Origin of the sequence: Pseudomonas sp. NFACC25, from assembly GCF_900100935.1 — a bacterium.
Taxonomy (GTDB): Bacteria; Pseudomonadota; Gammaproteobacteria; order Pseudomonadales; family Pseudomonadaceae; genus Aquipseudomonas; species Aquipseudomonas marginalis.
Genome location: NZ_FMUC01000007.1, coordinates 1 through 356,708, shown reverse-complemented (window position 1 = coordinate 356,708; position 356,708 = coordinate 1). Strand labels below are relative to the sequence as shown.

The 356,708-nt window shown below is 60.0% G+C and carries 300 protein-coding genes, 1 tRNA gene and 12 pseudogenes; 166 read left to right on the top strand and 147 right to left on the bottom strand.

All coding sequences use genetic code 11. The features are described from left to right. The first annotated feature begins 707 nt into the window (after positions 1-707). Positions 708-2,039 (top strand): ABC transporter substrate-binding protein, encoded by a 1,332-nt coding sequence (locus tag BLQ09_RS18345; protein ID WP_027605676.1) that lies wholly within the window; start codon positions 708-710, stop codon positions 2,037-2,039. Between the two features lie 3 nt (positions 2,040-2,042). On the opposite strand, the gene BLQ09_RS18340 is transcribed toward BLQ09_RS18345, so the two are convergent. From BLQ09_RS18340 to BLQ09_RS18320, 5 genes are read right to left on the bottom strand one after another with little or no spacing between them, the layout of a single operon-like run. Then, the gene (locus BLQ09_RS18340) at positions 2,043-3,674 is read right to left on the bottom strand and encodes a dipeptide ABC transporter ATP-binding protein (protein ID WP_027605677.1); all 1,632 of its coding nucleotides are present in this window, start codon (positions 3,672-3,674) and stop codon (positions 2,043-2,045) included. Then, entirely contained in the window at positions 3,671-4,555 is an 885-nt protein-coding gene (locus tag BLQ09_RS18335) for an ABC transporter permease (protein ID WP_092358156.1), read from the bottom strand. The genes BLQ09_RS18340 and BLQ09_RS18335 overlap by 4 nt, the downstream gene beginning before the upstream one ends. A 3-nt stretch (positions 4,556-4,558) precedes the next feature. Continuing rightward, positions 4,559-5,509, bottom strand: a complete 951-nt coding sequence (locus BLQ09_RS18330) for an ABC transporter permease (RefSeq protein ID WP_092358154.1) — start codon at positions 5,507-5,509, stop codon at positions 4,559-4,561. Continuing rightward, positions 5,506-7,119, bottom strand: a complete 1,614-nt coding sequence (locus BLQ09_RS18325; RefSeq protein ID WP_092358172.1) for an ABC transporter substrate-binding protein — start codon at positions 7,117-7,119, stop codon at positions 5,506-5,508. Before BLQ09_RS18325 ends, BLQ09_RS18330 begins: the two co-directional genes overlap by 4 nt. Positions 7,120-7,163: 44 nt before the next feature. Further along, positions 7,164-9,596: a TonB-dependent receptor plug domain-containing protein gene (locus BLQ09_RS18320; RefSeq protein ID WP_027605681.1), complete on the bottom strand. Its 2,433-nt coding sequence runs from the start codon at positions 9,594-9,596 to the stop codon at positions 7,164-7,166. Between the two features lie 505 nt (positions 9,597-10,101). Here BLQ09_RS18320 and BLQ09_RS18315 point away from each other — a divergent pair. The 13 genes and pseudogenes from BLQ09_RS18315 to BLQ09_RS18260 all read left to right on the top strand — a co-directional run bounded on the left by BLQ09_RS18315 (position 10,102) and on the right by BLQ09_RS18260 (position 23,812). Further along, a complete protein-coding gene (locus tag BLQ09_RS18315; RefSeq protein ID WP_092358152.1) occupies positions 10,102-12,975 on the top strand; it encodes a PAS domain-containing sensor histidine kinase in 2,874 nt (957 codons plus the stop codon). Then, positions 12,975-13,604 (top strand): response regulator, encoded by a 630-nt coding sequence (locus tag BLQ09_RS18310; RefSeq protein WP_065927714.1) that lies wholly within the window; start codon positions 12,975-12,977, stop codon positions 13,602-13,604. The genes BLQ09_RS18315 and BLQ09_RS18310 overlap by 1 nt, the downstream gene beginning before the upstream one ends. Positions 13,605-13,920: 316 nt before the next feature. After that, complete coding sequence (locus tag BLQ09_RS18305) at positions 13,921-14,949, top strand: methyl-accepting chemotaxis protein (protein ID WP_371914530.1); 1,029 nt, start codon at positions 13,921-13,923, stop codon at positions 14,947-14,949. Between the two features lie 13 nt (positions 14,950-14,962). Further along, the gene (locus BLQ09_RS18300) at positions 14,963-15,331 is read left to right on the top strand and encodes a response regulator (protein WP_027605685.1); all 369 of its coding nucleotides are present in this window, start codon (positions 14,963-14,965) and stop codon (positions 15,329-15,331) included. 33 nt (positions 15,332-15,364) lie between these two features. Continuing rightward, positions 15,365-15,682, top strand: a complete 318-nt coding sequence (locus BLQ09_RS18295) for an STAS domain-containing protein (protein ID WP_027605686.1) — start codon at positions 15,365-15,367, stop codon at positions 15,680-15,682. 4 nt (positions 15,683-15,686) lie between these two features. Next, positions 15,687-17,819 carry a chemotaxis protein CheA gene (locus tag BLQ09_RS18290; protein WP_092358150.1) on the top strand — a complete coding sequence of 711 codons (2,133 nt, stop codon included), beginning with the start codon at positions 15,687-15,689 and terminating at the stop codon, positions 17,817-17,819. 23 nt (positions 17,820-17,842) lie between these two features. Continuing rightward, positions 17,843-19,093, top strand: a pseudogene (locus tag BLQ09_RS31660) (MCP four helix bundle domain-containing protein); the annotation flags it as partial. 69 nt (positions 19,094-19,162) lie between these two features. Further along, positions 19,163-20,140: pseudogene (locus BLQ09_RS31655) on the top strand (methyl-accepting chemotaxis protein); the annotation flags it as partial. 123 nt (positions 20,141-20,263) lie between these two features. Continuing rightward, entirely contained in the window at positions 20,264-20,776 is a 513-nt protein-coding gene (locus BLQ09_RS18280; RefSeq protein WP_371263367.1) for a chemotaxis protein CheW, read from the top strand. Between the two features lie 105 nt (positions 20,777-20,881). After that, the gene (locus BLQ09_RS18275; protein ID WP_027605690.1) at positions 20,882-21,406 is read left to right on the top strand and encodes a chemotaxis protein CheW; all 525 of its coding nucleotides are present in this window, start codon (positions 20,882-20,884) and stop codon (positions 21,404-21,406) included. Positions 21,407-21,427: 21 nt separating this feature from the next. Further along, positions 21,428-22,231, top strand: a complete 804-nt coding sequence (locus BLQ09_RS18270; RefSeq protein WP_027605691.1) for a CheR family methyltransferase — start codon at positions 21,428-21,430, stop codon at positions 22,229-22,231. Then, positions 22,224-22,709 (top strand): chemotaxis protein CheD, encoded by a 486-nt coding sequence (locus tag BLQ09_RS18265; RefSeq protein ID WP_092358146.1) that lies wholly within the window; start codon positions 22,224-22,226, stop codon positions 22,707-22,709. Before BLQ09_RS18270 ends, BLQ09_RS18265 begins: the two co-directional genes overlap by 8 nt. Before the next feature lie 32 nt (positions 22,710-22,741). Then, entirely contained in the window at positions 22,742-23,812 is a 1,071-nt protein-coding gene (locus tag BLQ09_RS18260) for a protein-glutamate methylesterase/protein-glutamine glutaminase (RefSeq protein WP_092358144.1), read from the top strand. Between the two features lie 86 nt (positions 23,813-23,898). On the opposite strand, the gene BLQ09_RS18255 is transcribed toward BLQ09_RS18260, so the two are convergent. The 10 genes and pseudogenes from BLQ09_RS18255 to BLQ09_RS18220 form a co-directional block, all read right to left on the bottom strand. Next, a complete protein-coding gene (locus BLQ09_RS18255) occupies positions 23,899-24,465 on the bottom strand; it encodes a TetR/AcrR family transcriptional regulator (protein ID WP_027605694.1) in 567 nt (188 codons plus the stop codon). Positions 24,466-24,520: 55 nt separating this feature from the next. Then, positions 24,521-26,161 (bottom strand): AMP-binding protein, encoded by a 1,641-nt coding sequence (locus BLQ09_RS18250; protein WP_092358142.1) that lies wholly within the window; start codon positions 26,159-26,161, stop codon positions 24,521-24,523. Between the two features lie 96 nt (positions 26,162-26,257). Further along, positions 26,258-26,497, bottom strand: a pseudogene (locus tag BLQ09_RS31945) (methyl-accepting chemotaxis protein); the annotation flags it as partial. Positions 26,498-26,512: 15 nt separating this feature from the next. Further along, a pseudogene (locus tag BLQ09_RS31940) lies at positions 26,513-27,166 on the bottom strand (PAS domain-containing protein); the annotation flags it as partial. 379 nt (positions 27,167-27,545) lie between these two features. Then, complete coding sequence (locus tag BLQ09_RS18240; protein ID WP_092358138.1) at positions 27,546-28,805, bottom strand: GTP-binding protein; 1,260 nt, start codon at positions 28,803-28,805, stop codon at positions 27,546-27,548. Then, on the bottom strand, positions 28,802-29,464 hold the full coding sequence (gene nthB, locus BLQ09_RS18235) for a nitrile hydratase subunit beta (RefSeq protein ID WP_027605698.1): 663 nt from the start codon (positions 29,462-29,464) through the stop codon (positions 28,802-28,804). Before nthB ends, BLQ09_RS18240 begins: the two co-directional genes overlap by 4 nt. Positions 29,465-29,504: 40 nt before the next feature. Beyond that, positions 29,505-30,089 (bottom strand): nitrile hydratase subunit alpha, encoded by a 585-nt coding sequence (nthA, locus tag BLQ09_RS18230; RefSeq protein WP_065941365.1) that lies wholly within the window; start codon positions 30,087-30,089, stop codon positions 29,505-29,507. 85 nt (positions 30,090-30,174) lie between these two features. Continuing rightward, positions 30,175-31,689 carry an amidase gene (locus BLQ09_RS18225; protein ID WP_092358136.1) on the bottom strand — a complete coding sequence of 505 codons (1,515 nt, stop codon included), beginning with the start codon at positions 31,687-31,689 and terminating at the stop codon, positions 30,175-30,177. Continuing rightward, positions 31,664-31,876 carry a hypothetical protein gene (locus BLQ09_RS31105; RefSeq protein ID WP_139202126.1) on the bottom strand — a complete coding sequence of 71 codons (213 nt, stop codon included), beginning with the start codon at positions 31,874-31,876 and terminating at the stop codon, positions 31,664-31,666. Before BLQ09_RS31105 ends, BLQ09_RS18225 begins: the two co-directional genes overlap by 26 nt. Positions 31,877-31,966: 90 nt before the next feature. Then, the gene (locus BLQ09_RS18220; RefSeq protein ID WP_092358134.1) at positions 31,967-33,025 is read right to left on the bottom strand and encodes an aliphatic aldoxime dehydratase; all 1,059 of its coding nucleotides are present in this window, start codon (positions 33,023-33,025) and stop codon (positions 31,967-31,969) included. A gap of 241 nt (positions 33,026-33,266) precedes the next feature. On the opposite strand from BLQ09_RS18220, the gene BLQ09_RS18215 reads away from it, so the two are divergent. Next, positions 33,267-34,202, top strand: coding sequence for an AraC-like ligand-binding domain-containing protein (locus BLQ09_RS18215; protein WP_027605702.1), 936 nt, complete (start codon positions 33,267-33,269; stop codon positions 34,200-34,202). A 173-nt stretch (positions 34,203-34,375) separates the two neighbouring features. Here the strand turns inward: BLQ09_RS18215 and BLQ09_RS18210 are convergent, their stop codons facing one another. Then, positions 34,376-34,957, bottom strand: a complete 582-nt coding sequence (locus BLQ09_RS18210) for a helix-turn-helix domain-containing protein (protein ID WP_092358132.1) — start codon at positions 34,955-34,957, stop codon at positions 34,376-34,378. Positions 34,958-35,113: 156 nt separating this feature from the next. Between BLQ09_RS18210 and BLQ09_RS18205 the strand changes: the two genes are divergently transcribed. Both BLQ09_RS18205 and BLQ09_RS18200 read left to right on the top strand, forming a co-directional pair. After that, positions 35,114-36,007, top strand: a complete 894-nt coding sequence (locus BLQ09_RS18205; RefSeq protein WP_092358130.1) for a DMT family transporter — start codon at positions 35,114-35,116, stop codon at positions 36,005-36,007. Positions 36,008-36,230: 223 nt separating this feature from the next. After that, positions 36,231-38,039: an ABC transporter ATP-binding protein gene (locus BLQ09_RS18200; RefSeq protein WP_027605705.1), complete on the top strand. Its 1,809-nt coding sequence runs from the start codon at positions 36,231-36,233 to the stop codon at positions 38,037-38,039. A 52-nt stretch (positions 38,040-38,091) separates the two neighbouring features. Here BLQ09_RS18200 and BLQ09_RS18195 read toward each other — a convergent pair whose 3' ends face one another. Next, positions 38,092-38,835 (bottom strand): GntR family transcriptional regulator, encoded by a 744-nt coding sequence (locus BLQ09_RS18195; RefSeq protein ID WP_092358128.1) that lies wholly within the window; start codon positions 38,833-38,835, stop codon positions 38,092-38,094. Between the two features lie 136 nt (positions 38,836-38,971). On the opposite strand from BLQ09_RS18195, the gene BLQ09_RS18190 reads away from it, so the two are divergent. The 4 genes from BLQ09_RS18190 (at position 38,972) to BLQ09_RS18175 (ending at position 44,006) form a co-directional block, all read left to right on the top strand. Next, entirely contained in the window at positions 38,972-39,811 is an 840-nt protein-coding gene (locus tag BLQ09_RS18190) for an ABC transporter ATP-binding protein (protein ID WP_092358126.1), read from the top strand. Further along, positions 39,808-40,809, top strand: a complete 1,002-nt coding sequence (locus BLQ09_RS18185; RefSeq protein ID WP_092358124.1) for an ABC transporter substrate-binding protein — start codon at positions 39,808-39,810, stop codon at positions 40,807-40,809. Before BLQ09_RS18190 ends, BLQ09_RS18185 begins: the two co-directional genes overlap by 4 nt. A gap of 13 nt (positions 40,810-40,822) precedes the next feature. Then, positions 40,823-41,572 carry an ABC transporter permease gene (locus tag BLQ09_RS18180; protein ID WP_092358122.1) on the top strand — a complete coding sequence of 250 codons (750 nt, stop codon included), beginning with the start codon at positions 40,823-40,825 and terminating at the stop codon, positions 41,570-41,572. A 61-nt stretch (positions 41,573-41,633) separates the two neighbouring features. Further along, positions 41,634-44,006, top strand: a complete 2,373-nt coding sequence (locus BLQ09_RS18175) for a DUF4232 domain-containing protein (protein ID WP_092358120.1) — start codon at positions 41,634-41,636, stop codon at positions 44,004-44,006. A 230-nt stretch (positions 44,007-44,236) separates the two neighbouring features. Here BLQ09_RS18175 and glcF read toward each other — a convergent pair whose 3' ends face one another. The 4 genes from glcF to BLQ09_RS18155 all read right to left on the bottom strand — a co-directional run bounded on the left by glcF (position 44,237) and on the right by BLQ09_RS18155 (position 48,506). Then, positions 44,237-45,508, bottom strand: a complete 1,272-nt coding sequence (gene glcF, locus BLQ09_RS18170) for a glycolate oxidase subunit GlcF (protein WP_092358118.1) — start codon at positions 45,506-45,508, stop codon at positions 44,237-44,239. Between the two features lie 3 nt (positions 45,509-45,511). Beyond that, a complete protein-coding gene (gene glcE / locus BLQ09_RS18165; protein WP_092358116.1) occupies positions 45,512-46,576 on the bottom strand; it encodes a glycolate oxidase subunit GlcE in 1,065 nt (354 codons plus the stop codon). Then, positions 46,576-48,075, bottom strand: coding sequence for a glycolate oxidase subunit GlcD (gene glcD, locus BLQ09_RS18160; RefSeq protein WP_092358114.1), 1,500 nt, complete (start codon positions 48,073-48,075; stop codon positions 46,576-46,578). Before glcD ends, glcE begins: the two co-directional genes overlap by 1 nt. 236 nt (positions 48,076-48,311) lie before the next feature. After that, on the bottom strand, positions 48,312-48,506 hold the full coding sequence (locus BLQ09_RS18155; protein ID WP_027605713.1) for a hypothetical protein: 195 nt from the start codon (positions 48,504-48,506) through the stop codon (positions 48,312-48,314). A 109-nt stretch (positions 48,507-48,615) separates the two neighbouring features. Here BLQ09_RS18155 and BLQ09_RS18150 point away from each other — a divergent pair, with 109 nt between their 5' ends. From BLQ09_RS18150 to BLQ09_RS18120, 7 genes are read left to right on the top strand one after another with little or no spacing between them, the layout of a single operon-like run. Continuing rightward, positions 48,616-49,560, top strand: coding sequence for a fatty acid desaturase (locus BLQ09_RS18150; RefSeq protein ID WP_092358112.1), 945 nt, complete (start codon positions 48,616-48,618; stop codon positions 49,558-49,560). Positions 49,561-49,590: 30 nt separating this feature from the next. Further along, positions 49,591-50,622: an ABC transporter ATP-binding protein gene (locus BLQ09_RS18145; RefSeq protein ID WP_092358110.1), complete on the top strand. Its 1,032-nt coding sequence runs from the start codon at positions 49,591-49,593 to the stop codon at positions 50,620-50,622. After that, positions 50,619-51,248 carry an ABC transporter permease gene (locus BLQ09_RS18140; RefSeq protein WP_027605716.1) on the top strand — a complete coding sequence of 210 codons (630 nt, stop codon included), beginning with the start codon at positions 50,619-50,621 and terminating at the stop codon, positions 51,246-51,248. Before BLQ09_RS18145 ends, BLQ09_RS18140 begins: the two co-directional genes overlap by 4 nt. Further along, positions 51,248-51,931: an ABC transporter permease gene (locus BLQ09_RS18135; RefSeq protein WP_043293549.1), complete on the top strand. Its 684-nt coding sequence runs from the start codon at positions 51,248-51,250 to the stop codon at positions 51,929-51,931. The genes BLQ09_RS18140 and BLQ09_RS18135 overlap by 1 nt, the downstream gene beginning before the upstream one ends. Positions 51,932-51,980: 49 nt before the next feature. After that, complete coding sequence (locus BLQ09_RS18130; RefSeq protein WP_092358108.1) at positions 51,981-52,886, top strand: ABC transporter substrate-binding protein; 906 nt, start codon at positions 51,981-51,983, stop codon at positions 52,884-52,886. Between the two features lie 36 nt (positions 52,887-52,922). Then, complete coding sequence (locus BLQ09_RS18125; RefSeq protein ID WP_092358106.1) at positions 52,923-54,251, top strand: LLM class flavin-dependent oxidoreductase; 1,329 nt, start codon at positions 52,923-52,925, stop codon at positions 54,249-54,251. Positions 54,252-54,285: 34 nt separating this feature from the next. Next, positions 54,286-55,059: a phosphate/phosphite/phosphonate ABC transporter substrate-binding protein gene (locus BLQ09_RS18120; protein ID WP_092358104.1), complete on the top strand. Its 774-nt coding sequence runs from the start codon at positions 54,286-54,288 to the stop codon at positions 55,057-55,059. A 65-nt stretch (positions 55,060-55,124) separates the two neighbouring features. Here BLQ09_RS18120 and BLQ09_RS18115 read toward each other — a convergent pair whose 3' ends face one another. The 4 genes from BLQ09_RS18115 to BLQ09_RS18100 all read right to left on the bottom strand — a co-directional run bounded on the left by BLQ09_RS18115 (position 55,125) and on the right by BLQ09_RS18100 (position 59,157). After that, positions 55,125-56,147 (bottom strand): transketolase family protein, encoded by a 1,023-nt coding sequence (locus BLQ09_RS18115; RefSeq protein ID WP_027605720.1) that lies wholly within the window; start codon positions 56,145-56,147, stop codon positions 55,125-55,127. Next, positions 56,144-56,992 carry a transketolase gene (locus tag BLQ09_RS18110; protein WP_027605721.1) on the bottom strand — a complete coding sequence of 283 codons (849 nt, stop codon included), beginning with the start codon at positions 56,990-56,992 and terminating at the stop codon, positions 56,144-56,146. The genes BLQ09_RS18115 and BLQ09_RS18110 overlap by 4 nt, the downstream gene beginning before the upstream one ends. Positions 56,993-57,009: 17 nt before the next feature. Beyond that, on the bottom strand, positions 57,010-58,311 hold the full coding sequence (locus tag BLQ09_RS18105; RefSeq protein WP_092358102.1) for an MFS transporter: 1,302 nt from the start codon (positions 58,309-58,311) through the stop codon (positions 57,010-57,012). A 96-nt stretch (positions 58,312-58,407) separates the two neighbouring features. Continuing rightward, the gene (locus BLQ09_RS18100; RefSeq protein WP_027605723.1) at positions 58,408-59,157 is read right to left on the bottom strand and encodes an SDR family NAD(P)-dependent oxidoreductase; all 750 of its coding nucleotides are present in this window, start codon (positions 59,155-59,157) and stop codon (positions 58,408-58,410) included. 191 nt (positions 59,158-59,348) lie between these two features. Between BLQ09_RS18100 and BLQ09_RS18095 the strand changes: the two genes are divergently transcribed. Continuing rightward, positions 59,349-60,266 carry a LysR substrate-binding domain-containing protein gene (locus tag BLQ09_RS18095; protein ID WP_027605724.1) on the top strand — a complete coding sequence of 306 codons (918 nt, stop codon included), beginning with the start codon at positions 59,349-59,351 and terminating at the stop codon, positions 60,264-60,266. Positions 60,267-60,328: 62 nt separating this feature from the next. Here BLQ09_RS18095 and BLQ09_RS18090 read toward each other — a convergent pair whose 3' ends face one another. From BLQ09_RS18090 to BLQ09_RS18075, 4 genes are all read right to left on the bottom strand, one after another. After that, positions 60,329-60,961 (bottom strand): LysE family translocator, encoded by a 633-nt coding sequence (locus BLQ09_RS18090; RefSeq protein WP_027605725.1) that lies wholly within the window; start codon positions 60,959-60,961, stop codon positions 60,329-60,331. 183 nt (positions 60,962-61,144) lie between these two features. Then, the gene (locus BLQ09_RS18085) at positions 61,145-61,453 is read right to left on the bottom strand and encodes a YciI family protein (protein ID WP_027605726.1); all 309 of its coding nucleotides are present in this window, start codon (positions 61,451-61,453) and stop codon (positions 61,145-61,147) included. A 27-nt stretch (positions 61,454-61,480) separates the two neighbouring features. Next, positions 61,481-62,110 (bottom strand): FMN-dependent NADH-azoreductase, encoded by a 630-nt coding sequence (locus BLQ09_RS18080; RefSeq protein WP_027605727.1) that lies wholly within the window; start codon positions 62,108-62,110, stop codon positions 61,481-61,483. A gap of 58 nt (positions 62,111-62,168) precedes the next feature. Further along, positions 62,169-62,873, bottom strand: a complete 705-nt coding sequence (locus tag BLQ09_RS18075; protein WP_092358100.1) for an alpha/beta fold hydrolase — start codon at positions 62,871-62,873, stop codon at positions 62,169-62,171. Between the two features lie 243 nt (positions 62,874-63,116). Here BLQ09_RS18075 and BLQ09_RS18070 point away from each other — a divergent pair, with 243 nt between their 5' ends. Continuing rightward, complete coding sequence (locus BLQ09_RS18070) at positions 63,117-64,157, top strand: GlxA family transcriptional regulator (RefSeq protein WP_027605729.1); 1,041 nt, start codon at positions 63,117-63,119, stop codon at positions 64,155-64,157. Positions 64,158-64,264: 107 nt separating this feature from the next. On the opposite strand, the gene BLQ09_RS18065 is transcribed toward BLQ09_RS18070, so the two are convergent. Continuing rightward, a complete protein-coding gene (locus tag BLQ09_RS18065; protein WP_027605730.1) occupies positions 64,265-64,906 on the bottom strand; it encodes a TetR/AcrR family transcriptional regulator in 642 nt (213 codons plus the stop codon). A gap of 107 nt (positions 64,907-65,013) precedes the next feature. On the opposite strand from BLQ09_RS18065, the gene BLQ09_RS18060 reads away from it, so the two are divergent. The 4 genes from BLQ09_RS18060 to BLQ09_RS18045 all read left to right on the top strand — a co-directional run bounded on the left by BLQ09_RS18060 (position 65,014) and on the right by BLQ09_RS18045 (position 69,295). Beyond that, positions 65,014-65,907, top strand: a complete 894-nt coding sequence (locus tag BLQ09_RS18060) for an NAD(P)/FAD-dependent oxidoreductase (protein WP_027605731.1) — start codon at positions 65,014-65,016, stop codon at positions 65,905-65,907. Positions 65,908-66,011: 104 nt separating this feature from the next. After that, a complete protein-coding gene (locus BLQ09_RS18055) occupies positions 66,012-66,875 on the top strand; it encodes a class I SAM-dependent methyltransferase (RefSeq protein WP_027605732.1) in 864 nt (287 codons plus the stop codon). 140 nt (positions 66,876-67,015) lie between these two features. After that, positions 67,016-67,636, top strand: a complete 621-nt coding sequence (locus BLQ09_RS18050) for a TetR/AcrR family transcriptional regulator (RefSeq protein WP_027605733.1) — start codon at positions 67,016-67,018, stop codon at positions 67,634-67,636. Between the two features lie 387 nt (positions 67,637-68,023). Then, on the top strand, positions 68,024-69,295 hold the full coding sequence (locus tag BLQ09_RS18045; protein ID WP_027605734.1) for an OmpP1/FadL family transporter: 1,272 nt from the start codon (positions 68,024-68,026) through the stop codon (positions 69,293-69,295). A gap of 71 nt (positions 69,296-69,366) precedes the next feature. On the opposite strand, the gene BLQ09_RS18040 is transcribed toward BLQ09_RS18045, so the two are convergent. Then, entirely contained in the window at positions 69,367-70,152 is a 786-nt protein-coding gene (locus BLQ09_RS18040; RefSeq protein WP_027605735.1) for an SDR family NAD(P)-dependent oxidoreductase, read from the bottom strand. 39 nt (positions 70,153-70,191) lie between these two features. Next, the gene (locus BLQ09_RS18035) at positions 70,192-71,649 is read right to left on the bottom strand and encodes an efflux transporter outer membrane subunit (RefSeq protein WP_027605736.1); all 1,458 of its coding nucleotides are present in this window, start codon (positions 71,647-71,649) and stop codon (positions 70,192-70,194) included. 301 nt (positions 71,650-71,950) lie between these two features. Here BLQ09_RS18035 and BLQ09_RS18030 point away from each other — a divergent pair, with 301 nt between their 5' ends. The 5 genes from BLQ09_RS18030 to BLQ09_RS18010 all read left to right on the top strand — a co-directional run bounded on the left by BLQ09_RS18030 (position 71,951) and on the right by BLQ09_RS18010 (position 78,926). After that, positions 71,951-73,060 (top strand): efflux RND transporter periplasmic adaptor subunit, encoded by a 1,110-nt coding sequence (locus BLQ09_RS18030; RefSeq protein ID WP_027605737.1) that lies wholly within the window; start codon positions 71,951-71,953, stop codon positions 73,058-73,060. After that, positions 73,057-76,146, top strand: coding sequence for an efflux RND transporter permease subunit (locus BLQ09_RS18025; protein WP_092358098.1), 3,090 nt, complete (start codon positions 73,057-73,059; stop codon positions 76,144-76,146). Before BLQ09_RS18030 ends, BLQ09_RS18025 begins: the two co-directional genes overlap by 4 nt. A gap of 181 nt (positions 76,147-76,327) precedes the next feature. Beyond that, entirely contained in the window at positions 76,328-77,233 is a 906-nt protein-coding gene (gcvA, locus tag BLQ09_RS18020; protein WP_092358170.1) for a transcriptional regulator GcvA, read from the top strand. Between the two features lie 74 nt (positions 77,234-77,307). Next, on the top strand, positions 77,308-78,135 hold the full coding sequence (locus BLQ09_RS18015) for a DMT family transporter (protein ID WP_092358096.1): 828 nt from the start codon (positions 77,308-77,310) through the stop codon (positions 78,133-78,135). 29 nt (positions 78,136-78,164) lie between these two features. Further along, complete coding sequence (locus BLQ09_RS18010) at positions 78,165-78,926, top strand: SDR family oxidoreductase (RefSeq protein WP_065948722.1); 762 nt, start codon at positions 78,165-78,167, stop codon at positions 78,924-78,926. Positions 78,927-78,944: 18 nt separating this feature from the next. On the opposite strand, the gene BLQ09_RS18005 is transcribed toward BLQ09_RS18010, so the two are convergent. Then, positions 78,945-79,913 carry an AraC family transcriptional regulator gene (locus tag BLQ09_RS18005; RefSeq protein ID WP_092358168.1) on the bottom strand — a complete coding sequence of 323 codons (969 nt, stop codon included), beginning with the start codon at positions 79,911-79,913 and terminating at the stop codon, positions 78,945-78,947. Between the two features lie 102 nt (positions 79,914-80,015). On the opposite strand from BLQ09_RS18005, the gene BLQ09_RS18000 reads away from it, so the two are divergent. From BLQ09_RS18000 to BLQ09_RS17990, 3 genes are read left to right on the top strand one after another with little or no spacing between them, the layout of a single operon-like run. Further along, positions 80,016-81,266: an MFS transporter gene (locus tag BLQ09_RS18000; protein WP_027605743.1), complete on the top strand. Its 1,251-nt coding sequence runs from the start codon at positions 80,016-80,018 to the stop codon at positions 81,264-81,266. A 49-nt stretch (positions 81,267-81,315) separates the two neighbouring features. Further along, positions 81,316-82,665: an MFS transporter gene (locus BLQ09_RS17995; protein ID WP_043293535.1), complete on the top strand. Its 1,350-nt coding sequence runs from the start codon at positions 81,316-81,318 to the stop codon at positions 82,663-82,665. After that, positions 82,662-84,314, top strand: coding sequence for a N,N-dimethylformamidase beta subunit family domain-containing protein (locus BLQ09_RS17990; protein ID WP_051429349.1), 1,653 nt, complete (start codon positions 82,662-82,664; stop codon positions 84,312-84,314). The genes BLQ09_RS17995 and BLQ09_RS17990 overlap by 4 nt, the downstream gene beginning before the upstream one ends. A 99-nt stretch (positions 84,315-84,413) precedes the next feature. On the opposite strand, the gene tcuB is transcribed toward BLQ09_RS17990, so the two are convergent. The 7 genes from tcuB to BLQ09_RS17955 form a co-directional block, all read right to left on the bottom strand. Next, entirely contained in the window at positions 84,414-85,571 is a 1,158-nt protein-coding gene (gene tcuB, locus BLQ09_RS17985) for a tricarballylate utilization 4Fe-4S protein TcuB (protein WP_027605744.1), read from the bottom strand. Then, complete coding sequence (gene tcuA, locus BLQ09_RS17980; protein WP_027605745.1) at positions 85,558-87,012, bottom strand: FAD-dependent tricarballylate dehydrogenase TcuA; 1,455 nt, start codon at positions 87,010-87,012, stop codon at positions 85,558-85,560. The genes tcuB and tcuA overlap by 14 nt, the downstream gene beginning before the upstream one ends. A gap of 123 nt (positions 87,013-87,135) precedes the next feature. After that, positions 87,136-88,086 (bottom strand): LysR family transcriptional regulator, encoded by a 951-nt coding sequence (locus BLQ09_RS17975; protein WP_027605746.1) that lies wholly within the window; start codon positions 88,084-88,086, stop codon positions 87,136-87,138. A gap of 593 nt (positions 88,087-88,679) precedes the next feature. Next, complete coding sequence (locus BLQ09_RS17970) at positions 88,680-90,221, bottom strand: hypothetical protein (protein WP_027605747.1); 1,542 nt, start codon at positions 90,219-90,221, stop codon at positions 88,680-88,682. 232 nt (positions 90,222-90,453) lie between these two features. Beyond that, positions 90,454-91,944, bottom strand: a complete 1,491-nt coding sequence (locus tag BLQ09_RS17965) for a hypothetical protein (protein ID WP_027605748.1) — start codon at positions 91,942-91,944, stop codon at positions 90,454-90,456. Then, entirely contained in the window at positions 91,941-93,617 is a 1,677-nt protein-coding gene (locus BLQ09_RS17960; RefSeq protein ID WP_027605749.1) for a hypothetical protein, read from the bottom strand. Before BLQ09_RS17960 ends, BLQ09_RS17965 begins: the two co-directional genes overlap by 4 nt. 619 nt (positions 93,618-94,236) lie before the next feature. Continuing rightward, entirely contained in the window at positions 94,237-95,109 is an 873-nt protein-coding gene (locus BLQ09_RS17955) for a helix-turn-helix transcriptional regulator (RefSeq protein WP_027605750.1), read from the bottom strand. Between the two features lie 117 nt (positions 95,110-95,226). Between BLQ09_RS17955 and BLQ09_RS17950 the strand changes: the two genes are divergently transcribed. Then, a complete protein-coding gene (locus BLQ09_RS17950) occupies positions 95,227-95,484 on the top strand; it encodes a hypothetical protein (RefSeq protein ID WP_027605751.1) in 258 nt (85 codons plus the stop codon). A 600-nt stretch (positions 95,485-96,084) separates the two neighbouring features. Here the strand turns inward: BLQ09_RS17950 and BLQ09_RS17945 are convergent. Both BLQ09_RS17945 and BLQ09_RS17940 read right to left on the bottom strand, forming a co-directional pair. Then, entirely contained in the window at positions 96,085-96,441 is a 357-nt protein-coding gene (locus BLQ09_RS17945) for a type II toxin-antitoxin system RelE/ParE family toxin (protein ID WP_027605752.1), read from the bottom strand. 2 nt (positions 96,442-96,443) lie between these two features. Beyond that, entirely contained in the window at positions 96,444-96,734 is a 291-nt protein-coding gene (locus tag BLQ09_RS17940; protein WP_027605753.1) for a type II toxin-antitoxin system ParD family antitoxin, read from the bottom strand. A gap of 106 nt (positions 96,735-96,840) precedes the next feature. Here BLQ09_RS17940 and BLQ09_RS17935 point away from each other — a divergent pair. After that, positions 96,841-97,032: pseudogene (locus tag BLQ09_RS17935) on the top strand (IS5/IS1182 family transposase); the annotation flags it as partial. Between the two features lie 118 nt (positions 97,033-97,150). Here the strand turns inward: BLQ09_RS17935 and BLQ09_RS17930 are convergent. The 4 genes from BLQ09_RS17930 to BLQ09_RS17915 form a co-directional block, all read right to left on the bottom strand. Further along, positions 97,151-100,687 carry an NACHT domain-containing protein gene (locus BLQ09_RS17930; RefSeq protein ID WP_027605755.1) on the bottom strand — a complete coding sequence of 1,179 codons (3,537 nt, stop codon included), beginning with the start codon at positions 100,685-100,687 and terminating at the stop codon, positions 97,151-97,153. 105 nt (positions 100,688-100,792) lie between these two features. Beyond that, on the bottom strand, positions 100,793-101,680 hold the full coding sequence (locus BLQ09_RS17925; protein ID WP_051429350.1) for a hypothetical protein: 888 nt from the start codon (positions 101,678-101,680) through the stop codon (positions 100,793-100,795). Beyond that, positions 101,677-102,939 carry an AAA family ATPase gene (locus BLQ09_RS17920; protein WP_051429351.1) on the bottom strand — a complete coding sequence of 421 codons (1,263 nt, stop codon included), beginning with the start codon at positions 102,937-102,939 and terminating at the stop codon, positions 101,677-101,679. Before BLQ09_RS17920 ends, BLQ09_RS17925 begins: the two co-directional genes overlap by 4 nt. 249 nt (positions 102,940-103,188) lie before the next feature. Beyond that, positions 103,189-106,995 carry a hypothetical protein gene (locus BLQ09_RS17915; protein ID WP_027605756.1) on the bottom strand — a complete coding sequence of 1,269 codons (3,807 nt, stop codon included), beginning with the start codon at positions 106,993-106,995 and terminating at the stop codon, positions 103,189-103,191. Positions 106,996-107,883: 888 nt separating this feature from the next. Here BLQ09_RS17915 and BLQ09_RS17905 point away from each other — a divergent pair. The 7 genes and pseudogenes from BLQ09_RS17905 to BLQ09_RS17875 all read left to right on the top strand — a co-directional run bounded on the left by BLQ09_RS17905 (position 107,884) and on the right by BLQ09_RS17875 (position 114,077). Continuing rightward, positions 107,884-108,060, top strand: coding sequence for an AAA family ATPase (locus BLQ09_RS17905; protein WP_371914526.1), 177 nt, complete (start codon positions 107,884-107,886; stop codon positions 108,058-108,060). Beyond that, a pseudogene (locus tag BLQ09_RS31640) lies at positions 108,020-108,370 on the top strand (ATP-dependent DNA helicase); the annotation flags it as partial. The gene BLQ09_RS17905 and the pseudogene BLQ09_RS31640, both read left to right, overlap by 41 nt. 98 nt (positions 108,371-108,468) lie before the next feature. After that, complete coding sequence (locus tag BLQ09_RS31635) at positions 108,469-108,837, top strand: hypothetical protein (RefSeq protein WP_027605757.1); 369 nt, start codon at positions 108,469-108,471, stop codon at positions 108,835-108,837. 801 nt (positions 108,838-109,638) lie between these two features. Next, a complete protein-coding gene (locus tag BLQ09_RS17890; protein WP_027605759.1) occupies positions 109,639-110,841 on the top strand; it encodes a nucleotidyltransferase domain-containing protein in 1,203 nt (400 codons plus the stop codon). Then, positions 110,838-112,556, top strand: coding sequence for a ThiF family adenylyltransferase (locus tag BLQ09_RS17885; protein WP_027605760.1), 1,719 nt, complete (start codon positions 110,838-110,840; stop codon positions 112,554-112,556). Before BLQ09_RS17890 ends, BLQ09_RS17885 begins: the two co-directional genes overlap by 4 nt. Continuing rightward, on the top strand, positions 112,546-113,010 hold the full coding sequence (locus BLQ09_RS17880) for a Mov34/MPN/PAD-1 family protein (RefSeq protein ID WP_027605761.1): 465 nt from the start codon (positions 112,546-112,548) through the stop codon (positions 113,008-113,010). The genes BLQ09_RS17885 and BLQ09_RS17880 overlap by 11 nt, the downstream gene beginning before the upstream one ends. Then, the gene (locus BLQ09_RS17875) at positions 113,007-114,077 is read left to right on the top strand and encodes an SAVED domain-containing protein (RefSeq protein WP_027605762.1); all 1,071 of its coding nucleotides are present in this window, start codon (positions 113,007-113,009) and stop codon (positions 114,075-114,077) included. Before BLQ09_RS17880 ends, BLQ09_RS17875 begins: the two co-directional genes overlap by 4 nt. A 197-nt stretch (positions 114,078-114,274) precedes the next feature. Here BLQ09_RS17875 and BLQ09_RS17870 read toward each other — a convergent pair whose 3' ends face one another. Then, positions 114,275-115,189: a LysR family transcriptional regulator gene (locus tag BLQ09_RS17870; RefSeq protein ID WP_027605763.1), complete on the bottom strand. Its 915-nt coding sequence runs from the start codon at positions 115,187-115,189 to the stop codon at positions 114,275-114,277. 268 nt (positions 115,190-115,457) lie between these two features. Between BLQ09_RS17870 and BLQ09_RS17865 the strand changes: the two genes are divergently transcribed. The 4 genes from BLQ09_RS17865 (at position 115,458) to pgm (ending at position 121,747) form a co-directional block, all read left to right on the top strand. After that, positions 115,458-116,480: a zinc-dependent alcohol dehydrogenase family protein gene (locus tag BLQ09_RS17865; protein ID WP_027605764.1), complete on the top strand. Its 1,023-nt coding sequence runs from the start codon at positions 115,458-115,460 to the stop codon at positions 116,478-116,480. Positions 116,481-117,184: 704 nt separating this feature from the next. Beyond that, the gene (locus tag BLQ09_RS17860; RefSeq protein WP_027605765.1) at positions 117,185-118,603 is read left to right on the top strand and encodes a hypothetical protein; all 1,419 of its coding nucleotides are present in this window, start codon (positions 117,185-117,187) and stop codon (positions 118,601-118,603) included. After that, positions 118,600-120,006, top strand: coding sequence for an aminotransferase-like domain-containing protein (locus BLQ09_RS17855; RefSeq protein WP_027605766.1), 1,407 nt, complete (start codon positions 118,600-118,602; stop codon positions 120,004-120,006). The genes BLQ09_RS17860 and BLQ09_RS17855 overlap by 4 nt, the downstream gene beginning before the upstream one ends. A gap of 97 nt (positions 120,007-120,103) precedes the next feature. Then, positions 120,104-121,747, top strand: coding sequence for a phosphoglucomutase (alpha-D-glucose-1,6-bisphosphate-dependent) (gene pgm, locus BLQ09_RS17850; RefSeq protein WP_065941427.1), 1,644 nt, complete (start codon positions 120,104-120,106; stop codon positions 121,745-121,747). A 50-nt stretch (positions 121,748-121,797) separates the two neighbouring features. Here pgm and BLQ09_RS17845 read toward each other — a convergent pair whose 3' ends face one another. Next, the gene (locus BLQ09_RS17845; RefSeq protein WP_092358094.1) at positions 121,798-122,493 is read right to left on the bottom strand and encodes a pirin family protein; all 696 of its coding nucleotides are present in this window, start codon (positions 122,491-122,493) and stop codon (positions 121,798-121,800) included. Between the two features lie 218 nt (positions 122,494-122,711). On the opposite strand from BLQ09_RS17845, the gene BLQ09_RS17840 reads away from it, so the two are divergent. Then, positions 122,712-125,159 carry a UvrD-helicase domain-containing protein gene (locus tag BLQ09_RS17840; protein WP_092358092.1) on the top strand — a complete coding sequence of 816 codons (2,448 nt, stop codon included), beginning with the start codon at positions 122,712-122,714 and terminating at the stop codon, positions 125,157-125,159. A gap of 81 nt (positions 125,160-125,240) precedes the next feature. Here the strand turns inward: BLQ09_RS17840 and BLQ09_RS17835 are convergent, their stop codons facing one another. Further along, entirely contained in the window at positions 125,241-125,513 is a 273-nt protein-coding gene (locus BLQ09_RS17835) for a DUF1652 domain-containing protein (protein WP_027605770.1), read from the bottom strand. A 257-nt stretch (positions 125,514-125,770) separates the two neighbouring features. Between BLQ09_RS17835 and BLQ09_RS17830 the strand changes: the two genes are divergently transcribed. Genes BLQ09_RS17830 through BLQ09_RS17815 form a run of 4 tightly spaced genes read left to right on the top strand, consistent with a single transcriptional unit; the run spans position 125,771 to position 129,544 of the window. Next, positions 125,771-126,580, top strand: a complete 810-nt coding sequence (locus tag BLQ09_RS17830) for a helix-turn-helix transcriptional regulator (RefSeq protein WP_092358090.1) — start codon at positions 125,771-125,773, stop codon at positions 126,578-126,580. A 48-nt stretch (positions 126,581-126,628) separates the two neighbouring features. Further along, entirely contained in the window at positions 126,629-128,035 is a 1,407-nt protein-coding gene (locus BLQ09_RS17825) for an NAD(P)/FAD-dependent oxidoreductase (RefSeq protein WP_092358088.1), read from the top strand. A gap of 27 nt (positions 128,036-128,062) precedes the next feature. Then, complete coding sequence (locus tag BLQ09_RS17820; RefSeq protein ID WP_027605773.1) at positions 128,063-128,404, top strand: cupin domain-containing protein; 342 nt, start codon at positions 128,063-128,065, stop codon at positions 128,402-128,404. 60 nt (positions 128,405-128,464) lie between these two features. Then, positions 128,465-129,544 carry a polyamine ABC transporter substrate-binding protein gene (locus BLQ09_RS17815; RefSeq protein ID WP_092358086.1) on the top strand — a complete coding sequence of 360 codons (1,080 nt, stop codon included), beginning with the start codon at positions 128,465-128,467 and terminating at the stop codon, positions 129,542-129,544. Between the two features lie 294 nt (positions 129,545-129,838). Here BLQ09_RS17815 and BLQ09_RS17810 read toward each other — a convergent pair whose 3' ends face one another. Next, positions 129,839-130,624: a helix-turn-helix transcriptional regulator gene (locus BLQ09_RS17810; RefSeq protein WP_092358084.1), complete on the bottom strand. Its 786-nt coding sequence runs from the start codon at positions 130,622-130,624 to the stop codon at positions 129,839-129,841. A 199-nt stretch (positions 130,625-130,823) separates the two neighbouring features. On the opposite strand from BLQ09_RS17810, the gene BLQ09_RS17805 reads away from it, so the two are divergent. The 8 genes from BLQ09_RS17805 (at position 130,824) to BLQ09_RS17770 (ending at position 141,490) form a co-directional block, all read left to right on the top strand. Continuing rightward, positions 130,824-132,188 (top strand): APC family permease, encoded by a 1,365-nt coding sequence (locus tag BLQ09_RS17805; protein ID WP_092358082.1) that lies wholly within the window; start codon positions 130,824-130,826, stop codon positions 132,186-132,188. Between the two features lie 9 nt (positions 132,189-132,197). Continuing rightward, on the top strand, positions 132,198-133,301 hold the full coding sequence (locus BLQ09_RS17800) for a DmpA family aminopeptidase (RefSeq protein ID WP_092358080.1): 1,104 nt from the start codon (positions 132,198-132,200) through the stop codon (positions 133,299-133,301). A 367-nt stretch (positions 133,302-133,668) separates the two neighbouring features. After that, complete coding sequence (locus BLQ09_RS17795) at positions 133,669-135,102, top strand: serralysin family metalloprotease (protein WP_092358078.1); 1,434 nt, start codon at positions 133,669-133,671, stop codon at positions 135,100-135,102. Between the two features lie 49 nt (positions 135,103-135,151). After that, a complete protein-coding gene (locus BLQ09_RS17790; RefSeq protein WP_027605779.1) occupies positions 135,152-135,520 on the top strand; it encodes an AprI/Inh family metalloprotease inhibitor in 369 nt (122 codons plus the stop codon). A gap of 103 nt (positions 135,521-135,623) precedes the next feature. Then, on the top strand, positions 135,624-137,375 hold the full coding sequence (locus tag BLQ09_RS17785) for a type I secretion system permease/ATPase (protein ID WP_027605780.1): 1,752 nt from the start codon (positions 135,624-135,626) through the stop codon (positions 137,373-137,375). Beyond that, complete coding sequence (locus BLQ09_RS17780; RefSeq protein WP_027605781.1) at positions 137,372-138,685, top strand: HlyD family type I secretion periplasmic adaptor subunit; 1,314 nt, start codon at positions 137,372-137,374, stop codon at positions 138,683-138,685. Before BLQ09_RS17785 ends, BLQ09_RS17780 begins: the two co-directional genes overlap by 4 nt. Positions 138,686-138,687: 2 nt before the next feature. Beyond that, positions 138,688-140,025: a TolC family outer membrane protein gene (locus BLQ09_RS17775; protein WP_027605782.1), complete on the top strand. Its 1,338-nt coding sequence runs from the start codon at positions 138,688-138,690 to the stop codon at positions 140,023-140,025. 40 nt (positions 140,026-140,065) lie between these two features. Beyond that, on the top strand, positions 140,066-141,490 hold the full coding sequence (locus tag BLQ09_RS17770) for a polyurethane esterase (RefSeq protein WP_027605783.1): 1,425 nt from the start codon (positions 140,066-140,068) through the stop codon (positions 141,488-141,490). 56 nt (positions 141,491-141,546) lie between these two features. On the opposite strand, the gene BLQ09_RS17765 is transcribed toward BLQ09_RS17770, so the two are convergent. Continuing rightward, entirely contained in the window at positions 141,547-141,771 is a 225-nt protein-coding gene (locus tag BLQ09_RS17765; RefSeq protein ID WP_027605784.1) for a YgdI/YgdR family lipoprotein, read from the bottom strand. A gap of 185 nt (positions 141,772-141,956) precedes the next feature. Between BLQ09_RS17765 and BLQ09_RS17760 the strand changes: the two genes are divergently transcribed. The 3 genes from BLQ09_RS17760 to BLQ09_RS17750 all read left to right on the top strand — a co-directional run bounded on the left by BLQ09_RS17760 (position 141,957) and on the right by BLQ09_RS17750 (position 146,891). After that, positions 141,957-143,606: a VRR-NUC domain-containing protein gene (locus BLQ09_RS17760; protein WP_027605785.1), complete on the top strand. Its 1,650-nt coding sequence runs from the start codon at positions 141,957-141,959 to the stop codon at positions 143,604-143,606. Continuing rightward, positions 143,603-145,855, top strand: a complete 2,253-nt coding sequence (locus BLQ09_RS17755; protein WP_027605786.1) for an ATP-dependent DNA helicase — start codon at positions 143,603-143,605, stop codon at positions 145,853-145,855. The genes BLQ09_RS17760 and BLQ09_RS17755 overlap by 4 nt, the downstream gene beginning before the upstream one ends. A gap of 82 nt (positions 145,856-145,937) precedes the next feature. Beyond that, the gene (locus BLQ09_RS17750) at positions 145,938-146,891 is read left to right on the top strand and encodes an alpha/beta fold hydrolase (protein WP_027605787.1); all 954 of its coding nucleotides are present in this window, start codon (positions 145,938-145,940) and stop codon (positions 146,889-146,891) included. Here the strand turns inward: BLQ09_RS17750 and BLQ09_RS17745 are convergent. From BLQ09_RS17745 to BLQ09_RS17725, 5 genes are all read right to left on the bottom strand, one after another. Further along, complete coding sequence (locus BLQ09_RS17745; RefSeq protein ID WP_092358076.1) at positions 146,865-148,658, bottom strand: hypothetical protein; 1,794 nt, start codon at positions 148,656-148,658, stop codon at positions 146,865-146,867. The genes BLQ09_RS17750 and BLQ09_RS17745 overlap by 27 nt on opposite strands. 59 nt (positions 148,659-148,717) lie before the next feature. Beyond that, complete coding sequence (locus BLQ09_RS17740) at positions 148,718-150,520, bottom strand: hypothetical protein (protein ID WP_092358074.1); 1,803 nt, start codon at positions 150,518-150,520, stop codon at positions 148,718-148,720. Between the two features lie 55 nt (positions 150,521-150,575). Then, the gene (locus tag BLQ09_RS17735; protein WP_139202125.1) at positions 150,576-152,795 is read right to left on the bottom strand and encodes a hypothetical protein; all 2,220 of its coding nucleotides are present in this window, start codon (positions 152,793-152,795) and stop codon (positions 150,576-150,578) included. A gap of 49 nt (positions 152,796-152,844) precedes the next feature. Continuing rightward, the gene (locus BLQ09_RS17730; protein ID WP_092358070.1) at positions 152,845-154,332 is read right to left on the bottom strand and encodes a hypothetical protein; all 1,488 of its coding nucleotides are present in this window, start codon (positions 154,330-154,332) and stop codon (positions 152,845-152,847) included. 138 nt (positions 154,333-154,470) lie between these two features. After that, a complete protein-coding gene (locus BLQ09_RS17725; protein WP_027605791.1) occupies positions 154,471-155,928 on the bottom strand; it encodes a hypothetical protein in 1,458 nt (485 codons plus the stop codon). A gap of 264 nt (positions 155,929-156,192) precedes the next feature. Here BLQ09_RS17725 and BLQ09_RS17720 point away from each other — a divergent pair, with 264 nt between their 5' ends. Further along, a complete protein-coding gene (locus tag BLQ09_RS17720; protein WP_139202124.1) occupies positions 156,193-158,931 on the top strand; it encodes a hypothetical protein in 2,739 nt (912 codons plus the stop codon). Between the two features lie 102 nt (positions 158,932-159,033). On the opposite strand, the gene BLQ09_RS17715 is transcribed toward BLQ09_RS17720, so the two are convergent. Together BLQ09_RS17715 and BLQ09_RS17710 are read right to left on the bottom strand one after the other, a co-directional pair. After that, positions 159,034-159,984, bottom strand: a complete 951-nt coding sequence (locus tag BLQ09_RS17715) for an alpha-E domain-containing protein (RefSeq protein WP_027605793.1) — start codon at positions 159,982-159,984, stop codon at positions 159,034-159,036. A 2-nt stretch (positions 159,985-159,986) separates the two neighbouring features. Beyond that, entirely contained in the window at positions 159,987-161,396 is a 1,410-nt protein-coding gene (locus BLQ09_RS17710) for a circularly permuted type 2 ATP-grasp protein (protein WP_027605794.1), read from the bottom strand. Positions 161,397-161,790: 394 nt separating this feature from the next. On the opposite strand from BLQ09_RS17710, the gene BLQ09_RS17705 reads away from it, so the two are divergent. From BLQ09_RS17705 to BLQ09_RS17695, 4 genes are all read left to right on the top strand, one after another. After that, positions 161,791-162,336 carry a hypothetical protein gene (locus BLQ09_RS17705; protein ID WP_027605795.1) on the top strand — a complete coding sequence of 182 codons (546 nt, stop codon included), beginning with the start codon at positions 161,791-161,793 and terminating at the stop codon, positions 162,334-162,336. A gap of 72 nt (positions 162,337-162,408) precedes the next feature. After that, on the top strand, positions 162,409-162,621 hold the full coding sequence (locus BLQ09_RS17700; RefSeq protein ID WP_092358066.1) for a hypothetical protein: 213 nt from the start codon (positions 162,409-162,411) through the stop codon (positions 162,619-162,621). A gap of 11 nt (positions 162,622-162,632) precedes the next feature. Further along, positions 162,633-162,767, top strand: coding sequence for a hypothetical protein (locus BLQ09_RS31630; protein ID WP_256221203.1), 135 nt, complete (start codon positions 162,633-162,635; stop codon positions 162,765-162,767). Between the two features lie 195 nt (positions 162,768-162,962). After that, the gene (locus BLQ09_RS17695) at positions 162,963-164,264 is read left to right on the top strand and encodes a dermonecrotic toxin domain-containing protein (RefSeq protein ID WP_092358065.1); all 1,302 of its coding nucleotides are present in this window, start codon (positions 162,963-162,965) and stop codon (positions 164,262-164,264) included. Positions 164,265-164,282: 18 nt separating this feature from the next. On the opposite strand, the gene BLQ09_RS17690 is transcribed toward BLQ09_RS17695, so the two are convergent. The 4 genes from BLQ09_RS17690 to BLQ09_RS17675 all read right to left on the bottom strand — a co-directional run bounded on the left by BLQ09_RS17690 (position 164,283) and on the right by BLQ09_RS17675 (position 168,021). After that, positions 164,283-165,524: an EAL domain-containing response regulator gene (locus BLQ09_RS17690; RefSeq protein ID WP_092358063.1), complete on the bottom strand. Its 1,242-nt coding sequence runs from the start codon at positions 165,522-165,524 to the stop codon at positions 164,283-164,285. Positions 165,525-165,533: 9 nt separating this feature from the next. Then, positions 165,534-165,920, bottom strand: a complete 387-nt coding sequence (locus BLQ09_RS17685) for a response regulator (protein ID WP_092358061.1) — start codon at positions 165,918-165,920, stop codon at positions 165,534-165,536. Beyond that, positions 165,905-167,254 (bottom strand): sensor histidine kinase, encoded by a 1,350-nt coding sequence (locus tag BLQ09_RS17680; protein ID WP_092358166.1) that lies wholly within the window; start codon positions 167,252-167,254, stop codon positions 165,905-165,907. Before BLQ09_RS17680 ends, BLQ09_RS17685 begins: the two co-directional genes overlap by 16 nt. Before the next feature lie 203 nt (positions 167,255-167,457). Continuing rightward, positions 167,458-168,021, bottom strand: a complete 564-nt coding sequence (locus BLQ09_RS17675) for a GNAT family N-acetyltransferase (RefSeq protein WP_092358059.1) — start codon at positions 168,019-168,021, stop codon at positions 167,458-167,460. Positions 168,022-168,241: 220 nt separating this feature from the next. Here BLQ09_RS17675 and BLQ09_RS17670 point away from each other — a divergent pair, with 220 nt between their 5' ends. After that, positions 168,242-169,315 (top strand): NAD(P)-dependent alcohol dehydrogenase, encoded by a 1,074-nt coding sequence (locus tag BLQ09_RS17670; RefSeq protein ID WP_027605801.1) that lies wholly within the window; start codon positions 168,242-168,244, stop codon positions 169,313-169,315. A gap of 15 nt (positions 169,316-169,330) precedes the next feature. Here the strand turns inward: BLQ09_RS17670 and BLQ09_RS17665 are convergent, their stop codons facing one another. Genes BLQ09_RS17665 through BLQ09_RS17635 form a run of 7 tightly spaced genes read right to left on the bottom strand, consistent with a single transcriptional unit; the run spans position 169,331 to position 175,620 of the window. After that, positions 169,331-170,695 carry an ATP-binding protein gene (locus tag BLQ09_RS17665; RefSeq protein WP_092358057.1) on the bottom strand — a complete coding sequence of 455 codons (1,365 nt, stop codon included), beginning with the start codon at positions 170,693-170,695 and terminating at the stop codon, positions 169,331-169,333. Then, positions 170,692-171,354: a response regulator gene (locus tag BLQ09_RS17660; protein WP_027605803.1), complete on the bottom strand. Its 663-nt coding sequence runs from the start codon at positions 171,352-171,354 to the stop codon at positions 170,692-170,694. The genes BLQ09_RS17665 and BLQ09_RS17660 overlap by 4 nt, the downstream gene beginning before the upstream one ends. A 12-nt stretch (positions 171,355-171,366) precedes the next feature. Beyond that, a complete protein-coding gene (locus tag BLQ09_RS17655) occupies positions 171,367-172,011 on the bottom strand; it encodes a tetratricopeptide repeat protein (protein ID WP_027605804.1) in 645 nt (214 codons plus the stop codon). Then, positions 172,008-172,817, bottom strand: coding sequence for an SDR family oxidoreductase (locus BLQ09_RS17650; protein ID WP_027605805.1), 810 nt, complete (start codon positions 172,815-172,817; stop codon positions 172,008-172,010). Before BLQ09_RS17650 ends, BLQ09_RS17655 begins: the two co-directional genes overlap by 4 nt. After that, positions 172,804-173,478 (bottom strand): iron-containing redox enzyme family protein, encoded by a 675-nt coding sequence (locus BLQ09_RS17645; protein WP_027605806.1) that lies wholly within the window; start codon positions 173,476-173,478, stop codon positions 172,804-172,806. The genes BLQ09_RS17650 and BLQ09_RS17645 overlap by 14 nt, the downstream gene beginning before the upstream one ends. Further along, on the bottom strand, positions 173,475-174,953 hold the full coding sequence (locus BLQ09_RS17640; RefSeq protein WP_027605807.1) for an AMP-binding protein: 1,479 nt from the start codon (positions 174,951-174,953) through the stop codon (positions 173,475-173,477). The genes BLQ09_RS17645 and BLQ09_RS17640 overlap by 4 nt, the downstream gene beginning before the upstream one ends. Next, positions 174,943-175,620, bottom strand: a complete 678-nt coding sequence (locus BLQ09_RS17635; RefSeq protein ID WP_027605808.1) for a thermostable hemolysin — start codon at positions 175,618-175,620, stop codon at positions 174,943-174,945. The genes BLQ09_RS17640 and BLQ09_RS17635 overlap by 11 nt, the downstream gene beginning before the upstream one ends. Positions 175,621-175,796: 176 nt before the next feature. On the opposite strand from BLQ09_RS17635, the gene BLQ09_RS17630 reads away from it, so the two are divergent. The 6 genes from BLQ09_RS17630 to xylB all read left to right on the top strand — a co-directional run bounded on the left by BLQ09_RS17630 (position 175,797) and on the right by xylB (position 182,464). Then, entirely contained in the window at positions 175,797-176,339 is a 543-nt protein-coding gene (locus BLQ09_RS17630; RefSeq protein ID WP_027605809.1) for a cytochrome b, read from the top strand. Positions 176,340-176,503: 164 nt separating this feature from the next. Beyond that, positions 176,504-178,036, top strand: coding sequence for a sugar ABC transporter ATP-binding protein (locus BLQ09_RS17625; RefSeq protein WP_092358055.1), 1,533 nt, complete (start codon positions 176,504-176,506; stop codon positions 178,034-178,036). Beyond that, positions 178,029-179,006 (top strand): ABC transporter permease subunit, encoded by a 978-nt coding sequence (locus BLQ09_RS17620; protein ID WP_027605811.1) that lies wholly within the window; start codon positions 178,029-178,031, stop codon positions 179,004-179,006. The genes BLQ09_RS17625 and BLQ09_RS17620 overlap by 8 nt, the downstream gene beginning before the upstream one ends. A 34-nt stretch (positions 179,007-179,040) precedes the next feature. Further along, complete coding sequence (locus BLQ09_RS17615) at positions 179,041-179,973, top strand: ABC transporter substrate-binding protein (protein WP_092358053.1); 933 nt, start codon at positions 179,041-179,043, stop codon at positions 179,971-179,973. 21 nt (positions 179,974-179,994) lie between these two features. After that, positions 179,995-180,987 (top strand): LacI family DNA-binding transcriptional regulator, encoded by a 993-nt coding sequence (locus BLQ09_RS17610; RefSeq protein ID WP_027605813.1) that lies wholly within the window; start codon positions 179,995-179,997, stop codon positions 180,985-180,987. A gap of 16 nt (positions 180,988-181,003) precedes the next feature. Beyond that, complete coding sequence (gene xylB / locus BLQ09_RS17605; protein WP_092358051.1) at positions 181,004-182,464, top strand: xylulokinase; 1,461 nt, start codon at positions 181,004-181,006, stop codon at positions 182,462-182,464. Positions 182,465-182,712: 248 nt separating this feature from the next. Here xylB and BLQ09_RS17600 read toward each other — a convergent pair whose 3' ends face one another. Then, on the bottom strand, positions 182,713-183,156 hold the full coding sequence (locus BLQ09_RS17600; protein WP_027605815.1) for an Lrp/AsnC family transcriptional regulator: 444 nt from the start codon (positions 183,154-183,156) through the stop codon (positions 182,713-182,715). 109 nt (positions 183,157-183,265) lie between these two features. On the opposite strand from BLQ09_RS17600, the gene BLQ09_RS17595 reads away from it, so the two are divergent. Then, a complete protein-coding gene (locus BLQ09_RS17595) occupies positions 183,266-184,171 on the top strand; it encodes a DMT family transporter (RefSeq protein ID WP_092358049.1) in 906 nt (301 codons plus the stop codon). A gap of 244 nt (positions 184,172-184,415) precedes the next feature. Continuing rightward, on the top strand, positions 184,416-186,695 hold the full coding sequence (locus BLQ09_RS31325) for a hypothetical protein (protein ID WP_175472322.1): 2,280 nt from the start codon (positions 184,416-184,418) through the stop codon (positions 186,693-186,695). A gap of 86 nt (positions 186,696-186,781) precedes the next feature. On the opposite strand, the gene BLQ09_RS17585 is transcribed toward BLQ09_RS31325, so the two are convergent. The 3 genes from BLQ09_RS17585 to fabF form a co-directional block, all read right to left on the bottom strand. Continuing rightward, entirely contained in the window at positions 186,782-188,770 is a 1,989-nt protein-coding gene (locus BLQ09_RS17585) for a peptidase U32 family protein (RefSeq protein WP_092358047.1), read from the bottom strand. Positions 188,771-188,840: 70 nt separating this feature from the next. Then, complete coding sequence (locus BLQ09_RS17580; RefSeq protein WP_027605818.1) at positions 188,841-189,221, bottom strand: RidA family protein; 381 nt, start codon at positions 189,219-189,221, stop codon at positions 188,841-188,843. A 72-nt stretch (positions 189,222-189,293) separates the two neighbouring features. Beyond that, a complete protein-coding gene (gene fabF, locus BLQ09_RS17575) occupies positions 189,294-190,562 on the bottom strand; it encodes a beta-ketoacyl-ACP synthase II (protein WP_092358045.1) in 1,269 nt (422 codons plus the stop codon). Between the two features lie 107 nt (positions 190,563-190,669). Here fabF and BLQ09_RS17570 point away from each other — a divergent pair, with 107 nt between their 5' ends. The 3 genes and pseudogenes from BLQ09_RS17570 to BLQ09_RS31930 all read left to right on the top strand — a co-directional run bounded on the left by BLQ09_RS17570 (position 190,670) and on the right by BLQ09_RS31930 (position 192,638). Next, a complete protein-coding gene (locus BLQ09_RS17570; protein WP_065927563.1) occupies positions 190,670-191,158 on the top strand; it encodes a winged helix-turn-helix transcriptional regulator in 489 nt (162 codons plus the stop codon). A gap of 124 nt (positions 191,159-191,282) precedes the next feature. After that, positions 191,283-192,050 (top strand): annotated as a pseudogene (locus BLQ09_RS31935) (PAS domain-containing protein); the annotation flags it as partial. A 3-nt stretch (positions 192,051-192,053) separates the two neighbouring features. After that, positions 192,054-192,638, top strand: coding sequence for a methyl-accepting chemotaxis protein (locus BLQ09_RS31930; protein WP_223841639.1), 585 nt, complete (start codon positions 192,054-192,056; stop codon positions 192,636-192,638). 52 nt (positions 192,639-192,690) lie between these two features. Here BLQ09_RS31930 and BLQ09_RS17560 read toward each other — a convergent pair whose 3' ends face one another. The 3 genes from BLQ09_RS17560 to BLQ09_RS17545 form a co-directional block, all read right to left on the bottom strand. After that, positions 192,691-194,013, bottom strand: a complete 1,323-nt coding sequence (locus BLQ09_RS17560; protein ID WP_027605822.1) for an OprD family porin — start codon at positions 194,011-194,013, stop codon at positions 192,691-192,693. A 375-nt stretch (positions 194,014-194,388) separates the two neighbouring features. Further along, positions 194,389-195,258: an isocitrate lyase/PEP mutase family protein gene (locus BLQ09_RS17555; RefSeq protein WP_027605823.1), complete on the bottom strand. Its 870-nt coding sequence runs from the start codon at positions 195,256-195,258 to the stop codon at positions 194,389-194,391. 463 nt (positions 195,259-195,721) lie between these two features. Further along, the gene (locus tag BLQ09_RS17545) at positions 195,722-196,351 is read right to left on the bottom strand and encodes a TetR/AcrR family transcriptional regulator (RefSeq protein WP_092358043.1); all 630 of its coding nucleotides are present in this window, start codon (positions 196,349-196,351) and stop codon (positions 195,722-195,724) included. Positions 196,352-196,449: 98 nt separating this feature from the next. On the opposite strand from BLQ09_RS17545, the gene BLQ09_RS17540 reads away from it, so the two are divergent. The 4 genes from BLQ09_RS17540 to BLQ09_RS17525 all read left to right on the top strand — a co-directional run bounded on the left by BLQ09_RS17540 (position 196,450) and on the right by BLQ09_RS17525 (position 203,050). Continuing rightward, positions 196,450-197,178 (top strand): nitroreductase family protein, encoded by a 729-nt coding sequence (locus BLQ09_RS17540; RefSeq protein WP_027605825.1) that lies wholly within the window; start codon positions 196,450-196,452, stop codon positions 197,176-197,178. 189 nt (positions 197,179-197,367) lie between these two features. After that, positions 197,368-198,879 carry an efflux transporter outer membrane subunit gene (locus tag BLQ09_RS17535; protein WP_223841582.1) on the top strand — a complete coding sequence of 504 codons (1,512 nt, stop codon included), beginning with the start codon at positions 197,368-197,370 and terminating at the stop codon, positions 198,877-198,879. Continuing rightward, positions 198,872-199,966, top strand: coding sequence for an efflux RND transporter periplasmic adaptor subunit (locus tag BLQ09_RS17530; protein ID WP_027605827.1), 1,095 nt, complete (start codon positions 198,872-198,874; stop codon positions 199,964-199,966). The genes BLQ09_RS17535 and BLQ09_RS17530 overlap by 8 nt, the downstream gene beginning before the upstream one ends. After that, entirely contained in the window at positions 199,967-203,050 is a 3,084-nt protein-coding gene (locus BLQ09_RS17525; protein ID WP_256568872.1) for an efflux RND transporter permease subunit, read from the top strand. It abuts the gene before it with no gap. Positions 203,051-203,206: 156 nt separating this feature from the next. On the opposite strand, the gene BLQ09_RS17520 is transcribed toward BLQ09_RS17525, so the two are convergent. From BLQ09_RS17520 to BLQ09_RS17490, 8 genes and pseudogenes are all read right to left on the bottom strand, one after another. After that, positions 203,207-208,669: a WGR domain-containing protein gene (locus BLQ09_RS17520; RefSeq protein WP_092358041.1), complete on the bottom strand. Its 5,463-nt coding sequence runs from the start codon at positions 208,667-208,669 to the stop codon at positions 203,207-203,209. Next, positions 208,657-209,859: a M48 family metalloprotease gene (locus BLQ09_RS17515; RefSeq protein ID WP_092358039.1), complete on the bottom strand. Its 1,203-nt coding sequence runs from the start codon at positions 209,857-209,859 to the stop codon at positions 208,657-208,659. Before BLQ09_RS17515 ends, BLQ09_RS17520 begins: the two co-directional genes overlap by 13 nt. A gap of 257 nt (positions 209,860-210,116) precedes the next feature. Beyond that, positions 210,117-210,872 carry a methyl-accepting chemotaxis protein gene (locus BLQ09_RS31925; RefSeq protein WP_371914529.1) on the bottom strand — a complete coding sequence of 252 codons (756 nt, stop codon included), beginning with the start codon at positions 210,870-210,872 and terminating at the stop codon, positions 210,117-210,119. 102 nt (positions 210,873-210,974) lie between these two features. Next, positions 210,975-211,763 (bottom strand): annotated as a pseudogene (locus BLQ09_RS31920) (cache domain-containing protein); the annotation flags it as partial. Positions 211,764-211,846: 83 nt separating this feature from the next. Next, a complete protein-coding gene (locus BLQ09_RS17505) occupies positions 211,847-213,091 on the bottom strand; it encodes an OprD family porin (protein ID WP_371263378.1) in 1,245 nt (414 codons plus the stop codon). Positions 213,092-213,191: 100 nt separating this feature from the next. Continuing rightward, entirely contained in the window at positions 213,192-214,496 is a 1,305-nt protein-coding gene (locus BLQ09_RS17500; RefSeq protein WP_027605832.1) for a CitMHS family transporter, read from the bottom strand. A 135-nt stretch (positions 214,497-214,631) separates the two neighbouring features. After that, entirely contained in the window at positions 214,632-215,945 is a 1,314-nt protein-coding gene (locus BLQ09_RS17495) for a dicarboxylate/amino acid:cation symporter (protein ID WP_092358037.1), read from the bottom strand. A 44-nt stretch (positions 215,946-215,989) separates the two neighbouring features. Then, positions 215,990-217,072, bottom strand: coding sequence for a 4-oxalomesaconate tautomerase (locus BLQ09_RS17490; protein WP_027605834.1), 1,083 nt, complete (start codon positions 217,070-217,072; stop codon positions 215,990-215,992). Positions 217,073-217,237: 165 nt separating this feature from the next. On the opposite strand from BLQ09_RS17490, the gene BLQ09_RS17485 reads away from it, so the two are divergent. Then, positions 217,238-218,128, top strand: coding sequence for a LysR family transcriptional regulator (locus BLQ09_RS17485; RefSeq protein ID WP_092358035.1), 891 nt, complete (start codon positions 217,238-217,240; stop codon positions 218,126-218,128). A gap of 21 nt (positions 218,129-218,149) precedes the next feature. On the opposite strand, the gene BLQ09_RS17480 is transcribed toward BLQ09_RS17485, so the two are convergent. Continuing rightward, positions 218,150-219,055: a LysR family transcriptional regulator gene (locus BLQ09_RS17480; RefSeq protein ID WP_027605836.1), complete on the bottom strand. Its 906-nt coding sequence runs from the start codon at positions 219,053-219,055 to the stop codon at positions 218,150-218,152. A gap of 97 nt (positions 219,056-219,152) precedes the next feature. Between BLQ09_RS17480 and BLQ09_RS17475 the strand changes: the two genes are divergently transcribed. The 4 genes from BLQ09_RS17475 (at position 219,153) to BLQ09_RS17460 (ending at position 223,831) form a co-directional block, all read left to right on the top strand. Next, a complete protein-coding gene (locus BLQ09_RS17475; protein ID WP_092358033.1) occupies positions 219,153-219,941 on the top strand; it encodes an SDR family NAD(P)-dependent oxidoreductase in 789 nt (262 codons plus the stop codon). Between the two features lie 210 nt (positions 219,942-220,151). Beyond that, entirely contained in the window at positions 220,152-221,552 is a 1,401-nt protein-coding gene (locus BLQ09_RS17470; protein WP_092358031.1) for an aspartate aminotransferase family protein, read from the top strand. Between the two features lie 56 nt (positions 221,553-221,608). Beyond that, positions 221,609-222,976 carry a glutamine synthetase family protein gene (locus BLQ09_RS17465; protein ID WP_092358029.1) on the top strand — a complete coding sequence of 456 codons (1,368 nt, stop codon included), beginning with the start codon at positions 221,609-221,611 and terminating at the stop codon, positions 222,974-222,976. 177 nt (positions 222,977-223,153) lie between these two features. Further along, positions 223,154-223,831, top strand: coding sequence for a dTMP kinase (locus tag BLQ09_RS17460; protein WP_027605840.1), 678 nt, complete (start codon positions 223,154-223,156; stop codon positions 223,829-223,831). Here the strand turns inward: BLQ09_RS17460 and BLQ09_RS17455 are convergent. Then, the gene (locus BLQ09_RS17455) at positions 223,784-225,565 is read right to left on the bottom strand and encodes a sensor domain-containing phosphodiesterase (RefSeq protein WP_092358027.1); all 1,782 of its coding nucleotides are present in this window, start codon (positions 225,563-225,565) and stop codon (positions 223,784-223,786) included. The genes BLQ09_RS17460 and BLQ09_RS17455 overlap by 48 nt on opposite strands. Before the next feature lie 94 nt (positions 225,566-225,659). Here BLQ09_RS17455 and solA point away from each other — a divergent pair, with 94 nt between their 5' ends. Next, positions 225,660-226,817 carry an N-methyl-L-tryptophan oxidase gene (gene solA, locus BLQ09_RS17450; protein WP_092358025.1) on the top strand — a complete coding sequence of 386 codons (1,158 nt, stop codon included), beginning with the start codon at positions 225,660-225,662 and terminating at the stop codon, positions 226,815-226,817. 257 nt (positions 226,818-227,074) lie between these two features. On the opposite strand, the gene BLQ09_RS17445 is transcribed toward solA, so the two are convergent. Further along, on the bottom strand, positions 227,075-227,824 hold the full coding sequence (locus tag BLQ09_RS17445) for an SDR family NAD(P)-dependent oxidoreductase (RefSeq protein WP_027605842.1): 750 nt from the start codon (positions 227,822-227,824) through the stop codon (positions 227,075-227,077). 98 nt (positions 227,825-227,922) lie between these two features. Between BLQ09_RS17445 and BLQ09_RS17440 the strand changes: the two genes are divergently transcribed. After that, a complete protein-coding gene (locus BLQ09_RS17440; RefSeq protein WP_027605843.1) occupies positions 227,923-228,282 on the top strand; it encodes a winged helix-turn-helix transcriptional regulator in 360 nt (119 codons plus the stop codon). A gap of 97 nt (positions 228,283-228,379) precedes the next feature. On the opposite strand, the pseudogene BLQ09_RS17435 reads toward BLQ09_RS17440, so the two are convergent. The 5 genes and pseudogenes from BLQ09_RS17435 to deoC form a co-directional block, all read right to left on the bottom strand. Next, positions 228,380-228,763 (bottom strand): annotated as a pseudogene (locus BLQ09_RS17435) (response regulator); the annotation flags it as partial. Between the two features lie 2 nt (positions 228,764-228,765). Next, on the bottom strand, positions 228,766-230,094 hold the full coding sequence (locus tag BLQ09_RS17430) for an ATP-binding protein (RefSeq protein WP_027605844.1): 1,329 nt from the start codon (positions 230,092-230,094) through the stop codon (positions 228,766-228,768). A 12-nt stretch (positions 230,095-230,106) separates the two neighbouring features. Next, positions 230,107-230,718, bottom strand: a complete 612-nt coding sequence (locus BLQ09_RS17425; RefSeq protein WP_027605845.1) for a chemotaxis protein CheC — start codon at positions 230,716-230,718, stop codon at positions 230,107-230,109. After that, a complete protein-coding gene (locus BLQ09_RS17420; protein WP_065927544.1) occupies positions 230,718-231,077 on the bottom strand; it encodes a response regulator in 360 nt (119 codons plus the stop codon). The genes BLQ09_RS17425 and BLQ09_RS17420 overlap by 1 nt, the downstream gene beginning before the upstream one ends. 189 nt (positions 231,078-231,266) lie before the next feature. Beyond that, positions 231,267-231,950 (bottom strand): deoxyribose-phosphate aldolase, encoded by a 684-nt coding sequence (deoC, locus tag BLQ09_RS17415; RefSeq protein ID WP_027605847.1) that lies wholly within the window; start codon positions 231,948-231,950, stop codon positions 231,267-231,269. 128 nt (positions 231,951-232,078) lie between these two features. Here deoC and deoR point away from each other — a divergent pair, with 128 nt between their 5' ends. Next, complete coding sequence (gene deoR / locus BLQ09_RS17410) at positions 232,079-232,837, top strand: DNA-binding transcriptional repressor DeoR (protein ID WP_043293538.1); 759 nt, start codon at positions 232,079-232,081, stop codon at positions 232,835-232,837. On the opposite strand, the gene BLQ09_RS17405 is transcribed toward deoR, so the two are convergent. From BLQ09_RS17405 to BLQ09_RS31910, 5 genes and pseudogenes are all read right to left on the bottom strand, one after another. Beyond that, positions 232,834-233,880 (bottom strand): aldose 1-epimerase family protein, encoded by a 1,047-nt coding sequence (locus tag BLQ09_RS17405; RefSeq protein ID WP_092358023.1) that lies wholly within the window; start codon positions 233,878-233,880, stop codon positions 232,834-232,836. The two genes, deoR and BLQ09_RS17405, sit on opposite strands and share 4 nt — an antisense overlap. Further along, positions 233,877-235,208, bottom strand: a complete 1,332-nt coding sequence (gene fucP / locus BLQ09_RS17400; RefSeq protein ID WP_027605850.1) for an L-fucose:H+ symporter permease — start codon at positions 235,206-235,208, stop codon at positions 233,877-233,879. The genes BLQ09_RS17405 and fucP overlap by 4 nt, the downstream gene beginning before the upstream one ends. A gap of 26 nt (positions 235,209-235,234) precedes the next feature. After that, entirely contained in the window at positions 235,235-236,155 is a 921-nt protein-coding gene (rbsK, locus tag BLQ09_RS17395; RefSeq protein WP_092358021.1) for a ribokinase, read from the bottom strand. Positions 236,156-236,354: 199 nt separating this feature from the next. Next, positions 236,355-237,080: a methyl-accepting chemotaxis protein gene (locus BLQ09_RS31915; protein WP_370671277.1), complete on the bottom strand. Its 726-nt coding sequence runs from the start codon at positions 237,078-237,080 to the stop codon at positions 236,355-236,357. A 132-nt stretch (positions 237,081-237,212) separates the two neighbouring features. Then, positions 237,213-237,968: pseudogene (locus BLQ09_RS31910) on the bottom strand (MCP four helix bundle domain-containing protein); the annotation flags it as partial. Between the two features lie 136 nt (positions 237,969-238,104). Here BLQ09_RS31910 and BLQ09_RS17385 point away from each other — a divergent pair. Both BLQ09_RS17385 and BLQ09_RS17380 read left to right on the top strand, forming a co-directional pair. Then, positions 238,105-239,313, top strand: a complete 1,209-nt coding sequence (locus tag BLQ09_RS17385; protein ID WP_092358017.1) for a multidrug effflux MFS transporter — start codon at positions 238,105-238,107, stop codon at positions 239,311-239,313. Between the two features lie 100 nt (positions 239,314-239,413). Further along, a complete protein-coding gene (locus tag BLQ09_RS17380) occupies positions 239,414-240,271 on the top strand; it encodes an SDR family oxidoreductase (protein ID WP_092358015.1) in 858 nt (285 codons plus the stop codon). 16 nt (positions 240,272-240,287) lie between these two features. Here the strand turns inward: BLQ09_RS17380 and xerC are convergent, their stop codons facing one another. Beyond that, the gene (gene xerC, locus BLQ09_RS17375; RefSeq protein ID WP_027605855.1) at positions 240,288-241,202 is read right to left on the bottom strand and encodes a site-specific integrase; all 915 of its coding nucleotides are present in this window, start codon (positions 241,200-241,202) and stop codon (positions 240,288-240,290) included. 108 nt (positions 241,203-241,310) lie between these two features. Beyond that, complete coding sequence (locus BLQ09_RS17370; protein WP_092358013.1) at positions 241,311-242,123, bottom strand: M949_RS01915 family surface polysaccharide biosynthesis protein; 813 nt, start codon at positions 242,121-242,123, stop codon at positions 241,311-241,313. Positions 242,124-242,523: 400 nt separating this feature from the next. Here BLQ09_RS17370 and arnC point away from each other — a divergent pair, with 400 nt between their 5' ends. From arnC to BLQ09_RS17315, 11 genes are all read left to right on the top strand, one after another. Then, on the top strand, positions 242,524-243,561 hold the full coding sequence (arnC, locus tag BLQ09_RS17365) for an undecaprenyl-phosphate 4-deoxy-4-formamido-L-arabinose transferase (RefSeq protein ID WP_027605857.1): 1,038 nt from the start codon (positions 242,524-242,526) through the stop codon (positions 243,559-243,561). Continuing rightward, positions 243,558-245,549 (top strand): bifunctional UDP-4-amino-4-deoxy-L-arabinose formyltransferase/UDP-glucuronic acid oxidase ArnA, encoded by a 1,992-nt coding sequence (gene arnA, locus BLQ09_RS17360; RefSeq protein WP_092358011.1) that lies wholly within the window; start codon positions 243,558-243,560, stop codon positions 245,547-245,549. The genes arnC and arnA overlap by 4 nt, the downstream gene beginning before the upstream one ends. Further along, positions 245,549-246,433, top strand: coding sequence for a 4-deoxy-4-formamido-L-arabinose-phosphoundecaprenol deformylase (gene arnD / locus BLQ09_RS17355; protein WP_027605859.1), 885 nt, complete (start codon positions 245,549-245,551; stop codon positions 246,431-246,433). Before arnA ends, arnD begins: the two co-directional genes overlap by 1 nt. Beyond that, positions 246,430-248,085, top strand: a complete 1,656-nt coding sequence (gene arnT, locus BLQ09_RS17350) for a lipid IV(A) 4-amino-4-deoxy-L-arabinosyltransferase (protein WP_027605860.1) — start codon at positions 246,430-246,432, stop codon at positions 248,083-248,085. The genes arnD and arnT overlap by 4 nt, the downstream gene beginning before the upstream one ends. After that, on the top strand, positions 248,082-248,429 hold the full coding sequence (gene arnE / locus BLQ09_RS17345; protein WP_027605861.1) for a 4-amino-4-deoxy-L-arabinose-phosphoundecaprenol flippase subunit ArnE: 348 nt from the start codon (positions 248,082-248,084) through the stop codon (positions 248,427-248,429). The genes arnT and arnE overlap by 4 nt, the downstream gene beginning before the upstream one ends. Next, positions 248,426-248,839 (top strand): 4-amino-4-deoxy-L-arabinose-phosphoundecaprenol flippase subunit ArnF, encoded by a 414-nt coding sequence (gene arnF / locus BLQ09_RS17340; protein WP_092358009.1) that lies wholly within the window; start codon positions 248,426-248,428, stop codon positions 248,837-248,839. The genes arnE and arnF overlap by 4 nt, the downstream gene beginning before the upstream one ends. Continuing rightward, on the top strand, positions 248,836-250,215 hold the full coding sequence (locus tag BLQ09_RS17335; protein ID WP_027605863.1) for a UDP-glucose dehydrogenase family protein: 1,380 nt from the start codon (positions 248,836-248,838) through the stop codon (positions 250,213-250,215). The genes arnF and BLQ09_RS17335 overlap by 4 nt, the downstream gene beginning before the upstream one ends. A 3-nt stretch (positions 250,216-250,218) precedes the next feature. Then, positions 250,219-251,841, top strand: coding sequence for an ArnT family glycosyltransferase (locus BLQ09_RS17330; protein WP_092358007.1), 1,623 nt, complete (start codon positions 250,219-250,221; stop codon positions 251,839-251,841). A 239-nt stretch (positions 251,842-252,080) separates the two neighbouring features. Continuing rightward, positions 252,081-252,791 carry an HPP family protein gene (locus BLQ09_RS17325; RefSeq protein WP_092358005.1) on the top strand — a complete coding sequence of 237 codons (711 nt, stop codon included), beginning with the start codon at positions 252,081-252,083 and terminating at the stop codon, positions 252,789-252,791. 141 nt (positions 252,792-252,932) lie between these two features. Further along, positions 252,933-254,036, top strand: coding sequence for an enoyl-CoA hydratase/isomerase family protein (locus tag BLQ09_RS17320; RefSeq protein WP_027605866.1), 1,104 nt, complete (start codon positions 252,933-252,935; stop codon positions 254,034-254,036). A gap of 3 nt (positions 254,037-254,039) precedes the next feature. Further along, entirely contained in the window at positions 254,040-255,191 is a 1,152-nt protein-coding gene (locus tag BLQ09_RS17315) for an acyl-CoA dehydrogenase family protein (RefSeq protein WP_027605867.1), read from the top strand. An 83-nt stretch (positions 255,192-255,274) separates the two neighbouring features. On the opposite strand, the gene BLQ09_RS17310 is transcribed toward BLQ09_RS17315, so the two are convergent. From BLQ09_RS17310 to BLQ09_RS17295, 4 genes are read right to left on the bottom strand one after another with little or no spacing between them, the layout of a single operon-like run. Continuing rightward, positions 255,275-256,048 (bottom strand): enoyl-CoA hydratase, encoded by a 774-nt coding sequence (locus BLQ09_RS17310; protein ID WP_027605868.1) that lies wholly within the window; start codon positions 256,046-256,048, stop codon positions 255,275-255,277. An 11-nt stretch (positions 256,049-256,059) separates the two neighbouring features. Then, positions 256,060-257,187 carry an acyl-CoA dehydrogenase gene (locus BLQ09_RS17305; RefSeq protein WP_092358003.1) on the bottom strand — a complete coding sequence of 376 codons (1,128 nt, stop codon included), beginning with the start codon at positions 257,185-257,187 and terminating at the stop codon, positions 256,060-256,062. A gap of 12 nt (positions 257,188-257,199) precedes the next feature. Next, positions 257,200-258,384 (bottom strand): acetyl-CoA C-acyltransferase, encoded by a 1,185-nt coding sequence (locus BLQ09_RS17300; protein ID WP_092358001.1) that lies wholly within the window; start codon positions 258,382-258,384, stop codon positions 257,200-257,202. Between the two features lie 12 nt (positions 258,385-258,396). Then, positions 258,397-259,164, bottom strand: coding sequence for an SDR family NAD(P)-dependent oxidoreductase (locus BLQ09_RS17295; protein ID WP_027605871.1), 768 nt, complete (start codon positions 259,162-259,164; stop codon positions 258,397-258,399). A 200-nt stretch (positions 259,165-259,364) separates the two neighbouring features. On the opposite strand from BLQ09_RS17295, the gene BLQ09_RS17290 reads away from it, so the two are divergent. The 4 genes from BLQ09_RS17290 to BLQ09_RS17275 all read left to right on the top strand — a co-directional run bounded on the left by BLQ09_RS17290 (position 259,365) and on the right by BLQ09_RS17275 (position 264,669). Continuing rightward, on the top strand, positions 259,365-260,258 hold the full coding sequence (locus BLQ09_RS17290; protein WP_027605872.1) for a bestrophin family protein: 894 nt from the start codon (positions 259,365-259,367) through the stop codon (positions 260,256-260,258). 71 nt (positions 260,259-260,329) lie between these two features. Further along, positions 260,330-261,388 (top strand): tetratricopeptide repeat protein, encoded by a 1,059-nt coding sequence (locus tag BLQ09_RS17285; RefSeq protein WP_092357999.1) that lies wholly within the window; start codon positions 260,330-260,332, stop codon positions 261,386-261,388. A 111-nt stretch (positions 261,389-261,499) separates the two neighbouring features. After that, positions 261,500-263,002, top strand: coding sequence for an ATPase domain-containing protein (locus BLQ09_RS17280; protein WP_027605874.1), 1,503 nt, complete (start codon positions 261,500-261,502; stop codon positions 263,000-263,002). Continuing rightward, positions 262,999-264,669 (top strand): response regulator, encoded by a 1,671-nt coding sequence (locus BLQ09_RS17275; RefSeq protein ID WP_092357997.1) that lies wholly within the window; start codon positions 262,999-263,001, stop codon positions 264,667-264,669. The genes BLQ09_RS17280 and BLQ09_RS17275 overlap by 4 nt, the downstream gene beginning before the upstream one ends. A gap of 62 nt (positions 264,670-264,731) precedes the next feature. On the opposite strand, the gene BLQ09_RS17270 is transcribed toward BLQ09_RS17275, so the two are convergent. From BLQ09_RS17270 to BLQ09_RS17250, 5 genes are all read right to left on the bottom strand, one after another. After that, the gene (locus tag BLQ09_RS17270; RefSeq protein ID WP_027605876.1) at positions 264,732-265,109 is read right to left on the bottom strand and encodes a response regulator; all 378 of its coding nucleotides are present in this window, start codon (positions 265,107-265,109) and stop codon (positions 264,732-264,734) included. Positions 265,110-265,187: 78 nt separating this feature from the next. Next, positions 265,188-266,381: a hybrid sensor histidine kinase/response regulator gene (locus tag BLQ09_RS17265; protein WP_027605877.1), complete on the bottom strand. Its 1,194-nt coding sequence runs from the start codon at positions 266,379-266,381 to the stop codon at positions 265,188-265,190. Continuing rightward, positions 266,375-266,974: a chemotaxis protein CheB gene (locus BLQ09_RS17260; protein ID WP_027605878.1), complete on the bottom strand. Its 600-nt coding sequence runs from the start codon at positions 266,972-266,974 to the stop codon at positions 266,375-266,377. The genes BLQ09_RS17265 and BLQ09_RS17260 overlap by 7 nt, the downstream gene beginning before the upstream one ends. Beyond that, complete coding sequence (locus BLQ09_RS17255; protein WP_174557012.1) at positions 266,971-267,801, bottom strand: CheR family methyltransferase; 831 nt, start codon at positions 267,799-267,801, stop codon at positions 266,971-266,973. Before BLQ09_RS17255 ends, BLQ09_RS17260 begins: the two co-directional genes overlap by 4 nt. Further along, positions 267,802-271,299, bottom strand: coding sequence for a response regulator (locus BLQ09_RS17250; RefSeq protein WP_092357995.1), 3,498 nt, complete (start codon positions 271,297-271,299; stop codon positions 267,802-267,804). Positions 271,300-271,529: 230 nt separating this feature from the next. On the opposite strand from BLQ09_RS17250, the gene BLQ09_RS17245 reads away from it, so the two are divergent. From BLQ09_RS17245 to BLQ09_RS17225, 5 genes are all read left to right on the top strand, one after another. Beyond that, a complete protein-coding gene (locus BLQ09_RS17245) occupies positions 271,530-275,084 on the top strand; it encodes a hypothetical protein (protein WP_139202123.1) in 3,555 nt (1,184 codons plus the stop codon). Between the two features lie 238 nt (positions 275,085-275,322). Then, entirely contained in the window at positions 275,323-275,688 is a 366-nt protein-coding gene (locus BLQ09_RS17240; RefSeq protein WP_092357991.1) for a response regulator, read from the top strand. A 202-nt stretch (positions 275,689-275,890) separates the two neighbouring features. After that, entirely contained in the window at positions 275,891-277,291 is a 1,401-nt protein-coding gene (locus BLQ09_RS17235) for a DUF1254 domain-containing protein (RefSeq protein ID WP_027606558.1), read from the top strand. 131 nt (positions 277,292-277,422) lie between these two features. Next, positions 277,423-278,970: a J domain-containing protein gene (locus BLQ09_RS17230; protein ID WP_092357989.1), complete on the top strand. Its 1,548-nt coding sequence runs from the start codon at positions 277,423-277,425 to the stop codon at positions 278,968-278,970. Beyond that, positions 278,967-279,950 (top strand): DUF3829 domain-containing protein, encoded by a 984-nt coding sequence (locus tag BLQ09_RS17225; RefSeq protein ID WP_092357986.1) that lies wholly within the window; start codon positions 278,967-278,969, stop codon positions 279,948-279,950. The genes BLQ09_RS17230 and BLQ09_RS17225 overlap by 4 nt, the downstream gene beginning before the upstream one ends. Positions 279,951-279,953: 3 nt before the next feature. Here BLQ09_RS17225 and BLQ09_RS17220 read toward each other — a convergent pair whose 3' ends face one another. Beyond that, positions 279,954-280,625, bottom strand: coding sequence for a DUF3313 domain-containing protein (locus tag BLQ09_RS17220; protein ID WP_092357984.1), 672 nt, complete (start codon positions 280,623-280,625; stop codon positions 279,954-279,956). A 134-nt stretch (positions 280,626-280,759) separates the two neighbouring features. Then, complete coding sequence (locus BLQ09_RS17215; RefSeq protein ID WP_027606562.1) at positions 280,760-281,254, bottom strand: hypothetical protein; 495 nt, start codon at positions 281,252-281,254, stop codon at positions 280,760-280,762. A 194-nt stretch (positions 281,255-281,448) separates the two neighbouring features. On the opposite strand from BLQ09_RS17215, the gene ccoN reads away from it, so the two are divergent. The 3 genes from ccoN (at position 281,449) to BLQ09_RS17200 (ending at position 283,933) form a co-directional block, all read left to right on the top strand. After that, a complete protein-coding gene (gene ccoN, locus BLQ09_RS17210; RefSeq protein WP_027606563.1) occupies positions 281,449-282,876 on the top strand; it encodes a cytochrome-c oxidase, cbb3-type subunit I in 1,428 nt (475 codons plus the stop codon). 1 nt (position 282,877) lies between these two features. After that, positions 282,878-283,087, top strand: coding sequence for a hypothetical protein (locus tag BLQ09_RS17205; RefSeq protein ID WP_027606564.1), 210 nt, complete (start codon positions 282,878-282,880; stop codon positions 283,085-283,087). Between the two features lie 90 nt (positions 283,088-283,177). Then, positions 283,178-283,933: an aspartate/glutamate racemase family protein gene (locus BLQ09_RS17200; RefSeq protein WP_223841589.1), complete on the top strand. Its 756-nt coding sequence runs from the start codon at positions 283,178-283,180 to the stop codon at positions 283,931-283,933. Here BLQ09_RS17200 and BLQ09_RS17195 read toward each other — a convergent pair. From BLQ09_RS17195 to BLQ09_RS17170, 6 genes are all read right to left on the bottom strand, one after another. Further along, entirely contained in the window at positions 283,867-284,379 is a 513-nt protein-coding gene (locus tag BLQ09_RS17195; protein ID WP_027606565.1) for a GNAT family N-acetyltransferase, read from the bottom strand. The genes BLQ09_RS17200 and BLQ09_RS17195 overlap by 67 nt on opposite strands. A gap of 61 nt (positions 284,380-284,440) precedes the next feature. Continuing rightward, positions 284,441-285,505, bottom strand: coding sequence for a DUF1176 domain-containing protein (locus tag BLQ09_RS17190; RefSeq protein ID WP_027606566.1), 1,065 nt, complete (start codon positions 285,503-285,505; stop codon positions 284,441-284,443). Between the two features lie 64 nt (positions 285,506-285,569). Beyond that, entirely contained in the window at positions 285,570-286,289 is a 720-nt protein-coding gene (locus BLQ09_RS17185) for an HNH endonuclease family protein (protein WP_092357982.1), read from the bottom strand. Continuing rightward, positions 286,286-287,560 (bottom strand): AAA family ATPase, encoded by a 1,275-nt coding sequence (locus BLQ09_RS17180; RefSeq protein WP_092357980.1) that lies wholly within the window; start codon positions 287,558-287,560, stop codon positions 286,286-286,288. The genes BLQ09_RS17185 and BLQ09_RS17180 overlap by 4 nt, the downstream gene beginning before the upstream one ends. Positions 287,561-287,662: 102 nt before the next feature. Then, entirely contained in the window at positions 287,663-288,802 is a 1,140-nt protein-coding gene (locus tag BLQ09_RS17175; RefSeq protein ID WP_092357978.1) for a glycerate kinase, read from the bottom strand. Between the two features lie 91 nt (positions 288,803-288,893). Continuing rightward, a complete protein-coding gene (locus tag BLQ09_RS17170) occupies positions 288,894-290,000 on the bottom strand; it encodes a sugar diacid recognition domain-containing protein (RefSeq protein WP_092357976.1) in 1,107 nt (368 codons plus the stop codon). A gap of 173 nt (positions 290,001-290,173) precedes the next feature. On the opposite strand from BLQ09_RS17170, the gene BLQ09_RS17165 reads away from it, so the two are divergent. Beyond that, positions 290,174-291,484 (top strand): MFS transporter, encoded by a 1,311-nt coding sequence (locus BLQ09_RS17165; RefSeq protein WP_027606571.1) that lies wholly within the window; start codon positions 290,174-290,176, stop codon positions 291,482-291,484. A gap of 64 nt (positions 291,485-291,548) precedes the next feature. On the opposite strand, the gene BLQ09_RS17160 is transcribed toward BLQ09_RS17165, so the two are convergent. Further along, positions 291,549-292,253, bottom strand: a complete 705-nt coding sequence (locus BLQ09_RS17160) for an SDR family oxidoreductase (RefSeq protein WP_027606572.1) — start codon at positions 292,251-292,253, stop codon at positions 291,549-291,551. 101 nt (positions 292,254-292,354) lie between these two features. Between BLQ09_RS17160 and BLQ09_RS17155 the strand changes: the two genes are divergently transcribed. From BLQ09_RS17155 to rarD, 3 genes are all read left to right on the top strand, one after another. Further along, entirely contained in the window at positions 292,355-293,257 is a 903-nt protein-coding gene (locus tag BLQ09_RS17155; RefSeq protein WP_092357974.1) for a LysR family transcriptional regulator, read from the top strand. 81 nt (positions 293,258-293,338) lie between these two features. Then, entirely contained in the window at positions 293,339-294,349 is a 1,011-nt protein-coding gene (locus BLQ09_RS17150) for an aldo/keto reductase (RefSeq protein WP_092357972.1), read from the top strand. Positions 294,350-294,752: 403 nt separating this feature from the next. Further along, positions 294,753-295,634 carry an EamA family transporter RarD gene (gene rarD, locus BLQ09_RS17145; protein WP_027606575.1) on the top strand — a complete coding sequence of 294 codons (882 nt, stop codon included), beginning with the start codon at positions 294,753-294,755 and terminating at the stop codon, positions 295,632-295,634. Here the strand turns inward: rarD and BLQ09_RS17140 are convergent. The 7 genes from BLQ09_RS17140 to BLQ09_RS17105 form a co-directional block, all read right to left on the bottom strand. Next, on the bottom strand, positions 295,603-296,385 hold the full coding sequence (locus BLQ09_RS17140) for a fimbrial biogenesis chaperone (RefSeq protein WP_051429372.1): 783 nt from the start codon (positions 296,383-296,385) through the stop codon (positions 295,603-295,605). The genes rarD and BLQ09_RS17140 overlap by 32 nt on opposite strands. Then, positions 296,382-297,416: a fimbrial protein gene (locus BLQ09_RS31090; RefSeq protein ID WP_133822103.1), complete on the bottom strand. Its 1,035-nt coding sequence runs from the start codon at positions 297,414-297,416 to the stop codon at positions 296,382-296,384. Before BLQ09_RS31090 ends, BLQ09_RS17140 begins: the two co-directional genes overlap by 4 nt. Before the next feature lie 64 nt (positions 297,417-297,480). Continuing rightward, positions 297,481-300,069, bottom strand: a complete 2,589-nt coding sequence (locus tag BLQ09_RS17130) for a fimbria/pilus outer membrane usher protein (RefSeq protein ID WP_256568869.1) — start codon at positions 300,067-300,069, stop codon at positions 297,481-297,483. A 152-nt stretch (positions 300,070-300,221) separates the two neighbouring features. Then, a complete protein-coding gene (locus tag BLQ09_RS17125) occupies positions 300,222-301,013 on the bottom strand; it encodes a fimbrial biogenesis chaperone (protein WP_256568868.1) in 792 nt (263 codons plus the stop codon). 84 nt (positions 301,014-301,097) lie between these two features. Further along, on the bottom strand, positions 301,098-301,661 hold the full coding sequence (locus BLQ09_RS17120) for a fimbrial protein (RefSeq protein ID WP_027606578.1): 564 nt from the start codon (positions 301,659-301,661) through the stop codon (positions 301,098-301,100). A gap of 230 nt (positions 301,662-301,891) precedes the next feature. Further along, the gene (gene hppD, locus BLQ09_RS17115; RefSeq protein ID WP_027606579.1) at positions 301,892-302,968 is read right to left on the bottom strand and encodes a 4-hydroxyphenylpyruvate dioxygenase; all 1,077 of its coding nucleotides are present in this window, start codon (positions 302,966-302,968) and stop codon (positions 301,892-301,894) included. Between the two features lie 246 nt (positions 302,969-303,214). Then, the gene (locus BLQ09_RS17105; protein WP_092357966.1) at positions 303,215-304,138 is read right to left on the bottom strand and encodes a DMT family transporter; all 924 of its coding nucleotides are present in this window, start codon (positions 304,136-304,138) and stop codon (positions 303,215-303,217) included. Between the two features lie 77 nt (positions 304,139-304,215). On the opposite strand from BLQ09_RS17105, the gene BLQ09_RS17100 reads away from it, so the two are divergent. The 3 genes from BLQ09_RS17100 (at position 304,216) to BLQ09_RS17090 (ending at position 307,279) form a co-directional block, all read left to right on the top strand. Next, a complete protein-coding gene (locus tag BLQ09_RS17100; RefSeq protein ID WP_092357964.1) occupies positions 304,216-305,142 on the top strand; it encodes a LysR family transcriptional regulator in 927 nt (308 codons plus the stop codon). A 31-nt stretch (positions 305,143-305,173) separates the two neighbouring features. Further along, positions 305,174-306,730, top strand: a complete 1,557-nt coding sequence (locus BLQ09_RS17095; protein WP_092357962.1) for an EAL domain-containing protein — start codon at positions 305,174-305,176, stop codon at positions 306,728-306,730. 183 nt (positions 306,731-306,913) lie between these two features. Continuing rightward, positions 306,914-307,279, top strand: coding sequence for a histone-like nucleoid-structuring protein, MvaT/MvaU family (locus BLQ09_RS17090; RefSeq protein WP_027606583.1), 366 nt, complete (start codon positions 306,914-306,916; stop codon positions 307,277-307,279). Between the two features lie 111 nt (positions 307,280-307,390). Here the strand turns inward: BLQ09_RS17090 and BLQ09_RS17085 are convergent, their stop codons facing one another. Further along, positions 307,391-307,927 (bottom strand): DUF4946 domain-containing protein, encoded by a 537-nt coding sequence (locus tag BLQ09_RS17085; RefSeq protein ID WP_092357960.1) that lies wholly within the window; start codon positions 307,925-307,927, stop codon positions 307,391-307,393. Positions 307,928-308,126: 199 nt separating this feature from the next. Here BLQ09_RS17085 and gloA point away from each other — a divergent pair, with 199 nt between their 5' ends. Further along, positions 308,127-308,648, top strand: a complete 522-nt coding sequence (gene gloA / locus BLQ09_RS17080) for a lactoylglutathione lyase (protein WP_027606585.1) — start codon at positions 308,127-308,129, stop codon at positions 308,646-308,648. Positions 308,649-308,712: 64 nt separating this feature from the next. Here the strand turns inward: gloA and ahpF are convergent, their stop codons facing one another. From ahpF to BLQ09_RS17065, 3 genes are all read right to left on the bottom strand, one after another. Then, complete coding sequence (gene ahpF / locus BLQ09_RS17075) at positions 308,713-310,278, bottom strand: alkyl hydroperoxide reductase subunit F (protein WP_027606586.1); 1,566 nt, start codon at positions 310,276-310,278, stop codon at positions 308,713-308,715. Between the two features lie 130 nt (positions 310,279-310,408). Further along, the gene (gene ahpC, locus BLQ09_RS17070; RefSeq protein ID WP_003173835.1) at positions 310,409-310,972 is read right to left on the bottom strand and encodes an alkyl hydroperoxide reductase subunit C; all 564 of its coding nucleotides are present in this window, start codon (positions 310,970-310,972) and stop codon (positions 310,409-310,411) included. A gap of 133 nt (positions 310,973-311,105) precedes the next feature. Continuing rightward, positions 311,106-312,038 carry a site-specific integrase gene (locus BLQ09_RS17065; protein WP_092357958.1) on the bottom strand — a complete coding sequence of 311 codons (933 nt, stop codon included), beginning with the start codon at positions 312,036-312,038 and terminating at the stop codon, positions 311,106-311,108. A gap of 169 nt (positions 312,039-312,207) precedes the next feature. On the opposite strand from BLQ09_RS17065, the gene BLQ09_RS17060 reads away from it, so the two are divergent. Beyond that, entirely contained in the window at positions 312,208-313,215 is a 1,008-nt protein-coding gene (locus BLQ09_RS17060; RefSeq protein WP_092357955.1) for a DNA-binding protein, read from the top strand. On the opposite strand, the gene gorA is transcribed toward BLQ09_RS17060, so the two are convergent. After that, positions 313,216-314,574 carry a glutathione-disulfide reductase gene (gorA, locus tag BLQ09_RS17055; protein ID WP_092357953.1) on the bottom strand — a complete coding sequence of 453 codons (1,359 nt, stop codon included), beginning with the start codon at positions 314,572-314,574 and terminating at the stop codon, positions 313,216-313,218. 100 nt (positions 314,575-314,674) lie between these two features. Further along, on the bottom strand, positions 314,675-315,514 hold the full coding sequence (gene galU / locus BLQ09_RS17050) for a UTP--glucose-1-phosphate uridylyltransferase GalU (RefSeq protein ID WP_003212579.1): 840 nt from the start codon (positions 315,512-315,514) through the stop codon (positions 314,675-314,677). A 309-nt stretch (positions 315,515-315,823) separates the two neighbouring features. On the opposite strand from galU, the gene BLQ09_RS17045 reads away from it, so the two are divergent. Both BLQ09_RS17045 and BLQ09_RS17040 read left to right on the top strand, forming a co-directional pair. Then, positions 315,824-316,009, top strand: a complete 186-nt coding sequence (locus tag BLQ09_RS17045) for a hypothetical protein (protein WP_017528082.1) — start codon at positions 315,824-315,826, stop codon at positions 316,007-316,009. Between the two features lie 141 nt (positions 316,010-316,150). Next, positions 316,151-316,432, top strand: a complete 282-nt coding sequence (locus tag BLQ09_RS17040) for a hypothetical protein (RefSeq protein WP_027606590.1) — start codon at positions 316,151-316,153, stop codon at positions 316,430-316,432. A 9-nt stretch (positions 316,433-316,441) separates the two neighbouring features. Here BLQ09_RS17040 and BLQ09_RS17035 read toward each other — a convergent pair whose 3' ends face one another. Both BLQ09_RS17035 and BLQ09_RS17030 read right to left on the bottom strand, forming a co-directional pair. Then, the gene (locus tag BLQ09_RS17035; protein ID WP_027606591.1) at positions 316,442-316,672 is read right to left on the bottom strand and encodes a hypothetical protein; all 231 of its coding nucleotides are present in this window, start codon (positions 316,670-316,672) and stop codon (positions 316,442-316,444) included. Between the two features lie 20 nt (positions 316,673-316,692). Beyond that, the gene (locus BLQ09_RS17030) at positions 316,693-317,043 is read right to left on the bottom strand and encodes a hypothetical protein (RefSeq protein WP_027606592.1); all 351 of its coding nucleotides are present in this window, start codon (positions 317,041-317,043) and stop codon (positions 316,693-316,695) included. A 212-nt stretch (positions 317,044-317,255) separates the two neighbouring features. Here BLQ09_RS17030 and BLQ09_RS17025 point away from each other — a divergent pair, with 212 nt between their 5' ends. From BLQ09_RS17025 to BLQ09_RS17005, 5 genes are all read left to right on the top strand, one after another. Continuing rightward, the gene (locus tag BLQ09_RS17025) at positions 317,256-317,558 is read left to right on the top strand and encodes a DUF1883 domain-containing protein (RefSeq protein ID WP_027606593.1); all 303 of its coding nucleotides are present in this window, start codon (positions 317,256-317,258) and stop codon (positions 317,556-317,558) included. 25 nt (positions 317,559-317,583) lie between these two features. After that, positions 317,584-317,751, top strand: a complete 168-nt coding sequence (locus tag BLQ09_RS31320) for a hypothetical protein (protein WP_092357951.1) — start codon at positions 317,584-317,586, stop codon at positions 317,749-317,751. A gap of 4 nt (positions 317,752-317,755) precedes the next feature. Beyond that, the gene (alkB, locus tag BLQ09_RS17015) at positions 317,756-318,421 is read left to right on the top strand and encodes a DNA oxidative demethylase AlkB (protein WP_027606594.1); all 666 of its coding nucleotides are present in this window, start codon (positions 317,756-317,758) and stop codon (positions 318,419-318,421) included. 75 nt (positions 318,422-318,496) lie between these two features. Next, the gene (ada, locus tag BLQ09_RS17010; RefSeq protein WP_027606595.1) at positions 318,497-319,543 is read left to right on the top strand and encodes a bifunctional DNA-binding transcriptional regulator/O6-methylguanine-DNA methyltransferase Ada; all 1,047 of its coding nucleotides are present in this window, start codon (positions 318,497-318,499) and stop codon (positions 319,541-319,543) included. 105 nt (positions 319,544-319,648) lie between these two features. Next, positions 319,649-320,719, top strand: a complete 1,071-nt coding sequence (locus tag BLQ09_RS17005) for an NAD(P)H-dependent flavin oxidoreductase (protein ID WP_092357949.1) — start codon at positions 319,649-319,651, stop codon at positions 320,717-320,719. Here the strand turns inward: BLQ09_RS17005 and BLQ09_RS17000 are convergent. Beyond that, on the bottom strand, positions 320,716-324,465 hold the full coding sequence (locus BLQ09_RS17000; RefSeq protein ID WP_092357947.1) for a hypothetical protein: 3,750 nt from the start codon (positions 324,463-324,465) through the stop codon (positions 320,716-320,718). The genes BLQ09_RS17005 and BLQ09_RS17000 overlap by 4 nt on opposite strands. Positions 324,466-324,697: 232 nt before the next feature. On the opposite strand from BLQ09_RS17000, the gene modA reads away from it, so the two are divergent. The 6 genes from modA (at position 324,698) to BLQ09_RS16970 (ending at position 330,885) form a co-directional block, all read left to right on the top strand. Further along, positions 324,698-325,471, top strand: coding sequence for a molybdate ABC transporter substrate-binding protein (gene modA / locus BLQ09_RS16995; protein WP_092357945.1), 774 nt, complete (start codon positions 324,698-324,700; stop codon positions 325,469-325,471). Beyond that, positions 325,472-326,152 (top strand): molybdate ABC transporter permease subunit, encoded by a 681-nt coding sequence (gene modB, locus BLQ09_RS16990; RefSeq protein WP_027606599.1) that lies wholly within the window; start codon positions 325,472-325,474, stop codon positions 326,150-326,152. It begins immediately after the preceding gene. 5 nt (positions 326,153-326,157) lie between these two features. Beyond that, complete coding sequence (gene modC, locus BLQ09_RS16985; RefSeq protein ID WP_092358160.1) at positions 326,158-327,237, top strand: molybdenum ABC transporter ATP-binding protein; 1,080 nt, start codon at positions 326,158-326,160, stop codon at positions 327,235-327,237. A gap of 78 nt (positions 327,238-327,315) precedes the next feature. Further along, positions 327,316-328,365: a DNA topoisomerase IB gene (locus BLQ09_RS16980; RefSeq protein ID WP_092357942.1), complete on the top strand. Its 1,050-nt coding sequence runs from the start codon at positions 327,316-327,318 to the stop codon at positions 328,363-328,365. Positions 328,366-328,488: 123 nt separating this feature from the next. Beyond that, positions 328,489-330,111, top strand: a complete 1,623-nt coding sequence (locus BLQ09_RS16975) for an ABC-F family ATP-binding cassette domain-containing protein (RefSeq protein WP_092357940.1) — start codon at positions 328,489-328,491, stop codon at positions 330,109-330,111. A 69-nt stretch (positions 330,112-330,180) separates the two neighbouring features. Continuing rightward, on the top strand, positions 330,181-330,885 hold the full coding sequence (locus tag BLQ09_RS16970; protein ID WP_092357938.1) for a YoaK family protein: 705 nt from the start codon (positions 330,181-330,183) through the stop codon (positions 330,883-330,885). Between the two features lie 144 nt (positions 330,886-331,029). Here BLQ09_RS16970 and BLQ09_RS16965 read toward each other — a convergent pair whose 3' ends face one another. The 4 genes from BLQ09_RS16965 to BLQ09_RS16950 form a co-directional block, all read right to left on the bottom strand. Then, positions 331,030-331,383 carry a hypothetical protein gene (locus tag BLQ09_RS16965; protein ID WP_027606604.1) on the bottom strand — a complete coding sequence of 118 codons (354 nt, stop codon included), beginning with the start codon at positions 331,381-331,383 and terminating at the stop codon, positions 331,030-331,032. 170 nt (positions 331,384-331,553) lie between these two features. Continuing rightward, positions 331,554-331,865, bottom strand: a complete 312-nt coding sequence (locus BLQ09_RS16960) for an AzlD domain-containing protein (RefSeq protein ID WP_027606605.1) — start codon at positions 331,863-331,865, stop codon at positions 331,554-331,556. Then, positions 331,862-332,557 carry an AzlC family ABC transporter permease gene (locus BLQ09_RS16955; RefSeq protein ID WP_027606606.1) on the bottom strand — a complete coding sequence of 232 codons (696 nt, stop codon included), beginning with the start codon at positions 332,555-332,557 and terminating at the stop codon, positions 331,862-331,864. The genes BLQ09_RS16960 and BLQ09_RS16955 overlap by 4 nt, the downstream gene beginning before the upstream one ends. A 71-nt stretch (positions 332,558-332,628) precedes the next feature. Then, positions 332,629-332,844: a hypothetical protein gene (locus BLQ09_RS16950; RefSeq protein ID WP_025856028.1), complete on the bottom strand. Its 216-nt coding sequence runs from the start codon at positions 332,842-332,844 to the stop codon at positions 332,629-332,631. Between the two features lie 176 nt (positions 332,845-333,020). Here BLQ09_RS16950 and BLQ09_RS16945 point away from each other — a divergent pair, with 176 nt between their 5' ends. The 8 genes from BLQ09_RS16945 (at position 333,021) to BLQ09_RS16910 (ending at position 341,191) form a co-directional block, all read left to right on the top strand. Beyond that, the gene (locus tag BLQ09_RS16945; RefSeq protein ID WP_092357936.1) at positions 333,021-333,377 is read left to right on the top strand and encodes a metalloregulator ArsR/SmtB family transcription factor; all 357 of its coding nucleotides are present in this window, start codon (positions 333,021-333,023) and stop codon (positions 333,375-333,377) included. 19 nt (positions 333,378-333,396) lie between these two features. Beyond that, positions 333,397-334,680 (top strand): arsenic transporter, encoded by a 1,284-nt coding sequence (locus BLQ09_RS16940; protein WP_027606608.1) that lies wholly within the window; start codon positions 333,397-333,399, stop codon positions 334,678-334,680. Positions 334,681-334,693: 13 nt separating this feature from the next. Further along, entirely contained in the window at positions 334,694-335,179 is a 486-nt protein-coding gene (locus BLQ09_RS16935) for an arsenate reductase ArsC (RefSeq protein ID WP_092357934.1), read from the top strand. A gap of 84 nt (positions 335,180-335,263) precedes the next feature. Continuing rightward, positions 335,264-335,875 carry a LysE family transporter gene (locus BLQ09_RS16930; protein ID WP_092357932.1) on the top strand — a complete coding sequence of 204 codons (612 nt, stop codon included), beginning with the start codon at positions 335,264-335,266 and terminating at the stop codon, positions 335,873-335,875. A gap of 725 nt (positions 335,876-336,600) precedes the next feature. After that, a complete protein-coding gene (mgtA, locus tag BLQ09_RS16925; protein WP_027606611.1) occupies positions 336,601-339,315 on the top strand; it encodes a magnesium-translocating P-type ATPase in 2,715 nt (904 codons plus the stop codon). A 65-nt stretch (positions 339,316-339,380) separates the two neighbouring features. Then, complete coding sequence (locus BLQ09_RS16920; RefSeq protein WP_027606612.1) at positions 339,381-339,728, top strand: DUF2493 domain-containing protein; 348 nt, start codon at positions 339,381-339,383, stop codon at positions 339,726-339,728. A gap of 19 nt (positions 339,729-339,747) precedes the next feature. Then, complete coding sequence (locus tag BLQ09_RS16915; protein WP_092357930.1) at positions 339,748-340,569, top strand: hypothetical protein; 822 nt, start codon at positions 339,748-339,750, stop codon at positions 340,567-340,569. A gap of 94 nt (positions 340,570-340,663) precedes the next feature. Next, positions 340,664-341,191 carry a DinB family protein gene (locus BLQ09_RS16910; protein ID WP_092357928.1) on the top strand — a complete coding sequence of 176 codons (528 nt, stop codon included), beginning with the start codon at positions 340,664-340,666 and terminating at the stop codon, positions 341,189-341,191. Between the two features lie 2 nt (positions 341,192-341,193). Here the strand turns inward: BLQ09_RS16910 and BLQ09_RS16905 are convergent, their stop codons facing one another. Next, positions 341,194-341,652 (bottom strand): GFA family protein, encoded by a 459-nt coding sequence (locus tag BLQ09_RS16905; RefSeq protein WP_092357926.1) that lies wholly within the window; start codon positions 341,650-341,652, stop codon positions 341,194-341,196. 196 nt (positions 341,653-341,848) lie between these two features. Between BLQ09_RS16905 and BLQ09_RS16900 the strand changes: the two genes are divergently transcribed. After that, complete coding sequence (locus BLQ09_RS16900) at positions 341,849-342,130, top strand: hypothetical protein (RefSeq protein WP_092357924.1); 282 nt, start codon at positions 341,849-341,851, stop codon at positions 342,128-342,130. A 45-nt stretch (positions 342,131-342,175) separates the two neighbouring features. On the opposite strand, the gene BLQ09_RS16895 is transcribed toward BLQ09_RS16900, so the two are convergent. Together BLQ09_RS16895 and BLQ09_RS16890 are read right to left on the bottom strand one after the other, a co-directional pair. Continuing rightward, a complete protein-coding gene (locus BLQ09_RS16895) occupies positions 342,176-342,367 on the bottom strand; it encodes a DUF2188 domain-containing protein (RefSeq protein WP_092357922.1) in 192 nt (63 codons plus the stop codon). 94 nt (positions 342,368-342,461) lie between these two features. Continuing rightward, a complete protein-coding gene (locus BLQ09_RS16890; protein ID WP_256568866.1) occupies positions 342,462-342,899 on the bottom strand; it encodes a hypothetical protein in 438 nt (145 codons plus the stop codon). A 251-nt stretch (positions 342,900-343,150) separates the two neighbouring features. Between BLQ09_RS16890 and BLQ09_RS16885 the strand changes: the two genes are divergently transcribed. Then, positions 343,151-343,237 (top strand) — tRNA-Leu (locus BLQ09_RS16885). A gap of 328 nt (positions 343,238-343,565) precedes the next feature. On the opposite strand, the gene BLQ09_RS16880 is transcribed toward BLQ09_RS16885, so the two are convergent. Together BLQ09_RS16880 and BLQ09_RS16875 are read right to left on the bottom strand one after the other, a co-directional pair. After that, complete coding sequence (locus tag BLQ09_RS16880; protein WP_092357918.1) at positions 343,566-343,754, bottom strand: helix-turn-helix domain-containing protein; 189 nt, start codon at positions 343,752-343,754, stop codon at positions 343,566-343,568. A gap of 315 nt (positions 343,755-344,069) precedes the next feature. Next, positions 344,070-345,368, bottom strand: coding sequence for a hypothetical protein (locus BLQ09_RS16875; RefSeq protein WP_092357916.1), 1,299 nt, complete (start codon positions 345,366-345,368; stop codon positions 344,070-344,072). A 451-nt stretch (positions 345,369-345,819) separates the two neighbouring features. Here BLQ09_RS16875 and BLQ09_RS16870 point away from each other — a divergent pair, with 451 nt between their 5' ends. From BLQ09_RS16870 to BLQ09_RS31315, 4 genes and pseudogenes are all read left to right on the top strand, one after another. After that, the gene (locus BLQ09_RS16870; protein ID WP_092357914.1) at positions 345,820-348,159 is read left to right on the top strand and encodes a DEAD/DEAH box helicase; all 2,340 of its coding nucleotides are present in this window, start codon (positions 345,820-345,822) and stop codon (positions 348,157-348,159) included. After that, positions 348,159-348,599 (top strand): annotated as a pseudogene (locus BLQ09_RS31905) (DUF4055 domain-containing protein); the annotation flags it as partial. The gene BLQ09_RS16870 and the pseudogene BLQ09_RS31905, both read left to right, overlap by 1 nt. Before the next feature lie 20 nt (positions 348,600-348,619). After that, positions 348,620-348,838, top strand: a pseudogene (locus BLQ09_RS31900) (DUF4055 domain-containing protein); the annotation flags it as partial. Next, positions 348,839-349,111, top strand: a complete 273-nt coding sequence (locus BLQ09_RS31315; protein ID WP_175472320.1) for a hypothetical protein — start codon at positions 348,839-348,841, stop codon at positions 349,109-349,111. A gap of 33 nt (positions 349,112-349,144) precedes the next feature. Here BLQ09_RS31315 and BLQ09_RS16855 read toward each other — a convergent pair whose 3' ends face one another. Continuing rightward, positions 349,145-350,152: a PIN domain-containing protein gene (locus BLQ09_RS16855; protein WP_092357908.1), complete on the bottom strand. Its 1,008-nt coding sequence runs from the start codon at positions 350,150-350,152 to the stop codon at positions 349,145-349,147. Between the two features lie 83 nt (positions 350,153-350,235). Between BLQ09_RS16855 and BLQ09_RS16850 the strand changes: the two genes are divergently transcribed. From BLQ09_RS16850 to BLQ09_RS16835, 4 genes are all read left to right on the top strand, one after another. Further along, a complete protein-coding gene (locus BLQ09_RS16850) occupies positions 350,236-350,607 on the top strand; it encodes a histone-like nucleoid-structuring protein, MvaT/MvaU family (RefSeq protein WP_092357906.1) in 372 nt (123 codons plus the stop codon). Between the two features lie 65 nt (positions 350,608-350,672). After that, the gene (locus tag BLQ09_RS31615) at positions 350,673-351,545 is read left to right on the top strand and encodes a hypothetical protein (protein WP_256568865.1); all 873 of its coding nucleotides are present in this window, start codon (positions 350,673-350,675) and stop codon (positions 351,543-351,545) included. Between the two features lie 74 nt (positions 351,546-351,619). After that, positions 351,620-352,351 carry a hypothetical protein gene (locus BLQ09_RS16840; RefSeq protein WP_092357904.1) on the top strand — a complete coding sequence of 244 codons (732 nt, stop codon included), beginning with the start codon at positions 351,620-351,622 and terminating at the stop codon, positions 352,349-352,351. A gap of 22 nt (positions 352,352-352,373) precedes the next feature. Further along, positions 352,374-353,375: a YiiX/YebB-like N1pC/P60 family cysteine hydrolase gene (locus BLQ09_RS16835; protein ID WP_092357902.1), complete on the top strand. Its 1,002-nt coding sequence runs from the start codon at positions 352,374-352,376 to the stop codon at positions 353,373-353,375. 237 nt (positions 353,376-353,612) lie between these two features. Here the strand turns inward: BLQ09_RS16835 and BLQ09_RS16830 are convergent, their stop codons facing one another. The 3 genes from BLQ09_RS16830 to BLQ09_RS16820 form a co-directional block, all read right to left on the bottom strand. Then, on the bottom strand, positions 353,613-353,993 hold the full coding sequence (locus tag BLQ09_RS16830; RefSeq protein WP_092357900.1) for a hypothetical protein: 381 nt from the start codon (positions 353,991-353,993) through the stop codon (positions 353,613-353,615). A gap of 92 nt (positions 353,994-354,085) precedes the next feature. Further along, a complete protein-coding gene (locus tag BLQ09_RS16825; protein WP_092357898.1) occupies positions 354,086-355,051 on the bottom strand; it encodes an HNH endonuclease in 966 nt (321 codons plus the stop codon). A 40-nt stretch (positions 355,052-355,091) separates the two neighbouring features. After that, positions 355,092-355,577, bottom strand: a complete 486-nt coding sequence (locus tag BLQ09_RS16820) for a hypothetical protein (protein ID WP_139202121.1) — start codon at positions 355,575-355,577, stop codon at positions 355,092-355,094. Positions 355,578-355,653: 76 nt separating this feature from the next. Here BLQ09_RS16820 and BLQ09_RS16815 point away from each other — a divergent pair, with 76 nt between their 5' ends. Beyond that, the gene (locus BLQ09_RS16815; RefSeq protein ID WP_092357893.1) at positions 355,654-356,133 is read left to right on the top strand and encodes a hypothetical protein; all 480 of its coding nucleotides are present in this window, start codon (positions 355,654-355,656) and stop codon (positions 356,131-356,133) included. Positions 356,134-356,404: 271 nt separating this feature from the next. Here the strand turns inward: BLQ09_RS16815 and BLQ09_RS16810 are convergent. After that, positions 356,405-356,708 (bottom strand): transposase domain-containing protein (locus BLQ09_RS16810; RefSeq protein WP_139202120.1); only part of this gene is annotated, 304 nt, incomplete at its 5' end.

Below are 356,708 nucleotides of genomic sequence, written 5' to 3'. Positions count from 1 at the left end.
ATATCAGCTAGAACTCGGTCTGCTTTTGCTCTGCTTTTGCTCTGGCTTTTGATCTTGATCCTAGGCGCCCCGTCAAACACGCTGGCCGAACGCAGGCTTGAATCCGTGGGTAACCCGGCAGGACGCCGGGTTAGCCGTCCTGGGCCAAGGATGGCCCATGACGGCGGCCCACGGATTCCAGCCTTCGTTCGGGCACACCGAGCCTAGGCGAGGTGCCGAGTGTTGGGGCAAGAGCCCTTTGGTTACTTTGGGGCTTTTCCAAAGTGACCCGCTGTAAGAGCGGAACCATAGGTGGTCGTGACCGCAGCAACGGATATGTACTCATTCCAACTCCAGCGCATGGTCGGCCCGAAGGCCGCCACGGAAGCAACCACCCTCACCACTCGGCACCTCGCCCAGACTCGGTGTACCCGTCACCCGGTGAGTGCAGCAACGCTTTGGCGCCGTCCGGGTCATACCAGGCGTACTCGTAGTAGCGGTTGGTGAGGCTTTTCAGTTGCAGGTCGACGCTGACGACCGAGCGCGGTGTTGGTGGCGCAACAGCGGTTCAATAAAGTGTTCGATTGTCCTGGTCGTGAAGGGTGACCGGTACAGCGCCAACCCTCGAATGTGAGGGCTTCCAGGCTTGGCATGAATTGTGTTGTGACCCGATTGGCGCTGACCCGACAACGGGAGGGAAACCTCACCTTTCATAAGAAACCACACCCATGCACAACGTCTTGCAACGCACAGTCATCGCCAGCCTGCTGGCACTCGGCGCCTTGGGCGGGCCGGTGGCCCAGGCCGCCAATGATCAACAGTTCATCCCGCTGGCCACCTACCGGGTCGGCGCCTATGCGTCCAGCGGCATTCCGTGGTGGGCGGGGGAGATTGATTACTTCCGCTACATCAACGAGGTCGAAGGCGGCGTGAACGGCGTCAAGCTGGTCTGGCAGGAGTGCGAGACCGAGTGGAAGACCGACCGCATCATCGAATGCTACGAGCGCTACAAAGCCGGCCTGGACGGCGCACCCACCGGGTTCTTCTTTACCCACAGCACACCGGCCTCCTATGCGCTGATGGACCGTGCCGCCATTGACCACATCCCGTTGATCGACGGCGCCGGCGGGCGTACCGAATCCACCGATGGCCGCGTGTTCCCCTACGCGTTCCCGCTGTTGCTCAACTACTACGGCCAGGCGTCGGTGGGCATCAACTACATCGCCCAGCGCGAAGGCGGCCTGGACAAGCTCAAGGGCAAGAAGATCGTCACCGTCTACCATGACTCCGCCTACGGCCGCGAAACCCAGGCGGCCATGCAGTTGCTGGCGCAAAAGTACGGGTTCGAGAACATCCAGATCCCCGTGGCCGACCCCGGCAACGAGCAATCCACCCAGTGGCGCCAGGTGCGGCAGATCAACCCGGACTGGGTGTTCCTGCGCACGTGGGGCGTGTCCACCCCCGTCGGCATCAAGACCGCCGTGCGCTTTGGCATCCCCGTGGACCGCCTGATCGGCGATGTGTGGGCCGGCTCCGAAGCCGATGTGATACCCGCCGGCACCGCCGCCAAGGGCTACCAGGCGCTGGCGCCGTTCCCCGGTGGCGACAGTTTCGACATCCATAAAAAGCTCAAGCAGTTCATCCTCGATCCCGGCAAGAGCAACCTCAAGGACCCCAGCTACTTCGGCAAGGTCTACTACAACATCGGCCTGATCAACGCCGCGATTGCCGTCGAAGCGCTGCGCACCGGCCAGGCCAAATTCGGCAACCGCGCGCTGAACGGCGAGGAAACCCGCTGGGCGTTCGAGCACCTGGACATCGACGCCGCGCGCCTCAAGGCCATGGGGTTCGAAGGTCTGCTGGCACCGTTGAAGCTGTCCTGTGCCGACCACGAAGGTGGCGGTTCCGCCCGGGTGCAGCAATGGGATGGGCAAAAGTGGGTGCTGGTGACCGACTGGCTGCAGGCCGACCGCGCCACCTTGCGTCCGTTGATCGAAGCCAAGTCCGCCGCGTATGCCCAGGAGAAGGGCATCGTGGCGCGTGATTGCTCGGCACAGTAAACCTCAGGCGGCGCTTGCCGTGACGTGACGGCCAGGGATGGCCGCAATCAATTCACGGGTGTAGTCGCTGGCCGGCTGGTTGAAGACGCGTTCCACCGAGCCCTGTTCAACCACGCGGCCATTGCGCAGCACCAGCACCTCATGGGCGAAGTTGGCCACCACTGACAAGTCGTGGGACACCAGCACGTAGGCGATGCCCATTTCCCGTTGCAGCTCTTCCAGCAGGTCAAGAATGCGCGCCTGCACCGACACGTCGAGGGCGCTGACCGGTTCATCCAGCAACAGCAGGTCGGGTTTCAACGCCAGGGCCCTGGCGATGGCGACCCGTTGGCACTGGCCGCCGGACAGTTCACGGGGCAGACGATCGAGAAAACTCGCCGGCAGGTGCACGCGGCTGATCAACGCCCGCGCCGCCTGTTCCAGGGCGGCACCCTTGAGCAAGCCAAACGACACCAGCGGCTCCACGATGCTGTCGAACACGGTGAAACGCGGGTCCAGCGCCGCGAAGGGGTTTTGTTGCACCAGTTGCAGGCGTTGGCGCAACGGGCGGAAGTCGCGCCAGCTCAGGTCGGTGACGTCTTGCTGCTCGAACCGGACGCGGCCCTGGGTCGGCTTCTCCAGGCCCAGGGCGATACGCAGCGCGGTGCTCTTGCCCGAGCCGGACTCGCCGACGATGGCCAGGGTCTGGCCGGGGTAGACCTCCAGGCTCAGATCCTCCAGGGCCACGAAGGTCGAGGCTTCGCCCTTGACCTTGGGCAGGGCAAACGTCTTGCCGACGTTGTCCAGGCTCAGGATCGGCTCACGTCCCAGGTCGAGGTTGAGCAACGGTTCACGCCGCCTGGCGAAGGCGGGTGCAGCGGCGATCAGCGCGCGCGTGTAGTCGTGGCTGGGCTGCGCGAGGATCTGTCGTGGCGGACCTTGTTCCACCACCTCACCCTGTTGCATCACCAGGATACGGTCGGCACGGTCGAGCGCCACGCCCAGGTCATGGGTGATGATCAGCAGGGAAATGCCGCGTTCACTGACCAGGCGCTGCAAGTGGTCGAGGATCTTGCGCTGCACGGTCACGTCGAGGGCGCTGGTGGGCTCGTCGGCGATGATCAGGCGCGGGTTGCCGGCCAGGGCGATGGCGATCAGCACGCGCTGGCGCATGCCGCCGGAGAGTTCATGGGGGTACTGGCGCGCGCGCAATACCGGGTTGTCGATGCCCACCTGTTGCAGCAGCTCGACAATGTCGGCATCGACGCCGGGGTAGCGTTTGCCCTTGGCGAGTATCAGCGCCTCGGCGATCTGCTGGCCGATGCGCAGCGTGGGGTTGAGGCTGACCATCGGGTCCTGGGGCACCAGGCCGATGGTGCGCCCGCGCAGCTTGCGTTTCTGCCGTTCGCTGGCGTGGGTCAGGTGGTGACCATCCACCCACAGTTCACCGGCGCCGATCTGCGCATTCTCGGGCAGCAGGCCTAGGATCGCATTGGCCAGGGTGGATTTGCCCGAGCCGGACTCGCCGACAATCGCCACGGTCTCGCCCTGGGTGAGTGAAAACGACAGGCTGCGCACCGCCGGATTGAGCTGGCCGCCGGAACGGTAGTCGACACTCAGTTGGCGCACATCGATTAAAAGCGGCTGGCTGCTCATCGCTGGATCTCCTCGAACGTGCGGGCGATATGGTTGAGGCTGAACACCACGGCCACCAGGAACAGGCCGGGCAGCAAGGACACCCACGGTGCAGTGATCAGGAAGTGGCGGCCGTTGGCGATCAAGGTGCCCCATTCCGCCGCCGGTGGGGCAGCGCCGAAACCGAGAAAACTCAAGCCTGCGGTGGCGAGGATCGCGGCGCCGAAATCCAGTGTGGCCAACACCGCCACCGGGCCCCAGGCGTTGGGCAGAATGTGCCGCAACAGGGTGCGGCCCCAGCTGGCACCGCCCAGGCGTGCGGCTTCGACATAGGGCAGGGTTTTCACCCGCAGCACTTCGGCACGGGTGGTGCGGGCAAAGCCGGGAATGATGCCGATGCCCACGGCAATCGCCACCGGTACCGTACCGAAGCCGATGGCCGTGACAATCGCCAGGGCCAGCAACAGGCCGGGCAGGGCCAGCAGCACATCGACAACGCGCATGATCAGCGCATCGATACGGCCACCGGCAAACCCGGACAAAATGCCCAGCCCCAACCCGCCCACCAGGGCGATGCCGACCGCCAGGGAGGCGGCCAGCACTGACAGGCTGGCGCCGTAGACCACGCGGGTAAACAGGTCGCGGCCCAGTTCATCGGTGCCGAACCAGTGGGTCAGGTTGGGGGCGCTGAGTTTGGCGGCCGGCGCGGTGGCGTAAGGGTCGAAGCTGCTCAGCAGCTGTGGCGTCACGGCCGCGACCAGCGAGAACAGCACCACCAGCAACGCCAGGCTGAACCCTGGCCGGCGCAGCAATGGCAAGAGTGTCGCCGTCGCGCGTTGCCAGGGGCTGCGGCGGCGCCAGAGTGTTTCGCTGCGGATCAGTTTCCGGGTAAGCGTCGTCATGGTCTAGGACACCTTGGGCGTGTGGGAGATGCGCGGGTCGAGCCAGGGGTAAAGCAGGTCCACCAGCAGGTTCACCAGGACAAATGCCGCCGCCGAGACCGCGACGATGGCCAGCACCACCGGAATGTCCTGGCGCAGCACCGCTTCCTGGGCCAGGCGGCCGATGCCGGAGCGAGCGAAGATGGTTTCCACCAGCACCGCGCCGGACACGGTGTTACCCACCTGCAGGCCGATCAGGGTGAGGATCGGCAGCGCCGCGTTCCGGAAGGCGTGGCGGGCCTGCACCTGGCCCCGGCTCAGGCCCTTGGCGTAGGCGGTGACGATATAGGCCTCTTTCCACACGCCCTGGAAGCTGCGTTGCAGCACCTGGGCGTACACCGCGGCGCTCGGAAACGCCAGGGTGACTGCCGGCAGCACCAGACTTTCGAAGCCCTTGCTGCCGGTGGCGGGAAACCAGCCCAGGCCAAATGCAAATACCTGGATCAGCAGCAAGCCCATCCAGAACACCGGCACCGAAAAGCCCAGGGACGGCAAGCGCGCCAGGGCTTTTTTCAACGGTTGCCAGCGGATATACGCGGTGAGGTAAGCCAGGCCGATACCGCCGAGCAGCGAGAGCACAATCGCCAGGCCGGCCAGGGAAAGGGTCTGGGGCAGGCGTTCGGCGAGTAACTCGGCCACCGGGCGATTGAGCGACAGTGACTGCCCGAAATCACCGTGCAGTGCCCCCAGCAGCAGGTCGATATATTGCTCGAACAGGCCTTTATCCAGCCCGTAGTAGGCGCGCGCCTTGGCCAGGTCTTCCACCGACAGGGCGTCGGCTTCCATGCCGGATGCACTGAGCATGATCGACAAGGTATCGCCCGGCAGCAGATAGAGGATGAAGTAGGTGATGCTATAGGCCCCCCATAGCACCAGCAGCGCCTGGCCGACCCGGCCGATCAGGTAGCGGCTCATGGCGTGCCGACCTCGATGTCACCCAACAAGGCAAAGCCTTCGGCGGTCCAGCGGAAGTTTTTCACTTTGGGCGACGTCGCGGCCTGCCACACGCGCTCGTACACCGGGAACGCCGAGCCTTCGTCGATCAGCAGGTCCTGCAGGTCGCCGTAGGCTGTCGCCCTTTGAGCGCTTTGGGTGGCGGTGATGCCGGCATCGAACAGGCCCTTGGCTTTTTCCAGGGTCGGCGCTGCGTAGAGGTTAGTGGCCAGGGTCGAGCTGTTGGCGGTGCGAGGGTCGAGGATGGTCTGCAGGATGATCGGATCGGCGCGGGTCATGTAGGTGCTGGTCAGGTCATAGTTACCGGCCGAGTTGTTGGCGACCCATTCGGCGCGAGTGACCACGTTGAGCTTGACCTCGATACCGACCTTGCGCAGCTGGTCCTGGAGCAGCACGTCCCCGGCAGTTTCCGCCGGGGTGATGTTGTAGCTCAGGCTCAGGCGCTTGCCGTCTTTGTGCCGGTAGCCATCGGTGCCCTTGGCCCAGCCGGCCTGGTCCAACAGGCGCTCGGCACCCGCGGGGTCGTAGGCCAGCTTGGCGCCCTGGCTTTTGAAGTAGGGCGTGGTGACGTCGTAGATACCGTCCACCACCGGGAATTCGGCGTTGTACACGGTGCTGGCGTAGCTCTTGCGGTCAATGGCCTTTTGCACCGCCAGCCGTACTTGCTTGTCGGCCAGTGCCCGCTCGTCGCGGGTGTTGGGATACAGGTTCAGCGCCGGCCCCGGCAGCGAGCGGCTCTGGATGGTGGCGCCCTTGGATTGGAACAGTTTCAGGTCGACTTCCGAGAACGGGTTGCGGGGCCACAGGATGTCGGCCTTGCCTTGCAGGAACAGGCCGTTACGCACGCTTTCCTCGGGGATGTAGGTGACGTCCACCGCCTCCAGGTGCGCTTCGCCCTGGTTTTTCATATTCGCCGACGCCCAGGCGTAACCCTTGCGCTTGGTCAGGTGCGCGCCGACTTCCGGGGTGTAGCTGGCCAATACGAACGGGCCGGTGCCGATGATCTTGCCAAGCGAACGCTCCTTGACGCTCAGCGCGTAGGAGGCCGGCGCGAGGATCGCCAGGTTGGTGGTGGAGGTCGCCTGCAGGAAGCCCGCATTGGGCTTGGCGAGCACCAGCTTGACGGTGAAGTCGTCGACTACTTCGGCGCGATCAAAGCCCGCCAGGTACGTCGCGCCGAAGGTGGCCGGCAGCTCGGTCGCCAGCGCCTTGTTGCTGTCAAAGGCGGTTTTCACGGCCTTGGCATCGAAGCGTTCGCCGTTGCTGAAGGTGACGTTGTCGCGCAGGTGGAAGGTGTAGGTCAACGCGTCGTCGCTGACTTCCCAGCTTTTCGCCAGCCAGGGAATGATCCTGCCGGTCTGCGGATCCTGGTCGGTGAGGGATTCGGCGATATTGCGCAGCAGCACCCGGTGTTCGAGCCAATAGACCTGGAACGGGTCGACGCTGACCAGGGTGGTGTTGTCGCCGAAGAAGGCGATGTTCAAGGTCTTGCCGGCCTGGCTGTCAGTGCCCGCAGGCGAGCAGGCGGCCAGGCTCAATGCCAGGGCGCAAGGGGCCAATAGACGGCTCATCAAGTTGGAGGTGTTCAATGGGATGCCCTCGTATGGCGATTGGCTTAGAAGTCGTAGGCCAGCTTGGTGTACCAGTAGCCGCCGCCGGGGTAGAACGGCGGGTTACCGTAGGGCGCCAGGCCCAGGTTGCTGTAGACGGCGTGCCGGTCGGGGCGCACGTCGAAGATGTTGGTGCCGCCGATGCTGACGGTGATCTGGTCGACGAAGGTGTAGCTGACGTCCAGGTCGGTGATCCATTTCGCACCGAAGCTGCGGTCGCCGGATGGGTTTACCGCCAGGGTCTTGACCGCACCGTAGCGGCTGGTTTGCAGGTTCACTGCGAGGTCCTCGACCTTCCAGTTGGCGCCCAGGATCCATTTGGTCTTGGGCGAGGCTTGGGTGAGATCGCCTTCGCGGTCGCGGCCCACCAGGGTGACGCCGGAGTTGGCCAGCGCACTCGGGGTGTCCCGTGTGCCTTCGATAGTGGTCTTGTTCCAGTTGAAGCCCAGGCTCCAGCGCACATCGCCCCAGGCGTCCAGCGGCGTGGTGTGGTCGGCGACCACGTCCAGGCCACGGGTGCGGGTATCGAAGGCGTTGGTGTAGTAGTTGACCCAGGTCCCCGAGGGCACGCCTTGGGCGCTGAGGATGCCGTTGATCACGCCGTTGCCCTGGTCGTAGATATTGCTGGTCAGGGCGATGCGGTCGTCGATGTCGATCAGGTAAGCGTCGGCGGTGACGCTGGTGCGCGGTGCCGGCTGCCAGGTCAAGCCCAGCCCGAGGTTGCGTGACTTTTCCGGTTTGAGGTCGTCGCCACCCAAGGCCTTGGCCAGGTTGCTGCCCGACGGGGTCAGGCGGGTCACGGCGGGCACCACGTTGCCGTTCACATCCACGGCCACCCGGTTGTCGGCCACGGTGTAGCCGATCTGCGTCAGCGACGGCGCCCGGAAGCCGGTGCCGACGGTGCCGCGCACGGCGACGCTGTCGGTCAACTCGTAGCGCGAATTCACTTTGAGGCCGAAGGTGTTGCCCGAGTCGTCATCGTAATGTTCGATCCGCCCGGCGACGTCGAGAAACCAGCGTTCGGTCAGGTCGAAGCCCAGGTCCAGGTAGCCGGCGTAGTTGTTGCGGATCAGGCTGACTTCATCCTCCGGGCGAATCGTCACCGCCGCCTGTGCGCCCGATGCCGCCGGGTAGGTGCCGGTGATATAGGCTTCGGGGTCACCGGCGAAGGTGCTGAAATGTTCCCAGCGATGCTCCAGGCCGGCCGACACTTGCACCGGCGAGGTCAGGTTGAACAGGCTGTCGTAGCGGCGGGTGACGTCCAGATTGTTCACCCACTGCTCGAAACGGAAGGTGGCCAGGTTGTCGAACCTGGTCGGCGACGCGGTGCCCAGGGACGGGTTGATATTCAGGTCGCTGGAATGGTGGACGTTGTTGCGTCCGTAGGTGGTGCTCAGGTCCCAGTTCCACTCGGCCGCCTGGCCCTTGCCGCCGAACAGCAGTTGGTAGTCGCGGTCCTTGATGTTGTTCAGCGGGTAGTAGCCGTCGGGGAACACCTCGGGCACGGCGGCCCGGCCGGTCGGCAGGCGGAAGTAGTTGGCGGCCTCGGCATCGCGCTCGCCGTAGGTCGAGAACGAGTAGAGCGTCAGGTCTTCCAGGGGCAGTTCGGCGTTATAGGCGAGGTTGAAGGCTTTCAGGTCCGGGTCGCCGTTCTTGATGGCCACGCGGTCCCAGGCCGCTTCCCTGGCCGGGTCGTTGAAAGCGCGCACGCTGCTGTCGGCCTTGTCGTTCCAAGAGGCCTCGCCGCGCTTGCGGGCGTCGGCGGAGAGGTGGAAAAAGCCGCCGTCGCCGAGCTTGAAACCCTGGTCGCCGGCCACCTTGATCGTTTCCCCCTGGCCGGAAAACAACTGGCCGTAACTGGTTTCCAGGTGTCCGCCGCTATTGCCGGCCTTGAGGATGATATTGATTACCCCGGCCACGGCATCGGAACCGTACTGGGCCGCCGCGCTGTCTTTAAGCACCTCGATATGGTCCACCGAACTGACCGGGATCAGGTCGATGTCCACCGCATTGGCGCCGCTGTTGTCGATCGACCCGCGCTGGCCGGTGGCGCCGTTGTGTCGGCGTTTGCCGTTGACCAGCACCAGGGTATAGGCCGGGCCGAGGCTGCGGTTGCTCAGCGGACGCGTCACCGAGTTGTAGCCGGCGATATTGGTGCCGAAGTTGAACGACGGCAGCAGCTTGGCAATCGCCTCGGACAACTCGGCGCGCCCGGTCTTGAGCAGCTGTTCGCTGTTGATCACGTCAATCGGCGCCGGGCTGTCGGCCACGGTGCGTTGCTGGCCACGCAAACCGGTGGAGATCACGGTCACCGTATCGAGCTTGGCCTCGTCGGCGGCGGCCTCGGCGAAGGAGGGTGCGCCGGCCAGCAGCAGGGAACTGGTCAGCAGTGACAGGTGGAATCTTCTGCGGGGTAGGGGGGCGGCGATGTCTGGCATGTCGGAAAGGGTCCATGTAAGCCTGCTGAAGGCTCCTGGTGATCGGGGGTACGTCCTCCGCCAGGCATGGGGTCGGTGTGTGGAATGAAGATATCCCTATAAAAAACCGTGGGGAAAGTCTTTTTTGGAATAAGCTAATTATTAGATATTGTTATCTTGCGAATTTATAAGATCATCTATTTTTATTATGTGCAGGGCCTTGGCGTGGGTTGAGTGTTCGACATCCAAAACATCGACGTGGGGTGGCATGCCGGAGGCCGGCGTGAGGATTCCTTGCGGCTGAACGTAAATCTTTAGTCTGGCTGGCGCCGGCTGTAAATGAGACTACGATAGTCTCCATCAAGTGCCGGGCAATGCTATCCATAGGGTGTTGTTTTTGTGGGCACCCGTTGGGCATACATTCAATTGAATGGGTTTCAGGCTTTTATGGAGCGAGCCAGCACGGACTGATGAAGTATTTACGCTGGGTTTTTCATCGTAAGCGTGAACGCATGCAGGAGCGGTAATGGCAGACAAGGATGTGCTGCAAACCCTTGAAGGTGTGCTGGATTGCCTGTCGGGCGCGGTTGTGGTCCTGGATCGATCTGCCCGGGTCGTGTTGGGCAACCCTGGGTTTTCAAGGTTGCAGTGCCAGAACGGCGTCCCTCCCGAGACGACCACTGAGTTTCTCTCCTTGCTGCGCCCGCAGGACAGCCGGCTTTTTTATGCGGCACTGGAAAAGGCCGATGGGCGATCCCGGGTGTGTTTCGAGGCGACCGCGAGGCAGTCCGGCCGGTTGAACCTGTCGATGACACCGTGGCGCGACGACTATTTTATTGTTGAAATCCTTCCCCTGCCTGAGCCCCCAACCGCGCATTCCCACAGCGAGCGCTTCTCCGAGATCCCCCTTGAAGCCATTTTCGATTCCTCCGGCACCGGCTTGGCGCTTGTGTCACTGGACGGTCGTTGGCTGAGGGCCAACAGCGTCATTTGCAGGCTGCTTGGCTACAGCGAGGCACAGCTGCAAAACACCACGTTCATGGCATTGACCCACCCCGAAGACCGCGAAGTGGGCAAGCAACTGATAGAGGAGTTGAAGGGCGGTACACGGCAGGGCGCCACCTTGCATAAACGCTACATCCACCACGACGGTCAGGTTGTCTGGGTGCGCCTGACCGTGGGGCTGGTGCGGGACGACCAGGGGCAGCCGATCTGTTTTGTCTCCCAGCTGGAAGACATCACCGAGAACTGGCAGCTTCGCGAAACCTTGCTGGGCAGCGAGCTGAAATTCCTCACCCTGGCGGAGAATTCACCCAACATCATTGTGCGCTACGATCGCAACCTGTCGCGTACGTACGTCAACCCGACGTTCCTGCTCTTGACCGGCATGTCTTATGACGAAGCCATAGGCGCCGGCCCCGAGGAGCAGCCCGGCGATTACCTCGACCATCTGCGCCATGTGGCATCCACAGGCCAGACCGCTCAATTCCTCAACAGTTGGCCGGCCGGCCCCGGTGGTGAAGCGGTGAGTTGTGTCGTCAGCCTGATGGCTGAGCGCAGCCCATCCGGTGAGGTGGCAGGCGTGCTGGCACTGGCCCACGACATCACTGAGTTGCGCAAACAGCAAGTGCTTGAGGACGCACGTCTGCGCATCTTCGAAACAATGGCCACGGGCGCCTCACTGGACGAAACCCTGGGGTTGCTGGTGAGTTATCTTCAACTGGCCTTGCCTCACTGCTCCTGTGGCGTCGTGCTTGCTGACCCGCAAAGCCCCGGCTCGGGGGAGTCCATGGCTTCTTCCCCAGGCTGGTACGAGCCCATCCTCGGCAATCAGGGGCAGGTCCTTGGGGCTTTCGCGTTGTCGCGCTCACCCGGTTCTGCGCTGGACGAGAGCGACCGGCAGCGCGTGCGCCAGACCTGTCACATTGCCGCGATTGCCATCGAGCGCTGGCGCTCCGAATCCTTGCTCAGGGAGCGCGAGCGCCGCTACCGGGATATTTTCGACCATACCCTGGACATGTTGTGCCTGCTGGAGGCTGCGCCACGGGGTGAGCTGCGCTGTGTCGAGGTCAATCCGGCCCTGTTGCAGGTGCTTGGGAAACCCCATGGCGAGGTTATTGGCGAGACGCTGGCGTCGATATTTGGCCGGCTCAACGCGGAAAGAATCCAGACCCTCCATGACCAATGCAGGGCCGCCGAACGGGTGGTGGAGTCTGAGGAGAGCATGGTGCTGCGCAACGAAGTGCGCAACCTGCACTTTACCCTGGTGCCGGTGGCCGACTCGGGGCGCGAGGGCCAGCGGGTGTTGGTGATCGGTCGTGATGTGACCCATTTGACCCGGGCCCGGCAGAAAGAACTGGAACGCCAGCACGACATCAACGCCCTGGTGGAAAACAGCCCGGACGCCGTCGCGCGCTTGAGTGTTTTCGGGGAGGTGCTCTACGTCAATGCGCAGTTGCGAAAATGGGTGGGCGGGGCCTGGCCGGAACTGATGGGCATGCCCATGGATGAAGTGGTGCCGCTGAACGCCCAGTCCCAGCTTTTTCGAGAATTGGTGGCCCAGGTGATTCGCCAGAACAAAGCCACGGAACAGGAGTTCTTATTGTCGGGTTTGAAAACCGCGCCCAAGGTGGTGTTGATCCACTTTGTTCCCGAGGTCGACGGCCAGCGGGTCGTCAGCGTGCTGGCCGTCGGGCGCGATATTTCCAAGCTGCGCGCGGCGGAGCTGCGCCTGGCCAATTCCAACGCGCAATTACGCGACCTGTCGACCCGCCGGGAAACGGCGCGGGAAGAGGAACGCAAACTGATTGCCCGGGAGATCCATGACGAACTGGGGCAGCACCTGACGGCGCTGCGCATGGGCATCTCGTTGCTGAGGTTTCAGTTCGGCACCGATACGCCTGAACTCACCCCTCAGGTCGAGCGGTTGATGGCGCTGACCGACAAGACCATCCAGGTGGTGCGCAACGTGTCCACGAGCCTGCGCCCCTCCGCGCTGAACCTGGGGCTGGTGTCCGGTCTTGAATGGCTGACAGCCGAATTCGTCACCCTGACCCAGGTCCCCTGTGCGTTGAACCTGCCGCTGATTGCCCTGACCCTTCCGGATACCCACGTGACCGCAGCGTTTCGCATCGTGCAGGAATCGCTGACCAATATCGCGCGTTATGCCGAAGCGACGCAGGTCAGCGTCACCCTGAGCCCGCAGGAGACCCACTGGGTGCTCGAGGTCCAGGACAACGGCAAGGGCTTTGACCCGGATGCCGTCGGCCGCCAGACCCTGGGCTTGGCCGGCATGCGTGAGCGCGGCCTGATGCTGGGCGGCAAAGTGATCATTTTCAGTCATCCTGGGCAGGGCACTACGGTCCAGGCGTTCATTCCGATGCACAAGGATAGGTATTGATGATTCGCATGCTGATCGCCGATGACCACACCATCATGCGCGAAGGGCTCAAGCAACTGTTCTCGCTGGTCGCCGACGTGCAGGTGGTGGCCGAAGCCGAGAGTGGCACGCAACTGATCGAACTGTTGCGCCAGGTCGAGATCGACCTGCTGCTGCTCGACATGAATATGCCGGGTATCAGCGGCGAGATTCTGATTGCGCGCCTGCATACCCAATACCCGAAACTGCCGATTCTGGTGTTGAGCATGCATAACGAAATCCATATCGCGCAACGGGCATTACGCGCCGGTGCACTGGGCTACCTGACCAAGGATCGCGATCCCGAAACCCTGTTGGTCGCGATGCGTCGAGTGGTCAGTGGCCAACGCTACCTCGACCCCGGGCTGGCGGAACAGATCGCGCTGCAAAGCAGTGGCTTGAAGCAGCAGACCTTTGTCGAGAGTTTGTCCGATCGTGAGTTCCAGATCCTGCGCCTGCTGGCGCACGGCATGAGCGTCAACCAGATCGCCGAGCAGTTGGTCATCAGTAACAAGACGGTCAGCACCCATAAGACCCGGCTGATGGAAAAGATGGGGTTCTCCTCCACCGCCGACATTGTGCGTTTCGCCATGACCCTGGGTATTTCCTGAAGCGTGTACGGGGGTAGGGATTTTCCTAGGCGGTTTTCCAGGATCCCTACCCCAGAATAGGGATGCTCCGATGGTGGCAGTGCCATTATCGGGCCAGTATCTCTTTCAAGCAGTCGAATGGCCGGTCAGGTCGTGACGACAAGCCTTGACAGGGAGACAGACCGTGAGCGCACCGACACCACCCCCTTCCGCTGCTTTGACCCTGTTTCCGGTTGCGTTCGCGGGCCTGCTGGGCGGGCTTGCGATTGCCTGGAGCGAGCGCTTCAGCATCGGGGCGCTGGCCGCCGGCGGCGCGGTGTTGGCGTTGTGTATCGGCATGGGCCTGTGGGCAAACGGCAGGAGCCGGGCGCAGTGGAGGGGCCTGCAGCAGCTCGATCAACAGGCATCCATTGCTCCGGCGCTGGCCGTCGATAACGGCCTGGCACAGGTGTGCGTCAGCGTGCTGCCGATCTGGTCGCGGCAGATAGAAGCGGCGCGTTCGATCAGTGAAACCTCGATTCTCAGCCTCAGCGAGCGTTTTGGCACGCTGTCATCCAACATCAGCCACAGCGTCTCCAGCAATGGCGGCCAGGACGCTTCGCAACAATTGGTCGACTTGCTGGAGGTCGGCCAGGCCGACCTCAACTCCATCGTCATGGCCCTGCGCGCCGCGCTCACCAATAAGGAGAATGAGCTCAAGGAAGTCATGCAGCTCTCGAGCTTCACCGAGCAGCTTCAGCAGATGGCCAAGTTTGTCGGTGACATCGCCAGTCAAACCAACCTGCTTGCCCTCAACGCGGCTATCGAGGCTGCGCGAGCCGGGGAGGCGGGGCGAGGGTTTGCGGTGGTCGCCGATGAAGTGCGCAAGTTGTCGAGCATGTCCGGCGAGACCGGGCGCAAGATCAGCGAAACCGTGATCACCGTCAACGCCGCCATCGCCCGCACGGTGCAGATGTCCCGCCACCACGCCGAACAAGACACCCTGACCCTCGCCGATTCGGAGCGCGTGGTGTCGGAGGTTATCGAACATTTTCGCACGACCGCCCAGACCATTGTGCGCAACAGCCATGACCTGCAGCAGCAGAGCGCCAACGTCGCCGACGAGATTGCCCAGGTGCTGGTTGCCCTGCAGTTCCAGGACCGCGTCAGCCAGATGCTTACCTTGATTACCCGCGACCTGGACAAGTTGCAGCAGCAGTTGGACGAACGTCATGAGTCGAGCCTCAGCGGACAGTCCCTGGCGCCAATGAGCAGTGACCGTTGGCTGCAGGAGCTGTCAACGGCCTACACCATGCCGGAGCAGCACGCCATTCATGGTGGTAAGGCGCCTGCCCAGGCCGATGCCAACGAAATCACGTTTTTCTAGAGGAGTTTTTCCGATGAGCAAGACCATTCTGATCGTCGACGACTCGGCCTCCATCCGCCAGGTGGTGAGCATCACCCTCAAAGGCGCCGGTTACGACGTGATCGAAGGCTGTGATGGCAAAGACGCCCTGAGCAAACTGGACGGCCGCAAAATCCACCTGATTGTCAGTGACGTGAACATGCCCAACATGGATGGCCTCAGTTTCGTCAAGGCGGCCAAGCTGTTGCCGGCCTACAAGTTCACGCCGGTCATCATGCTGACCACCGAAGCCAGCGATGCGATGAAGCAGCAAGGCCAGGCCTCCGGCGCCAAGGCCTGGATGGTCAAGCCCTTCCAGCCTGCGCAAATGCTGACCGCCGTCTCCAAGTTGATCCTGCCATAGCGATGACCAGCGACCGCTGGCCAGGAGGTTTACATGAAAAGCGCCGTCCCGATGCTACGTCGAATCCAGGTCATGGAAGGCCCCCTGACGATCTACACGGCTGCCGAGCAAAAGGACGTGCTGTTGTCGTTGTTTCCCCTGGCCCATGAAGTGGAGTTGGACCTGTCCAGTGTCGATGAACTCGACAGTGCCGGTTTGCAGCTGTTGATCCTCATCAAGCGCGAGTCTCTCAAGGAAGGCACCCAGTTGTTGCTGAGCAACCCCAGCTCGACGGTGAGCGAAGCCTTTCGCCTCAGCGGCCTTGACGACTACTTCACCAATGCGAGTTTCACCCAGTCGGTCGGAGCGTAAGCGTATGAACATGGATGACGTGCTGCAGACGTTCATTGCCGAAAGTCGCGAGCTTCTGTTGCAAATGGAAGATGCGCTGCTGCAGATCGAGAAGTCGCCCCAGGACCTGGACACCATCAACGGCCTGTTCCGCGTGGCCCACACCATCAAGGGGTCGGCCGGCCTGTTTGGCTTGATGCCGATCGTTGAGTTCACCCATGTCGCCGAAAGCGTGCTGGACCGGGTGCGCAGCCTGGAAGTGCGCGTCGACGAGGCGTTGAGTGCGTTGTTCCTCGACGCCCGTGACCATATTGGCCAATTGATCGACCTGCTGGCCGAGGACGGCAACCTGGATCGCCTGGACGAACCAGTGCGGGCTCAGGGTCAATCTATCATTGAGCGGCTGTCGCTGTATCTGGACGCGGCGGTCTCGACCCCGGCGCCGGCCCTTCAAGCGCCGGCGCCGGCGGATGAGCCAGGCGGCAGTCCCGGCCATTGGCATTTGTCGCTGCGCTTCGGCCCGGATGTGTTGCGCAATGGCATGGACCCCTTGGCGTTCCTGCGTTACCTGAGCACGCTGGGGCGTTTGCTGCACACCGTTACCTTGTTCGATGGGTTGCCGCCCATGACCGCCATGGACCCGGAAACCAACTACCTCGGGTTTGAACTCGCACTGGCCAGCGACGCTTCCCTGGAGGTCATCGACGGCGCCTTTGATTTTGTCCGCGAGGACGCGCTGGTTCGCATCCTTGCACCGAATGCCACGGTGCAGGCGTGTCGGACCCATCTCGACGGGTTGCCGGAAGACAACGTCACGCTGGTCGAGCTGCTGGTGCGTTGCGGCACATTGACCGAGGCCCAGGCCTTGCTCGTGACCCAGGACGCCGAGCAGGCACCGGTCGAAACGCGCAGCGAGCCTGATGTCCAGGAGTCGACAACGCCGCCGGTCAAGGCCGGCAAAAGCGCGGCGAGTAACGAAGGCAATCTGATTCGGGTCGATGCCGCCAAGCTGGACCAGCTGATCAACCTGGTCGGCGAGCTGATCATTGCCGGTGCCGGCGCCAACCTGGTGGCGGTACGCAGTGGGATTGGCGAGATGATCGAATCCACCAGCCTGTTATCGCGGCTGGTCGAGGAAGTCCGCGACTCGGCGCTGACCCTGCGCATGGTGCAGATCGGCGCAACCTTCACGCGGTTCCAGCGGGTGGTGCGGGACGTCTCCAAAGAGTTGGGCAAGGACATCGTGCTGCACATCGGCGGCGGTGAGACCGAGCTGGACAAGACCGTCGTCGAACGCATTGGCGACCCGCTGACCCACTTGGTGCGCAATGCCATGGACCACGGCATTGAGCCTGCGTCGACGCGCCTCCAGCGGGGCAAGCCGGCCCAGGGCACGGTACGCCTGAATGCCTATCACGAATCCGGCAGCATCGTGATCGAGGTGTCCGACGACGGCGGTGGCCTGGCCAAGGACAAGATCCTGGCCAAGGCCCGTGAGCGTGGCCTGGTAGGCGAGGCCCAGCAGCCGTCGGACAAGGACATCCTGAATCTGATTTTCGAGCCGGGATTCTCCACCGCCGACCAGGTCAGCAACCTGTCCGGCCGTGGCGTGGGCATGGACGTCGTGAAGCGCAATATCACGGCGTTGCGCGGCAGCGTCAGCCTCGAGAGCGAAGTCGGGCAGGGCACCACGGTGCGCATCCGCCTGCCGCTGACGCTGGCGATCATTGACGGTTTCCTGATCGGCGTGGGCAAGGCTTCTTACGTGATTCCGCTGAACATGGTGGAGGAGTGCATCGAGCTGGCACCTCAGCGGGGCACCGAAACCGGCTACCTGGACCTGCGGGGCGAGGTGCTGCCGATCCTGCGGCTGCGCGACATGTTTGATGTGCAAGAGCCTGGAGGCAACCGGGAAAACGTGGTCGTCGTGCAATACGCAGGCTTGCGTGCCGGCCTGGTGGTCGATCGCCTGCAGGGGGAGTTCCAAACCGTGATCAAGCCACTGGGCAAAGTGTTTGGTGATGCCCATGGGCTGGGCGGGTTCACCATCCTCGGAAGTGGAGCCGTTGCGCTGATCCTGGATATCCCGAATTTGCTAGGACAGGTTGCCAAGGAAACCCCCCATCGTTCGATCCCAAGCCCTTTATCGACTCATTGAAGCGTCATCAGGAGTGCCTCGCCATGACTGTTATCAGAAATATCATGTTGCTGGTTTTCACAGCCATGCTGGGTGTCTTCGTGTTGGGTGGCACCAGCCTGTACCTGGCCGGTGAAATCAATACGAGCGCCAGCTATGCCAACGTCAATACGGTGCCCAGCCTGTTGGAGATCGACCGCGCCGCCGCGGCCTTCACCGACCTGCATGCCTTGCAATGGCAACGCTTGAACGAGACCGACAAAAACAGCGTGCCGGCTTACGCGGCCAGCGTGGCGCAGGATTTCAGCGCCGTTGGCAAAGCCCTGGATCGCTATCAGGCCGAGTTGACCTCCGACGAGCACGATGCGGCGTTGTTGAAACAACTGCGCGGCCACTTGACTGAGTTTGCGGCGTTGCAGACCCACTTCGACAAGCTCATCGATGACGGTGACCAGGCCTCGGCCCGTGCATTGATCGAGACCAGCCAGCCCCTGCAGACCGCCGTGCTCACGGCGATCAGCGAGCTGCGTGAATACAACCTGGAACTGGGGCGCAAGGGCCAGGTGCTCGCCACCACCACCGAGAAGAACGCACGCACCCTCATCCTGCTGGTGAGCGGCCTGACCCTGGTGGCTACCCTGCTGATCGGCGTCTTGCTGGGGCGCAATCTGATGCGCCGGCTCGGGGCGGAACCTACCGTGGTGCAAGCCTATGCGGCACGCCTATCGGCTGGCGAATTGAATGCCAAGGCGACGCTCAGGGCCGGAGACACCACCAGCCTGATGGCGAGCATGCAGCAGTTGGGCGCGAACCTGCATGACTTGATCGTGGAGATGGACCGTATGTCCAGTGAGCACGACAAGGGCGAGATCGATGCACAGATCGATGCCGGCCGCTTTCATGGCAGTTACCGCTCCATGGCCCAGGGCATCAACGATATGGTCAACGGCCACATCGCGGTGAAGAAAAAAGCCATGGCCTGCATACGCGCCTTCGGTAACGGTGATCTGTCTGCGCCCCTGGAACAATTCCCCGGCAAAAAAGCCTTTATCAACGACAACATCGAGCTGTTGCGCAGCAACATCCTGGCGCTGATCAATGAAATGCAGCACATGTCCAGCGAGCATGAAAAAGGTGACATTGACGTGATGATCGATGTCGAGCGCTTCGCGGGTTCGTACCGGGATATCGGCCAGGGCATCAATGACATGGTCAACGGCCATATCAACGTGAAGAAAAAGGCCATGGCCTGTATTCGCGCGTTCGGCGAAGGGGATTTGTCCGCGCCCCTGGAGCGTTTCCCCGGCAAGAAAGCCTTTATCAATGAAAACGTCGAGCAACTGCGCGCCAATATCCTGGCCCTTGTGGAAGATACCAGCGAGATCAGCGACAGTGCGCTGATCGGCAAGCTGGACACCCGCCCTGACGCCGCCCGGCACCAGGGCGATTTCCGCCGCATCATCCTCGGTATCAACGGTTCTCTGGACGCGATCATCGTACCGATCACCGAGGCCATGGAGGTGCTGTCGGCGATGGCCGCCGGCGACCTGACCCGCAACATTACCGGCGACTACCAGGGCAAGTTCCTGGAGCTGAAGCACTCGGTCAATGGCACCGTGGAAAAACTCTCGGAAATCATCGGCGAAGTACGCGGCTCGGCGGACTCGCTGTCGAGTGCTTCGGAAGAGATTTCCGCCACCGCCCAAAGCATGGCCCAGTCGGCTTCCGAGCAGGCGGCATCGGTCGAACAGACCTCGGCGTCGATGGAGCAAATGTCGGCGTCCATTTCCCAGAACACCGAAAATGCCAAGGTCACCGATGGCATGGCGGGCAAAGCCAACAAGGAAGCCTCGGAAGGCGGTCGAGCCGTGAAGGACACCGTGGCGGCGATGAAAACCATTGCCGAAAAAATCGGCATCGTCGATTCCATTGCCTACCAGACCAACTTGCTGGCGCTCAACGCGGCAATCGAAGCGGCACGGGCCGGCGAGCATGGCAAAGGCTTTGCGGTGGTCGCGGCCGAAGTGCGCAAACTGGCGGAGCGCAGCCAGATTGCCGCACAGGAAATCAGTGAGGTGGCCAAGAACAGCGTGGCCTTGGCCGAACGGGCGGGCAACCTGCTGGACGAGATTGTGCCGTCGATTGCCAAGACCTCCGACCTGGTGCAGGAAATTGCGGCTGCCTCGGAAGAACAATCCATCGGTTCCGAACAAATCAACAGCGCGATGTCGCAGATGAGCCAACTGACCCAGCAAAACGCGTCGGCCTCCGAGGAGCTGGCGGCGACGGCCGAGGAAATGAGTGGCCAGGCCGAGCAGTTGCAGGAACTCATGGGGTTTTTCACCGTGCAAAGCAAACGTGCCGGGCGCAATGTCTCGATGCCCCAGATCAGCCGAGCCATGTCCACCCAGGACCTGGACAGTCGCTCCTCGGACGGCGGTTTCGTCCGCTTCGGGAGTTGACCCATGGGCACCTCAGCGGGCATGCAGGGCGCTGTCGAAGCTGCGTCGCCAGTGGATGAACCCTTGCAGTACCTGACCTTCCTGGCGGCCGAGGAGATGTACGCGGTCAATACCCTGAGCGTTCGTGAAATCATCGAATACAACCAGGTGACCAGCGTACCGATGATGCCGGAATTCCTGCGGGGGGTTATCAACCTGCGCGGCTCGGTGGTGCCGGTCGTGGACCTCAAGGCGCGTTTCGGCAAGGGCACGACGGTACTGGGCAGTCGCACCTGCATCGTCATCCTTGAGGCGGCGAAGGAGGGCGAATCCCAGGTCCTGGGGGTGGTGGTGGACTCGGTCAGCGAAGTGATCGAGATACTCGAGATCGATATCAAGCCCGCTCCGGCGTTCGGCAATCACATTCGCACCGACTTCATCGGGGGGATGACCAAGGTGCGAGGCGAGTTTGTCACGCTCCTGCAGATCGAGCATGTGCTGTGTGTCGATGAGATAGCCGGCCTGATCGCTGTCTAGGTATCTCCCCGGCGGATAGAGCTGTTGTGGTGAGCGGGCTTGCCCAGCGCCGGGGTGCGAAGCGCCCCTGATGAAGACGAAAACGTATGTGACCCGAGGTGAATCATGGCCCCACCCATCGACAGTCCAGGCAATGCCAGCGTCTCGAGCCCGAGCCAGTACCTCACCTTTGTGCTGGGGGAGGAGATGTTCGCCGTGGGCACGCTCAACGTTCGGGAAATCATCGAATACGGGCCGATCACCAGCGTGCCGTTGCTGCCTCCCAGCATACGTGGGGTGATTAACCTGCGTGGCGCGGCGGTGCCCGTGCTCGACCTGGGGGTGCGCTTTCGCGGCGAACGCTCGGTGCAGACTCCAAGGACCTGCGTTGTGATTATCGAGGTGCAGGCCAATGCCCAGCGCAAACCAGTGGGCATCATTGTCGATGCGGTCAGCGAGGTCCTGGAAATCGCCGACCAGGACATCGAGCCGTCGTTGAATTTCGGCACCGATGTCAGGGCCGACTTTTTACTGGGCATCGGCAAACTGGAGAGCGGTTTCGTGCTGTTGCTGGACATCGGTCGCGTGTTGTCCCTGGAACAGGTCGATGCGCTGGTCAACCTTGAGTCTTCGCTACCTTCGATCGCCTGAACAGGCTGGGGGAATGTCCTGATGAACGTGATCCTCTCTGACGCCGAGTTCGTGCAGTTTCGTGACCTCATCTATCAAATCGCCGGCATCAGCCTGTCCGATGCCAAGAAACAGTTGGTGAGCGCTCGCCTGGCCAAGCGGCTGCAAGTGTTCAAGCTCAATACCTACGGCGCTTACTACAAGGTGCTGATGAAGGACAGCGTGGAGTTGCAGGTCGCGGTGGACATGCTGACCACCAACGAGACCTACTTTTTCCGTGAGCCCAAGCATTTTGACTTCCTGCGCGATGTCGCGCTGCCCGAGCTGCGGGGCAGCGGGCCGTTGCGCATATGGAGTGGCGCCTGCTCGACCGGCGAAGAACCCTACACCCTGGCAATGGTCCTGGCGGACAACCTCGCCGGCCGGCCCTGGGAGATTGTCGCGTCGGACATCAGCAGCCGGGTATTGGAAAAAGCCCGCCTTGGGCGTTATCCCCTCGACGGCATACGCGGCATCCCCGAGGCGCTGTTGAACAAGTATTGCCTCAAGGGCGTGGGCGCCAACCACGGTTGTTTCATGGTCGACCCGGCGCTGGCGGCGAAGATCGATTTCCAGTCGATCAATCTGAATAACCCGCTGCCGAAGCTGGGGATGTTCGATGTGATCTTCCTGCGCAACGTGATGATCTATTTTGACAACGACACCAAAGTACAGGTGGTCAAGCGCCTGGTCAGTCACCTCAAACCGGGCGGGTACTTTCTGGTCAGCCATTCGGAGAGCCTCAACGGCATCACCGATCAGCTGCGGCTGGTCAAGCCTTCCATCTACCGGAGGCCGCATGCCTGACCGTCGACCGCCCAACGAGGTGTTCCTGAATCCCGGCGAGTGGTTTTTCGGCTCGGGTGCGATTCGCCTGCGTACGGTGCTGGGATCCTGTGTTGCATTGGTGTTCTGGCATCCCCGGCGCTTGCTGGGGGGCATGTGTCACTACCTGCTGCCACAGCGCGCCGTGACCAAACAGGGCGTCCTGGATGGTCGCTACGGCAACGAAGCCTTTGAACTGTTGCTCGCTCGAATACAGTCGATCAAGGCCCTGCCGACGGAGTTCAGGATCAGCGTATTCGGCGGTGGAAACATGTTTCCCGGGCTTGTGCGCTCGGACAATGATTACGTCGGCCAGCGCAATGTCGAACAGGCCATGCGCCTGCTCGACCTGCATCAGTTGCGGTGTCAACACTTCCATGTGGAAGGCGTGGGTTATCGGACCATTGTGTTCGATCTGGCCAACGGCGAAATCGAACTCAACTACCTGGCCTTGAAGTGAACCCCCAGGAGCCCTCATGGAGAACGTGCGACATGAGCCTTATCAAAGTGCTGATCATTGATGATTCCGCCGTGGTGCGTCAGGTACTCACGGCGACCCTGGGGCAAGACCCCGCTATCGAGGTTATCGGCGCGGCGGCAGACCCGGTGTTCGCCATGGACAAAATGAACAAGCAATGGCCGGATGTGATTGTGTTGGACGTGGAGATGCCACGGATGGATGGCATCACGTTCCTCAAGAAGTTGATGGCCGAACACCCCACGCCCGTGGTCATCTGCTCCACGCTGACCGAAAAGGGCGCGGCCACCACCATGCAGGCACTGGCGGCCGGCGCGGTCAGCATTGTGACCAAGCCACAACTCAACCTGCGCCAGTTTCTGACCGACAGTGCCGATGAATTGGCGGGGGCCGTCAAGGCCGCCGCGCGGGCCAACATGAAGCGCATGGTGCCTTCCAGCGAACGCGCTCCCGCCAGGCTGACGGCCGACGTCATATTGCCGGCGGGCACCCAGGCAATGGCGCGCACCACCGAGAACATTGTCGCCATTGGGACGTCCACGGGCGGCACCCAAGCCCTGGAGTTGGTGTTGACCGCCTTGCCCAGGGTCTGCCCGGGCATCGTCATCGTGCAGCACATGCCCGAACACTTCACCGCCGCGTTTGCCGAGCGCCTCAATCGATTGTGCGAGATCGAGGTCAGGGAGGCGAAGAACGGTGACCGGGTTATCCCCGGTTGTGCACTGATTGCCCCCGGTGGCCGGCACATGGTGCTCAAGCGCAGCGGCGCCCAATACCTGGTGGAAATTGTCGACGGACCTCCGGTCAGCCGGCATCGACCTTCCGTTGATGTGCTGTTTCGTTCGGTGGCCCGCAGTGCCGGCGGTAACGCACTGGGGATCATCATGACGGGGATGGGCGACGACGGCGCCCGGGGCCTGAAGGAAATGCACGACAACGGCGCCCGCACCCTGGGCCAGGACGAGGAGTCCTGCGTGGTGTATGGCATGCCCAAGGAGGCGTTCAAGCTCGGTGCGGTGGAGCGTGAGGTGCCCCTTGAGCAGATCTCGGCGGCGATTCTGCAATCCATGCACCAGCGGCGCTGACGGTTCGGGGTTCTGTGCTGATTGATAAGGCGCTCCGGCAATCCGCCTCGGGCCAGCCTGGGGTTTCAGTATGGGTCATGGTGGGCTCAGGGCAGGGAATCAATGGCCTGTAACACCGCACAGGCGATGGTCTTCGTAATCGTTCGACGCTGAGCGTTATCGAGCATCGGGCTTAACCAGGTGGGTAGACTGTTCAGCATGGGCAAAATGGCCGTGAGCGCGCCCTCGCGCAACGGCCCGCCCGGTGGATGGCCTGCCTGGCCGATCAGATCCATTATTTCCGACTCATAGGCACGCCTCAGGCGCTGGACGCTTGCCTGCATCGAGTCGCCCAGGCAATTGGCGTCCATGACCGCCAGCTTGAAGTGTCCGGTCATGTGTTCATGCAATTGAAGGTGACAGTCGATCAGTTGGGCCAGGCGTTGGTCGGGCGCCAATCGGCGATTCTTGATGCCGTGCACCTGGGACAGCAGGGTTTGATACAGCTCCATCAGCAGTTCGTAAAGCAGCGCCTCCTTGCTTTCCACATGGTGATAGATCGCCCCCGGGCTTATGCCGACATGGGCGGCGAGTTCACGCATGCTGACCTGGTTGAAACTGCGCTCCTTGAATAACTCCGAGGCTTTGCGCTGGAAGTCTGATCGGTTCAGCACACGCTTTGCCCCGTATTGCGCGCACGCCTGGTGCTCCGGCACGCCGGCCACGGGTTCATGTCCCGGGCGCCTGCTGCCGGGCAATTTCCTGATTGCGCAGGATAAAGCGCTGCAACTTGCCACTGGGGGTCTTGGGGAGTTGCTCGACGAACTCCACTTCCCGGGGATAGGCATGGGCGGCCAGGCGCTGCCGTACATGCAGGCGCAGTACTTCGGCCAGCTCGGCGCTGGGCTGGTACTGGCTGTCGAGCACGACAAAGGCTTTGATCAGCTCGGTGCGTTGCGGGTCGGGCTTGCCGATCACCGCCGCCTCGATCACCGCCGGGTGTTCGATCAGCGCGCTCTCGACGTCGAACGGCCCGACGCGGTAGCCGGACGTGGTGATCACATCATCGTTGCGGCCGACGAAGCTGATACTGCCGTCGTCATTCAGCTCCACACTGTCGCCGCTGAGGTAATAGCGCCCCACAAAGGCCCGGGTGGGCATACCCAGGTAGCCGTCGAACCAGCACAGGGGCGAGCGTTCGCGATCCACCGCCAGGACGCCCGGCTGACCCGCCGGCAATTCCCGATGCGCGTCGTCCAGTACGACGATGCGGTAGCCGGGCACCGCATAACCCGCCGAGCCCTCACGGACCGGGTGACGCAAACCATGGTGATTGCACAACACCATGCCGATTTCCGTCTGGCCGTAATGATCGTGAATGGTCACGCCGAGTTGCTCGGCAAACCAGCGGATCACGTGTGGGTTGAGCGGCTCGCCGGCACTGCTGACGGCACGCAGGCGGCCGCGCACGGCGTCGGCGAACGCTGCCCCCTCGGCAATCAACAGGCGATAGGCCGTCGGGGAGCCGGCCAGATTGCTGACGGCGTACTTGGCAATGACTCGGCACGTACTCTCCACCGTAAAAGGGCCGTTGTAGAACAGCGTGGCATGACCACAGGCCAGCGGGCCGGTCACCGCGTAATACAGGCCATAGGCCCAGCCGGGATCGGCCAGGTTCCAGAAGCGGTCGTCCTGCTGCAGGCCAATGGAGTCGCGTATATAACCCTTGAAGGCGAGAATGGCGCGCAACGGCACTTCCAGAGGCTTGGCCGGCCCCGTGGTACCCGATGTGCACATCAACAGGAATGGCGCGCTGGCGTCCAGCAGTACCGGTTCGCACTCGACGTCTTGGCCGTCCAGGATGCTCCAGAACGGATAATCGCTGGGGTTCTGCGGGCCCCCGCCGGTTACGATCACGCTTGGGCAGTTGCCGATCTCATCCAGCTTGGGACGGTTCTGCGCATCCGTCACGATCCAGCGCGCGTTGGAGCAGCCCAATCGTTGCTCGATCGCCTTGGGACCAAATGCGGTGAAGAGCGGTTGATAGACCGCGCCCACCCGCCAGGTCCCCAAGATGGCAATCAGCAGTTCAACCGTGCGCGGCATCAGGCCGGCGACGCGGTCGCCCGGTTTTACCCCTTGCTCACGCAAGAAATGGCCGAAGCGGGCGGCGCTGGCCTGCAATTGGCTGAATGTGTATTGGGCGGCGCTGCCATCCTGTGCTTCGCAATACAACGCCACGGCGTCGTCGTGGGCGTGCCGGTCGCAGCATTCGACGCAGGCGTTCAGGGCAGTCAGGTCACCTTGCAAAGCCAGTTCGGCGGTCTGTTGGTAATTGAAGGATGTGGCCACAGCTTGATAATCACGCATAACGATACCTGGTTCTTATTGTTGGGTTTGTACGGCCAATAGTTGCGCTGCTCACGACTCGGCGCGGTGGCGCTAGCTGTCCATCATGTCGGCCGCTTGCTGGGTCGCCTGGCTGGTGCGGGTCGCCAGCTTGCGAACTTCATCGGCGACCACCGCGAACCCGCGTCCGGCGTCGCCAGCGCGGGCGGCTTCAATGGCGGCGTTCAAGGCCAACAGGTTGGTCTGGCTGGCGATGCCCTGGATGGTAGCGACAATGTGCGTCAGCTTGCGCAGGGTCTCCTGCATCACTCGGTGCTGGTGTTCCTGAGCCTCACGCATGCTGTTTTCTTCATGGTGGGCATGGATATCGGTGATGGCACCCACCACCCTTTGCGGGGAGCCGTCCTCTGCGCGTCGCGTCTGCCCACGGCCGCGAAACCAGCGGTAATTGCCACTGCTGTGCTTGAGCCGATAATCGACATCAAAGGGTGTTTTACCGCTGTGGTCTTCGACGTGGGCGACAAACGCCGCGATTGCCCGTGCGCTGTCGTCTGGATGCAAGCGTGAGGTCCAGCTTTCCAATGTGTTGGGAAATTCCTCAACCGTGGTGTACCCCAGCAGTCGCCGCATTTGCGAAGACCACCAGATGGTGTTGTTCGGGTTCGCCGGGTCACCCGCCACCACCTCAATGTCCCAGAGCCCGTCATGGAGCATTTCACGGGAAATCTCGAAGCGTGTGGCCGCCAGTTCGAGTGACTCTTCGTGCAGGCGCTGTTCATGAATGTCACGCAGGCTTCCGCCGATGGCGACCGGTACCCCTTGCGCATCCCGGCGCGCCACACCGCTGATCCTGCACCAACGATAGTCACCGTCTGATGCAAGGGCCATGCGTACGTCCAGCGCAAAGGGCGTTCGCCCGCTGCGATCAGCCAGGTGCCGGGCCAGCGCGTCGAACAGGCGTTGCCGGTCCGTCGCGTGCAGGTGCTCGTTCCAGCGGCCAAGTTGATCAATACCTTGGGTCGGCATCGACGCGGACCCTGTCCACCTCATGGCCCACTCCGGTGCGGGTGCAGCCATACCTGCCGGTTGCAGTTCCCAAAACAGTTCACCTGCGCCTTGGGCGATAAGTGCCCAGCGCGCCTCCTGCTCCTGTAAAAGCGCGTCGCGGCGGGCCAGGTGCTCGGTCAATTGGGTGGCTTCCAATGCCAGCGCGTGTGTCTGTGCTTTCAGGGCTCGCCGCTCTTGCAGCAATGTCTCGACGCCCGCCAGGATGCGTCGCAATAACGGGTTGCTCGACGACAGCGGTGTACTCACCTGGTCAGGCTCATCCAGTCTGTCGGCAAGCGGAGCCAATACCCAGCGGCTGGTTCGGCTGAAAAAGAGCATGGGGCACCTCTATCTCGGATCAAATGGGGGCAATCGCCATGGGCTGTGTGGGGGTGCGGGCAAGGGCCTGTCGGTCAAAGGCGGTCGCCCCCGGCAGTGCCTGCCAGGCCAGTGGGCCGGCGGCGATTTCCTGGGCGCTCAGCAGGCAGTGGTCGAGCTCGCGCTGTAACGCGTCGGTGTCGAGGCCCTGGCCGATAAACACCAACTCCTGCCGGCAGTCGCCGACCACGCTGTCCCATTTGGCCCTGATGCCCTGCAGCCGGTATTCGTCCCGGGGCCATTGCGACGGCTCGATGAAGTTCCACCAGCGCCCGACATAGTCCCACTGGAACCGCTTGCCGCTTTGCACCAGCAGGCCGGTTTCCAGGTGGCGGCTGGCGAGCCAGAAGTAACCTTTGCTGCGCAGCAACCGCCCGTTGCTCCAGGGCTGCTGGAGAAAGGCGAGCAACCGCTGCGGGTGGAAAGGCGCGCGCTCGCGGTACACCCAGGACGTCACGCCATAGGTGTCCGACTCGGAGGCCGGCGCGTCTGCCGCCTCCATTTTCCGCATCCAGCCCGGCGACGCCGCGAGGCTGGGTAAATCAAACAGATGGGTGCCGAGGAGGCTGGCTGACGGGATGTTACCGTGGGCCATCGGCATGATCCGCGCCGTCGGGTTAAGCCCCGTGAGGATCGCCTGCACGGCCTGGTACTGCGCAGCATCGATGAGGTCCAGCTTGTTGACGAGAATGACGTTGGCGTACTCCACCTGTTCGATCAGCAGATCGGCCAGGTGGCGCTTGGGTGCGTCTGGCGTGGCGTCATCCTGGTCAATGGTGTGCGGCGATTCGAGCAGTTCCTGGAAACGACTGCCGTCGACCACCGTCACCAAGGTGTCCAGGCGCGCCAGTTCGCTGAGGCTGAAACCCTCAGCGTTAAGGAAAGCGAACGTCTCCGCGACCGGCATCGGCTCGGAGATCCCCGTGGATTCAATCAGCAGGTAATCGAAACGCTGTTGGCGTGCGAGCATACTGATCTGCTCGAGCAAATCGGCGCGCAGGGTGCAGCAGATACACCCGTTGCTCATCTCGATCAGCTCATCGCGACCACGGTGCAGCGCGACATCGCGCTGCACTTCTTCGGCATCGATATTGACTTCGCTCATGTCATTGACGATGACGGCCACGCGCAGGCCTTCGCGATTGCGCAGGATGTGGTTGAGCAGGGTGGTCTTGCCGGCGCCGAGGAAGCCCGAAAGGACCGTCACCGGCAGTCGGCTTGCCTGGGCGCCGTCTGTCATGGGTTCACCGCGCGCGGGCCGGCGGCCTTGTCCAGGTAGCTTTCGAACAGGTCGACCACCACAAAACCCTCATCGGCGGCATCTCCCCACAGGTCCTTCACGGCGAACTCGACGTGGTAGGTGGGTTGATGGGCTGCGCTTACATCGCCATGGCCGATTGCGTCGGGGAACGGCCATTTCTCTGACGTGCGGTGCAGGACCACGCCTTCCTTGCCGCGCACGTAGGCGGGCATGCGGATGTGCCCAGCCACATATTCGTCTCGCACCACCACCCGATCCCCCACCTCGAAGGGCGGCCGCCCCGTGATCGCCGGGCGGCCCTCGGCATGGGCGGGATTCGCCAGCTTGAAGTGGGAGCCCAAGGCCTGATCAAGCTCCGCCTGGGTGATCACGCCGGTTTCGACCAGCAGGGTGGCGGTCGCGATGACGTAGCGTTCGTAGTACTGGGTGCCGACATGCTGGCGCACATCCAGGCGTTCGACGGCGTGACGCACTTCGTCCACGCTGAACTTTTTCAAGTGGTCGGCACCGATGAACATCAAGCTGTAGGCCAGATGCTCCCAGTCCTGCTTGAACACCTGTTTGTAGCTCAGGCTGTTGATGGTGTGAGGGACTTTTCCAAAGCCTTGGAAACCGCCGAGATCGTGAAAGCCATCCATAATCAAAACTCCGGGAGTGAACGATGATGAGGTGTTGTTTTCAGCCCACGCGGGGCAGGGCGACGCCGATCAGCACGTCTTTGGTCACCAGCGCTTGAAGCTGCTCTTCGCTCATGTGTTCTGAGCCTTCCGGCCTGACCGGCAGCACCAGGTAGCGGCTTTCGGCGCTGGTGTCCCAGACCTTGACCACCATGTCCCGGGGCAACTCCGTCCCCAGCTCGCGCAGTACCGTGCGCCCCTCCCGGACCAGGCGTGCGCGGAACTCGAAACCCTTGTACCACTCCGGTGGCAGGCCGAGGACCGGCCAGTTGGTGCAGGAGCACAGGCTGCAGACAATCACGTTCTTCAGCGTCGGCGTATCCTCCAGGGCGACGATGTATTCGCCCTGGGGGCCGGTGTAGCCGAACTGGGCGCAGGCCGCCGTGCCGTCCTTGAGCAACAGTGCCCGGAACTGCGGATCGACCCACGCCTTGGCCACCACACGGGCGCCGTTCTCGGGGCTCCAGCCGTGCTCCATCAATTGCGTGAGCTGCTCGACATAGCCCTCCGGGATGAGTTCCTTGCTCTTGAGGACTTGAAACAATGCCCAGGCTCTTTCGCCGGGCGTTGAAGTAGCTGTACTCATGGGGTCACTCCTATCAGTCAACACGGTGGTAAAAGTCATTGGATTTCTTATTGTTCTACGGGCGCCGGCGGCGCCCGTAGACGGCTCAGAGCGTGCGCCAGTCCACGGAGGCTTCAAACGCCGCCGCAGCCTGGTAAAGGGTGCCTTCGGCATAGTGTCTGGCGACCAGCATCAGCCCGACGGGCAGGCCGTCGACCCGCCCGCATGGAATCGACAGGGCGGGATGCCCGGTGATGTCCTGTGGCGCGGTGTTGCCGATCATCTCCAGCGCGCGCGCCACGTACTCAGTGATCGAGCAATCCGTCGGTGGATGGGGTTGGGCAATGATCGGCGTGGTCGGCATCACCAGCAGGTCGTAGGTCTGCAGCGCCTTGTCATAGCCCTGCCGGGCAAAGCGCGCGAGGTTTTGCGCCTTGGCGTAATAACGTCCGTTGTAGTGGTTCAGCCCGTACTGGCCGACGAACATGCACAGCTTGAGCGACGCGGACAATTGGTCGGCCTGCTCGCGCCAGCCGACCTGTTTGTCCAGCAGGCCGACATCGTAGAGGCCTTTCCAGTTAAAGCCCGCGCCGTTGCCATGCATCATCTGCATGGTCAAGCCTTCGCAGCCGATGGGGTGCCACAACGAGCCCGCCAGGTTGTGCTCGGGAACGGACACCGCCTCGACCTGTGCGCCCAACGCCTCGAGACGGGCGATGGCGTCACGCACTTTCTCGGTGACACGAGGGTCCTGGTTGGCCAGTGCGAAGCCCTCTTGCAACACACCGATTTTGAGCCCGCGCACGCCCCTCGTCAGGTAGCTGTGATAGTCGTCGACTTGCGGCGCAGCCTGGCGCGGGTCAAGCCCATCCGCGCCGGCCATGGCTTGCAGCATCAGCGCGTTGTCGCGCACGTTGGCGGTAATGGGGCCGACATGGTCGATCGTGGCTTCAATCGCCATGACCCCGGAGTAGGGCACCAGGCCGTGGGTCGGCTTCATGCCGTAGGTGCCGCAGAAGGACGACGGGATTCGGATGGACCCGCCTTGATCACCGCCAACGGCCATGTCCACCTCTCCGGCCGCGACCAACGCCGCACTGCCCGATGAAGATCCACCGGCGGCATAACCGTGACGATGGGGGTTGTGCACGGGGGCAGGGTCTGAGGTGTGACTGCCGCCGGACAAACAGTAATGCTCACAGGTGGCCTTGCCCAGGATCGTCGCCCCGGCATCCAGCAGACGCGTGACCACAGTGGCGTCGAATGACGGTACGAAACCGGCCAGGGGCGCGGCGCCATTCATCAGCGGCACGCCTGCCAGGGCGATGTTGTCTTTCAGCGCGACGGTTTTGCCGGCCAGCAGGCCCTCCCGGGCCCCGTTCACTTCAGCCCGGTAGTACCAGGCGTTCAACGGGTTTTCCTTGTCCGAGGGCCGATAGCCCGAACTGCGTTCGTAGCGTACGGGCGGAACGAAATCAGGCAGCTCATCGACCAGGTCGTACGCGTCGAAACTCGGTTGCATCAGGTCCAGGTACTGCGCAGCCTGCTCTGGCGTCAGCTGCATGTGCAACTGGGTGGCGAGGTCCTGCAGTTGATCAAGCGTGGGTCGAATAATGGCCATGATTTTCCTTGATGTCATCGATGATCGGCGGGAAGACTTGAGGCTGTTCAAACACTTCCAGCACTTTCGGGGTCGGATCATTCCGGGTCGTAATGGAGAACAAATTAGGCCTCTTTTGCCACTGCGGCTTGGTTGAACAGGACACTCGCTTGGCTGAACAGGACAGCTCAGCGCGGTGCCACTTCATGGTCAGATGCCTGTCAAAAAGTGGCCCCGACCCCATGCGCTAGAGATGAGGGCCAAAAAATAATCGGGACGAATGGGGCGGTGCCGGGTGTCAGCTTTGCGCGACACCTGCATCACGCAACATGCCGGTCTGCGGGTGGCAGTTGATGTACTCGAACAGCTGGCTCTTGGCGTCCGAGACCGACACTTCGTGGTACAGCCGCAACTTCACCAGGCCGGCCGCCACACGGAAGAAGGTGACAAAGATGCGCAGGTGGGTGGGATGGGATTCCGCCCAGCGTTCCAGTTTCTCGACCGAGCGCCAGTGGCCGATGTTGTAGCTCATGTCGAGGAAGTTGCCGTCGAGGTCGATATTGCGCACGAAGCGATTGCTGTAGCAGCCCAGGGGCGCACCGTTATCGCGCAGGAAATCCATGCCGTCCTGCAATGTCGGCAAGATTTCGTCGAGGTACAGTGAACGCTCGTCAGCCTCGGCGTCAGCCCAATCCTGGCCGGAGCGAATCAGCGCGATGTTGTCATGGCCCATGACGATGACGCGGCCACCTTTGGCCGGATCTCCCTGCACCACCTTCAGTTCGCCCGTGGGGCTCATCCAGTCGGTCTGGGACGCCGGGAAGCGATCACGCATCGAGCCCCAGTAACCGTGCTCTTCGATCTCGCCGCTGGTGGTGTCCATGATCGCGCCCACCCCCGGCAACTGCGTCTGGAACGCATAGAGGGTTTCGAACTGCTCGGCACGCGGCGCGGTGATTTCGCGAAAATAACCCAGGCCGTCGTTCAGGCGATCCGGCGATGCCCACCAGTCATTGACGGGCGGCGATCGCAACCAGCGGCAATAGGCTGCGGCGTCCTTCCAGTAGCCGACGATCATCAGGTTGTCGTAGCCACTGTTGTCCGTGTGATGGGTCAAGTCGTGGGTCTGCGGGCCGTCGGGCAGGCTGAAGCTGCCGACGATGTCGCGCATGGCTTTAAGGGCACGTTCACGCTGCGCCTCACCGCGAAACTGCACGCCCAGGTAGGCCATCGCTACCTGCTTCAATTGTTCGCCAGCGCGGCCGACCCACATAGGGAAGGGCGGCTGGTAGTCCTCGGGCACCCGGCGGGACAACGTCCGTGGGCATCTAAGGTGTTTGTCGATCGCAGATTCCATGGGCGGCTCCTTGTTTTTTTCAGGTTCAGGCGTAGCGGGCTGGACAGGCTGTGAGGTCATAGTCAGGCAGGTACGAACCGCCTCGCTTTGTTCGCCAGGACAACCGTTTGGTTGGAAAAGACAGATGCCCGATGCCAGGGCTCAGGAGCGATAAAGAGGGCTGGGCGTGGTCTGAATTTTGCTTTCCAAGATCGACCGGCAGCGTGTCGCTGCTTCAAGTCGTTGCATTAAGGTGAGTGCCATGGCTCAGAACAATCACTATTCCACCCTTGCCGTTTCGCAACCGCGTCGCTTCGATTACTGGAAAGAAGTGGTGTGTCGCCATTGTCTTATGGCTGACAGCAAACCCTCGACCCAGAGCGATTTCAACGGAACGCTCCAGGTCTCCGGCGTAGGGGCGTTGGATGTCTCCAGGCTGTCGTCCCCGCTGCACCATTGGGTCCGTTCCGAGCGGCATTTACGCAGTGGCCCCGCCGACGACCTGTGGCTGGGCTTTACCCTCAATGGGTACGGCGAACTTGAGCAAGAGGGGCGCAAGGCCACACTGGGTGCGGGTAATTTGTTCCTTTATGACGCAACCCGACCGTTCCGATTCAGCCTGGGGGGGAGCGAAAACCACTTGATGCGCATCCCTCGGCAGTTGCTGACCGAGCGGTTGCCGCGTGTGGCGGAATGCACCGCAATGGTGCTGGATGACCGCCGCCCTGGCGTGGTGCCGCTGCGCGAGATGCTGCGCCAGATGGCGAACACTCCCGTGCTTCTGGAGGATGGAGGCATTTGCAATCGTTACTCCAACACGATAATCGACCTGCTCGTGATCAGCCTGGAACTCCAGGACCTGAAGACCACTCACCAGGAGCTGGATCTGTATGCGCGGATAATGACCTACATCCAGCACCACTTGAGCGACCGGGAACTGTCGATCGAACTGATCGCCCAAGCCCACCACGTGTCCACCCGCACGGTGACCCGTGCATTCGCCCGTCATCAGAAAAGCCCGGTCGCGGAGATCTGGAAAGAACGGCTGAATGCCAGTCGCGCGGCTATCGAGTGCGGCCAGGTGCGCAGCGTTTCCCAAGCCGCACTGGACTTCGGTTTTTCCGATTTCTCCCACTTCAGTCATGCTTTTCGCAAGGCGTTTGGGGTTGCGCCGCACACGCTCTTGACGCGCAACTGATGGGCCCCCAAAAAAAAGGCGGGGGTTATTGGCGTCCTGCTCGATAAAATGGACGAGATGAAAGGGTCAAGTTGCTAGCGATCCCCCTGCCGATTCAAGCCCGAGTCGCGGCCGACGCAGCCTCGCCAGGGCTCGGCAGCTACGGATTTGACAGGCGTCAAGGTGCTCCCACCTCAGGAATGCTCGATCACCATCACTGCCGTGGTGTCCGCCTCAAGTGCCTCGAACACATGCGGCACATTCGCCAGGTAGCTGATGTAGTCGCCGGCGTTGAGCAACACCGGGCCACTCGCCGGGCCGATACGTGCACTGCCACTGCACAGCACCACATGCTCTACGGTGCCCTGCGGGTGAGGCTGAGACAGACGAACTTCGCCGGGCTGCACCTTGAGTCGGTAGATGTCGCGCTGTACGCCAGCCGGGCAATCGGCAAGCAGGGTCGCTGCGTAATGGGCCGTCTCGGCATAGGCGGTCATGCCCTCGTTGGCGCGAATCACCCGCAGGGCCTGCCGGGGTTGCTCGAAGAACCGGGTGACTTGCAAGCCCATGGCCATCGCCAGCGACCACAAGGTTTCGATGCTGGGGTTACCGATGCCCGACTCCAATTGAGACAAGGTCGACTTCGCTAGCCCGGCGCGCTTCGCCAGCTCGGTCAAGGAAAGCCCGGCGGCCAGGCGCTCGCGCTTGATTGACAGCGCCAGCAGATCGATTCGACTGGGTTTATTTTTCGGCAGGTCGTTCGTTATATCGGTCATTTGTTTTATAAACCATCCTTAAATGGGTTGACGCTCTTGGGTGCCATGTTCAGTATATCGGCCATACGTTCATTATAAAGTTGTATTTGCCAGCCTATTTCTCCGCGAACGGTGGTTTGGGCCATGGTGATGTCGATAGCAAGGAAGCCGTGAGTGATGAAGTCGCAAACCCGTGGGACGCTCGAAATGATCTCGGCCATGGTCATCTCCGGCACAGTCGGCTGGTTCGTCGTCATGTCGGGGCAGGGCCCGGAGGCGGTGGTGTTCTGGCGTTGCCTGTTCGGCGCCCTGGCGATGCTGGTCGCGTGCCTGGCGCTTGGGGTGCTGCGTCGCTCCCGGATCACTGCCCGGCAATTCCTTCTGGTGTGCCTGGGCGGGGTGGCGTTGGTCCTCAACTGGGTGCTGCTGTTCGGTGCCTACACCCATTCCTCCATTGCCATTGCCACGGTGGTCTACCACGTTCAGCCGTTCATGCTGGTTGGCCTGGGTGTGCTGTTTTTTGCCGAACGCCTCAGCATCGCCAAGGTCGGCTGGCTGCTGTTGGCCTTCGCCGGGCTGATGCTGATTGTGTCCGCAAAGGGCCGTGGGCAGGCCACCGGTGCCGACTACGTGCTGGGTGTCTGCCTGGCCCTGGCTTCAGCCTTCTTCTATGCCGTGGCGGCGGCGATCACCAAGCGTCTCAAGGATTTGCCCGCGCACCTGATCGTGCTGATCCAGATGGTGGTCGGCGTGCTGGTGCTGGCACCGTTCGTGGACTTCACTGGGGGCGAAACGCTCAAGGGCGCCTGGACTTACCTGATCATTATCGGGGTGGTCCATACCGGGCTGATGTCGACCCTGTTGTACAGCGCCATCCAGAAAATCCCCACGGCACTGGTCGGGGCGCTGTCGTTCATCTATCCGATTGTTGCCATCCTGGTCGACTGGGTAGCCTTCGCCCATCCCCTCAGCACCCTGCAGGTGATGGGCGCAGGCGCGATCCTGCTGGCGGCGGCGGGCATGAACTTTGGCTGGTCGCTGGGCCGCGCGGGGCGTCAGGACTTGACCTAAGGTCGGGCGCCCAACCGCCATCGAGTCAAAAGACGTCACGCCAACCACTGGCGACGACGCGCCTGGGAAGAACATCGATGAATACGCGTGGTTCTGGTGTCACGGCCTGTCATAATCCGGGGCGCGCCTGGATCCGGGAGCGAGTGGCGCAGTGACCTGCCCATCTCCATGGCTCTCGGCCGTCCGGCCTGATTTCACCCCCCTCAAGGAGTCCGTGCCATTCATGGTGCTGTTCAATCGATTGAGCGCGTTTTCGACCCAGGCGCGCAGGGCACTGGGGCTGGTGTGGGAAACCTCGCGGCCACTGTTCACGGGGCTGTTGCTGGCGACGATTGTCGCCGGACTGCTGCCCGCACTGGCCGCCTGGATTGGACAGCGCATCGTTGATGGCGTGGTCCACGCCATGCAGGTTCATGCGGCCGGCAGCCAGGCCCCCGTGTGGCCGGTGATGCGCTACGTGCTGGCCGAGGCCGGTGTGCTGGCTTTGTTGGCGGCGGCGCAACGGGCGCTGTCGATGCAGCAGTCGCTGTTGCGGGTGAAGCTGGGCGTGAAGGTCAACCTGATGGTCCTGGAGAAAGCCCAGACCCTTTCGCTGCTGCAATTTGAAGACGCCGAGTTCTACGACAAGCTGGTGCGCGTGCGCCAGGGGGCTTCGACGCGCCCGCTGAGCCTGGTCACCAAAGGACTGGGGTTGGTGCAGAACCTCATTTCGCTGGTCAGCTTTGCTGTCCTGCTGGTGCACTTTTCGCCGTGGGCCCTGTTGATTCTGGTGGTCGGTGCGTTGCCGGTGTTCTTCGCCGAGACGCATTTTTCCGGCAATGCGTTCCGCCTGTTCCACCGGCGTGCACCGGAGACGCGCCGGCAGAACTACCTGGAATCCTTGCTCTCCCACGAGTCCCATGCCAAGGAGGTCAAGCTGTTTGGCCTGGCACCGCTGTTCCTCCAGCGCTATCGCGACAACGCTCAGCGCTTGTATACGGAGGACCGCCAATTGACGCTGCGCCGCGACGCCTGGGGCTTTGCATTGGGCCTGCTGGGCACCGCAGCGTTTTACCTGGCCTACGCCTGGGTGGTACTCGACACCGTGCGTGGCCAGACGAGCCTGGGCCAGATGACCATGTACATCGTGCTGTTCAAGCAGGGGCAGGCCGCAATCACCGCCAGCCTCAGCGCCATTGCCGGGCTGTACGACGACAGCCTGTTCCTCTCGGACCTGTATGAATACCTTGAAACCCCCGTGATCACGCCGCGCGGCCGGCTCACCGAGGGCGCGCGCCCTGGCGATGGCTTGCGCTGCGAGCAGGTGGGGTTCACCTACCCAGGCGCCGGATCCGCCGCGCTGCGCAATATCAGCCTGCACCTGGCACCGGGGAAAAGCCTGGCCCTGGTGGGTGAAAATGGTTCCGGCAAGACCAGCCTGATCAAACTGCTGACCCGTCTGTATACCCCGGATGAAGGCCGCATCCTGCTGGATGGCAGCGACCTGCAGGAATGGGACGAACACACCCTGCGCCAGCGCATCGGCGTTATTTTCCAGGACTACATCCGCTACCAGATGAGTGTCGGCGAGAACCTCGGCGTGGGGGACGTCGATGCCCTGGACGACCAGGCCCGCTGGCGCAGCGCTGCCACTCAAGGCGTGGCGGCGGAATTTATCGAGCGCTTGAGCCATACCTATTCAACCCAGCTGGGACGCTGGTTTGGAGGCCAGGAACTGTCCGGGGGGCAGTGGCAGAAAGTGGCCTTGTCGCGGGCGTACATGCGTCAGGATGCCGATCTGCTGATCCTCGATGAACCCACTGCCGCGCTGGATGCCGGGGCTGAAGCGGCGGTGTTCGAGCACTTCCGTGAGCATGCCAGGGGCCGCATGACCCTGCTGATTTCCCACCGTTTTTCCAGTGTGCGCAGTGCGGATCACATTATTGTGTTGGAACGCGGGCAGATTCTGGAGGAGGGCAGCCATAACCAGCTGATGGCTGCGGGTGGACGTTATGCCGAGCTGTTCGACGTTCAGGCGCGGGGCTATCGCTAGAAGACCCAGCGCCGCGTGTCTGCCGATCCCTTCAAATGACCTGTACAGATCGTTATTTGGCAGGGCCGGATTTGAATACGCCGCTGAGGACAAACGCATAGCGTTCCGGACGGATAAAGAAGGTGGTGCGGTCGCAGCAACGGCCGTCGGCAAAGTAAGAGCTGCGTTCCATCACCAGCAATGCGGCACCGCGTTTGACGTGCAGGGCACTGGACAGGCTTGCATCGGCTGCTTGCGCACGGATGGCCAGGTCGGCACGGGTGACGGCCTGGCCGGTGATCGATTCCAGGATCGAGTAGATTGGTTGATGCTCGACGTCTGTCCAGACCACGCCGGCCAACTCGGCCGGTAGATGGCTGCGGCCCAGGGCGATGGGCTCATCGTCCACGAAATGCAGGCGCTCCAGCAGCAGGCAATCGTGGGCGCCTTCAAACAACGCCATCAAGGCTTCCGGAACGGGCTGCAGCGTGTGGCTGATCACCTGCATGCTCGGTTTGAGCCCTTGCAATAACAAGGCTTCATGGAAACTGCGCAACGCATCCAGGCCATGCCGAACCTGCTTCGCGGCGACGAACGTGCCCTTGCCTTGCTTGCGCTCCACCACGCCGTCGTCGCTGAGCTTGCCCACCGCCAGGCGCACCGTGACGCGACTCACGCCAAAGCGTTCGCCCAGTTCGGCTTCTGACGGCAGTTTGCCGGTGGGTTCGAAATCGCCGCGCTGAATCTCTTCCAGCAAACGATGGGCGATCTGTTCGTAGAGCGAGGTGGTGCTGTCGCGCAGAATGGACGTGGACACGGTCGGCTTCCAGGGGCCTAGGAGTGGGGCGGTGCGCCTTCACTTCTAAGGTTATAAAAATAGGTTATTGGGATAACTTGTATTAATACGTATTATGTCAGGCATTCCCATTGTAAACGACCTGACGATACTTGCCATGCCCGACTCCTTGCCTTACGCACCACCGCAAGCCGACGCCCTGACGGTCGATCACATCAGTTTCAGCTACCCCAACGGCCATCGGGTGTTCAACGCGTTCAGCCTGAATGCCAAGCCGGGCGAATTCGTCGCGATCCTCGGGCCGTCGGGCTGCGGAAAAACCACGTTGCTGAATCTGTTGTCGGGTTTTCAGCAACCCCAGAGCGGCCGGATCAGCATCAACCAGACCGCCGTGCGCCCGGAGCGCTCGGAGTTGGGGTATGTGTTTCAGGCGCCGCAGTTGTTTCCCTGGTTGAGCGCGCTGGAGAACGTGCGTTTCGGCCTGCGGATGACGGCGCAGCTCAGCGAGGCGCAACAGCGTGCCCAGGCGTTGCAGTATTTGCGCCTGGTCGGCCTGGAGAACGCTGCACAGCGCTTGCCCCATCAGCTGTCGGGCGGCATGCAGCAGCGCGTCTCCCTGGCCAGGACCTTGGCATTGGAGCCCAGCGTATTGCTGATGGACGAACCCTTCGCCGCGCTGGATGCCATCAGCCGCAACAGCATGAATGAAGAGACGCTGCGGATCTGGGCCGAGCTGGGTCAGACGGTGCTGTTCATCACCCACGACATCGACGAAGCGGTGTTCCTGGCCGACCGGGTCATCGTGCTCAACATCGCCCCCGGCGGTATCCATAGCGAACTGGATATCCATTTGCCGCGCCCGCGTTCCAACCTCAAAACACGACGCCTGCCGGCCTTTCTCGATTACCGCAATGAGCTGATGGAGCGCATTTCCCAGGTCATGGGCGCGGCCGAAGCCATCCCTAACCCCACCTGCCAACCCGAGTTAACCCCATGATCAAACGTTCGCTGCTTGCTCTTTCCTTGTCTGTTGCCGCCTTGGCAAGCAGCACAGGTGCCGTGGCCGCTGAAGAGAAACCCCTGCGCGTGGGGTATGTGTTCGCCATGGCCAACGCTCCGGCGCTGATCGCCGACAAGCAGGGTTACTACCGCGAGGAAGGCTTGAATGTCGACCTCAAGGCCTTGGGCGATGGCCCGGTGATCCAACAGGCGCTGGCCGCCAATGAGCTGGACGTGGCCTATGTCGGCACGCCGCCGGTGTACCAATGGTTCTCCCGAGGCTTGCAAAGCCGGATTCTGGCCAAGGTCAATTACGGTCAGGCGGCGGTGATTGTCGATGCAAATAGCCAGATCAACAGCCTGGAGCAGCTCAAGGGCAAAAAGCTTGCCGGGGTCAAGAAGGGCAGTGGCATGGACGTGTTGTTGCGCGGCTATGTGCTGAAAGAAAAAGCCGGGCTCAACCCGGACAAGGACCTCGACATCATCGACATGCCACCCGGCAACATGAACGCGGCGCTGGAGCGCGGTATCGTCGACGCGGCGTTTTCCTGGGAACCCTTTGTCAGCCAATCGTTGCTGCGCGGGTCGAGCCGGATTCTGCTCGACGTCAACCAGGCGCTGCCGAACTACCCGTGGTACGTGGTGATCGCGCTGCCCAAAACCTTGCAGGAGCGACCGGACGACGTGGTCAAGCTGCTGCGTGCGCACCGCAAGGCCATCGCGTTCCTCAACGAGCATCCCGACGAGTCGAATCGCATCATCGCCGAGGCGTTCAAGCTTGAAGCGGTCCAGGGGCCTGACGGCAAGACCATTGCCCCGGAGGCCATCGTCGCCCAGGCGCGCACGCGATTGGGCTGGTCGGCGGACTTGCAGCCTGCGGATATCGAATTCATCCAGCGCCTGATGAATTATTCCCACGACCTGGGCTTTATCGACACCACGCTCAAGACCGAGCAGATCGTGGATACCGCCTACCTGGAAAAAGCCTCGCGCTGAGTCTGAGCCTGTCATGTCCTTGCCAAAACCTAATTGGGGATGGGCTTCGCTGCCATTCCTGCTGTTGATCTGGATGGCCCTGGCCAGCCGCTTTCCCACCTACATCCTGCCGCAGCCCTGGGATGTGGCGCGCGAAGCGCTGCGTTGGCTCAGCGACAGTTCGCTGTGGCAGCACCTCAGGGCGAGCGTCCTGGAGGAAGTCGGCGGCTTCTGTGCGGCGGTGCTTGTCGCGATTGTGCTGGGCACGGCCGGCGGCTTGTCTTCGCGCTTTCGCGATTTCATCTCGCCGCTCAACAGCCTGTTCATGGCGATCCCGCCGATTGCCTGGGCGCCGCTGATCATGATCATTTTCGGCCTGGGCTATGTCTCCATCGTGCTGGTGATTTTCATTGCCGCGATGTTCCCCATGGCGGTGACCATCCAGGAAGGCGTGCAGAGCATTCGCAGTGGCGAAGTCCGCGCGGCGCGCACCTTGGGTGCCAACCCCTGGCAATTGCTGGCCCACGTTTACCTGCCGGCCTCATTGCCCTTCGTGACGGCGGCCTTGCGCATCGGTTTCAGTCAGGGCTGGCGGGCACTGGTCGCCGCAGAAATGATCGGCGCCTCCCAGGGCATCGGCTGGATGGTCTCCACCGGCGGGCAGATCGGCAACAGCAGCCAGGTGCTGCTGGGCATCGTGCTGATCGGCCTGATTGCCTGGCTGATGGAGAGTTTTGTGTTCCGGCGCATCGAGCGTCACTACCAGAAATGGCGCGTGCAGTAAGCATCGTCCTTTGCCTTCGAACCCTTTCAAACCTTCAGTGGACCACTGCACGAGGTGTCATGTGAGTAACGTATTCGATCCCCGCGAAGCCGGGCATTACATCGCCCCCCAAGGCCTCTACGAACGCAACAAGCAACGCCCGTTCCTCGGCAGCATCGACTGTGATCGGGACACGCTGATTGCCGGGCAATGGGATGAAATCACCCTGGTCTACGAGGTCGGCGGCAGCGGCCTGGCGGATGGCGCCTGGTTGAAACTGGCGTTCAAGTTCTACTCCGATTGGGCACTGTTCCAGACCTCGAACCCGGCCGGTCCCAACTACGTCAGTGCCGAGTACCAGGCGGGCGAGTTGGTCCCCGGGCAGAGCCAAGCCACCGTGCAGCACCTGAAAGTGCGCTTCGACCAGAAGGGTCACGAACGGCCGTTCCAGAAAGCGATCATCATCGATATCATCGACGGCTACCTGAATCCCGGCGACAAAATCACTATTCGCCTGGGTGACCGTCGCCAGGGCGGGGCGGGCACACGGGTGCAGAGTTTCGTCGAGAAAGACTTCCGTTTCCGGCTGTTTATCGACCCCTTGGGCAGCTCGAAATTTGCCGAGGTGCCCGGCGATCCGTTGCTGAACATCGTGCCGGGACCGGCGCAGAGTGTGCAGCTGATTGTGCCGCGCCTGGTCGGCGCCGGTGAGGCGTTCGACGTGCTGCTGCGAGTCGACGATGCCTGGGGCAACACGTGCCGCAACCTGCCGCTCAACGGGGTACTGACCCTGGTTGATCCGGAAGGCGGCGAGCGCCAGCAAGGGTTTACCCTGGCCAATGAAGGGTGGGCGACGGTGCGGCTCGAGGGGTTTGACCTCGGGGCGGTGGGCGAGTGGCGTTTGTCCGCCGAGGTGCAGGCGCCCGGCGTGCGTGGCGCCCAGGCCTTCGTGACGGTTGACCCGGCCGGCAGCGCATTGCGCCCGCTGTACGCCGACCTGCATGTGCACTCCGATGACACCGTGGGCACCAACGACACGCTCTACAACCTCAGCTACGGCCGCGATGTCGCCGGCCTCGATGTGCTCGGCTACACCGCCAACGACTTCAATATCACCGAGCAACGCTGGGATCAGGCGGTGAAGCTGATTCACGAACTCAACGAGCCCGGCCGCTTCGTCTGCTACCCCGGCACCGAGTGGTGCGGCAACTCCTGCGCGGGCGGCGACCGTAACGTGGTGTTCCTGCATGATCGCAAGCCCGAGTTTCCGTTCGACAACCAAGGGCGCCTGGTGCGCTCGTTCGAGTGGAACGAGTTCACTGCCGGCACCATCAAACCGGGCGCCTGGCCGGTGGACGAGTTGTACGCGGCCTATGCGAAAGACCCGGAAGGTCACCTGATGATGCCCCATGTCGGTGGGCGCCGCTGCAACCTCGACTGGCACCATCCGGAGCTGGAACGCTTGATCGAAGTCGGCTCGGCCTGGGGCCAGTTCCATTGGGTCTACGCCGAAGCCCTTCAGCGTGGCTATCGGGTCGGCGCCGCGGCGAACAGCGATGAGCATCAGGGCCGTTGCGGCGGCGGGGTTCCGGCCACGGCCGTGTTTGGCTCTCGCGGCGGGTTGACCGGTGTGATTGCCGAGTCTTTCGACCGTTCGAGTGTCGGCAAGGCCCTTCGCGCCCGTCGCACCTTTGCCACGACGGGCGAGCGTGCATTTGCCAGCCTGCGCCAGGGCCAGCACTTCATGGGCGAGGTCTTCAGCGCCGATTCGAATGCGACGCTGGACTATCGATTGCTGGGCGAGGCGGGCTGGGAGCAGGTGGACCTGTTCGACGGCGATAAACTGATCTGGTCGCGCAACCTGCATCAGGAGCTGGGGTTTTCCGCCCAACGCATCCGGCTGCGCCTGGGGGGCGCACGCATCAAGGACCGTTATCGCGGCGCGTACTGGACCGGCGAAATCCGGGTGACGGGCGCGGTCATCAATGGTTTTCGCGCCTTGGGCCTCGATCATCCGGAGCAAACCGTATGGCGCAAGGACGCCACGACCCTGGCCTTTCGCACCGACACCAACGGCGACACCGACAGCATCGAAATCGACCTGTCGCAATTGGCCGGCGCGACGTTGCAGGTCCGCAGCCGCATCGACAACTACATCAAGGTCGGCGATCCGTCCGAACCGCAGCCCTACGTGCATGCGCCGACGGTGCTGATGGAACTGTCCGGCGAAGAACTGCTGGCGCAATCCCAGGTGATCGAAGAGCTGCCAGGGGCTGAGCTGAAAGTCTCCCTGGAAAGGACCACCGCCGAAGCGCTGCCCCGTGAACTGCAGGGGCAGATCGAGCTGGCACCACTCAATCTGCACGCGGGGCGCGAGCATCCGCTGTTCATCTGCGCGCGCCAACGCGACCAGTCCCGGGTCTGGACCTCGGCATTGTTCCTCACGCTTGCTTAAGGCCGCCGTGGCTGAACCCTGTCCGGGAGAGCGCAAAGAAACCTGTGGCGAGCGGGCTTGTTGTGGTGATCGGGCTTGCCCCGCGTTGGGCTGCGCAGCAGCCCCAAAACCAGGCGCAGAGGCGTGCCTGATACACCGCATTCGTCTTCATCAGGGGCTGCTTCGCACCCCAGCGCGGGGCAAGCCCGCTCACCACAGGGGGCCGATTCAATCCAGGCATTGCGCCCCGGCTAGTTTGCTGGGGGCTTCGATGCGTGCAGCCGCAAGGATTCTCCAGTACCTGGCGAGGGCAACGCGGCCTCGACCAGTTCGATCCAGTGCCTGACCGGGGTGCGTCCTGCTCCGTCAAGGTGGGACTGACAGCCTATATTGGCGGTGACGATGACGTCGGGGTGGCCGCTTTCCAACGCATTCAGCTTGTTATCGCGCAGTTGCCGCGACAATTCGGGCTGGGTCAGCGAATAGGTGCCCGCCGAGCCGCAGCACAGGTGGCCGTCGGGAACCGCGGTCAGGTTGAAGCCCAGGCTTGTCAGCAGGGTTTCAACGGCTCCGCCGAGTTTTTGCGCGTGCTGCAAGGTGCAGGGGCAGTGGAACGCCAGGCGCTGGTCGCTGTGTACACCGAGCTTATCCAGCGGCTCGCCGCGCAGCACTTCAACCAGGTCCCTGGCCAGGGCACTGACCCTGTGCGCCTTGTCGGCATACGCCGGGTCGGTGCTGAGCAGGTGGCCGTAATCCTTGATAAAGGCCCCGCAGCCGCTGGCGGTTTGCACAATGGCCTCGGCCCCGTTTTCGATGCTCGGCCACCATGCATCGATGTTGCGCCGGGCGCGCTCAAGGCCCGCCGCCTGAGCGTCGAGGTGATAATCCACCGCACCGCAGCAGCCTGCCTCGCGGGTGGATATGACGCTGATCCCCAGGCGATCCAGCACCCGCGCCGTGGCGGCGTTGGTATTGGGGGACAGACTCGGTTGCACGCAGCCCTCAAGCATCAATACCTGGCGGGCGTGGCGCGTGGTCGGGCGCGGTTTGGGCGGGTAGACGCGGCGAGGCAACTTGGCCTGCAAGGTGTTGGGCAACAATGCCCGAAATAGCTGGCCACTGCCGATCAGCAGGTTGAATAGGGCGGGATTGGGAACGACGCTGCGCAACCCCTCGCGCAGCAAACGCTGACTGAGTGGGCGTTGCACTGCCGCGTCGACCACCGCCCGGCCGATGTCGAGCAAGTTGTGATAGTCGACGCCAGAGGGGCAGGTGGTTTCGCAGTTACGGCAGGACAGGCACCGGTCCAGGTGTTGCTGGGTCTTTTGCGTGACTTCATTGCCTTCGAGCACCTGCTTGATCAGGTAGATGCGTCCCCTCGGGCCATCCAGTTCATCGCCCAGCAGTTGATAAGTCGGGCAGGTGGCATTGCAAAAACCGCAGTGCACGCAACTGCGCAGGATGCGTTCGGCTTCTTCGGCGCGCGGCAGTCGGCGGGCGTCTTCGCTCAAGGTGGTCTGCATGGTTCAAAGCTCCGCGTACAGGCGACCGGGGTTGAAGATGCCCCGTGGATCGAGTTGCTGCTTCAGGTTCCGGTGGTAGCGCATCAACGTGTCGGGCAGCGGTTGGAAGGGACTGTCGATCAGGCCCGGGTGGTAGCAGGTCCCATGCCCGCCGGCTTTTTCGACCACCGCGCGAATGACCCTCGCGTCGGCGTCGGATTTGAGCCAGCGCTGGGCGCCACCCCAGTCGATCAATTGGGTACCTGGCAGCGCCAGTCGGGGCGTGTTGTGCGGCAAGGACAGGCGCCAAAGGGGCAGATCCCCATCGAAAAAACCCAGCCGGTGTTCGTTCAGGTCTTGCCAGTAGGCAGCGTCCAGCACCTCGCCGCCCAAGCGCTCATGGGCCGCCGCCACCGAGCCTTCACCCCCTTCGAGCCGCAGGTGCAGGCGCTGGCCATCGTGACACGCCGCGCTGATCGGCAGCGGTTGCTGCCCCCATTCCGCCAGGCGCAGCAAGGCACGGTCGGTGTCCATTTCCAGGCTGATACTCAAGGTTTGCCGTGGTTTGGGCAGGACCTTGAGGGACACTTCGGTCACCACCCCAAGTGCGCCGTAACTGCCGGCCATCAAGCGCGACAGGTCGTAGCCGGCGACGTTCTTCATGACCTCGCCGCCGAAGCGCAAATGCTTGCCCTGTCCGGTGATGACCCGCGTCCCGAGGACAAAGTCGCGGACCGATCCTGACCAGGGGCGTCGCGGTCCCGAGAGTCCGCAGGCAATCATGCCGCCGACGGTGGCGTGCTCACCGAAGGAGGGCGGTTCGCAGGGCAGCATCTGGTGCGCGGCGTCCAGCACTTCTGCCAGCTCCGCCAAGGGCGTGCCGCAACGGGCGGTGATCACCAGTTCCGTGGGGTCGTAGCTGACGATGCCCCGGTGGACGCGGGTGTCGAGGACTTCCCCGGTGACTGCGCGGCCGAGGAACGCCTTGCTGTTGGAGCCCTGGATACGCAGCGGCGTGGCGTCGTTCAGCGCCTGGTTGACCTGCTCCAGCAGCGCTGCGCTGGCGTCGATAGGGTGTTCGCTGCGCATCAGAAACGCTCCAGGTCGGGGAAGGGCATCTGACCCAGATGAACGTGCATGGCGCCAAACTCGGCGCATCGATGCAACGTCGGGATGTTCTTGCCGGGGTTGAGCAATCCGCCCGGGTCGAAGGCGGCTTTGACGGCGTGGAATATGGTCAGCTCATCGCTGTTGAACTGGGCGCACATCTGATTGATCTTCTCGCGGCCCACACCGTGTTCACCGGTAATGCTGCCGCCGACCTTCACGCACAATTCGAGGATCTTGCCGCCCAGGGCTTCGGCGCGGTCGAGTTCGCCCGGTTGATTGGCATCGAACAGGATCAGCGGGTGCATGTTGCCGTCGCCGGCGTGGAAAACATTCGCCACCCGCAGGCCGTACTCGGTCGATAACGCCGCGATAGCGTGCAGCACCCCAGGCAGTTCGCGACGCGGGATCGTCCCGTCCATGCAGTAATAATCCGGTGAGAGGCGGCCCACCGCCGGAAACGCATTCTTGCGCCCGGCCCAGAAACCCACGCGTTCAGCCTCATCCCGAGCCTGGCGCACTTCGGTGGCGCCGGCCTGCTCCAGCACCTGGCGCACGCGGTGGCAGTCGTCGTGGACGTCGGCTTCCACGCCATCGAGTTCACACAACAGAATCGCTTCGGCGTCCACCGGGTAGCCGGCGAGAATGAAGTCTTCGGCGGCGCGAATGGCCAGGTTGTCCATCATCTCCAGGCCGCCCGGGATGATGCCGGCGGCAATGATGTCACCCACCGCACGGCCAGCCTTCTCAACGCAATCGAAGGCTGCCAGCAACACTTTGGCGGTTTGTGGTTTGGGCAGCAGCTTGACCGTGACCTCGGTGATCACCCCGAGCATGCCTTCGGAGCCGGTGAACAATGCCAGCAGATCGAAACCCGGAGCATCGAGGGCCTGGGAACCCAGGCTCACGTGTTCGCCGTCGACGGTCAGGATGTCGACCTTGAGCAGGTTGTGCACGGTCAACCCGTACTTCAGGCAATGCACGCCACCGGCGTTTTCCGCCACGTTACCGCCGATGGAACAGGCGATCTGCGAGGAAGGGTCCGGCGCGTAATACAAGCCGAACGGCGCAGCCGCCTGGGAAATCGCCAGGTTGCGTACCCCCGGCTGAACCCGGGCGGTGCGGGCAGCGGGGTCGATGTGCAGAATGTTGTTGAAGCGCGCCATCACCAGCAGCACGCCTTTTTCCAGCGGCAGCGCACCGCCGGACAACCCGGTGCCCGCGCCGCGAGCCACCACCGGTACACGCCGCTCATGGCAGACTCGAAGCACGCCCTGGACCTGATCGATGTGGCGCGGCAGCAGCACCAGCATGGGCGTGGTGCGATAAGCCGAGAGTCCGTCGCATTCGTACGGCTTGAGCGCTTCGTGCTGGTGCAGGATTTCCAGGTCAGGCAAGCGAGTCTGCAGGGCGTGCAGCAGCGCCTGTTTGTCGACGTCAGGCAGGACGCCATCGACGCGTTCATCGTAGAGAATGTTCATAGTCGGTAGGCAACCCTCCGTTGTTTTTATTCGAGGTCTGTTCCGATGCAGCTGGCTTGCATCATTCGCCTGGATTACTTATTCATTTTAGGAATAAGCATAATAAAATATAGTCCTTGATCGTATTAATCATCATGCTACCTTGCTGTCACCGGACCGCCGGATATGTTCAATCCTATTGTTATGGTACGACTATGTCCGGCGCCCGAATCTTCCAAATCAGCCTTGAGGCTCTGTCACATGACGGCGCCCATGTCGCGATTTCTCACGCCGACAATATCAGCACCCGTCCTTTTTCTTCCATTGCCGTTCCATCCGTTACCGGCAAACCTCTCCCTTGTCAGGCCAACAGCGAAGCCTGCAGTGCAATCAGCGAAGGCTTGGCGTTTCTTCTCTACGCCATGTGAATCGTCGTTGTTGGGCACTTCCATACCGTTAGTCCAGCCATTCATCTTCAGGTAATCCCGGTTTATGGGTTGCAGCTTGAAGTGTGAGTGATTGGGCGCCCGTTCCGAGCACGTTCTATCGCGACTGACAACAATGCCAAACTATTTGGATGACGCTCATCGAGCGGAAATCGTCAAGCTGAGCACTACCCTGACCAGTAGAACCGAATGGCCCACCTGGCTTTTGTTAGTCGGGTTTTATCTGGCCTGGGCGTTTATTGTTTTTTATGGGCAAGTACTTGGCGAAGTATTCAGCCTTGTCCTGCTGGTGCCACTGGTTGTGCTGTGGATGTCGATTCAGCATGAGCTTATCCATGGTCACCCAACCCGTTGGCCCGCCATAAACAAGGCCTTGGGATTTCTGCCGTTTGCCGTTTGGTACCCCTATGACATTTACAGGGACACCCATTTGGCACATCACAACGACGAAGTGCTGACGGTACCCGGGCAAGATCCGGAAAGTCGTTATGTCAACGGTGCTTTTTGGTTGCGCTCGCCTCGGTATATCAGAACGTTGTTATGGGTAAACAAGACCTTGGGCGGTCGTTTGCTTATGGGCGCGCCACTGGCGGTGATAGCCCTTGCGGGTAGCGAAATCAGAGGGCTGTTTCATACCGGCCGAATCGCTTGGCGGATGTGGGCCGCGCATCTACTCAGTGTTGGCGTAGTGCTGGCTTTGGTTGAGGAATACAGCGCCATCAGTGCCATACAGTACTTATTCCTGGTTTCGTTGCCGGCTTTGTCGATTGCCATGATCAGGTCGTTTTACGAACATCGTCCGTCAACGTATCCGGAACACCGCACGGTTATCAATGAATCGTCGGGGCTGTTGAGTTGGCTGTTTCTCAACCTCAATCTTCACCTGGTTCATCACGATCTTCCCGGTTTGCCCTGGTTTTACTTACCCAGGGTGTATAGAGCCAGGCGTGAACAATGGATCGCGCGAAACAATGGCTATGTCATTCATGGCTACTTCCAGTTATTGCAGAAACATCTGGTCAGTCCCGTGGATTGTCCTCGCCATCCTGCTGAGCACTAACACTAGGCAAGCTAATGTGGGCGTCGGAAAATGATACGTTTTGAAGCCATCAGGAAAACTCATAAAGGCAGCCCGCGAATGGCCGTGAGCGATTTAACGCTTCACGTCCGGGAGGGGGAGATCTGTGTATTTGTCGGGCCGAGTGGCTGCGGCAAAACCACCATTCTGCGCATGATCAACCGGCTGGATACCCAGGACAGTGGCCGCATCCGTGTCAACGGCGTGGCGACCGATGAACTTGACGTCGTTACGCTACGTCGCGGCATTGGTTTCATGATGCAGAGCGCCGCCTTGTTTCCTCACCAGACGGTTGCCGAAAATATTGGCGCAGTCCCGCGGCTGCTGGGCTGGAGCCAACATAAAATCCGCCGGCGCGTGAGCGAGCTCATTTCCCTGGTTGGGCTTCAGCCGGAATTTCTGGACCGCTACCCTAACCAGCTGTCGGGCGGGCAGCAAAGTCGTGTCGCCCTGGCAAGGGCATTGGCCTCGGACCCACCGGTTGTATTGATGGACGAACCCTTTGCCGCGCTTGATCCGGTGATACGCGAGCGACTGCAGGATGAACTGGTTGCGCTTCAGCGACGTCTGCATAAAACCATTATCCTGGTGACCCATGATATGGAGGAGGCCATCAAGATTGGTGATCGGATTGCGATCTTCGAGGGCGAAGGGAAACTTGTCCAGTTCGATACCCCTCACAACATCCTTGCCCATCCTGCCAGCGAGTTTGTGAGGAGCTTTATCGGCAAAGATCCGCAGTTAAAAAGACTTTCGCTGATGAAGGTTTCTGATCTTCCGGTGGATGAGATCAGTTGTGAATTCAAACTTCTACTGGATGACAAGTCCAACCCGTTGAAGTGGGTCAGTGACTCGGACATGCCTGTTCCGGAGCTGACAACAGTGTCGAGTCACGACTCGTTGCATCACGCCCTGGTTAAGATGCTAACGGCGCCTATGGGGGTGGTTGTTCGCGTGGACGAGGCCGGCGGTTACGAAGGTTGCCTGTCGATTGCCAGCCTTCACAGCGCACTTAATGAACGCCGCTTCGGAAGTGCGCAATGATTGACTGGTCCTGGATCGTTGAAAACTGGCAGCAGATCGGCCAGCTGTTAGTCGATCATATTCAACTGGTGACCCTGGGCCTGTGTATAGGGATGCTGTTGGCGGGTGCAATGGTGCTCTTGACGTTGTGGCAGCCAGGATTGGCGCGGCCGATGATTTATGCCTGCGGCATACTTTTTACCATTCCGTCCCTGGCACTGTTTATTTTGATAATGCCTTTTACCGGGTTATCCAAGACCACGGCGGTCATTGGTTTGAGCCTGTATTCCTTGCTTATTGTGTTGCAGAACACCTTGGCGGGACTTGCGAGTAACCCTGCGGACGTATTGGAGGAAGCCCGTGCGCTCGGGTATACGCGCATGCAGAGATTCCTCGGGGTTGAACTTCCACTGGCGCTGCCTGCGTTATTGGCGGGCTTACGAACAACCTCGGTCACGTTGGTGGGGCTGGTGACGGTTACTGCCTTGATTGGTCAAGGCGGACTGGGCCAGTTGTTCATTACCGGGCTGGCCCAAAGTTTCACTACACCTGTGGCGGTCAGCCTGGTCCTGACCGTGATGTTGGCGTTATGTTTTGATTTTCTGTTTTATTCAATCAATAAATGGCTGGTGCCTTGGGTGCGCTGATGAACATGATCGCAAGTGTCTACCTTTGGTTTTCTCTACCTGATAATTGGTTGGGTGAAAACGGCATACTGACTCGGCTGGCAGAGCATATTTATTATGTGTCCTTGAGCCTGGCTATTGCTTGTGCAATAGCGTTGCCGCTCGGCGTACTACTGGCTAACTACCGCAAAGGCGCGCAGGTGGCGATAGGGCTGTTCAATATTGGGCGAGCATTACCGTCCCTGGGTATTGTGATACTTGCAATCATGCTTATTGGCTATGAAACCAGCACGGTGATTATCGCGTTGGTGACCATGAGCATCCCGCCGATATTAACCAATACCTATGTTGGCATCGATCAGGTGGATTCATCCCTGAAGCAGGCTGCCAGATCGATGGGCATGCGCAGAGGGCAGATGTTTTTTCAGCTCGAGTTGCCGCTGGCTTTTCCGCTGATCTTTTCAGGGTTCCGCTCAGCCCTGGTGCAACTTATCGCCACGGCCACCATCGCCGCGTATGCCGGCTTCGGCGGGCTGGGCAGGTTTCTGATTGATGGACTGGGCCGAAATGATACGCCGCAAATCATTGGCGGCGCACTGATGGTGTCGGCACTGGCGATTGCCAGTGAGTGGGTTTGTTCAATGATAGAAACATTCATGGTTAGAAAATGGCGCGCGGGGAAAATCGAACTAAGCGCTACATGACCTGAGGCACTTGAAAGTGTGTATTAACTCTGCAGAGGTGCAAACCCACATGAAAAACAAACAACGTTCGAAGGCTCGCTCAGCGCACTCGGTTTCATTGCTGCTGGGGCTAGGCTTGCTGGTGGGCAGCGCGTTGGCCAGCGCTCAGTCCATCACCATTGGAGGGGCCAATTTTTCCGAGCAGACGATTCTCGCCAACATCTATGCGTCAGCCTTGAAAAATCAAGGGATAGACGTCAAGACCCGACTCAATCTGGGCAACCGCCAGATCATCGCCCAGGCCCTGGAAAACGGCGATATAGACGTCGTCCCCGAATACCTGGGGTCACTGTTGAGTTTCTATGACGACAAGACCGCCCTGACCACCCAAAAGGAGATCCTCAGCGCTTTGCAACAGAAGTTGCCGGCGGACCTCCAGCTGCTTGAGCCTTCGTCCGCAGGCTCCATTACCGCCTGGGCCGTCACCCAAAAGACCGCAGAAAAGTACAACCTGCGCACCTTGTCCGACCTGGCGCCCGTCTCGGGTGATTTCACCCTGGGCGGGCCTCCCGAAGTCGCCACGGCCGCGTTAGGCCTGCCCGGGTTGAAGGCGGTCTACGGCATCAACTTCAAGAGCGTCAAGTCGCTGGACATGGGCGGGCCCTTGTCGCGGCTGGCGTTGAACTCCGGCGCCATCGACGTGGCCACGGTGGTCTCCACGCAAGGCATCCTGGCGAAAGAGCCTTGGGTTGTCCTCGAGGACGACAAGCACCAACAGCCCCTGCAAAACATCACGCCACTGGGGCGCAAGGCGTTGCTGACCCCGGAAGTCACCCAGGTGCTTAACGAGGTTTCTGCAAAGCTGACCGATGACGACCTCAAGCAACTCAATCGCCTGGTTGATATCGATCACAAGGACCCCGCGAAAGTCGCGGCGCAGTGGGTCGCCGAACATACCGTCAAGACGGTCCAGTGAAAATCAATGCGACGTGGGTAAGGTCGCGGAGGCGTTATGTCGAATAAAAGTATGATTTTGAATTTGTTCTTTTTTAACCCCCAGGGCGATCATCGTTTTTCCTGGCGCCACCCGCAGGCACCGACCCAAGAGATATTGACCCTGGGTTACTACGTAAAACTGGTGCAGGCGGCGGAGGCGGCGAAGTTTGATGCGGTTTTTGTTGCGGATCACGTTGCGGTCTGGGACTCCGTGGCCAGCGGGCTGAGGCACTATGCCAACGCCCGCCTGGAACCGATTACGCTGTTGTCCGCACTGGCGGCGGTTACCGAGCACATCGGGCTGATGGGCACGGCTTCGACTTCCTATAACGAGCCCTTCAACCTCGCGCGCTATTTTGCTTCGCTGGACTACCTCAGCGCAGGGCGGGCCAGCTGGAATATCGTGACGTCCTGGCTGGAAGAAGAGGCTTCGAATTTCGGATTGTCAGGCGTGACGAAACACGGCGATCGTTATCTGCGGGCCGAGGAGTTCATCCAGGTCGTCAAGCAGCTTTGGGACTCCTGGGAGGAGGGCGCGCTTGAATTTGACAAGGGCACCGGCGACTTTGCCGACCCCTCGAAAATCCACCCGATCAATCACAAAGGCGCACATTTCAGCGTACGTGGGCCGCTTAACGTGCCGCGTCCACCCCAGGGGCATCCGGTCCTTGCCCAGGCGGGGTCTTCTGAAGCCGGCAAGAACCTGGCCGCCGCCCATGGGGACGTACACTTCTGTTTTATCAACTCGGTCGAGGAGGGACTGGCGTACAGGGCCGATTTGAATCGCCGACTCGAGTTGAAGGGCAGGCATTCCAGTGATCTGAAAATCATCACCGGCGTGCTGCCGGTGGTGCTCGGGGATGAGACTGAGGGGGAACGACGTCGGCACCTGGAGGACAGCCTGATTATCGATGCGGTGGCGATTGACCTGGTCTCCAGCTACACCCGCCTGGACCTGACAGGACTATCGCCGGACGGCCCGTTGCCAGCGTTGCCGGATGAGTCCGAGTTTGATGGCATTCGAACCGAGCTGGCCCTGCTCAAGCAGTACGACACCTCCCTGTCCATCCGCGAAATAGGGCGCCGGTTGGTCAAGAGCTCCAGCACCTGGCTGTTGATCGGAACGGCGGAGCATATTGCCGACAAGCTTTCAGCGTTATACGAGTCGAATGCCGTCGATGGCTACAACCTCATGTTTCCGTTTTTGCCCACTGACTTCGAAACCTTCACCCGTGGCGTGGTGCCTCTGCTGCAAGCCAGAGGGGTGTTCCGCCAGGAATATGAGCCCGGGACACTGAGGGATCGCTTGGGCTTGAAGACGCCGGCCAACCGTTTCCTGTTGTGAGCAGTATCAATCGCACCCTCTGAATGGATGTCATATGACCAGCGATCTATCCATGTACCTCGCTCCCGCCAGGGTTCTACACGCACAGGATGCCTGGCTTGAGCGCATCCTGGCGATTCTCGGCGAGCGCCGTGGGCAAACACAGGTCGTTGATCTCGCGGCGCACTGGCTTTCCCCGGATCTGTTGTTATCCCAGACCTGCGGCTATCCATTCGTTACGTCGCTGCGGGGAAAGGTAAAGCTGGTAGGGCGCCCGAGCTATGAGCTTACCCATGGCTCCGGCGGGGACCATTGCAGTTTGCTGCTCTGCAGGGCTGATTCGGCCGTGATTGACCTGGCGGGTTTCCAGGGGCGCCATGGCCTGATCAACGCCCTGGATTCCAACTCTGGAATGAATTTATTTCGCCACACGCTGGCCGGGATCAGCGACCGAGGTTTCTTCTCGAAACTCACCTTCACCGGATCCCACAGGGAGAGCCTGCGAAGGCTTAGAGAAGGCGAGGGTGATTTGGCTTCCATCGACAGTGTCACCTACGACTATCTTGCGAGAGATCACAGTGACGAGATCGAAGGCCTCAGGATCCTGACACGAAGTGCGCGCAGTCCCTGCCTGCCTTACATCACCTCGATTGGTCAGGACGCCGTTTCAATCAGAAACGCAATGAACGAAGCCTTGGGGCAGCTTCCTGAGGTGTCCCGTGACCTCGCGATCAAGGAAGTCCTGCCGGCCAGTGAGGCTGACTATGAGTGTCTCCTGGAATATGAGCGCAGTGCGGCCAGTCGCGGCTTTTCGTTTGTAGCGTCCTGAGCGGCCCCACCTCAAACGGAGGCACTCCTGCAGGGGACTCATTCAGTCCCCGGCAGGTTCAAACCCTATAGCCAACCCTTGATCTGCGCGCACACAGCCTGGGTGGAAATACCGTAGCGATCGTGCAACGTCGGAAGCGCTCCCGCATCGAGAAACGCGTCCGGCAGCGCTATTTGCCGGAACGTCGGGGTAACGCCATTGCGCAACAGCACGGTTGCCACCGCTTCGCCCAATCCGCCAATGATGGAGTGGTTTTCGGCCGTCACTACCAGTCGTCCCGGCTTTCTGGCTTCAGCCAGAATGGTCTGCTCATCCAAAGGCTTGATGGTGGGCACGTGAAGCACCGCGACATCCACGCCATCTGCCTGTAGTTCCTTGGCGGCTTCCAGGGCGCGCATGGTCATCAAACCGGTGGAAATGATTAAAACCTCATTGCCCGTGCGCAGGGTCTTGGCCTTGCCGATCTCGAATGTATAGCCATATTCGTCGAGCACCAGCGGTACGTTGCCGCGCAGTAACCGCATGTAGACCGGCCCTTGATGCGCAGCAATGGCGGGCACGGCTTGTTCGATTTCCAGGGCATCGCAGGGGTCGACGATCATCAGGTTGGGCATGGCGCGGAAAATCGCCAGATCATCCGTTGCCTGGTGGCTGGGGCCGTACCCGGTGGTCAGGCCCGGCAGGCCGCAGACGATTTTGACGTTGAGGTTTTCCTCGGCAATCGCCATGCAGATGAAGTCATAGGCCCGGCGCGACGCAAACACCGCGTAAGTGGTAGCGAAGGGCACGAACCCCTCCCGAGCCATGCCGGCTGCCGCGCTCATCAACAGTTGCTCGGCCATGCCCATCTGGTAGAAACGCTCCGGATGCGCCTTGGCAAAAATGTGCAGGTCGGTGTATTTGGACAAGTCAGCCGATAAACCCACGATGTCCTGGCGCTGGTCCGCGAGTGCGGCCAATGCGTGACCGAATGGCGCTGGTTTTGTGGCCTGGCCTTCAGCGGCAATCGAGGCAATCATCGCCGAGGTGGTCAGCTTTTTCTTCGCCGCTGCGGGTGCCTGAACGTCAGTCTTGTGTGCGTTGCTCATACGGTTTTGCCTTCTTCCAGGTTGTTCAGGGCCACATCCCATTCATGCTCGTCGACGCGGATGAAGTGAGTCTTTTCGCGGGTTTCCAGGAACGGCACGCCTTTGCCCATTTTGGTATCGCAGATGATGACGCGCGGTTGTGCGCCGGGGTGGCTGCGGGCCGCGTCGAACGCCTTGACCAAGGCATCCAGGTCGTTACCGTCTACCCGCTGGGTGAACCAGCCAAAGGCTTGCCAGCGGTCAACGATGGGTTCAAATGCCAGCACTTCGCTGGAATGTCCGTCGGCTTGCTGGTTATTCACGTCGACAATGGCGATCAGGTTGTCGAGCTTCCAGTGCGAAGCGGACATGACCGCTTCCCAGGTGGATCCCTCATTCAGCTCGCCGTCCGACAGCAGGTTGTAGACGAATGAGGCGGACTGTTTGCGCTTCAAGCCCAGGCAGGCACCCACTGCGATGCCCAGCCCCTGGCCCAGGGAGCCGCCGGTAATCTCCATGCCGGGGGTGTAGGCGGCCATGCCGGACATGGGCAGGCGGCTGTCATCCGAACCGTAGGTTTCAAGTTCATCCAGTGGGATGATTTGCGCTTCAATCAGCGCCGCATACAGGGCTATCGCGTAGTGGCCGATGGAAAGGTAAAAGCGATCACGCTGTTCCCATTCCGGGTCTTCGGGCTTGTAGTTCAAGGCGTGGAAGTACGACACGGCGAGCAAGTCTGCCGCGCCCAGCGCCTGGCCGACATAGCCCTGGCCCTGGACTTGGCCCATGCGCAAGGCATGGCGGCGAATGTTATGGGCGCGCTGCACCAGCGTGGTGGAGGACGCGCGAGATAAAGTGGCAGTCATGGAAGTTCTCCGTTAACTCAACGATTGACCGAAGCGGCAGGAATGCGCAGCACCAGGCAGGCACCGATGCACAGCACACCGGTAATCAGGTACATACCGATGGCGCTCGAACCGGTCGTGGTGGTGATCCAACCAATCAGGTAGGGCGAGCAGAAACCCGCCAGATTGGCAAAGCTGTTGATTCCAGCGATCCCGGCAGCGGCGGAGACGCCACCGAGCAAGGTGGTCGGCAGCATCCAGAACAGTGACGACGCCGACAGCACGCCTGCTGCCGCAAGGCACAGGCACAACACCGACAGCATCAGGTGGGTGCCGAACACCGCCGCCAACGTGAGGCCCAGCGCACCGGCAAGCATTGGCGCCACCAGATGCCAACGGCGCTCCTGGTGCTTGTCGCCGCTGCGCCCCATCAGCACCATCGCGACAATGGCGCACAGGTAGGGGAGGCTGGTGAGCAAGCCGATGTGCATCGGGTCGGCAACGCCGGCATTACGGATAAGGGTCGGCAGCCAGAAGGTGATCGCGTACTGGCCCATGACCACGCAAAAGTAGATGCAGGCGAGAATCCACAGGCGGCGGTCGCGCAGGAAGGCGCCGACCGATGCATGGGTGACTTTACGGCTGTTGTCCTCGGCGAGTTCTTTGCTGACCAGCGCTTTTTCTTCATCGGTGAGCCAGGTCGCCTGGTGCACGCCGTCCTTGAGGTAAGCCAGCACCATCAGGCCAACGATGACGGTCGGAATGGCTTCGAGCACGAACATCCACTGCCAGCCCGCCCAGCCATGTACGCCGGCGAACTGGGTCATGATGTAGCCCGAGAGCGGCCCGCCGATCATGCCGGAGAGCGGGATGGCGATGAACCACAGCACGGTCATTTTGGCGCGGCGGTAGGAGGGGAACCAGTAGGTGAGGTAGAGCAGCAGGCCCGGTGCGAGCCCGGCTTCGGCGATACCGAGCAGGAAGCGCAGCGCATAGAACTGCCAGGCCGTTTCCACGAAGGCGAAGAGGGCGGAGATAATGCCCCACGAAATCATGATCCGCGCGATCCAGCGCCGGGCACCGACTTTGTGGAGGATGAGGTTGCTCGGCACTTCGCAGAGGAAATAGCCAAGAAAGAACATGCCCGCGCCGAGCCCGTATACGGTTTCGCTCAGGGACAGGTCATTCATCATCTGCAGCTTTGCAAACCCGACGTTTACCCGGTCCAGGTAGGCGCACAGGTAGCACAGCATCAGGAAAGGCATCAATCGCCAGGCAGTTTTGCGATACGCGCTTGCGCGCACTGTGGACACAGTGTCGAGCGTCATGGTGGTCATCATGAGGGTCTGATCTCTTGTTTTTATAGAACGCCGGGCTTGAAGCCCGACGTATCTTCGATCCAGAACTTAATGGACAGCGGGTGCTGGCACCTGTGGTCAGTGGATCAACATGCCGCCGTTGACATCCAGGGTGATGCCGGTGAGGTAGGAGGACAAGTCGCTGGCGAGAAACAGTGCCGCATTGGCAACATCCTGCGCGGCACCAAGCCGACCCAGAGGGATGCTTTCGATGATTGCGTGGCGGCGCTCATCCTGCATCAGGCCCCCGGTGATGTCGGTATGGATCAGGCCTGGCGCAATGGCGTTGACGCGAATGTTGTCCGCGCCAAATTCGCGGGCCATGGCCTTGCCCAGTCCGAGCACGCCGGCCTTGGCGGCGCTGTAGTGCGGGCCGCCGAAAATGCCGCCGCCGCGCTGGGCCGATACGGATGACATGCAGACGATGCTGCCCGAAGCCTGGGCGCGCATCACCGGAATCACCGCCTGGGACATCAACAGCGTGCCACGCAGGCTGACATCCAGGACCTTGTCGTAATCGCTCGGGCGAATGTCCAGGGTCTTGATGGGCTGGGTGATGCCGGCATTGTTGACGAGTATGTCGATACGGCCGTAGTGCTCCAGCACCTTGGCGACCGCAGCCTGGACTTGTTGCTCATCGGCCACGTTGGCAGCCAGGCCCAGGTGGCCTTCGCCGAGGGTGGCCGCGGCGTCACGGGCGGCGGACTCGTCGAGATCCAGGATGACAACGCGGGCGCCGTGTTGGGCGAAGGTGAGCGCGGTTGCGCGGCCGATGCCGCGTGCGGATGCGGCGCCAGTAATAATCGCGACTTTGCCTTGAAGAAGCATGAGGGATACCTCTGATTGTTTTTATGGTTCGATTCAGCGATCGATGGCTCAGAGTGGTCCCCGTCGACGGGCCGAGCAATAACGCAAACCTCACTGCTACATGAATAAAATTCAGCACTCGTCAATGTGGACCGCAAATGCTTGAATGGCACGATCCGCCCGCGCCCCAAAAAACAATAGGCTGAATACCGATGCGCCAGGACGATATCCCCACCTCCAATCTGCCACCGCTGAGAGCCATTCAGGCCTTCGAGCAGACAGCCCGTTTCGGCAACCTGGCAAGGGCCGCCGAAGTGCTCGACCTCACACCGTCAGCGATCAGCCATCAACTGGCCAAGCTGGAGGTGATGATTGGTCGGCAGTTGTTTGTGCGGGCAGCGCGTGGGGTGACCCTGACGCCAGTGGGTGAGCAGTACTTGAAGGATATTTCCGGTCTGTTGCAGAGCCTTGAGGTCGCCACCGAGCGCGCCGCGAGTGACGTCAGCCTGGATTGCCTGCGGCTGCATTCGGCCCCCAGCTTTGGCTTGCTCTGGCTGATGCCGCGGTTGGAGTCGTTTCGCGCGAGCAATCCGGACATCCAGATCAATTTGTCGTGTTCCTATGAGTCGCTGCATTTCAGCCAGGACAAGATCGATGTGGATATTCGTCACGGCCGGCCTAATTGGCCCAGCTATGAAGTGCGCACCGTACGCAACGAAAGTTTCGCGGTGCTGGCCTCGCCCAAGCTGATCGCGCGCTGCGCGGTAGAAAACGCCGCGGATCTCCTGGCACAAGAGCTGATCCTTTCCGAAGCAACCTTGCTCAGGTGGCCTGAGTGGTTCGCCCAGCATGGCCTGGCGCGCCCCGAAAAGCCCTACGCCTTGAGTTTCGACCGTTCCTACATGAGCCTGGAAGCCGCGAGCCACGGCCTGGGGTTCGCCCTTGAAAGCACGCTGCTGGCGCAAAAATACCTGGCCAACGGTTCGCTGGTTGAAGTCGCCCCCGAAGCGTTGAGCGCTGCGGTTGCCGCCCACCATTTGGTGTTCCCGAAGGCGCACTCCAGTTTTCCCAGGGTCAGGCGGTTCTTGGGGTGGATGGAGGTGGAGTTAGGGCATAGCTTTGTGTTCTAGCGCTGTGGTTTTCCAAAGGGAATGACCGTTATTTGTCCAACGACTATCCTGGGCAAGACGGTTTAGAAGACGTTAGAGAGTACAAGAAAAACACCAATGGACAGCAGCAACGCCCCTGCGACTCGGTTGATCCACACACCAATGCGTGGATTATTACCTAACTTAAGGCCAATCTGTCGTCCACAGAGCGCAAGGGGCAGCTCTACTAAAATCATGACCACTACCAGGACGACACCGAGATAAAGCATCGAAAGTGCTTTATGACTTGCGTGCTGTGGAATGAATTGCGGCATGAATGAGAGGGTGAACATCATCGCCTTCGGGTTGAACAAGTTGGTCATCAACCCGCGTCGGTAGACGGGCCAGAAAGTTGCCCTGATTCCGCCCTGGACCTGTGTCACCGATTGACCGGAGCGGAGCAGGCCCACACCCAGCCAGGAGAGGTATGCCGCGCCTGCTATTACCAACAGGCCATACAACAGTGGAGATGCGGCGATCAGGGCCGCCACACCCGCTATCGCCAGAAGCACATAACAAAACGCGCCACTCGCCACGCCAAGAATTGCAGCCATACCCCCGCGGGCACCATTACTGATCGAATTAGACAGGATGTAGATCATGTCCGCTCCGGGCGTGATCATTAGAATCGCCACTGACGTAGCAAATAGAACCAAGGTCGTGAAAGAAATATCCATGGGGAGTTCCAGATCAATCAGAGGTGAATGATGAGGAACGCTTCTACATAGCGTATAGAATCGGATTACTCATCGAATCGCGGTGGTGCAGGCAAGCCAAAGATTGGTGTGAAGAGTCGACAAAGTTGGTATTTCTGGACCCCTCGTCTAAAGCAGCCTGTTGTTTCCAAACTCACCGGTCATTTATACAGACTGCGCATTCTCGGCCCAGCGTGCTGCGAAATCCGTCGAGCGAATTGCCGGGTCGCACTCAATTATGTCGAGGCTTACAAGCCTGTGGGCAACAAAAGGATCCTCGGCCATTATTTTCTGAATGTCTGACAACTGATGGGCGTGGGCAAGAATGAATCCGCCACTCTTATCCATGAGCGGGCCGGCGAAAAGCACATGTGCCGATCCGATGTATTTGATCAGCCAGCCCTTGTGCGCATCCAGGTGCTCCCGAATCTGTTCGGCAGAACTGGTGTAGGTCAACTTTATGGCGTAAAGCATCCGTTAATCTCCTGGCTTTAATGGTTATTAGTAGGCGGCTGACAAGTGTGCCACTGCCGAGGTAATGGCGTTTTTGGCCAGCGTTACGCCGTTATCGCGAACCTGCTCGCCTTTAGAGGCGCCTTCGGCACGAACGAATTCGATATCGTCAATTCCCAGAAAGCCAAAAAACGCTTTCAGGTAACTTTCCTGAAAGTCCATGTTCTGAAAAGGACCTTCAGCGTAAAAACCTCCGCGCGCCGATGCCACGATGACGCGCTTCCCGCCGCATAAGCCAACAGGGCCGCGTTCGGTATATTTGAACGTGCGCCCCACCTGCGCGACTCTGTCTAACCAAGCCTTCAACTGAGTCGAAACGCTGAAGTTGTACATTGGCGCACCGATTACGAGCACTTCGCTCGCGAGAAACTCGGTCACCAGCGTTTCCGAGAGTTGATGCTCCAATAAAATTTCTGCCGAAAAATCACTGTTTCCCATTTGTCGAAACCCTGCGGCAATTGAGCCACTCAGGTGTCTCACTTCTTGGTCGGCGAGGTCGCGGCGCTGCACGTGGGCACCAGGATTACTGGCTTGAATGTGCGCAACGATGGAGGCGGTAAGATCTCGGGTGATGGAATCTTTGCCCATGATGCTGGAGTCAATATGGAGCACTTTCATTCTTGATTTCCTCGGGAGTGGAAAAGCGTTGTTATCAACGTTGTTTGTGGGCAGAGGCTCATCTTTCCGATTCGCTGGCAGCACGGTCGATGAATTTGGCTACTGCATCGGGCTGAGAAATCAATGACAGGTGGCTGGATCGAATAGACAAGGTCCTGGCGCCAATCTGGCGCGCAATGGTTTGCTGTACCGGGTAGGGAAGTGCCTGGTCATCGATTGTTTGCAAGTACCAACTTGGCTTGTCATGCCAGGCCGCATGCTTGACCTTTGCGGCGAAACAGACGGCGGCAATTGGCTGCTGCACTGATGACAGAAACCGTGCGTTTGACATCGCCAGGTCTGCGCCCATCACGTGATGAAATTGCGCTGGGTCATCCAGCCAAAGCAGCCCATCCGCATCCGGGCTGAGGCCCGTCATTGGCGCCTTCAACCGCGCCAAGAGATCCGCAGCAGACTCACCACTGTCAGGCACGAGCGCGGATAGATAGACCAGGCCTTTTACATTACTGGCGTTGCCAGCCTGTGTTATCACCGCGCCAGCCCACGAGTGTCCCACCAGCAGTACATCGCCCTTTTGCCTGCGCAGAACGCGCTCCGTGGCGATTACGTCATCACTCAATGACGTCAATGGATTCTGGACAGCGGTGACGTGATAGCCCATCGCAGTCAATCGCTCCATCACTGCCGACCAACTCGAGCCATCTGCGAAAGCACCATGTACCAGCACGATATTAGGCACGGGGTGTGCGGTTGTTGCCGCCATGGCGGAGCCTCCAGATATCAGCAGGAACGCTCCCACTGTGAAAGTGAGTCGACCTGACCACCTTAGAAACGCCCACAAACGTTCTTTTGCGCAGTGAACATTTAGGTGCAATAGCTTTTTCATGCAGGCCGTCTCTACAGTTTGTGCTGCAAGTCTAGGGAGACTCTGCTAAAACCGTGAGGGCTCGGATCGGCCATATTTCATGCAAAACTCGCCATCTTGATCTTTAAACAGGGAATTACCATGCGCATTGCCATCGTTGCTTTAGAGGGCAGCCTGATGTCTGCGATTACCGGGCTGGCTGATTTGTTCTGGATGACCAATCAGGCGTTGAGGTCTCCACCGGCGGGGTTGCCATCGGCCTTAAAGGCCCACGTCTGCGACGAGTTTGAGACGATCATAGTCAGTGCCGATGGCAACGCAGTGCGAGACCCGCAAGGGCGGGTGATCCCCGTTGATACAACATTTGAAAATGTCGGGCCTTGCGACGCTGTACTTGTTACCGGGATGGCACTCGGGGCTGATCGGCTGCCACCTGGCTCTGAATCCCTCACGCGAGCTGCACAGTGGATTAAAGCCAATCACCAACAGGGAGCACTGGTGGGTGCGGCGTGTGCCGGCACATTTGTGCTGGGCGAGGCAGGCCTGTTGAACCGTCGGCGCTGTACTACAACGTGGTGGCTCCACCATGTTTTCAAACAGCGATTTCCCAAGGCGCTGGTTGCATGGGGTTCCGCAGTAGAGTCCCAGGATCGCATCGTGACTACCGGCGGGCCTTTGTCGTGGATTGATTTGGCGCTTTATGTGATCCGGAGCCTGGCAGGCGCGGAGGTAGCGAAATTAACGGCTGATATTTCTGTGACCGATAGCTTGCCATTGCCCCAGTCCGTCTACGCGCCCCGAGGATTCATTAACAATGCCGATCCCCTGCTGCTGGAAACCGAGCAAATCATTCGACACGGAAATCCTGGCCTGACCGCTGCGGGGCTGGCCAAGGCGTTGAATGTGAGCGAGCGAACTTTACACAGACGCTTCAAGAACCTCACAAATGAATCGCCTAAAGAACTCATCACCCGCGTGAGAATAGAGACGGCCTGTGTACTGCTACAGATACCAGGGGCCAGCGTTAAACAGGTAGCCCTTAATTGTGGCTATAACGAGGACACGTCATTTCGTCGTTCTTTTATACAACTGACGGGGATGACTCCCGCGGATTATAAGCGTTGGTCGAAAGGGCGCGCCTTGGTCGATATCGAAGCTGAGAGTTCTTCGGTGTTCAGCTAAGCCATGGGGCCATGCAGATGTTTGGCCTGCTGGCTCGAATAGATCAGGTGATAGCTGCCAAGGCCCGGGCAGCGGCTCAGGCCAAGCTGCCTGGAGCAATGAAATGCTTAGCCGCCAGCGCGGTCGTTACCACCATGCGCGGCGATGAACAGGGTGACGGCCGATCGGCAATAGGATTCGATTTCATCCTCTGCTCTCGCCTCATCGAAGCGGGCGATCATCAGGAGATCGGAGCCTTTGAAAAGCGCGGCAAACAAGCGGGCGGACCCCAGAGGATCGGGCACGTTCAGCACCGCCTTCCCGTGCAACTGACGCAACAGGGCCTCGATCTGGGCGATGACATAGGCGGGGCCGGCTTCGTAATGGAGCTTGCTTAACGACGTTTGATTCGTCTTGTCGACCATGATCATGGCTTCGACACTGCGCACATCCGGGCTCAACAACGTGCGAAGCAGGAATGTTCCCACCGCCATGAGCTGATCTGCCGCCGAACCGTCGACGCCTTCAATAAGGGTCTGTGGTGCAAACTGATGGCAGTGGGCCGCGATGGCCGCGCTGTACAGCGCTTCCTTGTTCTCAAAGTGCCGATAGATGCTGAGCTTGGATATCTTCGCCCGCTGGGCGACCTTGTCCATTGTCGTCGCTTGAAAACCCAATTCCACAAAAAGTTCGCACGCGGCGTCGACTATCGTTTGGCCAAGCGCCTCGTTGGCGGGCCGGCCGCGCCGACCCTGGTTGTGTTCAGTCATAAATATTCCAGTACTTGACAGTATTCTAATTCTTGAATTAGGGTACTTCAAAGTATCTTAAGCATGCAAGCCGATCTCCCTTCATCCACAGCACAGAGCCCATCACCATGAATGACGTCATCATCATCGGCGGCAGCTTTGCCGGTCTTGCTGCAGCCCTGCAGCTCGGTCGTGCCCGGCGCACGGTCACCGTTCTCGATACCGGCCTGCCACGCAACCGCTTCGCCGGCCACTCCCATGGCCTGCTCGGCCACGATCACAAGCCACCGCTGGAGATCCTGGCCGAGGCGCGGCGGCAGCTGGCACGCTATCCCACGGTCAGGCTGGTCACTGCCCGTGCCGAGAGCATCTCCGGCGCCATCGACGATTTCTGCGTCCTCACTGGCGATGGCGAAAGCCTCAGGGCCCGCCGCCTGATCCTGAGCTATGGCGTCGTTGACCAGATGCCTGATGTTCCGGGCTATGCCGAAAACTGGGGCACCTCCATCGTGCCTTGCCCCTATTGCGACGGCTTTGAAGTCGCCGGCCAGCATTGGGGCCTCGTCTGGTCCGGCCCGCAATCGATGAATCAGGTCAGGCTGTTCCACGATTGGACCGACACGTTGACGGTCTTCACCAATGGGCATGACCTTCCACCCGACATCCAGGCCGATCTGGCGCGACGTGGCATCTCTGTCGTCAATGGCCGGATCACCGAAATCGACCATGCCGAGAACCATAATGCCACCGTCAGGCTCAACGCCGGCCCACCTGTCGCGGTCGACATTCTGTTTGCGCATCCGCGCAACAAGCCGTCTGCGCGCCTGCATGAGTCGCTGGGCCTCGCCACGGTGGATACGCCCCAGGGCATCGCCCTGAAGGTCGACGAGCGTCGCGAAACCAGCGTGCCCGGCATCTATGCCGCCGGCGACCTGGCAAACCCCCTTATGGCCTCGGTCACCCTGGCAATATCGCACGGCGCGACGGCGGGTATCTCCGCCCAACAGTCGATGCTGGTTTGAGGACAATTCGGTTGTCGCAGGCTTCTGGAACACGGGTCTCAGAAGGTCGCCGTTCCCGGCTTTTGCACGGCCTGGTTAAAAACGAATCAAAACGAGGAGATGTCATGACAGAGCAAAATGCCTATCAGGTTGCCGACTGGAATGGCCAAAGCGGAGAATACTGGGCCGCTAACCAGGCCCGGCTCGACGCCATGTTTGCGGTATTCGGCCAGGCCGCGATCGAAGCCGCCGCGCCAGCCACGGGCGAACGCGTGCTTGACATCGGTTGCGGCGCGGGCGCGTCGAGCCTGGCTCTGGCCGCCCGCGTCGGCGCGGGTGGTCATGTGCTGGGTGTGGACATATCCGAACCGCTGATCGGCCGCGCGCGTGCGCTGGCGCCACAGGATACGCCGGCCCGGTTCCGGGTAGCCGATGCCAGCAGCGCCGAGTTGCCCGAGGGCGCGTTTGACCTCCTGTTTTCGCGTTTCGGGGTGATGTTCTTCGACGATCCGACAGGGGCGTTCGCCCATATGCGACGCGCGCTCCGGCCGGGCGGGCGGGTCGCTTTCGTCTGCTGGCGTGGTGTGGCCGAGAATGATTGGGTGCGCCTGCCGATGGGCGTGCTCAAGGGCATCCTCCCGCTGACCGCCCGGCCCGATCCCGAAGCGCCCGGCCCATTCTCGTTTGGCGACCGGGAGCGCGTGGCACGCATCCTGACAGCGGCCGGCTTTACCGATATCACCAGCACACCCTTCGATGCTTCCATCCCGTTCGGCGAGGGCGTGACGCGGGACGCGGCGATCGACGACGCGGTGAAGATGGCATTCGAGGGGGGCCCGCTGGCGCTTGTGCTCGCTGATCAGCCCGACGCCATCCGAGCCCGCGCCTGGGCCGCGGTTAGCGCCGCCTTCGCGGGCCTACCCGGCGAGCGGTCGGTGATGATCGACGGCGCGACGTGGATCGTCATGGCACGCAATCCGGCAAGCTGACAGGGATTGATAGGGGAGGTGTTTGGCCTTCCGCGTAGAGACATTGACCTGAAACCAACCCTGATCATTGCGAGGTTGTGACAAAAGTATAATTTGGTCACTCGTTGTCAAGCGCTTTTCGGATGCGTAAGCTAGCTCGTATGAACAAGACATCCATAGCTTCCCCCAGCATCCGTGGCCCAGCCGATCATGAGATCCGGAATCAGATCGTCGCGGCGGCCAATCAGCACTTCAGTCAATACGGCTATAGCAAAACCACGGTTTCCGACCTGGCGAAAGCGATCGGGTTTTCCAAGGCGTACATCTACAAGTTTTTTGATTCCAAGCAGGCGATTGGTGAGGCTATCTGTGGCAATTGCCTGGCGGAAATCATCGCGGCCGTAGAACAGGCCATCAATGTAGAGGACATTTCGCCGACCGAACGTTTTCGACGTTTGGTGAAAACGCTGATCGCTACCGGGGTGAATTTGTTCTTCAGCGATCGAAAGCTCTATGACATCGCCGCATTTGCAGCGTCTGAGAACTGGCCCTGCGCTCAGCAATATGACGTCTTGGTCAGGGGCTTCGTGTTGCAGATTGTGCGTGAAGGCCGAGAAATCGGCGAATTTGAACGCAAAACACCCTTGGACGAAACAGTCGATTCGATCCACCTTACGCTGCGCCCTTTCGTCAATCCGTTGCTTTTGCAATACAACCTTGACTTCGTCGAGCTGGCTCCGGTCCTCACTTCCAATCTCATTCTGCGTAGCTTGATGCCGTGAGCCTGCGTTAATCATCTCTATCACTTTGCTCTGATATCAACGCTTAGATGATGGTGAACACCGATCCAGGTGGACACCATTTTCCGGGGCGCGGTATTAACTCGAATCCGGGGCCTGATCCCCATATTCAGGGCCTCGTATCAAACCTCACTAGGTAACTGAGTGGATTATCCGCGCAGCATTTGCCGCGTAGCCATGCATGTTCATTTGCCGGATTTGTGACTATTGACATGAATGGTCACATGAATAAGTATGCTGTACCTATCCTGGAGGAATCGCCGTGGCGCGCACGATCTTCGTAAATCTGCGCTGCGGCCCCTCCCGGTAGCCCGCGCTCAGCGTGACGCTCTCTACCGCTTTATCCCGATGATCTATCGAGTCCTAATAATGAAAAAAATACTGCGCAGGACCCCGCTTGGCCTTGCTGTTGCCCTCTCGTCGACTCAACTGTTCGCGAGCGGTTTCGCTCTTAATGAACAAAGCATCAGTGGGATGGGCTCCGGATTTGCCGGCCGTTCTTCATCGGCAGAAGATGCGAGTACCGTCTTCGGTAATCCGGCCGGTATGTCTCGCTTGAAAAAAGAGCAGGCCAGCGTCGGGGCGGCAACGCTTTTCGCAAAGGCCCATATAAGCCAGACGCGCAGCACATTCGGGGGGCAGGAGGACGGGGACATGGTGCCGACCACCACAGTGCCCATGGGTTACTACGTCAAACCCATCGATGAGCACTGGGCGTTCGGTGTGGGTTTCTATGTGCCGTTTGGGCTAATGACCGATTATGGCGGTGGTTTCGCCGGCCGCTACTACGCCAACAAAAGTGAGGTCACGACCCTTACGTTTCAGCCCACCATCAGCTATGCGTTCAACGACAAGGTCTCCATCGGTTTCGGACCGACCATCAACCGTATCAGTGGTGAGCTTTCCGGGATGGTGCTCAATCCACTCAGCCCAGGCCGCAATGACGGAAAGCTCAAAAGCACCGGCGATGACACGGCGCTTGGATTTAACGCGGGTATTCTAGTGCAAGCGACAGATCGAACTCGGTTGGGTCTGACCTATCACTCCAAGGTCAGCTACCGGCTGGATGCCAAGACCAAGCTCACCGACGGCATCTTCAGTGTGCTGGGTGTAAGCGGTACGAGCTATGACGCGTCCTTGGATGTGGACACCCCGGAATCAGTCGATTTTTCCGTGACTCACCAACTCAACAGTGACTGGACGCTCTACCTGGGCAGTACGTGGACGCGCTGGAGTCGCTTCAAGGAGTTGGTGTTCGAAAACAGTGGCTTGCCTGCGGCGTTGAGCGGAACGCTGAGTCGTATTACCGAGGAGCAGAACTGGCACGACACGTGGGCGCACGCTATCGGCACGGCGTATAAGCTGAACAATCAGTGGGTTCTTCGCGCCGGCTTCTCGGTTGACCAGTCCCCCACCAACAACGTCAACCGTGGGCCGCGAATCCCTACCGGTGACCGGAAAGTCATCAGTGTCGGGGCAGGGTGGACGCCGGCGGAGAATGTCACGATCGATGTGGCGTATTCCTACCTATGGGAGGAAAGCGTACAGGTCAATGACGTATCCGCCTCAAGAGGCGCCTACAGCTCGAAGTATAAAAATAGCGCGAGCGGTTTGGGGACTTCTGTCAGCTATCGATTCTGACTCACTGCGGGGCCTGAGAGCGGATACCTAGTGGATCAGGTATCCGTCGTCGGGGGCATTGCCTGGCCCGCTCAAACACCCATTACCCGTGACATCAGGCCCTGGTGAAGTCGACGGGGTGTGGCCCAGGTCAAGACCGCAATAGCCTTGTTGCCAAAGCCCGGCACGACGCTCATGCGGCCTGCGTGCAACGCTTGTATCCCCGCTCGCACTACAGGCTCGGGTTGCATCATGACCCTCTTCAAGACCGGTGTTATCTTTTGTTTGGCACTTGCTGCAAACCCGGTATCCGACATGCCTGGACAAAGCGCTGTGACCACCACACCGTCTTGTTTGAGCTCACGATGCAGGGCGTCGGAGAATCTGAGTACGTAAGCCTTGGCGGCAGAGTAAACCGCAAAGTTCTTCACGCCCTGGTAGGACAGCAGGCTGGCTGTCATCAAGATATGCCCCTTGCGCCTGGCCCGCATATCCTCTGCAAACAGACGAGTGATGGCGGTCAGGCTGGCGACGTCCAGGTCGATCATCGCCAGGGAGCTTTCCAGGGGCTCATCCAGGAATGCTCCCTGCAAGCCGTAACCCGCATTGTTGATCAGGACATCGACCACCGTATTGCTGTCATGCAGGCGCCGATGCAGATCGATAATCACATTTATTGATGAAAGATCTGCTTGCTGCACCATCACGTCGACGTCGAAACGACTACGCAATTCGTCCGCGAGTGCTTCAAGCTCGTTCAGCCTGCGGGCTACCAGAATCAGCGATTTCCCTTTTGCGGCGTACTGTCGGGCAAATTCCTTGCCGAATCCGCTGGAGGCTCCAGTAATGAGCACCCATGAATTTTCTTTCACGGCCATCTTGCATACCCCTTGTTTGAATCTCGAAAACCACCCGTGTCATCGGCTCGTCAGTCGGCTATCCGAGGGCTGCCAGCCGCCACCCAGCGCCTTGAACGCGGCGACTGCCGCGCGTGCCGATTCGGTTTGTGCCTGCGCCCGAGCGTCGGAAGCCTGAAGCAGGGTCTCGTCAGCGTGCAGGATGTCAATCAAGCTGGCCGTGCCTTTCTCATAAGCAGTGAACGACGATTGGCGCGCTTGCGTCAAAGACGTCTCGCCTCCAATGAGGGTGGTTGCTTGGGCGTCCCGATTCACCAGTGAGGAGAGCGCGTTCTCGACATCCTCGGTGGCGCGCAGCACAGACTGACGGTACGCGGCCAGGGATTCGGCTTCCTGTCCCTTGGCTTGGTCGATTTGGGCGTTGATGCGCCCGAAGTCGAAGAGTCTCCAGCGCAGTCCCAGTACGCCCGACGATTGACTGGCGCCGCCGGAAAAAAGATTGCCTGCCGATACAGCCGTTGCACTCCCCAGTAATGCGCTCAGAGAGAACTTAGGGTAGTACTCGGCAATCGCCTCCCCGATGCGTGCGTTTGAGGCGGCAAGGCGGCGCTCGGCCACAATGAGGTCAGGCCTGCGGCGCAGTAAGTCGGCTGGCGTTCCCATGGTCTTTAACTGCGGCGCTGCCGGAATGCTTGCGACCATGGCAAGTTGCGTGCGATGAGTACCGGGTGGCGTGCCGAGCATGACATCGAGTGAATTCATGGCCGCATCCAGACCGGTCTGCAGCACCGGTACGGTGGCTTGGACCTGTGCTAAAGCCCCCTCGGTCTGACGAACCTCATGGCTGGCGGCAAGCCCCTTGCTGTAGAGCAATTGGACTTTCTCCAGCAGCCCCTGCTGGGTTTTGACTTGTCGATTAGCGATGTCCAGCCGAGCCTGCAATCCGCGGACAGTGATGTAGATATCCGCAGTCTGTGCGGCGATGGCCAATCGCGTGGCCGCGGCGCCAGCCTCGGACGCTTGGTACTCGGCCAGTGCCGCCTCGCGTCCGCGTCGCAGGCCGCCAAAGACATCCACTTCCCAGCTGGCATTGAGGTCGACCTCATAGGAACTGCCATAGCGATCGTAGCCGGGGGTTGAGTTCAGCACCTGGCCGAGTGGCGTCTCGACTGATTGGTAGGCGCGGGCGGCCTGGCCGCTGATATTTCCCGAGGGCCATAAAGCGGCATTGGCGGCGCCTAGTCCTGCCCGCGCCTGCGCGACTCGTGCCTGGGCCTGCGCCAGATCGAGGTTCTGTTCAAGCGCCTTGGCGACGAAGTCGGCGAGCAGTGGATCACCGAAGCCCTCCCACCAGATGACGAGGCTGGCAGGCGTCACCCCTGGTCTCTGCTCGACAGAAGACTGGCCCAGGTAGCGGTCCGGGAGCGGGGCGTCCGGACGGCGATAGTCCGGACCGACCGCACAACCTGTCATCAAGCTGGCGCTGATCAAAAAAGCAGCGGGGCGGAGGGAGTGCATTGGGATTCCTTGAATCGAACATTGTTGGTGACCATAGTACTGTATGGTCACTCTCTGTCAATTGAGGCCTCTGGGCTAAATTCAGATATGACTGGAAAATATCGTTCATTCCCGTCATGTGCTCCTTTGGAATATGCAGTCCTGCATCAGCCGGGTCTTGTTTCAACGAGGTCATGAGCGATTGCGTTGCGGGGGGAGCGCATCTTTCTGCGTTATTTGAGATCTCGAGCGTGACCATTGACAATAATAGTCACCAGTCTGAATATGTGATCCCTGTTCTTTCTATTCAATAAGGGAACCTATGCTCCGGCTCCGACCCATCCCCATTGCAGCCTGCTTGTTGCCTCTCGTCCTGACGGCGTGTGGTGACTCATCCAACATTGACGATCCGCGTACGCAGGCTCCTCTGGTAAGGCCCGGAACGGTTGAGGGTTCCTCGGAGACGTCACGCTCATTCACGGGAGTGGTGGCGGCCCGCGTGCAGGGCGATCTCGGCTTTCGGGTCTCCGGCAAGATCCTCGAGCGGCTGGTCGATACCGGCCAGAGCGTTAAACGCGGTCAGCCGCTTATGCGCCTTGACCCTATCGACCTGGGGTTGCAGGCGCGAGCACAGCAAGAGTCGGTCACCGCCGCCAGGGCCCGCGCCAGGCAGACAGCCGATGACGAGGCGCGATATCGCGACCTCGTCGCCGCAGGGGCTGTTTCTGCATCGGCCTACGACCAGGTCAAGGCCGCAGCGGATAGCGCAAAGGCGCAGCTCAGCGCCGCACAAGCCCAGGCCGATGTCGCCCGCAATGCTTCCGGCTACGCGGTGTTATTTGCGGATTCCGACGGGGTCGTGGTGGAGACACTCGCAGAGCCCGGGCAAGTCGTCAGCCCGGGGCAGCCCGTGGTTCGACTGGCCCGCGCAGGCCAGCGCGAAGCCATCGTGCATCTGCCCGAGACGTTGCGTCCTGCAGCCGGATCCAGCGCGCAAGCGACGCTTTACGGCAGTACCGCAGGGGCTGTTACAGCGAAGCTCAGGCTGCTTTCTGACTCTGCCGACCCAGTGACGCGCACGTTTGAGGCGCGGTATGTGCTTGAGGGCGCGCTGGCCAATGCCCCGATAGGTTCGACGGTCACGTTGCGGATCGCAGAAGGCGCCGCGCACGGGCAGGCGCTGCAAGTCCCCATCGCGGCCCTTTATGACCCAGGCAATGGCACCGGTGTGTGGGTGATCGCAGGCTCGCCGGCAAAGGTGAGCTGGCGTCCTGTTCAGGTGCTGGGATTGAGCGACGATGCCGCACGCGTGGCAGGCGATCTCAAGGTCGGTGAGCAGATCGTCGCGTTAGGCGCCCATCTGCTGCGCGATGGAGAAGACGTGAGAGTGCCCCAGCAGGATGACGCCCATGTTGCCGGGAGTCATCCATGAGCGAAGGCCGCTTTAATATTTCTGCGATCGCCGTTCGTGAGCGATCCATTACGGTATTCCTGATCTTTCTGATCGCGGTTGCGGGCACCCTGGCGTTCTTCCAGCTGGGGCGTGCGGAGGATCCACCGTTTACGGTCAAGCAGTTGACGGTCATTACTGCCTGGCCGGGGGCTACTGCGCAGGAAATGCAGGACCAGGTCGCAGAGCCACTTGAAAAACGCCTGCAGGAATTGAAATGGTACGACCGCTCGGAAACCTATACGCGGCCCGGTCTTGCTTTCACCATGGTGTCGTTGTTGGACCGCACGCCCCCCTCACAGGTGCAGGAAGAGTTTTATCAGGCACGCAAAAAGCTCGACGACGAAGCCACCAAGCTACCGGCGGGTGTAATCGGGCCCTTGGTCAACGACGAGTATTCGGACGTGACGTTTGCGCTGTTCGCCCTCAAAGCCAAAGGCGAGCCGCAGCGGCTGCTGGTGCGTGATGCTGAGTCGTTGCGCCAGCAACTGCTGCATGTGCCGGGCGTGAAGAAGGTCAACATCATCGGTGAGCAGGCCGAGCGGATATTTGTTTCGTTCTCCCATGATCGGTTGGCCACCCTGGGCATTGCGCCTCAGGACATCTTTGCCGCGCTGAATAACCAGAACGTGCTCACGCCCGCCGGTTCGATTGAAACAAATGGGCCGCAGGTCTTCCTCCGCCTGGACGGCGCCTTCGATAAGCTGGAGAAGATTCGTGACACGCCGATTGTGGTTCAGGGGCGCACGCTCAAGCTCTCCGACGTGGCCACTGTCGAACGTGGCTATGAAGACCCGGCAACCTTTCTGGTGCGCAGTAACGGAGAAGAGGCCCTGCTGCTGGGGGTCATCATGCGCGAAGGCTGGAACGGCCTGGACCTGGGCAAGGCGCTGGACGCCGAGACGACCAAGATCAATGAAGGCATGCCACTGGGCATGACGCTGACCAAGGTGACCGATCAAGCCGTCAACATCGACTCGGCCGTTGGCGAGTTCATGGTCAAGTTTTTTGTCGCGCTGCTTGTGGTGATGCTTGTTTGCTTCCTCAGCATGGGCTGGCGTGTGGGCGTCGTGGTCGCAGCTGCCGTGCCATTGACACTGGCGATCGTGTTTGTGGTGATGGCGGCCACCGGAAAGAACTTTGACCGTATTACCCTCGGTTCATTGATCCTGGCGCTCGGGTTGCTGGTAGATGACGCCATCATCGCGATCGAAATGATGGTCGTGAAAATGGAGGAGGGCTACGACCGCATCAAAGCCTCTGCGTATGCCTGGAGTCATACGGCCGCGCCAATGCTCTCTGGCACACTGGTAACGGCGGTTGGCTTCATGCCCAACGGTTTCGCCCAGTCCACTGCCGGCGAGTACACCAGCAACATGTTCTGGATCGTGGGCATTGCTCTGATCGCTTCCTGGGTTGTCGCAGTGGCTTTCACCCCTTACCTGGGCGTGAAGTTGCTGCCAGACATCAAGCAGGTAGAGGGTGGGCATGCGGCTATCTACAATACCCCGCGCTACAACCGCTTCCGCCGGGTCCTGACCCGGGTCATCGAACTCAAGTGGCTGGTGGCTGGCACGGTTATCACGCTGTTTGTCGTGGCCGTCCTGGGCATGGGCCTGGTGAAGAAGCAGTTCTTCCCGACGTCAGACCGTCCCGAGGTGATGGTCGAGGTGCAAATGCCCTACGGAACCTCCATCGAGCAGACCAGCGCCACTGCGAAAAAGGTCGAGGCCTGGCTGCAAAAGCAGGAAGAGGCAAAAATCGTCACGGCCTATATCGGGCAGGGCGCTCCGCGTTTCTTCCTGGCGATGGCGCCAGAACTGCCGGATCCCTCGTTCGCCAAGATCGTGGTGCTGACGTCCAGCCAGGAGGCACGTGAAACCCTCAAGCTGCGTTTTCGCGAGGCGGTCGCTGCCGGGCTCGCCCCAGAGGCCCGTGTCAGGGCGACTCAAATTGTGTTTGGGCCGTATTCACCCTATCCCGTCGCCTACAGGGTAATGGGGCCTGACCCGACGAAGCTGCGCGAGATTGCGGGCCGTGTACAAGCGGTCATGCACGCGAGTCCGTTGATGAGGACGGTCAACAGCGACTGGGGCCCTCTGGCGCCGACCCTGCATTTCAGCCTGGATCAGGATCGCTTGCAGGCGGTTGGACTGACCTCCAGCGCCGTCGCCCAGCAGTTGCAATTCCTGCTGGCGGGCGTGCCGATCACGTCGGTTCGTGAAGACATTCGTTCAGTGCAGGTGGTTGGGCGCGCCGCAGGCGATATACGTCTGGACCCTGCGCGGATTGAAGGGTTTACATTGGTGGGCGCCGCGGGCCAGCGGATCCCTCTGTCCCAGGTCGGAGAGGTGGATGTGCGCATGGAGGATCCGATCCTCAGGCGCCGTGACCGTACACCGACGATCACCGTGCGTGGCGATATTGACGAAGGCCTTCAACCACCTGATGTATCGGGTGTGATCATCAAGCAACTGCAGCCGATTATCGACACGCTCCCCGCCGGCTATCGGATCGAGCAAGCGGGTGCAATCGAGGAGTCGGGCAAGGCAGGCCAGGCGATAGTGCCGCTGGTTCCGATCATGATTGCGCTGACGCTGCTGATCATCATCGTCCAGGTGCGTTCGATCTCGGCCATGATCATGGTGTTTTTCACCGCGCCGCTGGGACTTATTGGCGTGGTGCCGACGCTGCTGATATTTCATCAACCGTTTGGTATCAACGCCCTGGTTGGGCTGATCGCGCTGTCGGGCATCCTGATGCGCAACACGCTGATTCTGATCGGGCAGATCCATCACAACGCCCAGGAAGGCCTGGATCCCTTTCACGCCGTCATCGAAGCCACGGTACAGAGGGCTCGCCCGGTACTGCTGACGGCGATGGCGGCCATCCTGGCATTCATCCCGCTGACCCATTCTGTTTTTTGGGGCACGCTGGCCTACACACTGATCGGCGGTACTTTGGTCGGCACCATCATGACGTTGGTGTTCCTGCCGGCGATGTACGCCATCTGGTTCAAAATCCGCCCAGGCAACGCGAGCAAGGCTCAAGCGGCGCAACCTACCTGAGCAAGGAGTGTTCGAGGGGAGGGCGCCGGCGTCCTCTCGTCGGTCAACTCGCCAAAGCGGCTGCTTCTGTAGGCGCGGATTGAACAAGGACGAGGATTCAAATGGGTACAGTGAAGTAAGCTGCTGCATGAGCTAACGTTCATGCATGCGCTTTTCCTATAACTCGCTGGATCCTGCCCCGATGAGAGACCTGCCGCCTACCGCGACCTTGCGCGCCTTTGAAGTTGCCACCCGCCATCCGACGTTTACTGCAGCCGCACAGGAACTGCATGTGACTCAAAGCGCGGTCAGCCACCAGCTCAAGCACCTTGAGGCGCTTTGGGGGCTGCCGCTGTTTGAACGTGGCAAGGCGTTACGCCTCACGGCAGCGGGGGCTGCGCTGGCGCCCATCGTGCGGGAGTTTTTCATCAGCCTGGAGGCGACTTTGGGTGACCTGCGCGAGCAAAAGGGCCGGGTTCGGCTCAGCGTCAGCACCACCTATTCCTTTGCGCTCAAATGGCTGCTGCCACGCTTGCCGCGTCTGTCTCGCCAGCACCCCGAGCTGCTGGTCTCGCTGGATACCACGGATAAAATCATCCACTTCTCTCACGGCCAGGCTGATGTTGCGATCAGGCTCGGCAAGGGCAATTACCCAGGCCTGCATTCGGAATTCCTGTTTGGGGAGCAGGTATTTCCCGTGGCCAGTCCCGAACTGCTGCGGCGCGTTGGCACGCCGCAACGCCCGGCAGACTTGTTGCATTTCCCGCTCCTGACTCGGGATGGCGCCGAGTTGGTGCCGAAGTGGGAGGTGTGGTTTCAAGCCGTCGGGTTGGCCTATTTGCCGCTCCAGGAAAGCGTCAGGTTTGGCGATACCAACATGACGGTCGAGGCGGCTTTGCTCGGCCAGGGCGTTGCATTGGTGCGCAGCGGGCATGTCGAGAACGAAATCAGCGATGGCCGTTTGGTGCGGCTGTTCGACGTACCGCTTCCGTCGCCGCTTGCTTACTACTTCGTCTGCCCCAAGGGCATCGAATCCCAGCCGCACATCGCCAGCTTTCGCCAATGGCTGGTCAGCGAGGCAATGAAAGTCCAACGACCGGGTGAGTGAGTCATGAGTATCCACTCATGCTGCGCTGAGGAGACTTCGCTTTAGCCCCGGCGCCGGATTGCCTACAGTGGGGCATGCCTACTCATCTCATCTTCCTCGTGCTTTTCGCCGCGCTCCTGCATGCCAGCTGGAATGCGCTGCTGCGTAGCGGCGCCGACCGGCTGTGGTCCATGACGGTGATGTGCATTGCCATCGCCATCGCCAGTGTCGTCGCCGCAGCGTTCATGGTGTCCCCTGCGATTGAAAGCTGGGGCTACGCGGTGCTGTCGGGGTTGCTGCATGTGGGCTACAACCTGTTTCTGGTGCGCAGTTACCGCGTCGGCGACCTGGGGCAGATCTATCCGATTTCACGGGGATCGTCGCCGGTGCTGATCACCTTGGGGGCCGCCGTGTTTGCCGGGGAAAGCATCACGCCTGGCGAGTTGCTCGGTATTGCGCTGGTGTCCGGCGGGATTATTTCGCTGGCCTTCAGAGGGCGCAGTCTGTCGGTTCCCAGCCTGCCCTATGCGCTGGGGACGGGCGGCTTTATCGCGGCCTACAGCGTGGTCGACGGCATCGGCGCCAGGCTCTCCGGTGCGCCGCTTGCCTATACGGTTTGGATGTGCGCGCTGTGGGGCGTGCTGATGCCGGTGGTCTACATCGGCCTGCGCGACACCCGCAGCTTGTTCCGCGTCCGGCCTGGAACAGTGACCGCGTTGGTCGGCGGGCTGGTCTCTTTGCTCGCCTATGGAATGATCATTTACGCCATGAACGAAGCGCCACTGGGCGCGGTATCCGCATTGCGCGAAACCAGCGTGCTGTTTGCGGCGTTGATCGGCTATGTGTTTCTCGGCGAAACGCTCACCCCCCGCCGGATACTGGCATGCGTAGTGATCGCCAGCGGCACCCTCATCATCGGCTGATACAGCCAACGGCTCAGGAGCAATGTCTAATGGTCAACGTCTCGCAGGCACCGCTGATTCTAATCACGGGTGGAAGTCGTGGAGTGGGGGCGGCAACCGCCCGGCTGGCCGCCGAAAGAGGTTATGACGTCGCGATCAGCTACGTTGCCAACCAGTCCGCAGCGCTGGCGGTGGTGGCGGATGTAGAAGCATTGGGGCGCCGGGCGTTGGCGATGCGAGCCGACAGTGCGGACCCGCAACAGGTGGCCGATATGTTCGCGGCCATCGACCGCACCTTCGGTCGTATCGACGTACTGGTCAATAACGCCGGGATGCTCGCACCTCAGTCACGCCTGGAGGCCCTCGGCTTCGAGCGGATGCAGCGCATCTTTGCGGTCAATGCCATCGGGCCAATACTCTGTGCCCAGCAGGCGGTGAAGCGCATGTCTTACCGCTACAACGGCCCGGGCGGGGTGGTGATCAATGTCTCTTCGGCGTCGGCACGCCTTGGCAGCCCCAATGAGTACGTCGACTATGCGGCGTCAAAGGGCGCGCTGGAGACGTTCACCATCGGGTTTGCCAAGGAGGTGGCCCGGGAAGGCATACGCGTTAACTGTATTCGCCCCGGACATATCTATACCGACATGCATGCCAGTGGCGGTGAGCCGGGGCGGGTGGATCGTGTCAAGGATTCGATCCCCATGGGGCGGGGGGGTCAGCCGGAGGAAGTGGCGCGCGCGATTCTATGGCTGGCGAGCGCGGAGGCATCATTCGTTACCGGTACATTCCTCGACGTAACGGGGGGTAAATGAGTCAAAGGCTCATCGGCTTCAAGTAACAGCGTGTGGCCTCACCTTGCGACTCAAACCCGGTGTCTTGCCCGTAATGCGCTTGAATGCGCGGCTGAAAGCGGCCTGGGAGGTATAGCCCAAGCGCTGCGCCACCTCTTCAATCGGCAGCCTCTCCAGCGTCAGCCACTGGCTTGCCAGCCGCATTCGCAGTTCGGTGACGTAGCGCAGCGGGGTCATGCCAATCGTCACCTGAAAGCGGTCCGCGAAGACCGAGCGCGAGGTATTGCAGTGCTCGGCCAGCTGCGCAACGGTCCAGTCGCGGCCCGGTTGTTGATGGAGCGCCAGCAGTGCACCGGCCAAGCGTGGATCGCGCAAGGCGGCGACCAGGCCAGAGGCATTCCCGCAGGCGCACTCCACCCACCCGCGAACGACCATGGCGGCCACCACGTCAGCCAACCGCGCGAGGATACCGGCGAAGCCGATACGCGCGGCGCCGACCTCGCGCTCCATGGTGGTCAGGATCGGCACCAGTCCGGGGTAACGCTGGCCGCCGGCATCAATCAGCATCAGTCCCGGCATCAGCCGGCCAAGGCCATGGATGCTGCCCAGTTCGAACTCCATGCAACCACTGAACAAAATAGTGCTCGGCGTGGGGCTGGCATCGGTTCCGGTATTAACCGCGCTGACGGTGTCACCTAAGGGCGCGCCGTCCAGGCGGTCGATGTCTTGAACAGGCGCGTCCGGATCGGAAAACAGTCGGTGGGCCGCACCGTGGGAAATGAACACGGCGTTGCCGGCAGATAGAGCGTAGGTGCTGCCGTCCTCCATTCGCAGCACTGCGTTGCCGACGGCCATGAAGTGGAACCAGGCGTGCCCAGTTTTTTCCGCGAAGCCCAGACCAAAGGTTGGACCCGCCTGGATACGCCGGTATTCGACGCCACGCAGGCGCATGCCGCGCAACAGCTCGTTGATGAGGTCCGAGGAAAGAGCAAACTGATCTGCTGGCATCATTCAGGTGTTTTAGTCAAAAAGAAGAGATTTTCGATCATAGATCATCCAGCTTCCCGCGCCTAGACTTCGGCTCGCCATGAAGATTGGGAGATCCGTGCAATGACTGACTGTGTATGTAACACCGTATCCGACCGCCATTCCGGCGTCGGTGCGGACGTAGAGCCTGCGACGCCCGCGTGGATGGCCGTCTTCTCGCTGGCAATGGGTGTGTTCGGATTACTGACCGCTGAGTACCTTCCGGCCAGTTTGTTGACGCTGATGGCTAACGATCTGGGGGTGTCCGAAGCGTTGGCTGGCCAGGCGGTGACGGTGACCGCCGTGGTGGCGCTGTTTGCTGGCTTGCTGGTGCCAGGCCTGACCCGCGGCATCGACCGACGTTGGGTGCTGCTGGGTTTTTCCACGTTGATGGTCGCCTCCAATCTGTTGGTCGCCGTTTCCTCCAGCTTCGCGGTGCTGTTAGTGATGCGCATCTTGCTGGGCATTGCCCTTGGCGGTTTTTGGAGCATGGCGGCGGCGGTGGCGATGCGCTTGGTGCCGAGTGCGTTGTTGCCCCGGGCGCTGTCGATCATTTTCAGTGGCATTGCCGTCGGGACGGTCGTTGCAGTACCGCTGGGCAGCTATCTGGGCGGGCTGTACGGCTGGCGCAGCGCGTTTTTTGCCGCAGCGGCCGTAGGCATGGTGACCCTGGCTTTCCAGTCGTTCACGCTGCCGCGCCTGGCGCCGCGCCGGCCGGCACGTCTGCGCACTGTGCTCGAGGTGTTGCAGCGCCCGGGCATCGCCATGGGGATGTTCGGTTGTGTGCTGGTGCACAGCGGCCACTTTGCGATGTTCACTTATGTTCGGCCATTCCTTGAAGGGACGACTGGCATCGGCCCCCAGGGGCTGTCGTTGATGTTGCTGGGTTTTGGCGTGGCGAACTTCGCCGGCACGCTGTTGGCCGGCAGGCTGCTGGAGCGCCACCCACTGGCCACGCTGGTGTTGATGCCCGCGTTGGTCGGCGTTGCAGCCCTGGCGCTGGTGCTGTTGCCGGCCTCGGTGCCGGGGCAGGCGCTACTGCTGGCGGTCTGGGGCTTGGCCTTTGGTGGTGTGCCGGTGGCGTGGTCGAACTGGGTCGCCAGCGCGGTACCTGACCAGGCGGAAAGTGCCGGAGGCATGGTAGTGGCCTCTGTGCAGTCGGCCATCGCCACGGGCGCCGCCGCTGGCGGTGCAGTGTTCAGCTTCGGTGGCAGCGCAGGCGTATTCGTAGCGGCGGCCGTGCTGATGCTGCTGGCGGCGTTGCTGATTGCGCTGCGTGTCCGCGTCCCATCTGCCCAGGGCGTACGCCAGCCCAAGCCCGCGTTGCACCTTTGATCCGGTTTGCCAAACCGCTTCGATCCCGTTCGTCACCAGGAGATACCCCATGAACAATACGACGTCTCACCAAGGACGCCTCAAATCGTTGCGCGCAGCCGGTATCGGCAATGCGCTCGAATGGTTCGACTGGACCCTGTACGCCACCTTTTCGGTGTACCTGGCAAGCAACCTGTTCGACAAGACCGATGCGCGCTCCGCGATGCTCGCGACCCTTGCAGTGTTTGCGGTTGGCTTTGTCGCACGCCCTGTCGGCGGCTGGTTGTTTGGCCGGCTGAGCGACCGACTGGGGCGCCGGACCATCATGGTGCTCACCATGCTGCTGCTTGCGATCAGCAGCCTGGGCATCGCGCTTATCCCTGACTACCAGAGCATTGGCCTGTATGCGTCGGGCGCGCTGCTATTTTTCCGGCTGATGCAGGGGCTCGCCCATGGTGGCGAGACAGGGGTTTCCTACACCTATGTCGCTGAGATCGCCCCAAGCAAGCACCGTGGCTTATGGTCCAGTTCCGTGTATGTGGGGGTGACGCTGGGCGTGATGGCGGCAACGGCCGTGGCGGCGACGCTGACCTGGCTGCTGGGCGCCCAGGCCATGGGTGACTACGGCTGGCGGATCGGCTTCGCCATTGGTGGAGTGCTCGGTATTTACGCGCTGTTTCTGCGCCGCGGTGCGCAGGAATCTCATGTGTTCGTAGAGCAGCAAGGGCAAGCGCGGCCCCCGCGCAAGCTGTCCAGGGGCGAAATGCTACGCGTGGCGCGCAACATCGTCATGCTTGCAGCGGCCGCCAATGTCACTTACTACGCGTGGGTCACGTTCGGTGCTTCGACGGCGATTGCCCAGGGCATGGACGCCACGGGAGCCTATGTGGCCAGCCTTCTCGCGCAGCTCCTCTGTGTGTGCTGGTTGCCGGTCTGCGGGATGGTGTCCGATCGGGTAGGGCGCCGGCCCATGGTTATCGCCTGGGGCCTGGGCGTGATCGTGCTGACCTATCCCCTTTCGATAATGGTGACCACTGAGCCCTGGACGCTGTTTTTGGCCCAGGTGCTGGGGCTGGGCGCCTGGTCGCTGATCGCGGCGATTTTCCCTGCTGTGCTCTCCGAGCAGGTGCCCACCCAGGCACGGGCCCAGGGCGTGGGTTTGGTCTCGTCGGTTTCGGTGGCGATCTTTGGCGGCACCGCCCCTTATCTACACAACTATCTCAGCGGCGCCGACCTTGGCTATCTGTACGTCAGCTATGTGATCGGGTTGGGCGTCGTCACCGTGCTGGCAGGGTTTCTTATCGACGAAACAGCGGGCATCGACCTTGCGCACATCAAGGCGCCTGGCGCTCGAGTCAGCGTAAACACGTTGGCTGGTCGACCCGCAGAATCAGCCGATCAAAGGAGTACGACTCAATGAATTCCACAGACCTCAAAAACACCGCTGCGCGAGGCGAACGCCCGGGCGCCAACGTGATCGTCAGCCAGACTTCGGGCCCACGTCAGGCCGCACGCGAGACCTGGGTCGAAGTTCCTTGCGAGTCGGGCCCGGCGGCCGCCTGGTGCTACTCGGACCGTCGCGCCTATAACCCGGGTGATTCGGTTTGCCTGTATCTGTCGTCGAACCGCCCGCACGTGAGGCTGCGGATCTATCGTGATGGCGCCATCGCCCGCACGCTGCATACCACCGACAGCCTTGACGCTCGATTCCACCCCATACCCGAACGTGCCTATGAGCATGGCTGCCAATGGCCTGTCTTCATGCAATGGTCAATTCCGGCGGATGCCGAGCAGGGTGGCTACATAGTGGAAGTGCGGGACGGCGACGACAGCGTCCTCGGGCATCATCTGTTTATCGTCAAGGCGCTGTGCAAGCGTGCCGATGCCTTGGTGCTCGTCGCGGCCACCTCGACGTGGGCCGCTTATAACGACTGGGGCGGCGCCAATCATTACTTTGGCGTTCATCCCGGCACGCCACGTGGTCGCTCACCGTTGCTGTCGGCACAGCGCCCCTGGGCGCGAGGGCAGGTGTGGCTGCCGGCCGATGCGCCACGTTGCGTCAACGCGACCCGGCCCCGCACGCCAGGGCCGGCGCGCTATGAGTTCATCGAATGGGCCAGCCTAAACGGCTACGCCAAGTACTACGCGCTGGCGGGGTGGGCTTCCTACGAGAGACCTTTTGTGCTCTGGGCCGAGCAGCAAGGTTATACGGTGCATATCCTGACCCAGGACGATTTGCATCACGACCCCCACGCACTCGAGGGCTACGCCTGCGCCGTTTTCATCGGGCACGACGAGTACTGGACGCGGGAAATGCGTGACCATGTCGACGCCTTTGTCGAGGAGGGCGGCAAGGTCGCACGCTTCGCCGGCAATTTCATGTGGCAGATTCGCCTGGAGGATGAAGGCCGGCGGCAGGTGGCCTACAAGTACGACGCCGGTGCGCTCGATCCTGTGGCCGCTACCGAGCCTCATCGGCTAACGGGGGCCTGGGAAGATCCGAGGGTGAATCACCCCGGGGCAACGACGTTCGGGGTGAATGCTCTGCGAGGCATTTACGCCAGCTTTGGAGGCATGGCGCCGCGCAGCCCGCGCGGCTACACAGTCTTCAGGCCCAAGCACTGGGCGTTCATGGGGACGGGCCTCGGCTACGCGGATATGTTCGCGGACGAAGCCAACCTCTTCGGCTATGAGGTGGATGGCCTGGAATACACCTTCGTCGACGGCCTCCCGGAACCGCTCTACACAGACGGGGCGCCCTGCGGATTGCAAATCCTCGCCATGGGCTGGGCGACCAATGCCGAGCATGGCCGGTCCGAGGATGCCTATTCATTCATGCTCGGCGATGGCGATGCGCGGTTTCGTGCTTCCATCCTGGCGCCGGACCTCAGCGACGCCAGCATCGATATGCATAGCCGCGGGGCCGGCATGGTGGTGCACTTCCACAAAGGTCGAGGCGAGGTGTTCACTGCCGCCACGTGCGAATGGGTGCATGGGCTCATGCAGGCAGACATCTACACCGTGATGATCACCAACAATGTGCTCGAGCGTTTCCTCCGCAATACGTAACTATTGAGAGCATGGGTGAGAAACTCGAGAGTTTTCAATTTCGTCTCCTTGCATTAGTTATTTCTGTGAAAAAACGGGTTCTAATCGTGAAGGCCGGATTCAATCGCTCCCGGCGTTGATAGGATTTGGTTGGCGTTTCTCGATTGAGAACTTAAGCAACGCCGCACATCGAAAAATCCCATGGGCGAATTTGCTGTAAGGCATCGTCAGGAAGAAGGCCATAACGAATCCTAAGTGGATCGCCAGCAGCAGCGGCATGGCTGAAAACTCCCGCCAGGCCAGCAAAGCCAGACCGCTAAGGCTGACCAGAAACAGCAGGGCTATGAAACCACGATCCATGGGCCTTTGGTTCGCATCGCCATGTTCGGGATCACGCCGGAAGTTCAACCATAACAAGCCTGCAGGACCCACCAACAACCCAATGCCGCCTAGTACGCCGAGAATCACTGGAAGGCTGAAGAGAGGGTAGGGGGCGGACCAGTTGAGAAAGTAGTGGAAAAGCGTGGCCACACAAGTGGCTGCAAAGCACAACAGGAAGCCATAGAACGTGAAGTGGTGGAAGCGACGTCGCCAGAGCGTGAATTTGTCATCGGCGTTGTTGCACCCCTCACCATGACCGCCGTCCAGGTACTTGAGCTTAGCGACATTGGCTGTTGCCTCGATGGCTGCCGATGCCTTCAGGGAAGTAGGAACTTGGGCGGGTGACACATTTTTCCAGAAACGCCTCACGCCAATCCCTAACGCCAATATGGAGAAACCAAACACGGCGCCAAACATCAATGCAAGGGTGTTATGAGGGAAAATGCCGTAGAAATTACCGCCCGGCATTTCACGGAACAGGTTGCCCATGATGGCCAGCGTCAGACACAAAAACAGCGCCAGGCCAATACCCGAGGCTACAGCGAGGGTCAGCCCATTACGCTGATAAAGCTGGCCAAATGGTCTAGGCCACGCGTATTCCCCATAGGTATCGACCCTCACCTTGGCCATGGCTTTGGGAACATTGACCGCAAACTCGTGCGGGGCTGCGTACTGACAAGAATGCAAGCATGCGCCGCAGTTGTGACACAAGTTGGCCAAGTAATGGATGTCTGCTTGCCCAAACGCCAGGCGGCGCGTCATGGCTGGAAAAACTGCGCAAAACCCTTCGCAATAACGGCACGAGTTGCAAATGGTCATTTGTCGCTGAACTTCAGTCTCATCGACATTTAGAACCGGAATCAACGGGTTGGCAGTTTTGGGATCATAAAGCTGCATATCGAGATCCCCCTGTCTCTGATTTGGAAGCAATGTCTGCGCTGGCTGCGGCTTGGACCCCGGCAACGCGACCGAAAGCAGTGCCGATGGCCATGCCAATCCCGGCTGTGTAACCTTTTCCCAGTACGTTCCCAGCCATCATCTCCCCTGCGACGAACAAGTTGGGGCTAGGCTTGCCGTTGAAATGAACGGCAGAGGTTTCGTCAGTCGCCAGTCCCAAGTATGTGAACGTAACTCCCGGCTTGAGCGGATATGCATAGAAAGGGGGGTTAACTAGAGGGCGCGCCCAGTGGGTCTTCGCAGGGGTTAGGCCCTCAGTGTGGCAGTCATCGAGCGCGGTATGATCGAATGTCCCTGCCTGGCATGCCTGATTGAAATCTTCCACCGTCTTAACGAAGGTCTCGACGGGCAGGTTCAGTTTCCGGGCAAGCTCTGCCAGTGTGTTAGCGGTGGTGCCTGGAAACACAGGTGGCATGAATCTGCCTATAGCTTGCTGGTCGATGATTGAATACGCTTGCTGACCGGGCTGCCCTGCGACCAGTCGACCCCAGATGGCATAACGTTTGGGCCAGAAATCCTCGCCTTCATCGTAGAAGCGCTCACCTTCCCGATTGACTACGACCCCAAGAGACACACAGTCGATACGGGTGCATATCCCTCCATCGTAGAGAGGAGCCCGCGCATCAATCGCAACCATGTGGGCTTGAGTCGGGTCACCGATGACATCCGCGCCCAGCGCTATCATGCGTTTAAGTAGCACTCCGGTATTGAAACGCGTGCCGCGAATCAAAAAGTTATCGGAGGGCCATTCACCCCGTTCGTTCTGGCCCCAGGCTTCTCGCAACCATTCACGGTTGGATTCAAAACCGCCAGCAGCGAGCACACAGGACTTGGCCTCGATCCGTTCAGCCGGCAGATGCTCGTCATCCACCACGCGTTCAGGGAGATGTGCAGCAATGAACTTTCCGTCCTTGAGCTCGATATCGGTGACCTGGGCGTTATAGCGAATCTGAACGCCTATTCGCTCAGCGCTTCGGAAATAAGCATTGACCAAGGCTTTGCCACCGCCCATGAAAAAGGCATTTGTCCTTGCAACATGGAGCGCGCCGGAGAGCGGCGCCTGGAAGTGAACGCCGTGGGAGCGCATCCAGTCTCGGCAGTTGGAAGATGCAAGGATCGTGATTCGGGCAAGTTTTTCATTCGTGATCCCGCCGGTGACCTTCAGCAAATCCTGCCAGTACTCTTCCTCCGGGTAGGCGTCTACTAAAACGTCTTGCGGCGCATCATGCATACACCGAAGGTTACGTGTGTGCTGCGAATTGCCACCCCGCCAAATCTTGGGCGAGCCTTCCAGAAGCATGACGCTCGCACCAGCCTCCCGCGCCATCAGCGCAGCGCATAAGGCGGCATTACCCCCTCCGATGACTAACACATCAATCATTGTTATTTTCCTCGACTCGACTCTACAACCGGCTGGAGCACGGTGCTCCTTGTGAGTGAGCGAAGCTTAATGCGAGGTCTGGGTGGTCGAAAGAACGTGCTAGCGGCAGGGCCTTTACTTTTACTAAAGGCCTACCCGATGGAGAGCCTCTGGCGGTTGAAGGCTTGCCCCCGGCCAAAGGTGCATATTCACTAGCTCACGGCTGACCTCAAGAAGAACGACGCGCGTGGCTAACGCAGCAGGGGACAGCTCGTCGTCCGAAAGGCTGGCTAGGAAGTTGCGGCGCCCCACATGGTCGTCAGAGATTTCGACCATGCGAAGTTCTGCATCCCCTAAGCGAGCGGCGGCGGCACCAGGCTGTATTGTCGCTGCATGTCCAGCTTTGACTGCTTGCATCAGCGTCGCTAGCCCATCGATCTCCATCACGATGTGAGGAACGGTTTCACTGCGCTCAAACGCCATGATTATGCTAGTGCGTAATCCGTGCTGTGCACTCGGCATAACCAACGGTACATGCCCGAGTTGATCAATTTGCACGGTATCGCCTTCAGGGATATCAAGCAGAGTCGGGACTGCTATGACAAACAGCTTTTCGTCGAGCAACGGAGTGACGTGCCATCGCCTTCCGGCATCGGCTTGGAACACAACCGCCAGATCTAACTGCCGAGCGTTAAGCTGGCTCGCGAGATGGCCAGATAACATCTCCACTAAGTGCAGCTGAATGTCAGGGTAGCGGGTGCGCATGCGCTCGATCAGAGGCAACGCCAGAACGCTGGCCGTAGTGGGTGGCAGGCCCACACTGACGTATCCGCTCATGCGACCTCGCTGAGCGGCATCTACCGCATTACCTATCTGCCTTACCGCAAGTTGCGCATGGTGAAGAAACGCCATGCCGGCGCTGGTCGGTGTCACGCCAGTGGTCGTGCGATTGAGTAACCGAGTACTCAGTTCATTTTCCAGCTTACTGACTTGCTGGCTTAAGGCAGAAACCCCCAGGCCAAGCTCAGCAGCAGCCCGGCTCAAGCTTCTGTGTTCGGCAATCTTAAGAAAGTATTGAAGCTGTCTGAGCTCCATCAGGAGAGTTCCTTCGATAGGTCGTTTTGCTGCTCGACCTGGGTTAGGTTGAACGTCCTTTCGCGGGGCTGATGGACGATTGAGGCTTGGTTAGGACAGCGTTTTATTCACGTGTACAGGCTTTGTGAATCGTCGGCGTAACCTGGCGTTAAAGGCTCTCAGGATCGCCAAAAAACATTTTGACTTGGCTCTAGCTCGGTAGTTTCAGTTTAAAAAAATCCTAATATGCCCCCAATTTTGGCCCCACTCAGAAGCCTTACATGAGCGATCACGAATGGCGATTCCTGACGAAATCCAGAATGGCTCTGGATGGCTCTGGATGGCCTTCGGTGTACGTCCAAACTGGGTAGGGTAGGGGACTGGAACACCCAGACGTTCTCCCTCGGTGACCTGGAATCAAAGCAGGTTATGTGCAGCCCAGTTCTTGTCCGGCCCGCCTAACGCAAAGCGGCCGGTGCGATTTTCTACCTGCCTGTGTAGCTTGGCACTGCGATAAACATGGCTCAGTTGGCAGCATCTCTGTATTCGCACCTAGCAGACGGCGGGCTTGACCCCCCCCCCGTCTGCCCGCTTCAACCCTGGAAGACCGCTACTTACAACCCTTCAATAAACATCTCTTGAACTTGATCGGCACATTCAAACGCAGCCTCAATTGCTTTTTGATTCGCCCGCGTAATCTCCCCCAGCACGTCGCGTAGCGCATCCAGGCCGTCATCAAGACTACCTGCCTCCATCACACTTCTAAGCGCTTGCACATAGCACTCTTGCCCAGGATACATATCGATACCGGCCCGCTCGGTCTGCCCGAACACGCGGTAAATCAACCGTCCCTGAATCATCATGTACGCTACTTGTAGTTCCAGGCTGCTCCACAACTCGCCACTGCTTCGGAGCGCGAACACAGTCGCCAGGGTTTGTGCCAGCAGGTATTGCCCCAGCATCTCTGCACGGTCTGAGCTCTGATGCTCTTGTAGGCGAGCGCTCACCAGCAAGAATGTGGCGAAGCAGCAGTCAGTCAGTGCCGTAATGAGCTCTCGACCTTGTGGATTGTCCAGGCGCATACGGCTGACGGCATCGTTGATGACATCGTCGTATATCGCAGACAGAACGTTGTCTAGCAGGTGAGGTAGCTGTGGTTCGCCCCCGCCAACCGAGCGCTGCTGCTGGTTGCCCAACGCCACAACCAGCTCTTTGAGCATGTTGGTCATCACCAGCACTTCGTTCTCTGAAAGCTGATCGAAGTACTGGAAATCGTAGTCGTTGATGTAGAGATTCTTCGCCTCGCAGCGAATGCTGCGAATCTCGCTGATCGGGAATTGCTCGAGTTTGCGAAGTGTCCCCTTGGCCCACACTGCCTGAGCGGTCACCACCAAGAAGTCCTTGGCAGTCTGCAGGAAGGTGTTATCGACGATCATCAGGATGTCGTATGGCTTGATCTGCCCAGCCGATATCTCGATGACCTTCTCGACCTTGTACACCTTGATCGAGGGTGCCACCTGGATCTGGTGGGACAACCTGTGTCGCTTGGCCACTGCATTGAGGATCTGCAGCTGATCTTGCTGATAGCTGCCTTCGAACGCGGGCTTGCGGATAGGCTCAGGCTCAGGTTGCGGTGGCCGAGGAGGAATAACAGCTGCAGGCGGGGCGCTGACAGGCTCTTCGCGTACAACTGGCGCCTGGCCGGTAGCAGGCTGCCCAATGGGCGCCTCGACTGCATGCCCCACCGGCTCGGCAGGTTCCTGCAACTGCTCCGCTAACTTCTCCAGCAGTTGCAGCAGAGCCTCGGGCTTCATGCTCGAACCGGCCATGCCGAACGCGCAGCCATTACCCAAGAACAGTTCAGAGCCTTTTGTGGCCCGACCCTGAGTCGTGGCTTTGAACTCTTCCCACGGCATATGAGTTTTAGCCGAGGTGGTAGTCCAGTCGTTTTTCCAGAACAGGCCATGTGAGGTAAACGCCAGGCCGTTCTTGGCTGAACCGAAAACCGTCGAATCAACGATGGCGAACACTTTCGCGGAAGAGGGCATGCCATACGACGCGGCGGCGTTATCGGCCTTCTTGCGTGGAATGTCTGGGGCAACGTAAAGACCTTCGGAATGGAAATTCTGCAAAACACCAAGTACTTTTTTTTCCATGACTGCTCTCACTGGATCAACTGCGTTCGCATTCGTTGCGCACGGATTTCACTACGCGCCAGAGGGAAGGGCCGCGGGCGTGAATTTGATAACTATCAGAGTTCTGAGTTGTGGCTGTATGGTGCTTCCGTCTGCTTGCGGCGCATTGGGTGGCCTGCGATAAGGCGGCCGTACGGGCGGCAGTCCGGCGGTCTCTCCTTCATATCTGCCAAGCTTTAAATCTTTGAATCTGTCACGCGCTCGCCACTAGCCGCTCGTACTCAGCGTCCAGGTAGGTATCGACGGCCTTGATGTCGAGCCTTCCGTCCTGGTACCAGGAGTTGAGTTCCTTGAGTGCCAGTGTGCCGAAGCGCGCCCAGGCAATGAGGTTTGAGCGCAACATGAACTGGATCATGTCGCCGCCCGAGCGAATCGCCGCATCGGCGCCATCTACCACGCAAAGGGTGCCGTGTGCCATTAGCAGCATCCGCTGAAGTTCGGGATTAGTGGCCGATGGAATGCACTCAGCCCATTCCTTCTCGTGATAGAAGCGCTGCTTCACGACCCACATCACTCGGGTCAACATTTCGCTAAGCATCACCGGAATAGCCATTGCCAGTCCGTGACGCAGGTCGTAGCCCTTTTCGAACACCTGGACGGCGATCGTGGCGAAGGTTTGCCGATGCTGTCCAAACTCGCCGAGGTTGATGAACTGCAGTAGCGAGTAAAAAGGAATCGGAATACCCGACCCTCGCGTTTTTGCGCCAGAGGAGCCGGCCACATCCGAGAACAGGTGCCCCAGCCAATTCATGCAGCCGCAGAACAGCTTAGCCACCAGGTTCGAGCCCTTGAGCTCGAACGTTTCGGTATCGACACTGATGATTCGGCCGCCATCGACGAAATGTGCGCTACTGGTGAACTGATCCAGTATCGAAAAGAACAACCCGACTAGGTCCGGCGAATGCGCCAGGCTCTTGATGTGGTGGTTGCGCGTGCTCATCTTGAATAGGCCGCCGACATCGCCGCCGTGACGATGGTCGTAGTTGACCTTGTACTTCCTTTCCAGGAAACCAATGGCGCTGGTTACCGGGTCACTGCCTTTGTTAGGGCCTTGCCAGCCGTTCCAGGCAGCGAACCTCCGCACCGCGTTATCGGTCATCTCGTCAGTAAAGTGGGTGAGCGCTCCCTGACCTGGGAGGCCGACGAACAGAACGTCCACCAGGCCGCCGATCAGGCCGCAGGTGCCGGCGATCATGTAGTCGTATTTGTCGCACTGGGCGCCCTTGTACGAGAACTCATCGCGGATGCGTCTTTCCAGCGCAATACGTTGGCTTGCGCTCATCAGGTCGCGGAACGGATCGTGGCCAAACTCGATCCGCCATCGCTGGGCATAGGCAGTGACCTGGTCGAGATAGCCATTCCAGTCGCTCTTGCCTTTCATGTCGATGAAGTCGAGGTTTGGCAGCGGCGTGCCGACGCTCACGATGTTTTCTTGTACGGCATAACTACTCTCGACAAGCAGCGCATCGTCGTCATCCACCTCGAAAATCACCTGGTTCCCTTCGAGCAGTGTTTCAGCTTCGAGCATCAACAGTTCGAGATGCTGGCGGCTCTGTGCCTGCGTGACCTGCAGGCTTTGCAGTGCACCATTGACCAGTCCTACGTGGTTTAGCGCGGTGTTCAACTGGTGCTTTTGCACCAGCATCGCCTGGGCCTGTTCAGTCGACGCATTCTTAATGCTCATGAGAACAGACCGAGCAGCTTGCCCTTAGCCTTGTCTGCCATGTCGGCGGCGCCGCCGACAAGTACATCGCTGACGTTGAAATAACCGACCGCTTCAAAGGCTCGGGCAAGGTTCTCCAGCGCCTTCGGCGAAACGCCTGGTTTGATTGCGAGCTTGAGCGTCTCGAACTGCTGGCCGTCCTTCTCCTGGGAGAATGAACGTTCTTCGTAGAACGACCTGATGAAGTCGAACAGCTCTGCCTTAGTAGGCTCCTTGGTGAGCGTCTTGAGCTTGGCGTCGTCGAGGAAACGAGCGCAGCGCAGTTTGGTCGCGCTGCTCTGGGTCGCTTCGCACTTGTTGGTCAGCACGGTACCGGCGCCGGTCATCTGCCCCATCATGGCGGTAAGGCGCTGGATCATCTGGCCTTGCTCGCCATGCTCGGCCAGGGCCTGGCTCAGCCGATCGGTAATGTGGTTGAGGTCCTGCATCAGCAGCGAAATGGTCGCCTGGGTCTGCTTGATGACCTCGACCAGCATCAGCTCGCGTCGCTTCGAGCGCGTGAGCTCGTCCGCGCCCGTCAGTTTGCGCACGCCTGCGTAGGCGCCCACACCGAGCAGCACGGCGACACCGATCCCCGTGGTCATGCCCGACAGGCCGAGTATGCCGCCCATGCCCAGCGTGGCGAGGCCGGACGTCAGCCCGGCCGCAGACATGCCTACCACCGAACCCGAGAGATACACTGCGGCCAGTGGGGTGCCGACAGCCGCGGCCTTCGCCGAAAGCAGCTTCAGCGCGCTGACAATTTGGTCATCGGTGACATCGTCCTTCAGCATGCTGTGGTCGTTACGGATGGCCGCGACGGCGAGGTCGATCTCGTCATCGGTGACCTGCAAGAGCGCACGGTTTCTTTGTAGGAAGCCAAAGGTCTCCAGCGAGCCGCCGCCGGTGGAGAAGTGCAGGTTGATCAAGTCTTTGGTCAGAGAAATGTGCAGCGGCCTAATCTGCCCCCGTGGGCAATGGCTGTCCAGCTCCGCAAGCAGTGCATCGAGCGCTGCCGCCTGGTTGAAACCGGTCATGTAGGCGCGCACAGTGAAGCGCGACTCGGGTTCCAGGTCCAGCCGCGTCATCAACAGCAAGATCTCCGCGAACTCTTTTTCATCGATGACCGAGTCGTTGTCGTAGGCCATGTTCACGATGACTTTGAGGTAAGCCACTTTGACTGCTTCTTCCATCTCCTCGAGAGGGATGAGCTGTTTTTCGTCCTGGAACTCGGTGAAGTTTTCGATAACGCCCTGCAGCACGGATGCGAGTGCTGCGTAGTCGCAATCACTCAGGTCCTTGATGACCAGTTGGCTATTATCCTTACGCTCGAAGATCAGGGTGTGCTCGAGCTTGTCCATGCTTCCGGTGTGCACCTGGGTGTACTTGGCGCTGCGGATATCTTCGTAGGGGAAGTGGATCGGGTCGGCGAATCCGGAGCGGTAGATCACTTGCTCGCCAGTGAACAGCAGACCGTCCTTGCCAGTACCGAACAGGGTGTTGTCGAACAATGCCACGACGTTTCCTGGCAGCCCGTTGTATGCGAAGGCCTTAAGTGCGTTGTTCAGCTTTTTTTCATCGATCCCCGGAGCAACGGAAACATTCTTGGAAGAGATAGAGCGGAGGTTTTCGCGAAGATAGGCGCTAACACTCATGGAAGGTCCTTTTCTAGGTTAAGCGAGTCGCGACATGCTAACTCGGATGGTGGCGCAATGCCATTTTGACTTTAGGCGATAGCGGCTACACACAAGCAGTTCATGACTGAGCCTTTTCGCGTGCCGAAAGGGCGCGTTTTAACTCCGAATATTCGCGGTGCAACTCGTAGCCCTTCTTGATCACCACCACGAGCCCAATGGTTGCCAGGAGATTTTTCATGGTGCGTTCCTTTCGGGTAATTTGACTTTTTGGGTCTGGCGCAGCGACCTGAGTCGATGAGGTCAACCGTGTCAGATAGGGGCAAGATATGTAGGATTTCAGGGCGTATCTAGAGTGTTTACATGCACAGGTAAAAAATCCATGCAGGTTCGGGGGGCGAATTCATGGATGAACACCTGGCATAGTTGGAAAGGGGCTTGCAGTTCGAGAGGAGGACGTTCGAATCCGGGGCTCGGAGGGATGGACGCTTGGCCCCTGGGCCACTGCAAGTGAAGCTTTTGCAAGTGAATCAATGGGCGTTGAAGTGCACGCACATCCCAAGCACCTTGGGTGCGTCGCAAACTTTACATATGTCTGCACACTGGCCACGATTCAACGCCATCTCTCCTGTAACAGGGCTTATACATAGAGCCAAGGGGTCAACGCCTCCAGGTTCTTCACCACGATCTGTTGCGCCGGGGCCTTGGGCTCAAGCTTTTTCGGATCGATCTGGTAGCGCTGCAGTACGTAACCCACGAGCGCACACCGCGTCGGGATGACCAGTTCGCCATCGTCCATACCGAAGTCGACTTCGATGATCGCCTTCTGGTCAGGTTTCAGCCGCGAATCCGGCTCGATTATCACATCGATGAGGGTGTTCCATTCCTCGTCATCGCCGATCAGGTTCTCGCTCGTTCGCTCGAACTCCGGCTCCCCACGGAATCTGCTCAACACGAAATCCCGATACTTGCGGTTCTTCTCGCAGTAGGCCCGTACATGCCAGCGCATGCCTGTGTAGATCAAGGTATGCGGCGAGATCAGTCGCGTCTCCGGAACTGGGTTGGCTAACGACACGTATTCAATGGCAATCACCTCGCCATTGCGGCATGCCTTGAGCAGTGGCCTCAGTACCTCTGGGCGTATTGTGCGGTTCGGCACCTCCAGCACCTTGGTGTGTGCATAGGCGAGTGCCAGCCCCTCCACATGCGGTGCCCGCGAGTGGGTCTGGTTCAACAGTTGCAGATAGGCATTGGCACTGTCGTCGATGAACAGCGGCTTGAAGTGCTTGCTCGGCACATAGCCCTTCAGTTGTTTGTCATATGTAAGATTCTTAGGCGCATGCTCGGTGATGTAGGTGTTGATGTCCTTGGATGCTTGCTGGCGACTGATGCCGAAGCTCTGCATCAGATGGCCCGTGGTCAGGCGGCCCTCCCACCAGGCCACGGTCTCGATCAAGCGATAGCGAAGTGCCAGGTCCCAGCGAACCTGATTGATCTGCTGAGTGCGTTTCATGGGCCGTCCATGTGCGTGATTTGTTTACCTGTACAAGTCTACAATCTATACGTGTAAAAAATCACTACATATCCTTTGGCTGTCTTTGGAACAAATGACCTAGCGAAAGGATTGAGCATGACTAAGACGGATGTGATTTCGACAGCGGCGCTGGTGATGATGGTGGCGATTGCTGTGCTGCTGTTGGCCCACTACTTGAAACTGCAGAAGGTGTGGACGTTGGTCGTCAATTGCCGTGCGAGCCTGCGTTGGGCGCGGATTCATGAGACAGAGAACAAGGAGCTACGTTCGGCGCTTCGAGCGGAGAGGGAGCACGTAGATCAGTTGCTGAGGAAGGTGGCTCTACTGCATGCGGTAGAGCCGGAGGGCAAATGACCGCGGTGTGTGGGAAGAACAAAGGGTGACATTTCTAGAAGGGAACTGTTGGACCTCAGGCTGGGGGCATCCTTTTCAAACCATCCAAAGTATGCCCTCAGATGTGCCCCCAATGTAGCCATCCACTGGTAGTGAATGGAGCTCCATGGTTTGTCGAAAGGCAAAAATGATCAGATAAATAGCCTGCCCGACGTCGCCTAAAGGCTCTCAGGATCGCCAAAAAACATTTTGACTTGGCTCTAGAATAGTGTTTTCAGGTCGATAACGCTTTTGTTTGCCCCCATTTTTGCCCCCATTCGCACCGAGTATGCGAGTGATCGCGAATGGCGATCTCCGACGGGCTCCAGTATGGCAATGGCTGGCATTCAGTGCGCCTCCGTATACTGGATGAGCAACCCGTATCTGGCAAATCCTTGGTTGTTCGGAAGAGGGTATGGGTAATGAGTCGATATCCAAGCGGATAGTCCGGTCAGACCCAGAACCCACCACTTCAATTGACGGCCGAGTCGGCCGGCAGCGAGGACGCTCGGATTGCAATGTGGAGGCGGCGCCTTACCTTCGCTATTCCTGGCCTGTAAGGCCGTTGGGTCAGGTCGCTGATCAGTCGTTCGGCATGTGTAACTGCACTTCCATGGCGTCATGAAGGAGTCTGACGACCTCGATCACGTCGTCGTTTGCCACACGATAGAACACGATATGGCGTGGGCTTTTGACCGTTCCATGGGTTTGTTTGGCCTGTTGGCGTGAATAGATGAGGTGATAGCTGCGAAGGCCAGGTGCAAGCTCATCGCGGTCGTGGCTGCCAATGCGATAAGGCATGTCGGCAAGCGCTTGCAGTGCCGCGAGGATCAGCGCCTGGTAGCGCTGGCGTGCTTGATCGCCGAACTGCGTCTGGGAGAGCCTAAGGATGCCGACAATGTCGGCGCGCGCCGGGTTGGAAATCCGATACTGCGGCATGCTCAGTGTTTCTCTCTCGCGGGGAGGGTTGCCTCCAGGCTCAAGCCCTCGAGGTAGTGCTCCAGATCCCCTTCGTTCACCTGAGTAAAGCGCCCGTGCTCAAGATCCATGATGCCGATCGAGGTCGCCTGACGCAGTGCCTCAATTTTGGCGGTGTCTTCGGCGACGCGTTGTTCCAATAGCCGCAAACCTTCTCGCATCACTTCGCTGGCATTCTGATACCGGCCAGACTGCACTAGGTCCTGGATAACCTGTTCCTGGTGAGGGGTGAGTACAACGTTTCTCGTTGCCATAATGAGCTCCAGCTTTCGGTAAACAGTTTCTTCCGATTATTGGCATATTATGCCATTTTGCTTGCGAGCACATGGTTTGAGGTTTGGATCTGACGAACGGCGTCGTATGGAAAGACGCAGATCCATCGTGGATCACCCGTTTGGCAATCTCAAACAATGGCTATTTGGGAACGGACGGTTCTTGCTACGGCAACTCGAAGGGACGAGAGCCGAAATAGCCCTGGCCGTGACCGCATACAACCTCAAGCGGGCGATCAGTGTACTGGGCACCAAGAAAATGATGCAGTTGATGGGCTGAAGAGCCTTTTTTAAGCAAAGAAACAAACGCCCCGAACAAGTCGGGGCGTTTGTTCTAGAGACTATCAGTGTGTTTTCACACAGTCTGTTCGGGTCCTTTTTTCGATGTTGCAAATCTCTCAAGTCCCCGCAACTACGCTTGCCTTCTCACAGAGTTCGCCCAGTACAAAGGCAATTTCGCTAGGAATAAAAGCAGACTGCTTCATATCAACTGCTTGCCAATGGGCCCGGGCACGGGCAAGCGGGGCCATCTCAAGCGTGTTTCCAGCCTCGATCCACTGCTGCAGAAGACCCGCTGCGGCCAATGCGCTAGCCTCGTGGCTGGACGTCAAACATTGCGTGGCCAGCCGCAGGAGCGTGGTGGAGTCCTGACCCAGATCGGCACCTGTCAATGACTCGAACAAACCGCTGACGTTACCGTATGGGTCTTTTTCAAGACGTTTGATCATCATCGAAGTCGCCTGGGTGGGGGCGTGTTGGTGTAACAGGGCGATCGTGCAATCCAGAGACAAGCCTGTCGCCTGCTCCAGCAGTTCAGTCAGCTCGCCCTCATCCATGGGGATGTACAGCAGGGCCTGAGCGGCGAGAGAAACCACCCAGTTGGAGTCATGGAAGAGCGCACGCTTGATGTTCGACCTGTCTATCAGGCGTTTTTCAAGGCTTTCCCAGTCAGGAGGCGGTACATCTACGCTGGGCAAGAGCTCGAACGGGGTATGTTCCGGGTTGGCGTCCAGGCAAGCCATGAAAGCCTTTGCTTCATGGACCAGTGCCGTTGCATCAAGCGGGGCAATCCTGGCTATCACCTGCATGAGAGACGACACGGTTGTGAGGTCCGGTCTCGACATCCAGTTGAACAGGTCGGAGACGGGGCATTTATCGAATCCGGACACTCGCAGCAGGCCAGCGTAATTCGGGAAACTCTGTCGCGGCCTTGAGTCGCAAGGGGGGAGGCCATTTGAAATAGCTTCGGCAATCAAGTAGGTGGCTATGCGCGAAGCGTCTCGCCAGCCCGGGCCCAGCGGTGTGAGTGTTACGTGCGGGGTCGCTTTATCCTCTTCCACCAACCAGGGATTCTTGACATCCAGCCCCTGCGCTTGAAGGTACTCAACCATCTGGAGCCTGAAACCGACGGTCATCAGGCCTGTGTCTTCGAGTTCGACTTCTGCAAAATGCTGGAGGTGCTCCAGGGGTTGGGCTTTCAGTGCTGCCATGGCAATGCGTTCCAGCAACTCCAGGTCGCTCAGGTCGTCTTTCTGCAGAATGCGCTGGGGGGCAGGTATAGCGTTTCGATGGGGCAGTAGCCCCCAAAACACGGAGGTCAGCGCAGACGCGTCATAATCCGGCGCAGTGCAATGAACGATCACGCCCCAGGCCATCAGCCTGAGTTGAGGGTCCTCTGCCGTGAGCCGGGCCGCGGCTTGGGGGGCGACGAGGCTGGCATCCCTGATGGCCAGGTCCGAAAGCGCCACGGCGATGCTGAATCTTTCCTTGTCGCCCTTCTCCATGACATCGAACGCATACTGCACTAGGTCCTGGGCGCAGGAGCGGGACACCGTGATTCCGCCTCTGCCCAGCAGGGCCAGCGCGGCCTGAAGTTGTGTAGAGGCGCCGTTCTGGTGCAGTGATCTGCGAAGCGCGATCAGCTTGTCGGCCAGGCCTAGCCAGGTGGCGAAGACAATGGTTTCTCGCCAGGCGCTGCCTTCCAGCAAGTCCACGGTCAAATGTTGCGGGCATTCGACCAGGAAACATGCCGCAGAAAACTCGGCGAACGTCTTGTGGGTAAAGGTCAGCAATGTGTCCGAGGCGTGGCTGATCGGTTCGATCAGGCCCACCTGTTCCCAGTGAGCCAATGCTTCACGCACCTGTTGCCGGGCGGCGAACCGCGGCTTGTCAATCAATGGCGAAAGGGCGTCTGCACAGGTTTGGATCAACTGCTCGAATGTGAGCAGTGGTTCGCGAATCAACTCCCAGCCAGTCATGTGCAGAACGAATGAAGCTGTATCGATTTCCCGCTCTGGCTTGCCTTTCGGGAGTGCGTTGAACAAATCGATCAGGTGGCTGTATAGCTGCGGGTGCGTCGCGGGTAGCACCTGGTCTCGCTGAATCAGGGAGGCCGCCATGCCTAGCAGCAGTGGGCTTGCCACGATGGCCTTGTGCGCCGAGGTACGTTCCAGTTCCTTCCTGGCGATCTGTTCGTAGTCGGTTTGCGCCGACGCCATCGGATCGACGGCCCGCAGCAGACGAGCAAGGTTGGCAGCCCCGCGGTCACTGGCCGGTGGCAGCAGCCGATAATGGACCCACCCCTCCAGCTCCACCGTGTCATAACCAATGGGCCGGGTGGTCACGACCATGCGCACCTGGGGGTGGCCGGCCGCGAAGCGGGCCAGCTGCCGGGCCACATCTTCCTGAGCCTTGCCGCATTCATCCAGCGCATCGAGCAGAATGATCCAGTTGGACGGAGCAGTTTTCAGGAGCTCGGTTGGGGTGACGCCTGAGCCATCAAGGGCAATGCCCATCAAGGCATCGCTGAGCGTCGCACCCTGTTGCATGGTAGTTGCGATGGCCTTGAGTGATGCGCTCAGGACAATGTAGCCATCGAGCGCATACTGGTGCGCCAACTCGACCATCATCGTGGACTTGCCCAGCCCAGGGCCGGCAACGACCACGGCAAGCTTCCTGAAACGTCCGATCCAAGTCGAATCGAAGTGCTTCAGGTCAAATGTGTATTGCTCGGTCGTATGGTAGCGAGCCAATGCTGCCAGGGCGTCCGTGGCATCCTCGGCTTCGAAAGCAATGGCTTTGACTTTCATCGCAAGCAGGTGCTCAAGGGGGATTCTGCGGCGAGTGCCGGCGATTGCGAAATGCGCGTTGGTCGAAACGACCCAGCGGGTCAACCGGCCCATGGTAGCGGAAGGAAAATCGCCCTGGGCGATCAGGATATCCTGGCTTGCGAGTAAGCGCATCAGTTCGCGCAGGTCCCAGCGCCCGCCATGTTGCATCAGGTTTGCGGCGTGCTGGAACAGCACAGACCAGGCCTTTTGGACATCCTGCTCGTTGGCGCAGACATCGAGCAGGAGCTTTTTGGCGAGTTTGATATCGGCATTCTGGGCATCGAGCCCATGGACGATGTGGATCCTCAAGCGGTGGCAGGCCTGATCGGGGGCAATGTTTAGGGCTCTCAGGCGATTGAGCCATTGCTGGCCGATGGCGCTGAGTTTGTCGGTGCGGCCCTGGCCGAGTTTCTTGACATCCGCAGCCAGCTTGAGCCGAATCGGTTCGCTGGAATCCGGCGCCACGGCAAGTACGCCAAAATGAAGTTCGCCACGATGGATGGCACTGGCCATGGCCTCCAGCGAGGCCCATAGCTTCGGCCCACACTTTAGGCCTTTCTTGACCTGGATCTCGATGACCTGGTTGTTCTCCAGCTCTATGCGAATGTCATCTCCGGGCCCCTCGCTTTCCGCCCAGAGGGCATGGGGCCGATCCTTGACCACACCCTCCAGCCAGCCCAGCGGGGTACCTCTGAGAATGTACGCCGCTACGATGGCTGTCACGGTGGCCTGGTAGTTGACACCACCGGCAGTGGCCTTGCCACCTCCGGTTTTCTTGGCGGCAACGCTGCCGGATGTTTTATGCGTGTTGCCTTTGCCTGACATCCTTGACCTGCAGTTGTCACGTGAGGGGAGCACTGCCATGACGGGGCAGCAGCAATTAAGGGGGGAAGCATGCCACCCTGGAACGCTTATGGGTAGTCACGCCGTTCAGGCTTGCGGCAGCGGTGTACCCAACTCGCTCAACATATATACCCGGCACTGTTCGAAAACCTGCCTGGCCATTGTGGCATCGCTTGTCCACAGCCGTTTGAAGGCCCGCAGACAGTTGGCGTGCGGCAGGTTTGGCGAGTCGATCCTGGCAATCAGATCAAGGTCTGAAGCGCTGGCCTGGCCTTGTTGCTGTGCCAGCAGCGCAGGGCCGAACACTGTGATCATGCGCGCCCGGTCACGGTGCAATTGCTCACGCGCATTCAGCCCGAAGAAGTCGATGATGATTTGTCCGCGCAACCTGTCCGGGCCTGCTGCCTGTGTCGGAACGGCTACCGTTGCCTCGAAGGTAATGAGCGCTTCAGGGTCTTCTGCCTGGGTACCCAGCGGGTAACAAAGGTAGGGCCGCTCGGTGGTCAGGTCCGCGACGGATGACTCGACCGCTCCTCTTGCTCCTGCAATCGGGAAGTAGTTCGACTTGAAGATAGAGTTGCACACCTTGCAGGAAGCGGCGTAGTTCAGAGGGTCATAGGCAAGCCAGAAGTAACCCTGTTCGCTGGCGTCGCCCATCGCCACGGTGTAGTTCAAAGCAGAATGCCGCTGCGGGTTGGGCCAGGCCAGAACGTTGGATTTTGGCCGAAAATGCTCGAGGTCAAATTCAATCGTGCCGTATAGCGGGCTTTCGAATTGCCGCTCGCAGAACACGCATTTGTTGAGCTGCAGCTTCATGAACACGGGTTTCACCGTGCTCCAGATAGCCGCTGTTTCGGCGTAATGGCCTTGCGCGAACAGCTTGAGCTTGCGTTTTTGGGCTTTGCCGGCCCACTTGGGGTCGACAGCGGCAATCTCGGTCGTCAGTTCTGCCAGCTCGACGGCATACCTGATCATTGCTTGCCCTCTCCCTTGGCACTGGCAGGCAGTGGCGCCGGGTGCGTGAGCCGTGCAAGGAAATCGATGGCAGCCGTCGTATCACCGTTTGCGGCTTTCTCGAACAGTTGCTCATCTTCAGCCTTGAAGGCATCTGGCCGGGTCGTCTGCAACCCGAAGTAGGCGGACAAAAGTAGCTGTTCCATGCTTTTGCCGAACACATGTTCCTCAAGTTGCTTGATGGTCGCAGTGCCGTCATCGGCCGTATCAGTGATGAAGATGTTCTCGCGCTTGACGGTGCTGGCGACCAGTGGGCTGTGCGAGGTGAAGACGAACTGCAGTTGGGGGAAGGTGGTTGCCAGCGTGGGCACGACACTGCGTTGCCATTCGGGATGCAGGTGAAGGTCGATCTCGTCCACCAGTACCATGCCGGGCACTTCATCGATGCGCCGGTTTTCGGGTGTCACGTCGCACAAGTGGCTCAGCAGGTCGCTGACCCAGCCGATAAAGGCCTTGTAGCCATCGGAAAGGGCGGTAAAGGGGGTAGGGGTGCCGTCGAAGAGGAATAGGTACTGCTCGTCTTCGTCATCGCGCTCCCCGGTGAGCCGGATGTTGCCCGGCAATACACGGTTAAGCAGTTCGATGACCGACTTAAAGCGCTGAGGTCCCCGATGCTGCAGGCGTGAAAGCCACAGGTGAAGCGGGCGCAGCGTCAATTGATCTTCGAACAACCCGGCGATTCGCTGGTAGCGCAAACCTCGCGAACGTCGCGCGCTGCTTGCGGAATAGTCGCCGGTCTCGACCCGTCTTGTAGCGCCGTAGCCGACCACGAAGAAGGCGGGTGAGTAATCATCCTCAAGCAACCGGCTGATCGGAGAGTCTGGCGTGCTTTCAAGATGAAGCCGGTCCAGGCTCCCCTTTCCACGTGTTTCAAGACGAGCCAGCAGTTCCAGCTTCTTGCGCCTGGATTCAGGAAAGGCCTCATCGCGTGTGATGACGGCTTCAATCTTCAGGAGGCATTGCGCAACACTGGGAGCGTCGGGTTTTGCGCGCCGAACCAGGCGATAGGGCACAAACCCCGACTCCAGCAGTGCAGGGGTCAGAGTGGCAATGGCCAGGGCGCGCAACACCGAGGATTTGCCACCGCCGTTGTCACCGAGTATCAGATTGACGTTTTTCAGCTCAGGCACGCTTTTGCCAACACGACTCGGATACTGCAGATCAAGCACTGCCTTGCCGTAGCATTTGAAGTCATAGATGTGCAGGGATTTGGCGTACAAAGCCGTACCTCATGGATGAGTGCGTGGTAGGCATACAGTGTACGTCGCAATCAGGGCAACTTCAGCCCCTTTAGCATCTGCCTGGTGCCGGCCTGATCCGCTTTGGAGGCCACCGGCTGCCCATTGATCACCGTTACCACCGCGTACCCCTGCGCAAGCTGGTAGGCATCCGCAGTTCGAGTCTCGTTTCCATTCTTTAATTCAGTTCAGGCAGCTCTGTGATGGAGTTCTCATTCCAAATCCTTCAAATCAACCCTCATCACTGTCCATGGGGGGTTTGAGATGTAACAAGTGGTGGTAGATGTTCACATCACTCTGATTGATTTTACGTGTTTCCTTATAGTATCTGGCGTTAAAGCTATTTCCCTGTGTGGTTATGAGTTGTAATCCGCTTTTGTAATCATCGTCAAAGTCTCTGTAGTCGCATTTCTCAACATGTTTAACATAGGATTCGCACAGCCGTGAGAAGTTTTCCGTAGCTACATAGATCACTACAAACACCGTACTCATACCCATGGAGTTATATCTGCCGATCTTGTTCAGGTGCTCATCAATTTGCGTAGTGTCGATGTAGTTCCCAAGCCTAAAACCTTCAAATAGGAAAACCGGGTTTCCCCTTCCATCCCGTACCCAACCATCAGTCTCGCCGACACCCTTACCGCTGCCTGAGCGCCCAGTACGTGACTGATCCGGCATCGTCCAATTAAGAAAACTCATGCGTTGACATACGAGCGATACAAACCAGTCGTTAATCATGTCTTCCTCATCGAGCATGATCGTGCTCGCGGACGCTGGAGCCAATTTTTTGCGCTGGAGATTTCCATTACGTTTCAGTAACTCCCGACCCACATGCTCTACCAATTCGAACAGGTACTCATCAATATTTGTTGTGGCATTCATAAATATTTGACTTTGATCGTATGCGTTCATGTCCTTGATTGTAAGCCATGCAAGACGCAGCTTGTCATGAGAGGAGTCAATCTCAGCATTGAGGATTGGCTGAGGCTTAGATAGGCCCACGGTGCCGGTGCTCCTGAGGCTATTCTCAATGGCAGCGATTTTCTCTTCTACATCGAGTGGGAAAGATCGATGAGAAATACGTATCTGTTGGAGATAAGACAGTGCTTCTTCGGCGCTTCTCATACGCTTGAGATACTCTGCCCTCAGTGGAGCTAATTCATAGGCCTTCTGCTGCTGGGGCGATGCCACATTCCAGAATCGTTTGAAATCGTCGAAATGTTCCGTTTCCAAGCAGAGCTGAAGAATGTAATTTAGCTCAACATCGCTGAGTTTGGCGGCGAGATCCGTCTTGAAAGTTGTTTGATAGGTGTCCAGCCAGCGCTTTAAATAAAACTCAAGCGGTTCGGGTCGAGCAATGTCAGTGGGCCAAGAGAGCGCTACTTTGATCAAACCCGTCGCGTTCTGTAATGTTTGTTCTACATCGAGCACACTGCTGAACATCTCCAGTGCTTTGGCATGATCCACAAACATTGTAAGGGAAGCAATCAGGTATCGCTTGAAGCTTTGAACTTCATTCGTGATCTGTTGTTCTTCGCTGGATATTTTATACAAGCATAGTCTATTGATTTTTTCCTGGTCTGGCAGCTTCTTGTTGTCAAATATATCTTTAAGGTCTAGTTTGGCAGATATTTCAGCAGTCTTGTTTTTAAAAGTTTTGTGAGAGTATTTCCTTACGTAGTCTAGATATTCCCTGGCAATTTTCATTTGACCATTGTTAGCGGCTTTCAGGATGATGTCGAAGGCTTCGGGGGTCCAGTTGGTTGCCGCTTCTTCTAGATTACGCTCAGCTAACAGTCCTACTACAAGTTTCTTGTTCTCATATGCAGTAGTGCGCTCTAGCATTATAAATAGCGCTCTTAAGGGGGCCTCCCTTCGCCGCAAAATTGCAATTAGCTCTTGAAATTCTATCGGAGTAAAATTGTTGGCTACATTGCAAACTGTTGGCCATAGTTTTATAGGGCTGTAGTCCGAGTTATCATGCAAATAATCGAAAATTCCAGATTGCCACTCTGAATAGAAGCCAAAGCGTTCGATAATACCCATGAGCTTACTTGCAAAAATGCGCTTCTCCACTGCGTGCTCTGGAGTGTATTCAGTTTGCGTGAAAAGTTTCAGTAGCAATCGGGTGTGCATGCGAGCAGCGAATACGGTGTCTCTTTTTTCTTTGGCGGGGTCACCTGAATCGATCGCAGGTTGATCATCAAGAGCACTGATCCAGCGTTCGCGCTGCTCGGCTAATGCGTTTATATAGACGCTGAGCCATTCAAGCTCATCAAATGCGAGCGGGTCATCAACCGCATTTGTGTCACCATTCAGGCGGTCATACAGCAGTCCTAGGTAGCTATCGATCAATGCCCCGCATGCATCAAGTGCATGGCTACTCGAATTATGGTGTGACTTGGATGAGGCCAAATCCCAGTCAAGGCACCAGAATAAAATCAGCCACCCTCCGAGGGGTAGATATCGGTCCCCTATACGAGCCTTCTGAAGGTGTTCGTGCGCACGATTGATGAGTATTTGGCGGTGATCCTCTATGAGGTACCTAACTTGTCTTGAATCATCCAAGTACCTCACGGTGCTTATGGTCTTTTGGAGGCTAGGCAGGCGAGTGTCTGCTATTAACTTGTGACGAGAGTTGTAGTTGATCTCGTGGTTGGCGAACCAAGCGATCATTTCGCAAAGCTGATCTATAGCTTCGGGTAGGGCTGGTAGGCGAACATACTGCTCGTAGCTGTTGTAAAATATTTCAAGAGCTTGAGTCCATACTAAGTCACCCCAGTTCTTCTCATAAGAGGCATATTCTGATATGGGGCGCATGTTCCGCTCTATATTTTCATAAACACCGATCAAGCCAAATTGGTTTGTCTTCGGGTTCGAGAGTAAGAAGCAAAGATAGGGAGGGTGATAGATATCACTGAACAGGGCTCCGACCAATTTAGGGGAGCGATGGGCTAAGTCGATTAGTTTTCGGGTGAGAGGGAAGCTGTCTCTGGGGGAGTAAAGGTTATGCTCGCGCTGGAGGATTAAGTGAACTAAGTGCTCGCTAATGCCTCCGATCCCTTGGAATCGATAATGCGTTACATCTTTCCACCATTTTGCACCCTCTATGAGCGTGGTGGGGGGGCTGCTCGCTAGATTGTAGATCATGCTTTCAAGCTGAGAGAAATCAAGAGCCTCACAATAGGATTCCGCTTCTTGGCTCACTTCGTCAGGTTGTCCCGGTCTTTTCCGCACCACTAGAGGAGATGGCTTCTTGATGATGTTGTTAACACGATTGTGACTGATAGCGACATTGGCTGCGCAGTCTGCCCAGCTATCAAATAGTGTCTTATCTGCAGCGATATAGTTGAAGGCGCAGTCAAGGTACTGTTTAACGTCGATATCTAGATCGAAATCGATTTGGAAGATAGCAATACTGCCAGCGGCCAGTCGCATCCTGGTGATGTAATTGGAAAAAGCGGTATCTGGGTCTACTGAGCCGTCTATCAGTCGTTTCCATAGGAAAGTGCCTACGCCTTTAAGGTCTTCGCGCTTTACCTTCAGCCGATAACCTTCGGCTCGGGATTCAAAGGTATCGCGCAGGAAGGCCAGGTCGATCGAGGTAACGTCTTCTTGGCAAAGTCTTAACTGCGGGGGTTCCCAGACATCGTTGAGGTACCGCAGCTCGTACAGAAGGGTGTGTGCATCTAGCTGATGCCGCAGCTTTGGCGGCATGTCGGGGGTCGAGGGCACTTTGGGCTGTACGGCCAGATAGTCATCCGGGAATGCAATAACGCGGGCCTGTTCAAGCTCCGAGACGTCCACCGGGTAGGCTAGACAAAACTCTGCACCTGCCACTGTTGGCCAGGAATCTCGCCCCTCTAGCAGGGCTGTCACGTTGTCTCGGTTTAGAGGTCTCGGGTAGATATGCGCAGCGTGAATGTAATGAGCGATCCGCTCGTGAAGGGAGTTTGGAGAGGCCACACGCGAAGGGTGCGTGTCTTTGTAGAGCGCCAGTTTTCTCTCCAGATCTTTGATCAGATCATACGAACTCATGTTCTTCCGAAATCCTTGGTGGGTCGCTCACTGCGTCGACGCCTGTGCTGGTAGCTTACTGAACGGTCATGGTTTTTTCGATAACGCGAACACCATCATTCGCCCGGCTAGTTGAGCGGGACGCGATTTGGTTCAGGAGATTATCCTTGCGTGTGTTTTACGAAGGCTTTGACGCTGTTACGCAGAATGCCTTGGCAGTCGTCAGCTTGGCCGTTACCGGGTTAACGCATGGACGGCAAGGCCTCACTCAGTTTTGAGGTGCGCGAGCTCGGCGCCAGGCCGGGCCTTTCTCGGAACACTCGATTGCGTTATATACGGTCGGGAATATGCCCCACAGGGACGGGCGATCCCAAGCGCCGCATCCAGGCAACGCACAACGAACTTGGTACCGCCTGGGTTAAAACCGTGAAAAGCGGCTTTTCGGGCTTCGATTTCAGCTTCAGCCTCCGCCGTACTAGGGGCGCCAGCTCGGGGCTGATGAGCTCGACGAGGGTCTGACTGCGGATTCCACGCTATCCGGACTCTCAGCCCACGAGCATCTAGATATTCATTCTACGTTCATCCGGACAGGAATTCGGAGCGTACTGACGCAGGTTGACATTGTTACTCTGAAGTGATCGCCGTCTTCAGTTTCGTCATGCGTTTGCGCATCGATTCGCTCTGTAGCTCGATGCGATAAGCGTTATGTGGCAGCCGGTCGATGATGGCATCGCCTAGGGGGCGCGCGCCGATCAGCGCACTGATCGATTCTGGGTCAGCGCGCCGTCAGCCACTGGGTCAATTCGACGTCAGTTTACCTTGCGCCAGCTTGGAGCAATTGAGGCAGCATCCATCACGTATCCGTTATTGCACGCTTCAGCTCAATAGGATTTGATCTGCAAAACAAGGATGGAGCCTTTTATGTACCTCGCTGAGCTGACGATCAAAAATTTCCGCAAACTGCGTGACGCCAAGCTGAAATTTCAGCCGGGACTGAACGTGTTGGTAGGCCCAAACAATTTGGGCAAAAGCGCCGTATCGGACCATGGCAGCGACCAAGGCTGCCTACCTCGTAGCAGGTTCTGAGCTGTTCCTGAGTAACTATCAGTATTGGCCAGGGGGTGACGATCGCCCGATCTCGGTCAAGGAATTAGAGGTAGGAATGGAAGACGGGAGTCCGTTTTTCTTCGTCGATACTCACGCAGGGCCAGCACACCTAGTCACCTGGAAGGCGCTAGATTCTGTGACGCGGCTTGGCAGCACAGGCGCTTACACCCATGACCTCGGACGCTACCGGGTTTATCGAACTTTGGTAGAGCAGCCGGCTGTGCTTCGAGCTTTAGTAGCCCGTTACCCGCAAATCCTCGTTGATGAGTCTCAGGATTTGAGCGCGCTGCATCAGGCTATCTTGGAACTCATCATAAAGGCCGGTGCAACGGTGTCCCTCATCGGGGACGTAATCAAGGCATCTACGCTTTTGCGGGCGCTGACGGCATGTTTCTGCACACCTACGAGGCGCGGGCCGGTGTCACCCCATACAAGCTCACTCGAAATTATCGTTCGTTACCACCGATCATCGACATTGCGAACCGACTTTGTGGCAGGAACGACAAACCAGATCGAGATCCCGAGGCGGGGGGAGGTTATTTCATTGGGTACAAATATTCGGAGCTCCCCAGGCTGTTTGACTCGTTCAAAGCTCGAATCGACGAGTTGAAAATGCAGCACGACGATGCGGCAATTCTCTGCAGATCGGCGGATCGAGCGGTGATGCTGGCTGGAAAGGTCGCCCCTCCGGGACAAGGCACCGTTGCCATGTTCAGTGAAGCGGCGTTGCTACGAGATCAGCAAGGGCGCTATTAGGAGTGCTTTAAATGTGTATGCAGAGCTGTCGTCGGTTTGCTGGATGATCCTCCCCACGGACTCAGTACCGAGTTACAAGGTGCCCCGCATGAGGGATGGATGCTGCGGTTGAGGCGACTGCTATGGGCCTTCATTCGCAATGAAGACGCTGGTTTGCCGTCCTCAAATCTCATTGCCAAAACCGATTGGCATCCCTGGCTTGTGAAGAATCTTAAAATCCTGCTTGCGACAATCGAAAAGCAGTTTGGATTGAAGGCAGTTGGCACCCTAGGTAACAAGCTGGCAAAGACCAAGCTTCTGGAGCTCCCTCTTGCTGGTTAGGGTGCAGATGCCAAACAGGGGCCGGGTATCAGGGTAGAGACGGTCCATCGGGTAAAAGGTGAGTCCATCGGCGCAGTGCTGTATGTGGCGAAGAAGCCCAATGTCCAAGCGTTATTGGCAGGCACCGATGGCGAAGAGGGTCGTATCGGTTAGTTGGGCATGTTCAATTTTCGGGTCAGAGTCGCCCGGTGAAGCAGCCTTGTTCGTAACCAAGGCGATCCCGAGGTCGAATAGAGCTGCCTGTGGCCTGAAGACCATTGAATGCATGGTGACGCCACTCCTGGAAGGGAATGGCGAGATCCTGGGCAGCTTGACGTGAGCCACAGCACTCAATACGGATTACATTATCCCCCGATTGAAGGGGCGGTGGTTGGCCCCAGTTCCAAGAGGGGCGCGAATCGAACGGTGGCCACTACCGTCCCCCCAACGGTGGTGGCATATTAGTGCTATAGACAGGCAACATTCAGGGAATAGAGGTCCATGCCGACAAAAACTGCCGAAGATTTTCTGGCCGCGCTAGCGGATGAGCTTGCAATCAGCGAGTCACGTTACGACCAGGCTCGCCGCAGCTATGCATCATTGGGTGACTGGCTGCACCGTCCAGAGTCCACCGTCCTTGCTTACGATCCTCAGGTCTATGTGCAAGGATCATTTCGGCTGGGGACGGCAATTCGTCCTTTAAATGATGAGGAAGAGTACGACGTCGACTCAGTGTGTCTGCTCCGGTTCCTTGGAACGAGAGATCTGACCCAGGCGCAGCTGAAGGAGCTTGTCGGGAACGAGATAAAGGCATACCGCAGAGCCCAGAACATGGTGAAGCCTGTTCGAGAGGGACGGCGTTGCTGGGTGCTTGACTATGCAGATGGTGCCCAGTTTCACATGGATATAGTCCCGGCTGTCCCAAACGCTGAGCGGCAGCGGTTGTTGCTCGAAGCTCGAAATCTTGACCTGAAATGGTCCGAGACGGCGATGGTCATTACGGATCTTGAGTCGCCTGTCTACCATGTGGTTTCCGATGACTGGCAGCGCTCCAACCCGAAGGGTTATGCCGAGTGGTTCAAGGGCAGGATGGGGGAAGTGTTCGAGCGCCGCAAGCGCGCATTGGCGGAGTCGATCAGAGCCAGCGTCGAAGATATTCCAGATTACAAGGTAAGAACACCTCTTCAGTCCGCCATCATGATCTTGAAGCGTCATCGTGACGGCATGTTCGAAGGGCGGTACGACGAACGCCCGATCTCGATCATCATCACGACACTTGCCGCCCATGCTTACAATGGCGAGGAAAAGATCGCTGATGCCTTGTACGCAATCCTCTCGCGGATGCATGACTTCATCGAGCATGATGGATCACACTGCATTATTCGCAACCCTTCCGATCCCCTTGAAAACTTTGCAGACAAGTGGCCTGTACATCCGGAACGGGAGGTCGCGTTTTTTGAGTGGTTGCATCAGGCACGTCAAGATTTTGAGAAGCTAGCGGGCCAGGTTGAGCGTCGCCGTCTGATCGAGAGTGTTCAACCCCGCATGGGGGCTGCCGTCGAGAGGGCTGCCACACGTCTCGGCCCTCTACCTGGCAGCATGCTGAGTCCTGCTTCAGCCGCCGCTGCAATCGCTTCAACAGCCAGTGCCCCAGCTTTTCCGAATACTCGGCGGGAACCTACTTCGCCAAGGGGGTTTGCTTGATCTGGTGGGCGGAGCAACCACGCAGGGCACAGTCGGAGCGTGCTGCGATATCGGAACTGGCAGACAAACATGACTGGCTACAAGCGGTGGTCTGGAGGCTCACCGGGGAGCTACAGATCGCCGTCGACTTCGAGCTGGTAGTGAATGATAGGGTTATTCCACTGACACTGGACTTTCCTGAGTTCTTTCCGGATGTGGTGCCGTCGGTTGTATCCCGCGAAAAGGAACGTCTGTCCGGCCATCAGTACGGCCCATCGGGTGAGCTGTGCTTGGAGTACCGCTCCGACAATTGGATGCCAGAGATCACTGGCGCCATGATGATCGAAAGTGCTCATCGCCTGCTTTCATCCGAACAGGAAACTGGTGAGCCCGCGCCGTCAGATCACAGAGTCCTCCCTGCGCAGCGAGCAAGAAACTCCAAATTCCGCTTCCTCTATTCCAGGGCTGTATGGGCTGGCCTGTTGTCGGTTGAAGAGGGACATGCAGTGGATGCTGAGCTGCAGGAGCATCACCTCGCCGGTGTATACGCCGCTCAGCTTGCACGAATAGGCCCTACAGAGGAGCCCATTTGGCAAGAGCCCAACAGACGTGGCTATGGTGCTACCTCATTGAAAGCAAAGGTAGTCCGCTTGCCAGAGGGGGCTGCAGTCAAGTGTCGAGCAGTCGATGAGCTTGTCGCACTACTAGAGCAGTTTGGCCTTGGAGAGTTGGCATCTGACTTGGTACAAGAGCCGAGCGAGATTGAAGTCATCCTCTTCGACGGACAGAGTATTCAAGCGCTGATGATGTTGGGCCAGGCTGGAGCAAAAACGCTCATCAACTACGACCTGGTATTTGCTGAGCGTGATGGCGCTCGTCTTGATCCCGCATACGTCAACCTCGGGTCTGCCAAGGTTGCGATTGTTGGCTGCGGATCTCTAGGTTCCAAGGTGGCCGTGCAGCTTGCCAGAGTTGGTGTGGGCAAGTTTGTGCTGGTGGATGGCGACATTCTGGCTGTGGGTAATTTGGTTCGTAATGAACTCGATTGGCGGGCGGTGGGGATGCACAAGTCGCAAGCACTGGCCGCTCGCGTGAATGAAGTAAATGCCGATTGCGAAGTCCTCACTCGTACTACTGTGCTCGGTGGCCAAGAGAGCGGAGGGTCAACCGCTACCACGATGGAGTACATCGCAGACTGTGATTTGATCATTGATGCAACCGCCGATCCCACGGTCTTCAACCTTTGTTCGGCCATTGCACGAAGAGCCAAGAAATCATTGTGCTGGGCTCAGGTGTTTGGTGGTGGGGCTGGCGGAATAGTTGTTCGGTTACGTCCAGATATAGATCCCACACCTTTGGAGACCCGTAGGCGCATTGAGGCGTGGTACGCCACTCAGGGCGTCGAATGGCCTGATGAGCCGGCCGCCCAGCCTTATGCTGGGGACGGCGAATCGGGAGTGCCGCTGATAGCCGACGATGCAGACGTCACTGTGATTGCTGCGCACCTGTCTCGCTTTGCCACTGACCTACTTGCTCGTCCCGAAGCGACGATCTTCCCATACTCCGCTTATTTGATTGGCCTGTCTGGAAGATGGCTCTTTACGGCGCCATTCGATGTTAGGCCGATCGATCTTGGCCCAACCGATGGTTGGAGCATGGAGGTACAAGATGGCGACGTTGAGGCCTTCAAGAAATTCTTCGCAGACCTTCTACCAAAGGCCAACGATGCAAGTTGAATTTGCGGATAGCGTCAAGGAGCAGTTGCGAAAGGCGCTCAGAGCGGCGGGTAGTCGAGAGATTGGCGGTGTGTTGATGGGGGAGCAGATTGAGCCCGGTCATTTCCGAGTTGTTGACTTGACGATTGACAGCCAGACGGGAGGGCAAGCCCATTTCGTCCGGAGTTCGGAAGCCCATGCCGAGGCGTTGAATGCGTTCTTCTGCGAAACCGGGCATCAATATGATCGCTTCAACTACTTGGGTGAGTGGCATTCGCACCCTCGATTCCCGGTGACGCCAAGTGCTCAGGACGTTGAGTCTATGGTCGATCTTGTCAACGGTGAGCGCGGTATCGATTTTGCGGTTCTGCTGATCGTTCGGCTGCAATGGTGGCGTAAGATCTCATGTTCTTGCACCTTGTTTCGTCGCCATTTTAGCCCATCACCGGTTGTCATTCTGGAGCATAGACATTGATAAATTACTTCATTAAATCGCTTATCGATTGGGTCTTCAGGCGACGTTCGCCGGGCGTCACACTGATTCGAGTAGGCGTGCCCCTCTTTGGTCTGGTGCTCGTAGGACTGACAGTCGGCATTACGATTCCAACTTCCCAGGGGCCGTTTAACTTTAGCTGGGATACCTCTGGAAGCTCCGGTGCGTTGAGCTGGGGTGTGTTCGCGATAGCTTGTGTGATTGTATTGCTAGGTGGATGGCTGGTCGTTTGTGATATCCGCCGAGAGAGCCGTAAGAAGGTCATCGTGATCGAGGCCAGAGGGTTGAGAGATTGGCAAGGTCAACCTCTGGCTTCAGCGGTTCCCTCATCAATACCCGGTCGCCGTGAGCAGGTGATCAGCGACTTGAGGCAAGGAGTTGTAGACGGGCAGATCGTGAGCCCAGAGGCTGCAGTACGTCGAATTTCAAGCCTGCCGGATGACATTGCACGACGTTGCGATGGGTTGGATCGATCCGATATATCGTTTGTGCTCGGTGGGCTTGCACCGGTGCCATTGCTTTTTCTCCTCGGAGTGATCGTCGACGATGAGTCAAACACGGTCATCATGGACTGGGATCGGCAACTGCGTGCCTGGCGTGGGTTGACCGTTGATGATGACGGTAAACGCTTTGTGGTGGCAGGCTTGGATACCTTGCAAGCAGGGGCGACCCGCGTGGCGCTCTGTGTGTCCGCTTCGTACGATGTTTTGGATGTTGATGTGCAGATCGCTGAAGCAGGAACGCCCATTATCCGGATGGATCTGGAAGGGCGTGGTACCGACACGCATTGGTCCGAGTTGAAACAACAACAACTCGCTCAGCAGTTTCTCGATACAGTTATGTCCTTGGTTCGAAAAGGCGTTACAGAAATAACTTTGTTTCTGGCTGCCCCTGCAAGCCTGGCATTGCGGCTAGGCATGTTGTATGACAAGCGGAATCTGCCTCGCCTGGAGGTCAATCAGTACGAACAGGCCGATCCCAAACGATTCCCTTGGGTAGTGCGCATGCCTGTAGCGGGGGTGCTCCAGCCGGAAATCGTACACCGATGATGTCGCTAAAGTTCTCTTGGCGCTTAGCGAAACACTGATGCTTAGGCAGGATTGCGGGCAGTGGGGGCATCCTTTTCAAACCATCCAAAGCATGCCCTCAGATGTGCCCCCAATGTAGCAATCCACTGGAAGTGCATGGAGCTCCATGGTTTGTGGAAAGGCAAAAATGATCAGATGAACAGCCTGCCCGACGACACCTAAAGACTCTCAGGGTCGCCAAAAAACATCTGTATCCGCGACCGCAACCACCGCTCCCCCGGATCATTGTCCTGCGACCCACGCCAAGCCATATGCAGCTCGAACGAACGCACCGGCAACGGCGGTTCTTCCGCGCGCAACCCCCCTGCGGCGGTCAGTGCCTCGGCGGCATAGTCCGGCACAATGGCGACAATGTCCGTGCCTGCCAGCAATGTCCCCAGCCCGTTGAACTGCGGCACCGCCAGCACCACATGGCGTTTGCGGTCGAGTTTCTCCAGTTCTTCATCGATGAACCCGCTCAAGTCGCCGGCGAACGACACCAGGGCGTGGGGACGGGCGCAGAAGTCGTCCAGGCTCAGGGAGCCCGGGACGCTGTCGGCGCGCAGCAGCTTCGGCAGGCTGCGGCGCAGTACTTTGCGCTTGGCGTTGGCCGGCAGGTCGGCGGTGTAGCTGACGCCGATGGAAATTTCGCCGGAGGCGAGCAGGCCGGGCATCAGGATGTAGTTGACGCGGCGCACTACCAATACGATGCCGGGCGCTTCCGCGCGCAGGCGTTTTAGCAGTTGGGGCAGCAGGGCGAATTCGACGTCGTCGGACAGGCCGATGCGGAACACCGCGGTGCTGGTGGCCGGGTCGAACTCGGCGGCGCGGCTGACGGCGGTGGAAATCGAGTCCAGGGCCGGGGAGAGCAGGGCGAAGATTTCCACGGCCCGGGCCGAGGGTTCCATGCTGCGGCCGGTGCGCACGAACAGGGGGTCGTCGAACAGCCCACGCAGGCGCGACAACGCGGCGCTGATGGCTGGTTGGCCGAGGAACAATTTCTCGGCGGCGCGGGTCACACTGCGCTCATGCATCAAGGTTTCGAATACGATCAAGAGGTTAAGGTCGACACGACGCAGGTCGTTACGGTTCATCTTGTGTCCTGGAAGAGTCAGCTTTATTTGACGAGAACGGCGATATAAGAGCCCTGAAGGTCCATTCAGACGCGTGACCGGTATGAATCTTACGGGGAAAGGCTGGTACTCTGCACCGGCTAATTGAGTTTTCCTACGATACTTGAGGTCTATTCCTCAGATGCGGAATCAATGACAGACATGTCGACTATTAACGGCGACCGGTGGCCTTAGCCGGAAAGCCCAGATAGAGTTCATGGCAATAGAGGTTACTTTGACGAGGTTTGCGATGTCCCGCACGATCCGTTTTCACAAGTTTGGTCCGGCCGAGGTGCTCAAGTGCGAAGAGCATGCAGCCGCGCAGCCCGCACCGGGCGAAGTGCAGGTCCGTGTCGAGGCGATTGGCATCAGCTGGTATGACATTTTGTGGCGCCAGAACCTGGCGTCTTCCCACGCACGCCTTCCATCCGGCCTTGGCCATGAGATGGCCGGGGTGGTCGTTGCCTTGGGCGAGGGCGTGGATGACTTGGCAGTGGGCGATAAAGTGGCCAGTTTTCCGGCCGAGAGCCCCAATGATTACCCGGTGTATGGCGAACAGATCGTCCTGCCCCGTTCGGCCCTGACCCGCTATCCGGACGTCCTGAGCCCCATCGAAGCCAGCGTGCACTACACGCCGCTGCTGATTGCCTACTTTGCGTATGTGGACCTGGCACGGGTCAAGCCCGGGCAGTTTGCCCTGGTGACCGACGCCAGCCATTGCGCCGGCCCTTCGTTTGTGCAACTGGGCAAGGCCCTGGGTGTGCGGGTGATTGCCGCCACCAAGGACAGCGCTGAGCGCGAGTACCTGCTTTCTCTTGGCGCAGAAAAAGTCATTGTCACCGAGGAACAGGACCTGCTGATGCAAATCAACAAGTTCACCGACAACCGCGGTGTCGATGTGGTGTTCGATGGCTTGGGGGGCCCGCAGATGTCGCTGCTCGGTGATGTGCTGGCGCCCCGTGGCAGCCTGGTGCTGTATGGCTTGCAGGGTGGTAACCAGACACCGTTCCCGGCGTGCGCGGCGTTCCAGAAGAACATTCAGTTCTTCGTGCACTGTATCGGCAACTTCACCGGCAAGCCGGAGCTGGGCATCATCCAGGATCAGGTGGCGTTGCAGCGTGCGTTGCGTGACATCAACCAACTGACCGCCGATCGTGTGCTCGTGCCCCTGAAAACCACGGTGTTTCCGTTCAATCAGTTTGTCGAAGCCCACCGTTACATGGATGAATGCCCGTGCCGCGAGCGGGTTGCGTTGCAGGTTGCGGCTGTTTGAGCTGTAGGAGTATTCGTAAATGAGCGCTCCGACGCCTGAGTGAATGGGGCAAATGCGCCATTTGACAGGGCTTAACCCGCCCGCCCCAGAAGCTGCCGACCTGGCACTTTAGCCCACAAATCCGGCCCTCTCTCCCTGACGCCGCCCTGAATCCCAGTGCGGCGTCGTTGCATGTGCACCTTTTACGCGACATCGGTTGTTCATCTGAACTGGTTTTCGGCCCGCTTCTGTATCTATTAATCATTATTCCAACACTGATAATTGCGCCTTCACTTTCATCTCAAGGACTGAGCAATGATTGAATCCATGACTCGGCTGCTGATAGTTGCTCGAACTATCGACGCGGCCCACAGGTGTACTCAGCAAGACAGGTACTTTCATAAAGCGTACCGGCCATGCAAATGGAAAAGTTGTTTGAGCCTATTGTCGGACACTTCTTTAAAAGGCTGGTTAAAAACGCGTAGGACCTTGTCGGAAGACTCCTAAGGCTAACCTTTTAGAAATTTTTACCAGTACTTTCATTAGGTTATGCGCCTGTGCGGGTAAAAGATGCGTCCCGGCAATCCCTGTCGTTTTGTTGCGTGGTGCTAGTGTTTAATCATCGGCGCACAATGCGAGGCGCGATTTTCCTACACGCAAAATAGGTCAAGCAAACACTGTCAGCAGTTGCTTGAAACTGATATTTCAACTCGGGTAGTAGAACTATGAGCACTATTCACGAACAGGCTATGAATCATGTTTACCAGCAAGTTCTGCAACGTCTGATCGGGCACTTCAGTCGCGCGGGACGTACCGCTCTCCAGTTACTGGTCCAGCGAATCATTGTCGCGGCAGGCGGGATGGAACAGGTGGGGGACTTCAAGGTACTGGTGGCCCACGGTGGCGGTGAAGTCAGCAGCTATACCCTGGCGCTGCTGCGAGCTGCTCAACTGACCATTGCCGGTCGCGCGCCACGTACCTTTCAACTGAGGGTCGCGACGTTACGTCACGCGGGCATGACCGAGGGGCAGCTCGATACCCTGAATCGCGGCTACGGCCGGCTGTTTCTCCACGACGACCCGCGTGTCGAGTTGTTGATGGTGGAAAACCAGGAGGTACAACCCTTCAATCACCAGCGTCCGGCCTCAGCGATCGGGCGAAAGATCAGCCAGCGCAATATGTTGATGATGGGCCATGTGAGTGCCGGGGACTGCCGCGCCACCCTGTGCAACGACACTTACCTGGCCGTCGGTGATTTTTACCAGCGTGTCACCACGTGCAATGGCGGCGTCCACGCGCTGGTCAGTGGTGACTCCCCGCGCAGGCAAAGTCAGTTTCTTGCCTGGCTCAAGAAAACCGCCCAGGGCGCAGGCGTCCGAGTTCCCAAGGGCCATCCGCTGTCGCTCAACGCGTTGTTCGCCCACATGGACGAGTGGAGCACCGCTTATTACCAGGATGTGTTCGGTGAGCATTACGTGGCCAGCGATAACCCCAGCACGGCGGGGCATCGTCACTTGGCCTACATCGGCATCGCCGACCTGCTGGAAGATGTCGACATCGCGTCGACCTCCCTGCTGACCGAGTTCATGGCCTACGCTCCCGATCCACTGGGCTTTCACTTCAGCCATCCGGCCTATTCCAATCCGTTGCTGATGGCTCACCTACGTGGGTTGCAGGCCGAATGCCTGCGTGCGCTGGATTATGAGGACGGCGTCGAAGGCTTTGTGCAGCAGGCCGCCGCGTACATGCGCCATTTGCGCATGCCCGACGACTTGCTCATTCAGGCCGGGACCCGCGAAGGGCGCATGCTCTGGAGTACCTACGCCCAGGAGTTCTTCGGCTTGGATGAGACCCAGCTGACCTGCCTGCTGTTTTCACCCTTTGTTCATCACGGAGAGCGACTGGAAGGTTATTTGCGCCAATGTCACCCGGGCATGCTGGTGGCGTTGCCTGAGTTGCACAAAGTCCTCCAGGGCAACGGTTCCGCCGAAATGCTGCAGCAGTGGGTAACGGACACCAGCGGTTTGCCGATGCCCTTGTTGCAGCACCTGTACCGCAAACGGCCGCTGGCCAGAGAAAACGGCATGTGTCGCGCCGCTGCGGCCCAGGGCGCCGCGCAGGCCGTGCCATTGTTCGGGCGATGACCCTGCGCGGCGAGCGTCAGGCGGATTTCGCGTATCAGGCGGTCTATCGCTACATGATCAGCCTGATCAACGAGGTCAGTACCGACACCCGGGTAAAACTGCCGTCGTTACGGCAGTTGGCCGGACGCCTGAACGTGTCCATTTCAACGATCCAGTACGCCTATGCGCTGCTGGAGAAGGAGGGCAGGGTGTATTCGGTGGCCAAATCCGGCTATTACGCCTGGCCGATGTCGGCAAACCCGCTGGCCTGGGCCGGCGGGGATTTGCTTGATCGCCTCTACGCGGCGGCCCGGCGCCCCGGCATGCTGGTACTCAGTGGTGACGAGCCGGCATTGCTGGGCTCCCTGGATGAAACACTGCTGCGGCTCGAGCGGGAACTGGTGCGCCAGTACCCGTCGCATTTGCAGCCCTGGTCCCAGCCCTGCGGTGTATGGGAATTACGCGCAGCCCTGGCCGCGCGCTATACCTCGTCGCCCATGCGCTGCTGGCATGCCGACGACGTGTACATCGGCGCCGACCTGCGCGGCGTGCTGGATATCCTGATCGAAGTGCTGGGCCTGCGGGGCACCACCGTGATTGTCGAGTCGCCCTGCGACTGGCTGATCCTGCGCCTGTTGCAGGACGCCGGGGTGCGCATCATCGAGTTGCCCTGGACGCCGGAGGGTCGTCTGGATCGAACTGTGCTGGGGAAGCTGTTGCGTGATGAGCCGGTGCATCTGGTGTTGCTCTCGTCTTCCGTCAGCCTGCCCAGCGGGGTGGCCATGTCAATCGACGAGCGTCTCGACGTGGCACACCTGCTGGAGCAGTCCGGTTGCTGGTTGCTTGAAAACGACACCTTTGGCGAGCTGGGTTTTGAAGCCCCCCACACCGCATTGCGTGAACGGGTGAACCCTGAGCGGCTGATCGTGTTTTCTTCGTTCGAGAAAGCGCTCGGCTCGGAAGCCCCCTACGGCTACCTGCTGTGCCGGCGCATGAGCAATGAGTTGCAGCGTCAGTTCCTGCTGCGCTCATTCCGTTTATCGTCGATCCGTCAGCGCGCGATTGCCCGTTTGTACCAAAGCGGGCGGATTGACCAGCACCTGCGCACACTGCGCCAACGCCTGAGCGAGCAGGCGGCGCACATGAGCCAGCGCCTGGAACAGCACTTGGGCGACCAGGTGACTTATCGGATGCCGGCTGCCGGTGCCGCGTTCTGGCTGGCCTCCACCCGGGCCGTAGACATGCGCCAGGCATTTCAGCGCCTGCTGGCACGGCAAGTGGTGATCGCCCCCGGGGAGCTGTTCAGTGTCAGTGGCTTGCACCAGCAGCACCTGCGCGTGAGTCACACCTTCCACGGGCAACCCAATCTGGACATTGCCCTGGAAGCATTGAGCGACGCATTGCGCCAGGCGCAGACTGGGTGAAATTTCTCTTAACGATGTAGGATCGATACCGTCGCGCAGCAGTCCAACTCTCAGTAAACTGCCATTTTTTCCGAATCCTTCTATCCGAGGTTTATGCATGACAATCAGTCCTTTTGCGGGCAAGCCGGCGCCGGCCCAGTTGCTGGTGGATATCCCGCGACTGGTCACGGCCTATTACACCGGCCAGCCTGATGCAGCGATCTCCACCCAGCGCGTAGCCTTTGGTACGTCCGGGCACCGTGGCAGCTCGTTCGAACTGAGCTTCAACGAATGGCATGTGCTTGCCATCAGCCAGGCCATCTGCCTGTATCGCGAGGCCCAGGGCATCGACGGCCCGCTGTTCGTTGGCCTGGACACCCATGCGCTGTCGACCCCGGCCGGTGCCAGCGCACTCGAAGTGCTGGCTGCCAACGGTGTGCACGTGATGCTCGCCGAAGGCGATGAATACACGCCAACCCCGGCAATTTCCCACGCCATCATCTGCTACAACCGTGGCCGTACCAGCGGCCTGGCCGACGGCATCGTTATCACGCCGTCCCACAACCCGCCGCAAAGTGGCGGCTACAAGTACAACCCGCCCAACGGCGGCCCGGCCGATACCCACGTCACCAAGTGGATCGAAGCCAAGGCCAACGAACTGCTGGCCAATAAACTGGCCGGGGTCAAGCGCATCACCCATGCGCAGGCGCTCAAGGCCGACACCACCCATCGCCATGACTACCTCAACAGCTACGTGGCCGACCTGATCAACGTGATCGACATGGACGCCATCCGTAGTGCCGGCCTGCGCCTGGGCGTGGATCCGCTGGGCGGAGCAGGGGTGCGCTACTGGTCGGCGATTGCCGAGCACTATCGACTGAACCTGGAGGTGGTGAACACTGAAGTCGACGCCACGTTCCGCTTCATGAGCGTCGACTGGGACGGCCAGATCCGCATGGACCCGTCCTCCAGCTACGCCATGCAAGGCCTGATCGGTCTCAAGGAACGCTTCGACGTGGCCTTCGCCTGCGACCCGGACCATGATCGCCATGGCATCGTGACCCCGTCCGGCGGCCTGTTGGCGCCGAACAACTACCTGGCGGTGTCCATCGACTACCTGTTCCAGAACCGCCCCGACTGGCGCGCCGATGCGGCCGTGGGCAAGACCGTGGTCAGCAGCGGCCTGATCGATCGCGTGGCCGCGCGCATGGGACGGCGCCTGTATGAAGTGCCGGTGGGCTTCAAGTGGTTTGCCGATGGCCTGTTCGAGGGTTCATTGGGCTTTGGCGGCGAAGAAAGCGCCGGGGCGTCGTTCCTGCGCAAGGATGGCACGGTGTGGAGCACCGACAAGGACGGCCTGATCCCGGCCTTGCTGGCGGCGGAAATGACCTCGCGCAAAGGCCAGGACCCGAGCCAGATCTACCGTGGCCTCACCGATGCCTTGGGCGAGCCGTTCGCCATTCGTGTCGACGCCAAGGCCACCCCGGCGCAAAAAGCCTTGCTGGGCAAGCTGTCGCCAGAGCAGGTGACCTCCACGCAACTGGCCGGGGAAAGCATCCAGCAGATCCTCAGCCACGCGCCGGGCAACGACCAGGCGATTGGCGGCCTGAAAGTGATGACCGAAAACGGCTGGTTTGCCGCACGACCATCGGGCACCGAGGACATCTACAAGATCTACGCTGAGAGCTTTATTGGTGAAGATCACCTCAAGCAGCTGGTGCAAGAGGCGCAGGTACTGGTAGACGGCGCCATCTCCCAGTAAAAACGCAAAACCCCTGTGGGAGGAGGATTGCCTTCCTCCCACAGGGTTGATCAGGCCAGGTCGACCAACACGATCTCGCTGTCTTCAACCGCCGTCACCCGCAACACCTGCTCATTCTCAACCGCTACACCGTCTCGAGCGTGCGCACGCAAGCCGTTGACCTCAATCACGCCGGTCGCCGGCACCAGGTAAGCTCGACGGCCGCTGTCCAAGCGGTATTCCGCGCTTTCCCCGGCTTTCAGGTTCGCCGCTACCAGGCGGGCATCCGCGCGGATGCGCAGGCTCTCGCTGTCACCGGCCTTGCCACTGGCCAGGGTCACAAACCCTTCGCGATCACCTTTCGGAAACGGCTTGGCGCCCCAGGAGGGTGGCAGGCCGGCCTCGTTCGGGATGATCCAGATCTGGAAGATCTTGGTCGGCGTCGCTTCCAGGTTGTACTCGCTGTGGGCGATCCCCGTGCCTGCGCTCATTACCTGCACGTCACCGGCCTCGGTGCGGCCCTTGTTGCCCAGGTTGTCGGCGTGGCTGATCGCGCCTTCACGCACATAGGTAATGATCTCCATGTCGCGATGGGCGTGCTGCGGGAAGCCGGTGCCGGGGGCGATGATGTCGTCGTTCCAGACCCGCAGGTTGCCCCAGTGCATGCGCTTGGGGTCGTGGTATTCGGCAAATGAAAAGTGGTGATGGGCGTCAAGCCAGCCGTGGTGGGCGCCGCCCAGGGCGTTGAAAGGTCGTAGTTCAAGCATGATCGTCTCCTGTTGATGGCGCTATGATCCGTGAGCCCATGATCGATAAAAAGCGTAAAAAATGCCTGATTCCTATCAGCAGATTCGATGGGTAAACAGTGTTTTGACTTTCACTTCATCGCCTAACTGCATGACGGTAAAGCAATTGGCTGGAACTGAGCGCCGATTCCGGCGACCATGGTGCCCTTGTCAAAACCCAGCTCATCGCAGGAGTCCGCGTGCCGCAACACAAGCCTGATCTGCCCCCCGAACTGCGCCCACTGGCGGAAATGCCCCTACTCAAACGCCTCGCCGCACGCCTGTTTGGCCATGGCCTGACGCGTTTGCGCGCACAGCATCGGTTTTCCTGGTTGCACGGGCAGGCCGATGGTTTTCGCAGTGGTCACGAGGCCGGCGTGGAGTATGGCTATCGCGAGGGCAAGGCCGATGGCATCGAGGAGGGCCGACAAGTCCTGTTGATCCGCGACTTCCGTCCCGATGAGCACCGCGCGCCCGGCGTCGATGACAGCCTGTTCGACGATTGGCGGCTGCCCTTGACCGCCGACGTGAAGAAACGCATCAAGGCTGATGTGGCCCGGTTGCTGCCGGCCCATGCCCAGCCGAGCGCGGCGCAATGGAAGATGATCTTCAGCGACACGCCGTCAACCTCGGTGATCGCCGGTGCCGGCGCGGGTAAATCCACCTCGCTGGTGCTGCGTATTTTGCTGCTCACCCATTACCTGGGCTTCGAATTGAGCTCGATGACCGTGGTGACCTTCACCCGCGAGTCGCGCAAAGACTTCATCAACAAGCTCATGGACATTCTCACCCTGTGGGGCCAACCCATTGATATGAAAGAAGCCCAGGCGGTGGTACGGACCTTTCACTCGCGCATCCTGCCGATGGTCCGCAGCCTGCCGGGTTTTGAACGCCTGCAGGCGTTTGAAAACCTCAGTGCCGGTTTCGAAGACGCTGACAGCAACCCGTTCGACCTGCGCATCAGCGACGCCCAGCGCCAGCAGATGAATGCGTGCTACCACCAGTTGCAGGGGCGACATGCACGGTTTCGTGAACTGATTGCGCCACTGGCACGCCAGGGCCTGCAACTGCGCGAACTGGAGCGCGATCATCCGGATGTACAAAAGCGCATAGCCGTGACCGAACTGGCGGCCAAGCGCGATGAAGAACTCTGCGATGTGATCGAGGACCTGTGGTTTCGTGCCGGCGCCTGGCCGATCAAGGGGATTGAGCCCAGTCGCCAGCGCTTCGAAATCAATGGCGCGCAGTTCCATTGCCACGGCTATATCCCGGCGCTGGATGCGTGGGTAATGCTGGGCTTTGATCCCAGGGAAAATGCCCAGATCAGCCGGCCGAATTCGAAGCTGTCGGTCCGTGCAGAGTGGGCGGTAAAGCGCACCTTGTTTCAAGCTTTCTGTCGTAAGCCATTGATATGGCTTGATAGCTATGACGCATCAAAGCGTCTGTTAAGCAGCCTCGCCGGGGATGCCAGCGCGGGTCCCGGTTTTGATTACAAGGTCAAGGGCGAGCTGGTGTCGGCGCCGCTGCTGGACAGTTTCGTGATGGCCGCCGGCTTTATCGAGAACCTGGGGTTGGACGTGCCGACTGCCGTCGGCCAGATGAGCTTCGCCAAGGACGACCCGGACCGCTTCTTCTTCGAGGCCCTGAGCATCTTCTGGAAAGCCCTGGAAGATCACCTGCTGGATCAGTCGCCGCCGATCATGACCTATAACCGCATGTTCTCGCTGTTCGGCGAGAACACCCCGGAAAACCTCAAGCTCCTCAGCGATCCGCTGCTGCGGCCGATGTCGCACCTGATGATCGACGAATTCCAGGACGTATCGCCCCAGATCGTCTCGTGGATACGCGCCAGCCTGCGGGAAATCCGCAGTCGTGGGCCGGCGATGCATGTGGGCCGTGGCGCGCAACGTTCGTCCTTGCTGTGCGTGGGTGATGACTGGCAGTCGATCTACGGCTGGCGCGGCAGTTCGCCCAAGTACTTCATGGAATTCAACCAGCAATTCCCGGCGCCGAGCACTACCCGCGTCATGCTCGGCGAGAACTACCGCAGCCATCAGCACATCATCGACGCCGCCGAACATATCGTGCGCGCTGCGCCGGCAATCCCGGGAAAAAAGGCCAAGGCCAGCGGCACGCCAAAAGCCTTGGTGCCGGTCACGGTACTGGAGCGGGACGATGCGGCGTTGGGGCGGCAACTGCTGGAGCATTATCAAAGGGGCGATTCGATATTAATGCTGTATCGAAAAAGTAGCGATAAGCTACTGATTCAAGAGCATATTCAGTCGATTGTTAATGTTGATTCCAGCTTGCCTGCAGCGACGCGCAGGTTGAAGCAGCTGACGTACCACAGCGCCAAGGGCCTGCAGGCGGATACGGTGTTCCTGCTCGGGGATTGCCAGCATGTGACCAGCTCGCCCTACAAGAACCAGGTCTACCGCATGGCGGGCCTGGGTAAGGACGGGGACAGCGAACCCTATGACACTGCGCAAAAGGACGAAGTGCTGCGCCTGGCCTACGTCGGGATTACCCGGGCCGTGAGCCATTGCTACTGGTATGTGGAAAAACCCGAAGGCCAGGCGGTGAATGTGCCCAAGGCCTCGGAGCGGGTCGACGGCAAGAAAGCGTTTTTCGACGATCAGCGCCATTAGCAGGGGATAAATGCGATTCCAATGTGGGAGGGGGCTTGCTCCCTCCCACAGTTGAGCTTCTTTCTGTTGGCTGGGCCGGAATCAGGCCCTCAGCGACAACGGCGGCACAAACGACTCCAACTCATCCTCCACCGCCTCGATAATCCGCTCCACATCGGCAGCATTCATCACAGTGGCGCAGGGGATGCCGGCGATGGCAATCAGCGTCTCGCCGCTGGCCCGGTCGAACAGGCGGGCGACCATACTGCCGGGCGCATCCATGCTGCCCTCGAAGCCCATCGGATGAAAATGCCAGCGCATCAGCTGGCAGGCGTTGGGGAATGTCACTTTGTTCATGTTGCCCACCTTGTTCATTGAGCGCTTCCTTTAGCTCGCGGCAGGGGGCCAGGACCGTCACTGGTCGTGGCGTCGTAGGAGCTAAAAATAGCATTCGTTCGCAAGTACAAGGTGACTTTTTCTGCCCCGTTCGGCGGTTGTCAGCCATTCACTTGATGTGGGTCATCTCTTACTCACGACTGGGCACAATGCCACTAATGCGAAGTTCCAATTGGCCATTGTCGGCACTGACAAAATTCGGCAATCTCCGAGGTTTACCCGCCTCAGAGCCTTCCATGCCCGACATCGCGCCAGACGATGATTGCCATAACACCCATGCCACGCGTGAGCTGGTGCTGCGCCACCACCTGTGCTGGCGTCATCGCGACCTTGACGGCGTGATGTCCTACTACCACCCGGACATCCAGTACCACGACTTTTTCCAGAACCGTGTGGTCGGTTACGCCGAACTGCGTGAGTACCTGCAAGCCAGCATGCCCCGGGAAGCCGACGAGGCCATTGAACACACCGACCGCATCCGCGCCGATGGCGACACGGCATTCATCCAGTACCGCATCACCTTGCGCGGCGGCCAGGGGCTGGTGTCATTCCGTACCAGCGAAGCCATCACCGTCCGCGACGGGTTGATCTGGCGCGTCAATGAGTACGCGTCATTGGTGCATGAACAACCCTCTCAGGCCCAGCGCCCCAGCGTCAGCCGCCTGGGCCTGTCACCCCAGCAATTGGGGCATATGGCCAATGACTTGCAGCAGTACTTCGAGCGCAGGCAGCCGTATCTGGACCCGGAACTGGACCTGCAGCGCGTCGTCAAGGAATGCGGCTACAGCCGCAATCAGATTTCCTACCTGCTCAACCAGGTGCTGGGGCAAAGTTTCTACCGCTACGTCAACCAGGCTCGGCTCCAGCACCTGCTGGCCGCACTGGATACAGCACAACCGCCGATCAAGATCGACGACCTGGCCTTCGCCGCCGGTTTCAATTCGTTGTCGGCGTTCTACAGCGCCTTCCGCCAGCACACCGGCCAGTCGCCCAAGGCCTACGTCAAACAAATTTCCCTGCGTGCACGCGCGCAAGACAGCGAATAACCCGCAGTTCTAGGATCCCCCCATCGAAACGTGGTTGGGGAGCTTGGCATGCCGGCATGGCGCAACATCAGTTTATGGATGGACCAGTTGGATGACCCGCTGATAGCGCGGCCGTCCCTTGAGCATGACCTGGACGTCAATGTCGCCATTATCGGCGCCGGCTACACCGGCCTGTGGACGGCCTACTACCTCAAACGCCAGGCGCCTGAGCTGAAGATCGCGATTATCGAGGCGCAAACCGCCGGCTTCGGCGCCTCGGGTCGTAACGGCGGCTGGCTGATGGGCAATCTGCTGGGCGAAGACCGCCTGCTGGCCGGCCTTGCGCCTGAACAGCGCCGCGCCTCATTCGACCTGCTGCATGGCATTCCCGACGAAGTGGCCCAGGTCCTGGCCCGTGAAGGCATCGACTGCGATTACCGCAAAGGCGGCGCGCTGTACTGTGCCGCGCGCTATCCCGAACAGGAAGGCAGCCTGCGCGCTTACCTGGACAAACTCTACGCCCAAGGCCTGACCGAAGCCGACTACCGCTGGCTGAGCCCTCGACAGTTGGCTGAACAGATCCGCATCGCCAAGCCCTATGGCGGTATCCATGCCCCCCATGTCGCCACGATCAACCCGGCCAAGCTGGTGCGCGGCCTTGCGCGGGTGGTGGAGAACATGGGCGTGACGATTTATGAAAACAGTCCGGTCACCCACTGGCAGTCCGGCACTGTGCGCACCGCCAAGGCCCGTGTGCGCGCTGCCTGGGTGGTGCCGGCTGTCGAAGGTTATGCGAATACCTTGCCGCCCCTGGGCCGATACCAGTTGCCGGTGCAAAGCCTGATCGTTGCCACCGAACCGCTGCCCGCCGGCACCTGGGATGAAATCGGCCTGAGCCATGGCCAGGCCTTTGGCGAAAGTAGCCGCCAAGTCACCTATGGCCAGCGTACGGCGGATAACCGCCTGGTGTTCGGCGCCCGCGGCGGTTACCAGTTCGCCGGTAAATTGCGCCACAACTTTGATTTGACTGACAGCGAAGTGGCACTGCGCCGCTACCTGTTCGGCGAACTCTTCCCGCAGCTGAAAAAGGTGCGAATTACCCATTCCTGGGGCGGCAACCTCGGCATGTCGCGCCGTTTCCGCCCGCACATGCTCTGCGATCACAAGATCGGCATCGCCCTGGCCGGTGGTTACGGCGGGGAGGGCGTCGGCGCCACCAACCTGGGTGGCCGCACCCTGGCCGACCTGATCCTCGGTCGCGACACACCGCTGATCCACCAACCCTGGGTGATCCGCGAGCGTGGCCTGCACGCGCTCAAGGCCTGGGAGCCGGAGCCATGCCGCTGGCTTGGCTACAACGCGATCATTCGCAGTTTCGTCCATGAAGACCAGGTGCTGGCCAACCCCAACACAGCCCCTTGGCGCCGCAAGCTGGCGATCGGCATAGCCGGGTTCATGGAAGGTTTCATGCATTGAGCCGTTTCACCTACACGAGAAAACCCCATGAGCATCACTCAATTCAAAGACACGCTGCATGCCCACCTGCCGGACTCATCACCGGTGGCCGTGCCCCTGGGCGAGCCGATCGCCGTGGCCTCGACCTTGAGCGTTGAACGCAGCGACGGCGTCGAGACCGGTATCTGGGAATGCACCCCGGGCCGCTGGCGTCGGCAGATCACATCCCAGGAGTTCTGCCACTTTATCCAGGGTCGCTGCACCTTCACCCCTGACAACGGTGAAATCGTTCACATACAAGCCGGTGACGCACTGATGTTGCCGGCCAACAGCACCGGTATCTGGGACATCCAGGCAACCGTGCGCAAAACCTACGTACTGATTTTGTAACGCTTTGATCCTTGATCGCCTGCCATAAAAACAGCCCTAAAATCGCCAGGAAATCGAACCATGAAAGCCATTGCCCTGTTGCCCATGATGTTGGTGGCCGCTATCAGCCAGGCCGCCGAGACGGTGAAGATCTATAACTGGTCCAGCTATATCGCGCCGGACACCACGAAGAATTTCCAGAAACAAACCGGCATCGGTTTCAGCTACGACGTGTATGACAGCAACGAAACCCTCGACGGCAAGCTGATGACGGGTAACTCCGGCTACGACGTGGTGTTTCCGTCCAACCACTTCATGGCACGGCAGATCCAGGGCGGCGCCCTGAAGAAGCTCGACAAGAGTCAGTTGCCCAACTGGAAAAACCTCAACCCCGTCCTGCTCAAGGCCCTGGAAAACAACGATCCGGGTAATGCCCATGGCTTCCCGTACCTGTGGGGCAGTACCGGCATCGGTTACAACATCGACAAGGTCAAGGCGGTGCTGGGGGATAACGCACCGGTCGACTCCTGGGACCTGATCTTCAAGCCCGAGTACATGGAAAAGCTCAGCAAGTGCGGGGTAGCGATCCTCGACAACGGCCCGGAATTGCTGCCCATCGCCCTCAACTACCTGGGGCTGCCGCCCCACAGTAAAAACCCCGAGGACTACAAAAAGGCCGAGGCGCTGCTGATGAAAGTGCGCCCCTATGTGGCGTACTTCCACTCCTCGAAATACACCGGCGACCTGGCCAATGGCGACATCTGCGTGGCGGTCGGTTTCTCCGGCGACGTACTGCAAGCCGAAAGCCGCGCCAAGGAGGCCAAGAATGGGGTGAAGATCGGCTATGAGATTCCCAAGGAAGGCGCCGCAATCTGGTTCGACATGGTCGCCATGCCCGCCGATGCCCCCGATGAAAAGGCCGGCTACGCGTTCATGAACTACCTGCTGGAGCCCCAGGTGATGGCGGATATCACCAACTCCGTGCACTACGCCAACGGCAACCGTGCAGCGGATAGCCTGGTAGACCCTGAGATCAAGGCGGACACCAAGATCTACCCCAGCGACGAAATGATGGGCAAGTTATTCGCGCTGGAAGCGATGCCGCTGAATATCGACCGGATTCGCACGCGGGCGTGGAACACCATTCGCATGGGCCGCTGAAGAAGTCTGATGTGGGGGGAGGGCGAGCCCCCCATTAATCGGAGTCTTGCATAAACAATTTCAGGCGACCGTATTCTTGTGGTGAGCGGGCTTGTTCCGCGCTGGGGTGCGAAGCGCCCTTGATGAAGACGAATGCGGTGTATCAGGTATTCCTCTGCGCGTGGTTTTGGGGCTGCTGCGCAGCCCGACGCGGGACAAGCCCGCTCACCACAGGAGTCCCAGTTTGCTGGGCGACAGCGCCAGGTCGAAGAGAGTGTGGGACCTCCCACACTGGGTTTGAGTACACCCTGGGCTTCATGGGTTTTCCAGGTCATGCCCCAACGACTGGATAAACAATGAAAACAGTTCCGGCTGTGACGAAATGTCCAGCTTCGCGTACAGATGCCGGCGGTGCACCTTCACCGTGTCCGGCGAGATATGCAGGCGTTCGGCCATGGCCTTGGACGAGAACCCGCGCAGTACCAGGCGGGCGATTTCCAGTTCGCGGTCCGAAAGCACGCCGCAACCGAATTGGCTCAGTGCATCCCTGATCTGGCTGTCCATGGCCGGCACGCGCCGGGTGCTTTGTTGCCAATGCTGCTGCATCAACGGCAGCACCCAGGCGGCCAGCGTCGTCAGCAACCCGGTCTCCTCAACGCTGAATCGCCGCTGCATGCCCAGTGACAGCGACAACGTCCCCGCGCCCGGCAATTGCAGGATCAACTGCACCTCGTCTTCCAGAACGTTGTCGTGGAAGTAGCTGAGGAAATACTCGCTCTGGCGAAAATGGTCCGGCGCCACTTCCTCAAGGCGATACACACCGCTGGCATACCCCTCGCGACAGGCCTGGAAAAACGGATCGAGCAAATACAGGCCATTGAGGTACACCAGCATCGACGCCGGCTTGCTGCTCGGCTGGGCGTCGTACTCTTCCAGTGCCTGGGGCGCACCATCCACGGGGTAGAAGATCGCCAGCGCGTTATCGAAGGGCATGCACTGGTGCAGCAACAGCACCAGCTGTTTCCAGAAACGCTCGGTGCCGATGTGCGCAACGGTGCGGCCCAGGCCGGCGTGCATGCCGACTTCACGAAACAGGCTCATGTAGCAGGCTCCCGCCAGCAAAAGGTCGGCCAAGGGTTCGGCTTTTGCCGGGAGCCGTCAAGGGGAGTACGCCAATAGGGGAATTGGCTGGCATAAACCCCACGGTTACCTTTGGCATCATTCAGCGGGAAACATATCCCGTCACTTTCAGACCTTTCGTTTCTGCCTCACACCAAGAACAACGACAGAGGATAACGATATGAGCACTTCCCCCACGCCCGACGGCGTGCTGAAACCCACCCTGAGCGTCTTCGATGTGGTGGCCATTACCGTTTCGGCTGTGACCCCCGCCAGTTCCGTCTTCGTGATCGCGCCCTTTGCCATCCAGCAGGCCGGCAGCGGCGTGTTCCTGGCGTTCGTGATGGCAGGGCTGCTCGCGCTGATGTTCGCGTTTTGCTACGCCGAACTGGGCCGCGCCCATAACAGCGCCGGTGGCGAATATGTGTATGCCAAGCGCGTGTTCGGCGGCATGGCCGGCTACGCGACGTTCCTGACCGTGCTGGTGATGCTGTTGTTTATCCCGCCGGTATTGGCCACCGGTGCCGCCACCTACCTCAACAACGCGTTGGGTACGACATTCGACGCGCAAACCGTGGCCCTGGTGATCGTGGTGTGCAGCTACGCCCTGGGCATCCTGAATATCAAGCTCAACGCCTGGATCACCGGGACCTGCCTGCTGCTGGAAGTCGCGGCGTTGCTGGTGATCGTGTGCATCGGCTTCGGTAACCCGGTGCAGCCCGCCAGCGTGCTGTTTCAACCCCAGATCGTCGAAAACGGTGTATTGCACCTGGCGCCCTGGGCCCTGGTGATCGGCGCGGTAGGCATTGGCCTGTTTTCCTACAACGGTTACGGCCCCGCCGTGTTGCTGGCCGAAGACATGAAATGCGGGGGCAAGGGCGTACACAAGGCGGTGCTGTGGTCCCTGGGCCTGGTGGTGGTGATCGAGCTGGTGCCGATCACGGCGCTGCTGATCGGCGCGCCGTCGCTGAGTGCGATGATCAGCAGTCCGGACCCCATCGGCTACCTGCTCACCAGTCATGGCAATGAAACCCTGTCGCGCCTGGTCAGTGCGGGGATCTTCCTGTCGGTGTTCAACGCCATCGTCGCCATCGTTATCCAGATCGGCCGCGTGGTGTTCAGCAGCGGGCGCGATGCATTGTGGACGCCTACCATCAACAAGCTGTTCACCCGCATTCATCCGCGCTGGGATTCACCCTGGCTGGCCACGCTGTTCCTGGCGATCCCGTCGGCGTTGCTGAGCTTCAGCTCCAACCTGGCCGACCTCACCTCGTTCAGCGTATTGCTGATCATATTGGTGTACCTGGTGGTGGCGTTGAGCGCGCTGATGAGCCGCGTGCTGCTGCGCGACCGCGAGCATCCCTATCGCATGCCGCTGTGGCCGCTGCCGGCGTTGCTGGCTGCACTGGGCGCGGGTTACTTGCTGGTGACCTTGATCTACGCGGCGTCAGTACGCGACATCATGATCATCATCGGCTTGCTGGCCCTGTCGGTGATTCTGTATTGCATCAGCGGCCGGTCGAGTCCGGCCTTTCAAAAATTGTAAGGAGTGGTTATGCGTGCACGTCAATTGGGCATCACGTTGGGGCTGGGCACACCCGGTGAGTTGAATGCCATCACCGACGTTCCCGGGGTTCGGGTCGGTCACTGTACGCTCAAGACCCGCGTCGACGGTAAACAGGTGCGCACTGGCGTCAGCGTGGTCCAGCCCCGCGCCGGGGAAGCGCGGTTGCAGCCATGCTTTGCCGGGTATCACGTGCTGAACGGCAATGGCGACGCCACCGGCCTGGAATGGATCAGCGAGGCGGGCCTGTTGACCACGCCGCTGGCCATCACCAACACCCACAGCATCGGCATCGTGCGCGACACCTTGATTGCCCTGGAGCGCGAGCGCCTGGCGGACCCGGCGGTGTACTGGTGCATGCCGGTGGTGATGGAAACCTACGACGGCCTGCTCAACGACATCTGGGGCCAGCACGTCACCCCCGAGCATGTGCGCCAGGCGCTGGAGAGCGCCGAACGCGGCCCCGTGCAAGAAGGCGCCGTGGGCGGTGGGACGGGGATGATCTGCCATGAATTCAAGGGCGGTATCGGCAGCGCTTCGCGGCGCTTGCCGGCAGAGCAGGGCGGCTGGACCGTCGGCGTGCTGGTCCAGGCCAACCATGGCAAGCGCCAGGAACTGCGGGTCGACGGTTATCCGGTGGGCCGCTGCTTGATGGACATCCCGTCACCCTTCGCCGAACGAGGCACGCCGGGCATGGGCTCGATCGTGGTGATCATCGCCACGGATGCGCCCCTGCTGCCGCACCAATGCCAGCGCCTGGCACAACGCGCGTCTATCGGCATCGCACGCACCGGCGGCGGCACCGAGGACTCCAGCGGTGATCTGTTCCTGGCCTTCGCCACCGGCAACCAGGATCTGCCGCCAGCAGACTACGCGCGCAAAGGCCTGCCGTTGAGCAGCACCTTGCAGATGGTGAATAACGATCATATTTCCCCGCTGTTCAGCGCTGCGGCGGAGGCGGTGGAGGAGGCGATCATCAACGCGATCCTGGCGGGCGAAGACATGGTGACCGACGACGGTATACAGGTGCCGGGCTTGAAAGGCGAAACGTTGTTACGGGCATTGCACGACACGGGCTGGCGCGGGTCCCGATAATGGAGGGCTGGCGCCGATATATAAATATAAACAGTGGCCGTTTAATGTCGCTAATGACACCGTGACAATACAATGGATCCAATTATCAAGTACGCCGTTCAACTTGAGCGGCTTTAGCGCTATTTAATATTTAAATAATCCTCCGCTGTCTTTTGTCGGACAACAGCAACGTTGCCCAACAGATACGGCGCCTAACTTGGAATGCATGTTTGTTGCCCGATTTTCATGCTGGAAAAGATGTAGACGAAAGATTTCAAGTTGTGTCAGTTTCGTGACGCCTTCAAAAGAGGCGAGTGATAGGACGATCTCGCCCACGGGATTCCTATCGACCCAAGACTGATGCATTTGCAAACAAGGAAGTACGTTTATGTCAAAAGCAAAAGACAAGGCTATCGTGTCAGCGGCGCAAGCCAGCACCGCTTACTCGCAAATCGATAGCTTCAGCCATCTGTATGACCGTGGCGGCAACCTCACGATCAATGGCAAACCCTCCTACACCGTTGACCAGGCGGCCACCCAGCTGCTGCGCGACGGCGCCGCGTACCGGGACTTTGACGGCAACGGCAAGATCGACCTGACCTACACCTTCCTGACCTCGGCGTCCTCGAGCACCATGAACAAACATGGCATCTCGGGCTTCAGCCAGTTCAACGCCCAGCAGAAAGCACAGGCCGCCCTGGCCATGCAATCCTGGTCGGACGTGGCCAACGTCACCTTCACCGAGAAAGCCAGCGGCGGTGACGGCCACATGACATTCGGCAACTACAGCAGCGGCCAGGACGGCGCGGCAGCCTTCGCCTACCTGCCCGGCACCGGTGCAGGCTACGACGGCACCTCGTGGTACCTGACCAACAACAGCTACACGCCGAACAAGACCCCGGACCTGAACAACTACGGCCGGCAGACCCTGACCCACGAAATCGGGCACACCCTGGGCCTGGCTCACCCTGGCGACTACAACGCCGGCGAAGGCGCCCCGACCTACAACGACGCGACCTATGGACAGGACACGCGCGGCTACAGCCTCATGAGTTACTGGAGCGAGAGCAACACCAACCAGAACTTCAGTAAAGGCGGGGTAGAAGCCTATGCCTCCGGCCCGCTGATCGACGACATCGCCGCGATCCAGAAGCTCTACGGTGCCAACTACAACACCCGCGCCGGCGACACCACCTACGGGTTCAACTCCAACACCGGGCGTGATTTCCTCAGCGCCACTTCCAACGCCGACAAGCTGGTGTTCTCGGTCTGGGACGGTGGCGGCAATGACACCCTGGACTTCTCCGGCTTCACCCAGAACCAGAAGATCAACCTCAATGAGGCCTCGTTCTCCGACGTTGGCGGCCTGGTGGGCAACGTCTCCATCGCCAAGGGCGTGACCATCGAGAACGCGTTCGGCGGTGCGGGCAACGACCTGATCATCGGCAACAACGCGGCCAACGTGATCAAGGGTGGGGCCGGCAACGACCTCATCTACGGTGGCGGCGGCGCGGATCAACTGTGGGGCGGCGCGGGCAACGACACGTTTGTGTTCGGCGCCAGTTCCGATTCCAAACCAGGGGCGGCGGACAAGATCTTTGACTTCACCTCGGGCTCCGACAAGATCGACCTCAGCGGCATCACCAAAGGGGCCGGCCTGACCTTCGTCAATGCCTTCACCGGGCATGCCGGCGATGCGGTATTGACCTACGCGGCAGGTACCAACCTGGGCACCCTGGCCGTCGACTTCTCCGGGCACGGCGTGGCGGATTTCCTCGTCACCACCGTCGGCCAGGCAGCGGTCAGCGACATCGTGGCATGATGCACGGGCGCGGCGCGCAAGCGCCGCGCCTCCAGGCTGGAGCGTACAGATGCAGCGTTTTTACAATGTGATCGCCTGCGTGTTGCAGGTGATGTTCGTGTCGGCAGGAGCCCACGCAATGGCGAGCAGTCTTGTTTTACCCACCAGCGCCCAACTGGCCGGGCATTGGCAGTTGCACCAGCAGGATCAGGTGTGTGCACTGGACCTGCTCGAGCAGGCCAATGCCCTGGGCGGCGATGTGGCCTGTGTGGCGCAGTGGCTGGGGGACAAGCCCCTGACCTGGTCGCCCACACCCGACGGTATCTGGCTGTTCAATGCCGAAGGCAGCGGGATCACCCATTTGAATCGTCAGAAAGACGGTGAGTACCAGGCACGGACGAAGTCCGGCACCGTGGTTGAATTAAAACGAGTGCCTTAGTTGTTGTTATAAGCCTATAACTCGATTTCATTAGTTGAGCGGCCTCTATCGCGGAGGACGGCAAACTTATGCGCGTAATTTGATTCAAGGAAGATCAGAACCTATGGCCAGGCCCCATGCGGTTGCGCCTTTATTCAAGGCGCTGGGTGAATACAAGAGCATCTTGATCAGCGTCGGTTGTTTTACCGCGTTGATTAACCTGTTGATGCTTGTGCCGTCGATCTACATGCTGCAAGTGTATGACCGTGTGCTCTCCTCGCAGAATGAAACCACCCTGGTGATGTTGACCCTGATGGTGGTGGGCTTCTTTGCCTTTATTGGCCTGCTCGAAGTCATCCGCAGTTTTATCGTGATCCGCATCGGCAGTCAGTTGGAGCGGCGTTTCAACTTGCGCGTGTACAAGGCCGCGTTCGAGCGCAACCTGCAACGCGGCCAGGGGCATGCCGGGCAATCCCTGGGTGACTTGACCCATATCCGCCAATTCATCACCGGGCCGGCGCTGTTCGCGTTCTTCGATGCGCCGTGGTTTCCCATCTACCTGTTGGTGATTTTCCTTTTCAACGTCTGGCTCGGGGTGTTGGCCACCGCCGGCGCAGTGCTGTTGATCGGCCTTGCGTGCCTCAACGAATACCTGACGAAGAAGCCATTGGGCGAGGCCAGTGGCTTCTCCCAGCAGTCGACGCAGCTGGCCACCAGCCATTTGCACAACGCCGAAACCATCCAGGCCATGGGCATGCTCGGCGCGTTGCGCCACCGCTGGTTTGCTGTGCATTCGCAGTTCCTGGGTTTGCAGAACAGAGCCAGTGATACCGGCTCGGTGATCACCTCGTTGAGCAAATCCCTGCGCCTGTGCCTGCAATCCCTGGTGCTGGGCCTGGGCGCGCTGCTGGTGATCAAGGGCGACATGACCGCCGGGATGATGATCGCGGGCTCGATCCTGATGGGCCGTGTACTCAGCCCCATCGACCAGTTGATTGCGGTATGGAAACAATGGAGTTCGGCCAAGCTGGCCTATCAGCGGCTGGACGAACTGCTGCGCGAGTTCCCGCCGGAAGTGGAGCAGATGAAATTGCCCGCACCCAAGGGCCAGGTCAGCTTCGAACAGGTCAGCGCGGGGCCGCCCGGGCGGCGGATGCCCACCTTGCATCAGGTCAGCTTCACCCTTGGCGCCGGCGAAGTGCTCGGCGTGCTTGGTGCCTCCGGCTCCGGCAAATCCACCCTGGCCCGCGTGCTGGTGGGCGTGTGGCCGACCCTGGCCGGCACCGTGCGCCTGGACGGTGCGGACATTCACCGCTGGGACCGCGACGACCTCGGCCCGCACATCGGCTACCTGCCCCAGGACATCGAACTGTTCAGCGGCAGCATCGCCGACAACATCGCACGTTTTCGCGAGGCCGACCCCGAGTTGGTAGTGAAAGCTGCGCAGCAAGCCGGCGTGCATGAATTGATCCTGCGCCTGCCCCACGGTTATGACACGGTCCTCGGCGATAACGGCGGTGGTCTGTCCGGCGGCCAGAAACAACGCGTAGCCCTGGCACGTGCGCTGTACGGCGGGCCGCGCTTGATCGTCCTGGATGAGCCCAACTCCAACCTCGACACCGTCGGCGAAGCCGCGCTGGCCAGCGCCATTGTGCAGATGAAGGCCCAGGGCAGCAGTGTGGTACTGGTGACCCATCGTTCTTCGGCCTTGGCCCAGGCCGATAAATTGCTGGTGCTCAACGAAGGGCGTTTGCAGGCATTCGGGCCGAGCCAGGACGTGCTGCGAGCGTTATCGGGCCAGCAGGAAGCACCGAAGGAAAAACCCGGTGTGAGTTTCAGCCGTCAGTATCAAGCCGGAAGGAATCCAGGCGCATGAGCCGTATCACTGTTGAACCACGTTTCAAAGAGCGCGACGCCCGGTTCTTTGCGCGCATGGGCTGGCTGCTGACCGTGGTCGGTGCCGGTGGCTTTTTCCTCTGGGCCAGCCTGGCGCCCCTGGACCAGGGCATCCCGGTGCAGGGCACGGTGGTGGTGTCGGGCAAACGCAAGGCGGTGCAAACCTTCAGCCCCGGCGTGGTCAGTCGGATCCTGGTCAAGGAGGGTGAGCTTGTGAAGCAAGGCCAGCCGCTGTTCCGTCTCGACCAGACCCAGCACCAGGCCGACGTGCAGTCCCTGCAGGCGCAGTACCGCATGGCCTGGGCCAGCGTCGCGCGGTGGCAGAGCGAGCGTGACAATCAATCCGCTATCACCTTTCCCGCCGAGCTGAGCAGCAACCCCGACCCGGCACTGGCGTTGGTCCTGGAAGGCCAGCGCCAATTGTTCAGCAGCCGTCGCGAAGCCTTTGCCCGTGAACAGGCGGGCATCCGTGCGAATATCGAGGGCGCCACCGCGCAGCTCAACGGCATGCGCCGCGCCCGCAGCGACCTGACCGCCCAGGCCCAGTCCCTGCGCGACCAACTGAGCAACCTGCAACCCCTGGCCGACAACGGCTATATCCCGCGCAACCGGCTGATGGAGTACCAACGCCAGCTGTCCCAGGTGCAACAGGACCTGGCGCAGAACACCGGCGAAAGCGGCCGGGTGGAGCAGGGCATCCTTGAATCGCGCCTGAAATTGCAGCAGCACAGTGAGGAATACCAGAAGGACGTGCGCAGCCAGTTGGCCGACGCGCAATTGCGCAGCCTGACCCTCGAGCAGCAGCTCACCTCGGCCGGCTTCGATCTGCAACACAGCGAGATCAACGCACCGGCCGACGGCATTGCGGTCAACCTCAGCGTGCACACCGAAGGCGCCGTGGTGCGTGCCGGTGAAACCCTGTTGGAAATCGTGCCCCAGGGCACGCGCCTGGAAGTGGAAGGGCATTTGCCGGTGCACCTGGTGGACAAGGTCGGCACGCACCTGCCGGTGGATATCCTGTTCACCGCCTTCAACCAGAGCCGCACCCCGCGTGTGCCGGGGGAGGTCAGCCTGATTTCCGCCGACCAGATGCTCGACGAAAAAACCGGCGCGCCGTATTACGTGCTGCGCACCACCGTCAGCGAGGCGGCGCTGGAGACCCTCCACGGCCTGGTGATCAAGCCGGGCATGCCCGCCGAGATGTTCGTACGCACCGGCGAACGTTCCTTGCTCAATTACCTGTTCAAGCCGCTGCTCGACCGCGCCGGCTCCGCGTTGACCGAGGAATGAGCATGAAAGCTGTGTTCATCGCCTTGCTGTGCACCTGCGTCCATGCCCAGGCCGCCATGGGCCCGTTCGATGTGTACGAGCAGGCCTTGCGTAACGATCCGGTGTTTCTCGGTGCGATCAAGGAGCGCGACGCCGGCCTGGAAAACCGCACCATCGGCCGCGCAGGCCTGCTGCCCAAGCTGTCGTATAACTACAACAAGGGCCGCAACAACTCCCAGGCCACCTTGCCCGACGGGCGCGGCGGCAATTACCACGACGACCGCAACTACAACAGCTACGGCTCGACCTTCAGCCTGCAACAGCCGCTGTTCGACTATGAGGCATACGCCAACTACCGCAAGGGCGTGGCCCAGGCGCTGTTCGCCGATGAAAGCTTTCGCGACAAGAGCCAGGCGCTGCTGGTGCGGGTGCTGAGCTATTACACCCAGGCGCTGTTTGCCCAGGACCAGATCGACATCGCACGGGCCAAGAAGAAGGCCTTCGAGCAGCAGTTCCAGCAGAACCGGCACCTGTTCCAGCAGGGCGAGGGCACCCGCACCGATATCCTCGAAGCCGAGTCGCGCTATGAACTGGCCACCGCCGAAGAGATCCAGGCGCTGGACGAACAGGATGCCTCGCTTAGAGAACTGGGCGCGCTGATCGGTGTGCAAAGCGTCAACATCGACGACCTCGCCCCGTTGAACGAAGGCTTCGCCGCGTTCACCTTGACCCCAGCGAACTACGACACCTGGCATGAACTGGCGATCAGCAACAACCCCACGCTGGCGTCCCAGCGCCATGCCCTGGAAGTCGCCCGTTATGAAGTGGAGCGTAACCGCGCCGGGCACCTGCCCAAGGTCACTGCGTATGCCAGTTCGCGCCAGCAGGAGTCCGACAGCGGCAACACCTACAACCAGCGCTACGACACCAACACGATCGGCGTCGAAGTGAGCCTGCCGTTGTATGCCGGTGGCGGCATCTCTGCGTCCACCCGCCAGGCCAGCCGCGCCATGGAACAGGCCGAGTACGAACTGGAAGGCAAGACCCGCGAGACCCTGATCGAACTGCGTCGGCAGTTCAGCGCGTGCCTGTCGGGCGTGAGCAAACTGCGCGCCTATCAAAAGGCCCTGGCCTCCGCAGAAGCGCTGGTGGTGTCGACCCAGCAGAGCATCCTCGGTGGCGAGCGGGTCAACCTCGATGCGCTGAACGCCGAGCAACAGCTCTACAGCACGCGGCGCGACCTGGCCCAGGCGCGTTACGACTACCTGATGGCCTGGACCAAACTGCATTACTACGCCGGCAACCTGCGCGACACCGACCTGGCCAAGGTGGATGAGGCGTTCGGGCCGGCACCGCATTAATTGACTTTCTCGACAATTCCAACAACAGAGAGGCAATACCATGGGTGTGTTCGACTATAAAAACCTCGGGGCCGAGGGCTCCAAAGCGTTGTTCGCCGATGCCATGGCGATCACGCTGTATACCTACCACAACCTGGATAACGGCTTTGCCGTGGGCTACCAGCACAACGGCCTGGGGCTCGGTTTGCCCGCCACGCTGGTGGGTGCACTGCTGGGCAGCACCGATTCCCAGGGCGTGATTCCCGGCATTCCCTGGAACCCGGATTCGGAGAAAGCCGCCTTGGAGGCCGTGCAACAAGCCGGTTGGACGCCCATCAGCGCCAGCACCCTGGGCTATACCGGCAAGGTCGACGCCCGCGGCACGTTCTTCGGCGAAAAAGCCGGATACACCACGGCCCAGGTCGAGGTGCTGGGCAAGTACGATGACGCCGGCAAGCTGCTGGAAATCGGTATCGGTTTTCGCGGTACGTCGGGCCCTCGGGAAACGCTGGTCAGCGACTCCATTGGCGATCTGGTCAGCGATCTGCTCGCGGCCTTGGGGCCCAAGGATTACGCCAAGAACTACGCCGGCGAAGCCTTTGGCGGCCTGCTCAAGAACGTCGCCGACTACGCCAGTGCCCACGGCCTCAGCGGCCACGACGTGGTGGTCAGCGGCCACAGCCTGGGCGGCCTGGCGGTCAACAGCATGGCCGACTTGAGCAGCAGCAAATGGGCAGGTTTCTACCAGGACGCCAACTACCTGGCCTACGCCTCGCCGACCCAGAGCGCCGGCGACAAGGTGCTGAATATCGGCTACGAAAACGACCCGGTATTCCGGGCGCTGGACGGCTCATCCTTCAATTGGTCGTCGTTGGGCGTGCATGACAAACCCCATGAATCGACCACCGACAATATCGTCAGCTTCAACGACCACTACGCTTCGACGCTGTGGAATGTGCTGCCGTTTTCCATCACCAACCTGCCGACCTGGATCTCCCATTTGCCTACGGGGTATGGCGACGGGATGACGCGCATCCTCGAGTCCGGGTTCTATGGGCAGATGAGCCGCGACTCGACGATTATCGTCGCCAACCTGTCCGACCCGGCACGCGCCACCACCTGGGTGCAGGACCTCAACCGCAATGCCGAACCGCACAAGGGCGATACCTACATCATTGGCAGCGACGGCAATGACCTGATCCAGGGCGGCAAGGGCGCGGACTTTATCGAGGGCGGCAAGGGCAATGACACGATCCGCGACAGCAGCGGGCATAACACCTTTTTGTTCAGCGGGCCGTTTGGCCAGGACCGGATTATCGGCTATCAAGCAACGGACAAGCTGGTGTTCAGGGACGTTGACGGGAGTGCGGATTACCGTGATCACGCCAAGGTCGTGGGCGGGGATACGGTGATCAGTTTTGGCGCGGACTCGGTGACGTTGGTGGGGGTAGTTGGCTTGTCGGGGGAGGGGATTGTGATCGGTTAAAACGGTGGGAGGGGGCGAGCCCTCTCCCACATTTGATCAGTGCGGGCCGCTGGAAATCAGTCTTCCTTGCGCACCGTGGCCACATCGTCGGCTTTGACGCGGATGCGCTTGCCGGCGATATCGGTGAACTCATAAAACCCGTCGGCCGTCTTGGTTTTTGGAGAGTCCTTGGTCAAATACTGCGTGCCATTTTGCAGCGTCACTACGGTTTGCGTCGCGCAACCGGCCAATACCAGAAAAGTGAGTGCAACCAGCGGCAGCCCCAAATTCTTCATGTTCATAACCCTTACCTTTAACCCTGAAAAATCCCACGCCAGGGACGCGGGCGACAAATGTTACGCCATCGACTCCCCATCTGATCATTTTTATGCAAAAAGTTGCGTGTGCCATTTATCTATTACCGATTGCAACACCGCATTTACGACGGCACTCTGTATGCATAACCAGTATTCGACCAATGCGTACCATGGCCAATCCCCTCGAAAACCCGCTCTATTACCTGCATAACTTCCGCCAGGTCCTGCATTGGCTGGGGCAACGCTATGCCGATCTGCTCGACCCTGACGAACAGCATTTCATTCAGCAATTCGACAGGTTGCCGCAAGCCTCCCAGGCGCTGTTGGTGCGCATGGTGATGCGCAAGGGCGTGCATTTTCGCGCGGGCAAGCTGCACTACGTGGAGATCGGTTGCCCCCATGCCGCTGCCGCGCCTTTGCGGGAATTGGGATGGGTGGACGACAACCATCTTCTGGCATTTGAAGCATTATTCGCCTTGCTGCAAAAAGGCGAGATCCTCAGCACCTTCGCCCCCTGGATCGGCCAGCCCAAGGGCAAGAAGGTCGATTGGCTGGAAGGGTTGGCGGCGCAGTTCACCGACACGCGCCGTTTCGCCGACTGGTGCCCGGACCTCGCCGACACGCTGTACAGCCTCACCGTGATGGAGTTATGCGACCGCCTGCGGCTGATGTTTTTCGGCAACCTGCACCAGGACTGGTCCGAGTTCGTGCTCGCCGACCTGGGCATCTACACCTATGAAAAAGTCGAGTTCTGCGCCGAATCGCGGGGGTTGCGCAGTCGCGCCGACGTGCACGGTTTTCTGTTCCTGCACCAATGCCAGCAGGCGTTTGAACGCGGTGAGGCGCTGGCGCAGGTGCTGGCTGAAGTGGCCACGCTGAACACCGACAACCCCTGGCTGGAAAAGCGCCGGGCCAAGCTGTTGTTCCAGCTCGGCCAGTATTGCGAGCGCAGTGCCGAGTTGGACCTGGCGCAGCAGATCTACCGCACCTGCGCCTACCCCGGCGCCCGCGCGCGGCTGATTCGCGTGCTGGAGCGCCAGGAGGATTACGCCCAGGCCATGGCCCTGGCAAGCGTCGCGCAACAGGCACCGGAAAGTGCCGCCGAACAGCAACACCTGTTGCGCGTGATGCCCCGCCTGCGCCGCAAGCTGGGCGAACCCCGGCTGCCGACGCTCAAATCCCGCGAAGTCACGCGCCTGGACCTGGAACTTGCGCTACCGGAACCGTTGATGTCGGTGGAGTACTGTGTCCAGGCTCACCTGAGCGCACCTGATGCACCGGTGCACTACGTCGAGAACGGCCTGATCAATTCGCTGTTCGGCCTGCTGTGCTGGGATGCGATCTTCGCGCCGCTGCCGGGGGCGTTTTTCCACCCGTTCCAGCGTGGGCCGGCGGACCTGCACAGCGAAGACTTCCACGCGCGCCGCGTCCCCCTGTTTGACGCGTGTTTTGCGCAACTGCAGGACGGGCGCTACACGACCACCATCCGCCAACGCTACCTCGATAAATGGGGGATCCAGTCGCCCTTTGTGTTCTGGAACCTGCTCAGTGAAGACCTGCTGGAACAAGCCTTGGCCTGCCTGCCGGCTGAACACCTGCGCTACTGGTTCGAACGATTGCTGCTGGACATCCGCGCCAACCGTGCCGGCATGCCGGACCTGATCCAGTTCTGGCCGGCGCAGAAGACCTACCGCATGATCGAGGTCAAGGGCCCTGGCGACCGCCTGCAGGACAACCAGTTGCGTTGGCTGGAGTTCTGCGGCGAATACCAGATGCCCGTCACCGTCTGCTACGTACGCTGGGCGGAGCAACCCGCTTGAGCTACAGCGTAGCCGTGCGGGCGCTGTGCGAGTTCACCGCCAAGGTGGGCGACCTGGACCTGCGCTTTACCCCGTCGCCCAGCGCCCAGGAAGGCATAGCGGGCCATCGCACCGTCGCGTCGCGGCGCAGCGCGCACTACCAGAACGAAGTGGCCCTTGAAGGTGACTACCAGCAGCTCAAGGTGCGGGGCAGGGCGGACGGCTATGACCCGGACGCCAACCGCCTGGAAGAAGTGAAGACCTATCGCGGCGACCTGGCTGCCCAGCCCGCCAACCACCGGCAACTGCATTGGGCCCAGGCCAAGGTGTACGGCTGGTTGATGTGCCAGAAGCTGGGCCTTACGGAAATCAACCTGGCGCTGGTGTACTTCGATATCGTCGGCGAAGGCGAGACCCTGCTCGATCAACGTTTCCAGGCGGACGAGCTGCAAGCGTTCTTCAATCAGCAATGTGCACTGTTTCTCGGCTGGGCCCGCCAGGAAATGCAGCACCGCGAAGCGCGCGACGCTGCGGCGCAGACCTTGCGTTTTCCCCATGCCGATTTTCGCCCCGGCCAACGCACTCTGGCCGAGTCGGTGTACAAGGCTGTCAGCACCGGCCGTTGCCTGATGGCCCAGGCGCCCACGGGCATCGGCAAGACCATCGGCACGATCTTCCCGCTGCTCAAGGCCCTGGCGCCCCAGCAACTGGACAAGGTGTTTTTCCTTACCGCCAAGACCCCCGGTCGCAAACTCGCCCTCGATGCCGCCACGGTGCTGCATGCCAGCAGCGACCTGCCCCTGCGCGTTCTCGAACTGGTGGCGCGGGACAAGGCCTGCGAACACCTGGACAAAGCCTGCCACGGCGACGCCTGCTCGTTGGCCAAAGGCTTCTACGACCGCCTGCCCGCCGCACGCATCGCCGCGTCCAAGGTGCGCCTGCTCGACCAGCGCAACCTGCGCGATGTCGCCCTCGCTCACGGGGTATGCCCTTATTACCTGAGCCAGGAAATGGCGCGCTGGGCCGACCTGGTGGTCGCCGACTACAACTACTATTTCGACTTCGGCGCCATGCTCTTTGGCCTGGCCCAACTCAACCAATGGCGCGCTGCGGTGCTGGTGGACGAAGCCCACAATCTGGTCGAACGCGCCCGTTCGATGTACAGCGCCAGCCTCGACCAGTACAGCCTCAAGACCCTGCGCGACACCGCGCCCGAGCCGCTGAAGAAACCCCTGCAGCGCCTCAACCGTGAATGGAACGCCTTGCACAAGGACCAGCTCGCGCCGTACCAGGCCTACACCGTGCGCCCGGACAAACTGCTTCAGGCCCTGAGCCTGTGCACCAGCGCCCTGGGCGATTACTTCAACGACCACCCCGAAGCCCTCAGCGGTGACCTGCAAGCCTTCTACTTCGAAGCCCTGCAATTTACCAAGGTCGCCGAGCTGTTCAACGAGCACTTTATCTTCGACATCAGCAAGCGCCAGCTCGGCGGCAAACGCAGCAGTTCGACCCTGTGCCTGCGCAACGTGGTGCCTGCCGAATTCATCCGGCCGCGCTTGACGGCGGCCCGCAGCAGCGTGTTGTTTTCCGCCACCTTGAGCCCTCGCCACTATTACGCCGACCTGCTGGGATTGCCAGCGGACACCGCCTGGGTCGACGTGGAATCGCCGTTCAAGGCCGAACAACTGCACGTGCGCATCGTCGACGACATCTCCACCCGCTTCGTGCATCGCCAAGCCTCCCTGGCGCCGATTGTCGAGCTGATCGCCCGCCAGTTCGCCCGGCAACCGGGCAACTACCTGGCGTTTTTTTCAAGCTTTGATTACCTCCAACAGGTGGCGCAACTGCTCGCCGAAACACACCCGCAGATCCCGCTGTGGCAACAGTCGCGGGGCATGGCCGAGGCCGAACGCCAAGGCTTTCTCGATCAATTCACCGAGCACAGCCAAGGCGTCGGCTTTGCCGTGCTGGGCGGCGCGTTCGGTGAAGGCATCGACTTGCCGGGCACACGCCTGATCGGCGCATTTATCGCCACCCTGGGATTGCCGCAACTCAACCCGGTCAACGAGCAGATAAAACTGCGCATGGCGGCGATTTTTGGCGCAGGGTACGACTACACCTACCTGTACCCCGGCATCCAAAAGGTTGTGCAGGCGGCGGGGAGGGTGATCCGCAGCCAGCACGACCGGGGTGTGGTGATGTTGATGGATGATCGGTTCGGGGAGGCGCGGGTCCGCCAGTTGTTGCCGGAATGGTGGACGGTTTATTGAGCTATTCCTGCCATCAATAATGCTGGTTCTTGCACGACGGATCCCCCAGGCTAGGCAAAAACCTCCAGGAAAGGCCCCGCCCATGAGCCAACTGCCCGCGCAAAAGATCCCTGTAAACGGTATTGAGCTATGGGTGCATGTCGCGGGGCCGGAACAGGGCCGCCCCATCTGGCTGCTCCATGGGTTTCCCGAGTGCTGGCACTCCTGGCGTGAACAGATACCCGCGCTGGCCGCCGCAGGCTACCGGGTATTTGCCCCTGAAATGCGCGGCTACGGCCAATCCAGCGCACCCGCCGAGATAGCCGACTACGACGTGATGACCTTGTGCGGCGATATCCAGCAGGCCATGGACCATTTCGGGCACGAACAGGTCGTGATGGTCGGCCATGACTGGGGCGCCGTGGTGGCCTGGCACCTGGCGTTGCTCGAGCCGGAGCGCGTCACTCGGTTGATCACGATGTCCGTGCCTTTCGCCGGGCGTGCTCGGCGGCCGGTGATCGAGATCATGCGCGAGCTGTATGCCGACCGCTTCAATTACATCCTGTATTTCCAGGAACCGGGTGTAGCCGAGCAGGAATTGGATGCCGATATCGAACGCACCTTGCGCCTGTTCATGCAGGACCAGGATGTGTTTCTACAGCAGAAACCGGCCACCGCCACGTTGCTTGAGGGCACTTCAACGCCCGATGCATTGCCGCCCTGGTGTACTCAGGAAGACCTCGACGTGTACGTGCAAACCTTCGCTGAACACGGCTTTCGCGGCCCGTTGAACTGGTACCGTAATTTCGAGCGCAACTGGCAGCGCACCGAATTCCTCGCCGGCCGCCAGGTGTTGCAGCCGACCCTGTTCCTGATTGGCGACCGCGATCCGGTCGGGGTGTTTGAGGCCCACACGCTCAAGCGCATGCCTGAGTGGGTGCCTGACCTTGAACTGCATAGCCTGGCCAACTGCGGTCACTGGATCCAGAACGAGCAGGCGCAACGGGTCAATGCGCTGGTGCTCGAGTTTTTAGGGCAGGTTCGGTCGTTCAACTGATGGTTGGCATCCAGCACCGTAGCCCATTACCCACACAAGCAGCTTCGAATAACGGACGGGTTGGCCTCGTCGTATAAGGCTGTAATACACCCGTACGATTTCCCCCTCCTCAAGGTCATTCACTGGGATCGGAATGTGCAGTTCCCGGCCAGCCGTTTCTGAATCCAGTGTGTTCGGTACCGTGGTTCTCGATTGGTCACCAATCCACTGTAATGTCACGGCGTCTCCGGGTTCGGTTTCGGTAAAAGGCAGTATCACCAGCACTTGCTGCTCGGTACGGGTACTTTCAACCCGTGCCTGGGGCAGCGCGCTGGCAGGCTTGCCTATCTGTAATTGCAAGCGCAGCGACTCACGGCTTGATGGCCGGTCCGCGCGTTCGTAATACAGCTCGGTGAGCAGGGTATTGAAACGTTCGATATGCTCGCCGTCGACCTTGAACACCAGGACGCGATCCGCGGGGATCGCCCCCAGCGTGTATTCCTGGGTGTAGATCACCGAGCCACCCACCCACACCAGACGAATCCGGGTCGACGCCGCCCATCCGTCGGGAGCGACTATGACCACCGTCGCCTCAGGAACACTCGGATCGAGATAGCCAGCCGCGGATTCCTGGACACGGGGCGCCTGCCAGGGACTGGCGGCCCCGCGTACGCTCACACGCGTCTTCATCGAAACACGCACATCGTCGGTGTTCAGCGAATGAAGGCTGCAAGACAGCATTGAGACGCCGCCGCCCAGGGCCTTGACTCTTTCATTCGGGACATAGAACTCCATAAAGCTATTGGTGCGCTCGACGGTCTTTTCCTCGCTGTAGGGCACAGGAAAGTTCTCTGCGTCTCGACCCTCCCAATCCAGGCGTACTCGATCGCCTTTTTTGAACACTGTTGGATCAAGGAACAGTTTGATCTTCTGCGCCGCGTCCCCGAGCCGTTTCAAGTCGATAACGTCTCCTGGCTGCTCAAGAAAAGGTGCTTCAAGTGGCCGAGTACCGAGGTCCACATTTGCCCAGGTTGGTGGTGACCAATTTGCGTCCGATTCGGGGTCGAAGACCGGATAGTTGCCCACGGCATCAACGACCTGCATGGCGATGGGCAGGAAAGGGTTGCTGCCGGCGGCACGGATGACGCTCTCATTAACCGTTACCTGGAACCGTCTGCCGACCTCCCTGGGGGTTACCACATGACTGATAGGCTGCGAACCCCAGGCAATTGTGCAGGTATCGAATTCGGCCATGTATTCGTAGGGCTGGACCTCAAGAACGACCCCAAGCCTGGCCCGTTCGGGGTCTATCACTGCGCCCGCCTCGAGATCTTCGGGGAGGAAGAACACCAGTCCTTGATGGCCCGGTTTGTCAGCGTCCGGGTCTTCTTTGCCGGGACGGTTGAGCTTGATCCGAAGCCTGAGCCGGTTGGTGTCGACGAGGCCGTTTCCGGGCTCCTCAATGGTGCAGTAGGCAGTAGCCCACTCCGGCAGAATGTTTTCCTTGGACACGGTCAAGGTATGCATCGGGTTATTCGCATTGCTCTCGTCGATAATCAGGTAGTCCTCTGGCGTCGGGCCGTTCCAGTACAAGAATATCTCTGTGTGCAGCGCCAACTTGTGCTCGGGGAAAAGTAACGGCTTGAGATCATGCTCGACATGCCGCAGTCCAATGCACCCGTCAGGTTCGGTGTCCTCCTTGATAGGCATGCCCAGGTTCGAGATGTACAGCTCGGATTGTCTATCGTCGACTGTACTTCCAAGCTTTCTTTCAGGAGCACGAGACATCGTGAATCCTCCACATGAAAGGGTTGAAAATCGATCAGGCAGCCGCGTGATGATCATCCTTACGGTATGTCTTCGAATCCGAAAATGCCTCGGCGAGCAATACGCAGCGTCACCACACCGGAATAGCGCTGTGGAACACCGTGACGGTTGACCTCCCAATAGACTTTTACGATGCGATTGAGGTTGTCCGATACATACTTCGCCGGGACTTTGATTCGAACTTCACCGGGTGTGGAAATATGCATCAGCATGACAATGCGGTTCACCGGGCCAAACCAGTGCAGTCGAACATGCTGGCCGACAGGCGGGTCAGGGATGGTGACCCAGACGCCCTCCGGTACCAGGTCCGGATCAAGGTAATGGCCGGCAACCTTGTCGACTACAGGAGCGGCCATGGGCTCCAACGGTTTTCCCACCAGCAGGCTTTTGCGCGCAGACTCACCCAGCAGCCGCCCATCAGTACCATTGACCTCGTAGTGCATTTCGGAAGGGCGCCCCTCGAATCGCTTGATTTGGGCCACGGGCAGTACGAACTCAATGATGTCGTGCTCCGGGCGCTCACCTGCACTGCGGGTGAAGCGGTATTCCACGCTGCCGTCTCGGTCAGGCAAGAGCCAGACCAGTGTGATCAGGTCCCACGGTTTCCAGCTGGCCTGGTAAGGCACGTAGGCTTGCCCATCTTTCGGTACCGGACGTATTTCAGCGAAGGGCATGGTGTCGATCACATAGGGCGCTGGCCACAGAACCGTTGCACCTTTGACACTCACGTAGGCAGCTTGCGAATACATCGTCGTTGAACCGACATATTTGCGCAGGGTGTAATACAGCTTGGCATGCCCCTGGGCCAGACCGCCCATGAACGCAGGAGGGATCGGAAAGTCATAGATCGCGTTGATCCGCTCCACTGGGCGTTCCTCGCGATGTGTGACAGTGTTTCCTTGAGCATCGGTAGCCCTGAAGACAAATTCCAGGGTATCTCTCGTCTCGAAGTAATCCGCTGAAGCAAACACCGAAGCCGTGACGGATTTGCCTGCCAGCTTCTCCAGGTCAATGACCCCGGTTTGCGGGTCAACCTCGGCGCTGTAAGGCTCTCTCAAAATATCGCGTTGTGCATATACCCATACCTTGCTGACGGCAGACCAGCGTTCAGCCGGGTCAGTGAAGTTACCGGTATGCCCGCGCACCTGAAGCCTCACGTTCAGTTCTCTGCCGTCGCGGGCGGCCATGACTTTCGTGTAAGGCACTATCAGGCTGACCGCATGGTTCAGATCTGACTCGGTGAGTAAATAGGTGACCTGTTGATCTCCCCAGCACAGCAGGACCTGGTCTCCCGGAGCCGCGTGGGCGTAAGGCATCAGCGTAATTTCGATATTTTCGCGGGCCCTGGCTTCACTGACGCCGTTAACCAGCACATCGTCAGGCAGATAGATGACCAGTCCCTGGTGTCCTGGCCTGGAAGGGTCGGGGTCGTGGCCGCCCGGACGTGCAAGGTCAACCCGTAAGCGCAGGGGTAGGGTAGACGCGCCCGAGGCGTTGATCCGGCACACCAACGGGTCTATCCATTGAGGTCGGATACTGGCTGCCGGCAGGAGAATTGGCAGCCATTCACGCTGGGTATCCCCGGGCATGACAAAGGTGTGAGCGACGGGAAGGATAGGGTCGTTGCTGAACAGTTCGAGCAATTCACCGGGTGATGTGCGCGAACTGGTTTTCACGTAGACAACCTGCGGGGTTTCGATATTCCTGAGGCCCAGGTTGCCGTCGACCCCCACATCACCGGCCGCGGCCGGGTGGAGCCTTGGGATGTAAAGATCGCCTAGTTCGGCGGTGGGCGCAGGGGGAGGGGGGACGACGTTGGACATGGAGTGGCTCCTTTCTATAAATCAACGGGTAAGACACCGAAAGGCAAAGTTCGGGCTAGAGGCGTCTGAAGCGAATATCGTCAATTTCGTAGTCGTTACCACTGGTAGTCACTACATGACTATTGATGTAAAGCACGACATAAGAACTGTTAGCGAGGAAACTTCCCGAAAGTGTTCGCCAGTTTACTAAGTCGGTGAGCTGGGTGGGCGCTGTGACAGCGCCTTGAGTGGTACTCAGGGAGAGGGAAGGGACTACATATAGGCCGCGGAATCTTCTGGCTTTTATACTGAATTCGTATCGATGACCTGGTAGCAAGTTGGCAAATCCTTGGCTGAGGATTACCCCACTTTTATCCCCGGGGGTGTTTGTAAAGTTATGGAAAACGGTGTTGGTGGCATATTTTCTAAACTCAATATCACGCCCTCCATTGACCGCAGGGCCTGGCACCCATCCGTTTAAGTTGCTGTTGTCGAAGGTGGTGAGGTGGTCGAAGCCTGCGATTACGCGCAACGCGAGAATCGGGGAAAATCGCCTGGGAACATTGGCCCGGGCCAAACTGTATTTCAGCCTTATGGATCTATCGAGGTTTCCAGTGATGAAGTTACGTTCGATAGGGATTTCCAGTGTTTCCCCTGCCTGGTCATTATTTAACTTCATCTGAACGGAGGTGCTGATGACATCTCCATCCAAATCCAACTTGATCACATCGTCGCCCAGACTGTCGGTAAGCGGGAGCGTAACCATCAAATGGGTGCCAAAATTATCCGGGTCCAGATAGTTACCCGAAGCGCTGTCAACCCTTACCGCTGGCAGTGTCCTTGTAGGCTCGCCCACTTGCAGTTGAAGACGTTGGGATTGCCGATGGGGTGACTGGTCGATGCGTTCGTAATACACCTCGACAGGCAATGTATTAAAGCGCCTGACTTGTGCATTCGGAACGGTAAATGAAAGTTCCCGGTCGTCCGGAATAGGTCCCAGCACAAACTCTTCAGTAAAATTAACCGAGTGCGCGGCCCATACTATTCGGATGCGGGTGGTGGCGGTCCAGCCAAGTTGGGCACGGTATTTAACCGTGGCATTTGAGTTTGGATTCAATTCTCCGTCTGGCGCTTCTACGATGCTCGGTGCGGGCCAGGCGATGAACTCGCCCTTAACCGTTACCCGTACTTTTCTTGACGGCAACCATACATCATCTCTGGCCTTATAGAGGTTGTAGTACATAATTGCAGTGCCGCCGACGATTGCGCTGACGATTTCGTTGGGCACGTCGAAGTCTTCGATGAAGTTGACAAGGTTGACGTCTCTCTCCTCGCCATGGAAAAAAGGCAAGTTGTAAGTGTCTCGGCCCTCCCATTCAAATGCAATTTTGTCGTTGCGCTCGAAAAAGTCGTTATCGATGAATATCTGGACGACTTGTGCGGCATCACCCAACTCATCAAGTTCAACGGTTTCTCCGGCTTGCTTAAGGAACGGTGGCCGTGGCCGCAAGAGCCCGAGGTTGACTTCTACTCGCTGTGTCTCCGACCAGTTCGATTTGGAATCGGGATCAGCCGGGTAGTTACCGCCCACATCCTTGATTTGCATGGCCACCGGCATGTTCACGTAATGAGGGTTCTCTTTGATCTGCTCGGGGGAAATGAACATTTCAAATGGCCGTTGCACCTCACTGGCCGTCACCACGTGTTCGATGAGAGTGGAGCCCCAGGCGATACGGCAGGTGTCCCACTCGGCCATATTTTCCCAAGGGTGGATTTCGAGCACTACACCGCGATCTGCCCGGGCCATATCCACGTGGCTGCCGGCCTCCAGGTCGGCAGGCAGAAAAAACACCAGGCCCTGGTTGCCGTCGGCGTCCGGGTTGGGGTCAGGGTAAGCCGGGCGACTGCGTTTCACCCTGAGCTTCAACGGTTTGGTTTTAGACCGGTTGCCGCTGGGGCGTTTGATCAGGCAATAGACTTCGGCCCACTCCGGCAGGATTTGTTCTTTATTCACCCTCAGGCTGAAAAACCCGTTATTCACGTTGTCCGGTTGGATGATGAGGTAATCCACCGGGGCTTCAGGGTTGTTCCAAATCAGGTAGATCTCCGTGTCCAGCACTACCCCCGGGAACGCCAGGAGCAGCACCTCCAGATTATGTTCCACATGTCGTGCGCCCAGTGCGCCGTCAGACTGCGTATCCCCTTTGGGAGGGGGCTCGATACCGCTGATCAGCACTGGGCCCAGGTCATAGTCATTGCGGGGACGGCGGGCCGGGGTTCTGGTTTTACGGGACATGGTCAGGCCTCCAAGAGGGGCGGTGTGGCTGATAGAAACCGCAGCAGCTTCATCTCCCACGGCCCGGCGCACCAATCCGTACTTCCTGGCGTAACGATTCGTTTAGCGATGTGCTGCGCGCCAGAATATTTTCGGGCTCATACACGTAATAGAGTTCAGGGGTGGTGCCGTCGAACCTCAAGAGATCTTCATAGGGAATCAGGCGTCTTATGGGCACGCCTTCAGGCACCTGCCCCACGGTAAATAGGTCGTCGTAGAGGATCAGGTCATGGCTGCCCGGTATCACGTAACGCATAAGCAACATGATCTTGTCAGTGGGCCTGCGCCATGCGTACCAAGGAATTTCGACGGCGGCGCCACCGGTAGGGATGGGGTTGACGACATGGGAGGGGTATCGCAAAAAAATAGGCGCCTGCAATCGGATGATCGCGTCCTGCACGGCGGCAGAGGCGATTTTTGAGTAACCCACGATATTGAGCCCTTGGAACAGGATAAAGCTGATCTCCACTTTGCCACCGGCCACGGCACGCACTTTGTCATGAGGTACGAAAAAATCATGAGGCCGACCGGCCGCTACGATGGGGATGTATTGATCGTGCAGTACCCTGCCTCCCAGCTTTGGGTAGCCCTGGTAAGACACAAAATACGTGTAGCCAACAGGGCCCTCCCACGGATAAGTGAATAACTGCATATGCAAAGGCTCGCCGTTAAGTGACTCAAGGTCGATCAAGCCTGGATAGTGCTGGGTTGCGAAGATAGGCGCGGCATAGTTGGCGCTGCCCACGTCCACGAGCACCGGGACGTTGCGCGAGCGGGGGGTGGATACATTGCGGACGGCGTCGACAACCTGGAAACTCACCAACCGATTGGTGCCGTTACCGATCGAGATAATTTGATCGCGGTTGAGTTTTATCTCGGTCTGTTGGCCGACACCGGTCACTTGCTGAGGGGGAGCCAGAAAACTACCAACCTGGCATTCAATGCGATCCAGTGCATGCATATTCGGATAAGGCTCGAAGGTCAGGGTCACGCCCCGCCCGGCCTGAATTTCCCTGATCTCTGTATCGGATATTTTGAAATTGAGTTCGGAATGGCCGGGAGTGATGTGGTCCTTATCCTCGCCGGCGGGGACGGTTCGCTTGACCATCAAGGTCAGCGGATAAGAGAGGTCATTGGATGGGCCGCCGGTGTACCACACCCTGTACCCCAGTATCTGATCCCCATTGGGGAGGTCGCTGTCCGAAATGGCAAAGGAGAAGCTGCTGCGGGCTTCTTCCCCAGGTTCCAGGGTTTTCTCTGCAAGTACCTTCATCCCCACTATAGAAAGCACCTCAATCTTGTCTCCGGGTTTCGCGGGCCAATTCTTGTCCACCGACACGGTCAGTCCTCTGGCCAGCAACCAGAGCGGAATACCACCGTCATAGCCCGCAAATGCAGGGGACATCCCAGGGACGCGCAGCGTGTCAAGAAACTTGGGTTTGACCGGCGAGGGCTTCTTGGGTTTGGTCGTGGCGGGCTTGCTGTTCTTGGTAGGCATGGCTTTCTCCAATAGAAAGTTGTCACGCGTGACAGGAAATGCTCCTGCGCTTGGACCTATCAAACGCCGTTAAAGAAGGATTTGGCTACTGTCATAATTAACAGGTGGCGACGGGCGGACGGCGCGCAACACGCCCGGTCAGGAACCTTGCAGGATTTGCACTTGACGGCGCAGCGATTCGTTCAAATCCACGGAGCGGGCCCTGACAACAGAGGCGGACTCGGATTCGTACACGAAATACAGATCAGGGGCGTAGCCCACGAACGGTTGAAGATCCGTACCGGTGAGCGCCCACTGAACCGGCTGCCCATCCGACCAGAACGATCCCACCGGCTTCGTCACGCTGAAGAGGATGATTTCGTTGAGTGATTTCACGTAACGCAGGATCAACGTGAGGGTATCTGTCGGTTTGCGCCAGGCGTACCAGGGGATATTCACAACGAGGGAGTTTTCTATGAACACCGTATCTTCAGGGTATTTTTCGAAATAGGGCGCCTCCAATCGAATGACCGACCCCACGACTTCAGCGCAGGTCTGCTTGGAAACGTAAGGGGTCAAGTCGTCTGCCCGGATCAGTTCATAACTGATCGCCACCCATCCTCCGGCCGCAGCACGGACTTTGCTGTAGGGCACTTCATGATAGGTCGCGGTGCCAGCCCTGGTGATCACTTCGATGCGTCGGTGCACCACCTCACCTCCAAGCGGAGGGTAGGCCTTGAAGGTGATCACATACCAGTCTCCCGTCCTGCCGATGTGCCCAGGGGTGTACATGCCAACCTTCAAGTTGGCGCCATTGAGTCTTTCGATATCGATATAGCCCGGCTGATCGTCGGACTGGATGAATGGGCCTTCCCGTTGCGCATTGTCGAGCGCCACCACTACGCGGGTGTACTTGGATCGTGGTGTTGAGGCGTTGCCGACGAGGTCGACGATGTAAAACCCCACCAGCAGGCCATCACTGTCACCGGCTTTAATCATCTGGGCGTGATTAATCACGATAAGGGTCGCCTGGCCGACGCCTGCAACTTTCTGCACGACGTTCAGGCTGCCCCATTGGAAGTGGATGCGATCGCTTGGATGCATATTCGGGTAAGGCTGAACGATTACGCTGACGCCTTTGGCTGCCTCGGGCGGATAGACTTCCAGGGCCGAGAGTGTGTATTTGAGTTGCGAGTGACCCGGCTCAAGCTGATCCAGGTCTTCGCCCGCCGGCAGTTCGGTTTTTACCAAGATACTCAGGGGATAGGATGCCTCGTAGTCGTCGCTGCCTCTGTAATTCACCACGTAACCCAGGCGTAGTTCTCCGTCGGGCAGCTTTTCCCGTGGAATGGAAAAAAAGTAACTGTGGTGTTGTTCCTCTCCCGCCCGGACCGGCTTCATCGCCAAGGACGTCATACTTGGCATCATGACGATATTGATGATGTCGCCAGGACTGGCAACCCAACTGTTATCCACTCGGACCGTCAGCCCGGAGACCATCAGCCAGTCGGGAATCCCTCCGTCGTAACCGTCCACATTGGGAGTCATGCCCGGGATCGACAGGCGAGGAAGCTGCTTGGGCTGCCCAGGGGAGGTCTTGGCGCTTTCAGTGCTCATGCTCTTTATTCTCCTGAACAAGTCCCTGAATGGGGGGGCTGACGCTGTTAACGATTTACCTGCCTCTGGCGATATCAAATACCCACGTTTTCGCGCTGACAACTGTCAGAATTCACAGGTGCTGACAGACGGTCGTGGGTATCTAAGGTGCCACGCCATCGGTCGCCACCTGTTAATTCTGACAGTTGCCAACACCCTGCTACTGGATGTCTGATTTCTCTCAAACCCATGCCCAGTGCGCAGGGGAATGCCGAGGAAACCAGCATGGCCAAGTATCGCGCTCAACCTCCCAGTCTGATCTCCGAGCTGCCCCCGGTGGATATTCCGCTGATGCAACCGCCGATTGCAGGAGATTTGGAGGAGGCCGACGGGGGGATTGGTGTGTCGCATACCCTGAGACCCCTGGTCGTGCATATCGACAGACCAAGCAGTACGCCTGAAGGAACGTTCTTCGAATTGTTCTGGGGCGGCGGTGATCCGGTCGCGTACAACCTGATCCGCGAGGGCGACCAGAACCTGACGCGCATTCCCTTCACCGTGCCCTATGACAGTATTCGCGAGCCGTGGGCAGATCCGGTGTACGTCCGGGTTATTCGCAGCAGCGGAAACGAATCCCGAACCCAGCCTTTGCGTTTGAGGGTCAACCTGCAACATCCGGGTGGACAAGACCCCAATCCCGCCCCCGGAAATCAGGGCTTGGTCTTTGAACTTCCAGACGATGTGAGGCTGGGCGGGGTCAGTGCCGATCGGGCCAGGCAGGGCGTTGAGGTGGTCGTCCGGCATTGGCTGAACATGGCCGCCTATGACCTGCTTATCCTCGTCTGGGGCTCGGTGCGAATCGAGCGGTTGATCCTGCCCGCCGAAGTCGGGCGGGATATCACCTGCATGCTCGACGAGGATGCAATCAAGGAAGCCGGGGACAGCGACTTGCTGCCAGTGGCCTTCCAGGTTCGCGGACCGACCGGCAACTACCCCGATCCCTGGGCGCCCTGGTCGACCACGGTATTGGTTTCGGTGTACCTGGCAACTGACCGCCTGGACGCACCCTGGGTGCAAGTACCCGAGACCGACCGAGAAATCGATCTGGAAATACTCGGCACTCGGGACGCACAAATCGGCCTGACCGTCGGCGGGGCCGATGCTCGTGTCTACAGTCATGTTTTTCTGTACTGGAACGGGGTAAGTGCCCAGGGCAGTTCGGTTCATTACTTTGAGGATCGGCCACTGTCAGGCGCCAAGGGTTACTTTTTCAATATCGGCAACGCTTTGGTCAGTGCGATCGCCCAAGGCAGTGCGGTGGTGTACTACGAGTTGAAAGGCGCTGGCTTGCCTGACAAACGCTCGCATAACCGTTATCTCACCGTGATCGGCGAGATTGTCAGATGGCCGGCACCGACCGTAGACCAAGCCCTGGGAGAGGATCTGGACCCAGGCTTGCCGTTGATTACGATCCGCTTCCCTGTGCAGGCGAGTTGGGTCAGCACAGACAGGGTACAAGTGACCATCCTGGCCAGCGACGCCGGCGGCACCGTCGATTACACGGCAGGACGGCTCGTGGGCCAGGTTGCCCCCGGCGATGATATGACGTTCGATGTGCCGGGCACTGAGCTCAAGCGTTTTGACGGGCGTTTTATCGACGTGTTCTACAGCGTGACACGGGGCAATGAACAGCCTCAGGAATCCCTGCGCCAGCTATATCAGGTGCACCTGCCGAATGAGATGCCTGTTCCCGAATTGATCCAAACCACAGGCTCAGGTGTTTCGGTGACCCTTGCGCCGATGAATGCGCAAAATGGTGCAACGCTGAAAGTCAGTTTTTTGCCGATGTACACCACTGACAGCATCAAGGTCACGATGGAAGGGACTGCCGGTGCGGGGTCACCGGTTATTGCGGCGAAGAACGGTTTGACCAGTGGTGTGGTGACGTTTGATATTCCCAAGACGGCGATTGCGGCGAATATCGGCAATACCCACACGATGTTTACCCTCAAGTACGAGCTCACCCGTGGAAATGTCGTTCGGCCGTCGTCGGTGTTGACGGTAACAGTGACCCCGATACCTGCGAGCGAACTGGCGGGAACCGTAATCCAAATCAATGAGGCCAACCCAGCGACGAAGGTGCTGGATCTATCGACCGGAACGGGGAACAGGAGACTGCGGGTCGGCACCTGGCCGTTCATTACGACCAATTCCCCGGTCTGGATTGAGTTCAAGGGTTTCAAAAGCGGAGGGGCGGCGCACAACCTCAAACATTGGAACGGTGGGGGGGCCTATGTGAATACGACCTGGTTCAACCAAGGGTGGTGGGAAAGTCCAATCAGTTATGCGGCCTACTTGAAAGAGTTAGGGGACAACACGCAACTGACACTGCATTTCAAGGCAGCTTTAGTTCCTGGCGTGACGGAGGCCAATGCCATTGTCTTCCCGCAGGTGACCTACACCGTCAAAAGTGCTCCGCCCCCGTTGGTATTTGATACTTCTCCAGCAACGCTGGCTGGTAAGGTGTATGTGATTCGAGGGTACTCACATGCGCTTCCATCCTGGCCTGCCGGAACGACCATGCAACGGCAGGCAACAGGAGGACAGCCGGATTACTATTATTCATCTTCCAATCCAGCCGCCGCGTTTGTGAATCCCACCACAGGTGTTGTCCAGGTGAGCGGAAGAGGTGTTACGACGATAACGGTCCGAGATCAAAAGCAACAAACTGCAAGCTATACATTGACCGTGACCAACGCTATTGCGGTTATTCCACTTGCTCGAGATTTTCTTGAGGATGTTCGTAATGCGCTTGCAAGGGAAGGCGCAAGTATGCCGAGCATGGCTCAGTTACGCGAAATTTATAATACTTATGGGGCAAGATGGCCATTGGACAGTGATGCTCACTGGTCTAGTGATAGAGCGCCTGGCGATAACAGCTATTATTGTTTGAAATTTTCCGATGGCAGCCAAAGCGCTGTAGACGGTCGCTTCAGAGGGTCTGCCGTTGGAATAAAGGTATAACGTCTACGAGGTAATACAGTTGAAAGGCGAAGCAGGTTACGTTGAATCAATCTGCTTCACCTTATCTGAATCCTAAGCACGACATACAGTCAGCAAGCGCACTCAAACAACCTCCAGGTAAGAACTATGGATCGCCCGCGCCACCCCCCGCACCGTTTCGATGAATTCCGTGAGACGGCTATGCAACCCATCCTCCAGAATTTCATCAATCCCCGTATACCGCAGCCGCGCCTCGAACTCCGCCGCCAACCGCTGCGCCGTGCGCCCGTAACTGCCGGGCAGGTCGGCGAGGATATGACTCAACTCTTCGATACAGGCATGCAACGAACGCGGCACATCGCTGCGTAGCAACAGCAACTCGGACACCGACCGCGCATTCAGCGCATTCGGATACAACTCCGTATACGCCTCGAACGACGATAACGCGCGGAGCAGGGCGCTCCACTGGTAATACCCGCGTGCCGACAGGTCGCTGACTTCTTCCGACTCTTCGCCGAACATCTCGTAGCGCGCGTCCAGCAGGCGCAGGGTATTGTCCGCGCGTTCGACAAAAGTGCCCAGGCGAATGAACCGATAGGCGTCGTTGCGCATGATGGTCCCCGAGGTCGCGCCGCGGAACAGGTGCGAACGCTGCTTGACCCAGTCACAGAAGTGGCTGATGCCATGGCGTGCCAGGCCGCCGGCGGCGATGCTGCGCATTTCCAGCCAGGTGGCGTTGAGGTTTTCCCACATGTCGGCGGTGATGCGCCCGCGTACCGCATGGGCATTGCCCCGCGCGGCGCGCAGGCAATTGTAGATGCTGGCGGGGTTTTCTTCGTCGAGGGCGAAGAAGTGCAGCATGCGCTCGGCATCCAGGGTTTGATGGCGCTCCAGGTAACTGTCCAGGGTGCCGCTGCTGAGCAACGACATCGCCAGTTCGTCCAGGCCATCGCTACGCCCGGCCTGGGGCATCAGCGACAGCGAATAACTGACTTCGAGCATGCGCGCCAGGTTCTCGGCGCGTTCCAGGTAACGGGACATCCAATACAGATCTGCGGCGGTTCTACTCAACATACTCAGCCCTCCACCACCCAGGTGTCCTTGGTTCCACCGCCTTGCGACGAGTTGACGATCAACGAGCCCTCACGCAATGCCACCCGCGTCAGGCCTCCCGGCACCAGGCGGGTTTCCTTGCCCGAGAGCACAAAGGGCCGCAGGTCGATATGCCGGGGCGCGATGCCGTTTTCGACAAAGGTCGGGCAGGTGGACAGGCTCAGGGTCGGTTGGGCGATATACGCATGGGGGCGGGCCTTGATGCGTTGGCGGAAATCTTCGATCTCGGCCGCCGTGGCCGCTGGGCCGACCAGCATGCCGTAGCCGCCGGAGCCCTGGGTTTCCTTGACCACCAGTTCGGCCAGGTTGGCCAGCACGTGGGACAGTTCATCGGGCTTGCGGCACTGGAAGGTCGGCACGTTTTGCAGGATCGGCTCTTCATCCAGGTAAAACTTGATCATCGCCGGCACATAGGGATAGATCGATTTGTCGTCCGCCACGCCGGTGCCGATGGCATTGGCCAGCACCACATTGCCGGCGCAGTAGGCCGCGACCAGCCCTGGCACGCCGAGCATCGATTCGGGATTGAACGCCTGCGGGTCGAGGAACGCGTCGTCGATACGCCGGTAGATCACGTCCACCGCCTTGGGCCCGTCGGTGGTGCGCATGAACACCTTGAGGTCGTGCACGAACAGGTCGGCGCCTTCCACCAGCTCCACGCCCATTTCCCGGGCCAGGAACGCATGTTCGAAGAACGCGCTGTTGAAGCGCCCGGGCGTCAGCACCACCACGTTGGGGTTGTCCAGGCGGCTGGCGCTTTTCAGGGTCTTGAGCAGCAGGTTGGGGTAGTGGTCCACCGGCGCGATGCGCTGCTTGGCGAACACTTCGGGGAACAGGCGCATCATCATCTTGCGGTCTTCGAGCATATAGCTCACGCCGCTGGGGGTGCGCAGGTTGTCTTCGAGCACATAGTAGGTACCGTCGCCGTCGCGTACCAGGTCCACCCCCGAGATGTGGGAATAAATATCGCGGTGCAGGTCCAGGCCGACCATGGCCTTCTGGTAACCCTCGTTGCCCAGCACCTGGTCGGCCGGAATGATCCCGGCCTTGATGATGCGCTGGTCGTGGTAGATGTCGGCGAGGAACATGTTCAGCGCATTGACCCGCTGGATACAGCCGCGCTCGATCACGCTCCACTCACTGGCGGGGATGCTGCGGGGGATGATGTCGAAGGGGATCAGGCGCTCGGTGTCCTGCTCGTCGCCATAGAGGGTGAAGGTGATTCCCGCGCGATGGAACAGCAAATCGGCTTCGCGGCGACGCTGGGCCAGCAATTCCGGCGGCGTGTTGGCCAGCCAGCGGGAGAAGTCCTGATAGTGCGCACGGCACACGCCGTTTGCGTCATTCATTTCATCGAAGAAAGATCGAGCCATTCCAGTACCTTGTCAGTGCCGAGGGACGCATGGGGTGGCACTGCCGCTTTAAAAAACGCATTTTTTATGAGCCCGTGGCTGATGGTGCCACCGGGCCTGGTCCTTACTTTCTTATGGGGTCGGCTCTGGGTCGGGGGGTAACGAATGTTCCTGTATTCGGGCAGATGAATGGATAAAGCAATGCGTGTGCCGGAATGGGCATCCCGCGCTGATTTCCCATTGTGGTGAGCCCGCTCACCACAACAAGCTCGCTCGCCACAGAAAAAAGGCCGGCCATGACAAGGCTGCTCACCATAAGGGAGCGGCTTGCGCACCGCGATGGTGCAACAACAAACTTGAACTTCGCCACGGCCCGATTCTTCTAAGGGGTTTGAGCCCAGCAGGGAGCACGGATGTGCCCAGAATCATTTCACCCGACACCCCGGAAGCGAACCTGGCCGACCACAGCGAGCACAACGCCAAGATCTTCGGCTCGCCCAAGGACCGCCTGGACTTCTACCGTCGCGAAATCCAATACGAAACCACCATCCTCGCCAACCGCACCGATGCCTACCTGACGGCGCAGTCGTTCCTGGTGATTGCCTTTGTCTCCGGCATGGGCAACCTCAACCCGGAGTGGGGCAAGTTGTTCACCCTGGTGGTGCCGGTGTTCCTGACGCTGCTCGGCATACTCAGTTCCCTGAATGCCTGGCCGGGGATCCGCGCCGCGTACGAAATCATCGATCACTGGCACTACAAGCAGAGCGAACTGCTGCGCAGCGAGCCGGTGATGGGCATGGCCTACGATGAGTCGCCGCTGTTTTCCGAAATGGAGTCCTCCCATAAGGGCTATCGCAAGTCGCTGCTGTTCTCCATGCGTGCGCCGTGGCTGTTCATGGTGTTCTGGGTGTTGCTGGGGGCGTACGCGTTTTATATCCAGGTGGATAACCCGGGCTCTTAAGCAGTTGGAACTTCAGCGGCCGGCACGGGACCTTACCTTTACGCAGTTTGCGTTTTTCAAACGAGGTGAGCCATGAGCACAGACAAAGACCCCCAGACCAGCAACCGTAACGACCCGGCAATCGACGGCGGCGAACCGGCCCCAGGCACGGCGGCCGATGCACCGAAAGACCCGAAACCCGCCGCCGACCCCAAGGCCAAGGAAAACGACTACAGTCCAGACTTCAAGCCTGAGCGCGAGCCCAAGCCTGAAACCGATGCCGATATCGACACCCAGGGCGGTTAGAGGAGACGATCATGTCCAAAGAACTGGAAGAAGAACTCAACGATCCGGGCAATGAAGACCCGGGTTCCCTGATGGATGATGCAGAAGTACCGCTCAATGATCTGGATGACGCGGCGGATGTGGGCAATACCGAAAAGCCCGATTAATCCCGGCCCTGTAGCTGTCGAGCCCTGGCAAGGCAGCTGCGGGTATGAACAATGTCTCGGCCGTTGAAGCAAACGGTAACGACTGAAGCTGGAACACTCTCGTCAGCCAAGCACACACACCTCAGACAGCATCGCAGGAAGACAGCTGCGCGGCTGGGGAACATTTCCCTCACTCCCTACCGATCTTGGCCGATTATGACTTTTTCCACCGCTACCGCCGCCGCCCGCCCCATAAACACTGCGCCGATAAGTGCCAATTCTTGGGAGGATTCCGAGGACACCTTTGTCATTAAAAATGCCAGGGAAAAATTCAACGAGAGCCTGGTGAAGGACTTGAACAGCGGCAAAATGCCGCCTGACGTCAACAACCTCCTCGAGGCCGTGCTGTCGCCAGGCCAGGCAGGCCTGCCCAACGTGCAAGTCAGGACCTTCGCCGTGGATGGTGTTCAAGCCAAGGACATCATATTCATTCAACGGGTACCGCTTGTACCTGATGGGCCTGACATCGTGCTTTATGTTCCGGAGAAAGACGGCAGTTCATACCAGTCTTTCAATACTGTCGAAGACATGAACGCCTGGTTGCAAACACGCGCTGACGACCCCAGGCTACTCAAGGCATTTACCCGGCACTTTGCGCGGGACAGCGCTCCCGAAAAACAAGCCCATGTCGCCGATACACTGATTCGATTCAGAAACCATGACATCAATGCCGTCGTCGGGCCTTATGCCAACGAAGGTGACGATATATTTGTCCGACTGGACAAGGGGCCGTCCGCACCGCCCGCTGCGGTCAACGGTTTGACAAGGCTTAAGGAAGAACAGATATCCCCCGAAGGGCGGGTGCTTTATTCAGGACTGCGACCGGATGGTACAAAAGTACTCTTTGAATATGACGCCTACGGAAACCTTCAAGGTGGAGATAAAAAGGGCAATTTCTATTTTGTTAAAAACGGCTTGAACAGCCCCAGGCCGCTGGTGCCGATGACGGAAAGTGCATTCAAGCAAACGGTTCGGAACGAAGCGCTCGACAATATCGGTGCAAACGATACGCGGGGGCTCTACGAAGAACTGTTGAGGCACCTTGAACATCCCTCCGCCGGCATCGCCGATGCCCTGCAGGCGTTCGGGGTGAATAAGAACGCCGCCGATGCCACAGAGCGGTACCTGGACAATCCCTTCAGCGCGCTGCTGGTTGATTTGAATACCCGCAACCAGATCGGCAAGGTATTCGGCGTTGACAAGCAAACCATGGACTCGGCATTGAAAGGGGTCGGCGATTTGGCGCAACGGTTCGTTCCTGTTTATGGACAGGCGAGGAGCTTGGGATCGTTACTTGCCAAAGCGATCAGGAATGAGCCTCTCAGTGTTCAGGAGACACGGGACCTTGCTGATAACCTGGCGTTGAAACCCGACAGCCCGGCATTAAAGAACCTGCCTGCAGCGCAGACGCCTGGCAAGCCCTCCGTCGCCATGCCGGTGCAAATGAACGCCCATTAATCTGCCCCCCGCTGGATCTCACCGCTCCAATAACAAGCGCTCCAGTGCTGTCGCGGGTAATGGCCGACTGAACAGATAGCCCTGGATCTGATCACAACCGGCCTCTTTCAAAAACGCCAGTTGCGCCTGGGTTTCCACGCCCTCGGCCACCACCCGCAGGCTCAGGCTGTGGGCCAGCTCGATAATGGTGCGGGTGATCGCGGCGTCCTGGGGGTTACTGGTGACCTCGCGGATAAACGCAATATCGATCTTCAGCGTGTCGATGGGAAAGCGTCGCAGGTAGGCCAGGCTGGAATAACCGGTGCCGAAGTCGTCGATGGAGATCTTCACGCCCATGGCGCGCAGGCGTTGCAGGCTGGCGATGGTGTGCTGGGTATTCTCCATCAGCGAGCCTTCGGTCAGTTCCACTTCCAGCCAATGGGGTTCGACGCCGGTCTCAGTGAGAATGCGCGCGATATCGGCAATCAGGTCGCCCTCGATCAACTGATGGCCGGAGACGTTCACCGACACCTCGACGGCGCCAATCGCGCTGCGCTGCCACGTCGCAATCTGCTGGCATACGCTGCGGATCACCCAGCTTCCCACCTCCACGATCAAACCCAGGCTTTCCAGGACGGGCACGAACACCGCCGGCGATACCGCGCCGTAGCCTGGGCGCTCCCAACGCAGCAGTGCCTCCAGGGCGCAGATCTGCCCGTCGGCCAACGCGACTTTTGGCTGGTAGTGCAGGGTGAACTCATCGTGCTCCACGGCCTGGCGCAGGGCGGTTTCCAGGTCCTGGCGGGCCAGGTCGTGCACGTTCATGCGCGTGCTGTCACCGGCATGTTGGCGCAGTTGCTGTTCAAGCAACTGGCTATGGCGCTTGAGTTGATCGCCGTGGCTCTTGAGCCGCAGCAGGTTGCGCACCCGCAGCCACAGCTCGACCCGTTCCACCGGCTTGCTGATGAACTCTTCAGCACCGGTTTCCAGGCCACTGACCCGCGCACTCGACTCGCTGAGGGCCGACAGCATGATGATCGGAATGCTCGCCGTGGCTGCGTCGCCCTTGAGCTGGCTGGCCACTTCGTAGCCGTCCATGCCTGGCATCATGATGTCCAGCAGGATCAGGTCAGGTGGTTGCTTGGCCACCAGTTGCAAGGCTTCCTCGCCGCTGCCTGCACTCAGGGTCCGGTAGCCCTCGTGTTGCAACAGGGTTTCCAGCAGCTTGCGAACCTGGGGTTCGTCATCAACGATCAACAGCGTTGCGGGTTGGCTGGCCATGGAGAGGACTCATCTGAGGGGGGCGAGGGTTGTGTGTTGCAACAGCGTGTCGATCACCTGGTACAGCTCTTTGTAGCGCAGCGGCTTGCTGATGTAGGCATCGCAACCGGCCAGCCGGGTCTTTTCACGGTCTTCCTTCATGGCCATGGCGGTGAGGGCAATCACCGGGATATGGGCGGTGTGCGGGTCCTGCTTGAGCAGTGCGGTAGCGGCCAGGCCATCCATGCCAGGCAGCTGGATGTCCATCAGGATCAACGCCGGTTGGGCTTCGCGGGCCAGGGTCAGGCCGCTCTCGGCGTCGGCGGCCCACACCACCGTGTGGCCGGCGTTGACCAGCAGCAGCCGGGCCAGGCGCATATTGGCCTCGTTGTCTTCGACGATCAGGATATGGGCCATTCAGCCTCCGTGCCCCGGTGGAGTGGCAGCCACACCACAAAACGAGCGCCCAGGCCTTCACGGCTGGCCACCGCAACGCTGCCGCCATGCAGGTCGGTGAGTTGCTTGACCATCGCCAAGCCCAGGCCGGTGCCTTCGAATTTGCGCGCCAGGCTGCTGTCGATCTGGCTGAAGGCCTTGAACAGCTTGCCCATGTCGTCCTCGGCAATACCGATGCCGGTGTCGCTGACGCTCAATTCGAGGAACTGCTGGTGGACGCTGGGTTGCAGGACAAACCCGTGCATCGGCCAATCGCCGGGCACTCGCCCGACCTGTTCGCGGGCCACCTGGCGCACCGCCAGGGTCACGGAACTGCCGTGGGCGCTGAACTTCACCGCATTGGCCAGCAGGTTGTAGATGATCTGCTTGGTCTTGCGCAGGTCCAGGGCCAGTGTGCCGAAGTCGCCCTGGCTTTCGAGCTTCAACTGGATGCGTTGCAGGGCGGCTTTTTCGCGCACGATCAACAGGCTGTTGGCGAGCAACCCCGCCAGTTCCACGGACTCCAGCTCCAGGTCCATCATCCCGGCTTCGACCTTGGACAGGTCGAGAATGTCGTTGATCAGCGACAACAGGTGCTGGCCGCTGGTAAAGATGTCGCCGATGTATTCGCGCTGGGTCTCACTCATGTCGCCCACCAGGCCGTCCTTCAACGCCTCGGAAAAACCGATCACCGCATTCAGCGGTGTGCGCAATTCGTGGGACATGGTGGCGAGGAATTCGGATTTCATATGGCTGGCATGTTCCAGCTCCAGGTTCTTTTCCTCCAGCGCGCGCTCAAAGCCTTTGCGCTCGGCTTCTTCGTGTTTGCGTGCGGTGTTGTCGGTACCGATCAACAGGTAACCGATGATGGTGTCATGACGGTTACGTAGCGCCGTCACCGAGACCATGGCCGACAGGCGGCTGCCGTCCTTGCGGATATAGGTCAGCTCGTAAATATCCTCGATGCCACGGGAGGCCTTGAACACCAGGGCTTCGAAACCCGGCGTGATCGGCGTGTCCAGCTCCAGGCTGAGGGCGGCGGCGCGGGTGATCAGTTCGGCGGGGTCGGAGATATCGGCGGGGGTGATGCGGTTGAGGACATCCTCGGCGGCATAGCCGAGCATGCGTTCTGCGCCGACATTGAAGATCTGGATCACGCCTTTTTCATCGGTGGCGATGCTGGAGAAGTAGGCGCTGTTGAAGATTGCGTCTTGCAGGGCACCGGTTTTCAGCAGGGTCTTCTGGCGTTTGAATTCGACGATTTTTTCGGCCCGCGATTGGGCTTCAAGCGGTGGTCCAGTGACGGGTTTGTCCATGGCGGTGTTTTCCAGGCAGATCGGCCCGGCCGTGTCGATGACAGGGCCGCAGAGCATGCTCACAGAAAATCGCGTGGACGCGATGAGGAGGAGATGAGATCCCCGGACAATAGCAGATACCGCCCGCACTACGGTATGGATACACTCAAACGGGTGTACGCCGACACAGGGCGGCGGGCCGCCCTGTTACCGTGCGGCGCGGTTTAGAGCATCACGCTGCTGATGACCTGGGTGCTGTCATCCGGGTTGATGACGCTGTGGAATCCCAAGGCCTGGTTCAACTCGCGCAACGGCGCATTGGTTGCCGCGTCGACCGTGTACATGCGTTTAAAGCCATTGGCGCGTGCCGCCGTCATCAGGTGCAGCATCAAAAGGCGCCCCAGGCCCAGGTGTTGCCAGGCATCGGCCACGGTGACCGCGCATTCGCATTCATCCGCGTTGGCTGCGGCATAGCGGGCCACGCCGATCTCGATCAGTTGGCCGTTGTCGTGCACCAAGGCGATAAAGGCCATGCGTTGCTGGTTATCGACATCCATCAATTGGTCCATCAGGGTCTTGCCGGGCTCGTTGATTTCCCCCAGGAAGCGCGCGTGCCGCGATTCACGGGACAGGCCCTTGATGAAGTTGTATTCCCGTTCACGGTCGTCGGCGCCGAGGGGGCGCACCAGTACATGGCGGCCATCGTCGAGCTGATCGATCCAGTGCGGTTTCGGCAGTGCTGCGTAGGCGGGGGCGGCCTGCTGGTTACGTGCTTCGAGGGTAGGCATGGTGTGGGCTCCTGGCGGTCAGCATCGGGCAACAGTGCCTTGCTCGATCATGCCCCCGGGGGCTGGGGCGCCATTGATCTGCATCAAGACGCCTGGCCGCCGGGCAGGGCAGGCGACGTTCGGTCATGCGCATCGGCAAAGGGTTGACCATGATCAACGTTCGGCGCGCCGTCGCGGCGCAGTCTGGTCCCACCCCACATGCCCAGCAGGAGGTCACACCATGGCAACCATGAGAGCCGCTGTCTTCGTTGAGAAAAACCGCATCGTCCTCGAGGATAAACCGATCCCCGAGGTCGGCCCGCTCGACGCCCTGGTGCGGATCACCACCACGACCATCTGCGGCACCGACGTGCATATCCTGCGCGGTGAGTACCCGGTGGCCAAAGGGCTGACGGTGGGCCATGAGCCGGTGGGCATCATCGAGCGGCTGGGCTCCCAGGTGCGCGGTTTCGTCGAAGGGCAACGGGTGATCGCCGGCGCAATCACGCCCAGCGGGCAGAGCTATGCGTGCCTGTGCGGCTGCGGTGCCCAGGACGGCCCCGACACCCGCCATGGTTTCCGTGCCGCCGGCGGCTGGAAATTCGGCAACACCCTCGACGGCTGCCAGGCCGAATACGTGCTGGTGCCCGATGCGCTGGCCAACCTGTGCCCGATCCCCGATGGCCTGAGTGACGAGCAGGTGCTGATGTGCCCGGACATCATGTCCACCGGCTTTTCCGGTGCCGAGCGTGGTGAGGTCAACATTGGCGACACGGTGGCGGTGTTTGCCCTCGGGCCGATCGGCTTGTGCGCGGTGGCGGGGGCACGGCTCAAAGGTGCGTCGATGATCATTGGGGTCGACGGCGTCAGCGAACGCATGGGCGTCGCCCGTGGCCTGGGCGCGACCCATATTGTCGACTTCAAGCAAGGCAACGTGGTCGAGCAGATCATGGCCCTGACCGACGGGCGTGGCGTGGATGTGGCCATCGAGGCGTTGGGCACCCAAGGCACCTTCGAATCGGCCTTGCGCGTGTTGCGTCCCGGTGGCCGCTTGTCCAGCCTTGGGGTGTACTCCAGCGACCTGCGCATCCCCTATGACGCGTTTGGCGCAGGCCTGGGGGATTACAGCATCGTCTCGACCCTGTGCCCCGGCGGCAAGGAACGCATGCGTCGCTTGATGGCGGTGGTCGCCAGCGGCGGGGTGGACCTGTCGCCGCTGGTGACCCACCGCTTCAAGCTCGACGACATCGAGGCGGCCTATGAACTGTTCGCCCATCAGCGCGATGGGGTGATGAAAGTCGCGATTACGCCCTGATACCCGCTGGGCCGATCACTGCGCAATCTCCAGGCTCGCCCGCAGGCCGCCGGCCGCCAGGTTGTCCAGGCGTACCTGGCCGCCCAGGCGTTGGGCGATGGTTTGCACGATGGTCAGGCCCAGGCCGGCGCCCTGGGCATTGCCACGGCTGTAGAACCGCTCGAACAGCCGCTCACGCTGGCTTTCGTCGATGCCAGGCCCCTGATCCTCGACGCTCAGGACCCATCCCCTGGCTGTTTTGCACAACCCCACGGTAATCACCCCGTGCTCCGGGGAGAAGTTCGCCGCGTTGGTCACCAGATTGGTCAGGGCGATGTTGATTGCGCCGGCATCGGTTGTTACGCGGTACTGGGCATCGTCGACATCGAACACCAGCTCGAGGCCTTTGCTCAGCAGCCAGGGTGTCAGCTGAATCAGCGTTTCACGCACCGTTGTCGCCAGGTCGATAGCTTGCACGGCTGGCAGCCCGGCGCTGGGTTCCAGGCGTGCCATGGTCAGCAATTGGTTGACCAGGCGGCTGGTGCGGTCGACACCGCTGATCAGGAAGGCCAGGGACTCGCGCCGTTCGGTTTCAGTGCCGGCTTCCAGCAGGTTTTGCGCGTGCACCCGCAATACCGCCAGGGGCGTGCGCATTTCGTGGGCGGCATCGGCGATAAAGCGCCGCTCGCGGCCGAGCATGTCCTGGATCTGCGCGAGCATGCGGTTCAACGACGCCTGCATCGGCTCCAACTCCATGGGCAGGGGCGTCAGTTGCATCGGCTCCAGTGAGCCGGAATGCCGCGCGCGCAAGGTGGCGGCCATATCGGCCAGCGGCTTGAGGCCCCAGCCGATGGCCAGCCAGACCATGGCGGCGAGGATCAGGCTGCCCAGCACGTTGGGCCACAGGGTATGCCGCACGATGCGCTGGACCAGGTCGGAGCGCACGTCATCACGCTCGCCGACCCAGATACGCAGGCCGTTGTCCTTGTCCTTGAGCACGAAGCCGCGCCATTGGCGGCCATTAAGGTCGTCGATATTGCTGTACCCCGGCTGTGCGGGGGGCGTGGCGAATGACGGGGCGCTGGTGGTAAACACCAGCAGTTCGCCCTGTGGGCTCCACACCTGGAAGGCGATTTTGCTTTCATAGGGGTGCCCGTCCACCTTGGGCATGGCGTTGCCCAAGGCTTTGTTGAAGGCGCGATACAGGTCGGCCTGGTCCTGGCTGGCCAGCGGCATGCTCATGACACCCTGGAGCAGGCGGGCGTTCTGCGCCAACTGCGCGTCGTAGACTTCGGCGATTTCGTGATTGCTGTCATGCAGGTTGAGCACGCTGATTACCAGCAGCCCGGTGAGCAGCAGGCCGATAATGAGGCTCAGGGTTCGCCGCCGAATCGAGGTCATTGGCGCTCCTCCACCAGGTAGCCCACGCCGCGCACGGTGCGGATCAGTTCACTGGAGAACTTCTTGCGCAGGTGATGGATATGCACCTCCAGGGTGTTGCTTTCGGCTTCTTCGTTCCAGCCGTAGAGCAACTGCATCAACTGGTCGCGGGTCATCACGCGGCCCGGCGGCGACAGCAGCTCGTGCAGCAGTTGATATTCCTTGGGGGTAAGCAGTACCGGTGCGCCGTGGTAACTGACCTGCTGGGTGCTCGGGTCCAGGCAGATGCCTGCGTGTTCGATCAATACCCGTGCCCGGCCGGCGCTGCGGCGCAGCAGTGCACGCAGGCGTGCCTTGAGTTCGGCCAGGTCGAAGGGCTTGATCAGGTAATCGTCGGCGCCGGCGTCCAGCCCGGCGATGCGGTCTTCGGTGGCATCCCGTGCGGTGAGGATCAGCACCGGCAGGTTGGAGCCGCTGTCACGCAGGCGCCGCAGCACCTCCAAACCGTCCATGCGTGGCAGGCCGAGGTCAAGCACTGCCGCATCGAAGGTTTCGCTGAGCAGCGCATGCAAGGCGCTGCTGCCATCCTGCAGCCAATCGACGGTGTAGCCCTCACGCACCAGCGCCTGGTGAATGCCTTCGCCCAATGCCACGTCATCCTCGATCAGTAAAAGGCGCACGCAGACTCCTTGTCATTTGAGTTTTTGGTTGATGTCAGCCAGCACGCCTTCGATCTCTTTGCGCCGCCCGGCATCGGCGGTTTCGCGACCGGGCCGGGGCGCGGCCAGCAGGGCTTTTTGCAAGGCTTCACGGGCTTCGCCATAGCGTTTTTGCCGGTACAGGTGGTCACCCCAGAAGTACAGACTATCAATGCCTGCCGGGTTCAGTTGCAAGGCTTGTTTGAGCAGCGCTTCGGCCTTGTCCGCATCACCGAAGCCGATCGGCCAGCCGGGCACCCGGTCGTACAGGGCGGCCAGGCTGGTATAGGCCGAGCCTTGCAGGGCCTGGGGATCCAGGGCGAGAGCTTTTTCCAGGTCGACCTTGGCCGCCTTGACCTTGCTTAACGCGCCAAGCCCGCCCTGGGCACCCGCCCAACTGCTGGTGACGATGCCTGACCAGATCCACGCCTCGGCGGCTTGGGGGCGGTCGTGGGTGAAGGCCGTAGCCTGGGTGGCGAGTTGTTCAAAAGCCTGGGTCCGTTGTTCCTCGGGCAGGTTGTATTGGATGTGCGCCCAGCGCGTCTGGATCTCGTTGAGGCGTTGTTGGTCGACGGCGTCCATCGCCCAGGTGAAGGGGCTCAGGGCGGTGAGCAGCAGCGCGGTAAAGAGTTGTTTCATGGCTTCGGGTCCTTATTCTCAGGTGTGTCGCTCAGGCGGCGTACCAGCGGCAGCTGTTTACGCAAACCCCGGTCGACCAGGTTCGGCAGCAGGCTGTTGAGGCGCACAAAAAAACGCTCCGGCCAGCCCAGGTACAGATCGCGACGCTGGTTGGCTATGGCCTGGATCACGGCCGATGCCACGGTGTGCGGGTCATCGACGTTGGATTTGAGCGCATCGTTCAAAGCCTGCGCCGCCGGGCTGTTCATCGCGGTGCGGGTCGCGCGCGGTGCTACGTACAGCACGCCGACGCGGGTGTCGGCCAGTTCCCGGCGCAACGCTTCGGAAAACCCGCGCAAGGCAAACTTGCTGGCGCAGTAGGTGGCGTAGCCGGGGTAGCCGATGGAGCCATAGGTGGAACCGACATTCACCACCATGGCGCTCGGTGCCTGCTTGAGCAGCGGAAGCAGCAGCTTGGTCAGGCAGATCGGCGCGGTGATGTTCAGCGCCAGCATGCCGTTGATGTCGCTGTCTTCAAGTTGCTCAAGCATGGCGAAGTGATTGATGCCGGCGGCGTTGATCAGCAGGTTGATGCCGCCGATGGCTTCGGCGGCGGCCAGCACCTTACGGCGGTCGGCGAGGAAGGTCAGGTCGGCACCGACCCAGCAGAGTTGCTCCGGGTAGCGCTCAAGCAACCCCTCCAGTGGTGCACGGTGACGGGCCACGGCCAGCACCTGCGCACCACTGGCACACAGGGCGGTGGCAATCGCCAGGCCGATGCCACCGCTGGCGCCGGTCAGCACCACGCGCGTTTCAGACAGGCGCATGGGGCGCCTCCCCGAGACGCGGCAGGCTGCGGAACATGTCGGTGTAGAGCGCATACACCACCTTGGAGGCGCGTATCACCGCGGCCTGGTCGTCGGGGTCGTCCAGGCTGTTCATCAAGCGGCGATAGGTTTCCATGTGGCCGATATCCAGGGATCCGTGGGAACTCAGGTAGCTGAACGCCGTTGCCGGCAGTTGCAAGCGCTCACGGATGCTGCCGGCCGCGTGGGTGGCCAGGGCGATGCTGGTGCCTTCGAGCACATTGACCATGCCGAACAGGCCGACCGGGTTGTCACGGGCGATCAGGTCGTAGAGGTAACTGACCATCAACTCGATGGGCAAACCGGGGCGCCCGTCACGTACCGCGTCGTCATCACCGCCGCAGGCGGCAATGTCATCGAGCACCCACTGCTCGTGGCCGTATTCATCCTCGATGTACTCGCAGACAGCCTTGCGCAGCCATTCCAGGCGCGAAGGCAGGCGCGCACCGCAGGCCATCATCAACGGCACGGTATGCCGCACGTGGTAGTAGGCCTGGGCCAGGAACGCGCGATAGCTGTCGAGGCTGACCTTGCCCTCCAGGGCGTCGCGGATGATCGGCAGGTTGAACAGCGCATGGCGCTCCTGCTGGGTGGCTTCTTGCAGCGTGTCGAAAAAATTCACGATGAGGCTTCCTCGTTGAATGCCGGGGCAAATTGGGCTTGATAACGGGCGACGATGGCGTCGCGCCGTGGCCGGCCATTGGCGGTGAGCAAGCCATTGGCGGCGGTGAAGGGGTGCGTCAGGCGCGTCCAGCGATGCACCTGGGCGTAGTCCGGCAGGCCGCTGTTGGCCTCGGCCACGGCGGCGGCCAGTTGCGCGTCGCTGCAGTCGGCGCGATGGGGCCAGAGCAGGGCGTGGTTCTGCGGCAGGGCTTCGCCATACACGAACGCCTGGGCGATCACACCGCCCTGGGTCAGCTCGGCCTCGACCCAATCCGGGTTGACGTTGCGCCCGTAACTGGTAACGAACTGATGTTTCTTGCGGCCCTTGAGGTAGAGAAAACCGTCCTCGTCAAAGGCGCCGAGGTCGCCGCTGGGCCACCATTGCTCGGGTTGGTCTGTCTGGCCCAGGTAGCCGAGCAACGTCGAGCCCTTGATCAGCACTTCATCGTCTTCGGCCAGGCGGATTTCCACGTGGGGCAGTGGCCGGCCGACACTACCAGGACGGTGTGCCTCGGGACGATTGAGGCTCACCACGGAGGCGCATTCCGACAGCCCATAACCTTCGTATACCGGTACGCCCAGTTGCTGCGCGCGCTGCAGCAAGGCCTTGGAGACGCGCGCACCGCCGACGGCGGCAAAGCGCAGGCCCTGTGGGCTGAAGGCCTTTTGCTCGGCAGCAATCACCAGCATCAACAGCAATTGCGGCACCAGGATCAGGCTGTGGGGCTGACGCGTTGCCAGGCAGCCAAGCAATTGTGCGGCGTCCACCGCGCTGGCGCCCTGGATGCCCAGGCTCTTCTGGCTGGGCAAGCTGAGGGTGGCGCCGGCGTAGAGCGCGGCGTAGCAACCGAGGTTTTCCAGCAAAATCGCGATGGGCAACAGCGCCAGGTGGTGGCGTGGGTCGCTGCCGTGGCTGGCCTGGTACAGCTCGCGGGCCACCCGCAGCAGGCTGTCGGCGCCCAGGCACACGCCCTTGGGCGCGCCGGTGGTGCCGGAGGTGAACGTTACCTTGGCGGTACCCACGGGTATCGAAGGGCGGCCTTCAAAGGCGCGGCACCAGAATTCGCCGCACGGTTGATAGCCGTTGGCGCGCAATTCAGCCGCCAGATGCGGCTCGGCGATCACCCGTTCGGCGTGGCTTTGTTCCAGGCAATGGGCGCGCTGGGCCGGGCTGAAGAACGGCGGCAAGGTCAGGCAGGTCAGGCCTTCGAACAGCACTGCCAGGTCCCACAGCATGGCCTCGACGCCATTGTCCAGGGCCAGGGCGACCACCTTGACGCCTTCGTCGCGCAGGCGCTCCTGCCGATACGCCACTTCGGCGAACATCTGGGCATAATCCATTTTCAAGCTGTCGCCCCACAGGGCGATGGCGCCATCGTTGCGTTCGGCATGGCCACGCAGTACGGCGTGGAAGCGGCGGGTTTCAGGCGACATGGCTGGCGTCCTCGAGGGTGGTTGGCAACCCCAGGCGTGAGAACAGGCCCATGTTGCGCAAATGGATGAACCCGGCGCGGATATTGCCGACATGCACCCACGGTTGGCTTTCGTAGTAACTGCCCCAGTGATGGCGCTCATCGCCCAGGCGCTGCGGGTCGGCCGCGCACAGGGTGACGGGCTTCAAGCCCAGGCGATGGAAGCTGTTGACCAGACCGATATTGCCGGTGAACGCCACCCACTCCAGGCCGCCCATGGCCAGCAGCCAGGTAATGGCGATGATGCTCAGGCGCGCACTGCCGGTGTCGCTGGCCGCGAGGTTGCCGACTTCGGCGATGGCGCCGCGCTCCACGGGGTGTTCGGCGGCGGCACTGATCAGCGGGTCGATCGGATGGTCCAGGTAACGCTCCAGGAACAACGGCTCGGCGCTTGCCAGGCGCACACCGGCAACGGCACACAGCTCGCCGTCGGCCTGGCTGACGCCAAACAACTGCGGCATGAAGTGGCGGATATCGGCGCCGTGGGCAAGGCGAAAACGTTGTTGGATAAACGCTTCGAAGGCAGGCCGCTGCGGGTCTTGGGGCAGGGCGCGGGACAGGCGCAGCGGTGCACTGTCGGCATGGCCGAACAGCACCGGCAAGGAAATGTTCCAATCGATATCGGGCATTGGCAGTACGCCTCCCCAGTGAAGTTGGGAGGAGTATCGGAGGCATTTCTTAACGAAGTCTGAAGGTGGCAAAAGGATATTTTTCCCGATCTTCAGACTGCCTTAAGACTTCGCGGACAGGGTGGCGCGGTCTTTCCACGGCCGCTTGCGGCCACCATCTGCACAAGGCCCCATCCATGACTGAACATCTGCTGACACAGCGCTACACGAAGCTGTCGATGACCCTGCACTGGCTGATGCTGGCGCTGTTTGTCGGCGTGTACGCCTGCATTGAAATCAAAGGCCTGCTGCCTCGCGGCCATGCATTGAAGGGCGTGTTGCTCGGCGGTCACGGGCTGTTCGGCATCGGGATTTTCCTGCTGGTCTGGCTGCGCCTGCTGGGACGCCTGGCGCCGCGCCCGGCGATCCTGCCGCGTCCACCGGCCTGGCAGACTGCCGTGGCGCACCTGATGCACCTGGCACTGTATGGCTTGATGATCGTGACACCGCTGCTGGCCTGGCTGATGCTCAACGCCGCAGGCAAGCCCGTGCCGTATTTCGAGTTCGCCTTGCCATCGCTGCTGGCGGTGGACCCCGACCTGGCCAAGCAACTCAAGCACTGGCATGAGTGGCTGGGCAGCGCCGGCTATTGGTTGATCGGCCTGCATGCTGCCGCGGGGCTGTTCCACCATTACTGGGTGCGTGACAACACCCTGGTGCGCATGCTGCCAAAACGTTAGAAATGCCAAAATTGCACTTTATGCGCTTGATGAAACGTTTCTTCTAGCGACAAACGGCCTGCGCAAGCGCTTGCGTAAGTAAATGTATCTGATTAGAGTCGGTGGCAATCGGCTCTGATCAAAGGGGGCTGAACGACAAAAATAATAAAACCAGGAGCTCATTGATGAGCCTTGAACCCTTGCTCGAGATGCAGGGCATCAGCAAAACCTTCAACGGTTTGCGTGTGCTCAAGAATGTCGGCCTGAAGGTCTACCCCGGCGAAATCCACGCCTTGATGGGGGAGAACGGCGCCGGCAAATCGACCCTGATGAAAATCCTCTCCGGCGCTTACCAGGCCGATCCCGGCGGTGAAATCCGCATGGCCGGCCAGGCCGTCGCCACCTTTACCCCCGCCACCGCCAAAGCCCTCGGCATCGCCGTGATCTACCAGGAATTGAGCCTGTGCCCGAACCTGAGCGTGGCCGAGAACATCTACCTGGGCCGCGAACTGCGCCGTGGCTGGACCATCGACCGCAGGGGCATGCAAGCCGGTTGCGTCGAAGTGCTGCAACGCCTGGGCGCCGAATTCACCCCGGCCACTAAGGTCAGCAGCCTGTCGATTGCCGAGCGTCAGCTGGTGGAAATTGCCCGGGCCTTGCACGCCCATGCCAGGATCCTGGTGATGGACGAACCGACCACGCCGCTGTCGTCCCGCGAGACCGACCGCCTGTTTGCGCTGATCAAGCAACTGCGCAGCCAGGGCCTGGCGATCATCTACATCAGTCATCGCATGGCCGAGATCTATGAACTGTCGGACCGTGTCTCGGTGCTGCGCGACGGCCAATACATCGGCGAGCTGAGTCGCGACGCGCTGTCGGCCGAAGTCCTCGTGAAAATGATGGTCGGCCGCGATCTGTCCGGTTTCTACAAGAAGGAACATGCCGCCTACGACCCCGGTGCGGTGGTAATGCGCGTGCGTGACATGGCCGATGGCAAGCGCGTGCGCAACTGCAGCTTCGACCTGCATGCCGGTGAAGTGCTGGGTATCGCCGGGCTGGTCGGGGCAGGGCGCACCGAGCTGGCGCGGTTGATCTTCGCCGCCGATCCGCGCACCAGCGGCACCCTGGAAGTGGTGGGCAAGACCGTGACCCAACTGCGCAACCCGGCGGATGCGATTCGTGCCGGCGTGGTGTACCTCACCGAAGACCGCAAGGCCCAGGGCCTGTTCCTAGACATGAGCGTGGCCGACAACATCAACGTCTGCGCCTGTGTGCCGGATGCCCGCGCCGGTGGCGTGCTCGACCGTGGCCATGGTTTGAAACGTGCCAATGATGCAATCAAGTCACTGTCGATTCGCGTGGCGTCGGGCAAGGTCAATGTCGGCGCGTTGTCCGGCGGCAACCAGCAAAAGGTCTTGCTGGCGCGGCTGCTGGAGGTCAAGCCCCACGTGCTGATCCTCGACGAACCCACACGCGGCGTGGACATCGGCTCCAAGTCCGAGATCTACCGCATCATCAATCAACTGGCGCAGGCCGGCGTGGGCATCGTGGTGATCTCCAGCGAGCTGCCGGAAATCATCGGCACCTGCGACCGGGTGCTGATCATGCGCGAAGGCCAGTTGGTGGCCGAAGTCGGCGGGGCCTCCGGCCACGTCATCTCCCAGGAACGTATTATTGACCTCGCCACCGGTGGCGATCAGGTGGTTGCCCATGGCTGATTCGATGATTGCAACAACAGGCAAGGCCGAACGTGCCCGCGAACTGATGCGCACCGTCGGCATGTTGCCGGTGCTGATTTTGCTGCTGGTGGGCTTCGCCCTGGCCAGCGAGAACTTCCTGACCATGCAGAACCTGTCGATCATCACCCAGCAGGCCTCGGTCAACGTGGTGCTGGCGGCGGGCATGACCTTTGTGATCCTAACCGCGGGGATCGACCTGTCGGTGGGGGCGATCCTGGCGGCGTCGGCCGTGGTGGCGTTGCAGGCGTCGATGTCGCCGCAGTTCGGCATGTTCGGGATTGCCGCCGGTATCGGCTTCGGCCTGCTGCTGGGCCTGGTCAACGGCGGGTTGATTGCCTTTATGCGCCTGCCGCCGTTTATCGTCACCCTTGGCGCACTCACCGCCATGCGCGGCCTGGCGCGTCTGCTGGCCGATGACAAGACCGTGTTCAACCCCGACCTGCCGTTTGCCTTTATCGGCAACGACTCGATCCTTGGCGTGCCCTGGCTGGTGGTGATCGCCGTGGCGGTGGTGGCGCTGTCGTGGTTCATCCTGCGCCGCACGGTGATGGGCGTGCAGATCTATTCGGTAGGCGGCAACCCCGAAGCGGCGCGACTCTCCGGGATCAAGGTGTGGAAGGTGCTGCTGTTCGTCTACGCCATGTCCGGCGCGTTGGCCGGGCTGGGTGCGGTGATGAGCGCCTCGCGCCTGTTCGCCGCCAATGGCCTGCAACTGGGGCAATCCTACGAGCTGGATGCGATTGCCGCGGTGATCCTCGGCGGTACCAGTTTTACCGGTGGCGTCGGCACCATCGGCGGCACGCTGATCGGCGCGCTAATCATCGCGGTACTCACCAACGGCCTGGTGCTGCTGGGGGTGTCGGACATCTGGCAGTACATCATCAAGGGCATCGTGATCATCGGCGCGGTCGCGCTGGATCGCTATCGCCAGTCCGGTGCGCGGACCTGATTTCACTCCCATAACAATCACAAGAGAGACCCGCATGAACCTTAAACGCATGTTTCCCGTCATTGCCTTGGCTGCCCTGATGTCCCAAGCCGCAGAGGCCCGTGAACTCAAGGCCCTGGGCATCAGCATGGGCTCGCTCGGCAACCCGTATTTCGTGACCCTGGCCGATGGCGCCACGGCCCGGGCCAAGGAGCTGAACCCCAACGTCAAGGTCACCTCGGTGTCCGCCGACTATGACCTGAGCAAGCAATTTTCGCAGATCGACAACTTTATCTCGTCCAAGGTCGACCTGATCCTGATCAACGCCGTCGACCCTTCGGCCATGGCCTCGGCGATCAAGAAAGCCCGCGATGCCGGCATCGTCGTGGTGGCGGTGGATGTGGACGCCAAGGGCGTGAATGCCACCGTGCAGACCGACAACGTCGAAGCCGGCAAGCTGGCCTGCCAATACCTGGTGGACAAGCTTGCCGGCAAGGGCAACGTGATTATCCAGAATGGCCCGCAAGTCACCGCCGTGACCGACCGCGTCAAAGGCTGTAAAGCCGCATTGGCCGGCGCGCCGGAGATCAAGGTGCTGTCCGACGACCAGGACGGCAAAGGCTCCCGCGAAGGCGGCCTGAACGTGATGCAGGGCTACCTCACGCGCTTCCCGAAAATCGACGGCCTGTTTGCGATCAACGACCCCCAGGCCATCGGCAGCGACCTGGCGGCCAAGCAGCTCAAGCGCAGCGGCATCATCATCACCTCGGTGGACGGCGCGCCGGATATCGAGAACGCGCTGAAGACCGATACCCAGATCCAGGCGTCAGCCAGCCAGGACCCGTGGGCCATGGCGCAGACGGCGGTGAATGTCGGCAATGACCTGCTCAACGACAAGGCCCCGGCCGAAGCGGTGACCCTGCTCACGCCAAAACTGATCACCCGCGACAACGTCGGTACGTACAGCGGCTGGTCGAGTAAACACTGATAGCGTGAGAGGGACAGCGTCGTGGTGACCATGGATGACGTGGCAAGCAGGGCGGGGGTGTCGACGTCGACCGTGTCACACGTGTTGAACGGCACCCGCAAGGTCAGCCCGGCCACGGTGCTGGCGGTGCAGCGGGCGATCCAGGCGCTGGGGTATATCCCCAACACCCTGGCGCGCTCGCTGGCGCGGTCGAGTACCAACACGATCGGCGTGGCGATCTCGGCGCTGTCCAACCATTACTTCAGCGAGACGGTGCACGCGATTGAAACCGAGTGCGCCAAGCACGGCTACATGATGCTGTTTGTCGACACCCACGACGACCCGGAGCAGGAGCTGCGGGTCGTCATGGCGCTGCATCATCGGCGGGTCGACGGTATCGTGCTGGCGCCGTCGAACGGCTCGATGGCCCTGGAATACCTGCGCGCCAACGAGATTCCGGCGGTGCTGGTGGACCGCATGATGAGCGAGCAGTTTGACCAGGTCGGGGTGGAGAATGCCCAGGCCACCCAGGCCCTGATTGAGCACCTGATCGGTCACGGGCACCGCCGCATCGGCTTTATCGCCGGGCGCACGGGTTTCAGTACTACGGATGAGCGGGTAGCGGGTTACCGCGCGGCGTTGCACGCGGCGGGGCTGGCCTTCGATCCGCAGCTGCTGGTCAACGGTGGCTCCAACACCGAACCGGCGCGCCAAGCCACGGCGCAGTTGCTGGGCCTGGCTTCGCCACCCACGGCGATCATGGCCGGCAATAACCTGATGACCCTCGGCGCGATGCACGCTCTGCGTGACGCGCAGCTTGAAGTGCCGAGACAAATGGCCCTTGTGGGGTTTGATGGTTTTGACTGGGCGGATTTTTTCGTGCCGCGCCTGAGCCTGATCGCACAGCCGGTCAAGGCCCTTGGCGCCCGCGCGGTCGACCTGTTGCTGCAACGTATGGCGTCGCCTGACGCACCGCCCCAGAGCGTGCGCCTGGCGCCGACCCTGCAGTTACGTAACTCCTGTGGCTGTCCTTGATGGGAATAACACACGCATGAACAGTCCTGTTTCCCTGGGCATTGACCTGGGCACATCGGAACTCAAAGCCATCCTCATGGACGCCACGGGCGCGGTGCTGGCCCATGCCGGCGTGCGCTTGAGCGTGTCGCGCCGGCACAGCGGCTGGTCTGAACAGGCGCCGGAAGACTGGTGGCAAGCCTGCTTGCAGGCGTTGGCGCAACTGCGCGGACACGAGGCGTTTACCCGCGTGGCCTGTATCGGCCTGTCGGGGCAGATGCACGGCGCGGTGTTGCTGGGGGCGGACAACCGCGTGTTGTACCCGGCGATCCTGTGGGACGACTCCCGTGCCGTGGCCGAGGCCGAACAACTGGGTCCCGGCTTCGCCGACGTCACCGGCAGCCTGCCCATGGCCGGGCTGACCGCGCCGAAACTGCTGTGGCTGCAACGGCATGAGCCCGAGGTGTTCCAGGCGATTGACTGCGTGCTGTCACCCAAGGATTACCTGCGCTTGCGTTTGAGTGGCGAGCGCATCAGCGAGATGTCCGACGCGGCGGGTACGTTGTGGCTGGATGTGGCGCGGCGGGCATGGTTTACCCCTATGGTTCGCGCTACAGGCCTTACGCCAGGGCAATTGCCCAGGCTGGTGGAGGGTGGTGCGGCGAGCGCGTTGTTGACGGCCATGGGACTGGGCCTGTCAGTTGACGTGGTGATTGCCGGCGGTGGCGGTGACAACCCTGTGGCGGCAGTCGGCATCGGCGCGGTCAATGCCGGTGATGGCTTCATTACCCTTGGCACCAGCGCGGCCATTGTTGCGATCACCGATCACGCTGCAGGCAACCCGGCCAGTGCAGTGCACAGCTTCTGCCACGCGCTGCCCAACCGCTGGTACACCATGGGCGCCATGCTCGCCGGCGCCAGTTGCCTGCGCTGGGTTACTCGGCTGACGGGTATGACGGATGAACAGACGTTACTGGAGCAGGTGCGGGCGCAATTGCCGATTGAGCAGCACGTGCCTTTGGAGACGCCGTTGTTCCTGCCGTACCTGGCCGGCGAACGCACACCCCACAACGATCCTTTGCTGCGCGGCGGCTTTATGAACCTGGGCCACGATTGCACGCCGGGGATGCTCGGTTACGCGGTGATGGAAGGGGTGGGTTTCGGTTTGCTCGATGCGTTGCGCGCGGTGCAATCGACCGGCGCCGACGTTACCGCTTTGGCCCTGGTGGGCGGTGGTGCGCGCAGTGAGTACTGGGCGCAGCTGCTGGCGAATATCCTGCAGCGGGAAATCTTCACCTTGCAGGGCAGTGAATTGAGCGCGTGTATTGGCGCGGCAAAGCTGGGGTTTGTGGCGATGGGGCAGGGGGCTGAGTTACTCGCGGCAGGGATGCCGGTTAAAGCCCGGTACACACCTGACCTGATGCAGCAGCCGGTGTTGGCGGCGCGTTATCGCAAGTTTCAAAGTTTGCTGCCCGCCGCCAAGGCCCTTCACGACTAGGCTCCCGTTGTGGGTGGGGCTGTTGTGGTGAGCAGACCTGTTGTGGTGAGTGAGCTTGTTGTGGTGAACGGGCCTGTTGTGGTGAGCGGGCTTGCCCCGCGCTGGGCTGCGAAGCAGCCCCAATAAAGGCACCGCGTTTATCCAGGCATGGTGAGTGGTCAGGTTTAGGGGCCGCTTCGCGCCCCAGCGCGGGGCAAGCCCGCTCACCACACCCGGCCCACTCTCCACAAGAATCGGTGTGTTGTTGTTCAGTCGTTGGTCAGCGGCGGCAAACGTCGCTTTACCGGGGTTTTCTTGACGATGGCGGTGTTGGTTTCGGCGTAGGCATTGATCCGATCCAGCAGGCTGTCGAGATGGTCCATGGTGCGCACATGCAGGCGTGCGATGAAGCAGTCTTCGCCGGTGACCTTGTCGCATTCGGTGAATTCGGGTATCGCCTGGATCTGCCGCTCCACCTCCTGCAATTTGCCGGGCAGGGGGCGGATGCGCACGATGGCTTGCAGCAGGTAGCCGAAGTGCCTGGGGTCGATGTCTACGGTGTAGTGAGTCAGCACGCCGCGTTCTTCCAGGCGACGCAGGCGTTCGCCCACACTGGGCGAGGACAGCCCGGTGATGCCCGCCAGGGCCTTGAGGGACAGCCGCGAGTCATCCATCAGGGCGGCGATCAGTTGCTGGTCGATGGTGTCAATCATGGTGTTCGCCTAATAAGAAAAGGTGATTGCGGGATTTTGCCTTTTTTAGTCACTGGAGCCGCTCACAAGCAGATTGCCATAATTGAGCCTCACTTGAGGAGCATCAATCATGGATTCATCCATCCGTCTCGGTTCGTGGGAAATGATCGCCGCCATGCTGATCTCGGGCACCATCGGCTGGTTTGTGCTGGTGTCCGGCGTGTCGGTGATCGAAGTGGTGTTCTGGCGCTGCGTGATCGGCGGCCTGACCCTGTTGCTGGTGTGCGCGCTGCTCGGCTACCTGCGCCTGGACCTGCTCAGTTGGGCCACGTTCGGCCTGGCGATGCTCAGTGGCGTGGCGATTGTCGGCAACTGGTTGCTGCTGTTCGAATCCTATTCCCGCGCCTCGATCGCCATCAGCACGGCGGTGTACAACGTGCAGCCGTTCATGTTGGTGATGCTGGCGGCGCTGTTCCTCGGGGAAAAGATCACCGTGCAGAAACTGGCGTGGCTGAGCCTGGCGTTCCTGGGAATGCTGGCGATCGTCACCGCCCATGGTAATCAGCCAACCGGCGACGATTACCTTGCAGGCATTGCCCTGGCGCTGGGCGCGGCATTGCTGTACGCGATTGCCGCACTGATCATCAAGCGTTTGAAGGACGTACCACCGCATTTGATGGCGCTGATCCAGGTGACCACCGGCGCAGTGTTACTGGCGCCCTTGGTGCCTTGGAACAGCTTGCCTGCCACCACCAACGCCTGGGCGGCATTGGTCACGCTCGGTGTGGTGCACACCGGCTTGATGTACGTGTTGCTCTATGGCGCGATCCAGAAACTGCCCACCGCCATCACCGGCGCACTGTCGTTTATCTACCCGATTGCGGCGATCTTCGTCGATTGGATTGCCTTCGGGCATCGCCTGGGCTGGCTGCAATGGCTGGGGGTGATGGCGATCCTGCTGGCGGCGGCGGGGTTGCAGCGGGGCTGGTGGTGGCGTTTGCGGCACGGTGAGGAGGGCTCAGGGCGCATTGTTTAAACGTCTTTCGAATGGTCATGGTATTTCCATGGAACAAATTCCTACGTCGTACCACATAGGGGGACAGGCTGAGATCGTGGATTGTTCAGATGTCAGCGAAAATTCTGCTACTTAGGGCTACCGGACGATGCAAGGCAATCTTCTCAGTGTTCCAATCCCCCGTTACTCAACCCCGATCATTCAACAGGAGCCCCTTTCACATCACCCGATGTTGAGTTCCACTGAGGCGGCCCAGGAGTCCGCGATGTCGACTCAAGCTGCCAGCAGTCATAATTCGCCGGCAGGGCAACCTAAAAGCTCAGCGAGCTGGGTGAACTACCAGCACGGAGTGAATCTTGCTGAAGCCATAGAACCTGGCTCTTCTAAACGGATGACCTGGGAAGACCTGATCGCTTATCCAGGCAAACTCAACGGCCAGGCCGTCAGCCCGGAGCAAGCGCTTCTTATTGCAGCGACAAGAGTCGGGCCAGCGCTGGAGTGGGCTGCGGCCAACGGCATTCTTCCGGAAAAGACCAGCTATACACAAAGTGAGGTACACACCGCTTTATCAAGTCTTGACAAGCATCAGGAGGGCCTTGCAGCAGCAATTACAAACTTGGTCGCCCCCCTCTCTATGCGTAAAGATTATTTTACCGGTTGGCAGATGGTTTCACCTATTAAAGGACACAATGATCCAAACAATAAAAAATATAAAGTTGCCGCTTATAATGACAAACAGTTTGGTGAAGATTTCAAGGATGATCTGGTCAACAAAAAAGCCGCGTATGGCGTGGTCATAAAACAACTGATATCCCTATTGCCCGTTAACGACCGAATCGCAATAGAACACGGCCAGGTTGAGTTGTATGCCCTGAAACCGCCTGGAACGGGAGATGATCCGGCACGTGACGTTGTTTTGATCAAAGCGGTCCATAATGGGAAGACAACGGCCTATGAGGTCAATCCCCAACTCGGGATCGCACGTCAACGTGTCGATTTAGAGGCGCTTTTTACAGGTAATAGCGTGATTGGCAGAAATAAACTGCCAGATGGCACTGACGAAAAGGAGTTCACTGTTTGGAAAAAGCCGAACATACAGGGGCGGCGTTATGGGCCGAAAGTTGATAACGAACATCCTGAAAAACCCAATAATCAGCCATTTTCCTCAAGTATTTATACGTTAAAGTTATTAGGAGAGTTTCCTGCATCACCTGCCAGTGCCAATGAAAATACTGTGCCCAACACGCTTTCCTCCAAACGATTTAGTGACGTCGCGAACACGGTATCCAGCCAGTTGTTTTATGCGAAAGACATTGACCTGTTGAATGTTGCGCAAAAGGATGAAGCGCGGGTTTCCCCGGAAGAGAAGGAAGACCTGGAAAACTATCAGGAATTCTCGGCGTCCAGAGATAATCGACGAGAATTCCTGAAGGGCTTCGTCCCGTTTTGGCAGGGGGTCGAGGCGATCATTGCCGGACGTCCAATAGAAGGGATAGCGAAGATATGGATAGATATCCTTTCTTTTATGATGCCTGTTGACAAGGTAGTGGGGGGATTAGTCAAAGGGGGGATTCGACTGATCAAGCCTGTTCTCCCGGAATTCGCGAAACTGTCGACAAACTTCGGTAGTTATACCCTCAAGTCTGGTATGGCCGGCGTTAAATGGGAGGGCGGGGTTCAAGGGTTGAAGTGGGCTCAGAAAATTCCCCAGAACCTCGCCAAGGCGGCCGAGCAGTTCAAGCTAAATTCCACCCCCTTACTCAAGGCTGGCTCGGCCGTACGCGAAATAGAGTTTAAAGGGGCCAGCTATTTTGTGGCCAACAAGCCCGATGCCGGAGACGGCGTGCATTACTTGCTACGCGTACCCGATCCGAAAGATCCATCGAAGCTGGTAAGTAGCAGCATTGTCGCCAAACCGAATGAATCAGGCGTATGGAGTAGGCGGGCGGTTGAAGGAGGTGGGCCGGGCTATTCCAAAGTGGCCCAAGCGGATCCGCCCTCGGTAGGGAACAATGCGGAAGCCTTCATGGAAAACTTACTTAGAACGGCCAATGCCGTGCCAGGCAGCGCGTTGAGAGCTAAGTCTGTCGCAGGTCTTAAAAGGGCGGATTTCCCTGTGCCTGCCCGGATTTATCGAGCGCATACTGCATTTGGCGATTCCACCAGCACCGGTCTTAGACGCCCTGCCGGCACCACGACATCGGGTGATGATTATTTGGCGGCAATTTTAAAGCACACAGCCCGACAAGGCGGAAGTGCTGGTGAAGTGATGTCTTTTAGCACGAGTAAGTCAAAGGCAAATAACTTTTCTATGCAATATGCCAAAGACAACCTGACAGCGCCTGTCTTTACGGTTGATACCACATTGGACCCTAGTGCGTTTCGCACTGTCCCCGACATTATCCTTAAAGATGGAGAAAGATTGGTAGCGCAGGGGAAAATCACTAAAGCAACGCTTTTAAATGCTGCTGACAAAGTCTTTAACTACGAGAATGAAGTTTTTTACGTTAAGGGAGATGTGCCAGCGTCATTTGTCGTGGGTTAATCTTTTCGCCACTGGTACAGGCAACCGTCTATCAGCGTCAATTAGACCTGCTGTACGGTTGCTCTATCGTTTGCCCATTCGAATAATTAGTCGAGGCTGCGAGGGATAGTCTTGAGCAGATCGTCCGGGCTGATATAACCCACCACACTGCCCGGCTGCGGCAACCCAAGGATATGCCCCTTGATCTTGCCCACCACGTGCATCTCGCAGGGTTTGCAGTCGAACTTCAACGTCAGCACTTCATCGCCGTGAATCAACTGCATCGGCGCGACCTTGGTCTTCACCCCTGTCACCCCCTTGGCCTGTTTAGGGCAGAGGTTGAAGGAGAAACGCAGGCAGTGCTTGGTGATCATCACCGGCACTTCGCCTTTCTCTTCATGGGCTTCAAAGGCTGCGTCGATCAGCTTCACCCCGTGACGGTGGTAGAAGTCGCGGGCTTTCTGGTTGTAGACGTTGGCCAGGAACGACAGGTGCGCTTCCGGATACACCGGCGGCGGCGTGGTCTCGGCCTTGCGCCCGCCACGGGGGTGGGCGGCAACACGGGCGGCGGTCAGGGCTTCGATCACTTCGCGGCGCAATGCCTTGAGCTGCGAGTTGGGGATGAAGAATGCCTGCGGTGCATCCAGTTCGATGCGGGTGGCGTGATACTCGGTGGTACCGAGTTGGCCAAGCAGGTCGCGCAGGGTGTCCAGCGCCTGTTCCGGTTTGTTGGCCACGCCGAACGGGCCGGGCAGGGTGACGCTGGCGTGGATGCCTTCTTCGCTGGTGGCGGTGATTTCCAACTGTTCTTCGCGCAGACGTGCGACCCATGACAGGCCGATACGGCGTTCGGCCGAAGTCTTGAGCAACGCCTGCTGCCAGTTGTGGTCGAGGTTGCGGTTCAGCGGGTGGTTCGGGCGCAACTGATGCAGGCCGGCCGGCATTTCATTCGGCTCGACGCGATAGCGGTAGCGCTTCTCACCGTCTTCCTCGAACTCGCCCTTGGGCTCGGCGATGTTGGCGCGGAAGCCCACCACTTCGCGCTTGACCAGCACATTGAGGCCGTCGCCGTTGGACAGCGGCTCATGGGTGATCACTTGCAGGTCACGCTTGCCGGCTTTTTCCACCACACCCACCGGCAAACCGGTGAAGGTCGGGGTGTCGAAGGCGCCGATGTCGATCTTGCGGTCGCTGACAAAGTAGTCGGTGCTGCCACGGTGGAAGGTTTTTTCCGGGTCGGGCAGGAAGAAGTGCGCGGTACGGCCGCTGGACGCGCGGGCCAGGTCCGGACGGTCTTCGAGGATTTCGTCGAGGCGCTGGCGGTAATAGGCGGTAATGTTCTTCACATAACCCATGTCCTTGTAGCGGCCTTCGATCTTGAAGGAGCGCACGCCGGCTTCCACCAGCGCGCGCAGGTTGGCGCTCTGGTTGTTGTCTTTCATCGACAACAGGTGCTTTTCAAAGGCCACGACGCGGCCCTGGTCGTCTTTCAAGGTGTACGGCAGGCGGCAGGCCTGGGAGCAGTCCCCACGGTTGGCGCTGCGGCCATTTTGCGCGTGGGAGATATTGCACTGCCCGGAGAAGGCCACGCACAGGGCGCCGTGGATAAAGAACTCGATGGCGGCATCGGTCTCGTCGGCGATGGCGCGGATTTCCTGCAGGTTCAGCTCGCGGGCCAACACCAACTGCGAGAACCCGGCCTGGTCGAGGAACTTGGCGCGGCCCAGGGTGCGGATGTCGGTCTGGGTGCTGGCGTGCAGCTCGATGGGCGGAATATCCAGCTCCATCACGCCCAGGTCTTGCACGATCAACGCATCGACACCGGCGTCGTAGAGCTGATGGATCAGCTTGCGCGCGGCTTCGAGTTCGTTGTCATGCAAGATGGTGTTGATAGTCGTGAACACGCGGGCGTGGTAACGACGGGCGAATTCCACCAGTTGAGCGATATCGCTCACTTCGTTGCACGCGTTATGGCGCGCGCCGAAGCTGGGGCCGCCGATGTAGATGGCGTCGGCGCCATGCAGGATGGCCTCGCGCGCGATGGCGACATCGCGGGCAGGGCTGAGCAATTCCAGGTGATGCTTGGGCAAGGACATAGTTTTTTTAGTCAGGCTTGTCACGGTTGAGGCGCGCATTGTAGCTGTGAAATGCCTGACCGGCATTACTTCAGGCTTGAGCGGCCATCGCGGTGACTTCCACACGCATGCCGTCTACCGCCAGTGCAGCCACGCCAACCGCCGCGCGCACGGGCCAGGGCTTGGCAAAGAAGCGTTTGTAGACCTCATTGAAGGCGGCGCGGTCGGCCATATCGGTCAGATAAATGGTCAGGTGCATGACCCGGTCCATGGAGCTGCCGGCTTTTTCCAGCGCGACTTTCAGCGCTTGCAGGGTGCATTCGCTTTGCAGGGTGATATCGCCCAGTTCCAGGCTGCCGTCGGCGCGGGTCGGGATCTGGGTGGAGACCAGGATGCCGTTGAAACCGACAACGTCGGAGGAAATCGAGTCGGCATCCGGATCGGGGGTGTAGGACAGGTCGTGGTTGGCCATGGGCGCCTCTTGTTGGCAATAACGGAAAGGCGCCATGGTCCCCGAAAACAATCCCAGGGGCAAACCGCTGGCTTATACCCAGCGGCGGAACAACACACTGGCATTCACGCCACCAAACCCGAAGCCGTTGGACAGCGCGTATTCAATCGCCATCGGCCGCGCATCACCGCGCACCATGTCCAGGCCCTCGGCCAGGTCATCCGGGTGTTCCAGGTTGAGGGTCACCGGCGCGACCTGATCGCGCAGGGCAAGTACGGTGAAGATCGCCTCGATGCCGCCCGCGGCGCCCAGCAAATGGCCGGTGGCGGACTTGGTCGAGCTGATCGCCAGGGGGCCACCGGCACCGAATACGGTCCTGATGGCTGCCAGTTCGCCTTTGTCGCCCACCGGGGTCGAGGTGGCGTGGGCATTCAGGTACTGCACCGCAGACGCCTCGATCCCCGCCTGACGCAACGCCTGCGTCATCGCCCGGCGCGCACCGTCGCCGTCTTCCGGGCCGGCGGTCATATGGTAGGCATCGGCACTGGTGCCATAGCCCACCAATTCGGCAATAGGCCGGGCACCGCGTGCCAGGGCGTGTTCCAGCTCCTCGATGACCAGGATGCCGGCGCCTTCGCCCATCACAAAGCCGTCACGCGCTTGATCGAACGGGCGCGAGGCGCGCTCGGGGGCGTCGTTGAAGGCGCTGGACAAGGCCCGTGCAGCGGCGAAGCCGCCCAGGCTGACCCGGTGGATCGCCGCTTCGGCTCCCCCGCACACTGCCACATCCACTTCGCCCGCACGGATCATCCGCGCGGCGTCGCCAATGGCCTGCACCCCCGCCGCGCAGGCCGTGACCGGCGCTCCCAGCGGGCCTTTCAAGCCATAGTTGATCGACACATGCCCGGCGGCCATGTTGCTCAGGAACGATGGGATGGTGAACGGCGACAAACGTCGCGGCCCCTTGCTGTCGGTGGTACGTACCGCCTCGGCGATGGCCGGAAAACCGCCGACGCCCGAGGCAATAATGGTGGCGGTGCGTTCCTGCTGCTGCGCGGTGTTCGGTGCCCAGCCGGCCTGCTTCAGGGCTTCGTCGGCCGCCGCCAGGGCGAACAGGATAAAACGGTCCATCTTGCGCTGCTCTTTTGCCGCCAGCAGGCGATCAGGATCGAACCCGGCTTCAGGGTCCTGCAGCACGCTCTGCACTTGGCCGCCGATGCTGATGGCCAGGTCGCCGATCAGTTCTTCAGGCAGGCGACGAATGCCCGACTGCCCGTTCAACAGGCGTTTCCAGGTTGACTCCACGTCAGCGCCCAACGGTGTCAGCGCACCCATGCCTGTCACAACGATACGTTTACTCATGATCAATCGACTCCGGTTACGTTGAGGGTCCAGACCTTATGGACGTCACTATCATGATGAAAGTAACATGGCGTCACACAACTGTGCACCGGCCCCAAGGAATCCTTATGCAACGCAAGTCCCTGACCCGCGACGAATGCCCCATCGCCCGCAGCCTCGAACGGGTAGGGGAGTGGTGGAGCATCCTGATCATGCGCGACGCGCTGCAGGGGCTGCGCCGCTTCGATGAGTTCTCGCGCAGCCTGGGCATTGCGCCAAACATGCTCACGCGCCGCCTGACAGCGTTGGTGGAGGCGGGGATGCTGGAGCGCAGGGCCTACAGTGAGCGGCCGCCGCGCTATGAATATGTGCCGACCGCCAAGGGCGAGGATTTCCGCATGGTGCTGATGTCGCTGGTGGCGTGGGGTAACCGGCATTACGCCGAAGAAGGCACCAGTGTCGAGTTGGTCGAGCGGGACACGGGGCGGCCGGTGCAGCCGATGTTGGCGAGTGCAGAGGGACACATCGTGCCGTTGGAGGACTGTGTGTTGCAGGCCGGCCCGGCGGCCAGTACCGGTATGCGGGAGCGCTTGGCTTCGCTTGCCGCAAAGCCTTGAATCCTGCGGGCTCAAGCAATAATTTGACGCCAGAAAATAATCCTGCTGCGCCCCTTAAAGTCGCGTATTTCCCAGCCGATAGCGAGTCAAGACACAGGTTTTTCCGCACGGCTGAGGGCTCGTCATGTTCAATACAACACTCAAAACCGAACTGGCGGCCAGGACGGCCGAAGTCACCGAGTACAAAGGACTGATCAGCGCCCTGGAACGCTCCATGGCGGTCGTCGAATTCGACCTCAACGGCAAGGTCCTGCGTGCCAACGATAACTTCCTGAAAACCCTGGGCTACAGTCGCGACCAATTGGCGAGCAAATCCCACCGGGACTTTTGCTTGCCGGCGCTGACCAACAGCCCCGCCTACAGCCAGTTCTGGGGTGAGCTCAAGGCCGGTAAGTTCGTATCGGGCACCTTCAAGCGCGTGGATGCCCACGGCAAGACGGTCTGGTTGGAAGCCAGCTACAACCCGGTACTGGATGAGCGTGGCCAAGTGCTGAAAGTGGTCAAGTACGCCCTGGATGTCACCGCCAAAGTCGAACAGGAGGCGGCGACCCGCAGCAAACTGGCCGCAGTGGATCGGGCCATGGCAGTGATCGAGTTCGACTTGAACGGTCAGGTGCTGGACGCCAACGAGAACTTTCTGCACGTCATGGGCTATACGCTGGCCGAAATCAAAGGCAAGCACCACCGCCTGTTTTGCGAACCCAGCCTGATCAACAGCAGCGAGTACACCGACTTCTGGCGACGCTTGAACAACGGTGAATTTTTCACCGGGCAATTCAAACGTCTCGGCAAGCATGGCCGTGTCGCGTGGCTGGAGGCCAGTTACAACCCGGTCTACGACGGCGACGGCACGCTGATCAAGATCGTCAAGTTTGCCAGTGACATCACTGAACGCGTGGAAAAGTTCGAGGAAGACTCACGCGGCGCCTCCCGGGCCTACCATATTTCCTCCGAGACCGAGCGGTTTGCCGAACATGGCACCCAGGTAATCCATGAAACCGCCGCTGAAATGCGCCGGATCGCGGAGAACATCGGCGCGTCGGCGCGTCTGGTCGGGCAATTGGGCGAGCGCTCCGAGCAAATTACCGCCATCGTCAATACCATTCGAGGCATCGCCGACCAAACCAACCTGTTGGCCCTCAACGCGGCCATCGAGGCTGCCCGTGCGGGCGACCAAGGGCGTGGTTTTGCCGTGGTGGCCGATGAGGTCAGGCAGTTGGCGGGGCGTACCAGCCGCTCGACTGCGGAAATCGCCGAAATGATCGGCATGATCCTGTCGGAAACCCGCGACGCGGTGGCCAGCATGAGCTCCACCCAAGAGGGCGCGCAACGCGGCGTGAACCTGGCCGACCAGGCGGGTTCGGTGATTTTGCAGATCCGCACCAGCACCAGTGATGCGGTGCAGGCCGTGAGTATGTTTGCGTCGAAACTGGATGAGTCGGAAGTGATTCCAAAAACTGCCGTCGGCTGGGTAGGCTGATCGCGTCTTAGGCGTGGAGAGGGAGCCATTCCCTCTCCTGACAAGGCTCCCTTTACAGCAAGGTGAACGGGTAGTCGACGATCACCCGTAGCTCATTCAAGTCGCCATCGCGCTGGTCGGCGTTGGACGCCACGATGGCATCACGCACGCGCAACGACAGGTTTTTCGCCGGACCACTCTGGATCACGTATTTGGCCTCCACGTCCGTCTCGTGATGGGCGCCGTCGGCACCGTAATCGCCGGCATAGGCGCTGTTGACCGGGGTGTGGGTGCCGTTGATGTCCGAACCGTTGATATAGCGGCTCATGAAACTCAACCCCGGCACGCCATAACTGGCCATGTTCAAGTCATAACGAATCCCCCACGATTGCTCGCCTGGCCCGTTGAAGTCGCCCCACTGCACCGAGTTGGCCAGGAACACCGAGTCGCCGCCTTCACCTGCGCCGTTGTTGCCGGTGCCGATGTAGTCAAAGGGCGTGTCGCCGTGCACCTTCTGGAACGACAGCGTCAGCGTATGCGCCTGCAGGAACGAATAGGCCGCCGCCACCGAGTAGGTGGTGTTGTTGATCGCGCCGGCCTTGGCGGCGCCGGTGTCGAGGGTGCGGTACAGGTTGCCGTCCAGGGCTAGGGATTGGTCATGGGGCAGGGCGATGACGTAGTTGAGGTTGGTGTAGTACTGGCGCCAGATGTCTTCCAGTTCGCCGGCATACAGTGTCGCGCTCAGTGACGGTGTGAAGGTGTATTTGCCGCCGACAAAGCTCGCGCTGTTGGCCGCCACGTTGGCGTAGGTGGCGTAGATATCGTGGTCATGGTTGCTGGTCATGCCGCTGTTGGTGCTGGTGAAGTGCCCGGCTTCCAGGTCCAGTCCGCTGATTTCGCTGCTGGTGAGATCAAAGCCGGTGGCGGTCTGCGGCAGCAGGCGGGTGCCGCCGGTGGCGAAGACCGGCGCGGTGGGCTGCATGTCACCGAACTTCAACTGGGTCTTGGAAATTTTGAGTTTCACCGCAGCACCGACGGAACCGTAGGCATTCTCGGGATCGCCGTGCCGATCGGTCGGCAGGTCGCCGGTGCCGGCGTCCGCGTGGGTAGCGTCGAGTTTCAGCGCGCCGTAGGCGTAGGCATCCACGCCAAAGCCGAGGGTGCCCTGAGTGAAGCCCGAGGCGTAGTTGAGCATGGCGCCCTGGGCCCAGTCGCGGTTGTCGGCCTTGCCGCTCGCACGGTCGCGGTCGAAGTAATAGTTGCGCAACAAGCCGGTGACGCTGCTGCCGTCGATAAAACCCTTGGAGTCGGCCTGGTCCGTGACGGACTCGGCAAACGCCACGGGGCTGATACTGGCGCACACCGCCAGCGCCAACAGGCTCCACTGTTTAATCATGTTATTAACTTCCCCGGAATAATGAACGCGCACAGAAACGCCGCACTGTCTGGCAGGCGTACACGCTTGTATGGGCAGAGTTTTAAAGTGAGGCGTTACGGTTTCTTATTGTCTTCGACGGGTTTGCCGAAGCTGACTCCAGGCAGATTTTGCGCGGCCTGCAGGTGTGCCGGGGATGAAACTCGATTAATTAAACTTCACTATTTTTAATCGGCGGGAGGTGTAGCGTGGGCACTGTCTTAGCCGCTCTGCTTCGACAATACCCTTTGGTTGCCGCCGTAGTTGCTACGGCGGATTTTTTCCATGGGGAGTTTTTAAGTTGAACTAACAAGGGCGAGGGCGCTGGAGTAATTGGCCCCTTATTCCACGCAGTTATTACTCTTCCACGTCCATGAACTCCTTGGCCCACGCCACGTAACTTTCAGGCAGCGTGTAGGTATGGGTCAGCTCCGTCGCACTGAGGTTCGAGGTGCTGTGGGTCAGCTGGCGCTGGGCGCGGAGGCTGTCGTAAGTAGCCTTGATCGCCGCAAAGTACGCGCCATGGCCGGCAACCACCACGCGCACGCCCAAATCCGCCAAACGCTGGGCGTCGTTGAGCTTGGGGTTGCCGTAGGTCACCAGCATCAGCGGCACGGTGAGGTTTTCCGCGATCTTCTCCAGGTGCTCGAAGTCGCTGACACCCACCATGCAGATGCCGTCGGCACCGGCTTTCTGATAAGCCCGGGTGCGTTCGATCACCGCTTCGGTGGACAACACGCCGGCGTTGGTCCGGGCGATGATCGACAGTTCAGGATCGACACGGGCTTCCAGGGCGGCGCGGACCTTGCCGATGCCTTCCTGGATGGAAATCAGGTCGGTGGATTTGCGCCCGAATTGTGCAGGCAGCAGCGTGTCTTCAATCGTCAATGCCGCGACGCCGGCGCGCTCAAGCTCTTCGACGGTGCGCATCACGTTGAGTGCATTGCCGTAACCGTGGTCGGCATCGGCAATAAAAGGCAACTGGGCGACGCGGCCGATACGGGTAGCCTGCTCGACGAACTCACTCAGCGTGATCAAGGCAAAGTCGGGTGCTGCCAGTACCTGCAACGAGGCCACGGAGCCACCCAGGATACCGACCTCGAAGCCCAGGTCGGCGGCGATACGTGCCGACATAGGGTCGAACACGGACGCGGTTTCAACGCAGGTTGGCGTTGCAAACAGCTCACGAAAATTGCGGCGAAGCGCTGAGTGGGACTTTTTTGGCATGATCTTTCCTGGTTGGGGCCATTGTCGACTGACGATCAATGCCTATTCATAGTCGCAGCAGATTAACACGCCGCAAAAAATAGGATTATGACGTTTGAGCATGAGGTATGCGTGTAACACATACCCCCAGGCCATGGTGCAAGGCTCGGGTGGGCTGTTGACGAAAATCAGCTTTTTGCTGGCTCAGCTGATAAAGATCAACTAACCGCCGCTGTGCACGGCTCACTGGAGGCCAATTCACAGATTGAGATGGCCACGTGCCGAGGTGCCCTATATTGCAGAATCCGCGTTTACTATTGATTGCCCCTCCCACCATGAACTGGCCTAATGATTTTGGACACTTCAATCTGGCTCTATGAGGCGCTGAACGAAGCGCAGCATGAGGCATTCGCCGGTTTGGCGGAGCGCCAGGGGATTGCCGTCGAACAACGGTATTTTATCGAAGGGGGGCCACTGAGGAATATCAGGTCCTGTCCCCATTTTGCCTATAGAGATAGTTTTCAAGCAGGGTGACAACCTCAGTAATAAAGCGCTGATCCCCCAACAATTGTGGCCGATCAGCCGTCACGGTATGGATGATCGCATGCGCAGCGATGCCCATCAGATAGATCGAAAGATCCGGATCGGGAACATTCTTCATGAAAGGTCTCAGGACGTCTGAAAACTGTCGCTGCATATGATCTTTTTCATGGTCTTCCTGGCGAACGGTGCGGGGCAGCTCTTCATGAATCGCCTTATGAAGCGCAGGCGCGATGCGATGCTCCGCGACGATCATTTCCACGATCATTGTGAGCGCCTCTCGAAGAGACGGTTGTCCTGGCAAAACTTCCAACGCGTTAAGCAAATCGGTTCGCGTTGCAGCGGCATGACGTCGCTGTAACTCTGCGATAACCGCCTCTTTGTTCGGAAAAAACTGATAGAGCGAACCAATATTGACGCCCGCGCGCTCTGCAATTGCATTGGTCGTCAGGCCTTCCCAGCCGACCTTGGTCAAAATGTAAGTCGTCGCTTGGATAATCGCTTCGACAGTTGCGCGGGAGCGTGCCTGGGCCGGGATTTTACGGGGGGTTACGGTCGTTCGGCTTTTGTTCATGGGACGCTCCAGAACGCGAGTTTTTAAAATATAAGCTTTAACTTACGATTTGAGTTGAGGAAACACAACGTTCTTAACCAACCGAGAGCAACTCAATCATGAATACACATCACCCGGTACTTCCTTGGGACGGCTTTCAAGCAGCGAACCGTTTCCGCAGGGCCATTCGTAAATTCAACTCGACGACGATTCCCGAAGGTGACGTGTATGCATTGCTTGCTGAAGCTGCTTTTGCACCTTCCAGCGGGAACATGCAGCCGTACGAGCTGCATTGGATTCGAGAGCCGGCCTTGAAAGCTAAAGTCGCTGCGGCCTGCAATGGGCAGAAAGCGGCGGCGACAGCGGCAGACTTTGTTGTCGTAGTGGCCAGCCCCGCGATGGGCCTGCGAACCGCCAGAGCGCAACTCGCTCATGTAGAAAGCTCGACGACACTGGGCCCTGACTCGAAGGCTTACTATCGCAAGCAAGTAGGCATGTTCCAGAAAATCCTGGGCATTGGATCTTCGGCATTCTGGTCACCGCTGGTGTCTCTTGCCGCACTTATCCGTCCCACCTTATCGCTGATCCCTATTGGGCACACCGGCGGTCGTCAATGGGCAGCACGCAATGCGATCTTCGCTGCTCAAACAATCATGCTTGGCGCAGCAGCCAAAGGCATCGACTCCTGCCCGATGGAAGGGTTTTCCGCGTCGCAGGTCGCCAAACTTCTCGATCTCCCACGGGGTGCGGTGATTCCTCTTGTGATTGCCCTTGGGTATCGCGCGGATGATGCACGGATCGAAGAGAGGTGGCGCTACCCGATCTCCGACATTGTGGTTTCGCACTAGGGCTTATTGAGAGGCTGGCGAAGCTTTTCACTGTCGCCGTGAGTCAGCCCAAAAAACGCCGGGGTTGCTTTGACGGTAAAGAATAAGTTGCTGCCGCCCACGATGAGTCGACTTGACTCTCGACGCGCCAGCTTAAGGCTTTGCGTCTGCCGTTAAGGTCTTAACGTGCTTTATTTTCGGTTATCTGAGATGACTTCAAAAATCAAACGTGACGCCAGTCGTGCCAAGCGTAACGGGCACGCGTGGGTGCGCTGCAGGCGGCTGGCGATGTATGCATTCGCTGCATCGCTGTTGGCATCTGGTGGTTGTTCGTTGCAGCCGGCCTATACCAAGCCGACCCTGGCCACGCCCTCCGGTTGGTCTGGGGCGTCGGCGCCCGAGGACAATCAGCCTTCACTGGCGGCAAAGCCCTGGTGGCGGAAGCTCGGTGATGATGCTGTCGACGAGTTGATCGATAAGGCGCTTGCTGATAACCCAACGTTGCTTCAAGCGCTTATGCGTATCGACGAAGCCCGTGGGACGCTGGGAGTGACTACCGCAGATACGCTGCCCACCATCGGTGCGAGTGCGAGCTTGACGCGGGAGCAAAGCCAGAACACGTCTCCTTTTTCTTCCAGCACCACTGTGCTTGGCACCTCGGCTTCGGTTGGGCCGAGCTTCAGCTGGGAGATTGATCTTTTCGGACGGGTTCGGGAGTCGGTTGAAGCTTCTCAGAACCGCCTTGATGCTCGCACGGCTGATGCCGCATCAACGCGACTGACCCTGGTAGCCGATATCGCGAACGATGTGCTGACTCTGCGTGCCTGCGAAAACAGTCGGCGTGTGCTGGTTGATGACATCGCTTCCCGGGAAAGAACCCTCGCCCTGACTCGACGACGTCTGCAAAGCGGCTTTGCCGCTGCGGTTGACGAAGCTCGCATACTCACGGGCCTTGCGACGTCCCGTACCAATCTGGCGACTCAGCAAGAACAGTGCGCTCGCCAGGTGAACGCTTTGGTGGCCCTCAGCGGCCAGAGTTCTAGCAGGGTTAAGACATTGGTAGGTGTTGCTCCGTCAACGCCTGATGCGGCGCCCGTGTTCATGCCACGAGCGCCGGCGGCGGTACCTGCAATGCCTGCAACGGTGTTGGTGCAACACCCGGATGTTATCTCGGCTGAGCGTGAAGTCGCCGCTGCCTGGGCAGATATCGCTGTTGCTCGCGCAAACCGCCTGCCGCGTATTGATCTGACGGCAGCATTGACCGGTCAATGGATCCGCGCCGCAGGCTCCAGTCTTGATTTCAACACGTGGTCCATTGGCCCCAGCCTGAGCGGCACGCTGTTCGATGGCGGTACAGGCGCTGCGAATGTGAAAGTCGCTGACGCTCGCTACAGGCGCGCAGTAACCAGTCTGCAAGGCACGTTGCGCACTACCGTTCAGGACGTGGAAAACGCTATTGCTGCTCAGGCATCGGCCGAATTACGGGGTGCATCGACCCGAGAAGGTGTGATCGCTGCTTGCACCACACTGCTGGCTTCCGATGCTCAGTGGAAGGTTGGCGCTGTCAGCCTGTTCGAACTCGAAGACAGTCGCCGCCAGTTCGCCTCGGCACAGGACGCGCAGATTTCTGCGCGTCGCGACCAGGCTCAGGCCTGGATATCCCTAGTCAAAGCCACCGGCGGAGCAATCGCCCTAATTCCGGACAACACAGCCCATGAATAACTTGTTTTTTTCTTCGGGCCGTCTCGGCCGCAGGTCAGTCAGTGTCGTTGCCCTATGCATTGGGGCGATGGTCGGCGGTGTCCTGTTCTTCACCGCTCACTCCAACGCCACGCTGGCACCCATGCAGCCTGCCGTCGCGATGGCTGTGACTACCACCACAGCAACGCTGGTGCAGTGGCCTGCAACGCTTGAGGCCAGCGGGGTTATTGCCCCATGGGAGGAGGCAATCATCGGTTCCCAGGTATCGGGCTTGAGATTGGCTGAAATGCTCGTGAACGTGGGGGACCGCGTTAAGCGCGGGCAATTGCTGGCGACTTTCGATGCCGACCTGTTGGGTGCCGACGAGTCACGGCTAAGGGCGTCCTGGCAACAGGCCGAAGCCAATAGCCAGCGCGCTTTGCAGCTCAAGGGTACTGGCGGCATGAGTGAGCAGGACGTTCTCCAGTATGTGACCCAGGCCGGTGTTGCGAAGGCATTGCTGCGAGGAACGCTTTTGCAAATACGGTACGCCAAAGTGATCGCCCCGGATGATGGCGTTATCAGCGCCCGTAGTGCAACGGTGGGTGCGGTGTATGGGACGGGACAAGAGCTATTTCGAATGATTCGCCAAAGTCGCCTGGAATGGCGTGGTGAACTGACAGCTGTGCAGCTATCCCAAGTCAAACCCGGCCAGCGTATCAGCCTGGTATTGCCTGACGGTACCTCAGCCGTAGCGGTAGCGCGCGAGCTGGCGCCCAGCCTGGATAGCCAGACCAGGCTCGGTATTGTCTATGCGGATATTGAACCCGGCAGCCTGGCAAGAGCTGGCATGTATCCAAGAGGGAGGGTCGTCGTCGCTGAAAGCTCCGCTCTGGTGGTACCGGCTGCAAGCGTAGTGATCCGCGATGGTCGCAGCTATGTGCCCAAACTGCTCGAGGGTGACCGCATCGGTATGCAGCCAGTGATCGTGGGGCGTCGACAAAACGCCGAGGTGGAAATCCTTTTAGGGCTTGGTGTTACAGACAAAGTCGTCGTGCAAGGCGCCGGCTTCTTGAACGACGGCGATCGGGTCCACGTTACCGCAGCGCCGGTTGCGGCCCAGGAGTGAATGATGAACTTTGCCACGTGGTCTATCCGTAATCCCATTCCGTCCATCCTGCTTTTTATCCTGCTTTCCTTGGCCGGGATCCTTGGCTTTCGTGCCTTGCCAATTGCCAACATGCCGGACATTGATCTCCCAACGGTCGTTATCGCTTTGACGCAACCTGGCGCTGCGCCAGCTCAAATGGAAACCGAGGTTGCACGTAAGGTCGAGAATTCCCTGGCGACGTTGTCAGGTATCAAACACATCAGCACCTCCATCGTCGACGGGCTGGTCACGATTAACGTTGAGTTCATCCTGGAAAAGAAACTCTCCGATGCCCTGATTGAAACCAAAGACGCAGTGGATAAAGTGCGTTCCGATCTGCCTGGCGACTTGGAGCAGCCCTCTATAAGTGCGGTGCGGGTGGGTGGTGATGAGGCGACCTTGCTCTACGCCGTGGCGTCTTCGCGAATGGACGAAGAGGCCCTGTCCTGGTTTGTGGATGACACCATTAACAAGACTATCCTGGGCGTGCCCGGTATCGGCAAGTTCGAGCGGGTCGGCGGTGTCCAGCGTCAAGTATTGGTAGAGGTGGATCCGGCAAGCTTGGCTGCCATGGGGGCAACAGCTGCGGATGTATCACGGGCGTTGAAAACGGTTGAGCAAGAGTCGTCTGGCGGAAGAGGGCAGGTGGGGGGCACTGAACAGGCGGTGCGCACCATTGCGACTGTGCGTACAGCTGCCGAACTGAACAGCCTGCCGGTGGTGCTGGAGAGTGGGCGACGCGTCAACCTGGACCAGGTCGCGGTGGTTAAGGATGGCTACGCGGACCGGACTCAGATCGCCACCCTGGACGGCAAACCCGTGGTCGGATTCAGGATATTCCGTGCCAAGGATTTCGATGAGACGCGAGTGGCGGCCGGTGTGGCCGACGCACTCAACAAGCTTCACGGCACCGATCCAAGCCTGAGTTTTACCAAGGTCTGCGGAACCGTCGACTATACGCGTGAGCAGTACGAAGGATCGATGCACATGCTCTACGAGGGCGCGCTACTGGCCGTGCTGGTGGTGTGGTGGTTCCTGCGCGACTGGCGTGCAACCTTGATTTCGGCTTCAGCCTTGCCCTTGTCTATCCTGCCAACGTTCCTGGTCATGAGCTGGCTTGGCTACTCGCTCAATACCCTGACCCTGCTCGCATTGGCAGTAATCGTGGGTATTTTGGTGGACGACGCTATTGTCGAGATTGAGAATATCGAGCGTCACAGTCGTATGGGCAAACCGATCAAACAGGCCGCCGGTGATGCTGTAACCGAAATTGCCTTGGCGGTTATGGCGACCACCATGACCCTTGTCGTGGTGTTTTTACCCACCGCCATGATGAGTGGCATACCGGGACTATTTTTCAAGCAGTTCGGCTGGACCGCGGTGGTGGCGGTCCTCTCCTCATTGCTGGTTGCCAGGGTGCTGACCCCAATGATGGCAGCCTATCTGCTCAAGACCCATAGCGGTCATGTTGAGGCCAAGGACGGCGTGCTGATGACACGCTACCTCAGCGCAGTGAAATGGTGTCTTACCCATAGGCGCCTCACGCTGTTGGGTACGGTCCTTATATTCGCTGCTTCGATCGCGGTTGTGCCACTGCTTGAGACAGGTCTGATGCCGGCCTCCGACAAGGGCTATAGCAATATCAATATTGAGTTGCCCCCTGGCAGCAGCTTGGAGGCGACCCGAGCGACGACGGGAGCGGTGAGTCGTGCAATCCAGCATATTCCCGGCATCGAGCATGTAATGACCAGCGTGGGGGTCGCCCAACCTGCCGGACGCGGGCAGACACAGGCGGCAGAATTACGCAGGGCGACCATGACGATGGTACTTTCTCCTCGCGGCACGCGCCCAGCCCAGGTTGAGATCGAAACTCAGGTACGCGTCGCGCTGCGCGATGTACCCGGAGCCCGCTTTTCAATCGGCTCGGGGGGGCTGGGGGAGAAACTCTCGCTGATTCTCTCCAGTGACGATAAAGCAGCGCTGAAAACTACAGCGCAGGCGCTGGAGCGGCAACTTCGCGATGTCCCGGGTCTTGCCAACATCACCTCCACGGCAAGCCTGGAGCGCCCCGAGATCATCGTACGCCCCGACGCTCAGCAGGCAGCGGAACGTGGTGTTACTACATCAACCATTGGTGAGACGGTTCGCATTGCAACCAATGGGGACTTTGACGCAAAAATGGCCAAGCTAAACCTGGACAATCGTCAGGTAGCGATTCAGGTGCGAATTCCAGATACCTCAAGACAGGACCTTGAAACGATAGCTAATCTTCGGGTTCGTGGTCGCGATGGCTTGATCCCCTTATCCAGTGTTGCCAGCCTGACGGTAGAGAGTGGCCCTACGCAGATTGACCGTTATGACCGCCGCAGGTACGCCACCGTCAGTGCAGACCTGGGGGGCATGCCGTTAGGGCAGGCGCTGACCCTGGCTAAAGCTTTACCCGCGATCCAGGCTATGCCCACCAGCGTCAAGCTGATCGAAACCGGCGATGCGGAAATCATGGCTGAGCTGATGGGTGGGTTCGGCATGGCCATTGTCATCGGGGTGTTCTGCGTGTACTGCGTGCTGGTGCTTCTTTTCCGTGACTTCTTTCAACCACTGACCATTCTCTTCGCCATCCCGCTTTCAGTGGGTGGGGCCTTTGTCGCACTGCTCGTGACCCGAGGCATGCTAAGCCTGCCGTCCATGATAGGTCTTGTGATGTTGATGGGCATTGTGACCAAAAACTCTATCCTCCTAGTAGAGTACGCCGTGATGGGCATTCACCAGCAACGCCTGTCCGTTTTCGATGCCTTGGTTAATGCATGTCACAAACGTGTCCGGCCCATTGTTATGACGACCTTGGCAATGATCGCGGGCATGCTGCCCATTGCACTGGGGCTGGGAGCGGATGCCAGCTTCCGTCAGCCTATGGCCATCGCGGTGATTGGTGGATTGGTAACGTCAACCGCTTTAAGTCTGCTGGTCGTGCCGGTCGCGTTCACGTATGTGGATGATCTGGAGCGCTTGTTACAGCGATGGTTTCTTCCTTGGTCCGATAGCGCCCAGGCCGTGGAGCGCTAAATACTGGTGACGAAGTCGGCGGTCATTCGTAGCCCCGGAGGGGGCTTCGGATGACGTCTGCTTAGCTTTCAACGTTAGGGCACGCCCGATCAAAAAATGCGGGGAAAGCGCACGTTGATGGTATTGGAGCAGGAGGGCGCACAATGCCGGATCGACTCAGCGCGGCTCGGTGTGATCGAGCCCCGCCTGCTCCTGATACCCTTTGCGCAGTTTCTCCGCGATCAGCTTTTGCGCTTCGCGCTCTGCCCGTTCGGGGCTGTCGAGGGACTTGATCAGGGTCTGGCCCTTGGTGCCGATACGGCCAAAGCTCACCACGACCTCTGCGTCTGTGACGCCGATACGCCAGAACTTGTTGGAGTTACCTTCCCCAAAGGTGAACTCGCGCATCGGAATCGCTGCTTCAGTGGCTGGCGGCGGCTCGACTTCAACCGCTGCAGGTTCCACTTCCGGTTCAGGCTCTGGCAGCGCGGGCACCTCATCATTCCTTAACAGCGCTTCAATACGATTCAGCACGTCCATTGGGTCCCGCAGCCAGTCATGACTGAGCACGTCGATGATCTTCCAGCCGAAACTGCGCAGCACGGTCGGGCGGAAGATATAACGCTCTCTCACGTCAGTCGCGTGCGTCGTATCGCCGTCCAGCAGCACGCCAAGGCTGAAGTGCTCACCGCTGGCGTCGCTGATCGCCAGGTCGCAGCGGAACTGCGAACGCCCGACATACTCCTGCACCGTATGCCCGCGTTTGCGCAACGCGACGGCGATGGCTCCGCGCAGGCTGTCCTTGGGCAGGCTGACGGCAAAGGATTGCTTGGCGCCTGGGTTGAGGTTGGCGAGGATACCCTGGGAGCGCAGCGCATCCCCACTGGCGCTGGCCTGGGCGAACTGCAGGAAAGCGCGCAGTGCCGCAGCACCGTCGTTGTGGGTGTTGGTGATGGCCTCTGCCTCAATGCTGGAAACGATCGCCATGCGCTTGCGCGCACGGCTGAAGATCACATTGAGGCGTTTTTCCCCTCCGCGCTGGTTGATCGGGCCAAAGTTCATCAGCATCTTGCCGTTCGGTCCGGGCGCGTAGCAGATACTCAGGATGATCACGTCGCGTTCATCACCCTGAACGTTCTCGAGGTTCTTGACGAACAGGCCATTGAACTGCCCGGCATCTTCACGCACATACTCGCGCTCAAGGCGAGTGGCAAAGGCCGAGTCACTGGCGGCCAAGTCCTCCAGGGCCTGCTCGATGGCGCCCTGTTGGGCTTCCGAAAAAGCCACGATCCCCAGGCTAAGGCCGGTCTCACGTTGCAGCAGCTCACGCACCAGGTTGGCGATATAACGCGCTTCGGCCAGGTTACTGCGGCTGAGGTAAACGCCATCGCTCATCTTCAAAAAGCTGATCGGGCTGTCGAGCAGTGTGTCGGCGCCCTGCATCACTGCCTGGGCGTCCGTGGAGTCCAGCGCCGCATGGGCAGGGGCAGGGCGTTCGATGCGACGGTCGGGGATGGTGATCAACCGCCCTTCGTAGAAGGCGGCGTTGGAGAAGCTGATCAGCGCTTCATGGCGGCTGCGGTAGTGCCAGGCAAGCAAGGTCGCCGGCAAATTACGCGCGGCCTGGCTCAGCAGGCTGTCGGCATCGAGGTTGATCGCAATCTGCTCGCCGTCTTCCATGGCAACCAGTTCGTTATCGTCCTGGTCGCCGGCGCTGGAGAAGAAGTTGGTGGGTGGCAATTGCATCTCGTCGCCCACCACGATCACCTGCTGCGCACGGCTCAAGGCCGGCACGGCTTCTTCGCTGGGGATCTGGCTGGCTTCGTCGAAAATCACCACGTCGAACAGGTCCGGCGTCAGTGGCAGCGTGTCGGACACCGACAGCGGGCTCATCAGCCAAATGGGCTTGAGGTCGTTGATCACCCGGCCACTGTCGCCACTCGCCATTTCGCGGATGGAGCGGTAACGCATGGTCTTGCCCAGCTCATGCTCCAGTTCGCGGCGGCCCTTGGCATAGGTTTTCTTGAACTCACGGGCCTGGGCATCCAGTTGGGTCACCGACATCGCCGACTGCTTCACATTTTCCAGAAAGCGCTGATGCAGCGTGGCACTGAGTACATGGGCGTTGTGCTTGAGCAGGTTGCTTTCAGCTTGGCTGACCTGACGGACTGCCAGGCTCAACGCCGGGCCGTCGAAGCGTGCCAGTTGCGGGTTGGCGCGATACAAACGGGTCAGGTTCTCCTGGGCAATCAATCCATCCAGCGCCGGTTGCGGCAGGGCGTGCTGTTGCATGGCCATCAGGCAGGCGGAATCGGCCTGGTACAGTTCATTGAGCAGAGGGAGGGTGTCGGGCAGTTCGTCGATTTCTTCACGCAGGTCGCGCAGGTATTCAGCCAGCACTCCCAAGCTTGGCGCCGGTTGGAATGCACAATGTTGCGCAACCAACTCGGCCAGGCGTGCCAATGGCTGGTGCAGGCTGGCTTCCTGACGCACGCTGGCCAAGGCGTTCGGATTTGCGCGCTGGCCTTCGACCCACTGGCGCAATAAGGGTGATGTGCTCAATTGCTGGAGCAGGGCTTGCAGGTGTTGCACGAACACATCGATATCCCGGACACCGTAGCGGCTTTGCAACCGCTGCTGCTCGGCCTGCAGCTCGGCGGTGGCGCGGTGTTCGCCGGCCAGGTTGTCGAGCACGCTGCGATAGCTTGGGCGGATCGCGTGCTGGCTGAAGTCATAGCGTCGTTGCAGTTCGCCACGTAGTCGCCACCAGGACGGTTTCAGCCAACGCAACAGCGAACCTTCCAGACGCTGCACCAGCTCCCGGGCGGCGTCAGTGTCCTGGGGGGCGAGTTTGTCGCGCCAAAAATGGTTGGCTTCACTGGCGTTGTGTTGCTGCACGGCCAGGGTCTGCAATGCCGCCTGTTCCGCATGCAGCGCCTGGGAGCCCGGTGAGCCGGGCTCCAGCAGGTCGAGGTGCGAGGCCAGATTGGCGCCGCTCAGTTGTTCGGCAGCCTGGGTCAGTACCCGCGCATCGTCCAGGCGGGTGTCATTGGAAAGCAGGCTCGACGATGCCTCCAGAAACTGCTCGACGCTGTCCATGAGCCCGCAGGCTTCATCCAGGAATGCCTTGAGTTGGCCATAGGCGTGTTCGTGGGTAACCAGGCTTGCGCCGAGGCGGCTGAAGGGGTGACGCGCGAAACTGTCGAGGCCAAAGCGTTCGTTGATCGCCTGATACACGCGCCCCATCAGCTCACTATGTGCCTGCCAGTGACGCCATTCGGGCAACCGCTCCATAACTTCGGGTGGCAGTTTTGTTGCAACAGCCGGCAGGTCGATCAAATGACGCACCAACTCACGCACCGAGCAAGCCAGCGTCTCTGGAACGCCGGCCATAACCTGTTCAAAGCGCTCAATCAGGCCCAGTTGTTGGCTCAGGGTGCTCAGCGTGGCGCTGCGTCGTGCTTGGAGCTGGGGCGATTGGGCATCGCCGGCAATCCAGCGCTCATAACACTCGCGCAGGTTGCCAACGAAGGCTTTTTTGTCCGTCTGGGAATCGTGAATCAGGCAGCACAATTCGCCCAGTTCACTCTGTTGCAGACGGTGGAATACCACATCCAGTGCGGCGCGCTTTTCGCACACGAACAGGACCCGCAAGCCGCGCCCCGCATAGTCGGCGATCAAGTTGGTGATGGTCTGTGACTTACCGGTGCCGGGTGGCCCCTGAATGATGAAGTTGCGCCCGGTGCGGGCCAGTGCGACGGCAGCGTTCTGCGTAGCGTCGCCGGCCACTACGTTCCATTGTTCCGGCAGCGGGATCGGTTCCGGGGCCTGAACTTCGACCTCTCTCGGTTCGATGGAGAACATCCGGTCAAACGCTTCGTTTTGGGCCGGGTCGTCGATCAACTGCGCGTAGTCGCGTACCAGCGACATCTTGCGATAGTTGAAGTTGGCCAGTGTCACTTGGGTCAGGTCGATGTCCCATGCGTAGCGGTGCCCTTGGTTTTCGGGCATGGCGAAGGTGCTGTTTTCGGTGCTGCTGGCGACCATCTGCGGATGCTGGGTGCGCAGCGAGGGTTTGGCGCCGACCGCGAGGCGCAGCGGCAACTCGCTGGGCAGCACTTTTTGCTGGAACAGTTGCAGGCCCAGCGGGCGGTAATCTTCGCGATCGTAGCTGAAGTCCGGCTTCACCAACGGCATGGCCGAGCGCTGACGTGCGCGACGGCGCTGGAAGTGGTGCAGGTGCTGTACGGCCTTTTGGTGGATCAGTTCGATTTGCGGCTTGCTTTGCAGGCGCAGCTCAACGCCGGGCTCGGTCAGCTTGATCTGGCGCGCAATATCAGCGTGGATGTCTTCCAGAGAGGTCTTTTGCAGGTCGACGGTTTCCGGCAACTGGATATCGTAGAGCTGACGCAACTGATGGCGCAATACCGGGTTGAATTCAGCCTCGGTTTCATCGCACTGCAACATGAACTGATCGCGCACACCTTTCTTGCGGCTCAGTTCCACCGGCAGCCATAGCAGCGGGGTGACAATGCGTTCTTCCGGCGTGTCCTTGAGGTTGTGCCAGCGCATGAAGGCCACCACAAGGCGTAGGTTGCTGAAGCCGAACTCGGCGCGGTCGCGGCGGGTTTCCTGGATGATGCGTTCCAGGGACGCTTGCAGCCAGGTCTGGTCGTCAAAGCGTAGCCATTGCTGCAGGCCAACGGGCTTGCCGCTCAGTACCTGCTCGGAGAAACCGCCGAAGGTCGGCTGCCAGGTGCACAGTGCTTCGGGGCGGATGCTTTCAATACGCATCACCAGCGGTACGCTGGCGACGGTCAGGTTGACGTTGGCTTGGGTCGGCCGGAAGTACAGCAGACGATTGCGCCGCGACAGGTCGAATAGCCGGTTGCGCAGGTGTTCCAGCACGACGGTGCGCCGTGAAGCCGGCCCTTCGGCCTGGGCCAGCACACGCTCGACATCCAGGCTGGCCGGCTGCTCGCGCCAGGACTCCAGGCGCCGTACCAGCGAGCCGACATCCGTGGCACGCTCATGGCGGTTAAGCTCTGTCATCTCGACGATCAGATTGGCCAGCACCGGGTTGAGCCGGCCATTGAGCTGGAACAGGTTGCGCCGGTGCCGGGCAAACGTCTTGAGGTCGTTGATGTCGGCAAAGTCCAAGCCGCAGGCCAGGCACGCCAGCAACTGGCCGAGTTGGAAAATATCGGTGATTTCGTCGTGATGCCCGAGACGATGCTCCCAAGCGTGCAACTCTGTGAGGAACACCGGGTGGTCGATAGCCTGGTGCGGGTCTTCCTGGACTTGCAGGTCGGTAATGGCCACGCCACTTTCAGAATCCCGGACCAGGCGGACCTTGCCGACAATATTCAGCGCCGATTCCGGATTGGGCTGCACCTGCTTGATCGCGTCCAGCGCCAGGCGCGGCGTCACGCCCTCGGGGTTACGCAGTTGCAGGGAGCGCTCCGGCCCTTGTATTACATCGAGGTAACCGAGTTGGGCGACACGCCCCAGTTCATGCAGTTGCGCTACCTGGCGCAGCAGGGGCAGCGCCAGGAACAGCACATCATCGATGGGCACGGCGGCACCATCGTGGCTCTGCAGCAATTGAGTGAACGTGACGGTTGGGGTTATTGGGTCCATGTGTCGACCTCCGCTTTGAGCGCGCGAACGAGCGGGTCGAGCTCACGTTTTGGAAATTTGATATCGCGCTTGAGTACGCTGATAAAGTCGTCGGCGCTGCCGAGTTTCTTCGCGGTGCGGGCGGCATGCAGCAATGCTTCATCCCGCAGGTCGCGGTCGACCAGGCACAGGTCGAGCATGATGAAGTGCAGGTATTCGTGGATGCTCGCGTCGATACGTTCGGCGTTCAGCGTACCCAGGTCCAGGGGCACTTCATTGTCCTTCCAGTCGGGGAAGAAGCCACGCACTTGATTGAGTACAACCTCCGACTGCAACACGGCTGCGCCGATAAAGCTGGCGATAAAGCCGCGGGTGAGGGCGGTCAGCTCGACCTGGTCGGTCACATCCAGGCGATTGAGCGACAACGGCCCGCGTAGACGGCGGTGCAGCCACGCCTCTGTATCCGGGACCTGCCGCCACCAGCTGTCGACTGCTTGGGAACGTAGAAACGTCTCCGGATGCGACACGCCCTGGGACAACTGCGCATCCTTGTCATCCAGCTCGCGGGCCTGCTGCAGATAGTTGGCCGCGTCAACACTGACAAGCCCGGTGTGCACCTTGACCAGCGAGGTAATTGACGCCTCTGGCCCGCCGGCTACCAACGCAGCGCCCCGGTCGGCGTAGATTTCGGTGTGCAGGCTGTATAAGCGTGCGGTCTGCTCCAGGCTTGGCGGCGTATACGCATCGGCCATTGCGTGATTGAGAATGCGCTCGGCAGTGAGATAGTCACCGTCGTGCTCCGACCATAATCGGTAATGGGCCAGCTCGTGCCCCAGCAACGCCAGTAACTCCTGGGCATCGAGCCGCTCAAGAATCGGTCCGTAAAAAACCACATGCACTTCACCGGCCAGGTAATAAAGGCTCGCATTCATCGCGCCATCACCGGCCTGGTACAAAGTGGCGGGCGCCTGGATCTGCAACTGCTGCAAAGCCGTTTCACACGCCTGATAGGCCTGCGGGTGGGTCTCGGGGCTGAGCCGATAGGTGTCCCGCAGCAATTGCGCGCGCACATCCTGGGCGTGCTCCTGCTGGGCGCCCAGGGACGAAGCCCAACTCCACACGGCGGACTCACTGGTTTTCAGGTAATCGACCACCTGCTGGTGGTAAGGCAGTGGCGTCAGGTTGCTGATGTCCAGCGTGAGGGTACTCATCGTTCAAGCGTCCTTGAGGATACGGCTCCATAAACTGCGACTGAGCAGCAGAGACTTGGGCTGGCATCCCGGTATCAGTGATCGGCAATAAACGCGGAGCATACCTATGGGCTGGGAAAATTACTTGTGAATGTGCATACGTTAAACGCGCGATAGGGGGTTGGGCAGTTGCGATCATCTCGCTCCGCCTACCGGGCCGATTCAAGCGGCAGAAACGCCTCGGCAAAAATGACAGTCCCGGTTGAACGCCGTCCTGGTTAAATCTTGAATTGCCTCAACAGGCCTTCCAGGCGATGACCGATGGCGTACAGCTCATCGACCGTGTGTACGCCGCTTTGGGTCTGGTCTGCGACGTTTTCAATCGCGCGGGCTATCTGGTGGACGCTGCGATTGATGGCTTCGGCAACCGACGTCTGCTCTTGCGCGGCGCTGGCGATGTGCGCGTTCATGGTGTTGATGGTAACGATCAACTCGACCGCCTTGCCCAGCGATTGCCCGGCTTGTTCCGCGTGCAGGCTGGCGCCATGGCCTGCTGCGCCGGAGTGACTCATTGCAGTGACGACCTTGGTGGTGGCCTGGTCAAGGCGCTCGATCATCGCTTGAATTTCCTGGGTGCTGAGTTGCGTCCGGCTTGCCAGCGCGCGTACTTCGTCGGCAACCACGGCAAATCCACGACCTGCATCCCCGGCCCGGGCGGCTTCGATCGCGGCATTGAGTGCGAGAAGGTTGGTTTGCTCGGCGATCGAGCGGATCACATCCAGCACCGTGACAATGCCTGCTACATCGCCTTGCAGGCTTTTCAGCGAGGCGCCTCCCGCGGACAGGTCCTCGGTCAGGCTGCCCAACCGGGTGATGCTTTCATTGACGACCTGCCTGGCGTGCTGGGCCTGCACATCGGTTTCGCCTGCTGCCTCTGAAGCGCTCTGGGCACTGTTGGCGACCTCTTGCGCCGCAGATGACATCTGATTGATTGCTGCAGCGACTTGATCGGTTTCCTGGCGTTGCCGTTCCATGACCTGATCGATGCATTTGCTCTGTTCGGCCACCTGGGTCACGGACGTATTCAATTCTCTGGCCATGCCGACGATCTGGCCGACCAGCCCATGAATCTTATCGGCGAAGGCATTGAACGACACGGCCACCTGGCCGAACTCGTCGCGGCTGATGGGTAAGCGCCGCGTCAGATCGCCTTCGCCCGCGGCGATCTCATCGAGATGCTCGCGAATCCGCGACAGGGGACGCAGGCTGCTTTTAACCATTAACCCTGCGAGCACGCCGGTGATCCCGAGCGCAATCAAGGCAATGACGGTTATCCCGTAGACCAGGCTGCGCACACGCTGATGGATTTCCCCTCGTACTTGGGCAACCTGGCTTTCGATTCGGTCGAGATTGATCGCGGTGACCACGACCATGTCCCAGGCCGGCAAGTAAAAGCTGTAAGCCAGCTTGGGAACGACTTTATCCGTATTGATCAGGGCCCCCGAATAGTTGACGAAGTGGGTGTCGTTCTTCGCGGCGGCAACCATTTCCCGGTTCAGGTAAAGCCCGTTCCTGTCTTTGCGCTCACTCATGTTGGTGCCGACGCCTTCGCTGCTGTCACCACGAAACAGGCGCACGACCTGACTGTCGTAGCCGATAAAATAGCCGTCGTCCCCATACTTCATCCGGGACAGCCGCGCGATCGCCAGCGCACGCGTTGCGGTGTCCCCCGTCTCGGCCTGCGCATACAGCTCCGCTACCGAGGTTCGGGCAAGGTTGGCGTAGTCTTTCAAGCGTTCCCGGCTTTCATCCAGCAGGCGTTCCCGGGTCGCCGTGACTTCCTGCTCGGCGCTCGACAGCAAGGTGGTGCTCGTTGTCAGCGCCAGCACCGTGGACAACAGCACCACTGGGGCCAGCACCAGCATCAGTACTTTGTTTTTAAACAGCATGCGTGGGGTTCCTCACCTGAATCTGCAGGAAAGCGGCCGCAAGGGCCGCGATCGTCGACTTACCAAAGGGCGATGTCATAGGTGAGGTAGAGGCGATTGCTGTCGCGGCCGCGGGAGAACTCAGAACGGTAGACATAGTTGCGCATGCGCACGCCCAGCCCCTTGAACGTGCCGGCTTGCACAACGTAAGCCAGCTCGGTATCACGCTCCCATTCCTTGACTGTGGTGGTGGACTTGCCGTCATTGCCGCTCAGGTAGCGCGTTGAGAAGGTCAGGCCGGGCACGCCGACGGCGGCGAAGTTGTAGCCATAGTTGAGCATCCAGGTCTTCTCGTCCTCCTCAATGAATTTGCCGATGCCGGCATTACTGAACGAGTAGACGGTCGCGCCGCTGATGTAGGGTAATCCGGCATCACCGCGAAGGGCCTGGTAGCCGCCACCGAGGGTATGGCCTGCAATCACGTAGGACAACTGGCCGCTGAACATGTCATTGTCGATTTTGCCTGCATAGGCCGAGCCGCTATCAACGCTGTTGAAGTAGCGCAGGTCGCTGGTCAGCACGCCACCGGCCAGCGGCAGGTCGTGCTGGACACCGGCGAAGTTCTGTCGGTAGAAGTGCTCGAGTTCCCCGTAGAAATAACTCAAGCGCAGGTTTTTGCCCCATTTGTACTCAGCCCCGGCGTAGTTGAAATCTCCGGACTTTTCCCCGCTGTAGCCATCAGGCACGATCGGCACGCTGTTGGTGGAGTCGCGCAGTTTGAAACGGTCCAGATGCCCGCCGGTCACGGTCAGGTTCTCGATGTCGCTGCTGCTGACCTGGGTGCCCTGGTAGGTCTGGGGCAACAAGCGCGCATCGTTGTAAATCAGCACCGGCGTCTTGGGCAGCAAGGTGCCGTACTTGACCGTGGTTTTGGCGAACCTGGCTTTTGCCGTAGCGCCGGCGCTGGCAAACTCGCCGGCCGCCCGCCCGTCATCATGCACCGGCATGAGCCCGGTGCCGCTGCGCCCGCGCCCTGAATCGAGCTTTACCCCATAGAGCCCCAAGGCGTCCACGCCGAAGCCGAGGGTGCCCGCGGTAAATCCGGACTGATAGTCCAGCAGAAATCCCTGGGCCCACTCGGTGCGTTCGCTCTTTGCCGTTCTGGCGGCCCGCGCACTCAAGCCGTGCTCGTCGCGAAAGTTCTCGTTGAAATACACATTGCGCAGTTGCAGCTTGAGCTTGCTGTCATCAATAAAACCTTCGGCGTTGGCCGCCGCGACGGGTACCAGGCCTAACGCGCAAAACAAAGCTCGACGGGTATACATAGGGTTCATGGCAAATGACTCGTTGTTGTTATTTGGGGTACAGGTCGGCACGCGCCTCGTGAGTGAGGCGCGCTGGAAGGCAGCAGGGGTTATGGGGGGATCAGGTGAACAGGCTGATGGCCCCGGTCAACAAGGCCAGGGCGGTGACGACCAGGGAGGTCAGCACGGCCCATTTGACGGTGGCCTTCTGGAAGTCGCCGATATCGCGATCGACCATGCCCACCAGCAGCAGGGTCGAGGCCACCAGCGGACTCATGAGGTGAACGGGCTGGCCCAGGATCGAGGCGCGGGCGATTTCAACCGGATCGATGCCATAAGCGGCGGCGGCATTGGCCAGGATCGGCACCACGCCAAAATAGTAGGCGTCATTGGACAGTACAAAGGTCAGCGGCATGCTGGTGATCGCAACCACCAATGGAAACAGATGGCCCCAGGATGGCGGGATCCAGTCGACAAGGGTCTGTGCCAGGGCATCCACCATCTTTGTACCGGAAAAGATCCCGGCAAAGATCCCGGCGGCAAATACCAGCAACACCACGGTCATGGCATTGCCCGAGTGCGCCAGGATGCGTTCTTTCTGAATGTCCAATTGCGGGTAGTTGATCATCAGCGCGAGCACGAAGCCGATCAGGAACAGGATCGCGGAATGCATCAGCCCCATCACCAGCGCCGCCATCACCGCGATCACCAGCACCAGATTGACATAGGCCAGCTTCGGACGTTTGTGGGGCGTGTCCTCGAGAATCGCGTCGATGTAGCAATCGCCGCCGCCGCTTTGCAGCTGCACGTTGCCGATACGCTTGCGCTCTGCGCGACCCAGTATGAAGGCCGTGAAGATCACCCACAGGGCACCGCCGATCATGGTCGGCAGCAACGGCACGAAGTACTCGCCGGCATCCAGGCCCAACGCGGCAATAGCCCGTGTCGCAGGGCCGCCCCAGGGCGTCATGCCACTCATGATGCTCAGCGACAGCATGGAGATGGTTGCCAGGATCATCGGGTTCATGCCGATGCGTTTATACAGCGGCAGCATTGCGGCGCAGGTGATCATGTAAGTCGTTGTGCCGTCGCCGTCGAGCGCTACCAGCAACGACAGCAGGGCCGTGCCTACGGCGATCTTCATCGGGTCGCCATTGACCCTCTTCAGGATTTTGCGGATCAGCGGGTCGAACAGGCCTGCGTCGATCATCAGGCCGAAGAACAGGATCGCAAACAGCAGCAACGCGGCAGACGGGGCGACCATTTTCAGGCCGTCGAGCATCATCTTGCCAGTGGTGCCTCCAAAGCCGCCGATCACCGCGAAGACGATGGGAACCACGGTGAGCGCGACGATGGGCGACAAGCGCTTCGTCATGATGAGATAGGTGAATACGACCACCATGGCCAAGCCAAGGAAAGCGAGCATAGGACGATTCTCTTGTTGTTATCGTAAAAATGGCTGACGCCGAGGCGCACGAGCCCTGACCCGCCGGGCGGCACAACGCGCCTGGCGGGGAGGGGGGTTCAGTCAAGTCAGGGGGGAAGCGTTATCCGGTTGTCTCTAGACGCGTTTGGCGTCCTTCAGGTCGTCCCAGGCTTTTCCCGGTGCGGCAGAAGATTTTGCGTCGAGCATCCGGTTCAGCGTGTCGCGGTGGCAGGCATTTTCAGACATCGAAATCACCACCGTCGCTACGGCGTTACTGGCCAGGCTGGTCAGGGCGCGAGCTTCAGACATGAAGCGGTCAACGCCGATCAGCAATGCCAGGCCGGCCAATGGGATGTCGTGAATGACCGTCAGGGTCGAGGCCAGTGCCACGAACCCGCTGCCGGTAACCCCGGCGGCGCCTTTGGAGGACAGCAGCATGATCGCCAGCATGGTGATGATCTGCGTCAGGCTCAGATCAATGTTGCAGGCCTGGGCAATGAAAATCGCCGCCAACGACAGGTAGATGGCGGTGCCGTCCAGGTTGAACGAGTAGCCGGTAGGCAGTACCAGGCCGACGACGCCTTTTTTGCAACCCAGTGCCTCGAGTTTCTCCAGCATGCGCGGCATCACCGGTTCCGTGGAGGAGGTGCCGAGTACCACCAGGAACTCTTCCCGAAAGTAGCGCAGCAGCTTCCACAGGCTGAAGCCGTTGGCGCGGCAAATGCTGCCCAGTACCACGAAGACGAAAAAGCCGCAGGCGATGTACAAGGTCATGATCAACTTCGCCAGCGAACCCAGCGAGGTGATGCCGTACTGGCCGACAGTGAACGCCAAGGCCCCGAAAGCGCCGACCGGTGCAAAACGCATCAGGTAGGAAAAGATCTTGAAGACCATTTGCGAGGCGGATTCGAGCACGTCGAGTACCGGTTTGCCACGCTCGCCCAGCGACGACAAGGCAAAGCCGGACAACACCGCGATAAACAGCACCGGCAACACTTCACCTTTACTGAAGGCGCCGATAAACGTCTCGGGAATGATGTGCATGAAAAACTCCACCACCCCAAGCTTTGCGGCCGACTCCGTGTACTGGGCCAATCCTTTGGTGCTCAGCTGGCTGGGATCGATGTTCATGCCGACGCCCGGCTGGAACACGTACACCGCGACCAGGCCAATCACCAGGCTGATCACCGTGAGGACGAAGAACAACAGCATGGTTTTGCCCAGCAGGCGCCCGAGGGAGCGCTTGTCGCTCATCCCGGCGATGCCGGTGACGATGGTGCAGAACACCACGGGCGCAATCATCATCTTGATCAGTTTGATGAACGCGTCACCCAGGGGTTTGAGTGCAATGGCCTGCTGGGCCCAGAAATGCCCGACCACGATGCCGAGCGCCACGGCGCAGAGGATCTGGAAGTAGAGCGATTTAACAACTTTCATGGCATCACCCATTTTTAGAATTGTGCGGATGCAAAAATGCCAACGACTATCGGAATTTATCCGGCAAGGCGCTGCGAGTCAGTGGCGTAGACGTAGCCGGAGAAAAGCCTGCGGGCGGTGCGTACGACGGAGGCCTGAATTGTCTCACCGTTGACGCCGGTGTAGGACAATACGACATCAATTCCGCCGCTCGGGTGTTCGATCCGCACCGCTTCAAGGCGCGGCGTACTGATCCCGCCGAGCATCTGCGCAACGATGCTGCCTTCGATCACGCACGCAGTGGCCAAACCAATCGAGCCGGTAATGGCGAGCGCGCGGTGGCAGTTGTGCGGCATGAAGTAACGAACCTGGATCGTGCCCCCGGCTTTCGCGGGCGAAACCAGTACCGGCTTGGGAATCACTTTGTCGCTGACATCGCCCAGGCCCATGGCCAGGCCGGCCTGAAGCCGCAGTGTCTCGAGGCGCCGCAGGAATTCCTTATCGGCGTCCAGTTCCGCCGGGCTCTCATCGCCACGCTTGCCCAGTTGGCTGGCTTCGACAAGCACCATGGGCATCGCCATGTCGATACAGGTCACCGCAATGCCATCGATCACGTCCTGCGTGTTACCGGTGGGAAAGAGCTTGCCTGTCTTGCTGCCGGCTGCGTCGAGGAACGTCAGTTGCACCGGTGCGGCAGTACCGGGCACGCCATCAATGGCGGTATCGCCCTCGTAACTGACTTTGCCATCCGGCGTGTACACGTCGGAGTGAATAAAGGTGCCGGTGTTTAGGTTGCGAATACGCACACGGGTGCGCTCCGGGGTGCCTTTGACCAGACCCTGCTCGACGGCGAACGGGCCCACCGCACACAGCATGTTGCCGCAGTTGGGGGCGCTGTCGACCCTGCGTTGTGAAACCATCACTTGAACGAACAAGTAATCAACGTCCGCATCCGGGTGCAGCGAAGGGCTGACAATCGCAACCTTGCTGGTTTGCGGGCTGCCACCGCCGATGCCGTCGATCTCCAGTTCATGACCGGAGCCCATCAGGTTAAGCAGCAGTTCGTCGCGGGCCTCAACGGCGGCGGGCAAATCCCAGTCAAGAAAAACCGGACCTTTCGAGGTGCCGCCGCGCATCAGCACACAGGGAATTCTTTGCATGATACTGACTCTTGTTGATCAATCGGTGTAATTGATGTTCTTGGAGCAAGAGTCTCAAGCTTTAAAAAATGTTTCAAATGCAAAGATTGAAGAGATTATTGCGTTTTGCGAATGATAAATTTACGCTGAGTTTCCTTTTGACGCCTTGTGCGGGTGAGATAAGACATGGAATATGAGCTGAATGACATTCGATCCTTCGTGAAAATCGCTGAACTTGGCAGTTTTCACGAAGCAGCCGATGCCTTGCACCTGTCTCAACCGGCACTCAGTCGCCGAATTAAAAAACTGGAAGAGGGGTTGGGCACCTCGTTGCTGGATCGCACCACGCGCAAGGTCAGCCTCACGAGTGTCGGTCGTGACTTTCTTCCCAAGGCACGTCGGTTGCTGGATGACTTCGATGAGTCGATTCTCAATATCCGTGAACTGGCCGAACGCCAGATTGGCCGGGTAACCCTGGCGTGTATCCCGACTGCGGCTTTCTATTTCCTGCCGTCAGTCATTCGCCTGTATAACCAGCGCTACCCAAAAATCCGCATCCGCCTGCTGGACTTGAGTGCCAATGAGGGGCTTGAAGCGGTGCTGCGGGGAGAGGCCGACTTCGGGATCAACATGATGAGTGGGCAGCATCCGGACATTGAGTTCGTGCCCCTGGTCAGCGAGCCCTTTGTATTGGCGTGCCGGCGTGATCACGAGTTGGCTGGACGCAGTTCGGTCACCTGGTCCGAATTGAGCGATTACCGCCTGATCGGGGTAGGGCGCCTGAGCGGCAACCGCATGCTGCTCGATCACGCGCTGTCTGGCCTGAGTTGGCGGCCGCAATGGTTCTACGAAGTCCAGCACCTCTCGACTTCGCTGGGCCTGGTGGAGGCCGGCCTGGGGGTTTCGGCGATGCCGAGCCTGGCCATGCCGGCTGAAGATCATCCAACCTTGGTCAGCGTCCCGTTGATCGAGCCGGTTGTGAACCGCTCCTTGGGCCTGGTCTATCGCCGGGGAGCATCGCTTTCGCCGGCGGCGGAGAAATTCGTCTCGATACTGCTTGAGCAATGGCCTCAATGAGCCATACGGCTGGTTTTTTTCTCAAACACGCCGCGGCTCGTCCTCGACAATCTTGCGCATCAGGCTCAGGTAGCGACTCGCTGCCAGCCCCAGGGGGCGGTTCTTTACCCAGATGATATCGACCCATAGCCGCATCTGACTCGGCATGTTGTCAAACACCACCTCCGTCAATGCGCCCGAACTGATCAGAGGTTGTACCAACGGCTGTGGAAGATAAGCCCAGCCCAATCCTTGCTGGACCAGATCCAGCGTTGCCAGGTAATTGTCGCTGTGCCAAATCCGCCGTGACAGCACAACACGTGGATCAGAGTCTGTAGGCCCTCCAGTAGCCACGATGATCTGCCGAACGTTGACCAGTTGCTCTTCACTCAAGGGGCTTTTCTTGCCGGCGGCCGCAGGATGATCCGGAGAGGCAACGGCTACCAGCAATTGGCTCCCCGCTTCAAGAAACGTCTCCCGCTCGTCAAGCCCTGGTCGTTCAAATCCAAGGGCCAACTGCACACGCCCTTCATGGAGCATGCGCATCGCCTCCGGATGGGACGCGGAGCGAATCTCGATTTCAAGCGTGGGAAACTCCCGGGCGATAATGGACAGCGGACGATTCCATACGCCTGTCTGCAACTCCGGCGCCATCGCAAGGACCAAGCGTTCCTCCAACCCCTGATGAAGCTGGAGCGCATGGGCGTCCAGCAGGTTTAACTGGCTGGCGACCTGTCGAGCCTGGGGCTCCAGTGCTTTGGCGGCTGCCGTAGGAATGGCTTTGCGGGTTGATCGGTCAAAAAGCAATAAATCCAGTTCGGCTTCAAGCTGCGACACCGCCATGTTGATGGCCGAGGGGACCCGCCCCAATTTGCGTGCGGCGGCGGAAAAGGAGCCGCTGTCGACAACCGCAAGGAAAACTTTCAGTGACTCACTGGTGAACGCCATGGTGGTTGTCAGATTTTCTGATGATGATCGTCTTTGTTTATCAGTTTTATTAGCCTAATTTCCACTTCTATTCCAAATTAAGTACGTGGGGAACACCATGTTAAATACTGATTTGAGGGGGCATGTGGCACTTGTCAGTGGTGCCGGCAGTGAAGCGGGTATTGGCATGGCGATCGCTCGCAGGCTAGGTACAGCGGGTGCGAGATTGATCATCACCGCCAGTAGCCGCCGCATCGAGGAACGCGTTAAAGAGCTGCTCGCAGAAGGGTTTGAAGTTGAGGGCAGGGCGGTTGACCTCACCGATGAACGTCAGGTGCGGGAATTCGGCCTCTGGGCGGTGTCGGTCTGGGGGCGGGTCGATATTCTGGTGAATAATGCCGGTATGGCCATGCAAGGCAGCCCTGAGGTTTTCTCGGAGTTGGCGAGTATGGAACTGCATGAGTGGAACCTTTCACTGGCCAGAAACCTAACCACCGCTTTTCTTCTGACGCGGGCTGTTTTGCCCGCTATGAGGGCGCGAAGTTACGGGCGCATTGTCAATATCAGTTCCACCACGGGCACCCGCGGGAGCAACCCGGGCGAAGCCGCTTATAGCGCTGCCAAAGCCGCGATGGTGGGCATGAACATGGGACTGGCACTTGAAGTCGCCAAGCACGGGATTACCGTCAACAGCGTGGCGCCCGGATGGATCACCACGGGCTCAACCACGCCGGTTGAAGCAGAGGCGGGGCGCTTTACCCCGATCGGGCGGGCAGGCAGTCCCCACGAAGTGGCGGCGGCGGTTGCATTTCTGGCGTCTCCAGAATCCAGTTACATCACCGGTGAAGTTATCGTGGTCGATGGCGGTAATTGCCTGGTCGAGAATAAAGCCCCTCAATCCGGTTAATGACGTTTCAATGAACATCTGCGCGATATATCAAGGCTGTATATCAGCTGGCAATGTAAATAGTTAAAGCCAACACCCACGTTATAGTTTGCGGAGCGATATTCACCCAATATTCGGGAGCTGTTGCTGCACCTGGAGAATGAGGGCGTGTGGCTTATCTATACGGCAACGAAGTTTAACTAATGTGATACTTAACAAAGGGTTCTAATCATGTCGAACAGTGGAGTTGGTGAATCAGCGATTGCTGCCTTTGCCGCAGCCGAGCGTGCCCGTTTTATAGAAAACAATCCAACGTCAATGGCGCTGGCCAAGCGTGCCAAGGCGGCGCTGTTCAACGGTGTACCCATGCACTGGATGAGCGATTGGTCGATGCCTTCGCCGCTTTTTGTCCAGCGTGCCAAAGGTGCCCGCTTCACCGATGTCGACGGTCATGACTGCATAGACTTTTGCCTCGGCGACACCGGCACGATGTTTGGCCACTCACCTGATCCTATCGCCCGCGCCATAGCCGAGCAGGCGAACAATGGCTTGACCACGATGCTGCCCGGCGAAGACGCAGTGGTCTGCGCAGAGTTGCTGGCCCAGCGGTTTGAGCTGCCTTATTGGCAAGTTACCGCCAACGCTACCGACGCCAATCGCTATGTGCTGCGCTGGGCGCGCGCTATCACCCAGCGCAATGTTCTACTGGTGTTCGACGGCTGTTATCACGGCACCGTGGATGACGTGATGGTCCGGTACCGAGAGGGCAAGACCGTGCACCGTTCGGGCCTGGTGGGGCAAGCCTACGACTTGACCCAATACAGTCGATCCATTCCCTTCAACGATGTCGCTGCACTGGAGGCTGCTTTAGCTCAGGGCGACGTGTGCGCGCTGATGTGCGAGCCGGCGATGACCAATATCGGCATGGTCCTGCCCGATCCGGGGTTCATGCAACAGTGCCGCGAGCTGACGCGAAAATACGGCAGCCTGTTGGTCATTGATGAGACCCACACTATTTCTACCGGCATCGGTGGATGCACGCGCCAATGGGATTTGAAACCCGACTTTTTCGTAGTGGGGAAACCCATCGCCGGTGGCGTGCCTTGCGCAGTCTTTGGCATGACCGAGCACGTTGCGTTGGCCATGCACGATGCGCAGAAAAGCATCAGCGAAGAGAGCGGCGGGCATGGCCACAGTGGCATGGGCACCACCTTGTCCGCCAACGCACTGGCGATGCGCTGCATGCGCGTCAGCCTCGAAGAGGTCATGACCGAGTCTGCGTACCAGCGCATGCTGCCCCTGGCCTCAAGACTGGCCCAGGGATTTCGAGCGTTGTTCAAGCGGCACCAACTGAACTGGTCGGTAACCGAGTTGGGGGCTCGTTGTGAGTTTCAATTCTGTGCCACCTCGCCCAGAACCGGCGCGCAAGCCGAGGCGGCTTTTCATGACAGCCTTCAAATGGCGCTGCATCTCTATCTGATTAATCGCGGGATCCTGATCACGCCTTTTCACAACATGACCCTGTGCTGTCCGCAAACAAGTGAAGGGGATGTCGACAGGCTGATCGGTGAGTTGGATAACGCGCTGACCGCGCTGCTTGCCTTACCTGGAGCGCGGGTTATCTGTTCATAAGTTCCATTGTTCTTGAATACTGTCCAGTCGCTTGAATGAGCGCCAAGAGGTGTGACATGCAATTTGCTGATAAAAAAGAGGCCGAAGTTTATCTGGCCGCCCACCCTGAAGTGCTGAGCATCGAGTTGTTCCTTCTCGACGCGAACGGTGTTCCGCGAGGCAAACTGCTGCATCGCGACGAACTGCTGGCGATCTACGCAAACGGTCGGCCGCTGCCAAGTTCCATTCTCGCCTTGACCGTGCAGGGTGAAGACGTCGAAGACACAGGCCTGGTCTGGGATGTCGCCGATGCCGATTGTTGGACATACCCCTTGGCGGGAAGCCTGACCCTGCAACCCTGGCGCACCAACCCCACCGGCCAGGTGCAGGTGAGCATGCACCCGACCCAAGGTATTCCTGCCGCACCGGCAGACCCGCGACACGTACTGGTGCATGCCATTGACCGACTCAAAGCCGATGGTTTCCATCCGGTAATGGCCGTTGAGCTGGAGTTTTACTTGCTGGACCAGCAACGCGATGCCAGCGGTCGGCCGCAGCCGGCATTGCAGGCCAACGGCGTCCGTCCCCAGGCACCGCAGGTTTATGGCCTCTACGAATTGGAGCAGCTGCAACCCTTTCTTGATGACCTCTACGCTGCGTGTGCGCTACAGGGCCTGCCGGTAAGGACGGCCATCTCCGAGTACGCTCCAGGCCAAGTCGAGTTGACCCTGGAACATCGTTTCGACGCACTCCAGGCTATTGATGAAGGCGTACGCTACAAACGCCTGGTCAAAGGTGTCGCCAACAAACATGGGCTACAAGCGTGCTTCATGGCCAAGCCGTTCAGCGACCAGGCCGGGAGTGGCATGCATTTGCACGTCAGCCTGGCCGACGAGGAGGGTAACAACCTGTATGCGAGCGAAGACCCACAGGGTACGCTCCTGTTGCGTCACTCGATTGGCGGGATGATGGCGACCTTGTTTGACTCACTGGCGATATTTTGCCCCCATGCCAATTCATATCGCCGGTTCCAGGCCGGCAGTTACGCGCCACTGGCCAAAAGTTGGGGCGTCAACAATCGTACGGTGTCGTTCCGCGTGCCCGGCGGGTCAGCAATCAGTCGGCACATCGAACACCGCATTTGCGGGGCGGACGCCAACCCGTACCTTGCCGCTGCCGCATTACTCGCGGGGATTCACTACGGCATCACCCATCAAAGCGATCCCGGCCCGGCGATCGTGGGAAATGGCTATGAGCAGGCTACCGATTTTCTACCCACCGACTGGCTGACCGCGTTGCAGGCCTTGCAGGATTCAACGTGGGCACGCGAGGCGCTGGGCGCCGAATTCCTGAAGGTGTATCTGGCGATCAAATGGCGCGAGTTCCGTCAATTCAACGCTGAAGTCGGGGAGCAGGACTGGCGCTGGTACCTCACTCACGCATGACTGATGGGCGATAACTGATGCTCACCAGCGGTTGTCAGCGTGGATTTGGGACCCGTGAGCCAAAACAAGGGTAGAGTGTTCATCACTTTCTGTTCATAGGGCCTTCGCGCAGTCGCACCGAGCGGTTCCAGCGTCCGGACAGGGCAAAAAAACGGTATCTCAATTGTTAAGTGAAGAATGAATCGTCCGCTGTTTGTTTCTCTGGATGGGCCCAAGGGCACCGGCAAAACCACGCTGTTGGAGGCCGTTACGAAAGCACTGAGGGCAGGCAACAAAAAGGTGATCCGGCTTTGCGAGAGAAAAAGCGATCCGTACCGGGAGGGAACAATGGCGCTTGTTAACCAGCTCGTCAGAAATCCCTCCCGGGAGCTGGAGCTGCGGGTGTGTGAACGCTTTGCTGACAGCCGTGCCTGGATTTCCCGGCAGGTGCTGGCTAAACAGCCACCAGGCAGCATCATCCTGATCGATCGCTGGTACCCGTCGGATGCCGCGTTTCGCCGGATAATTCCGTTTGCAGAGATCCTGCAGTTGAACATTGATCGAAACGTGCGAGTGCCAGACCTGCATGTCGGGATTGTCACCGCCCCTGAGATTTCATGGGCGAGGGCAGCGGCACGACGGCGTGGGCTGAGCAGCACGGTGATCCATAAGCTGGAAGAACATAGCGCGTGTACCCAGGCATTCGAGCGAGCGATGGCAGATCACGGTTGGGTTTTGTGCCGTAATGAAGGCACGATCGAAGACGCAACGATGCAGGTGGTGTCCGCGATCTATAGAGTCCTTGCTTGCGCGTCCCCGGCAGTCATTCTACCGGCCCCGACCTCCATCGACTCCTTGTGCTATCCAGGCTTCTAATGCCTCGGCGCTCATAGGCTTGGCTATCAAATAACCCTGTGCCTCGGAACATCCCCACTGAATTAACAGGTCCAGGATTTCTTGATTTTCTACGCCTTCTGCAACCACCCGGTAGCCGAGCCCCTTAGCCAGTCCGATCAGGGTTTTAACCAGTTGCTTGTCATTTTGATTGCTGCCCAGCCCGCTGATCAGAGATTGGTCAAGCTTGACAGTATTGGCCGGGAGCTCCTTCAAATAAGCCCAGTTGCTGTAGCCGGTGCCAAAGTCATCAACAGCAACCTCTACTCCAAACTTACGGACACGCTCCAGTTGCCGGATGACTTCTTCAGGGTTGGTCATGAGCATGCTTTCGGTAAACTCAAGTTCAAAGCCAGCGGGGTCCAGGCCGTGCTGTTGAATCTCATGGATCATCGAGTCGACGAATTCGGCGCTTTCAAGATCGCTGACGGTAATGTTCATCGCTATCCGCAGGCGCACACCTTGCGCTTTCCAAATAACCGCTTGCTGGATGATTGCGTTGAGCACCCACAATCCAACAGAGGGTATGAGTGCGGTTTTTTCAGCCAAGGGTATGAATTCAGCAGGGCTGATGGGCCCCAGTAAAGGATGTGTCCAACGTAATAGTGCTTCTACTGAATGACACCGTCCTGAGGGCAGTTTGATTTTTGGCTGGTACACCAGGCTGAACTGTTTGTCGGCGCTGACCGCCTCCGGCAACGAACTCAACAACATGAACGCGCGTTGTTGAGCCGCATCAAAATGGGGCTCATAGCGCGACCATCCCAGCCTGCGGTCACGCGCCTCATCCGCAGCGCTGACCACCAGGCGAAGCCAGTCTTGCTGGAGCCCTGAGCTATGAATAGGCAGGACGCCAATCCCGACTTGCATGAGTATGGGGATGGCGTGGCATTCGACAGGCTTTTTGAAGTCCTTGAGGATGTTTTCACAAATGTGCTCGGCCGTTTGATCCTCCTCAAGGAGGAAACCAAACCGCGTCGGGCTAATTTTATAAAGTAGACACTGTGGCGGTAATAGTTTTTGTAGGCGCGCTTTGATTGCCAGGACCAAGTCTGTGGCAAAACTGTAACCCAACGCCTTCACGATATCGTTAAGGAACTTTGGCGAGATGATGTCAACCGCATACGCTTGGCACGCGCTGTGGGTCTTGAGCGCTTGGCGTATATCCTCCTCAAACCGGAGTCGATTAAATAACCCTGTGGGTTGGTCGACGAAGTTTCGAGAGCGCATGCTGTGGATGTGCATCATCACCAGTTCAGCAAAACCGCTGAGCATCGCGCTATCACGCTCACTCATAGCGGCACGTGAGACTGTATCAATGATGCACAGGCTTCCCAGCGTAAAACCCTCTTCGGTAATCAGTGGGGTGCCTGTGTAATAACGAATATACGGAGGCCCCGTTACCAGGGAATTGTCTTTAAAGCGGGGATCAAGCGTCGCGTCCAATACCTCCAGCGGGGCGTTATCCAGCGTCGAGTAAGCGCAGAAGGACACTTCTCGTGGTGTCTGCGTCTCTTCAAGCCCTACGCGCGCCTTGAACCATTGCTGATGCTCATCGACGATCGAAATCAGCGCTATGGGGGCGTTGAAGTAAGCAGAAACCATCTCGACGATTTTATCGAAGACAGTATCGTACTCGCTGTCAGCTGGACAAAATTTCGCGACCTCTTTAAGCCGTTCAATTTCATTCGGCGGAATAGGAGCGCCTGCGCCCATGACAATCCTCGGAGTGGCTGTGTTTATGTGCACGGTATCAGACAGTGCCATCATTATGATGTTGTTTTTTCTATTCCTCTGATAGCTCAGCGGTATGCAGGCAGGCGGCCTCTCCTGTGTTGCCGGGAGAGGCGCGTGTTTGGCCTCAGCGCACCCACCTCACAACCTGGGCTCCAGCCATGGCGATACGCGTATTACCCGGCTTTCGGTGGGTGAGGGCGCGCAGTACGTTCCCATTGTGCGCAATTCCCACCGCATCTGGCGCGAGCTTGAGCAATTATCAGGGGAGTCGCTGTTCGAACAGTCGGGTCTATTGGTTCTGACTTCGAGTCCCGAGTTTGACCCCAACGATAAAACCGACTTCACATTGCGCACCATCGGCCTAGCACAGGCCTATGGCATCGAGCACGACGTTTTATCCGCCGAACAGATTCGCCAGCGCTTTCCACAACTTGCCAACGTACACGACACTGCCATCGGCTATTTCGAGCCAGGTGGAGGTTTTGTACGTCCTGAACGTTGCATTGATGTGCAGCTCAAGTTGGCCGAGCAACACGGAGCAATCCTCTACAAAGGCGAAACCGTCACTGGGATTAGCTCGAATGAGCAGGGAGTCCATGTCACTACGAATCTGCGCACGCTCTTTGCAAACAAGCTTGTGATTAGCGCCGGCAACTGGAGCGGCGGTTTGCTGGGCGAGCCGTTTGACAGCCTGCTCAGCGTCTACCGGCAGAAGCTGTTCTGGTTCGGGCTGGAGGAGGGCGCCGAGTGGGTGGATCACTCACCGACGTTTATCCTCACTCACGGCCGTGGCGACGACAAAATCAACTACGGCTTTCCCGCATTACACGGCGAGGGCAGCCTGAAAATCGCCACCGCGCAATACCACACTACTTCGTTGCCGCAAACAATGGATCGTACGGTCTCGCCGGCGGAAGAGCGGGACATGTATGAGCACCAGGTGCGCGGCCGCATCGTCGGTGTGACCTCGAGCGTGGTCAAGTCTGCTGTCTGCGCCTACACCGTGACGCCGGATCGCCATTTCATTATCGATGAGCATCCGTCGTGGCAGCACACCTTGGTGGTGTCCGCCTGTTCCGGTCACGGCTTCAAACATTCCGCCGCGTTGGGCGAGGCGTTTGCACAGTGGTGCATACGCGGTTCGACCGACTTGGATCTCTCGTCTTTCTCCCTTAAACGCTTCGAGCGCTATCATGGACGTGAAGCCGGATTCACGGTGCCGAGTACGTAAGCGTTCCGGGAACACACTCATGAATCTTGATTCGCTGAGAAGTAAGTCAAGCATCAGCGTTCCCTCCGGCGATGAGTAATGCCGTCAGGTACGAATCCAGCACCTATGATAGCGATGGTGCACCGCAGTAGGCGACGAGAGCGGGAAGTGGCTGAGCCTGACACACGATTTAACATAATATACATTATGCGTAATATGATGTTGCGTAATGAGGGGCAGTGCCCGTCAGATTCCAACAGGCAAAACCCCTCTCTGGCTCAAACCTGAGCGAACCCTCCATCCACGAACATTTCGCTGCCGGTCATGAAGCTGCTGTCGTCCGACGCCAGGAACAATGCCGCCGCCGCAACTTCTTCCGGTTGGCCGATACGGCCCAGTGGCAACTGCGCCGTCATATCGTCAATGATTGCATCCTTCTGGCCGGTACTTGAAAGCGCCAGGTCCAGGCCCGGTGTCGAGATCGGTCCCGGTGAAAGTACGTTGACGCGAATACCGCTGCCTTTCAAATCCAGCGCCCAGCTCCTGGCGAAATTACGCAATGCGGCTTTCGTGGCGCTGTACACGCTGAACGCCGGTGTGCCCATGGTGCCGGTAGTCGAACCGGTGAGGATGACCGAACCGCCGGCGTGCATCAGTGGCAGCGCTGTTTGCACGGTGAACAGTGTGCCTTTGACGTTGATGCCGAACGTGCGATCGAACGACTCTTCGGTGATCGACCCGAGCGGCTGGAAATCCCCCAGGCCCGCATTGGCGAACAGCACGTCTACGCGACCTTTGACGCTTTTGATGTGGGTGAAAATGCGCTCCAGGTCGTCCAGCCTCGAGATATCCCCTTGAATGGCGAGCGCTCCAGGCCCGATCAGCCCGAGCGCCTTGTCCAGTTCTTCCTGCCTGCGTCCCACAATCACAACCTGTGCACCTTCCGCTGCAAAGCGCATGGCGGTTGCCAGGCCAATACCACTGTTGCCACCGGTGATCACTGCAATTTTTCCGTCGAGCCTGCTCATGGTTAACTCCGAAGAATGTTGAGGCCCAACTCTAGATCCAGACTATTCTTTTGAATAGTATGCACCTTTTAGTAAGTACCCCTTTGGAGCACCATCACATGGCGAACAACACCTTCAATTGCGGGCTCGAGGCTGCCCTGGCGGTGATTGGCGGCAAATGGAAACCGCTGGTCCTGTATAACCTGGCGCGACATGTTCATCGGTATGGCGAGTTAAGGCGTGCGATTGGCGGCGTGACCGACAAGGTACTGATCCAGCAACTCAAGGAATTGGAGCGCGACGAAATCATCGCGCGGATCGACTTCCAGGAGATCCCGCCCAAGGTCGAGTATTCCCTGACACCCTTCGGGCAGTCCCTGGCCACTGCGCTGGGCGCGTTGTGCGTGTGGGGCACCGAACATATGGACACGGTCGAGCGCATCAGCGAACGGCGTATCAGCGCCCTCGCCCAGGCCTGAGCCCTGCCCCGATAGCCAACTCAACTAAATGACTATTTAGTTGAGTTATAGGCTTGGCGACGAATTCGCAGGGTTACGCTCAGCGAGCACTCTTCATTTCCAGAGCCTGATCGAGAGTGAGCTTGAGCTCTTCATCATTCCAGGGCTTGCTGATGTAACGGAACACATACCCATCGTTGATCGCCTGGGTGATCATGCTCATATCGGCGTAGCCGGTCAGCAGGATATTCACGCAGTGCGGATCGCGCCTATGCACCTCGCGCAGCAAGGTCGGCCCGTCCATGAACGGCATGCGCGCGTCGCAGACGATCAGGTCGACAGCGTGTTGTTCGAAAAGGCTCAGCGCCTGGGCCCCGCTCGTGGCCAGCAGCAAGTCGTAAGGCTTTGCGCGCAGCAGGCGCCGAAGGCTGTTGAGGATACTTTCCTCATCATCCACCAGCATGACGGTGTGTCGTTTTTCGCAGGAAGACAGCGTATCCATGATCAGCGTCCTTCAACGGCGCAGGTAGAGACAGCCTCGATTACCGGCTGGCGTAAGGGTAACCAGACGCGGAAGCGACTTCCCCTGCCCGGCTCACTGTCGACGGTGAGCCGTCCATGGTGCTTGACCATGATGCTGTACGACAACGACAGGCCAAGGCCCGACCCCATGCCCACCGGCTTGGTTGTGAAGAACGGTTCGAATATCCGGTTCTGGATTTCAAGGGGAATGCCGTGGCCGTTGTCGGCAATTTCGACGAAGACGCCCCCGTCCTCCCTGCCGCTGCTGAGGGTGATTTCGCCGTCGGCCCCCACGGCATGGCTGGCATTGATGAGCAGGTTCAGGAAGACCTGGTTGATCTGTGAGCCCATGCATTCGATGGGCTCGACATCGCCGTAGCGCTTGATCACCTGAGCCTTGAACTTGATCTCGTTCCAGATAACGTTGAGGGTGCTGTCGAGCCCCTTGTGCAGATCGGCCAACTGCCATTCGTAACTGTCGACGTGGGAGAACTCGCGCAGGTCCTTGACGATGCGAGTGACCCGGTCAAGGCCGTCGACCGACTCGGCCAGCAGGTCGTCGATGTCCTGGCGCATGAAGGTGTAATCCATCTTGTCCCGCATCACCGCAAGCTCGGGATGAGCGCTGGCATGCCTCTCGTCGGTCGCCTGTTCATGGGCTTCGAGCAGCGCGAAGATGTCCACCAGGTAACGACGCAGGCTGTTGACGTTGGAGCCGACAAACCCGATCGGGTTATTGATCTCGTGGGCCACGCCTGCAGCAAGTTGCCCTATCGCCGCCATTTTCTCGGACTGCAGCAACTGCGCCTGTGCGTCTTCGAGCCGCGCGATCAGCAGCGCCTGGGCACCCTTTTCTTCTTCCAGCAACTTGTTAAGTTGCGTCAACTCGAGTTGGCGGGCAGCCGTATCAGTCGTATCACTGATGGCCAGGCCCACGCCAAGATTGCTGCCATCGGCGTCTTGCACGGGGAAGAAGGTGCAGTTCTGATACATGAGCCGGACCATGCCGCTGATGGGCCGGGTACTCTCGAAATTGAACAGGTGCGGCCGCTGCTGCCATGACGTGAACGCAAAGTTTTGCAGGGTGATGACGCTGTTGATCTTCTGCCGGGTCCAGGCCTCCGGCAGCTCCGGAAAGGCTTCGAACAACGTACGGCCGACCAGTTCTTCCGCGCTGCGGCCACTGTTGATGGACATGAAATGGTTAGAGAACAGCACCTTGCAGTCCTGGTCGACCAGCAGCACGCCCATATTGATGGCCTTGAGCATCGACTCAAGGGTTTCCCGGGAAATTACCTTGCTGTCTGTCATGAAGAGGCCCCTTCAAAGCTCGTCCAGCAAACGATCGATGGCCCGAACGACAACGCCTGCCGTACGTTCAGTGATGCAGATCAACAAGTCGCAGGAGAACTGATGAGCCTGAACCTCGAAACGGATTTCCAGCACCATCGCCAGGTGTTCATTCAGGTTCAATTCATCCAGTGCATTCGCCGCATGTTCGGTGTGGACGAGAATGGACGGTGCGTCATAGCTCACCTGAGTCGCCACCTGCCTTGCCAGGCCACTGATGCAGGCGCCGGTCAGGATGTTGGTGACATCAAGCATCAATTCGTGCTGCTGCTCCAGGCCGCTGCCCTTGTAGCCCAGCAGTTCGGCCAGTTCATCGGCCCCCTTGGAGCCAAAGCACACGAACACTTCGCCACGTAACTCACCCAGAAAAGACTGGCGGGTGACGATCATGAAGCTCCGGCGCAGATGCTCCGGAATCAACAGGTGATTCTGTTCCCGGATCAGCGGGTGAATAAAGGGAACCGAAAGCGTCACCATGGTATCGGTCAGCAGCGCCAGTCGCTCGGCCGCCTGTCCCATGGCGATGTTCATCAGTTCCTGCAGGGCATCACGTTGGTCTTCGGTGAGTGCGGCCAAGGTTTCCATCAAAGCACTCCTATGACGTGCAAGGCATTGACTACAGCTTCAGCCGTAACCGGCTTGGCTACGAATGCAGCAGCGCCCAGGTCGAATACCCGTTGCCTGGCCAGGGGTTGGATGTCTGCACTGATCACCACGACGACCACATTGGCGTCTTCGCGCTTGAGTGCTTCCAGGGTCTGGAAGCCGTCCATGACGGGCATGGTGAGGTCGAGAAAAAGCAGGTCGACCAAACCGGCGTGGTAAGCCTCCATCACCTCGGCACCGTTACAGGCCTGGCGAACATCTTCGGTCAGTGATTCCGGCAGGGAACGCAAGACCATCTTGCGGGACATGGATGAATCATCGGCGATTAGAACTTTCATGGTGCACTCCACAGGTATGAAGTGTCCTGCGGCCTCGGCCGAGGCCGGAGAAATCAAGACTTCATTGAATCTTCCAATCACTCTAGCGTGACATATAGCAAAGAGCCATGAAGAAATCCGGATAGTGCTCTAATGATTTGCGCGGCCTGTAGGGATTTCCCTGCAGGCTGCCAAGCGCCGGCCCGAAACTCAGTAACCACTGGCCGCCGTCATCGCCCCGCCGACAATCGCAATCCCCGAACTGCTGCCCAAACGTGTCGCGCCAGCTTCAATCATTTTCAGTGCCGTCGGATAATCGCGCACGCCCCCGGACGCCTTGACCCCAACCGCGGCGCCCACGGTTTTACGCATCAGGGCCACGTCTTCGGCGGTGGCACCGCTTCGGCTGAACCCCGTGGAGGTCTTGACGAACGCCACACCCAGGTCCCGGCAGATTTCGCAGGCCTGGACTTTCTCTTCGTCGTCCAGCAGGCAGGTTTCCAGGATGACCTTCAACGGCACGGCGCCGCAGGCCTTGTGGACCAAGGCAATGTCTTCGCGCACTGCCTCCAGCAAACCGTCCTTCAACCAGCCGATATTGAGCACCATGTCGATCTCCCCTGCCCCGGCGGCAATCGCCCGTTCGGCTTCGAAGGCCTTGGTGTCACTCAGGCCGGCGCCCAGGGGAAAGCCCACCACGGCACAAATCACCACGCTGTCGTCGGTCAGGCAGGAAGCGGCGTAAGGCACCTGCCCTGAGTTCAGGCACACCGAATAAAAACCGTGCTCCCGGGCTTCCTCGCACAAGGTGCGAATCTGCTCGCGGGAGGCGTCGGGCGCCAGCAAGGTGTGATCGATGTACTTGGCCAATGCTGCGGGTTGAAGAGTGTTCATTTAACGTGCCCTTGCCTGTATGTTGCGAATGGTCGTGTGCCGCTTGTCACAGCACTCACACTAATACGTTACAATAATAACATTAAATGTTGCTTATCTAACACAAACAATCAAGCCCTGGAATACTCGTGGACAGTAGAAAAGCCGAGCGACTCAAGCTTATCCAACAAGCCTTGCAGGACCAGAACGCCATTCACCTGAGGGAAATGGCGGCGCTGCTGGAGGTTTCGGAGATGACCCTGCGCCGCGATCTCAACCACTTCAGTGATCACCTGCGCCTGCTGGGTGGCTACATCACCCGGGTCGGCAGCGAGGTCAGTGATTACCGGGTTGCCGAGCAGGACACCCGCCACGTCGAGGAAAAGCGCCGCATCGGCAAACTCGCCGCGCGCCTGATCCAGCCCGGTGACACGGTGTTTTTCGACTGCGGTACCACCTCGCCGTTTGTGATCGACTTCATCCCCGACGACTTGGAGTTCACGGCGGTGTGCAGCTCCTTGAACGTGCTGCTCAAGCTGCATAACAAGCCCAACTGCCACATCGTGTTGTGCGGCGGCACCTTCCACCGCAAGAACCAGGTGTTTGAAAACAGTGCCGAAAGCAGCATCCTCGACAGCGTGCGCCTGACCTGGGCCTTCGTGACGGCCGCCGGCGTCAGCCAGGCATTCGGCGTGACGTGCTTCAACTTCAACGAAGTCGAGGTCAAGCGAAAGGTCATGCGCCAGGCCCAGCAACGTGTGTTGCTCGCCGATTTCAGCAAGTTCGACACGGTGCGCACCGCTCACTTCGCCACCCTGGAGGACTTTCAGTACGTGGTCAGCGACAAGAAAATCCCCCGCAGCTACAAGGACGCCATCCAGGCCCACGGCGCGCAATTGCTGGTTTAACCCAGCAACCGCTGGCGTTCCTGCTCGCTCAGGTAGCCAGTGGTGACCCTGAACGAAGCGCTGGCGCCCGCCGCCAGCAGACGCACGTGGCCTTTGGCTTTCTCGGCGTTATAGCCCTCGGGTTCGCACGTCGATGGCAGCACGAACGCCGCCACTTGCTGATCCGGCGTGTGCAGGATCCAGCGTGCGGCGTGGGCGAATTGTTCGGGGCGATAGCGGGTGTAGAACGCCGCTCCATCGGGATGATCCAGCAGGAAGTGCGCCTGGCCGGTGGCGTCCGTGCCGACGCCGTCGAAGAAAAACACGATTTCAGGGTCGTACAACCCCGGCTGATCGAGGCAGGCCAATTGCCCGGGTTGTTCGGCCAGTTGCGCCATGTAGGCACTCCAGTCCGGCGTCGGCTTGACGTGGCCCGGAATGCTGGTGCGCAGGCGCAGGCGCTGCATGCCCCATGGCTCGACAAACCGCGCGCCGGCCACAAAGGCGTAGTTCATGTGGGCCATGTACATCAGTTCCATAGGCTTGCCGGCCAGGTTGGTCACGTCCATGTCGATATCGAACACCGCCGAATCGGCGCGCAGGGTCACGCTGGGGCGCGCCCGGTAGCGATCGCCGAAGCCCTTGGCATATTGATAACAACCGCCCAGGCGCACAAAGCCCTCGCCGATGTCCAGCCAGGCCGAGTCCATCGGGGCGCAAGGCATTTCGCCGTGCAAGGCGTGGGTGTCATCCGGCGCCGGGCAACCGTTGCGCAGCAGGCCACTGTGAAACATGAAGCAGCCGTAGGTATCGACGACCGTCGGGCTGGGCCGGGGTTGCTCGAACAGGTTGCTCATGGTCAGGTCACAGCCATCGAACATCGCCGACCAGATCATCTGCCCTTGATAAGGCAGCAGCACCAGGCGTCCACGGCTGTTCTCCAGGCTCACGGCCAGCACCCCGGATGGATAGATCCAGGCACTGACCTTGAAATCCTCGGACTGCAACAGGATTCTCTCCTGCTCGGCAAACACCGCTGGATACAGCGGGATCTGCGTATTCATGAGGCCACCGCCGCGGCGGCGCTCGACGGCAACGTGCCGGGTTGGCGCATGCACTTGACCGCGTACATCACGATCACGATAAAGCACAGCAACGGTACGCTGTAGGCCAGTTGCATATTGCCGCCGCTGGCATCGGACAACAGGCCCTGGAAGATCGGAATCACCCCGCCGCCGACGATGCTCATCACCAGCAATGAACCGCCGACGCCGGTGTCTTCACCCAGCCCATCGATGGTCAGGCCGTAAATGGTCGGCCAGCACGGGCCGAGGAAAATACTCACGCCGACCGCTGCGTACACCGCCGAAATATTCGGCACCAGAATGGTGTAGGCCAGCAGCACAATGCACAGCACACCGTAGATCGCCAGGACCTTGGCCGGATGCAGGCGGCGCATCAACAGGTTGGCGATCATCTTGCCGACAAAGTAGGCGGCAAAGGTGGTCAGCAAAAACCATGAGGCGCTGCGCTCATTCATTCCGCCCATTTGCATCGCCAGGCGAATGGTGAAACTCCACACGCCGACCTGGGCGCCCACGTAGAGAAACTGCGCCAATACGCCAAAGGTAAAGCGCGGGTTACGCCACAGTCGGCCCAGGCTGTGGCGCAGGCTGCCAGGCTTGCTGTCAGCCGGCTTATTGCCCTTGCAGGCCGGGAACCGAGTGATCGCAACCAGGATAAACATCAGCACCAGCACGGCGATCATCCACTTGTAGGGCAACAGCGTGGACTGGATCATCTGCAACTGCTGCACGGCGGCCTCGGAGGCGCTCATCCGGGTCAGTTGTTCCGTGGTCGCGTCGGTGTCCTTGAACATCACGAAACTGCCGACGTACACCCCTGCCATCGCACCGAAGGGGTGGAACGTCTGCGAGATGTTCAAGCGCCGCGTCCCGGTTTCCCTGGGCCCCATCAGGGTCGAGTAGGTGTTGCAGGCGGTTTCCAGGAACGACAGGCCGGCCGCAATCACAAACAGCGCCAGCAGGAACATGCCGTACTTGGCCGTCGACGCCGCCGGGAAAAACAGCAGGCAGCCGAACATGTACAGCAGCAACCCGATCAGGATCGTGCTCTTGTAGCTGAAGCGGCGCACCACCATTGCCGCCGGAATCGCCACGAAAAAGTAGCCCAGGTAAAACGCCGACTGCACAAAGGCGGTCTGGAAATCACTGAGCAAAAACGCTTTCTTGAAGTGTGCGATCAGCACGTCATTCATGCTTGCCGCCGCCGCCCACAGCGCAAAGATGCTGCACAGCAGGATAAAGGCGAACCAGGGCGTGCGGTTCAGGTAGAAACCATCGGGTGTCTGTTGCAGCGCAGGTTTGTTCATTATTGTTCTCCGGGCTGGTTTGGGGGTTACGGCTGTTGCAGGAAACGGGCGAACGCCTCGCTGTCGGGATATGACGTCTGGGTGCCCAGGGCCATGACCGAGCAGGCGGAATACGCCACGGCCTGTTCCATGGCCTGCCGGATACCGCCGTCGCGGCTCCAGTGCTGGATGAAGCATCCGATAAAGGCGTCGCCGGCGCCCGTGGTGTCCCGTGCCACGACCTTTCGGCCCGGCACCCGGAATTCGCCCTCCTCTCCCACGTACAACGCACCGTGTTCACCGAGGGTGACGATCACGTGGCGAATGCCGCTGGCCACCAGCGTGCGCGCTGCGCGCTGGGCGGCGTCCGGCGAGTCCACGACCTGGCCGGTGATCAACGCCAGTTCCGATTCATTGGGGATCAGGAAATCCAGCTGCGCCAGGTGCTCCCCGCTCAGGCCGGCCAGGGCCGGTGCCGGGTTGAGCAGCACCGCGATGCCGTGCCGGTGCGCAAATTCGATGGCGTAGTAGACCGTCTCCAGATTGATCTCCAACTGCAGCACGATCAGCGTGCACTCGCGCAGGTCGGCGGCCGCCGCGTCGATGTCCGCCGGCAACAAATGCGCATTGGCGCCTTTGACGATCAGAATGCTGTTGTGGGAGTCGGCTCGCACAAAAATCGGCGCGACACCGCTGGAAACCCCAGGCACCCGCTGCACATGACGGGTGTCGATACCAAAACGCTGGAAGTTGGCCAGGGTGTTGTCGGCAAACATGTCGTCGCCGACCTTGCTCAACATCAGCACCTGCGCCCCAAGCTTGGCGGCCGCCACCGCCTGGTTCGCCCCCTTGCCGCCACACCCGAGGGCAAAACCAGGCGCTTCCAGGGTTTCGCCCTGGGCCGGCATGCGGTCGATGTAGGTGATCAAATCCACCATATTGCTGCCGATGACTGCGATCTTGCTCATTGCTATTCCACCTTGTTGCACCACGACCAGGCAGGTCGTGGTGCTCTTGTTTTGTTATTTAAATAACATTAGGTGTGAATATTCAATCTTTTTTTGCAGTGCCCGGTCAACGAGCCCTGCGAGTGGGCCGGTGGACCGGCCAAAAAAAACCGACCCACAGGGGGCCGGTCCATAAAGCGTGTATCAGGTCTGTGCGGTGTTACAGGCTGAAGCGATCCACGGATTGCGACAACTTGCCGGCCAGCCCGGCCAGCTCATCGGTGGTCGAGGCGGTTTCGCCAATGATGCGGCTGTTGTTTTCCGACATTCCCGCAATCATCTCCACCTGGTGGGAGATCTCGTTGCTGGCCAGGCTCTGTTCACCGATGGTGCGCGAGATGTCGTTCACCAACTCGGTGGTATTCAGGGTGGCCTGCAGAATATCGCGGATCGCTCGCTCCACCTCGGCAGTTACCGCCATGCCTTTGTCCACTTGGGTGACGCCCTCCTCCATGCTGGTCACCGCTTCCCGGGTGTTCTGCTGGATACGCCCGACCATGCTGGCAATTTCCTGGGTCGAGGCGCTGGTGCGGCCCGCCAGGCTGCGCACTTCATCGGCGACCACTGCAAAGCCGCGTCCCTGTTCGCCGGCGCGGGCGGCTTCAATCGCGGCGTTCAGGGCCAACAGGTTGGTTTGGTCAGCGATGCCCTTGATCACTTGGATAATGCTGAAGATTGCCTCGGACTCCTTGTCCAGCGTACGAATGACCTGGGCCGATTGCTGCGCTGAGCGGGCAATGCCATCCATGTCCTTCACCACCTGATGGATCACCCGGCCGCCGTCCTTGGCCAGGGCTTCGGCTTGGTTGGCCATATCCAGGGCACGCCCGGCATGCCGGGTGATTTCCTCGATACTGGCGGTCATTTCACTGGCCGCGGCCGCCATGGTGCTGGCGGCCGCGCTTTGCTGCTGGCTGCTGCCGGCGACGTCATGGCAGCCCTGGCTCAAGCGTTCGCTCATGCCATTGACGCCGTGGGCATTGCTGCGCACCACCTCGATCATGCCGCGTAGATCTCGCTGCATGGTGGCAAGGCTGCGGATCAACGAGCTGGCTTCGTCCTTGCGCTTGGGTTCGACAATCGGCTCGCTCAGGTTACCCCGGGCGATACTGGCAGCAATGCGACTGGCGGCCTGCAGCGGCGCCATGATGCTCGACAACACCCAGCGCCCCTGGGCCAGCAGCAGCAACAGGCTGGCGAGCAATACGGCGCCCAAGGTCAAATTGGCGTGGCTGATGGTCTGCCGCGTGCTGGCGCTGGTCTCCTGGGTATTGCTTTCGATCAGCTCGCTCATCGCCGCCATTTGATCTTCCAGCTGGGAAAACGCCTTGTTGAAGGTGTCCAGTTCCCCGCGAGCGGCCTCAGGATTCTCCAGTGCCAGCGCGACGATGCGCTCGCCGGCACTGATATAGGTGTCCAGGCTGGGTCTGATTCTTTCCAGGCCGCTTTTGATCGTGGGATCCAGCGGCAACTTGAGGTTGTCCCCCAGTACCTGACGGAAATGCTCGGCGTGTTCCTTCAACGAGGTGTTGACCTCATCCTTGCTGCTGGTGCTTTTGCCCAACCCCACGAGCATCGCGGACAGCACGTCGGCACGCAGTGCGTCGTGCATCATGTCGGCTTCCATATGGTTGCGCAGGACCGTCATGCTCACCTCGCTATCCTGTACGGCCTCGCTCATCCGAACATTCCCCAGGTAGCCGGCCAGGCTCATGACCAGAGCCGTGAGCAACCCAGTGGCAATCAACAGCATCAAGCGTAATTTGATCGTCATGCTGACATCCCCATACCCAACCGTCGAAGCAACGTTCTTACCGTTATCGGCATCAATCCCTGTTAGTGAAGCCTAAGTTTGCGGATCTGCGCGGATCCCTTAAGCTGATCGACTTTTGCGCTGCCGGAAACCGCCCATGTCCCGAAGTATTGCCCACCTTGCGTTACTGCTGGGGTTGATTACCGCCGTCGGCCCGTTCGCCATCGACATCTACCTGCCTGCCCTGCCCACCCTGGGCGCCAGCCTGCACGCCTCGCCGGCGGCGGTACAGATGAGCCTCACGGTATTTTTCATGATCATTGGGGTTTGCCAGCTGTTCTACGGCCCGATCAGCGATGTATTCGGGCGCAAGCCGCCGATTTATGCGGGGCTGGTGATCTTTGCCGTGGGCAGTATCGGCTGCGCGCTGGCGCCTACGATTGAAATGCTGATTGGCTTTCGTGCCGTGCAGGCCTTCGGCGCCTGTGCCGGGATGGTTATTCCCCGGGCGATCGTGCGTGACCTGTACACCGGCCATGAAGCTGCGCGGCTGATGGCCTTGCTGATGCTGGTGATGAGTGTGTCGCCGATTCTCGCGCCGCTGGCCGGCAGCCTGGTGATTTCATTGTGGAGCTGGCGCGAAGTATTCGCCGTGCTCGCGGTGGTGGCCGTGCTGTGCCTGGTGATGACAATTGTGCAGCTGCCCGAAACCCATCCCGCCGAGCGCCGACTGGGCAAGACCTTGGGCACGGCATTCAGCAGCTACGGCGCACTGCTGCGTGACCCGGTCTTCATCGGTCTGTCGGTGGTGTGCGGGTTCGGGCTGGCGACGTTCTTCGTGTTTATCGGCAGTGCGCCCTTCGTGTATATCGAATACTTCGGCCTTACGCCTACCCAGTTCAGCCTGTGTTTCGCCCTGAACGCCGCGTCGTTTTTTGCCATGAGCCAACTCACTGCACGCTTGAGCGCGCGCTTCGGCCTGGCGCCACTGATTCGCTGGTCGGTGGTCGCCGTAGCCGCCGTGATGGTGCTGCTGGCCGCGACCACGCTGTGGGTCGACAGCCTGGCCTTGATGATGGCGTCGCTGTTTATCGGCTTCGGTTTCCTCGGCCTGTTGTTGCCGGCGGCGGGCGTGTTATCCCTGGAAGATCATGGTGCTGTGGCGGGATCTGCCTCCGCCCTGTTGGGCGCGATCCAGATGATCACCGCTGCCGTGTCCATGACCCTGGTCGGAGTGTTCGCCGACCACACACCGGCGCCGATGCTCATGGGTATCGCGCTGTGTGCGCTCGCGGCGATGTTCACCACGCTGTGGACCTTGGGCCGTCTGCCGGCGCACCTGGCGAGCGCCCCGCCCCACGGCTGAGCGATACCGCTCGTCGGGCCTGGCCGGCATCCATTACAACTATCGCCGGCCATGAAACTACTAATCCCATAGCACCGTTCGAAACCTATGGAGATTGGAAATGACTGACTACCCACGCCCGCCCTTCGCCCCCCAGGCGCAAAACGTGCCCGGTACCCAACGCACCATGGACCCGTACCCGGACTGTGGGGAACAGAGTTACAAGGGCTCCGGCCGGCTGGCCAACAAGATCGCCTTGATCACCGGCGCCGACAGCGGCATTGGCCGCGCAGTGGCCATCGCCTTCGCCCGTGAAGGCGCCGATGTGGCCATCGCGTACCTGGACGAACACGAAGACGCCAGGGAAACCGCGCGCTGGGTCGAGGAAGCGGGCCGCCAATGCCTGTTGCTGCCCGGTGACATTGCGCAAAAAGCCACCTGCCAGGCGCTGGTCGACAAGACCGTGGAACAGTTCGGGCGCATTGACGTGCTGGTGAATAACGCGGCATTCCAGATGACCCACGAGACGCTCGAAGAGATCGAGGATGAGGAATGGGTCAAGACCTTCGATATCAACATCACCGCGATGTTTCGCCTCTGCAAGGCTGCGCTGCCGCATATGAAGGCCGGCAGTTCGATCATCAACACCAGCTCGGTCAACTCCGACATGCCCAAGCCGACCCTGCTGGCCTATGCCGCCACCAAGGGCGCAATCGCCAACTTCACCGGTGGCTTGGCGCAATTACTCGGCAGCAAGGGCATCCGCGTCAACAGTGTCGCGCCCGGCCCGATCTGGACACCGTTGATCGTGGCGACCATGACCGATGACGACGTGCAGAGTTTCGGCAGCGAAACCCCACTGGGCCGCCCCGGCCAACCGGTGGAGGTGGCGCCGATTTATGTGCTGCTGGCATCGGACGAGGCCAGCTATATCTCGGGTTCCCGCTATGCGGTCACCGGCGGCAAACCGATTCTGTAGGTCCGCGGCTGTTCTTCTACAGATCAAACCGATCCACCGCCCGCCGCCGCTCGTTGTCGTCACGCACGTCATAGCTGGCGGTGGTCTGGATATTGGTGTGGTGTGCCAGCTTCTGTGCAATCGACAGGTCATGCTCCTCGATCACCCGCGTGATAAACGAGCGGCGAAAGTCGTGGGGCATGATCTTCACCCCCACCTGCTCACCCCGTTGGCGGGCGATGTAGTAAATAGCGTGCTTGGTGATACGTTCCCGGGTGATATGGCTGCCCCGGCGTATGCGGTTGAACAGGAAGCTGTCGTCTTGCTCGCCTTCCTTGAGCTGTTCGCGCCTGAACGCCAACCACGCCTGCAGCTTGGCGAAAGCCCAGTCCGGCGCATACTTGACCAATTCCTTATTGCCCTTGCCGATTACCCGCAAGCTGCGTTCATCGAAGTTGATCTGCGCCAGGTCGAGGTTGACCGACTCGGACTTGCGCATGCCCGAGCCGTACAGGATGCCGATGACCGCTGCATCACGCAGGCCCTGGGGGCGTGGGTCGGCGGCGCAGACTTCCATCATCTCCCGGATCAACGTGCGCCGCAGATTGCGGCCCTGGCCCAGGCGCGTGCCGGGCGTGGCCTTGACCGTGCGCATTTTCAGGAGATGTTCCTGGCTGATCAGGCTCATGCGCCAGGCTTCGTTCATCACCCCGCGCACGGCATTCACGTACAGGGATGAGGTATTCGGCGCGTAGCCGTCTTCACGCAACGCTGCGACCAGGGCGATGACATGTTCGGGTTGCAGCAGGTGCCAGTCGATGTCTTCGAGGTTGATGTCTTCGAAGCCCAGGCGGTCGGCGGCGTCCTGCAGCACGTAGCGCATGGTCAGTTGGCTGGAGGGGGCCAGGCGGGTGAGGTAGAGGGTCAACGGGTTGCGGATAGACTCGGTCAAGGTAGATCAGCCTTTGGATTAAATACCTCGAACAACTCATTGTTTAATCGATGTATTTAGTGAATTGGCGAAGACCGAGTCTAACCCAGGAAAAGCCCTGGCACAAAATCACGGTGCCGTGTCGTCATCCTCGGTGGGCGCCTGGGGCTGGGTCTGGGCCTGGCTCCATTCGGCATCCTGCTTCTGCATCAGGGCGAACCAGTGCTGACGCATAAAGGCCAGGTAAGCTTCCGGCGCCTTGGCAAAGTCGTTCTCATCGCCATAGCAACCCGGCAACGGCAACTCCGTGCCCTGCTCCTTGTACTGGCTGACCAGCGCCTGCTGCCCGGCCACGCTGCAATCCTTGGGCAGCGGCATGCCACGCAGGGCCCCGGCCTCCTCATCCCACCAGGCTGCGCCGACCCGGTCGACTCCGCGCAGGCGGTACTTCTGCGACTTGCCGACATGCATGATCAGCTTGAATTCGTTGGGGCTGACATCGCTGGTGCAGGTGCGCGAATAGCCCACGGTGGCCTGGGTGACGCCATCGCCAGTGAGGTCGGTGACCTTGGTCGCGGCCATGTCGAAGCGCAGCGCCGCATCGAACTGGCAATGCTGCACGTCGTCGTAGAGCATCCACATGCGCTTGGGACGGTCACCGTCGATCAGGTATTGGGCCGCATAGACAAACGCCGACTGGGTACCGTCATCCTCGCGTTCGCTGACCTGCTCGGAGAGCACCAGCAGGTTCTTGCCCTGGCGGTCGTCCCAGGTATAGGCGGCGACCTGCCTGCCGCGCACTTCAACACCCTCAGGCACTTGGGCGAGCGCGGTGAGCGCCACGCCATCATCTGCCCGTACGGCGCTGACGCAGGCCGCCGTCATCAACAATCCGATCAAAACGGGCCGCCATTGGCCGCTTATACGCTGCACGCTATTCATCCGAGTACCCTGGCAAGAGATGGCTTACTTTACCGGCACTTGAAGCGCATTGCAGAGAAGATTCTTCAATTAAGACCAAGGACTGGCGGATTAAAGCGCCTCACCAGCAGACAACGCCTATTCAGCCTGCGGACCTTACCCTGCCATACCTTAGTTATGTAGCTGAACCCTAGCTGTCTACCTGTCAAATAAACGAGTTTTTCATCTGCCTTTCATATCTGTTCAACATTTTTGCGCTTAATCTTGAACGTGAAACTTCAGAGCGAATTCCACAACACCAGCTAAGCTGTTGATTACGCTTCATCTTTAGTGCCGCTTTTTAAGTGCGGGCCAGGTGTTCGTCCAATGATTACTACTGCTTTCACGCGCCAAGTTGCTCCAGCCCCGAGGTCATGAATCTTTGAAACCCTACCCTATTCATTGCGTGTCGATCGTTATCCCGGTCTACAACGAACAAGAAAGCCTGCCTGAACTGCTGCGTCGTACCACTGCCGCCTGCAAGCAACTGGCCTACGAATACGAAATCATCCTGGTGGATGACGGTAGCCGCGACAACTCCGCCCAATTGCTCGAAGACGCCGCCGCGCAAGACGGCAGCAACGTGGTGGCGGTGATCCTCAATCGCAACTACGGGCAGCACGCGGCGATCATGGCCGGTTTCGAGCAGTGCCGGGGCGACGTGGTGATTACCCTCGACGCCGACCTGCAGAACCCCCCCGAAGAAATCCCGCGCCTGGTTGAACAGGCCGCCCTGGGCTACGACGTTGTCGCCACGGTACGCAACAATCGCCAGGACTCGGCCTTTCGCCGCTGGCCTTCGCGCCTGATCAACCTCGCCGTGCAACGCTCCACCGGCGTGGCCATGAGCGACTACGGCTGCATGCTGCGCGCTTACCGGCGCACCATCGTCGACGCCATGCTCGCCTGCCGCGAGCGCAGCACCTTCATCCCGATCCTGGCCAACGGCTTTGCTCGTCACACCACCGAGATCTTGGTGCACCACGCCGAGCGTGAACACGGCGAATCCAAATACAGCGCCATGCGCCTGATCAGCCTGATGTTCGACCTGCTGACCTGCATGACCACCACGCCGCTGCGCTTGCTGTCCATCGTCGGCTTCAGCCTGGCGGCGCTGGGCGTGTTCTTCGCCTTTGCGTTGATCGTGATGCGCCTGGCCTTCGGCGCCGACTGGGCCGGTGACGGTCTGTTCGTACTGTTCGCGGTGCTGTTCGTGTTCACCGGCGGCCAGTTCATCGGCATGGGCCTGCTGGGCGAATACCTGGGGCGCATGTACAGCGACGTGCGCGCCCGCCCCCGCTTCTTTATTGAAAAAGTGCTGCGCAACCAACCGGCGGCACCGGCACCCGTGGTCGTCGTCGACGGCCTGGTGTCCTCCCATTCCACCACTACTTTTCCTTCCGATCAGGTTTCGTCATGAATTCAAAAGCCGTTGTCTTCGCTTACCACGATATTGGCTGTGCGGGCATTGAAGCCCTGCTGACTGCCGGCTACGACATTGCCGCCGTGTTCACCCATGCCGACGACCCCAAGGAAAACAATTTCTACGGCTCCGTCGCCCAACTCTGCGCGCGCAACGGCATCCCGGTACACGCGCCGGAAGACGCCAACCACCCGCTGTGGATCGAGCGCATCGCCAAGTTGAACCCGGACTACATTTTTTCTTTCTACTACCGCAACCTGCTGAGCGAACCGCTGTTGGCCACCGCCAGCAAAGGCGCGTTCAACCTGCACGGCTCGTTGCTGCCTAAATACCGTGGCCGTGCCCCGGCCAACTGGGTGCTGGTCAACGGCGAAACCGAAACCGGCGTGACCCTGCACCGCATGGTCAAGCGCGCCGATGCCGGCGCGATCCTGGCCCAGCAAAAAGTCGGGATCGAGCGCACCGACACCGGCCTTACCCTGCACGCCAAGCTGCGTGATGCGGCCACCAGCCTGCTGCGCGACGCCCTGCCGCAACTGGCTGCGGGCAAGCTGAGCGAGACGGCCCAGGACGAAAGCCAGGCCACCTACTTTGGTCGCCGTACGGCTGCCGACGGCAAGCTGGAGTGGAAAAAACCCGCTGAAGAACTGTTCAACCTGGTGCGCGCGGTGACTCAACCGTACCCAGGCGCGTTCTGCGCCGTCGGCGAGCACAAGCTCATCGTCTGGCAAGCCGAAGTGGTCAAGGGCAATGAAGGCCTGGCGCCGGGCCGTGTGATCAGCGTCAACCCGCTGCGCATCGCCTGCGGCGAAGACTCCCTGGTGGTCAAGTTCGGCCAGCGCAATGACAACGGCCTGTACCTGGCGGGTCCGTCGCTGGCCAACGAACTGGGCCTGGTCGACGGCTCCGTGCTGCGCGGTGCCGAGTCCGGCCGCAAGCCGCGCCGGACCCGCGTGCTGATCCTCGGTGTGAACGGCTTTATCGGTAACCACCTGTCCGAGCGCCTGCTGCGTGACGACCGTTATGAAGTCTACGGCCTGGACATCGGCTCCGACGCCATCGAGCGCCTGCGCAGCCACCCGAACTTCCATTACGTCGAAGGCGACATCAGCATCCACACCGAGTGGATCGAGTACCACATCAAGAAGTGCGACGTGGTCCTGCCACTGGTGGCCATCGCCACACCGATCGAATACACCCGCAACCCGCTGCGCGTGTTCGAACTGGACTTCGAAGAAAACCTCAAGCTGGTGCGCTACTGCGTCAAGTACAACAAGCGCGTGATCTTCCCGTCGACCTCCGAAGTCTATGGCATGTGCCAGGACCAGTACTTCGACGAAGACACCTCCAACCTGGTGGTCGGCCCGGTCAACAAACAACGCTGGATCTACTCGGTCTCCAAGCAACTGCTGGACCGCGTGATCTGGGCCTACGGCGCCAAGGGCCTGAACTTCACCCTGTTCCGTCCGTTCAACTGGATGGGCCCGCGCCTGGACCGCCTGGATTCGGCGCGTATCGGCAGCTCCCGGGCGATCACCCAGCTGATCCTGAACCTGGTGGAAGGTACGCCGATCCGCCTGTTCGACGGTGGCGAGCAGAAGCGTTGCTTCACTGACATCGCCGACGGTATCGAAGCCCTGGCGCGCATCATCGATAACGACAACGATGCCTGCAACGGCCAGATCATCAACATCGGCAACCCGGAAAACGAAGCCAGCATCCGCCAGTTGGGCGAAGAGCTGCTGCGTCAGTTCGAGGCGCACCCGCTGCGCGGCAACTTCCCACCGTTCGCCGGTTTCCGCGACGTCGAGAGCAAGGCGTTCTACGGCACCGGTTACCAGGACGTGGCCCACCGCAAGCCAAGCATCGAAAACGCCAAGCGCCTGCTGAACTGGGAGCCGACCGTGGAGATGAGCGAAACCATCGGCAACACGCTGGACTTCTTCCTGCGTGAAGCCATGCTCGAAATCGCGGACAAAAAGTAATGAAGGCAGGCTTGCGCATCGACGTCGATACCTACCGCGGCACCCGTGAAGGCGTGCCACGGTTGCTCGAATCCCTGGATGAGGCCGGGGTCAAGGCGACGTTCTTCTTCAGTGTCGGGCCGGACAACATGGGGCGCCACTTGTGGCGCCTGATTCGCCCGCAGTTCCTGTGGAAGATGCTGCGTTCCAACGCGGCCGGCCTGTACGGCTGGGACATCCTGCTGGCCGGCACCGCCTGGCCAGGCAAGCCGATCGGTCGTGACCTGGGGCACTTGATGCGCCAGGCCAAGGCGGCGGGGCATGAAGTCGGCCTGCACGCCTGGGATCACCACGGCTGGCAGGCCAACACCGGGCGTTGGAGCGATGCACAGCTGGTGGAGCAGATTCGACGCGGCGTGGAGACCTTGAGCGACATCCTCGGCGAGCGCATCGACTGTTCGGCGGCTGCTGGTTGGCGTGCCGATGAGCGGGTGGTGCAGGCCAAGCAAGGTTTCAACTTCCGCTACAACAGCGATTGCCGGGGTACCAGCCTGTTTCGGCCGACATTGGCCGATGGCAGCGCGGGTACGCCACAAATTCCGGTGGACCTGCCGACCTTCGACGAAGTCGTCGGGCCGGTGGTGGCCGCCAAAGACTTCAACGGCTTCATTCTTGACCGGTTTGCCGAGTCGAAGCTCAACGTCTACACGATCCACGCAGAAGTAGAAGGGATTCTGATGGCCAATGATTTTCGCCAGTTGCTCGCCCAGGCAGGGCAGCGCGGCATCGACTTCAACCCCCTGGGCGACTTGCTGCCTGCGGACCTGACCACCCTGCCCCGGCAACACCTGGTGCGCGGCGCCTTGAGCGGCCGTGAGGGGTGGCTCGGAGTGCAGCAGGCATGATCCGGCGTTGGGCCTTGCCCCTGCTCCTGTTGGCGTTCGGTGTGTTTTACCTGTTGCCGCTGGCCACCCACGGCCTGTGGATTCCGGATGAAACCCGCTATGCACAGATCAGCCAGGAAATGCTGCTGACCGGCAAGTGGGCCTCGCCGCACTTCATGGGGATCCGCTACTTCGAAAAACCGGCTGCCGGTTACTGGATGATCGCGCTGGGCCAGGCGATCTTCGGGCAGAACCTGTTTGGCGTGCGCTTCGCCTCGGCGCTGAGCACCGGCTTGAGCATCCTGCTGGTGTACCTGGTGTCGCGCCGCTTGTGGAATGACCCGCAAAAAAGCCTGGTCAGCAGTGTGCTGTACATGAGTTTTGTCAGCGTGGCGGCACTGGGCGGCTATGCCAACCTCGATCCGCAGTTCACGTTCTGGGTCAACCTGACCGGCGTCGCCCTGTGGTTCTGCTTCGACAGCACCACCCGCAACGGCCGCCTGGGGGCCTGGGCGCTGCTCGGTTTTGCCTGTGGCATGGGCTTTATGACCAAGGGCTTCCTGGCGTGGCTGTTGCCGGTGTTGATCGCCCTGCCCTACGCGATCTGGCAGAAGCGCTTTCGCGAATTGCTCGGCTACGGCCTGGTCGCCGTGGTCGTGGCCATTGCGGTGAGCCTGCCGTGGGCCCTGGCCGTGCACCTGCAGGAGCCGGACTACTGGAACTTCTTCTTTTGGCACGAGCACATCCAGCGCTTTGCCGGCGACGATGCCCAGCATGCCGAACCGTTCTGGTATTACCTGCCGCTGCTGATTGCCTTCTGCCTGCCGTGGGTGGCGCTGTTGCCGTCGACCCTGAAACAGGCGTGGCAGGAAAAACGCGCGGCGAAAACCGCCTTCCTGTTGCTGTGGCTGCTGATGCCCCTGGCGTTTTTCAGCCTGGCCAAGGGCAAGTTGCCCTCCTACATCATGCCGTGCCTGCTGCCGCTGGCGTTGCTGATGGGCCACACCCTGGCCGACAAACTGGCCCAGGCCCGTGGGCGCGTGTTGCGCATCAACGGCTGGCTGAACCTGGTGATTGGCGTTGTGGCGTTACTGGCCCTGACCTGGTTCCAACTGAAAAAACCGGTGTACGAGCACGGCAGTGAAACCCTCAGCCTGGTGCTGGTGTTTGTCTTCCTGTTCGGCTGGATCGTTGCCAACCTGTTGCAGGCCTCGCGCCCGCTGCGCTTGTGGGCAGCGCCGGTGATCGGCAGCTGGTTGCTGGTGGCGCTGGTCCCGGCCGCATTGCCCCATTCGGTGGTTTATAACAAGACCCCGGACCAGTTCATCATCGATCACCTCCAGGAGTTGAGCCAGACCAGCGCGTTGCTGAGCAACGACCTGGGTGCAGCCTCCGCCCTGGCATGGCGCGTCAAGCGCCCGGACGTGACCCTCTATAACACCGTCGGCGAAGTGAAATATGGCTTGGCCTTCGACGATGCGGCCCATCACAAGGTCGACACCACACAGGTCCAGCAATGGATGAGCGACGCGCGCAAACACGGCGCGGTCGGTGTGGTCATGCGCGTCAAGGGCGACGACGAACTCGCCGAAGTGGACTTGCTGCCCAAGGACGGCAAGCGCTACGAGCAAGGCAATATCGTGATCCTGGTGTTCCCGCAGGTTGCGCCATGATCACACTGCTCCTGTTATTGGCGGCCTGCCTGCTCACATGCATGGGCCAGGTCTCGCAGAAATTCGCCGTGGAAGGCTGGCGCGACCAGCCCGACGGTTGGGCGCTGAAACTGCGCTCGCCATGGTTGTGGTCGGCCCTGCTGTGCCTGGGTTTTGGTTTGCTGGTGTGGTTGCTGGTGTTGCAGCGCCTGGAAGTCGGCATCGCCTACCCGATGCTCAGCCTCAATTTTGTCCTGGTCACCCTGGTGGCGCGCGGAGTGTTCAAGGAACCCATCGACACACGGCATTGGCTGGGCGTGGTGCTGGTGATTGCCGGTGTGGTGCTGCTGGGGCGCCAGGTATGAGCCGCGTGCGTGGGTTTGCCCTGGCCCTGGGCAGCGTTGGCCTGGTCAGCGCCGCCCAGTTGGGCATGCGCTGGAGCATGACGCGCCTGCCCTTGCCTACCGAATGGCTGACGGCGTTCCACAGCAATGCCATCGACTTCGCGGCGCTCGGCGTGGTGAGCCTGGCGATCCTGGCCTACGCGCTGTCGATGCTCTGCTGGCTCGGCGCCCTCAAGCACCTGCCCCTGGGCCGCGCCTATTCGCTGCTGAGCATCAGCTATGCGCTGGTGTACCTGCTGGCCGCCAGCCTGCCGGTGTTCAACGAACATTTTTCCCTCTCGAAAACCCTGGGGGTGGCGCTTGTCATCCTTGGTGTGCTGGTTATTAACTCTCGCCGTGCTAGCGCTGCAAGCGCCAGGAATGCCCCATGAAAATCAGTGTATTTGGTAGTGGTTACGTCGGTCTGGTACAGGCCACCGTATTAGCCGAAGTCGGTCACGATGTCATCTGCATGGACGTCGATCAGAACAAGGTCAAGCTCCTGCAGCAAGGCCATGTGAGCATCTTCGAGCCGGGGCTGGCGGCCATGGTCAAGGAAAACCTGGAGAGCGGGCGACTGCACTTCACCTTTGACGAAAAGCTTGCCGTCGAACACGGCGAAGTGCTGTTTATCGCGGTGGGTACGCCGTCGGATGAAGACGGCTCGGCCGACCTCAAGTACGTGCTGTCGGTGGGTGACGCAGTAGCCCGCCACCGTATCGAACCGGTGATCCTGGTGGAGAAATCCACCGTCCCGGTTGGCACCGGCGACACCCTGCGCGCCCATATCGAAAAAGCCCTGCACCTGGCCGGCCGGCACCTGGAGTTCGATATCGTCTCCAACCCGGAATTCCTCAAGGAGGGCTCGGCCGTTTCCGACTGCCGCCGCCCGGACCGCATCATCATCGGCTGCGAGCGCGAAGAAGTGCGCGACGTGATGCGCGACCTGTACGCGCCGTTCAACCGCAACCACGACCGCATCATCTTCATGGACCTGCGCAGCGCCGAACTGACCAAATACGCCGCCAACTGCATGCTGGCGACCAAGATCAGCTTTATCAACCAGATCGCCGAGCTGGCCGAACACCTGGGTGCCGACATCGAAGCCGTGCGCCTGGGCATCGGCGCCGACTCGCGCATCGGCTATCACTTTATCTACCCCGGCTGCGGCTACGGCGGCTCGTGCTTCCCCAAGGACATGCGTGCCTTGATCCACAGCGCCAAGCAGGCCAACTGCTCCAGCGACCTGCTGGAAGCCGTGGAAGCCATCAATCAGCGCCAGAAGAGCAAGCTGTTCGAGCGTATCAATGCGTTCTTCCAGGGCAACCTGCGCGGCAAGACCTTTGCCCTGTGGGGCCTGGCGTTCAAGCCCAACACCGACGACATGCGCGATGCACCCAGCCGCGTGCTGATGGAAGCGTTGTGGGCCGCCGGCGCCACTGTACGGGCGTTCGACCCGGAAGCCATGCAGGAAACCCAGCGTATCTACGCTGACGAGGAGCGACTGATGCTGATGGGCACGCCGGAATCCACCTTGCTCGGCGCCGATGCGCTGATCGTCTGCACCGAATGGCAGCAGTTCAAGGCGCCCGACTTCGAGCTGATCCACCAGCGCCTGAAAACCCCGGTGATCTTCGACGGCCGCAACCTGTATGACGGTGAGCGCCTGGCGCGCAAGGGCTTCCAGTATTACCCGATCGGTCGTGGCGATTCCTGCCAGTTGCCGATCCCCCAGCAACAGTGGGTGCCGCAGGTCGTGGAAGCCTGAGTCGTGAACAAAGCTCAACCGCCCCTGCTCAGCCCGACGATCCGCCGCCAATCCCTCGTCTTGGGATTGCTGGCGCTGCTGTTGTTCATCGCCGGCAGCTGGCACCAGGCGATTATCGGTTTCGACTCACGCTTCGTGGTGTTTGCCCAGGAGATGCTGCGCCATGGGCCGGGCTTTTTCCCCACCACCTACGGGCAGCCGTATGCCGATTACCTGGCCACCTCGACGCTGATGACCTGGCTGTTGTCCCTGCCCCTGGGCGAGGTCACCAGCCTCACGGCCTGGCTGCCCACGTCGATTGCCTCGGCAGTGATCGTCATCCTGGTGTATCGCCTGACGGCGCCCTACTCCCAGCGTTGGGGGCTGCTGAGCATCGCGCTGTTGTTGCTGAGCAGTACCTTCATCAGTGAAACCCGTGCGGTGTCCCTTGACCAGATGCTCGCCGCCATCGCCCTGGCGGTGTTCTACCTCGGTTATGCCCATGACCATTTCGGTGCGGGCAGACGCTTGTACTGGCTGTACCTGCTGCTGATCCTCGGCTTTGCGATTCGCGGGCCGATCGGGCTGGTCATTCCCACGGGCGTGCTGTGCAGCTACTACCTGATCAACCGGCAATGGCGCCAACTGTTCAGCTTTGGCCTGCTGGCCCTGGCGCTGCTGGCGGCCTGTGTCGGCCTGCTGTTGCTGATGGCCAAGCTCAGTGGCGGCGAAAGCTTCATGCAGGATGTGATCCGCATGCAGTTCCTGGGGCGAATGGACGGCAGTGAAGGCTCCAGCGGCGCGTTGTATTACTTCACCAGCTCGCTGGGCAACTACGCCCTCGCCTATCCCGTGGCGCTGCTGGTGCTGCTGGCGGTTACGGTCGGTGGGCGCCGCGTGCCGACACCGGCGTTGCAACTGGTGCTGTACTGCGCCGCGGCAGGCTTGCTGGTGATGCTGGGCCTGTCGATTCCCCAGGCAAAGAAGGCCCGCTATGTGCTGCCGATGTTGCCGATGGCGGCGATCATTGCGGCGTACCCGTTCCAGGCCGCTGAGGGGCGGTTGTTTGCAGGGTTGCGTGGGCTGATGTTGGGTCTATGGACGCTGCTGCCAGGCCTGCTGATCGTCGGGCTGGTATTCGCGCGGCCACGCTATCCGCAAGAGTTGAGCCAGCTGGGACCGGTGTTCGCCGTTCTCGGCGTGCTGCAAGCCTTGGCATTGCTGGCGTTGTTCAGGGCTCGCCTGCGGCCGCTGGGTCCGGCGCTTGCCGCCGTGCTTGCGGTGTGGGCAACCTATATTGCCGTGGTCGAACCGCTCGAACGCAGCGTCTACGACACCCGCACCTTTACCCTGCAAGTGCATGAGCAGGTCAAGCAACAGCGCGCGCCCGTGGTATTGCACGGCCTGGGCAAAGACGCCAAGGCGATCAAATACATGGTCAACCTCGACTGCGACCAGGTGCCGTTGTTTACCCAACAAGCCTCTGACCTGGCACCGCTGCAAGGGCCGGCGTGGCTGGTGATGAGCCAGGCGGATTTCGAAGGGCTCGAAGACCCGCGCTTTGCCTCTATCACGCCTACGTTGAGCGGTGAGTTCGACCGAAACCCCTATGTGCTGCTGCACCTGGCTAAACCTGCCCAACCTTGAGTTGCGTCTGAACCCCAACTGTAAACTCGATGGCCACATGCGGTAGCTATCTACCGCTCCGCCACGCCTTGATAACCTCATTATTTTTGTATTTAACCCTCATTAATATGCATTGGCGCTGCCCTGCCGGGCGCGGCACACTGCGCGGGTTCCTCCCCCAAATGCAGGAACTTTCAAAGGGCTTTTCCGGGCAACCAGACAAGCCTTTTTTTTGCCCGCCGTTTATGGATTTCCTTTCAATGCGCTCTCGCTGGTTTCCCGCTGCTATCAACACCCGCCCCACCGAATGGAGCCGTGCCGCGATTGGCATGGGCTTGGGCACATTTTTCAGTGTGTGGCTCTGTGCCCAGTTTTTTGGCATGGAGGTGGCCCTGCACCTGCTGGGCCCGCTGGGGGCATCGGCGGTGTTGTTGTTTGCGGTTTCGTCCGGTGCGCTGGCACAACCCTGGTCGATCATCGGCAGCTACCTGTGCGCCGGTGTCGTGGCATTGCTGGTGGCCCGCGTCCTTGGGCGCACCCTGGGCGGTGCCTGCCTGGCGGCCGGCATGGCCGTGGTGCTGATGTGCTGGCTGCGGTGCCTGCACCCGCCCGCCGGTGGCCTGGCCATGAGCCTGGTCCTGGCCGACCCTGCCTCCGCCGCCCTGGGCTGGCACGAATTGGGGGCCGTATTACTCGGCGCCGGTGCCTTGCTGGCCTGCGCATTGGCCTACAATAATGCGACGCGAACGCGCTACCCCAAGGGTGCTGTCGAGACGTCGACGACTGTCCTGCCTGACCCCAGGGCCGCCCGAGACCCCGCTATCACGGCCGCCGACTTGAAGCTGGCGCTGGCAGACATGGAGCAATTCTACGACGTGGCCCCGACGGAGCTGGAGCAATTGATCCACGCTGCAGAAACCCACGCTCGGCGCCGCAGCATCGGTGAAGTACTGGCAACCCGCGTGACCTGAACCCACGCCCGCCACCCTGCATAAATGCAAAAACGACCTGCATGATTCCGGGTTGTACTGTGCAAATTTGCACTGGTACGATCACGGGAGTGTTTGCGCACGACCATCTTGATAAAGAACAATAAAAGCAGGGAGTTACAGATGACTGCTCAGGTTTCAAGCGAAGCAAGCAGCGCCGACAGGCGTCAGGACGACGTACTGGCCGAAGTACGCAACCATATCGGTCACCTCACCCTCAATCGCCCCGCCGGCTTGAATGCCATCACCCTGGACATGGTCCGCCGCCTCGCGCAACAGCTGCACGCCTGGTCAGACGACCCGCAGGTGCATGCCGTAGTCCTGCGCGGTGCGGGCGACAAGGCATTTTGTGCCGGCGGCGATATCCGCTCCCTGTACGACAGTTTCAAACGCGGCGACACCCTGCACGAAGACTTCTTCGTCGAGGAATACGCGCTGGACCTGGCCATCCACCATTACCGCAAGCCCGTACTGGCCCTGATGGACGGGTTTGTCCTGGGCGGCGGCATGGGCCTGGTGCAGGGGGCGGATTTGCGCGTCGTCACCGAACGCAGCCGCCTGGCGATGCCGGAGGTGGCGATCGGTTACTTCCCGGACGTCGGTGGCAGCTACTTCCTGCCGCGCATTCCCGGCGAGCTGGGCATTTACCTCGGCGTGACCGGCGTGCAGGTTCGCGCGGCAGACGCCCTGTATTGCGGGTTGGCCAACTGGTACCTGGACAGCGCCAAGCTGGCCAGCCTCGACCAGAAACTCGACAGCCTGCAATGGCACGAGTCGCCCCTCAAAGACCTGCAAGGCGTGCTGGCCAAGCTGGCGGTGCAGCGCCTGCCCGACCCGCCGTTGGCCGCGTTGCGTCCGGCTATCGACCACTTCTTTGGCCTGCCGGACATTCCGAGCATCGTCGAGCAACTTCAGGAAGTCACTGTCGCCGACAGTCATGAGTGGGCACTGAACACCGTCCACCTGATGCAGACCCGCTCGCCCCTGGCCATGGCCGTGACCCTGGAAATGCTGCGACGCGGCCGGCGCCTGCCGTTGGAACAGTGCTTTGCCCTGGAGCTGCACCTTGACCGCCAATGGTTCGAACGCGGCGACCTGATCGAAGGGGTCCGCGCGCTGATCATCGACAAGGACAAGAACCCTCGCTGGAACCCGCCGACGCTCCATGGACTGGACAAAAGCCACGTCGACAGCTTCTTTCATCACTTCGAGCAGGTTGCGAAATAAGCCATGCAAGACATTGAATATACTGAAGAACAGGTAATGATCCGTGACATGGCGCGCGACTTCGCCCGTGGTGAAATCGCCCCCCATGCCCAAGCCTGGGAAAAAGCCGGCTGGATCGACGACGCCCTGGTGGCGAAGATGGGCGAACTGGGCCTGTTGGGCATGGTAGTGCCGGAAGAATGGGGCGGTACCTATGTCGACTACGTGGCGTATGCCCTGGCCGTGGAAGAGATCTCGGCCGGCGATGGCGCCACCGGCGCACTGATGAGTATCCATAATTCAGTGGGTTGCGGGCCAATCCTCAACTACGGCACCGATGCCCAGAAACACACCTGGCTGGCCGACCTCGCCAGTGGCCAGGCGATTGGCTGCTTCTGCCTGACCGAACCCCAGGCCGGCTCCGAGGCCCACAACCTGCGCACCCGCGCCGAACTGCGCGACGGCCAGTGGGTGATCAATGGCGCCAAGCAGTTCGTCAGCAACGGCAAGCGCGCCAAGCTGGCGATTGTATTTGCCGTGACCGACCCGGACCTGGGCAAGAAAGGCATTTCCGCGTTCCTGGTCCCCACCGACACCCCGGGGTTTGTGGTCGACCGCACCGAGCACAAGATGGGTATTCGCGCCTCGGACACCTGCGCCGTCACCCTCAACCACTGCAGCGTGCCCGAGGCCAACCTGCTCGGCGAGCGCGGCAAAGGCCTGGCCATCGCCCTGTCCAACCTCGAAGGCGGTCGCATCGGCATTGCCGCCCAAGCCCTGGGCATCGCCCGTGCGGCCTTTGAGGCGGCGCTGGCCTATGCCCGCGACCGGGTGCAATTCGACAAGGCGATCATCGAACACCAAAGCGTGGCCAACCTGCTGGCGGACATGCAAACCCGCCTGAACGCTGCCCGTTTACTGATCCTGCATGCGGCGCGCCTGCGCAGCGCCGGCAAGCCCTGCCTCTCGGAAGCGTCCCAGGCCAAGCTGTTTGCCTCGGAAATGGCCGAGCAGGTCTGCTCCAGCGCGATGCAGATTCATGGCGGCTATGGATATCTGGAGGATTACCCGGTGGAGCGTTACTACCGGGACGCGCGGATCACGCAGATTTACGAAGGGACCAGCGAGATTCAGCGGATGGTGATTGCCCGGGAACTCAAAAACTACCAGCTGTAAGAGCTGCAAGTCTTAAGCTGCAAGCTTCAAGTAAAAGCGCATTGGCGATTACTTGAAGCTTGCAGCTATACAGCTGGCAACGGCTACTTATCCTTGAACTCCGGCGCGCGCTTGGCCACAAACGCCGCCATGCCTTCCTTCTGGTCCTGCGTGGCGAACGCTGCATGGAACACCCGGCGCTCAAAGCGCACGCCTTCCGACAGGCTCACTTCAAACGCACGGTTCACGCTTTCCTTGACCATCATGCTGATCGGCACCGATTTGCCGGCAATCAGCGTGGCGACTTTCAGCGCTTCGTCGAGCAGTTCATCGGCGGGCACGATGCGCGCGACGATCCCGCAGCGCTCGGCTTCCACCGCATCGATAAACCGTCCGGTCAGGCACATTTCCATGGCCTTGGCCTTGCCCACGGCGCGGGTCAGGCGCTGGGTGCCGCCCATGCCCGGCAGCACGCCGAGGTTGATTTCCGGCTGGCCGAACTTGGCGCCGTCACCGGCCAGGATAAAATCGCACATCAGCGCCAGTTCGCAGCCGCCGCCCAGGGCGAAGCCGTTGACCGCGGCGATGATCGGCTTGCGCCGGTTGGCGACGCGGTCGCTGTCGCTGAACAGGTCGTCGAGGTAGATCTGCGGGTAGGTCAGCTCGGCCATTTCCTTGATGTCCGCACCGGCAGCGAAGGCTTTTTTCGAGCCGGTCAAGACGATGCAGCCGATTTCCGGGTTGGCTTCCAGGCCATCCAGGGCCTGGTTCAACTCACTGACCAACTGCGCATTCAGGGCATTCAGGGCTTGCGGGCGGTTGAGGGTAATCAGCCCGACGCGGCCTTGGACTTCGAGCAAAATCGTTTCGTAACTCATGTATCGGCTCCTTAGAGATTGCGTGAGATGACCATGCGTTGAATATCGCTGGTGCCTTCGTAAATCTGGCAGACCCGCACATCGCGGTAGATCCGCTCCACGGGGAAGTCGCTCAGGTAACCGTAACCGCCGAGGGTTTGCAAGGCGGCGGAGCAGACTTTCTCAGCCATTTCCGAGGCGAACAGCTTGGCCATGGAAGCTTCGACCAACGCCGGCTTGCCGCTGTCCCGCAGGGCGGCGGCGTAGTGCACCATCTGCCGCGCCACGGCGATTTGCGTGGCCATGTCCGCCAGGCGAAAGGCCACGGCCTGATGCTCAATGATCGGTTTGCCGAAGCTTTCGCGCTCGCGGGCGTAGTCGCGTGCAGCCTCAAACGCGGCGCGGGCCATGCCTACCGATTGCGAGGCGATGCCGACGCGACCGCCTTCAAGGTTGGCCAGGGCGATCCTGTAGCCCTCGCCCTCCTCCCCAAGGCGGTTGGCCACCGGCACCTTTACATCCTCGAACAGGATCTGGCAGGTATCGGAGGCATGCTGGCCGAGCTTGTCCTCGACCCGCGCCACGCTGTAGCCCGGCGAATCGGTGGGCAAGATAAACGCGCTGATCCCACGCTTACCCGCTGCGGGGTCAGTCACCGCGAACACAATCACCACCCCGGCATTCTGGCCGGAGGTGATGAACTGTTTGCAGCCATTGAGCACGTAATGATCGCCTTCACGGCGTGCACGGGTTTTCAGGCCACTGGCATCCGAACCGGCTTGCGGCTCAGTCAGGGCGAAAGCACCGAGCATGGCGCCGCTGGCCAGGGGCTTGAGGAATTGTTCTTTCTGCTGATCGTTGCCGAAGCTCAGGATCGGCACGCAGCCCACCGAGTTGTGCACGCTCATGATGGTGGAGCAGGCGCCGTCACCGGCGGCGATTTCCTCCAGGGCCATGGCGTAGGCCAGGTAACCGGTGGCGCACCCGCCCCACTGTTCGGGTACCAGCATGCCGAAAAAGCCCAGTTCGGCCATCTCGCCGATGGCTTCCTTGGGAAAGCGGTGCTCACGGTCCCACTCGGCGGCAAACGGTTTGAGCCGCTCCTGGGCAAATTGCCGGGCGGCGTCGCTGATTTGCAGTTGTTCGTCATTGGGCAGCATTGGGCTCAGTCCTTAATACAGGCATTCGACGGCCATGGCCGTGGCTTCACCGCCGCCGATACAAATGGCGGCGACGCCCCGCTTGAGGCCTTTCTGGCGCAGGGCCGAGAGCAGAGTGACCAGGATCCGCGCGCCGGACGCGCCAATCGGGTGGCCCAGGGCGCAGGCACCGCCGTGGACATTGACCTTGGCGTGGGGGATTTCCAGCTTGCTCATGGTCACCAGGCTGACCACGGCAAAGGCTTCGTTGATTTCGAACAGATCGACGTTGTCGAGGCTCCAGCCGGTCTTGCTCATCAGCTTGCGAATCGCGCCCACCGGCGCCACCGGAAACAGCCCCGGTTCATCGGCAAACGCCGCATGCCCGTGGATCACCGCCAGCGGCTTGAGCCCACGCTTTTGCGCCTCGGACTCACGCATCAGCAGCAACGCTGCCGCGCCGTCGGAAATCGAGCTGGAATTGGCCGCCGTCACGGTGCCGCCTTCGCGGAACGCCGGTTTGAGGCCGGGGATTTTTTCCGGCCTGGCCTTGGGCGGTTGTTCGTCATGCAGGATGGTTTTCTGCTCTTTGCCGACGGTGACCTGTACCGTGACAATTTCGGCGGCGAAGCTGCCATGGGTGATTGCCTCCTGCGCACGGGTCAGCGACGCGATGGCAAACGCATCCTGCGCCTCACGGCTGAAGCCGTTGAGCTGCGCGCACTCCTCGGCAAAGGTGCCCATCAGGCGGCCCTTTTCATACGCATCTTCCAGGCCGTCAAGGAACATGTGATCGATGACGCGGCCATGGCCCATGCGATAGCCGCTGCGTGCGCGGTCCAGCAGGTAGGGCGCGTTGGACATGCTTTCCATGCCGCCGGCGATCACCACGTCGACGCTGCCGGCCAGCAGGGAATCATGGGCGAGGATCGCCGCTTCCATGCCCGAGCCGCACATCTTGTTGAGGGTGGTGCAACGCGTGGACTTATCCAACCCGGCGCCCAAGGCGGCTTGACGCGCAGGCGCCTGGCCCAGGCCGGCCGGCAGCACGCACCCAAACAACACTTCATCCACGGCATCGGCGGCGATGCCGGCACGCTCGACCGCCGCTCGGATGGCGGCAGAGCCCAGTTGCGGTGCGGTGAGGCCCTTGAGGTCGCCCTGGAACCCGCCCATGGGCGTGCGCACGGCGCTGACAATCACGATGGGATCATTCATGGCTCATCCTCCTTACTTGGCCGCCATGCGCAAGGCGCCGTCGAGACGGATCACCTCGCCGTTGAGCATGCTGTTTTCAATGATGTGCCGCACCAGCGCGGCGTATTCGGCAGGCTTGCCCAGGCGTGGCGGGAACGGCACGCCGGCGGCCAGGGAGTCGCGTACTTCCGGGGTCATGCCGGCCATCATCGGGGTTTCGAAAATGCCCGGGGCGATGGTCATCACGCGAATGCCGAAGCGCGCCAGCTCCCGTGCGGCGGGCAGGGTCAGGCTGGCTATCGCGCCTTTGGACGCCGCATAAGCGGCCTGCCCGATCTGCCCGTCGAACGCAGCCACCGAAGCGGTGTTGATGATCACCCCGCGCTCGCCGTCGGTGTTCGCTTCCGTTTCGGCGATCGCCGCCGCCGCCAGGCGCAGCAGGTTAAAGCTGCCGATCAGGTTGACGTTGATGACCTGGGCAAAGCTGGCCAGCCCATGGGGGCCAGTCTTGCCGAGGATCTTTTCACCGCGCACCACCCCCGCGCAGTTGACCAAGCCATGCAATCCGCCAAACGCCGCGACCGTTGCCTGCACGGCGGCTTCGGCTGCGGCCTCCTGGCTGATATCCGCCACTGCGCTGCGGGCGTTGTCGCCGAGCTGCCTGGCCTTGGCCGCCACGGCGTCGGCATTCAAATCCACCAGCATGACCTTGGCGCCGGCCGCGACCAGCATATCTGCGGTGGCCGCACCGAGGCCGGAAGCGCCGCCGCTGACCAGAAAAACCTTGTTCTCAATCTGCATTATTGTTTCCTTGAACGGTCGAGATCGTCGAAATAGTCGCTCTGCAACGCCACGGCAGCAATGGTCAAAGCCTTCAACATGGCTGACTGGTTTGGCCAATCATCGACCGCGCTGATCGTCCGGTCAGCCCAAGCGATTGGACGTGCGCAGTGCAAGCTCCTAACCTGAGGGCCTGCGCCACCGAAGAAGTCCTCCCCGCGATGATCGTACGTCCCAAACCGAACCTGCTGGGCATCCTGTTTTCCCTCAAGGGCTCGATTGCCAAGCGCATCGCCCTGCGCAGCCTGCTGGTCACGCTGCTGGCGTCGGTGATCGTGTTGGTGGAAACCTTGCACCCGGCCTATTTCTCCAAGGTCAACGCCACGCCCTTTACGTTGCTCGGGCTGTCGCTGTCGATCTTCATGAGTTTTCGCAATAACGCCTGCTATGACCGCTGGTGGGAAGGCCGCAAGCAACTGGGGCAGATGATCATCGAGGTGCGCTCGCTGATTCGCGAGACCCAGGTGCTCACTGACCCGACGGAGCGTGGGCGCCTGCTACGGGGCCTGGGCGGCTTCGCCCACGGGCTGGTCGCGCGCTTGCGCCACGAAGACGAAGCCCGGGCGATCCAGCCCTGGGCCAGTGTGGAAGCGAGTCATCCCAACCTGCCTGACCGGGTGCTGCAACAGATTGGCGCGGGATTTTCCGCCCTGGCCGAGCAAGGCGCCCTCAGCGAATGGCGTTACACCCAGTTGGAAACCCGCCTGGTCAGCCTCAGCCAGGTACAGGCCGCGTGCGAGCGCATCAAAAGCACACCGCTGCCCTTCCCCTACACCTTGCTGCTGCACCGCACCATTTACCTGTTCTGCATCCTCTTGCCGTTCGCCATGGCCGAACCCCTCGGCTGGCTGACGCCGGTGTTTACCGCCATTGTCAGCTACACCTTCTTCGGCCTCGATGAGATCGGCGACGACCTGGAAGACCCTTTCGGCTTTGACGAAAACGACCTGCCCTGCAATGCGATCCTGCGCACCCTGGAGCGTGAGCTGCTGGCCGCCCTCGGCGAAACCGACCTGCCGCCGGCCCTGGAACCGGTGGAATACGTGCTGACCTGATGCGGGTTTGACACCTGCCGTGGTCTGGCCGAAGCTTGCGGCTTTGCTTCTTCAGCTTTTCGGACGCCTGCATGTCAAAGTCACGCCGTTACTCCATCATCGGCCTGTGCGCCCTGTTGTTGATTGTGCTGATCACCTGGTATTTCTCCCGCACCGCCCAGGTGGCCGTGCCTCCTGCCATTGCCCACGGTTACTCAAAAGCCTTGAAACAGGCGCATAACGGCGAGCCGGGCGCCGCGCGCGTGCTGTATCAGCAATTGGGCCGGCCGGACCTGTCACCCGAGCGCCGCGCCGCGCTGCATGCCGAATTGCCCAACTACCCCAGCCCCCAGGCCTTGAAGCTCGCCGACAAAGACCTCACCAGCGACTCCGCGTTGGTGCGCGAAGCGGCCATCCACAGCATTGTCGGCCTGGTGCCCAGCGGCCAGCGCACCCTGCTGCTCGGCCCGGTGCTCGATGACCCCGAACAAAGCGTACGCTTTGCCGCCGCCAATGCCCTGCTCGGCCTGTCGCCCGACACCTTGGGCCTGTACTTCGGGCCATTGCAGCAGGTATTGGACGAGTTCGTGAAAAAGCTCAAGGCCCAACCGGAAACGGCCGAAGGCTGGATTCAACTGGCGCGCCTGTACATTCACAGCGCCCTGCTGCCGGAAGCGCAAAACGCCTTGGAACAGGCCATGCGCTTGCAGCCGGACAACCTGCAAGCGGTGGTCGCGCAGATCGAGTTGCTGGATAAACAGGGCAAGACCGATGAGTCCCGCCAATTGCTGGCCCGGCAATTGGCGGCGCACCCTGAGTCGGCCTACCTGCAACATGCCCTGGGTATGTGGCTGCTGCACCATGGCGAGCGCCCCTATGCGTTGCTCGGCCTGTCCAAGGCCGTGGAGCTGGAGCCGGACAATCAGGATTACCGCTACGACCTCGCTACCACCCTGCATGCCCAGCAGGAATTGGAAGCGGCCCAGCGCCAGTTGGAGGAAATCGTCCAGCGCCACCCGGCCAATCGCAAGGCCCGGGTGCTGTTGGTCAACTATTGGAAAGAAAGCGGCCAATTGCAGAATGTGCAGGTGCTGCTCGCCCAGCTCGAACAGCAAAACCCTGACGATCCGGCACTGCAGCAAGGCCTGTAGGCACAATAATCGCGCATCAGTTTGAACCGCCACAAAGCGCTACGGTCAAGAGAACATGGCGCGTCCACCTGGATGCGCATCCTCTACTCGTATGTGACCTGAGGGCACTTCTTGTCTACATCCAAAGCGTTGTTAACCGAAAAAGCAGCCATCGGCATCGAAGGTCTCGACGACATTCTTGCCGGAGGGCTATCGCGCAGCCACCTGTTCCTGCTGGAAGGTGAACCTGGCACCGGTAAAACCACGGTCGCCCTGCACTTCCTGCAGGCCGGGGCGAAAGCGGGTGAGCGAACGCTCTACATCACACTGTCCGAAACCGAGCGTGAGTTGCGCCAGGGCGCCGAGTCCCACGGTTGGGACCTGGACGACAATATTCATATCTTCGAGCTGACCCCGCCGGAGAGCCTGCTGGATGCCGAGCATCAGCAGAGCCTGCTGTACTCTTCGGACCTGGAGCTGGGCGAAGCAACCCGGCAGATCTTCGAAGTGGTGGAGCGGGTCAAGCCGACCCGAGTGGTCATCGACAGCCTCTCGGAAATCCGCCTGCTCGCGCAAAGCTCGCTGCGCTATCGCCGCCAGATCCTGGCGATCAAGCATTACTTCGTGCGCTACGACGCCACCGTGCTGCTGCTCGACGACCTGACCACCGAATCCCTCGACAAAACCGTGCACAGCGTGGCCCACGGGGTGATTCGCCTGGAAGAACTGACCCCCAACTACGGCGCCGAACGCCGTCGCGTGCGGGTGGTGAAATATCGCGGGCAGAAATATCGGGGTGGGTTTCACGACTTCACCATCATGCACGATGGCATTCACGTATTCCCGCGCCTGGTCGCCGCCGAGCATCGTGGCGGTTACATACGCCAGACCTTGAGCAGCGGCATTCGCGAGCTGGATGCCCTGATGGGCGGCGGCGTCGAGACCGGCTCCAGCAGCCTGATTCTCGGCCCGGCCGGTACCGGCAAGTCGCTGATCTCGATGATCTTCGCCGCAGCGGCGGTAGGCCGTGGCGAAAAGGCCGCGCTGTTTATCTTCGATGAAGAATTGGGTTTGCTGTTCGAGCGCATGAACAATATGGGCATCGACCTCGCCGCCCTGCAGGCCACCGGCAACCTGCTGATCGAACAGGTGGACGCGGCCGAGCTGTCCCCCGGCGAGTTTTCCCACCGCGTGCGCCGTTGTGTGGACGAGCGCGGGATCAAGACGGTGGTCATCGACAGTATCAATGGCTACCAGGCGGCAATGCCGGAAGAAAACGCGCTGATCCTGCATATGCATGAACTGCTGCTGTACCTCAACCGCCGTGGCGCGGCGACGTTCATGACCGTTGCGCAACATGGACTGGTCGGCGACATGCAGGCCCCTGTCGACATCACTTACCTGGCCGACACCGTGATTCTGCTGCGTTATTTCGAGGCGTTGGGCAAGGTGCGCCGCGCCATCTCGATTATCAAGAAACGCACCGGCGCCCATGAGTCGACTATCCGTGAATACCGTATCAGCAGCCGTGGCATGACCGTCGGAGAACCGCTGGACAATTTCCAAGGGGTTTTGCGCGGCATCCCGACCTACATGGGCGCCGGTTCGCCTTTGCTCAAGGATGAGGGCGTGTGACCACCATTTCACCTGTATCCGAACGCGCAATCGTCCTGGCGCCCATGGGCCGTGATGGTTCGTTGGCGCTGATGATGCTCAAGGAAGCCGGCTACACCGGCATGGTTGCCAGCAGCCTGCCCGCATTGTGCGAGGCCGTGGAGCAAGGCGCCGGCATGCTGATCATCGCAGCCGAAGCCCTGCGCGGCGCGGACCTGGAGCCCCTGCTGGAATACCTGCACCAGCAGCCCGCCTGGTCCGACCTGCCCATCGTGCTGATGACCCATCACGGCGGCAGCGAGCAGAACGGTTCATCCCACCTCAGCGGCCTGCTGGGCAACGTGACGTTCCTGGAGCGCCCCTTCCACCCCGTGACGCTGATCAGCCTGGTGAGCGCCGCCCTGCGCGGACGGCGTCGGCAATATGAGGCACGGGACAGGTTGATCGACCTGAGCGAGAGCGAACTGCGCCTGCAGCGCACCCTTGAGACGCTGGAACAGCAAGTCGAAGAACGCACGGCGCAGTTGCGCAGCAACGAAGAAGCCTTGCGCCAATCCCAGAAGATGGAAGCCGTCGGCCAGTTGACCGGCGGTATCGCCCATGACTTCAACAACATGCTCACCGGTATTATTGGCAGCCTGGAGCTGCTGCGAAGGCGCGTGTCCCGCGGCAAGCTGGACGATCTGGACAGCCTGATCGACCTCGGCGTGACCTCCGCCAACCGCGCCGCCGGCCTCACCCACCGCCTGCTGGCGTTCTCGCGGCGCCAGTCGCTGGACTCCAAGCCGGTACAGATCAACCAACTGGTGACCTCCATGGGCGAGCTGCTGCAACGCAGCCTCAACGAAAGCATCGCCTTGGACATGCGCCTGGACACTCAGTTGTGGACCGCCGAGGCCGACCCCAATCAACTGGAAAGTGCCCTGCTCAACCTGGCGCTCAACGCCCGGGATGCCATGCCGAGTGGGGGCCGCCTGGTTGTCGAAACCTGCAACCGTCACCTCGACAGCGTCTTCACCGCCGCCTACGGCACGCTCAAGCCCGGCGACTACGTGGAACTGAGTGTCAGCGACACCGGCTGCGGCATTCCGGAAAGCCTGTTGGGCCGGGTATTCGACCCCTTCTTTACCACCAAGCCCATTGGCCAGGGCACCGGCCTGGGCTTGTCGATGATCTACGGTTTCGCGCGCCAGTCGCGGGGCCATGTAACCCTCCATAGCGAGGTAGGCAAAGGCACCACGGTGAGCCTGTTCCTGCCACGTTTTGTCGGCGAAATCACCCCCGATGTGACCGTGGACCCTGCCCTGTTGCCGATCGCCAACAGGGGGGAAACCGTGCTGATCGTCGAGGACGACCCGGCGGTGCGCGTGCTGGTCAGCCAGGTATTGAGTGAGCTGGGCTACGCCTTTGTCGAAGCGGGCGATGCCGATGGCGCACTGCCGATTATCGAATCCAGCCAGCGCATTGACCTGATGATCAGCGACGTCGGCTTGCCCGGCATGAATGGACGCCAACTGGCAGAGATAGGCCGGCAGGTTCGTCCGGACCTGAAGGTGCTGTTCATTACCGGATATGCCGAGCATGCGGCGGTGCGTGGTGGGTTCCTGGATCCGGGGATGCAGTTGATCACCAAGCCATTTACCTTTGATTTGTTGACGGCGAAGGTGCGGGAGATGATTCGGGCGTAAATGGCCATTAGCCAAGCAGTGTCATTCAGGCTCAGGAAGAGCCTGATTCACCACCTGGCCCTTTAGGCCAACAAACGCTGTATATGCTCCTGCAAGGTATCCAGGTCAAACGGCTTGGCCAGGATCGGCGCATTGCGCGTGATCGGGCTGTTGCAGTCGAGAATTTCCTGGGGGTAGCCGCTGATAAAGATCACTTTCAATTCCGGGCGCAACTTGATGGCCGGCTCGGCGATCTGCACGCCGGAAATCCCACCGGGCAAACGGTAATCGGTGACCATCAGGTCCAGGTGCGGCTTGGTGGCGAGGATTTCAAAGGCCTGCTCCCCGTTGATCGCCTTCAATACCCGATACCCCAGGCCGGCCAGGTACTCACCCAGCACAAACATAATGGATTCGTCGTCCTCGACGATCAGTACGACATCTTGTGCATCTTCACTCATGGGAAGCCTTTGTCCGGTCAATTGCTGCAATTACGACCATGGGGTCACGTAGAGGTTGCGTCGGGGTGACGATTGATTTCATGCCGACGGTTCAAGGGGCAGGCACACCCGGAACAAGGCGCCCTGGCCTATCTGGCTCTCGACCTCGATGGTGCCGCCATGGGCGGCCACGATCTGTTCGGAAATAAACAACCCAAGGCCCAGTCCCGCGGCAACCTGGCTGGCTGACACCCGTTCGAACTGCTGGAAAATACGCTTCTGGTTCTCTTCGCTGATGCCGATCCCGTGGTCACGCACTTCTACCCTGGCTTCGCCATGCTCGGTATACACGCGCACCTCCACCGGGCTCTTGGCCCCGTAGCGCAGGGCGTTGGTCAGCAGGTTGGTGACCACCTGTTCGATACGAAACTCATCCCAATTGCCCACCACCGGCCCCTCGGCCGCCAGGTGCATCGACGATTCGGCGGCGGCTACCTGCGGTGCGAAATTCTCCACCAGGTTGCTCACCAATTGCGCCAGGTCGAAGCGCCCCGGGCGTATCGACAGTTTGCCGGTGCGGATACGCGAGACGTCGAGCATGTCTTCGATCAGGCGGATCAGGCTCTGGATCTGGCGCTCATCGCGGTCGACCATGGCGTGCATCTTGTCCAGAGTGAACGCGGCGGCGTTATCCCGGGCCAGGTGCATCTTGCGCAGCTGGGTTTCGAGGATCAGGCCGTTAAGGGGCGTACGCACCTCGTGGGCGACGATCGACATGAAGTCGTCGCGCATGCGCACTGCCTGCTCCAGCTCGGCCTGGGTGGCCTGCAGGCGCGTGAGCAACAGCTCCTGCTCGCGGCGGCTGCGTTCCAGGGCTTCGACTTGCTGCTTCATCGCCTTGCTCTGGCGGTACAGGTCGACAAACACATTGACCTTGCTCTTGACCGCGTGGATATCCAGCGGCTTGTGCAGGAAGTCCACGGCGCCACTTTCATAGCCCTTGAACGCATAGTTGAGTTCACGGCCGGCGGCGCTGACGAACACAATCGGGATGTTCTTGGTTTTCTCGGTGCCGCGCATCAGTTCGGCCAGCTCGAACCCGTTCATGCCGGGCATCTGCACATCGAGAATCGCCATGGCGAACTCGTGTTCCAGCAACAGGGACAAGGCTTCATCGGCGCTCAAAGCCTTGAAGACCTGACGGTCCTCGCGCTTGATCAACGCTTCGAGGGCCAGCAGGTTTTCCGGCAGATCATCGACGATCAGCAGTTTGGCCTGGACAGTACTTAACATGGGGAGGATTCCAGGGAAGCCAGCAATGCGGCAATGTGGCTCAGGGTCAGAATATGGTCAGGGGTGTGCAGGGCCAGGGCCGCCCGCGGCATCACGGCAATCCGTGCTTCGCTGGGGTCCTGGACCACCGTGGTACCGCCCGAGTGCTTGACATGGGCCAGCCCGTGGGCGCCGTCCTGATTGGCCCCCGTCAACAAAATCGCCAGCAGGCCCTTGCCATAGGCATCGGCGGCGGAGGCAAACAGGTAGTCGATCGCCGGCCGGGAATGGTGTACCCGCTCTTCCTGGCTGAGGGACAGGCTGCGGTCATGCTCGACCGAAAGGTGATAACCGGGCCCGGCGAAATACAACGTGCCCGCCTGGATCGCTTCCTTGTCCTGCCCTTCCCTTACCGGAATCGGCAGGCGTCGCGCAAAGACTTCCGCCAGTTGGCTGCGGCGCTCATCCGGCAGGTGCAATACGGCAATGATCGGCAGGCCGAAGGTGTCGGGCAGTTCGCTGAAAATACTCAGCAACGCCTCGACGCCGCCGGCGGAGGCGCCGACGACGATGGCTTCAATCCCGCGAATCGGGTTGGCGGCAACGTCGTTCATGATTTGCGGTAGATCCGTTCCTGCTTGACCAAGGGTTCGAATTGCTTGCTGTACCCCGAAAACTCCAGGGTTTCCTTGCTGCCCAGCACCAGAAAGCCGCGATGGCACAGCGACTCATGAAACAATCCAAACGCTCGATCCTGCAATTTTTTATTGAAGTAGATCAACACGTTACGACATGAAATTAATTGAGTTTCTGAGAATACACTGTCGGTCGCCAGGCTGTGGTCGGCGAAGGTCACATTCTCACGCAACGATTTGTCGAAGATCGCGTAATCGTAAGCCGCCGTGTAGTAGTCGGCAAATGATCGCTGCCCCCCGGCCTGCTGATAATTGGCGGTGTAGGCCCGCACGTTCTCCAGGGAGAAGATGCCTTGCTTGGCTTTATCCAGGGACGCGGGGTTGATGTCGGTGGCATAGATGATCGTGCGTTCCAGCAGCCCTTCCTCACGCAGCAGGATGGCCATGGAGTACACCTCCTCCCCTGTGCTGCAGCCGGCAATCCAGATCTTGATCGACGGGTAAGTCTTGAGCAGCGGCACCACTTCCTGGCGAATGGCCAGGAAGTGCGACGGGTCGCGAAACATCTCGCTCACCGGGATCGTCAGGAACTGCAGCAACTGCATGAACGCTGCCGGGTCATGCAACACCCGCTCCTGCAGCGCAGAAATCGTAGCGCAGTCGAACTGGCGCAAGGCATGGGCCACGCGGCGTTTGACCGACGCGCCGGAGTAGTCGCGAAAGTCGTAGCTGTACTTGAGGTAAATCGCCTCGATCAACAGGCGCAGCTCAATATCGCTGCTCTTCTCCAAAAAACGTTGCTCCACTTAAATGCGTTCCATCTTCGGTAGCCACACGCGAATCAGCGAGAACAGGCGATCCAGGTCGATCGGCTTGGCCAGGTAATCGTTGGAACCCGCCGCGAGGCAGCGCTCCTGGTCGTCTTTCATGGCCTTGGCCGTCACCGCGATGATCGGCAGTTTCTTCCAGCGCGGGTCCTGGCGGATCAAGGCGGTGGCCTCGTAGCCGTCCATCTCCGGCATCATCACGTCCATCAGCACCAGGTCGATATCGTCGACTTCATTGAGTCTCTCGATGGCTTCGCGGCCGTTACGCCCGATCACCACCACGGCACCTTTATGCTCCAGGGCGCTGGTCAGGGCGAAGATGTTACGCACATCGTCGTCCACCAACAGAATCTTGCGCCCCTCGAATACCTTGTCGCGGCTGCGGGCGGTCTTGAGCATCTTCTGGCGGTCATGGGACAGCTGGGATTCGACTTTGTGCAGAAAGAGTGTGACTTCATCGAGCAGGCGCTCTGGCGAACGGGCGCCCTTGATGATGATCGAGCGCGAATACTTGCGCAGTTCGGCCTCTTCATCGCGGGTCAGGTTGCGCCCGGTGTAGACGATCACCGGCGGGAACGAGCAGATATCTTCGGTGGCCATGCGCTTGAGCAACTCGTTGCCCAGCATGTCCGGCAGCTTGAGGTCGATGATCATGCAGTCATAGACGTTGGTGCGCAGCAGCTCCAGGGCGGCCTGGGCGTAGCCGACATCGGTGATTTCGATGTCATCGTCGCCGATCAGGCGGGCAATGCTGTCGCGCTGCAGGTCATCGTCCTCCACCAGCAGTACGCGCTTGACCTTCTGGGTCAGCTTGGCCTCAAGGCGCGCAAACACGTCCTTGAGCTCTTCGCGCGTCGTCGGTTTTACCGCATAGCCGATGGCGCCCATATGCATGGCAGCTTCGACACGGTCTTCCACGGAAATCACGTGCACCGGGATATGGCGCGTGTTGGCGTGCTCCTTGAGGCGTTGCAGCACGGTGAGCCCGGAATGGTCCGGCAGGCGCATGTCCAGCAGGATTGCATCGGGAATGTACTCCTCGGCCAGGCTGTAGCCCTCGTCCGCACCGTGGGCCACCAGGCACTGGTAACCCAACTCATGGGCCAGGTCGAACAGGATGCGGGCAAAGTTCGGTTCGTCCTCCACCACCAGGATGCAGCGGGTGGTGAACGGCGCCTTGTCGCGGTCATCGGCAAAGCGCGGGATCTGCCTGGTGTCGGCCACCGGCAGCGGCGAAATTGCGATGGGCGTGGGTGCGGGCGCTGTCACCACCTGGCGCGGTTGCTCGATCGGCGCGGCATCTTCCTCGCGTTCGACATACTGCTCCGGCAGCACCAGGGTAAAGGTGCTGCCTTTGCCGGGTTCGCTGGTCACGCTGATATAGCCGCCAAGCAACGCGGCCAGGTCGCGGGAAATCGACAGGCCCAGGCCCGTGCCGCCGTAACGGCGGTTGGTGGTGCCATCGGCCTGGCGGAACGCCTCGAAGATGCTTTCCTGCTGGTCCGGGGCAATCCCGATGCCCGAATCGCGCACGGTAAAGGCGATGCCTTCCCCCGGCGCGCGGGACACCGACAGGCTGACCTCGCCTTGCTCGGTGAACTTGATCGCGTTGGAGAGCAGGTTCTTGAGGATCTGCTCCAGGCGCTGGCGGTCGGTGAACAGCATGATCGGTGCATCGGCCTGCACCTGCACCTGGAAGCCCAGCTTACGGTCGGCGGCCAACGGTTCGAACATCCCGCGCAGGCCATCGACCAGGCGCGTGACGCTTGAGTTTTCCGGGCGCACTTCCAACTTGCCGGCTTCCACCTTGGAAATATCCAGGATGTCGTTGATCAGGTTGAGCAGGTCATTGCCCGCCGAATAGATCGACTCGGCAAACTTGACCTGTTCGGCGCTGAGGTTTTCCTGGGGGTTTTCCGCCAGCAACTTGGCCAGGATCAACGAACTGTTCAGCGGCGTGCGCAGTTCGTGGGACATATTGGCGAGGAACTCGGACTTGTACTTGCTGGAGCGCTGCAATTCATCGGCGCGATCTTCCAGCTCCAGCTGGGCCTGGTTGAGTTCGACGTTCTTGCGGTCCATGGCGTCGCGCTGCTCGGCCAGGGTCTGGGTCTGTTCGGCCAGTTGCTCGTTGGTCTGCTCCAGCTCGGCCTGCTGGGTTTCCAGGTGAGCCTGGGACTCCTTGAGAATGCGCGACTGTTCTTCGAGTTCTTCGTTGGCGGTCTTGAGTTCTTCCTGCTGTACCTGCAGTTCTTCGTTGAGCTGCTGGGTTTCGGCCAGCACTTCCTGCAGGCGTTGGCGATAACGGGCGGCCTCGATGGAGGTGCCGATATTGCCGGCGATCAGCTCCAGCAGTTCGACGTCGCGCTCCTCCAGCGGGCGCAAAAAGCCCAGTTCGATCACACCGTTGACGCGGTCGTCATCGCTGGTCGGAACCACCAGCACGCTGCGGGTCGAGCCTTCGCCCAGGCCGGAGCTGACCTTGAAGTAGTCCACCGGCACGTCGTCCAGGCGAATCAGGCGATCGAGCTGGGCGGCCTGCCCAACGATGCCCTCATCGCTGTAGATCGACTGCTCCAGCTGTTCCTGCTCGCGGGAGAAGCCATAGGTGGCCACACGCTTGAGGCCGCCGTGCTCTTCGCGTACATACAGCGCCGCCACCGCTGAGCCCATGTACTGGGCAAAGAACTGCAGGATATTGCGTCCGAGCATGTTGAGGGTGAGTTGACCGAGCACTTGTTCGGCCAGTTCGGACTGGCCGTTACGCAGCCAGGCCTGCCGCTCCAGACGCTGCGCAATCTTCTGTTGTGACGCGAGGTTTGCGCTGTAACTATCTGACAGAGAAAGTAAATTTTTTCTACCGATATACGCCAGGATCCCGCTCAGGCCGAGAACGAACAACAGATAGAGGGTGACGCTGATCACCGTGGTGCGCGTGACCTGTTCATTGCGAGTGATCCGGAACTGCTGCTCCATCGCCACCGCGTCTTCGTATTCCTTGCGGATTTCGTCGGTCAGGCGCTTGCCGCGGCCGGACTTCACGGCGTTGCGATAGTCACCACTTTGGCGCTGCAGGTCGATCATCGACTGGGCGTATTTGTTCCATTCGGCTTGCAGGGCTTCCAGGCGTTTCAGACGGTCCACCTGTTGCGGGTTGTCCGCCACCAGCTCCTGCAGGTTACGCAGGTCGGCAATGATGCGCGGCTTGGCCACTTCGTACGGGTCGAGGAAGTGCTCGTCCCCGGTGATCAGGAAACCACGCATGCCGGTTTCAAGATCGACGGTCAGCTTGGACGACTCATTGAGGTTGTTGATGACCCGGTCCGTGTGTTCCACCCACTGGATCACCGAGAGCAAATAGGTGATCAGACAGACGAAAAACACCGCGCTGAGCACGCCCACACCCAGGGGCAATGCCACGTTTCGGCTGAGCAGTGTACGAAAGCTCTTTTCATCGACGGACGACGCGGGAGTCATGGGCATGCCTTGGCCAAATAGGGAAAAACCGGGAGTTTGCCCCAAAGTGTCGGTAGAGGGCTACGTTTCTGACGCGGATTAAGGTTTAAACCCATGAACACGCCCAACTTGCCACCGCCGACGCCCGACATTTATGGAACCAATGCCGGAGGAACACCTTGGTGCGCTCCCGACACTCAACGGAGGTCTGAAGCAGGTCCAGGGAGGACCAACAACCACAGGTAATGAAGATGGCATCCTCATTGAGCTTCCAACCACGCCCCTCGGTTATAGATCACTCCATTGCATCGACGCCTGCTCAGTCGCAGGCCACCCCTGGTAACACCCTGTCCACCCACAGCGACCCCGTCGCCACATCTGCACGACGCTCCGCGGATGAATCGCAGCCTCTTTCACCCCAAGCACGCGCACAGGCAAACGCACAGAACTGGAAAAACCTCGCGCACCAGCTCACCGAGGCGACGAAGAGCCTGGGAGAGGACGCGGCTCCAGCCGCCGTGTTGTCACATTTGAAAACCACTCAAACAGTCATTGATCCACACTCGGCCTTTCACGCGTCCGGCGCTCCGGGCAGCGACTCCACTGTCAACCTGGAAAGCTTTATCAAGCACCATGATTTACCTATCCCTGAAACCCGAGCCGACCTGCTTCACCTGGCAGATGCCGCGAACGCCCGCGCCTTGGAACCGCCGCTGGGTGATCTCGGCGGAGGCTTATCCTGGCCCCTTCCCCTGACCCAGGAACAACGCCGCAAGATACGGGTCATCGTCGAGTCCGGCATCCTGCGCCGCAATATCCAGGCAGAGCCCTCCTTAGCTCGGGCAGAGCTGGCCAAAGGGGCGCTGGGTGCGCTTATCAAGGCCAGCGCGCTTTCGGATGTCGAACTGCAAGACCCCGCGAGGGCGCTGGACACCCTGCTCAAGTCCCCCATGGCCCAGACCATAGGGCAGACAATCCAGGGCGGGCTGAATGGAATCGCCACGCCCACCAGTATCAGCGACTACCTGTTGGCCGCCCTTCACATCGGTCTCGATCGTGAGTCCGTCGTGTTGCCTGTGAGAAATTCAATCGCTGGCTTTGACTTGGGCCATCAAAACTATTGGGGCCTGCCACCGTCAGCCATCGTCCAGGGGCTCAGTGATCATCTGGTGGCTAAAGGCCGGGCTACGCCAGCCACGGCCAAGCTGGCCACTCACCTGTTGCTGTCACGTACAGCGCCCCAGTTCCTGGTCAGGGATATTCCCGGCTCGCTGGTCAACGGCAGCCAGGCCTGGGTGAGTTTCTGCCTGGCGGTGGCCAAGGTCGAGGCGAGTGCCCCGGGGACGGCATCCCGGATGAGCTACGGCCAGGTCATGAGTGCCGCACAAGCCCTGAATGATCCAGCGGAGCACATCATCACGCCCTTGTTGCTGGATTGGGGCGTGTCCAACGGACTGGTCGCAAAGAAGGACGATGCCTCCTACACCCCTCAGGAAGTGGACAGCATCCGGACCGCGTTCAATGAGCAGTTAAGCGCCAGAGTCAAGGCCTCCCAATCATTGATGGCCGAGACTCCAAGCAGAAAAGCCATCGCCCTGGAAAAGCTCAAGGAGCACTTTGGCGAGGGCATCGACTTTGAGTCAAAAAGTCTCTCAACCGTTTCCGATGACGAGGCCAGGCAACTGCCTGGCAAGCACTCGATGCTGGACATGGCCATGATGGGCATTAACGTCAACTGGAGAACCGACGACCCTGGCCTTCCTATCCACGCGATCAACCAGCAACCCAGGCTCAACGTCAATGGGACATTCCTGGGGCAATACGAATCGGCAATTCAATCACTCAAAGATGGCATTCAGACCCAGGTAAAACACATGATTTCCGAGCTGCCACTGGAAGATCGGAAAAACCTGGAGTTCGGTAAAATCGAATTATTTCAATACAACCAATACAAGATTGGCAGGGGTTTCATAAACCCGGCCGCTTTCCAATCCAAGCTCAACGAATTGCTGGTAAGAACCGAAAGGCAGGTTGACGGAAAAACCGAGGTCAATGTTTATGAGATCGATGTCCGGAACAAACGCATCGTCAAGCGACAGAGTGAGGCAGCCATTACGCGGGGTGAATGGCGCGACGCGAATATATTGACCAAAGTCGAAAAGTTCACCCCTGGGCATCAGGACCGGCTCGGGCAAGAACAGCCGCCGGAGGACCCTTCTCGTCCCCCATCGAGTTTCACCTCTGCCCGAACACACGACCTGGCAGGCGCTTTTTTTGAGCACCTTGATATCGAAAGCCAATGGCAGCAAGCCAATGGAAGCACCACACTCGATCAGCAGAAAGAAAATGATGAGCGACTGAGGCAGTTTTCTCTCAACTTGATTCCCTTGAGATCGGCCATTGTCAACTTCCGCGACGGTGACTATGAAGCCGGGCTCATGGACCTTGGCCTGGATGCGCTGGGGCTGCTGACCGCGGGCTACGGTGCGGGCGCAAAGGTCGCCAAGGTGGCTTCATCCTCGGCGTCCGCTGCCATGAAGGCACTGCAGGCGGGTCGCGTCATCGGCAGTAGCCTTATCAGCTCGCTCAACCCGTTGAGCGGAGTGAGGAGCGCGGCGACGGGAGCCGCCAAGCTGGCCACGCGCGGCGCAAGATTTCTCGGCGATTCCGGGCAGTTACTGATCAACAAGGTGCGTGGCGCGTCCGGAAGCTATGACCTGTTGAAGGCCGCAAACAAGGAACATGGCCCGACGCTGATAGGGTCTTATAAGGTCGGAGAGCAAAGTGTCGAAGGCTTTGCCGTGTTGAAAAACGATCAGTGGTTCAGTTATGACCCTGTCCGGAACCTGCCCTATGGCCCGCCAATCGAGGATTTCTCCCCCCTGCGCGGCAATCTGTTCGGTAGAGTCGCAGATAAATGCCTGGCGAGTGTCGGAACGAATATCGCCGGCGCGAGAACCTCCAACACACTTCCAAAATTCAACCTGGGTTATCGAAACGGCGCATTGGATGATCTGCCGGATTACGCTGGACAGCGCAGTTTCGAGGCGTTGATGGCATTGGCGGCAAAACCTGGTAGGACCCCTGAAGAAATGGGGATTCTGGCCAGGGAGTTGAAGGCCAAAAGAATTGAAGAGGGCGAGTATTTCACTGCGTTGCTTACCCGCGACGTCGAGAATCTTCCCGGCGTCTCCATCAATCGCTTTGCCCAGACGGACTACCTCGGCCGTGTTGATTTGACCTCCAACGGAGATTGCGCAGGGCTATCGAATGCTATGGCGCTCGCCTTGCACCGAGGAGACGAAACAACATTCCTCGACAACCTTCGCAAGGCCTCCACGACTAAATCTCCCTCTTCGCTGCATGACAAATTCAATCAGGATTTAAAAACACTGCATTACGCCGTAAACACAAAAGACACCTTCCATATAAACGCCACCCCTTCACTGTTCAATCCTCAGTCCATCATTGACGATCTGAGCAAGTCCACGACGTCAAAATACCTGAGGATCAGCACGGAAGATCACGCCATGCTGGCAGGCATCAGAGTCAAGGATGGCCAAAAAGAGTGGTTTTTCTTCGAACCCAATAGCGGGATGGTCAGGTTTGACAACGTAGAGTCCATGCGCGAAGGCGTCGAAAAAATCCTCAACAGCGGCAGTATCAGCAGCACCTTGAAACCTAAGGTTTCGCCGGCGGGCAAAAAGGAATTCCACGTGAGCGCGTTCCAGCCCAATGACATCGTCACAGACAAGATCGACAGTTTTGCGGTTTCAATGATGGTGTCCACGCCCTTGCCGTCTTGATGCATGGGATTGCCCCGGCCCCCGGCAGGGCTGGGGCTTCTGAAAAAGCAAGGCGTTGAACGGCGCGCAGGAGGGTGCCACTGACAGCTCGCGGCCCCTCGTGGTTAACGCGACATTTTCCTCCATTCCCGTCACAATGCCCGCGCCAACGGAACTTGCCGAGATTGACGCGACTCATTAGAGAATGGTCTTTCAACCGCTAAAGACCTGCACCTCCATTTTTTCGGGAACCCTCATTATGTCCGCAGCCCCCTCCACCCTCCTTGTCGTCGAAGACGATGCCATCGTGCGCATGTTGATCGTTGATGTGCTCGAAGAGTTGGAGTTCCTGGTGCTTGAAGCTGCAGACGCTGAAGAAGCCTTGAAAATTGTCGAAAATGCCGCGCAGCACATCGACCTGATGATGACCGACGTCGGCCTGCCGGACATGGACGGCAAGCAATTGGCAGCCAAGGTGCGAGCGTTGCGCCCCAGCCTGCCGATCCTGTTTGCCAGCGGCTATGCCGAGAACATCGATGTGCCCGCCGGCATGCAGGTGATCGCCAAGCCGTTCTCCATCGATCAATTGCGCGACAAAGTCAAATCGATGCTGCCTGCCGCCTGACCCCCCCCCCCTCTTTTACACAATGCCGCCCATCGAGGCGGCTATTTGTGCGTCTTTACCCACAGGTTCAAGCCGCCGTACGGATCGGCATTGATGAGTTCGCATAATTCGCAGGGATTAACGTGACGTTCGGGAAATAAAACAGGAAACTCATCGCCTTTATTCCCCGTCAGTCAAACGCACTTTGGAAGGACGCGACAACATGATTGGAAAACCGACGCGCCTGCTGTTGGCGAGCCTCTCGATACTCATGAGTACCGGCGCCTGGGCCGACTTTACCGCCACCCCCAGCGAAGCCCGGGCCATCGCCAAGGAAGCCTACCTGTATGGCTACCCGGTGGTGGAGATGTACAAGACGCTCTACACCCAGGCCGTCGACAAGGGCGGTGCCAACTTCAAGGCACCGTTCAACCACATCGGCAACACTGCCCAGATCGTCACTCCCAAGGACACCGCCTTCGCCACCCCGAACCTGGACACGCCCTACTCCTTCGTCTGGCTGGACCTGCGCAGCGAGCCCCAGGTCCTGACACTGCCCAGGATCGAAGACAACCGTTATTACTCGGTGCAGTTGATCGATCTCTACACGCAGAACATCGCCTACCTGGGCACCCGCAGCACCGGCAACAACGGCGGCCACTACATGATCGCCGGCCCTGACTGGAAAGGTCAGCAGCCGGTCAACGTGGACCGGGTGGTGTACAGCGAAAGCAACATCGCCTACGCCCTCTACCGTACGCAGTTGTTCGACGAGAAGGACCTGAACAAGGTCAAGCAGATCCAGAACGGCTACAAAGTGCAGTCACTGAGCAGCTACGTGAAGCAAGCCGCGCCGGCCAAGGCTCCGAAAGTGGAGTGGCCCAAGCCCATGGCGACCATGACCGAAGGCCCGCAACTGTTTCGCTACCTGAACTTCATGCTGGCCTTCGCCGCGCCCCAGGACAGCGAGAAAGACCTGCTGGCGCGCTTCGCCAAGATCGGTATCGCCCCAGGCGCGCCCTTCAAGGTCAAGGCGTTGACCGCTGAACAGCGCAAGGCCCTGGAAGACGGTATCTCCGATGCCCGCGCCGAGTTTGCCGCGTTCAAAAAGGACAAGGTCGACACGCATCAGGTCTCCAGTGCCGATTTGTACGGCAGCCGCGACCACCTGAACAACAATTACCTGTACCGCTACGCCGGTGCGGACATGGGGGTTTTCGGTAACTCCGGCGATGAGGTCGCGTACCTGAGCTACGTCATCGACAGCGAGGGCAAGCCTGCCAACGGCGCACGCCACAGCTACACCGTGCATTTCGCCAAGGACCAGTTGCCACCGGCCGATGCGTTCTGGTCGCTGACCATGTACGACGCCAAGACCAAGCAACTGGTGCCCAACCACAAGAAACGCTACCTGATCAACTCGCACATGCTGTCCGGCCTCAAGCGCGACGCCGATGGCGGCCTGACCCTGGCCCTGCAGCACCACGAGCCGCCTAAAGCCGAGCAGAGCAACTGGTTGCCGGCCCCACCCGGTCCGTTCTACGCAATCCTGCGGATTTACCTGCCCACGCCTGAGGTGGGTAACGGCCAGTGGAAGCTGCCGCCGTTGACGCCGCTTAAGTAACACCACGTGCCCGGTCGCCGCAGGGCTGGACCGGGCCAGTCCTACCGCGAGCCCTACCCCCTACTACCGCTGGTTTATCAACCCGTAAAACAGGTAATGTGCGCGCGATTGCCTACGGAGTTGCACTGCACATGACTTGCTGGAATGTCCTCGGCCTGGCCCCGGATGCCGATAGCCGCGCGATCAAGCGCCAATACGCCGCCCTGCTGAAGAAAACCCGGCCGGATGATGACCCCGAGGGTTTCCAGCGCCTGCGCGAAGCCTATGAGGCCGCACTGGCGTGGAGCCAGAGCCTGCAGGAAGTCGACGAAGTGATCATCGACATCCGGGGCGACAGCCTTGCCGACCACTACCAGGCGGCCATGGCCCATGGCAATGCGCTGCACTTTGAAATCCAGCTGTTGTTGCGCGACATCGAGGGGCATCTCAACCCCGAAGACACCCGCTGGGCCTTTGAAACCTTCAACTGGCTGACGGCCTGGCAGCGCCTGGAGTTGCCCGGCGAGCTGATCGAAAGACTCGAGCGCAAGCACCGCAGCGCCTTGCAGCAACCCTTGCGCCAGGCCCTTGAGCAAAAGGACGAGGCTGCGTTCCTGGCTGCCTATGCCGCGCGCTCCGAGCATCCCTGGGTGAACAATCACCCGCATGCCGAGTGGTTCAACCAATGGCTGGCCCGCCTGCTTGCGCAGAGTCACTACTGGTCGAGCGCGGTGTTCGACGCGGTGTGCGCCGGCCAGCACTGGCATGGCGGCGCCGGTCATGACTGCCCGGCGGGGGATTGGGCGCGGCTGTTGCAACGCCAGCAAGGCCCGGTCTTCATGGCACGTCAACGGGCACTGGCCACCGAAGCGCCCAACAGCCCGCAACAACGTGCCGCCCGGCTGCTATTGGCACCGATGAGCCTGGGGCAGCGCCGTGCCTTCGCCCAACGCTTCGATGAACATGACTGGAAAGCTTGCCAGGCACTCAGCGCAGATATCTACGCCGACCATGTGGCCGAAGCCGAAGCGATGCCCGGCGGTACCGTGTATTTCTGGCAAGGCTGGGACACGACCATGGACACCTGGCCCTGGATTGTCGCATTGGTGTTGAGCTGCCTGGTGGGCGTGCTGGTGAATGCCGAGCCCCTGGCCGGCAATGTGCTGCCGACCTTGGGCTACGGCCTGCTGTGGGCGTTGAGCGCCGTGATAGGCGCGGGATTGGCTTGGCAGGTCTGGCGCCCGCTGGCTCATCAGTACCGCGTGCTCGATGAACGATTCAGTGAGCGCCTGCCGCGCTGGTTCAGCCCTACTCACCTGCCGTTGCTGCCGATACGGGACCTGCTGCCAGGGCTGATCCTTGCCGCAGCGCTGGGTTACGCGTTCGGCCCGTTTGCCAGCCTGGCGCTGGTCGCGACCCTGGCGGTTATCGGCGTCATCAAGCGGCCCTTCATGAACAGCCACCCCCCCTGGACCGCCCGCCACCCACGCTGGACGGCCCTGGGCATGGTGCTGTTGGTCACCAGTGGGATTGTGCTGTACGCCGGCTTGACGGTGCTCGACAACCAGCAACACGTGACCCGTAACCAGGGCCTGCAACAGTGGCCCGAACGCCTGTGCAGCCGCATGCCTCGCACCGCCCCCGACTGTCAGGCGCCCGCCACCCAGGCACAGTGGTATGGCCAGGAGGCCGCGCAATGAATCCGAAATGGTTGTTACCCATCAGCCTGGTATTGGGCCTGGGATTGCTCGGTGTGGCCGGCGCCACCAAACCGCTGCAACGCGTGCAATTATGGCTCGACCAACGGGACAGCCCTGCCACCGCGACGGCCAGCGCACTGGCGCCGATCATTGACTGCGTGAACCGCATTGATCGCGATACGCGCCTGGCGTACTACCGTATGCGTTCGACACAGCCCGAAGCGCCCACCCAGGATAAGTTTGGCGACCGTGACGAGCCCGAGCCACGCCTTATCCAGGCGGCGGTCTGTTCGCAGCTGTACACACTCAAACTAGAGCGCCAGCAGCCCGGAAGCCACCTCGGTACTCTCGCCACGGTGTATGCCGACAAGCTGAATAAATTCACCTCGCTGGCGGACATGGTTGACCCGATACAAACCGAAGGTATGCCGTCGAACATGCGCCAGTTTGTGGCGCAGGCCATGAACAAGAGTCTGGAAGGGAAACTGGCTCAGCGGGGCGAAGAATACCTGAGGGCATCCGCCGAGTTACGCACCCAGTTGGAAAACGAAGACATCCATCTGCGTCCGGTACAACTGGCGCGAATCGAATCGCGCTTCGGCCGGGACCTGCATTGGCACCTGCTCAACCATATGATCGCGGCTCGCCAGGCGATGAACCAGATTGACCAGGGTGTACGCGACGCCAGCCTGACGCCCCAGCAACTGCTCAGTTTGACCGAGACGCTGCAACAGGCCAGCGATGCCAGCAAGGCCTTCCTGGTTAAAATGCCACGCAGCAAACGGGAGGATGAGGCTACTCACCTCTGGTATGCCACCCGCTCGTCAGCCGACGCGTACCTCCAGGCGTTGCGCACCCTGCATCGGGACTGGCGGGAACACGCCCCACCACAGCAACTGAGTGATGACTACTACCTCATCACCCGTCGCTACGACGCCCTGCTCAGCTACTACAACAAACCCGCCAGGAATGCGTTCTAGTCCCTAGTGTTTTTTCAGCTTCACATACGACTGATGCAGGTCCGACGCCCAGTCATCGATCACGCCTTTCACGTCATCGGCCTTCATCACCTGCGAGTCGTTGGACAGCGGCTTGCCCGTGCCCTTGCGCACCACTTGGGCGAGCACCTTGCCGTTGGCGCCGTCGAGGAACTGCGCCTCGGTGCCCAGGGTGGTTTCCTGGTCGCGGATGCCGGTGCCGGTACTCACCGCTGCCGCCACCAGGGCCACCGGCACGAATTCATAGGGTTTGAGGCCTTCGGTCTTGCTGCTGACGGCGGTGATCGCCGCACGTACCACCATCACACCGGGACCGGGCCCGTTGGCCAGGGGCAGTGATTTGCCCAGCTCACGCTTGAGCGCCTGGTTGAAGTAGGTGTTGATACCATTGAGGGTGCTTTCGGGGATTTTCGTGGTGGCCTGGGGCTTGGGGTAGAACTGCGTCGGTTCGATATACACCGCGGTATAGCGGCTCAGGTCGAGTTGGGGGTCTACCCAGCGCATCACCTCGACCCCCGAAGGCGACTTGGCTTCCTTGAGTTGGCTGTAGTCGGACAGAAAGCCTGAATACTCGTCCGGTTGGGTGACCTTGCTGGCGCAGCCGGCCATTGCGATGGAGGCCACGCACAGCGTACTGATCATTAGCCTTAGTTTCATCATTGAACTCCCTGGCGATCATCATCGAAACATGGAGCTGTAGGTATAGCCAATCCTGGGCAAAAAATGCGTATTTCCACCCAGTGTTTGACACACCGGCGTCCCCCATCGACGTTGCGCGAAGCGGGAGCCCCTCAGCCGCGTTCGCGCGGAATCAGACTCTGCAACTGCGAGGCCAGGAAATTGGCGTCGAAGCCAAAGGTGTCCGGGTCTTTGAGGCCATTGGTTTTCTTCCACAGCCAGTCGTTTTTGTCGGCCGGCAGCACCAGCGACACGCTGCCGTGGCGGGCAGCGGTCAAGCCCATCACCGAGAGCGAGATCACGCCGCCCACGCCCATGACTTCAGGCACGAACTCCACGGTCTTGCCGGTGATCTGCACCAGCAGCTTTTCGGTCTTGAAGGTCGAGGTCTCCACCGGCACGCCCGGCCCGCTGGCGACATAGGCTTCACGGTGCACCTCCAGCAGGCCGACAGTCTTGACCGGCTCCAGCCATTGCTCGATCTGCCCGAACAGCTCGTCGAGCTTGTGCGTCCAGCGCGCCGACTGCACATCGAACTGTTGCTTCTTGTGCGCTTCGCTATCGGCGTAATGACGAAGCATCTCGCCCAGTTGCTGTACATCGTCCATTGCGGATTTCCTTGGGTGTGCCAGGTTGCGATGCCGGATCATGGCAGATGCGGCCACTCACCGTACGATTAACGCTGACAGGCCTGTGGGCGTGCCTGTCGACTGATCCGCTGTAATGAGCTTTTTCTGAGCCTGTTTTGTTTTTCCCGCGTTTCCTACAGTGCCCGCCACTTGGAACCGTGGGAGGACTGAGCATGAGCACAGCAACAACCGGGCAGGCCTATAACTATAAAGTCGTCCGTCAATTCGTGATCGCCACCCTTGTGTGGGGCGTGGTGGGCATGGCCATGGGCGTGTGGATCGCCTCGCAACTGGTCTGGCCGCAGATGAACCTGGACCTGCCCTGGACCACGTTCGGCCGGTTGCGGCCTTTGCACACCAGCCTGGTGATCTTTGGCTTCGCCGGCAGTGCGCAATTTGCCGCCAGTTACTATGCGGTGCAAAGGACCTGCCAGGTGCGCCTGTTTTCCGACCGCCTGGCTGCGTTTACCTTCTGGGGCTGGCAGTCGGTGATCGTGATCATGCTGGTCAGCCTGCCCCTGGGCTACACCACCACCAAGGAATACGCCGAGATCGAGTTTTCCGGCGCGGTGTGGATGACCGTGGTGTGGGTGGCCTACGCCATTGTGTTCTTCACCACGGTGGTAAGGCGCAAGACCCAACATATCTACGTGGGCAACTGGTTTTTCGGCGCGTTTATCCTGGTGATCGCCATGTTGCACGTGGTCAATCACCTGGCGATCCCGGTGGATTGGTTCAAGTCCTACCCGGTGTATTCCGGCGCGACCGATGCCATGGTGCAGTGGTGGTACGGGCATAACGCCGTGGGCTTTTTCCTGACCACCGGTTTCCTGGGGATGATGTATTACTTCGTGCCCAAGCAGGTGGGCCGGCCGGTGTACTCCTATCGCCTGTCCATCGTGCACTTCTGGGCGCTGATCACCCTGTACATCTGGGCCGGCCCGCACCATTTGCACTACACCGCCTTGCCCGATTGGGCGCAGTCACTGGGCATGGCGATGTCGCTGATCCTGCTGGCCCCGAGCTGGGGCGGCATGATCAACGGCATGATGACCTTGTCGGGGGCCTGGCATCAGTTGCGCACCGACCCGATCCTGCGTTTCCTGGTGCTGTCCCTGGCGTTCTATGGCATGTCGACCTTCGAAGGCCCGATGATGGCGATCAAGACCGTCAACGCCCTCTCCCACTACACCGACTGGACCATCGGCCACGTACACGCCGGCGCCCTGGGCTGGGTGGCGATGATCACCTTTGGCTCGCTGTACCACATGATCCCCAAGGTCTTCGGCCGCGAGCAGATGCACAGCGTGGCGCTGATCAACCTGCACTTCTGGCTGGCGACCATCGGCACGGTGCTGTACATCGCCTCGATGTGGGTCAACGGCATTACCCAAGGCCTGATGTGGCGAGCGGTGAACGACGACGGCACCCTCACCTACTCGTTTGTCGAAGCCTTGCAGGCCAGCCATCCGGGGTTTGTGGTGCGGTTTGCCGGCGGCGTGTTTTTCCTCACGGGCATGTTGCTGATGGCCTACAACACGTGGCGCACGGTGCGGGTCGCAGACTTGAGCGTGGCCCGGCTCGATGCGCGGATCGCCTGATATGTGGAGCGTGCTGATCGTGGTGTGCCTGTACGCTGCGGTGGAGTATTGCCTGCGCGGGCAGACCGAGACGAGCCTGGACGAAGCCAGCATGTTGCCGTTCGCCGACGACCCGGAGGTGGCGCGGCGCGTGGAGCAGGCCACGGGTAAACCCATCCACGCCATTGCCGCGGAGCAACCCCGGCCGGGATGGGTCAACCTGGACATGTGAAACTGCTCCGGTCATTTGGCGGGTAACTGCGTATGACTATTCAGCGGCCGATGGGTAAGGTGAAGCGACTTTCCCTGTCAGGAGCATCGCATGCGCACCATCGGCCTTATCGGCGGCATGAGCTGGGAGTCCAGCGCCGAGTACTACCGCATCATCAATCAGCGCGTGCGTGACCAGCTCGGCCCGCTGCGCTCGGCCCAGGTGTTGATGTACAGCGTGGACTTCGGCCCGGTGGAACAGGCCCAGCACGCCGGGCGCTGGGATGACACCGCGCTGATCCTGGAAGACGCCGCGCGCCGTTTGCAGGCCGGCGGCGCCGAGTGTGTGGTGCTGTGTACCAACACCATGCATTTGGTGGCGCCGCGTATCGAGGCGGCGGTGTCGATTCCGTTCCTGCATATCGCCGATGCGGCCGCTGCGGCGGCGGTGGCAGCCGGCACCCTGACCGTCGGCTTGCTCGGCACCGCGTTCACCATGGAGCAGGATTTTCTCACGTCGCGCCTGGCCGCCCAGGGCCTCACCGTGCTGGTGCCGGACGCGGAGGAGCGCCGCGCCGTGCACCGGATCATCTATGAGGAGTTGTGCGTCGGCGTGATCAGCGATGCATCACGCCAGGTTTACCTGCGGGTCATCGAGTCCCTGGCCGCACGGGGTGCCCAGGCGGTCATCCTCGGCTGCACGGAAATCAGCCTGCTGGTCAAGCCCGAACACAGCGACCTGCCGCTGCTGGACACCACCGAGCTGCATGCGCAGGCTGCGGTGGCGTTTGCGCTGGAGGGTCAAGCCGACTGGCGCAGGCGTGCCATGCTCAGGGTGTCGACAAACACCCCATCGCGCAGGGCGTAGTCACGCAAGCGCCCTTCGATCTCGAAGCCGAACTTGCGGTACAGGTGGTGCGCGGCTTCGTTGTCGGCGTACACCGTGAGTTCCACCCGGTGCAGGTTCATCCAGTTGTCGGCCACGTCCAGCGCGGCCGTCAACAGCCGCGAGCCTACGCCCTTGCCCTGCCAGGCCGTCGCCACGCCCATGCCGAACGAACCGACATGGGCCTGGCGTACGCGCAGGTACTGTTCCAGGCCCAGTTGGCCGATCACCTCGCCGCCGTGCACCGCCACCAGTTGCAGGCGCCGCTCGTTGTCGGTGACCAGGCGTTTGCGCCAGACATCCACCGACTGGAACGGCATCTGCAGCACCTGCCGGCACACGGCCGGTTCGTTATAGAGCGCCGCCACACCTTCAAGGTGGGCCTCGGTAAAGCGCTGGATCACGATATGGGGCTCAGGTGCGTGCATGGGGTTTCATCCTTTGAAAGACACGTGGCCGGCCAGTGTAGAGGCCATGCCTGCTCCCTGGCTAGGGCGCCGGCACGGTCGTCCATAACGACGGCCAGTCGCCGTAACCGACACCGGTGCAGCGCGGCATGCTATGAAACTCACTGAGCTGGAACGCCTTGCCGTCAAACACCCAGACACCACCGCCGCCACAGTCACCGATGCCGCGCTGCTTGTAGAAATAACTCAAGGTGCCGGTGGCTTCGTCATAGCCCACCGAGCCTTGCAGCGCAGCACCGTCCAACGGCAAGGGCTCAATCTCCAGGGGCGTTTGCGCATAGGGCGCCTGACGCTGGCGGCTGACCACGTCGAACTCACAGTTGTAGGCCGCGCAGTCGTAACGCACCACCGTCATTGCCTGTTGCGCCGTCAGCGCCCCGGCCTTTGCCTCGGGCTCACCCTCCTCCGAGGTCACGGCCTGCACTGCAGCGGCCACCAGCCCGGCCTGTTCCTGCGCGGTCAACGTCGGCGGCGCAGGGAACTTGCGCAACACCGGCGTCGGCAAACGTGGCGGCACCTCACGGGCCGGCGCTTTTCCGGGGCGTGCCAGGGCCGTCACGTTATCCACCCGCCCCTGCACCGCATCCATCAACAGCAGCGAAGCGCTCAGGCCGCTCAGCGACACATGGGCCTGTTCGTCGCCCGGCAATTGCAGGCGCTGGCCATTGCGCAAACGCTGCAACCAGCGACGCGCCGCAGCGTCCTCGATCACACCGTAAGACTGCACCTCGGGATCGCCGCCCTGATCGTCCAGTTCCACATGCAGATCCCGGGTCAGCTCCAGGCCCAGCGGCTGACCGTCCAACAGCAAGGTCGACAGGTCCAGCGCTTCGCCACGGTGGTCGAAGCGCAGGCGCAGATACCCTTCGGAACCGGCCTGATGCCAGATATGCAAGGTCAGGGAGCTGTAGTCTTCTTCATCGACGCCACTGGGCGCGCTGAGGGCATGGCAATTGCGCAGGTTGTCGCACCCGGTGACCCAGTTCTTGATTTCCCGCAGCAGCGGTACGGTTTCAGCGGGCGGTTGAGCGAAGGCCTGGGTGGCGCTGCCGGTCAGCAGCAGGGCCAGGAGTACGGGGCGCAGCATGGGGACTCTCCGTGTCGAAAAATGACGCGGATTGTCCCATGTTCACTATTTAAGACGGTAGTACTCAGGGCCTGGCTTGGCCGCGAACACGGGCTGCGTACTTTTCGAGACGTTGTGCGTGACGTTCGGCCTGTTGCTTGAGTGCCTGGCAGTATTCGGGGAGGCAATGCTGGGCATCGGGTGAGTCGACTTCGTCTGCCAGGCGCCGGGCAGCAGCGGCAGTGATCGGAGTGCCGCGTGGTCGCAATCGGCCTCTGATAACGGCGGCCCTATCGTTTACCAGCGTTGGATGGTTGAGTTTAAGGACCTCGACGGTGGCAACAGCGTCAGGCGTCAGACCTTCTACGTAGCCATCACTGGAATATCGAAACTGGCGCTCGACATTGGCTGACAACGGAGAAACGAAGGGCTTTCGGGCCACGTCGTAGTCGGCTTTTTCCACGGCACCATAACCACAAGCCATCTTGGTTTGGCTGGAGGGGTAACACGCCACCAAATTGTCGTAGGCGATGCTGTCAGCCTCGTGATGCGTTTGTGCAAGGACATGCTCAATGTGGCAGCTGAATTGTGTGCCCTGTCCCTTTGCCTGGCATTCGGTCGCAGTGGGCAACCGCCGCAAGGTGTAGGCGCATAAATGGAACTGCTCCTTCAAGAGCGCCTGGCGAACGGACTCGCTCGGAAAGCTGCTTCCCTTGCCGTAGTAAAGGTTATGCGGCGTATTGCGGTTTTCTCTTTTCCATTCAATCAGCGCCCGTGGCTCGGCGCCTTTTTTGATAGACCTCACGCGCCGCCCTCTTCTAGCGACCTCAGAGAGTCAATACTGGCTTGGGCTTCAAGGACATCAGGGATTTTGCCGACCTGCTCGCGCAATTTCGCGAGTTTAGCCTGGGCGGATTCAAGATTGTCGTCGTCGAGGTCACGGTAGATTGTTCTGAGTTGCTGGCTGACGTTTTGGTTTTGGGCCAATTCCCCCATCAGTTCCTCTATGACCTCACCACTTCGGAGGCCCAGTGAGCGCTCCGGATGACCGATATACTTGCCTTCCTTGAGCAGCATCACCGCCTCAGCAGGAAGTTCACCCAATATTTGCGGAGAGTGAGTGGTGATAATGAATTGGCAGTTGGGAAAGGTTTTTTCCAGGTTGGCGACGACGGTGCGTTGCCAACCCGGGTGAAGGTGAAGGTCCAGTTCGTCGATAAGGACAACACCCTTTCCCTCTAAAGGGTCAAGTACTTCACAATTAAGCAATGTAAGTCGGCGGGCAAGGTCTCCGACCAATGCCAAGAGACATTTCTCTCCATCCGAAAGCTGCAACACGTTGAATTCAAGGTTGCCTTTTAGGACGGTCATTCTCAATGCTGGCTTGCGGCGAATCCGGACATCCTTGAATCCAGTAAAGGTTTCAATGGCCCGGCGAACAACGGAAAGCGCAGGGTCTCGATAGCCCGGGGTATCCCGGCTGTTTTCATTCTCCAAGTCTTCTTGATTGCGGAACCAGATAAAGAACCGTTTGAAGTCGGCGCCGCCATGCCCTAGCGCGTCGTCATAACCTTCAGCAATAGCATTCTCCAGACGTTCGCGGACGCGTAAGGGTACGTCTAGCACCGCTCGATGAACGTCATAGTAAACGGCCAAAGGCAATTCTATTGGTCCGCCACCCTCAAACTCGCGCTGATTGATGCCATATTCAACGCCATCAGCAGCGTCATTCAACCGAAACAAATCACTGCTGCGCTCACGTGGATGTTTGCCGGCTTTTCGATTCAGGGCAATTGCCCAATCTACATCGTAGTTTTCAAACAGCTTTGTCTCGACGTGCAAGCGTGTGTATTCGGCCCCAACTTTGATGTCGTCTTTCGAGATCGTTCTTGATTTAGAAGGTTGACCAACCATACGTGCCGTCAAATTCGAAAGCGTAATCGCCAACGCATCCAGAATCGAAGACTTGCCCACCCCATTGACGCCCACCAAAGCGACAGTCTTCTTACCCTCGAAGTCGAGTTCCATGTGCTCGATGCCGCGAAAATTGACGAGAGTAAAACGCTTGATCTGCATGATCGGCTTCCAACGTGCCCGGCCAGGTCAGCCAGTCTTCAAAGTAAGCACGGATCATAGTAATTATCGACAGATCTGTCACGACGCCAAGGGCTGCCTCTATCAGCCCTGCGCAGCCACACGCCACACCCGCGCAATATCAGCCGCGCGCTCGCGCAGCAAACGCGGTGCCTCACTGCAGGCCTGCTCCAGGCTCATCGGGCCGCTTGGCAAGGCAAACGCCGCCTCCACGCCATGGGCATACATCTGCTCGTAGCCGTCGCCCAGGGTGCCGGCGATGACGATCACCGGAACGCCATGTTGCCGGGCGATGCGGGCCACGCCGAAGGGGGTTTTGCCGCGCAGGGTCTGGGCATCGAAGCGGCCTTCGCCGGTGATGACCAGGTCGGCGCCGCGTACGGCGTCGTCAAGGCCCACCAGTTCGGCAACGACTTCCACTCCCGCGCGGAACTGCGCGCCGAGGAACGCCTTGGCGGCAAAACCCAGGCCGCCGGCGGCGCCGCCGCCGGGCTCGTCGCGCACGTCCTTGGGCAGGACGTTAGCGCAGTGATCGGCGAAGTGGCCGAGGGCGGCGTCCAGTTGTTGCACCTGCTCGGGGTTGGCGCCTTTTTGCGGGCCGAATATCGCCGAGGCGCCGTGGGGGCCGCACAGCGGGTTGTTCACATCGGCGGCGATTTCAAAGCGTACCTGGGCCAGGCGCGGGTCGAGTTTTTCCAGGTTGATACGTGCCAGCCGTGACAAGGCCAGGCCTCCGGGTGGCAAGGCCTGTTCCGCAGCGTCGAACAGTTGCACACCCAGGGCTTGCATCGCCCCCGCGCCGGCGTCGTTGGTGGCGCTGCCGCCAATCGCCAGGATGATGCGCCGGGCCCCCAGGTCCAGGGCCGCGCGAATCAGCTCGCCGGTGCCGTAGGTGCTGCTGGTGCACGCATCGCGCTGGCCTGGCGCTACCAATTGCAGGCCGCTGGCTTCGGCCATTTCGATGATCGCGGTGTGGCTGTCGGCCAACCAGCCCCAACGTGCTTCAACCGTACCGCCCAGCGGGCCACGTACCGCCTGGCGGCGCAATTGGCCGTTACAGGCGGCGAGCACCGCGTCCACCGTACCTTCACCACCGTCCGCCATCGGGCACTGGATCAGCTGTGCGTCCGGCCAGACTTGCGCCAACCCTGCGGCAATGGCCTGGGCGACGCCCTCGGCACTCAGGCTGTCCTTGAACGAGTCGGGGGCGATGATGATTTTCATGGGCTTTCTCCGGTTTTTATCACGCCCATGCTGCCAGTTGGCACCGCCGCTGACGCCGGTCCGATGCACAAGTACGGGTAAGGTTTGTTGTTCATTCCGACAAAGCCTGGGGCAGCAGCTGCACGCCGAGGTACAGCGCCAGCATGCCATCCAGGGTCAACGGGTCGACGCCGCTGAGTTCGGCGATGCGCTCCATACGATAACGCAGACTGTTGCGGTGAATGCCGAGGGCGTCGGCACAGGCCTGGCTTTGCCCATCGTGTTCGCACCAACTGCGCAGCGTGGCCAGGAGTTGGCCGTTGCTGTCCTTGGCCAGCACCTTGCGCAAGGGGTTGAGCAGTTCGTCCAGGGCATCGTCGTTGCGATGACGCCAGAGCATCACGGGCAGGCGGTAGCGGTTGAGGGTCAACAGCCGCGAGTGCGGCAGTACATCGCGACCGTAGGCCAGCAAATCGCCGACGCGACGATAGCAACGGCGCAATCCGGCCAGGCCATCCGCCTGGCCGCCGACGGCCACCCGCAGGATGTTCCAGCCCAGGCCCTGGAGCTTTTCCAGCAACCGTGGATTGTCCACCTGCTGCGCCGCCGGTCGGCACCACAGCAGCGAGAATTGCGCCGAGCTCACGCACCAACTGTCCGGGTAGCGCGAGGTCAGCCAGGTGTTCAAGGCCTCCGCCGATTGGCCCGCCCCCAGTTCGAACAGGTACGGCGTGCGTGCCAGCTGCGGCTTGAGGCCCAATTGCTGGGCTTCGTCGACCAGGCGTGGTGAGTCGCCGCTGTCGGCGAGGAGCAACGCCAACAGATCATCGCAACGCTGGCGTCGCCATTGCTGCTCGGCTTGCTGATGACGATGGCTGACGAGCATTTCGGCGGTCATGCGCACCAATTCGGCATAGGTGCGCAACAGCTCGGGCTCGCCGGTGATGCCCAGTACGCCAATCAGGCGCTGATCGTGCATCAGCGGCAGGTTGATGCCCGGCTGCACGCCCTTGAGGTGCTTGGCAGTCTGCCCGTCGATCTCGACCACGCGACCGTTGGCCAGCACCAATTGTGCACCTTCGTGGCGGGTGTTGATGCGCTCGGGTTCGCCGCTGCCGAGGATCAGGCCCTGGCTGTCCATGACGTTGACGTTATAGGGCAGGATCGCCATGGTGCGATTGACGATATCCTGCGCCAGGTCATGATCCAGCTCGAACATGCGGCCATCTCCTTGAAAGAAAGTCCTTGAAAGCGTGGTTGTTCATCGGCACAGCGCAAAGCATGCATCACTGTGCGCAAGCACAAAGACAGCACCCCGCCACCTGGCCGAGACTCATTGGGCGATCAACGTTACCTTCGCATCGCGAAAAATCATAATAAAGAGAGACTCCCATGTCACAGAGCGCCGCTGTCACACTGGCCACCGATGACGATAAAAACGCCATCTACAAGCGCATTACCCTGCGCCTGATCCCCTTCATTTTCATCTGCTATCTGTTCAACTACCTCGACCGGGTCAACGTTGGCTTTGCCAAGTTGCAGATGCTCGATGCGCTGGAATTCAGCGAAACCGTGTACGGCCTGGGTGCCGGGATCTTCTTTATCGGCTACGTGCTGTGCGGCGTGCCGAGCAACCTGGCGCTGACCAGGTTCGGTCCACGGCGCTGGATTGCCTTGATGATGATCGTCTGGGGCACACTGTCCACCTGCCTGCTGTTCGTCACCACGCCGACGCATTTCTACACCTTGCGCCTGTTTACCGGTGCGGCTGAAGCCGGCTTCTTCCCCGGTGTGGTGCTGTACCTCTCGCAGTGGTTCCCGACGTTCCGCCGTGGGCGGATCATGGCGCTGTTCATGTCGGCGATCCCGGTGTCCGGTTTGCTCGGCAGCCCGTTTTCCGGCTGGATCCTCAACCACTTCGCCGCCGGCCAGGGCGGCCTGGCGGGCTGGCAGTGGATGTTCCTGCTGCAAGGCATCCCGACCGTGATCCTCGGCGCCCTCGCCTACTTCCTGCTCAGCGACAGCTTTGCCCATGCCAAGTGGCTCAAGCCCCACGAACGCGCCGTGCTGGAAGCCGACCAGGCCACCGACCTGGCCAACAAGCCGAAAACCACCACCGATTCACTCGCCGAAGTGTTCAAGAACCCGGCGATCTGGGCGTTCGGCCTGATCTACTTCTGCATTCAGAGTGGCGTATACGCCATCAACTTCTGGCTGCCGTCGATCATCAAGAACCTGGGTTTCAGCGATAACCTGGTAATAGGTTGGCTCAGTGCGATTCCGTATCTGCTGGCAGCGGTGTTCATGTTGCTGGTGGGCCGCTCGGCGGACTTGCGCAAGGAGCGTCGCTGGCACTTGGTGGTGCCGATGCTGATGGGCGCCATCGGCCTGGTGATCGCGGTGAATTTCGCCACCACCCCAGCCATCGCCATCCTCGGCCTGACCATCGCCACCATGGGCGCCCTCACCGGCCTGCCGATGTTCTGGCCGGTACCGACCGCCATGCTCAGCGCGGGCGCAGCCGCTGGCGGCCTGGCGCTGATCAACTCCATGGGCCAGATGGCCGGTTTCCTCAGTCCGTATATCGTCGGTTTTGTGAAGGACGCCACCGGGTCCACGGATATGGCGCTGTACCTGTTGGCGGCGGTGATTGTGGCGGGCAGTGTGCTGGCGTTGCGGATGACGCGGACCTTGAAGGTATAACGCGGTCCATGTGGGAGGAGCGGTGCGACGATTCGACTTGCCCCCTCCCACATTTAGCCTGCGTTTACAGCAGGCCACCGCCGTCGATATCAATGACAGCACCGGTCATGTAGCCATTTTCCATGGCCAGCACATACCCCGCCGCCACTTCCTCGGCCTGCCCCACACGTCCCACCGGCAACGCGCCACCTGCCTTGGCAAACATCGCCAGGCGCTGGTCCTCGGCCAACCCCGCATACGCCGGGGTATCAATCACACCGGGACTCACCACGTTGACGCGACGCGGCGCCAACTCCTTGGCCAACTGCTTGCCCAGGGCTTCAGTGGCGGCGTTGATACCGACTTTGATGAACTGCCCCGGTGCCAATTTGCGCCCCAGTTGCCCGGAGGTCAGGCTGATGCTGCCGTGCTCATCGAGGAAAGGCAGCGCGTGCTGGATCGCCCGCAAGGCACCCCAGAGTTTCACGTTGAAGTTGTCCTGGGCCTCGCCCAGGTCGGTTTCGGCCAGGGCCTTGGCGCGTACCGAGGGGCCGGAGGTGTACACCAGATGGTCAAACCGCCCGACGGTTTCGAACAACCGTTGCAGGGACGCGGCGTCGGTGACGTCCACCGGTTCGCTGCGCAGGCCGTTATCGCGGCCAGACGATAGGCGCCGCCCCGCCAGCACCACCTGGGCACCGCGTGCGGCTGCGGCCTTGGCCACGGCTGCACCGATGCCGCTGCTGCCGCCGATGACGATCACCGTTTTGCCGTTGAGTGAGGAATTCATGGGGAAGTGTCCTGGGTCAGAAAGTGAGCGTTCATCATCCCAGCTTGGCAATCAACGAAAAATCCCGGTAAAACGACAGGATCTTTAAAGGATTTTTACAAATGAGCTCAATCCTCGACCTCGAAGTGTTCGCACGCACCGCCGACACCGGCAGCCTGTCTGCCGCCGCACGCGGGCTCGGCCTGACCCCCGCAGCGGCCAGCATTGCCCTCAAGCGCCTGGAAACCCGCCTGGGTACCCGCCTGCTGGCACGCTCCACCCGCAGCATGCGCCTGACCGAAGAAGGCCGGCGTTACCTCGACAGCGTGCGCGAGGCCCTGGCCGCCTTGGCCGAAGGCGAGCAAGCGCTCAAGCAGCAGAGCCAGGGCCTGACCGGCTTGTTGCAGTTGGCCGCACCCTCGGATTTCGGCCGCAATGTGGTACTGGGCTGGCTGGATGAGTTCAAGCTGGAACACCCGCACATCCGCCTGCAACTACTGCTCAACGACAGCAATGCCGACCTGTTCCGCGACACCGTCGACATCGCCCTGCGCTTCGGCGTCCCACGGGACTCCAGCCTGGTGGCGCTGCCGGTGGTGCCCAATCACCAACGCCTGCCCTGCGCCAGCCCCGACTACCTGGCGCGACACGGCACGCCGTGCACCCCGGCGGAGTTGGCGCAGCACAATACGCTGCGGTACATGCGCCAGGGCCGGGCCAACAGCACCTGGTACTTTCGCCAGGGCACCACGTTGCAGGAAGTCGAAGTGACGGGCGACTACCTGAGCGATGACGGCGAGATTGTGCGGCGCTGGGCACTGGCCGGCCACGGCATTGCCTATAAGGCCAACCTCGACATCGCCCGGGACCTCAAGGCCGGACGGCTGGTGCACCTGTTGCCGGACTGGCAGGGCGAACCCACCCCGTTCAACCTGATGTGCCCGCACCGCCTGCAAGTGTCGGAGCGGGTGAAAGCGCTGCACCGATTTCTGCAAGGGCGTTGCCAGGCCTTGCTGAGTGCATGAAGAAACGCCCCCAGGGCTTGTTCCAGAGCCTGCGAGTCTGGTATTGCATAGGGCACGTCTCACTGCCGCAAGGAGCTTTGCATGATTTACCGCACATTGGGCCAGTCCGGTTTGAAGGTCAGCGCCTTGACCCTGGGCACCATGATGTTTGGCGAACAGACCCACACCGAGGACTCGCTGCGCATCATCGACAAGGCCTGGGACCAGGGCATCAATTTTATCGACACGGCGGATGTCTACACCGGCGGGCGCTCCGAGGAAATCGTCGGCGAGGCCATCGCTCGCCATCGTCAGGATTGGGTGGTGGCGTCGAAAGTCGCCATTGGCCCCACCGAGGGCCTGCCCAACCGCAGTGGCCTGAGCCGCAAGCGCATCTTCAACGCGCTGGAAGCCAGCCTCACCCGCCTCGATACCGACTACCTCGACATCTACTACCTGCACCGCGAAGATCACGACACCCCGCTGGAGGTGACGGTATCAGCCATCGGCGACCTGATTCGCCAGGGCAAGATCCGCTACTGGGGCCTGTCCAACTATCGCGGCTGGCGAATTGCCGAGGTGATCCGCGTCGCCGAGCGCCTGGGCGTGGACAGGCCGGTGATCAGCCAGCCGTTGTACAACATCGTCAACCGCCAGGCTGAAGTCGAACAGATCACCGCCGCTGCCGCGTACGGCCTGGGCGTGGTGCCTTACAGCCCACTGGCCCGCGGCGTGCTCAGCGGCAAGTACGCACCGGACGTGACACCCGAAGCCGGCAGCCGTGCGGCACGCCAGGACAAGCGCATCCTGGAAACCGAATGGCGCGTGGAGTCGTTGCGCATCGCCCAGCAGATCCAGCAATACACCCAGGGCCGTGGCGTGGGCATTGTCGAGTTTGCCATCGCCTGGGTGCTGAACAACGCGGCGGTGAGCTCGGCGATCGTAGGGCCGCGCACCGAGGCGCAGTGGGATGCCTACACCGGCGCGCTGGACGTGAAGATCACGGCTGAGGATGAAGCGTTCATTGATTCGTTGGTAACGCCGGGGCATTCCTCTACGCCAGGGTTCAACGATGTGGGCCATTTTGTCTCGGGCCGGGTGACGCGCGCGTAGGCTGATTGACCAATTAAGGGTTGCGCAGCGGCCTTACTGCGGCGAGCGGCCTTACTGTGGCGAGCGGGCTTGCTGTGGTGAGCGGGCTTGCCCCGCGCTGGGCTGCGCAGCAGCCCTTTAAAGCCGTCGCGTTTTTCCAGGAAAACCTCGTCGCCAGTTATTGGGGCTGCTTCGCAGCCCAGCGCGGGGCAAGCCCGCTCACCACCACCACCACCACCACCACCACCACCACAACAGCAACAACAACACCCCGACTGCCCCTACCAGACAGACCCAGACAGCGGCCGCGAGACATTTTCCTGAAAAACGCCCCAAAACAGCGCGCCCTTCCCGCTTCAAAAGCACCATAATCCCCTGTTGAAATTCCCCCTACTTGTTTGAAATCGGTTTTCGCGAGGACAGCGTGTCTAAAGGTGTTGTGTTATCGGTGTCGGCCTCGGTGTTGTTTGCCGTGATGTATTACTTCACGTCATTGCTGACGCCATTGAGCGGGCTGGAAATTTTCGGCTGGCGCATGTTGCTGACCGTGCCGTGCATGACGGTGTTCATGATCGTCAGCGGAGAATGGCGGCGGGTCTGGGAATTGCTGCGAGTGCTGGCGGCCAAGCCTCGGCTGATCGGCGGTGTGGTGCTGTCGTCGGCGTTGCTGGGCGTGCAGTTGTGGTTGTTCATGTGGGCGCCGCTGAATGGGCGCAGCCTGGATGTATCGGTGGGTTACTTCCTGCTGCCGCTGACCATGGTGCTGACCGGGCGCCTGGTATGGGGCGAACAGTTGTCCTACCTGCAAAAGATCGCGGTGTTTTTTGCCGGCCTCGGGGTACTCAACGAGTTGTTCCAGGCCGGCGGGTTCTCCTGGGCGACGCTGGTGGTGATCATCGGTTACCCGCTGTATTTCATTGCGCGCAGATACCTCAAGACCGACCACCTGGGCGGACTGTGGCTGGACATGGCACTGATGCTGCCGGTGGCCTGGTGGTTTGTGCAAAGCGGCGAACAGGGCTTTGCGGTGATGGATGCCCACCCCAAGCTGTACGGGTTGATCCCGATACTGGGCCTGATCAGCGCCTCGGCGCTGGTGAGCTATATCATCGCCAGCCGTCTGCTGGCGTTCAGCCTGTTCGGACTGCTCAGTTATGTCGAGCCGGTGCTGTTGCTGGTGGTGGCGCTGCTGCTGGGTGAAGGCATCAAGGCAGGCGAATGGTTGACCTACATCCCGATCTGGATCGCGGTCATGGTCCTTGTGTTCGAAGGGGTCAAGCACCTGGTGCGTCAGCGCAGGGCTTGAGCGACGAACAGGCGACAGGCCGCAACAGCGCCTGATGATGTTGAGTGGCACCCTCATCGTCCAGGGTGGTGAATTCTACTGGCGTGCCGGTCAGGCCCTCGTGAGGCAGCCCGGGCATCGCAATCCGTGCAGTCCCATAGGGCGCGACCATCGGCGGATCTTCGCTGCGATGCTCCACTGCGCGGAGTGTCAGTACCACCCCGGACAAGGTCACGTGATAGGGCGTGGGGTTAAGCACCTCCAACCCCGCCTCGCCTCCACCGCTTACGGACCATTGCAGCGCGTGAGCCGCGTCCTGCACCTGCCCCGGCAGTTCGGCGGGCCGGAGGAAAAGCTTGATCCGCGTACGAAAGGCAAATTGCAGGACGTTGGTTTCAGCCGAGGCCTCAACACTCGGCCTGATTGCCAGCACGTTCAGCCAGTACACCGACTCCCGGTCAGCCATCGGCTTCGGCGTTTGATAATGCATGATCCGCAAGGCGCGTCCGGTGCTTGCATTCATGCGAACGATGGGTGGCGTAATCGTGAACGGCACATCACTGTTTTCGGGCGCCGCCGCCGCATCGCCGTCATCGATCCACGCCTGCACCAGGCGCGGACTGTCAGCCTCGTTGTGCAGGTTGATCACCACCGCGCGCGCGGCGCCCGGATAGATGACACGTGTGCGGTCAATCACGATTTCACCCTGCGCGACGATCGCCTGCAGGCTCATCAGCACGCCAAGGCCCCTGCTCCACAGCGCGATGCTCATCGGTAGCTCATTGTGAAGGACGCCAACCCGTTCGCGCTGCCGGGCCGGATCGATGAGCCCGTCTGGATATAACGTGCAGTCAAAGGAATCTGCACGGTTGCATTGCCGGTTGTGCCGACCAGCCACTGGTTCGGGTTGCCAATGGTCGTGGAGTCGGCGCCGTAACGCACCAGTGTGCTCCCCCGCAGTAGTTGCAGTGCGACGCCGCTGGCCACGGAGGTCGGGGTCAGGGATAACACATCGCTGCGATTGGCCGGCGTGGTCTGGTCTGTCACCGTTATAAATACGTCACGCGTAGCACCGCTGGTGCCGCCCGTACATGACAGTGTGATGTTACGGGTCACGCTGCCGGCGAAGCTGCCCACCCCGCGAAAGTCACGTGCAGCCACGGCCGGCATGGGCATTGCAACCGAAGGCGTGGTGACGCTGCAGGTGGGTTTGCGGGGCGCATTGATCGTGATATTGGAAAAGTTCACCGCGTAATAGCCGGCCCCGCTGATGGGCGTGCCGGTGATCGTATACCTTGCAAGGTTCCTGGCGGCGATCGTGCCGCCGGTGATGGGGCCCGTGGCTACAAAGTAGATACGGGTATCAAGCCCGAGGACGATGGGCCTTGCCCTGATATCTCCAACAATCAGTGTGACACCCGCCGTGTTGATAGGCATGAACGGCCGATTCGGGTCCCTCGCCATCATGGCAAACCCGACCCCAGGCACATTGGTGGCGTGCACCGGCATTGAAAGCCCGTTGGCGGAAAATGTCTGGCCCGTCGGCGGGCTATTGACCAGCGCCAGCCTGGCCTGTGCCCCAAAAGCAATGCCAGTGGTACACCGAAGCGCAGATCCTGGAGGGCTGTCAAAGCGATAGCCGCTGGCGGACCCTATCACTTGTCCTACCTGTTGCCCGGCCGCAACGGTGATCGGGGGAATAGTAATATTCACCGACGGGCCGGGGGCGCAGGTGATCGCTTGAGCCTCCAGCGCCACCATCCATCCTCCCAGCACCACGCCGGCAAGCGAATACCTAGTCATGAAAACAACACCTCTGTCATATCGGATAAGTCTTGCATCGCATCAATCATGAATCGGCGCTCGCTCATGGCTGGCCCGCCACCTGGCGAGCCTGGCTCGCCACGCATACCCCTTGCATGAAGTCGGTAGTGACCTGTCGCTGGCCGGCGGTGGCCGGCGGCATGTGGTAGTGGATATCGCACTGCTCGGCGATTTTGCTGCCCCACTTGACGGTCAGGCGGCCCTCCTGGGGGATATCCCGGACGAAGGCTTTGCTGGCCTGCCCCACCACACCGACCTCACGCCCTTGCCCATCGAATACCTGTGCGGCAAATGGCAGCGGGCTGCCATTCTCGCGAACGCCCTTGACCACCACTGCCCGGCCGTTGACGGTGTCGAACTTGACCAGCGATACCGCACCCGAGGTCGGTACGACGTTGCGGGTCGATTCCTGAAGCTCCACATCCAGCGACATGCCTTCCGGATCGATCTCCACCGTATTGTTCTGGAACGCCGTCAGATTGGGCACGACGGCGTATCCCTTGCTGTTGACCCGTGTACCGCCGCCACCGCCAAGCCGGGCGCCTTCGGCTCCCGGCACATGGACCAGCGCCGAGGCTTCGCCCAGGCTTTGCGAGAACGCCACACCGTCGGCGTGCACGACTACTCCGCCGTCGGCGCCGAACGAAAGCTGCGAGCTATCGCGGCTCTGGCCATATCCGGCGCGCAGGTGGGTGGCATCGGTGCGATAACCCGCATAGGTGTTGAACTGGCTGGAGCGCGTGCTATCACTGGTCGCACGGTGGGCGGAAACACCGTAGTTGACCTCGGCGTTCTCGCCCAGGAAGCCGTTGATGCCCACCTGCTGCTGGCTGCCCCGTGTATCGCCGGTATCCCGGGACAGCGAAGTATTGATCGTCGGCGACCTCGACTCACTCCCCAGGGGCATCGATAGCGTGAGCATGTAGCGGTTATCAATGCGCCCGGGTTGACCGATACGCCCGAAGAACACATCGTCACTGAGTTCGCTTTGGGTCAGTTGTCGCGTGTCCTGGACCCTCGAACGTTGCGCCGAAAGGTTCCAGTTGAGCTTGTTCCAGGTCGAGCCGTAGCTGGCGGTGAATGAAACCTGGCGGCCCTCGTTCTCGCCCCAATAGTCGACAGAGCTGCCGTACAGGCTCAGGGTGCCGATGCCCAGTTGCTGGCTGATGGTCAGGTCGAGCCGGCTTTTTTGCCGGGCATAGCCGTTGACATCACCGGAGCGGCTCGCGATCTCACGCACATTCAGGGCATCCGGAAGGTTCAGGTATCCCTCCGTGGAGAATCGATACGCGCCCAGCGCAAAATGCGTCCCCGAGGCCGGCAGGCTTTTGTTGTAGCCAAGCCCGAGGCTTTGCCCGGTCAGGCGTCCATGCTCTGGCACTGCGGTACGTGAGGTGGCGGTGTCCAGCGAAAAGGCGCCGACGGGCGTATTCAACGCAACACCGACCTTTCCCTGCTCATAGCCTTTGGAAAGACTGCCGCCGCCATACACCGTCAGGTCATCGGTCAAGCCGCGTTGCAGAGTGCCTTGAAAGACGTTCGCACCTTTGGCATCGATGCCCTTTTGCTGCACCTCACCCAGGGTGGCGCTGTATTTCGTCGTGTCGGCCCGCAGCAGCTGCGGGGCCACTGAATACGGCACGACGAAGGTGTTCCGACGCCCGTCGACTTCGGTCACGCTGACGATCAAATCACCGCCGTAACCGGTGGCATGCAGGTCACTGATGACAAAGGGGCCAGGCGCCACCGTGGTCTCATAAATGGTGTAGCCGTTCTGGCTGACCGTGACCGTTGCATTACTGTCGGCGACACCCCGTACCTGCGGTGCATAGCCTTGCTGCGTCTGCGGGCGCATGCGGTCATCGGTGGCCAGGGTCACGCCCCGCAGGCGGACCCCGTCGACGATCTGTCCGTTGCTGAAGGTGTCTCCCAGGGTCAGTTGTGACTGCCAGGGGATGATACTGCGCTGCACATACGTGGACGTGTTCTGATAAGTCTCGAAGCCTGTGCGATTGCTCCAGGCCTGGGCGCCCTGGTGCCGCAAGCGCCAGGCGCCCAGATTGATCCCCGCATTGAGGCCCAGGTAAGTACGACCGTCACCTTCACCGGCGGTGACTGCGCTGGTGCTGAAGTTGTAATTGAGTAACCCTGCGGCAATCCCCTCATCCAGCGACTCGGGGTCAATGTAGCCACGCATGGAACGCTTCATATAGGCCTGCGGCACGCTGGCGGCCAACTCGAGCGCACCCGGGTCGAAAGTGCTGGATGCCATCGGAATCCACTGCCCCAGATCGCCGCAGTACTGGCCGGCTGCGGCAGGGTTGCCGACCTCGCGCCCATGGGCCTCGGTATCGACTTTATCCATCGCGATACCGATCTTTTCCAACACTTCGCGACTCAAGCATGGCTGCGCGCCGGCCTTTGCCTGGGCTGCGACGAACTCCACCTCCCTGCGCCCCAATGCCTGGCCGTTGACCACGATATCTACGCGGTACAGGCCGGGGCTCATCGGGTTGCCGGTGTTGAACCGTGACGTGTCGACCGACGACGCCAGGCCACTGGAGAATGCGTTCAGATCAAAGCTCAACTCAGACGCAAGCGCGGCATCGCTTGCCATCACGGCCGCACTCATCAAACCACCCAACATCATCGTGCGAGGCTGGAATGGCAAAATCGGGGCGCAACGATGCACCCTTACCTGGATGTGACTAGGCATAGTTATGACTTCAGTGGACGCTGGGAAATGTACGTTTGCTTGCCCTCATCAACGCTCCGGAGACGCGTTCAGCGATGCAACACAGCAGGCTGCGCCGATGAAAAGCCGCCGAAATCGTTGATGTAGGTGAAACTCACCCGTGCATCGGCAGGTATTGCCTTCGCGGCTTTCGGCACCGGTACCTTCAACGTGCCTCCTGGTTCCACCATCCCTTCCGGCAGGATCAGTTTTTTCGCGTTTGGATCGGCGCCCATGAGCAGGGCAATGTCGTTGAAGGTGACGTGATACGCCGATGGGTTATGCACCTGTATCTCGTTGCCCTGGGCGACCCGCGCCAGGGACCAGCGCAACAGCCCGGGCGCCTCCTCGGGTGTTCCGGATAACTGCGCCGGACGAAAAAACACTTTGGTGCGGATACGGAACGCGAACTTGAAGTGGTTCCGCTGATCGTCTTCAAGTGTGGGATCAAACTCACTGGTCGCACCAGGGACCTCAAGTACATTCAACCAGAACAGCGACTCTCTATCCGCAGGCAGCGGTGCCTTGGTGTAGGACAGGCGCATGGACTGGCTTTTGCCTGAGTCCAGGCGAAATACCGGCGGAGACAGCACGAAAGGCACATCGCTCAGCGACGGCGCTGCCTCTGGGTCACCGGCGTCCAGCCATGCCTGGACCAGGCGGGGTGCATGTTTGTCATCATTGGTCACTCGTAGGGTGACCTCGCGTCGCTGCTCGGGGTAAATCTGTCGCGTACCGTCGATAACCACGCCCGCGTGCGCCATGTGCGAGGCCATCCCCAAGGACAGGCTCAGCGCCACGCACATCGCTCGACGACTTAAGATCATCAGTAAATCCTGCATCGGGTAATCCTTGATAACAGTTGTCCTGCGCCCGACCGCCGGGTCGAGCGAGGATCTCAGGCGATGGTCATCTGCGTGGCTGCATCAAGGAAAGGTGACCGAGTACTGCACACTGCTGGTGACATTACCCGCGCCCGCCGCGCCACCGTTGGCGATATAGCGTGCGTAGAACGGCAAGGTCGCCAGGCCATTGGTAACGGTGGCAACGGTCGAGTTGTTGCCGGTGCGCAAGTCCATCGGCGTGGAGGTCGCACCATCGAGGATTTGTACCTCAACCCGCGAGGCCGGCGTTGCCGTGGCCGTGTTACGCAGGTTGCCGGTTGCCGGGTTGATGCCAGGGCTGGTCGGCTCATAACGTACGGCGACCTTGGTACCGTTCGGGCATCCGCCCGAGCCGCCGACATAGACAAAGTAGCGCTTGGCGCCGGCCGTATCGCCTGCGGCCTTGAGGGCCGAGGTTTGCACTCGGTCAAGCACTACCGGGAAGTTGGCGCCCGAACCTGGCGAGGCCCCGGTACCGCCACTGATGGTGCAGGTGGTGCCACTGACCGAGCCCGTGATCGTGATGGTACCGTCTGCCGCATAAGCGGAGCTGGCGGCAAAGCCGCAAAAGGCCAGCACTGCAGCCGCCAGAGTTTGTTTTGTCATAGTCAGTCTTTCCTTAAAGTTGGGTTCGCGGAATGCACGGTTGCGACACAGGAGAACATCAGCTCTTGCGCCCCCCATGTGTGGATATCGCGATCAATCGGGTTCCCAGGCCTGGAAAAGTCGTTTGTTTCAAGCTCGTTCTGAATTGGCAGGCAAAAAAAATGCTCCGTACCTTGGGATACGGAGCATGTTCGTCAAGCACCTGGGCAGCCTGCCAGGCCCCACATGGATCAGTCGGCGGTCAACACACCACGACGTACCTGGTCCCGCTCGATGGACTCGAACAGCGCCTTGAAGTTGCCCTCGCCAAACCCATCATCGCCCTTGCGCTGGATGAACTCGAAGAACACCGGGCCCATCAGGGTTTCCGAGAAGATCTGCAGCAACAGGCGCTTGTCGCCTTCGATGGACGAGCCGTCCAGCAGGATGCCCCGCGCCTGCAGCTGATCCACCGGTTCGCCGTGGTTCGGCAGGCGACCTTCGAGCATTTCGTAGTAGGTGTCCGGCGGTGCGGTCATGAAGCGCATGCCGATCTTCTTGAGTGCGTCCCAGGTCTTGACCAGGTCGTCGGTGAGGAACGCGACGTGCTGGATGCCCTCGCCATTGAACTGCATCAGGAACTCTTCGATCTGCCCGGCGCCCTTGGACGACTCTTCGTTCAGCGGGATGCGGATCATGCCGTCCGGGGCGCTCATGGCCTTGGACGTCAGGCCGGTGTATTCGCCCTTGATATCGAAGTAGCGCGCTTCACGGAAGTTGAACAGTTTCTCGTAGAAGCCGGCCCAGTAGGCCATGCGCCCGCGATAGACGTTGTGGGTCAGGTGGTCGATGACCTTGAGGCCGGCGCCTTGGGGGTTGCGCTCGACGCCGTCGAGGTAGACGAAGTCGATGTCATAGATCGAGCTGCCCTCACCGAAACGGTCGATCAGGTACAGCGGCGCGCCGCCGATGCCCTTGATGGCCGGCAGGTTCAGCTCCATCGGGCCGGTTTCGATATGGATGGGCTGGGCCCCCAGTTCCAGGGCGCGGTTGTAGGCTTTTTGCGAGTCCTTGACGCGGAACGCCATGCCGCACACCGACGGGCCATGCTCGGCGGCGAAGTAGGAGGCGATGCTGTTGGGCTCGTTGTTGAGGATCAGGTTGATCTCGCCCTGGCGGAACAGTTGGACGTTCTTGGAGCGGTGATTCGCGACTTTGGTGAAGCCCATGATCTCGAAGATCGGCTCCAGGGTGCCCGGGGTCGGCGATGCGAATTCGATAAATTCAAAGCCCATCAGGCCCATTGGGTTTTCATAGTGGTCGGTCATGGCCGGCGCCTCATCATTCTTGTGGGTAGCAATTGGTTATGTGCGAGCAAGGATGAGGTCGGAGGGCGGCGCGCAGGAAAGGCCTCGCACACTGCGGGCGAGGAAGTCACCAAAGATGAGGGGGGAGCCGAGTAGCTTCATGGTTACATCAGTCTCTGACGGCCGAGGCTTGCGTGAGCGCAAGTCCATATTCTTGTATGCGTAAATCGATTCTACACAGCGTAACTGCATTTGTCCGTACTCTTATCAAATCCCCATTGCCCTGGGCTGTGCAAGGGGTTTGTTGCACAGGTAGATCCCCAGCAGGATGACGGCCCCGCCCGCCAGGATGGGCGCCGTCAGTTGCTCCCCCAGCAGCAAGACACCGCAGATCACCGCCGTCAGCGGGTTGAGTGCGATAAACACGCCGGAGCGCGTCGCGCCGATACGCCGGATGCCGTCGTAGTAACCGATATACGCCAGCGCCGAGCCCAACACGCCGAGATAGGCCAGGCAGAGCCACTGGGTGAGTTGCAAGCGGCCGAGCGCTTCTACGCTGACGCTTGCGGTGACAAACGCGGTGCAGGTCAACATCAACGTGCCCAGCAGCACCGACCACGTGACCGTCTGCAATGGCCCCAGGCTTTGGTTGAGCCCACGGGCACACAGCGAATAAACGCCCCACCCTGCCACACAGCCGAGGATCAGCAGGTCGCCGATCCAGGCATCGGCGGTGGCCTGCAACACCTGCGGGTTACGGCTGACAATGACCGTCCCGGCACCGACCAGGCAAAGCAGGATCCCCAGCAGCTTGATCCGACTCAGCCGCTCCTTGAATAAGAGCCAGCTCGCCAGGCCGATCACCGCCGGATTCAACGCCACGATCAGCGAAGCCCGCGACGCATTGATGTACTGCAACCCATAGAAGAAGCACAGGTTGTAGAAAAAAATCCCGCAGAAGCCCAGCACCGCCAGTTGCGCAAACTGCCGAAGGTTCGGGCGTAACAGTCGAATACGCGCGCAGGCCATGAACAGCAACAACGCCAGGCTGGCGAGGATAAAACGCAGGCTGGCGGCCAGCAGCGGATTGAGGTGGTCGGCCAGGAAGCGCCCGGCGACAAAGGTGCCGCCCCAGATCATGGTGACGACGGCGAGTTTGCAATAAGTCAGGTAATCGGAGGCGGGATGCATGGGGATGGCTCTAGGTACGGAGAGAATTGACGTATTCTTCAGTTAATATCTGATCATCGTAAAATGAGCTTTCACTCATGACCCTGACCCAATTGGAAATCTTCTCGCTGGTCGCCGAGCTGCAGGGCTTCACCAGTGCCGCCCACCGCCTGGGCATCAGCCAGTCGGCGGTGTCCCATGCCATCAAGGCCCTGGAGCAGGAGCTCGGTGTGGAGCTGTTTCGCCGCCACCAGTCGCAGGTAGAACTCAGCGACATCGGCCGGCAATTACTCGGACGTGCCCGTGCCATGCTCGGCCTGGCCAACACCCTGCAACAAGAAGCGGCCGATGCCCGGGGCATGCGGCGCGGTACCTTGCGCATCGGCTCGTTCGGGCCGACCGCGTCGATTCGCCTGCTGCCCGCCATCCTCAGCCAGTTTCGCAGCGCCCATCCGGGGATTGAGGTGCATGTGGACGAAGGCCCCGACCGCCAGGTGCTGCAGTGGCTGGATGAGCGACGGATCGATGTGGGCTTTGTGGTGCTGGAACAGGAGCGCTACGACACCTTTACCGTGTTCGAGGACCAGATGGTGGCGCTGCTGCCGGCAGATCATCCATTGGCTGCGCGGGACACCCTGGCCCTGCAGGACTTGTGCGACGATGCCTTTATCCTGACCGAAGCCGGCTCCTCGGAACTGGTCACCCGCCTGTTCGACGCCGGACAACTGCGACCAAGGATTCGTTATCGCTGCGCACAACTGCTGAGCACCCTGGAAGCGGTCAGCCGTGGCGATGGCCTGAGCATCGTCGCCGAAGCGTCGCTGCCCCAGGCACTTGATCCGCGCTATGTGAAGCGACCCCTTTCGCCCCGTGTGCCGCGCCAGATCGGCCTGGCGGTGCTGGATCGTCGGCAGTCGTCACCGGCCACCCTGGCCTTTATCGAGATTGCGCAAGGCCTTGTCAGGGCGAGCAAATTCCAAGCGGGCCATCTATCATCGGAACATTCCCCGCCGGCCTGCCGGTAAAGCCCTCTCCCTGCGCAACAGGCCTGAACCCATGCCCCTCACTGTCAAAGGCCCGCGAAGACTTCTTACCCGCTATGCGATCAGCCTGTTGGCGGGTGTGCTGCCGATCCTGCTGGGTGCGGCCATCCTGTATTGGCAAGCCGAACGCACCCTCGAACAAAGCACGGCGCAAACCGCCCAGGAAGCCGTACGTCAATTCGACCTGATGCTCGACAATACCGCCCTCGCCGCCCAGGCCTTGCTGCCCCTGGCCGGACAACCGTGTGACAGTGGCGCGCAACTGGCGTTGCGTGAACAGGTCACGCGCCGGCCGTTTGTGCGGGCGACGACCTTGTCCTGGCAGAAAAACATCTATTGCAGCTCCCTGTTCGGCAGCAACTACGAGTCACCGGTAAACCCGGATGACTACGTCGATGGCCGCCTGTGGCTGATGAACGGCAACCCGGTTACGCCGGATACCGCGCTGCTGGTCTACCGCCTGGTCGACGGGGACAAAGCGGCGTTTGCCTCGATCGACGGCTATCACCTGACCAACGCCCTGCGCCTGATCAGCCGCTATGCCCAGCTTGTGCTGCAAGTCGGGCCTCACTGGCTCGGCGCCGATGGCAACGTGCACGACACCGCCGTCCCGGTATTTGCCGTGGCCCATCATCATCTGGCGTCCGAGCGCTATCGCTACAGCGTCGACGCCGGCATGCCGGCCGGTGAGGTGTGGCGCTATATGCAGGCACGTTACCCGGCGCTGTTCAGCCTGGTGGTGTTCTTTGGCGTGCTCGCGGGCCTGCTTGCGCACTGGCTGCAAAAGCGCTCCTCGGCGCCCACCCATGAGCTGCAGCGGGCGCTGGGGGCCAATGAGTTCATCCCGTACTTCCAGCCGGTGGTGCGCGGTGACACCCGCGAATGGGCCGGCTGCGAAGTGCTGATGCGCTGGCAGCACCCCAAGGAAGGCCTGGTCCGGCCCGATCTGTTTATCCCGCTGGCCGAACATTCCGGCCTGATCGTACCGATGACCCGCGCCCTGCTGCGCCAGACCGCCGTCCAACTGGCGCCCCATGCGACGCAGTTCACCCCGGGCTTCCATATCGGCGTGAATATCACCGCGCGCCATTGCCACGACCTTGCACTGGTGGAGGATTGCCGTGAATTTCTCGCCGCCTTTGCGCCGGGCCAGGTGACCTTGGTGCTGGAGCTGACCGAGCGCGAGTTGATCGAGCCCACGGATATTACCCGTCGACTGTTCGACGCCCTGCATCAACTGGGCGTGATGATTGCCATCGATGACTTTGGTACCGGTCACTCCAGCCTGGGTTATTTACGTAACTTCAATGTGGACTACTTGAAGATCGACCAGAGTTTTGTCGCCATGATCGGTGCCGATGCACTATCGCGGCATATTCTGGACAGCATCATCGAATTGTCCGGCAAGCTGGACCTGGGCATCGTTGCCGAGGGTGTAGAGACTGCCGAGCAGTGCGAATACCTGGCCGCTCACGGCGTGGATTTCCTCCAGGGCTACCTGTTTGGAAAGCCATTACCCAGCGATGAATTCATTAAAAATCTGGCCAGCCATTCAATAGCCATGCACTAGCGGCGTTGAAATAATGTTAATACGACAAAAGACGTGATTTACTCGTGGCGGATTAACTACTACAATTTTTCTTGCCTGTGCAGAACTCGCAGGACGACTTCTTCTGTGAGTCGCCTTAACGCTATTGGCTTATAGCTTTGTCTGTAGTTGACATCAGCCAAATACACTATTGGAGTATAGATTTTGTCCAGACTCGCCGAATTTCGCGCAGCAGAAAAAGCCCTTCAAGAGCAGCTCGCCCAGCTGGAGTCCCTGAAGAACGACGCCGGCCTGAAGAAAGAAATCGAATTCGAAGAAAAGCTTCAAGGACTGATGAAAACCTACGGCAAAGGCCTGCGCGACATTATCCTGATCCTTGATCCAAACCCGGGCAAGACCAGCGCTGCCGCCGCCAGCGCACCCAAACAGCGCCGTGCGCGCGTGGTCAAGGTTTACCACAACCCGCACACTGGTGAACTGATCGAAACCAAGGGCGGTAACCACCGTGGCCTCAAGGCCTGGAAAGAACAGTATGGCGCGGCCACTGTAGACTCCTGGCTTCGCGGCTGATCGCAGCGCACTAACAAAGAGCCCCGCACATGCGGGGCTTTTTTATTCAAGGGCTCGAAACCGAACTTAAATAACATTTCACCTTGTTGAGAATCGACGGGCGAAACGCACTTAAAGTTTGAGGCTGGCGCGCACCGAACTGACTTCATCCTTGCTGGCTTCGTAAGCGTCGGCTTGACCCGCGTATGAAAAAACATACGCTTTATCGGTATCAACAGCCCCCACCAATGTTTGCGAAAGGACGTGCCGTCCATTCTCGGTAATCACACAGGTAGTTTCCACGGCCTCAAGGCGACTCAGTGTTGTCGAGTGCATCTTGCTGCACACACTTTGATAACCGCCCTGGGCAAAATCTTTCTGGATGGACTTGCGCATCTCCAGCAATACGCCCTGAAGATTAACGTTATGCCCGGCCTCGATCGGCGTCCCCGTCAACTCCATCACCATCAATGTGTTGCCATTTTCGTCGTTCTTGATCGCACGCTGCCGCGAGACCGGCTGCGGGGTGGCCGGCGCGGCGCCGTCGGGCACCACTTCCTCGACCTGCCAGCCGCTGGGCCAGTGAATTTCCGGGTCGCCCGCCCACACCCAGGGGCTGGCCAACAGCAAACACAGAGCGCTCAACAGCGGTATACGACATTCGATCATTGCAAAAGACACCCAAGGTTCAAGCGACAAAGTGTGAGCCCCGCCACCGGCCGGTCGCAAGACCTGAGCGCGCTTTTTCATTTGGCGCAGCAAGCGGGCCTTGCGTATCATGGCCCGGCTGCACGGACGCCAGCCGCAAGCCAAGGGAACGCTCCTCGCACCTGAAGCCGCGTTTGCCCCATTTTTTTCTGGAGGGCCCATGAGCCTGCACGAACTGAACACCTTCCCGGGCGTCACCGCCCAACCCGATACCGCCACCTCGAACTTCGTGTTCAACCACACCATGCTGCGGGTCAAGGACATCACCAAGTCCCTGGACTTCTACACCCGCGTCCTGGGTTTTTCCCTGGTTGAAAAGCGCGACTTCCCGGAAGCCGAATTCAGCCTGTACTTCCTGGCCCTGGTGGACAAATCCCAGATCCCGGCCGACGCCGCCGCGCGCACCCAATGGATGAAGTCGATCCCGGGCATCCTGGAACTGACCCACAACCACGGCACCGAAAACGATGCCGACTTCGCCTACCACAACGGCAACACCGATCCACGGGGCTTCGGCCATATCTGCATCTCGGTGCCCGATATTGTCGCCGCATGCGAACGCTTCGAAGCATTGGGCTGCGATTTCCAGAAACGCCTGAGCGATGGCCGCATGAAAAGCCTGGCGTTCATCAAGGACCCGGATGGGTACTGGGTTGAGATTATTCAGCCAGCACCGCTGTAAGTTTCTAACGCACAACGAAAAACCCCATGATCACTCATGGGGTTTTTCGTTTCAGGACCTGGGCTTACGCCGGAGCGGAGGTACGGATCAAGTGATCGAAAGCACTCAGGGAAGCCTTGGCGCCCTCGCCTACTGCAATCACGATCTGCTTGTACGGCACGGTCGTCACGTCACCGGCGGCGAATACCCCTGGCAGTGAAGTTTCGCCACGGGCATCGACAATGATCTCGCCACGGGGGGTCAGTTCCACAGTGCCTTTAAGCCAGTCGGTGTTGGGCAGCAAGCCGATCTGTACAAAGATGCCTTCCAGGTCGAGGGTCTTGAACTCACCGGTATCGCGGTCCTTGTAGGCCAGGCCTGTCACTTTCTGGCCATCACCTTTGACTTCACTGGTCAGCGCGCTGGTGATCACGTCAACGTTAGGCAGGCTGTACAGCTTGCGCTGCAATACCGCATCGGCGCGCAGCTTGCTGTCAAACTCCAGCAAGGTCACATGGCTGACGATACCGGCCAGGTCGATGGCTGCTTCAACACCGGAATTACCGCCGCCGATCACCGCCACACGCTTGCCCTTGAACAACGGACCATCGCAGTGCGGGCAGAAGCACACGCCCTTGGCCTTGTATTCCTGCTCGCCCGGCACCCCCATTTCGCGCCAGCGGGCGCCGGTGGCCAGGATCACGGTCTTGGACTTGAGGGTCGCACCGCTTTCAAAGCGAATTTCGTGCAGGTCACCGGGATTCTTCGCCGGCACCAGGCTGCTGGCGCGCTGCAGGTTCATGATGTCCACGTCGTACTGACGCACGTGGGCTTCCAGGGCGCTGGCCAGTTTCGGCCCTTCGGTTTCCTGCACCGAGATAAAGTTCTCGATGGACATGGTGTCCAGCACCTGGCCGCCAAAGCGTTCGGCGGCAACACCGGTGCGGATGCCTTTACGTGCGGCGTAGATGGCGGCTGCGGAACCGGCTGGGCCACCGCCGACGACCAGCACATCAAAAGCCTCCTTGGCGCTGATTTTCTCGGCGGCTTTTTCAATGCCGCTGGTGTCGAGCTTGGCGAGGATTTCTTCCAGGCCCATGCGGCCCTGGCCGAAGTTCACACCATTCAAGTAGACGCTCGGCACCGCCATGATCTGACGCTCGTCGACTTCAGCCTGGAACAGCGCGCCGTCGATGGCGACGTGGCGGATATTCGGGTTGAGCACGGCCATCAGGTTCAGCGCCTGGACCACGTCCGGGCAGTTCTGGCAGGACAGCGAGAAGTAAGTCTCGAAGCTGAACTCGCCTTTAAGGGCGCGGATCTGTTCAATCACTTCGACACTGGCCTTCGACGGGTGGCCACCGACTTGCAGCAGGGCCAGCACCAACGAAGTGAATTCATGGCCCATGGGGATGCCGGCGAAACGCAGGCTGATATCGGCACCCGGGCGGTTGATGGAGAACGATGGCTTACGCGCATCATCGCCATCGGTCTTCAGGGTAATCAGCGTGGTGAGGCTGGTTACGTCCTGCAGAAGGGCGAGCATTTCCTGGGATTTCGCGCCGTCGTCGAGGGAGGCGACGATCTCGATCGGCTGGGTGACCCGTTCCAGGTATGACTTCAACTGAGCTTTAAGATTGGCGTCCAACATACGGGCGATTTCCTATTAATTCGGTTTATTGCAGACAAAAAAACGCCCGAGCGACTATCGCCCGGGCGTTTTGAGGGCGGATGCAGCTTACTTAAGTGCGGAGTTCCGCCCTTGATACGTCTTCACAGACTTAGATCTTGCCGACCAGGTCCAGGGACGGCGCCAGAGTGGCCTCGCCTTCTTTCCACTTGGCTGGGCAGACTTCGCCTGGGTGGGCAGCCACGTATTGAGCGGCCTTGATCTTGCGCAGCAGCTCGGAAGCGTCACGGCCAACACCGCCGTCGTTCAACTCAACGATCTTGATCTGACCTTCCGGGTTGATCACGAAGGTACCGCGGTCAGCCAGGCCAGCTTCTTCGATCAGCACGTCGAAGTTGCGGGAGATGGTCAGGGTCGGGTCGCCGATCATGGTGTACTGGATTTTGCCGATGGCTGGCGAAGTGTTGTGCCAGGCAGCGTGGGCAAAGTGGGTGTCGGTGGACACGCTGTAGATTTCCACGCCCAGTTTCTGGAATTCGGCGTAGTTGTCAGCCAGGTCTTCCAGCTCGGTTGGGCAAACGAAGGTGAAGTCGGCTGGGTAGAAGAACACGACCGACCATTTGCCTTTCAGGTCAGCGTCGGTCACATCTACGAAGTTGCCGTTTTTGTATGCAGTTGCTTTGAACGGTTTTACTTGGCTGTTGATGATAGGCATCGTTGACTCTCCGTCAGGGGTTAAGAAGTTGATGAGGTGAATCCTACCCACTCTCCCGGCGGATGGCTCATTGGCAAACCTGATGCTGACGATTGGTTTTCCCTATCAGGTGACGGTATTAATAGAAGAAATCTCAAAGCAGCGGTTGAGTAGCCAATGTCATGCCGAGAAAGGGCGTCGCTTCAACATAGCGCATGGCGGATTTCATGTCGCTCCAGCCGACGTAATTCATCAACGACTTCAAGTCCCACCCGCTGGAATGGGCCCAGGTGGCAAAGCCCCGGCGCAGCGAGTGACTGGTGTACTGCTCGGCGGCGATGCCCGCACGCTCAAGCGCCTGGCGCAGCAGCGGTATCACGCTGTTGGGGTGCAAGCCCCCCTCCCCCAGGTTTCCCCAGCGATCGATACCGCGGAATACCGGACCGCGCACCAGGGCCGAGGCGCTGAGCCATTCGCTGTAGGCCTGCACCGGGCAGAGGCGCAGCAGCGCCGGCGTGTGATAGGTCTTGCCGAGGTTGTCGCGGTCACTTTTGCTGCGCGGCAGGTACAGGCGGATGCCTGCACCGGGTGTGGCCTGTACATGTTCGATGCTCAAGCGACACAACTCATCGCTGCGAAAACCACGCCAGAAGCCCAGCAGAATGAGTGCAGTGTCACGCCGGGCCCGCAGCAATCGCGGCTGGTCATGTGCCTCAACGGCCTCTCGCGCTTCAGCCTCGAGGGAGGCCACGACCTGCTCCAGATGCCTGAGCTGCAACGGCTCGGCCTGCTTCTCCTGCGCCGGGTGCACGGCACGAATGCCCTTGAGCACCTTGCGCACCACCGGCGCTTTCGTCGGATCGGGAAAGCCCTGGCTGGTATGCCATTGCGCCAATGCCGAGAGCCGCAACTTCAAGGTGTTGACTGCCAGCACGCCGGCATGCGCCACCAGGTAACGAGCCACGCTATCGCTGGTGGCCGGCAGAAATCCGCCCCAACTGACTTCGAAGTGTTCGATCGCCGCACGATAGCTGCGGCGCGTGTTATCGCGGGTGGCGGCGTTGAGGTAAAGGTCCAGATCGCTCATGGGAGGCCTATTTGTACTGCTGGCAGAGATGTAAGCGCTCCAGTCGCTTATGACACGGGATAATACGCCAATATCCCATCTGTTAAATCATGAATTTGAACAGGTTTTTATTCGTGATACAGTATGTATCTACATGATACATACCACAGTACTAAATCGACGGAGACCCATGGCTCGCGGCGGCATTAATAAAGCAGTAGTTCAAACGGCACGCCTGGCGATCCTCGCCCGTGGCGAGAACCCCAGCATCGACGCAGTACGCATCGAGATGGGCAATACCGGCTCGAAAACCACCATTCACCGCTATTTGAAGGAGCTGGACGACAGCGAAGCCCGCCTGACCATCACCGAAGCGCCGATTGACGACGAATTGGGCGAACTGGTTGCACGCCTGGCGCAGCGCTTGAAGGACAAGGCTCAAGAGCCGATTGACCTGGCCCTGGCGCAGTTCGAACAGCAAAAAACCGCCCTGCTCGCCCAGATCGAGGCACTTGAAGAAGCTCACGGCGAACTCAAGCAACAATTCGATATTCAGGCGGCTGCACTGGCAGAAGAAAGCGCTGCCCTGCAAACCACCAGTACCAGCCTGCAAACTGAGCAAACGCGCAACGCCGGCCTCAGCCAGGCCTGCAGTGATTACGAACTGCGGATCAATGACAAGGATGAGCAGATTCGCTCGCTGGAAGAAAAGCACCTGCATGCCCGCGAGGCACTGGAGCACTATCGCAATGCGATCAAGGAGCAGCGCGAGCAGGAGCAACGGCGCCACGAAGGCCAGCTGCAGCAAGTACAGGCAGAGCTGCGCCAAGCCCAGCAAAGTGCAATGGTTCGCCAGGACGAAATTACCCAGCTGCACCGCGACAACGAGCGCCTGCTGATCGAGCACCGAGTGACGGCAAAGGAATTGGCTGCGCTGCAGGAGGAAACCCGCAAAGGTCAGGCCCAGCAACTGAAACTGAGCGAACACGTGAGCCAGATCGACAGCGAGCGCACTCTCCTTCAGGAGCGCCTGCGGGTGGCCTTGCTTGAAAGTGAGTCACGCCAACAAGCGCTGGCTGAGCACGGGCACACCAACAAGCGCCTGGAACTGGAGCTTATGAAGGCCCACGCCACTATCGAAGCGTTGCGCCTGGCCGCCGCCGTTGCGACGGAGCCAGAGGCAACACCGCCAGCCTGATCAGTCAGCCACAGGCGTGCGCATGGTGACGAACTCTTCCGCCGCCGTGGGATGCACGCCGATGGTTTCATCGAAGTGCTGCTTGGTCGCGCCGGCCTTGAGCGCGATCGCCAGGCCCTGGACGATCTCGCCCGCGTCCGGACCGACCATGTGGCAGCCCAACACCTTGTCGGTGTCCGCGTCGACCACCAGTTTCATCAAGGTTTTTTCCTGGCACTCGGTCAAGGTCAGCTTCATCGGGCGGAAACGGCTTTCGAAGATCTGCACCCTGTGCCCGTTTTTCTTCGCCTCCTCCTCCGTCATGCCGACCGTGCCGATATTCGGCAGGCTGAATACCGCTGTCGGGATCATTGCGTAATCCACCGGGCGGTAGTGCTCGGGCTTGAACAAGCGACGCGCTACGGCCATGCCCTCGGCGAGGGCTACCGGCGTCAGCTGCACACGGCCGATCACGTCACCAATTGCCAGGATCGAAGCTTCAGTAGTCTCGTACTGGTCGTTCACCTGGACGAAACCGCGCTCATCCAGTTCCACGCCGGTATTTTCCAAGCCCAGGTTATCCAGCATCGGACGCCGGCCGGTGGCATAGAACACGCAATCGGCCTCCAGCACGCGACCGTCTTTCAAGGTCGCCTTGAGGCTGCCATCGGCTTGCTTTTCAATGCGTTCGATGTCCGCATTGAATTGCAGGTCGAGGCCGCGCTTGGTCAACTCTTCCTTAAGGTGTGTGCGCACTGAACCATCAAAGCCACGCAGGAACAGGTCGCCGCGATACAGCAATGACGTCTGCGCGCCCAGGCCATGGAAAATCCCGGCGAACTCAACCGCGATATAGCCGCCACCTACCACCAGCACACGCCTGGGCAACTCTTTGAGAAAGAACGCCTCATTGGAGCCTATGGCGTGCTCACGTCCCGGAATATCCGGAATCTGCGGCCAGCCCCCGGTAGCGATCAGGATGTGCCTGGCCGTAAAGCGCTCGCCATTGATTTCCACCTGGTGCGGATCAACCAGGCGCGCATGCCCCTCATGCAGGGTCACGCCGCTGTTGACCAGCAGGTTGCGGTAGATGCCATTGAGGCGATTGATCTCGCGATCCTTGTTGGCGATCAGGGTCGCCCAATCAAAACTCGCTTCACCCAGGGACCAGCCAAAGCCACTGGCTTGCTCGAAGTCTTCGGCAAAATGTGCGCCGTACACCAACAGTTTCTTCGGCACGCAGCCAACGTTTACGCAGGTACCACCCAGGTAGCGACTTTCCGCCACGGCCACCTTGGCCCCAAAGCCCGCAGCAAAGCGCGCCGCGCGAACACCGCCGGAACCGGCGCCAATTACATACAGGTCAAAATCGTAGGCCATTTCATTCTCCTCGGCAGGACATCAGCATACCGACTTACATGGGACTGAAAAACGAAAAAGCCACCCGAAGGTGGCTTTTTCAAAGGCAGGCCTGCGTGAATCAGTAAGCCTTGCCGGTCTTGTAGAAGTGCTCGTAGCAGAAGTTGGTGGCTTCGATGTAGCCTTCGGCGCCACCGCAGTCAAAACGACGACCCTTGAACTTGTAGGCGATCACGCAGCCGTCTTTGGCCTGCTTCAACAGGGCGTCGGTGATCTGGATCTCGCCACCCTTGCCTGGCTCGGTTTCTTCGATCAGCTTGAAGATGTCCGGGGTCAGAATGTAACGACCGATGATCGCCAGGTTCGACGGTGCATCTTCAGGCGCCGGCTTCTCGACCATGTCGCGTACGCGGATCAGGCCATCACCAATGTCGTCACCGGCAATCACGCCGTACTTGTTGGTCTCTTGAGGATCGACCTCTTGAACCGCAACGATGGTGCAACGGTATTTCTGGTACAGCTTGACCATCTGGGTCAGTACGCCGTCGCCTTCCAGGTTCACACACAGGTCGTCCGCGAGTACTACGGCGAACGGCTCGTCACCGATCAATGGGCGGCCGGTCAGGATGGCGTGGCCGAGGCCTTTCATCTGGGTCTGGCGGGTGTAGGAGAACGAGCACTCGTCCAGCAGCTTGCGGATGCCGACCAGGTATTTTTCCTTGTCGGTGCCCTTGATTTGGTTTTCCAGCTCGTAGCTGATGTCGAAATGGTCTTCCAGTGCGCGCTTACCGCGACCGGTGACGATAGAGATTTCGTTCAGACCGGCATCCAATGCCTCTTCGACGCCGTACTGAATCAGTGGCTTGTTTACCACCGGCAGCATCTCTTTGGGCATGGCCTTGGTCGCTGGCAAGAAGCGAGTGCCGTAACCGGCTGCTGGGAACAAGCATTTCTTGATCATATAAGTCCTTACAAAGGGCTGTGCGTACGGAATTCGGCGCAGTCTAATCAGGCCGCAGTCACCTTACAATGGGTCCTGCTGGCGTTGCGATGTCATCATAGAGAAAAAATGTCGGCGTAAGTTCCGCTGATCTCACAAAGAGCAGCCCCGCCGGCACGCTAAAAAAGTCCGTCCCCTCATGTTTAAAGGGGTTGCAACCCTTTTAACACGCTTTTCAGCCCAGAACACTGACTTGGAATAACTTGCGCGGTCCTGGAACATTTGGCGCTATCATTGCATCCTTGAATCAGACCACGAGATTGTTAATAGATGTCAGAACCAAAAGGCGTGAACGGCTACCTGATCACCAAGCGAGCAGACGGCTGGCACCTGATCAATTTCCATGGAGACAGCGTCGCGGGCGTTTTCGAGACCGAAAGCATGGCGATCGCGGTCGCCGAAGTGTTTGTTGACGAAGCGGGCCACGCGTCGAGCAAAAGGCCGAAGGGCAAGTAAGCCTGCAGCCCTGCGCCAAAAGCCCCGACTCACGGGGCTTTTTTGGTTTTGCCTGTACCTAGATGGCAGTTCGCTATAATCTTCAAGAAACGCCCCACGACAGTGTCAGCGCCCCTCCCACACCCTCGACGACGAACACACATGAACAAATTTCTGGCACTGACTGCGGTACTGGCACTCGCCGGCTGCACCACCACTTCCGATGTCTACCTCAAGAACGGCGAGCAAGGCCTGACCATCGACTGTTCAGGCGAAGCCAACTCCTGGGCCAGTTGCTACGAAAAAGCCGATGCCTCCTGCGCAGGCACCGGCTATCGCATTGTCGGCACCGAGGGCACGCCATCACTGAAGGAAAGCGACAAGACCCTGGGCCAGGATGTGGGCAACTACAAAAGTCGCAGTGTGGTGGTGGTCTGCAAATAACCCCAGGGGTTACAGGTGGATCTCGGCGAATTTGATCCCCAGTTCCCGAAGGATTTCGCTCAGCTCGTCAAGACTGGCAAAGGATTCGACTTCATCCTGATCATCCACCAGAAAAAAGCTGCGACCGCCGCTTTTCTTGAAGAAGACGATCCATTCGCCCAGGTCGGCGGGGTTCTGGATGACATGGGTGGCCGAGATTTCACCCTCGGCATGGCGGGCCTTGACGTGTTCACGCTTCATATCGGCTTTCCCCAGCGGCCTCAACCGGAAATGCACTCTTCCCCGGCTTTTTTCACATCACCCGGGCGGATCGGCACGTTGGACATGCTCTCGTAGAGCTTGATGCTGCTACCGCTGGAGCGCTCTTCAATTTCGAAAATAGCCGAAGGATCGGCGGAAAATTTCTGCGGCACGATAACCTGCACACCATCTTTATGCGGTTCAATCTGCGGCGGCCGACGAGTAGCCGACAGTTTCCTTACCACACACGCGGCATACTCCTGGGGTTTTTTCCCGGAAATGACGGCCAACGTCGGCGGGGTCTGCTTGATATCTGCAACCGAAGCACACCCACCTATCGCCAAGGCCAGAACCAACACACTCCACTTCATACAAAACCTCCAATAAAGACCCTACGACAGCGGAGATGGTAATTTTCTCCCGCCCACGTAGGATTTATCCCTGATAACTCGGTAAATAACTGTTTTAAATTGTCGACGCCATTGAAGACGGGCCGATAATAAACGCGCTGGGGCTGATAAACTCTATCTTAACCTACGTATCATTCTGATTTTGCAGAAAAAGCCCTTCTGGAGACACCCTCATGAAATTTATCCACCAGCGCGAGCACCTCAACGAGGGAGACATTGTCGTCATCGAATGCTCGCAGACTTGCAATATTCGCCTGATGAGCGACGCGAACTTTCGCAGCTTCAAGAATGGCGGTCGCCACACATACCACGGCGGCGCCTTCGACACGTTCCCCGCCAAGATCACCGCACCCAGCACCGGGTTCTGGAACATCACCCTGGACGTGGTGACGCGTCGCGCGATCAGCGTCACCCGCAAGCCGGCGCTGTCCCACAAGATTCGCATCGTACGTCGCACCAGCACCAAGCTGAGCTGACTCGAAGACGCCAGAGGAAATCACCGTGACTGCTACCACCAAATACGTAATCAAGTACAAGCTCAACGGCGAACGCCGCTTCGAGTTCGCCCAACTGACGAACAATAGCGTGGAAGAGGCCTTGCAGGCCTTGGCGAAAATCCACGATGCCAGCGATGTCATCACCGACATCAACGTGAGCAAGGCGCTGTAAGGCAATGCCCGGCCCCACTGATGACCTGTTCGCCGATGACGCCCTGCAACAACCCGCAGCACGTGAGCAGATCGGCGAACAGTCCTACGTGCTAAGGGGCTATGCCCTGCCCTGGATTGAGCGCCTTCTGCCAGAACTGCGTCGTGTGCTGGCGCAATCGCCATTTCGGCAAATGGTTACGCCCGGTGGCTTTACCATGTCGGCGGCCTTGAGCAGTTGCGGCGCGCTGGGCTGGACCAGCGACACCAGCGGCTACCGCTACACGCCCCTGGACCCTCGCACCCGGCAACCCTGGCCAGCGCTGCCGGACACCTTGCGCCAACTGGCCATAGAAGCCGCGGCAGACGCCGGGTTTGTCGACTTTGCCCCCGACGCCTGCCTGATCAACCGTTATGTTCCGGGCGCGAAAATGTCCTTGCACCAGGACAGGAATGAACGTCGCTACAGCGAGCCCGTCGTGTCGATATCCCTTGGGTTGCCGGCAGTTTTCCTGTTCGGTGGCCACGCCCGCAGCGACAAGACCCGCAAGGTCTCGCTGTTCCATGGTGACGTGGTGGTCTGGGGCGGGGTCGATCGGCTGCGTTTTCATGGGGTGATGCCGATCAAGGAAGGCGTGCACCCGATCATGGGCCCGCAACGTATCAACCTCACTTTTCGCACCGCCGGCTGATTTGACCGCAAGCTTCGGAGTGCCAGGCCACTGCAGCACGGCTAATCTGGCCAGGATCCGTCAAGAGTGCCAACCATGACTACCGAACAAGATCCGCGCTGGGCTGCGATTCTTGCCCGCGATCCGAAAGCCGATGGGCTGTTCGTCTACGGCGTGAAAACCACCGGTGTGTATTGCCGCCCGAGCAGCGCCTCGCGATTGCCTCGCCCGGAAAATATCGAGTTTTTCGACACCCCGGCACAGGCCGAGGCCGCCGGTTATCGCGCCAGCAAACGCGCAGCCGGTGACCAGACACAACTGGCTGCGCAGCATGCGCAATTGGTGGCTGACGCGTGCCGGCAGATCGAACACGCCGACACCGCGCCCAGCCTCAACACGCTGGCGAGCCGGGCCGGACTGAGCCCGTTCCATTTCCACCGGGTGTTCAAAGGCGTGACCGGCTTGACGCCCAAGGGTTACGCCAGCGCCCATCGCTCACGCAAGGTCCGCGAGGGGCTCAAGGGCCCGCATTCGGTAACCGATGCGCTGTATGAAGCCGGCTTCAACTCCAACAGCCGCTTCTATGAGTCAGCCAACCAACGGCTCGGCATGACGCCCAGCGACTACAAGGCCGGCGGCACCAACAACGATATTCTGTTCGCCGTCGGGCAATGCTCGCTGGGGGCAATCCTGGTGGCGCAGAGCGCCCGTGGCGTGTGTGCGATTCTGCTCGGGGATGACCCGGACAAACTGGTGCGCGACCTGCAGGATCAATTCCCCAAGGCCAACCTGGTGGGCGCCGACCGCCGTTTCGAACAATTGATCGCGCACGTGGTGGGCTTTATCGAGGCGCCGGCCCTGGGCCTGGACTTGCCACTGGACTTGCGTGGCACCGCGTTCCAGGAGCGGGTGTGGCAGGCCCTGCGCGAGATTCCGGTGGGCAGCACGGCCAGCTATGGGCAGATCGCCCAACGCATCGGCGCGCCCAAGGCCTTTCGCGCGGTGGCCCAGGCCTGCGGGGCGAACAGCCTGGCGGTGGCGATTCCGTGTCATCGGGTGGTGCGCAGCAATGGCGATCTATCCGGCTATCGCTGGGGGGTTGAACGCAAGCGGCAGCTGCTGGAGCGGGAAAGAGACCACTGACGCGCACGAAAAACGTCCCTCGTCCAGTGAATAAAACAGACTGGCCGGGTGCCAAGGGCCCTGTTAAAACAGCGACAAGCCTCACTGATACTGGAGACACGTCCCATGAGCACCTGGCCAGACACCCGTATTCTCGACCTGCTGGGCATCGACGTGCCCATCATCCAGGCACCGATGGCCGGTGCGACCAGCGCCGCCATGGTGATTGCCGCCAACCAGGCCGGCGCGCTGGGTTCGATTCCTGCGGCGATGCTGAGCATCGAGCAACTGCACGAAACCCTGGCCACCGTGCGCCATGCCAGCAGCGGGCCTATCAACGTCAATTTCTTCTGCCACCAGCCGCCGGAGCCGGACGAGGAGCGCAATCGCCACTGGAAAGCCTTGCTGGAACCCTACTACCGCGAACTGGGCGCCGATTTTGATGCGCCGACACCGGTCTCCAATCGCGCCCCGTTCAACGCGGCCAGTTGCGAAGTGGTGGAGCAACACCGCCCCGAGGTCGTGAGCTTTCATTTCGGCCTGCCAGAAAAAAGCCTGCTGGAACGTGTCAAGGCGACCGGAGCCAAGGTGCTGTCCTCGGCCACCACGGTCGAGGAAGCGATCTGGTTGGAGCGGCACGGCTGCGACGCGATTATCGCCATGGGGTATGAGGCCGGCGGGCATCGGGGAATGTTCCTGGCTTCGGACCTGAGCAGCCAGATCGGCACGCTGGCCCTGGTCCCGCAAGTGGTGGACGCAGTGCGCATCCCGGTAATCGCCGCCGGTGGAATCGGCGATGCGCGCGGTATTGTCGCGGCCTTCGCCCTCGGGGCCTCGGCGGTGCAGATCGGCACTGCGTACCTGTTCACCCCGGAGGCGACGCTCAGCCGGGCCCACCATCTGGCCTTGCTGACGGCCCAGGCCAGTGGCACAGCGCTGACCAATCTGTTCACCGGGCGCCCTGCCCGTGGCCTCTTGAATCGCCTGATGCGTGAGCTGGGCCCGGTGAACCCGGCGGCGCCGGCCTTTCCTCTGGCAGGCGGCGCGCTGATGCCATTGAAGGCCAGGGAGGAAGCCGGTTTTGGCAGTCAGTGGGCCGGGCAGGCCGTCGGGCTCAAGCACGCACTGTCGACGCGCGAACTGACCACGCTGCTCGCCGCGCAAGTCCTCAAGACGCTTACCCGCACGCCGGACTAGAGCGGTACAGGTTCCGCAGGTCGTAGCCCGCTCAGGCGGTTTTCGTGGGCCTGGGTCAGTACCATGAAGCGCTTTTGCCGCAGGGCGTGGATACCGTAGATGATGCGGGCGAAGTGCTCGTTACTGTTCTCGTAGGGCTGGCAGGTCATGATCAGGGCGAAGAAGCAATCGGACTGCCGATGGGTGGCCATGGCGTTGATCAACTTCAACCCGATAGCAAACAGCGCCTGACCGGTGCTCATGGAGAGTCGTTCGTAGCTGGCCCCCAGTACATGGTGTATCTGCACTTCACGATGGGCGGCCAGCGTCTGGTGCAGGTAGTCGAGTTGCGACCTTGTACACAGGTCCGCACGGGCGCGATCCCCCGTGACATAGCGTTCGATTTCGCTGCGCAGCAAACTGCGCCAGTCGTCGTCTTCCTGGCCGGCCCGCAGTGCGATCCAGTCGACGCAATCGACCAGGGCGTTCTCCGCCGTGGCAATCGGGCTGGCGAGGCCCGATTGCAACTGATCCAGGTGAGCCAATGCCCCGCGCACCAACTCCGCCTCTTCTGCGATAACGCTGTCCATCAGCTCCACATACTCTTCCAGCGACTCGTGGCGCCAGCTCCGGAAAGCCCCCAGCAGATGCGCCCTGAGGTTGCCAACGACCGGCACTCCAACGGTACGGCGCAACATATCCTCGGACTCATCGATCAAGCCCCGCAGGTTACTGACCTGCAACAACAGGCCGGCGTGATCGAACGGCTGCGGCGTGCTTTGCAGCGCCGTTGTCAGTTGCGACGCGCCCCGTGGCAGCTCCCGGGAAAGTACATCCCATAGCCTCGGCAGTTGCCGTTGGATAGCGGTGATAAATCGCGGCGGACACGCGAGGACCGAATAGCTGCCGGTATTGAAGAAACGCCCCCAACTCACTCCCAGCCGGAACACCGTGTTGAGCTCAAGACTGGCCTCGATGACATTGGCGTAGAGCTTGTAGACCACCAATTTGCCGCTCGACGCCGGTGCTTGCTGCACGCGCTGCTCCCAGCCGGCGATGGAATCAAAATAGGCCAGTTGCTGCGCCGAAGGGTCCAGGCGCCCCAACCCCGTGTCCAGCACCGCCGCATCACTTTCATTGCGAACCGACAGGGCAAAATGGCATTGGGGACGCGGGTCGTCCGGTTCGGCGAACAGCAAGACGCCGATAGCCTGGACGTCCCAGGACTGGCTTGACAGGTAGTCCGCACAGCGCTTGGACTCAACGAAGCCGCCTGTAGTAGAAGCCTCGGAGTCGCCCGCCAATTCGGCCAGTTTATTGGCGTCGCGATACAGCTTTTCCAGACGACCGCGCATGCCCAGCAGATCCGCTGATGTGGGCAGGAACAACGTGGAGGCGCTTGCCTGTTCCAGGGAAACAGGGGGGGCCGGGCGCTCACGGGATCTCAAGGCCGGCAACAGCAACTTCCCGGTCTGGGCCGACCGTTTCAACAGCGTGCGCAGTTGCCCCCGGGCCAGGGTAACGTCGGCAACCAGCTCCACCACGCCCAGCAAGACGCCCAACTTGCACTCATACACATAGGCGGCGTAATCCTCGGGTCGGTCCATGCTGCGGGCCAGTTGGTAGGAGAAGCTTGCGTCCGCGACATTGGCGATCAGGCCAACACCGCCGGACAACAGCAACGCCCCGACGCCCGATGCGGGACCGACCGCCGCTATCACCAGGCTGGACACCGCGCGGGTAGCGACCTTGAACATGCCCCCTTTCGCCAGGCGCCGCTCTTCATCGGAGGAAAATACCGCGTAATTCATCATGTGCTTGAGTTCGCTGATACCGATCTCATACAGCGCATCGTTGATGTTCGTCACCTCCCGGAAAGACACCGGCTGCGGCGGTACGCGGCGGTAGTGGTAGCCGTAGCGCTTTTTCTGCGGATAGAAATCCGAGCGCTCCACGCTGAGTTTTTCCGGAAATGGCAGGTGGTGCGTGATAAACCGCATCAAGTCGTCACTGGGTTGCCCCGACACGCCGCTGGGCTGCCACACCGCCCAAGTGAGCTCTGCCATGTTCAGTGAGATGAGCAGCGCCTTCTGTGAACTGAGCTTGAGCACCAACGCATTGGGCACCACTTTTTCCCGGAACAGCAGCAGGCGCGGCTTGACTTCACCTTTGAGAAAACGATGGGCGAGTTCACGCAGGGACACATCCTGCTCAGCATCATCGACCAGGAATTGTGCCGCGCGGACCTTGGCCAAGGCCTCGCAGGTTTCGCCAAACAGTTGTTTGTAGTCGGTGTTGCGCGCCAGTTCGTCGATATCGGCGACAAAGGTTTCATACAGGATGTCGCGCAAGCGGCCCAGGGTGCGCACTTCCACGCTCGACAGCGGTTCCCCGCTGACATGGATGTTGGCGATGGTTTCCTGGAAATACGCCGTGCGCTGCGGCTCGCCCGTCAGCACTTGCAGGAAAGAAAAATGCTTGTAGCGCGGTGGCGCATAGGCGGTCATGCCCGCCGAATAGACCGGGTAGCCCACCTGGTATTTATAGCGAAACCGTTTTTCGTCCCTGAACCGATCCTGGGTACGTTGCGGCAGCCCGGACTTGTTCAGGCAGCGCTCGATAAGGTTCTGGATATAGTCCTTGGAGAGTTCGGCGTTCCACACACTGTTCAGCAGGTTGTCCCATTTTTGCCAGGCCTTGGGGGGCGTAACCGGCTGTGTCGACGTCGGCACGCCCTCCAGCCACTGTGCCAGGTCCCCAGGCAGTATCTGTATCGAAAAAGACGCCTGGGAGGCGTCGCTGCGCACGAACCAGAAATTCTGCTGGTCACTTTGAGCGCGGATCACGCCCTCTTCATCCATCACCCCGCAGTTCACCCAAGGACAACGGTGATTCAAATAGACCGCAAGATAATATTGCCAGCGTCCTGACGCTCGATATTCCTGGGCGACGGTGATCGAGTATTCCAGCGCCGGCGCACCGCCGGGAAGATTGCCGAGGGTCACCTTGAGCAATTGATTGGGCTCTATGTGAGTGTCTGGCAGCTGCACGTCCTTGAGTGTCCACCGCGGAAGGATACTCAAGATCGCAACCCCCACCGGCTCTTCGAAGGGTTTGAGCCACAGCCGGTTCTGGCTCGTATCGGCTGAATACTCGAAGCGGCTGCCTGATTGCGCACCAATGCGCATGCCCGGCCACTCCAGGCTGATCGCCTTGGGCCATTGGTTGGCCCCCCGGGATGTGGGAGGCAGGTCGAACCAGATTTCCGCCATCATTTCGGCGTGGGTGTTCCACACCGATAGCACCACCACCTCGGTCTTGAGTACCGCCTGGTACGGCATCACTAACTCATGCTGCACCCAAAAGCCCGCGTGGATCTGCCCACCGACGTGGATGCGACCGAGAAAAAATCGCGTGAAATTCAGCTCCCGTGCCACCTCGCCATAGAAATACGGCATCAGGACTTTGGTTTGTACGCTGTCGGTGTTTTGCTGTTTGCCTGCATATGCCTGCCAGGGAAACCGATCGTTGAGGATGTGCCACAGCGGCAACGAATCGTGCTCGACGATGATCGGCTGTCGCTGGCTGTCATCGGAATCGAATATCGAGAATTCGACGGGGATCAGGGCGTCTGCCCGGATCAGTGCCTTGGCCTGGGGTTCCAGCGTGGATTGAGCCACTACACGCTCTATCCATGCCTGCGTGTAAGCCTCGCTGCTCTCGGTGTTTGTCGCGCCCACGTCAATGTAAGCGTATTCCTTGCCCATGATGTGCTTCCGTTTCAGATCAATACGCCGCTCACTATCGCGTTGCGACCAGCGCCTGGCTGTCAGCCATGGGGGTATCGACGGGAGGAAATCTCGACCGCGCGCAGACATTGATTCCGCAGATGGATTTCTGCTTGCCATTTTTACGCTATATACCTATACATACAGCGCCTGGCAGCGCCCGTCCCTATAATCGGCACCAGGTTCTGCACCTTCTCAAACGGAGCCGTTCATGACTTTCAATACCCCTCGCTTTGTACCCACGTGCCTGGCGGCATTGGTTGCGTTGCTCGCGACCGCAGCGGCCCACGCCGATGAAGTCCAGGTGGCCGTAGCGGCCAACTTCACCGCACCGATCCAGGCGATTGCCGCCGACTTCGAAAAAGACACCGGCCACAAACTGGTCGCAGCCTACGGCGCCACCGGGCAGTTCTACACCCAGATCAAGAACGGCGCGCCGTTCGAAGTGTTCCTGAGTGCCGACGACACCACCCCGCAAAAGCTCGAAAGCGAAGGCGACACGGTCAAGGGCTCGCGCTTCACCTACGCCGTGGGCACCCTGGCGCTGTGGTCGGCCAAGGAAGGTTATGTAGACGCCAAGGGCGAGGTATTGAAGAAGAATGACTTCAAGCACCTGTCCATCGCCAACCCGAAAGCCGCGCCTTACGGCCTCGCCGCCACCCAGGTATTGGCCAAGGAAGGGTTGACCGAGCAGGTCAAGGACAAGCTCGTCGAAGGCCAGAACATCACCCAGGCCTTTCAGTTCGTTTCCACCGGCAACGCCGAGTTGGGTTTTGTGGCCTTGTCGCAGATCTATAAAGACGGCAAAGTCACCAGCGGCTCGGCCTGGATCGTCCCGGCCGCCCTGCACGACCCGATCAAACAGGACGCGGTGATCCTCAACAAGGGCAAGGACAGTGCTGCAGCCAAGGCACTGGTCGAGTACCTCAAAGGGCCGAAAGCCGCTGCCGTCATCCAGTCCTACGGTTATGAACTGAGCAAGTAAATGCCCCTGTCGAGTGCCGATTTTTCCGCAATCTGGTTGACCCTCAAACTGGCGTCACTGACCACCGTGATCCTGCTGATCATCGGCACTCCGATTGCCCTGTGGCTGTCGCGCACCCGTTCATGGTGGCGCGGCCCCATTGGCGCGGTGGTGGCCTTGCCATTGGTGCTGCCACCCACCGTCATCGGTTTCTACCTGCTGTTGACCATGGGCCCCCACGGCTACTTCGGCCAGTTCACCCAATGGCTGGGCCTGGGCACCCTCACCTTCAGCTTCGCCGGGCTGGTGATCGGTTCGGTGATCTATTCCATGCCGTTCGTGGTGCAGCCGTTGCAGAACGCCTTTTCCGCCATCGGCACGCGCCCATTGGAGGTGGCCGCAACCCTGCGCGCCAATCCGTGGGATACCTTCTTCACGGTGATCCTGCCCCTGGCGCGCCCGGGGTTTATCACCGCGTCCATCCTGGGTTTTGCCCATACCGTCGGAGAATTCGGCGTAGTGCTGATGATCGGCGGCAATATCCCCGACAAGACCCGCGTGGTCTCGGTGCAGATCTACGATCATGTCGAAGCCATGGAGTATGCCCAGGCCCATTGGCTGGCCGGCGCCATGGTGGTGTTCGCGTTCCTCGTGTTGCTGGCGCTCTACTCCAGCCGTAAAACCAGGATGGGCTGGAGTTGATGCCGATGATCAATGTGCGCCTGAACTTGAAGTACACAGGCTTTGCCCTGGACGTGGACCTGCATGTGCCCGGCCGAGGGGTGACTGCGCTGTACGGGCATTCCGGCTCCGGCAAGACCACCTGCCTGCGCTGCATTGCCGGGCTGGAGCGGGCCGAAGATGGGTTTATCCAGATCAACGATGAAGTCTGGCAAGACAGCCGCAACGGCCTGTTCGTGCCCCCGCACAAGCGCGCGCTCGGCTACGTGTTCCAGGAGCCCAGCCTGTTCCCCCACCTGTCGGTGCGGGCCAACCTGGAGTTCGGCCTCAAGCGCATCCCGCGCTCGCAACGCCGGGTGGATATGCTCCAGGCCACGGAGTTGCTGGGGATCGGCCATCTGCTGGAGCGTCACCCCCAACACTTGTCCGGCGGCGAACGCCAGCGCATCGGTATCGCCCGTGCCCTGCTCACCAGCCCAAGACTCCTGTTGATGGATGAGCCCCTGGCCGCCCTCGACAGCAAGCGCAAAGGCGAAATCCTGCCCTACCTGGAACGCCTGCACGACGAACTGGACATCCCCGTGCTGTACGTCAGCCATGCCCAGGATGAGGTGGCGCGCCTGGCCGATCACATCGTCTTGCTCAGCGACGGCAAGGCCCTGGCCAGTGGTCCCATCGGCGAAACCCTGGCACGGCTCGACCTGCCCCTGGCGTTGGGGGACGACGCGGGCGTGGTGATCAATGGCAGCGTCAGCGCCTATGACGATCACTACCGTCTGCTCACGCTGCAACTGCCCGACAGCGCCCAGCACCTGCGCGTGGCCCATGCACCGCTGGCGTTGGGCAAGGTGTTGCGGGTCAAGGTACAGGCGCGCGACGTCAGCCTCAGCCTGCAGGCCGGAGAGCACAGCAGTATCCTCAACCGCCTGCCGGTGACGGTTACCCAGGAGATCGCGGCGGATAACAGCGCCCATGTGCTGGTGCGCCTGGACGCGGATGGCACGCCGTTGCTGGCGCGGATCACGCGGTTCTCCCGCGACCAGTTGCAATTGCGGCCCGGCCAGGTGCTGTGGGCGCAGATCAAGGCGGTGGCCGTGCTGGCATAAGAAACCTTTTGGCACGACCGCACACGGCTGCGGTCAATCAGGAATACCGGCCTGATCCGTTGCCAAGGAACCCGCACCATGCCCGACTCCGCGCTGCCCGCCGACCTGCCCCGCGACCTGCATTACGTTGACGACACCCAGCCCGGCATCCGCCGCAAGCGAGTGCGCGGCAAGTTCCAGTACTTCGACGCCAAGGGCGAGCGCATCCGGGATGCCGATGAGATCAAGCGCCTGAACGCCCTCGCCGTCCCTCCGGCGTATACCGATGTGTGGATCTGCGCCGACCCGCGCGGGCACCTGCAAGCCACCGGCCGCGATGCCCGTGGACGCAAGCAATACCGCTATCATCCGCGCTGGCGTGAGGTGCGTGACAGCGACAAGTACGCGCGGCTGCAGGAGTTTGGCAACGCCCTGCCGAAACTGCGCAAGCAGCTCGAAGCGCAAATCGCCGAACCCGGCTTCACGCGCGAAAAAGTCCTGGCCACGGTGGTGTTGCTGCTGGACGCCACGCTGATCCGCGTCGGCAATACCCAATATGCGCGAGACAACAAATCCTACGGGCTGACCACCCTGCGCAACCGCCATGTGGATGTCAAAGGCAGCGAGATCCAGTTCCAGTTTCGCGGCAAGAGTGGCGTGGAGCACCAGGTCAGTGTCAAGGACCGGCGCCTGGCCACGGTGGTCAAGCGCTGCCTGGAGTTACCGGGGCAGAACCTGTTCCAGTACCTGGACGAAGACGGCGAGCGGCACACCGTCAGCTCCCATGACGTCAACGCCTACCTGCACGACCTTACCGGTGCCGACTTCACTGCCAAGGATTACCGCACCTGGGCCGGCACCGCCATGGCGCTGGCGGTGCTGCGGGAGTTGGAATGGCAACCGGAATCCGACGCCAAGCGGCATGTGGTGGCGATGGTCAAGGATGTCGCCAGGCAACTGGGCAATACGCCTGCGGTGTGCCGCAAGTGTTATATCCACCCGGCCGTACTCGAGCATTTCAGCCTGGGCGAATTGTCCAGGTTGCCCAAGCCGCGGGTGCGCAAAGGCCTGAAGGCCGAGGAAGTCGCCTTGGCGATGTTCCTTGAACAACTGGCCGCCGACTTGCCCGGCAATGCCAAGGCGGGTTAGGCTCTGGCTCCCTTCTGACTTCCGGGACGACCGCCGACGTGAATCACTAAGCCTTCCAGAATGTACCTGCAACGAGCCGCCTGGCGCGCTTGTTGGCCTGTCCGACATTTTTTGGAGGTGCTGATGACTGACGTCAACCGGCTGCCCGTATTGGTTTCCCTGCAACACCTGTGCTTCCAGTTCGCCAATGGCGAGACCCTGCTGGACGACCTGAACCTGTCCATCGACCACACGCCCATCGGGATTGTGGGACGCAATGGACGGGGCAAAAGTATCCTCGCCCAATTGATCGCCGGCGTGTTGCCCCCCTCCTCCGGCTCGCTCAAGCGCTCGGCCAGCGTGGCCTATGTCCCCCAGGACATGGCGGTTGCAGCGGAAGACACCGTCGCTGAGCTGACGGGCACCACGCCCGTGCTGGCGGCACTGGCACGCATGGCGGCAGGGACAGCGCAGGTCGATGACCTTGAGTTGATCGACAATCGCTGGGACCTTGCCGAACGCTTGCGCGACGCACTGGATACGGCAGGCCTTGCGCAGCTGGGTGTGGATACGCCGGCCGATCAGCTCAGTGGAGGGCAACTGGCGCGGCTCAGGCTGATCGGCGCCGTGCTGGCCGCACCGCAACTGCTGGTGCTCGATGAACCCACCAACCACCTCGACAGCGCCGGCCGCCGGTGGCTGCTGCACCTGTTGCAGGAATGGCGTGGCGGCCTGGTGGTGGTGAGCCACGACCGGCAAATACTCAACACCCTCGGGCGCATCATTGAACTGTCCCCCCTCGGCCCTCACGTCTACGGCGGCAACTATGATGCCTATCGCCTGCAGCGCGACACCGAACAGCACGCCGCCGTCGCGGCGCTGGAGCACGCACGCCTTGAGCGCAACCGCGAACGCCGGCGCGTGCAGAAAGACCATGACAGCCTGCAACGCCAGGCGGCGCGCTCCCGCAAGCACGCCGAGACGGCCAATGTGGACCGGTTTACCAAGGCGCGCTGGAAAAGCGCCGCCACCGAAGTCGTCGGCACCGTGCGCAGTGCCCATCACGCGTACAAACACACGCTGGATGAGCAGGTGCGCCAAGCCTACGAGCGCGTGGTAGATGAGACGCCGACCCTGTTGGAGTTGCCGGGGTCCGTCGTGCCCAATGGCCGACAGGTCATGGCCTTGACGGAGGTCCGGTTACCCTGGCTGGAGCATCCCGCCCTCACACTCAACCTCACAGGGCCGGTGCGCGTGGCTGTGCTGGGACCGAACGGCTGCGGCAAATCCACCCTGCTCAAGGTACTGACCGGCCAATTGCAGCCCGCCAGCGGTGAGTGCACGGTGCCGTTGCCCTGCGCGTATATCGACCAGCACCAGGCGCTGCTGGATGACCGACGCTCCCTCGTCGAACAGCTCAACCTGCTCGACACACCGCTGCCCGAAGCCGAACTGCGTACGCGCCTGGCCTTGCTGCAACTGGATGCCCGGCGGGTCACCCAACCGACCGCGCAGCTCAGCGGCGGCGAGCGGTTGAAAGCCGCGATGGCGATTGCCCTGTGGGGTGAAACACCCGCGCAACTGCTGTTGCTTGATGAGCCCACCAACCACCTGGACCTGGAATCGGTGATCGCCTTTGAACAGGCGCTGCAGGGCTTCAGCGGGGCAATGATGGTTGTATCCCATGATGAGGCGTTCATCCAGGCGTTCGGGCCAACCCACCGTTTGCTCTGGCAACCTGAGGGTTGGCGCCTGGAGTGTGTCTGAGGTCATTGCGCGCGCAATCAAAGCGTCCTAGGGTAGTGGCCGGATAATCTCACCGAGGAACCCGGCCCTATGCTGCCTTCGCCCAACAAGCCTTATGCCAATGCCGCACTGGCCCATCAAAAGCGCTGGCGCGGCCGCGTCGGCCTGATGCTGGTGGCCAGCCTTTCGGTATTGGCGGGCATGACTGACGCCATCGGCTTTATGGCCAGCGGCGACTTTGTATCGTTCATGAGCGGCAACACCACGCGCCTGGCCGTGGCCATCAGTGTGGGGGATCTCGGCTTGACCGCACGCCTGCTGTTGCTGGTCGCCACATTCGTCGCCGGTAACGCCTTGGGCGTAGTGGTGGGCCGTCTCAGCCGGCGCCATGCCCTGCCCCTGTTGCTGTGTATCGCCACCTTGCTCTGCGGCGCAGCCTTGCTGCCCTTCGTCGACACCTTGCCGGCGCTGCTGGCGGCGATCATTGCGATGGGCATGCTCAACGCAGCCGTGGAAGAGGTCAACGGCTTGCCGGTGGGGCTGACCTACGTGACCGGGGCACTGTCACGCTTTGGGCGCGGGCTGGGACGCTGGATGCTGGGGGAGCGCCGCAACGGTTGGCGGGTGCAACTGATTCCGTGGGCGGGGATGTTTGTCGGCGCGGTGATTGGCGCGCTGCTGGAGCAGCACATGGGGCTGAGGGCGCTGGTGGTCAGCGGTGTATTGGCCGGCGTGTTGGGGCTGGTGTCGCTGAAGATTCCCCGGCGCTGGCATTTGGGTTTTATGCCGCGATAAGGACTAAAGGTGCCCGCCCGACGGTAAGGCCTCGACGTCCGTGTACTGGTAAAGAGCCATCATGTCGGGCGGGCGGATTGAATCATAAGCGAATGTCCGGCGGCTGTCCCGCCGGGCGTTTCCTGAAATGACTAAGGCAACGGATTACAGACAGGTCGCAAGTGCGGCCAAACGACGCTTGGCCGGCATCGTATCTTCAACGGCGTAGTACTTGACGGACGAACCGGCACCGGCGCTTTGCACGTCGACGAAGTAATCGCCACCCGTGGTATAGACGGTGAAACCACCGGCCCCGTTCGGCTCTTTGAAGCCACCGGCGTCGACGCCAAACACGCTTTCATCCTGCCAGCCAAACTGGATGCACTCGGCAACCACCAGCGTGGCCTTGTCCGATGCCATGGCCTTGTAGGGAGCCCCCAGGCGCGCCTCGTTCATCTTCGAACCCGCGCAACCGGCCAGTGCCGTCAATACCAATGCGCCCATTACCACCTTGTGCATGCCCTTGCCTCGTTGGAAAAAACGCGACTGTACCATTGCCGCAAGGCTGACTGACGCCCCCATGAATTTTGTTTCACTGTGGAGGGAGAATATGCCGCCTATAGTGGCCTGGCTCATTTTTAGAAGTGTCCTTCTGCCCGCCCTCCCGCGGGCTTTTTTTCGCCTGCGCTTCAGAGCCACCAGCGAAACAGGTAGAACAACGCCATGCTCAGCAGCACGGTCATCAATACGTTGCGCGTCCAGAACATCAGCGCCACGGCGCAGATACCGGCCAGCAAGTACGGATTGGCCGGGCTCAGGTTGAGCTGGTGATCAGCCAGGAAAATAATCGGCCCGCAGATCGCCGTGAGCATGCCCGGCACCGCAAACCCGAGAAACTCCCGTGCCCCACGGCTGAGGCGCACCGGCAGGCGCGGCTCGATAAACAGATAACGGTTGAAAAAAACCACCAGGCCCATGGCCACAATCATCAGGTAAATCATCGCTGCCCAACCCCCAGGCGTTTGCAGAAAAACCCTGCGCTCATGCCGAGCACACCCGACACCACCACCGCCGACTCCCAGTGCAGGAAGCTCAGCCATACCGAAAACAACAACGACACCGCCACGCAGACCACCGTCGGCACATCGCGTACCACCGGGGTGATCAGCGCGATAAAGGTGGCGGCGATGGAGAACTCCAGGCCCAACTGATCAAGGCCTGGGATGCTTTTGCCCAGCACGATACCGGCCAGGGTGAACAGGTTCCAGGCGATATAAAACGTCAGGCCAACGCCCAGGGCATACCAGCGATTGAAGGTTTCACGGTCATAGTGGTTGACCAGCGCAAAGAACTCATCGGTCAGCAGAAAGCCCAGGCTCATGCGCCAGCGCGTCTTGAGCGGCGACAGAATCGGGCGCAGGTGCATGCCATACAGCAGGTGCTGGGAGGTCAGCAGCAAGGTGGTCAACACGATGGAAATCAGGCTGGCACCGCTCTTGACCATGCCAATGGCGACCAACTGCGCAGCGCCGGCAAATACAATGGCGGACAAGCCCTGGGCTTGCAGTGGCGTGAATTGCGCATCGATGGCCATGGAGCCGGCCAGCAGCCCCCAGGGTGCACAGGCCAGGGACAGGGGAATGACGGCGATTGCACCGCGAGCGAAGGCGTAATGAGGTAAGGCAGCAGGCATGGAAACGGCTCATCGACAGACAGTCCACAAGCATGCCAGCGTAGGATGGAGCTTGTCTTGAACGATCTTGCTCAGGCGAGCCTGACCGACACCTGCTCCACCGAGTCCCGCGCTTCACGCAGTTCGTGAGCGTCCTGGTTGAGCCGGTGAATGGTGTTGAGCAAGCGCTGGCGCAGCACTTCATCGCCGAGCTTTTCAACGGCACGCATCAGGTCGAATGCCGCGGTTTCGTTATTTTCCGCGACGGAATCCAGGGTTTTGCGCAGGTTGCGAGTGGCACGGGTCACGCGGGTCTTCCTTCATCAGCAATGGGGAGGCACTTTAGGACATTCGTGTTTCATTTTAATTTCAATCACTTGTGGCAGTTTTCCCGAGGTTTGATCCATATCAATTGAAACAGGATTTGACCAAAACATATGGATATACGTATATTCGAATTTCCATATGTATGTAGGCAATGGTCATGTCGGAACCCCTTACACCGCCCACCCTGTTCAAATGCCTGGCCGACGCCACTCGCGCACGCCTGACGCTATTGATTCAGCGTGAAGGCGAACTTTGCGTGTGCGAACTGATCCATGCCTTGGACGACAGCCAGCCAAAAATCTCCCGCCACCTGGCGCAACTGCGCAGTTGCGGTGTGCTGCTGGATCGTCGCCAGGGCCAATGGATCTACTACCGCGTCAACCCGGCACTGCCCGATTGGGTAACCCAGGTGCTGGACGTCACCCTGCAAGCCAACCAGCCATGGCTGCACAACGACACACAGCGTCTGGATGCCATGGGCGACAGACCACAACGAGCCAGCACCTGCTGCTGAGCCACCGGAGCGTTAATTCATGCTTGTCGCAGTCGCCATTTTTATCTTCACCATCGTCCTGGTCATCTGGCAGCCCAAGGGTCTCGGAGTGGGCTGGAGCGCCACGATGGGCGCGATCCTGGCCCTGGCCTGTGGCGTGATCAGCCTGGCGGATATCCCGGCGGTCTGGCACATCATCTGGAATGCCACCGGGACGTTTGTCGCACTGATCATCATCAGCCTGCTGTTGGACGAAGCCGGGTTCTTTGCCTGGACGGCACTGCATGTGGCGCGCTGGGGGCGCGGGCGTGGCCGGCGCTTGTTTGCCTATATGGTGCTGCTCGGCGCCCTGGTGTCGGCGCTGTTTGCCAACGACGGCGCGGCGCTGATCCTCACCCCCATCGTGATGTCGATGCTGCTGGCGCTGCGCTTTTCGCCGGCGGCGACCCTGGCGTTTGTGATGGGCGCGGGGTTTATCGCTGACACGGCGAGCCTGCCGCTGGTGGTGTCGAACCTGGTGAACATCGTCTCGGCGGACTATTTCAAGATCGGCTTCAACGAATATGCCGCGGTCATGGTGCCGGTCAACGTCGTCAGTGTCGCCGCCACCCTGGCGGTGCTGCTGTGGTTCTTCCGCCGCGATATTCCCCAGGCCTACGACCCCGCCGACCTGGCAGACCCCGCCAGCGCGATCCACGACCGCGCCACCTTCCGCGCCGGTTGGTGGGTGCTCGGCATCCTGCTGATCGGCTGCTTTGCCCTGGAACCCCTGGGCATTCCCATCAGCGCGATTTCCGCGGTGTGCGCCGTGCTCCTGCTGGTGATCGCCGCCAAGGGCCACAAGATCTCCACGCGCAAGGTGCTGAAGGAAGCCCCGTGGCAGATCGTGGTGTTTTCCCTGGGGATGTACCTGGTGGTCTACGGCTTGCGTAACGCCGGCCTCACCACCTACCTGGCGACCTGGCTCGATACCTTTGCCACTTACGGCGTATGGGGTGCGGCCATGGGCACCGGCGTGCTGACGGCCTTGTTGTCCTCGGCGATGAACAACCTGCCGACGGTACTGATCGGTGCGTTGTCCATCGAATCCAGCCATGCCGTGGGCGTGGTCAAGGACGCGATGATCTACGCCAACGTGATCGGCAGCGACCTGGGCCCGAAAATCACCCCCATCGGCAGCCTGGCCACCCTGTTGTGGCTGCATATCCTGGCGCGCAAGGGCATCACCATCACCTGGGGCTACTACTTCAAGGTCGGGATTGTGCTGACCTTGCCGGTGCTGCTGATCACCCTCGCCGCCCTCGCGTTGCGCCTGAGCATCTAACGGAGAAACCGCAATGAAAGTCCTGTTCATGTGCACCGCCAACAGCTGTCGCAGCATCTTGTCCGAGGCGATGTTCAACCACCTGGCCCCCCAGGGTTTTGCCGCGATCAGCTCCGGCAGCTTTCCCAAGGGCCAGGTCCTGCCGCGCAGCCTGAGCACGTTGCAGGCAGCGGGTATCCGCACCGAAGGCTTGTACAGCAAGGGCAATGATGCGTTTGAAGGCAGCCCGCCGGATGTGGTCATCACCGTCTGCGACAAGGCGGCGGGGGAAGCCTGCCCGGTGTATTTCGGGCCGGCGGTGAAGGCGCATTGGGGCTTGGCAGATCCCTCGGACGTTCAAGGTGACCAGGCCAGCATCCAGGCGGCATTCGATGCCACGCTGGAGACCATCGCCAGCCGTTGCCGGGCGTTTTTCGCCCTGCCCTTTGCCCGCCTCAGCCCTGGCGAGCTGAAGGTCGAACTCGAGCGCATAGCGCTGCTGGACATGAACACACCCTGACGGCTGGATGGATCCGCTGCGGCGATATGGATTCCCAGCCCTCTGCCAGCGTATGCTCTCGCACTTTCCTGAAAGGACGCGGGCATGCTGACGATCTTTTTTTACGCACTGGTATTCGGTTTTGTGTTTTGCCTCTCCCCCGGCGCGGTGCTGGCGGAGACCTTGCGCCGTGGCTTGCTGCACGGGTTTACGCCAGCCCTGCTTGTGCAGTTTGGCTCGCTGGTAGGCGATGCCGTGTGGGCGGTGATCGGCCTCACCGGCATCGCACTGTTGATCCAACATGACACCGTGCGCGTGCCGCTGACGATCATCTGCGCGCTGTACCTGGCGTGGCTGGGCGTACGCAGCCTGATCGACGCCTGGCACTTGCCCGAAGCCGATGATGCGCCGGCCAGTACTCGGCAAAACGCGCTGGCCGTGGGTGCGGCGATTTCCCTGGCCAACCCGAAAAACATCGTCTACTGGGGGGCACTGGGCAGCGCGCTGTCAGGCATCGTCGGCGCTACGCCCAGCCATGGGCAGACGCTGATGTTTTTCGCCGGCTTCATGTTGGCTTCGGTGCTGTCATGTTTTCTGATCGCCGCACTGGTGAACCTGCTGCGCAAGAATGCATCGCCCATGTGGCAACGCATCAGTTATGGCGCCTGCGGGTTGGTATTGATCTATCTGGCCGTTCTCGCCGCACAGGGCGTATGAAGTTATATATCGGGTAACTTTCGAGTGTCTCTTGTCTGAATGAACTCTGAACACCGGGCTATTTAATTAATCATACGTTGACATTTTGTAACTGCCTGAGTAGATTGCCCCTGCCCGCAACTGGGGCCTTTTTTAACCCTCACAAAAGAAGCCAATGGACACAGTATCCAGTCGCTGTCCGAGCACCGCCCTGGCGGGCATCGGGCGCCCAATCCAGAACATGACAGGACTCGCCTCCCCGGTCCGGTAAGCTGCGCTGGAGCTTGATGCTCCGCCGTAACTGCCTCGCCGGTCGCCCGTCCGGTCCCGAGGTGTGTTATGACCTTCCCAACCCTTGCTTTGCCCGATGTACCCACACTGGCCGCAGCCTTGCGAGCCAAGCGTTGCCATGCCCGCGTGGTTTTTCTGCCACGACGCACGCCCGGCGTTGCCCCCTCCCCCAAAGACCCGCAGAGACCGCCGCTTTTCAGCCTGGGATAGTGCAGAGCGCCCGCGCCGTTCAATCCCGCTGAAACAATAACTTCCTGATCAAGTCCCTGGAGTTCTTTATGAAACTTTCCAGTTGTAGTTCGCTGCGCGCCTTATAACTAACGCGCCAGTAGAAGTTATCCAAGCATCTTATTTAAACCGATCGCGAAGTCAGCGACTCGGCATGCTTTCGCTCGCCTGTATTCAGGCAAGTACCGGGTATGTTTTGTCGAGAATTGGCGACAGGAGCACAGACAATGAGCGCCGTAAAAAACACGCCACTGCAAAAGAAAACCGGCACCGCCAGCGACACCAAACTGTCGATGCGTGCCGCCCGCGAAGCCCACAACGGCCTGTCGGCCACCCTGGCCAACGTACGCGCCACCCAGGATGGCCTGACCGAACTGGACGCCACTGCCCGCCTGCACCGGGAAGGCCACAACGAAGTGGCTCATGACAAGCCGCCTCACGCCATCGTGCAATTCCTGCAGGCCCTGAACAACCCGTTCATCTACGTGTTGCTGACCCTGGGCGGCATCAGCTTTTTCACCGACTGCTGGCTGCCGATGCAGGACGGCGAGGAAGCCGACCCCACCAAGGTCGTCATTATCATGACCATGGTCCTGCTCAGCAGCCTGCTGCGCTTCTGGCAGGAGCACCGTTCGGCCAAGTCCGCCGAAGCCTTGAAAGCCATGGTTCGCACCACTGCCACGGTGCTGCGCCGTGAGCAAGTGGGCAGCCAGCCCACCCTGCGCGAAGTGCCGATGCGCGAGTTGGTGGCCGGCGATATCGTGCAGTTGTCGGCTGGTGACATGATCCCTGCCGACATCCGCCTGATCGAGTCCCGCGACCTGTTTATCAGCCAGGCGGTGCTCACCGGCGAAGCCTTGCCGGTGGAGAAGTACGACACCCTCGGCGACGTCACGCAAAAATCCGCCGGGCCGGTAGCCGCCGACCAGGGCAACCTGCTGGACCTGCCGAACATCTGCTTCATGGGCACCAATGTGGTCAGCGGCCGCGCCAAAGCCGTGGTGGTGGCGACCGGGCCGCGCACCTACTTTGGCTCCCTGGCCAAGGCGATTGTCGGCTCCCGGGTACAGACCGCATTCGATCGCGGGGTGAACAGCGTCAGCTGGCTGCTGATCCGCTTCATGCTGGTGATGGTACCGATCGTGTTCTTCCTCAACGGCTTCTCCAAGGGCGACTGGGGCGATGCATTTTTGTTCGCCCTGGCGGTCGCCGTGGGCCTGACCCCGGAAATGCTGCCGATGATCGTCAGCGCCAACCTGGCCAAGGGCGCCACGGCGATGGCCAAGCGCAAAGTAGTGGTCAAGCGCCTCAACGCGATCCAGAACTTCGGCTCGATGGACGTGCTGTGCACTGACAAGACCGGCACCCTGACCCAGGACAAGATCATCCTCGAGCATCACGTCAACGCCTTCGGCCAGCGCGATGATGCGGTGCTGTCCCTGGCCTGGCTCAACAGCTACCACCAGAGCGGCATGAAAAACCTGATGGACCAGGCCGTGGTGCAGTTCTCGGAGCAGAACCCCAGGTTCCAGGTGCCGTTTGCCTACAGCAAGGTCGATGAATTGCCGTTCGACTTTGTACGCCGTCGCCTGTCCATCGTGGTCAAGGACGCTGCCCACGACCACCTGCTGGTGTGCAAAGGCGCCGTCGAGGAGATGCTGGACATTGCCACCCACGTGATGGAGGCCGGCAGTGCAGTGCCTCTGGATGAGCGCCGCCGCGAGGAATTGCTGGCGATCGCCAATGACTACAACGAAGACGGCTTCCGCGTGCTGGTGGTGGCCACGCGCAACATTCCCAAGGCCCTGGCCCGCCAGCAGTACACCACCGCCGATGAGCGCAACCTGGTGATCCAGGGCTTCCTGACCTTCCTCGATCCGCCCAAGGAAACCGCCGGCCCGGCGATTGCAGCCCTGCAGCAGATCGGCGTGGCGGTCAAAGTCCTTACCGGCGACAACGCCGTGGTCACCAGCAAGATCTGCCGCCAGGTCGGCCTCGAGCCAGGCCGGCCGCTGCTGGGGGTGGAGATCGAGCTTATGGACGACGCCACCCTGGCGCGCCATGTGGAGGAGCGCACGGTATTTGCCAAGCTCACGCCGCTGCAGAAATCCCGGGTGCTCAAGGCCTTGCAAGCCAACGGCCACACCGTCGGCTTCCTCGGCGACGGCATCAACGATGCACCGGCATTGCGGGATGCCGACGTGGGTATCTCGGTGGACAGCGGCACGGACATCGCCAAGGAATCGGCCGACATCATCCTGCTCGAAAAGAGCCTGATGGTGCTGGAAGAAGGCGTGCTCAAAGGCCGCGAAACCTTCGGCAATATCATGAAGTACCTGAACATGACCGCCAGCTCCAACTTCGGCAACGTGTTTTCGGTGCTGGTGGCCAGTGCATTCATCCCGTTCCTGCCGATGCTGTCGATCCATCTGCTGCTGCAGAACCTGATGTACGACATCTCCCAGCTGGCCCTGCCGTGGGACAAGATGGACAAGGAGTACCTGGCCAAACCACGCAAGTGGGACGCCAGGAACATCGGCCGCTTCATGATCTGGATCGGGCCGACCTCGTCGATCTTCGACATCACCACCTTTGCCCTGATGTGGTACGTGTTCGCCGCCAACAGCGTGGAAATGCAGACCCTGTTCCAGTCCGGCTGGTTTATCGAGGGCCTGCTTTCGCAAACCCTGGTGGTGCATATGCTGCGCACCCGCAAGATTCCGTTCTTCCAGAGCACGGCCGCATGGCCGGTATTGATGATGACCGGAGTGGTGATTGCGCTGGGCATCTACGTACCGTTCTCGCCCCTGGGCGCCCTGGTAGGCCTGCAACCGCTGCCGCTGGCGTACTTCCCGTGGCTGGTCGGCACGCTGCTCAGCTATTGCTGCGTGGCCCAACTGATGAAAACCCTCTACATCCGCCGCTTCAAGCAGTGGTACTGAGTTCCCCCGCCGTTTAAACGGTGGCGGTCGCCCGGCCGCCACCGTGCATTACAAGGAATAGGATCATGCGCGTCTTGATCTGTGCCGGTCGTCATTACGCCGACTGCAAAAAGTCCCGCCAAGTGCTGGACGCTTACCACCGCCTGCGCCCGGTGCAGGTGCTGATTCACGGCGGCAACCAGTTCCTCGGCAGCGCCATCGAGGACTGGGCGCGGGAACTCGGCATCGACGTGGTGCGCTACCCGCCCAACTGGCAACGCCACGGCAAGCAGGCGGAGCGCCAGCGCAACCATTTCATGCTGACCGACAGCCGCGCGGATGTGGTCATCGCGCTGCCGGGTGGTGACGACACGTCGGAGCTGGTCTGCCAGGCCAGGGCCAGCGGCATTTCGGTGCTGAGCGTAGAGAACTGATATTCAAGCGAGGTGCATCATGCACAACAAACACACCCCGAAGCGCCCGGACGGGTTTGCCAAATACCGTGCGCGGCACTATCGCGGCGCGCGCCAGACCCTGCTGCTGTTGCCGCCGGCAAAACAGCGGGCGCTGCGGCGCAACCTGCTGTTTATCGGTATCACCCTGGGTTCGATCCTGTTAATCGCCCTGGTGTCCAAGGCCCATGCCGCCGGTGGCGCCTATGTGGTCGATGACGGCGCAATCAACGCACCGGGTGCCTGCAATCTCGACGCCTGGTACAGCGCCGACCGGCACGCCGGCAGCACGCACACGGCAACGCTGTCTCCCGCGTGCACGTTCAGCGCACTGCCTTCGGTGCAGTGGGGCGCGGCGCTGTCACGGGCCGACAGCGCAGGCCGGGGCGAGACCCAGGTGAGTCCGCAACTCAAGGCGCAGGTGCTGTCACGGCAAGACCTGGGGCTGGAAATGGCGATCTCCGCCGGGGCGCATCTTGCCCTTGATCGACGACACGGGTTCGACGGCGCCGACTTCACCCTCCCCTTGACCTGGCAACCGCTGGCACCCCTGCGCTTGAACCTGAATACCGGCTGGGCCCATGCCTACAACGACGGCGAGCCAACCCAGCGCCTGACCTGGGGCACCGGCGTCGAGTATCAACTGATGGATGTCCTTACGCTGATCGCTGAACGTTACGGCCAGGAAGGCGGTGACCAGGCCTGGCAAGCAGGGCCGCGCCTGCACCTCGGGGAATTTGTCGACGTCGACCTGGTGCTCGGGCGCGACCTGGGCGGTGAACGCAATCAATGGCTGACCACCGGTGCGACGCTCAGGTTTTAGGCCTGGCCTGCTGCTCCCGGTGCAGTTGCCGTGGCGGGTCGTCCAGGTAATTGCCTTATGATGGCGGCACCATTGCCAACGAGGGGTAAAGCACGTGGACCGTATCGAACAAATGACGCTGCTGGCGACCTACAACCAGTGGATGAACCACAAGGTCTATGACGCGGCTGCCAGGCTTACGGACGATGAGTTGCGCGTGGACCGCCAAGCGTTTTTCGGTTCGGTCTTCGGCACGCTCAACCATCTCACGTTGGGCGACACCGTCTGGCTCAAACGCTTTGCCCTGCACCCCGCCGGCTACGCGGCGCTGGCGCCGCTGAACAGCATCGCCGCGCCGTCGGACCTCAAGCAACTCGCGTTCGCCGACCTGGATGAACTCGACGCCCGGCGGCGTTGGCTGGACCAATTGATCATCGATTGGGTGCACACCCTGCGCGAACCCGACCTCGACCATCGCCTACACTACCACAATATGCGCGGCGCGGCGGCCAGCAAGCCGTTCGGCGCCCTGCTGGTGCATTTTTTCAATCACCAGACCCACCATCGAGGCCAGGCCACCACACTGCTGACCCAGGCCGGGCAGGATGTGGGCGATACGGACCTGCTCGCCTTGATTGACTGAACTCAGCGAGCGCTGAACTCGGCATAGGCCTGCAGCAACCGTGCAAAGTCCTCGGGTTGCGGCAACTGCTCGAAGCTTTCGACTGCCGGCGTGGTAGCCCAGGCCAGTTTTTCGCGGGTCCAGGTTTCCATATAGGGCACGTACTCCGCGGCATTATCCAACAACGTCGCACGCACATTGACGAACTCATCGATGCCATGGGGGCGGGTAAACAGCCAGCTCATGCAGTGCGGGCAGCAATAGTGACGATCGACCCCGTGCAGGCCGCCGACCACCGGGCAGCCCTGGGTCACCGTGAACGCGCTGGCGGGAACCAGTGCACTGAGGGAGAACGCACTGGCGGTCATCTTCTGGCAGCCGGTGCAGTGGCACGCCATGGTAATCACCGGCGCCTGGCTCACGCTGAAGCGCACCCGGTTACAACGGCAACTGCCTTCCAGGGGCAGGGTTTCGACGCTCATCACACACTCCTTTTCATGATCAGTGGCGTGGCAGGGTAGCGCCGAGGCGGGGGTGTTGAACAGGTCCGGGGGCAAAACCGAACGCCACTGCGCCCATGGGGTCCTAACTTCAGGTGCCGGGATTTTTCAGCCCCGCCCTCCCCGCGTGCATTGTGGGTTTACCGATGTGCGTACCCAATAAGAAGGAGACGCTTACATGGTCATTCACTTCAAGGTTGCCGGGCATTTGGCCTGCGGCCATCACGGCAATAGCCTGCCCTCCAGCACCGAGCTGAATCGGGTCAAGTGCCGCACCTGCCGCAACACCGATGCCTACAAGGAAGCGCGCCGCAACCAGCGCAACGCCGCACGCCGTGCTTCGCGCCAGGCCAAGACCCACACCAGCACCGACTGGCGCAGGGCCTGGACGCAGCGCCTGACCGACCTGCCAGGGCGACAACGCCTGCCCCGCGGCTTCGGCGCACAGCCTTTCGTATAAGCCAGAAACGCAGAAGCCCCGGACAAACCGGGGCTTCGTTTTCAATCAATCATCATTGGACATCGGCCTGTTGCGTGCCTGGTAACCCGGCAACGTGGCGGCATACGCCAGTGCCTGTTCACGGGAATTGAAGGACGCCAGCCGATCCTGGGGCGTACACACCCGCCATGGCCCGAAATTGACCTGCACGATGTCGTATCCATTCAGGTGCAGCTTCTTCAGCAGTGGAGCGCTCATAGTCACCTCGCTTTCCTGAGATTTCCCAGCGTTGCACGCCCTACCTTACACCCGCATCCAGGCTCATGACTGACCGCATGTCGCGGCGGCCAGGCTACTTGACCTTGCTGCTCAAGGTATCCAGGCTGCGCTTGAGATCATCCAGGCTGCGCTTCAAACCGTCGATGTCGTTTTTCTGCCGTTCGATCGTGCTGTTCTGATCCTCGACCGTGCGCTTGAGGCTCGCCAACTGGCTGTCACTGGAACTGGCGCTCGAACCGTCCCTGCGCTTGAACTCATCGAACGCGCGGTCCTGCCCCTCCAGCTTGCCTTTCAGGCCTTGTACCTCACTCTCGGTACGTTTCTGCGCAGCCTGCAGCTGTTCAATATCCCCCACCGAAATGCTCGACGCCTCCAACACATACTGGTTGCCCGCCTCCAGCGAAGCCCCCGTCAACCGGTCACCGCCTGACGCGCTGAAATCCCCCCACTTCACCGCACTCCCAGCCTGTGCCGTACCGGCCAACAATCCCACGACACCTGCAATAACCATCCAATAGCGCCTGTGAACACTGAGCATCAACTGATTCCTTTCCAGACGGCCGGGATGGCATATCGCTATGACTGTCATTTATGCCGCTTGTTCCCGTGCAGTAGGAATCCTCTGGTTCGCCTGTTAAAGCCGATGTAGATCACTGATCTGCCAAGCTTTTTCATACGCCGTCCATGCAAGAAAGCGGCAGCCCGACCTTGCGTCGAAGCGCCTGGATCTATATATTCCCAACCCTGCAACAACGCGCTACCGCCCGAATGGCGAAACTGGTAGACGCATGGGACTTAAAATCCCCCGCCTGTAAAGGCGTCCCGGTTCGACTCCGGGTTCGGGCACCAATCAAACCCTGTAAAATCAGGTACTTAAAGAGATCTCTTCGGAGGTCTTTTTTTGTTTTCGGGCCCTGCAATGCGCCATGGGAACTTCATGGGAACCTCAGTCGTATTTTTACGCATCCCCCGCAATCTCTCCACAGCCCTCCTAAGCCGTAGAGGTTCCCGAGGTTCCCACAGCACCTGCCCGAAAAAAACTCCTGACTTTCCTGAAGGCAATAAAAAACCCGGTCGCGGGGGCCAGGTTTTGGGGGAGTGCCTGGGCGTCGTGCCGGGGCCTCGGTCGAGCATCATGCTCTATGCGAATCAGGTCAATCTCTAGGGACGGATGGCGTCACGCGGGGCAGTACATCGTCTTTGAAAAACGCACTACGTCATCACGCTTGTAAAACACCCGCCTGCTGATATGTTTGTGCGGCGGAATTTTATCCATGTGCTTTCCCGCGTACCGCCAGAAGCGCAGGGTATCAGCTGAAACTCCAAGAATCGTAGCAGCATCTTCAGCGCGAATGTACTCACTCATACAGCATTCCTTTTTACGTAAATGGTCGTGCAAGCGAGGCCTCAACCCTCAGCTTGTCAATTCACGGTAATTGTTTGAAAAGTTGGCGTCAAGGCGCGGAAAGAGCTTTTTCAAAGTATGCTAACAACATATCTTTAATATTTAACAGTACATTGAAAGTATACTGTTTTACGGACATAAAAAATCCTCAGCAGGTATGAGAGAGACTGTCAGGGCTACATAACTGAAGGAAAAAGGATGTAAGCCCTCAGCCACAACCAATTATAACATAGCAGATTGTATAGTGCGTGGTTTTTGCTCCTTTTGTTATCATATTTAAACCGTATTGATGTGCAAGTCTCCGATTTCGTTTTGAGCTTTGAAGCCGTTAGTGCCAGGTCTGTATTTGATGCGAGCCATCACAGTTGCGCCGCTAGCCTTAATTACATGTTGAAGTTCTTCCATAGGTGTCTTAGTGGCCTTCGCGATCTTCTGGATGGTTGAGTTGCTGATCTTGATTGCCACGTCGCTATTACCATCACCATAAAGTCTGTGCCAGAAGTGCCGCCCGGCATGATCACCTGACATGACTTGAAGTTCCATTAGTACGGATGCGCCACCGCTCTTTGTGGGTTTGCTGTTGAACGACTTGAACTTGATCATTGCGTCGTGGGTTGGCATTGCTTCCGTCGATTCCGACTTTTTGACGACAATAGTGGTATCGACCTGCTTCTTGAACTTCCTGCGAATTGAGTTGATGTGTGACTTCGCGAAGATTTGGCAAGAACGCCACGCTGCTGCTTCTGGTGACTCACCTGGGCGCGGCCTGTTTCTTGGGTACTGCATATCGCGGAAGTACGGGTCGTCCGAATACTCAGTGTTGTCGTGCTCGAACAACCTCTTAGCAATCTCTTCTTCTGTTGCTGAAGTGACCATGCCGCCGACGATCCTGTTGAGCTCATAAGACCTACCACGGGCTCCGGTGTTGCCAGTTGCTTTGCGTGATGCTCCTGGCTTGTAAGTCATGCTAAGTCCGTAGCTGGACTGCTGAAGCTTCAGCTCAAGCACTTCTACAGGCTTGCCTGGGTTGTAAAAGCTGATCGCGTGAGCAAGGCGATCAGGATGCGCCGTGTAGACGTAGTAGCACTGCGATGGAACTCTCCAGCAAGGGTCGATTGCGCGAAGCAACCTGCCATCCAGAAAGTCGTCTAGGGTCTCAAGCATCGCTGCGCAGATCGAATTGTGCTCTTCGTAAAAGTAGGGTCTGTCGGGGGTCATCACGACCCTAAAACGCGGTGCAGTCAGCGTGTGGCTGTGGCTCGTGTAGAGAAAGTGTTCAAGACCCAGATCAAGGAGTGCGTCCTCGATCTCTTCAAGCGCGATCATCTCGTCGTCATATCCTTCACCAAGTTTCTGGTCGATGTCGAAGATGATCAAGGAAGACGAGACCACATTGAGGTCGCTGCGCGCCGGGATATTAAAACTGGCCGGTACGAACGTCATTGCATTCGTTTTCTCAGCCAAAACCTTAGGCTGCTCAAAATGCTTCTTGAACAGTGTGTGTAATGAGTCAGCAGACTTATTCGAAACGTAGCTCGTTGAAGCCGTTGTCTGTGTTGCATATCTAATAGGCATTTGCTTTTTCCTTTCATTCTCGAGGCTCTCTCTTGCCTCGATGCGATAAGTATTCAAAATGAACAAACATGGGCGCAACTACTTTTTTATTTATTTGGGCTGTCGAGAGTTTGGGACAGCTATTGAGTGTGTATCCTCCGTGTTTCTGGGCTGAGCTCAGCTTCTAGGGGTTCACAAAAATTTTTTCTTAGTCATGCTGGGGTAAGCAGCCACCCCATCTACCTGTCTTCACTTTCTTTTTCTTCTAAATAGAGAGGTAGTAGATGGGGTGAAGGGACGGAAAACATTTGGCTCAGAGAAACGCTTTTAATCATTCCTGTGTGGATATATGTATACCCAATTTAATTATTTTGCCTAACTTCCAATAGACATCTTGTTTCAATGCTCACTCATTTTTGATACTAGATACATCAGGGGAATGAGAGATCCCCTGAAATTGAGGAAACACATAATGAACAATGCAACCTCATCGCAAGCAGTCATCATCGACAACAACAAAAATGCTCTTGTAACCGCTCTTGAACTTAGAGAATACAAAAACATTACCCGCCTGATATCTATCGATGGCAATGTCCTGAACGCTGTCTCAGTAGCTTATAAAACAGCTTCTGGTCTCCACAGCGCCGATGCTGGTCAGATCACTCGTTCGATCTACACCATGTCCAAAATCGCAATCGCTTTGATGATCGTCAAAGCTGACAGCAGTGACAAAGCTTTCGACACAGCAGCGTTCGAAATCGCTCGTGATGTTTTCGTCTCCGGCAAAACCCCGGAGAGAGCCCAGGCTCTCGCTGAAGCAACAGGTCGAACCCAAGACGTCTGCGAAGCTCTCATCAACGACAAGCTCGAATTCCTGACTAGCCGGATGAACTCCAAAACCAACGCCCTGAAAGACACCGGCATCTCCCCTGAGAGCCCTGAGGCCATTCGCGACATCATCCTGGCAGACGGCGGCAAATACCTGATCAGCCTGCCGACCGGCGAAGGCAAATCGACGATCATCAACGAGCCCGTCATTCAGCGCTACCTTGATACCGGCAAGAAGGTGCTTGTGATCTCCCACCGTCGCTCGATCAATAAAACCTTGGCAAACCTGCCCGGCATCGTGAGCTACGACGAGTGCGATAGTCCTGAAGTCCTCGCAAATGCCAAGGGTTTGAAGATCGTGGTCAACTCCCTGACTGCCCTGAAATTCAAGCGCTTCATCCAGGAGGTCGATCTGGTTGTCATTGACGAAGCTTCGCAAGTCATCAGCCACATACTCGGCGGCGAAGTGAAGAACCGCCAGACCGTCTGGGAAACCATGAACTTTGTCGTCAAACACACAGCAACCGTGATCATGTCCGACGCTGACATCGACGCACGCTGCGCTGAAATGATCGGGGCTGAATACAAGCTTTTCAAAAAGCCCGCTGCTCACGCTGGTATCAAAGTGCAGACCGGCGACATCAATCACGTCAGGGCCCTTGCTGTATCGTCGGCTTGCAAGGTGAACACGCTTATTGCTTGCGATGCCGTGAAAGAAGCCAATGCCCTCGCGAAGTCGATTGAGAAACAAGGCGGGCCAGCAGCCTTGGTGATCACTGCTGAAAACGCGTTGTGGCCAGAGCAAGCTGCCTTCATTTCGAACCCGAACGCTACGACCCACCAGGTGGTGATTTACAGCCCAGTGATCACATCAGCTCTCTCGATCACGTCAGGTCATTTCAGGGCGCATTACGGGCTCTTCCAGGGCCAAGTGGTGCCAAGCGACGCAATTCAAATGCTTCGTCGCGACCGCACTGCTGGGAGCTTCATCGTCGGTATCAAGCAGCCGATGTACAGCAGGTCTGAAACCGTCGAAGCGACCTACAAGTGCAGTCCTATTGGAGTTGATGATCTCGTCCCACACCTGAAAGCTGATGCATACGTCCCGCTAGTTTTTGTTCGCGCCCCTGATAAGTCAGATGAAGAAAATGATGTGGCGATCAATCAAGCCCAGGCTGATGCCAAGAAGATGTTTGATGCTGCTCAAGGCGCCAAGCTTCAGAGATTGGTTAGCGCTGAGGTTGCGGCAATTAACTTCCGCTTTCTGGAGTACGGGCATCGCAAAAACGAGGCATGGCTGCGAGACAACATCCAGACGGCACTCCCAGCAAGCCTGCTCGCACGTGGTTTTGAAGTCGAAGTCCTGGAGCATGACGATGACCTTTCTATCTCCGGATTCAAAGCGGATAGCCAGGCTCGCAAGGCAGTAAAGCGCCAGATCGCCAAAGGCCTCAACAGCGCTGCTAAGGCCGATGAAGCAACTACCCAGCGTGTAAAGGAGTACGGCTCAGTCAACGAGCATGAGCACTTGGAGGCATCACGCGCTAGGGCAATCGCAGTCATGAAAGTCTCTGATTTCAACTTGGACGACGCGATGGTCTGGGGCTCTGGCGACGGTGAGTCAAAGATCATCAAGTTCCGCGAGCTGATCGGCAACATTGAAGCCCTTGCCGCAACAGATGAGCGCAGCTCGAAAAAGGTAATGGCCCTGCTGAAGCCAGCACTGACCGCAATGACATCGGGCAACGGCTGGACTGGTGCTCACTGTGTCGAGCTGTTCGACAGCCTGAACGCTATTCGCGCTGACGTACTGGAAGCAGGGATCAGGATGAGCTCTGCAAAAAGCGACCAGGCCAAGAAGGCAGATATCACAAAGATCTTCGGGCAGTTCGGACTTGTCGTCAAAAAGCACGAGACAACGAACAAGCAGTTTTTCTACACCATTAGCCCGAAATCACTGGCTCAAATGACACGATACATCTGATGTATCAAACGCCAAGGAAGGCTGTAAACGGCAGCAGACCCTACCTGTATCATCTTCTTGGAGAGCGTGTGCTCGGGTTTCGGATGGACGAAGACGACAAACTCACGGAAATCAGAATCAAGGAGTCTGCGGTGGTTGCTGACGGCGAATGGGGCGAAAAAGAGGTCACCCGGGTTCGTGTTTTCAAGAGGGACGGCGAAGTCGTGACCTGGTCTGTCTACGATGGTGAAGATGGATCTCCTATCGCCCTTGAGCAGCCATTTGCTCTCAAAGAGATCCCTGTCGTTGCGGTGCATTCCTCGCCCGTCGTCGCAAGTGGCGAGTTGATGGCAGCGCCTCCGCTGATCGACCTTGCTTACGGGAACGTGCAGCACTGGCAAGAGAAATCTGATCAGCTAAATATTCTCCGGGTTGCCAGGATTCCCGTGCTTTTCGCCTCGGGCGTAGCTGATGACCCTCTATTGCCATTGGTGCCGAGTACGCGATCAAGGGCGATATTGGTGCTGATCTCAAGTACGTCGAACACTCAGGCGCTGCGATTGGTGCTGGTCGTGATTCGATACGCAATCTTGAGATGCAGATGCAATCCTACGGCCTGGATATGCTTGAAAACACTGGCGTGGCTGAGACGGCCCAGGGGCGAACACTCAGAGCCGGTGAGACAAACAACCGGGTCGCAATGACTACCATCAATCTCAGCAGTGCTCTTTCTCAGGGCTTCGGTTGGCTCGCGTATTTCAACAGACTCCCTGACGCCGAATTTCATGTCGATATCAATACTGACTACGGCGTAACAAGTGATGCTCAAGAGCTCTCGACTCTCACCACGATCCGGACAATAGGCGACATCTCACGGGAAGACTACCTACAGGAAATGAAGCGCAGGAGCGTATTGGGCAACGAATTCAACCTTGCTGACAATGAAGATTGTCTTTCGACAGGGCTCGCCTGATCAGCGTGGAGGGGCCGCAGCCCCTCTAGTCTCTCAAGTGTCTAGCATGTCCCACTCATCACCCAGAATCCAACGAAGGGCCGACAGCTTCCCATTGATCATGCCCCACTCAAAGTCGTCCCATGGGCCTGTGTCTTCGTACTTCTCTCGAACCTTTTCGGCTGCAGCGAGAGCGCCTTTCAGGATGGAGCGGTGAATGACCTCATTGCCATACCTCTCAGTGCCGTCCTCAACGATCTCAACCTCGCCTTCTTCAAGGCCGTACATCATGTTCATGTGCCGGTTGTACCAAACCTTATCGACCAGCTCGTCCATGGCCCCCAGAATTTCCTGAAGGCCACGCGTCTGATCTTCCCAGGCCCACTCGTTTTCGTAGTGGAATTCCTCTAGGTCTAGCAGATATTCGATTGCCGGTTTCGTGGTATTGAAATATAGGGAGGTTTTGCCATCAAAGATGTCTGAAAAGTCTTCGTGGGGCTGCCTGTGATCTTTGCCTGAAAAGTCAGTGACGTTGTGGGTCACGAACCTGAAGCTATCGAAATTGGCTGCCTGCTCGACTCGGAATTCCTGGAAGGCTTCGGCCAGTACCGCATCAGCAACGCTATTCTTTTGCTTGTGGAATGGAGCTCTCTTATCGATTGCTCGCTCGGCAGCCTTTATCTTGGCGGCATCTGATATGGGAGTCTGGAAAGCCAAGTCGAACAGCTTAATCACTCGGTTGACGCTGCCCTGAGTCGCCTCGGAAAGGATCGGCAGCCGGTGGTTCACATCATCAATGGTCTCCAGGGCACTGTCCTTTCCTTCGCCGCCAAATGACTGGATCATCCCTTTGACAACGCGGATCTCACTCGCAATCCGCTTGCGTGTGGACTCAATGACCTTGTCCTTGTTTCGCTCGAATTCTGTACGCACAAGCTCGGGCACCAGGAGTTTGATGACACCTTCTTCGACCAGGTGCTCAATAGCCGTCAGCATTGGCAGCTCTGCTTTCTGGGTCGAAATATCAAGCCAGACGCAGGTGTCGAGCATTACTAAATGCATTGAAGCTCCCTTGAGTTTGCTGATTGCTAGACTTGGCTGTAGCCATCACCGGATAATGGCCTATCAACATACAGGAGCGTCAAATGTCTCGTCTTGCGGAATTCCGTCAGCTTGAAAAACACTTAGCCGAGCAACTGGCTGCCCTGGAAGCGATGAAGGGCGACGAAGGCCTGAAGAAAGAGGTTGAGTTCGAAACCAAGCTGCGCGCCTTGCTCGCTGAATACAGCTACAGCCTGCGCAACGTCATCGCCATTCTTGACCCGCAAGCCTCGACCCGCCGCGCTCCAGCAGCTGCAGAATCGAAGGCAGGCACCCGCAAGCCACGCCAGGTAAAAATCTACAAGAACCCACACTCGGGCGAAGTCGTTGAGACCAAAGGCGGCAACCACAAGATCCTGAAGGATTGGAAATCCGAATACGGCTCCGACACCGTGGAATCTTGGTTGGCTAAGTAAGACTGTTTGAGTACAAACAATTAGGGCCCTGCAGGGCCCTTTTCGTTATCTAAGGAATAAAGCTCATGGACATGGATCAGGAGTTTCAGCAGTTGTTAATCTTGGCCGGGCGCCCGATTCTTGTAGAACCTGCCGAGCGTACGTCTGATCTATTTTCATCCGGTGAGAAAGCCGGGCTGTCTGTTCGCGCCTTGATTGATGGTCTCAACATGGCCGGTGACCTCGGAAGCCAGGCCCCTGATCATTACGAGATGAATCGCCTGATCGTTTACAAAAACGTATCGGAGCGAGCCGCAAAGTACCGGAATGACCCTACCGATGACTCCTGGATGCCAGCTAGAGACGCGTCACTGCCGGGGCGCAAGGACTCTCTGCGTACGAGCATGGCCCATTTTGAACCGATCATTGATGTGATGTACCAGGAGAGGTGCGGCTCAATTGAGGCCGAATATCCTGGTTATCTCGCTACGCTTGGCGAGCCGATGATTCACCCAGGCGTGCAGTTTGAGCTTAAGGTTTCGCTGAACCAGTTGGCTTGTAGATTCCGCGCTGCTATCGAGAACGTAATGAAGACTGCCTGGGTTCCGGAGAACCTCCGGAGCTTCCCGCACAGCTGCTGCGGGACAATTTCTGAGCTGCTGGGCGAACACCTAAACAGCTTGGATATCGGAGAGTTCTACTACGTTTGCGGTGATAAGGACGGTGGCTCCCATGCCTGGCTGGAGGTATATGGCCTCGTCGTCGACATCACTGCTGATCAGTTCGAAGGCAGGCCGGCTGTCTACGTCGATGTAAAGGATGCCTGGTATGCCGAATGGGAAGAGGACACCAAGCATTTGGCGATTCATGAACCATCTGCGTTCTTCTATCGCGACGAAAGCCAATTCTTCGACCTTGTGCTGGAGCATATGCGGGAGCTGGGCACCTCCGCTGGCTGACCTGGCAGTGATGGCAGTATGTTGGCGTTTCTGAGTGCAAATGGGCCTCGCGGGCCTTTCAAGTGGAGATAGGGATGTTTAGTTTCCTGAAGGATCGAAAAGAATTCTGGCTGTTCTGGGGAGCCTGGATTGCGTTTGCCCTCCTGCTGATGGTGAAAATAAAGTTTGATGTCCCGGACGCGATGAAGTCATGGCCGCGCCTGATTTCAGCGCTTCAATCAGATGCATTCGAAGATATCGTAGGGGATTTGTTAACAGGACTGATATCTGCATATTTTTTTTACGTTGTTATCGATTTAATACCAAGGCGTAAAGTTGAAAGAAAGACTAAAGGGATACTGAGCACGCTACTGTCCTCGATTATCGAGACATTCCTTCATGACAGGATTATGGCCCACGCGGAGCCCTTGGGTAAATTTCATGAATTAGATCCTGAAGAGATATCTCAGTCTAGGCTACTGCTTAAAGGAAAGCCCGACTTGAGGCAGTTTCTATCACTTACGTTCATAGCCAAGTGGGGCTATCCGAAGTTTTCGAATGCATTGCAACTTGCAGTTTCACTTGGTGTTGATCACGGAGTGGTCTGGATGAATGTGACCGATTGCGTTGCCAGACTAAAAGATCACGGCGAGCGCGCAGATCGAACAGGACTCCTTGGAAGTATGGTAGACATAATAAACCTGCTGGATAAACCAGAGGTTGATGAAAGTGTCGAAGACGAGGTGTTCATGTGGCAGTTGATGGTGCGCAACGACATGAAGAAGTTCCTAGAGCTATCAGAAGAATGGCAATCGATTTGTTGGTGACACGGAAAAGGATTGAGCGGACATGAAAAAAATTGACTCATCTAAATTAAAGAAAGGCGACATCATACTGTCGACGTCTGTTGAAATTCAGAGCAAGATTATTAAGTTCTTCACGAAAAGCGATATATCCCATGCAATGATATGTGTTGCTAATAGTTCGGTTATGGATTCAACTGGCGAAGGCGTGCAGGCACGAAACATTGACAAGATGTTTTATGATGATAGCTGTGCGATCTATGCTTACCGATTAAAGCAACAGATTTCCCCCGAGCAAATGCAGGGGATTATCGATTACGTTCGTAGCGAGAACGGTGCTCCGTACACTCTGGCTGGAGCAGTAGGTGCAGTCGTCCTCCCTGGTGTGAAAGGAACGGGTATGCAGTATTGTTCTCGCCTTGTATCCAGAGCCTACGCAAGTCAGGGGATCATGTTTACTAACAATCCTGACGCTTGTACGCCTGCTCAAATCCAAAAGTCTAGTCTGGTTGAGCTCATTCCTGATGCCGTAACGGATGTGACCTCTGATGATATTGAAATGCTCTCAAGGCAGGGTGATACAACCATCCTCTTTAGAGATGCGACTTCAAAGCTCATGGGTGAGTTAAGGAAAATTGATTCATCCATAAGGGTTGTTAGTGATATTCACAGTTCGCTGCAAAAAAATCCCGAGCTTGATGATGCCATTGCCCTGGCGCTCAAAAGTACAGGTTATTTAAACTTCTGGCAGCTTGAGGTTTCAAGGTTTCCATGGCGATATGACCTTACTATTATGGTTCAGTTCTACCACTCTAGCAGTGACGCAAGAAAGATGGAGATCCTAGACTACTGTAGGTCTACATTAGCGCACGAAGCTGATGGTGATTTTAATCACTGGAATAGAACCATGAAAATCTATCAAGAACTAGAGATTGAAACACACCTTCAGGCATTCGCGCTGTTCAAAAATCTTTATATGACACTGTCGTTTGGGCATGGGCAGAGAGTCTCTCACGCCAAGACTATGCTCAAGGTGTACGGTAAGTAGCGTTGGCTTGTTGTCAAACTACTCAATGCCCATCCCGGCGCACCAAGTCTTTGTATCGTTCTCTGCTCTCAATGATCTGGTCGCGAAGTTCTTCCGGGTCGATGCTTATACAACCTCCAAGGGACACTTGGAGGGTTTTTGAGTGAGTTAGCGGCTAAGATGAACTGATCTTCCTGGATACCCAGACTGTCTTGGGCTTATCTTTTCTGAATAGCCTGACTAGCCAGAGCATGATCGCTATTCCGCTTCACAGACAAATAGCAAAGAACGCCACTCTTCCCGCTTCCGATCTTCGAAATCAGCACGGCTATAGGCAGTAGTATCCTGATCGTCGAACTGGTGACTGACCGCGTCTGCCAAGTGCTCTTCGATCTGCTCGATCCTGGCCAGTTGAGCTTGGTCTTCTGTCTCGTATACCTCTCCAATAGATCCAGAGCCTGCATGAACCACTACATAACCAACCATGATATGTTCCTCGATAAGTGCATATGTATTAAGCATGGCAGTGAGCTTTGAGTAGTTCAATAACTTTTTTCTACACTTTTCTAGGTTGTTCAGGAGGTAGAGGGAATAGTGCTCTAAAACCCCTGAAAACACAGGTGCGTATGCCAGCAGCATACTCTTAAAATAATTCCCGCAGTTGCTTTGCTAACAAACCTTGGGGACTAAAAAGGCCCTGGAGGGCCTCGAATGATATGAGGCTGATGATCCTAGACGGGGTCGATTTTTTCTTTCGTTTCAAAAAGCATGAAGATATCGACAGATTCTCCTCTGACCACCTCATCAGAGTCGAAATAAACATGGCTATAGCTAGGATCTCCGCAGGCATCTACGTTAGCTCTGTCGACGAGCGCTGGAAAGTCAAACATGGTCTTGCGGAACTCTCTCTCTGACAGGGGGGCGGGAATGACAACGTTGTACTGCAAATTCCCAAAATTAATAACTAGAACGTACTTGAAGTATTGGCTTGCAAACTCATCCTTAACCTTGAACAAGCCACACCTTAACTTACTGGGATCAAAGAATCCCTGGAACTCCCACTGCGCCACTGGAACACCGGAGAAAATCCTCGCGTGATCTTTATTTAAAATCCACTCTCTCAATTCGTCCAGCTGGCGAAATTCAACATCTGACATCAGGGCTAGTGCTATTTTGACAAACATCTTGTATACGGTTATAGGGCGGTAAGGCTGCCTGGGGAAATTGCATTTTAACTGATGGCCACCATCTACACTCACTGTCTCAAACCTAGACTCACCACCACTTAGCACATTTACCCTGATATCCCCGCGCCCTGAAAAAGTAATTTCGAGGCCGTCGTCCTTGTGCTTAGGATTTTTTCGTCCCCTGATGGTATTGACAATCCTGTGTGGCAATGTGTACTTGGAAAAACCATCTTCTAGATAAATCGAGAAGTGATTATTGCAAGCGTCGCACTCCAGGCGATCTATTAGAGTTCGGTTTCCAATCGATATAGGAATGGCGTGAGATACAGACTTGAATGTTGTTTCGCCTGGGCCTTTGCCACAATACCTGCAAATCTTTGTAGTTCGTTCACGGCTAACATCAATGACTAATTGCTCTGTAGAGTCGAGAGTCTTAAAGAAAAGCAGGTCGTAACAAGCTCGCAGGCTTTCCATGCGTTCATCATTTTCTAAAAAGAATTCTTCTGACATTAGTCATTCTCGCTAATAGAAACAGCTGAACCTGTAGCTATTATGGCAATTCATGTGTGTGGTTTTGCATGACCACCTGGAGCGCGTGAGCGTCTAGCAGTGCTCGGTGCCCCTTGCGGAATGGTAATTTTCGCAGGATCTCCCCGGAAGCCTCTCTGCCGACGGATACTTCAATCGGTTTAACTTCAAAGGTCGCCTCTATACAAGCAGCTTCGTACAGGACATCCATCCAGTAGCAATCGGTTGGATTGTCAGAGCACAGGATTTTGCCGGCAAACAGGTGGTTCATCCTTTCAGCCACCTGGATAGCAGGGGTGCCTTTATTCACCAGCTGCTCACGGGTGATCTGATGCATGTCTTGGGCGTCGTAGCTCCAGTGATCCCAGTAATCCGCTGGCTTGATCAGCGCCTGGTACTCACCACCGGGGTACACCACGGCGACCTCAACTGGGTAGCTGTCTGGCGCGATCCCTGAAGCCTCAAAGTCGATGAAATGTGTTGGCTCCATGCCGGTCGTCCATGCCAAAAGGCCATCTTGTCTGCGGCCAGGTTTGGAGTCAAACCGCGTTGCCTGACCATTGGTGCGGTGATACGTTGCCGGGATGACTCAGCCCCTGTTCGACCTCGACCTTTCGCGTGTCACTCGTGAGCACTACATCACAGGGAAAGCCGCGATCAACTTCTCATTTCCGGGCGTGACCACTGGTGGGTGGCATGTTTTGGCGTATTGGGATCGTGATTCCGGGGTGTGCAAAGTATCGCTCGCGGGGATTCATTTTCCCGATATGACGGCCTTCTTTGGTGATGCGGGGATCTTGGATGCAACCCAGTTGCTAGCTGAGCGTGGGTGGCATGCTGAAGGGAAATCTGTCTGGATGGCTGATCACTTCAGGTCTGCCGCAGACATGGTCGTCAGATGGGCTCTGAGCGAGTCTCAGCATTGCAGCGTGGAGATAGGTGAGTGGTTTCCGGCTGAGGGGGATCGGCAGCGGTTCCTCGACCTTTTAGGGGAAGCCAAGCTTCAGTTGCGAGAGATGGGGAGACTTGAGAAGGTTGAGCGCTGGCTTGATACTCAAGGCTGACCAAAGACCTCCGCTGCCCTGGCATCAACCTGATTGAGTGAATGGCCGTGTGTGCATTGTGGACTGACTGAACAAGGGAATAACCGGGTGGTAGCGATATCAGCTTCGTCCTTTCCTAAATCCCCTCTCGTAATGTTGAGAGGGGCTGAGCAGGCTACATGAACTTTGCAGTCGGTGGCATAGAGGACGCTTCGCAGCCGCATCCGTGAACACTGAAGAACTCATCGTAAGCGCTCCATAAACCCCACCTGTTCAAAAATAGGCGGCGCGCTTAGCTAGGCGATGCGGGCGAACAGTTCCACGGCAGCAAGGCTTCGTAATCTTCAACCGAGGTTGCCTGTGGCAGGCGCTCAAGGGCGTGGCGCAGCCACGCATAGGGCTCTTGGCCGTTGGCTTTAGCCGTCTCGACCAAACTGTAAAGTTGAGCGCTGGCCGTCGCGCCTTTGGGCGTGTCGCTGAACAGCCAGTTCTTGCGCCCGATCACGAAGGGCCGGATCGCACGCTCGGCCGCATTGTTGTCGATCGGCAAATATCCGGCTTCGGTGTAGCGCACCAACTTGATCCAGTTGCTGGCC

What these genes read in the sequence shown, in the direction of transcription:
- ada (WP_027606595.1), top strand. Translation starts at nt 318,497, where the DNA reads ATGACTACCGAACAAGATCCGCGCTGGGCTGCGATTCTTGCCCGCGAT.
- glcF (WP_092358118.1), bottom strand. Translation starts at nt 45,508, where the DNA reads ATGCAGACCACCTTGAGCGAAGACGCCCGCCGACTGCCGCGCGCCGAA.
- BLQ09_RS17125 (WP_256568868.1), bottom strand. Translation starts at nt 301,013, where the DNA reads ATGCAGGATTTACTGATGATCTTAAGTCGTCGAGCGATGTGCGTGGCG.
- BLQ09_RS17205 (WP_027606564.1), top strand. Translation starts at nt 282,878, where the DNA reads ATGTGGAGCGTGCTGATCGTGGTGTGCCTGTACGCTGCGGTGGAGTAT.
- BLQ09_RS17140 (WP_051429372.1), bottom strand. Translation starts at nt 296,385, where the DNA reads ATGAGCATCGCGCTGTGGAGCAGGGGCCTTGGCGTGCTGATGAGCCTG.
- BLQ09_RS17815 (WP_092358086.1), top strand. Translation starts at nt 128,465, where the DNA reads ATGAAAGCCATTGCCCTGTTGCCCATGATGTTGGTGGCCGCTATCAGC.
- BLQ09_RS17460 (WP_027605840.1), top strand. Translation starts at nt 223,154, where the DNA reads ATGAATCGTCCGCTGTTTGTTTCTCTGGATGGGCCCAAGGGCACCGGC.
- BLQ09_RS17685 (WP_092358061.1), bottom strand. Translation starts at nt 165,920, where the DNA reads ATGGCCCATATCCTGATCGTCGAAGACAACGAGGCCAATATGCGCCTG.
- BLQ09_RS17930 (WP_027605755.1), bottom strand. Translation starts at nt 100,687, where the DNA reads ATGTCAGGCAAAGGCAACACGCATAAAACATCCGGCAGCGTTGCCGCC.
- BLQ09_RS18305 (WP_371914530.1), top strand. Translation starts at nt 13,921, where the DNA reads ATGGGCCTGTGGGCAAACGGCAGGAGCCGGGCGCAGTGGAGGGGCCTG.
- BLQ09_RS31925 (WP_371914529.1), bottom strand. Translation starts at nt 210,872, where the DNA reads ATGGAACGGCAACGCCAGGAAACCGATCAAGTCGCTGCAGCAATCAAT.
- BLQ09_RS18310 (WP_065927714.1), top strand. Translation starts at nt 12,975, where the DNA reads ATGATTCGCATGCTGATCGCCGATGACCACACCATCATGCGCGAAGGG.
- BLQ09_RS18180 (WP_092358122.1), top strand. Translation starts at nt 40,823, where the DNA reads ATGTCCTTGCCAAAACCTAATTGGGGATGGGCTTCGCTGCCATTCCTG.
- arnD (WP_027605859.1), top strand. Translation starts at nt 245,549, where the DNA reads ATGAAGGCAGGCTTGCGCATCGACGTCGATACCTACCGCGGCACCCGT.
- BLQ09_RS17035 (WP_027606591.1), bottom strand. Translation starts at nt 316,672, where the DNA reads ATGAAGCGTGAACACGTCAAGGCCCGCCATGCCGAGGGTGAAATCTCG.
- BLQ09_RS18030 (WP_027605737.1), top strand. Translation starts at nt 71,951, where the DNA reads ATGCTCCGGCTCCGACCCATCCCCATTGCAGCCTGCTTGTTGCCTCTC.
- BLQ09_RS16945 (WP_092357936.1), top strand. Translation starts at nt 333,021, where the DNA reads ATGTCGGAACCCCTTACACCGCCCACCCTGTTCAAATGCCTGGCCGAC.
- BLQ09_RS18135 (WP_043293549.1), top strand. Translation starts at nt 51,248, where the DNA reads ATGAACATGATCGCAAGTGTCTACCTTTGGTTTTCTCTACCTGATAAT.
- gorA (WP_092357953.1), bottom strand. Translation starts at nt 314,574, where the DNA reads ATGGCCTACGATTTTGACCTGTATGTAATTGGCGCCGGTTCCGGCGGT.
- BLQ09_RS17735 (WP_139202125.1), bottom strand. Translation starts at nt 152,795, where the DNA reads ATGTCCCGTAAAACCAGAACCCCGGCCCGCCGTCCCCGCAATGACTAT.
- BLQ09_RS17670 (WP_027605801.1), top strand. Translation starts at nt 168,242, where the DNA reads ATGGCAACCATGAGAGCCGCTGTCTTCGTTGAGAAAAACCGCATCGTC.
- BLQ09_RS17915 (WP_027605756.1), bottom strand. Translation starts at nt 106,995, where the DNA reads ATGAGTTCGTATGATCTGATCAAAGATCTGGAGAGAAAACTGGCGCTC.
- BLQ09_RS18140 (WP_027605716.1), top strand. Translation starts at nt 50,619, where the DNA reads ATGATTGACTGGTCCTGGATCGTTGAAAACTGGCAGCAGATCGGCCAG.
- BLQ09_RS17470 (WP_092358031.1), top strand. Translation starts at nt 220,152, where the DNA reads ATGTCGAACAGTGGAGTTGGTGAATCAGCGATTGCTGCCTTTGCCGCA.
- alkB (WP_027606594.1), top strand. Translation starts at nt 317,756, where the DNA reads ATGCCCGGCCCCACTGATGACCTGTTCGCCGATGACGCCCTGCAACAA.
- BLQ09_RS18125 (WP_092358106.1), top strand. Translation starts at nt 52,923, where the DNA reads ATGTCGAATAAAAGTATGATTTTGAATTTGTTCTTTTTTAACCCCCAG.
- BLQ09_RS18275 (WP_027605690.1), top strand. Translation starts at nt 20,882, where the DNA reads ATGGCCCCACCCATCGACAGTCCAGGCAATGCCAGCGTCTCGAGCCCG.
- BLQ09_RS17200 (WP_223841589.1), top strand. Translation starts at nt 283,178, where the DNA reads ATGCGCACCATCGGCCTTATCGGCGGCATGAGCTGGGAGTCCAGCGCC.
- BLQ09_RS17545 (WP_092358043.1), bottom strand. Translation starts at nt 196,351, where the DNA reads ATGAACAAAAGCCGAACGACCGTAACCCCCCGTAAAATCCCGGCCCAG.
- BLQ09_RS17760 (WP_027605785.1), top strand. Translation starts at nt 141,957, where the DNA reads ATGGCCAATCCCCTCGAAAACCCGCTCTATTACCTGCATAACTTCCGC.
- BLQ09_RS18070 (WP_027605729.1), top strand. Translation starts at nt 63,117, where the DNA reads ATGCGCATTGCCATCGTTGCTTTAGAGGGCAGCCTGATGTCTGCGATT.
- BLQ09_RS18005 (WP_092358168.1), bottom strand. Translation starts at nt 79,913, where the DNA reads ATGCCAGCAGATCAGTTTGCTCTTTCCTCGGACCTCATCAACGAGCTG.
- glcD (WP_092358114.1), bottom strand. Translation starts at nt 48,075, where the DNA reads ATGAACATTCTCTACGATGAACGCGTCGATGGCGTCCTGCCTGACGTC.
- BLQ09_RS18080 (WP_027605727.1), bottom strand. Translation starts at nt 62,110, where the DNA reads ATGAAAGTGCTCCATATTGACTCCAGCATCATGGGCAAAGATTCCATC.
- BLQ09_RS17465 (WP_092358029.1), top strand. Translation starts at nt 221,609, where the DNA reads ATGCAATTTGCTGATAAAAAAGAGGCCGAAGTTTATCTGGCCGCCCAC.
- BLQ09_RS31635 (WP_027605757.1), top strand. Translation starts at nt 108,469, where the DNA reads ATGTTTCTGCACACCTACGAGGCGCGGGCCGGTGTCACCCCATACAAG.
- BLQ09_RS17525 (WP_256568872.1), top strand. Translation starts at nt 199,967, where the DNA reads ATGATGAACTTTGCCACGTGGTCTATCCGTAATCCCATTCCGTCCATC.
- BLQ09_RS16880 (WP_092357918.1), bottom strand. Translation starts at nt 343,754, where the DNA reads ATGAGTGAGTACATTCGCGCTGAAGATGCTGCTACGATTCTTGGAGTT.
- modB (WP_027606599.1), top strand. Translation starts at nt 325,472, where the DNA reads ATGCCCCTGTCGAGTGCCGATTTTTCCGCAATCTGGTTGACCCTCAAA.
- BLQ09_RS17805 (WP_092358082.1), top strand. Translation starts at nt 130,824, where the DNA reads ATGAGCACTTCCCCCACGCCCGACGGCGTGCTGAAACCCACCCTGAGC.
- BLQ09_RS18315 (WP_092358152.1), top strand. Translation starts at nt 10,102, where the DNA reads ATGGCAGACAAGGATGTGCTGCAAACCCTTGAAGGTGTGCTGGATTGC.
- BLQ09_RS17600 (WP_027605815.1), bottom strand. Translation starts at nt 183,156, where the DNA reads ATGATTGACACCATCGACCAGCAACTGATCGCCGCCCTGATGGATGAC.
- BLQ09_RS18085 (WP_027605726.1), bottom strand. Translation starts at nt 61,453, where the DNA reads ATGCTTTACGCCATAAAGTTGACCTACACCAGTTCTGCCGAACAGATT.
- BLQ09_RS17530 (WP_027605827.1), top strand. Translation starts at nt 198,872, where the DNA reads ATGAATAACTTGTTTTTTTCTTCGGGCCGTCTCGGCCGCAGGTCAGTC.
- arnE (WP_027605861.1), top strand. Translation starts at nt 248,082, where the DNA reads ATGATCACACTGCTCCTGTTATTGGCGGCCTGCCTGCTCACATGCATG.
- BLQ09_RS16905 (WP_092357926.1), bottom strand. Translation starts at nt 341,652, where the DNA reads ATGAGCGTCGAAACCCTGCCCCTGGAAGGCAGTTGCCGTTGTAACCGG.
- nthA (WP_065941365.1), bottom strand. Translation starts at nt 30,089, where the DNA reads ATGAGTACAGCTACTTCAACGCCCGGCGAAAGAGCCTGGGCATTGTTT.
- BLQ09_RS18220 (WP_092358134.1), bottom strand. Translation starts at nt 33,025, where the DNA reads ATGGAATCTGCGATCGACAAACACCTTAGATGCCCACGGACGTTGTCC.
- BLQ09_RS17005 (WP_092357949.1), top strand. Translation starts at nt 319,649, where the DNA reads ATGAGCACCTGGCCAGACACCCGTATTCTCGACCTGCTGGGCATCGAC.
- BLQ09_RS17250 (WP_092357995.1), bottom strand. Translation starts at nt 271,299, where the DNA reads ATGACTCCCGCGTCGTCCGTCGATGAAAAGAGCTTTCGTACACTGCTC.
- BLQ09_RS17300 (WP_092358001.1), bottom strand. Translation starts at nt 258,384, where the DNA reads ATGAATGATCCCATCGTGATTGTCAGCGCCGTGCGCACGCCCATGGGC.
- BLQ09_RS17870 (WP_027605763.1), bottom strand. Translation starts at nt 115,189, where the DNA reads ATGAACCGTAACGACCTGCGTCGTGTCGACCTTAACCTCTTGATCGTA.
- BLQ09_RS18065 (WP_027605730.1), bottom strand. Translation starts at nt 64,906, where the DNA reads ATGACTGAACACAACCAGGGTCGGCGCGGCCGGCCCGCCAACGAGGCG.
- BLQ09_RS17830 (WP_092358090.1), top strand. Translation starts at nt 125,771, where the DNA reads ATGCCCGACATCGCGCCAGACGATGATTGCCATAACACCCATGCCACG.
- BLQ09_RS17325 (WP_092358005.1), top strand. Translation starts at nt 252,081, where the DNA reads ATGCGCTCTCGCTGGTTTCCCGCTGCTATCAACACCCGCCCCACCGAA.
- BLQ09_RS17165 (WP_027606571.1), top strand. Translation starts at nt 290,174, where the DNA reads ATGTCACAGAGCGCCGCTGTCACACTGGCCACCGATGACGATAAAAAC.
- BLQ09_RS16875 (WP_092357916.1), bottom strand. Translation starts at nt 345,368, where the DNA reads ATGCCTATTAGATATGCAACACAGACAACGGCTTCAACGAGCTACGTT.
- BLQ09_RS17825 (WP_092358088.1), top strand. Translation starts at nt 126,629, where the DNA reads ATGCCGGCATGGCGCAACATCAGTTTATGGATGGACCAGTTGGATGAC.
- BLQ09_RS17640 (WP_027605807.1), bottom strand. Translation starts at nt 174,953, where the DNA reads ATGTCGCCTGAAACCCGCCGCTTCCACGCCGTACTGCGTGGCCATGCC.
- BLQ09_RS17385 (WP_092358017.1), top strand. Translation starts at nt 238,105, where the DNA reads ATGTCCCGAAGTATTGCCCACCTTGCGTTACTGCTGGGGTTGATTACC.
- BLQ09_RS16870 (WP_092357914.1), top strand. Translation starts at nt 345,820, where the DNA reads ATGAACAATGCAACCTCATCGCAAGCAGTCATCATCGACAACAACAAA.
- BLQ09_RS18055 (WP_027605732.1), top strand. Translation starts at nt 66,012, where the DNA reads ATGACAGAGCAAAATGCCTATCAGGTTGCCGACTGGAATGGCCAAAGC.
- BLQ09_RS31325 (WP_175472322.1), top strand. Translation starts at nt 184,416, where the DNA reads ATGTCGACTCAAGCTGCCAGCAGTCATAATTCGCCGGCAGGGCAACCT.
- ahpC (WP_003173835.1), bottom strand. Translation starts at nt 310,972, where the DNA reads ATGCCTATCATCAACAGCCAAGTAAAACCGTTCAAAGCAACTGCATAC.
- BLQ09_RS17370 (WP_092358013.1), bottom strand. Translation starts at nt 242,123, where the DNA reads ATGAATAGCGTGCAGCGTATAAGCGGCCAATGGCGGCCCGTTTTGATC.
- BLQ09_RS18115 (WP_027605720.1), bottom strand. Translation starts at nt 56,147, where the DNA reads ATGAGCAACGCACACAAGACTGACGTTCAGGCACCCGCAGCGGCGAAG.
- fabF (WP_092358045.1), bottom strand. Translation starts at nt 190,562, where the DNA reads ATGAGTAAACGTATCGTTGTGACAGGCATGGGTGCGCTGACACCGTTG.
- BLQ09_RS17430 (WP_027605844.1), bottom strand. Translation starts at nt 230,094, where the DNA reads ATGACAGACAGCAAGGTAATTTCCCGGGAAACCCTTGAGTCGATGCTC.
- BLQ09_RS17495 (WP_092358037.1), bottom strand. Translation starts at nt 215,945, where the DNA reads ATGGGTGATGCCATGAAAGTTGTTAAATCGCTCTACTTCCAGATCCTC.
- BLQ09_RS18130 (WP_092358108.1), top strand. Translation starts at nt 51,981, where the DNA reads ATGAAAAACAAACAACGTTCGAAGGCTCGCTCAGCGCACTCGGTTTCA.
- tcuB (WP_027605744.1), bottom strand. Translation starts at nt 85,571, where the DNA reads ATGCAGCTTTATGATCCCAAAACTGCCAACCCGTTGATTCCGGTTCTA.
- modA (WP_092357945.1), top strand. Translation starts at nt 324,698, where the DNA reads ATGACTTTCAATACCCCTCGCTTTGTACCCACGTGCCTGGCGGCATTG.
- BLQ09_RS17770 (WP_027605783.1), top strand. Translation starts at nt 140,066, where the DNA reads ATGGGTGTGTTCGACTATAAAAACCTCGGGGCCGAGGGCTCCAAAGCG.
- BLQ09_RS18345 (WP_027605676.1), top strand. Translation starts at nt 708, where the DNA reads ATGCACAACGTCTTGCAACGCACAGTCATCGCCAGCCTGCTGGCACTC.
- BLQ09_RS17065 (WP_092357958.1), bottom strand. Translation starts at nt 312,038, where the DNA reads ATGAGCGATCTGGACCTTTACCTCAACGCCGCCACCCGCGATAACACG.
- BLQ09_RS17260 (WP_027605878.1), bottom strand. Translation starts at nt 266,974, where the DNA reads ATGAACGACGTTGCCGCCAACCCGATTCGCGGGATTGAAGCCATCGTC.
- BLQ09_RS17585 (WP_092358047.1), bottom strand. Translation starts at nt 188,770, where the DNA reads ATGTCCTTGCCCAAGCATCACCTGGAATTGCTCAGCCCTGCCCGCGAT.
- BLQ09_RS17215 (WP_027606562.1), bottom strand. Translation starts at nt 281,254, where the DNA reads ATGGACGATGTACAGCAACTGGGCGAGATGCTTCGTCATTACGCCGAT.
- BLQ09_RS17555 (WP_027605823.1), bottom strand. Translation starts at nt 195,258, where the DNA reads ATGCCAAAAAAGTCCCACTCAGCGCTTCGCCGCAATTTTCGTGAGCTG.
- BLQ09_RS18240 (WP_092358138.1), bottom strand. Translation starts at nt 28,805, where the DNA reads ATGACAGACGGCGCCCAGGCAAGCCGACTGCCGGTGACGGTCCTTTCG.
- BLQ09_RS17970 (WP_027605747.1), bottom strand. Translation starts at nt 90,221, where the DNA reads ATGGAAAAAAAAGTACTTGGTGTTTTGCAGAATTTCCATTCCGAAGGT.
- arnF (WP_092358009.1), top strand. Translation starts at nt 248,426, where the DNA reads ATGAGCCGCGTGCGTGGGTTTGCCCTGGCCCTGGGCAGCGTTGGCCTG.
- BLQ09_RS17485 (WP_092358035.1), top strand. Translation starts at nt 217,238, where the DNA reads ATGGAATATGAGCTGAATGACATTCGATCCTTCGTGAAAATCGCTGAA.
- BLQ09_RS17025 (WP_027606593.1), top strand. Translation starts at nt 317,256, where the DNA reads ATGAAATTTATCCACCAGCGCGAGCACCTCAACGAGGGAGACATTGTC.
- BLQ09_RS17295 (WP_027605871.1), bottom strand. Translation starts at nt 259,164, where the DNA reads ATGCAGATTGAGAACAAGGTTTTTCTGGTCAGCGGCGGCGCTTCCGGC.
- rbsK (WP_092358021.1), bottom strand. Translation starts at nt 236,155, where the DNA reads ATGAGCAAGATCGCAGTCATCGGCAGCAATATGGTGGATTTGATCACC.
- BLQ09_RS18035 (WP_027605736.1), bottom strand. Translation starts at nt 71,649, where the DNA reads ATGCACTCCCTCCGCCCCGCTGCTTTTTTGATCAGCGCCAGCTTGATG.
- BLQ09_RS17130 (WP_256568869.1), bottom strand. Translation starts at nt 300,069, where the DNA reads ATGAGTGCGGCCGTGATGGCAAGCGATGCCGCGCTTGCGTCTGAGTTG.
- BLQ09_RS17270 (WP_027605876.1), bottom strand. Translation starts at nt 265,109, where the DNA reads ATGAGTGAAGATGCACAAGATGTCGTACTGATCGTCGAGGACGACGAA.
- BLQ09_RS17965 (WP_027605748.1), bottom strand. Translation starts at nt 91,944, where the DNA reads ATGAGCATTAAGAATGCGTCGACTGAACAGGCCCAGGCGATGCTGGTG.
- BLQ09_RS17175 (WP_092357978.1), bottom strand. Translation starts at nt 288,802, where the DNA reads ATGAAAATCATCATCGCCCCCGACTCGTTCAAGGACAGCCTGAGTGCC.
- BLQ09_RS17040 (WP_027606590.1), top strand. Translation starts at nt 316,151, where the DNA reads ATGAACAAATTTCTGGCACTGACTGCGGTACTGGCACTCGCCGGCTGC.
- BLQ09_RS18300 (WP_027605685.1), top strand. Translation starts at nt 14,963, where the DNA reads ATGAGCAAGACCATTCTGATCGTCGACGACTCGGCCTCCATCCGCCAG.
- BLQ09_RS16970 (WP_092357938.1), top strand. Translation starts at nt 330,181, where the DNA reads ATGCTGCCTTCGCCCAACAAGCCTTATGCCAATGCCGCACTGGCCCAT.
- BLQ09_RS18290 (WP_092358150.1), top strand. Translation starts at nt 15,687, where the DNA reads ATGAACATGGATGACGTGCTGCAGACGTTCATTGCCGAAAGTCGCGAG.
- BLQ09_RS17235 (WP_027606558.1), top strand. Translation starts at nt 275,891, where the DNA reads ATGATTGGAAAACCGACGCGCCTGCTGTTGGCGAGCCTCTCGATACTC.
- BLQ09_RS31915 (WP_370671277.1), bottom strand. Translation starts at nt 237,080, where the DNA reads ATGGCGGCCGCGGCCAGTGAAATGACCGCCAGTATCGAGGAAATCACC.
- BLQ09_RS18075 (WP_092358100.1), bottom strand. Translation starts at nt 62,873, where the DNA reads ATGGCGGCAACAACCGCACACCCCGTGCCTAATATCGTGCTGGTACAT.
- BLQ09_RS18155 (WP_027605713.1), bottom strand. Translation starts at nt 48,506, where the DNA reads ATGGAAGTGCCCAACAACGACGATTCACATGGCGTAGAGAAGAAACGC.
- BLQ09_RS18025 (WP_092358098.1), top strand. Translation starts at nt 73,057, where the DNA reads ATGAGCGAAGGCCGCTTTAATATTTCTGCGATCGCCGTTCGTGAGCGA.
- BLQ09_RS17380 (WP_092358015.1), top strand. Translation starts at nt 239,414, where the DNA reads ATGACTGACTACCCACGCCCGCCCTTCGCCCCCCAGGCGCAAAACGTG.
- BLQ09_RS17265 (WP_027605877.1), bottom strand. Translation starts at nt 266,381, where the DNA reads ATGTTAAGTACTGTCCAGGCCAAACTGCTGATCGTCGATGATCTGCCG.
- BLQ09_RS16930 (WP_092357932.1), top strand. Translation starts at nt 335,264, where the DNA reads ATGCTGACGATCTTTTTTTACGCACTGGTATTCGGTTTTGTGTTTTGC.
- BLQ09_RS17860 (WP_027605765.1), top strand. Translation starts at nt 117,185, where the DNA reads ATGAGCACTATTCACGAACAGGCTATGAATCATGTTTACCAGCAAGTT.
- BLQ09_RS17725 (WP_027605791.1), bottom strand. Translation starts at nt 155,928, where the DNA reads ATGAGCACTGAAAGCGCCAAGACCTCCCCTGGGCAGCCCAAGCAGCTT.
- BLQ09_RS17220 (WP_092357984.1), bottom strand. Translation starts at nt 280,625, where the DNA reads ATGAAACTAAGGCTAATGATCAGTACGCTGTGCGTGGCCTCCATCGCA.
- BLQ09_RS18040 (WP_027605735.1), bottom strand. Translation starts at nt 70,152, where the DNA reads ATGGCCGTGAAAGAAAATTCATGGGTGCTCATTACTGGAGCCTCCAGC.
- BLQ09_RS16890 (WP_256568866.1), bottom strand. Translation starts at nt 342,899, where the DNA reads ATGGTTATTGCAGGTGTCGTGGGATTGTTGGCCGGTACGGCACAGGCT.
- gloA (WP_027606585.1), top strand. Translation starts at nt 308,127, where the DNA reads ATGAGCCTGCACGAACTGAACACCTTCCCGGGCGTCACCGCCCAACCC.
- BLQ09_RS16975 (WP_092357940.1), top strand. Translation starts at nt 328,489, where the DNA reads ATGACTGACGTCAACCGGCTGCCCGTATTGGTTTCCCTGCAACACCTG.
- BLQ09_RS17515 (WP_092358039.1), bottom strand. Translation starts at nt 209,859, where the DNA reads ATGAGTACCCTCACGCTGGACATCAGCAACCTGACGCCACTGCCTTAC.
- BLQ09_RS17320 (WP_027605866.1), top strand. Translation starts at nt 252,933, where the DNA reads ATGACTGCTCAGGTTTCAAGCGAAGCAAGCAGCGCCGACAGGCGTCAG.
- BLQ09_RS17505 (WP_371263378.1), bottom strand. Translation starts at nt 213,091, where the DNA reads ATGTATACCCGTCGAGCTTTGTTTTGCGCGTTAGGCCTGGTACCCGTC.
- BLQ09_RS17800 (WP_092358080.1), top strand. Translation starts at nt 132,198, where the DNA reads ATGCGTGCACGTCAATTGGGCATCACGTTGGGGCTGGGCACACCCGGT.
- BLQ09_RS18105 (WP_092358102.1), bottom strand. Translation starts at nt 58,311, where the DNA reads ATGATGACCACCATGACGCTCGACACTGTGTCCACAGTGCGCGCAAGC.
- BLQ09_RS17310 (WP_027605868.1), bottom strand. Translation starts at nt 256,048, where the DNA reads ATGAGTTACGAAACGATTTTGCTCGAAGTCCAAGGCCGCGTCGGGCTG.
- arnA (WP_092358011.1), top strand. Translation starts at nt 243,558, where the DNA reads ATGAATTCAAAAGCCGTTGTCTTCGCTTACCACGATATTGGCTGTGCG.
- deoC (WP_027605847.1), bottom strand. Translation starts at nt 231,950, where the DNA reads ATGAACACTCTTCAACCCGCAGCATTGGCCAAGTACATCGATCACACC.
- BLQ09_RS16830 (WP_092357900.1), bottom strand. Translation starts at nt 353,993, where the DNA reads ATGCTGCTGGCATACGCACCTGTGTTTTCAGGGGTTTTAGAGCACTAT.
- BLQ09_RS17240 (WP_092357991.1), top strand. Translation starts at nt 275,323, where the DNA reads ATGTCCGCAGCCCCCTCCACCCTCCTTGTCGTCGAAGACGATGCCATC.
- BLQ09_RS17820 (WP_027605773.1), top strand. Translation starts at nt 128,063, where the DNA reads ATGAGCATCACTCAATTCAAAGACACGCTGCATGCCCACCTGCCGGAC.
- BLQ09_RS18010 (WP_065948722.1), top strand. Translation starts at nt 78,165, where the DNA reads ATGGTCAACGTCTCGCAGGCACCGCTGATTCTAATCACGGGTGGAAGT.
- BLQ09_RS17595 (WP_092358049.1), top strand. Translation starts at nt 183,266, where the DNA reads ATGGATTCATCCATCCGTCTCGGTTCGTGGGAAATGATCGCCGCCATG.
- BLQ09_RS17105 (WP_092357966.1), bottom strand. Translation starts at nt 304,138, where the DNA reads ATGCATCCCGCCTCCGATTACCTGACTTATTGCAAACTCGCCGTCGTC.
- xylB (WP_092358051.1), top strand. Translation starts at nt 181,004, where the DNA reads ATGAACAGTCCTGTTTCCCTGGGCATTGACCTGGGCACATCGGAACTC.
- BLQ09_RS17315 (WP_027605867.1), top strand. Translation starts at nt 254,040, where the DNA reads ATGCAAGACATTGAATATACTGAAGAACAGGTAATGATCCGTGACATG.
- BLQ09_RS17955 (WP_027605750.1), bottom strand. Translation starts at nt 95,109, where the DNA reads ATGAAACGCACTCAGCAGATCAATCAGGTTCGCTGGGACCTGGCACTT.
- BLQ09_RS16955 (WP_027606606.1), bottom strand. Translation starts at nt 332,557, where the DNA reads ATGCCTGCTGCCTTACCTCATTACGCCTTCGCTCGCGGTGCAATCGCC.
- BLQ09_RS18260 (WP_092358144.1), top strand. Translation starts at nt 22,742, where the DNA reads ATGAGCCTTATCAAAGTGCTGATCATTGATGATTCCGCCGTGGTGCGT.
- BLQ09_RS17120 (WP_027606578.1), bottom strand. Translation starts at nt 301,661, where the DNA reads ATGACAAAACAAACTCTGGCGGCTGCAGTGCTGGCCTTTTGCGGCTTT.
- BLQ09_RS17225 (WP_092357986.1), top strand. Translation starts at nt 278,967, where the DNA reads ATGAATCCGAAATGGTTGTTACCCATCAGCCTGGTATTGGGCCTGGGA.
- BLQ09_RS16855 (WP_092357908.1), bottom strand. Translation starts at nt 350,152, where the DNA reads ATGCATTTAGTAATGCTCGACACCTGCGTCTGGCTTGATATTTCGACC.
- BLQ09_RS16850 (WP_092357906.1), top strand. Translation starts at nt 350,236, where the DNA reads ATGTCTCGTCTTGCGGAATTCCGTCAGCTTGAAAAACACTTAGCCGAG.
- BLQ09_RS16825 (WP_092357898.1), bottom strand. Translation starts at nt 355,051, where the DNA reads ATGTCAGAAGAATTCTTTTTAGAAAATGATGAACGCATGGAAAGCCTG.
- BLQ09_RS17045 (WP_017528082.1), top strand. Translation starts at nt 315,824, where the DNA reads ATGTCAGAACCAAAAGGCGTGAACGGCTACCTGATCACCAAGCGAGCA.
- BLQ09_RS17990 (WP_051429349.1), top strand. Translation starts at nt 82,662, where the DNA reads ATGAATTCCACAGACCTCAAAAACACCGCTGCGCGAGGCGAACGCCCG.
- BLQ09_RS17195 (WP_027606565.1), bottom strand. Translation starts at nt 284,379, where the DNA reads ATGCACGCACCTGAGCCCCATATCGTGATCCAGCGCTTTACCGAGGCC.
- BLQ09_RS17580 (WP_027605818.1), bottom strand. Translation starts at nt 189,221, where the DNA reads ATGGCCAACCACGACCTGTCCTACACCCCCGATCCGGATGCCGACTCG.
- BLQ09_RS17085 (WP_092357960.1), bottom strand. Translation starts at nt 307,927, where the DNA reads ATGATCGAATGTCGTATACCGCTGTTGAGCGCTCTGTGTTTGCTGTTG.
- BLQ09_RS17650 (WP_027605805.1), bottom strand. Translation starts at nt 172,817, where the DNA reads ATGCGCCTGTCTGAAACGCGCGTGGTGCTGACCGGCGCCAGCGGTGGC.
- BLQ09_RS17715 (WP_027605793.1), bottom strand. Translation starts at nt 159,984, where the DNA reads ATGTTGAGTAGAACCGCCGCAGATCTGTATTGGATGTCCCGTTACCTG.
- BLQ09_RS31090 (WP_133822103.1), bottom strand. Translation starts at nt 297,416, where the DNA reads ATGACTAGGTATTCGCTTGCCGGCGTGGTGCTGGGAGGATGGATGGTG.
- BLQ09_RS17940 (WP_027605753.1), bottom strand. Translation starts at nt 96,734, where the DNA reads ATGGCAACGAGAAACGTTGTACTCACCCCTCACCAGGAACAGGTTATC.
- BLQ09_RS16915 (WP_092357930.1), top strand. Translation starts at nt 339,748, where the DNA reads ATGCACAACAAACACACCCCGAAGCGCCCGGACGGGTTTGCCAAATAC.
- arnT (WP_027605860.1), top strand. Translation starts at nt 246,430, where the DNA reads ATGATCCGGCGTTGGGCCTTGCCCCTGCTCCTGTTGGCGTTCGGTGTG.
- BLQ09_RS17615 (WP_092358053.1), top strand. Translation starts at nt 179,041, where the DNA reads ATGAACCTTAAACGCATGTTTCCCGTCATTGCCTTGGCTGCCCTGATG.
- BLQ09_RS18100 (WP_027605723.1), bottom strand. Translation starts at nt 59,157, where the DNA reads ATGCTTCTTCAAGGCAAAGTCGCGATTATTACTGGCGCCGCATCCGCA.
- BLQ09_RS17445 (WP_027605842.1), bottom strand. Translation starts at nt 227,824, where the DNA reads ATGAGCAGGCTCGACGGAAAAATTGCAGTGATCACCGGTGGCAACAGT.
- BLQ09_RS17480 (WP_027605836.1), bottom strand. Translation starts at nt 219,055, where the DNA reads ATGGCGTTCACCAGTGAGTCACTGAAAGTTTTCCTTGCGGTTGTCGAC.
- BLQ09_RS17540 (WP_027605825.1), top strand. Translation starts at nt 196,450, where the DNA reads ATGAATACACATCACCCGGTACTTCCTTGGGACGGCTTTCAAGCAGCG.
- BLQ09_RS31615 (WP_256568865.1), top strand. Translation starts at nt 350,673, where the DNA reads ATGGACATGGATCAGGAGTTTCAGCAGTTGTTAATCTTGGCCGGGCGC.
- BLQ09_RS17745 (WP_092358076.1), bottom strand. Translation starts at nt 148,658, where the DNA reads ATGTCTCGTGCTCCTGAAAGAAAGCTTGGAAGTACAGTCGACGATAGA.
- BLQ09_RS18320 (WP_027605681.1), bottom strand. Translation starts at nt 9,596, where the DNA reads ATGCCAGACATCGCCGCCCCCCTACCCCGCAGAAGATTCCACCTGTCA.
- BLQ09_RS18330 (WP_092358154.1), bottom strand. Translation starts at nt 5,509, where the DNA reads ATGAGCCGCTACCTGATCGGCCGGGTCGGCCAGGCGCTGCTGGTGCTA.
- BLQ09_RS18015 (WP_092358096.1), top strand. Translation starts at nt 77,308, where the DNA reads ATGCCTACTCATCTCATCTTCCTCGTGCTTTTCGCCGCGCTCCTGCAT.
- BLQ09_RS17335 (WP_027605863.1), top strand. Translation starts at nt 248,836, where the DNA reads ATGAAAATCAGTGTATTTGGTAGTGGTTACGTCGGTCTGGTACAGGCC.
- BLQ09_RS17880 (WP_027605761.1), top strand. Translation starts at nt 112,546, where the DNA reads ATGCAAGTTGAATTTGCGGATAGCGTCAAGGAGCAGTTGCGAAAGGCG.
- BLQ09_RS17170 (WP_092357976.1), bottom strand. Translation starts at nt 290,000, where the DNA reads ATGTTCGAGCTGGATCATGACCTGGCGCAGGATATCGTCAATCGCACC.
- BLQ09_RS17790 (WP_027605779.1), top strand. Translation starts at nt 135,152, where the DNA reads ATGCAGCGTTTTTACAATGTGATCGCCTGCGTGTTGCAGGTGATGTTC.
- BLQ09_RS17490 (WP_027605834.1), bottom strand. Translation starts at nt 217,072, where the DNA reads ATGCAAAGAATTCCCTGTGTGCTGATGCGCGGCGGCACCTCGAAAGGT.
- BLQ09_RS16815 (WP_092357893.1), top strand. Translation starts at nt 355,654, where the DNA reads ATGACTCAGCCCCTGTTCGACCTCGACCTTTCGCGTGTCACTCGTGAG.
- BLQ09_RS18185 (WP_092358124.1), top strand. Translation starts at nt 39,808, where the DNA reads ATGATCAAACGTTCGCTGCTTGCTCTTTCCTTGTCTGTTGCCGCCTTG.
- BLQ09_RS17835 (WP_027605770.1), bottom strand. Translation starts at nt 125,513, where the DNA reads ATGAACAAGGTGGGCAACATGAACAAAGTGACATTCCCCAACGCCTGC.
- BLQ09_RS17620 (WP_027605811.1), top strand. Translation starts at nt 178,029, where the DNA reads ATGGCTGATTCGATGATTGCAACAACAGGCAAGGCCGAACGTGCCCGC.
- BLQ09_RS17750 (WP_027605787.1), top strand. Translation starts at nt 145,938, where the DNA reads ATGAGCCAACTGCCCGCGCAAAAGATCCCTGTAAACGGTATTGAGCTA.
- BLQ09_RS17780 (WP_027605781.1), top strand. Translation starts at nt 137,372, where the DNA reads ATGAGCCGTATCACTGTTGAACCACGTTTCAAAGAGCGCGACGCCCGG.
- BLQ09_RS18110 (WP_027605721.1), bottom strand. Translation starts at nt 56,992, where the DNA reads ATGACTGCCACTTTATCTCGCGCGTCCTCCACCACGCTGGTGCAGCGC.
- BLQ09_RS31630 (WP_256221203.1), top strand. Translation starts at nt 162,633, where the DNA reads ATGTCCAAAGAACTGGAAGAAGAACTCAACGATCCGGGCAATGAAGAC.
- BLQ09_RS18205 (WP_092358130.1), top strand. Translation starts at nt 35,114, where the DNA reads ATGAAGTCGCAAACCCGTGGGACGCTCGAAATGATCTCGGCCATGGTC.
- BLQ09_RS17560 (WP_027605822.1), bottom strand. Translation starts at nt 194,013, where the DNA reads ATGATTAAACAGTGGAGCCTGTTGGCGCTGGCGGTGTGCGCCAGTATC.
- ahpF (WP_027606586.1), bottom strand. Translation starts at nt 310,278, where the DNA reads ATGTTGGACGCCAATCTTAAAGCTCAGTTGAAGTCATACCTGGAACGG.
- BLQ09_RS17535 (WP_223841582.1), top strand. Translation starts at nt 197,368, where the DNA reads ATGACTTCAAAAATCAAACGTGACGCCAGTCGTGCCAAGCGTAACGGG.
- BLQ09_RS17995 (WP_043293535.1), top strand. Translation starts at nt 81,316, where the DNA reads ATGAACAATACGACGTCTCACCAAGGACGCCTCAAATCGTTGCGCGCA.
- BLQ09_RS17095 (WP_092357962.1), top strand. Translation starts at nt 305,174, where the DNA reads ATGCCCCTCACTGTCAAAGGCCCGCGAAGACTTCTTACCCGCTATGCG.
- BLQ09_RS18045 (WP_027605734.1), top strand. Translation starts at nt 68,024, where the DNA reads ATGAAAAAAATACTGCGCAGGACCCCGCTTGGCCTTGCTGTTGCCCTC.
- BLQ09_RS17425 (WP_027605845.1), bottom strand. Translation starts at nt 230,718, where the DNA reads ATGGAAACCTTGGCCGCACTCACCGAAGACCAACGTGATGCCCTGCAG.
- BLQ09_RS17975 (WP_027605746.1), bottom strand. Translation starts at nt 88,086, where the DNA reads ATGGAGCTCAGACAGCTTCAATACTTTCTTAAGATTGCCGAACACAGA.
- BLQ09_RS18200 (WP_027605705.1), top strand. Translation starts at nt 36,231, where the DNA reads ATGGTGCTGTTCAATCGATTGAGCGCGTTTTCGACCCAGGCGCGCAGG.
- solA (WP_092358025.1), top strand. Translation starts at nt 225,660, where the DNA reads ATGCAGGCAGGCGGCCTCTCCTGTGTTGCCGGGAGAGGCGCGTGTTTG.
- BLQ09_RS17305 (WP_092358003.1), bottom strand. Translation starts at nt 257,187, where the DNA reads ATGCTGCCCAATGACGAACAACTGCAAATCAGCGACGCCGCCCGGCAA.
- BLQ09_RS17960 (WP_027605749.1), bottom strand. Translation starts at nt 93,617, where the DNA reads ATGAGTGTTAGCGCCTATCTTCGCGAAAACCTCCGCTCTATCTCTTCC.
- BLQ09_RS17865 (WP_027605764.1), top strand. Translation starts at nt 115,458, where the DNA reads ATGTCCCGCACGATCCGTTTTCACAAGTTTGGTCCGGCCGAGGTGCTC.
- BLQ09_RS17455 (WP_092358027.1), bottom strand. Translation starts at nt 225,565, where the DNA reads ATGGGCGCAGGCGCTCCTATTCCGCCGAATGAAATTGAACGGCTTAAA.
- BLQ09_RS18215 (WP_027605702.1), top strand. Translation starts at nt 33,267, where the DNA reads ATGGCTCAGAACAATCACTATTCCACCCTTGCCGTTTCGCAACCGCGT.
- BLQ09_RS16960 (WP_027606605.1), bottom strand. Translation starts at nt 331,865, where the DNA reads ATGATTTACCTGATGATTGTGGCCATGGGCCTGGTGGTTTTTTTCAAC.
- BLQ09_RS17950 (WP_027605751.1), top strand. Translation starts at nt 95,227, where the DNA reads ATGACTAAGACGGATGTGATTTCGACAGCGGCGCTGGTGATGATGGTG.
- BLQ09_RS17680 (WP_092358166.1), bottom strand. Translation starts at nt 167,254, where the DNA reads ATGGACAAACCCGTCACTGGACCACCGCTTGAAGCCCAATCGCGGGCC.
- BLQ09_RS17905 (WP_371914526.1), top strand. Translation starts at nt 107,884, where the DNA reads ATGGAGCCTTTTATGTACCTCGCTGAGCTGACGATCAAAAATTTCCGC.
- ccoN (WP_027606563.1), top strand. Translation starts at nt 281,449, where the DNA reads ATGAGCACAGCAACAACCGGGCAGGCCTATAACTATAAAGTCGTCCGT.
- BLQ09_RS18095 (WP_027605724.1), top strand. Translation starts at nt 59,349, where the DNA reads ATGCGCCAGGACGATATCCCCACCTCCAATCTGCCACCGCTGAGAGCC.
- BLQ09_RS17795 (WP_092358078.1), top strand. Translation starts at nt 133,669, where the DNA reads ATGTCAAAAGCAAAAGACAAGGCTATCGTGTCAGCGGCGCAAGCCAGC.
- BLQ09_RS31105 (WP_139202126.1), bottom strand. Translation starts at nt 31,876, where the DNA reads ATGAAGTGGCACCGCGCTGAGCTGTCCTGTTCAGCCAAGCGAGTGTCC.
- BLQ09_RS17030 (WP_027606592.1), bottom strand. Translation starts at nt 317,043, where the DNA reads ATGAAGTGGAGTGTGTTGGTTCTGGCCTTGGCGATAGGTGGGTGTGCT.
- BLQ09_RS17630 (WP_027605809.1), top strand. Translation starts at nt 175,797, where the DNA reads ATGACTGAACATCTGCTGACACAGCGCTACACGAAGCTGTCGATGACC.
- BLQ09_RS17245 (WP_139202123.1), top strand. Translation starts at nt 271,530, where the DNA reads ATGGCATCCTCATTGAGCTTCCAACCACGCCCCTCGGTTATAGATCAC.
- BLQ09_RS17785 (WP_027605780.1), top strand. Translation starts at nt 135,624, where the DNA reads ATGGCCAGGCCCCATGCGGTTGCGCCTTTATTCAAGGCGCTGGGTGAA.
- BLQ09_RS18145 (WP_092358110.1), top strand. Translation starts at nt 49,591, where the DNA reads ATGATACGTTTTGAAGCCATCAGGAAAACTCATAAAGGCAGCCCGCGA.
- BLQ09_RS17700 (WP_092358066.1), top strand. Translation starts at nt 162,409, where the DNA reads ATGAGCACAGACAAAGACCCCCAGACCAGCAACCGTAACGACCCGGCA.
- BLQ09_RS18340 (WP_027605677.1), bottom strand. Translation starts at nt 3,674, where the DNA reads ATGAGCAGCCAGCCGCTTTTAATCGATGTGCGCCAACTGAGTGTCGAC.
- gcvA (WP_092358170.1), top strand. Translation starts at nt 76,328, where the DNA reads ATGAGAGACCTGCCGCCTACCGCGACCTTGCGCGCCTTTGAAGTTGCC.
- BLQ09_RS16900 (WP_092357924.1), top strand. Translation starts at nt 341,849, where the DNA reads ATGGTCATTCACTTCAAGGTTGCCGGGCATTTGGCCTGCGGCCATCAC.
- BLQ09_RS17290 (WP_027605872.1), top strand. Translation starts at nt 259,365, where the DNA reads ATGATCGTACGTCCCAAACCGAACCTGCTGGGCATCCTGTTTTCCCTC.
- mgtA (WP_027606611.1), top strand. Translation starts at nt 336,601, where the DNA reads ATGAGCGCCGTAAAAAACACGCCACTGCAAAAGAAAACCGGCACCGCC.
- BLQ09_RS17440 (WP_027605843.1), top strand. Translation starts at nt 227,923, where the DNA reads ATGGCGAACAACACCTTCAATTGCGGGCTCGAGGCTGCCCTGGCGGTG.
- BLQ09_RS18190 (WP_092358126.1), top strand. Translation starts at nt 38,972, where the DNA reads ATGCCCGACTCCTTGCCTTACGCACCACCGCAAGCCGACGCCCTGACG.
- BLQ09_RS17665 (WP_092358057.1), bottom strand. Translation starts at nt 170,695, where the DNA reads ATGACCTCGATTCGGCGGCGAACCCTGAGCCTCATTATCGGCCTGCTG.
- BLQ09_RS18225 (WP_092358136.1), bottom strand. Translation starts at nt 31,689, where the DNA reads ATGGCCATTATTCGACCCACGCTTGATCAACTGCAGGACCTCGCCACC.
- BLQ09_RS17230 (WP_092357989.1), top strand. Translation starts at nt 277,423, where the DNA reads ATGACTTGCTGGAATGTCCTCGGCCTGGCCCCGGATGCCGATAGCCGC.
- BLQ09_RS18050 (WP_027605733.1), top strand. Translation starts at nt 67,016, where the DNA reads ATGAACAAGACATCCATAGCTTCCCCCAGCATCCGTGGCCCAGCCGAT.
- BLQ09_RS18120 (WP_092358104.1), top strand. Translation starts at nt 54,286, where the DNA reads ATGACCAGCGATCTATCCATGTACCTCGCTCCCGCCAGGGTTCTACAC.
- BLQ09_RS16835 (WP_092357902.1), top strand. Translation starts at nt 352,374, where the DNA reads ATGAAAAAAATTGACTCATCTAAATTAAAGAAAGGCGACATCATACTG.
- BLQ09_RS18000 (WP_027605743.1), top strand. Translation starts at nt 80,016, where the DNA reads ATGACTGACTGTGTATGTAACACCGTATCCGACCGCCATTCCGGCGTC.
- BLQ09_RS16840 (WP_092357904.1), top strand. Translation starts at nt 351,620, where the DNA reads ATGTTTAGTTTCCTGAAGGATCGAAAAGAATTCTGGCTGTTCTGGGGA.
- BLQ09_RS17520 (WP_092358041.1), bottom strand. Translation starts at nt 208,669, where the DNA reads ATGGACCCAATAACCCCAACCGTCACGTTCACTCAATTGCTGCAGAGC.
- BLQ09_RS17690 (WP_092358063.1), bottom strand. Translation starts at nt 165,524, where the DNA reads ATGGCCAGCCAACCCGCAACGCTGTTGATCGTTGATGACGAACCCCAG.
- BLQ09_RS17925 (WP_051429350.1), bottom strand. Translation starts at nt 101,680, where the DNA reads ATGATCAGGTATGCCGTCGAGCTGGCAGAACTGACGACCGAGATTGCC.
- BLQ09_RS31315 (WP_175472320.1), top strand. Translation starts at nt 348,839, where the DNA reads ATGACTACCATCAATCTCAGCAGTGCTCTTTCTCAGGGCTTCGGTTGG.
- BLQ09_RS18090 (WP_027605725.1), bottom strand. Translation starts at nt 60,961, where the DNA reads ATGGATATTTCTTTCACGACCTTGGTTCTATTTGCTACGTCAGTGGCG.
- BLQ09_RS17765 (WP_027605784.1), bottom strand. Translation starts at nt 141,771, where the DNA reads ATGAACATGAAGAATTTGGGGCTGCCGCTGGTTGCACTCACTTTTCTG.
- BLQ09_RS18280 (WP_371263367.1), top strand. Translation starts at nt 20,264, where the DNA reads ATGGGCACCTCAGCGGGCATGCAGGGCGCTGTCGAAGCTGCGTCGCCA.
- BLQ09_RS17060 (WP_092357955.1), top strand. Translation starts at nt 312,208, where the DNA reads ATGGCTCGCGGCGGCATTAATAAAGCAGTAGTTCAAACGGCACGCCTG.
- BLQ09_RS18210 (WP_092358132.1), bottom strand. Translation starts at nt 34,957, where the DNA reads ATGACCGATATAACGAACGACCTGCCGAAAAATAAACCCAGTCGAATC.
- BLQ09_RS17730 (WP_092358070.1), bottom strand. Translation starts at nt 154,332, where the DNA reads ATGCCTACCAAGAACAGCAAGCCCGCCACGACCAAACCCAAGAAGCCC.
- BLQ09_RS17150 (WP_092357972.1), top strand. Translation starts at nt 293,339, where the DNA reads ATGATTTACCGCACATTGGGCCAGTCCGGTTTGAAGGTCAGCGCCTTG.
- BLQ09_RS17570 (WP_065927563.1), top strand. Translation starts at nt 190,670, where the DNA reads ATGCAACGCAAGTCCCTGACCCGCGACGAATGCCCCATCGCCCGCAGC.
- BLQ09_RS17625 (WP_092358055.1), top strand. Translation starts at nt 176,504, where the DNA reads ATGAGCCTTGAACCCTTGCTCGAGATGCAGGGCATCAGCAAAACCTTC.
- BLQ09_RS17475 (WP_092358033.1), top strand. Translation starts at nt 219,153, where the DNA reads ATGTTAAATACTGATTTGAGGGGGCATGTGGCACTTGTCAGTGGTGCC.
- BLQ09_RS16940 (WP_027606608.1), top strand. Translation starts at nt 333,397, where the DNA reads ATGCTTGTCGCAGTCGCCATTTTTATCTTCACCATCGTCCTGGTCATC.
- BLQ09_RS16965 (WP_027606604.1), bottom strand. Translation starts at nt 331,383, where the DNA reads ATGCACAAGGTGGTAATGGGCGCATTGGTATTGACGGCACTGGCCGGT.
- BLQ09_RS18265 (WP_092358146.1), top strand. Translation starts at nt 22,224, where the DNA reads ATGCCTGACCGTCGACCGCCCAACGAGGTGTTCCTGAATCCCGGCGAG.
- BLQ09_RS17655 (WP_027605804.1), bottom strand. Translation starts at nt 172,011, where the DNA reads ATGAAACAACTCTTTACCGCGCTGCTGCTCACCGCCCTGAGCCCCTTC.
- glcE (WP_092358116.1), bottom strand. Translation starts at nt 46,576, where the DNA reads ATGCGCAGCGAACACCCTATCGACGCCAGCGCAGCGCTGCTGGAGCAG.
- fucP (WP_027605850.1), bottom strand. Translation starts at nt 235,208, where the DNA reads ATGAACAAACCTGCGCTGCAACAGACACCCGATGGTTTCTACCTGAAC.
- BLQ09_RS16980 (WP_092357942.1), top strand. Translation starts at nt 327,316, where the DNA reads ATGCCCGACTCCGCGCTGCCCGCCGACCTGCCCCGCGACCTGCATTAC.
- hppD (WP_027606579.1), bottom strand. Translation starts at nt 302,968, where the DNA reads ATGACCGACCACTATGAAAACCCAATGGGCCTGATGGGCTTTGAATTT.
- modC (WP_092358160.1), top strand. Translation starts at nt 326,158, where the DNA reads ATGATCAATGTGCGCCTGAACTTGAAGTACACAGGCTTTGCCCTGGAC.
- BLQ09_RS17720 (WP_139202124.1), top strand. Translation starts at nt 156,193, where the DNA reads ATGGCCAAGTATCGCGCTCAACCTCCCAGTCTGATCTCCGAGCTGCCC.
- BLQ09_RS17285 (WP_092357999.1), top strand. Translation starts at nt 260,330, where the DNA reads ATGTCAAAGTCACGCCGTTACTCCATCATCGGCCTGTGCGCCCTGTTG.
- BLQ09_RS17890 (WP_027605759.1), top strand. Translation starts at nt 109,639, where the DNA reads ATGCCGACAAAAACTGCCGAAGATTTTCTGGCCGCGCTAGCGGATGAG.
- BLQ09_RS18270 (WP_027605691.1), top strand. Translation starts at nt 21,428, where the DNA reads ATGAACGTGATCCTCTCTGACGCCGAGTTCGTGCAGTTTCGTGACCTC.
- BLQ09_RS17775 (WP_027605782.1), top strand. Translation starts at nt 138,688, where the DNA reads ATGAAAGCTGTGTTCATCGCCTTGCTGTGCACCTGCGTCCATGCCCAG.
- BLQ09_RS17710 (WP_027605794.1), bottom strand. Translation starts at nt 161,396, where the DNA reads ATGGCTCGATCTTTCTTCGATGAAATGAATGACGCAAACGGCGTGTGC.
- nthB (WP_027605698.1), bottom strand. Translation starts at nt 29,464, where the DNA reads ATGGATGGCTTTCACGATCTCGGCGGTTTCCAAGGCTTTGGAAAAGTC.
- BLQ09_RS17160 (WP_027606572.1), bottom strand. Translation starts at nt 292,253, where the DNA reads ATGAATTCCTCACTCAACGGCAAAACGGTGATCGTCATCGGCGGCAGC.
- BLQ09_RS17420 (WP_065927544.1), bottom strand. Translation starts at nt 231,077, where the DNA reads ATGAAAGTTCTAATCGCCGATGATTCATCCATGTCCCGCAAGATGGTC.
- galU (WP_003212579.1), bottom strand. Translation starts at nt 315,514, where the DNA reads ATGATCAAGAAATGCTTGTTCCCAGCAGCCGGTTACGGCACTCGCTTC.
- BLQ09_RS17000 (WP_092357947.1), bottom strand. Translation starts at nt 324,465, where the DNA reads ATGGGCAAGGAATACGCTTACATTGACGTGGGCGCGACAAACACCGAG.
- BLQ09_RS17945 (WP_027605752.1), bottom strand. Translation starts at nt 96,441, where the DNA reads ATGCCGCAGTATCGGATTTCCAACCCGGCGCGCGCCGACATTGTCGGC.
- BLQ09_RS17405 (WP_092358023.1), bottom strand. Translation starts at nt 233,880, where the DNA reads ATGAATACGCAGATCCCGCTGTATCCAGCGGTGTTTGCCGAGCAGGAG.
- BLQ09_RS17845 (WP_092358094.1), bottom strand. Translation starts at nt 122,493, where the DNA reads ATGCTTGAACTACGACCTTTCAACGCCCTGGGCGGCGCCCACCACGGC.
- BLQ09_RS18335 (WP_092358156.1), bottom strand. Translation starts at nt 4,555, where the DNA reads ATGACGACGCTTACCCGGAAACTGATCCGCAGCGAAACACTCTGGCGC.
- BLQ09_RS17155 (WP_092357974.1), top strand. Translation starts at nt 292,355, where the DNA reads ATGAGCTCAATCCTCGACCTCGAAGTGTTCGCACGCACCGCCGACACC.
- BLQ09_RS17635 (WP_027605808.1), bottom strand. Translation starts at nt 175,620, where the DNA reads ATGCCCGATATCGATTGGAACATTTCCTTGCCGGTGCTGTTCGGCCAT.
- BLQ09_RS18250 (WP_092358142.1), bottom strand. Translation starts at nt 26,161, where the DNA reads ATGCGTGATTATCAAGCTGTGGCCACATCCTTCAATTACCAACAGACC.
- BLQ09_RS18150 (WP_092358112.1), top strand. Translation starts at nt 48,616, where the DNA reads ATGCCAAACTATTTGGATGACGCTCATCGAGCGGAAATCGTCAAGCTG.
- pgm (WP_065941427.1), top strand. Translation starts at nt 120,104, where the DNA reads ATGACAATCAGTCCTTTTGCGGGCAAGCCGGCGCCGGCCCAGTTGCTG.
- BLQ09_RS17695 (WP_092358065.1), top strand. Translation starts at nt 162,963, where the DNA reads ATGACTTTTTCCACCGCTACCGCCGCCGCCCGCCCCATAAACACTGCG.
- BLQ09_RS17190 (WP_027606566.1), bottom strand. Translation starts at nt 285,505, where the DNA reads ATGCTGCGCCCCGTACTCCTGGCCCTGCTGCTGACCGGCAGCGCCACC.
- BLQ09_RS16895 (WP_092357922.1), bottom strand. Translation starts at nt 342,367, where the DNA reads ATGAGCGCTCCACTGCTGAAGAAGCTGCACCTGAATGGATACGACATC.
- BLQ09_RS17500 (WP_027605832.1), bottom strand. Translation starts at nt 214,496, where the DNA reads ATGCTCGCTTTCCTTGGCTTGGCCATGGTGGTCGTATTCACCTATCTC.
- BLQ09_RS18295 (WP_027605686.1), top strand. Translation starts at nt 15,365, where the DNA reads ATGAAAAGCGCCGTCCCGATGCTACGTCGAATCCAGGTCATGGAAGGC.
- BLQ09_RS17675 (WP_092358059.1), bottom strand. Translation starts at nt 168,021, where the DNA reads ATGCCTACCCTCGAAGCACGTAACCAGCAGGCCGCCCCCGCCTACGCA.
- BLQ09_RS18060 (WP_027605731.1), top strand. Translation starts at nt 65,014, where the DNA reads ATGAATGACGTCATCATCATCGGCGGCAGCTTTGCCGGTCTTGCTGCA.
- tcuA (WP_027605745.1), bottom strand. Translation starts at nt 87,012, where the DNA reads ATGATTGATGTGTTAGTCATCGGAGGGGGTAATGCCGCCTTATGCGCT.
- BLQ09_RS18325 (WP_092358172.1), bottom strand. Translation starts at nt 7,119, where the DNA reads ATGAGCCGTCTATTGGCCCCTTGCGCCCTGGCATTGAGCCTGGCCGCC.
- BLQ09_RS16935 (WP_092357934.1), top strand. Translation starts at nt 334,694, where the DNA reads ATGAAAGTCCTGTTCATGTGCACCGCCAACAGCTGTCGCAGCATCTTG.
- BLQ09_RS17855 (WP_027605766.1), top strand. Translation starts at nt 118,600, where the DNA reads ATGACCCTGCGCGGCGAGCGTCAGGCGGATTTCGCGTATCAGGCGGTC.
- BLQ09_RS17100 (WP_092357964.1), top strand. Translation starts at nt 304,216, where the DNA reads ATGACCCTGACCCAATTGGAAATCTTCTCGCTGGTCGCCGAGCTGCAG.
- BLQ09_RS17810 (WP_092358084.1), bottom strand. Translation starts at nt 130,624, where the DNA reads ATGAGCCTGTTTCGTGAAGTCGGCATGCACGCCGGCCTGGGCCGCACC.
- BLQ09_RS17740 (WP_092358074.1), bottom strand. Translation starts at nt 150,520, where the DNA reads ATGTCCAACGTCGTCCCCCCTCCCCCTGCGCCCACCGCCGAACTAGGC.
- BLQ09_RS16920 (WP_027606612.1), top strand. Translation starts at nt 339,381, where the DNA reads ATGCGCGTCTTGATCTGTGCCGGTCGTCATTACGCCGACTGCAAAAAG.
- BLQ09_RS17180 (WP_092357980.1), bottom strand. Translation starts at nt 287,560, where the DNA reads ATGCAGATCAAGCGTTTTACTCTCGTCAATTTTCGCGGCATCGAGCAC.